Origin of the sequence: Chryseobacterium sp. Chry.R1 (assembly GCF_039645525.1) — a bacterium.
GTDB lineage: Bacteria > Bacteroidota > Bacteroidia > Flavobacteriales > Weeksellaceae > Chryseobacterium > Chryseobacterium proteolyticum.
Map to the genome: position 1 here is coordinate 749,731 of NZ_CP151793.1, position 461,373 is coordinate 1,211,103.

Annotated in this window: 430 protein-coding genes and 8 tRNA genes (1 of these 438 only partly in view); 238 read left to right on the forward strand and 200 right to left on the reverse strand. The window is 36.4% G+C overall.

What is annotated here, in order from left to right:
- From dnaB to AAEU33_RS03585, 12 genes are all read left to right on the forward strand, one after another.
- On the forward strand, nt 1–883 hold the 3' portion of the coding sequence (gene dnaB / locus AAEU33_RS03530; protein WP_273650453.1) for a replicative DNA helicase. Its footprint begins 704 nt before the window's first position; only the last 883 of its 1,587 coding nucleotides appear in the window; the start codon falls outside the window, past its left edge; its stop codon occupies nt 881–883.
- Between the two features lie 38 nt (nt 884–921).
- Complete coding sequence (gene rnhA, locus AAEU33_RS03535) at nt 922–1,398, forward strand: ribonuclease HI (protein ID WP_172282269.1); 477 nt, start codon at nt 922–924, stop codon at nt 1,396–1,398.
- Between the two features lie 187 nt (nt 1,399–1,585).
- Nucleotides 1,586–3,847 carry a T9SS type B sorting domain-containing protein gene (locus AAEU33_RS03540; RefSeq protein WP_345990948.1) on the forward strand — a complete coding sequence of 754 codons (2,262 nt, stop codon included), beginning with the start codon at nt 1,586–1,588 and terminating at the stop codon, nt 3,845–3,847.
- 120 nt (nt 3,848–3,967) lie between these two features.
- A complete protein-coding gene (locus AAEU33_RS03545) occupies nt 3,968–6,229 on the forward strand; it encodes a T9SS type B sorting domain-containing protein (protein ID WP_345990949.1) in 2,262 nt (753 codons plus the stop codon).
- 114 nt (nt 6,230–6,343) lie between these two features.
- Complete coding sequence (locus AAEU33_RS03550) at nt 6,344–8,338, forward strand: T9SS type B sorting domain-containing protein (RefSeq protein WP_345990950.1); 1,995 nt, start codon at nt 6,344–6,346, stop codon at nt 8,336–8,338.
- Nucleotides 8,339–8,461: 123 nt separating this feature from the next.
- The gene (locus tag AAEU33_RS03555; protein WP_345990951.1) at nt 8,462–9,088 is read left to right on the forward strand and encodes an NAD(P)H-dependent oxidoreductase; all 627 of its coding nucleotides are present in this window, start codon (nt 8,462–8,464) and stop codon (nt 9,086–9,088) included.
- Nucleotides 9,089–9,117: 29 nt separating this feature from the next.
- Nucleotides 9,118–10,689 carry an L-aspartate oxidase gene (gene nadB / locus AAEU33_RS03560; protein ID WP_345990952.1) on the forward strand — a complete coding sequence of 524 codons (1,572 nt, stop codon included), beginning with the start codon at nt 9,118–9,120 and terminating at the stop codon, nt 10,687–10,689.
- A gap of 15 nt (nt 10,690–10,704) precedes the next feature.
- Nucleotides 10,705–11,565 carry a carboxylating nicotinate-nucleotide diphosphorylase gene (gene nadC, locus AAEU33_RS03565; RefSeq protein ID WP_345990953.1) on the forward strand — a complete coding sequence of 287 codons (861 nt, stop codon included), beginning with the start codon at nt 10,705–10,707 and terminating at the stop codon, nt 11,563–11,565.
- 209 nt (nt 11,566–11,774) lie between these two features.
- Nucleotides 11,775–14,396 carry a TonB-dependent receptor plug domain-containing protein gene (locus AAEU33_RS03570; protein ID WP_345990954.1) on the forward strand — a complete coding sequence of 874 codons (2,622 nt, stop codon included), beginning with the start codon at nt 11,775–11,777 and terminating at the stop codon, nt 14,394–14,396.
- 93 nt (nt 14,397–14,489) lie between these two features.
- Nucleotides 14,490–14,921 carry a hypothetical protein gene (locus tag AAEU33_RS03575; RefSeq protein ID WP_345990955.1) on the forward strand — a complete coding sequence of 144 codons (432 nt, stop codon included), beginning with the start codon at nt 14,490–14,492 and terminating at the stop codon, nt 14,919–14,921.
- Nucleotides 14,922–14,951: 30 nt separating this feature from the next.
- Entirely contained in the window at nt 14,952–15,944 is a 993-nt protein-coding gene (locus AAEU33_RS03580; RefSeq protein WP_172282251.1) for an aspartate-semialdehyde dehydrogenase, read from the forward strand.
- A gap of 69 nt (nt 15,945–16,013) precedes the next feature.
- Nucleotides 16,014–16,994 carry a cation diffusion facilitator family transporter gene (locus tag AAEU33_RS03585; protein ID WP_172282242.1) on the forward strand — a complete coding sequence of 327 codons (981 nt, stop codon included), beginning with the start codon at nt 16,014–16,016 and terminating at the stop codon, nt 16,992–16,994.
- Nucleotides 16,995–17,004: 10 nt separating this feature from the next.
- On the opposite strand, the gene AAEU33_RS03590 is transcribed toward AAEU33_RS03585, so the two are convergent.
- Nucleotides 17,005–17,439, reverse strand: a complete 435-nt coding sequence (locus AAEU33_RS03590; protein WP_345990956.1) for an exosortase F system-associated protein — start codon at nt 17,437–17,439, stop codon at nt 17,005–17,007.
- Nucleotides 17,426–17,956: an exosortase family protein XrtF gene (xrtF, locus tag AAEU33_RS03595; protein WP_345990957.1), complete on the reverse strand. Its 531-nt coding sequence runs from the start codon at nt 17,954–17,956 to the stop codon at nt 17,426–17,428. The genes AAEU33_RS03590 and xrtF overlap by 14 nt, the downstream gene beginning before the upstream one ends.
- Nucleotides 17,957–18,006: 50 nt before the next feature.
- Between xrtF and AAEU33_RS03600 the strand changes: the two genes are divergently transcribed.
- The 5 genes from AAEU33_RS03600 (at nt 18,007) to AAEU33_RS03620 (ending at nt 21,565) form a co-directional block, all read left to right on the forward strand.
- Nucleotides 18,007–19,026 carry a phosphotransferase gene (locus AAEU33_RS03600; protein ID WP_345990958.1) on the forward strand — a complete coding sequence of 340 codons (1,020 nt, stop codon included), beginning with the start codon at nt 18,007–18,009 and terminating at the stop codon, nt 19,024–19,026.
- A gap of 53 nt (nt 19,027–19,079) precedes the next feature.
- Nucleotides 19,080–19,487: an RNase adapter RapZ gene (locus AAEU33_RS03605; RefSeq protein WP_172282234.1), complete on the forward strand. Its 408-nt coding sequence runs from the start codon at nt 19,080–19,082 to the stop codon at nt 19,485–19,487.
- A gap of 75 nt (nt 19,488–19,562) precedes the next feature.
- Nucleotides 19,563–20,276, forward strand: coding sequence for a nucleotidyltransferase family protein (locus AAEU33_RS03610; protein WP_345990959.1), 714 nt, complete (start codon nt 19,563–19,565; stop codon nt 20,274–20,276).
- A gap of 13 nt (nt 20,277–20,289) precedes the next feature.
- A complete protein-coding gene (locus tag AAEU33_RS03615) occupies nt 20,290–21,036 on the forward strand; it encodes a TIGR00730 family Rossman fold protein (protein WP_172282231.1) in 747 nt (248 codons plus the stop codon).
- 58 nt (nt 21,037–21,094) lie between these two features.
- Nucleotides 21,095–21,565, forward strand: a complete 471-nt coding sequence (locus AAEU33_RS03620) for a DUF6702 family protein (protein ID WP_228457017.1) — start codon at nt 21,095–21,097, stop codon at nt 21,563–21,565.
- A 65-nt stretch (nt 21,566–21,630) separates the two neighbouring features.
- Here the strand turns inward: AAEU33_RS03620 and AAEU33_RS03625 are convergent, their stop codons facing one another.
- Together AAEU33_RS03625 and AAEU33_RS03630 are read right to left on the reverse strand one after the other, a co-directional pair.
- A complete protein-coding gene (locus tag AAEU33_RS03625; RefSeq protein WP_273650440.1) occupies nt 21,631–22,938 on the reverse strand; it encodes a DUF5689 domain-containing protein in 1,308 nt (435 codons plus the stop codon).
- A gap of 31 nt (nt 22,939–22,969) precedes the next feature.
- Nucleotides 22,970–25,840 (reverse strand): carboxypeptidase-like regulatory domain-containing protein, encoded by a 2,871-nt coding sequence (locus tag AAEU33_RS03630; RefSeq protein WP_345990960.1) that lies wholly within the window; start codon nt 25,838–25,840, stop codon nt 22,970–22,972.
- Nucleotides 25,841–26,073: 233 nt separating this feature from the next.
- Between AAEU33_RS03630 and AAEU33_RS03635 the strand changes: the two genes are divergently transcribed.
- Together AAEU33_RS03635 and AAEU33_RS03640 are read left to right on the forward strand one after the other, a co-directional pair.
- Nucleotides 26,074–27,261 carry an endonuclease gene (locus AAEU33_RS03635; protein WP_345990961.1) on the forward strand — a complete coding sequence of 396 codons (1,188 nt, stop codon included), beginning with the start codon at nt 26,074–26,076 and terminating at the stop codon, nt 27,259–27,261.
- A gap of 30 nt (nt 27,262–27,291) precedes the next feature.
- Nucleotides 27,292–27,714, forward strand: coding sequence for a DUF6146 family protein (locus AAEU33_RS03640; protein ID WP_345990962.1), 423 nt, complete (start codon nt 27,292–27,294; stop codon nt 27,712–27,714).
- A 58-nt stretch (nt 27,715–27,772) separates the two neighbouring features.
- Here AAEU33_RS03640 and AAEU33_RS03645 read toward each other — a convergent pair whose 3' ends face one another.
- Together AAEU33_RS03645 and rho are read right to left on the reverse strand one after the other, a co-directional pair.
- Complete coding sequence (locus tag AAEU33_RS03645; RefSeq protein WP_194304258.1) at nt 27,773–28,369, reverse strand: superoxide dismutase; 597 nt, start codon at nt 28,367–28,369, stop codon at nt 27,773–27,775.
- A gap of 176 nt (nt 28,370–28,545) precedes the next feature.
- A complete protein-coding gene (gene rho / locus AAEU33_RS03650; RefSeq protein WP_345990963.1) occupies nt 28,546–30,357 on the reverse strand; it encodes a transcription termination factor Rho in 1,812 nt (603 codons plus the stop codon).
- Nucleotides 30,358–30,500: 143 nt separating this feature from the next.
- Here rho and AAEU33_RS03655 point away from each other — a divergent pair, with 143 nt between their 5' ends.
- From AAEU33_RS03655 to AAEU33_RS03670, 4 genes are all read left to right on the forward strand, one after another.
- Nucleotides 30,501–30,890: a DUF4293 family protein gene (locus AAEU33_RS03655; RefSeq protein WP_345990964.1), complete on the forward strand. Its 390-nt coding sequence runs from the start codon at nt 30,501–30,503 to the stop codon at nt 30,888–30,890.
- A 172-nt stretch (nt 30,891–31,062) separates the two neighbouring features.
- A complete protein-coding gene (locus AAEU33_RS03660; protein WP_172282217.1) occupies nt 31,063–31,986 on the forward strand; it encodes a M28 family peptidase in 924 nt (307 codons plus the stop codon).
- Nucleotides 31,987–32,038: 52 nt separating this feature from the next.
- Nucleotides 32,039–33,877, forward strand: coding sequence for an ABC transporter ATP-binding protein (locus AAEU33_RS03665; protein ID WP_172282215.1), 1,839 nt, complete (start codon nt 32,039–32,041; stop codon nt 33,875–33,877).
- A gap of 22 nt (nt 33,878–33,899) precedes the next feature.
- On the forward strand, nt 33,900–34,250 hold the full coding sequence (locus tag AAEU33_RS03670) for a DUF1801 domain-containing protein (RefSeq protein ID WP_172282213.1): 351 nt from the start codon (nt 33,900–33,902) through the stop codon (nt 34,248–34,250).
- A 57-nt stretch (nt 34,251–34,307) separates the two neighbouring features.
- On the opposite strand, the gene AAEU33_RS03675 is transcribed toward AAEU33_RS03670, so the two are convergent.
- The 5 genes from AAEU33_RS03675 to rsfS form a co-directional block, all read right to left on the reverse strand.
- On the reverse strand, nt 34,308–34,961 hold the full coding sequence (locus AAEU33_RS03675) for a phosphatidylserine decarboxylase family protein (protein ID WP_172282211.1): 654 nt from the start codon (nt 34,959–34,961) through the stop codon (nt 34,308–34,310).
- Between the two features lie 4 nt (nt 34,962–34,965).
- On the reverse strand, nt 34,966–35,838 hold the full coding sequence (locus AAEU33_RS03680; RefSeq protein ID WP_345990965.1) for a phosphatidate cytidylyltransferase: 873 nt from the start codon (nt 35,836–35,838) through the stop codon (nt 34,966–34,968).
- A 24-nt stretch (nt 35,839–35,862) separates the two neighbouring features.
- A complete protein-coding gene (locus tag AAEU33_RS03685) occupies nt 35,863–36,444 on the reverse strand; it encodes an LUD domain-containing protein (protein WP_306613407.1) in 582 nt (193 codons plus the stop codon).
- Between the two features lie 135 nt (nt 36,445–36,579).
- Nucleotides 36,580–38,568 carry an ATP-dependent zinc metalloprotease FtsH gene (gene ftsH / locus AAEU33_RS03690; protein WP_172282205.1) on the reverse strand — a complete coding sequence of 663 codons (1,989 nt, stop codon included), beginning with the start codon at nt 38,566–38,568 and terminating at the stop codon, nt 36,580–36,582.
- A gap of 15 nt (nt 38,569–38,583) precedes the next feature.
- Nucleotides 38,584–38,952 carry a ribosome silencing factor gene (gene rsfS / locus AAEU33_RS03695; protein WP_172282203.1) on the reverse strand — a complete coding sequence of 123 codons (369 nt, stop codon included), beginning with the start codon at nt 38,950–38,952 and terminating at the stop codon, nt 38,584–38,586.
- An 87-nt stretch (nt 38,953–39,039) separates the two neighbouring features.
- Here rsfS and AAEU33_RS03700 point away from each other — a divergent pair, with 87 nt between their 5' ends.
- A complete protein-coding gene (locus tag AAEU33_RS03700) occupies nt 39,040–39,753 on the forward strand; it encodes a biotin--[acetyl-CoA-carboxylase] ligase (protein WP_306613405.1) in 714 nt (237 codons plus the stop codon).
- Here the strand turns inward: AAEU33_RS03700 and AAEU33_RS03705 are convergent.
- From AAEU33_RS03705 to AAEU33_RS03720, 4 genes are read right to left on the reverse strand one after another with little or no spacing between them, the layout of a single operon-like run.
- The gene (locus tag AAEU33_RS03705) at nt 39,747–40,859 is read right to left on the reverse strand and encodes an LptF/LptG family permease (protein ID WP_172282189.1); all 1,113 of its coding nucleotides are present in this window, start codon (nt 40,857–40,859) and stop codon (nt 39,747–39,749) included. The two genes, AAEU33_RS03700 and AAEU33_RS03705, sit on opposite strands and share 7 nt — an antisense overlap.
- Nucleotides 40,860–40,868: 9 nt before the next feature.
- Nucleotides 40,869–41,999, reverse strand: a complete 1,131-nt coding sequence (gene tgt / locus AAEU33_RS03710; protein ID WP_273650430.1) for a tRNA guanosine(34) transglycosylase Tgt — start codon at nt 41,997–41,999, stop codon at nt 40,869–40,871.
- A 56-nt stretch (nt 42,000–42,055) separates the two neighbouring features.
- The gene (locus AAEU33_RS03715) at nt 42,056–42,424 is read right to left on the reverse strand and encodes a DUF4296 domain-containing protein (protein WP_172282185.1); all 369 of its coding nucleotides are present in this window, start codon (nt 42,422–42,424) and stop codon (nt 42,056–42,058) included.
- A complete protein-coding gene (locus AAEU33_RS03720; protein ID WP_345990966.1) occupies nt 42,421–43,137 on the reverse strand; it encodes a polyprenol monophosphomannose synthase in 717 nt (238 codons plus the stop codon). Before AAEU33_RS03720 ends, AAEU33_RS03715 begins: the two co-directional genes overlap by 4 nt.
- Between AAEU33_RS03720 and AAEU33_RS03725 the strand changes: the two genes are divergently transcribed.
- From AAEU33_RS03725 to AAEU33_RS03745, 5 genes are all read left to right on the forward strand, one after another.
- Nucleotides 43,121–43,882 (forward strand): DUF4271 domain-containing protein, encoded by a 762-nt coding sequence (locus AAEU33_RS03725; protein ID WP_345990967.1) that lies wholly within the window; start codon nt 43,121–43,123, stop codon nt 43,880–43,882. The genes AAEU33_RS03720 and AAEU33_RS03725 overlap by 17 nt on opposite strands.
- A gap of 12 nt (nt 43,883–43,894) precedes the next feature.
- Entirely contained in the window at nt 43,895–44,635 is a 741-nt protein-coding gene (locus AAEU33_RS03730) for a uroporphyrinogen-III synthase (protein WP_172282435.1), read from the forward strand.
- A gap of 175 nt (nt 44,636–44,810) precedes the next feature.
- The gene (locus AAEU33_RS03735) at nt 44,811–46,853 is read left to right on the forward strand and encodes a S9 family peptidase (RefSeq protein WP_345990968.1); all 2,043 of its coding nucleotides are present in this window, start codon (nt 44,811–44,813) and stop codon (nt 46,851–46,853) included.
- A 17-nt stretch (nt 46,854–46,870) separates the two neighbouring features.
- Entirely contained in the window at nt 46,871–47,230 is a 360-nt protein-coding gene (locus AAEU33_RS03740; protein ID WP_345990969.1) for a four helix bundle protein, read from the forward strand.
- 41 nt (nt 47,231–47,271) lie between these two features.
- Complete coding sequence (locus AAEU33_RS03745) at nt 47,272–47,613, forward strand: hypothetical protein (RefSeq protein ID WP_172282177.1); 342 nt, start codon at nt 47,272–47,274, stop codon at nt 47,611–47,613.
- An 88-nt stretch (nt 47,614–47,701) separates the two neighbouring features.
- Here AAEU33_RS03745 and AAEU33_RS03750 read toward each other — a convergent pair whose 3' ends face one another.
- Nucleotides 47,702–48,193 carry an SRPBCC domain-containing protein gene (locus AAEU33_RS03750; RefSeq protein WP_172282175.1) on the reverse strand — a complete coding sequence of 164 codons (492 nt, stop codon included), beginning with the start codon at nt 48,191–48,193 and terminating at the stop codon, nt 47,702–47,704.
- A 201-nt stretch (nt 48,194–48,394) separates the two neighbouring features.
- Here AAEU33_RS03750 and AAEU33_RS03755 point away from each other — a divergent pair, with 201 nt between their 5' ends.
- From AAEU33_RS03755 to AAEU33_RS03800, 10 genes are all read left to right on the forward strand, one after another.
- The gene (locus tag AAEU33_RS03755; RefSeq protein ID WP_345990970.1) at nt 48,395–49,942 is read left to right on the forward strand and encodes a HAMP domain-containing sensor histidine kinase; all 1,548 of its coding nucleotides are present in this window, start codon (nt 48,395–48,397) and stop codon (nt 49,940–49,942) included.
- Nucleotides 49,943–50,044: 102 nt separating this feature from the next.
- Entirely contained in the window at nt 50,045–50,731 is a 687-nt protein-coding gene (locus AAEU33_RS03760; RefSeq protein WP_007842513.1) for a response regulator transcription factor, read from the forward strand.
- 78 nt (nt 50,732–50,809) lie between these two features.
- The gene (locus AAEU33_RS03765; protein ID WP_345990971.1) at nt 50,810–51,454 is read left to right on the forward strand and encodes a hypothetical protein; all 645 of its coding nucleotides are present in this window, start codon (nt 50,810–50,812) and stop codon (nt 51,452–51,454) included.
- A gap of 91 nt (nt 51,455–51,545) precedes the next feature.
- Nucleotides 51,546–51,836, forward strand: coding sequence for a hypothetical protein (locus AAEU33_RS03770; protein ID WP_228457014.1), 291 nt, complete (start codon nt 51,546–51,548; stop codon nt 51,834–51,836).
- Nucleotides 51,837–51,904: 68 nt separating this feature from the next.
- Entirely contained in the window at nt 51,905–54,592 is a 2,688-nt protein-coding gene (locus AAEU33_RS03775; RefSeq protein ID WP_345990972.1) for a TonB-dependent receptor, read from the forward strand.
- Nucleotides 54,593–54,849: 257 nt separating this feature from the next.
- The gene (locus tag AAEU33_RS03780) at nt 54,850–55,605 is read left to right on the forward strand and encodes a GntR family transcriptional regulator (protein ID WP_172282165.1); all 756 of its coding nucleotides are present in this window, start codon (nt 54,850–54,852) and stop codon (nt 55,603–55,605) included.
- Between the two features lie 65 nt (nt 55,606–55,670).
- Nucleotides 55,671–58,997 carry a glycoside hydrolase gene (locus tag AAEU33_RS03785; protein ID WP_345990973.1) on the forward strand — a complete coding sequence of 1,109 codons (3,327 nt, stop codon included), beginning with the start codon at nt 55,671–55,673 and terminating at the stop codon, nt 58,995–58,997.
- Nucleotides 58,998–59,005: 8 nt separating this feature from the next.
- Nucleotides 59,006–59,929: an ROK family protein gene (locus AAEU33_RS03790; protein WP_345990974.1), complete on the forward strand. Its 924-nt coding sequence runs from the start codon at nt 59,006–59,008 to the stop codon at nt 59,927–59,929.
- Nucleotides 59,930–59,958: 29 nt separating this feature from the next.
- The gene (locus tag AAEU33_RS03795; RefSeq protein ID WP_345990975.1) at nt 59,959–61,713 is read left to right on the forward strand and encodes a class I mannose-6-phosphate isomerase; all 1,755 of its coding nucleotides are present in this window, start codon (nt 59,959–59,961) and stop codon (nt 61,711–61,713) included.
- 6 nt (nt 61,714–61,719) lie between these two features.
- Nucleotides 61,720–63,063 (forward strand): sugar porter family MFS transporter, encoded by a 1,344-nt coding sequence (locus tag AAEU33_RS03800; RefSeq protein WP_345990976.1) that lies wholly within the window; start codon nt 61,720–61,722, stop codon nt 63,061–63,063.
- A gap of 51 nt (nt 63,064–63,114) precedes the next feature.
- Here the strand turns inward: AAEU33_RS03800 and AAEU33_RS03805 are convergent, their stop codons facing one another.
- The 14 genes from AAEU33_RS03805 to AAEU33_RS03870 all read right to left on the reverse strand — a co-directional run bounded on the left by AAEU33_RS03805 (nt 63,115) and on the right by AAEU33_RS03870 (nt 87,410).
- Complete coding sequence (locus AAEU33_RS03805) at nt 63,115–65,199, reverse strand: glycoside hydrolase family 97 protein (protein WP_345990977.1); 2,085 nt, start codon at nt 65,197–65,199, stop codon at nt 63,115–63,117.
- Nucleotides 65,200–65,301: 102 nt separating this feature from the next.
- Entirely contained in the window at nt 65,302–65,799 is a 498-nt protein-coding gene (locus AAEU33_RS03810) for a phosphoheptose isomerase (RefSeq protein WP_273650420.1), read from the reverse strand.
- A gap of 34 nt (nt 65,800–65,833) precedes the next feature.
- Nucleotides 65,834–68,104, reverse strand: a complete 2,271-nt coding sequence (locus tag AAEU33_RS03815; RefSeq protein ID WP_345990978.1) for a GH92 family glycosyl hydrolase — start codon at nt 68,102–68,104, stop codon at nt 65,834–65,836.
- 12 nt (nt 68,105–68,116) lie between these two features.
- Nucleotides 68,117–68,983, reverse strand: coding sequence for an ROK family protein (locus AAEU33_RS03820; RefSeq protein ID WP_345990979.1), 867 nt, complete (start codon nt 68,981–68,983; stop codon nt 68,117–68,119).
- Nucleotides 68,984–69,169: 186 nt separating this feature from the next.
- Nucleotides 69,170–71,557, reverse strand: coding sequence for an endo-beta-N-acetylglucosaminidase H (locus AAEU33_RS03825; protein WP_345990980.1), 2,388 nt, complete (start codon nt 71,555–71,557; stop codon nt 69,170–69,172).
- A gap of 55 nt (nt 71,558–71,612) precedes the next feature.
- Nucleotides 71,613–73,937 (reverse strand): glucosamine-6-phosphate isomerase, encoded by a 2,325-nt coding sequence (locus tag AAEU33_RS03830; protein WP_345990981.1) that lies wholly within the window; start codon nt 73,935–73,937, stop codon nt 71,613–71,615.
- 48 nt (nt 73,938–73,985) lie between these two features.
- Complete coding sequence (locus AAEU33_RS03835) at nt 73,986–75,413, reverse strand: glycoside hydrolase family 125 protein (protein WP_345990982.1); 1,428 nt, start codon at nt 75,411–75,413, stop codon at nt 73,986–73,988.
- Between the two features lie 32 nt (nt 75,414–75,445).
- Complete coding sequence (locus AAEU33_RS03840; protein ID WP_345990983.1) at nt 75,446–77,677, reverse strand: GH92 family glycosyl hydrolase; 2,232 nt, start codon at nt 77,675–77,677, stop codon at nt 75,446–75,448.
- Nucleotides 77,678–77,781: 104 nt separating this feature from the next.
- Nucleotides 77,782–78,753 (reverse strand): glycoside hydrolase family 130 protein, encoded by a 972-nt coding sequence (locus AAEU33_RS03845; RefSeq protein ID WP_172282141.1) that lies wholly within the window; start codon nt 78,751–78,753, stop codon nt 77,782–77,784.
- A 42-nt stretch (nt 78,754–78,795) separates the two neighbouring features.
- A complete protein-coding gene (locus tag AAEU33_RS03850; RefSeq protein ID WP_273650411.1) occupies nt 78,796–80,088 on the reverse strand; it encodes an MFS transporter in 1,293 nt (430 codons plus the stop codon).
- Nucleotides 80,089–80,256: 168 nt separating this feature from the next.
- Entirely contained in the window at nt 80,257–81,891 is a 1,635-nt protein-coding gene (locus tag AAEU33_RS03855) for a SusD/RagB family nutrient-binding outer membrane lipoprotein (protein ID WP_345990984.1), read from the reverse strand.
- Between the two features lie 15 nt (nt 81,892–81,906).
- Entirely contained in the window at nt 81,907–84,867 is a 2,961-nt protein-coding gene (locus AAEU33_RS03860; protein ID WP_306613385.1) for a SusC/RagA family TonB-linked outer membrane protein, read from the reverse strand.
- Between the two features lie 425 nt (nt 84,868–85,292).
- Entirely contained in the window at nt 85,293–86,171 is an 879-nt protein-coding gene (locus AAEU33_RS03865) for an AraC family transcriptional regulator (protein ID WP_172282133.1), read from the reverse strand.
- Between the two features lie 243 nt (nt 86,172–86,414).
- Nucleotides 86,415–87,410 (reverse strand): hypothetical protein, encoded by a 996-nt coding sequence (locus AAEU33_RS03870; protein WP_345990985.1) that lies wholly within the window; start codon nt 87,408–87,410, stop codon nt 86,415–86,417.
- 346 nt (nt 87,411–87,756) lie between these two features.
- Between AAEU33_RS03870 and AAEU33_RS03875 the strand changes: the two genes are divergently transcribed.
- The 7 genes from AAEU33_RS03875 to fabF all read left to right on the forward strand — a co-directional run bounded on the left by AAEU33_RS03875 (nt 87,757) and on the right by fabF (nt 93,827).
- Nucleotides 87,757–88,629, forward strand: a complete 873-nt coding sequence (locus AAEU33_RS03875; RefSeq protein ID WP_345990986.1) for an AraC family transcriptional regulator — start codon at nt 87,757–87,759, stop codon at nt 88,627–88,629.
- A 90-nt stretch (nt 88,630–88,719) separates the two neighbouring features.
- Entirely contained in the window at nt 88,720–89,136 is a 417-nt protein-coding gene (locus tag AAEU33_RS03880) for an OsmC family protein (protein ID WP_345990987.1), read from the forward strand.
- A gap of 46 nt (nt 89,137–89,182) precedes the next feature.
- Complete coding sequence (locus tag AAEU33_RS03885) at nt 89,183–90,163, forward strand: alpha/beta hydrolase (protein WP_345990988.1); 981 nt, start codon at nt 89,183–89,185, stop codon at nt 90,161–90,163.
- A 99-nt stretch (nt 90,164–90,262) separates the two neighbouring features.
- Entirely contained in the window at nt 90,263–90,868 is a 606-nt protein-coding gene (locus AAEU33_RS03890) for a TetR/AcrR family transcriptional regulator (RefSeq protein ID WP_172282123.1), read from the forward strand.
- 11 nt (nt 90,869–90,879) lie between these two features.
- Complete coding sequence (locus tag AAEU33_RS03895; RefSeq protein WP_345990989.1) at nt 90,880–92,148, forward strand: acetyl-CoA C-acetyltransferase; 1,269 nt, start codon at nt 90,880–90,882, stop codon at nt 92,146–92,148.
- Between the two features lie 9 nt (nt 92,149–92,157).
- Nucleotides 92,158–92,583: a PaaI family thioesterase gene (locus tag AAEU33_RS03900; RefSeq protein ID WP_345990990.1), complete on the forward strand. Its 426-nt coding sequence runs from the start codon at nt 92,158–92,160 to the stop codon at nt 92,581–92,583.
- A gap of 2 nt (nt 92,584–92,585) precedes the next feature.
- Nucleotides 92,586–93,827, forward strand: a complete 1,242-nt coding sequence (gene fabF, locus AAEU33_RS03905; RefSeq protein WP_345990991.1) for a beta-ketoacyl-ACP synthase II — start codon at nt 92,586–92,588, stop codon at nt 93,825–93,827.
- A 52-nt stretch (nt 93,828–93,879) separates the two neighbouring features.
- Here fabF and AAEU33_RS03910 read toward each other — a convergent pair whose 3' ends face one another.
- The 3 genes from AAEU33_RS03910 to msrB form a co-directional block, all read right to left on the reverse strand.
- Nucleotides 93,880–94,260, reverse strand: a complete 381-nt coding sequence (locus tag AAEU33_RS03910) for a hypothetical protein (RefSeq protein WP_172282115.1) — start codon at nt 94,258–94,260, stop codon at nt 93,880–93,882.
- A gap of 55 nt (nt 94,261–94,315) precedes the next feature.
- Nucleotides 94,316–95,074, reverse strand: coding sequence for a murein L,D-transpeptidase catalytic domain family protein (locus AAEU33_RS03915; protein WP_273650401.1), 759 nt, complete (start codon nt 95,072–95,074; stop codon nt 94,316–94,318).
- 354 nt (nt 95,075–95,428) lie between these two features.
- Nucleotides 95,429–95,872: a peptide-methionine (R)-S-oxide reductase MsrB gene (msrB, locus tag AAEU33_RS03920; RefSeq protein ID WP_345990992.1), complete on the reverse strand. Its 444-nt coding sequence runs from the start codon at nt 95,870–95,872 to the stop codon at nt 95,429–95,431.
- A gap of 105 nt (nt 95,873–95,977) precedes the next feature.
- Between msrB and AAEU33_RS03925 the strand changes: the two genes are divergently transcribed.
- Nucleotides 95,978–97,222: a DUF445 domain-containing protein gene (locus AAEU33_RS03925; RefSeq protein WP_273650400.1), complete on the forward strand. Its 1,245-nt coding sequence runs from the start codon at nt 95,978–95,980 to the stop codon at nt 97,220–97,222.
- A 29-nt stretch (nt 97,223–97,251) separates the two neighbouring features.
- The gene (locus tag AAEU33_RS03930; protein WP_345990993.1) at nt 97,252–98,136 is read left to right on the forward strand and encodes a hypothetical protein; all 885 of its coding nucleotides are present in this window, start codon (nt 97,252–97,254) and stop codon (nt 98,134–98,136) included.
- 43 nt (nt 98,137–98,179) lie between these two features.
- Here AAEU33_RS03930 and AAEU33_RS03935 read toward each other — a convergent pair whose 3' ends face one another.
- From AAEU33_RS03935 to AAEU33_RS03945, 3 genes are all read right to left on the reverse strand, one after another.
- Entirely contained in the window at nt 98,180–99,202 is a 1,023-nt protein-coding gene (locus AAEU33_RS03935) for a quinone-dependent dihydroorotate dehydrogenase (RefSeq protein WP_345990994.1), read from the reverse strand.
- A 100-nt stretch (nt 99,203–99,302) separates the two neighbouring features.
- Nucleotides 99,303–99,998 (reverse strand): pseudouridine synthase, encoded by a 696-nt coding sequence (locus tag AAEU33_RS03940; protein ID WP_345990995.1) that lies wholly within the window; start codon nt 99,996–99,998, stop codon nt 99,303–99,305.
- A gap of 75 nt (nt 99,999–100,073) precedes the next feature.
- The gene (locus tag AAEU33_RS03945) at nt 100,074–101,129 is read right to left on the reverse strand and encodes an alpha/beta hydrolase-fold protein (protein WP_345990996.1); all 1,056 of its coding nucleotides are present in this window, start codon (nt 101,127–101,129) and stop codon (nt 100,074–100,076) included.
- A 213-nt stretch (nt 101,130–101,342) separates the two neighbouring features.
- Between AAEU33_RS03945 and AAEU33_RS03950 the strand changes: the two genes are divergently transcribed.
- The 13 genes from AAEU33_RS03950 (at nt 101,343) to AAEU33_RS04010 (ending at nt 112,106) form a co-directional block, all read left to right on the forward strand.
- The gene (locus AAEU33_RS03950; RefSeq protein ID WP_172282101.1) at nt 101,343–102,884 is read left to right on the forward strand and encodes a glycine--tRNA ligase; all 1,542 of its coding nucleotides are present in this window, start codon (nt 101,343–101,345) and stop codon (nt 102,882–102,884) included.
- An 83-nt stretch (nt 102,885–102,967) separates the two neighbouring features.
- Nucleotides 102,968–104,095: a serine hydrolase gene (locus AAEU33_RS03955; RefSeq protein WP_345990997.1), complete on the forward strand. Its 1,128-nt coding sequence runs from the start codon at nt 102,968–102,970 to the stop codon at nt 104,093–104,095.
- A 7-nt stretch (nt 104,096–104,102) separates the two neighbouring features.
- Nucleotides 104,103–104,717 carry a YdeI/OmpD-associated family protein gene (locus AAEU33_RS03960; RefSeq protein ID WP_172282097.1) on the forward strand — a complete coding sequence of 205 codons (615 nt, stop codon included), beginning with the start codon at nt 104,103–104,105 and terminating at the stop codon, nt 104,715–104,717.
- Between the two features lie 191 nt (nt 104,718–104,908).
- The gene (locus AAEU33_RS03965) at nt 104,909–105,409 is read left to right on the forward strand and encodes a M15 family metallopeptidase (protein WP_273650391.1); all 501 of its coding nucleotides are present in this window, start codon (nt 104,909–104,911) and stop codon (nt 105,407–105,409) included.
- 189 nt (nt 105,410–105,598) lie between these two features.
- Entirely contained in the window at nt 105,599–106,636 is a 1,038-nt protein-coding gene (locus tag AAEU33_RS03970; protein WP_273650390.1) for a patatin-like phospholipase family protein, read from the forward strand.
- A 307-nt stretch (nt 106,637–106,943) separates the two neighbouring features.
- Entirely contained in the window at nt 106,944–107,516 is a 573-nt protein-coding gene (locus tag AAEU33_RS03975) for a DUF2589 domain-containing protein (RefSeq protein ID WP_172282092.1), read from the forward strand.
- 67 nt (nt 107,517–107,583) lie between these two features.
- Nucleotides 107,584–108,267 carry a hypothetical protein gene (locus tag AAEU33_RS03980; RefSeq protein WP_345990998.1) on the forward strand — a complete coding sequence of 228 codons (684 nt, stop codon included), beginning with the start codon at nt 107,584–107,586 and terminating at the stop codon, nt 108,265–108,267.
- Nucleotide 108,268: 1 nt separating this feature from the next.
- Nucleotides 108,269–108,826 carry a hypothetical protein gene (locus AAEU33_RS03985; RefSeq protein ID WP_345990999.1) on the forward strand — a complete coding sequence of 186 codons (558 nt, stop codon included), beginning with the start codon at nt 108,269–108,271 and terminating at the stop codon, nt 108,824–108,826.
- 190 nt (nt 108,827–109,016) lie between these two features.
- Nucleotides 109,017–109,190 (forward strand): hypothetical protein, encoded by a 174-nt coding sequence (locus AAEU33_RS03990; protein ID WP_172282087.1) that lies wholly within the window; start codon nt 109,017–109,019, stop codon nt 109,188–109,190.
- A gap of 269 nt (nt 109,191–109,459) precedes the next feature.
- Entirely contained in the window at nt 109,460–110,380 is a 921-nt protein-coding gene (locus AAEU33_RS03995) for a WYL domain-containing protein (RefSeq protein ID WP_306613375.1), read from the forward strand.
- A gap of 56 nt (nt 110,381–110,436) precedes the next feature.
- Nucleotides 110,437–111,066, forward strand: a complete 630-nt coding sequence (locus AAEU33_RS04000; protein WP_345991000.1) for a hypothetical protein — start codon at nt 110,437–110,439, stop codon at nt 111,064–111,066.
- The gene (locus tag AAEU33_RS04005; protein WP_345991001.1) at nt 111,059–111,670 is read left to right on the forward strand and encodes a hypothetical protein; all 612 of its coding nucleotides are present in this window, start codon (nt 111,059–111,061) and stop codon (nt 111,668–111,670) included. The genes AAEU33_RS04000 and AAEU33_RS04005 overlap by 8 nt, the downstream gene beginning before the upstream one ends.
- 4 nt (nt 111,671–111,674) lie before the next feature.
- Nucleotides 111,675–112,106, forward strand: coding sequence for a nucleoside deaminase (locus AAEU33_RS04010; RefSeq protein ID WP_273650386.1), 432 nt, complete (start codon nt 111,675–111,677; stop codon nt 112,104–112,106).
- 2 nt (nt 112,107–112,108) lie between these two features.
- Here the strand turns inward: AAEU33_RS04010 and AAEU33_RS04015 are convergent, their stop codons facing one another.
- Genes AAEU33_RS04015 through AAEU33_RS04025 form a run of 3 tightly spaced genes read right to left on the reverse strand, consistent with a single transcriptional unit; the run spans nt 112,109 to nt 114,400 of the window.
- Complete coding sequence (locus tag AAEU33_RS04015; protein ID WP_345991002.1) at nt 112,109–113,065, reverse strand: hypothetical protein; 957 nt, start codon at nt 113,063–113,065, stop codon at nt 112,109–112,111.
- A 46-nt stretch (nt 113,066–113,111) separates the two neighbouring features.
- Nucleotides 113,112–113,642, reverse strand: a complete 531-nt coding sequence (locus AAEU33_RS04020) for a GNAT family N-acetyltransferase (RefSeq protein ID WP_345991003.1) — start codon at nt 113,640–113,642, stop codon at nt 113,112–113,114.
- Nucleotides 113,639–114,400, reverse strand: coding sequence for a type III pantothenate kinase (locus tag AAEU33_RS04025; RefSeq protein WP_172282076.1), 762 nt, complete (start codon nt 114,398–114,400; stop codon nt 113,639–113,641). The genes AAEU33_RS04020 and AAEU33_RS04025 overlap by 4 nt, the downstream gene beginning before the upstream one ends.
- A 224-nt stretch (nt 114,401–114,624) precedes the next feature.
- Between AAEU33_RS04025 and AAEU33_RS04030 the strand changes: the two genes are divergently transcribed.
- Nucleotides 114,625–114,798 carry a hypothetical protein gene (locus AAEU33_RS04030; RefSeq protein WP_345991004.1) on the forward strand — a complete coding sequence of 58 codons (174 nt, stop codon included), beginning with the start codon at nt 114,625–114,627 and terminating at the stop codon, nt 114,796–114,798.
- 38 nt (nt 114,799–114,836) lie between these two features.
- Here AAEU33_RS04030 and AAEU33_RS04035 read toward each other — a convergent pair whose 3' ends face one another.
- The 3 genes from AAEU33_RS04035 to AAEU33_RS04045 form a co-directional block, all read right to left on the reverse strand.
- Complete coding sequence (locus AAEU33_RS04035) at nt 114,837–116,681, reverse strand: M1 family metallopeptidase (protein ID WP_345991005.1); 1,845 nt, start codon at nt 116,679–116,681, stop codon at nt 114,837–114,839.
- A 116-nt stretch (nt 116,682–116,797) separates the two neighbouring features.
- The gene (locus AAEU33_RS04040) at nt 116,798–117,268 is read right to left on the reverse strand and encodes a DUF1572 domain-containing protein (RefSeq protein ID WP_172282072.1); all 471 of its coding nucleotides are present in this window, start codon (nt 117,266–117,268) and stop codon (nt 116,798–116,800) included.
- A gap of 188 nt (nt 117,269–117,456) precedes the next feature.
- Nucleotides 117,457–119,148 carry a hypothetical protein gene (locus AAEU33_RS04045; protein ID WP_172282071.1) on the reverse strand — a complete coding sequence of 564 codons (1,692 nt, stop codon included), beginning with the start codon at nt 119,146–119,148 and terminating at the stop codon, nt 117,457–117,459.
- 294 nt (nt 119,149–119,442) lie between these two features.
- Here AAEU33_RS04045 and AAEU33_RS04050 point away from each other — a divergent pair, with 294 nt between their 5' ends.
- The 7 genes from AAEU33_RS04050 to AAEU33_RS04080 all read left to right on the forward strand — a co-directional run bounded on the left by AAEU33_RS04050 (nt 119,443) and on the right by AAEU33_RS04080 (nt 130,787).
- The gene (locus AAEU33_RS04050) at nt 119,443–121,638 is read left to right on the forward strand and encodes a glutamine synthetase III (protein WP_345991006.1); all 2,196 of its coding nucleotides are present in this window, start codon (nt 119,443–119,445) and stop codon (nt 121,636–121,638) included.
- 163 nt (nt 121,639–121,801) lie between these two features.
- Nucleotides 121,802–122,494, forward strand: a complete 693-nt coding sequence (locus AAEU33_RS04055) for a response regulator transcription factor (protein ID WP_172282069.1) — start codon at nt 121,802–121,804, stop codon at nt 122,492–122,494.
- Nucleotides 122,491–123,843, forward strand: coding sequence for a HAMP domain-containing sensor histidine kinase (locus AAEU33_RS04060; protein ID WP_345991007.1), 1,353 nt, complete (start codon nt 122,491–122,493; stop codon nt 123,841–123,843). Before AAEU33_RS04055 ends, AAEU33_RS04060 begins: the two co-directional genes overlap by 4 nt.
- Before the next feature lie 99 nt (nt 123,844–123,942).
- Nucleotides 123,943–125,334, forward strand: coding sequence for a TolC family protein (locus tag AAEU33_RS04065; protein ID WP_345991008.1), 1,392 nt, complete (start codon nt 123,943–123,945; stop codon nt 125,332–125,334).
- A 32-nt stretch (nt 125,335–125,366) separates the two neighbouring features.
- Nucleotides 125,367–128,636 (forward strand): efflux RND transporter permease subunit, encoded by a 3,270-nt coding sequence (locus AAEU33_RS04070; RefSeq protein WP_345991009.1) that lies wholly within the window; start codon nt 125,367–125,369, stop codon nt 128,634–128,636.
- A 30-nt stretch (nt 128,637–128,666) separates the two neighbouring features.
- Entirely contained in the window at nt 128,667–129,773 is a 1,107-nt protein-coding gene (locus tag AAEU33_RS04075) for an efflux RND transporter periplasmic adaptor subunit (protein ID WP_172282064.1), read from the forward strand.
- Nucleotides 129,774–130,076: 303 nt separating this feature from the next.
- Nucleotides 130,077–130,787, forward strand: a complete 711-nt coding sequence (locus tag AAEU33_RS04080; protein WP_172282063.1) for a C40 family peptidase — start codon at nt 130,077–130,079, stop codon at nt 130,785–130,787.
- A 111-nt stretch (nt 130,788–130,898) separates the two neighbouring features.
- Here the strand turns inward: AAEU33_RS04080 and AAEU33_RS04085 are convergent, their stop codons facing one another.
- The 6 genes from AAEU33_RS04085 to AAEU33_RS04110 all read right to left on the reverse strand — a co-directional run bounded on the left by AAEU33_RS04085 (nt 130,899) and on the right by AAEU33_RS04110 (nt 137,226).
- Complete coding sequence (locus AAEU33_RS04085) at nt 130,899–131,474, reverse strand: pentapeptide repeat-containing protein (RefSeq protein ID WP_345991010.1); 576 nt, start codon at nt 131,472–131,474, stop codon at nt 130,899–130,901.
- Between the two features lie 93 nt (nt 131,475–131,567).
- Nucleotides 131,568–132,797: a rod shape-determining protein RodA gene (gene rodA / locus AAEU33_RS04090; RefSeq protein ID WP_172282061.1), complete on the reverse strand. Its 1,230-nt coding sequence runs from the start codon at nt 132,795–132,797 to the stop codon at nt 131,568–131,570.
- Nucleotides 132,794–134,824 (reverse strand): penicillin-binding transpeptidase domain-containing protein, encoded by a 2,031-nt coding sequence (locus tag AAEU33_RS04095; RefSeq protein WP_273650375.1) that lies wholly within the window; start codon nt 134,822–134,824, stop codon nt 132,794–132,796. The genes rodA and AAEU33_RS04095 overlap by 4 nt, the downstream gene beginning before the upstream one ends.
- Nucleotides 134,821–135,327: a rod shape-determining protein MreD gene (locus AAEU33_RS04100; protein ID WP_172282059.1), complete on the reverse strand. Its 507-nt coding sequence runs from the start codon at nt 135,325–135,327 to the stop codon at nt 134,821–134,823. The genes AAEU33_RS04095 and AAEU33_RS04100 overlap by 4 nt, the downstream gene beginning before the upstream one ends.
- Nucleotides 135,320–136,174, reverse strand: a complete 855-nt coding sequence (gene mreC / locus AAEU33_RS04105) for a rod shape-determining protein MreC (protein ID WP_345991011.1) — start codon at nt 136,172–136,174, stop codon at nt 135,320–135,322. The genes AAEU33_RS04100 and mreC overlap by 8 nt, the downstream gene beginning before the upstream one ends.
- Nucleotides 136,175–136,200: 26 nt before the next feature.
- Complete coding sequence (locus tag AAEU33_RS04110) at nt 136,201–137,226, reverse strand: rod shape-determining protein (protein ID WP_034680746.1); 1,026 nt, start codon at nt 137,224–137,226, stop codon at nt 136,201–136,203.
- A gap of 240 nt (nt 137,227–137,466) precedes the next feature.
- Here AAEU33_RS04110 and hemA point away from each other — a divergent pair, with 240 nt between their 5' ends.
- Genes hemA through hemE form a run of 4 tightly spaced genes read left to right on the forward strand, consistent with a single transcriptional unit; the run spans nt 137,467 to nt 141,422 of the window.
- Entirely contained in the window at nt 137,467–138,741 is a 1,275-nt protein-coding gene (hemA, locus tag AAEU33_RS04115; protein ID WP_273650373.1) for a glutamyl-tRNA reductase, read from the forward strand.
- Nucleotides 138,728–139,636 (forward strand): hydroxymethylbilane synthase, encoded by a 909-nt coding sequence (hemC, locus tag AAEU33_RS04120; protein WP_345991012.1) that lies wholly within the window; start codon nt 138,728–138,730, stop codon nt 139,634–139,636. Before hemA ends, hemC begins: the two co-directional genes overlap by 14 nt.
- Before the next feature lie 35 nt (nt 139,637–139,671).
- A complete protein-coding gene (locus tag AAEU33_RS04125) occupies nt 139,672–140,355 on the forward strand; it encodes a uroporphyrinogen-III synthase (RefSeq protein WP_172282054.1) in 684 nt (227 codons plus the stop codon).
- A gap of 41 nt (nt 140,356–140,396) precedes the next feature.
- Nucleotides 140,397–141,422 (forward strand): uroporphyrinogen decarboxylase, encoded by a 1,026-nt coding sequence (gene hemE / locus AAEU33_RS04130; protein WP_172282052.1) that lies wholly within the window; start codon nt 140,397–140,399, stop codon nt 141,420–141,422.
- A gap of 98 nt (nt 141,423–141,520) precedes the next feature.
- Here hemE and AAEU33_RS04135 read toward each other — a convergent pair whose 3' ends face one another.
- Nucleotides 141,521–142,339: a T9SS type A sorting domain-containing protein gene (locus tag AAEU33_RS04135; RefSeq protein WP_345991013.1), complete on the reverse strand. Its 819-nt coding sequence runs from the start codon at nt 142,337–142,339 to the stop codon at nt 141,521–141,523.
- Nucleotides 142,340–142,502: 163 nt separating this feature from the next.
- Here AAEU33_RS04135 and AAEU33_RS04140 point away from each other — a divergent pair, with 163 nt between their 5' ends.
- Entirely contained in the window at nt 142,503–142,628 is a 126-nt protein-coding gene (locus tag AAEU33_RS04140; RefSeq protein ID WP_345991014.1) for a GNAT family acetyltransferase, read from the forward strand.
- Nucleotides 142,629–142,681: 53 nt separating this feature from the next.
- Here AAEU33_RS04140 and AAEU33_RS04145 read toward each other — a convergent pair whose 3' ends face one another.
- From AAEU33_RS04145 to AAEU33_RS04165, 5 genes are all read right to left on the reverse strand, one after another.
- Nucleotides 142,682–143,902, reverse strand: coding sequence for a cysteine desulfurase (locus tag AAEU33_RS04145; RefSeq protein ID WP_345991015.1), 1,221 nt, complete (start codon nt 143,900–143,902; stop codon nt 142,682–142,684).
- A 163-nt stretch (nt 143,903–144,065) separates the two neighbouring features.
- Nucleotides 144,066–144,707 carry a 50S ribosomal protein L25/general stress protein Ctc gene (locus tag AAEU33_RS04150; protein ID WP_172282044.1) on the reverse strand — a complete coding sequence of 214 codons (642 nt, stop codon included), beginning with the start codon at nt 144,705–144,707 and terminating at the stop codon, nt 144,066–144,068.
- 56 nt (nt 144,708–144,763) lie between these two features.
- Nucleotides 144,764–145,702 (reverse strand): ribose-phosphate pyrophosphokinase, encoded by a 939-nt coding sequence (locus tag AAEU33_RS04155; RefSeq protein WP_172282042.1) that lies wholly within the window; start codon nt 145,700–145,702, stop codon nt 144,764–144,766.
- Between the two features lie 84 nt (nt 145,703–145,786).
- Nucleotides 145,787–147,337, reverse strand: a complete 1,551-nt coding sequence (locus tag AAEU33_RS04160) for a G-D-S-L family lipolytic protein (protein WP_273650367.1) — start codon at nt 147,335–147,337, stop codon at nt 145,787–145,789.
- A gap of 10 nt (nt 147,338–147,347) precedes the next feature.
- Nucleotides 147,348–148,583 carry an outer membrane protein transport protein gene (locus AAEU33_RS04165; protein ID WP_172282038.1) on the reverse strand — a complete coding sequence of 412 codons (1,236 nt, stop codon included), beginning with the start codon at nt 148,581–148,583 and terminating at the stop codon, nt 147,348–147,350.
- 276 nt (nt 148,584–148,859) lie between these two features.
- Between AAEU33_RS04165 and ricT the strand changes: the two genes are divergently transcribed.
- The 6 genes from ricT to AAEU33_RS04195 all read left to right on the forward strand — a co-directional run bounded on the left by ricT (nt 148,860) and on the right by AAEU33_RS04195 (nt 156,970).
- Entirely contained in the window at nt 148,860–150,224 is a 1,365-nt protein-coding gene (gene ricT / locus AAEU33_RS04170) for a regulatory iron-sulfur-containing complex subunit RicT (protein WP_273650366.1), read from the forward strand.
- Entirely contained in the window at nt 150,217–150,678 is a 462-nt protein-coding gene (locus tag AAEU33_RS04175; RefSeq protein WP_273650365.1) for a gliding motility lipoprotein GldH, read from the forward strand. Before ricT ends, AAEU33_RS04175 begins: the two co-directional genes overlap by 8 nt.
- A 6-nt stretch (nt 150,679–150,684) precedes the next feature.
- Nucleotides 150,685–153,066, forward strand: a complete 2,382-nt coding sequence (locus tag AAEU33_RS04180) for a transglycosylase domain-containing protein (protein WP_345991016.1) — start codon at nt 150,685–150,687, stop codon at nt 153,064–153,066.
- A 75-nt stretch (nt 153,067–153,141) separates the two neighbouring features.
- The gene (locus tag AAEU33_RS04185) at nt 153,142–154,683 is read left to right on the forward strand and encodes a protein adenylyltransferase SelO family protein (RefSeq protein ID WP_345991017.1); all 1,542 of its coding nucleotides are present in this window, start codon (nt 153,142–153,144) and stop codon (nt 154,681–154,683) included.
- A 77-nt stretch (nt 154,684–154,760) separates the two neighbouring features.
- Nucleotides 154,761–155,618 carry a T9SS type A sorting domain-containing protein gene (locus AAEU33_RS04190; protein ID WP_345991018.1) on the forward strand — a complete coding sequence of 286 codons (858 nt, stop codon included), beginning with the start codon at nt 154,761–154,763 and terminating at the stop codon, nt 155,616–155,618.
- A 77-nt stretch (nt 155,619–155,695) separates the two neighbouring features.
- Nucleotides 155,696–156,970, forward strand: a complete 1,275-nt coding sequence (locus tag AAEU33_RS04195; protein ID WP_345991019.1) for a DUF6080 domain-containing protein — start codon at nt 155,696–155,698, stop codon at nt 156,968–156,970.
- A 53-nt stretch (nt 156,971–157,023) separates the two neighbouring features.
- On the opposite strand, the gene AAEU33_RS04200 is transcribed toward AAEU33_RS04195, so the two are convergent.
- Nucleotides 157,024–157,560 carry an SPOR domain-containing protein gene (locus AAEU33_RS04200; RefSeq protein WP_172282024.1) on the reverse strand — a complete coding sequence of 179 codons (537 nt, stop codon included), beginning with the start codon at nt 157,558–157,560 and terminating at the stop codon, nt 157,024–157,026.
- A gap of 185 nt (nt 157,561–157,745) precedes the next feature.
- On the opposite strand from AAEU33_RS04200, the gene AAEU33_RS04205 reads away from it, so the two are divergent.
- The 15 genes from AAEU33_RS04205 to AAEU33_RS04275 all read left to right on the forward strand — a co-directional run bounded on the left by AAEU33_RS04205 (nt 157,746) and on the right by AAEU33_RS04275 (nt 175,482).
- Nucleotides 157,746–159,110 carry a c-type cytochrome gene (locus AAEU33_RS04205; protein WP_172282022.1) on the forward strand — a complete coding sequence of 455 codons (1,365 nt, stop codon included), beginning with the start codon at nt 157,746–157,748 and terminating at the stop codon, nt 159,108–159,110.
- Nucleotides 159,111–159,132: 22 nt separating this feature from the next.
- On the forward strand, nt 159,133–162,180 hold the full coding sequence (locus tag AAEU33_RS04210) for a TAT-variant-translocated molybdopterin oxidoreductase (protein WP_345991020.1): 3,048 nt from the start codon (nt 159,133–159,135) through the stop codon (nt 162,178–162,180).
- Nucleotides 162,181–162,205: 25 nt separating this feature from the next.
- A complete protein-coding gene (gene nrfD, locus AAEU33_RS04215) occupies nt 162,206–163,603 on the forward strand; it encodes an NrfD/PsrC family molybdoenzyme membrane anchor subunit (RefSeq protein WP_172282012.1) in 1,398 nt (465 codons plus the stop codon).
- Entirely contained in the window at nt 163,590–164,111 is a 522-nt protein-coding gene (locus tag AAEU33_RS04220; protein WP_122546000.1) for a DUF3341 domain-containing protein, read from the forward strand. The genes nrfD and AAEU33_RS04220 overlap by 14 nt, the downstream gene beginning before the upstream one ends.
- A 1-nt stretch (nt 164,112) precedes the next feature.
- Complete coding sequence (locus AAEU33_RS04225) at nt 164,113–164,799, forward strand: cytochrome c (RefSeq protein ID WP_345991021.1); 687 nt, start codon at nt 164,113–164,115, stop codon at nt 164,797–164,799.
- Between the two features lie 8 nt (nt 164,800–164,807).
- Nucleotides 164,808–166,139: a quinol:cytochrome C oxidoreductase gene (locus AAEU33_RS04230; RefSeq protein ID WP_172282008.1), complete on the forward strand. Its 1,332-nt coding sequence runs from the start codon at nt 164,808–164,810 to the stop codon at nt 166,137–166,139.
- Between the two features lie 142 nt (nt 166,140–166,281).
- Nucleotides 166,282–167,304, forward strand: coding sequence for a hypothetical protein (locus AAEU33_RS04235; RefSeq protein WP_345991022.1), 1,023 nt, complete (start codon nt 166,282–166,284; stop codon nt 167,302–167,304).
- A 104-nt stretch (nt 167,305–167,408) separates the two neighbouring features.
- Nucleotides 167,409–168,602 carry a hypothetical protein gene (locus tag AAEU33_RS04240; protein WP_345991023.1) on the forward strand — a complete coding sequence of 398 codons (1,194 nt, stop codon included), beginning with the start codon at nt 167,409–167,411 and terminating at the stop codon, nt 168,600–168,602.
- On the forward strand, nt 168,603–169,139 hold the full coding sequence (locus AAEU33_RS04245) for an adenine phosphoribosyltransferase (protein ID WP_345991024.1): 537 nt from the start codon (nt 168,603–168,605) through the stop codon (nt 169,137–169,139).
- Between the two features lie 31 nt (nt 169,140–169,170).
- Nucleotides 169,171–169,734 carry a Crp/Fnr family transcriptional regulator gene (locus tag AAEU33_RS04250; RefSeq protein ID WP_345991025.1) on the forward strand — a complete coding sequence of 188 codons (564 nt, stop codon included), beginning with the start codon at nt 169,171–169,173 and terminating at the stop codon, nt 169,732–169,734.
- 97 nt (nt 169,735–169,831) lie between these two features.
- Nucleotides 169,832–170,875: an L-dopachrome tautomerase-related protein gene (locus AAEU33_RS04255; protein ID WP_345991026.1), complete on the forward strand. Its 1,044-nt coding sequence runs from the start codon at nt 169,832–169,834 to the stop codon at nt 170,873–170,875.
- Nucleotides 170,876–170,988: 113 nt separating this feature from the next.
- Entirely contained in the window at nt 170,989–171,696 is a 708-nt protein-coding gene (locus AAEU33_RS04260; RefSeq protein ID WP_345991027.1) for a tetratricopeptide repeat protein, read from the forward strand.
- A gap of 2 nt (nt 171,697–171,698) precedes the next feature.
- Nucleotides 171,699–172,217 (forward strand): 6,7-dimethyl-8-ribityllumazine synthase, encoded by a 519-nt coding sequence (gene ribH, locus AAEU33_RS04265; RefSeq protein WP_172281994.1) that lies wholly within the window; start codon nt 171,699–171,701, stop codon nt 172,215–172,217.
- Nucleotides 172,218–172,438: 221 nt separating this feature from the next.
- The gene (locus AAEU33_RS04270) at nt 172,439–174,517 is read left to right on the forward strand and encodes a sulfatase-like hydrolase/transferase (RefSeq protein WP_345991028.1); all 2,079 of its coding nucleotides are present in this window, start codon (nt 172,439–172,441) and stop codon (nt 174,515–174,517) included.
- 104 nt (nt 174,518–174,621) lie between these two features.
- Nucleotides 174,622–175,482 carry a neutral zinc metallopeptidase gene (locus tag AAEU33_RS04275; RefSeq protein ID WP_345991029.1) on the forward strand — a complete coding sequence of 287 codons (861 nt, stop codon included), beginning with the start codon at nt 174,622–174,624 and terminating at the stop codon, nt 175,480–175,482.
- A gap of 49 nt (nt 175,483–175,531) precedes the next feature.
- Here the strand turns inward: AAEU33_RS04275 and AAEU33_RS04280 are convergent, their stop codons facing one another.
- On the reverse strand, nt 175,532–176,383 hold the full coding sequence (locus tag AAEU33_RS04280; protein WP_345991030.1) for a GLPGLI family protein: 852 nt from the start codon (nt 176,381–176,383) through the stop codon (nt 175,532–175,534).
- 13 nt (nt 176,384–176,396) lie between these two features.
- Nucleotides 176,397–177,335, reverse strand: coding sequence for a GLPGLI family protein (locus tag AAEU33_RS04285; protein ID WP_345991031.1), 939 nt, complete (start codon nt 177,333–177,335; stop codon nt 176,397–176,399).
- A gap of 211 nt (nt 177,336–177,546) precedes the next feature.
- On the opposite strand from AAEU33_RS04285, the gene AAEU33_RS04290 reads away from it, so the two are divergent.
- The 5 genes from AAEU33_RS04290 (at nt 177,547) to sufD (ending at nt 182,116) form a co-directional block, all read left to right on the forward strand.
- Nucleotides 177,547–177,876 carry an iron-sulfur cluster assembly accessory protein gene (locus AAEU33_RS04290; protein WP_172281985.1) on the forward strand — a complete coding sequence of 110 codons (330 nt, stop codon included), beginning with the start codon at nt 177,547–177,549 and terminating at the stop codon, nt 177,874–177,876.
- Nucleotides 177,877–177,959: 83 nt separating this feature from the next.
- Nucleotides 177,960–179,408 carry a Fe-S cluster assembly protein SufB gene (gene sufB / locus AAEU33_RS04295; protein WP_172281983.1) on the forward strand — a complete coding sequence of 483 codons (1,449 nt, stop codon included), beginning with the start codon at nt 177,960–177,962 and terminating at the stop codon, nt 179,406–179,408.
- Between the two features lie 2 nt (nt 179,409–179,410).
- The gene (locus AAEU33_RS04300) at nt 179,411–179,920 is read left to right on the forward strand and encodes a GNAT family N-acetyltransferase (protein WP_273650352.1); all 510 of its coding nucleotides are present in this window, start codon (nt 179,411–179,413) and stop codon (nt 179,918–179,920) included.
- An 18-nt stretch (nt 179,921–179,938) separates the two neighbouring features.
- Nucleotides 179,939–180,682, forward strand: coding sequence for a Fe-S cluster assembly ATPase SufC (sufC, locus tag AAEU33_RS04305; RefSeq protein WP_345991032.1), 744 nt, complete (start codon nt 179,939–179,941; stop codon nt 180,680–180,682).
- Nucleotides 180,683–180,808: 126 nt separating this feature from the next.
- Nucleotides 180,809–182,116 (forward strand): Fe-S cluster assembly protein SufD, encoded by a 1,308-nt coding sequence (gene sufD, locus AAEU33_RS04310; RefSeq protein ID WP_172282427.1) that lies wholly within the window; start codon nt 180,809–180,811, stop codon nt 182,114–182,116.
- Between the two features lie 67 nt (nt 182,117–182,183).
- Here the strand turns inward: sufD and AAEU33_RS04315 are convergent, their stop codons facing one another.
- Nucleotides 182,184–183,107 carry a DUF3078 domain-containing protein gene (locus AAEU33_RS04315; protein ID WP_345991033.1) on the reverse strand — a complete coding sequence of 308 codons (924 nt, stop codon included), beginning with the start codon at nt 183,105–183,107 and terminating at the stop codon, nt 182,184–182,186.
- A gap of 269 nt (nt 183,108–183,376) precedes the next feature.
- Here AAEU33_RS04315 and AAEU33_RS04320 point away from each other — a divergent pair, with 269 nt between their 5' ends.
- The 3 genes from AAEU33_RS04320 (at nt 183,377) to gdhA (ending at nt 186,837) form a co-directional block, all read left to right on the forward strand.
- A complete protein-coding gene (locus tag AAEU33_RS04320; protein WP_345991034.1) occupies nt 183,377–184,144 on the forward strand; it encodes a rhomboid family intramembrane serine protease in 768 nt (255 codons plus the stop codon).
- Nucleotides 184,145–184,178: 34 nt separating this feature from the next.
- Nucleotides 184,179–185,288 carry a DNA-processing protein DprA gene (gene dprA / locus AAEU33_RS04325; protein WP_345991035.1) on the forward strand — a complete coding sequence of 370 codons (1,110 nt, stop codon included), beginning with the start codon at nt 184,179–184,181 and terminating at the stop codon, nt 185,286–185,288.
- A 190-nt stretch (nt 185,289–185,478) separates the two neighbouring features.
- The gene (gdhA, locus tag AAEU33_RS04330) at nt 185,479–186,837 is read left to right on the forward strand and encodes an NADP-specific glutamate dehydrogenase (RefSeq protein ID WP_172281957.1); all 1,359 of its coding nucleotides are present in this window, start codon (nt 185,479–185,481) and stop codon (nt 186,835–186,837) included.
- Nucleotides 186,838–187,091: 254 nt separating this feature from the next.
- Here the strand turns inward: gdhA and AAEU33_RS04335 are convergent, their stop codons facing one another.
- The 4 genes from AAEU33_RS04335 to AAEU33_RS04350 all read right to left on the reverse strand — a co-directional run bounded on the left by AAEU33_RS04335 (nt 187,092) and on the right by AAEU33_RS04350 (nt 190,106).
- Entirely contained in the window at nt 187,092–187,412 is a 321-nt protein-coding gene (locus tag AAEU33_RS04335) for a hypothetical protein (protein ID WP_345991036.1), read from the reverse strand.
- Nucleotides 187,413–187,531: 119 nt separating this feature from the next.
- Nucleotides 187,532–188,020: a YkgJ family cysteine cluster protein gene (locus tag AAEU33_RS04340; protein WP_306613311.1), complete on the reverse strand. Its 489-nt coding sequence runs from the start codon at nt 188,018–188,020 to the stop codon at nt 187,532–187,534.
- Nucleotides 188,020–188,988, reverse strand: a complete 969-nt coding sequence (locus tag AAEU33_RS04345) for an ion channel (protein ID WP_345991037.1) — start codon at nt 188,986–188,988, stop codon at nt 188,020–188,022. Before AAEU33_RS04345 ends, AAEU33_RS04340 begins: the two co-directional genes overlap by 1 nt.
- 128 nt (nt 188,989–189,116) lie before the next feature.
- Nucleotides 189,117–190,106 carry a hypothetical protein gene (locus tag AAEU33_RS04350; protein ID WP_345991038.1) on the reverse strand — a complete coding sequence of 330 codons (990 nt, stop codon included), beginning with the start codon at nt 190,104–190,106 and terminating at the stop codon, nt 189,117–189,119.
- A 192-nt stretch (nt 190,107–190,298) separates the two neighbouring features.
- Between AAEU33_RS04350 and AAEU33_RS04355 the strand changes: the two genes are divergently transcribed.
- Nucleotides 190,299–190,682: a group III truncated hemoglobin gene (locus AAEU33_RS04355; RefSeq protein WP_306613306.1), complete on the forward strand. Its 384-nt coding sequence runs from the start codon at nt 190,299–190,301 to the stop codon at nt 190,680–190,682.
- On the opposite strand, the gene AAEU33_RS04360 is transcribed toward AAEU33_RS04355, so the two are convergent.
- The 6 genes from AAEU33_RS04360 to hflX all read right to left on the reverse strand — a co-directional run bounded on the left by AAEU33_RS04360 (nt 190,679) and on the right by hflX (nt 196,034).
- Nucleotides 190,679–191,749 (reverse strand): ionic transporter y4hA, encoded by a 1,071-nt coding sequence (locus AAEU33_RS04360; RefSeq protein WP_273650345.1) that lies wholly within the window; start codon nt 191,747–191,749, stop codon nt 190,679–190,681. The two genes, AAEU33_RS04355 and AAEU33_RS04360, sit on opposite strands and share 4 nt — an antisense overlap.
- 65 nt (nt 191,750–191,814) lie before the next feature.
- Nucleotides 191,815–192,144 carry a DUF6122 family protein gene (locus tag AAEU33_RS04365; RefSeq protein WP_345991039.1) on the reverse strand — a complete coding sequence of 110 codons (330 nt, stop codon included), beginning with the start codon at nt 192,142–192,144 and terminating at the stop codon, nt 191,815–191,817.
- Complete coding sequence (locus AAEU33_RS04370; RefSeq protein WP_345991040.1) at nt 192,144–192,863, reverse strand: DNA alkylation repair protein; 720 nt, start codon at nt 192,861–192,863, stop codon at nt 192,144–192,146. Before AAEU33_RS04370 ends, AAEU33_RS04365 begins: the two co-directional genes overlap by 1 nt.
- A gap of 13 nt (nt 192,864–192,876) precedes the next feature.
- Entirely contained in the window at nt 192,877–194,163 is a 1,287-nt protein-coding gene (locus tag AAEU33_RS04375) for a sodium:proton antiporter (RefSeq protein ID WP_172281941.1), read from the reverse strand.
- Between the two features lie 15 nt (nt 194,164–194,178).
- Nucleotides 194,179–194,808, reverse strand: coding sequence for a DUF4919 domain-containing protein (locus AAEU33_RS04380; RefSeq protein WP_345991041.1), 630 nt, complete (start codon nt 194,806–194,808; stop codon nt 194,179–194,181).
- On the reverse strand, nt 194,808–196,034 hold the full coding sequence (hflX, locus tag AAEU33_RS04385; RefSeq protein ID WP_172281937.1) for a GTPase HflX: 1,227 nt from the start codon (nt 196,032–196,034) through the stop codon (nt 194,808–194,810). Before hflX ends, AAEU33_RS04380 begins: the two co-directional genes overlap by 1 nt.
- Nucleotides 196,035–196,322: 288 nt before the next feature.
- Here hflX and AAEU33_RS04390 point away from each other — a divergent pair, with 288 nt between their 5' ends.
- From AAEU33_RS04390 to AAEU33_RS04410, 5 genes are all read left to right on the forward strand, one after another.
- Nucleotides 196,323–197,363 (forward strand): MsnO8 family LLM class oxidoreductase, encoded by a 1,041-nt coding sequence (locus AAEU33_RS04390; RefSeq protein WP_345991042.1) that lies wholly within the window; start codon nt 196,323–196,325, stop codon nt 197,361–197,363.
- 163 nt (nt 197,364–197,526) lie between these two features.
- Entirely contained in the window at nt 197,527–198,240 is a 714-nt protein-coding gene (locus AAEU33_RS04395; protein WP_345991043.1) for a LytTR family DNA-binding domain-containing protein, read from the forward strand.
- A gap of 151 nt (nt 198,241–198,391) precedes the next feature.
- Entirely contained in the window at nt 198,392–198,871 is a 480-nt protein-coding gene (locus AAEU33_RS04400) for a T9SS type A sorting domain-containing protein (protein ID WP_172281931.1), read from the forward strand.
- Between the two features lie 5 nt (nt 198,872–198,876).
- The gene (locus AAEU33_RS04405; RefSeq protein WP_345991044.1) at nt 198,877–201,423 is read left to right on the forward strand and encodes a collagen-like protein; all 2,547 of its coding nucleotides are present in this window, start codon (nt 198,877–198,879) and stop codon (nt 201,421–201,423) included.
- 6 nt (nt 201,424–201,429) lie between these two features.
- Nucleotides 201,430–201,840 (forward strand): hypothetical protein, encoded by a 411-nt coding sequence (locus AAEU33_RS04410; RefSeq protein WP_345991045.1) that lies wholly within the window; start codon nt 201,430–201,432, stop codon nt 201,838–201,840.
- A 65-nt stretch (nt 201,841–201,905) separates the two neighbouring features.
- Here AAEU33_RS04410 and AAEU33_RS04415 read toward each other — a convergent pair whose 3' ends face one another.
- The gene (locus AAEU33_RS04415) at nt 201,906–202,340 is read right to left on the reverse strand and encodes an META domain-containing protein (RefSeq protein ID WP_345991046.1); all 435 of its coding nucleotides are present in this window, start codon (nt 202,338–202,340) and stop codon (nt 201,906–201,908) included.
- 85 nt (nt 202,341–202,425) lie between these two features.
- Here AAEU33_RS04415 and AAEU33_RS04420 point away from each other — a divergent pair, with 85 nt between their 5' ends.
- From AAEU33_RS04420 to AAEU33_RS04435, 4 genes are all read left to right on the forward strand, one after another.
- Nucleotides 202,426–204,633, forward strand: coding sequence for a S46 family peptidase (locus AAEU33_RS04420; RefSeq protein WP_345991047.1), 2,208 nt, complete (start codon nt 202,426–202,428; stop codon nt 204,631–204,633).
- A 439-nt stretch (nt 204,634–205,072) separates the two neighbouring features.
- Nucleotides 205,073–205,330: a hypothetical protein gene (locus AAEU33_RS04425; RefSeq protein ID WP_345991048.1), complete on the forward strand. Its 258-nt coding sequence runs from the start codon at nt 205,073–205,075 to the stop codon at nt 205,328–205,330.
- Nucleotides 205,269–205,802, forward strand: a complete 534-nt coding sequence (locus AAEU33_RS04430) for a hypothetical protein (protein WP_273650332.1) — start codon at nt 205,269–205,271, stop codon at nt 205,800–205,802. Before AAEU33_RS04425 ends, AAEU33_RS04430 begins: the two co-directional genes overlap by 62 nt.
- The gene (locus tag AAEU33_RS04435) at nt 205,795–206,052 is read left to right on the forward strand and encodes a hypothetical protein (protein ID WP_172281918.1); all 258 of its coding nucleotides are present in this window, start codon (nt 205,795–205,797) and stop codon (nt 206,050–206,052) included. Before AAEU33_RS04430 ends, AAEU33_RS04435 begins: the two co-directional genes overlap by 8 nt.
- Nucleotide 206,053: 1 nt before the next feature.
- Here the strand turns inward: AAEU33_RS04435 and AAEU33_RS04440 are convergent, their stop codons facing one another.
- On the reverse strand, nt 206,054–206,545 hold the full coding sequence (locus AAEU33_RS04440) for a hypothetical protein (RefSeq protein ID WP_345991049.1): 492 nt from the start codon (nt 206,543–206,545) through the stop codon (nt 206,054–206,056).
- A 77-nt stretch (nt 206,546–206,622) separates the two neighbouring features.
- Between AAEU33_RS04440 and AAEU33_RS04445 the strand changes: the two genes are divergently transcribed.
- Nucleotides 206,623–207,096 (forward strand): DUF6876 family protein, encoded by a 474-nt coding sequence (locus AAEU33_RS04445; protein ID WP_345991050.1) that lies wholly within the window; start codon nt 206,623–206,625, stop codon nt 207,094–207,096.
- 80 nt (nt 207,097–207,176) lie between these two features.
- On the opposite strand, the gene AAEU33_RS04450 is transcribed toward AAEU33_RS04445, so the two are convergent.
- From AAEU33_RS04450 to AAEU33_RS04475, 6 genes are all read right to left on the reverse strand, one after another.
- A complete protein-coding gene (locus AAEU33_RS04450; RefSeq protein ID WP_345991051.1) occupies nt 207,177–208,712 on the reverse strand; it encodes a YifB family Mg chelatase-like AAA ATPase in 1,536 nt (511 codons plus the stop codon).
- 97 nt (nt 208,713–208,809) lie between these two features.
- The gene (locus AAEU33_RS04455; protein ID WP_345991052.1) at nt 208,810–209,280 is read right to left on the reverse strand and encodes a YbaK/EbsC family protein; all 471 of its coding nucleotides are present in this window, start codon (nt 209,278–209,280) and stop codon (nt 208,810–208,812) included.
- A gap of 181 nt (nt 209,281–209,461) precedes the next feature.
- Nucleotides 209,462–210,436, reverse strand: coding sequence for a T9SS type A sorting domain-containing protein (locus AAEU33_RS04460; protein WP_273650327.1), 975 nt, complete (start codon nt 210,434–210,436; stop codon nt 209,462–209,464).
- A 44-nt stretch (nt 210,437–210,480) separates the two neighbouring features.
- On the reverse strand, nt 210,481–211,878 hold the full coding sequence (locus AAEU33_RS04465; protein WP_345991053.1) for an outer membrane beta-barrel protein: 1,398 nt from the start codon (nt 211,876–211,878) through the stop codon (nt 210,481–210,483).
- On the reverse strand, nt 211,871–212,437 hold the full coding sequence (locus AAEU33_RS04470) for a sigma-70 family RNA polymerase sigma factor (RefSeq protein WP_345991054.1): 567 nt from the start codon (nt 212,435–212,437) through the stop codon (nt 211,871–211,873). The genes AAEU33_RS04465 and AAEU33_RS04470 overlap by 8 nt, the downstream gene beginning before the upstream one ends.
- A gap of 108 nt (nt 212,438–212,545) precedes the next feature.
- Nucleotides 212,546–213,121: a DUF4840 domain-containing protein gene (locus tag AAEU33_RS04475; protein WP_172281902.1), complete on the reverse strand. Its 576-nt coding sequence runs from the start codon at nt 213,119–213,121 to the stop codon at nt 212,546–212,548.
- A 280-nt stretch (nt 213,122–213,401) separates the two neighbouring features.
- Between AAEU33_RS04475 and AAEU33_RS04480 the strand changes: the two genes are divergently transcribed.
- Entirely contained in the window at nt 213,402–214,334 is a 933-nt protein-coding gene (locus tag AAEU33_RS04480; RefSeq protein ID WP_345991055.1) for an NADP-dependent oxidoreductase, read from the forward strand.
- 85 nt (nt 214,335–214,419) lie between these two features.
- Here AAEU33_RS04480 and AAEU33_RS04485 read toward each other — a convergent pair whose 3' ends face one another.
- Entirely contained in the window at nt 214,420–215,307 is an 888-nt protein-coding gene (locus AAEU33_RS04485; RefSeq protein WP_345991056.1) for a hypothetical protein, read from the reverse strand.
- A 174-nt stretch (nt 215,308–215,481) separates the two neighbouring features.
- Here AAEU33_RS04485 and AAEU33_RS04490 point away from each other — a divergent pair, with 174 nt between their 5' ends.
- From AAEU33_RS04490 to AAEU33_RS04505, 4 genes are read left to right on the forward strand one after another with little or no spacing between them, the layout of a single operon-like run.
- Complete coding sequence (locus AAEU33_RS04490) at nt 215,482–215,991, forward strand: hypothetical protein (RefSeq protein ID WP_345991057.1); 510 nt, start codon at nt 215,482–215,484, stop codon at nt 215,989–215,991.
- Nucleotides 215,988–216,335 (forward strand): tRNA-binding protein, encoded by a 348-nt coding sequence (locus tag AAEU33_RS04495; protein ID WP_345991058.1) that lies wholly within the window; start codon nt 215,988–215,990, stop codon nt 216,333–216,335. The genes AAEU33_RS04490 and AAEU33_RS04495 overlap by 4 nt, the downstream gene beginning before the upstream one ends.
- 13 nt (nt 216,336–216,348) lie before the next feature.
- The gene (locus AAEU33_RS04500) at nt 216,349–217,053 is read left to right on the forward strand and encodes a 3'-5' exonuclease (protein WP_273650320.1); all 705 of its coding nucleotides are present in this window, start codon (nt 216,349–216,351) and stop codon (nt 217,051–217,053) included.
- 3 nt (nt 217,054–217,056) lie between these two features.
- Nucleotides 217,057–217,383 (forward strand): SUF system Fe-S cluster assembly protein, encoded by a 327-nt coding sequence (locus AAEU33_RS04505; RefSeq protein WP_089028448.1) that lies wholly within the window; start codon nt 217,057–217,059, stop codon nt 217,381–217,383.
- Between the two features lie 44 nt (nt 217,384–217,427).
- Here AAEU33_RS04505 and AAEU33_RS04510 read toward each other — a convergent pair whose 3' ends face one another.
- Both AAEU33_RS04510 and AAEU33_RS04515 read right to left on the reverse strand, forming a co-directional pair.
- Nucleotides 217,428–218,270 carry a sulfurtransferase gene (locus tag AAEU33_RS04510; protein WP_345991059.1) on the reverse strand — a complete coding sequence of 281 codons (843 nt, stop codon included), beginning with the start codon at nt 218,268–218,270 and terminating at the stop codon, nt 217,428–217,430.
- Between the two features lie 92 nt (nt 218,271–218,362).
- A complete protein-coding gene (locus AAEU33_RS04515; protein ID WP_172281889.1) occupies nt 218,363–219,211 on the reverse strand; it encodes a hydroxymethylglutaryl-CoA lyase in 849 nt (282 codons plus the stop codon).
- 186 nt (nt 219,212–219,397) lie between these two features.
- Between AAEU33_RS04515 and pepT the strand changes: the two genes are divergently transcribed.
- From pepT to AAEU33_RS04545, 6 genes are all read left to right on the forward strand, one after another.
- Nucleotides 219,398–220,645 (forward strand): peptidase T, encoded by a 1,248-nt coding sequence (gene pepT, locus AAEU33_RS04520; RefSeq protein ID WP_273650318.1) that lies wholly within the window; start codon nt 219,398–219,400, stop codon nt 220,643–220,645.
- Between the two features lie 183 nt (nt 220,646–220,828).
- A complete protein-coding gene (locus AAEU33_RS04525) occupies nt 220,829–222,145 on the forward strand; it encodes a hypothetical protein (RefSeq protein WP_345991060.1) in 1,317 nt (438 codons plus the stop codon).
- 168 nt (nt 222,146–222,313) lie between these two features.
- A complete protein-coding gene (locus AAEU33_RS04530; protein WP_172281883.1) occupies nt 222,314–222,553 on the forward strand; it encodes a hypothetical protein in 240 nt (79 codons plus the stop codon).
- Nucleotides 222,554–222,740: 187 nt separating this feature from the next.
- Complete coding sequence (locus AAEU33_RS04535; RefSeq protein WP_345991061.1) at nt 222,741–223,337, forward strand: porin family protein; 597 nt, start codon at nt 222,741–222,743, stop codon at nt 223,335–223,337.
- A 64-nt stretch (nt 223,338–223,401) separates the two neighbouring features.
- Nucleotides 223,402–224,466 carry a histidine kinase gene (locus AAEU33_RS04540; RefSeq protein ID WP_345991063.1) on the forward strand — a complete coding sequence of 355 codons (1,065 nt, stop codon included), beginning with the start codon at nt 223,402–223,404 and terminating at the stop codon, nt 224,464–224,466.
- Nucleotides 224,453–225,190 (forward strand): LytTR family DNA-binding domain-containing protein, encoded by a 738-nt coding sequence (locus AAEU33_RS04545; RefSeq protein WP_273650312.1) that lies wholly within the window; start codon nt 224,453–224,455, stop codon nt 225,188–225,190. The genes AAEU33_RS04540 and AAEU33_RS04545 overlap by 14 nt, the downstream gene beginning before the upstream one ends.
- Nucleotide 225,191: 1 nt before the next feature.
- Here AAEU33_RS04545 and AAEU33_RS04550 read toward each other — a convergent pair whose 3' ends face one another.
- From AAEU33_RS04550 to AAEU33_RS04560, 3 genes are all read right to left on the reverse strand, one after another.
- Nucleotides 225,192–226,100, reverse strand: a complete 909-nt coding sequence (locus tag AAEU33_RS04550; RefSeq protein WP_345991068.1) for a DUF6268 family outer membrane beta-barrel protein — start codon at nt 226,098–226,100, stop codon at nt 225,192–225,194.
- 231 nt (nt 226,101–226,331) lie between these two features.
- The gene (gene thiL, locus AAEU33_RS04555) at nt 226,332–227,396 is read right to left on the reverse strand and encodes a thiamine-phosphate kinase (protein WP_345991070.1); all 1,065 of its coding nucleotides are present in this window, start codon (nt 227,394–227,396) and stop codon (nt 226,332–226,334) included.
- Between the two features lie 84 nt (nt 227,397–227,480).
- Entirely contained in the window at nt 227,481–227,975 is a 495-nt protein-coding gene (locus tag AAEU33_RS04560) for an acyl-CoA thioesterase (RefSeq protein WP_172281867.1), read from the reverse strand.
- 112 nt (nt 227,976–228,087) lie between these two features.
- Between AAEU33_RS04560 and AAEU33_RS04565 the strand changes: the two genes are divergently transcribed.
- The 4 genes from AAEU33_RS04565 to AAEU33_RS04580 all read left to right on the forward strand — a co-directional run bounded on the left by AAEU33_RS04565 (nt 228,088) and on the right by AAEU33_RS04580 (nt 231,301).
- Nucleotides 228,088–229,290: an NAD(P)/FAD-dependent oxidoreductase gene (locus tag AAEU33_RS04565; protein WP_345991072.1), complete on the forward strand. Its 1,203-nt coding sequence runs from the start codon at nt 228,088–228,090 to the stop codon at nt 229,288–229,290.
- Nucleotides 229,291–229,372: 82 nt separating this feature from the next.
- Nucleotides 229,373–229,963 carry a DUF2306 domain-containing protein gene (locus AAEU33_RS04570; protein WP_345991074.1) on the forward strand — a complete coding sequence of 197 codons (591 nt, stop codon included), beginning with the start codon at nt 229,373–229,375 and terminating at the stop codon, nt 229,961–229,963.
- A complete protein-coding gene (locus AAEU33_RS04575) occupies nt 229,960–230,868 on the forward strand; it encodes a YARHG domain-containing protein (RefSeq protein ID WP_345991076.1) in 909 nt (302 codons plus the stop codon). Before AAEU33_RS04570 ends, AAEU33_RS04575 begins: the two co-directional genes overlap by 4 nt.
- Nucleotides 230,869–230,878: 10 nt before the next feature.
- Nucleotides 230,879–231,301, forward strand: coding sequence for a hypothetical protein (locus tag AAEU33_RS04580; protein WP_306613261.1), 423 nt, complete (start codon nt 230,879–230,881; stop codon nt 231,299–231,301).
- On the opposite strand, the gene AAEU33_RS04585 is transcribed toward AAEU33_RS04580, so the two are convergent.
- From AAEU33_RS04585 to AAEU33_RS04595, 3 genes are all read right to left on the reverse strand, one after another.
- On the reverse strand, nt 231,281–231,676 hold the full coding sequence (locus tag AAEU33_RS04585; protein WP_345991078.1) for a DUF2809 domain-containing protein: 396 nt from the start codon (nt 231,674–231,676) through the stop codon (nt 231,281–231,283). The two genes, AAEU33_RS04580 and AAEU33_RS04585, sit on opposite strands and share 21 nt — an antisense overlap.
- A gap of 86 nt (nt 231,677–231,762) precedes the next feature.
- Nucleotides 231,763–232,422, reverse strand: a complete 660-nt coding sequence (locus AAEU33_RS04590) for a thioredoxin family protein (RefSeq protein WP_345991080.1) — start codon at nt 232,420–232,422, stop codon at nt 231,763–231,765.
- A gap of 14 nt (nt 232,423–232,436) precedes the next feature.
- Entirely contained in the window at nt 232,437–232,925 is a 489-nt protein-coding gene (locus AAEU33_RS04595) for a TlpA disulfide reductase family protein (protein ID WP_345991081.1), read from the reverse strand.
- Nucleotides 232,926–233,076: 151 nt separating this feature from the next.
- On the opposite strand from AAEU33_RS04595, the gene AAEU33_RS04600 reads away from it, so the two are divergent.
- From AAEU33_RS04600 to AAEU33_RS04610, 3 genes are all read left to right on the forward strand, one after another.
- Nucleotides 233,077–233,238: a bacteriocin gene (locus AAEU33_RS04600; protein WP_172281848.1), complete on the forward strand. Its 162-nt coding sequence runs from the start codon at nt 233,077–233,079 to the stop codon at nt 233,236–233,238.
- A gap of 111 nt (nt 233,239–233,349) precedes the next feature.
- Nucleotides 233,350–233,514, forward strand: coding sequence for a bacteriocin (locus AAEU33_RS04605; RefSeq protein ID WP_345991084.1), 165 nt, complete (start codon nt 233,350–233,352; stop codon nt 233,512–233,514).
- Between the two features lie 158 nt (nt 233,515–233,672).
- Nucleotides 233,673–233,831, forward strand: coding sequence for a hypothetical protein (locus AAEU33_RS04610; protein WP_172281844.1), 159 nt, complete (start codon nt 233,673–233,675; stop codon nt 233,829–233,831).
- A 43-nt stretch (nt 233,832–233,874) separates the two neighbouring features.
- On the opposite strand, the gene mutS is transcribed toward AAEU33_RS04610, so the two are convergent.
- The gene (gene mutS, locus AAEU33_RS04615; RefSeq protein WP_345991086.1) at nt 233,875–236,460 is read right to left on the reverse strand and encodes a DNA mismatch repair protein MutS; all 2,586 of its coding nucleotides are present in this window, start codon (nt 236,458–236,460) and stop codon (nt 233,875–233,877) included.
- 125 nt (nt 236,461–236,585) lie between these two features.
- On the opposite strand from mutS, the gene AAEU33_RS04620 reads away from it, so the two are divergent.
- Nucleotides 236,586–237,122: a GNAT family N-acetyltransferase gene (locus AAEU33_RS04620; RefSeq protein WP_345991088.1), complete on the forward strand. Its 537-nt coding sequence runs from the start codon at nt 236,586–236,588 to the stop codon at nt 237,120–237,122.
- Between the two features lie 9 nt (nt 237,123–237,131).
- On the opposite strand, the gene AAEU33_RS04625 is transcribed toward AAEU33_RS04620, so the two are convergent.
- The gene (locus tag AAEU33_RS04625) at nt 237,132–238,010 is read right to left on the reverse strand and encodes a cupin-like domain-containing protein (protein ID WP_345991090.1); all 879 of its coding nucleotides are present in this window, start codon (nt 238,008–238,010) and stop codon (nt 237,132–237,134) included.
- A 101-nt stretch (nt 238,011–238,111) separates the two neighbouring features.
- Complete coding sequence (locus AAEU33_RS04630) at nt 238,112–238,273, reverse strand: hypothetical protein (RefSeq protein ID WP_273650301.1); 162 nt, start codon at nt 238,271–238,273, stop codon at nt 238,112–238,114.
- Nucleotides 238,274–238,381: 108 nt separating this feature from the next.
- Here AAEU33_RS04630 and AAEU33_RS04635 point away from each other — a divergent pair, with 108 nt between their 5' ends.
- A complete protein-coding gene (locus AAEU33_RS04635) occupies nt 238,382–239,275 on the forward strand; it encodes a bestrophin family ion channel (protein WP_345991092.1) in 894 nt (297 codons plus the stop codon).
- On the opposite strand, the gene AAEU33_RS04640 is transcribed toward AAEU33_RS04635, so the two are convergent.
- Complete coding sequence (locus tag AAEU33_RS04640) at nt 239,272–239,871, reverse strand: hypothetical protein (RefSeq protein WP_172281832.1); 600 nt, start codon at nt 239,869–239,871, stop codon at nt 239,272–239,274. The two genes, AAEU33_RS04635 and AAEU33_RS04640, sit on opposite strands and share 4 nt — an antisense overlap.
- Nucleotides 239,872–239,926: 55 nt before the next feature.
- On the opposite strand from AAEU33_RS04640, the gene AAEU33_RS04645 reads away from it, so the two are divergent.
- The 9 genes from AAEU33_RS04645 to AAEU33_RS04685 all read left to right on the forward strand — a co-directional run bounded on the left by AAEU33_RS04645 (nt 239,927) and on the right by AAEU33_RS04685 (nt 247,365).
- Nucleotides 239,927–240,547 (forward strand): toxin-antitoxin system YwqK family antitoxin, encoded by a 621-nt coding sequence (locus AAEU33_RS04645; protein WP_345991094.1) that lies wholly within the window; start codon nt 239,927–239,929, stop codon nt 240,545–240,547.
- Between the two features lie 5 nt (nt 240,548–240,552).
- Nucleotides 240,553–241,083, forward strand: coding sequence for an RNA methyltransferase (locus AAEU33_RS04650; protein WP_172281828.1), 531 nt, complete (start codon nt 240,553–240,555; stop codon nt 241,081–241,083).
- A gap of 184 nt (nt 241,084–241,267) precedes the next feature.
- Nucleotides 241,268–241,918 (forward strand): CBS domain-containing protein, encoded by a 651-nt coding sequence (locus AAEU33_RS04655; RefSeq protein WP_172281826.1) that lies wholly within the window; start codon nt 241,268–241,270, stop codon nt 241,916–241,918.
- A 1-nt stretch (nt 241,919) separates the two neighbouring features.
- Entirely contained in the window at nt 241,920–242,786 is an 867-nt protein-coding gene (locus AAEU33_RS04660; RefSeq protein ID WP_273650299.1) for an NAD kinase, read from the forward strand.
- 70 nt (nt 242,787–242,856) lie between these two features.
- Nucleotides 242,857–243,927: a class II fructose-bisphosphate aldolase gene (gene fbaA / locus AAEU33_RS04665; RefSeq protein WP_172281822.1), complete on the forward strand. Its 1,071-nt coding sequence runs from the start codon at nt 242,857–242,859 to the stop codon at nt 243,925–243,927.
- An 83-nt stretch (nt 243,928–244,010) separates the two neighbouring features.
- Nucleotides 244,011–244,865 carry an acetyl-CoA carboxylase, carboxyltransferase subunit beta gene (gene accD / locus AAEU33_RS04670; protein ID WP_172281820.1) on the forward strand — a complete coding sequence of 285 codons (855 nt, stop codon included), beginning with the start codon at nt 244,011–244,013 and terminating at the stop codon, nt 244,863–244,865.
- A 55-nt stretch (nt 244,866–244,920) separates the two neighbouring features.
- On the forward strand, nt 244,921–245,430 hold the full coding sequence (locus AAEU33_RS04675; protein ID WP_345991097.1) for a hypothetical protein: 510 nt from the start codon (nt 244,921–244,923) through the stop codon (nt 245,428–245,430).
- Nucleotides 245,431–245,517: 87 nt separating this feature from the next.
- On the forward strand, nt 245,518–246,921 hold the full coding sequence (locus AAEU33_RS04680) for a nucleoside recognition domain-containing protein (protein WP_345991099.1): 1,404 nt from the start codon (nt 245,518–245,520) through the stop codon (nt 246,919–246,921).
- A 51-nt stretch (nt 246,922–246,972) separates the two neighbouring features.
- Complete coding sequence (locus AAEU33_RS04685) at nt 246,973–247,365, forward strand: hypothetical protein (protein ID WP_172281814.1); 393 nt, start codon at nt 246,973–246,975, stop codon at nt 247,363–247,365.
- Nucleotides 247,366–247,380: 15 nt separating this feature from the next.
- Here AAEU33_RS04685 and AAEU33_RS04690 read toward each other — a convergent pair whose 3' ends face one another.
- The 4 genes from AAEU33_RS04690 to AAEU33_RS04705 all read right to left on the reverse strand — a co-directional run bounded on the left by AAEU33_RS04690 (nt 247,381) and on the right by AAEU33_RS04705 (nt 250,129).
- Nucleotides 247,381–248,262, reverse strand: coding sequence for a ferric siderophore ABC transporter substrate-binding protein (locus AAEU33_RS04690; RefSeq protein ID WP_345991101.1), 882 nt, complete (start codon nt 248,260–248,262; stop codon nt 247,381–247,383).
- 32 nt (nt 248,263–248,294) lie between these two features.
- Nucleotides 248,295–248,693 (reverse strand): biopolymer transporter ExbD, encoded by a 399-nt coding sequence (locus AAEU33_RS04695; protein WP_345991103.1) that lies wholly within the window; start codon nt 248,691–248,693, stop codon nt 248,295–248,297.
- A gap of 90 nt (nt 248,694–248,783) precedes the next feature.
- Nucleotides 248,784–249,488 carry a MotA/TolQ/ExbB proton channel family protein gene (locus tag AAEU33_RS04700; RefSeq protein ID WP_172281808.1) on the reverse strand — a complete coding sequence of 235 codons (705 nt, stop codon included), beginning with the start codon at nt 249,486–249,488 and terminating at the stop codon, nt 248,784–248,786.
- Between the two features lie 179 nt (nt 249,489–249,667).
- On the reverse strand, nt 249,668–250,129 hold the full coding sequence (locus tag AAEU33_RS04705) for a hypothetical protein (RefSeq protein ID WP_172281806.1): 462 nt from the start codon (nt 250,127–250,129) through the stop codon (nt 249,668–249,670).
- Nucleotides 250,130–250,298: 169 nt separating this feature from the next.
- Here AAEU33_RS04705 and AAEU33_RS04710 point away from each other — a divergent pair, with 169 nt between their 5' ends.
- Nucleotides 250,299–252,095 carry a DUF885 domain-containing protein gene (locus AAEU33_RS04710; protein ID WP_345991105.1) on the forward strand — a complete coding sequence of 599 codons (1,797 nt, stop codon included), beginning with the start codon at nt 250,299–250,301 and terminating at the stop codon, nt 252,093–252,095.
- A 150-nt stretch (nt 252,096–252,245) separates the two neighbouring features.
- Entirely contained in the window at nt 252,246–252,692 is a 447-nt protein-coding gene (locus AAEU33_RS04715) for a DinB family protein (RefSeq protein WP_172281802.1), read from the forward strand.
- On the opposite strand, the gene nth is transcribed toward AAEU33_RS04715, so the two are convergent.
- Nucleotides 252,693–253,313 (reverse strand): endonuclease III, encoded by a 621-nt coding sequence (nth, locus tag AAEU33_RS04720; RefSeq protein WP_172281801.1) that lies wholly within the window; start codon nt 253,311–253,313, stop codon nt 252,693–252,695.
- 32 nt (nt 253,314–253,345) lie between these two features.
- On the opposite strand from nth, the gene bcp reads away from it, so the two are divergent.
- Complete coding sequence (gene bcp, locus AAEU33_RS04725) at nt 253,346–253,795, forward strand: thioredoxin-dependent thiol peroxidase (RefSeq protein WP_345991107.1); 450 nt, start codon at nt 253,346–253,348, stop codon at nt 253,793–253,795.
- Between the two features lie 84 nt (nt 253,796–253,879).
- Here bcp and AAEU33_RS04730 read toward each other — a convergent pair whose 3' ends face one another.
- Genes AAEU33_RS04730 through AAEU33_RS04750 form a run of 5 tightly spaced genes read right to left on the reverse strand, consistent with a single transcriptional unit; the run spans nt 253,880 to nt 258,089 of the window.
- Nucleotides 253,880–254,413 (reverse strand): GNAT family N-acetyltransferase, encoded by a 534-nt coding sequence (locus AAEU33_RS04730; protein ID WP_345991109.1) that lies wholly within the window; start codon nt 254,411–254,413, stop codon nt 253,880–253,882.
- Nucleotides 254,382–255,044 carry a hypothetical protein gene (locus tag AAEU33_RS04735; protein WP_273650290.1) on the reverse strand — a complete coding sequence of 221 codons (663 nt, stop codon included), beginning with the start codon at nt 255,042–255,044 and terminating at the stop codon, nt 254,382–254,384. The genes AAEU33_RS04730 and AAEU33_RS04735 overlap by 32 nt, the downstream gene beginning before the upstream one ends.
- A gap of 27 nt (nt 255,045–255,071) precedes the next feature.
- Nucleotides 255,072–256,154 (reverse strand): mannose-1-phosphate guanylyltransferase, encoded by a 1,083-nt coding sequence (locus AAEU33_RS04740; protein WP_345991111.1) that lies wholly within the window; start codon nt 256,152–256,154, stop codon nt 255,072–255,074.
- Nucleotides 256,155–256,156: 2 nt separating this feature from the next.
- The gene (locus tag AAEU33_RS04745) at nt 256,157–256,747 is read right to left on the reverse strand and encodes a SprT-like domain-containing protein (protein WP_345991113.1); all 591 of its coding nucleotides are present in this window, start codon (nt 256,745–256,747) and stop codon (nt 256,157–256,159) included.
- Between the two features lies 1 nt (nt 256,748).
- Nucleotides 256,749–258,089: a TolC family protein gene (locus AAEU33_RS04750; RefSeq protein WP_172281792.1), complete on the reverse strand. Its 1,341-nt coding sequence runs from the start codon at nt 258,087–258,089 to the stop codon at nt 256,749–256,751.
- A gap of 97 nt (nt 258,090–258,186) precedes the next feature.
- Between AAEU33_RS04750 and AAEU33_RS04755 the strand changes: the two genes are divergently transcribed.
- The 7 genes from AAEU33_RS04755 (at nt 258,187) to AAEU33_RS04785 (ending at nt 264,998) form a co-directional block, all read left to right on the forward strand.
- Nucleotides 258,187–259,431 carry a folylpolyglutamate synthase/dihydrofolate synthase family protein gene (locus AAEU33_RS04755; RefSeq protein WP_345991115.1) on the forward strand — a complete coding sequence of 415 codons (1,245 nt, stop codon included), beginning with the start codon at nt 258,187–258,189 and terminating at the stop codon, nt 259,429–259,431.
- A gap of 42 nt (nt 259,432–259,473) precedes the next feature.
- Nucleotides 259,474–259,548 (forward strand) — tRNA-Val (locus AAEU33_RS04760).
- Nucleotides 259,549–259,581: 33 nt separating this feature from the next.
- Nucleotides 259,582–259,656, forward strand: a tRNA-Val gene (locus AAEU33_RS04765).
- A 137-nt stretch (nt 259,657–259,793) separates the two neighbouring features.
- A complete protein-coding gene (locus AAEU33_RS04770) occupies nt 259,794–260,777 on the forward strand; it encodes a hypothetical protein (RefSeq protein ID WP_345991117.1) in 984 nt (327 codons plus the stop codon).
- A 54-nt stretch (nt 260,778–260,831) separates the two neighbouring features.
- Complete coding sequence (locus AAEU33_RS04775) at nt 260,832–261,302, forward strand: DUF4280 domain-containing protein (protein WP_273650284.1); 471 nt, start codon at nt 260,832–260,834, stop codon at nt 261,300–261,302.
- Nucleotides 261,303–261,304: 2 nt separating this feature from the next.
- Nucleotides 261,305–264,091 carry a hypothetical protein gene (locus tag AAEU33_RS04780; RefSeq protein ID WP_345991119.1) on the forward strand — a complete coding sequence of 929 codons (2,787 nt, stop codon included), beginning with the start codon at nt 261,305–261,307 and terminating at the stop codon, nt 264,089–264,091.
- A gap of 4 nt (nt 264,092–264,095) precedes the next feature.
- Entirely contained in the window at nt 264,096–264,998 is a 903-nt protein-coding gene (locus AAEU33_RS04785) for a hypothetical protein (RefSeq protein ID WP_345991121.1), read from the forward strand.
- A gap of 77 nt (nt 264,999–265,075) precedes the next feature.
- On the opposite strand, the gene AAEU33_RS04790 is transcribed toward AAEU33_RS04785, so the two are convergent.
- Genes AAEU33_RS04790 through AAEU33_RS04810 form a run of 5 tightly spaced genes read right to left on the reverse strand, consistent with a single transcriptional unit; the run spans nt 265,076 to nt 268,735 of the window.
- Nucleotides 265,076–265,978, reverse strand: coding sequence for a glycosyltransferase (locus AAEU33_RS04790; protein WP_345991122.1), 903 nt, complete (start codon nt 265,976–265,978; stop codon nt 265,076–265,078).
- 4 nt (nt 265,979–265,982) lie between these two features.
- Nucleotides 265,983–266,948, reverse strand: a complete 966-nt coding sequence (locus AAEU33_RS04795) for a glycosyltransferase family 9 protein (protein WP_345991124.1) — start codon at nt 266,946–266,948, stop codon at nt 265,983–265,985.
- 2 nt (nt 266,949–266,950) lie between these two features.
- Nucleotides 266,951–267,370, reverse strand: coding sequence for a SufE family protein (locus tag AAEU33_RS04800; protein WP_273650279.1), 420 nt, complete (start codon nt 267,368–267,370; stop codon nt 266,951–266,953).
- Between the two features lie 46 nt (nt 267,371–267,416).
- A complete protein-coding gene (locus tag AAEU33_RS04805; protein ID WP_345991126.1) occupies nt 267,417–268,511 on the reverse strand; it encodes a glycosyltransferase in 1,095 nt (364 codons plus the stop codon).
- Entirely contained in the window at nt 268,511–268,735 is a 225-nt protein-coding gene (locus tag AAEU33_RS04810) for a uroporphyrinogen decarboxylase (protein ID WP_273650277.1), read from the reverse strand. Before AAEU33_RS04810 ends, AAEU33_RS04805 begins: the two co-directional genes overlap by 1 nt.
- Nucleotides 268,736–268,889: 154 nt before the next feature.
- On the opposite strand from AAEU33_RS04810, the gene AAEU33_RS04815 reads away from it, so the two are divergent.
- Nucleotides 268,890–271,421: an ATP-dependent Clp protease ATP-binding subunit gene (locus AAEU33_RS04815; RefSeq protein WP_172281773.1), complete on the forward strand. Its 2,532-nt coding sequence runs from the start codon at nt 268,890–268,892 to the stop codon at nt 271,419–271,421.
- Nucleotides 271,422–271,496: 75 nt separating this feature from the next.
- Here the strand turns inward: AAEU33_RS04815 and AAEU33_RS04820 are convergent, their stop codons facing one another.
- The 3 genes from AAEU33_RS04820 to AAEU33_RS04830 form a co-directional block, all read right to left on the reverse strand.
- Nucleotides 271,497–272,102, reverse strand: a complete 606-nt coding sequence (locus tag AAEU33_RS04820) for a hypothetical protein (RefSeq protein ID WP_172281771.1) — start codon at nt 272,100–272,102, stop codon at nt 271,497–271,499.
- Nucleotides 272,103–272,173: 71 nt separating this feature from the next.
- Nucleotides 272,174–272,755, reverse strand: a complete 582-nt coding sequence (locus AAEU33_RS04825) for a Crp/Fnr family transcriptional regulator (RefSeq protein ID WP_345991128.1) — start codon at nt 272,753–272,755, stop codon at nt 272,174–272,176.
- Nucleotides 272,756–272,798: 43 nt separating this feature from the next.
- Nucleotides 272,799–273,329, reverse strand: a complete 531-nt coding sequence (locus tag AAEU33_RS04830; RefSeq protein WP_345991130.1) for a hypothetical protein — start codon at nt 273,327–273,329, stop codon at nt 272,799–272,801.
- Between the two features lie 200 nt (nt 273,330–273,529).
- On the opposite strand from AAEU33_RS04830, the gene mnmA reads away from it, so the two are divergent.
- Nucleotides 273,530–274,717, forward strand: a complete 1,188-nt coding sequence (gene mnmA, locus AAEU33_RS04835; RefSeq protein WP_172281765.1) for a tRNA 2-thiouridine(34) synthase MnmA — start codon at nt 273,530–273,532, stop codon at nt 274,715–274,717.
- 446 nt (nt 274,718–275,163) lie between these two features.
- Here mnmA and AAEU33_RS04840 read toward each other — a convergent pair whose 3' ends face one another.
- The 10 genes from AAEU33_RS04840 to AAEU33_RS04885 form a co-directional block, all read right to left on the reverse strand.
- Nucleotides 275,164–275,907, reverse strand: coding sequence for a LytTR family DNA-binding domain-containing protein (locus tag AAEU33_RS04840; protein ID WP_345991132.1), 744 nt, complete (start codon nt 275,905–275,907; stop codon nt 275,164–275,166).
- A 63-nt stretch (nt 275,908–275,970) separates the two neighbouring features.
- Complete coding sequence (locus tag AAEU33_RS04845; RefSeq protein WP_345991134.1) at nt 275,971–276,267, reverse strand: 2TM domain-containing protein; 297 nt, start codon at nt 276,265–276,267, stop codon at nt 275,971–275,973.
- Nucleotides 276,251–276,550, reverse strand: a complete 300-nt coding sequence (locus tag AAEU33_RS04850) for a 2TM domain-containing protein (RefSeq protein ID WP_172281759.1) — start codon at nt 276,548–276,550, stop codon at nt 276,251–276,253. Before AAEU33_RS04850 ends, AAEU33_RS04845 begins: the two co-directional genes overlap by 17 nt.
- Before the next feature lie 177 nt (nt 276,551–276,727).
- Nucleotides 276,728–277,393: a hypothetical protein gene (locus AAEU33_RS04855; protein WP_345991136.1), complete on the reverse strand. Its 666-nt coding sequence runs from the start codon at nt 277,391–277,393 to the stop codon at nt 276,728–276,730.
- 79 nt (nt 277,394–277,472) lie between these two features.
- On the reverse strand, nt 277,473–278,036 hold the full coding sequence (locus tag AAEU33_RS04860; protein ID WP_345991138.1) for an isoprenylcysteine carboxylmethyltransferase family protein: 564 nt from the start codon (nt 278,034–278,036) through the stop codon (nt 277,473–277,475).
- Nucleotides 278,037–278,091: 55 nt separating this feature from the next.
- Complete coding sequence (locus AAEU33_RS04865; protein ID WP_345991140.1) at nt 278,092–278,397, reverse strand: 2TM domain-containing protein; 306 nt, start codon at nt 278,395–278,397, stop codon at nt 278,092–278,094.
- Entirely contained in the window at nt 278,384–279,715 is a 1,332-nt protein-coding gene (locus tag AAEU33_RS04870; RefSeq protein WP_345991141.1) for a 2TM domain-containing protein, read from the reverse strand. Before AAEU33_RS04870 ends, AAEU33_RS04865 begins: the two co-directional genes overlap by 14 nt.
- Before the next feature lie 140 nt (nt 279,716–279,855).
- Complete coding sequence (locus AAEU33_RS04875; RefSeq protein WP_172281749.1) at nt 279,856–280,506, reverse strand: hypothetical protein; 651 nt, start codon at nt 280,504–280,506, stop codon at nt 279,856–279,858.
- Between the two features lie 80 nt (nt 280,507–280,586).
- The gene (locus AAEU33_RS04880; RefSeq protein ID WP_345991143.1) at nt 280,587–282,830 is read right to left on the reverse strand and encodes a TonB-dependent receptor; all 2,244 of its coding nucleotides are present in this window, start codon (nt 282,828–282,830) and stop codon (nt 280,587–280,589) included.
- Between the two features lie 93 nt (nt 282,831–282,923).
- Entirely contained in the window at nt 282,924–283,826 is a 903-nt protein-coding gene (locus AAEU33_RS04885; protein WP_345991145.1) for a helix-turn-helix domain-containing protein, read from the reverse strand.
- Nucleotides 283,827–283,976: 150 nt separating this feature from the next.
- On the opposite strand from AAEU33_RS04885, the gene AAEU33_RS04890 reads away from it, so the two are divergent.
- A complete protein-coding gene (locus AAEU33_RS04890) occupies nt 283,977–284,480 on the forward strand; it encodes a superoxide dismutase family protein (protein ID WP_172281741.1) in 504 nt (167 codons plus the stop codon).
- 158 nt (nt 284,481–284,638) lie between these two features.
- Here the strand turns inward: AAEU33_RS04890 and AAEU33_RS04895 are convergent, their stop codons facing one another.
- Nucleotides 284,639–286,768: a carboxy terminal-processing peptidase gene (locus AAEU33_RS04895; protein ID WP_345991147.1), complete on the reverse strand. Its 2,130-nt coding sequence runs from the start codon at nt 286,766–286,768 to the stop codon at nt 284,639–284,641.
- 146 nt (nt 286,769–286,914) lie between these two features.
- On the opposite strand from AAEU33_RS04895, the gene surE reads away from it, so the two are divergent.
- Nucleotides 286,915–287,685 (forward strand): 5'/3'-nucleotidase SurE, encoded by a 771-nt coding sequence (gene surE / locus AAEU33_RS04900; protein WP_345991149.1) that lies wholly within the window; start codon nt 286,915–286,917, stop codon nt 287,683–287,685.
- Nucleotides 287,685–288,347: a GNAT family N-acetyltransferase gene (locus AAEU33_RS04905; RefSeq protein WP_345991151.1), complete on the forward strand. Its 663-nt coding sequence runs from the start codon at nt 287,685–287,687 to the stop codon at nt 288,345–288,347. Before surE ends, AAEU33_RS04905 begins: the two co-directional genes overlap by 1 nt.
- 65 nt (nt 288,348–288,412) lie before the next feature.
- Here the strand turns inward: AAEU33_RS04905 and AAEU33_RS04910 are convergent, their stop codons facing one another.
- The 3 genes from AAEU33_RS04910 to AAEU33_RS04920 are packed head-to-tail and all read right to left on the reverse strand — an operon-like array spanning nt 288,413 to nt 290,820.
- On the reverse strand, nt 288,413–289,816 hold the full coding sequence (locus AAEU33_RS04910; RefSeq protein ID WP_345991153.1) for a radical SAM protein: 1,404 nt from the start codon (nt 289,814–289,816) through the stop codon (nt 288,413–288,415).
- 9 nt (nt 289,817–289,825) lie between these two features.
- Nucleotides 289,826–290,062 carry a hypothetical protein gene (locus AAEU33_RS04915; protein WP_273650264.1) on the reverse strand — a complete coding sequence of 79 codons (237 nt, stop codon included), beginning with the start codon at nt 290,060–290,062 and terminating at the stop codon, nt 289,826–289,828.
- Between the two features lie 2 nt (nt 290,063–290,064).
- Nucleotides 290,065–290,820 carry a prolipoprotein diacylglyceryl transferase family protein gene (locus tag AAEU33_RS04920; RefSeq protein WP_273650263.1) on the reverse strand — a complete coding sequence of 252 codons (756 nt, stop codon included), beginning with the start codon at nt 290,818–290,820 and terminating at the stop codon, nt 290,065–290,067.
- Between the two features lie 59 nt (nt 290,821–290,879).
- Here AAEU33_RS04920 and AAEU33_RS04925 point away from each other — a divergent pair, with 59 nt between their 5' ends.
- Nucleotides 290,880–291,920, forward strand: coding sequence for a GMP reductase (locus AAEU33_RS04925; RefSeq protein WP_273650262.1), 1,041 nt, complete (start codon nt 290,880–290,882; stop codon nt 291,918–291,920).
- Between the two features lie 52 nt (nt 291,921–291,972).
- Here AAEU33_RS04925 and fabG read toward each other — a convergent pair whose 3' ends face one another.
- The 4 genes from fabG to AAEU33_RS04945 all read right to left on the reverse strand — a co-directional run bounded on the left by fabG (nt 291,973) and on the right by AAEU33_RS04945 (nt 296,444).
- The gene (fabG, locus tag AAEU33_RS04930; protein ID WP_273650261.1) at nt 291,973–292,716 is read right to left on the reverse strand and encodes a 3-oxoacyl-[acyl-carrier-protein] reductase; all 744 of its coding nucleotides are present in this window, start codon (nt 292,714–292,716) and stop codon (nt 291,973–291,975) included.
- Between the two features lie 168 nt (nt 292,717–292,884).
- Entirely contained in the window at nt 292,885–294,357 is a 1,473-nt protein-coding gene (locus AAEU33_RS04935) for a WG repeat-containing protein (protein ID WP_345991156.1), read from the reverse strand.
- Nucleotides 294,358–295,032, reverse strand: a complete 675-nt coding sequence (gene rsmI / locus AAEU33_RS04940; RefSeq protein WP_345991157.1) for a 16S rRNA (cytidine(1402)-2'-O)-methyltransferase — start codon at nt 295,030–295,032, stop codon at nt 294,358–294,360.
- Nucleotides 295,033–295,040: 8 nt separating this feature from the next.
- Nucleotides 295,041–296,444, reverse strand: coding sequence for a hypothetical protein (locus AAEU33_RS04945; protein ID WP_345991159.1), 1,404 nt, complete (start codon nt 296,442–296,444; stop codon nt 295,041–295,043).
- Between the two features lie 61 nt (nt 296,445–296,505).
- On the opposite strand from AAEU33_RS04945, the gene AAEU33_RS04950 reads away from it, so the two are divergent.
- The 7 genes from AAEU33_RS04950 (at nt 296,506) to AAEU33_RS04980 (ending at nt 307,022) form a co-directional block, all read left to right on the forward strand.
- Complete coding sequence (locus AAEU33_RS04950; RefSeq protein ID WP_345991161.1) at nt 296,506–297,096, forward strand: thymidine kinase; 591 nt, start codon at nt 296,506–296,508, stop codon at nt 297,094–297,096.
- A gap of 185 nt (nt 297,097–297,281) precedes the next feature.
- Nucleotides 297,282–299,729, forward strand: coding sequence for a bifunctional UDP-N-acetylmuramoyl-tripeptide:D-alanyl-D-alanine ligase/alanine racemase (locus AAEU33_RS04955; RefSeq protein ID WP_345991163.1), 2,448 nt, complete (start codon nt 297,282–297,284; stop codon nt 299,727–299,729).
- Between the two features lie 4 nt (nt 299,730–299,733).
- Entirely contained in the window at nt 299,734–301,890 is a 2,157-nt protein-coding gene (locus AAEU33_RS04960) for a patatin-like phospholipase family protein (RefSeq protein ID WP_345991165.1), read from the forward strand.
- Nucleotides 301,891–301,894: 4 nt separating this feature from the next.
- Nucleotides 301,895–302,305, forward strand: coding sequence for an rRNA maturation RNase YbeY (ybeY, locus tag AAEU33_RS04965; RefSeq protein WP_345991167.1), 411 nt, complete (start codon nt 301,895–301,897; stop codon nt 302,303–302,305).
- A gap of 179 nt (nt 302,306–302,484) precedes the next feature.
- Entirely contained in the window at nt 302,485–304,347 is a 1,863-nt protein-coding gene (mnmG, locus tag AAEU33_RS04970) for a tRNA uridine-5-carboxymethylaminomethyl(34) synthesis enzyme MnmG (RefSeq protein WP_345991169.1), read from the forward strand.
- Between the two features lie 111 nt (nt 304,348–304,458).
- Nucleotides 304,459–305,280, forward strand: coding sequence for a class I SAM-dependent methyltransferase (locus AAEU33_RS04975; RefSeq protein ID WP_345991171.1), 822 nt, complete (start codon nt 304,459–304,461; stop codon nt 305,278–305,280).
- A gap of 860 nt (nt 305,281–306,140) precedes the next feature.
- Nucleotides 306,141–307,022 (forward strand): C1 family peptidase, encoded by an 882-nt coding sequence (locus AAEU33_RS04980; protein ID WP_345991173.1) that lies wholly within the window; start codon nt 306,141–306,143, stop codon nt 307,020–307,022.
- 69 nt (nt 307,023–307,091) lie between these two features.
- On the opposite strand, the gene AAEU33_RS04985 is transcribed toward AAEU33_RS04980, so the two are convergent.
- Complete coding sequence (locus AAEU33_RS04985; protein WP_345991175.1) at nt 307,092–308,282, reverse strand: phosphoglycerate kinase; 1,191 nt, start codon at nt 308,280–308,282, stop codon at nt 307,092–307,094.
- A gap of 551 nt (nt 308,283–308,833) precedes the next feature.
- On the opposite strand from AAEU33_RS04985, the gene rpiB reads away from it, so the two are divergent.
- The 7 genes from rpiB to tsaB all read left to right on the forward strand — a co-directional run bounded on the left by rpiB (nt 308,834) and on the right by tsaB (nt 315,327).
- Nucleotides 308,834–309,268, forward strand: a complete 435-nt coding sequence (rpiB, locus tag AAEU33_RS04990; protein ID WP_273650251.1) for a ribose 5-phosphate isomerase B — start codon at nt 308,834–308,836, stop codon at nt 309,266–309,268.
- Nucleotides 309,269–309,519: 251 nt separating this feature from the next.
- A complete protein-coding gene (gene rnr, locus AAEU33_RS04995; RefSeq protein WP_345991177.1) occupies nt 309,520–311,670 on the forward strand; it encodes a ribonuclease R in 2,151 nt (716 codons plus the stop codon).
- A gap of 65 nt (nt 311,671–311,735) precedes the next feature.
- Nucleotides 311,736–312,422, forward strand: coding sequence for a LysE family transporter (locus tag AAEU33_RS05000; RefSeq protein ID WP_172281688.1), 687 nt, complete (start codon nt 311,736–311,738; stop codon nt 312,420–312,422).
- Nucleotides 312,419–313,348, forward strand: coding sequence for an LD-carboxypeptidase (locus tag AAEU33_RS05005; RefSeq protein WP_345991179.1), 930 nt, complete (start codon nt 312,419–312,421; stop codon nt 313,346–313,348). The genes AAEU33_RS05000 and AAEU33_RS05005 overlap by 4 nt, the downstream gene beginning before the upstream one ends.
- A 47-nt stretch (nt 313,349–313,395) precedes the next feature.
- Nucleotides 313,396–313,767, forward strand: a complete 372-nt coding sequence (locus AAEU33_RS05010; RefSeq protein ID WP_273650248.1) for a YraN family protein — start codon at nt 313,396–313,398, stop codon at nt 313,765–313,767.
- A gap of 63 nt (nt 313,768–313,830) precedes the next feature.
- Nucleotides 313,831–314,580: an SDR family NAD(P)-dependent oxidoreductase gene (locus tag AAEU33_RS05015; protein ID WP_345991181.1), complete on the forward strand. Its 750-nt coding sequence runs from the start codon at nt 313,831–313,833 to the stop codon at nt 314,578–314,580.
- Between the two features lie 66 nt (nt 314,581–314,646).
- Complete coding sequence (tsaB, locus tag AAEU33_RS05020) at nt 314,647–315,327, forward strand: tRNA (adenosine(37)-N6)-threonylcarbamoyltransferase complex dimerization subunit type 1 TsaB (RefSeq protein WP_345991183.1); 681 nt, start codon at nt 314,647–314,649, stop codon at nt 315,325–315,327.
- 16 nt (nt 315,328–315,343) lie between these two features.
- On the opposite strand, the gene AAEU33_RS05025 is transcribed toward tsaB, so the two are convergent.
- The 4 genes from AAEU33_RS05025 to AAEU33_RS05040 form a co-directional block, all read right to left on the reverse strand.
- Nucleotides 315,344–317,965 (reverse strand): tetratricopeptide repeat protein, encoded by a 2,622-nt coding sequence (locus tag AAEU33_RS05025; protein ID WP_345991185.1) that lies wholly within the window; start codon nt 317,963–317,965, stop codon nt 315,344–315,346.
- Between the two features lie 86 nt (nt 317,966–318,051).
- The gene (locus AAEU33_RS05030) at nt 318,052–318,606 is read right to left on the reverse strand and encodes a Maf family nucleotide pyrophosphatase (RefSeq protein WP_345991187.1); all 555 of its coding nucleotides are present in this window, start codon (nt 318,604–318,606) and stop codon (nt 318,052–318,054) included.
- 9 nt (nt 318,607–318,615) lie between these two features.
- Entirely contained in the window at nt 318,616–319,134 is a 519-nt protein-coding gene (locus AAEU33_RS05035) for an HAD hydrolase family protein (RefSeq protein ID WP_345991189.1), read from the reverse strand.
- On the reverse strand, nt 319,124–319,873 hold the full coding sequence (locus AAEU33_RS05040) for a DUF2520 domain-containing protein (protein WP_172281672.1): 750 nt from the start codon (nt 319,871–319,873) through the stop codon (nt 319,124–319,126). Before AAEU33_RS05040 ends, AAEU33_RS05035 begins: the two co-directional genes overlap by 11 nt.
- 95 nt (nt 319,874–319,968) lie before the next feature.
- Here AAEU33_RS05040 and AAEU33_RS05045 point away from each other — a divergent pair, with 95 nt between their 5' ends.
- The 5 genes from AAEU33_RS05045 (at nt 319,969) to lepA (ending at nt 324,728) form a co-directional block, all read left to right on the forward strand.
- Nucleotides 319,969–320,526 carry a sigma-70 family RNA polymerase sigma factor gene (locus AAEU33_RS05045; protein WP_172281670.1) on the forward strand — a complete coding sequence of 186 codons (558 nt, stop codon included), beginning with the start codon at nt 319,969–319,971 and terminating at the stop codon, nt 320,524–320,526.
- Nucleotides 320,527–320,539: 13 nt separating this feature from the next.
- Nucleotides 320,540–321,076 (forward strand): hypothetical protein, encoded by a 537-nt coding sequence (locus AAEU33_RS05050; protein ID WP_345991192.1) that lies wholly within the window; start codon nt 320,540–320,542, stop codon nt 321,074–321,076.
- Nucleotides 321,077–321,084: 8 nt separating this feature from the next.
- Entirely contained in the window at nt 321,085–321,594 is a 510-nt protein-coding gene (locus AAEU33_RS05055; RefSeq protein ID WP_172281666.1) for a hypothetical protein, read from the forward strand.
- Between the two features lie 240 nt (nt 321,595–321,834).
- On the forward strand, nt 321,835–322,854 hold the full coding sequence (locus AAEU33_RS05060; protein ID WP_345991194.1) for a hypothetical protein: 1,020 nt from the start codon (nt 321,835–321,837) through the stop codon (nt 322,852–322,854).
- A gap of 77 nt (nt 322,855–322,931) precedes the next feature.
- Nucleotides 322,932–324,728, forward strand: coding sequence for a translation elongation factor 4 (gene lepA, locus AAEU33_RS05065; protein WP_345991195.1), 1,797 nt, complete (start codon nt 322,932–322,934; stop codon nt 324,726–324,728).
- A gap of 37 nt (nt 324,729–324,765) precedes the next feature.
- Here lepA and AAEU33_RS05070 read toward each other — a convergent pair whose 3' ends face one another.
- A complete protein-coding gene (locus AAEU33_RS05070; protein WP_345991197.1) occupies nt 324,766–324,981 on the reverse strand; it encodes a hypothetical protein in 216 nt (71 codons plus the stop codon).
- A 313-nt stretch (nt 324,982–325,294) separates the two neighbouring features.
- Nucleotides 325,295–325,927: a DUF1579 domain-containing protein gene (locus AAEU33_RS05075; protein ID WP_172281658.1), complete on the reverse strand. Its 633-nt coding sequence runs from the start codon at nt 325,925–325,927 to the stop codon at nt 325,295–325,297.
- A gap of 134 nt (nt 325,928–326,061) precedes the next feature.
- Between AAEU33_RS05075 and AAEU33_RS05080 the strand changes: the two genes are divergently transcribed.
- From AAEU33_RS05080 to AAEU33_RS05125, 10 genes are all read left to right on the forward strand, one after another.
- Nucleotides 326,062–326,739 carry an NUDIX domain-containing protein gene (locus AAEU33_RS05080; RefSeq protein WP_172281656.1) on the forward strand — a complete coding sequence of 226 codons (678 nt, stop codon included), beginning with the start codon at nt 326,062–326,064 and terminating at the stop codon, nt 326,737–326,739.
- Between the two features lie 243 nt (nt 326,740–326,982).
- On the forward strand, nt 326,983–327,525 hold the full coding sequence (locus AAEU33_RS05085; protein ID WP_273650240.1) for an NADAR family protein: 543 nt from the start codon (nt 326,983–326,985) through the stop codon (nt 327,523–327,525).
- 224 nt (nt 327,526–327,749) lie between these two features.
- Nucleotides 327,750–328,724, forward strand: coding sequence for an SPFH domain-containing protein (locus AAEU33_RS05090; protein WP_345991199.1), 975 nt, complete (start codon nt 327,750–327,752; stop codon nt 328,722–328,724).
- Between the two features lie 49 nt (nt 328,725–328,773).
- Nucleotides 328,774–329,682: a sugar kinase gene (locus tag AAEU33_RS05095; protein ID WP_345991201.1), complete on the forward strand. Its 909-nt coding sequence runs from the start codon at nt 328,774–328,776 to the stop codon at nt 329,680–329,682.
- Between the two features lie 26 nt (nt 329,683–329,708).
- Nucleotides 329,709–330,230, forward strand: a complete 522-nt coding sequence (locus AAEU33_RS05100; RefSeq protein ID WP_345991203.1) for an O-acetyl-ADP-ribose deacetylase — start codon at nt 329,709–329,711, stop codon at nt 330,228–330,230.
- A complete protein-coding gene (locus tag AAEU33_RS05105; RefSeq protein WP_345991205.1) occupies nt 330,227–330,913 on the forward strand; it encodes an NAD-dependent deacylase in 687 nt (228 codons plus the stop codon). Before AAEU33_RS05100 ends, AAEU33_RS05105 begins: the two co-directional genes overlap by 4 nt.
- Nucleotides 330,913–331,857, forward strand: coding sequence for an ADP-ribosylglycohydrolase family protein (locus AAEU33_RS05110; protein ID WP_345991207.1), 945 nt, complete (start codon nt 330,913–330,915; stop codon nt 331,855–331,857). The genes AAEU33_RS05105 and AAEU33_RS05110 overlap by 1 nt, the downstream gene beginning before the upstream one ends.
- Before the next feature lie 108 nt (nt 331,858–331,965).
- Nucleotides 331,966–332,508, forward strand: coding sequence for an RNA 2'-phosphotransferase (locus AAEU33_RS05115; RefSeq protein WP_345991209.1), 543 nt, complete (start codon nt 331,966–331,968; stop codon nt 332,506–332,508).
- Between the two features lie 2 nt (nt 332,509–332,510).
- A complete protein-coding gene (locus tag AAEU33_RS05120) occupies nt 332,511–333,242 on the forward strand; it encodes a metallophosphoesterase family protein (protein ID WP_345991211.1) in 732 nt (243 codons plus the stop codon).
- 128 nt (nt 333,243–333,370) lie between these two features.
- Nucleotides 333,371–335,095: a hypothetical protein gene (locus AAEU33_RS05125; RefSeq protein WP_345991213.1), complete on the forward strand. Its 1,725-nt coding sequence runs from the start codon at nt 333,371–333,373 to the stop codon at nt 335,093–335,095.
- Between the two features lie 32 nt (nt 335,096–335,127).
- Here AAEU33_RS05125 and AAEU33_RS05130 read toward each other — a convergent pair whose 3' ends face one another.
- The gene (locus AAEU33_RS05130; protein ID WP_172281632.1) at nt 335,128–336,009 is read right to left on the reverse strand and encodes a cupin-like domain-containing protein; all 882 of its coding nucleotides are present in this window, start codon (nt 336,007–336,009) and stop codon (nt 335,128–335,130) included.
- A gap of 279 nt (nt 336,010–336,288) precedes the next feature.
- Nucleotides 336,289–337,170, reverse strand: a complete 882-nt coding sequence (locus AAEU33_RS05135; RefSeq protein WP_172281630.1) for a cupin-like domain-containing protein — start codon at nt 337,168–337,170, stop codon at nt 336,289–336,291.
- A gap of 275 nt (nt 337,171–337,445) precedes the next feature.
- On the opposite strand from AAEU33_RS05135, the gene AAEU33_RS05140 reads away from it, so the two are divergent.
- On the forward strand, nt 337,446–340,148 hold the full coding sequence (locus tag AAEU33_RS05140) for a carboxypeptidase regulatory-like domain-containing protein (RefSeq protein WP_345991215.1): 2,703 nt from the start codon (nt 337,446–337,448) through the stop codon (nt 340,146–340,148).
- Nucleotides 340,149–340,209: 61 nt separating this feature from the next.
- On the opposite strand, the gene AAEU33_RS05145 is transcribed toward AAEU33_RS05140, so the two are convergent.
- Nucleotides 340,210–340,704, reverse strand: coding sequence for a DinB family protein (locus tag AAEU33_RS05145; RefSeq protein WP_172281626.1), 495 nt, complete (start codon nt 340,702–340,704; stop codon nt 340,210–340,212).
- 239 nt (nt 340,705–340,943) lie between these two features.
- Between AAEU33_RS05145 and AAEU33_RS05150 the strand changes: the two genes are divergently transcribed.
- The 8 genes from AAEU33_RS05150 to AAEU33_RS05185 all read left to right on the forward strand — a co-directional run bounded on the left by AAEU33_RS05150 (nt 340,944) and on the right by AAEU33_RS05185 (nt 349,157).
- Entirely contained in the window at nt 340,944–341,849 is a 906-nt protein-coding gene (locus AAEU33_RS05150) for a GLPGLI family protein (protein WP_273650231.1), read from the forward strand.
- 117 nt (nt 341,850–341,966) lie between these two features.
- Complete coding sequence (locus AAEU33_RS05155; RefSeq protein ID WP_172281623.1) at nt 341,967–342,239, forward strand: FeoA family protein; 273 nt, start codon at nt 341,967–341,969, stop codon at nt 342,237–342,239.
- The gene (feoB, locus tag AAEU33_RS05160) at nt 342,239–344,272 is read left to right on the forward strand and encodes a ferrous iron transport protein B (protein WP_172281621.1); all 2,034 of its coding nucleotides are present in this window, start codon (nt 342,239–342,241) and stop codon (nt 344,270–344,272) included. The genes AAEU33_RS05155 and feoB overlap by 1 nt, the downstream gene beginning before the upstream one ends.
- Nucleotides 344,272–344,424 carry a hypothetical protein gene (locus AAEU33_RS05165; protein ID WP_273650229.1) on the forward strand — a complete coding sequence of 51 codons (153 nt, stop codon included), beginning with the start codon at nt 344,272–344,274 and terminating at the stop codon, nt 344,422–344,424. Before feoB ends, AAEU33_RS05165 begins: the two co-directional genes overlap by 1 nt.
- An 89-nt stretch (nt 344,425–344,513) precedes the next feature.
- Nucleotides 344,514–345,896, forward strand: coding sequence for a phosphoglucosamine mutase (gene glmM, locus AAEU33_RS05170; RefSeq protein ID WP_345991218.1), 1,383 nt, complete (start codon nt 344,514–344,516; stop codon nt 345,894–345,896).
- Nucleotides 345,897–345,946: 50 nt separating this feature from the next.
- On the forward strand, nt 345,947–346,522 hold the full coding sequence (locus tag AAEU33_RS05175; protein ID WP_345991220.1) for a Crp/Fnr family transcriptional regulator: 576 nt from the start codon (nt 345,947–345,949) through the stop codon (nt 346,520–346,522).
- Nucleotides 346,523–346,596: 74 nt separating this feature from the next.
- Nucleotides 346,597–347,568 (forward strand): zinc-binding alcohol dehydrogenase family protein, encoded by a 972-nt coding sequence (locus AAEU33_RS05180; protein WP_345991222.1) that lies wholly within the window; start codon nt 346,597–346,599, stop codon nt 347,566–347,568.
- Between the two features lie 209 nt (nt 347,569–347,777).
- Complete coding sequence (locus tag AAEU33_RS05185) at nt 347,778–349,157, forward strand: tetratricopeptide repeat protein (RefSeq protein ID WP_172282417.1); 1,380 nt, start codon at nt 347,778–347,780, stop codon at nt 349,155–349,157.
- 48 nt (nt 349,158–349,205) lie between these two features.
- Here the strand turns inward: AAEU33_RS05185 and AAEU33_RS05190 are convergent, their stop codons facing one another.
- Genes AAEU33_RS05190 through AAEU33_RS05200 form a run of 3 tightly spaced genes read right to left on the reverse strand, consistent with a single transcriptional unit; the run spans nt 349,206 to nt 351,168 of the window.
- The gene (locus AAEU33_RS05190) at nt 349,206–350,090 is read right to left on the reverse strand and encodes a DMT family transporter (protein ID WP_273650226.1); all 885 of its coding nucleotides are present in this window, start codon (nt 350,088–350,090) and stop codon (nt 349,206–349,208) included.
- Entirely contained in the window at nt 350,074–350,730 is a 657-nt protein-coding gene (gene aat, locus AAEU33_RS05195) for a leucyl/phenylalanyl-tRNA--protein transferase (RefSeq protein ID WP_345991224.1), read from the reverse strand. The genes AAEU33_RS05190 and aat overlap by 17 nt, the downstream gene beginning before the upstream one ends.
- Before the next feature lie 60 nt (nt 350,731–350,790).
- Nucleotides 350,791–351,168 carry a DUF3127 domain-containing protein gene (locus tag AAEU33_RS05200; RefSeq protein ID WP_172281607.1) on the reverse strand — a complete coding sequence of 126 codons (378 nt, stop codon included), beginning with the start codon at nt 351,166–351,168 and terminating at the stop codon, nt 350,791–350,793.
- 179 nt (nt 351,169–351,347) lie between these two features.
- Here AAEU33_RS05200 and AAEU33_RS05205 point away from each other — a divergent pair.
- The 8 genes from AAEU33_RS05205 (at nt 351,348) to AAEU33_RS05240 (ending at nt 354,424) form a co-directional block, all read left to right on the forward strand.
- Nucleotides 351,348–351,429, forward strand: a tRNA-Leu gene (locus AAEU33_RS05205).
- Between the two features lie 8 nt (nt 351,430–351,437).
- A tRNA-Gly gene (locus AAEU33_RS05210) sits at nt 351,438–351,513 on the forward strand.
- A 6-nt stretch (nt 351,514–351,519) separates the two neighbouring features.
- Nucleotides 351,520–351,603 (forward strand) — tRNA-Leu (locus tag AAEU33_RS05215).
- Between the two features lie 113 nt (nt 351,604–351,716).
- Nucleotides 351,717–351,798: transfer RNA gene (locus AAEU33_RS05220), tRNA-Leu, on the forward strand.
- 8 nt (nt 351,799–351,806) lie between these two features.
- Nucleotides 351,807–351,882: transfer RNA gene (locus tag AAEU33_RS05225), tRNA-Gly, on the forward strand.
- 6 nt (nt 351,883–351,888) lie between these two features.
- Nucleotides 351,889–351,972 (forward strand) — tRNA-Leu (locus AAEU33_RS05230).
- A gap of 230 nt (nt 351,973–352,202) precedes the next feature.
- Nucleotides 352,203–353,327: a chromate efflux transporter gene (gene chrA, locus AAEU33_RS05235; RefSeq protein WP_345991226.1), complete on the forward strand. Its 1,125-nt coding sequence runs from the start codon at nt 352,203–352,205 to the stop codon at nt 353,325–353,327.
- 101 nt (nt 353,328–353,428) lie between these two features.
- A complete protein-coding gene (locus AAEU33_RS05240; protein ID WP_345991228.1) occupies nt 353,429–354,424 on the forward strand; it encodes a phosphotransferase in 996 nt (331 codons plus the stop codon).
- 178 nt (nt 354,425–354,602) lie between these two features.
- Here the strand turns inward: AAEU33_RS05240 and AAEU33_RS05245 are convergent, their stop codons facing one another.
- Together AAEU33_RS05245 and AAEU33_RS05250 are read right to left on the reverse strand one after the other, a co-directional pair.
- Nucleotides 354,603–355,445 (reverse strand): lipopolysaccharide kinase InaA family protein, encoded by an 843-nt coding sequence (locus AAEU33_RS05245; RefSeq protein ID WP_345991230.1) that lies wholly within the window; start codon nt 355,443–355,445, stop codon nt 354,603–354,605.
- Between the two features lie 53 nt (nt 355,446–355,498).
- Nucleotides 355,499–356,539 (reverse strand): glycosyltransferase family 9 protein, encoded by a 1,041-nt coding sequence (locus AAEU33_RS05250; RefSeq protein ID WP_172281600.1) that lies wholly within the window; start codon nt 356,537–356,539, stop codon nt 355,499–355,501.
- Nucleotides 356,540–357,036: 497 nt separating this feature from the next.
- Between AAEU33_RS05250 and AAEU33_RS05255 the strand changes: the two genes are divergently transcribed.
- Genes AAEU33_RS05255 through AAEU33_RS05265 form a run of 3 tightly spaced genes read left to right on the forward strand, consistent with a single transcriptional unit; the run spans nt 357,037 to nt 359,354 of the window.
- Nucleotides 357,037–357,402, forward strand: a complete 366-nt coding sequence (locus AAEU33_RS05255; RefSeq protein WP_273650219.1) for a hypothetical protein — start codon at nt 357,037–357,039, stop codon at nt 357,400–357,402.
- A gap of 43 nt (nt 357,403–357,445) precedes the next feature.
- Nucleotides 357,446–358,861 (forward strand): PLP-dependent aminotransferase family protein, encoded by a 1,416-nt coding sequence (locus AAEU33_RS05260; protein ID WP_345991232.1) that lies wholly within the window; start codon nt 357,446–357,448, stop codon nt 358,859–358,861.
- 13 nt (nt 358,862–358,874) lie between these two features.
- On the forward strand, nt 358,875–359,354 hold the full coding sequence (locus AAEU33_RS05265; RefSeq protein ID WP_273650218.1) for a GNAT family N-acetyltransferase: 480 nt from the start codon (nt 358,875–358,877) through the stop codon (nt 359,352–359,354).
- A gap of 81 nt (nt 359,355–359,435) precedes the next feature.
- On the opposite strand, the gene AAEU33_RS05270 is transcribed toward AAEU33_RS05265, so the two are convergent.
- The 6 genes from AAEU33_RS05270 to AAEU33_RS05295 all read right to left on the reverse strand — a co-directional run bounded on the left by AAEU33_RS05270 (nt 359,436) and on the right by AAEU33_RS05295 (nt 368,353).
- Nucleotides 359,436–361,289 carry an alkaline phosphatase family protein gene (locus AAEU33_RS05270; RefSeq protein WP_345991234.1) on the reverse strand — a complete coding sequence of 618 codons (1,854 nt, stop codon included), beginning with the start codon at nt 361,287–361,289 and terminating at the stop codon, nt 359,436–359,438.
- Between the two features lie 169 nt (nt 361,290–361,458).
- Nucleotides 361,459–362,127 (reverse strand): HAD hydrolase-like protein, encoded by a 669-nt coding sequence (locus AAEU33_RS05275; RefSeq protein ID WP_273650216.1) that lies wholly within the window; start codon nt 362,125–362,127, stop codon nt 361,459–361,461.
- Nucleotides 362,128–362,131: 4 nt separating this feature from the next.
- The gene (locus tag AAEU33_RS05280) at nt 362,132–363,286 is read right to left on the reverse strand and encodes a TIGR03364 family FAD-dependent oxidoreductase (RefSeq protein WP_345991236.1); all 1,155 of its coding nucleotides are present in this window, start codon (nt 363,284–363,286) and stop codon (nt 362,132–362,134) included.
- 12 nt (nt 363,287–363,298) lie between these two features.
- Nucleotides 363,299–364,570, reverse strand: coding sequence for a DUF5690 family protein (locus AAEU33_RS05285; RefSeq protein WP_345991238.1), 1,272 nt, complete (start codon nt 364,568–364,570; stop codon nt 363,299–363,301).
- Nucleotides 364,571–364,607: 37 nt separating this feature from the next.
- A complete protein-coding gene (locus AAEU33_RS05290; protein WP_345991240.1) occupies nt 364,608–367,433 on the reverse strand; it encodes a TonB-dependent receptor in 2,826 nt (941 codons plus the stop codon).
- Nucleotides 367,434–367,780: 347 nt separating this feature from the next.
- Nucleotides 367,781–368,353: a helix-turn-helix domain-containing protein gene (locus AAEU33_RS05295; RefSeq protein WP_172281576.1), complete on the reverse strand. Its 573-nt coding sequence runs from the start codon at nt 368,351–368,353 to the stop codon at nt 367,781–367,783.
- Nucleotides 368,354–368,521: 168 nt separating this feature from the next.
- Here AAEU33_RS05295 and AAEU33_RS05300 point away from each other — a divergent pair, with 168 nt between their 5' ends.
- The 10 genes from AAEU33_RS05300 (at nt 368,522) to AAEU33_RS05345 (ending at nt 377,874) form a co-directional block, all read left to right on the forward strand.
- Entirely contained in the window at nt 368,522–369,232 is a 711-nt protein-coding gene (locus AAEU33_RS05300) for a response regulator transcription factor (protein WP_172281575.1), read from the forward strand.
- A 3-nt stretch (nt 369,233–369,235) separates the two neighbouring features.
- The gene (locus AAEU33_RS05305; protein WP_172281573.1) at nt 369,236–370,657 is read left to right on the forward strand and encodes a HAMP domain-containing sensor histidine kinase; all 1,422 of its coding nucleotides are present in this window, start codon (nt 369,236–369,238) and stop codon (nt 370,655–370,657) included.
- Nucleotides 370,658–370,908: 251 nt separating this feature from the next.
- Nucleotides 370,909–371,403: a hypothetical protein gene (locus AAEU33_RS05310; RefSeq protein WP_345991243.1), complete on the forward strand. Its 495-nt coding sequence runs from the start codon at nt 370,909–370,911 to the stop codon at nt 371,401–371,403.
- A 36-nt stretch (nt 371,404–371,439) separates the two neighbouring features.
- Nucleotides 371,440–372,267, forward strand: a complete 828-nt coding sequence (locus AAEU33_RS05315; protein WP_172281570.1) for a YoaK family protein — start codon at nt 371,440–371,442, stop codon at nt 372,265–372,267.
- A 246-nt stretch (nt 372,268–372,513) separates the two neighbouring features.
- The gene (gene mutL / locus AAEU33_RS05320) at nt 372,514–374,295 is read left to right on the forward strand and encodes a DNA mismatch repair endonuclease MutL (protein ID WP_345991245.1); all 1,782 of its coding nucleotides are present in this window, start codon (nt 372,514–372,516) and stop codon (nt 374,293–374,295) included.
- Nucleotides 374,296–374,297: 2 nt separating this feature from the next.
- Nucleotides 374,298–375,032, forward strand: coding sequence for a rhomboid family intramembrane serine protease (locus AAEU33_RS05325; protein ID WP_273650211.1), 735 nt, complete (start codon nt 374,298–374,300; stop codon nt 375,030–375,032).
- A 9-nt stretch (nt 375,033–375,041) separates the two neighbouring features.
- On the forward strand, nt 375,042–376,031 hold the full coding sequence (locus AAEU33_RS05330) for an endonuclease/exonuclease/phosphatase family protein (RefSeq protein WP_172281564.1): 990 nt from the start codon (nt 375,042–375,044) through the stop codon (nt 376,029–376,031).
- A 73-nt stretch (nt 376,032–376,104) separates the two neighbouring features.
- The gene (locus AAEU33_RS05335) at nt 376,105–377,079 is read left to right on the forward strand and encodes an endonuclease/exonuclease/phosphatase family protein (protein ID WP_172281562.1); all 975 of its coding nucleotides are present in this window, start codon (nt 376,105–376,107) and stop codon (nt 377,077–377,079) included.
- Between the two features lie 4 nt (nt 377,080–377,083).
- On the forward strand, nt 377,084–377,431 hold the full coding sequence (locus AAEU33_RS05340) for a hypothetical protein (RefSeq protein ID WP_172281561.1): 348 nt from the start codon (nt 377,084–377,086) through the stop codon (nt 377,429–377,431).
- 59 nt (nt 377,432–377,490) lie between these two features.
- Nucleotides 377,491–377,874 (forward strand): hypothetical protein, encoded by a 384-nt coding sequence (locus AAEU33_RS05345; RefSeq protein WP_172281559.1) that lies wholly within the window; start codon nt 377,491–377,493, stop codon nt 377,872–377,874.
- A gap of 33 nt (nt 377,875–377,907) precedes the next feature.
- Here the strand turns inward: AAEU33_RS05345 and AAEU33_RS05350 are convergent, their stop codons facing one another.
- The 18 genes from AAEU33_RS05350 to mraZ all read right to left on the reverse strand — a co-directional run bounded on the left by AAEU33_RS05350 (nt 377,908) and on the right by mraZ (nt 398,108).
- Nucleotides 377,908–379,425 (reverse strand): GH3 auxin-responsive promoter family protein, encoded by a 1,518-nt coding sequence (locus tag AAEU33_RS05350; RefSeq protein ID WP_345991248.1) that lies wholly within the window; start codon nt 379,423–379,425, stop codon nt 377,908–377,910.
- A 105-nt stretch (nt 379,426–379,530) separates the two neighbouring features.
- On the reverse strand, nt 379,531–379,941 hold the full coding sequence (locus AAEU33_RS05355; RefSeq protein WP_172281556.1) for a BrxA/BrxB family bacilliredoxin: 411 nt from the start codon (nt 379,939–379,941) through the stop codon (nt 379,531–379,533).
- Between the two features lie 424 nt (nt 379,942–380,365).
- Nucleotides 380,366–380,812 (reverse strand): GatB/YqeY domain-containing protein, encoded by a 447-nt coding sequence (locus AAEU33_RS05360; RefSeq protein ID WP_172281554.1) that lies wholly within the window; start codon nt 380,810–380,812, stop codon nt 380,366–380,368.
- 118 nt (nt 380,813–380,930) lie between these two features.
- Nucleotides 380,931–382,847: a cell division protein FtsZ gene (ftsZ, locus tag AAEU33_RS05365; protein ID WP_273650209.1), complete on the reverse strand. Its 1,917-nt coding sequence runs from the start codon at nt 382,845–382,847 to the stop codon at nt 380,931–380,933.
- 78 nt (nt 382,848–382,925) lie between these two features.
- On the reverse strand, nt 382,926–384,308 hold the full coding sequence (ftsA, locus tag AAEU33_RS05370; RefSeq protein ID WP_345991251.1) for a cell division protein FtsA: 1,383 nt from the start codon (nt 384,306–384,308) through the stop codon (nt 382,926–382,928).
- A gap of 22 nt (nt 384,309–384,330) precedes the next feature.
- Nucleotides 384,331–385,287 carry a cell division protein FtsQ gene (locus tag AAEU33_RS05375; protein WP_345991252.1) on the reverse strand — a complete coding sequence of 319 codons (957 nt, stop codon included), beginning with the start codon at nt 385,285–385,287 and terminating at the stop codon, nt 384,331–384,333.
- 75 nt (nt 385,288–385,362) lie between these two features.
- A complete protein-coding gene (gene murC / locus AAEU33_RS05380; protein WP_345991254.1) occupies nt 385,363–386,727 on the reverse strand; it encodes a UDP-N-acetylmuramate--L-alanine ligase in 1,365 nt (454 codons plus the stop codon).
- A 12-nt stretch (nt 386,728–386,739) separates the two neighbouring features.
- Nucleotides 386,740–387,216 carry a hypothetical protein gene (locus tag AAEU33_RS05385; RefSeq protein ID WP_172281545.1) on the reverse strand — a complete coding sequence of 159 codons (477 nt, stop codon included), beginning with the start codon at nt 387,214–387,216 and terminating at the stop codon, nt 386,740–386,742.
- A 15-nt stretch (nt 387,217–387,231) separates the two neighbouring features.
- Nucleotides 387,232–388,332 carry an undecaprenyldiphospho-muramoylpentapeptide beta-N-acetylglucosaminyltransferase gene (gene murG, locus AAEU33_RS05390; protein WP_345991256.1) on the reverse strand — a complete coding sequence of 367 codons (1,101 nt, stop codon included), beginning with the start codon at nt 388,330–388,332 and terminating at the stop codon, nt 387,232–387,234.
- Between the two features lie 38 nt (nt 388,333–388,370).
- Nucleotides 388,371–389,609 (reverse strand): FtsW/RodA/SpoVE family cell cycle protein, encoded by a 1,239-nt coding sequence (locus tag AAEU33_RS05395; RefSeq protein WP_172281542.1) that lies wholly within the window; start codon nt 389,607–389,609, stop codon nt 388,371–388,373.
- A 103-nt stretch (nt 389,610–389,712) separates the two neighbouring features.
- On the reverse strand, nt 389,713–391,038 hold the full coding sequence (gene murD / locus AAEU33_RS05400; RefSeq protein ID WP_345991258.1) for a UDP-N-acetylmuramoyl-L-alanine--D-glutamate ligase: 1,326 nt from the start codon (nt 391,036–391,038) through the stop codon (nt 389,713–389,715).
- Between the two features lie 87 nt (nt 391,039–391,125).
- Nucleotides 391,126–392,367: a phospho-N-acetylmuramoyl-pentapeptide-transferase gene (mraY, locus tag AAEU33_RS05405; RefSeq protein ID WP_172281538.1), complete on the reverse strand. Its 1,242-nt coding sequence runs from the start codon at nt 392,365–392,367 to the stop codon at nt 391,126–391,128.
- Nucleotides 392,368–392,413: 46 nt separating this feature from the next.
- Complete coding sequence (locus AAEU33_RS05410) at nt 392,414–392,785, reverse strand: four helix bundle protein (protein ID WP_345991261.1); 372 nt, start codon at nt 392,783–392,785, stop codon at nt 392,414–392,416.
- 50 nt (nt 392,786–392,835) lie between these two features.
- Complete coding sequence (locus tag AAEU33_RS05415) at nt 392,836–394,296, reverse strand: UDP-N-acetylmuramoyl-L-alanyl-D-glutamate--2,6-diaminopimelate ligase (protein ID WP_345991263.1); 1,461 nt, start codon at nt 394,294–394,296, stop codon at nt 392,836–392,838.
- A 17-nt stretch (nt 394,297–394,313) separates the two neighbouring features.
- Nucleotides 394,314–396,305 carry a penicillin-binding transpeptidase domain-containing protein gene (locus AAEU33_RS05420; RefSeq protein WP_345991265.1) on the reverse strand — a complete coding sequence of 664 codons (1,992 nt, stop codon included), beginning with the start codon at nt 396,303–396,305 and terminating at the stop codon, nt 394,314–394,316.
- The gene (locus AAEU33_RS05425; RefSeq protein WP_002981890.1) at nt 396,289–396,654 is read right to left on the reverse strand and encodes an FtsL-like putative cell division protein; all 366 of its coding nucleotides are present in this window, start codon (nt 396,652–396,654) and stop codon (nt 396,289–396,291) included. Before AAEU33_RS05425 ends, AAEU33_RS05420 begins: the two co-directional genes overlap by 17 nt.
- Before the next feature lie 64 nt (nt 396,655–396,718).
- Complete coding sequence (gene rsmH, locus AAEU33_RS05430; RefSeq protein ID WP_273650203.1) at nt 396,719–397,612, reverse strand: 16S rRNA (cytosine(1402)-N(4))-methyltransferase RsmH; 894 nt, start codon at nt 397,610–397,612, stop codon at nt 396,719–396,721.
- A gap of 37 nt (nt 397,613–397,649) precedes the next feature.
- Complete coding sequence (mraZ, locus tag AAEU33_RS05435) at nt 397,650–398,108, reverse strand: division/cell wall cluster transcriptional repressor MraZ (protein ID WP_345991268.1); 459 nt, start codon at nt 398,106–398,108, stop codon at nt 397,650–397,652.
- A gap of 272 nt (nt 398,109–398,380) precedes the next feature.
- Between mraZ and AAEU33_RS05440 the strand changes: the two genes are divergently transcribed.
- The 3 genes from AAEU33_RS05440 to AAEU33_RS05450 are packed head-to-tail and all read left to right on the forward strand — an operon-like array spanning nt 398,381 to nt 400,266.
- Nucleotides 398,381–399,142 carry an alpha/beta hydrolase gene (locus AAEU33_RS05440; protein ID WP_172281529.1) on the forward strand — a complete coding sequence of 254 codons (762 nt, stop codon included), beginning with the start codon at nt 398,381–398,383 and terminating at the stop codon, nt 399,140–399,142.
- Between the two features lie 58 nt (nt 399,143–399,200).
- The gene (gene yihA, locus AAEU33_RS05445; RefSeq protein WP_172281527.1) at nt 399,201–399,824 is read left to right on the forward strand and encodes a ribosome biogenesis GTP-binding protein YihA/YsxC; all 624 of its coding nucleotides are present in this window, start codon (nt 399,201–399,203) and stop codon (nt 399,822–399,824) included.
- Complete coding sequence (locus AAEU33_RS05450; protein WP_172281525.1) at nt 399,817–400,266, forward strand: GNAT family N-acetyltransferase; 450 nt, start codon at nt 399,817–399,819, stop codon at nt 400,264–400,266. Before yihA ends, AAEU33_RS05450 begins: the two co-directional genes overlap by 8 nt.
- Before the next feature lie 69 nt (nt 400,267–400,335).
- On the opposite strand, the gene AAEU33_RS05455 is transcribed toward AAEU33_RS05450, so the two are convergent.
- The 10 genes from AAEU33_RS05455 to AAEU33_RS05500 all read right to left on the reverse strand — a co-directional run bounded on the left by AAEU33_RS05455 (nt 400,336) and on the right by AAEU33_RS05500 (nt 408,127).
- On the reverse strand, nt 400,336–400,635 hold the full coding sequence (locus tag AAEU33_RS05455; RefSeq protein ID WP_345991270.1) for a hypothetical protein: 300 nt from the start codon (nt 400,633–400,635) through the stop codon (nt 400,336–400,338).
- Between the two features lie 71 nt (nt 400,636–400,706).
- Nucleotides 400,707–400,877 carry a hypothetical protein gene (locus AAEU33_RS05460; protein ID WP_345991272.1) on the reverse strand — a complete coding sequence of 57 codons (171 nt, stop codon included), beginning with the start codon at nt 400,875–400,877 and terminating at the stop codon, nt 400,707–400,709.
- A 92-nt stretch (nt 400,878–400,969) separates the two neighbouring features.
- Nucleotides 400,970–402,520: an AAA family ATPase gene (locus tag AAEU33_RS05465; protein WP_345991274.1), complete on the reverse strand. Its 1,551-nt coding sequence runs from the start codon at nt 402,518–402,520 to the stop codon at nt 400,970–400,972.
- A gap of 2 nt (nt 402,521–402,522) precedes the next feature.
- Nucleotides 402,523–403,047, reverse strand: a complete 525-nt coding sequence (locus tag AAEU33_RS05470) for a hypothetical protein (RefSeq protein WP_345991276.1) — start codon at nt 403,045–403,047, stop codon at nt 402,523–402,525.
- The gene (locus AAEU33_RS05475) at nt 403,047–403,220 is read right to left on the reverse strand and encodes a hypothetical protein (protein WP_345991278.1); all 174 of its coding nucleotides are present in this window, start codon (nt 403,218–403,220) and stop codon (nt 403,047–403,049) included. Before AAEU33_RS05475 ends, AAEU33_RS05470 begins: the two co-directional genes overlap by 1 nt.
- A gap of 11 nt (nt 403,221–403,231) precedes the next feature.
- A complete protein-coding gene (locus AAEU33_RS05480) occupies nt 403,232–404,935 on the reverse strand; it encodes a hypothetical protein (RefSeq protein ID WP_345991280.1) in 1,704 nt (567 codons plus the stop codon).
- A 17-nt stretch (nt 404,936–404,952) separates the two neighbouring features.
- The gene (locus tag AAEU33_RS05485; protein ID WP_345991282.1) at nt 404,953–405,402 is read right to left on the reverse strand and encodes a hypothetical protein; all 450 of its coding nucleotides are present in this window, start codon (nt 405,400–405,402) and stop codon (nt 404,953–404,955) included.
- Between the two features lie 147 nt (nt 405,403–405,549).
- Complete coding sequence (locus tag AAEU33_RS05490) at nt 405,550–406,215, reverse strand: response regulator (protein WP_345991284.1); 666 nt, start codon at nt 406,213–406,215, stop codon at nt 405,550–405,552.
- Nucleotides 406,216–406,227: 12 nt separating this feature from the next.
- Nucleotides 406,228–407,868, reverse strand: coding sequence for a tetratricopeptide repeat protein (locus tag AAEU33_RS05495; RefSeq protein WP_345991285.1), 1,641 nt, complete (start codon nt 407,866–407,868; stop codon nt 406,228–406,230).
- A gap of 67 nt (nt 407,869–407,935) precedes the next feature.
- Nucleotides 407,936–408,127, reverse strand: a complete 192-nt coding sequence (locus tag AAEU33_RS05500; RefSeq protein WP_345991287.1) for a hypothetical protein — start codon at nt 408,125–408,127, stop codon at nt 407,936–407,938.
- 392 nt (nt 408,128–408,519) lie between these two features.
- Between AAEU33_RS05500 and AAEU33_RS05505 the strand changes: the two genes are divergently transcribed.
- Both AAEU33_RS05505 and AAEU33_RS05510 read left to right on the forward strand, forming a co-directional pair.
- A complete protein-coding gene (locus tag AAEU33_RS05505) occupies nt 408,520–409,353 on the forward strand; it encodes a hypothetical protein (RefSeq protein ID WP_345991289.1) in 834 nt (277 codons plus the stop codon).
- A gap of 82 nt (nt 409,354–409,435) precedes the next feature.
- The gene (locus tag AAEU33_RS05510; RefSeq protein WP_345991291.1) at nt 409,436–411,229 is read left to right on the forward strand and encodes a metallophosphoesterase; all 1,794 of its coding nucleotides are present in this window, start codon (nt 409,436–409,438) and stop codon (nt 411,227–411,229) included.
- A 128-nt stretch (nt 411,230–411,357) separates the two neighbouring features.
- On the opposite strand, the gene AAEU33_RS05515 is transcribed toward AAEU33_RS05510, so the two are convergent.
- Entirely contained in the window at nt 411,358–412,425 is a 1,068-nt protein-coding gene (locus AAEU33_RS05515; protein ID WP_345991293.1) for a phosphatidylinositol-specific phospholipase C1-like protein, read from the reverse strand.
- Nucleotides 412,426–412,751: 326 nt separating this feature from the next.
- Between AAEU33_RS05515 and AAEU33_RS05520 the strand changes: the two genes are divergently transcribed.
- Nucleotides 412,752–415,796 (forward strand): TonB-dependent receptor, encoded by a 3,045-nt coding sequence (locus tag AAEU33_RS05520; RefSeq protein WP_345991295.1) that lies wholly within the window; start codon nt 412,752–412,754, stop codon nt 415,794–415,796.
- A gap of 17 nt (nt 415,797–415,813) precedes the next feature.
- Nucleotides 415,814–417,580 (forward strand): RagB/SusD family nutrient uptake outer membrane protein, encoded by a 1,767-nt coding sequence (locus AAEU33_RS05525; protein ID WP_345991296.1) that lies wholly within the window; start codon nt 415,814–415,816, stop codon nt 417,578–417,580.
- Nucleotides 417,581–417,648: 68 nt separating this feature from the next.
- On the opposite strand, the gene msrA is transcribed toward AAEU33_RS05525, so the two are convergent.
- The 10 genes from msrA to AAEU33_RS05575 form a co-directional block, all read right to left on the reverse strand.
- A complete protein-coding gene (gene msrA, locus AAEU33_RS05530; RefSeq protein WP_172281489.1) occupies nt 417,649–418,203 on the reverse strand; it encodes a peptide-methionine (S)-S-oxide reductase MsrA in 555 nt (184 codons plus the stop codon).
- Nucleotides 418,204–418,438: 235 nt separating this feature from the next.
- Entirely contained in the window at nt 418,439–419,407 is a 969-nt protein-coding gene (locus AAEU33_RS05535) for an ROK family protein (protein WP_172281487.1), read from the reverse strand.
- Between the two features lie 87 nt (nt 419,408–419,494).
- Entirely contained in the window at nt 419,495–420,706 is a 1,212-nt protein-coding gene (locus AAEU33_RS05540) for a PepSY-associated TM helix domain-containing protein (RefSeq protein WP_345991299.1), read from the reverse strand.
- A gap of 51 nt (nt 420,707–420,757) precedes the next feature.
- Nucleotides 420,758–422,875 (reverse strand): TonB-dependent receptor, encoded by a 2,118-nt coding sequence (locus tag AAEU33_RS05545; protein WP_345991300.1) that lies wholly within the window; start codon nt 422,873–422,875, stop codon nt 420,758–420,760.
- Complete coding sequence (locus AAEU33_RS05550; protein ID WP_345991302.1) at nt 422,875–424,077, reverse strand: PepSY-associated TM helix domain-containing protein; 1,203 nt, start codon at nt 424,075–424,077, stop codon at nt 422,875–422,877. Before AAEU33_RS05550 ends, AAEU33_RS05545 begins: the two co-directional genes overlap by 1 nt.
- Nucleotides 424,078–424,120: 43 nt before the next feature.
- Complete coding sequence (locus tag AAEU33_RS05555) at nt 424,121–426,277, reverse strand: TonB-dependent siderophore receptor (protein WP_345991303.1); 2,157 nt, start codon at nt 426,275–426,277, stop codon at nt 424,121–424,123.
- Nucleotides 426,278–426,613: 336 nt separating this feature from the next.
- Nucleotides 426,614–428,809 carry a TonB-dependent receptor gene (locus AAEU33_RS05560; RefSeq protein ID WP_345991305.1) on the reverse strand — a complete coding sequence of 732 codons (2,196 nt, stop codon included), beginning with the start codon at nt 428,807–428,809 and terminating at the stop codon, nt 426,614–426,616.
- Nucleotides 428,810–429,049: 240 nt separating this feature from the next.
- Nucleotides 429,050–432,121, reverse strand: coding sequence for a preprotein translocase subunit SecA (gene secA / locus AAEU33_RS05565; protein WP_172281475.1), 3,072 nt, complete (start codon nt 432,119–432,121; stop codon nt 429,050–429,052).
- Between the two features lie 117 nt (nt 432,122–432,238).
- A complete protein-coding gene (locus AAEU33_RS05570) occupies nt 432,239–432,460 on the reverse strand; it encodes a DUF2795 domain-containing protein (protein WP_027382805.1) in 222 nt (73 codons plus the stop codon).
- A 143-nt stretch (nt 432,461–432,603) separates the two neighbouring features.
- Nucleotides 432,604–433,626: a GDP-mannose 4,6-dehydratase gene (locus AAEU33_RS05575; RefSeq protein WP_345991308.1), complete on the reverse strand. Its 1,023-nt coding sequence runs from the start codon at nt 433,624–433,626 to the stop codon at nt 432,604–432,606.
- Between the two features lie 89 nt (nt 433,627–433,715).
- On the opposite strand from AAEU33_RS05575, the gene AAEU33_RS05580 reads away from it, so the two are divergent.
- Together AAEU33_RS05580 and AAEU33_RS05585 are read left to right on the forward strand one after the other, a co-directional pair.
- Nucleotides 433,716–434,513 (forward strand): DUF2797 domain-containing protein, encoded by a 798-nt coding sequence (locus AAEU33_RS05580; protein ID WP_172281471.1) that lies wholly within the window; start codon nt 433,716–433,718, stop codon nt 434,511–434,513.
- Between the two features lie 36 nt (nt 434,514–434,549).
- On the forward strand, nt 434,550–437,210 hold the full coding sequence (locus AAEU33_RS05585) for a hypothetical protein (RefSeq protein ID WP_345991309.1): 2,661 nt from the start codon (nt 434,550–434,552) through the stop codon (nt 437,208–437,210).
- A gap of 22 nt (nt 437,211–437,232) precedes the next feature.
- Here AAEU33_RS05585 and AAEU33_RS05590 read toward each other — a convergent pair whose 3' ends face one another.
- Nucleotides 437,233–437,583, reverse strand: a complete 351-nt coding sequence (locus AAEU33_RS05590) for a hypothetical protein (protein ID WP_172281467.1) — start codon at nt 437,581–437,583, stop codon at nt 437,233–437,235.
- Nucleotides 437,584–437,756: 173 nt separating this feature from the next.
- Between AAEU33_RS05590 and AAEU33_RS05595 the strand changes: the two genes are divergently transcribed.
- Nucleotides 437,757–437,951 carry a hypothetical protein gene (locus tag AAEU33_RS05595; RefSeq protein WP_172281465.1) on the forward strand — a complete coding sequence of 65 codons (195 nt, stop codon included), beginning with the start codon at nt 437,757–437,759 and terminating at the stop codon, nt 437,949–437,951.
- 120 nt (nt 437,952–438,071) lie between these two features.
- Entirely contained in the window at nt 438,072–439,118 is a 1,047-nt protein-coding gene (locus AAEU33_RS05600) for a PA0069 family radical SAM protein (protein ID WP_345991311.1), read from the forward strand.
- Between the two features lie 53 nt (nt 439,119–439,171).
- Here AAEU33_RS05600 and AAEU33_RS05605 read toward each other — a convergent pair whose 3' ends face one another.
- Nucleotides 439,172–439,327, reverse strand: a complete 156-nt coding sequence (locus tag AAEU33_RS05605; RefSeq protein WP_172281461.1) for a hypothetical protein — start codon at nt 439,325–439,327, stop codon at nt 439,172–439,174.
- 75 nt (nt 439,328–439,402) lie between these two features.
- Nucleotides 439,403–440,353 carry an isopenicillin N synthase family oxygenase gene (locus AAEU33_RS05610; RefSeq protein WP_172281459.1) on the reverse strand — a complete coding sequence of 317 codons (951 nt, stop codon included), beginning with the start codon at nt 440,351–440,353 and terminating at the stop codon, nt 439,403–439,405.
- A gap of 86 nt (nt 440,354–440,439) precedes the next feature.
- On the opposite strand from AAEU33_RS05610, the gene menD reads away from it, so the two are divergent.
- On the forward strand, nt 440,440–442,116 hold the full coding sequence (gene menD / locus AAEU33_RS05615; protein ID WP_273651068.1) for a 2-succinyl-5-enolpyruvyl-6-hydroxy-3-cyclohexene-1-carboxylic-acid synthase: 1,677 nt from the start codon (nt 440,440–440,442) through the stop codon (nt 442,114–442,116).
- On the opposite strand, the gene AAEU33_RS05620 is transcribed toward menD, so the two are convergent.
- Together AAEU33_RS05620 and AAEU33_RS05625 are read right to left on the reverse strand one after the other, a co-directional pair.
- Complete coding sequence (locus AAEU33_RS05620; RefSeq protein WP_273650174.1) at nt 442,113–442,739, reverse strand: aminotransferase class IV; 627 nt, start codon at nt 442,737–442,739, stop codon at nt 442,113–442,115. The two genes, menD and AAEU33_RS05620, sit on opposite strands and share 4 nt — an antisense overlap.
- On the reverse strand, nt 442,723–443,700 hold the full coding sequence (locus tag AAEU33_RS05625; RefSeq protein WP_345991313.1) for an aminodeoxychorismate synthase component I: 978 nt from the start codon (nt 443,698–443,700) through the stop codon (nt 442,723–442,725). The genes AAEU33_RS05620 and AAEU33_RS05625 overlap by 17 nt, the downstream gene beginning before the upstream one ends.
- Nucleotides 443,701–443,748: 48 nt before the next feature.
- Here AAEU33_RS05625 and AAEU33_RS05630 point away from each other — a divergent pair, with 48 nt between their 5' ends.
- The 5 genes from AAEU33_RS05630 (at nt 443,749) to AAEU33_RS05650 (ending at nt 447,120) form a co-directional block, all read left to right on the forward strand.
- The gene (locus AAEU33_RS05630; protein ID WP_345991315.1) at nt 443,749–444,471 is read left to right on the forward strand and encodes a hypothetical protein; all 723 of its coding nucleotides are present in this window, start codon (nt 443,749–443,751) and stop codon (nt 444,469–444,471) included.
- Between the two features lie 71 nt (nt 444,472–444,542).
- Nucleotides 444,543–445,277: a beta-carotene 15,15'-monooxygenase gene (locus AAEU33_RS05635; RefSeq protein WP_172281452.1), complete on the forward strand. Its 735-nt coding sequence runs from the start codon at nt 444,543–444,545 to the stop codon at nt 445,275–445,277.
- A 3-nt stretch (nt 445,278–445,280) separates the two neighbouring features.
- Nucleotides 445,281–446,366 (forward strand): AI-2E family transporter, encoded by a 1,086-nt coding sequence (locus AAEU33_RS05640; RefSeq protein ID WP_172281451.1) that lies wholly within the window; start codon nt 445,281–445,283, stop codon nt 446,364–446,366.
- A gap of 19 nt (nt 446,367–446,385) precedes the next feature.
- Entirely contained in the window at nt 446,386–446,631 is a 246-nt protein-coding gene (locus AAEU33_RS05645; RefSeq protein ID WP_345992741.1) for a DUF3820 family protein, read from the forward strand.
- Nucleotides 446,632–446,640: 9 nt separating this feature from the next.
- On the forward strand, nt 446,641–447,120 hold the full coding sequence (locus AAEU33_RS05650) for a cupin domain-containing protein (protein WP_345991317.1): 480 nt from the start codon (nt 446,641–446,643) through the stop codon (nt 447,118–447,120).
- 30 nt (nt 447,121–447,150) lie between these two features.
- Here the strand turns inward: AAEU33_RS05650 and AAEU33_RS05655 are convergent, their stop codons facing one another.
- From AAEU33_RS05655 to AAEU33_RS05670, 4 genes are read right to left on the reverse strand one after another with little or no spacing between them, the layout of a single operon-like run.
- A complete protein-coding gene (locus tag AAEU33_RS05655) occupies nt 447,151–447,531 on the reverse strand; it encodes a hypothetical protein (RefSeq protein ID WP_345991319.1) in 381 nt (126 codons plus the stop codon).
- 12 nt (nt 447,532–447,543) lie between these two features.
- A complete protein-coding gene (uvrB, locus tag AAEU33_RS05660) occupies nt 447,544–449,535 on the reverse strand; it encodes an excinuclease ABC subunit UvrB (protein WP_345991321.1) in 1,992 nt (663 codons plus the stop codon).
- Between the two features lie 52 nt (nt 449,536–449,587).
- Nucleotides 449,588–451,030: a M56 family metallopeptidase gene (locus AAEU33_RS05665; RefSeq protein WP_345991323.1), complete on the reverse strand. Its 1,443-nt coding sequence runs from the start codon at nt 451,028–451,030 to the stop codon at nt 449,588–449,590.
- Between the two features lie 2 nt (nt 451,031–451,032).
- Nucleotides 451,033–451,404 (reverse strand): BlaI/MecI/CopY family transcriptional regulator, encoded by a 372-nt coding sequence (locus AAEU33_RS05670; protein ID WP_172281443.1) that lies wholly within the window; start codon nt 451,402–451,404, stop codon nt 451,033–451,035.
- Between the two features lie 108 nt (nt 451,405–451,512).
- Between AAEU33_RS05670 and AAEU33_RS05675 the strand changes: the two genes are divergently transcribed.
- Nucleotides 451,513–452,730, forward strand: a complete 1,218-nt coding sequence (locus AAEU33_RS05675) for a PQQ-dependent sugar dehydrogenase (RefSeq protein ID WP_345991325.1) — start codon at nt 451,513–451,515, stop codon at nt 452,728–452,730.
- Between the two features lie 34 nt (nt 452,731–452,764).
- On the opposite strand, the gene AAEU33_RS05680 is transcribed toward AAEU33_RS05675, so the two are convergent.
- From AAEU33_RS05680 to AAEU33_RS05705, 6 genes are all read right to left on the reverse strand, one after another.
- On the reverse strand, nt 452,765–455,206 hold the full coding sequence (locus AAEU33_RS05680) for a TonB-dependent receptor (protein ID WP_345991327.1): 2,442 nt from the start codon (nt 455,204–455,206) through the stop codon (nt 452,765–452,767).
- A gap of 275 nt (nt 455,207–455,481) precedes the next feature.
- Complete coding sequence (locus AAEU33_RS05685; protein WP_345991329.1) at nt 455,482–456,858, reverse strand: tryptophanase; 1,377 nt, start codon at nt 456,856–456,858, stop codon at nt 455,482–455,484.
- 87 nt (nt 456,859–456,945) lie between these two features.
- Nucleotides 456,946–457,563, reverse strand: coding sequence for a DUF502 domain-containing protein (locus AAEU33_RS05690; protein WP_172281435.1), 618 nt, complete (start codon nt 457,561–457,563; stop codon nt 456,946–456,948).
- Between the two features lie 22 nt (nt 457,564–457,585).
- Complete coding sequence (locus AAEU33_RS05695) at nt 457,586–458,164, reverse strand: tRNA-(ms[2]io[6]A)-hydroxylase (protein ID WP_345991330.1); 579 nt, start codon at nt 458,162–458,164, stop codon at nt 457,586–457,588.
- A 63-nt stretch (nt 458,165–458,227) separates the two neighbouring features.
- Nucleotides 458,228–459,316: an acyltransferase family protein gene (locus AAEU33_RS05700; protein ID WP_345991332.1), complete on the reverse strand. Its 1,089-nt coding sequence runs from the start codon at nt 459,314–459,316 to the stop codon at nt 458,228–458,230.
- A 111-nt stretch (nt 459,317–459,427) separates the two neighbouring features.
- Nucleotides 459,428–460,312, reverse strand: a complete 885-nt coding sequence (locus tag AAEU33_RS05705; RefSeq protein ID WP_172281430.1) for a metalloprotease — start codon at nt 460,310–460,312, stop codon at nt 459,428–459,430.
- Nucleotides 460,313–460,495: 183 nt separating this feature from the next.
- Between AAEU33_RS05705 and rplU the strand changes: the two genes are divergently transcribed.
- Both rplU and rpmA read left to right on the forward strand, forming a co-directional pair.
- A complete protein-coding gene (rplU, locus tag AAEU33_RS05710) occupies nt 460,496–461,071 on the forward strand; it encodes a 50S ribosomal protein L21 (RefSeq protein WP_172281428.1) in 576 nt (191 codons plus the stop codon).
- A gap of 18 nt (nt 461,072–461,089) precedes the next feature.
- Nucleotides 461,090–461,347, forward strand: coding sequence for a 50S ribosomal protein L27 (gene rpmA / locus AAEU33_RS05715; protein WP_007842221.1), 258 nt, complete (start codon nt 461,090–461,092; stop codon nt 461,345–461,347).
- The last annotated feature ends 26 nt before the right edge of the window (nt 461,348–461,373 follow it).

A 461,373-nucleotide genomic window follows, 5' to 3' on the forward strand; every position in this document is an offset into this window, starting at 1 on the left:
CCTTCTTTCCATGGCTCGAAATATTGCGGTAGGATATAAAATCCCAATGGTGCTGTTCTCTCTCGAGATGGCATCTGTTCAGCTTATTACAAGGATGATTGCTTCTGAAACCAGAATTTCTTCTGAAAAATTAAGAAAGGGAACCTTAGATGATGAAGAATGGCAAAGATTGTTTTCCAATGTATCCGAACTGGAAAACGCTCCGCTTTTCATTGACGAAACCCCATCACTTTCTATATTCGATTTCCGGGCAAAATGCCGGAGACTTGTAATGCAGCATGGTGTAAAGCTTATCATGGTCGACTACCTTCAGCTTATGACCGCAGGAGGAGGTGGAAAAGGGACAGGAAACCGTGAACAGGAAATCTCTATGATCTCGCGTTCATTAAAAGCAATTGCAAAAGAACTCAATGTCCCTGTTATTGCACTTTCCCAGCTTTCAAGAAGTGTGGAAACACGTCCGGGGAAAAGACCTCAGCTTTCAGATCTTAGAGAATCGGGAGCGATTGAGCAAGATGCTGATATCGTATCTTTCATCTTCAGACCTGAATATTATAAGATCACGGTTTGGGATAATGATGAAGAAGGCCAGGAAACTTCGACTGAAAATCAGGCTGAGCTTATTATTGCAAAACACAGGAATGGTGCTACTGCCGATGTACGACTATCTTTCCTTAAACATTTTGCAAAATTCGGAGATATCGAAGCAGCAACGGGCGGAAATCCAGGATATCCGTCAGGTTTTAATTCGAATGAACCTAGTGGTTTTGATAAGATAAAAACAACCATTCAGCCAGGGGCAGCATTTGATCTTCCGGACAACTCCCAATTGTCAGGATCTTCGATGAATGATTTTGATGATGATGACGACTTCCCTTTTTAATGATGTTGAACTGATAAGAAAAGACAATTTCTGAAATTTTGAGAATTGAGATTTATACAGACGGAGCATGCAGTGGAAATCCCGGAAAAGGAGGTTATGGAATTCTCATGCGTGTTCCGGAAAAGAACTATCAAAAAACATTTTCTAAAGGATTCCGTAAAACAACGAATAACAGGATGGAGCTTCTGGCAGTAATTACGGCTCTGGAAAAGCTAAAGTCAACAGAAAATGATATCCATGTTTTTACAGACAGTAAATATGTAGCAGACGCGATCAACCAAAACTGGATTTCCGGCTGGATAAAAAGAGGGTGGAAAAATGTGAAGAATCCCGATCTCTGGAAAAGGTTTGTTATTCTTTACAATCAATATACTCCTAAAATGCATTGGATCAAAGGGCATGCCGGTCATTTTGAAAATGAGCTGTGTGATAAGCTGGCGGTTGCAGCTGCAGCTTCTTCTGATTTAGAAATAGACACCTATTTTGAGAATATTGAAAACAATTCTCTATTTTAACGAATAAGAATCAAAAAGCACCCCATTATCAAATTCAATTATTCTGTTAAATAATTTAGTTATTTTACTATCCAAATTAACTTTTATTAAAAAATCATTAATATTTTCTGCAAAATTAACACTGAACACATATTTATTACTTAGGATTTAATATATTTACATGTCCAATTTTTAAACATCCTAATTAATGAATAAAAATCTACTATTTTATTTCACTATACTTTTATCCTGTTTATCCGGAAATCTTTTTTCCCAAACCTATCAGCTCACCGGAAATCCTGTGAATACGACAGGATGGACAGTTGTTCCTTCTGCCGTAGTTAACACAGATTTTGTTATGCTGACTGATGATCTCACCAACAAATCAGGAGCAATCAAACTTAATGATCCTATCAACCTGAAGTACTGTGATAAATGGAGAATCGAGTTTGATTTCAGACTTGACGGTAACGGAACGTCGTCGGGAAGAGGAGACGGTTTTGCATTTTGGTATCTACAAAATCCTCCCGTAACCAGCCAGTTGGGTTCAGGTCTGGGAATTCCGCAAAATGCAATCGGCCTTATGATCGGCTTTGACCTCTACAATAATACTACAGGGGGACAGATGAATAAAGTTCATCTTGCCTATGGTGTGGTTCAAAATACTACTGACACAAATAATATTGAGTATTTCAATACTGTCGGAAGCTCCTTTCACTCACCTGATCTTACGTCTACCATTCCTTTGGTGGGAGCTACTTACAAACATGTGGAAGTAACCGGGCAGGTGGATCCTGCTACTCCGGCCAATTGGATTATCAACCTGAAAATTGACGGAACATCAGTCATTAATCAATCATTTGCACCTGCAGGTGCTGCAGCTTCAATGGGAGTGGGATACTTTGGATTCTCAGCTTCTACGGGAGCCGCTTCAGTGAGAAGTTCCATAAAAAATGTAAAAATCTATACAGACAAAGTATCTATTTTACAGAACTCAGTTACCCAATCCTTATGCCCGAATCCTTCAACAGGAAATGGCACGGTCAATCTTACAACCTTTAATTCACAGTTTGTGAATACCCCTGCCAATTACACATTTACATACTATGTACTAGGGAGTTCAACACCTATTGCCAACCCCACCAACTATCAATTCAATACCAATACAACAATCTCTGTTGTTATTAAAGACAATGCAGGTGTCCTTTGTGATAATCCCGACGGAAAGATTCAGTTGGTTCTGGCGCCTTTTACAGCAAATAATGTAACTATTTCCGCTTGTAACAACAATAAAGCCGGGACAGCAACATTTAACCTAAGTACTGCAGCTGTAACGGGAGTACCGGGAGCCGTTAAGAAATATTACAAAACACTGGCTGACCTCAACGCAGGAACCAATGAAATCACTAACTTTTCAAACTACATATCTGCTCCGGGAGTCGTATATGTAAAAGTGACAACACCACAAGGTTGTACAGGAACAGCTCAGATAACGCTGGCATTTCTTCCTGAAGTAGTCGCTAATGATGATACTATTCGCTCCTGTTTCATTGACACCAATACAACATCCGCTTTATTTAACCTGACCACTGCCAATGTAACACCACTGGCCGGAGCAATAAAAAAATACTACACAACTTTAGCAGACGCAATGGGCGGAACGAATGAAATTGTAAATCCGCAAGCATATGTGTCAACAAATGCCGTAGTCTATGTAAAAGTAATTGATGGAAATAATTGTTACACCATTGTGAAAATTACCCTTGTTGTTTTACCTCCTGTTCCATCAACTGTTCTTAAAGACCAGACAATATGTATAGACGAAACTGCAACATTAGATGCAGGTCCAGGTTTTGACGGCTACCTATGGAGCACCGGTGCAACCACTCAATCCATACAAAATGTTCCGGTGGGAATCTATTCGGTTCTGCTTAAAACAGGAAGTTGCTTCACCAGTCAGATTGTAAAAGTACAAGCTGCACCTCAACCGGTGATTTCAAGCATTGATATTACCAATAACACGATTACAATTAATGTAAATGGAGGTACACCCCCATATCAGTTCTCATTAAACGGTACAACATGGCAAAGCTCTAATGTATTCTCCGGTTTATCCAGAGGAGAGCATAAAATATTTGTTAAAGATTCATATAACTGTGATCCTATTGATGTACAAATCACTGTTCCGAACCTGATTAATGCAATTACTCCAAATGGGGATAATGTAAACGATTATATTGACTATTCTGCTTTAGCCTATAAAAAGAATCTGGTATTCATCGTTTACGACAGATATGGAAATAAGCTTTACGAAGCTGACAAATTAAGAAACTACAAGTGGGATGGTACCGCAAGTGGTAAAAAAGTATCTACTGCAACATATTGGTACACCATCTCCTGGAACGAAAATGACAAAAACAATACTCAAACAAACTATAACGGCTGGGTATTGGTTAAAAATAGGGACTAACAAAAAAAAGACCACTCCAGCATTGGCAGTGGTCTTTTCAATACAAATCACTATTTTAAAGAAAAACATCCGAAATTAAATAAATGAATAAATAACAAATCTTTATTTCACCCACTCCAAATGAAAAAACTTTTACTCTTCTGCCTTTTTGTTCTTTTAACCAACCTACCCGGAAATCTTCTATCCCAGACTTATCAACTTTCAGGAAATCCCGTCAATACTACAGGATGGGATCTTGTTTCAAGTGCAAATGTAAATACTGATTTCATACAACTTACTGCTGATCAGGGAAACTTATATGGAGCTATAAAATTAGCCAGTCCTATTAATTTAAGATATTGTGATAAATGGAAGGTAGAATTTGACTTCAGAATTGATGGAAACGGAACCGCACAGTTTGGAAGAGGAGATGGATTTACCTTCTGGTATTTAGCTAATCCTCCTACAGGATTCGTTTCAGGAGGAGGCCTTGGAATTCCGGCTAATGCATCGGGCTTAATGGTAGGATTTGATATTTTCAACAATACTACAGAAGGACAAATGAGTAAAGTTCATATTTTATATGGAACCAACAACTCCCTTAACAATAACATTGAATATAACAACACTCCGGGAAGCACATTTCATTCCCCGGATCTTAATCCTACACAGCCATTTGTTGGCTCAACCTATAAACATGTAGAGGTAAATGGTGAAACAGACCTTGCCAATCCCACCAGCTGGATTATAAAGGTAAGAATTGACGGAGTCTTAATTGTGGATCAGTCATTTGCCCCCTCAGGAGGAGCAATTGGTATGACTCAAGGATATTTTGGATTTTCAGCAGCCACAGGGGGAGCCAGTGCAAGACATTCAATAAAAAATGCTAAAATATTTGTGGATAAGGTTCCTATTTTACAAAGCACCGTTACACCGTTTGTTTGTGTTAATCCTGCGACAGGAAACGGGACAGTGGATTTAACCTCATATAATTCGCAATTTGTAAATATTCCAGCTAATTATATTTTCACTTATTATGTTTTAGGAAGCTCTACTCCAATTGCCAATCCTACAAATTTCCAATATTCCGGACCCACAACAATTACGGTAGTAGTAAGAGACCCCTCCTCCACTTTATGTGATAATGGCGACGGGGTTATTCAGCTAAATCCTACTCCTTTTGCTGCGGATGACGTAACATTAACAGGCTGCAACAATAATAATGCAGGAACCGCAATATTTGACCTGACAACAGCTGCCGTTACTACTGTTCCAGGCGTTACTAAACAATATTACCCGTCTTTGACAGACCTAAATGCGGGAACTAACGAAATAGTAACCCCTGCAGCCTATGCATCACCTGCCGGTTCAGTATATGTAAGAGTTACTACTCCACAAGGCTGTGTAGATGTGGCAAAAATTACACTCACCATCAACCCGGTTGTGGTTGTCAATGATGCTACATTAAGATCCTGTTTTATAGAAACAAGTCCGGCAACAGCGTCATTTAACCTTACAGCTGCTTCAGTAACGACACAAGCTGGCGTCAGCAAAAAGTACTACCCATCATTAACCGATGCCTTAAACGGAACAAATGAAATTACCACACCTGCAGCTTATATCGCTCCTAACGGTGTCGCTTATATTAGAGTTACCAATAATGCAAACGGATGTTATTCCGTTGCTAAGGTTACATTAGTTGTACTAGCACCTGTACTGTCTACAGTTTTAAAAGATAAAACAATATGTATTGAGGACAAAACAACTCTTGATGCCGGCCCAGGATTCGCTTCTTACCTGTGGAGTACGGGAGCGACTACCCAGGTTATCACCAATGTAGGTGTTGGTGTCTATTGGGTACAGCTCAAAACCGGAGAATGCACCACTACTCAGAATGTGACCGTCCACCCTTCAGAACAACCTGTTATTACTAATGTAGACATATCTGGCACTACAATGACGGTCAATGTTATTGGCGGAACACCTGCATACCAATACTCATTAGACAATATCAACTGGCAGGATTCTAATGTATTCACCAATCTTCCAAGGGGAGAAAGCCACATATATGTAAAAGACGCTTATGACTGTGAACCTATAGATATTAGCGTAACTGTTCCGAACATAATCAATGTGATTACGCCAAACGGAGATGGAGTAAATGACGTTATAGATTATTCTGCATTAGCTCACAAACAAAACCTTGTCTTTAATATTTATGACCGGTATGGAGCTAAGATTCACCAGGGTGACAAATCCAATAAATATAAATGGGACGGAACAATAGCAGGTAGAAAAGTCTCCACGGGCAGCTACTGGTATTCAGTTTCATGGAATGAAAACGATAAAAAGAATACAGCGATTAAATATTCCGGCTGGATTCTGGTAAAAAACAGAGATTAATAAAAATAACCAACCATATAAAAAATAAAGAATCACTTCTATTTCCGGAGTGATTCTTTTTACCAAAAAATAGAAGATTTATAAAACCATAAAAAACTAATACCCTTTATAACAATGAAAAAAACTATACCCTTTTATACTCTCCTTTTTCTGCTTTTTTTCCCGGTAATGATTTTCTCACAAACCTATCAATTAACAGGAAACCCTGTGAATACTACAGGATGGACAATGGTTGCACCAACGGTTGTAAATACCGATTTTGTACAGTTGACTCCGGATATCAATGACAGATCAGGTTCCATAAGATTAAACGAACCCATCAATCTGAAATATTGTGACAAATGGAGAGTAGAGTTTGATTTCAGAATGGATTCCAATCAGACTTATACAGGTGACGGAATTGCATTTTGGTATCTCGCCAACCCTCCTGTTGCAAGTATTCTGGGCTCCGGACTGGGAGTATCCCAAAATGCGATCGGTTTTATTACCGGATTTGACACATATAACAATGCAACTGGAACTTCCGGAATGAGTAAAGTACATGTTGCATATGGTCAGGTTGCAAATACTACAGACACCAACAATGTTGAGTTTTTTAATGTTCCCGGAAGCTCTTTTCACTCTCCTGATCTGAATGCCACACAACCCTTCCAAGGTACAACCTACAAACATGTAGAGGTAAGCGGAGAAGTAGATCCTGCAGCTCCGGCCAACTGGATCGTAAAAATAACCATTGACGGAAACTTAATCGTTAATCAATCTTTCGCACCTTCAGGAGCTGCAGCAGCCATGACAGTAGGTTATTTTGGGTTTTCAGCCTCTACAGGTGGGGCAAGATCGAGACACTCTATAAAAAATGTAAAGGTCTATGTAGACAAAATCCCTCTGCTACAAACAGCTATAACAAAATTCATATGTCCTGACCTTGCCGGAATGGCAAATATAGACTTAACAACATTTAATCCTCAACTTACAGCAACTCCTAGCAATTATACATTTACTTACTATATTACAGGAAGCGGAACCCCGATTCCAAATCCTACAAATTTCCAGTATACCACAGATACCAATATTTCTGTAGTTATAAAAGACCCATCGTCGGTATTATGCGATAACAATGATGCTACAATAGCCTTAAAAGTAGCCCCCATTGTCACTGTAAATGATGCTACCCTAAGGTCCTGTTTTATTGAATCGAGTCCTGCAACAGCATCTTTCAACCTGACGGCCGCTTCGGTAACTACACAATTAGGGGTAACCAAAAAATATTATCCATCGCTAACGGATGCAATGAACGGAACCAATGAAATCACCACACCGGCAAATTATATTGCCCCTAATGGTGTTGTATATATCAGAGTTACGAACTCAAACGGATGCTATGCGATAGCCAAAGTCACCCTAGTGGTGATCGCTCCTGTTCTTTCTACAGTTTTAAAAGACAAAATAATCTGTATTGAAGACAAAACTACTCTGGACGCAGGTCCGGGTTTCGCATCCTATCTTTGGAGTACCGGAGCAACAACCCAGAGCATTACTGATGTGGGAGTAGGTGTTTACTGGGTAAAATTAAAAACCGGTGAGTGTACTGCTACTCAGAATGTAACCGTATACCCTTCTGAACAACCGGTCATCAACAATGTTGATATTTCCAGCAATACCATAACCGTAAATGTAATAGGAGGAACACCTCCTTATCAATACTCGTTGGACAATATCAACTGGCAAAATTCCAATGTCTTTTCTAATTTACCACGAGGTGAAGCCAATATATTTGTAAAAGACGCCTATGACTGTGAGCCAATAGATATTACCGTTACCGTTCCAAATCTGGTCAATGTGATCACTCCGAACGGCGACGGAGTGAATGATGTTATCGATTACTCCGCACTGTCCGGTAAACAAAATTTAGTTTTCAGTATTTTCGACCGGTATGGGGCGAAACTCCATCAGGGTGATAAATCCAATAAATACAAATGGGATGGAACGATAGCTGGCAGAAAAGTTTCTACTGGCAGCTACTGGTTTTCCGTAACATGGAATGAAAACGACAAAAAAAATACCGCTATCAAATATTCCGGATGGATATTGGTAAAGAATAGAGAATAATATCCGTATTCACATAAAAAAAGGATTGTTTCATTTTTTGAAGCAATCCTTTTTCATATTATTTATAAACAGATATTTCCTGATAACTCCATTTTATTCATATTCAATTCTTAAATTTGTCTTATGAATTATTTGGAAGCTTTAAGCAGAAGATATTCTGTAAAAAAATTCAACAAAGAGATTATTCCTCAGGAAACCCTTCATAACATTCTTGAGTCGGGGAAATTGTCTGCCAGCTCTTTGGGACTTCAGCCGTACAAGATCTTAGTTGTTGAAAGCGAAGAAATGAAACAAAAGCTTATTCCGGCTTTCTATAATCCATCTCAAATTTCTACATGTTCTCACCTTATTGTAATTGTTTCTAAAAAAACAATTGATGAAAGTTATATAAGAGGTTATTTTAACCACATTTCTGAAGTGAGAAATATTCCACTGGAAACACTTGATCCTTTCAAAAAGAGCATTAACCAGCATATTGTTCAAAAAAAGGATGACGAAATTTTCAATTGGGCTGAAAAACAATCCTATATAGTCTTAGCCAACCTAATGTATGCTGCCGCTATTGAAAATGTAGATACTTGCCCCATGGAGGGGTTTCGCGAAGATCTTATCGAAAACATCCTAAATCTGGATCCGAAAACAGAAAAAGTAACGGTTACACTGGCAATGGGCTACAGATCTGATGAAGATCATTTCCAGCACATGAAAAAAGTACGGAAACCAAACGAAAAATTGTTTAAATTTATTTAATGATTAGACCATTGTCTTAAAGCAAGCATATGATAAAAGCGGATGTATTAATAATTGGTTCCGGAATCTCGGGACTTTCTTATGCAATTAAAGTTTCTGAACAACTTCCTGATGCCAATATAATAATAGTAACAAAATCTGATGAAGATGAAAGCAATACAAAATATGCTCAGGGCGGCTTAGCTGTCGTTACGGATTTCAAGAAAGACAATTTCGAAAAACACATTGAAGACACCATGCGTGCCGGAGATGGAGAAAGTAAACGCGATGTGGTAGAAATGGTGGTAAAAGAAGCTCCCGCAAGGTTTAATGAAATTGTAGAATGGGGTGCTCAATTCGACATGAAAAATGGAGAATTTGCCTTAGGAAGAGAAGGAGGACATACAGAAAACAGAATTGTTCATCATAAAGACATCACTGGATTTGAGATAGAAAGAGCTCTTTTACAGACGGCCAAAAACAGTCAAAACATCGAAATTCTCGATCACCATTACGTTATTGACATTATCACTCAGCACCATGTTCCCGGAAAAGAATTAAATGAAGGAGACATCCATTGTTATGGTGCATATATTTTGGATGAAAAATCCAAAACCATAAAAAAAATAACTTCAAAAATAACACTCGTTGCAACCGGAGGTGCTGGCCATGTTTATAAAAACACAACCAATCCCACTATTGCGACAGGTGACGGAATTGCATTTGTAGCCCGCGCAAAAGGAAATGTTTCCAACATGCAATATTACCAGTTCCACCCTACAGCCCTGTATAGCAAAATTGACGGAATGTTATTTCTGATTTCAGAGGCAGTACGTGGTGATGGAGCAAAACTCAGAACAAAAAGAGGAGAAAAGTTCATGCATAAATATGATGAACGTGAGGAACTTGCCTCCAGAGATATTGTAGCAAGGGCTATAGACAACGAAATGAAAATTTCCGGAGATGAATATGTAGGTCTGGATTGCCGGGAAATGAATCAGGAAAAATTTTTAGACCATTTCCCTAATATTTATAAAAAATGCAAAGAAGAAGCCATTGATCCTTTCACTCAATTAATTCCTGTAGTTCCCGCCTGCCATTATCTGATGGGAGGAATTGAAGTGGACAGAGACGGACAATCTTCTATCAAAAATTTATTTGCCGTGGGTGAATGCACCAACTCCGGCTTACACGGAGCTAACAGACTTGCTTCCAACTCTTTACTAGAAGGACTTGTGTTTGGGCATAATGCAGCGATGAAAACCGTAGAGCTTTTAAAGGATAACAACTTTAATTTTGATGATTTAAAAGCTGTTCCGGAATGGAACGAGGAAGGAATGAAAATTATTGATGAAATGGTTATTGTAAGCTACCTCAGAAAACAACTTCAGGAAATGATGAGTGATCTGGTGGGCATCGTACGAAGCAACAGACGTTTAAAAATGGCTCTTCAAAAACACCATGAAATTGCCGCGGCTGTAGATGAAATCTATCGCTACTCTATTCTTTCCCCTCAATTATCCGAACTGAGAAACTTAACAACCGTTGCTCATCTCATCATTACCCAATCTATGGAAATGACTGAAAATAAGGGGGCATTTTATAATAAAGATTTAGCTTAACCAAGTATAAAGAACATGAAAAAGCCAAACTACGTAACAGATAAAGCACTTAAAACATTTATAAAATCTGCTCTGGAAGAAGATATCCAGGATGGTGATCATTCTACCTTATCAACAATTCCAAAAGATCTTAAACAAAGTGCTCAACTTCTGGTTAAGCAAAATTGTATCCTTGCTGGAGTTGAATTAGCTGAAATTATCTTTACAACTTTCGATAAAAACCTAAAAGTTGAAACCTTTATTAAAGACGGTGAGGCAGCCAAAGTAGGAGATGTTGCCTTCATAGTTACAGGACCTGCTCAATCAATTCTTTCAACAGAAAGGCTGATCCTGAACTGCATGCAAAGGATGAGCGGTATAGCAACCCTTACACATGAATGGGATTCAAGATTAGTGGGGACAAAAACCAAATTATTAGATACAAGAAAAACCACTCCTAATTTCAGGATATGTGAAAAATGGGCGGTTGCTATAGGAGGCGGAACCAACCACAGATACGGGCTTTATGACATGATCATGCTGAAAGATAATCATATTGATTATAATGGCAGTATTACCAATGCGGTAAAAATGGCAAAAGATTATATTAAAAAGAACAAGAAAAAACTGAAAATAGAGGTTGAAACAAGGAATCTTGAAGAAGTTGAAGAAGCTATTAAAGCAAAGGTAGACAGAATCATGCTCGACAATATGGATGTGAAAACAATGAGGCAGGCGGTTGAAATGATTAACGGCAAATGTGAATCCGAAGCTTCCGGCGGAATTACCCGTGATGAGCTAAAAGATATTGCCTCTACAGGTGTTACTTACATTTCTGCCGGAGCCCTTACACACTCGGCTAAAAACATAGATCTAAGCCTCAAAGCCGTGAAATAGCATTGTATTTTTAACAAAAATAATATTACTTTTTTATGTATTATGCAATGCATTTTTTTAACATAAAAACAGGCAAAAAAGCTAAAATGCTATAAATCAATAAATTAATAATTCTTAATATTCGTTAAAAATTAACATTGGGTTAATATTGGTTAAAATTTAAATACCGACTTTTGCATAAAATTTAAATCTAACTATTACTAACGATTATGAAATTAATCAACAAATCGATACTGACTGTAGTAATTACATTGTCTACAGCTAGTGTTTATTACGCTCAAGAAACACAGGACACGATTAAGAGGTCTAAAGACATTGAGGAGGTAATTTTACAAGGTGTAACAGATATCGCTAAAGATAGAAAGACACCGGTTGCTGCATCTACTATTAAAGCAGCACAAATTATCGAAAGATTAGGAAACCAAGAACTTACCGAGATTTTAAACACTACACCATCAGTGTACGCTACTAAATCAGGAGGTGGTTTTGGAGACGGTGGTATTACTATGAGAGGTTTCGAATCCCGAAACATCGCAGTAATGGTAAACGGTATGCCTGTAAATGATATGGAAGGAGGTACTGTATACTACTCTAACTGGACAGGTTTAGCTGACGTTACTAGTTTTGTTCAAGCACAGAGAGGTTTAGGTTCTTCTAAATTAGGGATAGCTTCTGTAGGGGGAACTATTAATTTTATCACGCGTGCAGCTGATATGAAGAAAGGAGGTGTAATAAGATTAGGCGTTGGTAATAATGACTACTTAAAAACATCATTTGCATACAATACAGGAAAATCAGATAATGGTTGGTCTACCTCATTCTTAATGAGCAGAACAGCTGGTAGTACATATATTGAAAACACAGATTTTGAATCTTATGCATATTATTTTGCTTTAGGATGGGAGCCAAACAAAAAACATAACTTCCAGTTTATGTTGACTTCATCCCCACAATGGCATGATCAAAGAACATTTGCTCCAACAATTCAAAATTACATCAATTATAACCCGGATAAAGACGGTAGCCCTTACAGACAATATAATTCTGATTACGGTTATTATACTGATGCTAACGGAAATAAGGTACCTTTAGCGAACAGATCAAACTATTATGCTAAACCCGTAATGATGTTGAACTGGGATTGGACGATGAGTGAAAAGTCTAAGCTAAGTACAGTTTTATATATGTCTAATGGTAGAGGTGGAGGAACCGGTGATTTAGGAAAAGTTGGAGGAAAATCGGCTACAGGTTACTATGATAATATGGGACACTTTGATTACGATGCTATCTTTGCCGCTAACCAAGCTGTTAATCCTTATAATCCGGCTACACCGGCTGGAAGTACTTTAATCCGTAGAGCAAGTGTTAACTCTCACAACTGGTATGGTATTTTAGCAAACTTCCAACATAAAATCAATGACAACTGGAACTTCTCCGTTGGTACAGATGACAGATACTATTATGGGTATCATTACCAGGTTGTTTCTGATCTTTATGGAGCTTCAGGATATAAAGAAGCAGGTAACAAAAATGTATCTCCTTACGTAGTTAATAAAGTATACGATTATAAAAACCTTTCTTGGAACCCATTTGGAGGAAAAACTGCTCCAATTGAGGACCAAGTAGGATATAGCAACGACGGTGAAGTACTTTGGTATAGTGGCTTTGCTCAAGTTGAATATGCAAAAGACAATTTTTCTGCATTTGTACAAGGATCAGTTTCAAACCAAGCTTATCAAAGAATAGATAACTTTGTTAAAGATGGTGTAACAAGACAGCCTAATCCAACAACAGGTCAGATTGTTAACACAAAAAGTGGATTCCAGAATCTATTTGGATACAATATTAAGGGGGGTGCTAATTACAATATTAATGACAACCACAATGTTTTTGCAAATATTGGATACTACAGTAAACAACCTTTCTTAAACTCTGTATTTCCAAGCAATTTCCAGGTAGTTAATCCTTCTTTAACCAATGAGAAAATATTTTCTGCAGAAGTTGGTTATGGTTTTAGATCTTCAAAACTTAATGCAAGTGTAAACCTTTACAGAACTGAATGGAGAGATAGATGGTTGAGAAGAGGTAACCAGGTATTCGATGTTGCAGATCCAACATCATCAACTGGAGTTAGCCAGGTAAATGGATATTCAGAGATCAGTGGTATTACTCAGGTACATATGGGAGTAGAAGTTGAGGCTACCTATAAACCAATTCAACTTATAGAATTCCAAGGGATGTTATCATATGGTGACTACCAATACAAAGGAAATGCAACAGGAACATCATTTGATGATAATAATAATCCTATTACTCCTGTAGGAGCGAGTGGTAACAACACTTTATATTTAGATGGAGTAAAAGTAGGAGGTAGCAGCAACAATAGTATTCCACAAGTTACAGCATCTTTAGGAACAACCATCAGACCTGTTAAAAACTTAAGCGTTTATGGAACATGGAGATATGTAGGGAAAGTATACTCTTCATTAGATGCTTCAACTTTCACAACTGTTGCTAATCAGGAAAGAGGAGCTTTAAAATTACCTGATTTTAATCTTCTTGACGTAGGAGCATCATTTAAAATTAAATTAAAAGATTCATCTCAATACTTTACTGTAGGATTTAATATTTACAACCTACTTGATACGACGTATATCCAAGATGGTTCTACAAATATTTTCGGAAGTGATAAAATTACCGCTAATAACGACCCAGACAAAGGAAAGACTTATGAAGAAGCTGGAAGAATGTACAAAGGTGTAGCTACAGCTAACCGTGTATTCTTTGGTTTCGGAAGAACTTGGTCTGCTAATTTATCTTTCAACTTCTAATAATATAAATTTAGATTTTATAAATATCAATCCCGGCTTTGGCCGGGATTTTTTGTTATCTTTGTCTACTAGAAAAATAGAAAAAAACAGGATATGGATTTTTACAAGATTTTACTTAGTGCCCACAAAGGATTTGGGTATCTTGAGCTTCTTTTGGTAGCACTATTTATTATTGCACTTTTAGGGACCATGTTTGGCTTCAGTGGAAAAGTGAACAAATTTTTAAAGAAGACCACTCTTTTCACCATGATCTTCTTCCACGTTCAATTTTTGATTGGAATCATTATGCTGATCACCAACTTTATAAAAGGATTGGATATGGGAGCAGTAATGAAAAATGCAGACCTAAGATTTCAATATGTGGAACATCCATTTTCTATGCTGATTGCAGCCGTATTGATGACGATCATCAATAAAAAAGTAAAATCCAATGATACTATTTCGTTAGGAATTGTAATCATGGGACTTATTGCGGTTGGCTTATTTGCATTCGCGTTCCCGTGGACAAGGGTCTTCGGGGCATAATATATTAACTTAAACATTGTAATCATTAAGATGAAAGTAGCTGTAGTAGGTTCAACAGGAATGGTTGGACAAGTTATGCTTAAAGTTTTGGAGGAGAGAAACTTCCCTGTCACAGAATTAATTCCGGTAGCTTCGGAAAAATCTATTGGTAAGAAGGTGAAGTATAAACAGGAAGAATATACAATTGTAAGCATTAATGACGCTATAGCTGCCAAACCTGATATTGCTATTTTTTCAGCAGGAGGTTCTACATCTTTGGAATTTGCTCCCAAATTTGCTGAAGCAGGAATTACTGTAATCGACAATTCTTCTGCGTGGAGAATGGATCCTACCAAAAAACTGGTGGTTCCTGAGATCAATTCGAATGTTTTAACAGCCGAAGATAAAATTATTGCTAACCCTAATTGCTCTACCATTCAGTTGGTTATGGTTCTGGGACCACTTAATAAGAAATATGACCTTAAAAGAGTGGTTGTTTCAACCTACCAGTCTGTGACCGGAACTGGGAAAGCAGCCGTAGATCAGTTAAATTCTGAAATTAAAGGTGATGATTCCGTAGCGAAGGTATATCCGTATCAGATCTTTAAAAATGCTTTACCACACTGTGACGTTTTCAGTGATGACGATTACACAAAGGAAGAGATTAAATTAATGAAAGAGCCTAAGAAAATTTTAGGGGATGATACTTTTAATTTAACGGCAACGGCAGTAAGGGTTCCGGTTCAGGGAGGACATTCGGAAAGTGTGAATATCGAATTTGAAAATGAGTTCGACCTCGATGAAGTAAGAAAGATCTTATCTGAAACCCCGGGAGTTATAGTAATAGATGATGTGAAAAACAACCGATATCCGATGCCACTAGACTCAGAAGGAAAAGATGAAGTCTTTGTAGGAAGGATAAGACGGGATCTGTCACAACCCAAAACGCTCAATTTGTGGATCGTGGCGGATAATCTGAGAAAAGGCGCTGCAACGAACGCAGTACAGATCGCAGAATACCTGGTATCAAAAAACTTAGTTTAAACTAACAAAATAAAAAAGAGTCTCAAAATTGAGATTCTTTTTTTTATCAAACTAGTAAGATTAAAGAATATGAATAAAAATAAAATAGGCTTTCAAAGATTAATTGCCGTTTTTGGAGTTATTTTGTTCATCGGTAAAATTATCGCCTGGAAACTCACTAATTCCGATGCTGTTTTTTCAGACGCTATGGAAAGTGTCGTGAACGTTATCAGCGCATTTATGGGACTCTATTCACTCCATCTGGCCGCAAAACCAAAAGATGAAGGACACCCTTACGGACATGGAAAAGTTGAATTCGTAACTTCCGGAATAGAGGGAGCGCTAATCGCCATTGCAGGTATTATGATCATCTACGAAGGTACCAATAGTTTAATCGTCGGTAAGACGCTTAATAAAATGGACTGGGGAATTGCAATCATTGCTGCCACTGCAGTGGTCAATTATCTGCTGGGTTATATTTCCATTAAAAAAGGGAAAGCGGATAACTCATTGGTTCTGATCTCTTCAGGAAAACACCTCCAGTCTGATACCATTACCACTCTGGGAGTTGTTCTTAGTTTAATTGTTGTTTATTTTACAAAGATCTATTGGCTAGATTCTGTCGTTGCCTTGGTGTTTGGAGCCTATATTATATTTGTAGGATATAAGATCATCCGCAAGTCTTTAAGCGGAATTATGGATGAGCAGGATCCCGAGATACTGATCCAGATTGTTCAAGTTCTTGAAAACAACAGAAAAGCAGAATGGATTGATGTACATAATATGAAAATCCAGCAATTCGGAGCTTCGCTCCATATCGATGCACATATTACGCTACCATGGTATTATAGCCTTCGTGACGCCCATAAAGAAATGGAAAATGTGATTATCCTCCTGGCAAAAAATATCAACCGTACCATTGAATTTAATTTTCATATGGATGACTGCAAAACGATTTCATGCCCGGTCTGCCAGATCATGGATTGCCCAGTCCGCGAAAGGGATTTCGTAAAAAGAGTGGAATGGACTACAGAGAATATAACACTGGAGGTTAAACATACGGCAACATAGCCTGATATATCTAAGCTCTTTTTAATAATTGTTGCCTGTAATAAAACATAGGAACAATAAGAAGTATAATCAAAGGCTGGATCACAAACCTTCTCATATAGAAAGAAAAAAGATATCCCACTTCAAACCTGTCGTAAATACAATAAAGATAGATGGGAAAAGTAATAAGAAAAATTATAGTAATCAATACTCCACCCTGCAGGGTCCAGGTCTTATTTTTAAACAAAAAATGAATAATAAGGCAGGAAAAAAATAAATTCAGAAGAAATCTTAGGACATGCCCAAGAATCAGCTTTCCCCAATCAAAAGCAGGAAAAGCAATTGTCTTATCGGCTTTATGAAAATACTCAAGAAAAGGATCATAAAAGATCTTATTTTCAAATACCCGTACACTCATAAGTCCCGCAACTCCAAGTATCACTAAAACCCAGTTAAGTATTTTCATTCTTTAAAGCAAAAAATTTAATCCAAACAAGCCACAAGATAACTACCGTTCCATAGATCACAGCAGGAAAAAGAAAATCATGGGCCATCTTTTCATACTGCTTGTAATCACTGACCAAAAGATTAATTCCTACGATCCTAACAACATTGATCACATAAAGTATCACAAGGCCGATCAAAACAAAAATAAATGTTTTAGCTCCTTTATAGAAAGCAAAAACAAAAGATACGAAAAGAATCATTACGGAAATTGCATTACATCCTTCAACCATTCGTGTAACGTAAACATTCTTTACATAAAACCAGACCTGTTCTTTTTCAACGTCATTATACAGCTGTGTAGGATATTTCAAAATATTCTGAATAGAGCTCACCTGTTCAGCAATCATCCTTGAAAAAGGATCCAGCCCCATTTCCTTGTAGCTGTTCAGATAAAACTGATAACCCAACAACAACACCACATAAATGATGATGAACCTCAACAGAATACTTAAAACCGGCTTAAAATCCTTTAGCATAATACAAAGATAAAAATTAGACTCTAATTTAGTATATTTGTTTCCATATTATGACTTCTGAAAACGCACAACGATTTTTTGAAAACCATATAGGTAAAAAATCTTCTGAGTTCGTCACATTGGCTCAAAGCGGATCCGCGAGAGTGAATTTTCTGGCGCAGGCAGATAACAAAAAGTATATTATTACCTATAATGAAAATATTCAGGAAAATGAAAGTTTTTTCTATTATTCAAATATTTTCTCTCACTTACACCTCAACACTCCTGCTATTCTTATTATTTCCGAAGACCGGAAAACATATGTTCAGGAATTTTTAGGAGAACACACCCTCTCCGAAATTATTGCAAAAGAGGGTCTTTCCGTGAAAGTAAAAGCCATGATCAGGCAGACTTTAGAAAAGCTTTTTCAGTTACAAATACGGACAAGTGGGGAAATAGATTTTACCAAAACATTTGAATATGAGAATTATGACGAACTTCCGGTCATCCACGATCTGTATTATTTTAAGAATTTCATTGCCGATGTCCTGGAGCTGGAATATCATAAGTCAACCCTACTAAAAGAATTTAAGGCCATAGCCTCTCTTATTGAAAGTCTTGAGCCAAAAGGAATAATGATACGGGATTTTCAGGCAAGAAATATCATGGTTAACGAAAATAACGATGTTTCCTTCATTGATTATCAATCTGCAATGAAAGGCCCTCTTATTTATGATGTTATTTCCTTTCTTTTTCAGGCTAAGGCAAACTTTCCCGAAGATTTCAAAAATGAAATGTTAGAATTTTATATTCAGCAATTTGAAAGTGAGCAGACACAACATCAACTAAAAAACTCGGTAAAACCTATTCAAATGATGAGATTTCTCCAGGTTCTGGGTGCATACGGTTTTAGAGGTCTTATTCAGAGAAAGCCACATTTTATATCAAGCATCAATCAGGGGATTGAAAACGTGATCCGTTTCGCGGAAACTTGGGAAGGTATAAATGAATATCCTGAGCTCAAAAAATTAATACAACAATTAGATCACGAGAAAGTACATTTAAAAATAAACACAATTTTAAACCCGTAAAGCCTTAAGAAAACACATCTAAATCTTAAAGGGTAAATAAAAAATATATACTTATGTTACACATAGACATCCACAGTTTTTCATACAAGAAAGGAGGAATTCCCAAAGACGAAACCGGTAATGGTGGAGGTTTTACTTTTGATTGCAGAGGAATTCTTAATCCCGGAAGAATTGAGGAATATAAAAGTCAGACAGGAAGCGATAAAGGAGTCCAGGAGTTCCTTGAAAATGAAACCGAGATGCCACGATTTCTGGAATTGGTAAAAGGAATTATATCCATCAATATTGATAATTATCTTTCCCGGGGATTTGAAAATCTGCAGATTAATTTTGGGTGTACCGGAGGACAGCACAGATCGGTATATTCAGCAATAAAAATAGCCGAATTTATCAAAGAAAAATATCCTCAGGGAACTGAAATAAGCTTACATCATGATGAGCAACATCATCTTAATTCATAAATGATAAACGATCAATTATATAAATAATTAATGTACTCAGTGTATATTTTAATAATCATCTACCCATTATAACAAATGAAAGCTCTAATCTTCGCTGCCGGTAAAGGAACACGCCTCAAGCCTTTTACAGACCATCATCCGAAAGCCCTGGCAAAAGTAAATGGAATTCCACTACTGGAACGGAATATCAAATACCTTAAAAGTTTTGGAATTAATGATTTTGTCATTAATATCCATCATTTTGGAAATCAGATCATTGATTTTTTAAAGGAAAATAACAACTTTAATTGCAATATTGAAATATCTGATGAGCGTGAAGAATTGCTTGAAACCGGAGGTGGTTTAATTTTTGCTAGAAGATTCCTTGATCATGGAGAAGATTTCTTAATCATGAATGCGGATATTCTTACTGATATTAATATTAATGATCTTGTAAGTTATCACAAAAAGATAAAAGATTTTGCTACTTTAGCCGTCTCGGACAGGGAAAGTTCGAGAAAATTACTTTTCAATGATGAAATGGTTTTAAGAGGCTGGCTTAATGTACAAACCGGAGAACAAAGGCTTGCAGAATTCAATAAAGGATTTAAAGCATTGGCTTTTAGCGGTGTACATTGCATTAACCCTTCTATCTTTGAAAAAATAAAAAGAACAGGCAAATTTTCTGTTATGGAAGAATATCTGGATTTAATGCAAACCGAACATATTCATGGATTTGTACACAATAATCTGCTGATAGATGTTGGAAGACCAGAATCTGTAAAAGAAGCCGAAAAACATTTTAAATAATTTTGCAATGGAAATGGATGGTACCAGAGACGAAAGTTTAATAAATCCGGAATTTGATGTTAATGAAACAAAACTACAAAACAGTTTAAGACAAAAAACCTGGGACGAAATCATTACTAAGGATAGCTGGATGGTTTTCAAAGTAATGGCTGAATTCGTAGACGGTTATGAAAAATTAGCTAAAATAGGCCCTTGTGTTTCCATTTTCGGGTCTGCAAGATTAAAGCCCGAAAGCAAATACTACGAAATGGCCGTAGAAATTGCAGAAAAAATAACGAAAATAGGTTTCGGTATCATTACAGGAGGGGGTCCCGGAATTATGGAAGCGGGAAATAAAGGAGCCTTTAATGCTAAGGGTAAATCTATCGGCTTAAATATAGATCTTCCTTTTGAACAGCATTTTAATCCTTATATCAACAAATCCTATTCGATGAATTTTGACTACTTCTTTGTAAGGAAGGTCATGTTTGTAAAATACTCCCAGGGATTTGTTGTAATGCCAGGAGGATTTGGTACCCTGGATGAACTTACTGAAGCTATCACGCTGATCCAGACGAACAAAATCGGAAAGTTCCCTATTGTTCTGGTTGGGTCTGAGTTTTGGAGCGGACTGTTAGATTGGTTTAAGGCAACTTTACTAAAAGAAGGGATGATTGCTGAAGACGATCTTGATCTTTACAGAGTGGTAGATACTGCGGATGAGGCTGTAGCACACATTAAAGCATTTTACGACAAGTATGCGGTAAACGTGAACTTCTAGTTGGCATATTATTTGTCACTTATAACGAACAATTATGATTGTAAATTTATTAATTAAGATGAAAAAACTTTTATATATATCAGGAATTTTAACATGTTTTATGTTAATGAGTTTTATGTATGTAGACTTTTTCTCTTCAATGACTAAGGTTGATTATATAGATGGAAGCAAAACATTGAAGTTCACCACGAAAATGAATACGAGTCATATTTCCGATGCTATTAAGATAAATCCGAACACAGCAGGTTTTGAGGCAGAAGTAAAAAAATATGTCAATAATAATTTTGATGTGTACGTCAACGGCTCTCCAAAAACAATAACATTTACAGGAAGTCAGGTAAGCGGAGAAACTGTATGGGTATATTTTGAAACCGGAGGTGTTTCAGATATCAATACCTTGAAAATAAAAAACACGATCCTTCTAAGCGCCTTTCCAAAACAGAGTAACATTGTTACTATCTCGTATAAAGGAAGTCAGAAAGTAATGAATTTCCAACGAGGGAAAGAAGTGAACGAAGTATCTTTTTAAAGAGTTAATTTAAATTATGAAAGCCACTACAGATGTAGTGGCTTTTTTATGGAAATTGTAGTTTTTTAATTACCCACTACTCTAACATTGTCTAACTCCCAGGTGGCAGCTGCCGATGTTGTGGAGGTATATTTAAATGCAATTGAAATACTCTTATTAACATAGGCATTAAGATTAATATCTCCGGAATAAGTCCAGGTATTAAACGCAGCCGCATTTGTATCCAGTATTGCAGATAAAGGCACCCAGTTTGTTGTCGATGGATTTCCGGTGTAGTTTTCAGTAACAAAAACTTCAAGTGGGTTACCATTATATCTTGCGTCAGTTTCAAAAGATAAAGCTGCCGAAGTAAAGCCCTGCAAAGAAATTGGTTTAGAAATCAGCCAGTCCTCATTAACATTATTACCTCCGGAAAAACCATTCATCACTACACATGGTTTTGGATTTCCAAACTGTTGAATATTCCATACCTGCGCTCCTGTGATACTAACAGCAAACCAATTATCATCCAGACTTCCATCAAAACCTTCAAAGAAAAACCTTTTCCCCGTAAATTGTACATCGTTCAAACTTCTGATCAGCATTTGCCATGAAGAATTGTAGCGGCTTACTACAAATGTCAGTTCCCCTTTTCCTTCAGGAATCAAAGCAGAGCCAGAAGTAAAAAACCCTGAATTTCTAATATTCGTTGCATTTCCAAAGACATCCACGATACTTCTATCAGTATCTACTCCTGCACCACCTACATAATCTATGTATTTCTTACCCATCTCAGAAGCAGAAAACTGAACATTCGGAACCTTCACCAGCATATTCAGATAATTAGCATCCTGGGCCAACTTCAGATTCGCCAATTCAAGAGGCTTTAACGTAGCAATATCAAGTCCGTTTCCATTACATACCCCAGACATATATCTGCTCAGTAAAGGTCCCGGGATTCTTCCTATAGCATAAGTATTATCCACAGAGCCTATCTTCACAACTCCTCTGTCAAGTCCAAGTCTTAATCCTTTTGCATTAATTCTGATATGGGCTCCCACAGGGAAATCAGCATAATTATTTGCTCTATCTACTTCAATTTGTAATCCCACGGTAGGATTTTCAGGTTTATCCTGAAAAGAAATCGTTTTATAGAAATTGCCGTTTTCATCTGAAGACACTACATAACCATCGAAAATCTGGTCCGTATTGATGAGAATATAACCACTCGACGGAGCCTGGGCTTTAAAATCAGCCATAGTCATCGTAACCGCTGGAAATTTATTCGTGCACTTAACGGGTGGAGTTTCCCAATCATCTTTTTGCACGCAAGATGTAACAGAAGCTGCCAAAACCACTCCCATTACTATACTAAAGTATTTTTTTATATTCATTGTTGTTGTTTTTAATAAAGGATGATAGAAATTAAAATCTAAGCTGAAGATTAATGAAATAAGATCTTCCCTGTGTATACCAGTATTTTGGGCCAAATAAAGTAAACTCCCTGTCTGTATCCTGAACAAAATCCGGGAATTTGGCATTTCTTGTTTGCTCAAAGCCTCCGGTGATATACCTCTTATTGTTCAAAATATTATTAACCGAAGCTGAAAGCAAAACGTAATATTTGCCAATGACCCAGGATTTTCCTGCATTAGCATTGATAAAAAATGAAGAAGGCAGCTTATTGGGTTGCAACACTCTTCTCAGTTCAGATTCGCTAAGATTAATATAAGGAGTTGAAGAAACATTATTCTGAACAAATGATTCTGTCCTTATCAGAGCGGATGGATCCAAATAATTATCATCAAAATAATTCCAGTTGGCACCGAACCACCAGTATTTGGGAGAATTATATCTGAACCCCAAAGAGTAAGCCTGCTGTGGAGTCCCTCCCTGACGATAATTTTTAATGTAAGCCTTTCCTAAATTCATATAAGAAAGTCCATTAGAAAAAATACCTGAAGCGTCGGAAGCAAAATAGGTAACAGGATCATTCTCATAGGTAAATTGTCCAAGGCTTACTAACCCCTGTAGTGATAATGTAGGAATAATCTTTACGTCTAACCCCAGCTCTGCCCCCAAATTTCTTCTTTTAACGTCGGTCATTACCTGCGTTACAAATGCACTTTGTACAATAGTTTCATTTCCCTGGTCATCAGAATTACTTAACTGAATACCATCAGCAAAAAACCTTTGCACGGTGGTTTCATTGCTTGTGTTCACCAAGTATCCCGTTAACCTCAACTTAAGAAACGGTGAAGAAATGACATAGCTGATATCATTGGCACTGATTACCATATTCTGAATATTAGGCGCTACAGATCCGTTTACTCTGGGATTGATAAAGAGATCTTCCAGATAAGGAGCCTGCGAATAATATGCTCCATTGTATACCAAAAAGTTCCTGCCATTCAGTTTGTAAACTACCTGACCTTTCAGTCCATAATTCCAGTAATTGTAGTCCTGACCTTTCCCTTTAGACTCTTTATACAAATAATGATTGAATAATCCTTCCCTGCTGGATGTTGAGTAGCCTGCAAGAGCAGAAACAAATACATCAAATTTTCCGGTTGCAAACCTTAGTCCCGGATTCACTTTAACTTCCTGTCTTCTGAAAATATAATCGTAAGTCATTCTGTATCCGACCTTTTTCGTTACATTCTCTTCCCCATCATTAAACAATCCTGATTTTCCCGGTTGATTGGTTGCCGCAAACGGATCCCGATTTAAAACAAAATCGGCACCTAAAAGATCCTTGACTTCCCTGTATTGTTCTGATTTATAATTTTGATATGATACATTCAATAGGAACTTAGTTGTATCATTAAAATTGTGGATAAAGTGTGTTGCAGCATTAAAAATCTTATCATTACTTACATCATCAACCAGATAATATAAAGCCCTTCGTCCCGTCTGCCCGTAATACGTTCCTGCCGCCTGTTGCCCATTCCTTTTGTAAAGAGCATCCCAATTAAGCTGAGTAATTCCCGGATCTCCGGAAGTCCAGGCTGCCAGAGATATCTGATATGCGTCCTGGGCAGTCGTCATCGTTCCACCAGGTCCTACAGCAACCGATGCATTAGGGTCTAAGGAATCATAATAACTTGGCAAATTCCTGTAGTATGTAGGTGACGGATTTTGTACATTCTGCCAGTCTAAGCGCGAGCCTCTATCCTTTCCAAACTGATACGAGACAGAAGTCCAGAGACTTGATTTCTTGTCAATTTTCCAAAAATCCTGGATTTGGAATATCGGCTGAAAACCCTTTCTAACTCTTTCACTTCTTTGTTTACCGTCCTGATATCCCCAATAGGAATTATAATGTACTCCTCTGTAATCATATACTTCCTGTGTACTTGGGCTTGCTGTCGATCTTCGATAAGGAGCTCCAATAAAATTGAAGGTCATACTATGCTTGTCATTGAATTTCTTTTCAATACCCAAATAAGCTCCATATGCATCGTAAAATGTTCCTTCCTGAATTCCTTCTTCCGCCCATCTTCTTGCTCCCATTACTGTAAATGCCCACCCGTTTTTATTCATCCCGGAGCTATAGCGTAGGGAGGTCCTGTTTCTGTAGTTTCTATTGGTAAGAGATTGTGTAAACTGAAACCCTTTCCTGTACTCACTAGCCTTGGTATTTTTGTAAATGACCGAACTATTTCCCCCAAACGCGTATTCTGATGGGGAATGGTTCGCAGAAATTTCAGGGTATCTCGTCACTTCATTAAGTCCTCCCCAATTTCCAAAATCTACATTTCCATTATCAGACTTGATCATAGAAACTCCGTTTAACATAGTTTCTCCCATTCGTCCGTCAATTCCTCTGGGCCGAAACCAGTAAAAACCTAAATCAAACGCTGCAATTCTGCTGAATACATCCTGGGATGATTGAAGAAGTCCAACCGTGGAGGTCTGGCTGCCGCTACCGTCGTCGTCATTATCACTGTCTATGATAGCCAAACCCTGATCAACATTAGTTAAATTAGAATAAAGGGTAATAATCCCCAAATCTTTCCTCTTTTCATCATGAGTCACATCGAACTCCATAACTTTGGTTTCGTAATTCGATTTTGTAATAACAATCTGGTAATGTCCGGGCTGCAAATCGACAAATTGAAAGTAGCCGATCTTGTCTGCCGTAACATCATTTTCATTCCCTTTTAAATCTACTTCTGCCCTTTCAATAGGTTTTCCATCTGCATCTTTTAAATAAGCAAACACAGTTGTCTGCGCGAAATAATAAGAAGCCGGAAGTAAAGTAAATAAAGAGACTAATGATAATTTTTTAATCATAAGCAAATGTATTTTTTATAGTTTTCCCTTAGTTTTCAACGCGTTAAAAAAGTAGGGAAATATAAATTTAACAAATTTTTATAATCTGAAATACTTTTAAAATTATGTTATCTTAATATTGCGGCTTTGTAATGCATCCGGCTAAACGCTCCGTTCAATTATTTTAAATTTACTTATATTTAAAGATGAAATGAGTTATAAATCAATTGTCTACTTATTAATCTTGACGCAAAATGAAAAAAAATTTAAGCCTTTTTATGTTCTTTTTTTCAATGTTTACCTTTGCCCAGCAAGGCCAGCTAAGAAAGGTAGCGGCAGTAGGTTTTTTGAATGTGGAAAATTTATTTGATACTATACCTTCGGCTGATTATATTGATGGCACTAAAGCAATAAGCAATCCTGCATTTCATCGGAGTATCCCATTAGATTCAATCAGATTCCTGGAGGCTGAAAAGTATGATGGTCCGTGGAGTGATGGCTTGTTAAAAGGAAAAAAAGCACTGAGATATCAAAGCGGATATGAAGAATTCACCCCCAAAAGCTCTAAAAACTATAATACTAAAGTTTATAAAACCAAACTTGCCAATGAAGCAAAGGTCATTTCTGAGCTTGGGTCTCAGTATACAAAAACAGCTCCCGCAGTTGTTGGTCTTATTGAAGTGGAAAACAGGCAGGTAATTCAGGACCTTATCAAAGAACCCGCTTTAGCTAAATATGATTATGGGATCATTCATTATAATTCTTATGATTACAGGGGAATTGATGTTGCCCTGATTTATCAGAAGAGAAGATTTACGGTTACGAACTCTTTAAAAAAGGAATTAAAAATTTTCAATGAGACCGGAAAAAGAGAATACACAAGAGATATCCTGGTGGTAACAGGTTTTTTAGACAATGAAAAAGTAGCTTTCTTTATGAATCACTGGCCTTCCCGAAGAGGAGGAGAAGCGGTCTCATTACCTAAGAGAAATGCCGCAGCAGTACTTCTGAAACAACAAATGGACAGTGTACGGGCAGCAGATCCTTCTACTAAGCTATTTGCAATGGGAGATTTTAATGACGACCCGGTAAGTTCCAGTTTAAAGAATCACTTAAAAGCTGTAGGCAATTCAAAAGATCTGAATGACAACACCCCCTATCTGAATCTGATGTATCCTCTGTACAAAAAAGGAGTTGCTTCTCTGGCGTATCAGGATGCACCTAACCTATTCGATCAGATCATTGTCTCCAAAAACCTTATTTCCGATCAGGTAACAAAAGAGTACTCTGTTTACAGGGCTGAAATTTATGCTCCCGCATATCTCGTCAATAAAGAAGGAAACTATAAAGGTTATCCTTTCAGGTCCTGGAATGGGGATCAGTTTACCGGAGGATATAGCGACCATTTTCCAGCATTTGTTATTCTTCAGAAGGAACCCTAACTAAAGTACTTTTTGCGTAACTTTATAAGTATGAAAAATCTGATTTTAATAGTATGCATGTTTTGTCTGCCTTTTAGCTGTTTGTCTCAGGACAAACCTAAACCGGATAAAGAGAAATCTGAGATAAAACCAGCCAAAAATGACGATGGAGAGTGGGATATCACTGTATTGGATACTCAATATGATTATTTTTTAAATGCTATTGCAAAACCGATGAACCAATACACAGAGTCTTACTTAAAATCAAGAAATATAATTCTGGTCAGTGAATGGAATTCCTATTATAATACAGGAAGATATAGGAATGTAATCGAATCGTCGATCAGCTATGATCCAAAAGAAAATTACGGATTAAAGTTTGAATACAAACTTTACCAGGTTTTCGCTTACGTCAATTGGAAATACGGTTTACGAATGAACGGTTTGAGCGGTAGTGATGTCACAAGATATTAATAAAAAAAAGGATCAGAAATTTCTGATCCTTTTTTTTATTTTTATTGGAAACGATCAACTATTTGTTGAATAATTCCTCTACTTTATCCCAGTTTACTACATCGAAAAACGCTGTAACGTAGTCAGGTCTTCTGTTTTGATAGTTTAGGTAATAAGCATGTTCCCAAACGTCTAATCCTAAAACCGGAGTTCCCTTAACATCTGCCACAGGCATTAATGGGTTGTCCTGATTAGGAGTAGAAGACACGGAAACTGAACCGTCTGCATTTTTAATCAGCCATGCCCATCCTGAACCAAATCTTGTTTTAGCAGCCTCAGAGAAATCTGTTTTAAATTTATCAAAACCACCATAGTTTTCAATAGCAGCCTTTACATTTCCTACAGGTTCTTTGCTTCCTCCCGGAGTTAAAATTTCCCAGAATAAAGAATGGTTAAAGTGTCCTCCTCCGTTATTTCTTACTGCAGGCTTATCTGTTCCTGTTTTGCAGATTTCTTCTATTGTTTTTCCAGCCAGGTCCGTACCCTCGATTGCTTTATTCAAATTATCTATATAAGCCTGGTGATGCTTTGTATAGTGAATTTCCATTGTTTTCGCATCAATAGTTGGTTCTAATGCATCGTACGCGTATCCTAGTTTTGGTAATTCAAATGACATAATTTTATTTTTTAATGTTATATTTCAAAGTTAGCCAATAATTGACCGATTATCAAAAATAGCGTATTATTTTAATAAATCTTTAACATTGATATATTATATTCCACATCCTGTTTAAAAGTAAAAAGCACAGATTATGAAAACCTGTGCTTTTTATTTAACAATATTAAATTAATCTATCTATTCATAGACATCAGGAATTCTTCGTTATTAAGAGTTCCTTTGATATTTTTATTAACAAATTCCATGGCTTCCACAGGATTCATTTCAGAAAGATATTTTCTAAAGATCCACATTCTCTGAGAAGTTACTTCATCCAGAAGAAGATCGTCCCGTCTTGTACTGGAAGAAACAAGGTCAATAGCAGGATAAATTCTTCTGTTGGCAATTTTTCTATCCAACTGAAGCTCCATATTACCTGTACCTTTGAATTCTTCAAAGATAACCTCGTCCATTTTAGAACCTGTGTCAATCAATGCTGTAGCGATAATTGTCAGGGAACCACCACCTTCAATTTTTCTGGCTGCTCCGAAGAATCTCTTCGGCTTATGCAAAGCATTGGCATCAACCCCTCCGGAAAGAACCTTTCCAGAAGCCGGCGTTACCGTATTGTATGCTCTTGCCAATCTGGTAATAGAATCTAATAAAATAACAACATCATGGCCGCACTCAACCATTCTCTGAGCCTTTGCCAATACAAGATTGGCAACCTTAACGTGCTTTTCTGCTGCTTCATCAAATGTAGAAGCAATTACCTCTGCATTTACACTTCTTTCCATATCTGTAACTTCCTCAGGACGTTCATCGATAAGAAGAACCATCATATATACTTCAGGATGGTTAGCTGCGATAGAATTCGCAATGTCCTTAAGCAACATGGTCTTACCTGTTTTAGGCTGCGCAACGATCATTGCTCTTTGCCCCTTTCCGATTGGAGCAAACAGATCTACGATTCTTGTAGAAATGGTTGAATTGTTTCCTGTAAGGTTAAATTTTTCTTCCGGGAAAAGAGGTGTAAGGTATTCAAATGCTACGCGATCTTTGATAAATGCCAGATCACGGCCATTCACCTCCGTAGGTTTTAATAAGGAAAAGTATTTCTCACCTTCTTTTGGAAGCCTTACGATACCTTTTACTGTATCTCCGGTTTTTAATCCGAAATTTCTGATCTGTGCAGTAGATACATATACATCATCCGGAGAAGAAATATAACTAAAATCTGAAGAACGTAAAAATCCATAATTATCAGGTAAAATTTCTAACACACCTTCTATACTTACCATTCCATCAAAATGGAATTCTTTTTTAGATTCGTGTTGCTCTTCCTGCTTATCAGAATGTCTGTTTTGATTCTGATTATGGTTATTTTGGTTCTGGTTCTGATTTTTGTGAGAGTTTCCACCGTTTTGTGGATGGTTCTGGCCTTTCTGAGGTCTGGCCTGAGCTTGGGGATTACCTTGCTTTTCTTCTGCCGGAGCAGATTCCTGAGTATCTGTGTTTTTTTGTACTTCCGTCCTTTCCTGAGCAGAAGCTTCAGTGGTATTGGTATTGGGAGTAACTCTTTTCCTTTTTTTCTTTGCTTGTGGCTGCTGTGAAGCAGTATTTTCTTCTGTAGTTGAAGTAACTTCTTCCTGCTTTGGAGTTTCAGTGACAGTTTCTTTTTCTTCTGTTTTTTCTTCAACCTTTGTTGCTGTCTCTGATGGCGTTGGAACCTTTGCCTCCGTTTTAGGTTTTGCCGTCCTCTTTGGGGCGGCTTTCTTGGCAGGAGCTTTAGTTTCTTTTTCCACCGTTTTGTCTTCAGTATTCATACTGTTCTCTGTGGTGTTGAAATAATCTTTTGTAACTTTAGGGTTAGAAGCTTGAAAATCAAGAACAGCAAAAATTTTATCGTTTTCAGAGCTGTTTCTTGCAACCTTAACGCCTAAATCCTTTAAGATTTTAGTCAATTCCGTTACGGATTTTGACCTTAACGTTTCAATGTTAAACATATGTATGTAAAAATGTAATTAATTGTGAGTAAGAAAAGTAAGTCCGGTGACTTTTGTTTTCAAGTACATTGTATAATGCAAATCTACACTTATTTTTGAATTGTGCAAAATTTATGTTATTTTTGCCAAGAATTTAATATTCAATGCTACAAAGAATACAAACTATATGGATTTTTCTGGCAGTTTTAGCTGCTGTTTTTCTTTTCATCACAGGACAAGATGTTGCTGTATTTGGTAACATTCCTGTAGTAGACAGTACATGTATTGTACTTGTTTTAGTTGGATTACTAAGTGTATTCAGCTTTAAAAACAGAAAAAGACAAATTTTGCTGAATACAATCAGCATCATTATAAACGCTTTGTTGATTGGTGTATTGGCTTATTGGCTACTAAATTTATCCGGAGGAATTCAATTTCCTGAGAAGGGTATTGAGCCTGTTTTTCCATTAATCGCGATTATCTGTTTGTTTATTGCAAACATATATATCCGTAAAGATGAGAGGCTCGTAAAATCTGTAGACAGACTTCGATAACCTTACAACGATTTTTTGAGTAAGAACAGCTTCTTTTGAAGCTGTTTTTTTCTTTTAGACCAAGATTAAGTTTTCAATTTCTGTATTTCCTTCTTACCTCTCCATATTTTTTTTAAAATCAATGCAACATTTTCTATGTTTCAACGACATATACTTATATAACAGGACTCCAATGAAAAAATTAACTTATCTCGCATTCTCGTTTTTCTCAGTAATTACCTTTGCCCAGGAAGTTCAGAAAAGTACAGTAACAACTGTTCTTTCCACACTGGCATCTGATGAAATGAAGGGCCGGGAAATCGGGACCCCGGAAAACGACAATGCCGCCCAATATATTGCCAAACTTTTTAAAGAAAACAACTTAGAATACTGCACCGGGAACTCTTACCTTGTCCCTTTTGATTATAAAGGGAAAACTGTTTATAACGTTTGTGGTATCAAAAAAGGAAAAAGCGACAAGTATTTAGGCTTTTCAGGACATTTCGATCATATCGGCACCAGTAAAAAAAGTGGTGATAATATCTACAATGGGGCAGACGATGATGCAAGCGGAATTACCACTCTTGTAGGAATAGCAGATTATTTCAAAAATAAAACTCCTGAATTTTCAATGGCATTTATTGCTTTTAACGGAGAAGAGAAAGGAATGTTAGGTTCAAGGGCGATTTCAACTAACAAGGATCTTGATCCTATTTATAATAACATGTCTGCCCTCTTTAATTTTGAAATGGTAGCTACGGAATCACAATTCGGGAAAAATGCCCTCTTTATGACAGGTGATGAATTTTCTGATCTTGATGAATTGTTTAATCAACATGCAGCAAACGGCTTGAAAATATATCCTGATCCATATGCCACACAACAGTTATTCTACAGATCCGATAACGTAAGTTTCGTTAAAAAGAAAATCATTGCACACTCGTTCTCTACAGTTGACATGACCAAAGCAACACATTATCACAATGAAAGCGACGATGTATCCGTTGTAGATTTCAATAACCTGACCCAAATCATCAATAACCTTGGGAAAACTTTTGAGAAATTAGGACCAAAGAATTTTACACCAAAATATAACGATAAAGTAAAATTCAATTAAGATCGTCTACTCTTTTAAAAATACCTAATTTTGCCTTTCCAATTTTTCATTAATGAACGAATATAAAAAAATATTAAAATTCGCACGGCCTCACCAGAAATACATATACGGAAGTTTGTTTTTCAATATCCTGTATTCTGTGTTTCAGATAGCTTCCTTAGGAACTATCCTTCCGGTCCTGGGAATGCTTTTCGGAACAATAAAACCGCAGAAATATGAATCTGCACCTGTATATTCAGGAGATGTTATTGATTTCTTTTCCTACATAAAAGACTATTCCAATTATTATGTACAAAGCCTTGTTACTGAATATGGTTCGCTGAAAGTACTTGCATGGCTTTGCGTTGTCACTGCTTTCATGTTCCTCTTAAGAAATGCGTTCCGTTATTTCGGATCTTTTCTTTTAATTAATTACCGTGTGGGAGTTACCAAGGATCTCCGTGGTGCGATGTACCGCAAAATACTTTCATTGCCTGTGTCATTCTTTACCGAAAGCAGAAAAGGGGATCTGATGTCCCGTATGTCCAATGATGTCGGCGAAGTGGAAGGTAATATCTTAGGTAGTTTAATTGACCTGATCAATGCACCGTTTATGCTGATCAGTACTTTGATCACCCTTTTCTTTTTAAGCCCTGAAATGACACTTTTTTCATTACTTATTTTACCGGTAATGGGAACGATGATCGCTTTAATCGGAAAAAGCCTTAAAAAAGACTCTCATGAGGCTCAACATGAATTAGGAAATATATTCTCTATCGTGGATGAGACCCTTAAATCATCAAAGGTTATTAAAATCTTTAATGCTGAAAAAATAATGGATAACCGATTTATGCAATCGATGCACAAATGGATTTCCAGCTCTATAAGTTTAGGACGAAAAAAAGAATTGGCTTCGCCAATGAGTGAATTCCTTGGCTCTATTACATTTTTGATCATTGCTTGGTATGGAGGAAAGCAAATCATTGTTGATCAAAGTATTTCCCCTGCAGATTTCCTTGTATTTTTAGGGATGTTTTTCCAGATTTTACCTCCGGCAAAAAGTTTATCTACTTCGATTTCCAATGTTCAGAAGGGAGAAGCTTCTCTGAAAAGGGTATTGGAAATTCTGGATGCAGATGTTAAAATCGAAGAAATTGCGGCACCGGTTTCTATTACAACACTTGAAAACAATATTGAATTCAGGAATATCGGATTCTATTATGATAAGGATAATGTAATTCTTAAAAACTTTAATTTAACGATTCCAAAGGGAAAAACAGTAGCTTTAGTTGGCCAGAGCGGAAGCGGGAAGACAACAATAGCCAACCTGCTTGCCCGTTTCTATGATGTTTCCGAAGGTGAAATTTTAATTGACAATGTTGATATCAAACACCTGAAGCTACAGGAGTACAGAAAGCTATTAGGAATGGTAACCCAGGAATCCGTTCTTTTCAATGATTCTGTTTATAACAACATCTTAATGGGTAAACCTGATGCTACCAAAGAAGAGGTTATCGCAGCTGCTAAAGTGGCCAATGCAGATACTTTTATTACACAGCTTCCAAAAGGTTATGACACCAATATCGGAGATGATGGTGGTAAATTATCCGGAGGGCAGAAACAAAGGGTTTCTATTGCAAGAGCAGTTCTTAAGAACCCACCGATTATGATCCTTGATGAAGCAACTTCAGCATTAGATACAGAATCTGAAAAGTTTGTACAGGATGCTCTCGAGAAAATGATGGAAAACAGGACCTCTTTGGTTATTGCCCACAGGCTTTCGACAATACAAAAAGCAGACTGGATCGTAGTGATGGAAAAAGGGGATATCGTAGAACAGGGAAGCCACCACGACCTGATCGCGAAAAGAGGTGTTTACCACAAATTGGTTGAACTCCAGAATTTTGATTAAACCTTTTTAAATTAAATTTAAAATGAACCCCATACAAGAGTATTTCTACAGAATTGAAGAACCTGATAGAAGTACTCTTTTGTTTTTGAGGAAAAAGATCCTAGAATCTGATCCGGATAACATAACAGAGACACTAAGCTTTGGATTGCCCTTTTTTAAATACAAAAAGAAGATGCTTTGCTATTTGTATTACAGCAAAAAATATAAGAAACATTATGTAAGCTTTTATCATGGAGACAGACTGAATGCTCCGGAATTGCTCCAGGAAGGCAGAAAGAAGTTTAAAATCCTTTTAATTGATATGGATAAGGATTTACCCATACAGCTTATTTTAGAACTTGTAAACGAGGTAAAAAAATTTATTAAGGTTTAACCTTAAACAAAAAAAGCAGCTTCTCCTGAAACTGCTTTTATATTTTTCTGATTGAATTTACTCTTTCATTTTAGCAATGATATCCAACCCTCCTTTTGTGATATCTCCGATTTTACAAATAATCTCCGTGTCCAATGGTAAGAAAACATCCATTCTTGAACCGAATTTTATAAATCCAAATTCGTGCCCTGCTTTTGCCTGATCTCCTTCATTACAATAGAAAACAATCCTTCTGGCTACATAACCCGCAATCTGCCTGAAAACAACTTTGTGATTCGTTAAACTTTCTATCGCCACAGTTGTTCTTTCATTTTCAGTAGAAGACTTTTCGTGCCATGCTACCAAATATTTTCCAGGATGGTATTTTTTATAGATCACCTCCCCGGAAACGGGATATCTGCAAATATGCACATTCAGGGGTGACATGAAGATAGAAACCTGTATTGCCTTCCCTTTCAGAAATTCCGTTTCTTCAACTTCTTTAATCATAACCACTTTCCCATCCACCGGTGCAATCACATTCTCTTTATGATCAAGAATTTCCCGGTTGGGAACTCTGAAAAACCAAAATATAAGGCTGTATACAACCAATAAAGGCATAATGATCAAAAGCGACCACATTTTAAGAAAATAAATTGCTGCAACACCAATAATGATGAAAAGAATGGTTGCTACAGTGATCGTTCCTTTCGATTCTCTATGTAATTTCATGAGTTTAAATAAATTTTTCTAAAATAAAGTACAAATATACAACAGGAACGCAGATTATAAAACTATCCAGTCTATCTAATACACCTCCGTGCCCCGGAATAATGTTTCCGCTGTCCTTAACGCCAAAACTTCTTTTAAGCTGGCTTTCTACCAGATCTCCAAGCGGAGCAAATGAAGCGACGAGAAAACCTACAACGATCCAGTTTCCACGCAGATCGTGTTGATATTTTTCAATAAAGTAAGACAATACTAATGTGAGAATAACACCTCCCGCATACCCTTCCCAGGTTTTTTTAGGAGATATCTTAGGTGCCATTTTATGTTTTCCAAAAAATTTTCCCGTAAGATAGGCAAATGTATCACTGCTCCAGATCAGAATAAACAGGAACAACACTTCTAAAGAAAACGAATTATCAAAATTAGAATATTTTGGAAGTCCCAGAGCAAAGCTAAAAGGCAGTGCAACGTAAATGACCGTAAAAATCAATTTCCCGCTATCGTAGTATAATTCTGTAGGATACTTAAATAAAGTAACTACAGCTATCCCTATTAATGATAATGCCAATATTTCGCTTAGCCTGAAATCAAAAAAGAAATCATGATAGAAGTATCTTTTGGAAAACATGTAAAAGATAACCGCAATAACGGGAAAAACAACCCACTTTTCATATCCTTTTCCAAACTTCATGATCTTCACACACTCCCATGAACCCACCAGCATTAAAAATGTTATTAAACCGTAGTACAGGAATTGCTGTTTAACGAGGTCCGGAGATATGGTATTGATCAGTTGGGCTCCGAGTGGAGTTGCACAAAGGATAATAACTGCAACGTACACAATCCCTGAAATGGTTCTTTGAATGAGATTTTTGTCCAAAATGTATAATTTAGAAATTGATGCTTAATCTTCAAGCAGCAATAAAAACAGTTTTGTATTGGAATTAGAGGATGTATCTAATTTTGACTGGCTTCCGCTGATTGAAGTCAGGTTTTTAATATTCCCATTACGCTTTATTTTTCCCATGGCATCATTCAGGTTATTAACGATCTGAGAAACGTTAGCCATGATAATAATCTTACTGGGTAGTCTCGACGAATGATAATGGAGAATGTTATTGTGCGACAGCATAATTCTTCCGTCGTAAGCAATAAGATATTCACAGGTTATAAATGCAGCATCATTGGAATGTTCCAGCTCTGAAGTAAAGGGAGTTTTTACAACATTCAAAAAATTCTGCAGTTCCTTATCCCAACAAAATATATTGTGAATGCCCTCTATTTTAATGATTTGATTCAAAGTTTGTAGAGCCTCCGCTTCATCTGCACAATAATTAAAAAATCCCCCCGAATGCGTAAATAATTGCGCAAACTTATAATCGAGATCTGCATTTTTCAGCGAATCCCCTAGCTTTTCCAAACTTTGGTTGTCATCTTCCTCGGGTTGGTTAGTTAGTTTGCTTACAATTTTTTTAAATAAACTCAACTTAATGTTTTTTAGTCAACTTTATACAAAAATAGAAAATAAATTATAATAGATTCCAAAAATGTACGTTTAAATATGAAAAAACCTGGCAATTTTGAAATTACCAGGTTTTATTTCTTTTATTTTTTAAGAATTTTAAAGTTGAGTCGGGCTTTCCGGAGCCTGAATTTCACTTTCCTCTTCTTTATCCTTGATTAGAGGAATTGTATTCGTTACGGGTCTTTCAGTCAACTCAGGATCCCAGGCTCTTTTACCGAATATTTCTTCTAAATCCTCACGGAAGATTACCTCTTTTTCCAGAAGTTTACCTGCCAGAGCATCCAGCTTATCTTTGTTTTCTGTAAGGATCTGTACTGCACGTGCATATTGATTTTCGATAATCGATTTGATCTCTACGTCAATCTTATTCGCAGTTTCCTCAGAGTAAGGTTTTCCAAAATTGTATTCCGACTGTCCTGAGCTATCATAGTACGAAATGTTACCGATATTTGGACTCAATCCGTAGATTGTAACCATAGCCTGAGCTCTTTTCGTTACTGTTTCAAGGTCAGATAATGCGCCGGTAGAAATATTATTGAATATTACTTGCTCTGCTGCTCTACCTCCCAGAGTTGCACACATTTCATCCAGCATCTGCTCAGTAGTAGTAAGCTGCCTTTCTTCCGGAAGATACCATGCTGCTCCCAAGGAACGTCCTCTTGGAACGATCGTTACCTTTAAAAGTGGAGAAGCGTGTTCTACCAACCATGAAATGGTTGCGTGACCGGCTTCATGATAAGCAACTCTTTTCTTTTCAGAAGGTTTTATTGCTTTATTTTTCTTTTCAAGACCTCCAATAATTCTGTCTACCGCATCAAGAAAATCTTGTTTTGTCACCGAAGTATGGTTATTTCTTGCTGCAATCAGTGCTGCCTCGTTACAAACATTGGCAATATCGGCTCCACTGAAACCAGGAGTTTGTTTTGCTAAAAACTCTCTGTCCACATTATCATCCAGTTTGATTTTCTTTAAGTGAACATCAAAAATCTGTCTTCTTTCGTGTAATTCCGGAAGGTCTACAAAGATTGAACGGTCAAAACGCCCTGCCCTCATTAAGGCTTTATCTAAAATATCAGCCCTGTTGGTAGCAGCCATTACAATAACATTGGTATCAGTCCCGAAGCCGTCCATTTCTGTAAGAAGTTGATTGAGGGTATTTTCTCTTTCGTCATTTCCTCCTGAGAAATTATTTTTTCCTCTCGCACGTCCAATGGCATCGATCTCATCAATAAAGATAATGGCAGGAGATTTAGCTTTCGCCTGAGCAAAAAGGTCTCTTACTCTTGACGCCCCAACTCCTACAAACATTTCAACAAAGTCTGAACCCGAAAGCGAAAAGAAAGGTACTTTTGCTTCTCCGGCTACTGCTTTCGCCAATAATGTTTTACCAGTTCCCGGAGGCCCTACCAAAAGAACTCCTTTTGGAATTTTACCTCCCAGTTTTGTATATTTTTCAGAGTTTTTAAGAAAATCTACAACTTCTTGTACCTCTTCTTTTGCTCCCTCTAATCCTGCTACATCTTTAAATGTTACCTGAATTCTTTCTTTTTCGTCAAAAAGTTTTGCCTTAGATTTACCGATAGAGAAGATTTGTCCTCCAGGACCTCCACCTCCACCCATCTTTCTGAAAAGAAGGAAGTAAAATAATCCTAAAATAGCAATCCATATCAATGCAGAGAATAAAATATCCATGAAAGGATTTTTACCCGCTCCATAATCTTTAGTTGTTTTAATAGCCGCATTTTCTGCTTTTATCTGATCAAATTTTTGAAGGAAAAGCTGAAGATCTCCGTATTTCACTGTGTAATCAGCTTTAGGAGCCATATCGAATGCTGACAAAGGATTGTTTTCTTTCGTGTTTTTATTCACCATTGCTGTTTTAGCAGCCTGAGTTAAAAATACATCAGCCTTTTCAGTGTCTTTATATATAATAATATTCTGAACTTTTCCCGATTGCATTTCTCTGAAGAAACCGTCTTCATCAATAGCTTTTGCGCTGTTGTCTCCTAAAAAGTTGGATCCAAAAAATAACAAAAGAGCTATGATCGCAATTGGAAAAAACCAGTTAAATCCTTTATTGTTCATTTATACTTTTTAAAATTAAATTTCATTTTCAATTTTGGTGATTTTCGCATCACCCCACAATTCCTCAATATCATAGTACTCACGCACCTGCTTTTGGAATATGTGAACGACCACTGTTACATAGTCTACCAAAACCCACATTGCATTATCCGTTCCTTCTACGTGCCAAGGTCTGTCATGAAGTTCGTTTCTAACTTTCTTCTCTACACTCCCCGCCAATGCAGAAACCTGTGTATTAGAGTTTCCACTGCATATTACAAACGTTTCTGCTACTGAGTTTTCGATGTTGGAAAGATCAAAGATCATAATGTCTTCTCCTTTTACATCCTGGATAGCTTCAACGATTTTATCTATTAATTCTTGCTTTTCTACTGTCTTATTCATTAAAAAAATACTATAATCTGCAAATTTATTGTTTTTTCTTTACTTTAACCTTACTTTTACCCTTTTAAAGTCTTAAAGTTTTCTTAAATGGCCCAACTGTTCTATCTAAAAGAGTGCCCTTCTACTAATGACGAAATTTCAAAGTTTTTACTTTACGAAAATTCAGATTTTATTGCTTTACATACATTTAATCAAACCAAAGGTCGCGGGCAATATGGAAATACATGGTCTTCCACTGCTGAAAAGAATGTAGCTTACACATTAGCTGTGAGCACTCATCATTTCACGCTTTCGGATTTTATGTTCAATTATTATACCGCAATTATTATCAGGGATTTCCTTGCCAATATGACTGAATGTGATGTAAAGATAAAATGGCCTAATGATATTATTCTTAAAAGTAAGAAAATAGTTGGAATATTGATTGAAAAGAAAAAAATTAATCAAAAAAATTATTTCATCATCGGCGCAGGATTCAATGTTCTACAGGAGAATTTTGATGAAATTTCGAACGCAAGCTCGCTTTCTGTTCTTACAGGTAAGAGATTCCGTCTTGAAGAATTTACTGTAAGTCTTCATGATTTCCTGATTGAAAAACTGAGCAACATTCCGACTGATGGAGAAATCCTGAAACGATTCAATGATCTTTTATTCCGTAAAGATGAGATCTCTGTTTTTGAAATCGATAAAAAGAGACAAAATGGCATTATAAAGTTTTGCGACGAAAAGGGAGAAATCTGGATTGAACTGGAAGAAGGCCTTCGTTCTTTTTACCATAAAGAGATCAAACTTCTTTACTGATTTGCTCTTTTCAGATAAAGATATAACGCAATCGGAAAGAAAATAAGGTTGGGAAACCACATGGCCAGAGCCGGAGACATGCTCTTATTTTCGGAAACTACTTTTAAAGCCTCAAATGAGAATACAAAGATAAACGCAAGAGAAATACCTATTGCCAGGTTAATTCCCAAACCTCCCCTCTTCTTTTGTGAGGAAAGTGAAAGAGCCAGAAATGTCAGGATAACAATAGAAACAGGCATGGAAGTCCTTTGGTATAACTCATTTAAATGGGTATTCAGGTTACTGTTTCCTTTTTCTTTCTCCCTTTGGATAAACTTTAAAAGCTCCGGAGTGGTTTTATTCTGCCCCAAAAGCTCATTAGGGAAAAGTTCTTCAGGTGCATGCCCATAGCTTTTCCTTAGTTCAGTTCCGTTTTTCAGCTTTTCAGAATCATCTTTATTAACATTTTTCTCAGTATAATTATTGAGAACAAATTGTTTTTTATCCTGGTCCCAATACACATCAGAAGCTTTCAGTTCATAAAGCATCTTTCTGTTGTTATCAAATTTCTGGAATATAAAACCGGAACCCCTTCGCTCCCTCTTGTTCCAGGAGTTGATAAAAATATATTCTGTTCTGCTGAGCTGTGCCGTTACCGGTGCTGTTCCCAAAACTTTTTCTTTATTGGCTGCATTGTAAGTATAAGCTTCCAGCTCATTTTTTTTGATATTTGCCCATGGGAGCACAAAATGATTGACAACCAAAGATATAGACGCAATAAACAAAGAAGTAATTAAATAGGGCTTTGCAAAGCGATGAAAACTCGCTCCACTACTGATCACAGCAACAATTTCTGTATTATTTGCCATTCTGGAGGTAAAATAAATTACCGATATAAATACCAGAATAGATAAGAATGTCATGACCAAATTAATGATCCAGAACGGGTAAAAATGAACGAGAAAGTAAGATAGATTTAATTTTGCATCAATTGCTGTCGCATTTTCTATCCTTGGAATTTTCTGCTGAACATCGATCACCAAAACAACTATAGACAATAATATAAGCATGAAACCAAAAGTTCCAAGATATTTTTTGATGATATACCGGTCTATAATTGTAAACATAATTTCCTTTTATAATCTTTGTCTGAGAACAGGAATAACAGATTGTTTCCATTCATAGAAATCACCTGCCAAAATATGCTCCCTTGCAACTTTTACCAAATCCAAATAAAAAGCCAGATTGTGGATGGATGCAATCTGCTTGCCTAAATATTCTTTAGAAACAAATAAATGACGAACGTATGCTTTTGAATACTCTTTGTCTACAAAACTTGTCCCAAACTCATCCAAAGGCGAAAAATCACGTTTCCATTTTTCATTCTTCAGGTTCATAACCCCTTGCCAGGTAAAGAGCATGGCATTTCTGGCGTTTCTGGTTGGCATTACGCAATCCATCATATCGATCCCTAATCCGATAGATTCCAAAATATTCCAGGGAGTTCCTACCCCCATAAGATACCTTGGCTTTTCTTTAGGAAGAATATCTGTTACCTCATCTGTAATTCTGTACATTTCTTCTTCAGGTTCTCCCACAGAAAGTCCACCAATTGCGTTTCCTTCAGCACCGGCCTCAGAAATCACCTCTGCAGATATCTTTCTCAAATCGGAATAAGTAGAACCCTGAACAATAGGAAACAATCTCTGTTTATATCCGTAGAGCTCCTGGTTTTCTTCAGTCCAGTCAATACATCTTTTCAACCAACGGTGCGTAAGTTCCATAGATAATTTTGCCTGATTATATTCGCATGGATAAGGAGTACATTCATCAAATGCCATAAAAATATCTGCTCCGATCTGTCTTTGGATTTCCATAGATTTCTCCGGAGTAAAAAGATGATAACTTCCATCGATATGCGACTTGAATTTCACACCTTCCTCAGACATCTTTCTGCTTCCTGAAAGCGAAAAAACCTGAAAACCTCCGGAATCTGTAAGAATAGGAAGATCCCAGTTCATGAATTTATGTAATCCTCCGGCCTCCTGCATAACATCCATTCCCGGACGTAGATAAAGATGGTAGGTATTCCCTAATATGATCTGCGCCTTAATGTCTTCTTTTAATTCTCTCTGGTGAACTGTTTTTACACTGGCAACAGTTCCTACGGGCATAAATATAGGCGTCTGAACCTTACCGTGATCGGTTATAAGTTCACCTGCCCTAGCTTTCCCTTCAGAGGTTTTTTCTATATTAAAAAATTTCATTTGTATATTTTATTAATTCATCATCATTGGTTGATCTCCAACGAATACATTCTACATTAGTTTGATAAAACAGGAGGACTTAAATTCTTCTTGATTTTATCTTTGACATATTGATCTGCTTTCGGATCTTTTTTTAATAATATTTTTTGAGCATCATCAGCAATCCCACTCATCTTTTGCTCTACCACATAATACTTAAAACTTGCAACAAAGTCATCCGGCTTTACATTATGAGTTTTAAGAACAAAGCGGGTTCCGCTTTCCAGATTGGTATTCTGAAACATAAAAGTAGCTTGATCATTGATTGCCAAATCAGCAAGAATCTCTGACATTGTACCCTCAGAAACAAGATTCTTAGGCTTATCAATGTACTTCTTACAGGAAAATACAAGCATCAAAACAAAAAGAAAAATTAATTTTTTCATAATCTGTTAATTAATGATTTCCATTTTAAATTTAAAACCCCAAAAACCGCTTCATGGATAATTCCGCCATTCATTTTACTTTCTCCTAAAATACGGTTGGTAAAAATAATAGGAACTTCTACAATTTTGAAGCCTTTCTTAAATGCCCTGAATTTCATTTCAATCTGAAAACCGTATCCTTTTAATCTTACATTATCCAGGTCTATATTTTCCAGAACCTTTCTTGAAAAACACACAAAGCCTGCCGTTGTATCATGAATAGGCAATCCCAGAATGAACCTCACATACTTTGAGGCAAAATAAGATAGCAAAACCCTGCCCATAGGCCAGTTAACCACATTTACTCCTTTGGAATAACGGGAACCAATAGCCATATCAGTCTGTAAGCAAGCCTCATACAATCTTGGAAGATCATCCGGATTATGGGAGAAATCGGCATCCATTTCAAAAATATAATCATAATTATTTTGAAGGGCCCATTTAAATCCATGGATGTAAGCTTTTCCTAAACCATCTTTCACGTGCCTTACGGATAAATGTAAAGAATGGGGAAACCTTCTTTGAAGCTCCTTTACAATGGTGGCTGTTCCATCCGGTGAAGAGTCGTCCACCACAAGAATATGAAAGTCATCTTCCAATGCAAAAACCGCGGAAATAATATTTTCAATATTTTCCTTTTCGTTATAAGTTGGAATAATGACAAGTTTTTTCATTTCAGTTTGCAAAGATAGTTTATTTAACCTTTTTATTTTATACAAAATATTCTATAATTTTGCAAAAAACAATCGATTGCTATTATCACAAAACTTCGTAAACCATGTAAGGATTCCTGAAAACAATGATTGGGTAATCTTTATATTGCTGGGCTGCATATTTTTGTACCTTTTTATGATGAATATTGTAGAAAGAGGAGCCAATCTAAAAGATTTCCTTCTTCAAAAATATTTTGATGCCAGTAATAATTTAGCAAGCTGGATAATAACTTCCTGTGTGGCCACCCTCACCCTGGCTGTACTTCTATCTCAATACATTCCAATTGTTCCTAAATATATTGCCGACCTACAGATTTTAGGATATCAGATGAACAAATTTGGATATTGTCTATTTGCAATCAGTATTTTTTATTTAATAAAATCAACTTTAGGATTTTTATTTTACCAAAGTATAGGTGACACAAAAAAATGGCTTATTTTTTATTTTACCTCCACTAAATTTTATTTCATTTTGTCTTTTTTACTAATAATTCTGTGTATAACCCACTATTATTTCCCAGTCGACAGAAATAAAATATTTTCTTCCTATTTGATATTCTTTTCTTTTGTGTTTATTTTTAAAGTTTTTTTCTATTTATTTCACAAGAACAAGGTCTTACCTGAAAAATGGTATTATAAATTTTTGTATATTTGCACCCTCCAAATCGCACCATTATTGTTGCTTTGGAAATTGTTATTTTTTTAATAAAAGTCAATGATGAGAATAAAGTCTATATTGGTTTCTCAACCAGCGCCTAGTGAGTCTTCTCCATATTTGGATATAGCGAAGAAGGAAAAAATAAAGATCGATTTCCGTCCGTTCATCCATGTAGAGGGGGTTGACAATAAAGAACTTAGGACACAAAAAATAGATCTTACGCAATATACTGGCATCATCTTTACCAGTAAAAATGCTATAGACCATTACTTCAGATTAGCAGAGGAACTGCGTTTTGCAGTCCCGGATACCATGAGATATATCTGCCAGTCCGAAGCAATTGCTAACTACCTTCAAAAGCACATTGTCTACAGAAAGAGAAAAATCAGCTTTGGGGAGAAAAACTTCTCAGACTTGCTGCCTCTTTTCAAAAAGTTTCCTACAGAAAAATATTTACTGCCTTCTTCAGATGTTTTAAGTCCTGATATCGTTAAAACATTAGATGCGGCAAATATTGACTGGACAAGAGCTATCATGTACAGAACGGTATGCAGTGATCTGAGTGATATCAACATTAAAGATTATGATATGCTGATATTCTTCAGTCCGCAAGGAATTAAGTCGCTTCAAATGAACTTTGAGGATTTTAAACAAGATGAAACCAAAATTGCCGTTTTTGGAAACACGACTTTAAATGCAGCCGAAGAAGCAGGATTGAGAGTAGATGTAATGGCTCCTACCAAGGAAACACCATCTATGACAATGGCACTTGAAAAATATATTAAAAGCCTTCATAAATAGGTTTTAATATTTTACATAAAACAGCCGTCTTTTCGATTAAAGGAAAGATGGCTTTTTTTTAATTACATTTGAACAAGAATTAATATTAAATGAAATGCCTTATTCATATTTCTATAGTGAAAAATTGACATGGCATTCCGCATGATTCACAGACCTATAAAAATCAAACTACCGGATGAAAGCTCCCCAGCCAAAAAAAATAGAAAAAATACTCGAAATACACGGAGACAAAAGAACTGATAATTATTTCTGGCTCAATGAAAGAGAAAATCCCGAAGTCATAGAATACATCGAACAGGAAAATGCTTACGCAGATTTCATGATGAAGGAAACGGAAGATTTTCAGGAAGAGCTTTATGAGGAAATGAAGTCCCGCTATAAAAAAGATGATGAATCACTTCCTTATTTTTTTAATGAATACTGGTACATGGTTCGTTATGAGGAGGGAAAAGAATATCCTATTTTTTGCAGAAAATATAAAACCCTTGACAACCCTGAGGAAATTGTACTCGATGTAAATATCCTTGCTGAAGGAGAAAGCTTTTTCGAAGTTGGAAGTGTTGCAGTAAGCCCGAGTAATAAGATCGCTTCTTTTTCATCTGACAATGTCGGAAGAAGAATATATTCCATCAATTTCAAAAATCTGGAAACAGGAGAAATCCTTTCGGATAAAATAGAAAATACAACCGGGAAGGCAGTCTGGGGAAATGATAACCAACATGTTTTCTACATCAGAAAAGATGAGAGTTTACGTGCGTTCCAGGTATACAGACATCAACTGGGAACTGAGTCATCGGAAGATGTTTTGATCTTCCATGAAAAGGACGATACCTTTGATGTAAATGTCTTTAAGACAAAATCTTTGCAATATATATTCATTGCAAGTTCAAGCACTATCTCTGATGAACACCGGTTCATTCCATCTGATGATGTCTTCGCTGAATGGAAAATTATACAGCCCAGAATAGATGATCTGGAGTACTCCGTTGAGCATTATGAAGATGAATTCTACATCATCACCAATGCTGATGATGCGTTCAATTTTAAGCTTGTAAAAACTAAAATTGACAACTGCGGGATGGAAAACTGGGTAGATGTAATTCCCCACCGTGCTGAAGTCCTGCTTGAAGGGTTCGAAATATTTAAAGACTACCTTGTCCTTGAAGAAAGGGAGCAAGGTTTGTTACAGATAAAGATCATAGACGAAAAAACTCAGGAAGCCTATTATCTTCCTTTCTCAGATCCTACTTACACAGCCTATATTGGAATCAATCTGGAGTTCGATACGGAAATTTTACGATACGGTTATACATCTTTAACCCAACCAAGTTCCACTTACGAATACAACATGAAAAACAAAACCACTGTACTTCTTAAGCAGCAGGAGGTTTTAGGAGGGAAATTTTTCCCTGAAAATTATATCTCGGAGAGAATATGGGCGGATTCAAGAGATGGAAAAACAAAAATTCCTATTTCACTGATTTACCATAAAGACACAGAAAAATCAGAAAATACTCCCCTACTGCTTTATGGATACGGAAGCTATGGGCATACCGTAGATGCCAGCTTTTCAAATGTCAGGTTATCTATTTTGGACAGAGGCTTTATCTATGCAATTGCCCATGTCCGCGGTGGTGAATACCTGGGAAGAGAATGGTATGAAGATGGTAAAATGTTATTTAAAAAGAATACCTTCTTTGATTTTATAGATGCCGCAAAATACCTGATCAAAGAAAACTACACTTCATCCAGGCATCTTTATGCAATGGGAGGAAGTGCCGGAGGATTATTGGTAGGGGCTGTAGTTAACTATGAACCTAACCTGTTTAACGGTATTGTTGCGCAAGTCCCTTTTGTAGATGTGGTAACCACAATGCTGGATGAAACCATCCCATTGACCACAGGAGAATATGACGAATGGGGAAATCCTAATGATGAAGAATATTATCATTATATGAAGGAATATTCCCCGTATGATAACGTAGAAGCGAAAGATTACCCGAATATGCTCATCACCACAGGACTGCATGATTCCCAGGTACAGTATTGGGAACCTGCAAAATGGACTGCCAAGCTGAGAGAACTGAAAACAGACCAGAATCTTTTACTTTTCAAAACCGACATGAGTGCAGGACATGGAGGAGCAAGTGGAAGATTTGAATCATTAAAAGAAGATGCATTAGAATATGCGTTCCTGTTGATGATTGATAAAAGATAATGTATAAACGATAAATAATGGATAATCCGGATTACAATCAAATTTTCGCATTGAAAACAAAACAATTAGCCATTAGTATTATCAATGAATTATCAAATCTACCTTATCAGGAAGCTTTTGCTGTGATCAGAAAGCAAATATATCGCTCTTCTACTTCAATGGCGGCTAATTATAGAGCAATGTGCAGGGCCAGATCACAAGCCGAAAGATATTCAAAAATATCAATCGTGATCGAAGAAACAGATGAAACTCTCTTCTGGCTTGAAATGCTTGAAGAGCTAAACTATGTCAAAAGTGAGACTTTAATAGATTTAAAAATTAGAGCTGAAGAAATTTTAAAAGCAACTTCTTCATATAGAAAGATGTTAAAGACATAGTCTTTCATCATTTATAAACTATCATTTATCATTTATAAATTATGATTAACGAATCCGAATACTGGAAAAAAATAGAACAATTTTTTGAAGATAACTTTCAGACTGAAAAAAATCCTCCCATTGAAACTTTATTGTTTCTTATTGGACTTCAGGAACTTGGAAGTGGTCATCAAAAATATTCAAAAGATGACAAACTCAATATTCTTCATATTGCAGTTTGCAGATTACTGGAGCCCTTTGGCTACTATAAGTTTACGCATTATGAAGATGGATGGCCCCAATTTGATAAATTAGAGGACCTTCCTGAACTCAGAGCTAATGAGCAAACCTTATTAATGAAAAAGGCCATCATCCAATATTTTCAGGATGAGGAGCTTCTTTAAAATTGAAATGTGGCAGTTAATCATTTTAAACTGCCACATTTTCGTTTTTAATATAATTTCTTAATTGTTGAATATATGTCATTCAATATTAATGAACGGCCAAAACTTCGTGAAGTTGACTCAAGCCCATTTTAAATCCTTCTTCAAAGCCCATTTCAAGATGTTTCTTTAAAGCCTCCTGGGATTCGAAATGAATGTTGATTGTTACTTTCGTTCCCTCTTCAATTCCAGTGAATCCGATCAGCCATTGGGCTTGCGGAAAATCATTATTAATATTTCCGTTTTCATCACAAAAAGCATCTATCCCATCGAAGCTTCTGTGTTCCATAATTTCCCCATATTTAAGCTGTCCATACATTTTTTCCCCTTCGGGACCTATCATTGCATAATGCCAGATTCCATTCTCTTTAAAATCCATTTTTACCGTTTCGCATTTCCAGGGTTTTGGAGCCCACCATTGGTCTAATAATTCGGATTTGGTAAAATAATCCCACACTTTTGAAACATCAGCTTTGTAAATAATCATTACATAAATGCTGTTTGCGTCAAAATCTTTGTTAAAAATGATATTTGATTCCATACATAATTATTTTTAACAAACTTACTTCTTTATTTGTAGGTGAGGCTTTTCATAAGACAAGTTATTTTTGATTTATAAAAAAATTGTTAAAAAACATGGTTTTAAGAAAAAAAATACAATTTTTTGGCTCGTTTTTTGTTTATCAAGTCTGAAAACAATTAATTTTAACATTCATCATTCCGAACAACCTAAAACAAGCTAATGAATAATAAATTCATCCCAATAATTTCAGTGTTTATGACAATATCATTGATTGTCTTTGTTACACTCCAATTTTATTGGTTGAAAGGATATTATAATGCTTTAGAACAAGATTTTTCGAATAAAGTCTATGCGGCTTTAGAAAATACAGCAAAAAATATCTCTGAAATTGAAGTGGAAAAGTACCTGAATGAAGATTTTAAAAATTTCAGAAAAAATGTCATTTCCAATAATAATCAACCTTCTTTAACTACGATCCAGCAGGTAGAGGATTCTGGCGCTCAGAGGCAGATTATTTATTCTAAAAATATCATTGAAAAAACACAGCTTCCCATTTCTCAGAAAGGAGACTCATTAAAGCTGACAACCTTATATACGGACGAAGCCGCTTACAAACTGAAAAGAGATACCACCAACCGGGAACTGCTTACGGCTGACATTAATCAGGATATAGAAAGTGGAGATTACTCTATGAAGGAGTTTGCCAAAGTATATGGAAATAACCTTCCGATTACTAAAAGAGTGGATGATGCTATTCTGGATTCTGTTCTTGCCAAAGAACTGAAAATGAAAGGCATTACCGCAAAGTTTGGTTTCGGGATTACTGATAAAAACAATAAACTCACAAGTGTTTTTAACAAAGTATATAAGGAGAAAAAGGATAATAATACATATAGCTATCCCCTTTTTACAGACAAAAAGGACCGTACTTTATACAGCCTGGCATTGGTTTTCCCTAAAAAAGAATATTCCTTAGCCATGAATAACTGGCCGATGCTTTTGGGAACCTTCCTTTCTTTGCTTACGATATTGGGAATCTACATTATCTCCATCAACTATATGATGAGACAAAAGAAACTGGCAGAAATAAAAACGGACTTCATCAATAATATGTCGCATGAGTTCAAAACTCCTTTAGCTACTATTTCCGTTGCTACGGATTCTCTGGCGAATGACAAAATTGCCACTAATCCGGAAAAGGTAAGATATTATTCCAACCTGATCAAGCAGGAAAATCTTCGGATGAAAAAACAGGTGGAGAATGTCCTTAATATGTCGAAGCTTGAAAGAAATGAAGTTAATCTGTTCCTCAAAGAAACCAATGTAAGAGAACTGATCAAAAAAACGACAGAATCATTTAATCTTATTGTAGCACAGAGAAACGGTTCACTTACAGAAGAGTTTACTGCTGACAGATATACTTTTAAGATCGATGAGTTCCATATTTCCAATATGCTGGTGAATTTACTGGATAACGCCAACAAATATTCTCCTGATACTCCGGATATCAAAATCAAAACAAAAAATGAAGGCAACTTCTATGTGATTGAAATTTCCGATAAAGGAATGGGTATGGAAACGCAGAATAAAACTAAAATCTTTGAAAAATTCTTTAGAGAAGAAACGGGAAATATCCATAATGTAAAAGGTCAGGGATTAGGGCTTTCGTACGTTAAAAAAATTGTAGAACTTCATAAGGGCCAGATTATCGTGGAATCACATAAGGGAGAAGGAAGTGTATTCACGATAAAACTTCCCATGACATAGAAAAATAGAGAGGAAGCAATAAAAGATAAACCAAATAACAAATATAAAAGAAGAGAGAGTGAGGAAGTTCATTCTTATTATTAATTTTTAATTTTTAAAATTATGAGCAACAGAATATTATTAGTAGAAGACGATCAGAGTTTCGGAGCTGTTTTGAAAGATTATTTAACCATCAATAATTTTGAAGTAACTCTTGCAACAGATGGAGAGCAGGGGCTCAAGGAATTCACAGAAAATGAATTTGACATTTGTATTTTCGACGTGATGATGCCTAAGAAAGACGGGTTTTCATTGGCAGAAGATGTAAAAAAAATAGATAAAAATACTCCTATCATTTTCCTTACAGCAAGAAATATGAGGGAAGACATCCTGAAAGGATATCAGTTGGGGGCAGATGATTATATTACAAAACCATTTGATACGGAATTACTTTTATACAAGATCAAGGCAATTCTTCAGAGAAGCTCAACCCTGGAAAATGAAGAACAGGAACAGTTTAAGATCAGCAATATTTTCTTTGATTCCATGCTGAGACAATTAAGAGTAGGTGATAAAGAATACAAACTTTCTCCGAAGGAAAATGAATTGCTTAAGCTTCTTTGTATCCACAGAAATGATTTTATGCCAAGAGACCTTGCATTGAGAAAGATCTGGAAAAAGGAAAACTATTTTACTGCAAGAAGTATGGATGTTTATATCGCAAAACTTCGTAAGTTGTTAAAAGATGACGAAGGACTGGAAATTATCAATGTTCACGGAGAAGGATTCAGACTTTTAGTTAAGAATTAATTCCAAAAGAAGATTATAAATATAAAATTAGCAAAACAATTGAAAATGTTTTGCTAATTTTGTTTTATACGATAGGATATGAAAAATATATTTTTAGGTCTTGCTGCTTTTTCTCTGCTTACTGTTTCCTGTAAAAAAGATGAAAGAGCAACTTACATTAAAGAAGAGGCATCCATTCAGCAGCCTTCATTAGCTGTTAATAATACTCCAAAAGCTTCTATTTTAGATCAGGCAGGCATAAAGAGCAATGTGCAACCTGTAAATTCAGCTCCACCTGTTACCGCTCCGGGAATGAATCCACCCCACGGACAACCGGGACACCGTTGTGATATCCCTGTAGGACAGCCATTAAACAGCAAACCGGCTCAGGCCCAGACCACTCAAAATGTTGTGGTAAATAATAATGGATCTCAAACGATACAAATCGATCCCAATTCACTAAAACCAGGAAAATTTACGGTGGATAATAAAACAGGAAAGGCGGTAAAAACTGCTCCGGGCATGAATCCACCTCACGGACAACCGGGACATCGCTGTGATATTCCTGTAGGACAACCTCTCAATAGTAAACCGCTTCCACAGCCTGTTCAAAATGCTGTACAAAACACTCCCGTTTCAGCTCCTGAACAAAGTCTGGCAACTGGTGAGAAACCGAAATTAAACCCCGCTCACGGAGAGCCTTTTCACAATTGTTCTGTAAAAGTAGGTGATCCATTACCATAATTTTTGTAATTTTGCCATCGTGAAGTTATTTCAGATCATAACTCTTATCTTCTGCTTAGGAATTTTCTTGATTCCTAAAGATAACTTCTATATGATGTCAACCCAGCAGACCTGCTGTAAGGCGGACGCTAAAAAAGACGACTGCTGTAAGAACCATCAATCAAAATCATCTAAAGAACACGAAAAATCCAAATCATCTTGCAACGATGATTGCTGTTCAACATGTGTGGCTTGTTTTTCATATATAGAAACTCCTTTTTCCAAAGGTTTTCTATTGGAATTATCATACTATAAAGCCAATAAAAAATTACTTTTCCAATATTGTGATCCTCATCTTTCGGATCGTTTAAAAGAGATTTGGGAACCGCCAAAGCTAGCTTAATTAAAAATACAGCAGGTTCATTAGAGCGCTAATGGACTATTTTTTAATTAATCTAAATTTTAAACAAAATGAAATTATTTATTTCCAGGATAATTCTTGGATTATGCTTATTATCTGCACCCTTTATATTTGCCCAAAATCTTAAAAGCCAGTTTCAGGTAAAAGGAAACTGTGAAATGTGTAAAGAAAGAATAGAAACCTCAGCAAAAAAAGCAGGGGCAAAAGCGGCAAGATATTCTATAGATTCTCAAACTTTAACATTAGAAACAGAAGGAAATGTTTCTCCGGATGACATTCTTAAAAAGGTAGCTGAAGCGGGACACGACAATGAGAAATTCAAAGCTACTGATGAAGTGTATCAAAGTCTTCCTGACTGCTGTCATTACGAGAGAACTCTTCAACCGTCCAATGCAAGTACAAGCACGGTAGTACAAAAATCCAAAGCCGACAATGAATTTTATGTCAAAGGAAATTGTGCATCATGTAAAGCAAGAATTGAAAAAGCAGCAAAAGATGCCGGTGCTACTTCTGCAAATTGGAGCGCTGAGAAACAAACTGTTGTTTTAAACTTTGATGCTTCAAAAACCTCAGCAGATAAAATCTTAAAAAAGATTGCTGATGTAGGCCACGATAACGAAAAGTACAATTCAACCGACAGTGTTTATAATAGTCTTCCCTCATGTTGTCTTTACGACAGAAGTGTAGCGTTGGGAGAAAAAGGACCTAACGTTCATTTTGAAGAAGATGAAAAAACAATGTCCGGTAACAATAATGTATCTGCGGAAAAAGAGAACCACGATCATCATGAAAAAAAGATTGAGGAAGTAAAATTATCCGCGTCGAAAGCTTCAACTTCATTAAGCAAAAACGAAGCAGGCTTAGTTTTTAATATCGACAAAAAGGAATTGTTGAAAGCAGCCTGTTGTAATCTCTCGGAAAGTTTTGAAACAAATGCTACTGTAGATGTTTCCTTCAGTAATGCTGTAACAGGCACGAAACAGCTTAAAATGCTGGGTCTTGATCAGAAATACACCAGCTTAACCAAGGAACTCTTACCGGAGATCAGAGGATTGGCTTCCGCTTATGGGCTGAATTTTATTCCCGGCAGATGGATCGAAAGCATCCAACTTACAAAAGGAGGAAGTACGGTAACCAATGGGTATGAAAGTATTACCGGGCAAATCAATACCGAACTTCTGAAAAATGCCAAAACTCCCGAAACATCACTCAATCTTTTTTCTGATTTCAACGGGAGAGCAGAGGCAAATATAACGAGTGTATCTCCTATTAATGAGAAATGGTCTCAGACTTTCTTATTACATGGAAACGGAACTTTCGGAAATACGGATATGAATAATGACGGATTTCTTGACCGTCCGAAAGGAACACAAATCAATGCAGCATATTTGCTTAATTATAATGACCTGGAAAAATCCGGTTTCGGATCTCACTTCGGAATTAATTTCGTGAAGGATAACAGAACAGCAGGACAGACCGATTTTGATAAAAGGCTGTCTCAGGATAAGCAAAGCCCGTACGGGGTTGGAATTGATATTTCGAGATTTCAGGTATGGAACAAGACCGGATATGTTTTTAAAGGTAAACCTTATCAAAGTATAGGCTGGATGAATCAGTATGTATACCATCAGCAGGATAGCTTTTTCGGGTTGAGAAATTATTCGGGTAAACAGAATACTTTTTATTCCAATTTAATTTTTGAGAGTATTATCGGGAACACGAATCACAAATATAAAGCCGGAGCCAGTTTTATGTATGACGGTTATGATGAAACCTATCTTACTACCCCATACAAAAGAAATGAAATCGTACCTGGAGCTTTTGCAGAATATACTTTAACAGGACTAAAATATACTTTGGTAGCCGGAGCAAGAGTAGACTTCCACAATCTTGCTGGTACACAGTTTACACCAAGGATGAACTTTAAATATGATTTCACTCCACAAACCATTTTAAGGTTGTCAGCAGGAAGAGGTTTCAGAACGGCTTCGGTTTTTGCGGAAAATCAACAGTACTTTGCATCGAACCGAACGATTCAAATTATACAAAATGGCGGAGATATTTACGGATTAAAACCTGAAATTGCATGGAATTACGGAGCAAGTTTACAGCAGGAGTTTAAAATTTTCGGAAGAAAATCTTCCATCGTTGCCGACTTTTTCAGAACAGATTTTCAGAATCAGGTGATGGTTGACCTTGACCGATCTCCACAGCAGCTTGTATTTTATAATTTGGAAGGAAAATCTTTTGCCAATAGTTTACAGATACAGTGGGATTTTATTCCTATTAAAAACTTTGAAGTAAAAGCTGCCTACAAATATTATGACGTTCAGGCAGATTATCTTGACGGAAGAAGGGAAATTCCTTTTATGGCTAAAAATCGCGGATTTGTAAATCTTGCTTATTCTACGAACAAAAGTGATAAGGGTGGCTTCTGGAGTTTTGATACGACTCTGAATTGGGTTGGAAAGCAAAGACTACCGGACACATCGGGCAATCCAACCGAGTTTCAATTACCAGGCTATTCCGAATCTTATGCTATTTTGAATGCACAGATTTCTAGAAATTTCAATAAAAAACTGAGAGCCTATGTTGGAGGCGAAAACTTAACCTCTTACTATCAGAAGAATGCGATCATCGATTTTAAAAATCCTTTCGGGAATTATTTTGATGGTGGAATGCTCTACGCTCCTATTATGAAAGCTAATTTTTATGTAGGTCTGGATGTAACATTCTAAAAATACCGATAAGTTTTTAAATATAATAGGCAGCGTTTTGATTAATGCTGCCTTTATTTTGGAATAAAATTTTATCGATGCTGACAGTTTTTTAAGATTCATACGTGGTTCCTTCTCCGTTGACAAAGGTGAGCTAAAGGCATTAAATGACAATTTTGCAAATCTCCGATTTTGCCATTTTACAAACAAAGAACAAAAAAATACTTAAAAAATCTATTTACATTAAAAATTTTATATATTTACACTTTCTAATATGTATGAACATACCAACCAAAGATTTCACGATAGATCATCATAGTAAACTCCCTCTGCATGTACAGGTAGAAGAACTTTTCCGTAAACTTATCAAGATGGAAGTTTATAAAAAAGGAGCTCTTTTACCTAAGGAAGTTGATCTGGCTAATCTTTGGGGAGTTTCCCGGAACACCATCCGACAGGCAACCAATAAACTGGAACATGAAGGTCTTATTGTACGGAAAAAAGGGGTCGGAACACGTGTGGCTGAAAATAAAAGCCTTACAACAGGATTGGATCATTGGTATAGTTTTACAAGAGAAATGCAGGAGAAAGGTATTCATGTAATTAACCAATTGTTAAAAACAGAAACAGTACAGCCTAATGAAGAAATCTGCCATTTTTTTAACAGTTCACCAGATAAAAAAATATTTAAGCTTTCTAAATTAAAAGGAGAAAATTCCGGTGATCCGATTGTCTATTTTGAAAGCTATTTTCATCCAAGAATAGGCCTGGATAAAAATGATGATTTTGATATGCCATTGTATAGCATGTTGCAGGAGAATCATGGAGTCATAGTACACCGGTCCCGTGAAAATATAAGCGCCTGCCAGGCTGGAGCCGTAATAGGAAAGAAACTAAAAGTACCGGCTGCTTTTCCGGTTCTGAAACGTGAGCGTTTCGTGTATGATATCAATGGAAAGCCGGTAGAATATAATGTGGGATACTACCGTTCTGATAAGTTTACCTATACGATAGATATTAATAAATCTTCTTAGCAGGTTTTATTTTTTTTGACATTAATATGTTCAAACATTCTAACATATAACCAAAAATGAAGTCCATGTACAAGTATTTTCTTTTGCTGATGTCCTTCCTGATGACAGGCAATTTTGTTTATAGTCAAAAAAAAGTTCCTTATTTTGGTAACATACAGTCTACCAACGGTTATGAAAAGGAAATAAGTGGTGAGAATATTGATTATTTCTCTGCATTTCCGGATCATGCAACGAGAGCTTTGCTTACGCGCACAACGGATGGCGCAAAAGCAATTGAGTGGGAAACTGCTCCTGTGCCACAAAAAGGCAATAAGCAATATGTATATTTTAACTGGCTGGTCTCCCATTCTTCGGGAAGCAGTGGAGGTATTCGCCATTTTGACTTGTACATCAACGATCAAAAAGCACTTACTCTCACTACTTATCCCGGAAATAAGTATCCGGACTGGATTTCCAAAGCAGCAGACAGTACTGCATTTGTATTCCACCAGACTAAAATGGACGGCTTAAAAGATTCTTATGGTATTGCGTATCTCAGAGTTCCTGCCAATAAAGTAACTCCGGGAAAACCTTTACGTCTGAAACTTGTAGGACAAGCTCAGGATAGCAGGGACTGGTTCATGACATACAAATTTACCTTCCAGGAGAAAATGGATGCTTCCTCCACTCCTTTCATTTTAAAAGATGGAAAACGTCTTATTACCCTTACTACATTACACTTTGGTCCTGAACAAAAAATTACGGCTAAAATAAACAATAAGAATTCCTTCTCCTTTACTATGCCGGATGGTATTAAAACATTTGACCTTCCTGTAGATCTTGCACCTGAAGGAGGCAGTGTTCAGTTATCAGTTACCTCCGGTAATAAGGAACTTCTCCGTAAAACCATTGAGGCTGGAGCTATCGTTCCCCGCACCTTATATTTCATACATCATTCTCATACAGATGTAGGATATTCCCATTTACAATCTGAAGTGGAAAGGATTCATACTCAAAATATATATGATGCCCTGAAAATGATTGAGAAAACACGGAACTTACCTGAAGAAGCTCGTTTTAAATATAATGTCGAAGCACTATGGGATGTAGAAAACTTTATGCGAAAAGCCACTCCTCAGGATAAACAATTATTTGTAAAAGCAGTAAAAGAAGGAGATATAGGTCTTTCAGCAATGTATGGTAATATTTTAACGGGACTTAGTCAGCCCGAAGAATTATACCATTATACGGAATATGCGAAAAAGCTGGAAAAAGAATATGGATTAAAGATCAACAGTGCCATGATGTCTGATGTTCCCGGCTTTGCCTGGTCATTGGTTCCTGCACTTACTGCATCGGGAGTAAAATATTTTTCCAGTGGCCCCAATTATCTTGGAAAAACCAACCCATATCTTGGAGACCGGGTTGGAAATTTTGTAAAAAACTGGGGAGATAAACCAGTATGGTGGCAATCGCCTTCGGGTAAAGAAAAAATATTATTCTGGACAGCCGGAAGAGGTTATTCTTCATGGCACGGCATCCATCCGGGTGGTGTATTTGAAAACGGGCAAAGAAAGATTGCCGAATATCTTGATGATCTTACCAAAACCAATTATCCTTATGATATGGTACAGTGGCGTTTTAATATTGTTTCTGATAATGGTCCTATAGATCCTTCAATATCAAAGTTTGTAGATGAGTGGAATAAAAAATATATCTCGCCTAAAATTGTTCTCAGTACGAATGAAAAGATGTTTGAAGTTTTTGAAAAGAAATATGGAGATCAGCTTCCAATAGTAAAAGGAGATATCAGTCCGCATTGGGAAGACGGAGCAATGTCTACGGCCAGGGAAGAAGGGATTAACCGAAACAGCAGCCTTAAGCTACAACAGCTGACCACCCTGTACTCAATGCTCAATCCTACTCAATACAACAGCCAAAATTTTTATGAAGCATGGAGAAATGTCATTTTATTTCATGAGCATACCTGGGGAGCCTTTAACAGTATTACTGCTCCTGACCTTCCGTTCGTTAAAGATCAATGGCAGGTAAAAAAGCAGTTTTCTACTGACGGAAGTTCTTTGGCCAACAAACTGGAAGCTGATTTACTAAAGCCTATAACCAATCCTGTATCCAAAACCATTGCAGTTTTCAACACCTCATCATGGTTACGAAGTGGTGCGGTAATTATTCCGGGAACATCATTGGGGAATGCCGTCCAGGATGCATCAGGTCATACTGCTCCTTTACAAAAGATGGAAGACGGAACTATGGTATTCATCGCAAAAGATGTTCCGCCACTAGGGTCAGTAAACTACACCATCATTAAAGCAAAAGTGCCCTCCTCAAAGCCTTTTTCTGCTACTAACAATAGTATTTCTAATGGAAAGGTTGTTTTGACCTGGGATCATAAGACTGGAAGCATTACCCAGTTTACCGATAACAACAATATTAATTATGCAGGAAGTTTTAACAACCAAGGGTTAAACAGTTATTGGTATGTTCCTGGTTCTGATCCAAAGGAAGCTCAATCCAATATGAATGTGCAGGTAAAAGTATTAGAGAATGGACCTGTTATGAGCAAAATCTCTCTAATATCAGAAGCACCGGGTGCTAATAAACTGGAAAGAATTCTTACTTTGTTTGCGGATAGTGATGAAGTAGGATTGGAAAATATTGTGGATAAAAAACCTATACGTACCAAAGAATCGGTTCATTTTGGTTTTCCTTTCAATGCTGAGTTCAAGAACATAACAGTAGATGCAGGTTATGGTATCATGAGGTATCTTACTGATCAGCTTCCCGGTTCCAACATGGATTATTGGTATAGCCGACGATGGATAGATGCTTCTTTTGGACAAAAGGGAATGCAATGGATGGTTTTAGAAGCACCCCTTATTGAAGCTACTGAGATGATCGACGAAAGAATGGTTATTGATAACAGCCACAAAAAATGGAAAGACAAAGGAGCTCCCGGCACTACCAATTGGTTCAGCTATGCGATGAACAACTATTGGCACACCAACTATAAAGCAGATCAGGAAGGTCCTGTGCATTACCGCTATGCTCTACGTCCACATGGATCATTTGATTCAGTAGACAATGAGAAGTATGCGTCTGCTTTTACGCAACCTCTTATTGCCGTTTCTGTCGATGAAAAATTCAAAGTTGGCGGAAGTCTTTTCAAAGTTGGCAATGACAAAATTGTTGTGACAAGTGTAACACCACAAGAAGATCACAGCTTTATTATAAGACTATACAATCCAGACGAGCGGGAACAGACAACAACATTTGCCTGGGAAAAGCTAAAACCATCTCAGCTTATTGATGTAAAAACAGGTAAAACAATAACACCTGACGAAAAACTTAGTTTATCAGGAATGGATGTTATTGAAATTAAACTTATTCCTTAATTAAAGTCATGTCGAAACCGGTTATTGCCATAGATATGGGAGGTACAAGGATTAAAATCGGCATTGTGCAAGATGGCATTTTACTGGATTCCACCTCTATTGATGCCTATTCCACAAATGGTCTCAGATCCAGGCTTCCTTATATCCGGGAAGCTGTAGAAAATTTATTAAAACCCCAACAACTTTCTTTATCGGATCTGGGTGGATTAGGTATTGCTTCTCCCGGGATCGTAGACAGCCACCGGAAAAAAGTACTTTCTATCGATAAGAAATTTGGAGATGCTCCTGAAATCGATTTAGAGGAATGGAGCCAGAAGATGTTTAATCTTCCTTTTTTCATAGAGAATGATGCCAGGAGTGCGTTGGTAGGAGAATGGATATATGGTAATGCACAAAATCATGACAATGCAGTTCTCATGACACTGGGAACTGGAATAGGCAGCGCGGCTATCATAGAAGGAAAATTATTGAAGGGGAAACATTTTACAGCGGGTATTCTTGGAGGACATTCGGTGATCAACTATAAAGGAAATGTATGTAATTGTGGCAATAAAGGTTGTGTAGAAACGGAAGCTTCAACATGGAATCTCGCAAACATGCGTAAATCAGAAGATCTGCCAGCTTCTTCGGTAGTTGATTATGAAATAATCTTTACTCTGGCTGAAGAAGGAAATACAAAAGCATTAGAGATCAGGAATCAGAGCCTTCAGGCATGGTCTGCATGTGCTGTTAATCTGATTCATGCTTATGACCCGGAAATACTGGTGCTTACCGGTGGAATTATGGCCAGCAGTTCTTCTATCATACCCTATTTACGGAATTATATTGAAACTTACTCATGGACACCCTGGGGAAAAGTTCATCTTACTGAAGGAAAATTCTCCGGCACAGCTGCGCTATTGGGCATAGCCCATCTCATCAACAACCAATAAAATAATATGACTGATAAACATTGCACAAGATGAAATCAAACTTTAATAAACATCCCGTCATTGAAATCAAAGGCCACTCTTGTTTTTCAGGTTGGCAGAATATTACTGAACAAATAAAAGAAAGTAATCCTAGAGTTATCGCGATTGAGTGCTATCCGGGGGTTTATCTGGAAGAGGTCATCAGCTCATTGAAAGAGATCCTAAATCCGGAATTGGTGATCAATACCATTCAGGCCATGAAACCGGAAAAAGAAATTGCAGCACTGGTACTGCCTTATGTAACGGATGATCCTGTATTTGGTTATATATCCTCCCTAAAACTGGAAGATTATTTTGATTTTAAAAAGATTAAAGATCTCAAAAGCCTTCTATCAGAAATCGGTGATTGTGCTGTGATCATAGGCCCTGGTGCCACTATAATTGCAGACGAGGCAGACCTTTTCATGTATGCAGATATGCCTCGATGGGAAATACAAATGCGTTTCCGAAAAGATACAGCCTGCAATCTGGGCAGAACCAACTATACTGATTCTTTTGCATATCAATACAAACATGCTTATTTTGTAGACTGGCGCGTTAGTGACCATTATAAGAAACAAATATTGAATAAGTGTCAGTTTCTTCTGGATACGACCATACCCCATCAACCTAAAATGATAAGTACTGTTGCTTTATTTGATGCATTTCAGCAAACGGTAAGCGCTCCTTTCAGGGTTGTCCCGTTTTTTGATCCCGGCCCATGGGGAGGCCAATGGCTAAAAGAGGTATGTGATCTGGACAGAAGTCTTCCGAATTACGCCTGGGGATTTGATTGTGTCCCTGAAGAGAATAGTCTCTTATTGGGTTTCGGAAACCAAGTTGTAGAAATACCTTCTTCCAATCTTGTTTTTTTCCAGCCAGAAGCTTTGCTGGGAAAAGAAGTATATGAGGGATTCGGGGACGAGTTTCCTATCCGTTTTGACTTTCTGGACACTATGGAAGGTGGTAATCTGAGTCTACAGGTACATCCACTTAAGGAATACATCAAAGAAAAGTTCGGGATGTCCTATACACAGGATGAAAGTTACTATATGCTGGATGCCAAAGAAGATGCTTTTGTCTATTTGGGGTTAAAAGAAAATATTGGCCCTCAGCTTATGATGAAGGAGCTGGAAGCTGCGCAACATGATCAGGTTCCTTTTGACGCAGAGAAGTATGTACAAAAATGGCCGGTCCGCAAACATGATCATGTATCTATTCCTTCGGGCACTGTACATTGTTCGGGAGCGAATTCTGTGGTATTGGAAATCAGTGCAACTCCTTATATTTTTACTTTTAAATTATGGGATTGGGGGCGTATGGGACTGGATGGCAAACCGCGTCCCATATCATTGGCACATGGTAAAAATGTTATACAATGGGATCGAACCACTTCATGGACCAAAGAAAATATACTAAACCTTACAGAACCTATTGCTGAAGGAGATGGCTGGCGGGAAGAACGTACAGGTTTAGATGCATTATCATTTATTGAAACAAGAAGACATTGGTTTACTAAAAAAGTAGTTCATCATACCGGAGGTGTGGTAAATGTACTCAACCTTGTTGATGGAAGGGAAATTATTGTGGAAAGCCCAGAACATCTTTTTAAGCCTTATATGATTCATTATGCTGAAACATTTATCGTACCGGCTCATGTAGGACTGTATACCATAAGTCCATATGGAGAGAGTGAAGGAAAAGAATGTGTGACTATTAAAGCGAGCATACGTACTCAGATGATTTCTCAAAAAGTTATAAAATAAACCTCTATGCAGCAAACGTTTCATTCTACAATCCTTAAGGCAACTCTTGTAGCATCAGTAGGCGGATTGTTATTCGGTTATGATACCGCTGTAATCTCCGGAGCCATTGGCTTTATGCGAACTTATTATCATTTATCCGATCTGATGACAGGCTGGGTAGCTTCATGTGCTCTGCTGGGCTGCATCATAGGTGCTGTGTATTCAGGAACATTAAGTGATCGTATCGGTCGTAAAAAAGTATTAATGCTTTCGGGTTTATTGTTTACTATTTCATCCATAGGAACATCACTGGCTCCTAATCTGTGGATATTTGTAGTATTCCGGATGATAGGAGGAATGGGTATCGGAATTGCTTCCATGCTCTCGCCGATGTATATTTCAGAAATGGCTCCTGCAGCCATAAGAGGACGTCTGATATCCATATTCCAACTGGGAATCGTGAGTGGTATTCTGGTTATCTATTTTGTGAATGCCTATATTGCCGGCATTCATAACGAAAGCTGGAATATTTCTACAGGATGGCGATGGATGTTCGGTTCGGGAATTATTCCTGCCATTATCTTTATTCTGTTGCTCTTCACTGTTCCTGAGAGCCCGCGTTGGCTGGCCGGACAAAAAAGAGAAACTGAGGCATTAGCAATCCTGAAAACCATCAATGATCCTACGACTGCACGGCAGGAGCTGGATTCCATCAAGGGGGCTTTAAAAGAGGAAAAATCTCTTTCTTTCAGCGCGCTTAAGGAGCCCAAATTAAAACGGGCATTGGCTATAGGTATCTTCCTTGCTATATTCTCACAAATTACCGGCATCAATGCAATTATGTATTATGCTCCTGAGATTTTCAAGGCAACGGGAGTCGGCTCAGACTCTGCATTCATGCAAACCGTTCTCGTGGGGATCATCAATGTTCTTTTTACTTTTGTAGCCATAAAATATGTAGACACATGGGGACGAAAAAAGTTACTGCTTCTTGGTATTTCCGGCATGGCTATTTGTTTATTTATTATTGGTTTTGCCTTTTTTAATGAACAAAAGGGGTATCTGATACTTATCGCTATCCTTGGATACATTGCTTGTTTTGCCATGTCCCTTGGTCCTCTTGCATTTGTGGTTATTGCAGAAATCTTTCCAACAAAGGCTCGAGCTACCGCTATGTCCGTGGCTACTTTCTTTCTGTGGTCAGCCGTTTTTTTAGTTTCCCAAACTTTTCCGGTTCTTGTCGGAATTATTGGTAATGCTTTTACATTTTGGTTATACATGGCCATCGCTATCACAGCACTCTTGTTTGTACGGAAAAAAGTACCTGAGACCAAAGGAAAAACCTTAGAGGAAATACATAATTCTCTATAAATGAAAAAGAGTGATTGAAATTCTTAATTTTGGGATTTCAATCACTCTTTATTATTTTACCGGCTTTATACTCATCGCAAATCCCCCACCGGGAGCCGCTTTGATTTTCAGCTTAGTATTGGTTCTCACTATTTGTCTGGAGATCTCATAACTTTTAGGATTGTTTTTCCAGTTGGCATTTTTACCGTCTTTATAAATTACCGCTTCAAATTTTTGGTTTTTAGGTAGAAATGACAAATCTACCGTTGCTTCTCTTGGATTTTCATCAGTAATACTTCCTACAAACCATTCATCTTTATTTTTAGCTTTCCTTGCAATGGTAATATAATCACCCGGCTCAGCTTCAAGAATATATGAAGAATCCCAATCTACTGCCACGTCTTTGATAAACTGAAAAGCATCAGGATATTTTTTGTAATTATCAATCAGATCTGCAGCCATCTGAAGCGGGCTGTACATTGTAACATAAAGTGCTAATTGCTTGGTAAGCGTTGTACTCAACTTTGCTTTATTAGTTCCATAAACCGAAAGATCTCCTTCGAATATCCCTGGTGTATAGTCCATCGGGCCTCCTATTAGCCTTGTGAATGGCAATATGGTGGTATGATCCGGACGGTTGCCATTGAAGGATTCAAATTCTGTTCCGCGTGCCGATTCCTGAGCAATCCAATTGGGGTAAGTCCTGTAAAGACCTGTTGGCCGCACTGCTTCATGTGAATCTACCATAATATGATATTTTGCAGCCATTTCAGCAACGTAGTTGTAATGGTTAACCATCCATTGGCTGTCATGATATTCACTCCGCGGGATAATTGGCCCTACATATCCGGTTTTTACGGCATCATATCCATTGGCTTTCATAAACTGAAATGCGTCCATCAATTGTCTTTCATAATCTACCGCAGATGATGTTGTTTCGTGATGCATAATAATCTTTACATTTTTGCTTTTGGCATAAGCCTGCAGTTCTTTTACATCAAAATCAGGATAAGCTTTGGTAAAGCTATAAATATGTTCTTTTCTGTAAGCCTGATTATCTTCCCATCCTTCATTCCATCCTTCCACTAAAACAGCATCAAAGCCGTTTTCTGAAGCAAAATCAATGTATTCTTTAACATGCTTGGTATTCGCGCCATGCCTGCCATTCGGCTTGAGGGTTTTATAATCCGTTTGCCCGATCCGGATATCCTGATCGTCTGAATAAGCCCAGATAGATCCACCTCCTGTAAAATATTCCCACCATACTCCAATGTATTTGGTCGGCTTGATCCATGAAGTATCCTCAATTTTGCTTGGCTCATTAAGATTAACAATCAGGTTGGAAGCCAAAATATCTCTTGCGTCACTGCTGATAATCAAAGTTCGCCATGGACTTACAGAACCTGTTTGAACAAAACCCCTGTCTCCGTTTTTATCAGGTGTCAGATTGGAAGAAAGAATAAAATTCTTCTCATCAAGATTGAGTGTCATTGCAGCAAAATTGGTAAGAGCTGCTTCATGAATATTAATATAAATTCCGTCTTTTGATTTCAGCATCAAAGGTGTTTGTACAGCAAGACTGGCACTGGGTGCTTTTGCTGCCAGAGGTTCTTTCCGTACCTCATCGATCAGCTTTGAAATTTCGGACAGATTTGATGTAGTTACCGGAAACTCGTTCGTATCATAATCGGCAGGGATCCAAAATGCCTTATAATCTTTTCCTAAATTAAAGCTTGTTTTCTCACTGCTTATGGTAAAATGTCTTAAATCCTTTTGGACAGGAAACTCATACCGGAAACCTAAACCATCGTCAAATAGCCTGAATCTGATATCCAGTTTCCAGCCGGTTTTATCTTGAACTAAATGGACAAGCATTTCATTGTAATGATCAGCTACTTCCTTATTGGGTCCCCAAACCGGCTTCCAGGTTTTATTGGACGATGAGTAATCAATCCCCTCTACTTTAAAATCGGAGAAATAGGTATAAGAGGGTTTTAAAACAAATCCTAACTGGCTTTCTTTTAAAACCGTTTTATCTTTATAATTTAATGAATAATATGGAGTTCCCTCCCCTTCTATTTTAAAATTCAGTTTAAACTGATTATTGGGTGAGGAGAGTATTTGTCCGTTCGTAACGATCGTGAACAACATACTCATACAAAAGTATATAGTCTTTATTTTCATTATAATAATCTTAAAAAACACTGTCCGCCATTCTCTGGGAAAATGGCGGACAGAGATCAATTATACTTACCGGAATTATCTTCCGAAATCATCCTGTACTCTTACAATATCATCTTCATCCGATGGATTTGATGCATCCGTATGCTGCCAGATCTCGGCTACAACACCCCAGCCATCCAGTCCGATCAATCGGTGTCTTTCTCCCTGTTGAAGTTTTACCTGATCCTTTGGCTTGTATTCCTGCAGTTCACCTTCTTCATCGGTATTACTTCTTTTTATACCTACTGTTCCTTCAACAACCTGCCAGATTTCTGCTCTCCTGTGGTGATACTGCCAGCTCAATCTTGCCTGTGGCGCCACCAGAAGAATTTTCGGACTTAATTTTCCTCCGATCTTCAGGCTTTCCACATCTATTCCGTCAAAATATTGATTCGCAAAATCCTGTGCCTGCGCTTCATCAATCACAAAAAATCCACCCCACGGTCTTGTATCATCTTTTGCAACAAGATTAAAGCCCTGAGCTCCTAGCATCTTTTCTACTTTATCAAATATTTCTTTCTTTTCCGCACTCATAATTATCGCTATTAAAGTTTATTGTTAAAATGATTTATTCTTTTGACATCGAATAAGGAAAGTCCTTTTCCTGTGATCCTCTATCTTTATTCGGCTGATTGCTCATCTTGAAATCCAGAACTGCACCTTGCAGAAGGTCTTTGTGACTCAACCAGTTTCTGGAGTAAGGCTGATTGTTTACATTCAGAGATTTTACGTAAAAATTCTGACTGCTATTCTCCGGAGCCTTTATTTCGATATTTTTACCGTTCTCCAGATGTACGGTCACTTCTTTAAACAACGGCGCCCCTAAAACATATTGATCCGTAGCGGGTGTTACCGGATAAAATCCTAATGCAGAAAAAACATACCATGCAGAAGTTTGCCCGTTATCCTCATCCCCACAATATCCGTCCGGTGTCGCCTGATAAAGTTTATCCATTACCTGCCTTGCCCAATATTGGGTTTTATATGGTGCTCCGGCATAATTATACAGGTAGATCATATGCTGTATAGGCTGGTTACCGTGGGCATACTGCCCCATATTCATGATCTGCATTTCCCTTATTTCATGGATCACACTTCCATAGTAGCTATCATCAAAAACAGGAGGAAGAGAAAATACCTCATCCAGTTTGGCTTCGAATTTCTTTTTACCACCCATCAGCTTTGCAAGGCCATCTATATCCTGGAAAACCGACCATGTGTAATGCCAGCTGTTTCCTTCGGTAAAGGCATCTCCCCATTTAAAAGGATTAAAAGGTGACTGAAATTTTCCGTCTTTATTTTTACCCCGCATAAGACCTGTTTCAGGATCGAACATATTCTTATAGTTGTAGGCTCTTTTTTTGTAGATATCAATTTCTGACGCTGGTTTCCCTAAAGCTTTTCCTAACTGATAAATCGAAAAGTCATCGTAAGCATATTCTAAAGTACGGGCTGCATTCTCATTAATTTTCACATCATATGGAACATATCCCAGGGTATTATAATATTCCACCCCTTTACGGCCGACAGCCTCAATAGGACCTTCATTATTCGCCCCGTGTTTTACGGCCTGCCATAAGGTTTCAATATCATATCCACGCAATCCTTTAATGTAAGCATCAGCAACAACGGAAGCAGAATTGTTCCCGATCATAATATCAGAATAGCCGGGACTGCTCCACTCTGGCAGAAAACCTCCTTCTTTGTAAGCATTGGCAAGGCCTTCCTGCATCTCTATGTTCATACTTGGATATACGAGATTCAGAAATGGGTATAATGCACGGAATGTATCCCAAAACCCGGTTCCGGCAAACATTTTCCCATCCAATATTTTACTGTTGTACGGACTCCAGTGCTTCACTTTATTCTGAGCATCGATCTCATATAATTTTTGTGGGAAAAATAAGGTTCTGTATAAAGAGGAATAAAAGGTTCTCATTTGCTGATCTGTTCCTCCCTTTACTTCAATCTTTCCAAGTGTCTTGTTCCATATCTCTTTCGCGTTATCTTTTACCTGCTCAAAACTGCGGCCGGCAATTTCCCTTTTAAGGTTAATTTCTGCCTGTTCGAAACTGATAAATGATGAAGCTACCTTTGCATAAACCGATTCTTTATTTTTTAACTTAAATCCAACTATAGCTCCTGTGTGATCGCTGGTAATTTCCAATTGATCATTTACCAACCGATCATCTTTCCATGTTGTCGTTACATCAAAGTCTTTATCAAACTGAACAATAAAATAGTTTTTAAAATTCTCATATTTTCCTCTGGCATACTTAGTCGTGTATCCTATGATTTTCCTTTGTTTCGGAAGAATTTTGATATAAGAACCTTTATTCAGCGCGTCAATTACAACATAAGCACTATCCGTTTTAGGGAAATCAAATTTGAAAAATGCGGCTCTTTCTGTGGGTGTAAACTCCGTAGTAACATTAATATCAGCAAGATAAACACTATAAAAATATGGTTTTGCAATTTCTGCTTTATGGCTGAACCAGCTGGCACGATCTTCTTCTTTAAACCTGAGTTTTCCGACACCCGGCATAATTGCAAATGCTCCATAATCATTCATCCATGGAGAGGGCTGATGTGTTTGTTTAAATCCTCTGATCTTATCCGCATCATATGTGTAAGCCCATCCATCACCCATTTTACCTGTTTGGGGAGTCCAGATATTCATTCCCCATGGAAGCCCTATCGCAGGATAAGTATTACCGTTAGACAATGATGGCTTAGATTGGGTTCCCATTAATGGATTAACATAATCTGCAGGAGATGGATTCTGACCAAAAATCAGCGCATTAAGCAGAAGAAAAAGAGTTGAAAATAAAAACTTCATTATATCATTTTATTAGTTGATTAAGGTCTTCTTCAAAGCATAGCTTGCAGCACCTAAGATAGCAGCGTCTTCAAAAATAGCCGAAATTTTAACAGGCAAGTTAATATTATTTTTTACTAAATTCTCATTAAATCTTTCTTCAAAATAAGGATATGCTTTCGCAATGTTTCCTCCTATTACAAGGACCTCCGGCTTGTAATCCCATACATATCTGACAATAAATTCCGAGAAAGAATCTGCATATTCCTGAAATATCCGGGATTGGATGTCTTTAGGCTTATCAAGTAATTCTTTGGTTCCTGAGATTTCGCCTCCTGTTAATTCTGCATATCGTTTAACAAACCACCGTGTGGCAAGATAATCTTCAGCTAAGGAATCTTTAAAAGGAGAATTCCACAAATCCTCATCTGTTGAAGTCTCACCATTGTAGAATGTTGTTCCTAATCCTGTTCCCAGCGTTATCCCAAATACACGGTTATATTCAGTGACGCAACCTCCGAAAACTTCGCCCTCCAGAAATGCGGCAGCGTCATTTACAAAGTGGATCTGTTCATTTAATATAGAAAGCCTGCTGGCCAGTTCTTCTTTGATATTTATTTGGTAGATATCGATAAATTTTCCCTGTTGCATCAGAGAAATCCCGTTTTTATAATCAAAAGGTCCCGGCATTGCAATGCCTATAAGGAGTTCTTCCCTGTTCAGATTTACTACAGCTTTTCCGATTGCAGAAACCCAGGCGGAAAAAATATCTTCCCGTCCGCCAAATGAGTCAACATGCTCCCTGATATAAGTGGACCCTATAATTTCATGCTTTTCAGGATCTACCTGAGCCATTGTAATATGCGATCCGCCAATGTCTATACCTAATGCATTTTGCATAATTTTCTTATTTTTTAATTCCAGTAGATATATCTGATCATCTAAAAACAGACAAACAAGAAAACAAAATCATTATTATTCAATAATTCCTAAATTCATTTTTTAAATGTTCCTGCCACTTGTCTGCCTATCTTAGATTCCAAATTTAAAATTCTAACTGTATAATTTTATTAATTTTTTAAAGACTTACTCCACTATTATTTTTCCTGAAAATATAATGCGATCATTTTTTGATTCCACTTTATAAATATATGTTCCGGACGATAAAGCTTGAGTATTAATCGTTATTTTATCTTTATCTACACTCTGTTTTTTGATCAGCTTCCCTGAAAGATCATATAGGAATATTTCACTAGCAGAACGATCATTAATTACAAAATGAATATCATTTCCCTTTTTAACAGGGTTTGGATAGACATCATTTCCTTTTTCAAGAACATTGTCTTTTGTTGATAATGAAATATTGCAAGGTACATCTGTTGTCCAGTTGGCATTTGACATATTAATAAGAGTCGCAAAATGTGTATTCGAAGTCGCGTCTAAAGCTCCGTTACCACTTCCCTCATCCATTTTCCAATTAGCCTCAAGCCCTGCACTATTAGAAGCTATATTACATTTGTCATTCATAATTTCCTGAGCCGTCAATGCTTTTTTCCACACCCGGAATTCATCAAGGAAACCGTTCAATGTTCTTGAATTATCATAATTTCTTGCCAGATAAAGAATTCCATTGGCTGTAAAGTTTCCGGTGGCTGCAGCACTTGCATCAAGAGTTCCGTTAATATAAATTTTCATCGCCGTTCCGTCATAAGTGGCAGCGATATGATACCACGTGTTGGTATTCAATCCAGTATTGCTGTTCAGCTTAATCTGAGATGAGCCGAAACTTAATATAAATTGTAATTTATTGTTTGCAAGACCGGCATCCCCAAATCTCAGAATAGCAGAATTATTATCTCCTACTTCAATCCCAATTACTGAAGAAATATTAGGGAAAGCAGTTTTAAACGCATTTACTTTCACCCATCCTTCAAAAGTGAGTGCATTCCCACTTAGATTAAACTGGCCGGCATTGAGATAATGACTACTGCCGTTAAAAGAAAGAGATCTTGGTCCAGGACTTTGAACCGGCGCAAAACCACTGTTAAATGAAGCTTCTGCAGAATATGCACTTACAGTAGATGCACTGCATACTCCCTGTACTTTCCAAACGTAATTTGTATTTTCAGTTAAATTTTGCAGATTATATGTATTGGTTGTAATATTCTGAATCGTTGTCCATGTTGTAGCGGCAGCTGTTTTATACTGTAAGGTATAAGAAGTTGCACTTCCGGCATTCCATGACAGCTTTGTTGTCGTTCCCAGGAAGTTTTCCGACTTAAGGCCTGCCGGAATTTCACATCCGCTTCCGGAATTAAATCTTGGAGCAAAAAGATATGTACTCTTCAGCGTAGAAGAACAATTGGACTGAATTCTCCAATCGTAATCTGTACTTAAAGCCAGGTTGTTTACATTGATATTATTTCCGGAGTAATTGGTTGCCAAATTAATCCACGTTGTTGAATTGGCTGCCTTATAATCTATATTGTAGGTTTGAGAACCGTTTGAAGTCCAGTTTAATTTAGCTGAAGTTCCTGCAACATTGGTCACCTCAAGCCCTAATGGTGGATCACATGATGCTCCCTGTGTCCAGGTATACAGCTGGCCACTAAGTTGTGTGTTCTCATTATAGAGAATGTTAGATCCCGTACTCAGATAGCTGGCAGCATTGGTTCCTTTAAGATCATACCACATAAAAACTCCATAGCCGTCATTCTTTGTGCTCGTTGCTAAAGTAGAAAGTGTAGAAGCAGAAGTATTCTGGATCCAGGTTGCTGCCGCAGAAATTTTAGAATTGGCAAGAGGAGGTATTGAAGGAGCATTATAAGTGCCATAATAAGCGTTCCATCCGTAATTGATATAGTTTCCGGCATTATCTCCATTATAAGCTTGCCTTGTTGTTGCCGGGCCAATGTAATACCACGTAATTAATTTATCCGGCATGGCAGCTTTCAACTCCTGTAATAACATAACAAAAGAACTGCTATTCGGCTGTCCGGTAGCGTTGTTTCCATAATCTGCATATTCGTCGTCAAGATCAACTCCATCCAGGCCATAGGTATATACGGTATGGGCTATCTGCAAAGCAAAATCACGAGCCGCTTCCCGGTTCGGAAAGTTACAGATACCCGCCCCCTGATGATTCCCCAGGATATCTAATAATACTTTGATTCCTTTTTGCTGTAGAGGCCTTACATAAGTGTCGACATCGTTTAATACTTTTGTCACATTATTATTGTTGGAAATATAAGCCCGGCTTTTGGAAACATCATAATTGATGTTGGCCGCGAAGATAATAGCAACGTCAAAAAGTTGTTTGTTACTGTTTTGCAAAGTATATGACCCTGCGTTCAGAATATTGCTGTTATTAACCTCCACATAGCATATCCCCAAAGGATTAAGCTGTGCCCGTAATAAAGATGTTGCCTGCCCTATTAATAAGACCAATGCAATAAGAATAGATTTTCCTTTCATAGTATAATTATTTCGTTTTTGACCTGGTTTATAAATCCGGAGGTATAACAATGGGTCAGAAGGCTCCTTCCGTTGACTTCTCCAGCTCCCTCGCAGATTGAAGGAATTCTTCTACATTCATTTCTTTAAAGAATAATAATCCGTGGGTTGCCCTCAGCCTCGGACTCTCGTTATCATAAAAATAGGGTTTCCCTAATACCAGCTGAACCGCTTTGAGCTGTTCTACCCAGGTTTGTATTGACAGATGGCTGAACTTCCCATTGTAACGGTAACTTGGAAAGGATGCATCTACCTGGCTCAGATAGCTGTTGGTAAAGCTCTCATCCATTGTGCTCATGGCATTAAGTGATACGGGGAATATATGGCTGACGTCTGCAGCATTAAACTGATACCATACATTTCTGTAACCCCAGATTTTAAGACCGGAAAGATCTTTTTCTTTGCCCCATTCTCTTACCGCTTCAGCGATAGCCTGCAAAACTTTGTAATGAGTATCAGGGCCACTTCCTTCAGGGTCAAAAGCTAAACTTATAACTGTAGGGTTAATTTCTTTTAACTGTTGTAAAATAGGAAGAACATCTCGTTCTCTTTTTGGTTTTTCCGTAAAAATGGCTCCCGTATAAAAGCCGAGCCTCAGATGGCTTACGTTTTTTGTTCTCACCCCAAAATGTGCCCATACAAGCTCTTCCTCGTATTCACGGATCATCCCTTTTAAAATCTGAATTTTCGGTTCAGGGTTTTGTCCGTCATAGCTGGAGTTAACCGTGTCTATGATCTCCCTGATCTTTTCGCGTAATCCAGACTTGCTTTTCAGATTCCAGAGTTCAACAATATTCCTCACCATTCTATGGGAAACAGCTCTCGCCCGCTCTTCTTCATTTCCGGAGGCAATATTGATCAGATAATGATATACATCTTTGTCTTTTTTATTTTTATATCCGTTTTCAAAAAAATCGGGATAATTGAGCATTTCAACTTCTTCTCTTCCGATAAAAGAAAGCGTATCGCGAAGGATTTTTATTAAAAACTTATTGGTAACAGCAGTAAATCCGGAGGTAAGAACTGAATAGTGAGAAGAATTGGTCTCATTACGGGACTGATAATGAATATATGGTAACAATCCTAAAGAAATATCATCATGATGGGGTCCGGTATGATAAAAGACTTCATTGCTGAGCGGTTTTGTTCCTGTTTTTATTTTATTTTCAATAGAGGTAATAACTTGCTGTACCGTAGTATTGCTTACATCCGGAATTAGTTTTGTATAATCATCCCCTTTCAGATCATCCAACGAAAGATGTTCTGCATATTTGTTCAGCTTTTGGGTCAGAGACATTACAGCTCTATCGGTCTTTTCCTGGGACCAGCTTCCAGAATGATAATAGTTATCAACGTAGTCTTTCAGCATACTTGCCGCACCTTGTGTAAGATAAAACCGTCCGTTAGAAAGTTGGGAAAGGACAGAAGCCGGATATAAATTGGAAGGAGGAAGTTCCATTGCATCTTTGATCATAGGAGCCTTCGCTTCACCTGCTGCAAAAATAATAGCAACAGCATCTTTGTTATAAATAATGGTTTCAAGACCTATTGTGATCACAAGACGCTCTTTTGAAATTTCAATTCCTCCCAGATCTCCCGCAGCAACTGCCTGCGTCTCAAAATTAGTCGAAGTCAGCCTTGTCGTAGAATAAGGATCCGAACCTTTGATATTAAAAGCAATGTGTCCGTCTGGACCAATACCCCCAAGGAAAAAGCCAATCCCTCCCAATTGACGGATTTTTTGTTCATATCCTGAACACCAGTTATCAATGAGGAAAATAGATTCTTTTTGTAATTTTTCAAGAGGGTTCAGGGCTTCACGATATCTTAGTTCAAGATTTACTTTGCTGTCCGGGAAAACTTCTTCAAAACTTTTACCTTCCGCCAAAGGGATTTCATCACAATTAATTAGTAAAGCATTTTCTTTTTTAAGCCCAAACCCTTCAATGTAATATTTGTTTACATAATGATAAAAACTATTTGCTTGTGAAGATTTTATGGGATAAAACTCATCAATTTGGACAAAATGAAGATCAGCCAGCGATGGTTTATCAGCAAATAACAACTGATGCTTTTCCCTTAGCCTTACTACATTTTCTTCCTCCCAATGATCGAGAATATACTTTGTCCAGTAAATAAAATATTCCGGAGTCTTTCCTGTTGGCAGACTGATAACTCCTTTTGGATTCTTGTGAACCCACTCCAGAAACCGGAATGCCGAAAGCATCCCAAGCTTCGGAAAGTTATCTACGACGATGTAGGGAACGTTTACCTTATTGCTTCTTGGAACATCATTCAAAAAGGTAAGCTCTACGGGGGTAAAAATTTTAGTATTTTCCATCTTTTAATTTTTTTTATTTGTGTTGAATTTGATTATTAAATTTTGAATTTATCCCAGCAGTTCCGGATTTTCATTATAGGTTTTCCATAACAATTCTCCGAATAATGTATTGGACCAGGCAAACCATTCTCTGGTAAATTTCTTATCATTATCTTTATGGAAGGACTCATGCATAAAACCTGTTCCTCCATGGGTTTTCTGTAAAGTGTCTATGCACCAGCGGATCTCGCTTTTATCTTTGGTTGTTAGTGCTTTCATAATGATACTCATCGGCCAGATCATATCCAAACCAATGTGAGGCCCCCCGATTCCTTCTGCCAGCTTACCCTTGAAAAAGAAAGGATTATCCTGTGACCATACATATTTCCGGGTATTAAGATAAACAGGATCATCAGCTTTTACAGCATCCAGATAAGGCAATCCCAACAAGCTTGGACAATTGGCATCATCCATTAGGTTATAGCTACCAAAACCATTCGTTTCAAAAGCATATATTTTTCCATACTGCGGGTGATCATAGATTCCATATTTCTTTATGGCAGCATCTACCTCATCAGCAAGACTCGTTAATTGTTTTGCCAGTTCCTTTTCATTTTTGATCTGCGAAACCATTTCTGCTGCCTGGCGTAAACTTACCACAGCAAATAAATTGGAAGGTATAAGGAATGCATAAATGGTAGCATCATCACTTGGTCGGAACATGGAGCTGATAAGACCAACAGGTTTTGTAGGATATCCATATCCTCCCATTGGGATTCCATCGGTAGCCCAGGCTGTTGTCCTTTCAAACTGATAAGGTCCTAAACCTGTTTTTCTCTGCTGTTCAATAAAAGTTTTCAGAGTCAGCTTAATTCCTTGCAGCCAGTTATTATCAAAAGGTTTTGTATCTCCGGTCGTTTTCCAGAAATGATACGCAAGGCGGATTGGATAGCAGAGTGAATCTATTTCCCATTTTCTTTCGTGGATACCGGGTTTCATATCCGTATGATCGTACTCTTTCCACTTACTTATCTTTTGATCATCATTATAAAATGCATTCGCATAAGGATCCTTCAGAATAAACTGGGTCTGTTTATGGATTACTCCTGATATCAATTTGTGCAGCTTTTCATCTTTTTTTGAAAACTGCAAGTAAGGAAAAACCTGTGCAGAACTGTCGCGAAGCCACATGGCATCTATATCTCCAGTGATAACATAAGTATCCGGTGTTCCGTTGTTTTCTGTATAGAAAACCGTTGTATCTAATGTATTGGGAAAGCAATTTTCAAAAAGCCAGGTCAATTCTTTATTTTTCACTTTCTTTTTAAAGGCTGAGATAGCATTTTCTACCGCTTCACTGGTAAAATGCCTTTTATCTTTAGGAACACGGACAACAGGGAATTCTTCTACGCTTAGCCCTTTTGCAAAAGCATTCTGCGCAAATAATAATCCGGCTCCTGCCAGTGCACTTGTTTTAATAAATTTTCTCCTTTCCATTGATACTTATATTTCGTTATTGTTTATTAATTCTATTTTACGGGCTTACTTCCCATCACAAATTTCAGTTCACCCCCATTCATAATATCACTGTGATTCAATTCCCAGCTTTTAAATTCTTTACCATTCAAAAACATTTTCTGAACGTAAATATTTTTATCCGATATTTTCTCTGCGATCACAGTAAATGTTTTTCCGTTCTCCAGCTTTAAGGAAGCTTTTGGGAATTGTGGTGCTCCGATCGCATACACAGGTTTTCCCGGAGTAACGGGATAAAAACCTAAAGAAGAGAAAATATACCATGCAGACATCTGTCCGCAATCTTCATTATTTACAATCCCGTCTGGCTTTGCTGCGTACATATTGTCACGGATAAATTTGATCATTTTCTGGGTTTTGTAGGGAGCTCCTGCATAATTGTAAAGATAAGGAACATGGTGTCCCGGTTCATCTCCAAATCCAAGAGATCCGATAAATCCTGAAATATCAACATGTTGTTCCCCTTCCATTTTAAGGGTTTCTGTAAATGTTCTATCTAATTTTTCTTCAAATCCCTTTTTTCCACCATAAAGATTCATCATTTCATCGATCTGGTGAGGAGCAAAGAAATCATATGCCCAGATGTTTCCTGATACCCAGTGCGGCTGAAGCTTTTTCCAGTCGTTTAAAGGGAAATCAGCCAGAAATTGTCCGTTTTTTTGCTTAGGCCAGAAGTGATTATTTTCTTTATTGAAAGTATTAAGAAAATTCATTGAGCGTTTTTTATATACTTCTGCATCTTCTTTTTTTCCTAATTTTTCAGCCAATTGCTGGATGCACCAATCATCATAGGCATATTCCAGGGTGGCGGATACAGAAGCTCCGTTTTCTGAAGGAGTATACCCTAATTTAATGTAATCGTTAAGACCTCCACCGCCATCGCTGCTGCTCATTTTATCCGTTAAGGAAGCATCTTTCATCGCAGCGAACGCCTTCTCATGATCAATTCCCGGTACACCTTTAGAAATAGCATCCCAAATAACCGAAACACTATGGTAGCCCAACATACAGAAATTGTCATATCCACAAAGTTCCCAGATTGGCATGTGATCCTTGCGATCTGTATACCTGCTGATCAATGAGTTTGCAAATTCTTTGGTGTGTTTCTGATCCATAATGGTAAGCAACGGATGTGTTGCTCTGAAGCCATCCCAATAAGAATATGTGCTATAATTGGTGAACCATTTGGTATTCATATTTTCCTGGGCAGCCACATAATCTCCATTGGTATCCATATAAAGATTCGGAGCAATGAAAGTATGGTAAACACCAGTATAAAATATTTTTCTCTGGTCATCGGTTCCGCCTGTGATCTGGAATCTGTTGATCAGGTCTCTCCATGTTTTTTGGGCAGTTTCTTTAGCTTGAGCAAAATCAACATTCTTTGCTTCTGCATCAAAATTCTCCTGTGCTCCTTCTGTACTTACCGGGGATAAAGAGACTTTTACTTCAATGCTTTCATTTTCCTGTGTAGAAAATCTTACAAAAGCTTTTGCATCTTTAGCCAGCGCAAACCTTTCATTTTCAGTTATTTTACCTTCAGAATAGGTTCCGTATGATTTAAACGGTTTTGAAAACTCCATTACAAAATAAGCAAATCTTTTACCACCCCAGCCATTACTATAGCAATAACCGGAAATCTTATTGTTTCCCTGGATTCTTACCAGTGTATGATAAATATTTCCGAAGATTTTGTTGGTAGGATCTATGATTACATTAGCCTCTTCGCTTTTTGGAAATGTATATTTATGAAACCCTACCCGTGGAGAAGCCGTCAGTTCAGCTTTTATTCCATAGCTGTCAAGCATTACAGAATAATACCCCGGAGCAGCAGTTTCTCTTTCATGACTGAATTTGGAACGGTAACCGCTATCAGGATTTTCTTCTGACCCTGGCAGCATCTTTATTTTTCCCGTTGTTGGCATCACTAAAATATCTCCGAGATCGGCCCAGCCTGTTCCACTAAGGTGATTATGACTGAACCCCATAATCGTTTTACTGCTGTAATGATACCCTGAACACCAGTCCCAGTCACCACTTTTGGTATTCTGATCCGGACTCAGCTGTATCATCCCGAAAGGTGTTGTAGCTCCCGGAAACGTATGCCCGTGCCCTCCGGTTCCGATAAACGGATCTACCCATGAAAGCACATCGTCTCTACGTTGGGCGTTAACAGATTGAACAAACAGGACAACAAAAAAATAAATAAACAGTTCCTTTTTCATAACGGAGAGATCTTGAACATTTTTAAGACTACACAAAAAAATGAAAATTTTATTTTAAAAGCGAGAAAATGACGCTTTTCCTTATGGTTTTAATCTTATCTAATTTAAAGAGAATTTTTTTTCATGAAATCAATGATTTCTGAAATATATCCGAATGCAATGGAAACCACCGTATCAGCAGCTCCATAATATACCGTAACTTTGTCTCCTTCTGATAATGCCGCACAAGGAAAAATCACATTCGGAACATCTCCCGTAAGCTCATATAGCTCTGCGGGAGCCAATAGATAAGGTTTTGTTCTGTACAATACTTTTGAAGGATTTTCAAGGTCAAGCAATGCAGCTCCCATGGAATAGCGGAAACCATTACATGTATTGATCACCCCATGATAAAACAGCAACCATCCTTCTTCCGTTCTTATCGGAACCGGGCCGCCTCCGATCTTGGTACATTGCCATGCACTTTCTTCAAATGGAGCTACTTTCATTACGCAACGATGCTCTCCCCAATATTTCATATCAGGACTATAGCTGATATAGATATCTCCGAAAGGCGTATGTCCGTTATCACTGGGACGGCTCAACATCGCATATTTTCCATCAATCTTTTCAGGGAAAAGAACTCCATTTCTGTTAAAAGGCAAAAAGGCATTTTCACACTGGAAAAATTCTTTAAAATCAAAGGTATACCCTATTCCGATCGTAGGTCCGTTATATCCGTTGCACCATGTGATCCAGTAACGATCTTCTATAAAAGTGACACGCGGATCATATTTATAATCAGATTCGATCATTTCTGTATTTCCTGCTTTCATTTCAATTGGATCGTGGTTGATATCCCAATTGATGCCATCCTTACTGAAACCAGCAAAAATATTCATTTGTACAGATTTGTTATCACATCTGAAAACACCGGCAAATCCATCTTCAAAAGGGACTACCGCGCTATTGAATATACTGTTCGATGTTGGTATTGCATATCTGTTGATAATTGGATTTTCAGAGAAACGCCACATTATATCGTGACGATCTGCCGGACGATCCTGCCAAGGGATCATTGCTGATTGAGATGTCATAAAGTATTTTTTACTTTTATTTAAAATTATTTAATAATAGAATTATTGTTCTTTTTGTTTTTCCGGATAAGGAAACGGTGCTACTAAAGTGACCAAAAATGCCGGAATCGTAGCGATCAAAACCCATACGAAAAACATTTTGTATCCTATCCAGTCACTGATCATTCCACTGAACATGCCGGGAATCATAACTCCAAGATTCATGATCCCTGTTGCAAATGCATAATGGGCTGTTTTATGTTTACCCGGTGCAATCTGCTGCATCATATACAACATAAGTCCCACGAAACCGAACCCGTAACCAAAGTATTCCACAACAACTGCGACACTTACAGGAAGCAATGTATCCGGCTGATAGTGAGCCAATAAAGCATACACAACAAATGGAATATTAAATGCGCAGCATAACCAGATCAGTGATCTTTTAAGGCCCCGGGCTGAAATAAAGTATCCAGCCAGCACCGACCCTAAAATAAATGCTGCAGAACCATAGGTCCCGTAAATAAGCCCTATATCAGAAGTAGATAACCCCAAGCCTCCGGAGGTTCTTGGTGCTTTGAAAAATAAGGGCGCAATTTTGATAGCAAATCCCTCTGCAAAACGATATAAAATAATAAATAATACCGACCAGAGTATATTTCGTTTTTTGAAAAAAGAAGTGATGACTTCCAGAAGTTCCTGTCGGACATTGCCGGCCGTTTTTCCGTTCTTTTGCTTTTCAAGCTTGTTTTCGTTGGGTAAAACAGAATAATGATAGACGGCAAGAATAAAAAATAGCAGGGCGTATACTCCCATAATGATCATCCAGGCATGCGTAACGCCTTTGGTTTTTTCCAAAACGCCTGCAAAATAAACGAGGACTCCACTGCTGATAATTTTGGCCAGATTATAAAATGCACCTTGCCATCCTATATATTTTGCCTGTTCTTTATTGGTAAGAAAATTAATATAAGTTCCGTCCGCTGCGATATCATGTGTTGCTCCGCAAAAGGCGACTACAGCAAAGAGGGCAATGCTGTACTTAAAAAAATCTGGCATAGGCAGACTTAACGCAATTAGCGCAAAAAGAATTCCTATGGCAAACTGGGTAAAAACTACAAAGAACTTTTTTGTCTTATAAATTTCAAGGAAAGGGCTCCACAATGGTTTTAATGTCCATGAAAATAAAATGAGAGCTGTCCAGAAAGCAATCTTTGAGTCCGAAACACCCATATCCTTATACATAATTCCGGAAACAGCATTAATGGTTACAAAAGGTACTCCCATTGCAAAATATAATGACGAGATCCAGAATATCGGTTGTATAGAACGGGTTCCGGAAGTGTTTTTTACCATATTAAATTATAGATGTAAAAAAGAGGACATCTCAAAAGTTTCACGCCGGCATAAACGAAACATTGTGAGAAATAAAAATACTGTACATTTTTACACCGGAATGAAAAGCATGAATCCATGCTTTTCATTTGAGACGGCCTCTGTGCTATTTTAATTATTGAGTTACAATTATGGCTTCTTATCCCACCAAAGTTTTGTTCCTCCAGTGTCTGCTCCTCCTAAATATTGTAATGCCTGAGGATAGTTGAATAAAGAATTCTTGGTATCTACCGTGAAAGGAATTCTGCGAATCATCGCATCTGTACTGATTAACCCTCCACTATCATTTTGTCTTACTTTGAAAAGGATCGGATAACCGGTTCTTCTTTGTTCTGCCCAGGCTTCAGGTCCGTTCGGATAAAGGGCAAGCCATTTTTGAGTAATGATTCTTTCCAATTTCCTTTCATTAGAATCTGCATTGTTCCATGCAATGGTAATGGTACTCAGCTCAGGATGTCCTACCCCAATATTATTCGCCGCATTTTTCGGATCAACATAGGGAGCTTCTGTAGCTGTTGTATTGGCGAGATAGGTAGCAACACTTGCACTTTTTCCCCACTCTCCAAATGATTGTTGAATACCTGTCTCGTAATCTGCCTGGATTGCTCCTGCTCCAGCATACCCTCTCAATGCAGCCTCCGCTTTAAGGAACCATGTTTCAGCTGCGGTAAACAGTTTCATTTTACCATCTGTTGCAGAAAAATAATCTCCGGCTGCTGATTTTGCCTGTGGCTGAGAAAAACCACCATACGTAGATTTTCCGTTCAATAAATCGATACCTTGTCGTATTCCTATGTATTTACCATTGATCTGTGGATTGCTGTCTGTTGCCGGAATAGCATAGGCAGGAAGCCTTGGATCGTTATATCCGTTCATATAAGCCATTAATGGCGCCCCTATAAGACAGTCTCCCCACGAATAAATGATAAAACTCAATTCCGATTGACCCACACTGATCAAAGCATTATCTTCATTGTCAGTGATCAATCCTGCTGGTGACGCAAGTGCTTCTTCAGCATATTGTTTTGATTTTGCAGGATCTGCATAACTCATACGCATTGCTAACCTCAACTTCAATGAGTTGGCCAGCTTAGCCCATTTACCCATATTTCCCTGGTATACTAAGTCTGCCTTTTTTAATGCTGATTTATCTTCTACATTTTTTGTTGCCGGGCTATTCTGTATGGCTTGAAGGTCATTTATTGCAGAAGTAAGATCAATAATAAATTGATTATACGCGCTTTGCTGAGAATCAAAATCTGTAGTTCCATTAGCATTTGGTGTGTCGTATTTACTATACACAACCGGGCCATGGTTATCGGAAACCCTTGCAGCTGTAACAACTCTTAGTATTTTTTTCACAGCAAGTGTTCCCGTAAAATCTATTCCTGCATATATATTTTTAGCAGCATTATCCATGTTGATAGCATAGTTAAAAATGTCCTGCTGTCTGGCAATAATCCTATTGTTCCATCCATCCATCATATAATAGGTCATATTATTCTTACCTCCATTAAACTGTGATGCTGTACTGAACATACCGCTAAACATATCTGCACTTAGATTGGGATAGAGCTGATAATCTGACTGCAATCCTCTCTGCATAGATACCAACGGGTCTACCACTAGTTTAAAATCGGCATAAAAATTTTCAGGGCCTCCTAACTTTTCCTGATTATATTGATCAAGTTCACTGGTACATCCGGAAGCAGAAGCTAATACTATTGCACCTAGTACCCATGTTTTTATATTAATGATTTTCATTTTAGTATTGTAAAATTAGAAGTTAGCTTTTAATGATAATCCTATAGATCTGGTGATTGGCAAACCAAATGAATCTACTCCTACTCCACCCGGTGTATTTCCTGATACCTGCTCAGGATCAAACGGCGCTTTTTTATAGAAGAAAAACAGGTTAGTCCCTACCAGACTTAATGTTGCACTTTTCATATATTTTGAATTCACGTCAAAGGTATATGAGATCGATGCCTGACGTAAACGCACCGTGGTAGCACTATACATATAGGCTTCGTCAATCCCTGTATTATTTTCAATTCCTCCCACAGCTTTATAATAAGCTTTTGCATCAGTTTTGCCATTATAAGCCTGTCCTGCATTAGGCGTTCCCGGTGCATACACAGAATTTGGGATAGATACCCCACCAGCATCACGAGCATCCGCAGAAGCTTTGCTTACACCATATACATCATTTGCTTTTTCAGTAAGTGATAGTACCTGTCCTCCGAATTTTCCATCAACAAGGAAGGAAATACCTAACTTACCAATATTAAAACTATTATTGAAACCTAAAATAAATTTAGGATTCGGATTCCCTAAGTATCCAAGGCTCCCTGTAGTCGCCAATGGAATACCATCTTTATCCACCAAAATACGTCCCTGCGCATCTCTTTGGTATTTAATTCCATAAATATCACCAAACGATCCACCTAATTTCATTTTTGTATAATTTCCACCACCTGTTAATGAAAACAGTTGATCTTGCGGAATATTCAGGCTTGAAGGAAACAATTCAACGATCTTGTTTCTGTTCACGGACCCATTCAATGTTGTGGTCCAGTCAAATTTTCCTGTATTGAAAACCTTATAAGACAATGAAGATTCAAAACCTGTATTTTGTATTTTTCCAGCATTAATATAATATGAACCGGTAGGAATACCCCCTAAATTGGAAGAAATCAGTGTTTCTAGTAATTGATTCGTCGCATTAGAGTCGTAATACGTGAAATCAAAATTAAGTCTGTTTCTTAGTAATCTTAATTCAGTACCCGCCTCAAATGTTTTATTCAATTCAGGTTTTGGAAACAGATCCTTATAACGTGGATCTGTAACAAAAGAACTCTTAGGATATACAATTGTTCCCGCATCTACCCCAAAAGAATAACCTTTGTTATATTCTAACATTGCATTCGATATATTTGGCGGTAACCCAAGCCCAACTGTCGCATAAGAAGCTCTTATTTTCCAGAAATTAATAACTTCAGGAAGTTTAAAGACTGAGGATAATATGGCATTGGCTCCTATGGACTCGTAATCAAATCCTTTTCTGCCCGTTAAGGCCAGAGTAGAATCCCAGTCATTTCTAAATGTCATATCAACATATAACATATTTTTGTACCCAACGGAAGCGCTGGCAAAAACAGATTGCACTTGTTTTTTGAGATTGTAATAAATATAATGATATCCATCACCCGGTGCTCTGTTTCCTGGCCACAAAAGGTTATTTAATGAAAATAAGTTGGGGGTTACCAAATAGGAATTATCGATTTGAGTAACTTTATTTCTCGAAGTATTAATACTTCCTCCGACTGTAAAGTCTAAAGAAAAATCCTCACTCAACTTAGGACTACCCACCAACAAAACATCTCCATAGGTAGAAGAATTTTCATATGTATTTCTAAGAAGCCTTCCATTAGTACCATTGGCTAACAAAGCAGGATCTGAATACGCTGAAATTCCTCTTTGGCTATCTGAAATACTCCAACTATAGTTCCCTCGAACTCTTGCTGTTAACCATGGGTTGATCTGGTAAGATAAAGCAACGGCACTGTAGGTATTTTTGTTATTTACTGTAACCTTATCCCTGTTCAAGATCCAATATGGATTCTGTGTAGCTGGATTTCCTTTAAAGGATCCGTCAGGTTTTACCTCCCACCAGTTTTGTGCCGGCAGTAATCTGTTTTTATCAATATAAGAATAGTTATCTGGGCCATATTGATCAAAATCTACTCCTCTTGGTAGCCAATACAAACTCGTTAAAGGAGAGAAAGATACCCCTGGAGATTGTCTGTTTATACTATTCTGTAAAGAGCCTATAAAGTTAGCATCTAATGTTAGTTTATCATCGAGAAATTTACTCGAGTTTCTGAAAGAAACATTGTATTGATCAAAATAGGAAAGGGGAACGACTCCTTTATTAGTTGTATTTCCTATCGAAAAATAATTGGTTGATTTCTCATTTCCAGATTGAAAAGAAAGGCTATTCACCCATGTTGTTCCATTTTGTAGAAAATCTTTTAAATAATCCTTTGAAGACCCTTTTGCTCCCCAACTCTGCACAGAAGCCCCCGGAGCATCACCTGATACAGACGGATCATAAGACAAATAACTGTGCTGTAACTTAGGAAGACTATACGCTCTTTCTACACTGAAACTAGAGCTATAACTGATCGAGCTTCTACCTACTTTCCCTTTTTTTGTCGTAATAAGTATTGCTCCATTACCTCCCGCAGAACCATAAAGAGCTGAAGCTGAAGCTCCTTTAAGGAAGTTGATGCTTTCAATATCATCCGGATTGATGGAGCTTAATACATCTCCTGCATCCGGCATGCTCGAGTACTGGCTGATTTCAGGAGCTTTCCCTGCATCATTGATAATAGGGATTCCATCAATTACATACAATGGCTGACTATTAGAAACAGATTTGTTTCCCCTCATTACTACTCTTACGGAACTCCCTACACCATTGGTTCTATTGATCTGCACATTGGAAACTTTCCCATTGATTGAGTTTAAAAGGTTGGGAGTCTTTACCGCCGTCAGTTCATCTCCTCCAATCTGTTGGCTGGAGTAAGTTAAAGAACGGGCTTGTTTTTTGATCCCCAAAGACGTCACAACAACCTCTTCGATGTCGGCTGTTTTAGTTGAATCGGCAGGCTTTTTTACTTGTGCATATCCAAACACAGAAAAAGCTAATAAAACCGGTACGGCAGTTTTTCTCATAGGTAGATTAAATAGTGTTTAATTTAGAATCAATACTTTACAGCTTGTTTTTATTTATAAAGCAAGCCCACTTTATTTTGCTTAACATTTATGTATCATAAATAGTAAACAATTAAAGTTTCGTTAAAATTTAATTCATATTGACAAATCTAATTTTTGTGCACAATCAGATATAATACTATTTTGTCATAAAACGATATTATTTTTTCTACACTTTTCTTATTAGCCTTTTTTTGACCTGAAATACAATATATTACAACATTTTAGAGAATTTATAAAATCATGTTTTTTTCCTATTTTTTATAGCCAAAATGTGATATATGCATAATTTTTTTCGTGATTTCTGTCATTTTATGACCATAAAAAGAAAATCCAAACCCCAAAATCCGGGCCCGGGAATATAAAATGCTCTGAAAATAAAAATATCATTCTATTTTCTTTACTCCCTTGAACTGTTCTCTGAATTCTGTAGGTGTTGTTTTTTTGAGCGATTTAAAGACCTTATTAAAATTGGCAATATTATTGAAACCTGCTTCAAATGCAATTTCAGAAATGGTAAGATTCTTTTCCATCAGCCACCGTGCGGCATAACTGATCCTGATCTCATTAAGGTAATTCACAAAAGTTTTGCCTGTCCTTTTTTTTATGAACCTGTTGAACGTAACATTGCTCATATTGACCAGAGAAGCAGCGCCTTCAAGAGTAAGTTTATTTTCAAAATTCTTATGCACAAAATCATGGATGATCTTCATTTTATCACTATCCACAAATGTTTCCAGCTCAATACTGTAAGAGGATAATAATGTTTTGTTTTCAGCTGTTGCCAGTTCATTCAGGATTTTCATGATCTCAATAAAAGATTCAAAACTATTCATCTTCGAAAGATTAAGAAAAGACTCTTTCAGCTTTTCAGCCGTCTCCTTCGAAAACAGAATGCCTCTTATAGACTCTTTGATAAGATTGCTGATCGGTTTGAGAATATTCTTCTGCATCAGGGATTGGTTGAAAAAATCCTGATTAAATTGTACTACAATTTCATATGTTTTTTTGTTCTTACATCGGTAATTTGCCCAACAGTGAGGAAGATTAGGGCCAACCAGCACCAATTCAATATCTCCGATCTCTCCGGTATGGTCCCCTACCATCCGACGGTATCCCTTCCCTTTGTAGATAAAGTTGATTTCAATTTCCGGGTGGTAATGATACGGGAAATCAAATGAGGTTTTTATCCGGTCAAATACAAGAAAACTGTCCTCGGGAGATAACGGAGTTATTTCTCTCAAAATATTTTCTAATCCGCTCATGTGTTTACAATAGTTAAATTACTGAATTATGGGCATTTATAATAGAAATGTAAGATAATGAACCTTACATCCGGTTGTTTTTATAATTTGATTGACTAAAGTACACTTATTTTAGTAAAAGATAATGACTGACACTTCTTAACTTGTTTTGATCCATCTCTAATAAGAAAAATAAAGCCGGATCCAATAATTAGAAGCGGCCATATCACTAGGTAAACTAATTATTACCTCATCTTTCCACGTTTACTGGTTTAGCTGATTGATGCTGGTAATCATTTCACTATAAATTTTATAGTCCTGTTTTTTATCAAAATTGAATCCATAAGCACCATATCCTCCCGCCTTAGCTTGGTATTTCGTAGAAGTGTAATACTTTTTTAGCCTCAAAGGTCCCTGGCTATCATTACTATAAGAATAAGAAGATTCAAAGTCAGCAGAAATCAACAGGATATTCTTCTTTGGAAAACCGGATTGTATGTAACCATCGATTTTATTATCACTGGATGCTTCACTTCCCCAATAATCCTGGATATAAATAAGATCGATCTTTGAAAGGGTTGCACTAGACACCCCTAATTCTGATAATCCTACATTCGTATCAATGATGAGTAGCTTTCCTGAGTTTGATCCCGGTCCAAAATATTTAGCAAAGGCCTTAATATAAAGTTCCCAATCTCCGGCATTAAAACCGGCATCCGTATAGCCTGGCTCCAGATCCAGATCAACCCCATCAATCCCCCATTTCGTCAAAGAATCTGAGACCTTTTTTGCGTAAGCATCATAATCTTCAAGCGTGTTTTTAAATTTTACGGTTTTCCGTTCATCCTTATAATTTTCGAAGATTTCATTTGCGAACTGGGTCTGAATAACAACAGTTCCTCTTTTCTTAAGGAATTGTACGTCACTGATGATCTCTGTTAATGTTTTTGCATCCTCTCCTGTAGCTCCGGGAATCCTATCTCCTCTCTTTAAATTACTTAAGCCCAAAAAACGATGAAAAAGGTTGACAATATCCACACCATCCGGAATATCCCTCAAGTTGTAGTAATCAGGTATCACTCCTCCTCTCGTCAATCCATTAAAATATCCTGTTACCTTAAATTTTTTACTGTTGATAATTTCAATCGGAGTTTTTTCCTTTGGAATTGTTCCTTCATTATCATCCTGGCAGGATATGAAACCGAAGCACATAAAAATTAAAATCATATGTACGTAAGCAAGCCCCTTTTGTTTTCTCATCTTAATATTTTTTGCGGTTTTTTCTATATAAACATGTCAGATCTCTTTTTCTTAAATATCATTCATTATAAATAACAGATAATTAAATTTTATTTAAGATTTAATTCATATTAACAAATCTAAATTTTGAAGAGTGACCGGGATAATACTATTTTATCATTAAGCAATACTATTTTACAACCATAAAAACCTCTATAAAACAACAGGTTACAAATCCCGATCATATCACAGTTTTTTTACTGACAAAGAGAGGCAAAAGTGATTTTTATTGTAATCAAAGATCTGTTTCAGGGATTTAATACATCTGCACCCAGCTTTTTTGTATCTTTATTCTTAAAGTATACCAATGCTGCGACAAAGTTTTATTTTTGAAGACTCTTATAAAAAATTTGGATTCGATGTTTTTTCTGAAGAAAATCTTGGCATTTTAAAGGAAAGTAAATTGACTTCCGAGATCAAAATCTTCTTTATTCCTCCGGGATATGAATTGAGTGTGGATTTTAACCATTACAAAACTACAGTTCCTACCCTGTTTTTTTTAACCAATCAATATTTGGATATAAAGAAGGGAAATGCTGATGAATCCATATTATTACATTACAACAGAGATTTCTACTGTATTCAGATTCATGATAAGGAAGTGGCCTGTGACGGGATCCTTTTCCATAATATATTTGAAATTCCAAAGGTAGAGCTGAATCCAGAGGAGGCTGTAATTATCAGAAATTTGCTAAAAAATATAAAGGATGAACTTGAATGGAAGCAATCCTCTAACGAAGAAATGATAAGGACCTATTTGAAACAGATCATCATTCATTCTACCAGAAAGTGGAAAAAACAAAACCTGGAAACGGAAAGGGTAAGCATCCCGAATAATGATCTCGATGTATTCAGGGATTTCAGCAGAAACCTTGAAATTCATTTCAGACAAAAACACAATGTGGCCGACTATGCCGAGTTATTGCATATTGCGCCGAAAACATTGACCCACAAGTTTAAAAACCTAAACCTGGAATCTCCCAATCAACTCATTATCAACAGAATTTTGCTGGAGGCAAAAAGACTATTGTTCTATACGGATAAACCGGTAAAAGAAATAGCTTATGATCTTGGCTATGAGGACCCCGCGTACTTTAACAGATTATTCACCAATAAGGTAGGCAGCACACCGGCTCATTTTAAGAAAAATTACTCTTCGGGAAAAAAGTACAATACTTAAGCCTTTTTATCTATTGAAACCAACCTTGATGTGACATACCTTTGTCATATCAAAAAACAAATTAAATATTAACTAAAAAAACAAAACATTATGAAACGTAACGCAACAGCCGTTTGGAATGGCAACATCAAAGAAGGAAACGGACACCTAACAACTCAAAGCACCACATTAAATGAAACTCAGTATTCTTTCAACAGCAGATTTGCCGATGGTGTAGGAACAAATCCTGAGGAATTATTGGCGGCTGCCCATGCAGGATGCTTTACCATGAAATTAAGCGCTGAATTATCACAGGCCGGATTTACCCCTGAGGAACTTAAAACAACCTCTATTATTACTCTTGATCCAAGTATTGGAAAAATTACTAAATCTGAATTGACTTTAACCGCAAAAGTTCCAGGACTTTCAGAAGAAGACTTTCAAAAATATGCTAAAATTGCTGAAGAAGGATGCCCGGTAAGTGCCGCTTTCAATTTTGAAATTACACTCAACGCAACTTTAGCATAATCAACCTACTATTATAACCAATTACCAACCTTAAAAACCCAAAATTATGTCACACAATGTTCAACCCGCAGAAAATGATCCCCATATTTTAAAAGATATCCGCGTTTTTCTTAAGGATCTTAACAGTGGAGGCGGAAAACCAATTGAAGAAATGTCTCCTGAAGATGCAAGACAGGTTCTTGTAGGAGCACAAGCCTCTGTAAACTTTGATTATTCAGATATTGAAGAATTTGAAAAAAGGATTACCCAGGACGGAATTTCATTAAATATTCATATTGTAAAACCCAAAGGAGCAAGCGATAACCTCCCTGTATTTATGTTTTTCCATGGAGGGGGATGGGTATTAGGAGATTTCCCTACTCATAAAAGATTAGTACGAGATTTGGTTGTAAAAAGTGGAGCCGTCGCTGTATTCCCTGATTACACTCCATCTCCGGAAGCTCAGTATCCAACTGCTATTAATCAGGCCTATGCAGCTACAAAATGGGTTTCCGAAAATGGCAAAGAAATCGGAGTGGATGGCTCTAAGCTGGCTGTTGCAGGAAACAGCGTAGGTGGAAATATGGCTGCTGTAGTTGCTCTGATGGCAAAGGATAAAAATGGTCCGGAACTTCAATACCAGGTTTTATTGTGGCCGGTTACTGACTCAGATTTTACAAGAGAATCTTATGAAAAGTATGCGCAGGAAAGATTCTTAACAACTCCGTTAATGAAATGGATGTGGGACAATTATACTACAGATCTTGAAAAAAGAAAAGAAAAATATGCTTCTCCAAATAAGGCATCTCTTGAAGAGTTAAAAGGATTACCTCCTGCATTGATCCAGATAGCTGAGAATGATATTCTTCATGACGAAGGGGTAGCGTATGGAAGAAAGCTTGATGAAGCCGGTGTTCCTACTACACTTGCAGTGTATAAAGGTTTTATCCATGATTATGGATTATTAAATCCTATAGCTCATATTCCGGCAATTCAGGAATCTCTTGCCCAGGCAGCTTCTACAATAAAAGAAGCTCTCTTTAAATAAAATATCTAAGTCTGGGCTAATATTCAAGTTCAGACTTAGCTTTTATTCTAAATATACCATTTGGTATATTTTCGTATATTTGCATATAATTTCATGATTATGTCAAAAGCAGAAAAGACCAAACAGTTCATTATTGAGACTACGGCTCCCTTATTTAATAAGAAAGGCTATCTCTCAACGACGCTTTCGGACATTACGGAAGCAACAGGACTAACAAAGGGCAGTATTTACGGAAATTTTGAAAACAAAGATGAAGTAGCTCTTGAAGCTTACAAGTATAACTCAACTTTTCTGAGTAGAAGCATGTCCAGATCACTAGGAGAAGACTTTCCTCTGGCTGTGGATAAATTAAAAGCTATTGTCAATTTTTACCGTAAAAGCTGGAAGGATGTTTTCCTTAATGGAGGATGCCCGTTGATGAATGCCGCTACAGAGTCTGATGACACTTTTCCTATCCTGAAAAATCAGGTTACTCTATCTTTTCAGGCATGGATCAAAAAAATTTCAGCAGCTATTCAGGAAGGCCAGCAAAGCGGAGAATTCAATGAAAAAGTAAATGCAGATGAAATGGCCTCATTATTCATTATGCTTATTGAAGGCGGTATACTTCTTTCCAAAACAACAGGTCATGAGACCTATCTGAACCTTGCTTTAGACAGGATCCTTTTAATCATAGACCAGGAACTCAATATTATTCCATCATAAATTTTTATTATATGGAAACAAAAAAAGTGGCCATCGTAGGATACAACAGAATTCCTTTTGCCAGAATGAACACTGCTTATGCAGATAAAGGGAATCAGGATTTGCTGCTTTCTGCTTTAAACGGACTGATTAACCGTTATCAGCTCACAGGAAAACTACTTGGTGAAGTTGCAGGCGGAGCAGTTATTAAGCACATATCGGAAAGTAACCTCATCAGAGAAACAGTAATGAATACATCTCTGGATCCGGCAACTCCGGCATGTGATCTTCAGCAAGCATGTGATACAGGAATCGAAGCAGCTATATATATTGGGAATAAAATCGCCCTTGGACAAATAGAAAGCGGTATCGCCTGCGGAGTAGAAGCTATGAGCAATATCCCCTTCGAATCGTCCCCCAAATTGAGAAAGGCTCTTTTAAAAGCAAATAAAGAAAAATCAGCTTTTGGAAAGCTGAAACATCTCTTAAGTCCGTCATTGAAAGACTGGATGCCTATTCCATACAAGGGACAGGAACCTAAAACAGGATTGGTAATGGGTGAACATACTGAAATTACAGCAAAATATTATCAGATATCACGTGAAGACCAGGATCAGCTGGCTTTCAAAAGTCACCAAAATATGGCTAAGGCTTACGAGGAAGGATTCTTCAGTGATATGATCACACCCGCATTTGGTTTAGAGAAGGATAATAATTTACGCCTTGATACCAGCCTTGAAAAACTGGCTCAGTTAAAACCCGCATTTGATAAACAAAACGGAACACTCACTGCAGGAAATTCTACTCCATTTACAGATGGGGCCTCTGCTGTCTTATTGGCCAGTGAGGAATGGGCTAAGGCCAACAATCTTCCCATCCTGGCCTATATTACCTTTTCCGAAATAGCAGGAATAGAATATGTGGAAAACAGACAAAATTTACTTCTTGCACCGGTTTTTGCCGCAGACAGAATGTTGAAAAAAGCAGGAATGAACCTTGAAGATTTTGATTATTACGAAATCCACGAAGCTTTTGCAGCACAAGTATTGGCAACAATTAAGATCTGGGAGAATGATGACCTCGCCAAAAAATTCGGATTAGAAAAAGCTTTGGGAAAAATAGACAGAAATAAGCTGAATGTAAAAGGCGGAAGCCTTGCAGCTGCTCACCCGTTTGCAGCAACCGGAGGCAGGATTATCGCTACACTGGCTAAGCTTTTAAACCAAAAAGGAAGCGGGAAAGGTTTTATTTCTATTTGTGCAGCAAGAGGGCAAGGTGTCACCATGATTATAGAAAAGTAAAAGTATTATATGGATCGATTAGAACAATTAAGACAATTTATTGGAAAAGAATTTGATCAGTCCCCTTCCCCATTTATGAAATGGCTGAATCCTATTGTAATTTCTGTAGAGGAAGGAAATCTGGAGTTTCAATATACCATTCGCCCGGAATGGCTGAATCCAATCGGTAATCTTCATGGCGGAGTAACCGCGGCTATTGTGGATGACATCATCGGTGCTACGATGTTTTCCTTAAATGAAAATTCTTTCATTACAACCATAAATAATGTCATCGATTATTTTTCAACTGCGAAAGAAAATGATAATATTGTAGCCGAAACTAAAATCATTAAAAGGGGGAAGCAATTTGTAAATGCCCAATGCGAGATATGGAACGCAGATAAAACAAGACTCATTGCTAGAGGAACCTCCAATTTATTTAAAATCAGTAACTAAGTATGAAAAGAGTTGTCATTACAGGACTGGGTGCAGTTACACCCTTGGGAAACAATGTCGCAGATTTCTGGCAAAACAGTATTAATGGAGTAAGCGGAACGGCTTTAATCAAGCATTTTAATGCTGAAAAATTTAAAGTTCATTTTGCTTGTGAGGTAAAAGATTTCGACCCTAAAAAATATTTGAACCATAATGAAATAAAAAGAAGTGACCTCTTCACTCAGTATGCAATGTATGCCTCTGCTGAAGCAATTGAAGATTCAGGATTGGATTTTGAGACGATGGATCCTTTTGATACAGGTGTTATCTGGGGAACAGGACAGGGAGGTATGCTAACCTTCGAAAATGAAGTCGCAGAATATTATGGTGGTGAGGGCATACCGCGTTTCAATCCGTTCTTCGTTCCAAAATTCATTGCCAACATGGCTTCAGGAATGATTTCTATGAAATACGGACTGCAGGGAATCAACTATACGACAGTTTCTGCGTGTGCCACCGGAAATACAGCTTTAATGGATGCTTTTAATTATATCCGTTTGGGTAAAGCAAAAGTAATCATCAGCGGAGGTTCAGAGGCTGGTATTACTCCAGCTTCCGTGGGCGGATTCTCCGGCATGAAAGCAATGTCTACGCGAAACGACGATTTTGCTACAGCAAGCCGTCCTTATGATGTAGACAGAGATGGTTTTGTAATCGGTGAAGGAGCAGGATCATTGGTCCTTGAAGAATATGAGCATGCCAAAAGCAGAGGAGCAAAAATCTATGCTGAACTGGTAGGTGCTGCCATGACAGCAGATGCTTATCACATGACCGCTCCCCATCCTGAAGGAGCAGGTGCTATAAAAGCTATGCAGCTATCTCTTAACGAAGCCGGAATTAATGCAGAAGATATCGATTATATCAATCCCCACGCGACCTCAACGCCTTTAGGAGATCTTATTGAATTAAAAGCGATTAACAGACTTTTCAAAGGAAGTAAAAAACTTGATATAAGTGGTACAAAATCAATGACAGGACACTTATTAGGGGCAGCGGGTGCTGCGGAAGCCATACTTTCAATTAAAGCAATTGAGAACGGAATCATTCCTCCAACCATTAATCTTCACGAGATAGATCCTGCCATCCCTAAAGATGTCAATATCGTATTTAATGAGGCTAAAGAAAAAGATATTACGTATGCTTTAAGCAATGCTTTCGGATTCGGTGGACACAATGCGACCTTGATTTTCAAGAAATTTAGCTAAGGAATTAGTTTAATAAAAATAAAAAAGCAGTCAAAATTGACTGCTTTCTATTTTATTCTGATTCAGGAATAAAAAAATCATCTCCCCCCTCTTCAATTGGAATATAAAGTCTTTCCCATTTTTCTCCTTCCACTATTTCCCAACTATGTCCAACTCCATCAGTATCCTCTGCTATAAGAATTATTCCCGGTTCAATTAGAAATGTAGAACCATCGCTAACTTTAAATAAAATATTTCCTTTTAATGTGATCACATACTGTCTCCGTGGAGCCGGATGCGTATGTTTTTCCCATTCTTCTGTTATCGTACTAATCCAAAAAGTCCTGGTATTCATGGGCTTCAAAGTGGGTATTTTACCTTTCTCAAACCTGCTTGTCTGATCCGGATTACTCGATAACCTGAAAGCAGGAATATACTCACCTGTAGATTTCATACGACCTTTTAGTTTATGTTCAAATCGTCTTTATACTTATTGATAACAATTCTTATTAGGACTTTAACCATTCTGAAGAAGAAAGATAATTTTGATCCGGATAATAAATAAACAGACAATTTCTTCCTTTTATGGTATTAATAATTGGAGCCGTAAGGTCTTTCGGAATGGCAGGACATCCCCAGCTTCTCCCGATTCTTTTATGCATTGCTGCAAATTCTTCACTTACATAATTTGCTCCGTGCATTACAATCGCTCTTCTGTAAGCCGCATCATTAAACCCTTTATCCATACCAAGCAACCTTAGAGAATATCCGTTATCTCCGTTATAGGTAGCATCAGTAATATAGAATCCCATACTGCTTTGAAGCGAGCTTTCATTATTTGAAAAATTGGTTGCAAACTCCTCTCCTGTATTTTTACCATGGGCAACCAAAGAATTAAACAATACTTTCTTTTCCTGTGTATCAATTACCCATAGCCTGTTGGTATTGGAGGACATCGAAAAATCGCAGACTGTCAGTAAATGTGAATCCTGACTCAGTAATCCTGCTTTTTTTAAATTTTCAAATCCTGTTAAGGCTTTAAAGAACACCTCTTCATTAAGTTCATGTCCTGGTGCGAATGCAATTGATTTATATAATTCTTCTGACGAAGATACCGCATTGGTTGTCTTCTCAGATTTCGTGTCAGCTACTCTTTCAATTTTTTCTGTGCCAATGGTTTCACTTCTTAAATTCGTTTTCTCCGGAGAAATATAAAATGAAGTTGTAACCATGTACGCAAAGCCCAAGAGGCTATATAATCCTTTCATTCAATAACTATGTAAAATATAAATTAGTGGGGCAAAATTATAAAAACATAATTATGCGACAGGAAAAACAAGCTGAAGTTTAACGCTATTTAAGAAACTTTAACTTCCTGATTCTGTGAATTAAAGCCGTTATTTCAATGCATTTCCGGTCAATTCCTGTCGCATTGATTTTATGCGATACTGCGATTTTACGGGTTTTGCTATAACATGAAAAAATACTTCGCAAGGAATTCCTGCATATAAATCTTCAATAATTTAATATTCTGCAATAGGCATCTTTATATTAAGAAAATTCTTACTTATTGTAAATTCATTGAAAATAGTAAAGATCAGATAGAACTATTCACCGAAAATCTAGTTTTGAGAATCCGGGACAAATTCCAGACTTACAGAATTCATACAATAACGTAGTCCTGTTGGTTTGGGACCATCATCAAAAACATGCCCCAAATGCGAATCACAACGTTTACAAAGCACCTCTACTCTTTCCATTCCATAAGTTGTATCTCTTTTATAATAAACTCCTTCTTTATCCGCTTCAAAAAAGCTGGGCCATCCGCAACTGCTTGCAAACTTTGAGGTAGAGCGAAATAAATGGTTTCCGCAAACGGCACAATAATATTCACCTGTTTCATCGAACTCATTATATTTTCCCGTGAAAGCTCTTTCAGTAGCAGCTTCTCTTGATACGGCGTACAAATCGGGAGCCAGGATTTTCTTCCATTCTTCATTGGGAACTTCCAGTTTTGTGGTATCTGTTCTTGAATAGTATGGATTGTTTTTTGCTTCGTTTTCCATAGATGTAATTTTGATGGGTTATGATTCTGCGAATATGATTGCAGAAAAACAATTAGTATTAATGAAATTAAAAATTTCATAACCAAATTTACTAAATTTGATCATATGAATGATGAAGCCAAAAGAAAACAACTAAGAAAATACAAAGCATTTGCGACAGGATTATTTGTACTGATGGCAATTATTTTTGTCATTACAACAGTCCTTCAAAAGACAAATCCTTCACATTGGATAGGATACGTCCGCGCATTCTCCGAGGCTGCAATGGTGGGAGCCCTGGCCGATTGGTTTGCCGTAACCGCCTTATTCCGACATCCACTGGGGCTTCCTATTCCACATACCAACCTGATTGAAAACAGCAAAGAAAGACTCGGAGATAATCTCGGAAGTTTTGTAGTGACCAATTTCCTTTCACCACAGAACATACGCCCTTACATTCAGAAACTTAAAATATCCAATTTCGTAGGCGAATGGCTTACCAAAGAAAAAAACCAGGAAATTTTAATTAAAAATCTATCCGATATTGTTCTGGATATCCTCAATAAGCTTGACGATTCAGTGGTCAGTGATTTTATTACCAAAAAAGTCTCCGAAATGTCCAATGGGATAAAGCTTAATGTGATTATTGGAAACGGAATTAATTATTTGCTGGATAAAAATGACCATCAGCGGATTATAACCAATCTATCAAAACAAATCAAAGAATACATCATTGAAAATGATGAGATGATCGAGGAGCGTGTAAAAAAAGGAAGCTATTCTTTTATCCCTTCATTTGTTGACAATAAAATTGCAGAAAAAATTGCCAATGGATTATCCGATTTCTTTAAAGAAGTGGAGGAAGATCCTCAACATGAAATCAGATCATTAATCTCAAAGAAGATCTATGAATTTTCATCGGATCTGAAAGAAGACCCTAAATGGGAAGGTGAGTTTAAGAACATTAAAAATGAGATCCTTAAAAACGATAAACTCAGCCAGTATTCGAATGACATCTGGTCTTCCATTAAAAACACTTTAACAAAAGAACTTCAGGAAGATCACTCCTCTTTAAAAAATTATATCTCCAAAAATTTAAATGAGTTTTCAGAGAACTTAAAAACTGACGAAAAACTTCAAAACAAAATAGATCACTGGGTACGCGTTACTGCCTATAAATATATTCTGAGAAACACTCACCAATTTGGAAACCTCATCAGCTCCACTGTCGGAAACTGGAAAGGCAAAGAATTAAGTGAGAAAATGGAGCTTGAGGTGGGTAAAGACTTACAGTTTATCCGTGTAAATGGTACATTAGTCGGTGGATTGGTTGGATTGATCATTTATACAATTGCTCATTTCTTTATTTAATACAACTAAAAACTAACCATAAAACCCGCATGAAAAAACTATTTTTATTACTCCTGTGTTCCATAGGCTTCTACTCCCTCGCTCAAAAAATAGAACTCAAAGTAGTTACTGATTCTTCCCAGATCTTTAAAGGGGAAGTTGCAGGAATTCCTGTTACCATGCAATTGCATTATAGGGGTATCGTGGATTGCAGCCAATATCAGCACTTTGTAGACGGCTGGTATTTCTACGATAAATATCAGAAAAAAATTCAGCTCACCGGCATCTACGATTATGGAAACCTCTACCTCTATAATTTTGGAAATAAACAAAAACAGAGTTCAAAAATATTGGGAGAAAAGATTACATCACCTCAATGGATTGAAAAAACTGACAGTATTGCTAAGACGCTGAATCCCAAAGAAAGCTTCATTTTTAAAAATGATGGGTCCAATAAAGAAGTCCAAGGTAAATTCATTTTAGGAAATAAAGCACAATCTGCAAGTTTGTTTACCAAAAACAACATGATCTACAGATTTAATAATTATCTGATCCTGCCCAATAATAAAAAAATAAACACCTATGATTTTATAGATTCTTACGGAGGTAATGAACTGGTATCATACGTTTCAGATCAATCGGGAAACAGGATTCTCTTATATTTTGAGCACACGTCCAATTTCAATGCCTGCGGAATGTGTGGTGCCAGTGAAGGAGAAAAGGGCTATAGGGTATTATACTTTACCAGCGACTGGAACTATAAAAAACACGAAGATTTTCTTACAGAAAGTTGTATCAATAATATTTACGATACTGTAGTAACCAAAACTAAAGATTCTAAAGTTTTAAAGTTCTCTATTAAAAAGACAACAACAAGCCCTGCTTATACCTTGGTTGTAGATCGTAACAATGCTTCAGTTACAAAATCAAAATAGATGCAAGGCCTGCCATTACTGATCAGATTTGGAATATGCTTCCTTATCTAGGTAATCTTGAAGCCCTTTTTAAAAGTTCTTTGTTGATCTCATTGATCAATTCCGGACCCTCATAAATAAATCCTGTATAAAGCTGGATAAGGCTTGCTCCTGCATCAAGCTTTTCAATTGCATCTTTTGCAGAATGGATTCCTCCCACTCCGATAATCGGAAATGCTCTACCGCTCTTTTCAGAAAGAAAACGGATCACTTCTGTAGATCTTTTAGTTAGTGGTTTTCCTGATAATCCTCCGGTTTCAGATTTATTCTCGGAACTAAGATTCTCGCGGGAAAGTGTAGTATTGGTTGCTATAACTCCCGCTATTTTAGTATCTTTTACAATATCGATAATGTCCAACAACTGATCATCGGATAGGTCAGGTGCTATTTTTAGAAGGATAGGTTTTGGATTGGCTTTTCCGTTATTCATTTGTTGCAAAGTTCCCAAAAGCTGAGTTAAAGGTTCTTTATCCTGAAGTTCGCGGAGGTTGGGTGTATTAGGCGAGCTTACATTAACAACAAAATAGTCTACATACGGAAAAAGTTTCTCAAAACAAATTTTGTAATCATTTACCGCTTCTTCATTAGGAGTTACTTTATTTTTGCCGATGTTTCCACCGATCAGTACATTTTTATTTTTCTTAAGCCTTTCAACAGCAGCATCTACTCCTTCATTGTTGAAGCCCATCCTATTGATAATGGCTGAATCTTCTTTTAAGCGAAAAAGTCTTTTCTTGTCATTTCCAGGTTGGCCTTTGGGTGTAAGTGTTCCGATTTCCACAAAACCAAAACCAAGATCAGCGAGTTCTTCAAAAAGCACTGCATTCTTATCAAAACCGGCTGCCAAGCCTACCGGATTTTTAAATTTCAAGCCAAAAACTTCTCTTTCAAGACGTTTATCTTCGATTGGTTTAGGAAAAAATAGTTTGGTGAGAAATCCAAAATTCTTAAGCATTGAAAATGTTAAATGATGAACTTCCTCGGGATCAAATTTGAACAGAATGGGTCTGATGATACTTTTGTACATTGAAAAAAAGTTTGACAAAAATACTCAAATTAAAATTAATGGTCGTATTAACTTTTGATATTTTATCAAAAATGAAATTGAAACGGCAAAATATGAGAGGTTAAGAATACGGGCTCAAATCGAAATTAAGAATGCCTCCTACTCTTTTAAACTCATCGTCTATTGTTGCATTTACCGTAATCCTTTCATTAGAAACTGGGTGATTAAAAACCAATTGATGGGCATGAAGCGTCATTTTGTTGATGCCAAATGTCTGAAGCCACAACTTGTTTTGTTTATTGCATCCATGCTTACGACAGCCTAAAATAGGATGCAGAATATGCTTAAAATGCTTTCTCAGCTGATGAAACCGCCCCGTTTCTGGAATGGCTTCAACTAAACAATATCGTGACGTCTGATGTTTTAAAAAAGGCAATTCTATTTCTGAAGTCTGTAAACGATGATAATACGTAACCGCTTTTTGCTTTACCTCGTCTTCATTAACTAAATCATAATCAATGGTTTCTTCTTCTTTTGCCCAACCACGAAGAATTGCGATGTATTTCTTTTCCACCTCCCGTGATGCAAACCGGTCACTCATTGTTCTCAAAGTTTCTTTATCTAGTGTAAACAGCAAAACTCCTGAAGTTTTTCTATCGAGACGATGCACCGGATAAACTTTTTGACTAATCTGCTTTCTCAGTTCCTGAATAGCATAAGTATCCGCTTCCCCGGAGTAAAAGGACTTATGCACCAGTAAACCGCTCGGTTTGTTGATGGCAATAAGATGTTCGTCGCGATAAAGAATTTCTAACATGGAGCAAAAATAGAGGATTCTTATCTATTTACTCTTAACTGCTACGGAAATACTATGAAAATTTTATAGTATACATTATTCCTCAAATTTCAAATGCGTATTGAAAAAAGGCAACATTTGATTTTCAATTCGTCCATTTTCTTTGCTAACCTCACTTCCATGTGTTCCGATATATTCTTCGGCTTCATGCTTTATTTTTAATATTTCAAGATTTTTGCTTAAACTCATACAGCTCGGTGGAATATGCTTCAGCTCATCATTTCTACCCCAATCAAATTTTATCGCCTTCAGTTTTTTAATGTTTTCATATTGTGTGAAAACCAGCTCTGAAGTAGAATTTTTCTTGAGTTCGTCCAGGACAGGAGCGCCTATTTTCAGATCATCTCCCTGAAAAGAAAATGGGAGATCAGCAAAGAAAGGAGGCTTATTCACATTTCCATTATAAGCTCTGGCAATGGCAAAAATAATATTGGTTCTTGAGTTTTCAGGTTTTGAAAGATCCTTGACTTCTTTAATATTCTGTACGTTTTTATAAGATTCAATTTCTGTCAAAGCAAAATACCTGGCATCCAGAATTCCCGGAGATAAAGCGTATACAGATGAAAAAACATCCGGATGAAGAAATGCATTTCGAAGCGCTCCGTTTCCACCCATAGAATGTCCTGAAATTCCGCGACTGTCTTTACTGGAAATCGTTCTATAATTTTTATCAATAAAATCCACCAGTTCAAGGGAAGTGAAATCGGACCAGTTTCCGGAAGATTTCGAATTGGCATAGAAGCTTCCCTTAAAAACTGTACTTTCATCAGGCATAACAATAATTACAGGTTTTATCTTTTTTGCTTCGATTGCGCGGTCGATAATATGATTGATTCTATCACTGCCTACCAAAAGACTGTCATTCCAAAAAAAACCGTGTAAATAATATATAACAGGATACCTTTTTAAAGATTTTTCATAATCCGGAGGAAGATAAACTGAAATTCTCCGCTTAGGGTTTTCACCGGCTTTGTTATGAAGTGTTTTTGCGGTAATGAAAATTGTTACCACTTTTCCTTCAGGTATTTTCTGGGCAGAAAACAGATGAACAGACAAAATAAAAGCCAAAAATATAAAACTGATTTTTCTCATTGTAAAATCTTTAATCAAAACAAATTTCGACAAATTGTCTCAAAATAAGACAATAAAAACAATCCTATTCGTGTTTTCTTTCCAAAAAGATAGATTCTTAGTTCGCTAAAAATCAAAAGAGAAAGAAAATTTCTTTTTTAGCCGCTTTTTTTGTTGAATTTCATGATTTTGGAATCCAAATTCATATTTTTGCAAATCAGACGTAAAAAAATTATGGCAAAGCAAGAAGATGTTTTCAAGAAAGTGATTTCTCACGCTAAAGAATATGGTTTTATTTTCCCTTCCAGTGAGATCTATGACGGTTTATCCGCTGTTTATGATTATGGGCAGAACGGAGCTGAACTGAAAAATAATATCAAACAATATTGGTGGAAAGCGATGGTACAGCTTAACGAGAATATTGTAGGTATTGATTCAGCCATCCTGATGCACCCTACTACTTGGAAAGCTTCGGGCCACGTGGATGCATTTAATGATCCGTTGATTGACAACAAGGATTCTAAGAAACGTTTCAGAGCAGACGTTTTGGTTGAAGATTATTGTGCTAAAATTGAAGATAAAGAGAACAAAGAAATAGAAAAGGCAGCGAAAAGATTCGGTGATGCTTTTGATAAAGATCAATTTGTTGCTACAAATCCAAAAATTCTGGAGTACAGGGCAAAAAGAGAGGCGATTCTTTCCAGGTTGGCAAAGTCCCTTGAAAATGAAGATCTTGCTGATGTAAAAGCTTTAATTGAAGAGCTTGAAATTGCAGATCCTGATACAGGTTCCAAAAACTGGACGGAAGTAAGACAATTCAATCTGATGTTCGGAACAAAACTGGGAGCTTCTGCAGATTCTGCAATGGATCTTTATCTTAGACCAGAAACAGCTCAGGGTATTTTCGTTAACTTCTTAAACGTACAAAAAACATCACGTCATAAACTTCCTTTTGGTATTGCCCAGATCGGAAAAGCCTTCAGAAATGAAATTGTGGCAAGACAGTTTATTTTCAGAATGCGTGAATTCGAACAAATGGAGATGCAATTTTTTGTGGCACCCGGAACTGAACTCGAATTCTATGAACAATGGAAGCAAAAACGTCTGAATTGGCACCGTGCCCTAGGTTTAGGTGATGAAAATTACAGATTCCATGATCATGAAAAATTAGCGCATTACGCGAACGCTGCAGCAGATATCGAATTTAATTTCCCTTTTGGTTTCAAAGAACTGGAAGGTATTCACTCAAGAACCGATTTCGACCTCAAAGCCCACGAAGAGTATTCAGGAAGAAAGCTTCAGTTCTTCGATCCTGAAAGAAATGAAAACTATGTTCCTTATGTTGTGGAAACTTCAGTTGGTTTAGACAGATTGTTCCTTTCAATCTTCTCTCACTGCCTGAGAGACGAAGTACTGGAAGACGGTTCGGAAAGAACGGTATTATCTTTACCTCCTGCGTTGGCGCCTATCAAAGCTGCTATCTTGCCATTAATGAAGAAAGATGGATTGGCTGAATATGCAGAAAATATATTCAATGATCTGAAATACGATTTCAATCTATTCTACGAAGAGAAAGATGCGATCGGAAAACGATACAGAAGACAGGACGCTATTGGTACTCCTTATTGTATAACAATAGATCACGATTCTCTTACGGATCATACGGTAACCATCAGAGACAGGGATACAATGAAACAGGAAAGAGTTCCTGTAGCAGACCTGAGAAGGATCATTGATGAAAAAACCAACTTCAGAAATTTACTTTCTAAAATATAAATACAGAGCCCTGATTTTTCAGGGCTTTTTTTATTGCTATCCCCTAATTTATTTTAAATTTGTTTAAGACAGATCTTAAACAAATGCTAAAATATATTATCGGCGGAGCTGCTGCAGGTGTAGCTTTTGCTTACCTTTTCGGATATGATTATTTATTCAGTGGAATTGCCAAAACTTATCTGAAAGGTAAATCAAGTGCCAACATTGACGACGGAAAACTGTTTCCCAGCAATATTATTTCGACAGAGTCTCCAAAGCTTTGGGAAGAAGATCCTGCTTATAACAAAAGTACTTTACCTAAAACAATCGTTGAAAACCTCATCCAATCCAATACAGCCTCTTTTTTAGTGATTAAAAATGGGAAATTGCTTCATGAGCAATACTGGAATGGCTATAACCAGCTTTCTAAAACGAATTCTTTTTCTATGGCAAAAGCAGTGACTGTAATGCTCCTGGGAAAGGCTCTTGAAGAAGGTAAAATAAAAAGTATTGATGAAAAATTCTCCAGCTTTTTCGAAGATTTTAAAAACAAGGAATTAGGTAATCAGCTAACTCTTAAAAACCTGGCCCAAATGGAATCTGGCCTGGATTGGGACGAAGATTATAAAAATCCTTTCCGCCCTAATGCAAAAGCCTATTACGGAAGGAGTCTCTTAAAAGCTACTTTTTCAAAAAGATTTAAAGCAGAACCCGGGACACGGTTTGAATATCAAAGTGGTTCTACTCAACTATTGGGATTTGCCATAAAGAAATCAATAAACCAAACACTCGCAAGCTACTTATCTGAAAAATTCTGGATTCCTTTAGGCATGGAACAAAATGCCGAATGGAGTGTGGATAATAGCCGAATGGAAAAGACATATTGCTGTATTCATTCCAATTCCAGGGATTTTGCAAAGCTCGGACAGCTATTCCTGGATGATGGCAAGGTAGATGGTATCCAGGTTCTTAATTCTGATTTTATTGAGTTGATGAGAACCCCTACAAAAAAATCCGAAGACATCTATGGGATGGGGCTCTGGATTAATCATGACAATCCTGTTAAACATTATTATTTTCTTGGACTTCAAGGTCAGTATATCATTATGGTACCAGATCACAACATGGTTATTGTAAGAACAGGAAGCTATGAGAATTCTCCTAAAAATGACAGAGGAAGACCAGACCAGGTAAGATTTCTTGTGAATGAAACAGTAAAATTATTTAATTAAAAGGATCATGAAAAAATATAGCGCACAGGTTGATGAATATATCGAAAAATCCCCCGATTTTGCAAAACCCATCTTACGCTACCTTCGGGAAACGGTTCATGAGTTTTGCCCTGATGCAGAAGAGGCGATCAAATGGAAATTTCCTACTTTTATGTACAAAGGCAAAATACTTTGTTCCATTACTTCATTCAAACAATATTGCAGCCTTGGATTTTGGCTTCACGGGGAAATGAAAACCATTGCAGAATTGGAAACGACAGCTGAGAAAACTTCGATGTTTAGCTTAGGTAAGATTACTAAAATAGAAGAACTCCCTTCAAAAGCTCTCTTGAAAAAAGCCATTCTTGAGGCTATGGAACTAACAGATATGGGAGTAACCATGAAAAAAACACCTCCAATAAAAACAGAAACTGAAATTCCCGATTATTTCAATAAAGCTTTACAGCAAAATAAAAATGCTTTAAAAGTATTTGAATCAAAATCTCCATCTTTTAGAAAAGAGTATATCAATTGGATTACCGAAGCAAAAACTGAAGCTACAAGAAATAAAAGGATAGAACAAGCTCTTGAATGGATAGAAGAAGGTAAAGGAAGAAATTGGAAATATGAGAAAAAATCCTAAATCATTATCTTTTATCTTATTTACGCATCTAAAAAATCATCTCTCAGTCACTGGCAGAGATGGAAACAGGCTATAAACTCCCTGTATTGCAAAACTTAATTCCACACCCGTTGAATTCATTCTAATATACGTCAAGTTTTGGCGCTATCCATATCTACTTTTGTTTTCTAAAAAGACTAAATTTTGTAATTATGGATAAAGTGACCTTAGAAAGAATAGAAAAACTTCACCCTCTGGTAAGAGCGGAAGTAAAGCAAATCATTAAAGAATGTGACGAAGCCCTCACCGGAAGAGCAAAAGTAAGAATTACGCAAGGTTTACGGTCCTTTGAAGAACAGGAAAAGCTCTATGCAATAGGAAGAATTACCTCCGGAAAAAAAGTGACCAATGCCAAAGCCGGACAAAGCATCCACAATTATGGTTTGGCGGTGGATATTTGTTTGATGATCGATGGGAAAACAGCAAGCTGGGACACTGCAAAAGACTGGGATAATGACGGAGTAGCCGATTGGTATGAGTGTGTCAAAATTTTCGCGAAACACGGCTGGGATTGGGGAGGAAACTGGAAAACGTTTAAAGATCTTCCTCACTTCGAAAAAAAGAATTTTCCAACCCAAAAAGGGCTTGTAAAAACCACCTGGAAAACCCTTTCTAAAATGGCAAGGGATAAAGCCGGATATATTATTTTTTAATACTTTTTATTTGAAAATAATTATAATACGACAAGTTCTGTCGCATTCTCCGCCTATCTTTACTTTACAAGAAAACAACAAAAGCAAACAAAGTCTGCATGATAAAAAAAATTGTTTTATCCCGAAGAATGACCCATGGTTTTGAATATTAAAGATTGTAAGTGTTCTATTAACAATTAATATCAACAAATGAAAAAGACAACCATTCTTTCTTTAGACGGCGGCGGAATAAGAGGCATTATCACCTGTATTATTTTACGCTATATAGAAGAGCAGCTCCAATATTATGATAAGCCCAATGCAAAACTTGGTGATTATTTTGATTTGGTAGCAGGAAGCAGCACGGGAGGACTAATCGCTTCAATTATTTTATGTCCCGATGAACATCGAAAAGCAAAATACTCTATTCAAAAAGGGTTAGAGCTGTATGCTGAAAAGGGGGGTAACATATTCCAGGTTTCTTTTTGGGAGAAACTTGTAAACCCTTTTGGATTGATTAATGAGAAGATTTCTCAGGAAGCACTTGAGAAAAATCTGAATGATTTTTTTGGACATCTTGAGTTAAAGGAATTGATAAAACCATGTTTAATTACGAGCTATGATATAGAAAACAGAAGAGCTAAACTTTTTAATTCTTGGGAAGCCAGCCTAAGTACTGATAATTTTTATGTAAAAGATGTTTGCAGGGCAACTTCGGCGGCACCCACCTATTTTAGTCCGGTCCAGATAAAATCGATGTACGGACAGCTTTTCAGCCTTATTGACGGAGGGATGTTCGCCAACAATCCTGCACTTTGTGCGTATGCCGAAGCAAGAAAAATTCCTTTTGCCGAAGTATTGAAAAATCACCAGAAAGCCAACCACCCCACTGTTAATGATATGATCATCGTATCAATAGGGACCGGGATTGAATCCCGAAGTTATTCTTTCAAAAAACTGGAAAAAGCAGGAAAAATCGGCTGGGTAACTCCTATAATTGACATTCTGATGTCTGCGAATGCAGAAACCGTAGATTATCAGTTATGTCAGATGTTTCAGACATTAGGGTTAAGAAATCAAAAAAATTATTATCGTATCAATCCTTCATTAAAGAATGCATCTCCGGCTATGGATAACGTAAGACGTTCGAATATTGAAAATCTGATCCAGGCAGGATTGAGCTATATTGATGATAACAGAGAAACATTAAATCAAATTGTACAGAAGCTCATTAAAAACAAAATATAAGCTTTTAAGCTTATATGGTATGATAATAAGCTTTAAAGCTTATAAAGATAAATATTTGTTCTCAACAGAAGTATTTTCTAACACGACGAGTTTTGACGCCACAACTAATTATCTTTGAAATAACAAAATAACCAGGGAAATCAAAGCAAACAACCTGCTTCAACCCTAAAATATCCCTATTAATTTTAATCCGTTTTTAGTTTCAGTTTATGAAAACTGAGCCAGGATATGTATTACCTATAGAATATTAGTCTGCTAGCACTACTATATATTATTAACCAATTAATAACCTTAATAATTTTAAATTATGGCAAATTTAGTACAAGAATTAAACAGTTTGGATTTCAGTGTTTATATCGGAGGACCGATGCAAGCAGCCATTAAAGCTCAACATGATGCCTCTATTTCACAAGTGGATTTCATCAAAGAAGTCGGGTTCTATCCGGAAGGACACCCTAAAGCAAAAGAGCTAAGATATGTAGATTTCAAATATAAGAAATCCGTACCTGGTGCAAATGATACGGTGACACAGTCTGAAGTTACCTTACAGGTGCCTTTTCTTTCAATGCTTACGATTCCGGCTTTGAGAATCGATGAAATGACCATTGATTTTAACGCAAAATTAAATTCAGTAGAAACACAGTCTGCTTCAAGTGAATTTTCCGGAAGTGCATCCATAAGTGCAAAAATCTGGAAAGTAAAATTCAACGCTTCCGCTGCTTATAAGAAGACCACTTCAAGTACTTCTACGACAGAAAAAACATATACTTTGGGAGTACATGTAAAAGCTGTAAATGATGAACTACCTGCCGGTCTTGCAAAGATTATGGACATGCTGGAAGATGCTATTGTAGCTAATGCTGCTGCACCAACTGCTTAATCTCATTTATTCAGATGGCTGCCCGGGCAGCCATCTCTTTTAAACTTTTAAATATAAAAAACTTATCATGCCAAAATTGAATGAATATTTGGGAGGAATTGTTTCTGAAATTGCTTCTGCCAGAAAAATGGCAGACCTCCAAACAGTACAGATTGCAAAAGAATACGCACAAGACGATCTACTGAAACATTTTTCCATTCCAAGAATGAAAGTCGGAACTGTAGATCTTACAATACCTTTTGCTACGGCAGGCAATTCACCCATCATGGCCTTTAGAGATTTTGCTTACCACGAGATTATTAAAATAGCTAAGACCAATTACAATCCTTCCGATATTAAAAGCGATCAAAGCCTGAGGGCTTTTCTGGTGGATCTTGAAGTTTATTATAATGATGCTATCAAAAAAATACAAGACGATAATACTTCTATCATTACCGATTCACAAATACAATATTTTGATCCAATTCCCAAATATACACTGGAATTCTGTCAGTCGTTACCCAATTTCAGCTGGAAGCAAACAGACCCTCAGTTTTTCCAGCAGAGTATCCTGAACAGAGTTGTTCGGGAAGCAAGGAAAATCATAGAAAAGATCGACGATTACGAAATTATTGTGGAAGCAAGTAGACTGATGGAACTGGATGCCAAATGCCTGATCTATGCTAAAATGAGCGTAAGTGAGGCTGGTATGGAATGGTCCAGGTATGAAGACATTAACGGAAATATTATAGAAACCTTAATTCCTGAATAATATGGTAAAGAAATCACAATTCATTCTGGTTTCCCAGTTAAAGGATAATCTTCAGGAGTTTCCTGTGATCGTTACTGCATTAGAAAAAAAGGAACCTTTCTTTATTGAAAAAACATTATCATGGCTAAAGTCTGTAGAAGAGATTTTTTCCCATAATAATATCAGTGAGGTTTCTGAAATTGCAGGATTCAGAAGTAAAATCCTGGCAGCTAAATACAGTGATGAAAGAGGTTTTAACACAAAGAAAAACCAGATAAAAATTGCAGCCAACCTTCTGTATGATGTACAAAACTGTGTAATTCAGGTTTTAGCACCTCACGAAGGGAAAATGAATGATTGCAGGGACATCACAAAACAGATACTTACCATAACAGCACAAAAAAAAGGACTGCAGTATACCAAGGAAATAGACTTCAATGATTTTGTTCAAAAAGTGTGGTGGTATATCCTTTCCGATGCGGACCTAAAACCCGGAGGAATCAAACTTAAATCAATGCTTTCAGAAATGGACATTAGTATGCTGATTGCCGATGAAATAGATCTTGAAGATTTCTCCTAATCTAAAAAATAGCTCAATTTTTTTGAGTTATTTTTTTTAATACGTCAAGTTTTGTCGTCCCCTCTTTCTACTTTTGAATCATAGACCAAGGCACAAAAAAACAATCTTTAAAAACTTTCAAAAGCCATTGAATTCAACATTAATTAATGCTGAACAGCCTAAAATATGTTCAATCTTTAAAACACACGACATGGAAACACCAAATCACAATCCAGATATAATTTTTGATACCGATCTCTACACTATAGAGTGGAGTGACATCGAAAATGTGGAGATAGATTATGAAAACTATCTCAATGATATTGAGCTCTTTTTCAAAGAAGATTTTGAGAATGAGATCCTCGAAGACGATATTTATTTATAAACCTTGTTAGTTATGAAGTTCCGTTGCTATCTGATAATCTCACAGCTCCATAATACCTTTTAAACACCAATCATTATTGGATAGCCGGAACTTTTTACCTTTTTAGCGTTCAGAAAGAAATGATTCCAGAAACTCATTTAAAAAAAACAAAAATACGACATTTTTTGTCGCATTAAGAGCATATATTTGTATTATAAAAACTTAACCGTGAAACGCTTGCGTTCCATTTGAAATAACTGACTGGAAAGCTTTAAATAAAATTAACCCGAATGAAAAAAGATTTTTACTTAACAAGATATGCTCTGATTATTAAAAAATTAGAAAGTGCTCCTGCTACCTATTCTCAGCTGGAAGACTATCTTTTAAATTCTTTTGAATTTCAGGACGCTGATATTAAGAGTTACTCCATCCGTACTCTTCAGAGGGATATCCGTGAGATATCTGATCTTTTTAACCTTTCTATCCATAATAAGAAGAAAGGTGATAACCGTTATTATATAGAAAGCCGTCCAACGATGGAAGTGGATGAGTATAACCAGAAACTCCTGGAATCCTTTCAGGTAAGTAATGCTTTAAATGTTCATCCGGATTTTTCAGGGTACATCTTTTTTGAATCCCGAAAACCAACGGGTGTAGAGCATTTCTATGATCTTTTCTTTGCCATTCGTAATAAACGTGTCGTTTCTTTTGAACATTACAATTATAAAAATAAAGTCATGACATCAAGAAAGGCACACCCTTTAGCATTAAAAGAATCTAAAGGCAGATGGTATCTCATTGCTATAGATACCAATGATAAAGCACTTAAATCGTTTGGACTGGACCGGATCAATTATTTGGATGTAAGTAAGACCAAATTCCGGGAAAAATATCGTTATAACTTCCGCGAATATTTTAAAAATGCATTCGGGGTTATGAATTTAACAGAACAAAAACCTCAGAAAATTACATTGAAATGCTCACGTCATCAGGGAGAATATATCAAAAGTTTTCCGCTTCACCAATCTCAAAATGAGATTAAAGAAACTCCTGAAGATATATACTTTGAGTTCTTTTTGCATCCTACTTATGATTTTATGCAGGAAATCCTTTCTTACGGAAAAGAGGTAAAAGTCCTTGAACCTAAATCTTTAGTTGATGAAATCCGCAATCATCTGAAAGAATCATTAAACAGCTATCTGGAAGACTAATAAGGACCCATTTTGAATTAAGTTTTTTTGACTATTTTTACATAAATATCCACAATTTGAAATCTTTATTACTGTTATTATGCTGTTTTTGTTCTGCAACATTCTTCTCTCAGCAACGGGAAGAGTTTAAGCAGGTAAAAAACTATTATAATCAGCATCGCAGTATGCTGAACACTGAGTTCAGAAAAAAGTTTGATGCTGAAACCGGTAATTTTCAAAAAGCAGCCATTAAGCAGGATTTTATTTTTTTCATGAAAAAAATGGATAGTATAGAAAATGTTGCGTTAATCGGAGCTCTATTAAGAGTAAAAAATACTGAAGACCTCAGCAGAATCCGGTTGGAAAACAGAATGGCAATCCCCGAAAAGGCCCCGGAAATCTTTCCCATTACAGACAAGTCAGCAGATTATCCTGGCGGTATTAATGCTCTGAGGCAAGAGGTCGCCCATTTGTTCTATATTGATGGAGTCTTCTCAGAAGAGAAAACAGTAAAAGCCAATGTTGCTTTTATCGTGGAGAAGGATGGCACTATCAGCAATGTAGAAGCACAGGGCGATAATTTCACTTTTAATCGCCAGGCCCAGATTGCATTATATTCTCTTTCAGAAAAATTTTCTCCAGCAATCATCAACGGTGACCCCGTTAGATATCGTTTTAAACTTCCACTAACTATGACTATTGAATAACGTGAAGAAGTACTGTACTTTTTATCTAATTTCATTATTCTCTTTTTATTATTCTCAGCAGACAGAAGGACTTCGAATAATTAAAAATAAATACGCTTATGAATTTGAAAAAATAGAAAATGCATCCGAAAGTTCTATTATCCAAAAACTATCTAAGAAGCAGTTGAATGAATTTATAGTAAAAAAGAATGCTGCTATTTCAGTCTTAGAACTTAAAAGAAATAATGAGTATTTAGAGGAGCTTACGAGGATGAAACTTTATGAATCTACTCATAAATCTGATATCCCTTCTGTTAAAAAGTTAGACGAAAAGGGAGAGATTGTGGCAGAATATTCTAAAGGAATCAATCAGTTTAAACAGGAAATTTTAGATAATTTTTATGCTGGCACTATTAATGCGGATGGAAAAATCAGTTGTGTAGTAAATTTTATTATTGACAAAGATGGGTCCATTGTTGAAGTAAAAGGAGTCGGTGATAACGAGGATTTTAATAAACAAGCTGAACTTGCGGTATATTTGTCTGATGGCACATCGGAACCAGCAAGGATTGATGGTTACACTGTAAGATACAGGATGCGTCTTCCCCTAACAATTCAATTTTAATTATATGTTTACTGACGAATACTTTATGAAGATGGCTTTCCAGGAAGCAGAGCTGGCTTTCGAAAAAGATGAGGTTCCGATCGGCTGTGTAGTCGTTTCCAATAACCGTGTTATTGCAAGGGCACATAATTTAACCGAAACCCTTAATGATGTAACGGCTCATGCAGAAATGCAGGCGATTACTTCTGCAGCAAATTTTTTAGGAGGAAAATACCTGATCAATTGCACATTGTATGTTACTTTAGAGCCTTGTGTCATGTGTTCAGGGGCACTGGCCTGGTCACAAATATCCAAGGTAGTTATTGGCGCAAGAGACGAGCAAAGAGGCTTTATCAATAAACACCTCAGCCTCCACCCCAAAACTGAAGTGGTTACAGGAATTATGGAACACGAATGTTCGGCAATCGTTAAAGAGTTTTTCAGATCAAAGAGATAAGATTAATCCTTACAGGTAATATTAAAAATACTCTTTTCAATTTTCTTATATGATTTTTGTTGTGGTTTAAGTTCCATTCTATGATACTTATACATTGTATCAAGATTATGGTATTCATCATCTTCTGACGCTCCCTGGGGGTGTTTTGCCGTATAGACCTCTTTGGAAGCATCGTAGTTATAGTTGTAATTAAGATAAGACTCCTCATCAAAGTCCTCCTGCATTGATCTTTCTCCAGGCCCATATGCCTCCATATTATAAGCCAGATTACTGATGATAGATTCTTTTGAAAAGCCGGATACCCCTCCATTAATAAACGTTTCCATTTCTTTCAGTTCTGCCGGCTGAAGATCTTTTCTGAGAGAAGAAGGGCGATCATCACTTCTGAAATATAATCTTCCTTCTTTAAATTTTGCCGTAAACGGTTTTTGCCTTACAGCAGATGAATAATACATAACAATAAAATTATTATACCTTTTATTTTTTGCTACATAGTGCAAGTCTTTAGCCTGATCAAACAAAGCCACAGAAAGGATAATATCTTTAAAATTACTACCAAACTCTTTTACCATTGGATAAGAGAAACAGTTAGCATCATCATTTAACACAGGCTGAATGCCCTGTTCTGAATTTCCCATATAAATTTTGGTATCCCTCTCAAAGTTATCAAACATAACTTTAGTTCCTTTTTGGCCGGCATCATATCTGCCGTACACATCAAAAGGATATTTAGGTGTAGAAGGGATAAAAGAAATGAGATTATCATTATCCATACTCCATGTTCCAAGAATAACCTGCCCAAATGTAGCCATCACAAAGCGGTGGTTTTCCAAAAGTATCCAATTATAGCCTCCGTCATCAGGATTTCCAGAATCCACGTGATAAGATCCGGAAACTTTGGTCTGTGCAGTAGAAAAGATAGTACTGTTGAGCAGAAATAAGATAATCAGCTTTTTCATGGTATAAGTTGGTGAAGTTAAAACCTACACCTAAGATACTGAAAAACTATTTGCTCTTAAAAATGGAATACATGGGAACGTCAAAGTACTGCCCGTCTTTTTTAAGGTGCTGTTTTAGTATGGCCTCCTGCTCCATTCCTATTTTTTGCATAATCCTTCCGGATGATGGATTGTGGAAAAAATGAGTGGCAAAAATCTTGTTAAATCCAAGCTCTTTAAATCCAAACTCAACCACTGCAGAAGCAGCTTCTGTTACGTATCCTTTATTCCAGAATGGGACAGCAAGCCAATAGCCCAATTCAGCTTTATCATCTCCTCTGTCGTGAAGTCCTATAGCTCCAATAATCCTATGCTCTTTATTTCGGATCGCAAAAGTGAACCCTGATTTATTTTCAAAAGCTTCGTTTGAAATTTTCAACCAGAATTCAGCATCCTTTTCAGTGTAAGGATAAGGAATATTAGAGGTGAGCTCTGAAAAAACTTTATCCTGAAGATATTCGACAATTAAAGGAATATCCCCTTCTTCCAGCTGTGAAAGAATCAGTCTTTTTGTTTCTATTACAGGAAATTTTTTCATGATTGATCTTTACCTAAAAAATAAAGTCCCTTTAAAGTATGAAGTCTGTCCGTAATATGTATTTTATTGGTTAAAGGCTTATACACATGAGAAACACCACCGGTCGCAATGACGAAACAATCATCATTCACCTCTTCATTAATACGATCTATAAATCCTTCCACCATTCCCAGGAAACCATAAACCATTCCGCTCTGCATACAGGTTACAGTATCAAGCCCTAAAACAGATTTTGGTTTTTTAAGTTCTATTTCCGGCAATTGGGCTGTCTGGCTGATGAGAGAGTTTAGCGAGGTAACAATTCCCGGCGCAATAATCACCCCCAGCGTTTCACCGGTCTCAGTAACACAACTTGCTGTAAGTGCGGTACCGAAATCTATAATAATCTTCTTACGGCCAGGGTACATATTATGTGCTGCTACCAAATTGGCATAGATATCTGTTCCCATTTGTTTGGATTTTGCCTGAACCCCGGAAGGAGTATTTCTATCAACAATGACAGGGGAAATTCCGTGTATTTTTTTAATGGCAGAGCTCATTACTTTAGTAAGCTGAGGAACTACTGAACCAATAATCACATTTTGTATTGCGCCCGGTTCAATCTTATAGGTCTGATACAACATCAGCATCTGGACATACAATTCATCAGCGGTTCTGTATGGCTTCGTATTAATCACCCATGAAATATCACAGTTGTCATCATCAAAAAGACCAAATCTTATATTGCTGTTTCCAATATTTATAACAATAGAGTTCATTTATTTTAACTAAATGGGTTTGAAAATGAGTGTAAAAATAAGGCTTTATGGTGAAAAGTTCTATGAAACTGCCTATTAATTTAAAATCAGTGTTTGCAAATCATTTCATTTATTAAGTCTGCCGCTACACTTATAAAAATAAATAAGACACTTATCAATTCATTCTATCGGGCATGCAGGTTTTAAGGTACATTTGAAATATCAACTCATTTAAAACCAATACTATGAAAAACTTCAAAAGAATTTCAAGGCATGCACTTAAAACAATCCACGGGGGAAATGTAAACTGTCCAGTTCCCGGAAGCAGTGTTCCGGCAATATGTCCGGGAACGAGATGTCCTGCTAATCCATGTGCTACTCCCAATTGCATTATACCCGTTGCATGCTCACCTCATTAGGACAAATAAAAAAGGAGTATTTTCATACTCCTTTTATTTTATTTTACTTCAACAAAGTTATCTGCCATATTTACGTCAGCTAATCTCTGACTGAAATCGATCCCCAAAACCTGCAACTGAGATTGAGAGTAAGGTATCGTTAATGTATATTCCTTTTGTGTCCATGGCCAGTAATTCATGGTCTTAAAATCTCCGTATGCATCTTTCTGTTTCCATGTACGAGTAAGATTTGTCGGAATCTGATAAGTAACAATTTTCTTATCTTTTGTCATTACACTAAAATCAACAGGCATTGGAACCTGTCCATTATTTACCAATGTGATCGTTGTGGATTTTGCATCATATTTTACATCTTTAATCCCATAATCAATGGTTTTGGTTGTATTGATCCAGTAATGATGGAACCACTTTAAATCCATCCCGGATACTTTCTGTGCAATATGAAGAAAGTCCCGGTCTGAAGGATGCTTTAAACTCCAGTTATCAAAATATTCCTTCAAAATTTTGGCAAGATTTTCCTCTCCAACAATATACCCTAACTCAACAAGATATAATTCTCCTTTTACATAGGAAGCATAAGTATAGGAAGTACCATTGTCATGGTGATCTCCTAACCATACTGCTGGTTCTTCAATTCCTTTTTTCACAAAATTCCGGTAAGCTGTCAACCTATCAACAAAAGGATTAGGCAGCTTATCTTTAGGTGGAAACAACTGATACATTACGTATCCCTCAGCATAACTGGTAAATCCTTCATCCATCCATGGTTTCATAGATTCGTTGGTAGCCAGCATTTGTTGATACCAAGAATGGGAACCTTCATGTGTCATAAGCCCCATCAGGTCTTCAATATCTTTTGATTCGCCTAAGATCATGGTACACATCCCATACTCCATTCCACCATCACCACCCTGGATAAAGGCATAGGTAGGATAAGCATACTTTCCAAAATGAGAATTCATGATCTCAAAATATTTGGTAACATAAGGTTGTGCCTGTTCCCAGACTTTGGTTTTATCATTTTTTTGATAAACCAGATACACTTTAGGTCCATTAGGAATATCAAAGCTATTAACTACATAATCTCTGTCCGCACTCCAGGCAAAGTCCAGGATGTTTTTAGCTGTCCACCTCCAGGTTGCCTTTTTATTTTTCTCTGTCTTGATCTTCGCATTCGCATCATAACCCTTCACTTCACCTGGGTTTTGAAGAATTCCTCCGGCTCCTACTACATAATCTTTATCAATTTTAATAGTAACGTCAAAATCAGAGAACGGGGCATGAAATTCTCTCCCTATATAGTCGAAAGTTGCCCATCCGTCATAGTCATATTCAGAAATTTTCGGGTACCATTGGGTCATGGTCATATCAATTCCCTCTTCATTGTTTCTTCCGCTTCTTCTGATCTGTTGAGGTATCACAGCGTCCCACTCCATCGTAAATGATGTTTTGGAATTGGGTTTAATAGGCTCATTCAGATAAACCTTCATAATGGTTTCCTGAATTTCAAACTTAAGATCTTTGCCACTTTGCTTGATCCAGTGTATATTTTGCGCCCCTTCCTGATCCTTAGGAATCGAGGCCAGTCTTGAAATTCCTCCTCTCTGCAATCTTGAATCACCATTTTTACCTTGACTAGCTACTCTTTGATCCATCATTGAATTGGGTTTAAAAGCATTCCAGTATAAGTGGAAATACACTACATTCAGCTCGTCCGGCGAGTTATTTGTGTATTCTAATGTTTGATTTCCCTGGTAAGTAAATTTTTCTGCATTAACATCAATATCCATCTTGTACTTCGCAGCCTGCTGATAATAAGGATTCTGCTGGGCATGAAATTGTGAAATGACAAACGCAAAAATGATTGCAATCGACTTTTTCATTTAAAAATTATTTTTTTTAAAGGTAGGTATTTTATCCAAAACCCTCAAAAAAGTGGAGTTATTTGGAATTCGAGATGTTATCTAAGGATCTCATAACAAAATAAGAGTTCTTTAGTTTATGAATGGATAATCATTTTTTTGATCAAAGTAATTTGCCCTAAATGATAATAACAATGCTCAATCATTCCATCTATATTTCTTTGATAAGTTCCGTATTTTTCGTCTACAAAAACTTCACTAAGCTTATTGTCCGACATTTGTTCAAGTAGCTCGGCAAACCTTTCCGAATCTGCCCAAAGTTTATTAAGGATTTTCTCCCATTGCTCCTGAGATTCTACCGGCGGTAAGTCAAAACTAAATTTATCTTTTATTTCAAGCACTCCTCCTTCAAAAACCTGTAAGACACCAGCAATATAATAATCGATATGGAATGCCAGCATTGCGATCGTATTCAAAGAACCGATTTTTGTTATCGCCTGTTCCCAGGTTACATCAGAAAGCTGATCTTTAAAATTGGTATTGGCGATCCAGAGACCGTCAAGCATAACTTCTCTGAATCTTTTTGATAATTGTATGGCTGAGCTCATGCTTTTCATTTTTATTTTTTTAAAGTTAATTAATTTCATTCTCAGTTCTTGCAGATTTGGAGATAATCCAATTTTTTGAACCATAAATAATGCATTTGCTGTTAGTGAAAAACATCAATGGCATTGGTATTTAAAAATAGAAAACCTCGAGTGTAAAACTCGAGGCTTATATATAATTTAAAGAAGTATTATTTTTTAGAAGTAACTTCTTTTTTTCCACTTAGTAAAATCTTTTCAAGGATTTTCAGGGTAATGAGATATGTTGGTTTTACACCTGTAAGTCCTAAACCTCCTGAAGAAAGGGTACTTCCCGTTTCTAAAGGATTATCAGAAGCATAGTATGCATAACAAACAAAAAGGTCCGGTGCAATATGATGTCTGATCTTAGAAGCCACCTGGATGGCTTTTTGATAATGAGCCCCTTCCATTTCAAGACCGATAGCTTTCCAGGAGGTATTCATGAAATAAGATAAAATATCCCTGTTCTGAAGCGAAGTCCCTAAAACCGTAATCATAGCTCCCTCAAATGCTTTCAATTCATCATCCTTAAAATCATCTAGTTTTAAAGCATTTTCAAAAGGATAATTATCAGCTGTTCCTTCAAAAATATGAGAAGTAGGAATCATAATATCTCCCTTACCTCCGTTTAGAATTCCGGCTTTACCCATAATGGATACGGATTTTACTTTCATCATATAGACTTCCCCTTTGTGTTCGAAAGGCCTTAAAAGCTCATCCATTACCTCAAAAGCCTGTTCTCCGAAGGCATAATCAAAAACCATGATTACATCATCTCCTGAATATTTTATATGTCCGAATGGAGTATTTTTAAGATCAGTTTTACTTAAATCAATGATCTGAACATCTATATTACTACCACTCTTGTCATCGATATATATAAGTCCCTGGTCTGCCGCATATTTTGAAACTTTATCTCGAAGATCCTTCTTATCGGAAATTTCACCATACAGTTTATAATCAACTTCCTTATGGTCTTTTTTCTTAAGTGCATCATTAGCATACAGCATATTTTTCACAGAATGCATGTTTGCTGAAATTATATGTAAGGGACGCATGTGAAGCCCGTTATCATACAAAACTTCTTTTACTTTATTTGCCCATTTTTCTCCAAAATAATGATGCCCCACTCTTTCTTTCAATATAGCACTGAAGTGGATTTCTCTTTCTCTGCTCTGCTTAGCATCCTCTAAACTTACCTTTCCTAAATTATAGATGATTTTGAATAAACGGTCAGGATTTTCATCATCTCCAAAAGTATTATACGCTTTTAATGTTTCCTCAAAAGTTCTTCCGATCAGAGAGGAAAGATGAATAAGTGCAACTTCTTTTTCTTTTCTACTGAATTTCTTTTCTCCTTTTACTACCTCTTCAATAATTTTAAAGGCACGTGTCGGCTTCCAGTTTTCATCCTGAATAAATGCCAGATTACGGATTTTATCCGCTTCTATAAATAAGAATGTTAAGTGAGTAAGAATATCATAGATCTCTGAACGTCCCAAAAGAACTTCAATATTCATTTGGTGTTCATCAATTCTATAACAGTTTCTTCTTCTCTTTTTGGGAACAATAGGCTCGAAACTACCTTTATCAAAACCCTCATCCGATGTAAGATGAATAAAAGCACACTCCTCAATTCCTTCAGGAAGCCTGTCTAAAACATACATCAAACCATCAAGCTCCAGTTTATTTGGAACGTTCATGGTACCATAAATTTCAGGATTGATTGTTTTTAACAAACTTCTTATACTTTCTCCCGAAACACCTCCTGGCTTGAAAAATCCTCTATAGAATAAATGTCTCATAGAGATGTATAGTCTTTCAATAGCCTCTGTTGTTTCTCTTGCTCTAGAATTTGTCATAAAATAAATTTCACACAAATATACAAAATTACACTGCAAATCATTTTAAGTATCTTTTAACAAGGAGGTTAAATTGTATACATTTTTGTATCCTATATAATAGTAAAGTATTCTTATCTTTGAGTTATAAAATATTTGATTTCATTTTCCCTCTCTATTTGAAATCCTTCCACTCAAGACACCTATTTTTCTATTAATTATCATAAATCTCACAAACACCCCTAAAAAAATAAGGGTTAAAACATTTTCAATTCATTTTTTTTGTAAATTTGCCCTGTAAAAATTAACCCTATTATGTCAACTTTAAGATTCAAAGCGTTAGAAACATTACCATTTAAGGACTTCAGAAAGGATAACTCCATTGAAGTTCCTGCAAAATTGTCTGAATTATTCTGTCAAAATGTTTTCTCAGAAGAAACCATGAGAGAGTATTTGACGAAAGAAGCATTCACATCTATTATGGATGCTATTAAAAAAGGAACTAAAATTCAACGACACATTGCAGATCAGGTAGCGGTAGCTATGAAAGACTGGGCAATGAGCAAAGGGGCAACACACTACACACACTGGTTTCAACCTTTAACAGGATCAACTGCTGAAAAGCACGATTCATTCTTCACTCCAATCGAAGGGGGAAGAGCCATTGAAAGATTCAGCGGAAACCTGCTTATCCAACAAGAGCCGGATGCTTCTTCTTTCCCGAACGGAGGAATCAGAAATACTTTCGAGGCAAGAGGTTACACGGCCTGGGATCCTACATCTCCGGCTTTCATCATGGGAACTACACTTTGTATTCCTTCGATCTTTATTTCTTATACGGGAGAAACGCTGGATTATAAGGCGCCTCTTCTAAGAGCTCTGAATGCTGTAGACGAAGCTGCAACTAACGTAATGCAGTATTTTGACAAAAATGTAACAAAAGTAACTCCTACTTTAGGATGGGAACAGGAATATTTCTTAGTGGATTCGGCATTGTATCAATCGCGTCCCGATCTTGTATTGACAGGTAAAACTTTACTTGGACACTCACCGGCAAAAGGACAACAGCTGGATGACCACTACTTCGGGTCTATTCCGACAAGAGTAATGAACTTCATGAAAGAGTTGGAAATAGAGTGTATGAAATTGGGAATTCCTGTAACAACTAGACACAACGAAGTAGCTCCTAATCAATTCGAGCTGGCTCCGATGTTTGAAGAAGTAAATGTTGCTGTAGACCACAATTCTTTATTGATGGATATTATGGCAAGAGTGGCTCATAAACACCATTTTCATATTTTATTCCACGAGAAACCATTTGCCGGAGTAAACGGAAGTGGAAAACATAATAACTGGTCATTGGCCACAGATACAGGTGAAAACCTACTAAGCCCAGGGAAAAATCCTAAGAAAAACCTGCAATTCTTAACATTCTTTGTTAATACGATTAAAGCTGTTCATGAATATGCAGATCTTTTAAGAGCAAGTATAGCTTCTGCAAGTAATGACCACAGATTAGGGGCTAACGAAGCTCCACCTGCAATTATTTCTGTATTTATCGGAAGTCAGTTATTCAGAGTATTGGAGGAATTGGAAAAAGTAACCAGCGGTAAATTATCCCCTGAAGAAAAAACAGAATTAAAATTAAATGTTGTTGGAAAAATTCCTGAAATCCTATTGGACAATACCGATAGAAACAGAACTTCACCATTTGCATTTACAGGAAATAAATTTGAGATCAGAGCTGTAGGTTCTTCTGCAAACTGTGCAGAATCTATGACCGTAATGAATACGATCGCTGCAAAGCAGTTAAATGATTTCAAAAAAGAAGTTGACGCTTTAATTGATGGAGGATTAAAGAAAGACGAAGCGATATTCAACGTATTAAGAGAATACATCAAACAATGTAAAAATATCATGTTTGAAGGTGACGGATATTCTGATGACTGGGCAAAAGAAGCTAAGAAAAGAGGGTTAAACAACTTAAAAACCACTCCGGAAGCTTTAAAGCAGGAAATGGATAAGAAGTTCTTAGCTCTTTATGAAGAAATAGGAGTGTTTACTCATAGAGAAGTAGAAGCAAGAAATGAGATCAAACTTGAAAAATACTCTACCGTTATTGATATTGAAGCAAGAGTTCTAAGTGATATCGCAAGAAACCACATTATTCCTTCTGCTTTAAATTACCAAAACAGATTAATTGAAAACGTAAAAGGTCTTAAAGAAATTTTCGGAGATAAAGAATTCAAAACGTTGGCAAAAGAACAAATGAGCCTGATCACTAATATTTCTGAAAATGTTTCTGTAATCAAATTAGGAGTTGAAGATCTTATCAAAGCCAGAGAAGCAGCAAAAGCAGTATCAGACAGCCAAAAGCAGGCAGAAGATTACTGCAACAAAGTGAAACCTCTTTTCGATGTAATCAGAGATGCATCTGATAATCTTGAAATGATGGTGGACGACGAGCTTTGGCCGATGACAAAATACAGAGAAATGTTATTTACAAAATAACATTTTGTAAAGTCCATATTAGTTAAACTCCCCTTCTTGGGGAGTTTTTTTATTGTATTTCCTTTATTTTATTCCTGAAAATAAAACAAACTAAACACTTAGCAAACAATATTTTACACAACTTCAAAATTGATATAAAATTTAGATTTAACTTTGCTGTTCTATGAAAATCCTGATCATTGAAGATAATAAAGAACTAGCCCACAGCATGACGTATTATCTGGAAGAAGAGCACTACATCTGCGAATGTGCCTATAATTATAATGAAGCTTTGGAACGCCTGAGCTTCAATACTTATGATTGTTTGTTACTCGATATTATGCTCCCGGATGGAAATGGGCTAAACCTCCTCAATCATATTAAAAGTGAAAAAATCAACAGCGGCATATTAATTATTTCAGCTAAAGATGCATTGGACGATAAAATCAAAGGCCTTGAAAAGGGCGCCGACGATTATATTACAAAACCGTTTCATTTACCTGAATTACACGCAAGACTTAGAGCAGTATATCGCAGAAAGAAAATGGATGGTTACAATGATGTCCGTTTTAATGAAATATTATTGAATACCGATACCTTTGAGGTTTTCATCCATGAAAATAGATTAGATGTCACGCAGAAAGAATTTGAGCTATTGCTTTATTTTTTGGTTAATAAAAACAGGGTCCTGTCCAAACAATCCATCGCTAACCATCTTTGGGGAGATCATACCGATAATTTAGCTAACTTTGACTTCGTTTATCAGCACGTTAAAAACCTCAGAAAGAAAATAGCAATTGCACAGGGTAACGATTATGTAGAAACGATCTATGGTCTGGGCTATAAGTTTAATGCATCAAAATATAACGGCTCATGAATTTACTAAATAAAATATCGATCTGGTTCATTGCCATTGTACTATTGGTTACTCCTCTTAGCATGTACATCTCTTATTCCAATATTAAAAAACGATTGGACAATGTTGAAATAGAGCGACTGAGATCAGTAAATAATTATGTAGCCGCCCAACTAAAAAGAGGAGAAACACCTGAAAAAACATCTCAGGGATTACCCATTTCTATCAAACCCTATACAGGAAGCGGTATTATTCCTACCAACCCTGAAATTATCCACACCTGCCTGGATAATAATGGTCCCTCTCGTAACGAATGTAAAATACAAATCAATACGTTTGTCACGGCCGCAAATAAAACATACAAGATCTCTTCTTATAGCTATATCACTTCTACAGAACAGATCATGAAAGGTATGCTCACTGCATTATTGTTAAAAGTATTACTCATCACAGCTATAGTATTCATTACCGCAAGAATATTATCCCGGTATATACTTAAGCCTTTCCATCACGCTATAGATAATATTCATCATTTTAATATTCAGAAGCGGGAACCTCTTCAGTTACTCTCAACAAGCACAAATGAATTTAAAAAACTTAATGAGTTTCTCAGGCTCATGACCGATAAAGCCATTGAAGATTACACCTCCGTTAAAGAATTCAGTGAAAATGCGTCTCATGAAGTACAAACTCCTCTGGCAATCATACAGAGCAAAGTTGAGCTTTTAGCTGAAACAGAAATCAATGCAAAACAGGCGGCATTATTGACCGACATCCAAAACTCCATAGATAAACTTACCAGAATCAACCGCTCGTTGATCCTGCTTACAAAACTTAACAATCAGGAATTCCTCACGCATGAGAAATTAAAATTCTGCCGGGTGGAAAAAGAAACCATCCACGCTTATTCAGATCATATTGCATTAAAAAACATCACCCTGAACAGGCACTGTGAAAAAGATGTATACATAAAAATCCATCCCGCACTAGCAGAAATTCTTTTGAACAATCTTTTATCCAATGCAATCCGGCACAATGTGAAAAATGGAAATATAGAAATTTCACTGACCCATAAATTCTTCAGGATCAGCAATACAGGATTGCCTCCTGATATTCCTACCCAGGAACTTTTTAAAAGATTCAAGAAAAGTAATCAATCCACAGAGAGTATTGGTTTGGGCCTATCAATCGTAAAACAAATTTGCGAGGTCAATACATTCCCTGTACATTACGACTTTAGTGATGGCTGGCATTGTATTACGGTGTATTTTGATTCAACAGAAAACCACTCTTTATTTACTCCAACTTCCTATTCCACCCCTGCCCAAGAGATTGAAAACATAAAGCCATCACTTAATTTTGCTGAATAAAATCAATCCACAAAAACGGTTGTTTGATTAATTTATACAGAACTTCAAATTTGCTTCAAAATGTGTTTTTTACTTTGAATAAAGAAAAAAATATACTCGATGCTTTTAAGAGCTTTTATTCTATCCGTCTCTACGATTTTTTTAATCAACAAAGTAAGCGCACAGGAAGTCATCACACTTCAATCCGCACTTGAAACAGCTGTCCACAATTACGGAACCATTAAAGCCAAAGAATCCTACCGTTTATCATCGCAGGAATCCGTAGAATTAGCCAAAAGGCAGTATTTGCCCAACCTCAACTTAAGTGTACAGCAGGATTTTGGAACTGTAAATGGACAGAACGGCCCTTTATATGGATTTGGTGGTTACGGAGTAGCCTCTTCCGGACTTCCTCTTCCTGAACAAAACTGGAATGCTTCATTCGGAGCCCTGTATCTTGCTAATGTCAATTGGGAGTTCTTTTCATTTGGAAAAGCAAAACAAAGAATAAAGGTGGCTCAATTTAAAAACCAAAGAGATACCAGAGACCTTTCCGACGAAATATTTCAGCATAAAATAAAAGTCGCGGCAGCTTATCTGAATGTTCTGGCAGCGAAAAAGCTGAAATTATCCTATGAAAAGAATTTAGGAAGAACCGACACCATAAGGAGAATTGTTGAGGTTAAAGAAAAAAACGGGCTCGTTCCCGGTGTTGACCTTTCTCTTGCCAAAGCAGACTATGCCAACGCCATGATCACTTACACAAAGGCAAAAGACAATGAGCAGGAGCAGGAAAATAAACTGGCGCAGTTAATGGGTATTCCGTCCCAGGAATTCAGACTTGACAGTACCATTCTCAAAAGAATTCCTACAGATCTGCCATCAGAAAAAAACTTGGTCCTAAAAGACCACCCTCTTCTTGCATTTTATAAGAGCCGGATCGATGTAAGTGAAGAAGAAAAACAATTGCTCAGAACACAATACTATCCATCATTTTCCATGGTTGGAATTATACAAACACGCGCCTCAGGATTCGGTAACGGATATGCTCAAAACCAAAATGACTATTCTATGTCTTATTGGGACGGAATCCACCCAACCAGAAGCAATTACCTGATCGGACTGGGAGTATCCTGGAATTTCACACAGACCTTCAGATTATCAAAAGAAATCAGCGCGCAGGACTATGTAAGCCAGGGGCTAAAGCATGAATATGATCTTGCAGAACAGCAGCTCAAGGCACAGCTTGATTTGTCTGAAAATAAATGGAACAATGCTCTTACCGTATACGATCAGGTTCCGGCTCAATTAAAATCTGCAAATGATGCTTATATCCAGCGATCTGCATTATACAGAAACGGCCTCACAGATATTGTTGACCTATCCCAGGCCATATATGCACTGATAAGAGCAGAGACAGATAGGGACATCGCTATTAGCAACGTTTGGAACGCATTACTATTAAAAGCAGCCGCAACAGGTGATTTTACAGTTTTCGAAAGTGAACTGTAAGGTTAAATATAAATTACATCAATAATAGATCAATGAACTTAATAAGATTTGCATTAAGAAAACCCATTACGATTCTGGTGATTGTAGCCGGACTGTTTTTCTTTGGAATACGGTCCGCCAATTCGATCAAAGTCGACATCTTTCCTAAACTGGATTTACCGGTTATTTACGTTTCCCACCCTTTCAGCGGATATACTCCACAACAAATGGAAGCTTTTTTCGCTAAACAGTACATCAATATTTTCCTTTTCGTAAACGGGATCAAAAGTATTGAAACTAAAAACATTCAGGGATTGACACTGATGAAAATCAATTTTTATCCGGGAACCAATATGGCCCAGGCCGCTGCTGAGCTCAACTCTTTTTCCACAAGGATCCAGGCAGCATTTCCTCCGGGATCCAACCCTCCGTTCATTATCCGTTTTGATGCGTCTACCCTTCCCGTGGGGCAGCTTGTTTTGAGCAGTGATAAAAGAAATAACAATGAGCTTCTTGATTTAGCCAACGTATATGTTCGCTCCACATTTACTTCCATTCCCGGAATTGTTTCTTCTCCCCCTTTTGGAGGAAATATACGGACTGTGGTAATCAATGCCAACCCGGATTTACTCCGCCAGCATAATTTAACTCCTGATCAACTTGTAGAAGCATTACGTCTTAATAACCAGACTGCACCTTCAGGGAATGTACGCATCGGGGATAAATATTATATTACTCCAACCAATACGATGATCAAAAACGTAAAAGATTTTGGAAACATTCCTTTATATAAAGGAGGAGTACAAAACCTTTATTTAAAAGATGTAGCAACGGTAACCGACGGAGCAGACATGACCTCCGGGTACGCATTGGTTAATGGACGCCGTTCAGTTTACCTGAGTATTGCCAAAAGTGCTGATGCCTCAACCTGGGATGTTGTCCAAAATCTTAAGAAACAACTTCCCCAGATCCAGTCTAATCTTCCCGACGATGTTAAGGTAAGCTTTGAATTTGACCAATCGACATATGTTATCAATTCCGTTAAAAGCTTGATGAGTGAAGGAACAATAGGTGCCCTGCTGACAGGACTCATGGTTATTTTATTCCTTGGAGATATACGGGGTGCTATTATTGTAATTCTTACTATTCCTATTTCCATTATTTCAGCGGTACTGTTTCTTAATCTCTTCGGGCAGACCATCAATATTATGACTCTAAGTGGGCTTGCGCTGGCTATCGGAATCCTCGTTGATGAAAGTACCGTTACCATAGAGAATATACATCAGCATCTCGATATGGGAAAACCAAAAGCCTTAGCTATTTGGGATGCCTGTAAAGAAATTGCTTTTCCAAAACTCTTGATCTTGTTCTGTATTCTTGCTGTTTTTGCCCCGGCTTTTACAATGGAAGGAATTCCAGGCTCCCTGTTTCTGCCTTTGGCTTTGGCAATAGGATTCAGTATGATCATTTCTTATTTCCTTGCACAAACTTTTGTTCCTGTAATGGCCAACTGGATTATGAAAGTAAAGCACCACAAAGCGAAAGACGGCCATACCATGACCGAAGCAGAAGAACTTGATGCTGCGGGACTAAGTGATGAAGCAGACACCTGGAGCCAGAAAGAAATACTCCTGCAAAACATCGACAGCAACAGGGATGGTAAAGTAAGCCTATTTGAAAAGGTAAGATTTCGGTACCTTAAATTTCTTGACCGGATTATGCCCTTTAGGAAAATTATTGTCTCGGCTTATATTCTGGTAACGATGGGACTGGTCGCTCTCTTTCTCAACATTATAGGAAGAGACGTACTACCTCAGGTAAATGGCTCCCAGTTTCAGGTAAGGATGCGCATCCCGGATGGAACAAGGATTGAAACTACAGAACTTCAAACACTGAAGCTGCTCGACGGTATTAAGGATATTGTCGGAAAAGATAACATTTCTATTACCTCAGCTTATGTTGGAACCCATCCGAATCTTTTTTCTGTAAGCCCGATATATCTTTGGATGGCAGGATCACATGAAACAGTATTACAAGTGGGATTAGATGAAGGCTTCCATGCAAACCTGGATGATCTTAAAGATAAAATAAGAGAAAAGGCTAAAAGCATCAATCCGGACATGAAGCTTTCCTTTGAGCCCATAGAATTAACAGAAAAAATATTAAGCCAGGGATCTCCAACTCCGATTGAAGTGAGATTATCCGGTAGAAGCAAAGAACTTAACGAAACTTATGCTAAAAAAATAGCAGAGGAGCTTAAAAAAATACCCTATTTAAGAGATGTTCAAATCGGGCAATCGATTAAATACCCTTCGATTGACATCAACGTAGACAGGATCAGGGCAGCCCAACTGGGAGTAGACATGACCGACATTTCACGTTCATTGGTTGCTTCTACCTCTTCATCCCGATACACCGAAAAAAACATCTGGACTGACGAAAAAGCAGGATATAGCTATAACGTACAGGTACAGATCCCTGAAAATAAAATGAATAGCAAAGCACAGATTGCAGGAATTCCTTTGCTGAAAAACTCTAACAGACCTAATTTAGGGGATGTGGCAACTATAAAAGACAGTTACACGTACGGGGAAACAGATAACCTCGGTGCAATGCCAATGCTTACAGTAACGGCCAATTTAAATCACACCGATTTAGGAAAAGCCTCAAAAGATGTCCAGAAGGTGATTAACAACCTTGGAGAATTACCGAGAGGGCTGAATGTCGGATTAATTGGTCTAAGCCAGACTCTCAACGATACCCTGAGCAGTTTACAAAGCAGTCTGATCATCGCCATTCTCGTAATCTTTCTGATGCTGGCTGCCAATTTCCAGTCGTTTAAAGTATCCGGAGTCGTATTGGTAACTGTACCTGCGGTATTATTAGGCTCTCTTGCATTGCTTATTATTGCGGGTTCAACACTTAATCTTCAATCCTATATGGGAATTATCATGTCCGTAGGGGTATCTATTTCCAATGCCGTGCTATTGATAACGAATGCAGAGCAACTGAGAAAACATAATGGAGATGCTTTACTATCAGCAAGAGAAGCTGCGGCACTAAGGATCAGACCTATTGTAATGACCGCCTTAGCAATGGTGGTAGGTATGGTTCCTATGGCACTTGGATTAGGAGAAGCCGGAGATCAGGTCTCTCCGTTAGGACGTGCAGTAATCGGAGGATTAATCGCTTCTACATTTGCAGCATTGTTTATTCTTCCGTTGGCTTTTGCATGGGGACAGGGAAAAACTTCTACCCAAAGCGTATCACTTGATCCTGAAGATGAAGAAAGTATCCACTTTATACCAGAACTTTTAAAATAAAATAACCAAATGGCTATTAAAAATTTAAATATGAACCGTTTATATCAATATTTCATTCCGGCAGTTGTTCTATTATTCAGCCTGCAAAGCTGTGAACAAAACAAAGCGGAAGTAAAAAAGACCGCAACACCATCAGCACCTGAAATAGAAGCTATCAATCCTAAGCAGGGAGATTTCGCTTCATCCACCACTATTCCCGGGGAACTTCAGCCTTTCCAGAAAGTAGACGTATATGCTAAAATAAGCAGTTTTGTTAAAAAACTGTATGTAGATGTAGGAAATGAGGTTGTAGCAGGACAGTTGCTGGCCACACTGGAAGCTCCGGAATTGAATGCGCAGCAAAATGCTGCAGCATCAGCATTAAAATCTAAAGAAGCAATATATATAGCCAGTAAAGCGAAATATGATCGTTTGAAAGAAACCAGTAAAACACCGGGAACCATATCTGCACTTGATCTGGAACAGGCACTTGCTGCACAAAGATCTGACATAGCACAGCTTGAGGCCGCAAAATCCTCTTATCGAGAAGTGATGGATGTTAAAAACTACCTGCAGATCAGGGCTCCATTCAGTGGGAATATAGCAACCAGAAACGTAAGTGCCGGAGCCTATGTGGGACCTTCCGGGAAAGGATCCGAGCTTCCCCTTTTCAGTCTTGTTCAGCAAAACAAACTTCGTTTGGTAGTAAATGTTCCGGAATCTTACACAGGAAGCTTAAATAAGAATGGAGAGATAAAATTCTCTGTACAATCTATCCCGGGAGAAACCTTTACCGCCAAAGTATCCAGATTTGCAGGAGCATTGGATAACAGGCTTCGCTCTCAATCCGTGGAAATGGATGTTTACAATAATGATAAAAAATTATTGCCGGGAATGGTTGCCAATGTAATTCTTCCGTTAAGTGATAACAATAAAGCCCTATCTGTTCCTACTTCAGCAGTATTAAACTCCACATTAGGTGTTTTCGTTATCAGAGTTGAAAAAGACATTGCCCATTGGGTTCCTGTTACTGCCGGAATTTCAAATAGTGATACGACAACCATTATTGGTGAAGTAAGCCCTAACGATGTGATTATCAAATCAGCAACGGAAGAAATCCGCGACGGACAGAATATAAAAGTAAAGCTCACAAAATAATTAATCTTAACTAGATGTTAAAAGATATTTTTTATTCGTTTTTCTACAAAAAGTAAAAATTAACCCATTATTAAAGGAATGAGATTTTACTTTGTTAAAGAATCTTAATAAAAAAAACCGCAGTATCACCAAAAATGGGATGTTGCGGTTTGTTTTTCTTTAACATACGTAAATAATATGTTAAAATGTGTTAAAGTAAGAACCTGACATTAATCATATCGAAGCTCTTTTGGTTGGAATCTCTACTTTTGTAATGCTTTTAGAAATAAATATTCCTTATTTAACACGGATAATCAAATATATATGAAGAAAAGAGTTTTGTTTTATTTAGCTGCTTTCGTTTCTACGATGTCATTACAATCTTGTGTTACAAACTACGTAGTTTCAAAACCAGCAACTTACACTAAAGAATACAAAACAGATGCCAAACTAGCTTCTATAGATACCAGAAAAATGGAACAGGATAAGAAGCAATTAATCAATTCTTTTATCTCTGAGAAGGCAGCCGTTTTATCTAATGCAAAAAATACTTTAAGAAATTCTGAGATTGCCAAAGCAATCAAACACAATAAAACGATCGACAATATCCTAACCGAAGCTGAAACGTACCTAGGAACTCCTTACAGATATGGAGGAACAACAAGAAATGGTATAGATTGTTCAGCTTTTGTTCTTTCTGTATTCGGAGCAGCAGCAGGTCTTAGTTTACCTAGAGTTGCAGCTTCTCAATCTCAGGAAGGAGAGAGAGTTGAAAAAGAAAACCTACAGAAAGGAGATTTGATTTTCTTTTCTCACGGTAGAAGAATCTCTCACGTTGGTATTGTAGAAAGTGTTTCTGAGGATGGGGAGATTAAATTTATTCATGCAGCTACTTCTAAAGGAGTTATGATTTCGTCACTTAATGATTCATATTGGGGACCGAAATTCAGATTTGCAAAGAGAGTGATTAATGAAGAGGGAGATGCTTATAATAACTTAGCTGCAACTACAGCATCAACAGCAACAAGTTTTTAATTTTAAATAATTGATTTAAATAATGAAAGCCATCAAATATTTGATGGCTTTCTGTTTTATCTGTCTTCAATTGGTTTCTATTTGATAACATCTTTCTTTCAACGCCAAAAGCTAACTATTTCGATCAATATCTATGTCCAGGCGATAAAGTAGCCCATGCACTTCCGAAAGTGAAAATTTAGCCTTTTTCAGCCTGTTGGAAGCAGGATCTATAGTATAATTGAAAGATGTTCTGAAATCAGCCTTTTCAAGGTTGGAATTTTCGAAGATTGCCCCGGAAAGATCACAATTATTAAATACGGAATTCGCTAAGTCTGCCTCTGCAAAATCAACATCCGTCAATTTTGAGTTTTTAAACAAAGTTTTCTTGATCGATGTTTTATAAAAAACAGAATTGTTTAAAGAACACCCTTCAAATCTGAACGACATTCCAAACTCATTGCATTCATCAAAGTGAAGCCCGAACATCTTACATTCTTTAAACACCACCTCCCGAAATGCTGTTGAAACAAGCTTTGCCATACTCAGATTACATCCGATAAATTCACAATCATTAAAACTGAAAAAAGAAAGGTCCATATACTCAAGATGGCAGTTCCGGAATATACAATTTTCATATTCGCCTTTTTGAAATTGGGAAAAGTCCCCATTTTCAAAAACCTGATTAATAACGTATGCTTCTTTCATACTAGGATGTTTAAAAGAAATTTTTGTAATAAGTTTTAATAATAACGATGAGTTTTTAGAAAGCCTTTTGTAACTAACCTATAACGACCGCTTCTATACCAGACTGTTTTTATCCGAATAGTTGAGCTTAAAAAAGATGAAGGTCATAGTAGAGAAGGCCAGCAAAGAACTTCCTCCATAACTAAAGTAAGGTAACGGGATCCCAACGGTTGGAAAAAGTCCCATAACCATCCCTAAATTGATCGAAAAGTGCATTAACAGGATGGAAGCAAAACAGTAACCAAAAACCCTGTTAAAAATAGACTTTTGCTTCTCTGCAAGGTAATAGATCCTTCCAATATATAATAAGTAGCACAAAACAAGTCCCGCACTTCCTACAAATCCCCATTCTTCACCAACGGTACAGAAAATATAATCCGTACTCTGTTCAGGTACAAATTTGCCCTGGGTTACTGATCCCTCACGATATCCTTTTCCTAAAAGTCCGCCAGAGCCAATTGCTGTTTTTGAATAAAGAAGGTTATATCCTGAAGTATCCCTGAATGCCTTTTCTCCTTTATAAAGAACCTCTATCCTCTCCCTTTGGTGTTTAGGTAATTTCTCTAAAATATAAGGTGTTGCAAATGCCAATCCGCACAACAGAATAATAGAGCCTGCAATACTTGAAATGGATATAACATTCCAGGACATTTTATAATAGTTCATTGCAATTAAAATTCCTGCAATGACCAGGATAGCAATCACTACATAAATAGGATTCACCGCAAGAGAAACAAGAAAAACAGCAGCAAAAAGAAATCCTATCCCGAATAATAATCCACTTAATCCTTCTCTATACAATGCAATGAAAAATGCTACAAAAACAAGCAGTGAGCCAACATCCGGAATTGCCAGTACAACAACTGCAGGAATTCCCACGATCGCCAGAGAGGTCAATAAAGATTTTCTATTACTTAAATTAAAATCGGGACCCGAGACATAATTAGCCAGCATCAATGCTGTTCCCAGTTTTGCAAACTCTACCGGCTGCAAACTTAAAGGTCCGAATTTGTACCAGTTCTTTTGCCCAAGAACCTCTTTTCCAAAGGGAAACAATCCGATCAGTAATAAGACTCCAATAATATAGATAATCCCTGCCATATTCTCAAAGAACTTGGTACGGGTGAAAAAGATAATGAGCCCTACAAAAACAGATATTCCAAACCAAACTGCTTGTCTGGTCCCACTTGCCGGTTCCACACTGTAGATGTTTGCTATCGCAAAAATGCAAAGCAGGAAATATAGACCAAGGCCTAATTTATCTAATCCTTCTGTCCATTTCATTGCTTTTTATCTTTTTTAGTTTGAGTTTCTGCGTCTATCTGTTTCTGTAATTTTTCTTTCTGTTTCTTTATAAAATCCAGGCTGTCCTGTATTTTTTTTAGTTTTACAGAATCCTGTTTCGGATCTTTGTATAAACCTTTACGTTTTAAATCGACGATCCACTGTCTTTTATATTCAGGCATAAAGCTGGCAGATGTCATTTTTTTGTAAAGATTTTCTCTTTTCAGATCTCCTGTAATATATTTCTCAGCGATCACCGTACTTGCTGGTCCTGCCCATGTAGCACCGAATCCTGCATGCTCCATTACAGCAACCACTACAATTTTTGGCTTATCCGCCGGTGCAATCAAAACAAATATGGAATTATCTTTACCCTGAGGAACCTGAGCAGTCCCTGTCTTGGCCAGCTGAGTAAAATCATTTGATTTCAATCCTCTTGCCGTACCTCTTAATACCACTGCTTCCATTCCTTTAAGAACAGGTTCAAAGTGTTTAGGGTCCACTAGAGTTTTATGCTTTTTCTTAAATCTCGGATCCGGATTAGGCTTTCCGTCAATTGATTTTACAATATGCGGAGTATAATACCATCCCCTATTGGCAATAGCTGCCACGTAATTGGCAAGCTGCAAAGGAGTAACCATTACGTCCCCCTGTCCCATTCCGTTGAAAACAGCACCTGTAGCCAAAGGATCCCAGTTTTTACTGTCTTTTTTAGAACCACTTGCTTTAAGGATGGATGCCATTCTTTTTTCATAAAATGCTCCGGAAGGAATTCTTCCTCTTGCACCAACGGCAAAATCATTGTTTAAAAATTCTCCAACCCCAAAGCTGCTCATAATAGCTTTCCACTCGTCAACACCTTTAGATGGATTTCCCGGATATTTATTAACAATCGCTAAAAATGCATAAGAAAAATAACAGTTACTTGAAACCTGTATGGAAGGAATTAAAGGTTCCGCTCCACCGTGCCCCTTGATTCGTAATCCTCTGTAATTGAATCCGCCCCCACAAGGGAAAATCGTGTTTTCATCCATTACTCCCATTTGCATAGCAGATAATGCCGTGAGCAGTTTAAAAGTGGAACCAGGAGGATACCCTGCCTGCAGAGACCTGTCAAATGTTGGCTTATTTTCGTAAATCGTATCTTTAGATAAAGCGTATAAATTTTTGGATTTCATAGGCCCTGTGAAAAGATTAGGATCAATATCCGGACCTGTCGCCGACACTAAAACCTCCCCGTTATTAGGATCTAAGGCAACGATGGCACCATGTTTATTCACCATCATTTCCTCCGCCATTCTCTGAAGATCATAATCAATGGTCAGAGTAATATCTTTTCCTGTAATTACATCCTTATCTAATGCTCCGTTTTTGTATGAACCAATGTTTCGAAGTCTGATATCCTTCTGGATGTATTTCATCCCTTTTACCCCACGAAGTTCTTTTTCGTATGATTTTTCAACTCCTGTTTTTCCAATGAAATCTCCCGGCAGGTAATAAAGAGAATCCTTTTTTATATCCCTTTCATTAACCTCACTTGTATACCCTAATAGATTTCCGGAAGTGGAGACCTCATATTGACGCTGAGGTCTGGAAACGATACTGAATGCAGGATATTTAAAGATGATTTCCTGAACTCTCGCAATATCTTCTCTGCTCAGATCTTTGATAAAAGTCATCGGAGTGAGCTTAGAATAATATTTTTCTTTCTTGATTGTATTGATTTTATTAATGAAGTCGGATTTGCTTATCTTCATTAAATTACAAAATCCCAAAGTATCAAAATCAGGTTTCATTAAAGCCTGAGTGAAAGATATCTCATAAGCCGGCTGGTTACCTACCATGATTTTTCCATTCCGGTCAAAAATAACACCCCTTTGCGGGATCACATATTCTATTTTGATAGATGTATTAGCCGCGTTTAGCGCATACCTGTCCGTAAACAACTGCAAATATGCAAGCCTTGCCACAAAAATAAGGGCAATAACAGCAACAACGGCAAAGATTTTTAAATAACGTGTGTTCAAACTTTTTGTTTGATTTTAAAGATTAATGCGTAAACAACTATAAATATAAAGGAAATTACACTTGTTACCAACACATTAAACAATATTTCAAAAAATCTGCTGAACTTAAAGAACTCAATATACTGTACTAAAAGCTGGTGCAGGAAAATACTTGAAAATAGAAAAAGTAAGAACTGCCCCCATTGCAGAGATTGAAAAGAAAAGAAGTCGGTGGACGTATCAGTGGACGTCCTGAAGATCAATGTTCTGAAATACGCAATAAGTGTCGTAGCCAGTGCATTAATTCCCCATGAATATAAGAAGGCATCAATAGAAAGTCCTATTAAAAAACTCAATGCCAAAAATTGAAATTTATTTCTGAAAAAAGGATAAAACATGACAAATACAGGATATAGCACGGGAGTATACTTCCCGAACAAAGTGATCCTGTTCAATACAAAAATCTGTAATGCAACAAGAAAGATCATGATTAATATATCCGTAAAAAGTGTTCTGCTAATCATTTTCCTTTTTTATTACTGCCTGTAATGTATCCTGGATTTTTTGAACCTCAGCTTTCTTCAGGCTTTTTACCACATACACTTTATTCAGGGAACCCATTTTCTCACTGAGTTCTACTGAAATATCCCAGAAACCGGTTTTGTTATCTACTGAGTATCCTGCCACAGTACCAATCATTACCCCTTTGGGAAAAATCGCTGATTTTCCATCGGTAACAATCGTATCTCCAATCTTCAGGGCTACATATTTCGGAATATCTGCCAAATGCATTACCCTAGAATTATCTCCGTTCCATGTTAAGGTTCCAAAATACCCAGATTTCTTTAACGAAGCATTGATCCTGATACGGTTGACACTTAAAACCGACTGAACCAAAGCATAACTATCTGTTGAATTTATAACGATACCTGCAATTCCCTTCGGAGCCATAACTCCCATCTGCGGAAATACCCCATCTCTGCGGCCACGGTTAATTGTAAAATAATTATTTCTCCTGTTAATACTGTTGAAAACAATTTCGCCATCCACAAAGGTGTAGATCTGGCCACCTCCTAGAGTATCGTGAACTTTTCTGAAGATCGGCTTTTTAGCACCATCCTTTCCATACAGCTCAATCATTAAAGCTTTATTCTGAGCAACAAGATCTTCATTGATTTGCTTAAGCTTCAAATAAGAAACCCCTTCATCAATATAACCGGAAACCCAGGAATTTAACGCTGCGGACTGACCTGCAATCCAGGATTTTTGCATGGCATTTTTAGAAAATATAAGGACCAGAGCAATAATTTGCAAGAAAATAAAGAAGACAAAAAGAGCGTTCTTCGAAAATAATCTCAGCAAAAATCCCATTCAGATAGTGTTCGTAAAAGTTAAAATTATTTAATTAAGAAATTGAATTTATCCATATTCTTAAGTGCAATCCCGGTTCCGCGAACAACCGCTCTTAACGGATCTTCAGCTACAAAAACAGGAAGACCTGTTTTCTTATGTAATCTGTCTGCAAGACCTCTCAACAATGCACCTCCTCCTGCAAGATAAATACCTGTTTTATAAATATCAGCTGCCAGTTCAGGCGGAGTTAAAGAAAGAGTTTCCATTACGGCATCTTCAATTCTGATAATCGATTTATCCAATGCACGGGCAATCTCTTTATAGCCAACCATTATTTCTTTTGGTTTACCTGTGATAAGGTCTCTACCTTGTACCGGAATATCTTCAATATCCACATCCAGATCTTCAACAGCAGATCCTACTTCAATTTTCACTCTCTCGGCTGTTCTTTCACCAATATAAAGGTTGTGATGTGTTCTCAGAAAATAAGCGATATCATTCGTGAATACATCCCCTGCAATTTTCACAGACTTGTCACAAACAATACCTCCTAAAGCAACTACTGCAATTTCAGTTGTTCCTCCACCTATATCAATGATCATATTACCTTCCGGTTTTTGAACATCAATTCCTACTCCTATTGCAGCTGCCATTGGTTCATAAATCAGTCTTACCTCCTTAGCATTTACTTTCTGTGCAGAGTCTCTTACCGCTCTTTTTTCCACCTCCGTAATTCCGGAAGGGATACAGATTACAATTCTTAGAGCAGGCTGAATGAATTTACCTTTGATACCAGGAATTTTTTTAATAAACTCCTTGATCATATGTTCAGAAGCATGAAAATCCGCAATAACCCCATCTTTCAAAGGACGAATTGTTTTGATGTCTTCATGGGTTTTCCCCTGCATATGTTTAGCCTGTTCACCAACAGCTATCGGCCTTCCAGTAGATCGCTCAATTGCAACAATTGAGGGCTGGTCTATAACAATTTTATTATTATGGATGATAAGTGTGTTAGCGGTTCCCAAGTCTATCGCAATTTCTTGCGTAAACATATCGAATAAACTCATATTTTTCTTCTGATTTAAGTTTACAAAGATATAAATTAAACACTACCAATAAAATTTGGCAAGCATATAATTTGGTTAAAATTTTATTAAAATTTGAAATAATTCTTTAACGGTCAATTTAATTTCTTATAATATCAATCCAAACTCAGAACAGTAACGGATTTATAGTTTTTCACGATAATTATCATACACAATTTCAGAAAGTGTTTAATTAAAAAAAACGTAAATTTGCCCCCGGATATGTTACAAAACACTCATACAAATCAAACTTCAAATTTCGCCGTTCTTTCCATAAGCTACGAAAAGGCAGATGGAGAAACACGAGGGAAATTTGCGTTTTTTGATGAAAACATAAAAAATTTCGTTACCCGTATTCACGATGAAAATTTAGGGGATGCCTTTGTGGTTTCTACCTGCAACAGGACCGAAATATATACCACTACTTCCAACTATCTTTTGGTTGCTGAAGAGTACTGTAAAACAATCGGGGTTAACATTACTGATTTCTTGCAGTTTGCCAATATCCTTACCAAGGAGGAGGCTTTAACTCATTTGTTCAGGGTTGCCGCGGGTCTTGAAAGCCAGATCATCGGGGATTTTGAGATTATCGGGCAGATCAAAAAAGCATACAGCCGTTTTAAAAAAGAAAGAAAGAACTCTAATCCATATTTGGAAAGAGCGATCAACTCGGCGATCCAGATTTCAAAAAGAATTAAAAATGAAACCGGGATATCCAATGGGGCCGCTTCAGTTTCTTATGCCGCTGTTCATTACATTCTGAATAATCAAAAAAGAATTACCGAGAAAAATATTCTGCTTTTAGGAGTGGGTGAAATCGGACAAAATACGGTTGAGAATCTTGTAAAGCACGTTTATCAGCCTAAAATAAAAATCACCAACAGAACCCAGGAGAAAGCTGAAAAGATTTCTCAGAAATATACCATTCCCCACGTTGATTATTCAGACTTCGATAAAGAACTGAAAAATACAGACATTCTGATTGTGGCAACAGGGGCAAAACATCCTATTGTAAACGCTTCACATTTTCCAAACGGAAAAGAAACTTTGGTCATTGATCTTTCCATTCCCCACAATGTTGAAAAAAATGTTACGGATAATAAAAATGTAACCTTGATCGATGTGGATGAATTATCAAAACAAATTCAGGAAACAATCCAGCAAAGAGAAAAAGAAATTCCAAAAGCAGAACAGATCATCAAGGAAATGTCTAAAGACTTCATAGAGTGGGAGAAAAAAAGAAAACTCGCTCCCAACATTCATCATTTCAAAGCGGTCCTGAAAAACATGGAGCGTAATGAAATGCATCAGTTCTACAGAAAAAATAAATACATCAATGTAGACGATATGGCACTTTCTGAAAAGATGATTCAGAAAATTACCAGCCGTTTTGCAAAATACATCATAGATAACCCTTTAAAAGCCGAAGAAATTAGTAAATTAATGCACGAAATATTAGTTGAACAACCAAACAACGAATTCAATGAAAAGCATTAGAATAGGAACAAGAAATTCAGCACTTGCTCTTTGGCAGGCGAGAGAGGTCGCAAGGTATCTGCAAAATAATAATTACACGACTGAGATCATGCCCATCCTTTCTTCGGGTGATAAAAATCTTAATCAACCTCTTTACGCTTTAGGGATTACAGGCGTTTTTACCAGAGATTTGGATACCGCATTATTAAATGATGAAATAGATATTGCTGTACACTCTCTGAAAGATGTCCCTACAAAACTTCCCCAACATACAGAACTTATCGCATATCTGGAAAGAGATTATCCGCAGGATGTTTTAATAAGAAAAGAATCAGCAAAAAATAAAGAGTTTCATGAACTTAAGTTAGCAACAAGCAGCTTGAGAAGAAGAGCGTTTTGGCTGAAATATTATCCGGAAGCAACTTTCTCCGATATTCGTGGAAATATACAGACACGCCTTCAAAAATTGGAAGAACAGGATTTTGATGCCACTATATTATCTTTAGCAGGCATCAAAAGAATGAAAATGGACATTGATTACGAGATGCTTCCTTTAATGATCCCAGCGCCTTCTCAGGGAGTTATCGCAGTTGCCGGACATTCGGATAAAAAAGAAATCAATGAAATAGTACGTCAGATTAATCATAAACCCACACAAATCTGCGTTGAGATTGAAAGAAATTTCCTTAGTACCCTTGAAGGAGGATGTACTGCACCCATCGGAGCTTTTGCTGAAATATTTGATGACCAGATCCGCTTTAAAGCAGCACTTTGCTCACTAGACGGAAAAAACTGCATCGCGACGGACGAAAATTTCACATATACTGACAGTGAAAATTTCGGAGAAAAATATGCAAAAATAGTACTCGAAAATGGAGGCAAGGAATTAATGGCCGAAATAAAGAGCCAGATATAATTTTAGCCTTTTGCCGGCAATCAATTTTATCTCAAATGAAAATCTTATTTACCAAAAATATAGACCCCTCTGTTTTATCCAAAGAATTAGGAGATGACATTGGGGTTGATTGTATTGAGGTAATTAAAACAACTCCGATTCGTGTTAAACCATTCGATTTAAAAAATTACTCACTTATTTTCACAAGTGCCAACGGAGTGACTTCTTTTTTCGAAAATCAGTTCAGACCCAATGAGGATTTTACGACAAAAAATTACAACAAGATTTATTGCGTCGGGGAAAAAACAAAAAGAATCCTCCGAAAATATGGGTTTGGCACCTTTAAAGTTCTGAAAAACGCAGAAGCACTTTCGGAATTTATCATTGGACATTGTCCACATGAACAATTCCTGCATTTTTGTGGAAACCTGGCTATTGATGTTCTGGACAATGAACTGCCATTACAAAATATCAAGTACAGAAAGATAACAGTTTATAATACCGAAGAGATCAATCCGTTAATATCTGAAAAATATTATGGCATAGTCTTTTTCAGTCCAAGTGGAGTTCGTAGTTTTGCAAAGCGAAATTCATTAGATCATACGAAGCTGTTTTCTATTGGAGAAACAACCTCCAATGAAATAAAAAAGTATACCCGGGAAAAAATTTTCACTTCAGAAGGTAATACTCTGGTTTCCATTTTAGAAATGATCAGAAGAGAAAGTAAGAACAACCTGTAGCAAATTTGCGCTATCAATTTTACTGCAGATTTAAATAAATTATGATTAAGAACGACCTATATTTAAAAGCCCTTCGCGGAGAGACCGTAGAAAGACCTCCTGTGTGGATGATGAGACAGGCCGGAAGATACCTGCCGGAATTCATTGCATTAAGAGATAAATATGATTTCTTTACAAGATGTCAAACTCCTGAACTCGCTTCTGAAATTACCGTACAGCCGATCCGTAGATATCCGCTGGATGCTGCTATTTTGTTTTCTGACATTTTAGTAGTGCCACAAGCAATGGGAATCGACTTTAAAATGAAGGAATCAGTAGGCCCATGGCTAGACACTCCCATCAGAACAATGGAGCAGGTTCAGAATGTTGTGGTTCCTGATGTGAATGATACTTTAGGATACGTTTTTGATGCCATAGAATTAACCTTATTAAAATTAGATAACGAAATCCCGTTGATCGGTTTTGCAGGATCTCCATGGACTATCCTTTGCTATTGTGTGGAAGGAAAAGGAAGTAAAGCTTTTGATATTGCCAAATCATTCTGTTTTCAACAACCGGAAGCAGCCCATTTGCTTCTTCAAAAAATTACAGATACTACCATTGCCTATTTAAAGAGAAAAGTAGAAAAAGGAGTATCTGCAGTGCAGATTTTCGATTCCTGGGGAGGAATGCTCTCTCCAGATGATTATCAGGAATTTTCATGGCAATACATCAATCAGATCGTGGAAGCCTTAAGCCCGTTGACCCATGTGGTTGTATTTGGAAAAGGATGCTGGTTTGCCCTGGAAGAAATGACAATGTCCAAGGCCTCAGCTCTTGGAGTAGATTGGACAATAAAACCTGAGTTTGCAAGAACTTTAACCAATCATACAATGACCCTTCAAGGTAACTTTGATCCGGCCCGATTGCATTCAACCCCTGAAACCATAAAAAAGATGGTAAACGAGATGATTCATCGATTTGGAAAGGATCGCTATATTGCTAATTTAGGTCACGGAATTCTGCCAAACATTCCACTGGAGAACGCAGAAGCCTTTATCAGAGCTGTTGTAGACTGGAAACCTTAATAGTTTCCCGACTCAGATATAAAACAAATCCCTTTCAATAATTATTGAAAGGGATTTGTTATTACAAAAAGCCCCTGTTTAAGAGGCTATTTCAGAGATTATTCTTTTATAATTTTCTTACTGATAATTTCCTTTTTATTATCTATCAGAATAAGATAGCTGCCTTTCGGCAAGTCAGAAAGATTATATCCGTCCGCCAATCCTGTAAAGCTCTTAATTTGACGGCCTGCTAAATCCAGCACGGTGATTTTAGAGTCAAATCTTAAGTTTCCAGACTGAATATGTACAAAATCTTTCACAGGATTAGGGTATACCTGCATCTTATCTGCAAATGAAACCTCAGAAGTACCTAATGCTCCGGAAGTAATGGCAACATCATCTACGACAACACCGTAAGAATAATCCCCTGCATCGTCATATACAAATCTCATTTGAAAATTAGCATTGGCATAAGGCGTAAGATCAATATCCGTAGCTTGCTCATAGGTTGTAACAACATATAAAAATGTATTAAAATCAAGATCCCACTGACCAGCATCCCCCGAAAAAGTAAACACCTGTACCCATGATGTTCCGTTAAAAACCTCGACTTTTAACGTTGAATCATCATCATAAATCATGTTAGCATACTTAAATGAGAGTTTAGGGTTCTGAACCGCCGATAGGTTAATAACAGGAGATACAAGCCTGGCATTGGAGTTTATGCTTGAGGGCCCTGCATTATCATCATCAAAAAAAGCTGCACCTGAGGGAAATGTAGCAAAGCCATTTTCAGATCCTACGTCCCAATTAAAAGAAGTATCGGGATTATTTGTCGTCCATCCTGATGGTAAAACATTTCCATCAAAATTTTCAGAGAACGCTTGGGCATTGTATATTCCACACGCCAAAATAAAAGAAAGTAAATATTTTTTCATAACTCATCTTATTTATTATATTAAATTTAATAATTAATATCATTATAATTGTAAAATTTAACACAATAATTATTTTTTATGAAAATTAAACACAAAAAAATATAAGAGTTTTACTTGAATTTATGATTATATTTAACTTCTAACACTTTAAAAATCAAATAACATGAAAAAATTAAACAAAGAAACAATGAAGGTTATATATGCCGGCGGCGAAATATGCCTGGAATGCGCCTACGGATATTACCAGGTCATTATACAAGGAAGATGTTATTGCGTTTCTTGGGAATAATAACCTATAAAAAAAGCAGTTTTACAACTGCTTTTTTATTTTTTTTATTTCGATTAACTTAACATTCTTTTGGCCTTTTTTACTCCCTCTACAAGGAGATCAATTTCCTGAAAAGTATTATACACGGCAAAACTTGCTCTTACAGTTCCTGCAATATTAAAGAAATCCATTATTGGTTGCGTGCAGTGATGCCCTGTCCTTACAGCTACACCCATCTTATCCAGAATCATTCCTACATCGGAAGATATTCCTACTCCTTCTAAATTAAAGGAAACAACGCCCGTTCTTCTGGCCTTTTCCCCATAGACTTTAAGACCTTCAATCTCTAAAAGCTGTCTTTGAGCATATTCCAACAAAGCATTCTCATGTCTCTGAAGATTTTCGTGTCCTACTTTTTCAATAAAATCTACTGCCGCTCCTAATGCTATATTACCTCCGACATTTGGCGTTCCCGCTTCATACTTAAATGGCAATCCGGCATAGGTCGTTCCATCGAATGAGCATGTGGCAATCATTTCCCCACCTCCATGAAACGGTGGCAAAGAATCTAAAATATGTTCTTTACCATACAGGATTCCGGTTCCCATTGGAGCGTACATTTTATGCCCTGAAAATACAAAGAAATCACAATCCATTGCCTGCACATCAATTCTGAAATGAGGAGCAGACTGCGCACCATCAATAACGATATAAGCATCGGAATTCCTTCTGGTCCTTGAGATAATCTCTTCAATAGGATTTACAATCCCCAATGCATTTGAAACCTGGTTTACGGCAACAACTTTAGTTTTTTCGCTTAGATACTGATCCAAATAATCAAGCTGTAAAATACCATTGTCATCAATCGGAATCACACGAAGCTTTGCACCTGTTCTTTCACATAGCAACTGCCATGGAACAATATTAGAATGATGTTCTAAATATGAAATAATGATCTCATCATCTTTTTTCAGCTTTCCGGTAAGAATATAAGCGATGAGGTTTAACCCTTCCGTTGTTCCCTTTGTAAAGATCACCTCAAAATCATGCTTTGCATTAATAAATTTCTGGATCTTTCTTCGCGAAAGCTCCATTTCTTCAGTAGCAAGCTGACTTAAAGTATGAATCCCTCTGTGAACATTTGCATTAATTTCTGTATAGTATTGGTTCCAAACCTCTAAAACGGAGTTTGGTTTTTGTGATGTCGCTGCATTATCCAGATAAACAAGAGGCTTACCGTTGACCTCCTGATCTAATATAGGAAACTGACTTCTTATTTCTTGAATGTCAAACATTTATTATAAATTTTACAATTATTTATGTTCTTATTTAGAACACTTCAAATTTACATCTTTTTTTTTGAAAGGCTAAAGAAAGAATAGCATTATAGATGCAATCTAAAATAAAAAACCTGCCAAAAAATTGACAGGTTTTTATATCATTGTTATTAAGCAATTCTTATTCAGCTGCAGTTTCTTCAGCTGCTGGAGCAGCTCCTTCAGCTACAACCTCTTCTTCATCCTCATCATCTTGTGCTGCTGCACCTCCCTTCATTGCATTTCTAGACATCTTAACAGCTACAACAACTGCATTGTCAGGGTGCATGAAAGAATATCCTTCAGTTTTGATAGCACCAACATATAGTTTGTTACCAATCTTAAGTGAAGTAATATCAATAACGATCTCATCCGGCAAGTTTGCAGGGATCGCTTTTACTTTTAGCTTTCTGAATGACTGACGTAGAACACCCCCAGCAACAACACCTTTAGAACGACCAGTAACTCTTACCGGAACTTCCATAATAACCGGCTTATCAGCAGATAATTGATAGAAGTCAGCATGAAGAATTTTGTCTGTAATTGGGTGGAACTGAATATCCTGAAGAACTGCTGGAATTGTTTGTCCGTCAACTTCAATAGATACCGTGTGTGCTTCAGGAGTATATACTAAACCTTTGAAAGATTTCTCTTCTGCAGAGAAGTTCAATGGTTCTGTCCCTCCATAAACAACACAAGGAACTAATTCAGCATCACGTAAAGCTTTTGTAGACTTTTTGCCCACGCTTTCTCTTTTTGTACCTTGAATTGTAATAGATTTCATTTATAAAAATTTAAAATTTTGTTTTAAAATACAATTTGCAAACTTCAGTAAATCAATTAGATAACAAATTTACTACTGATTGACTGGTGCTCATGAACCATCTTCATAACATCTGCAAATAATGGGGCGCAAGATAGCACTTTTATTTTAGATGACAAATTATTTTTAACAGGAATTGAGTCAGTTACAATAACTTCCAACAATTTAGAGTTCTCAATATTCTCGTAAGCCTTTCCTGAAAGCACTCCGTGAGTAGCCATTGCTCTAACTGTTTTTGCTCCTTTCTCTATTAAAATATCAGCAGCCTTGCAAAGCGTCCCTGCTGTATCAATCATGTCATCAATAAGAATAACGTTTTTACCATCTACATCCCCGATAAGGAACATTTCCTCTACAACATTAGCTTTCTTTCTCTCTTTGTAAGCAATTACTACTTCAGCACCCAGGTGTCCGGCATAGTTTTTAGCTCTTTTTGCCCCACCCATATCCGGTGAAGCGATGGTAAGATTATCCAGATTCAGGTCTCTGATATAATCTACAAAAATAGTTGACGCATACAAGTGATCCACAGGAATTTCAAAGAATCCTTGAATCTGATCCGCATGCAGATCCATGGTCATAATTCTGGTCGCTCCCGCAGCAGTTAAAAGATTAGCAGCCAACTTAGCACCTATAGGAGCTCTTGGCTTATCTTTTCTATCCTGTCTTGCAAGTCCGAAATAAGGAAGTACAACAGTAATACTTTTCGCAGAAGCCCTTTTTGCAGCGTCAATCATTAGAAGAAGCTCTAATAGATTATCCGCGGGAGGGAATGTAGATCCAATCAGGAAAACCCTACCTCCTCTTACTGATTCGTCTAAAACAGGTTCGAATTCCCCGTCACTAAACTCCTGGAAGTTTATTTTTCCTAATCCCTGCCCATAATGCTGAGCAATTTTTTCTGCCAAGTCCTTACTTGTCCTTGTACTAAATAGATAACTTAACTGATCGGCCATTTTTACTTTTTAAGATTTTGCAAATTTAAAAAAAAACCACAAGAATTAGTCTTGTGGTTTCTAAGTTTTTGTTTCCTTTATATTTTAAGGGAATCTTACTCCTGAATAATTATTCGCATTTACCTGTGGTAAGGAAGAATTATACTTTGCATTAATTGATTTAATAAATTCATTCGCAACAATAGCATAACCTCTTCCTGTCAGGTGAACTCCATCAAGAGAAAAAGCTCCACCCGTTACAAACTTCGCAGTATATCTTACCCCGTCAAATGAAATTCCGGATTGGCTATTAAGTTCAACCATCTTTTTGTTGGCATCTACAAAAGCGTATCCTTTAGCATCTGCTGCTGCTTTAATCGTTACGTTATAAGCATCAATGGTTGTGTTTACATCAGTAACTTCTGTTGCCGTCAATACATATTTATCAGCAAACGGATAAGCAATTCCTTTTGCACCAAGGCTAGCAGGAACTCCTGGAGGCAATGTTTGAAGTGTTCCTATCTCAGCTTTAGAAGTTAAAGGAACCAAATCTCCTGCTTTCGCCTGTCTTGCTTGTCCATAAGTAGCTCCTAAATATGTTGCTAAAGCAATCAGGGTTGGATTTCCGGATGCTAAAGCAGCACCTGTAATCTGAGCACCTAGATTTGGAAGGCTTTCGTCTACTATAAGTAATGGATTAGCTTCAGTTTTAGACAAAGGCTTTATTCTTCCAGCACCTCCTACTGCAGCCAAAATCTGACTCAATGGTCCGTATAAGTTTGTATTTAAATTATCTATTGTTGCATTTCCTACAGTAACATTACCACCACCTAGAACAGAAGCTGTTAAAGGGTTATAAGGAACAGTTGTTAAGGAAGGAATAGAAGTAACGCTAGGAATATTTGCGATAACCCCTTTAGCATTTGTAGAGGCAATCTCATTAATTAATGCATTATAATATTGTGTAAATTGTGCCGGTGGTGTAAGGGTTTCAACCGTAGCATCTCCACCTGCAAGAGCATATAACAACGCATCATTATTTCCTATCCATAATGAAAAGAAAGTAGGCTTCTGTGCTTTAAAATCAGCAATTACAGATGTTGTAGGACTTGATGCAAATCTTACAAAATACGGATTAGCTGTTTTAGTAGCAATTCCTTGGATGTTACCATATCCAGGAGCCAGCAAATGAGCCACTTTTGCTCCCGGAACTCCCATGTTATTGAAAGGACCTGTCAAAATGGTATTCACAAGTGCTGTTGCTGTATTATTATTCGCATTTTTAATATCAGGAGAACCATTTACAAAACCACTAATGAATAATTTTGTATTGGCAATCTGAACAGGGCCTGCTAAGGTATTTAACAGCAATCCACCATTATTATCCGGCATTAACGGTTGCTTGAAATCTCCTCCTCCGACAAGTTTCATTTGCTGAGCTATCATAGAAGGATAAGATTCATTTTGTCCATCTGAATAAAGAGCTCCATCTCTATAGCCTGATGTTAGTGAATTACCCAATGCTACATATTTAGAAAAGTCTGCATTCCCTTTCGATACCTGGATATCTTTAACATCCGTATCAAAATCATTTTCGCAGCTCGTTGTAAATAAAAGCGCAGAGACAGCGATTGTAGAAATTATAATTTTTTTCATAGTCTTTCAATTAAAAAGGATTATAAGATAAACCTAGACCAAAATAAAACGCTCTGGCTTTTGCCTGTCCGTAGAATCCAAGATTCGCATTATTAACGTCTCTTGCCTGAGGCATTGCATATCCTCCAGCAATATCAACTCCAAATTGTTTCAACTTAAAGCCTACCCCTCCAGTTACTACATAAGTATTAAACGAAGGTGTTTCAGCTATAAAATTGTTGTCAGAATAAGGAGATTCATCATAATAAGCTCCCAAACGTCCAAAAATCATATCGCTAAATGCATATTGCGTTCCTAACCTGAAGGTTTTTGAGTTTCTGAAGTTTTTTGGGGCAACAAGCACTGTAGGATCTGCTTGGTTTCCAATAGGAGCATTAGCAAAATCTAATGTCAGTTTACTGTATCTTTCCCATCCATGATAGTTAAAATCAGCAGAAACCAACCATTTTGGTGTAATCTTATAGGTTAAACCTATTGTATATTCTTCCACTAAAGGAAGCGTTGCAGAGAAACCATCTTGTCCGTTGGCTCCTAATCCTAATAATGAGTAGATAGACTGTGATGGAAATTTAAATGTTGCTGTTCCATTCTTCGCTTTCATGTCCACCGGAGAACGGTATGCAATACTAACATCCAGTTTTTCTTCAGGTCTGAAATAGAAACCAAACCCGTATCCATGTCCACTTGCTTTCTCATCATTAATATTTACCTCACCTCCAAATTGAGTAATTGCTTTATCCCAGTCTACTTTTCCTCTTGCATATATATAACTCGCCCCAAAAGCTAACCACGGGGCCAGTTTTACTGAAACCATTGGCTGGAAGTAGAAACTTTTTAATTCTAATTTCTGAACCATTTCTCTTCCTTCCCAATCATTTGGCCATTGGATCGTACTACCAAAAGGTGTTGAAAAGCTGAAACCTACTGATAAATTCTCCAGCGGTTTATAAGCAATAGCCGCATAAATAGGTGTTCCAAGAGGATTATCAGTTTCTGTACTTTGTAAAGTATTTAAATTCTGAAAAGTAACTTTATTACTTGCTCCAAATCCTCCGGCAACTATACTCAGTTTAGAAGGAATGAATGACATACCCGCAGGGTTAAAGAATGCCACACTTGCATCTTCAGCATGAGCACTAGTATGTGCCATTGCCAATTGCTTTACCCCTTGCAAAGAAACCCTGAAGCCTCCAGCGTAAGATAAAACACCCGCCAATAAAGCAGTTGATACTAATATTTTTTTCATAGACTATTATTATATAACCCAAATATAAAATTATTTTGCATAGGTCTGTTAATATTTCTTAATATTTTAAACATTATACGAAAAGAAAATTATGTTTAAAATAACACTTTAGGAAAAATTCACCATAAAAGCATATATACTAGTACATTGGTAAAATCCAATGACAAAAAAGTGTTTTTTGTTTAATATCAAACAATGATGTTGACGAATATTTGAATTTTTTAGAATTACATAAAGATAAAAATATATAAATTTGCAAGATTAAATAATAGTTATATGAGTTGTGGATGTAAAACATCCGGCGATTCTGCGCATTCTTGCGGACCCAAGAAATCCGCGAATGGTTGTGAAAATGTAAATACCTGTGGTAATAGTTATAAATTAAGTGTTTTCGACTGGCTATCTAACATCAATAATCCCGCATCTAACAGGTGTGATTTTGTAGAAGTTAGATTTAAAAATGACAGAAAATCGTTTTATAAAAATGTAAATAATGTTCCATTACATATAGGTAGTGTAGTCACCGTAGAATCTAGTCCCGGACACGATGTTGGTGTGGTAAGTCTCACCGGCGAATTAGTGAAAATTCAGATGAAAAAGAAAAAATTTTCTGAAGAAAACTCACTAAAAATATACAGATTAGCCAATCAAAAAGATATTGAAGTTTGGCAGGAAGCTAGAAAAAAAGAAGACAGCGTAAAGATACAGGCAAGAAAGATTGCCCATAATCTGGGGCTTGAAATGAAAGTTACTGATGTAGAGTATCAGGGAGATGCTTCTAAGGTAACATTCTATTACACTGCAGATAATCGTATCGATTTCAGACAGTTAATAAAAGAATACGCCTCTACATTCCGGACAAAAATCGACATGAAACAGATCGGTTTCAGACAGGAAGCCGCAAAAATCGGAGGAATCGGGTCTTGTGGAAGAGAACTTTGCTGTTCGACATGGCTTACCGACTTCAGATCTGTAAATACCAATGTTGCGAGATATCAGCAATTAAGTATCAACCCGCAAAAACTTGCCGGGCAATGTGGTAAACTAAAGTGTTGTCTAAATTATGAATTAGACAGTTATCTTGATGCATTGAGTAATTTCCCTTCTTCGTCAACAACATTGGATACAGAAAAAGGAAGAGCTTTCTGTATTAAAATTGACGTTTTCAAGAAGAAAATGTGGTTTGCCTATGTGGATAGCTCTGTAGCATGGTATGATTTTGATATTGACCTTGTAAAACAGTTCATTTCTAAAAATAAAAGAGGAGAAAAAATACTCCCTCTTGAGGAACTTAAACAACCGGATATCCCGTTGCATAGCATTGATCTGATTCAGGAGAATAATGTGGATCGATTCGAAAAGAAAAATAAAGGATTCAACAAAAACAGAAACCAGAATCACAATAACCAAAACAGGCAAAACAACAATCAGGGACAAAGGAAAAACAAACCGGAGAGATCTGAGAAACCAGACCATACCAATTCTAATCATAACCCCAAACAGCCAAGGCCTCAGCAGCCAAAAGCTCAATTGGAGAAAGTAGAAGCGAGTAATTCCGGTCAGGAGAAAAAGCCTCAACAAAATCCAAACAAGAAAAAATTTAAAAAGAAATTTCCTCCAAAAAAAGATAACAATGCATAAAGTTTTAGGATTTTTATCCCTTATTCTTTTCTTGAGCTGTAATTCTCCGGGAGAACATGTCACGATGAATTCCATTGATAGTAAATGGAATAAGAAAAGTGAGCAGAAATTTAATCTTGAGATTTCGGATCCACAGAATCCTAAAAATATTATATTTGTTGTAAGAAACAATAACGATTACCCTTATAGCAATATAAGGTTTATCGTTAATTTCACCAATCTTCAAAACAAGAAAAAGGAGACGGATACGTTGAATTATATTCTTACAAAGCCAAATGGAGAATGGCTTGGAACAGGTTTTGGAGACACGAAGGAAACGCTTTTCCAGTATAAATTAAATTACAGGTTTCCACAAAAAGGAAAATATGAAATTGGATTAATACAAGCGATGAGAAATGATTTCCTTCCGGGGATTGAAGATATTGGAGTAAAAATAGAAACGGCTAAACCGTAATCATAAATGGAAGAAAACAAAAAAAACACAGGAAGTAAGGGAAAGACATTTCCGCTTCCTCCCAAAAAAAATAATAAAAATACCTCCTGGAAAAAGTGGGTTAGATTTATTTGGCTTGGACTTATTGTAGTTGTTTTGGGAATTTCAGGAACTTTCTTTGCTGTTTCACAAGGTTTTCTTGGTGAAATGCCGGATGTTGAAGAACTTGAAAACCCTGACATTTATGTTGCTTCTCAGATTTTTTCTGCAGATGGTGTTCTTTTAGGCAAATTTGAAAAAGAAAAAACCCAACCTATTACATATAAGGATCTTCCTCCTTTTCTTGTGTATGCATTACAAGCTAAAGAGGATGAGCGTTTTAAAGAACACTCCGGAATTGATCTACAATCAATTGCCAGAGCAGTTGTTTATGGAGGAGGCAGAGGAGGTGGCTCCACCATTACCCAGCAGCTTGCAAAGTTACTCTTCACAGGGGGGGCTTCACAAAACAAGTTTGCAAGAGCTTTCCAAAAGCTAAAAGAATGGGTTGTGGCAGTAAGCCTTGAAAGAAGATATACCAAAGAAGAAATTGTAACGCTTTATTTCAACAAGTTTGACTTTTTATACAATGCAAACGGAATTGAAATGGCTTCAAAAATCTATTTTAACAAAAGCACCAATCAGCTTACATTACCTGAAGCAGCTATGTTTGTTGCCATGCTGGAAAATCCGGTAAAAAACAATCCTATGCGTAATGAGACAAGAGCGAAGGCAAGAAGAGATGTTGTTTTGGAGCAGATGCAGAAAACAGGTTATATTGATGAGGATACTTACAACAAAGCGGTAGCAACGCCTATTACTTTAGACTATCATCCGATCAAAAACATCAATGATGACTACTCTGCTTACTATAAGTTTTATCTGAAAAAAGAGATCGATAGTTATCTTAAAGATCACGAAAAAGAAACCGGTAAAAAATTAAACCTTTATAAAGACGGACTTAAAATATACGTTACGCTTGACTCTAAAATGCAAAAATATGCGGAAGAGGCAATTAAAGAACATTTGACAGACCTTCAAAAAAGATTTGATGCAGAACAAAGAGGCAGAAAAAACAGACCTTTTTATTACTTAACGGATAAGCAGATCAACAGTGTAATGGTTCAGGCTATGAAAAGAACGGGACGTTACAAATTGCTTAAGGCAGCCGGAGTATCTGAAGATTCAATCCTTATGGAATTCCATAAACCAATAAAAACATCACGCTTTACATGGAATGGAGAGGAAGAAGTTGAAATGTCTCCTTGGGACTCTATCAGATATCATAAGCAGATTGCCCAGGCAGGTTTGATGTCTATGGTTCCTGGAACCGGTGAGATTAAAGCATGGGTTGGAGGAATCGACTGGCAGCATTTCCAGTACGACCATATCAAACAAGGTAAAAGACAGGTAGGATCCACATTCAAACCTTTCGTATATGCAACTGCTATCATGAAGCTTGGAATGACACCTTGTTCAGCTGTTTCAAACGGAACCTACGACCATAATGGATGGCATGTTCCTGGCAGAGGCGGAATGCTGACGTTAAAAGATGCTTTAGCGCACTCTCAAAACCCAGTTGCAGCACGTCTCATAGAAATGACCGGAGTAGATGCTGTAATACAGACTGCAAGAGATCTAGGAGTAACTGAGGAAATTCCAAGAAACAATACAATTGCATTAGGTTCATCTGACATCACGATTTATGAAATGCTTGGTGCTTACAGTACTTTCGCCAACTATGGTAACTATAATAAACCTGAAATGATCTGGAGGATAGAAGATGCCAACAGCAGGGTTATCAAAGAAGTAAATGTAGATCCAAAAGAGGTAATGAATCCTCGTTATGCCTACACCATGATTGAATTGATGAAAGGGGTAGCCCAATTTGGTACCGCTTCCGGAGAACTTTCGAGAAGGGGTATCTCAAAAGCGGTGGAAATTGCTGCCAAAACCGGTACTACACAGAACAACTCCGATGGTTGGTTTATGGGAATAACTCCTAAGCTAGCAACAGGTGCCTGGGTAGGATGGGAAGACAGAGCAACTCACTTCTTTGGAACAGGTGAAGGACAAGGAGCAAGAATGGCATTGCCGATCTGGGCGATATTTATGAAAAAAGTCTGGGCAGATAAAAGTTTAGGCATTACTCCAGATGATAAGTTTGTGAAACCATCAGATTGGAAAGACGGATGTTCGGATCTCAAAGGATTGAGTGGAGGTTATGGTGATGAGGGAGGACTTCAGACAATCGATCAAATTAAAAATCCTAGGCCTGTAGATCCTACACCAAAAAGCAATACAACGAAGAAAGAAGAGAACGTCAATGAAAACCTCAATAAGAGTGAAGAAATTGATTTTAATAAATAAATTCTCTTTTACAAATACACGAGACCTTTCAATCTGTTTGAAAGGTCTTTTTTTTTATTGTTGTATCTTTGATTCATGAATATTAAAGAGATCAAACAGCCTTTTATAAAGAAGTTTCCCGGAGACTTTTCAGGAAATCCAATGCAGAGAGCAACGCCTAAAGTTTTGTTCTCAACGGTTAGTCCTGCCGGGTTTGATAATCCGGAATTAATTATTTTCAATGAAAAACTTTCTGAAGAAATCGGTCTAGGAAAATTTGAAGAGAACGATCTGGATTTTCTTGTTGGAAACAATTTACCTCCTAATATTCAACCTTACGCTACGGCATATGCCGGGCATCAATTTGGAAACTGGGCCGGACAACTTGGAGACGGGAGAGCTATACTCGCTGGGGAAATAATCAATGACTCCGGGAAAAAAAATGAAATTCAATGGAAGGGTCCTGGAGCCACTCCATATTCAAGACATGCAGACGGAAGAGCTGTATTAAGGTCCTCAGTCAGGGAATATCTGATGAGTGAGGCTATGTATCACCTTGGTGTTCCGACTACAAGGGCATTAAGCCTATGTTTTACAGGAGAAGATGTCATAAGAGATATGATGTACAACGGGAATCCTCAAAAAGAAAAAGGAGCGATAATTATCAGGACTGCGGAAAGCTTTCTACGGTTTGGACATTACGAGCTCATTTCTGCTCAGGCAGAATACAAAACCTTACAGGATCTCGTTGACTTTACTATTCTCAATTATTTTCCTGAAATCACTTCATCGGATTCTGAAAAATATAAAGATTTCTTTAAAAGCATCTGCACAAGAACGGCTGACCTGATGACAGAATGGTTCAGAGTGGGTTTTGTACATGGAGTTATGAATACAGATAATATGTCTGTGCTTGGGCTTACCATTGACTATGGTCCCTACTCTATGATGGATGAGTATGATCTGAATTTCACTCCCAATACCACCGATTTGCCAGGTAGAAGATATGCATTCGGAAAGCAGGGGCAAATCTCACAATGGAATTTATGGCAGTTGGCAAATGCGCTTCATCCATTAATTAAGGATGAAAAATTTTTAGAAAATACCCTCAACAATTATGGTAATTATTTCTGGGAAGCTCACGACAAAATGCTTTGCCGAAAATTCGGATTCGATCAGCTATTAGATGGTGACGAAGAGTTTTTCAGCAACTGGCAGGGATTGATGCAGGAATTAGAATTTGATCACACCTTGTTTTTTAATCAGTTGGAAAAACTCAAAGAGGGAGATGACCTGAAAGAGTTGTTTGAAAATGTATCTTATACCTTCCTAAATGATGATCTTTTGAATAAGCTTAAACACTTTATTCAAAAATACAAAGAAAGAATTTCAAAAAATAAAATTACAAAGGAAGCCTCTCTCAACCTGATGCAAAAAGCTAATCCAAAATTCATCCTTAGAAATTATCTCTTGTACCAATGCATTGAAGAAATTAATGAAGGGAAGAAAGATTTATTAAAAAAATTAACACATGCCCTCGAAAATCCTTATCAGGAAATTTATCCTGAATTTTCCGTAAAAAGGCCTGTTGATTATGATGATATTTCCGGATGTTCCACGCTGTCTTGCAGTTCGTAAGTTCATAATAATAAGAAAGATAAGTGATATCTATTAAAAAAAATGTTTAATTTTGAGTATAACTATAAAATTACATTATGAAAAAGACTTTACTATCTTTAATATTATTAACAAGTATGATGGGTACTGCTCAAACTTTGTTATCAGAGAATTTTGAGGGAACAACTTTTCCTCCAACCGGATGGACCAGATCAAGTACTGTTTCGACACGACCATGGGATCTTTCAACAACAAACTTTCCTGGAACATCAGCACAAGCAATTCAACTAAGAGACACCTTTACTATTACAGGAAATAACTCTGCAACAATAGATTGGATTGCTCAGGCAAATACCGCAAACTTAGTTAGTCCCGTTTTTAGTTTAGCTGGGACTACAAATCCTGTTTTAAAATTCAATGTTGTGGTAGGCTGGTCTTATATGATTAATCAAAATTTAGGTAATCTAATTGCTCAGGTTACAACCGACGGAGGAGCTACTTGGACTACTGTGTGGACTGAAGACACAGAACCAGGGTTTCAAGATGACGGAGATGGCGACGAAGATACTGACTTATACAATACCGTTGCTGTACAAAAAAGCTTAACTCCGTATGCAGGACAAACAAATGTACAAGTACGATTTCAATACACCGGAAATAATGCTGATGCTGTTGCAATAGATGACGTTCAGATTTTAGCAAGCGGGACATTATCTGTTAATGAGATTTCTTCTAGAGCTAAAACAGGCATCTATCCCAACCCTACAAAAGGAGAAGTTGAAATCAGAACAGACAAAAAAATAAAGTCAATATCTGTTTTTGATGTTTCAGGAAAATCAGTTTTAAAAACGGCTTCGGTAAAAGCAGATCTTTCTTCACTCCCTAAAGGAAATTATTTGATGCAGATCGAATTTAACGATGGGACATCATCCTCAGAAAAAGTCATCAAAGAATAAATGATTTTTACACATAGAAACAAAACTCACCGGAATTGGTGAGTTTTTTATTTTACTTTTGCAAAAACTTTAAACAGGTGAATTTCAAAACGAAACTAATCCATTTTTTTAAACTCATATTTCCTTCTTCACTCACTGAGCTATGGGTATTTCTTTTCTTTCTTTCTCTGTATGGAATACTGGGATCTTACATTGCTATTAATTACACCATCATTTTTGATAACAGAATACCTTGGGATGCTTATTTCAGTTTTGACAATCGTTCAATTGTGATGACCGGTGGTAGTTTCGAAAGACATCCTTTATCCTACTACTTTTTTAACTGGATAAGAGAGTTCGCTTTTCTAATCTCGAACGGAAAAATGGATGTTACCTTTAGGTTAGTTCTGGCATGGTTTAGCATAACCACGATAAGTTTAGCTATATTACAAGTATTTAAATATTTAAAAAACATCATCAGAATACCATTGATGATCAACCTTATTATTATTCTTTTTTTCGGGCTTTTCTCAACAAGCATCCTCCTTTCTTTCACTCCGGAAAACTTTACTTATACATTTTTTCTTCTTTGTCTTTATAACCATTATGCGGCCATTAAACTTAAAAAAGAAGAGAAAATATCTGGTCTCGCTCTGGTTTTCGCTGGAGTTTCCGTGGGAGGACTTACTATTACCAACATTTTTAAGGTTTTCATTCCTGTCTTATTCGAAAAAGACCTGTTTACAAAATGGAAGAAATTTGGAAATGCTGCACTAAGAGTTGCAATTACTTGTATTTGCTTTATACTGCTATACCTAAACCGGATAGACTTTAAATATAAAAATATCTTCAATAAGACGAACGAACAATATGAAAAGTTCTCTAATGTAAAGTCTACCCCAACCTGGGACATGATCCTTTCGTATTTTTTTGGAGGCAATATTCTTTTTTCCAATTTTATCATTCGTGATAAACATAATATGAAAGGCTTTCATTTCAAAGGCCTTATTATGGATGTTTATTCTTCGTGGGTTCCTTACGTATTTATTGCCCTTTTATTGAGTCTTATATTTTGGAGTTATTTCAGAAATTTCAAAAATAAACTGGTACAAGTTGTAATGATCTCTTTTGTTGTAGATATTATTATCCACTGCATTATGAGATTCGGATTACATACGTCTTACATCTATGGCGGTCACTTTGTTTTTGTCTATCCGATACTTCTAGGCTGGCTGTTCTACTCTTATCGGTCTTCTCCGAAAGCACTCTCATTCCTGACACTTACATTGGGAATATTATTGGTTTATCTGGGAGTTAATAACTACCTCAGGATGACAGAGTTTTTCTGGTTCTTAGATTCTTATTATCAATAAAAAAGCTGAGAAGATTTTCTTCTCAGCTTTTATTTTTTATCATATAGCTTATATTATTTAGCCTCTGCACAAAATATTCTGTACTGTACTGCAACAGCAGATTTAAAGTATTCTCTGATCTTTGAAAGGTCCGAAGAAGCACTTTGTTTCGTGAAATAACTTCCTGCCAAAATCTTATAATTAGGTCTCAAAGACGCATCGGTTTCCACCTTTAGATTAGGAAATCTTTTTCTGAAATACGACTTGATCTCATTCGCTTCATCGTTACTTTTCACAGTTGTAATCTGAATTTTATACCCTAAAATTCTTGGGTTTTTTCTACAGATTTCCGCATTGGTCAATTCCCTATTCGGAACATATATTTTTGTAGGTCTTGTGTAAGTTTCGTCACTACTATCCCGGGGTGTTGTAGTGGTTACAACTCTTGAACATTTGTCTTCGAGACTCTCTAAAGCATCTTTTACCTTAGGATCCATTGACATTACTAGTTCGGTTCCGGACAATGTATCCTTCTTTACAACCTGCTGGGCTTCAATCTCATAAAATCCAAAAAAGGATAGTACCGACAATATTTTGATTAAATTTTTCATTTAAACTTGTTTGCGCAAATTTATACAAATTAAAAAATTATACCAAACTGAGTTATTTAGAATCAATACAAATTAAACGTAAATGATATTTTCCCCTTTCTATATGCCGTTAAATTCCTGTTAAAAATATTATTTTTGCGGGATTGATTGAATGTTCAATATTTTACTAACATAAGATAATTTAAATGATTAGTTGGAGAAAGCATTATAAACAAACGTTGATCGCAATAGGCTTATTGCTATCAACCAGTGCTTCATTTTACGGGCAAGACGGCGATCCTAAAAACGGTGAGAAACTTTTCAAAGCGAATTGTACTGCATGTCACGCTCTGGATAAACAAGTGATAGGACCTCCTTTGAAAGGAGTTGTAGAACGAGTAAAGACAGAGGGTGGTGTAGACAGAGATTGGCTTCACAAGTGGATCAAGGACAACAAAGCTCTGAGAGCTTCTGGAGACAAATACGCCAATGAGATTTTTGAAAAATATAATAAAACTGAGATGCTTCAGTTTCCTAATCTTACAGAGAAGGATATCGATGACATCTTAGCTTTTACAACTAATCCTCCGGCTCCGGAAGAGAAAAAACCGGAAGCAGGAGCTGCCACTGCAACAGATGCTACCGCAACTGCAGCAACCGACAAAACAACAACAAACGTTGTTATCATTTCACTTTTAGCAATTGCAGCCTTACTGGTATGGATCTTACTTAAACTAAGACAATTAGTTAAATTAGGACAGTCAGAAGACTTAGCAGGGCTTAATGAAACGAGAGTTCGTTCATTCAGTGAAATCTATAAAAAATACCACTATATAGGTAAAGGAGCTTTGGTTATTTTAGCGATCCTTGCAACCTATGGAATCTGGAACTGGTTAATGTGGATCGGTGTTTACAAAGGATACAAGCCTGAACAACCTATCTACTTCTCTCACAAAATTCACGCTGGAGAACAAAAAATTGACTGTCAGCTATGTCACTCAAGTGCTAAATATGGTAAAGTTTCTGAAATTCCTTCTATGAACGTTTGTATGAACTGTCACAGAACAATTTCCGAATACAATGCAGATCACTATATGGAGCCAGGAAAAGACAAAGCTTTCTATGACGGTGAAATCCAAAAGATTTATCAGCATACAGGTTGGGATCCTGCAAAACAACAGTATACAGGAAAAACTGAACCAGTAGAATGGACAAGAATCCACAACATGCCGGATTTCGTGTACTTCAATCACTCTCAGCACGTTGTAGCGGGTGAGCAGGCAATCATCAATTCTTTCAACAAAAAGAATCCGAATAACAAAATCGATGTTGTTTGTAAAGCTTGTCACGGAAAAATAGACACAATGAATGTTGTTCAGATGGCTAATGACTTCACTATGGGATGGTGTATCGAGTGTCACAGAACTACTGAGGTTGATATGAACAACGGTTATAATAAAGAATACTTCAAGAATCTACATGACAAGTTGAAAAAACAATACCCTAAAGATGGTGGTAAGATTACTGTAGATGCAATTGGAGGTCTTGAGTGTGGTAAATGTCATTATTAATAACTAAAAATTAGAAGTATAAATGGCTTCAAACAAAATACAATTTAGAAGTATTCATGAACTTAAAGACCCGGCTTTAAATAATAAGCTGGCTCAAAAAGAGTTTCAGGAAGAAATTCCGGTAGAAGATTTCCTTGGAGATGCTGAACAGAACGGATCAAGTACTTCAAGAAGAGATTTCTTAAAATTATTAGGATTTTCTACTGCAGCAGTAACACTTGCTGCTTGTGAAGCTCCGGTAATTAAAACGATTCCTTACGTGGTAAAACCTCATGATATCATTCCTGGGGTTCCTAACTACTACGCTTCAACATATTTTGATGGTTTCGATTTCGCTAGTGTTTTAGTAAAGACACGTGAAGGACGACCTATTAAAATTGATCCAAACCCGGCTGCAGGAGAATTAGGTAAAACGAATGCAAGAGCTCAGGCAAGTGTACTTTCTCTTTATGATAATGATAAACTAAAACAACCTAAGCTTGACGGTAAAGACGAAACTTTCGATAAAGTAGATGATTTTGTTCTTAAAGGTTTGGCGGAAGCACAGTCAGCAGGCAAAAAGATTGTTCTTTTATCTCAGTCTTTTGCTTCACCAACTTTCAAAAAGTTGTTCGCTGAATTCAAAGCTAAATATCCTACAGCAGAACTTGTAACTTATGATGCTTTCCCTTACTCCGCAGCATTAGATGCAGCACAGGAAGTATTCGGACAAAGAGCATTACCGGTTTACGATCTTAAAGGTTCTGAATTAGTAGTTTCTTTCCAGGCTGATTTCTTAGGAGATTACAATGCCTCAAGTTTAGAAACTTCTTATGCAGAAGCAAGAAAACCGGGAGCAAACATGTTGAGACACATTCAGGTGGAATCCAATATGTCTCTTACAGGTGCAAATGCTGACTCAAGATACAGACTAAAGCCTAGTGCAGTAAATAAAACATTAGTTGAAGTTTACAATGCAATCGTAGGTGGAGGTGCTGCTTCTGATAAAATTGCTGCTGAGATCGTAAAAGAACTTCAGGCAAAAGGAAGCAAAGCTATCGTATTTGCAGACGGATCTAAAGGTGCACAGGTTTTAGCACACTTAATTAACCAAAAATTAGGTTCGGTTGCCTTCACCGGTAAAGCGAACTTCTTAAAAGAATTTGATAAAGCAAGATACCAGGAATTCTTAGGATGGGTAAATGCAGGACAGGTTGGAGTATTGATTACAAACAATGTAGATCCTATCTATTCTCATCCAAAAGGAGAAGATTTCAAAAAATCTTTAACAAAAGTTCCTTACGTAATTGCTGTTGCAGATAAGAAAAATGAAATGTATAAAGCAGCGAAAGCTGTTATTCCGGTAGCCAACTGGTTAGAGTCTTGGGGAGATATGGAGCCTCAGACAGGAGTTTATACATTAATGCAGCCTACTATCCAGAAAATTTACAAATCAAGACAGATTGAAGAATCATTATTGGTCTGGAAAAATGGTAAGAACAATGCTGCCAATAACTACTATGATTACTTAAAAGCTAGTGCTTCTTCTATATTAGGAGGTACCTCTTTCAACAAAGCTTTGTATAACGGTATCGTTCCTTCCAGTAATGCAACGACATTATCTTATGCAGGAGGAAATGCTGCTCAGGCACTTGCTGAATTAGGAAACTTTAAGGCTTCCGATCTGGAATTAGTACTTTACACTAAGACTTCTATAGGAGACGGTACTCAGGCTAACAACCCTTGGTTGCAAGAATTACCGGATCCGTTAACAAGAATGTCTTGGGATAACTACTTAACTATTTCTCCTAAAGACGCAGACAGATTAGGTATAAAAAATGATCTGAATGCGAGAATGCAGTTGGATGGTTCTATTGTAAACCTTACGGTAAACGGAGTTGTAATAAAAGATGTTCCTGTATTCATTCAACCAGGTCAGGCAGACGGATCAGTAGGTTTAGCACTTGGATATGGTAAAAAGAATTCCGGAGCAACGGCTGATACAGGAGTAAATGCTTATCCTTTATTTGATGGTTCTAATTTAGTTGTTTCTAATGCTAAAATAGAAAAAACAGGTGAAGAGCATGAGTTTGCGGGTATCCAGCTTCAAAACACCCTAATGGGTCGTTATGAAATCGCTAAAGAAGTTCCTTTAACAGAATATCTGAATGTCGCTTTTGATGACGAGCACAAAGGATGGAACAAGCCTTTGGAATACCACACGATCAGTGGAGCTCTTCCAGCAAGAAAAATAGACCTTTGGGACGCTTTCGATGACACTGATGGTCCTCACTTCAACTTATCTATTGACTTAAACTCTTGTACTGGTTGTGGAGCATGTATCATTGCTTGCCAGGCAGAAAATAACGTTCCTGTTGTAGGTAAAGAAGAGATCAGAATGTCCAGAGATATGTACTGGTTAAGAATCGATCGTTACTATTCTGCTAAAGAAAAGATCGAAACTAAAGAAGGTATTGAAAGAGGATTAAATGTTCCTAATCTATATGACATCTTAATCGAACCGAATGAAAGTCCGGATGTGATTTTCCAACCGGTAATGTGTCAGCACTGTAACCACGCTCCATGTGAAACAGTATGTCCGGTAGCGGCTACTTCTCATGGTAAGCAAGGTCAAAACCACATGGCTTACAACAGATGTATTGGTACAAGATATTGTGCAAACAACTGTCCATATAAAGTAAGACGTTTCAACTGGTTTACATATAACCTGAACGATCGTTTCGATTTCAATATGAATAACGATCTTGGAAGAATGGTACTAAACCCGGACGTTGTTGTAAGAACAAGAGGGGTTATGGAGAAATGTTCAATGTGTATCCAACAAACTCAGGCTACAATCTTAACTGCGAAAAGAGAGAACAGAAAAGTAACAGACAACGAGTTTAAAAATTCTTGTGCTTGTGCTGCTGCTTGTTCTACCGGAGCAATGACGTTTGGAGACATGAACGATAAAGAATCTGAAGTAAGAGAATTATACTCAAGCAACAGAAGATATTATTTACTGGAAGAGATCGGAACCAAGCCAAATGTGTTCTATCACACTAAAGTAAGAAACAGAGTAGAAAAATAAAGTTTAAATAATAAATAGGTAAAAAATGTCAGGACATTACGAAGCTCCGATAAGGGAACCTCTAATTATTGGTCACAAAACTTATCACGATATCACAGAAGATATTGCACGACCTATCGAAGAAAGAGCAGGTAAATTATGGTGGATATCACTATATGCAGCCCTAGTTCTATTCATCTATGGATTCGGGTGTATCGCTTATACTATCGGAACAGGTATTGGAGCATGGGGGCTTAACAGAACTATTAACTGGGGTTGGGATATCACCAACTTCGTATGGTGGGTAGGTATTGGTCACGCCGGAACCCTAATCTCAGCGGTATTATTATTATTTAGACAGCGTTGGAGAATGTCTGTAAACCGTTCAGCTGAAGCGATGACGATCTTCGCTGTTGTACAGGCAGCTATCTTCCCTGTAATTCACATGGGTAGAGTTTGGGTAGGATATTGGGTATTCCCTCTTCCAAACCAATTTGGTTCTCTTTGGGGGAACTTTAACTCTCCTCTACTTTGGGACGTATTTGCGATCTCTACGTATTTCTCAGTATCTACAGTTTTCTGGTTCATGGGACTGATCCCTGACTTTGCAATGATCAGAGATAGAGCTAAAACTCCTTGGACTAGAAAAATCTATACATTCCTAGCATTCGGTTGGGGTGGTAAAGCAAAACACTGGCAAAGATTTGAAGAATTATCTTTGGTTTTAGCAGGTTTGGCAACTCCACTTGTATTCTCAGTACACACTACCGTATCCTTTGACTTCGCAACTTCAGTTATTAAAGGATGGCACTCTACGATCTATCCTCCGTACTTCGTTGCCGGTGCGATTTTCTCAGGATTTGCAATGGTACAAACACTATTGTTAATTGCCAGAAAAGTTTGTCACCTTGAAGATTACATCACTATGTATCACATTGAAATTATGAACATCGTAATTGTGGTAACAGGTGGTATGGTAACTGTAGCTTACGCAACTGAATATTTCATAGGATGGTACTCAGGATCAAGATTTGAAGATTTTACGTATCTTTCTCCAGGTGCAGCAACAGGTCCTTATTGGTGGGCTTTCTGGTCACTAATTATCTGTAACCTTGTTATTCCGGCTTCTTTCTGGTTCAAAAGAGCAAGAACGAACATTATCTGGACTTTCATTGTAGCACTAATTATCAACATCGGTATGTGGTTTGAGCGTTTCGATATCATCGTAATCAACCTTTCAAGAGATTACTTGCCAGGTTCATGGACGATGTTTAAACCAACCATTATTGACGTAGGTGTATATTTAGGAACAATCGGATTCTTCTCTGTACTATTCTTATTATACGCAAGAACATTCCCTGTAATTGCACAGGCTGAATTAAAATCGATTTTGAAAATCTCAGGTGAAACTTATAAAGCAAAAGAAGGAGATGAGCACCACTAAAATTGTATACGGACTTTATGCTGATGACGACGATTTAATGAACGGCGTTAAAGCATTCAACGATAAAGGAATAAAAATCAACGAGGTTTATACTCCATTTCCGGTTCACGGACTAGATAAAGCTTTAGGTCTGAAGAAGACAAGAATTTCTGATGCTGCTTTTATCTATGCTTGTTATGGTGTTACGATCGGTGCAACTGTAACCTGGTATGTAATGAATCATGACTGGCCTCAGAATATCGGTGGTAAACCAGCTTTTGACTGGGGACACAACATGCCGGCATTCGTAGTTCCGATGTTTGAATTAATGGTATTCTGTGCTGCTCACATGATGTCACTTACTTTCTTGGTAAGAAACAAGATGTATCCTGGAGCTCCGGCACAAAATCCGGATCCGAGAACTACAGATGACAAATTCATGATGGAATTTGTAACTGAGGATGTAGAATCTGTAAAACAGCTACTTATTGAGACTGGAGTTGAAGAAATAACTGTTAAAGACGCTTAAAATGAAAAAGAATGTATTAAGAATTACTGCAATCTTAGGTTTAACAACAGTTTTACTTAATTCTTGCGGACCGAAAGAAAATGCACCTCTGGTATATTTCCCGGATATGTATTTCCCGGTAGCATATGATCCATTGATGAAGGCTAAAGATGCTTATTCAGATCATGACAATGAAATTCCAGCGTTTGTTAAAAATAGCTATGCAACAGGACTTGCTCCAGTAGAAGGAAGTGTTGCTCAAAATAAAGACGGAATTTTTGAAGAAGGATTACTTCCAAAAAATGCAGACGAATATAATGCAGGATATGATGCATCAAAAAAGTTGACGACTTCTCCTCTAAATCCAGCTAATGCAGCTAAAGATATAGAAAGAGGAAAAATGTTATTCGACCATACTTGTGCGGCATGTCATGGAACAGGAGGTGATGGACAAGGACCAATCGTACAAAGCGGTGCTTTCTCAGGTGTACCTAACTATGCTGATAGAGAAATTACTGTGGGATCTGTTCATTATGTATTAACAAACGGTAGAAATGCGATGGGGTCTTATGCAGGACAATTGAATGCAGGAGACAGATGGAGAGTAGCAATGTATGTGATGAGTGCTTTCAAAAAAGGAGCAGCAGCACCTGCAGCAACTACAGCAGCGGCACCAGCAACTGAAACGACTACCGAAACTAAAAAATAAGAAAAGAAATGTATACTTTTTCACCAAAATTAAAATCAATTTCTATAATACTGCTTGTTGTAGGTTTAGTTCTATTTGGTATTGGTTTTTTCTTGAATAAAGGAATCAGCACAGAGAAAATTGAACAGATGATGGAAGCTGTTCATGCTTCAGGTCACAATGCTCCTACACATTCAAGTGAAATGGTAGGACCTCAGGACCACGCTGCCCATTTGGAACACGCAGAATTGCAGGTTCACAACCAGCCGTTGGCATCACTACACTTTGTAGCTGTATTTTTCTTCGGAGTAAGTTGTGCAGTATTATTTTTCTACTGTATTCAGCATGCAGCTCACGCAGGTTGGCCAATTATCATTACAAGAGTAATGGAAGCTATTGCTTCTTATATTCCATACGGGGGAGCTATTTTGATCATCCTTATGCTATTAAACATTTCTCACAATGGTCACCTTTTCCATTGGATGGATCCGGAGTTAACAAACCCTGATTCTCCGCACTTTGATGTGATCTTATTCGAGAAAAAAAGATTCTTAAATATCCCTTTCTATGCGTTCAGAACGTTCTTGTATGTAATCGGAGCATCATTCTTCGCATGGAAATTAAAAGCTGTTTCAAAGAAAGTAGATGAAACTAAATCAAGAATCGACTACCAAATGCTTTACAGATGGGCAGTAGGATATATTGTATTCTTTGGATTCTGTTCAGCTGCATGGGCTTGGGATTGGTTGATGTCTATTGACCCTCACTGGTATTCTACAATGTATATCTGGTATTCTATGGTTAGCTGCCTGTCTAGTGGTATTGCAGTAATCATCCTAATCAGTGTATACCTTAAGAAGAACGGTTTCTTACCACAGTTCAATGATAACCACTTACACGATCTTGGAGTATTCCTTTTCGCGACAAGTATGCTTTGGACATATACATGGTTTGCACAGTTCATGCTTTACTGGTATGCCAACGTACCGGAAGAGGTTAATTACTTCTTTGGAAGATTCCAACACTACTCACCTACTTTCCTGCCAATGTTGATCATTAACTTCTTATTACCTTTATTGGTATTAGTAAGCAGCAGCATCAAGAGAAACTATAAAGTAGTTACTACAATGGCAGTAGTTGTAATCCTTGGACACATTCTAGATTACTTCAATATGGTAATGCCAGGAACAGTAGGACCATACTGGAATACACCTGAAGTATTCATCCTGATCCTAGGATCTATCCTATTCATTGTTGGGTTATTTATGTTTACTGTAATGACTGCATTATCTAAACTTAAATTGATTCCTACAGGAAACCCATTCTTACATGAATCTGAAATTTATGAGTATCCTTTCTAAGGACTTGTAACAAAATAAAAACTATAAAAGACTGATTATTAAATAATCAGTCTTTTTTATGATTATAATTGATGTATCAGGCAACTATTTTCAAAATCCGGTGTCTTTATATATGAATACAAACCATTAAACAGCTTTTATTATGAAGAAAAATTATGTATTACAGATCATATTCCTGCTCATCTTTAGTTTCATGCATTCACAGACGATAACTTTTGTTTCTGAAAAGGACAATAGACCCTTGCCAAAAGTATCTGTCTTTGGAAAAGATGGAAGCATCCTAGCTTATTCAGATATTGATGGTAAAATAGACAAAAAAGCATTGGATCCCTCTCAGGAAAAATTTCAATTGGTTTACGACAATTTTTCCGTAGCAACACTATCCTACACAGAAATTGACCACGACATTATAAAACTCAATGATCGGATAAAGGAAATTGAGACAGTCGTGATCAAAAATAATAAACCGGCTAAATACATTTTCATCAAAGGAAATTTCAACTCTTATGTTACGGTTAATAATAAGCTTAATGCATATGCGGATGGAATAATTACCTATATTTTTGACAATAAAAGTAAAAAGCTGAAAAGTACAAATGTTCAGCAGTACAGAATCTATCGTCTGGAAGATCCTAAAAATGAAAAAAAACAAACTTCATCATGGGATTATGGGAACTCGCTGAATCTTCCTAAGCTTAAGCACTTGGGAAATCCAGAAGATTATAAAACAAAAATTACTGAAATAAAAGAATTAAAAGGAGACAGGAAAGACCAGATCGAAATTTCCGGCGGTGTTTTACAGGAGAAAGAATTCGCATTTCTTGGATTCCGGTTTTATGATATCAGGACAATCCTTAATCTCACATTTGAAAAGGGATCATCAAAAGGTTTAAGAGATTTTCTAGAATACAATGAGCGCACCTTTGTTAAATTAAAACATAAAAGTGAGCCAGATTACAATCAAATCATAGTGTATTCTAATTTCTATCCAACCGAATTCAGCTTCGAAAATGATAACGATACCAATAAAGTAAGATTTGATAAAGATAACAGCAATTATAAAATATCTTTTTGGCAGGACGCCTCATTTCCAAATATGCAAAGCATTTTCAGCTCATTCTTTAAAGGAGATCTAAAAGAACAGCCTAACAAATACAACCCATAGAACAGGATGATTTGATACTACAATCAGCTAAAATGAAGAAGAAATAAAAAATAAAAATTTCTATTCATAAAGGTTTTACTAAATTTGTATCAAACTCAATTAAAATGAAAAAGTTTTCTCTTCTACTCATTTTTAGTTTATTGCTTTTTACAGCATGCAAGAAAGATCATGTAGATGCTACGAGTACAAAAACTTTACAGTCAAGTATCAATGACATGGCTTCAAGTCTGTCTACCATTAAACAAATCAAGTTTAATGAGGCGCTTTATATTCTTAAAACCTTTGGTGTAGATGCTGATGGTGACATCAATGAGGTAAAAGCTCTTGGTAAGTTGATCGACGGAAAAAAAGTTCCTGAAATTATGGCAATGGCAGATGAAGTTGCTCAAAAAAATAATATCGAATGGGCAAGTACCGCTCCTCCGTCATTAGGAGAAATGAATATCTTCGGTGACGAAAAAGCAAAAGAGACAGATCCCAATGATGTAAAGGCAAATTCATTAAGTATTATAACGAGACCATCAGCTGACGATGGAAACGGAGCTACTGCTATACAAATTATCCCAAAGCTTGTGGATAACGCCGGTAATCCTGTTACTTTTACAGGAGCTGGTTTAGAAACAACCCTGGAAGTTTTCAGTAATGGAGTAAAGCTCTCTACCGCCAAAAACCTAATGACTGATAACAACTTTAAAGGTTTCAATTTAAAGTTTTCATCCCTTCTCGCTTCAAAAGTTGTGGACAATAAAATAGATATCACGGTGTCTGTTAAGACAACCGCAAAAACATTCAAAATGTCTAAAATAGGACTTGAAGTTAACCCTTCAGCTTTGAAAGTTCCGGCTCCTCCTAAAACAGATTCTACAGTAGTAAATCAGGATCCTAATGCTGTAATTGATCCAAATAATCCTACAGGAACAGCACCTGTTTCTACAGATCCGTCTGCATCAACATCTCCGGCAACTCCTAAACAACCTGCTGCAGATCCAAAAAATACAGTAAGTAAATTCCTAAATAATGTAAGTTCGCAAAATCTTAAAGCTGCTTTTGATGCTTCAAACAATCCAAGTTGGGGAAGCTATGAATCATTTTCAAATCCTACTTCCGGATTTGGATCTGTAAAAAATGTAAGTATAAAAAACATTACAACCAATGCTACAAACGCAAACAGCTCTAGCGTGAATGCAACTTATGATGTTACCGATAAGAATGGAAAAACCACTTCTCTAAAAGTAACTTTCGGACTTAAAAATGTAAATGGTGACTGGAAAATTTCCAGCTACAAAATAAACCCATAAATGGCCTCAAAGGAATTAATTAAGCAACTGGAAAATACCATTGAAAATGTTCCTGACTTTCCTATTCCGGGAATACAGTTTAAAGACATTTCGCCAATTTTTCTAAATCCAAAGTTATATGAAGACGTTATTGAAGATCTTGTGAAATTCAGTAAAGGAAAAATAGATGCTGTTTGTGGAATTGAAAGCCGCGGTTATCTTTTCGGGATTGCTATTGCTGTAGCCCTTGAAGTTCCATTTATCCTGATCAGGAAAAAAGGAAAGCTACCCCCTCCTATTGTTTCTGAAAAATATGATCTGGAATATGGAAGTGCAGAAATTGAAACCCGTGAAGGTCAGATCAAAAAAGGGCAGCGAATCCTCATTCATGATGATTTGCTTGCAACAGGTGGTACAACAGAAGCAGCAGCAAAATTGGTAGAGAAACAAGGTGCAACAGTAGCCCAGTTCAGCTTTTTATCTGTTTTGAAAGATTTAAAAGGCGATGAAAAACTACGTAAATTCAATGCGGAAATCTATCATATATTAGAATACTAAAATATCATACTGTCAGAATCAAAAACCTGTAATGGAAAACCTGAGAGCACATTTCGAAGAAATAATTGATTTGACTGATGATGAATTTGCTTACATTCTTTCTCACTTTACAATAAAAAAATTAAAAAAACATCAGTTCCTCATTCAAAAAGACGATTCTGTTAGTCACACATATTGGGTGAAAAAAGGATTATTGAAAGCTTCCTATACTGATGAAAAAGAAAAGGAACACATTATACAGTTTGCGATGGAAAATTGGTGGATCACAGATTATCAAGCTTATTTCACCCATACAAAAGCCATATTTAACGTAGACTGCCTCGAAAATACAGAGCTCCTTTGTTTATCTTATGAAAACCGGGAAAAACTGTGTAAAGAAATGCAAAAAGTAGAGCATTTTTTCAGAAAAAAAGCCAACAGTGGATTTGTTGCTCTTCAAAAACGAATGATTTCGCTTTTATCCGATAATATAAAGGAGCGTTATGAAGTTCTCCTTGCACAATACCCTGATCTTTTTCAAAGGGTTTCGAAAACAATAATTGCCTCTTACATTGGAGTTTCAAGAGAATCCCTAAGTCGTCTGGGTTCTAAATAGTGAGATTCGTCACAAAATATTTGTGAGAATCATCCTTTTACATTCCGCCATATACATCCATTTTTGTATTAAAGTTTACTAAAAAATAGATGTTATTATGTACAAATTAAAAAAAATAGTTTTCTTATGTTTGTTTATAACAAACGTGGTGGCTTATAGTCAGGAAACAACCAGCAAAGTTCAGATGAGTATCTTTGCTGAAAATCCGCAACAATGGACCGGAATTGCCATTTCCAAAACTAATCGTGTTTTTGTCAATTTCCCAAGATGGTCTCCGGAAACACCGGTTTCTGTTGCAGAAATTATTGACGGAAAGACCATCCCTTTTCCTAATCCGCATTGGAACAATTGGACAGAAAATACATCAAACAATAATCAGTTTATTTGTGTTCAAAGTATGTATGTAGATAGTAAAGACTTACTTTGGGTTTTGGATACAGGCTACGAGCTTTTGACCGATACAACAAAAGGCGCCCGCCTATTTTGCTTTGATCTTAAAAATAATACCCTCATCCACAATTACTTTTTACCTGCCGAGAAAGTAACAAGCAAAGCTTACTTAAATGATTTTAGAATAGACCATAAAAATCACATTGCTTATTTTACAGATTCACAGGTCGGTGGTATTGTCATGTTCGATTTAAACACCACCGAAGTACGAAGAGTTCTTGTCAATCATTACTCTACCTTAACCGAAGTAGATAAGATTATAATAGAAGGTTACGAAAGGAAACATCCGGTGCATTCGGACGGAATAGAACTTGATGCACCAAGCGGATATTTATATTATTGCTCATTGATGGGTAAAAATGTCTACAGGATACCGGTTGCATATTTATTAGATAAAAATATTTCTGATACCGAATTGGGAACAAAGGTGGAAAAGTATGCGCAAACCGGAGCCAATGATGGGATTATATTCAACAAGAAAGGAGAACTTTTTCTAAGTAGTTTAGAGAAAAATGCAATCAGTAAAATAAATAAACAAGGTGTTTTTACCGAAATAATAAAAGATGAAGCTATAAAATGGCCTGATTCATTTGCTTTTGACACCCAAGGGAATCTCTACTTTACAACTTCTCAAATACACTTACCTAAAGAAAAAAGAAGCACTTACAAAATATTTAAATTGAAGTTTTAAAAACAAAGCCCAGAATCTTTTGACATTTAAGGCCACAAAAACTAATATTCATAATTTATATTTTGTAAATCATTCAGAAACAATTAAATTTGCAATTCAATTTTTAAGAATTTATGGCAAAACTTGCAAAGAATGCTCAGAAAGAGCAAGAAGGTAAAGAAACAGTGGAATTTTTTAAAGATCTTGACAGAGAGGCTTTGAATACAGAAAGATTCCTTGAAAAGTACTCAAAACCATTAGGTATTGTTTTTGGGGCTTTGATTTTAGGAGTTTTAGGATTTTTCGCCTATAAGCAATTTGTTGTTGCTCCTCAAAATGCCGAAGCAGTAAAGACATTCCTTGCCTCTCAGAAAAACCTTACCGAAGGTAAAGATAAAGAAGCTTTAGGAGGTAAATCTGCTGCTAATCCAGGTTTTATTGGAACTTATAATGATTTTTCTTCTACAGATATCGGTAAGCTTGCAGGATATAATGCCGGTTTGTTAAAATTCAAAGAAGGAAAATTTCAGGAAGCATATGATCTTTTGGATCAGTTTTCTTCAGATAATAAAACATTGATGGCTATGAAGTATGGTGCCATGGCTGATGCTAAATCCGGTCTCAATAAAAATGATGAAGCTTTAGCATTATTAGACAAGGCAGCAACAGCATCTTCAGATCCTTATACTTCTTACTACTTTACACGAAAAGCAGGTATTGTTGCATTAGGATTAAAGAAAAATGCAGATGCAAAAAAATACTTCTCAACTATTGACGAGAAATATCAGGACTACGATAACGGAATGTCTGATTCTTATATTGAAATGACTAAATATTATTAAAAATGGCAACAGTTAATCTTTCCGATTACAAGCCACTTCATATAACCAATGCCGAAGATTTTTCTATCGGCATTGTTTTTTCTGAGTGGAATGACTTTGTAACTTACAATCTTCGTGATGCAGCTTTAGAAATCCTTGAAAAAGAAGGAGTAAAAACAGAAAATATAAAGTTGTTTTCGGTGCCGGGAGCCTTCGAGTTAAATTATGCAAGTATGCAGCTTTGCAAAGAAAGAAAATTCGATGCTGTGATTGCAATAGGATGTATTATCCGTGGAGAAACTCCACACTTCGACTTTGTATCTTCTGCGGTAGCTCAGGGAATTAAAGATTGTAATATTTTAACAGATACCCCAACCATCTTTTGTGTTCTTACCGATGACACCAAAGAGCAATCGATTGCGCGAAGCGGTGGAGATTTGGGAAATAAGGGCGTAGAAGCAGCCGTTACAGCCTTAAGAATGATAGATTTCAAAAAGAATTTATCAGATAAAAAAGGGAACATTGGCTTTGGCCATTCTTAGCATATCTCTTTTCTTAGAGAATATAAAGGGACATCAAATGATAGTCCCTTTTTCTGTACCTAGGTTTAGGGACCAATTTGAGGCTACAGCTTATAGAGAATTCAACTTAAGAATAATTTAATTTATTATAAAAAATGCAACAAACTACCTGTTTTTATTTTTTCTCTTGAAAAACTGTGCATAAAAACTATCTTTGTAAAGTCAACATATATCTAATCTGAATGTATTCGCAAAAAATAAAACCATTTTTATACTTAGGATTCTTTTATCTTATCGTATCACTGATCATTAGGATAGTGTTTTTTTTCCATCCAATAACTACAGCAAGCTTTGGCTTTTTTGAAGTCCTTAAAGTTTTAGTAGTTGGTGTGGCTAATGATGTTTTTGTGTTTATACTGGCTAGTACATTTCTGGCGCTTTACTTTTTATTTCTTTCAGATTCAAAATACAAAAAACCTTACGGACAGATCATATTGGGAGCTTTAGTGCTCCTTTTTTTCTACATACTTCTTATTCCTAATAATATTTTCAAACAATATGGCGGTTCTATAGCAGAAATTGCACTTGCTTTTATTGGAGTAAAGATCCTTTGCTTTGCATTAATGCTTTTTTTTCCTTCCAAAAGGATTAAAATCAGAAATATCCTCTATTTTATCACATTATTTATATATGTACTGCTCATCATATTTAATGCAGTAAGTGAATATTTCTTTTATAATGAATTTGGATTGCGATACAATTTTATTGCGGTAGATTACCTTATATATACCAACGAAGTAATCGGAAATATAATGGAAAGCTACCCAGTCCTTCCTCTCTTTCTGATTATTTTTGCACTTACATCAGCAGTTACATGGTTTATCTTTAAAAAGACCAAAGATGAACTTAAGGAGCTTCCTGACTTCAAGCAAAAACTGGTTTTACTAGCGTCTTTCATAATACTTGCCGGAGTCAGCTTATTCTCTCTTACATTCACAACCCAAATCAAATCCTCAAATGTATTTGCAGAAGAAATCGAAGCCAATGGTTTTCCGAAATTTTACTGGGCATTTACCCATAATGAATTGGATTACTTTCAGTTTTATCCGCAGATAGATCAAAAAACAGCAGAACATAATTTTTTAAGCCAATACCCTGAACCTACCCTTACAAGAAATATTACATCCGACCAACCGGAACTTAAAAAGAACGTGGTTCTTATATCCATCGAAAGCTTATCTGCAGATTTTATGCAGCATTATGGAAATGATCAGAAAATAACTCCTTTCCTGGATAGTCTGGCTGACCGATCCATGATGTTTACCAATTTGTATGCAACAGGAAACAGAACAGTTCGGGGCCTCGAAGCCTTAACCCTTTGTATCCCGCCAACAGCCGGAGAAAGTATCATAAAAAGAGAAAATAATAAAAACAAATTTACAACAGGAAATATCTTTAAATCAAAAGGATATGATGTAAAATTCCTGTATGGAGGCTTCAGCTATTTTGATAATATGCAGGATTTCTTTGCCGGAAATGGATACGGAATTGTTGACAGAAATAATTTCAAGCCGGAAGAAATAACCTTTGCCAACGTTTGGGGAGTCGCTGATGAAGATATGGCGAAAAAAGCCATTCAGGTAATGAATGCAGAGTCAAAATCCGGAAAACCATTTTTTAACCATTGGATGACTGTTTCCAATCACAGACCTTTCACTTATCCGGGCGGAAGAATAGATATCCCCGGAGATGCAAAATCAAGAGAAGGAGGTGTAAAATATACAGATTACTCCCTTCGCAAGTTTTTCGAGATGGCAAAAAAACAAGATTGGTACAAAAACACCGTTTTCGTTATTGTAGCTGACCACTGTGCTTCAAGTGCAGGAAGTACAGAATTACCTATGGATAAATACAGAATTCCCGCAATGGTTTTTTCAGAAGATTTTATCCAGCCTGTAAAATTTGATAAGCTTATGTCACAAATAGATCTTATGCCAACTGTTTTGGGATTACTCAACTTCAGCTATCAATCGAAGTTCCTGGGTCAGGATGTTCTCAAAAAAGAATTTCAGCCTAAAGCATATATTGCCACTTATCAGGATCTGGGGTTTGTAAAAGACGGATATTTAACGGTAATTTCTCCTGTTAAAAAGATAAAGCAATATTTCCTTTCCCAAAAGAAGGATAAACTTACTCCTGAATTTAGCATTTATTATGATGAAAATCCTTTAAAAAAGCCGGATCAAAAAATTGTTGACGATGCAATTTCCGCCTATCAGTCGACTTCATATTGGCTAAAAACAAACCAGCTTAATCGCTAATGTATTGTAGATATCAATATAGTAAATACATAAGAGGATTTTATAGTCCTCTTATTTTATTTTCAGCATTAAATCTTTAAATTTACATACACAAAAAAATTACTATGAAATGGACAGACGATAGAGGAGGGAACGTTGAAGACCGCCGAGGCTCCGGAGGGAGCGGTGGTATGATCGTTGGAGGAGGATTAGGAACATTAATTATTGCAGCCATTGTTTTCTTCTTAGGCGGGGATCCTTCCAGCATATTAAGTTCAGGGAGCAACATGTCATCACCTACCCAAACAGAGCAAAGAGAGCTAAATGCCAATGAAAAGAAAATTGGAGAAATGGTAGATATGATGAGTGGCTGGAATAACCTTACATGGAATCAGATCTTCAAAGAAGATGGAATGACCTATACACCTCCGAAAATTGTTCTTTTCGAAGAAACAACACAATCAGGTTGTGGTACGGCTCAAGCAGCAATGGGACCATTCTATTGTCCCGCAGATCAAAAAGTATATATGGATATGAGCTTCTTTAACGAGTTGCAACAAAGGTTCGGTGCGAAAGTAACAGAATTTACTATAGCCTATGTACTTGCCCATGAAGTCGGGCACCACGTACAGACTTTGTTAGGAACCACACAAAAAGTAGATGCACTGAGAAGAAGTGGAAGATATTCGGAAGCGGATATGAACAGAGTATCAGTCGCTACTGAATTGCAGGCCGATTTTTACGCAGGAGTCTGGGCGAAAAACATAGATCAGGAAAGGCATATTCTGGAACCGGGAGATATCGATTCTGCGATAGAAGCTGCTCAGGCTGTTGGTGACGACAATATTCAAAAAAGGTCCCAGGGATATGTTAATCAGGAAAGTTTTACTCATGGATCATCTGCCCAACGTAAGGAATGGTTTATGAAAGGTTATAATACCGGGGATATCAGACAAGGAGATACATTTAATCAACTTTTAAAGTAACAACTATACTCTAAAAAACAGCCTGAAGAAAATTCTTCAGGCTGTTTTTTTATTGCAGTTCGATTGGATTACTATTTTTCTTTGCATCGTCCTTAACTCTCTCCTCCATTCTTTTTCGGAAATCGGCAGGATTTCCACCTCCATTCCATCTAGGTCCGGATATTCCTCCTCCCCCAATTCTGGTTTGGGCAAAACCTCCACCGCCCTGTGTCATGAACGATGCCGGATCTGCATAGAACTTTTTCTGCTGTTTGATATAATCTGCCCTTTTAACCTTAATGGTATTTCCAAACTGATTCATCGTAGGGAAAGCAGCGATTTTATAATTCTTCATCAAATCAAAAGAGTAATCACCAAGATCATCCTCTACTTTTATAATAAGGCCTGGAAGTCCGCTGAATTTATAAGGTCCATCCTGATATGGAAGATCTGTAGTAAACCAGGCTGTCCATTTTCTTCCCCCAAAATCGGTCTCTGCCTTTTGAACCTTATAGTCTCCTATTTTTGTGGTCTCAGATAATATTTTCCAGTTTAACGGCCTGTCCTCTTCATATGAATACATATCACGGCCTAACCGGTCTTTAAAATAGATCTTCTGATCCTTTTTATCTTTCTCAACTGTATAGTTGATATTACTCCGTAAGCTTTCCATTTGATCTCTGTTAAAGCCCCTCGCTCCACCACTTTGGAAAGTATTTTGTATAATCGAATCTCTTTTTATCCTGTTTTCTGAATAAAAAACAGATTTATCCTGTGAGATATCCAAATAAGCATTCTCTGTTTTTACATCATTTTTATTTGTAGCATCAGATTTCATAGTTACCTGATATACAAAACGGTTCACCTGTGCAAAGGTTATTTGCATACATAGTATTAAAACTATGATTCCTATTTTTTTCATTTATTTTATATTTTTATTGTAATTCGATCGGATTTTGGCTTCCTGTATTAAAGGATGTATTTCCAGAGCCGAAACTTTGTGCAGGAAGGTCACTGTTCCCCCCATTCATTCCCGTTCCTCCACGACGCATTCCTCCTCCTCTCATTCCGTCTCTTCCACCACCATTAATTCCTCCCTGATGTCTGCCTGCCTCAAAACCTTGCATACCACCGGTATTTCCTCCGTTTATACTTCTTTTGTTTTTGCTAAGCTCCAATTCCAATGCTGCTTTATCTCCATGGAAATTGACCCTTGAACTTTTTCTCGCATCAGAATCCATAGGCTCTTCAAAAGAGTTCTTTACAACAACTTTTTTTATGAGATCAAATTTATAATCTCCTTTATCATCTTCAAGCTTTACAATCAATCCTGGTAACCCCGAAAATTTGTAAGGCCCATCAGAAACATTGATGTCTTTCGCAAACCACGCTGTCCAGGTTCTTCCAGCAAAGCTGGCAGTTGCCTTTTGTGACGAATAGCCATTCTGTTTTTCGACATCATTTGTTACATTCCATTGTATAGGTCTGTCCTCCTGATAATAAATCTGCTTCCCTCCTACTCTGTCATAATAATATACTTTTTGATCCGGAATATCTTTAAGAATATAATAATCAAAAAAAGACTGTTCCCCGGATTTTCCTATTCCTAATTTTGAAAAATCTTTACCCTCTTTTTTATTACTTATCCTTTCATCCCGTTTAAAGTTTGACACAAGAGAATCCCTTACTAATTTATGTTCACTTATGAATAACGATTGACTGCCTTTGATATCGAGGAAAGTCCTTTCAGTCTTCAGCCCTACCAGGTTAATTGAATCCGGATTTACAGCTGTTTCATAAATATAACGTGTCGTCTGTCCATAGGACATAGACAATAGAAACAACACAAAAAAGACCGGTAATTTATTTTTCATAATAGTTCTTTATAGATAAAAAATACTGTCTAAAGTTAAATCGAACCAGAATCACTAATTTTGCCGCAGAAAATTTATCCATTTTTAATAGCAGTGATCATATGTATAATGATCCTCTTGTGATTAGAATTATTAAAATAGATATCTTCAATTTGAGATTGCGGAAATTAGTTCGTATTTTTGCAAGATTAAATCATTCTAAATAAATACAATGATAACAGTATCAGATCAAGCGAAGTTAAAAGCCATCCAACTAATGACGGAAGAAGGCTTTGACCCTGCTGAAGATTATATAAGAGTGGGGGTGAAAAGTGGAGGATGTTCTGGTTTGGAATATGTTTTAAAGTTTGATAACGAAAAAACAGAAACAGATCAGATTATTGAAAATAACGATGTTAAGATTGTTGTGGACAAAAAATCTATCCTCTATTTAGCGGGTACAATTCTTGAATATTCAGGAGGTTTGAATGGAAAAGGATTTGTTTTTAACAATCCGAATGCATCCAGAACATGTGGTTGTGGAGAAAGTTTTTCTCTATAGAGAAAAGACATTAGATGCTGGATATCAGATAAAAGACCTGTTCTTCAATCTGAAATCTAACATCTGAAATCTAAAAAAAAATAATGAGTAAATATACAGAAGACGATTTACGCGTCGATTTAGAAAATAAAAAGTATGAATTCGGTTGGGAAACCAAGATCGATTATGAAGATTTCCCAATTGGTTTAGATGAGAATATCATCCGTGCCATTTCTGCTAAAAAAGAAGAACCGGAATGGATGACAGAATGGCGTTTGGAATCTTTCAGAATATGGCTTAAAATGGTAGAACCTACCTGGGCAAATATTAAGTATGAGAAACCAGATTTCCAAGCTATCCGTTATTATGCTGCTCCAAAGAAAAATCCTGAGTTAGCAAGCCTAGATGAGGTGGATCCTGAGCTTCTCAAAACATTTGAAAAGCTAGGTATCAATATCGAAGAGCAAAAAAGACTTTCGGGAGTTGCGGTAGATATCGTCATCGATTCTATTTCTGTAAAAACAACTTTTCAGGAAACCCTGGCAGAAAAAGGAATTATTTTCTGCTCTATTTCCGAAGCGATAAAAAATCACCCAGACCTGGTGAAAAAATATCTTGGAAAAGTAGTTCCAAGAGGAGATAATTTTTATTCTGCATTAAACTCCGCGGTTTTTTCTGACGGAAGTTTCTGCTATATTCCAAAAGGTGTAAGATGCCCGATGGAGCTTTCTACTTACTTCCGTATCAATCAGGCTGGAACAGGACAGTTCGAAAGAACCCTTGTTATTGCGGATGAAGGAAGTTATGTTTCTTATCTTGAAGGATGTACAGCTCCTTCCAGAGATGAAAATCAGCTCCATGCAGCTGTTGTGGAATTAATAGCAATGGACAATGCAGAAATTAAATATTCAACTGTTCAGAACTGGTATCCGGGTAACGAAGAAGGCAAAGGAGGTGTATTCAATTTTGTGACTAAAAGAGGACTTTGCGAAAAAAATGCAAAAATCTCATGGACACAGGTTGAAACCGGGTCTGCAGTAACATGGAAGTATCCTTCTTGTATTTTAAAAGGAGATGGCTCAATAGGTGAGTTTTACTCCATTGCGGTGACCAATAATCACCAGTATGCTGATACAGGAACTAAAATGATCCACATCGGAAAAAATACGAAATCAACGATTATTTCCAAAGGTATTTCAGCAGGAAAATCTCAGAACTCATATAGAGGGCAGGTAAAAGTAATGCCTTCTGCAAAAGGAGCAAGAAACTTTTCACAGTGTGATTCATTACTGATGGGTAATGAGTGCGGTGCGCATACTTTCCCATATATTGAGATCAAAGACCCGACTGCACAGCTGGAACATGAAGCTACTACTTCAAAAATTGGGGAAGATCAGATCTTCTATTGCAATCAGAGAGGTATTGATACAGAAAGGGCTATTGCTTTGATTGTAAATGGGTTCAGTAAAGAAGTTTTAAATAAACTTCCAATGGAGTTTGCTATTGAAGCCCAGAAATTATTAGAGATATCATTAGAAGGTTCGGTAGGGTAATTATGAAGGAAACTACGGAAAGATTGATTTTAAGAAAACCTGAAAAAGACGATTTTGAAAGATTTTTTGAAATTAATAATGATCCGCAGACTAATTTATATAATCCAAATGGACCAATGAGCCTTGAAAAGGCTACAAGTACATTTAATAGGATGCTGGAACACTGGGAACAAAATAATTTTGGAGCCTGGGCTGTTTCAGAAAAAGAAAATCCGGAAAAAATCATTGGTTTTGGAGGGTTAAGCTATAAAATGTATGGTGAGACAGAAAAATTAAATCTGGGATATCGCTTTGCTCCCGAAGCTTGGGGAAAAGGATATGCAACAGAATTTTCAAAAAAGACAATAGACTTCGGTTTTAGTGATTTAAATGAAAAGGAAATTTTTGGTGTTGTGCGTCCTAACAATATAGCTTCCATCAAAGTATTGGAGAAAGCAGGAATGGAGCAGACAGGAAAACTTAATGATGTCCCGGATCAGCCGGAAAGTTTAGTATATAGAATTCAAAAATAATTTGTTTAAGCAAATAAAATGTTAGAAATAAAAAACTTACACGCCAGAATTGAAGATGGCGCACAAATTTTAAAAGGTATCAATCTTGAAATAAAACCAGGTGAAGTCCATGCTATTATGGGGCCTAACGGAGCAGGAAAATCTACCCTTTCTTCTATTATCGCAGGAAAAGAAGATTATGAGGTTACAGAAGGTGAAATTATTTTTGAGGGCGAAAACATCAATGAGGATGCTCCTGAAGAAAGAGCGCACAAAGGAATATTCCTTTCTTTTCAGTATCCGGTAGAAATTCCTGGGGTTTCTGTTACTAACTTTATTAAAGCTGCTTTAAACGAAAACAGAAAAGCAAACGGACTCGATGAAATGCCGGCAAAAGAAATGCTTGCTATGATTCGTGAAAAATCTGAAAAACTTGGAATTAAAAAAGACTTCCTTTCAAGATCATTAAACGAAGGATTTTCGGGAGGTGAAAAGAAGAGAAATGAGATCTTTCAGATGATGATGCTTAATCCAAAATTAGCTATTCTTGATGAGACAGATTCAGGATTGGATATTGATGCTTTAAGAATCGTTGCAGATGGAGTAAATTACTTTAAAAACGAAGGAAATGCAGTTCTTTTGATTACCCACTATCAAAGATTGCTTAATTATATCCAACCGGACTTTGTTCATGTACTGGCTAACGGTAAAATTATAAAGACTGGTGACAAATCTCTTGCTTTAGAATTGGAAGCAAAAGGTTACGATTGGCTTCTTAACTAATTAGATAAGAAGAAATATTTTTAGTACCGATTTTATCAATCATTACTAAAAGTCAAGCGGAAAAACCGCAAATGGTAATACAATTTTTAAATACATAAAAAAGGTGTGATGGCCGAAATTTCAGTAATGGCTTTATACGATCAAATTATTGACAACCACGATGAGTTTTTGGAAAGTCTTCGTCACAGATTTCTGGATGAAGATAGAAAGTCAGCTCTTCGGGCGTTCGAAAGTATTGGTTTTCCAACCAAAAAAGACGAAGAATATAAATATACCAACCTAAAAGAGATCACGGAAAAAAACTATAATTTTTTCCCTAAAGAAGGTCACAATATTACTAAAGAACAATTGGAGCAATTGCATCTTGGTGAAGAAAATTTTGACTGGATTGTTTTTGTGAATGGTAAACTTCATAAAGAATTATCAAAAGTTTCTATTGAGAATGTAGAGTTTTTGTCCTTCAACTATGCTTTGAATGATGAAAAACATAAAGAAGTATTTGATAAATACTTTAATACAATTGCTGCAGAAAAATCAGCTTTCACGGACCTGAATCTTGCTTATTGCAAATACGGGTTCTTCCTGAAAGTTCCTAAAAATGTAGTTATTGAAAAACCTATCCACGTTTTCTATCTTTCACAAAATCAAGAGGAAAACACCTTCTACAACACAAGAAACCTGCTTATCGTAGAAGACGGAGCAAAAGTGGAAATTATTGAAAGTCACCATAATTTTGATGATACTTTTGTATTAACAAATTCAGTAACTGAAATTTTCACTTATCCCAATGCAAAAGCAGACTGGCATAAGCTTCAGAATGATAATGACACTTCTTATCTGATTGACAACACTTTTGCAAAACAGGAAAAAGATAGTTTAACAACTGTAAACACGTTTTCCTTTGGAGGAAAACTGGTAAGAAACAATCTCGATTTCATTCATAACGGACAGAATATCAATTCATTTATGAACGGGATTACGATTATCGGAAAAGATCAGTTGGTGGATCACCATACTGCAGTTCACCATAATCAGCCGAATTGTGAAAGTTATCAAAACTATAAAGGGATATTTAAAGATAAGGCACATGGTGTATTCAACGGAAAAGTTTTCGTTGATAAAATAGCTCAAAAAACCAATGCTTATCAGCAAAATAATAATGTTTTGCTAAGCGAGGGAGCAAGTATTGATACAAAGCCTCAATTGGAAATCTTTGCAGATGATGTAAAGTGTTCACATGGTTGTACTGTAGGTCAGCTGAATGACGACGCATTATTCTATCTGAGAGCAAGAGGAATCTCTAAAAAAGAAGCTCAGGCATTATTATTATATGCATTTGCCAATGATGCCATGCAAAACATTGATATTGAACCTTTAAAAGAAAAAATTTCCAGATTATTGGCTGAGAAATTAGAAGTAGACATTGAATTCTAAGAAAATAAATTGATACCAAAAAAGCACTTCGTATGAAGTGCTTTTTTTATTATGATATATAGTTTCTCTATTTCTTGATCCACCATTGATTATCTTTCCTGTCCGATCTCTTCACTCCATTATTCACAGTATAGGCAATACCAATTCCTAAAGTCTGTTTAAGCTGTGTCTTTTGGATTTGATTATGGTCATAGAGTACATCCACCGTAATATTGGAAGAAATATATTTGTTGATTTTTAAATTGACAACTGCTCCATAAGCGAGAACAAGTCTATCCGGATGATCTAGGTAATTTGAAAATACCGATGCAGTATTAGTCAGATTAATATTCTCCATAAGTTTAATTTTGTAGACAGCATTCCCTAAAAAACCAAATTGCAGAAGAGAACTGTCGCCATCTGCTTTTAAGCCATAATTCCCCGCTTTCTGAAGGTCAGGATCCAGAACAAACGTCCATCTTGCATTGACCGGGCGCAATGTTACCGTCAGATTATCATCTGGCCTGTAAGTAACCCCCAAACCCATGTTAAAGTATCCCGGAGCCATGAAATTAGAGATTTTCTTTGCTTCCGGGTTATTCCCGTCTTCATACCCTGCTGAAAATTGAGACTGTAAGCTTGCCCCGGAAGAAATATACCAGCTTTTAGAAAACTGTCTTCCATAGTTGGTAGAAATATTGAGAACATCCTGTGTCTTTCTTGTTCCTACTCCTTTTGTATTATTCTGTCCATAACCCATGATAATAATGTTTTCCCATAGGTCCTTATCTTTTTCATAAGTAAGATTATAATCGATACCTGCAAGCCAGCCAACATTGTTGGCTCCTCCACCAACCCAATTTGAAAAAGCGGCCTGATTGAACATTAATGTATTTTTACCTAAAACCGACCAATGTTTAACAGTGTCTACAACGATTGAATCTTTTTTTATGTCCTGAGCATTTACAAAAAACTGCATTGAAATAGCGACAAGCAATAAAAACTTCTTCATATAATAAAAAATTTTTCAATTACAAAAGTATAAAATATAATTTGTGTGAACCCATAATTTATAAAGCAGGTAGCCTGTTTTGTTCACAAATTATCCTTTAACATACGAAAACCGAGCCACTTTCAGGCAATCAAATCTTTTATATTTCTTTAAAATTTAAATCTTGATAAAAATCATTACCTTTTGTCGTAAAAAAAACTTCGTATCTGGAAATCATCGCCAAAATTTCCGAAATTTATTATTGGCTTTTGATTTGACATTATCTCTTCATGTTTAAAAACGCAATTTCCAGAAAAGCTATCGTAAATCCACTGCTGATGCTTTCAGCAATGTGGCTGGGTTACTTTTTACAGACACAGGGCTTTTTTCAAAGCTGTTTTGGAGCTATTATACCTCTGCTACCTGAAGGCTTGCTTGGAATAATTACGTCTCCCCTTCTGCATGGAAATATGGATCATATCATTAGCAATTCAATTCCGATCGCCGTATTGATGTTTCTTCTATATCAGTTTTACCCGTTAGTGGCTAATAAAGTATTTGTCATAGGCTGGCTTGCAACAGGTTTGCTGTTATGGTTACTTCCGCCCATAGATATTCTTACAGGAGAATATATGTACACATGTACAATTGGGGCGAGCGGTATTGTATACGTTCTAGCTTTTTTCCTCTTTTTCAGCGGGGTCTTCAAATGGAATATGAAGCTTCTCACCATTTCTTTACTGGTCGTACTTTATTATGGCAGTTTAGTTTGGGGAATGTTTCCGGAGGAACTATTTTACAATCTTCAGGAACCGAGTAAAATATCATGGCAAGCCCATCTATCGGGAGCAGTTGTAGGAAGTATTATTGCATTTGCATTTAAAAACATAGGAGAAAAAAAGAAAAGATATATCTGGGAATTCCCCAATTATTATAGCGAAAAAGATGACAAACTTTGGCAGGAATATAAAGAAAATCACCCTGAAGACTTTTTAGAACTGCCGTACAAAAAAAGAGATGATATCTGGGATCATTTGGATGAATTAAGAAAAAAATAAAACTTAATTCGTTACATTTGGATAAAAAGCACACATGATATCCGAAGAACATCTTTATTCAATCGCATTACGCGAATGTAACCTCATTGGTGACATTAACCTTTCTAAACTCACAAAAGCATTCGGGAGCGCTAAAAATGCCTGGGAACAAGCCAAAAAAGAATATAAAAAGCTGGATGGATTCGGTCACAAAATCGTATCAGATATTGGCAATTTGTCTCATTTACATTTCGCAGAAAAAGAATTAAAATTTTGCGAGCGTAACGGTATTCAGATCAGGTTAAAACATCTGAAAGAACTTCCTTATTTACTCCATGAATGTGAAGACGCTCCTGCTATTTTATACCAAAAAGGAACCTACAATGAAAACTTACAACCATTAAGTATTGTGGGTACACGTACTATCACATCATATGGAAAACAATTTATAAGTGACTTTTTTCATGAAGCTCAATCCTGCAATTTTGTTTCCGTCAGTGGCCTGGCTTTGGGAGCAGATAAGGAAGTTCATGAACAGTCTCTGCATCATAAAATCCCTACGATTGGTGTTCTAGCCCATGGCTTCCATACTTTATATCCGTCCAAAAATAAGAAACTGGCTGACAGAATAATTAATGAAGGAGGGGCTCTTTTTACAGAATTTAATTCTTCCAGGAAACCCGACAGAGAAAATTTCATCCAGAGAAACAGGATTATTGCGGGTTTGTCTCCTGCTACAATTGTGGTAGAAACCGCTTTTGGTGGAGGATCTGTAAGTACAGCAACTTTTGCAAACGGCTACAACAGGGATGTTTTTGCTCTCCCGGGAAAAGTCACGGATCAACATAGCCAAGGTTGCAATCAGCTCATTTCTCAAAATAAAGCAGCAATAATTTCTACAATAAAAGACCTTATTTATACCCTTGGTTTTAACAGGCCCAAGGAAAAAATGGAAGAACTTTTTCCTTATTCTTCCACAAGCATACAACTAACTGATAATCAAAATATAATCTATAAATTTATTCTAAAGAATCCACAAATAAATTTAGATGATCTAGCCCAGCAAATTACGCTTCCGACACATAAAATTTTGCCCATAATTTTGGAATTAGAGCTTTTAGGGAAAGTGAAATCACTTTCCGGGAGACAATTTGTGGCAATTTGAAATTTAACTATTTCTTAATATTGCATTATTTCACAAATAACATTTAATTTTTAATAAAATTTAACTGCTAATTATTAATTTAATAATATTTTCCCTCATAATTATTAAATTTTCAATAATCATCAATTAAGGTGTTGTGAATCTTGAAAAAAAAATTAAATTTGTTGGCAATAATATTCAACCTTAATATATGGAACAATATAATATTGACCAGAAAATCCAGGAGTTTATTGCAAAAATTGAGGCAAAAAACCCTAACGAGCCAGAATTTTTACAAGCCGTAAAAGAAGTTGCAGTTACTGTTATCCCATTTATCGCTACAAAGAAGGAATATACAGGAATGAAGCTTCTAGAAAGAATGGCTGAAGCTGAAAGAATTATTATTTTCAGAGTTCCATGGGTTGATGACAAAGGAGAGATCCAGGTAAACAGAGGTTTCAGAATTCAGATGAACTCTGCAATCGGACCATACAAAGGAGGAATTCGTTTCCATCCGACAGTAAATTTATCTGTTCTTAAGTTTTTAGCTTTTGAACAAGTTTTCAAAAACTCATTAACTACTCTTCCAATGGGAGGTGGTAAAGGAGGTTCTGACTTTGATCCACAAGGAAAATCAGATATGGAAGTAATGCGTTTCTGCCAGGCTTTCATGACTGAATTATGCAAGCATATTGGTCCTGAAACTGACGTTCCAGCCGGAGATATTGGGGTAGGATCAAGAGAAATCGGATACCTTTTCGGACAATATAAGAAGATCAGAAATGAATTTACCGGTGTTCTTACTGGTAAAGGACTTGCTTATGGAGGTTCATTGATTCGTCCTGAAGCTACGGGATATGGTGTTGTGTATTTTGCTGAGCAAATGCTGAAAACCATTGGCCAAACTTTTAAAGACAAAATAGTTTCTGTTTCAGGTTTTGGTAATGTAGCGTGGGGAGTAATTAAAAAAGTATCTGAATTAGGAGGAAAAGTGGTTACCATTTCAGGTCCTGACGGATACATTTATGATAAAGACGGTATTGAAGGAGATAAAATCGATTACTTATTGGAATTGAGAGCTTCCGGTAATAACAGAGCTGAGGATTATGCTAAAAAATATCCATCTGCTGTATTCCATGCAGGGAAACGTCCTTGGGAAGTGAAGTGTGATGTGGCAATTCCTTCTGCAACCCAAAACGAATTGGATTTCGAAGATGCTAAAATATTGGTTGAAAACGGAGTTTTATGTGTAACTGAAGCTGCTAATATGCCTTCAACATTAGAAGCCATCAACTATTTCTTAGATAGCAAAGTATTATTCTCTCCTGGAAAAGCATCTAACGCCGGTGGTGTAGCTACTTCAGGATTAGAAATGACTCAAAACTCAATTCGTTTGAACTGGACTTCTGAAGAAGTAGATGCAAGATTAAAGGAAATCATGATTGGAATCCATAAAGCTTGTAGAGACTACGGAAAAGAGGAAGACGGCTATGTAAACTATGTAAAAGGGGCAAATATTGCCGGCTTTGTGAAGGTTGCAGAAGCAATGTTAGCTCAAGGAGTTGTGTAAGATAAAAATATAAAGGTTGGGAATCTTCCCGGCCTTTTTTCTTATAGCCTGTTCCCGGGGATAATGGGAAAAAAGTAAAAAGTGAAAGGAGAAAGCATTGATATATTCAATGCTTTTTTTATGTAAAAAACATACAAGATAAGTGCATCTCCCATCATCATTTGGTAGGGAATAATATGCTCCCAGACATTTTATGCTCAAAAAAAATCCTGAAATACATAATTTCAGGATCTTCATTTCAACTTTTTAACAATTTATTTCGACTTTTTCTTCTTAGCCTTCTTCTCTTCTTTAGTCGCTTCAGAAGGTTTTGTTGCCTCAACAGCAGTTTCAGTACTAACACTTGTTGTTCCATCAATCATTTTAGTTGGGTTGGCCGAAGTATCAACAGTAGTGGTTGTACCTGTACTTAATGTTTGATTCGGTGTAGTCGTATTGGAATTAGACTGCATCGTTTGTGGAGTTGTCTGGGTTGTAGTCTGATTAGGATCAACCTTCTTCTGTGTCTCAGTCTGGGCTGATACAGCAATCATTCCTACTAAAGAAAATGCTGCTGTGAAAATTAACTTTTTCATATTCTAATATTTTAAATGGGTGTTTAGTATTTCTAGAACGCCATTTATTTTATTAAATTATATGTAAAGGTCTTATTTAACGTACTTTATATTATTTTAAGATGAATTTTGATTATAAGTTATTTTCCTAATTTTTTCATAATCCTCTCTACAAATTCAAACGCAGCCGGACAAATAACAGTATTTTTTACCATTAACGAATTAATCTGATAAATCTTCTTTCTATCCGTATGAGGATATTCCCTACAGGCTTTAGGTCTCACTTCATATATCGAGCACGTATTATCATCATTTAGAAAAAAGCAGGGTAAGTTTTGAAGCACCTTATCATTATCCTCATCTATCCTCAGGAATTTTGATTCAAAATCTGCAGGCTTCATTCGAAGATGCTTAGCAATGCGCTCAATATCCTTCTCTGTATATAAAGGCCCGGTAGTTTTACAGCAATTTGCACATTGAAGACAATCCACTTTCTCAAATACTTCTTCATGGGTTTCCTGAACAACATAATCAAGATTTTTGGGCGGCTTTTTCTTTAATCCGTCCAAAAATTTCTTATGCTCCTTTTGCTTTTGTAAAGCTTGTTTTCTGTATAATTCTATATCCATTACCCCTTTTCGCTAAAAACAGGAAGATCTGCTTTTTGGTGTTCATTAATCTTATCCAGATCCAGAATTGTCGACTGATTATCTTTATTCGGATAATACATTGGGACAAACTTGGCTCCATAAATAATTTCCCCAGTCACATAAGACGACCTTTGAACCACAGTATTGGAAAATACCTCATCAAAAGCGCGAACCTGAACAATAATCTCTATATCAATATTCTTAAAATCTTCCTCAGAAAAGCCATAAAACGGTGAGTTTTCATCAATCTTATGAACAACAGTCCAGTTAAGTGCCAATGTATTAATTTTACCCAGCTGGGTATCCAACCGGTAAAAATTACTTTTAGGAACTCCATCTTCAATAACTTCAATAGCTCCCGAAACAATAACCTCTGCATCTGTAAGCGCATTATTTTTATAAGGCGCTAGCCTGAACATTAAAGCAGATGTATCTCTAAAAGGAGCAATCACTGCAATATCAGAAAACCTTAAGTAAGCTCTGGGCCGTGAAAATCTTCCATAAAAAAGTCCTGTTGCAATAGCAAAGGTAAGCAATCCTAAAAAAGCTTCAAAAGTAGCCACCAGACTCGCCAGAAAACCAACCGGTGCAATTCTTCCATATCCTACTGTCGTAAATGTTTGCGAACTGAAAAAAAACACATCAATAAATTCATTGAGGGGATTACTTTTATCAATTCCTGTAAGATGCTGTACTCCGATCAGATAATAAACCAATGCAAAAATAAGATTGACCACCACATAAGAAATTACCAGATACGAAAGAAAACGAAATGTGGATAAATTAAGCATCGTATGATACCAACTTAGCCGATTAAAAACATTGACTCCTGCTCGCTGAACATTCGGAAAACCATCCTTATTGATAAATCTCCCTGAGGCATTGTTACCAAAACCACTGTTCTCCGTATTTGTCTGACGGATTTTTTTTCTGAATCCCCGGGTCATTCTTACACTTTTTTTAATTATTTTAAAGAGCAAAGTTAAGCATAGAATAACTCATTTTTTTAACATTTTTAATAAAAAACAGGAACTCTACAGCTCCTGTCTATTATTATATATTATTTTAGATCGATCTATATTTTTTGGGCCGGTGATTCAAGAACAGTTACACTTACATTACTCACCGACTTTACAATACCCGATTCTCCATGTATGCTTGAAATAAAGTTAGGAAAATCTTCCACGGGAAAAGCCCAGTAGTAATGTCCGTTTGTAGGGTTGGGAAAATTGGCTAGCAAAGTTCCGGTTAACTTCATTGGCACAGAATACTCCACCGAAGATCCTTTCAACTTTGTCAGAACAGAAATTATTTTTTTGGAATGAGCTGGTACAATAGCTTTATATGTACTTGTTTCTGTAATTTCTTCCGAGCTCTCAGTTCCATCTGTAGTATCGCCTCCCACAACAACTTTTGTACTGGCAGATGCTTTGGCAACTAACGGAACATCTATGGATACCGAAGCTCCTACTTCAAATGATCCTGAAACCGTACGTTTCCATGAGGTTGAATACCCTTTTTTATAAGAATAGGTAACTGTAATCTCACTTTCCCGGTCACCATTATTAATAGCTTCCGTCGTATAAGAATCATCAGGTAGATCTACTCCGTCTGTCTTTATTTTTACATCAGGGGTTCCTAAAACAATAGATACATCCGGACTTGCTGCTGTATTTCGCATATCGCCATCAACGGATAGATCCGGATTAAAAATAATTCCGTCAGGAACTTGTCCTGAATAAGCGAAAATATTTTTGAGCCTTGTTTTTTCACCTGAAAAATTGATATCATATCCCATATCCTTCAAGTGATTTGCTTTAAAGGGTATCTTGCTTTTTTCATCAGATATACCACGTATCACATTCGTGTTGCCCGGCAACTTAAATTCATCTACAATCTTCCAGTCCTTCTGAAGCATTTCTGCCTCATTCATTGAAGTTCTTTTTAAATCAGTATAACTTGTGTTTTCTGTATCATCACCAATAGAACTGACTTCATCCCTTGAACAAGAAACAGAAATCCCCAATAACATAATTACTAAAACAGAATTGATTTTTTTACTCATCTTTATTATTTTTTAGTGTTTAATTATTAAATTTACAAAAACTGCTCTGTTTAGTAGCTTATTTTTGCGAATTAAACAATTTTAACACTTATAAATATTTTATTAATTGCAGTTGTGACTGATAACTAGCAGGTAATGAGATTGATCAATTTTCAAGTCCCTTTTTTACCTGATTTACACTAAATTTGAATTATGAAAAAGTTGGAATCAAGAGAAGATATAGAACACCTTGTTAATTCATTTTATGGAAAAGTAGTTAAAGACGAAACCATTGGGTTCTTTTTTAATGACATTGCAAAGGTAAACTGGGATAACCACCTTCCTAAAATGTATTCTTTCTGGGAAACGATTCTTTTTGGCCAGATGAGCTACAAAGGAAATCCAATGGCCGTTCACTTTCCCATCAACGAACTTCATGCAATGGAAAAAAAACACTTCGATCAGTGGCTCTTTCTTTGGAAAAGCACAATAGAAGAGCTTTTCATCGGTGAAAGTGCGGACATGGCCATCTACAAATCTGAAAACATCGCAAAACTTATGTCCTATAAAATGGAGATGGCGAGAAAATTAAATTAAGGAACGATTACAGTAAAAATATAAGCCGCCAGGTTTACCAATAAAACAGTTCCGTATAAAATATTGGTTTTCCCTCTGCTTAATGAGAGCATAACGATAAATACCGATAAAGAAAGCAAAATAATGTCCTTTCTATCCAGTCCTAATACAAAAGGTATGTCATACATGATACAAACTATAGACACAGCAGGAATGGTTAATCCAATACTTGCCAGCGCAGAACCTAATGCGAGATTAACGCTTGATTGTATCTGATTATTCCTGGCTGCCCTGATCGCCGCAACTCCTTCCGGAAGCAAAACCACAGCTGCAATAATCACTCCAACCAAAGATTTTGGCGCTCCAACACTCTGAACCATATTTTCGATGGTCGCAGAAAGCCCTTTCGCCATTAAGACAACAATAATCAGACAGATAACAAGAAATATAAAACTGATAAGAGTCGCTATTTTTGAAGGGATGTAATGTGAATCCGGGTCATCTGATGTAATAATGAAATAGTTCCTGTGCCTCACTGTCTGAACCATAAGAAATACACCATAAATAACAAGACAGGCAATTGAAACAAAGATCAGTTGGGCCGTATTGTAAAAAGGTCCGTTTACACTTGAAGTAAAGTTGGGAAGAATAAGAGTAAGCGCCAATATAGACACAATACTTACCAGATAGGTTGTAGCAGAAGTTCTCGCAAAAAATTGCTCATAATACTTTACTCCACCTACTAAAATACATATCCCCAATATTCCGTTCAGAATAATCATTACAGCCGCAAAAACAGTATCCCTTGCCAGCGTTACCGCCTGATCTCCTCCTGCTATCATTAAAGAAATAATTAACGCCACTTCAATAATGGTAATACAAAGAGCAAGAATAATTGTCCCGAATGGCTCTCCTACTTTATGGGCCACCACTTCCGCATGATGAACAGCCGAAAGCACACTTCCGGTAAGTAAAATTCCTGCTATTATTTCAAAGATGACACCGTTTGCCATCAGACCAGAAAAGTAATATCCCACGGCTAAAACCGGGAAAATAAAGGTATAATGTAAAAGTTCTTTTAATTTCATAAGTGTTTACAAAATACAAAAAATCAATGAAGATTAAAATATTAAGAGAAAAGATTAATGATATTTTAATGACACCAAAGATTGAAATCCTGATAATCAGTTAGCATATGCAATAAAAGTCCGATGCCAACAATTCTTATATTTCCTTTAAAAAAAAGCAGCAAAAAGTACACCGCAATTGCATAGTAAGAATGTAAAAAATGGAATCCTATACTGTTTCTGTCAGGATCAAATATGGGATTAGCAAACAGATGATCTAAATCGACCAACATAGTAGCTAAGAGGATCAGGTAAGTTCTTTTCCATTGATCCCTATAAAATATATACGCTATAAAAACCGGAAATACAAGATGTAAAAAATAATGTGTCCCCGTTTTCCAAAATAAACAATCCATCAGATCCTTCCTTTTAAATAATCCTGTCGTAGCTCCTCATCCAGTTTTTCAATAGCATACCTCAGGCAGGTCCTGGGCATTTCCTTATAGTATTTATTGAGATAGGCAATTAATTCTCCTTCATTTTTATTTCCCATCTCCCTTAATAACCAGCCATTTGCTTTATGCATAAGATCATGCGTATGACTCAGATTCGTCGTTACAAATTCCTTTGTCAGATGAAAAAATCCTTTTTTAATGTAATGCATTGTTCCAACTACGGCAATTCTTTTATGCCACATTTCATCAGAATAAGAAAGATCCCTTAAAAGGTGTTCTTGTTGATTTTCAAAAGCATACCTCCCTAATATTTTATAGCAACTTGAATCCACCAAGTCCCAATTATTAATATATGGCAGATTTTTAAGATAAAAATCTACAATTTCTTTTTTCTCCTCTGCCACCTTTGTTTTTTCAAATTTACTGATCAGCATAAATAATGCAGTCAACCGATATTCGTGAAAACCGGATGCAAGCAAAACACTGAGCTCCTTCAAAGAGATTCTGGAATAGTATTCTTTCGCTACAATTCTCTGATCAGGAACTTTTACACCTAAAAAAATATCTCCTTCACCATATTCCCCCTTTCCTGTCTTAAAAAATTTCGGGAAGAATTCCGCTTTTTCGGGAATTGATAAAACAGCAAGAGCTTCCTGTATTTCTTTGATTACGTTACTCATAACAATCAATCAATTAAACATCTTTATCTAAAGCAATGCTTCCCTGTTCCAATTCTTCTTTTGCAATCTTTTTAGGATTCGCAACTTTAGCAATGGTAAGCCCCTGTACTACAATAGAAAATACTACCACACAATAAGTAATACTTAAAATAATATTGCTATACTCACTTTTAGGAATAGACATTGCCAGGGCAATAGAAACCCCGCCACGAATTCCACCCCAAAACAGCACTTTTATCGTTTGGGGACTAAACCTTGTCCGGAAAGACATAAATTTTGTAGGTCCCCATATTGAAATAAATCTTGCTACCAACACAACAATAATTGCAATAATACCTGGAATAATAAAGTGATTCAGATCTTTGATCATGAGCAGTTCAAAACCTATAAATAAGAAAAGTACAGCGTTCAATATTTCATCAATTAATTCCCAGAATTTGATAAGATAATCCTGAGTAATTGATTTCATTTTGAATCTTACGTTAAAATTCCCCATAAATAATCCGGCAGCAACCATGGTAAGAGGCCCTGAAATATGCATCTGTCTTGCGATGAGGTATCCGCCCATGACCACAGAAAGGGTAACCAAAACTGAAATAATATAATCATCAACCTCACGCATTAACCTTGAAGTAATCCAACCTAACAAAACACCCAATAACAATCCCCCTCCAGCTTCTTTAAGCAGTAACAGTCCAATACTTTCCACTCCTAAATCTACTTCTTTCCCGACAGCTAGCTGCAGTACTACGGTAAAAACAACAACCGCCATACCATCATTGAAAAGAGATTCTCCCGCAACCTTAGTCTCTAAAGATTTAGAAACTTTTGCCTGCTTTAAGACACTCAGAACAGCCACGGGATCAGTAGGAGATATCAGAGCACCAAAAACAAGACAATAGATAAAAGGAAGTTTGATCCCCACTAAAGGCAACAGGTAAAACATTCCGAATCCTACTATAAAAGTAGAAATGACAACCCCTGCCGTGGAGAAAATGAGAACGGGCCTGAATTGTTCTTTAAGGTCATTAATATTAATATGAATTCCTCCTGCAAATAATAGAAAATTAAGCATTGCTCCCATTAACACTTCTGTGAAGTCTATGCTGTTCATCAATTTATGAAGATGTCCAAAAGTTCTTGGCAATACGGTTTCACCAAATAAAACCAGGAAAATTGAAACCACAATGGCAATTACCATGATCCCGATAGTACTGGGAAGTTTGAGAAATCTGTAATTAAGATATGCGAATATGGATGCTAAAACTATTAACGCTGAAAATGAATAATATAATTCCACTAAGTTATTTTTTAATTAAAAGTCCAAATAAAGGACTTTGATATATATTTTGTTATTTTCTTTTTCCCATAAGTCAACAATGCCTTCTTTTACTGTTTTTGAACTTTTTGTATAGCCTTCTCCGATATTGAGAATATTCAGGAAAATATATTCGTCCCCCACAGAATTGACCTGATAGGCCGTCTTTTCGGTCTTTCCATCTCCCGAATTTTTGATTGCGTCGGCAAGTAATCGAAGCTGTGCGAGATGATGAGTAAAATTACTTACATCTTTTTTAGAATCATAAGCACGCAGCAAAATCAGCAGTACGTCCATATTCGTTGGATCCTTACCATACAAAATCTTACCCAATCTTATGCAATCATCGAAATTATTATTCTTAAATGCTTCAGCCAGACTTTTAAAATCATTATCTGAAGTATTTAATTTATTTGATTCGAAATTTCTACCGTAGTACAAATACTGAGCTTCTATACTATCCAGTGACTTTGGAATCCCTTTGTACTTGAAAATCAGCTTATCATAATTATAAAGTGATTCGGGATTTTTAAGGTTTTTCTCTATACTTTTAAAATCGATTTTCGATTTTTGACCGAAGCCCAAAACCGAAATATTCAGCAGCAAAAGGAAAATGTAATATTTCATTAATTGTTGTTTTCATCTTCCTCGTCGTTATCGAAATACTCAAACAGGAAGTCATTATATGGAAATCTTGAAATATGGATTTTCATGACTTCATCATAGATCAATTTCTTCATCTCCGGAAAATTCTCTTTTGTCAAAGCCGAAATAAATACCGTTGGATATTTAGATTTTGCCATCCAGGTCTTTTTCCATTCTTCAAGGGAAACATTCTTTCTTGTTGAAGGCGTCAGATCATCTTCATCCTTCTTCTCATAGCTAAAATCATCAATCTTATTGAAAACCATAATCATAGGCTTCTGATGAGCATTAATTTCCATCAAAACATGATTAACGGATTCTATATGATCTTCAAAACTTTCATGAGAAATATCTACGACATGGATCAGCAAATCAGCTTCCCGCACCTCATCCAAAGTCGATTTAAAGGATTCAACCAACTGGGTCGGTAATTTTCTGATAAATCCTACAGTATCGGTAAGTAAAAACGGAAGGTTCCCGATAACCACTTTTCTGACAGTGGTATCTAATGTTGCAAATAGTTTATTTTCTGCAAAAACTTCAGATTTTGAAAGTGAATTCATCAAAGTAGATTTACCTACATTCGTATACCCCACCAACGCAGCCCGAACAACTTTCCCACGATTATTACGCTGAGTAGCCATCTGCTTGTCTATCGTCTTTAGCTTATCTTTCAGTAAAGTGATTCTGTCACGGATAATACGACGGTCAGTTTCAATTTCAGTTTCACCCGGACCTCTCATTCCAATCCCTCCTTTCTGACGTTCCAAGTGGGTCCACATCCTCGTTAATCGAGGTAAGAGATATTGGTACTGTGCCAGTTCCACCTGGGTTCTAGCGTAAGAAGTTTGTGCTCGTTGTGCAAAAATATCGAGAATAAGATTGGTTCGGTCCAGAATCTTCACCTCCATTTCTCTTTCCAGGTTTTTAAGCTGGGATGGTGAGAGTTCATCATCGAAAATTACTGTTCCTATCTCGTTTTCTTTTACATATTCTTTTATTTCAAGTGCCTTTCCACTTCCAATGAAGGTTTTGGAGTCCGGCTGAGTTAATTTTTGAGTGAAGCGCTTTTGTACCGTTGCTCCTGCTGTGAAAGCTAAAAATTCTAATTCATCCATATACTCAATCAGCTTTTCTTCATCCTGATTTTGAGTAATAACACCTACTAAAACAGCTTTCTCGTAATTATGTTCTTTCTTTTCTAGCATTAAGTTCTATCTATGTTTGTGAGTTTTACAAGATACCCTTTTTAGGGATAAAAAGCAAAACGATTTTTAAGACAATCTAAAATTTTAATGTTAATTTAAGCTTTAAATACTATTAATTTGCGGAAAAATAATAATCAACAAATGCTTTTTTATTACTTTCAAACATTAAACCTTACAAATCCATTAAAACAAAAATAGTACCTGAATGACCGTTTAGAGTATCATTCTGATCATAAAACGATTTTTCATTATATTGAGTCTTCAATTTCAGCTTTAAAACAATATTGTATGGCCAGCCAATCAGAAAAAGATTTTACAAAAAAAACAATGAAATTGAGCATCCTGGACCAATCTCCTGTTGTAATGGGAGAGCATACACAGGATACCCTTCATAACAGCATTGAACTGGCCCAATGGGCAGAGCATCTTGGTTATGAAAGCATTTTATTCTCCGAACATCATGGAGTTCCTGGTTACGCAAGCTCAAGCCCCGAAATATTAGCCGCCGTTATTTTAGGCAAAACACAAAAAATAAAAGTTGGAACAGCCGGCATCATGCTCAGAAATTATTCTGCATATAAAATTTCTGAGATCACAAAATTACTAGCTTCAATTTTTCCCGGACGTTTTGTACTGGGATTAGGAAAAGCACCGGGTGGTCTTAAAATATCTTCACTGGCCCTGAACGGCGATAAACTTCCAACAATAAGTAATATCAGCGAAAAACTCCGAGATATCGCAGCCTATATTTCAGATGATACAAGTATTACGCAAGAGCGTTATGGTGATCTGATTGCTCAGCCTCAAAACCTTCAACATATGCCAGAAGTATGGTGGCTGGGCTCCGGGAATAATTCGGCAAAGGAAGCTGCAAAAAACGGATTAGGATATTCCATCTCTCATTTTTTGATGGACAACAAGCAAAATGAAAGCACGGAAATCTATAGAAATGAATTTAAGCGTGGTAATCTGAGCGAAATACCTCATTTACAAATTGCCGTTTCAGTTTCAGTCGCTGAAAATTACGACACCGCAAAAAGAAATGCCTTATCCATGGCTTACCAGTTTCTTGAAGCACGCAGAGGCCTAGCTCCCTCCCCATTATTACATCCGGATGATATAGAAGAAAAAATGTTAAGTCCTACAGAAAATGATGATTTGAAAAAAATTCTGAAGAATATAATTATTGCCACTCCTGACACAATTCATAAACATCTCTTTGAAATTACAACATTTTACCAAACCAATAATCTGATTATCCTAAGCAATATTTACGATAAAGAATCCCGTTTCAAAAATTTTGAATGGATTAGCAATTGTGATGTATAAAGCCACCACCGTTCACCATTTTGTGATTATTATTTCAAATCACCCATTTTAATATTAAAATAAACATAAAACATTAAAAACCAAAATAATTTTAATAACTTTATAATGAGATTTTTGTTTTATTTACATTGATCTACAAAAACTAATTAACATCCGGAGAATCATGATTGCCAATATTAAATGTATGATTATTGATGATGATGGACTGGACAGGCTGGTTCTTCAACACCATATCAATCAGTATGATAATATAGAAATTGTTGCATCTTTTGATTCAGCCGAAAAAGCAATTCCATACCTTGATCTACCAGTAGACGTCCTGTTTATTGAAACCAAACTCCCCGGAATGAACGGAATTGAATTCTGTAAATTAGCCTATAAAATCCCTATTTGTATTTTCATGAGTTCCCACTGTGAGTTTGCTGCCGAGGCTTTCGAACTGGATATACTCGACTTTATTAAAAAACCTTTAAAAACCGATCGTATTCATCATTCGTTACAAAAACTTTTGGATTTTCTTGAAATGAAGGAAAAGAGTGAATGTCTTGATATTTTACTTGGTGAAAATACGATTAAAATCAAAGAAGGGAGTACAATTCTACAAATCAAAATAACAGACATTCTTTATCTGGAGGCATTAAAAGATTATACCAGAATTGTAACTTCTGAAAAAAAACACTGTATTCTTGATTCCCTTGGAAATCTTCTTCATCAAAACCACTTCGATTCTTTTGTAAGAATACACCGCAGCTATGCCGTTCCAAAATATCTTATCCGAAGTAAAACTTCTCACGAAGTGGAACTTACCCATAAGATTAAGCTTCCCATAGGAAGAAGTTATAAAGACAATCTGGCATTTTTCAACATGCCCAATTAAAGAATTCCTCTAATTTCTTTTCCGGATTGTCATTTGTCGATTTTTCGTGTCGTTTATCTATTTTCCCAATATCTGCATCCGGGATGTGGTAATTTAGTCTTCTGAAATTCATTAACCCGAATTTATAAACTACTAACCAAAAAAAACTCACATGAAAAGAACATTTATTTCCGGCTTCCTTTTCATATTGTTTATTGTAACCGGACAGCTTAAAGCTCAATCAGCTGTTTTAACTACAGGAACAACTGTCTCAGGAGGTAATGGCTCTATTTCTTATAGTGTCGGCCAGGTCACTTATCTCTCTAAGGGAAGCGGATTCCAGGTTATGGAAGGAGTACAGCAAGCTTTTGAAATTACGACCCTTGGCACCCATGAAACGTCATCTGCAGAGGATGGTATTTTACTCTATCCTAATCCCTTTAGAGATTATCTCTATCTGGATTTTACAGTAAACAGCTATAAGAACTCAGATTATCAATTATTCGATGCACAAGGTAAGTTGATCAGGAGTGAAAAAATTATGCAGACAAAATCTGAATTTAATTTTTCTTCTCTTCCATCTGCCATGTACATTATAAGAATTAATCAGGATGGTAAAAACATTAAAACATTCAAAATCATAAAAAAATAACTACCATGAAAAAAAATCTACTCATACTAGGGCTTATACTGGGCTGTTTTTTAGCCTTTGGACAAGTACCTGAAAAAATGAGCTATCAGGCCGTTATCCGAAATCTTTCGGGACAACTGATCATCAACCAGAGTATTGCAGTAAAAGTAAGTGTTCTTCAAGGCTCAGCCGCAGGCCCAGTGGTATACTCAGAAAGGTTGACCGGAAATACCAATGCCAATGGTTTAATCAGCCTTGAAATAGGTACAGGAACTGTTCTTACTGGGACATTTGCCGCGATTAACTGGACCACTGGAAATTATTATTTGAAAACAGAAACAGATCCGTCAGGTGGAACCAGCTATACGATATCAGGCACCAGCCAACTTCTCAGCGTTCCTTATGCAATGTACGCAAAATCTGCTGGAGGCGGTGGCGGAAGCTTTACCCTTCCATATTCAGCTAACGTAAATAACACAGCCAGTCTTTTTGCTTTAACCAATGATGGTGATGGAGCAGCCATTGAAGGCACCAACAATACAACAACTTCAAGTATCGCTTCAATAAGGGGTGTTGTAACCAGTACTTCTGCCGGTGGATTTTCTTCGGGAGTCCGGGGAATCAATAATGGCACAGGAGGATTAGGAGTGGGGGTCTGGGGCAGTCAGAACGGAAGCGGATGGGGAGTATATGGAGTTACCCCTAATGGACTGGGTGTTTATGGAAATGCATCGGGAAATGGATACGGTGTATATGCAAACAGCAACGCAGGAACAGGACTTGCCGCAATAAGTACAAACGGAGTTGCTGCTAATATTTCAATAACTAATAATTCCAATGCCAACAGCGCAATTATTGCCTCAACCGCGGGTAACGGAACGGTGGTCAATATTTCTACGACAGGAACCGGTGCGGGATTGAGAAGTACTTCAGGAGCTGGTTTTGCCCTACATGGGATTACAAGCCAAGTATCCTCTGCAGGTGTTGTAGGTGATAACAACGGCAACGGAGAAGCCGTGGTCGGAAGAACAACAAGTGATATAGCTGGTGCTGTAGTCGGAAGAAATGATGGTGGAGGATATGGCGTGAGGGGGTTTATTGCAACAAATAGTACCGGAACAGCGATAGGTGTTTTAGGCCAGGTTGGACTCAACAACAGTAAAGGTAGAGCTGGCCGATTCGAAAATTTCAATCAAACCAATGAAAATAATACGCTTGAAATCGAAACCAACGGAAATGGAAATATTCCTGATAACACACAAGGAAATGCTTCTTCATTCCTCGTTAACAATACCAATAGTGTCGCCGCTGCCGTAAGAGGTGAAGTAAAAACCATATTCGGCAATTTTGGAGCTGCCGGTGTTTTTGGAATATCCTCAGGGACCGGAGGTTTCGCAGGCTTATTCCATGCTTCTAATACGGCCGGGAACGGTCCGGCCCTGGTGGCACTCACCGATGGAAATGGAAATGCAATCACTGCCAATGCAGGCAAAAACGGTAATGGTGTGGAAACAAATATTGATGGAAGTGGAAATGCCTTATACGCATGGGTCCCATCTTTTGCAACCGGGCGTGCCGGTAGATTTGAAATTTTCAATGAAGATAATGATACCGAAGTAATCTCTGTGAAAACTGTTGGTAATGGTACTGCAGGAAACTTCAAGGTGGATCGCACAACCGGTACCTCACCGGCAGTAAAAGGTGAAGTGAATTCCATTTTTGCTAATTTCGGTACTGCGGGCATTTTTGGTCTTTCATCAGGAACCGGTGGCTATGGAGGCTTATTCTATTCATCAAATGCCAGTGGAAATGGGCCGGCTGTATTAGCCCTTACGGAAGGGAATGGAAACGGGATTACCGCCAATGCCGGTGGTAGCGGTGATGGTATAGAAGCATCATGCGACGGAACAGGTAATGCGATCTCAGGTTTTATTCCCAATTTTGGAACAGGTAAGGCCGGTAGATTTGCTAATTTTAATAATGCCAACGGACAACCTGTTGTACACATAACCACTACTGGTACCGGCTCCACACTTCTTGTCAATCATCAGGGCCCATCTGGTAATATTTCTGTCTATCAAAGTGCATCAGTTAATGTAGCCCGGATCAATAAAGCAGGAAGAGGTTTTTTTAATGGCGGAACACAAAACAGCGGTGCAGACGTTGCAGAAGCATTTGATGTGGAAGGAAATGTTTCTGAATATGAGCCCGGCGACATTTTAGTTATTTCAACAGACTCTGACAGAACGATAGAAAAGTCCTCAAAGCCCTACTCTACACTTGTAGCAGGAGTTTATGCAACCAAACCCGGGGTTTTATTGACTGAAGAAAATATCGATGCAGATCTGTCCGGAAAAGTTCCCATGGGAGTTATCGGAGTGATCCCAACAAAAGTTTGTCTTGAAGGAGGAAAAATTAAAAGAGGAGACCTTTTAGTAACCTCTTCAAAACCAGGAGTTGCCATGAAAGCAAATCTCAAAAAAGTCAGAATTGGACAGGTAATCGGAAAAGCTCTCCAGGATTACAATCAGAATGAAACGGCAAAAATTAAAGTACTAGTAAACATTAAATAAAAAATTATGAAATCATTATATATCATCGCATTATTATTATCAGGACTAAGTATATATGCCCAGGAAAATAAAACTTCTGAGCCGCAGGATCAGGCCCTTATTTTAAAAAATGCAAAGGAACAGGAAGCTAAGCTCATTAAAGATTATGAGCAGTATAATAAAAACAATCCTCCACACAGCGGGCTGGTATCAGATTATGGACTTGAAGTTAAAAAACAAAATCTAAAACCTAAAAACACATCGGACAATTCAGGAAAATTACTTCCCAATACAGCTAGTTTTGATGAGGTCTTAGCAACAATTCCCAATCGGCGTTCACGTAAAGCAAGTCAACCTATTAATAAGAAAATAACCGTTACGGGACTTTCTAATACGGCAACACTTGAAGAAATAAAAAAAACTATTCCTAGAAACTAATAACCGAAAGAAGTCCGCTACTTAGCGGACTTCTTTTATCTGTACATTTTTCAAAAAAATTACTGTTAATCCCAATCTGAAGCAACAAACTTCATCACTATCCCTTTATCATCATACAAAGAAAGAAAATGACCCTCCACTGAATACCGCGTAATCCTTTCAAAGCTATTAACAAACGCTCGCTCAAGTTTCATATTCTGACAAGCCATCATTGTACTTCCAACTCCGGAAATCTTCATTTTCCCATTTTTTCTGAACTCTCCGGTAAAAAACATTTTATTACACCCCATGAATGCCCCTCCACGAATCTTTTCTCCTTCCATTGCTCCTGTAAGATTAATTCCCGCACGGCTTTTAACCATTTCTTCTTTATCAAATTTCCCAAAAGATATAAGCATCCATTCTCTTTGAATTGATGGGTTTTTAACCGGAACTGATGAACAATTAATCATCATTCCTAAAAACAAAACTCCTAATAGACTTATAAATATTTTTTTCATGCAGCCTATCCTTCCATTTTCATACCAATCACGGCCGGAATATCGTAAAAATTAGTAAATTAGCGACACAAAATTATTTTATAAAATGAAAAGACTATTTCTACTATTCACTTTTTTATTGGGCTTTGCCCAGATGAGAGCGGATGAAGGTATGTGGCTGCTAATGCTCATTAAAAGATTAAATGGTGTTGATATGCAAAAAGAAGGTTTGCATTTAACTCCAGAAGAAATTTATTCCGTAAACAATTCTAGTTTAAAAGATGCTATTGTAAGTTTTGGAGGCTTCTGTACCGGTGAAATTGTTTCTGATAAAGGACTGATTTTCACAAACCACCACTGTGGTTATGGTGCTGTTGCAGCAGCTTCTACTCCGGAAAAAGACTATCTGAAGAATGGATTCTGGGCCATGAAGCAAAAAGACGAATTCAATGCTAAGAATCTATACGTTAGATTTTTAGTAAGAATGGATGATGCTTCGCAAAGAATCAATTCTAAACTAAATAACAAAATGACCGGTGAGGAAAGAAAAGCCATAATTGATGCTGAAACTAAAGCAATTCAGGCTGAGAATTCTGAAAACGGGAAGTATACAGTAGTAGTAAAAGATTTCTTCAATGGAAACGAGTTTTATTATTTCGTTTATCAGGATTATAAAGATATAAGATTGGTAGGTGCACCTCCTTCATCATTAGGTAAATTTGGAGGTGATACTGATAACTGGGAATGGCCTAGACACACAGCAGACTTTACGGTTTTCAGAGTGTATGCTGATGCAGCAGGAAACCCTGCTGAGTACTCTCCAAGCAATACCCCTTTAAAGCCTAAACATTTCCTACCGGTTTCTCTTAAAGGAATTAAGCCTGGAGATTTCTCTATGATCCTTGGTTACCCAGGCAGAACAAACCGTTATTTAACTTCTTATGGAATTCAGCAAATGGTAGATAAGGACTATCCGGCTTGGGTAGAAGCTTCTAAAGTAGCAATGGATGTAATGAAAAAGTACATGGATAAAGATAAAGCTACTCAGTTGAATTACGCTTCCCAGTATGCTTCGGTTGCTAATTACTGGAAAAACAGACAAGGAACTATCGATGCTGTTATCAAAAATGGGACAATCTCAGATAAACAAAAGATCGAAGCAACCTACAGACAGTGGTCTGCACAACCTGGAAATACAGAATATGATGGAGTTTTAGAAGATATTGAGGCCTACTACAAACAGGTTTCCGAGAGAAATGTTGAAAGAAATTATATGTCACAACTTTCCAGAAACTCAAAATATATCAGCGTTGCCTATCAATTAGGTTCTTTACTTAAGACCTATGCAGGACAAGATATGCAGGGAAGACTTGCCATGAAACCAAAAGTAGAAGCTGCGGTAAAATCAATTTATGATAATTTCAGTCCATCATTGGAAGGAGAAATGCTTGCTGCTATGATAAGCCTTTATCAGGCAAGAGTTAAAAATCCGGATGTGGCATCTGCAACTATATTAGGATTAAATGCTAAAACATTATCCAATACAGCCTATTCATCTATTTTTGCCAATAAAACCTCGGTAACTAACTTTATTTTAAATCCGGATGCATTAAAACTTGATTCAGATCCGCTTTGGAAAATAGCAAATAGCCTTGCTGAAGATCAAAAGATCGCAGTTGAAAAGTTTGTAAAAGTTGATGATTTCTTTGCTAAAAACAATCGCCTTTTCTTAGCAGGTTTAATGAAATCCATGCCTGAGAAAAAGTTCTATCCGGACGCTAACTCTACTATGAGGTTAACATATGGAACTGTTGACAAATTACCTATCAGAACAGACAGAAACTACTTTGGTGTTACAGATAACTATTATACTGACATGACCGGTTTGGTAGGAAAATACAAAAAAGGAGATGAAGAATTTGATCTTCCTCAAAGAGTAATCGATCTTTACAACATGAAGGACTTCGGTCAATATGCTGATGCTGCCGGTTATATGCCAGTTAATTTCCTTTCTAATAATGATATTACAGGTGGAAACTCCGGGTCTCCGGTAATCGATGGTGACGGTAACCTTATAGGGATCGCATTTGATGGAAACAGTGAAGCTTTAAGTGGTGATATTGTTTTTGAACAAGAATGGCAAAAAACAATCAACGTTGATGTACGTTTTGTTCTTTGGACTATCGATAAATATGCTGGTGCAAGAAGATTAATTGACGAGTTGAAGCTGGTTAGAAGTGAAAACACACCAGCTGATACTAAAACCCGTCCTGCAAAAGCTGAACATGTAAAATCTACCAAAAAGAATAAATAATCTTTTTTTTAAATTTTAAAAGCCGTGAGATTCTCTCACGGCTTTTTTTATACCGTTTAATGAAATAAATACGTGATTGAGTTACCTCTCTGCACCATAAAATTTTGTGATTTTTACGCCGTTTTATAGAATAAAGACAATACGAGATCGTTACAAATAAGATGACGGCGTTAAATTTTCAGCAACAATATGCATTGCTAAAAAAAGATTATTTAAGAAAAATAAAAACAGTTAATTTATTTTAAAATGAAAATTTTATTAAAAAATAGCAAAATGTAAATATTTATTTACTATTTTTGATTTCATTACGCAGTGATATAAGGTTTTTATAACAGAAAATTTTATTATTATTACACAATGAAAAGAATTAGTCTATTTTTTTTAAGCTAAATTTAAGTTTTAAGACTTATCTTTAAGTTGTTAAAAAAAATATATTGTTATGAACTTAAAATTAATTTTATCCGGGATCGCATTGCTGACCCTTTTGGTAGCATGTGATGACAGAAGTAATGAAGACGCTCCCGCTTTACAATCCGAAAGCACAAAAGCAGATTTAAAAGCGGCAAAAAATGTAAAAATCGTTAGCGATACCGTAACAAAACCAGTAGAAACACCAAATGAGCCAGATTCAAAAGATGGAACAAGCAACAGTACCGCCGACACAATCGACCCGACAAAGCCGGATAGGCCTAAGTAAGCTGATTATTCAGATTACGATGTCTGCATTCGTGTTGATTTCGGCGATCTTACCTTTTCTGAATAATATTGTGGGTTATTTTATTGATGTTAATGTCCAGCTGGCAAATAATGCCGGCGAAAGGCGTTTGGATTTAGATTCAGCAATCTATTTTCTATCAATCCCATCGTGCATAATCCTCCTTGCATTAGGAGGATTATTCAAAGCTCATAGATATACATTCTATGTGGTTTTTGTTTCCGGATATTTTCACTTAGCGACCTATATTAAGTTTATATTTTTCAATAAGAATATAATTTCCGGATATGCTGATATAGCGATTATCGCCATTATTGCTATAATTGTTTATCTTATCTATCGATTAGACAACTACTATAGAGAAATAAATGTTATTGATAAATTTAACAATAGTACCTTAGAAAGGTTTTCTTCCATATTATACAAACGTAACGATATCACAAAAAATGAGTAATCACAGAGAAAGTTTAAAAATTCTTGTTGCTCTTAGTGATAAACTTTGGGAGGACTACATTGCGGAAATTTTGTCCGAAGAGCAATATCTTGAGAAAATGCGATTGGTAAAAAAAGAGATCAATAATGGATTTATTGGTACAATGCAGGATTTGGAAGTCTTTACTAACGAACTCGGCTACCTCATTCTTAATACCCGAACTAAAACATTATTATCAGGATCTGAAAAAATCATCGTAAACAAGAACTAGATTACTTTGATCTTGATTCTTTTTCCTCGACCTGAGCTAAAATTCTTTCCAAATATTTGCTTTGCTTAGCGATAGAGGCTTCCAGTTTCTTTTCCATTTTCGATATCTGGTTCTGGATGAACAGCAAGCTTTTATCCTGTGTATTGTATTGGGCATAAATATTAGCTAATAGGTCACCTATATCTTCATTAAAATCTTTCCTCTTCAACATATGATCAGGTTGTAACTCTTGTTCTTCAACCTCATATACTTTCTCTGAACTACTTAAATCCAATATCCCTTCTCCCTTTATGAGCCAATGTAAGTGAGCATTCAGCTCCGGATACACCTCTAAAACTTTAACAACCTTATCAATACCAAGGTCACTTTTTAGTCCTGCTCCTTTGAAATTAGAAGCAGACATCCCTGTTTCCCTGTAAAAAGACTCCTTTTTAATGCTCTTTTCCTCCAAATAAAATAGGATTCTTTCTTTTATGGTTGTTATTTTGTCCATTTTATTTTATTTTGGTCTAAATTTTGACTATATTTGTGCAAAGATATAAAACAAAATTAAAATAAAATTCTAAAAACATGAAAAATTTCGTTGAACCATCACATGCTTACTACAAACATTTCGAAGCATCTGAATCTTTCCGTCAATTTAAACCTTCTTCCATAACAAAAACTAAAACCATGAACAACAAACACAATATTCGTCGAAACTCAGCGAATGAGTTATATAATGTTTATTCAGTTGCTCAGGATTTACACGACTATAAGGAGGAATACCAATTTACAGAAGGGATTAATGATATGATTAATTTTGAAGACTGTTTGTGGCTATTTGATCTTATACTGGATGAGCAGCCTCATTCCGATTCCGAAACTCAAATATGGACCTTAAAAAGAGTTCTTCCCCACTCCTTTACACTTACATGCAAAAATAAAGAAGGTCAAAAATTAGCCGAGATTAAGAATATTGAGGCAAGTTTTTATTTTGATGATCTTATTGTAATAAAAAAAGATAAATTATTCTGTTTACCGGTTGAAGAGAACATTTACTAAACATACAAATTTTGCCTATCAGTATGATGCATTTACAATATAAAAAAATGATGAAGGCTTTTACCCCATATAAGTCCACATCAAACATTCCAAAACTCCCGATCCAAACTTCTGTATTGTATGGCTTCAGAAATATGATGTGAGAAAATATTTTCAGATTCATCAAGATCTGCAATTGTGCGTGCAACCTTCAGAATTCTGTCATACGCTCTTGCAGACAGACCCAGCTTGTCCATCGCTTGTTTTATCAGAGCAAATGAAACCTCATCTAAAGCACAAAATTGCTCAATTTGTCGCGAGCCCATTTGCGCATTGTAACTAATTTCTAAATCTTGATATCTGGCCTGTTGGATTTCTCTGGCTTTCAGTACCCTTGCTCTGATCGTTTCACTTTTTTCACCCTTTCTCTTTTCAGTTAATTGCTCAAATTCAACTTTTTGGATTTCTATGTGGATATCAATACGATCTAAAAGAGGGCCTGATAATTTATTCATATAACGCTGCATTTCCGCAAGGGATGAAGTATTATTAGGATCATCCGGGAAGTATCCGCTAGGACTTGGATTCATCGATGCAATAAGCATAAAGCTCGAGGGATAGTTTACTGTAAACTTTGCCCTTGAAATGGTAACCTCACGATCTTCTAAGGGCTGTCGCATCACTTCAAGCACTGTTCTTTTGAACTCAGGCATTTCATCAAGGAATAAAACACCATTATGTGCGAGGGATATCTCTCCTGGCTGTGGATAGCTTCCCCCACCCACCAAAGCTACATCTGATATTGTATGATGAGGTGATCTGAATGGACGAATCGTCATTAAAGAGGTTTCAGCACCTATTTTCCCGGCAACAGAATGTATTTTTGTCGTTTCCAAAGCCTCCTTTAAGGTTAGTGGAGGTAAAATACTGGGAACTCTTTTTGCCAGCATTGTCTTTCCGCTTCCGGGTGGACCTATCAAAATTATATTATGCCCTCCTGCTGCGGCAACCTCCATTGCCCTCTTTGCCGTTTCCTGCCCTTTTACTTCTGAAAAATCAAAAGGAAACTGATTTACTTTTTCCTGGAATTCTTTTTTTATATCCAAAACAACCTTTTCAATGGGTATTCCTTCATTAAAAAAATCAATCACCTCTTTGATATTACTGACTCCATAAACATCAATTCCTTCCACCACAGCAGCTTCTCTGGTATTTTGCATGGGTAAAATAATCCCCTTAAAACCCTCCTCCTTCGCCTGGATTGCAATGGGTAAAATTCCTTTAATCGGCTGTAAGCTCCCATCCAATGAAAGTTCTCCCATAATGATATAGTTGTGGATATTTTCAGCAAGAATTTGGTCTGATGCAGCTAAAATCCCTATCGCAATACTTAAGTCATATGCGGAACCTTCTTTCCGAAGATCTGCGGGAGCCATATTAATTGTAATTTTTTTACCGGGAATTTTGAAACCGACATTTCTTAATGCTGCAGAAATCCTATAGCTGCTTTCTTTGATTGCATTGTCGGGGAGACCAACTAAATGATAGCCAACGCCACCTGTATCAATATTAACTTCAATAGTAATCGTTTGTGCTGCAACTCCATGAATTGCGCTTCCATAAATTTTGATCAGCATAAGTGTGTTTTAATGTAAATATATCATTTTTTATAAATGAATGAAATATTCATCATTAAAAACGCTGACAAGAATTTATGTATTTCCTTTGTCGTTTTCAACCGCCTTTCGTAACATCAACCCATTTTTTGAAACCCGATAAAACCTCTAATTCAGAAATAGAAAGTTTTATAGCTGAGTTAGCACTTCCACAAGCCGGATACACAAACTCAAACTCTTTAAGCGAAATGTCTAAAAAAACCGACACTTGCGAATTGACACCAAATGGACAAACACCACCAACAGGATGTCCTACCAAAGGTTCCACATCTTCAAAAGCAAGCATCTTTGCCTTTAATCCAAATTCATCTTTAAACTTTCTATTATCGATCTTCCGGTACCCTGCGGCTACAATTAAAATAACATCGTTATTCTCATCGTACAATGAAATAGATTTTGCTATTTTATTTCCACTAATGTTCAATGCTGCTGCAGCCAGCTCCACCGTGGCACTGGAGGTATCAAATATCATCACTTCGGAATCCTTATTCCATTTTTTCAAGTGAAGTTTTGCTTTTTCTATTCCCATTGTATGATCAAACAAATGCTAATTACATCTGTTAAATATAATTCATTTCTTACAAAAAAGAAGGACTCATTACGCTATATTGGTTCTGTTTCCGGATAAAAAAACCGGTGCAGAATAAATTCTGCACCGACTCCACAATTATTGAAAAAACTAACATGAGTTATAAAGGGGCACTCATATTTTACTTTTTAATGAACTTATTTTTGTACATTTTATCTTTAGAATCTTTGGAAACAATAATATAATTGCCTGTAGCAAGACCGCTTACATCGATAGGCTGATTATAGGTATGGTTCTTTTTTTGTAAAACAAGTCTTCCTGATGCATCAATTATAGAAACTTCTTTATAAACTTTATCCGAATCTTTTCCAATAAAGATAAGCTGAGTCGCAGGATTTGGATAAATACTCATTTCATTCCCTTTTTTAGGATCAACTTCTCCGGTTCCAAGATTACAAAAGTTCCAGTTTCCAAAGTTTAGCTTTACAAAAGATTGTAATCCCAGGAATTCACATTGGTCAGGACAATAAGCCGTACATGCATAGAAGCCATACTCACCTGATTCTGTTGCTACATAAGTATCTCCGGTAGCTCCAGAAATGATGCACCCATCTCCTGAAACCGGTGGTATATTGCTCGGTGCACATTTGTACCATGTATGAACACCATACACAACCGGAAAAATATCATCAAATTGTACCGATGCGCCATTACATACATTATATTCTCCCGGACCTATATTTTCGTAAGTTCCCGGTGTGAGTGTCGTCATCATAGCCGGAAGTGCATAGGCATATCCATCAGCCATAATTTCTGCGCTTTGTGCTGTACAATCATTAAGGGTAGCTTCTACTTTAAAATAATAAAGCATATCACTTGAACCATTAATCGTCAGAGTCTGGGAGGTAGCCCCAGAAATAGGAACCCAAGGATTAGTATTGGGGGACTGCCATGTCCACGCCTGTTTGTACCATTGATAACTACCATAAGTTTGTGTTGAAAGTACTTCTGATTCCGTGTTGCAAAACACGACCTTATTGGGAAATTGAGCTCCTAATCTAGGACTGGTAATGGTAGGTGTAAATGAACACTGCGCACTTACTTTTAAGAGATTTAAAAGTAAAAACAGTGATAAAAAAATTAGTTTTGTTTTCATAGATATTAATTTAATTTTGGTTGTTATTTTTCGGTCCTCACAAATCAATCAAGTAATACTCTTATTCCGAATTTGACATTAAAATTCAAAGGCTTCTCTTTATAGATTGTATTCAAAGCACCATCGTTTTTGAAATGATAGCCTATACCGGGCTCTGCATATATGCCTATTTTGTCAACAAGTTTTAGCTGCAGCCCTAAAGCTGTATTTAATGAAACCTGTACCGGCTGGTTTCCAAGCTTTTCTTTTGTTTCTCCATTCACTTCATTATCAACAATATATTGTGTCTTAAAGCTTCCTCCAACGGATTTCTCAGCAAGCGCTCCTGCGGTAACATAACCCGTAAAATTCCCTTTTTGGATAACATTATAGTTAACCTGAACAGGAATGCCCACATAATGTATTGTCTGCTCACTTTTTACAAAGTTCGACTGGCTTCCGGAATGAAGTTCAGAAGATAGTTTAGTATAGTTTAAACCAGTCCCTATGCCCCACTTTTCACCCAGATTATAATAAAGAGAAACGCCAAGATTCAGAGGAACTTTATGTCTTACTGTTGCTTCTACATTTTGACTCTGGTTAGCCACAAGAACTTTTACAAATGGATCTTCAGAAAAAGCAGATGCACTCCATACCTGATCAAGAGTTAACGGACCTCCGCTGATTGTAGCATATCCAGGAAATTGTTGTGAGTTAGATGAAGCTTTACCTGTCAGTAAACTAAGCATCCATGACTTTTTGGTCTTCTGTTTTTTTTCTTTTAATGTATTTGCCAATGATTTGCCCTGAACACCTAAGTCTGTTTCAGAAATAAGTTTGTTAATCTCCTCTTCTCTATTAATAGGTAAAAGATTCTTCATTTCACGAATCCCAGGAATCTGATTTTGAATTAAAGGAGCATATTGTCTGTGCAGGCCAGCCAACAAATCCGTTTCTTCGTTTACCGATCTATACTGGACATTTCTTACACCACTCCTATTCCCATATGCATATACATTCGTTGAAAAAATATCCTGATCTAGGGGACTATCTTTCTTCTGCCCGAACTCCTTTAGGACATCGGACTCTTCTTTTTCGTTAAATAAGGAAATATGATTATCTGGGGTCTGAAAATTACTTTCAGCCGAACCCTTATCTTCTGACTTAGCAATTTTGGGTTTAACATTATTGTTTACCTCCCATAGTTGTTTGCCCACAATAAAAAATAATGCAATCGCAGCGGCTATACCGGCAATACGATAAATGAATGCCCCTCTTTTTTTATTTGAATCTGAGTCTTCACTATCGATCGCTTTATTTGCTTCAGTAAAAAGCCCAACAATATTTTTATCCTCATCTTTATCGAATAATTCATCTTTGATGTTATCCCATAATCCATCCGGAACATCACCTTCGTGATCTTCCATCTTCCTGCGCAGATCGTTTAACCATTGATTACTCATATTGCGCTTTTATTAACATTTTATATTCTTTAACTTTCTGAACAAGCATAGCTTTAGCTCTGTGAAATTGCGACGCCGAAGAATTCTCTGCTATCCCCAACAATTCCGCAATCTGTTTATGGCTTTTATTTTCAAATACATAGAGATTAAAAACAGTCCTATAGCCTTCCGGAAGTGAACGGATCATTTCCATCATAGCCTCCTGCGGCATCTCTTCTATTTCCGGTTCCTCATCGTCCGTTATATCAGGAATATCAGAATCGTTCATCGTTACTTTAAAATCTGAATGTTGTCTGATATGTTTTAGTGATTCATTGACCACAATACGGGTAATCCAGGCTTTAAGCGATCCGCTTCCCCGATACTCAAATGAATCTAGTGAGCGGAACATTTTGATAAAACTATTCTGTAGTACGTCACGGACGTCATCCTTATCAATGATATAGCGAGAGCACACATAAGAAAGATTCCCGGAATATGCTCCGAAAAGCTCCTTCCATGCAGCTTCTTCTTTTAAGAGAAGACGATTAACTAAAATCTGCTCCTTATTTGCCTCCATTGATTATGTTTCCCTGACGCCTCGTTTAATGATTGATAAATCTTAATGCAAAAATAGGTTGCAACATTGCAAAGCGCAACCTATTTTAATTTTGCATCTCACTATTACTTAATTTTTTATACAATATGGAAAATCATATTTAATCATTTCATACGGTGTCAGCACTGTTCCGTCTACCGTAATTTTTTCTGCGACCAAACCAAATTTCATTGCATAGTTCTGGCCAACATAAAATCCTTTTTCTTTCGCTGTAAATGTCACAATTGTTTTTTTCACCGCTCCATCCATTGGAATATTGAGCTCTAAAGTCTTAGGAGTAAAAGTTAATTCCACTGCATTATAATTTGCATTTACCACAGCCGTATAATTAAGGTTATATTTTACTTTTCCTATTGCCGTAAGAGCAGCTTCAGTTTTTGCAGGGTCTTTTACTACGGCTTTCACAATTTCTTTTACGGGAAGGTCTGTGAACTTTATGGTGTCTTTCTTCACAGCAAAACTTACTACCGCCTCAGCTTTATTGTTTCCCTGACTTGTTATTAGCCTTCCTTTATAATTTCCAATAACATCTTGTAATTTTACTGGTGGAATATCTGGTCCGTCATTGTTACATGAAATTAAGCTAAGTCCCATAAAACCAATCAACACAGCCATAAAAGCTTTAAGTACTATAAATTTCTTCATTTTTTAAATTTGTTGCATTAAACACTATTTTATTTATTTTGAGTACTCACTTATATAAACCCTCTTTTCTTAAAATCTTGCACAACTTTTAAAATAAAAATGAAAACGCAAAAGTAAGCAACTGATTATCAGTTAAAAAAAATCACAATATCAATACTTTAATAGTAAACCAGTAAATTCAGGCTTCGAAATAATTACCCCTTTGCATATCTAAAATATCCTGGAATGCTTTTTTAAAAACCAATAAAATCCATACATTAGATTATCATAAAAAAATAATATGAAAGCCATTATAATCAATGAATTTGGAACAGCCGACCAACTTAAAATCGCAGAGATAGAAAAGCCGGTAATTACTTCTGATCAGGTTTTAATAAAAGTAAAAGCCGTAGGAATTAACCCTGTAGAAACAAAAATCAGAGCCGGCTCACATGTTTCATCTAAAACGCTTCAGTTTCCTGCCATTTTAGGCAAAGATTTCAGTGGGATTGTTGAGGAAGTGGGAATGAATGTTCAGAACGTTGAGGTCGGAGATGCTGTTTTTGGATTAGCTACTCAAACTTACGCCGAATATATTGCCGTCAGTCCGGATGTTTTCGTAAAAAAGCCTGAAAATATCACTTTTGAAGAAGCAGCAGCTGCTCCTTTAGCTGGTCTCACCGCTTATCAGGCTATTCATGATCATTTAAAAGTTCAGTCCGGTGAACACATTCTTATTCAGTCTGCAGCGGGAGGAGTTGGTCATTTTGCCGTTCAATTGGCTAAAATAGCCGGTGCTTCAGTGAGTGGTACAGCCTCCGGTAAAAATATTGAGTTCATTAAAGAGCTTGGTGTGGATCAGCCTATTGACTATAAAAATCAAAGATTTGAGGAAATCTTATCCGATCTTGATGCCGTCCTTGATACTATGGGTGGAGACGTATTGTATAGATCAATCAATTGTGTAAAGCCCGGAGGAAAAGTCGTTTGTTTACCTTCCTATACTAAAGATGATCCTAAAGCAATTGAACTGGCACAAAAACGCAATATCAATCTGATGTGGACCATGCTTACTTTTAAAAGGGAAAGCCTGATGAAACTATCAGAACTGATCGAAAGAGGATTACTGAAGATTTTTGTTGGAGAAATTTTGCCCATGAACGAAATAGCAGAGGCGCACAGAGAAATTGAGACTCATGGTACAAAAGGAAAGATAGTTGTCCGGATCTCATAACTATTTATTATTCTTGTAAAACTTCTAAATAAAGATAAAAAAGAGGACAAATGCCCTCTTTTTTATTTAAACCAACATTTTGTACTTATTGCTTTATAATCAAAACGGATTTCGAATATGATTGTCCGGTTGGCAAATTAATGTGTCCATTAGACCCGGGTGGTGTACCTAATGTCAAATTCCCATTTATCTGAGGTCTTTGAATCATAAGACGTATCTGTGAGTTAGCGTTTAAGTAGAGTGCTATTGGTGAGATACTTATGGTTGTCCCTACACCTGCAGATGCTCCTATAAATGTATTTCTTACACCCGTTAATTGATTCCAGCTTCCGCCTCCGTTTGTGGAGACTTCAAAGAATAAATTCATAGCGATGTACTGACTAACCGTTGTAAAGTCATTTCTAAAACCATTAAAGCCAACAAACCCAGACACTAAATAATATCCATCTTCCAGAATGGTAAATGTAGATGTAGAAGCGTTAAATGAAGTTGCCGATTCTATTAAACTATCATTAGAAGAAAATTCAACCAATTGAGAAGAGTTAGTGGTCTGATCCAAAACCTGTTGACCGCTGGATCTGTAATTTGTTAATATAGTACTTGATCCTCCTGCTTTAGCTTTGACGATTTTTCCGGTTGAGTTATTAACTAACACATGTGTAAATTGCCGGGACGCATTTTCTTCTTGTAAATTCTCTAAATAAAGCACATCATTTGTACTGGTATCACCAACGATGTGCAGTTTTCCGCTCGGGTTTACTTTATTTATTCCAACATTTCCGTTATCCAGTACCGTTACCAGTTCATTCGAAGAAGAATTATTGATTTTCAAAGCTTTACCAGATGCAATATTTCCTTTACTTATAACATCTAAGGTAGCCGACGGCGTGCTTGTATTAATACCAACCTGTGCATTTAAATTCATAAAAGAAACAGATAATAGTACAGTAAGGGTAATTTTTTTTCTCATCATAAATATTTTTTTTCTATATTTCATCAAAAAACATACCGTTTTACAAATATTAATATCATAATTTATTATCTTTTTTTTTACTCCTCCAAATATATATTAACAATTATTATATAAAACAACCTAATTTGAGGCCTATTTTTAATTATTTAATACATTTGTTGAAACATCGATAGAATGAACTTTAAACAGATCAATTTACACCTTGAGGCATATAAGGAACACGATCAGATATTAGAAGCGGCCAATTATCTGATTCGCACTTTTAACCTGGAACATGAGAACTTTGCCGGTTTTGGATTCAGGGAGGAACTCTCCCCTAATTCCATGCTACTGACTGCCGAAGGACAATTGGGCCACCCTCAAAAGGTAATGATCCCCAGAAATTTATTCGATTTTGATTTGAATCTTGTTCTGAATATGCTGGCGCATGAAATGCTTCATGTAAGGCAGAAAGCTCCTGGTCATTTTATTGAAGATAAAAATGAAAGGGAATTTCAGGCATATTCGGAAATGCTTTTTCATCGGATTTTTCCGCAAATTCCTGAAGTTTCGGATTTTCATAAAAAGTTTTTTGGGAATAAAGCTTTGGAATACTACAGGAGGATGGGTACAGATTCACAATTACAAAAAAATTATGCAGACCAGAAATCAGAAGTTGAACAATTAATAAACCAATTATCATGATAATAAAACCGGATATCTCCTGGACAGATTTTGAAAAAATAGATATACGATGCGGAACCATTATTTCCGTCAATGATTTTGAAAAGGCAAGAAATCCCTCTTACCAGTTGGAAATTGATTTTGGCCCCCTCGGTATTAAAAAATCTTCAGCTCAGATCACAGCATTATATCAAAAAGATGATCTGATCGGAAAACAGATTTTAGCCGTTGTGAATTTTCCAAGAAAACAGATCGCCAATTTTTTTAGCGAATGCCTGGTATTAGGCGTTTACGGAGAGGACAAAAGCGAAGTTACAATTTTAACACCTTCACTTCCCGTAACAAACGGAATGCATGTGGGATAAAACAAAAATATTTATGATACAGCACATTCCTTTAGAAAAGATCTTATTCCTTGATATTGAAACAGTTCCGAATGCAGGATCATGGGACGACTTATCCGAAACAGACCAGAAGCTCTGGGATAAAAAGACCAGATTTCAACGCAAAGATGATATTTCTGCCGAAGAGTTTTATTCTGAACGAGCAGGAATAATGGCTGAATTTGGGAAAATCATCTGTATTACCATAGGAATGGTAGAAAAGAATGACACCTTAAAGATAAAAAGCTTTGCTCATCATGATGAAAAAAAGCTCCTTACCGAGTTTGGAGAAATATTCAACAGTCCAAGGCTACGGGATGTAATTTTATGTGCACACAATGGAAAAGAATTTGATTTTCCATGGATTGCACGTCGCTTTCTGATCAACGGAATGCAACCTCCGGTTCCTTTTCAGATGTTTGGGAAAAAACCTTGGGAAATCCCTCACATCGACACGATGGACCTTTGGAAGTTCGGAGATTATAAAACCTTTATTTCCCTTGAATTACTAGCGCATGTTTTTGGAATTCCAACGCCTAAGGACGATATTGACGGCTCAATGGTTTCATCAATCTACTACATAGAGAAAGACTTGCAAAGAATAGTTGACTATTGTGAAAAAGATGTCTTAACTTTGGCAAATGTTTTTCGCCGCATGCGGCAGGAAGATTTGTTGAAAAGAAATATCAATCAAGATTAAAAAATGAAATTTACAGACGATCAAATTGCTGATATAGGAGAAGAAATTATAAGAGTACTTAAGTCCGTATACGATCCTGAAATCCCTGTGGATATTTATGAATTGGGACTTGTGTATGATGTACAGATTTCTGAGGATGGCGATGTTAAGATCATCATGACTCTTACAACTCCAAACTGCCCGGTTGCAGAAACATTACCGCAAGAGGTAAAGGATAAGGTTCAAAGTGTAGAAGGAGTAAACAGTGTTGATTTAGAACTTACTTTTGAGCCAAGCTGGAATAAAGATATGATGAGCGAGGAAGCCAAATTCGAACTAGGAATGCTTTAAAAATCAGAATAGAAGATAAAAAAACCGCAGGAATTCCTGCGGTTTTATTTTTCAGTCTCTGTTGCTATATTTTTTCCTTCTCTTCTGCTCCATTCGCTCCATGAACCTACATACAGATCAGGGATTGGTAAGCCCGCATACTCCAAAGCTAATATAGTATGACATGCCGTGACCCCGGAACCACAGTGAACGATCAGGTTTTGAGATTTGTCCTTTAATAACTTTAAATATTTTTCTTTTAAAACTTCTGGTTTAAGGAAATTACCTTTTTCATCAAGATTTTCAGAAAAAGGAATATTAATTGCTCCGGGAATATGTCCTGCTACCAGATCAATCGGTTCAGATTCTCCTTTATACCGGTAAGAATCCCGTACATCAATTACTGTTGAAGAGCTGTTTATTAACTCATTTTCAATATCTTCCAGGCTTGATATTGGCAGAAGCCATTTTTGATTTTTCATAGGTGCAGTTTTTTCATAAACCTCCTCTCCTGAAGCAAATTCCACACCTTCTCTTTCTGCCGCCTGGAATCCACCATCTAAAACCTGAACCTCTTTAAGTCCAAAAGAACGTAACATCCACCATGCTCTTGCAGCCGCATTGGAACCATTTTTATCATCGTAGATAACCACATGGCTATCTTCAGAAATCCCCAGGGCAGCCAATGTTTTACCAAATTCTTCAATCCCGGGTAAAGGATGCCTTCCTCCAAAAGCTGCATCTTCTCCGATTTCAGCAAGATCTGTATCTAGATTGATGAATCGCGCTCCCTTAATATGCTTTTCCAAATAACTCTGGTATATATCTTTACCTACTCGTGCATCAAGGATGATTAGATTTTGAATTTCTAAATTTCTTAATTGTGAAGCTGAAATAATCGGGGACATACAATTCTTTTGTTAATTAGGTTCTGGCTAAAGCCGAATGATATATTAATTCAAAAACGGGCTAAAGCCCGCCTACTGATTGATTTTATATTTTAAAAATGAAAAATATCTTTTGCTTTATTATATGAGCTCTCGAAGTTTAAAAGATTAAGATTATGGTCTATTTTTTCTACACTCATAAAGTTGATTACCTGTTCGGTAGGCATATTACCAACCAGATCATCTTCCGCCATAGGACATCCTCCAATTCCTTTAATAGCGCTATCAAATCTTCTGCATCCCTGATCATAAGCCGCCTTTAATTTTGAATAAGAATCTTCATACCGGTTATGAAAATGTCCTCCAAAATTAATTTCAGGATGTTTTACGGGTATTTTTTCGAATAAAAGTGCAATTTTTTCGGGAGTTGCAACACCTGTTGTATCGGACAACAAAATATTTTCAATTCCGATCTCCGAAAATCTTTGAGCCCAAAACTCTACATCTTCCAATTTCCACATTTCTCCGTATGGATTTCCGAAAGCCATGGAAAAGTAAATATTCAGCTCTTTATTCTCTGATTTTACAAGCTCCTGCATTTTAATGATCTCATTAAAAGCTTCTTCCTGGTTTTTGTTGGTATTCCTGTGTTGAAAAGTTTCAGATATTGAAAAAGGAAACCCAAGAATATCTACAGACGGATGTTTTAGTGCTTTTTCAGCTCCTCTGTAATTTCCTATAATGGCAGAAATCTTCGTATTTGATAAAGATTTGTCTATATTTTCAGCAACCTCATCAGAGTCAGCCATTTGCGGGATAGCTTTTGGAGAGACAAAACTGAGGCTATCCAACACATCAAATCCCACTTCCATCAGAGAGTTGATGTAATCAATTTTTTTATTTGTGGGAATAAATTCCCCCCAGCCTTGCATGGCATCCCTAGGACATTCGGTAAGAAACATTTTCACTTTAGATTTTCTCAAATATAATAAAACTTAACAAGTTTATCTACGATCAATACAAAGCTAACATAATTTTGATTTTCAATTATTTATATATGATTCAAAATTTCAATAACTGATATTCAGCCGCAAATAATGTATTCTGAGCAGCAAATTTGCTAACTTTGTTGAAATTTATACCGTCTAATGAGTACTATAGAATTCAACCAATTATGGAGAGAGAAGTTATTGAACCGTTTTCTTAACTATGTAAAAATATATTCAACAAGTGATGCAGAGAGTGAAGCAACTCCTTCTACTCCGCAGCAATGGGACATCGCTAATTATATTGTTGAGGAATTAAAAACAATCGGTCTGGAGAATGTTTCTATTGATGACAATGGTTATATTATGGGTTATGTTCCATCTAATCTTGAGAATAATGACCAACCCACCATTGGATTCATTTCACATTATGATACTTCACCTGACTTCAGTGGTGAAAATGTAAATCCTCAGGTTTGGGATAACTATGACGGAGGGGACCTGCTTCTTAATAAGGCAACCGGATTCACGCTTTCCTCTTCAAAATTTGAAAGTTTAAAAAAATATATTGGACAAACGTTGATCACAACAGACGGGAATACCCTTCTTGGAGCTGATGATAAGGCTGGATGTGCAGAAATTGTTACGGCTGCTGAATACCTTATCGCTCACCCTGAAATCAAACACGGAAGAATTGCGATTGGTTTTACACCTGATGAAGAGATCGGAAGAGGTGCTCACAAGTTTGATGTAGCAAAATTCGGGGCAGAATGGGCTTATACAATGGACGGAGGTGAAGTTGGGGAGTTAGAATATGAAAATTTTAACGCTGCCGGAGCTGTTGTAAAAATCCATGGATTAAGCGTACACCCTGGTTATGCATATGGAAAAATGATCAATGCGAGTCTTTTAGCTGCTGAGTTTGCACAATCTCTTCCAGCGAACGAAACACCATCTACAACTAAAGGATTTGACGGGTTTTATCACCTGATGGACATTACTGCTGATATTTCTGAGGCCAAGCTTCAATATATAATCCGTGATCATGATGATGAAAAATTTGAAGCACGAAAAAAATTCATTGAGCAAAAAGTTGCAGCATTTAATGAAAAACACGGTGAAGGGACTGCAGAAATTGAGATTAAGGAACAGTATCGTAACATGAAACAGCAGTTCGAAGGTAAAATGCACATCATTGATCTTGCAGCCAAAGCAATGAGGGAAGCTGATATTGAGCCTAAGATAAAAGCGATCAGAGGAGGTACAGATGGGGCACAATTATCTTATATGGGACTTCCTTGTCCAAATATCTTCGCTGGTGGAATCAATTTTCATGGCCCTTATGAATATGTTGCATTAGAAAGCATGGAAAAAGCTACAGAAGTTATAATCAATATTGTAAAGAAGTAATAAAGCATTTGATTTAAATATTAAATATAAGCCTCTGTTGGAATAGAGGCTTTTTTATTTCCAAACACAATCATCTCATTAACAAATTATTATATGCATAACGGTTTTCCTATTTTCTACTTCTCTTGGCAGTGATTAAATAAAATTAATCTGTAACTTAGAAGAACTAAAAATCTTTCGCTTATGAAAAACAACTTTAACAATTTCAGAAATTATAGAAGATTTTTTAACCTTATAATTCTTTCTATATTCACAGCAGCAATTCTAATTTCTTGTTCACAGGACAATTTGAACGAGGACCCGGCAGTACCTCAAACAGAATCCGGTAGCTTCAAAACTCTGGGAAATCTTACTTTACAGAAAAATGTCATTATTCTTGATGATGAATCCGTATCAGCAATTTCCAAACTGGATAATCAGAATATTACCTTTAGTAAAGCAACCGATCAAACTGATGACATTAAGGCAGGAAGCGTTTTGGTTGGAACAAAAATAGAAGGAGATCAGGTAAAGACAATCCTTTCTAAAGTACAATCTGTAACTAAAACAAACAACCAGTATTTTGTACAGACATCAAGCGCTAAACTTGAGGAATTTATATACAGTGGAACGTTAAGCGGTGTTTATGATCCCTCAGGTAAAGCTCCCATCAGCGTTAATGGAAAGATGGTGAACTATGTTCCGGTAGAAGGCCTTATCTCTCAGGAAGTAAATAATAAAATCATCAATATTGAAGCTAAAAACCTAAGTGATCAGAAGCTGGTTACTTTCAATCGTTTTAACTTTAATAGGACTTTTCCTATCAATCAACAGGTTGGTCCGGTAGGGTTAGCTTCAAGCGTAAACGTAAAAGGCGGTGTAACTCCTAAAATTGATTACAATATTACATTTTCATGGGGACATCTGACCAACTTTTCTGTAAACTTTATCATGGATGATATTGTTTTACAGTCCACTGCGGATATCCAGGCATCAGTAGGATACACGGTAAGTACTACAGATTTTATAAGTATTCCTATTGCACCTATTGTATTAGGTCCAACAGGGCTTGTATTGAGTCCGACAATATCTGCGGGCCCTTTTCTTGGAATCGGGGCAACCGGCAAAGCGAAAGTCAACCTTCTTGACGTAGGAGGAACAGCTAATTTCCTTGTTTCAAAAAATCCCGCGCTAAACATCAGCATGGAAAAAAGATCTGATTTCAGTATCACTTCTCTCGAAGGCACCTTATCTGCGGAAGTAGGTCTGGAAGCAAAAGGCGCTGTAGGTCTACAGTTTCTAACGGTTCCTATTGCCAATTCAGGACTAAGAGGCAGAGCCTCAACTATTGCTTCTTTAGGTGTACAGCTAATTCCACAAAGGAAAGGGATTATTGATCTAAAGGCAAAAATCCAGGCAGATATGTTCTATGGATTTGGAGTCTTCCCGTTAAGATATGAAGGAACCATTCCTCTTTTCCAAAGAGAATATCCTCTATATCACAAAGAAATCGAATTTTAATATATTATCACTTAAATAAAAGAGAAGCCACGACAATTGTTGTGGCTTCTTGCCTTTAGATTATAAATACTGTCATTTAGCCTGTAAGTATTTTATACACAAATAATTCTATTTCAAATTAAATTTATTTTTTAATATATTTATTATTACAAAAAATCAAATTACATTATGAAAAAACTAGTAAGAAAAGATCTGCTAACAATTCTGGGTAGTGGAGGAAATGGCTGCCACAACAGTGGAGATTCTGCGTATTGCTGGACAGACTGTGAATGTACTTATGGTAAGGCTTGCGAAATGCAGGACGACGGTAACCCTGGAACCTGTGTAAGCGTTGGCAGTCCTGGTGGAGGAAACCCCGGAAGCGGAGGCTGCCCCCCGGGAATGATTTGTGAAGAAGAACCATTTTAGTAATAATCAATCGGAAAAGCATTTTTCCGATTTTTTATTTGCGCCATTCATCGGATAAAATCAATCGGAGAACTGAGCTACATTAAAAGCTCCCTCTTATCAAAACACCCATGCTCTTCATCAAATAAAATTTCATTTTCACGCTCACTGCTGTTGTTTTGCACCAGATTTAATACTATTTATTATTATGAAACACCGTTTTTTAGCAGTAAGCTTTTTATTGCTTTGCATTACCTGCTCAGTAGAAGCCAACGCACAACAAACACCAATCGTTCATATCGGAGTTAAAGCCGGTACAAATTTCACTAAAACATCCTCTGCCTCTTCTGACCTGAGCGGAAAATATGGAATAGGATATCAGGCGGGCCTTATGGCAAGAGTAGACTTTAACAGGATATATCTTCAGGGAGAAGCTATATTCAACAAAAGAAAAATATCATATGACTTAAAGGATGGAAATTCTTCGCAATTGAAATGGAATTCAATCGATATCCCTGTTGTAGCAGGTTATAAGATCGTAAGTTCCAAAGATTTTAATGTCCGGGCGTTTGCCGGAGGAGTTTACAGTTATGGATTTAATGATAATATTTCTACCTCAAAAGCACTGCGCGAAGGTTTAAAAAAATTCGATAAATCCAATATTGGTATTACCGGTGGAATTGGTATGGATTATAAAAACTTCACCGTTGATTTGAGGTACGAAACAGGACTCACCAGCATCAGCAAAGAATTTAAATCCAAACCTCACAGCTTCTCGCTTGGAATCGGATACTTCCTGTTCTAAAAAATTATCTTTACCATTAGAAACTGTATTTCCTGCAGTTTCTAATTTTTTACCCTATCAAAATATGCTTAAATCTTTTATCGTAAGAAAACATCTATTTGTTATTGGTTTCTGGCTGATTTTCGGGATAACCATGTGGATTAATTTCCAGGCAGATTCCGGCAGATACAATTCACTTATCCAGACTTTAGCCATTGTAATAAGCTCCTTTATTTTCACTCAGTTTTTAACAAAAAAATTGCTCCCGCAAGCCTTAAAAGAGAGGAAAATGAAAAAATTCCTACTCCAGGCAACGATTATGATTCTTTTACTGAGCTTTATTTACTCTTTTGTTTTTGCTTATATAGAAGTAGATTCCAGAACACCCCTAGCTCCTGGTTTTAAAAGTCACCTCCCTATTTTATGGAAAGGATTTTATTTAGCTCTTCCTGCATCCTTTCTTATTAATGGAACAGCGTGCGGAATAACATTTTATCAGGAACACGGAAAAATTGAAAGGGATCACATTCTCTTGCAACAAGTCCATCTGGAAAATCAGCTTAAGCTATTACAGGACCAGATAAATCCCCATTTGGTTTTCAATATTCTCAATCATATTCATATCCTGATGAAAACCAATACTGAGCTTGCTTCATTTTTGTTGCTAAAATTTTCAGATATCCTGAGATATCAGCTTTATCACTGTAATCAGAATCAGGTCCTACTTAAAAAAGATGTTGAATACCTACAAAATCTTGTAGAAGTTGAAAAATTACGTTGGGGAAATGAACTGGATGTAAAAGCAACCTGGGAGCTTTCCACCGATAAAGCGACTATTGCTCCCCTTCTTCTCGTTCCTTTTATTGAGAATGCCTTTAAATATGTTTGCCGCTTGCCGGGGCATAAAGGTTATATTTTAATTTCATGTAAGGAAGAAGATAACCAACTTTCTTTTTATGTGGAAAATTCCTACTCCAATATAACTGTTCATAAAAGTAAAGATGGTGCTCATGGAATAGGGCTTAATAATGTACAGAAAAGGCTTGACCTTCAGTACCCGGATTCATACTCTCTCAACGTAGAGTCTGATAATCATGTTTACAAAATTTCTTTAATCCTAAATCTCTCTCAGGAAAATGACAAACAATAATATTCCCAAAATGAAATGTCTGATTATAGATGACGAACCCCTGGCAAGATTCTATCTAAAAGACATGGCGGATCAAATTGATTTTTTGGAAGTTGTGGATACCTGTGCTACCGCATTAGAGGCTAATAACAAAATACAAGAGAATCAAATTGACCTCATCTTTCTGGATATTAATATGCCTTATCTTACAGGCCTTGATTTTTTGGAACAACTGGAGAATCCGCCCTTATGTATTTTCACAACTGCTTACTCAGAATATGCCTTAGAGGGCTACAGACTACAGATTGTAGATTACCTTTTAAAACCTATAGCGTTTAATCGTTTTTACCAGGCAGTAAATAAGGCACAGCAGCAATTCATCTTATTTGAAAGATCCAAAAGAAATATTTCTCTGGATGATCCTTACTTATATGTACGTCAATCCGACACCTTTATTAAGGTTTCCTGGGTAGATATTTTATATATTGAAAGCATGCAGAACTACACCAAACTGCATTTTAAAGATAAAACACTTGTCATTCATCAGACAATGAAAGCTATTGAGGAGTCCTTATCACCTGAGCATTTTTTTAGAATCCATAAATCATTTCTCATCAATATCACTCATATTGAAATGATTGCAGGAGGCAGGCTTTATATTAATAAAACAGAGCTTCCTATTTCGAGAACCCGTAAAGAAGAATTGCTTAACCAGGTAGTCTATAAGAAGCTCATAAGTAAATAAATTAAGGGAGATTCCAGCGAAGAGAAACAGCCATATAAAAGGTGGAAGCAAAACGAGGATCTTCCATCTTTTTTGATTTAAATATGCTTTTGATCTTACGGTCATTTTCACTAAAGCTCCTCAGGAGAGCGGTTCCTCCGGTAAGACGTAGACTTACATTTTTGCTGATCTGTAATTCAGGCCGTATCCCTGCTGTGATTTGCTGATAGCCAAGCAGCGTGGATTTTCCTCCTTTATTCCTTTCTACCGTCATCCCGTTTAATCCAACAACTGCCTTGATAGCAAATTTATCTGAAAACTGATAGCCCGCCTCCATTCCTTCAGGAAAGTTGATGTTGAATTTGATTTTATTTCCCGTTTTCCAATCGAAATAGATCCAGGGCATAATCATGGGTACTCCAAATGCAGTAGTAAGCACAGGGCCTACTCCAAGCGCAAGATTAGGAGTAAAGTTTTTTATAAACAATAAACCTCCCTGGCCTAAAACATCATCAAAGTTTACATTTTCGAGGTCGGTATAAACGCCGGCTGAAGCGGTAACCATCATGCTCCATTTTCCACCCAAAGGTCTTATATGCTGTAATCCAACCTGCGCATTCAGCATCTGGTCAGGAAATAAATGAGTTTCATAGTTCTTATGGGACAGTTGAGCATAAGATCCATTAACAAGTAATGACCATGATTTTATTTTTCCTTCACTTATTTTTTTCATAGAAAGAGGAATACTGAAGCTTATATCCATTCTCTTAAAATCACTTTTGGAATCCGTTTTCATACTATCCTCAGGGCGGATGTAACTTGAATAAGGAATATATTCCGTTTTTAATTCTCCGGATAACCCGGATTGTGCGTTCAGCAGACAACTTAAATGAGTAAAACCATAAAAGGCAATCAAAAGACCCTTCTTCATAATGTAAAATTTTCACAAAGAGACGGTATTCAAAAAGCGAAACAAAAAATACTTGATTAAGTGTGTACATTTTGTGATGACCTGAAATAACTGCATGACCAATAGATGCCATACGCTTGTTCCTGTCCTTATTTATGATCTCATGCGGCTTAGTCTCAGCGCAGCAATACAATACAAAAGCCACAGTACTAGTACTGTGGCTTCTAACAATATTGAAAATTAAGTATTACTTTATTCTCCCTGCTGGTTTCCCAAAAAAGCATCCCAGCCTTGCGCCGTAAGCGGTATCAGCTGGTTGGAACCTCTGGCCACCATAAAATTCCCGTCCTCTTTATCTACAGCATGTCCTATAATCGTAAAATCAGGGTGGTTTTTTATTTTATCAAAATCTGCCGGTGCGATTGTAAATAATAATTCGTAATCTTCACCTCCACTTAATGCTGTTACAACAGGATTCAAATTCATTTCATCAGCAGTTGAGATCGTAAGGCTATCCATAGGGATCTTCTCTTCATATAGCCTGAATCCCACTTTTGACTGGTCAGAAAGGTGCAGTATTTCAGAAGCAAGCCCATCAGAAATATCGATCATAGAAGTTGGTTTTATATCCAGCTCTTTAAGGATTGTTTTAACATCTGTTCTTGCCTCTGGCTTTAATTGTCTTTCCAGAATGTAGTCGTATCCTTCCATTTCCGGCTGCATATTCGGATTTGCCAGGAAAACGGCATGCTCTCTTTCTAAAATCTGTAACCCCATATAGGCTCCTCCAAGATCTCCGCTTACGACCAATAAATCGTTCGGCTTCGCACCACTTCTTTTAACCAGATTCTCTTCATCTTCAATTCCTATCGCGGTAATACTCATTACCAACCCTGTATTAGAACTGGTGGTGTCTCCTCCTATTAAATCTACTTTATATCTCGCGCAAGCAGCCTGGATACCGGAATAGATTTCCTCTAAAGCTTCTACCGGAAACCGGTTGGAAACGGCAAGAGAAACTAAAATCTGTGTAGGAGTAGCATTCATTGCCGCTACATCACTTAAATTGACAACAACAGCTTTGTATCCTAAATGCTTTAATGGAACATACCCCAGATTAAAGTGAACACCTTCTGCCAATACATCAGTAGTAAGGACCATTTTCTTTCCGCCCGGATTGATAACTGCTGCATCATCTCCAACTCCAAGCTCCGAAGATTCATTGGACAATGGGAAATGTTCCGTTAAGTGTTTGATCAATCCAAATTCTCCTAATTTGGAAATGGGTGTTAGTTCCTGAGATTTATCTTCAAACATATCTTTTTTATTTATAAATGAGGACAGATAATTGATAAATGATGTTCGATATTCTTTTATCTATGATCATTTATCAATTATCATTTATTTGTTAAACTCTGAAGGATCAATGTTATGAGGATGGAATGGGAACTTTTTAAAATCCTCTCTGGTTAAAACTTCAGTATCCGGTGTTTTATATTTATTCATTGCTTCAATAACATCATCCGGAGGAGTGGTCATTTTTCTCAGCATCATATCAATCCATACCCCTGTAGCTTCAGACGTTGCACAATGCACACCATCCGGAGTATAGAATTTGTGTATAAAACGGTAGATGGAAGAATCTTCCGAGCAACCGCCTATTTCCACACTCACGATCACCGTCTGATCAGCATAGATTTCTTTAAAAAAAGAATATCTTTCATGAAGCATAACAGGTCCTATCCCCCATCGACTCAACTGGGTAACTCCCATTTTTTCTTTTGTCATAAAAGCCATCCTGGCTTGTGCACAATACTGCACATAAGATGAATTTGCTAAGTGTTTGTTGGCGTCAAGATCGCTCCAACGCACTTCGAAGGTATGGTAGAATGTCATTTGAAATTGTATTTAGAATAATAAAATTATAATCTTCAAAAATACTCAAATAAGATGGTTTATAAAAATTGTACTTTTGGAAAAATAATCTTCACCATAAGATTACAGGTACATGAAACAAATTATTATTATCGGAGGAGGTGCAGCGGGGTTTTTCTGTGCATCCAACCTTGACGAAACCAAATATAAAATTATTATTCTTGAACAAAACTCGGATGTCCTCCAGAAAGTAAAAATCTCAGGAGGAGGTCGTTGTAATGTAAGTCACGCTTGTTTTGACCCCAAAGAATTGATTCAGTTTTACCCTCGTGGGAACAAAGAACTTTTAAGTGTTTTTACCAAATTTCAGCCCGGAGACACCATGGAATGGTTTGAACAACGAAACATTTCGTTGAAAATAGAAAATGACAACAGAATCTTCCCTGAAAGCAATTCTTCACAAACAATTATCAATACTTTTCTCAACGAAGTCCAAAAGAAAAATATAGATGTAAAAACAAAATCTGTTGTAAAAGAAATTGTAAAGGATGGTGAAAGATACATTGTAAAGACCAGCTCGGAAGACCTTGTAGCGGATTACATCATTTATGCTACAGGAAGCTCTCCAAAATCTCTGAAAATTGTAGAAAGTTTAGGACACAGAATCATTAGCCTTGTTCCCTCACTTTTTACTTTCAACATTAAAAATGATCTTCTGAAAGACCTTGCAGGAACCAGCTTTGAAAATGCAGAAGTTTCAATACCAAAGTTGAAAACAGCGGAAAGTGGGCCGCTCCTGATAACACATTGGGGATTATCCGGACCTGCCATACTGAAAATTTCGGCCTGGGAGGCGATCAATCTGGCAAACGTGAAATATAACTTTGAAATTGAAGTAAATTTCATTTCAAAAACACTAGATGAAGCAGAGGAGATATTTCAAAACTTCAGACACAGCAATCCTAAAAAGACCATAGGTCAGTCGAAAATATTTGAAGTTACCAACAGATTCTGGCAGAAAATTCTTGACACTTTAAAAATAGATCTCAACAAACAGGTAGCTCATATTTCCGGAAAGGAAATGCAGGCGATCCTAATCAGTCTCTGCTCTAAAAAACTTCAGGTTACAGGCAAATCAACCTTTAAAGATGAATTTGTAACTGCCGGAGGAGTGGATTTAAAAGAAATCAACTTTAAAAATATGTCTTCAAAGATCCTTCCTCGGTTTTATATTGCCGGTGAAGTATTAAATATTGATGCAGTAACGGGTGGGTTCAATTTTCAGGCATGCTGGAGTGAAGCATGGTTGATTGCACAGGATCTGAACATGAAATGATTATCTAGTCAATTATAACAAGGATGTAATTGCAGTGTTTTTAATTCAAAAGAAATATCAGAATATTCTTAAAATCCTTTTAATGATAGGATTCGGTTATTTCTTTTGGCTTATGTTTCAAATTACCCTGGAATATATTCCTATAAGCCCTGAAGTAAGCTTTTTACAGATCAAACAGACGGAGGTAAGTCATAGACCTGAATATCTTTACCTCTTCTACACTCATGTTTATACCAGTATATTTGTACTGTTACTGGGCTTTTTAGCGATTCTAAGAAAAGATTTCGGTTTGAAAAGCCTACACAAAAATATAGGAAAGAGCTATATTTTTGTGGTATTATGCCTCTCTGCTCCCTCGGGAGTTTATATGGGTATATTTGCCAATGGAGGATTCCTTTCAAAATTTTCTTTTATTATTCTGGGAATCCTGTGGTGGATTACGACCTTCAAAGCCTTTAAGCTGGCAAAACAAAAAAAATTCCTCCTCCATAAGCAATGGATGTGGAGAAGTTTTGCATTGACACTATCTGCTATTACTTTAAGAATGTGGAAAGTTATTATTGTATATTTATTTCATCCAAATCCGATGGATGTATATCAAATAATTGCCTGGCTTGGTTGGATTCCTAATATCCTTTTAATTGAGTTTTTAATCACAAAAAAAATACTATGAAAATTTTAAATTACACTCTCGTATCTCTGTTAGCAGTCGCGTTATCAAGTTGTAAAAAAGAAGCTAAAAGTGCAGGCCCTGCAATGGCAAAAAAAGACTCTGTTGTAATTCCGGAAATCCATAAAGAATACTATGGAATCTACACGGGTGATTTCGGCGGAAAGGAAAAAGTGATTGACGAATATGACGGCAATGAATATGAAGATAGTATATTTAAAAAAATCTCTGTAAAAATTAACAAGATTACCAAAGACAGCGTATATGGACAAAGCATTGTAAATGGCAATCAGCGACCATTCCGTGGCATTTTTAATGAAGAAACAAAGTCTTTTGTACTGGATGAACCCGGAAATGATAAAACCGACGGAAGATTTGAAATAAAGCTCAATAATGACAGCTTAACAGGTAAATGGACAGCCTTCAATAAAACAGCAGTAAAGTCCCCTTCAAAGACGTTAAAGCTTATAAAAAAAGATTTTGTGTATAACCCTAACTTTATGCTGGACGAAAACTCTGACCTGGTAGATTGGTCGAATCCTAAAGATTTTATTGAAAAGTATACTGATGAAGAGACGGGAAAAACAGAAAGCTATACAACCTCTAAAAACAGGGTTGCTTCTGAGGCTATTTTTAAAATTAATGCTTCCAAACAGAAGTTAACAGAAAAAGATCTTAAAAACCTGAGAAAACTTGATATGGAAATCATCAAAAACTCTGTCTTTGCAAGACACGGATACTCATTTAAAAAAGAAACCTACAGAAATTTCTTTGAACATACAGACTGGTATATTCCCGTTTCGAATAATGTAGATCATGATCTTTCCCCAGTAGAAAAGGAAAATGTTGCTTTATTAAACCGTTTCATCAAATATGCCGAGGATAAATACGACAGATTTGGCCGTTAAAAAATAAAAGATGATAAAAAAATATCTTAGCCTTTTTGCTTTAATTTTCTGCATGGTCTTTCTTTCTGCACAAAAAGACTCTGCTTCCACTCAGAAAAACCATTCGGTTATTTCTCCCGACGAACTTGCCGGATACAAAAACCCTGAATTTCCTGGTGGTCATCAGGCATTTGTAAGAAAGATTCAAAGCAATTTCCAAACGTCATTATTAACCAGGCTCAATATCAGTACAGCAAAAGCGGTAGCTACATTTATAGTAGAAAAAGATGGCAGCATGAGCCAGATACAAATAGAATCCTACGAAAATGAAATCATAAAAAAAGAATTCCTGAAGGCTCTTCACAGTGTACATACAAAATGGATTCCCGGAGAAAAAAATGGAGAAAAGGTCAAAATGAAAATGAAACAGCCTCTAATTTTCTGGCTGGAATGATTTATTTTCAGCTACTTTTATGATAAGATAGAGAAATAAACATCCTATCGCATAACATGCGATATCTACCCATGAAAATGAATTTCCTATAACAATATACATCAGGCTTCCTTTTTGGAAGCCTGCTTTTTCTGCAGCATTAAAATACTGAGCAAATTCAATGATACATGAGAATATAAAAATTCCTGTAATAAGTTTTGTATTATCAATTGTAATGAAGCTTTTGACAAAAGTATAAAGAAGGATTACAACAATAACATCTCCCAAATAGGCCCTGACAAAGAAAACATTTTTTAATGCAGTAGCAATTATAACTTCTGTCAGAAATAGTAGAATCGTCAGAATAAGGTATTTGATATTAAATTGTAGTTTCATTTTCCTGGTTTAACAAAAGTCATTATACTGGATATAATAAAGCGGGCATGTGCTCGCTTTATTCATTTTTTATTACAAATAGGAGATTATTTTTTTACTTTTACGGTACATCCTATTGCAACCGTTTTTGTCATTTTAACAGGCTCTCCCTTTAGTAAAGCATTGACTGCATCTTGTGCGTAATACTCTGAAACATCATTGGGATTGTCGTAATTGTTATCGATCGCTCCTATATATTTAACTATATTCTTTCCATTTTCTTTTTGTAAAATAAAAACATGCGGCGTTTTAGTTGCCCCATACTGAGGATAAATTTTTTGTCCCTCATCCACTAAATAAGGAAATGTAAAGCCTTTTTGTTTAGCCCTTTCAATCATTTGCTGATATCCGTCTTCCGGTTGTACATTCGGATCATTCGGGTTAATGGCAATTACGGGATAACCCTGTTCTTTGTATTTTTTATCCAGCGCAATAATCCTGTCTTCGTATTTCTTAGCATACGGGCAATGGTTACAGGTGAAAATAATAATAAATCCTTTAGCACTTTTATAATCACCAAGGGAAACCATTTTGCCATCAATATTTTTCAGTTTAAAATCTGTTGCCTCATCTCCTATTTCGTATCCTTTTTCAGATCTTATAAAACTATATTTCTCTTTTACTGTGTTCTCATTATTCTTTGCGGTAAAACTCAATAAGCCGAAACCAATAATAAAAGATGTTATGATAATTTTTATGTTCTTCATAGTATTATAAATATTTAAAGTAAATTTTTATTAATAACAGACTCAAGTTCAGTTTTGCTCATTTCTCCATCATTAAAAAAGATCTTTTCGCCTCCTTTATAAAACAAAGTTACGGGAATATTTCCATCCCAGTTTTTTTCGAACCGGGGAATCCATGTATTCATTCTTTTGATATCATCCAATAAAATAACTTCAGCAGTAAGCTTTTTATTTTTGATAAACTTTAGCACTCTTTCTTTATCCACTAATCTGTCGAGTGAAACTAAAATCATTTTAAATTTCGGATTGTCTTTATTCTTGTTATTTACTTCCATAAAATCAGGAAGTTCTTTTACACATGGAGCACAAGTCGTTGACCAAAAGTTCAGGACAAGGAACTTATCGGTTTCCTGCTGAATACGTTTTTCAAGCTCTTCATATTTCACAGAAGAAATTTCAGTCTGCTGCGCCTTTGAAATGGTAACGCCTAATGATAGGAATAAAATTTTTAAGAAATGCTTCATATTCAAAATTAATAAAAAGTTTCATTGATTAATGATTTTCAACTAATTAATATACCTGAATTCAGGTATTTTTCATGAATTTCATTCACCAATTATGGATATATCAGAATTAAAAATGTAATTTAGTTTAGTCAAATTAAAAGTTTTTATTATGAAAAAATCAAACACTAAATCAAAAAAACTAACTAAAAAAGAGTTGAAAGAAATTAACGGTGGAAGAGTTGTCTGCCCAAGGGTAATCAGCTGCATTGACCGTCATACAGGTCAGGAACGCTATGGTGTGCCAGGAGTTCAGGATGATTATTGCTGCTAATTGGTTGTACTATTAGCTAACCCAATAATAACAAATCTACGATGACACCATTATCTGGTGTCATTTTTCACACAAAGCAATGTGCTTTTAAACAAATTAAATATTATAATTATGAAAAAATCAAACATCAGAATCAAAAAATTAACTAAAAAAGAGTTGAAAAAAGTTAACGGAGGTGTGGGACATGATTGCCCTGTTGTATTTAGCTGTTTTGACAGAAATACAGGGGAAGAATTAATAGGAGTTCCGGGAATACAAGATGGATATTGTTGCTAATTACACCATCCGACAGGCAATAAAAAGTGCAGCTACAAATAGAATGATATGACGTCCTATTTCAAATTCACTCAATAAACAACTGAAAACCAACCACTTTATCTTGTCCTGTTAAAATAAAAATGTACTTTAGTTCTACCAAATTAAAATTTTTTATCATGAAAAAATCAGACAATCAGAAAAGGAAACTAACAAAGAAACAACTAAAGGAAATCAATGGCGGAGCAGGTAATGACTGTCTCATAGAATGTTTTTGCTTTACTCCCGACGGCGAACCTCGTGTGGGAATTTGCAGAATGGATGGAAGCTGTTGCTAACATTATCCATATCAAAAAAAGAGAGCTTACTAGCTCTCTTTTTTTATCCTCCAATCATTTTCTTAATTGCATTAAGCTTCATTAAAGCTTCTATTGGGGTTAGCGTATTGATATCTATTTTAGTAAGTTCTTCTCTGATATTTTCCAAAACAGGGTCGTCTAGCTGAAAAAATGATAACTGCATATTTTCATCTGTCACTCTTTTAATACTTTCCGATGAAGTTCCCTGAGTCCGGCTTGCTTCCAGGGTTTTTAGAATCTCATTAGCCCTGTTAACCACTTTCGCCGGCATTCCGGCCAGTTTTGCCACATGAATACCAAAGCTATGCTCACTTCCACCCGGAACCAGCTTTCTCAGAAAGATGATATTCCCTTTATTTTCCTGTATGGAAACATGGAAATTTTTCACCCTTTCAAAATTAACTGTCATCTCATTCAGCTCATGGTAATGGGTTGCAAATAATGTCTTAGCCTGACTTGGATGCTGGTGCAGATATTCTGCAATAGCCCAAGCAATTGAAACTCCATCATAGGTTGATGTTCCACGACCGATTTCATCCAGCAGGATCAAACTCCGTTCTGAAATATTATTAAGAATGTTAGCCGCTTCATTCATCTCAACCATAAAAGTAGATTCCCCGGCAGAAATATTGTCTGTCGCTCCTACTCTGGTAAATATCTTATCTAAAACCCCTATTTCAGCATGTTTTGCCGGCACAAAACTTCCTATTTGCGCCAGAAGACAGACGATCGCCGTCTGACGAAGAATTGCAGATTTACCCGCCATGTTTGGGCCGGTAACCATAATGATCTGTTGGGAATCCTTGTCTAAAAAGATATCATTAGGAATATATTTTTCTCCCAAAGGAAGAGCATTTTCAATAATTGGGTGTCTCGCTTCCTTCAGATCAACAATGTAGCCATCATTCAAAATAGGCTTTGTATAGCTTTCTGAAACAGCAAGCTCCGATAATCCTACCGCTACATCGAGCTGCGCAATGATATTCGAATTTTCCTGAATCTGGTCCATATAAACCATTGTTTCAGAGCACACATTCCTGTATAACTCATTCTCTAAAACACTAATCTTTTCTTCAGCTCCAAGAATCTGACTTTCATATTCTTTTAATTCTTCAGTAATGTAACGTTCTGCATTAACGAGTGTTTGCTTTCTCAACCAATCCCCTGGAACTTTATCTTTATGAGTGTTCCGGACCTCTATAAAATATCCGAAAACATTATTAAAATCTATTTTAAGGCTTGAAATCCCGGTTCTTTCTATTTCCCGTTGACACATTTCATCGAGAAAGCCCCGCCCTTTGCTTTGAAGGTTTCTAAGCCTGTCGAGTTCTTCCGAAATCCCCTCTCTAATTACTTTCCCTTTTGAAATATTTACAGGAAGTTCTTCATTGAGCCTATCCTGTAAAGACTGAATCAGTTCTCCAAGATCATAAAGCGGTTCAATCCATGCCAGCACATCAGCAAACGGATGAAGCAAGTCCTTAATTGTATGGATATTAACTAAACTCTGACGAAGATAACCGATTTCTTTCGGGGAAATCTTTTCTGCTGCTAACTTTCCCATCAAACGATCGAGGTCGGAAATAGATTTCAGCAATTGAGAGATCTCATATTTTAGTCCATCGTTCTCATTTAAGAAGTCAATAAGGGATAACCTCCTTTGAATTTCATTAACAGATTTGAGCGGAAGAATAATCCTTCTTCTTAGGAGCCGACCTCCCATTGGGGTTGAAGTCCTATCAATAATATCTAATAAAGACTTTCCTTGTGGGTTGCTTGGATATACAATCTCTAGATTTCTTAATGTGAAATTATCCATCATCAGGAAATCATCTTGGGGGATCACCTTGATTTTAGTGATGTGGGCAAGTAAGTTATGATGAGTATCTTCTACAAGGTACGCAAATATAGCTCCTGCCGCTGTAATTGCCAGGGAGAGATTTTCTATACCAAATCCCTTTAATGAATTGGTTTTGAACTGCCCCGTTAATTTCTCATATGCAAAATTGTATTGAAAAGCCCAATCTTCCAGTTTGAAAGCACTTTTATTTTTCAACTGTTCAGGGATCTGAACACTTCTCTGATAGATAATTTCGCTGGGATCGAAAGTGCTTACGATATGCAAAAGCTTTTCGAGAGTTCCCTCACTTACCAAAAATTCTCCGGTAGAGATATCAACCAGTGCGATTCCAAACTTTTCCTTTTCTTTATGGATCGAAAGCAAGAAATTGTTCTTCTTAGAGCTAAGTACCTGATCATTAAAAGTAACTCCCGGGGTTACCAGTTCTGTCACCCCTCTTTTTACAATACCTTTTACCATTTTAGGATCTTCCAGCTGATCGCAGATAGCCACTCTAAGTCCTGCACGAACTAGCTTAGGCAGATAAGAATCTACTGAGTGGTGTGGAAATCCTGCCAGTTCAATATGACCTTCTCCGTTCGCTCTTTTGGTAAGCACAATTCCAAGCACCTGAGAAGCACGGATTGCATCCTGTCCAAAAGTCTCATAAAAATCTCCCACTCTGAATAATAAAAGAGCATCCGGGTATTTTCCCTTGATGGTATTATACTGAGCCATTAATGGAGTCTCCTTCTTCGTTTTTGCCATAATAAAAAATGAAGGTCAAATTTAAAAAATAAATTCAGGGTTAAAAAATTGTTTCTCTATTAATCTTACGAGCTCCTCTTTTGTTTTGATTAATTTTTTATCGTACTTTTCGATAAAATTAAGTAATGGATTTTCCAATATTAGAAACAGACAGATTAATTTTACGACAACTTACCCGGAATGATGCTAAAGATTTATTTGAATATTTTTCTTTGGATATTGTGATGGAATATTATGATCTGGCAACTTTTACAGAATTGGAAGAGGCCGAAAAACTAATTGACACATTTAATAACGATTTCGAAAATAATAAGGGATTTAGATGGGCTATTGAGCTGAAAGGCGAAAATAAGGTTATAGGAACCTGTGGCTATCACAATTGGTTTCACGAACATTTTAAGGCGGAAATAGGATATGAACTGCATCCTGAATATTGGCAAAAAGCCTATATGAAAGAAGCGGTACAACCTATTTTATCTTTCGGATTCGAAAAAATGAATCTTCACCGAATAGAAGCTTTTATAGATCCTGCTAATATCTCTTCTGAAAAACTTTTGTTTTCAGCTGGTTTTCAAAAAGAAGGGACCATGCGCGATTTCTTTTTTGAAAAGGGCAAGTTTGTAGATGCTACTATTTTTGGCCTTTTAAAAGACAGAAAATAAAAGAGTATTCTACCGGCCTTTTCTCAGATGTCTTTCTAATGCTTCAGTACTTTTTTCGTATGCCCATTTTTGTTTATAGTTTACCCATTTTGCTTTAAAAACTTTTCTCAAAAGCTTATCGGTATACCTCATGATAAATACATGATAAAGCATACTGGCAAAAACTTTAGGCTTGTTGGGGAGTGCGCGTAGCGATAACGAAAACCCCGGCTCAAGATACCTGTTGAAATGCCAGAATGCTCCCGGAATAAAGAGTGCATCTCCGTGCTCCATGAAGATTTCATATCCTTTTGCATATTTCAAGGCTGGAAACTTTTCATAATCAGGATTTTCATAATCTACATCATAAACAGTATGAACCGATAATGGTACTTTATACAGAAAGGCAGATTGTTCCTGATCAAAAAGCAGTATCCTTTTTTTTCCTTCAAAATGAATGTGCATAAAATCTCCTAAATCCACATCATAATGCATTAAAACATGAGCCTCACTTCCTCCAAAAAATAAGGTTGGAAGTCTTTTAAAAAACTTCATTCCAAGATCAGGATAAATAAAGTTCTTTAATAACTCCGGAAGCCTGTCGGTAATGATATAGAAAAAAATACGAAGGTCTGAAGGTTTACTTTTAATCGTATCGATATAATCCTTCATTTTCATATGGGTAACAGGAGCATCTGAGCTTTTAGAAGCATTAGCAGGTTTGTTATCATATAACGGAACTTCCTGCTCCCCTGCTTTTTCACGAATGTAAGCAAGGTTCCACAAATCAAATGCATCCCAACGTCTTGCAAAATTTTTGATCAGAACGGGCTTCTTTTTTTTGAAATAATTTTTCTGAAAATCTTCTTTACTGATATCGTTGACAACATCTACTTTTTCTAGAATCATCCATAATTGATTTAATGCGAAATAAAAGTAATGTTTTTTTGAAATTTATAAAAACTTTACCTTTCACATTTTCTTATTCTTTGAATATTATCAATTAAAAATCAGGAAAAAAGATATACCAACACGGAAATAATTCCTCCAAAAAAGATAAGAGCACATCCGCCCGGCCCGTTCTGAAATTTCTTTCTGCTGTATTTATTTACATAATGTCCGCTTACCCAGGTACCATCTCTTTTATAGTGCCCTTTTCTGTAATATCCCATTTTTTAGTTTTTTTACAAAGAAAATAAGCTCGAAGAAGACCTCATTACGGGTTTCCGTAAAGAAAGTATAAAATGAAAAAATTTATCTTTGTAAGATCAACCTAATTTATGAGAGTTTATAATACAAAACATTTCCTGAAAATACTTTTCAGCCTACATAAAAGCGATACCCTAAAGATCCTATTTCCAACAATGCTATTGGTGGGAGTATATTCTTACGGAATCGAATATCTTGAGGTGGAGTATCTTCATCTCACGTCAAAATCTGCGGTAAGCAATGTAGGTATGATCCATTCATTATTAGGGTTTGTGCTTTCTTTACTATTGGTATTCCGGACGAATACGGCTTATGACAGATGGTGGGAAGGAAGAAAGTTATGGGGAAAACTGGTGAATGATACCCGGAATATTGCCATAAAGCTCAATTTAATCCTTGACAATGACAGACATAGCGCAGAACATGTGGCAAGATACTTGAAGTTCTTTCCTCATTTTCTCGCCAAGCACCTTTCTAAGGAATCTACAAGACTTGCATTGGATGAAGATTATTCTGAGATCGAAAAATCCCTTAAGCATCATGGCCCCAGTGAAATTGTAATATTACTCAGCCATAAATTAAATCAGCTAAAAAAGGAAGGTAAAATTACAGATGTAGAAATGGTATATCTGGACACTCAGCTTTCAGGGTTTCTGGATATTTGCGGAGGTTGCGAAAGAATCAAAAATACACCTATTCCTTATTCTTATTCGTCTTTTGTAAAGAAATTCATTATTTTATATGTATTGGCTTTGCCTGTAGCATATGTTATCAGCATTGGTTTATTTATGATTCCTTTGACTGTATTCGTGTATTATGTCTTAATGAGTCTGGAACTTATTGCCGAAGAAATTGAGGACCCTTTCAATAATGATGAAAATGATATTCCGATGGAAACCATTGCTCAGAATATTGAAAAAAATGTCCATCAGATCATGGGATTAAAAAATAAAATCAACCTTTAGAGGTTGATTTCTTTTAGTTCGCCATCTTGCTTGATTTCTACAAATTTACTTTCGCGATTTGCCGACGAATAGTTATAGAAAAAAGTCTGGTATATAGGTGTTGAATAAAGGTATCCTCCGTAAGCATTATAAGCATCCGACTGTCCTGTTTGCTGCTGATAACTTGCCGTTGCAGTAAAATTCACAATCGTCTCGAGATAATAATTACCCGGTTTTAATTTTTCAAATTTAAATCTGCCATGATCATCAGTCAGAGCCTCTATTCTGTATTTAAAAGCTTCATCAGACATGTAGACGGTTGTTTTCTTATTCTCATACTTTTTCCTCATCTTATAAAATTCTTCAAAATAAGGGGTTACAGGAAAAAGCATAACAACGGTTCCTTTTGGTGCATAATGTTTTTCCCCCAGTAAAGGTTTGATTCCCCAGTTGTTTTTTTGTTTGGTAGATGCCACTCCTTCAATGGTAGAATTTCCAAAACCGATCATGTTTTGAGCCAGTTTTTTATCAAAGAAGGCCTGTGGATAATATGTATTCTGAGCTTTTGATAGTATAAAAGCAGAGGTTAGCATCCCGAATACAAGTAAATTTTTCATGTCATATTTTTTAATCAAATATAACTATTTTACTATTTTTGAAATAAAAAAATCTATGAAATACATTTTTCTTTTATTATTTTCTGCATCTTCTTTGGCAATAGCACAAAAACCATGTGGATTTAAAGACGGACTACAGGAAGGAACCTGTAAACAGTTTTTTGAAAACGGACAGGTCAAAGAAATTGCTGAATGGAAAAAGGGAAAACTGGATGGTGATGCAATCTTTTACTATGAAAATGGAAAAGTTCAGGCAAAAGGAGAATACAAAAAGGATTACAAAATAAAAGAATGGGCATACTACGATAAAAATGGTATCCTGACTTCTAAAGAGGTTTTCAGAAACGGAGAAAAAAATGTCTATGACAATGCTTCTACCGGTACGTTTTATTCACCCTCCGGCAACATTACCGAAATTTCAAATTATAAGTTCGGAAAGCTGAATGGTGAAAGCAAGGTTTTTTACGAGAACGGAAAATCGGTAAAACAAATTGGCTACTACGAAAACGGGATAGCCACAGGAAAATGGAAAATGCTTTATCCATCAGGAAAAGTTCAGCGTGAAACAGAGTTCGCCAACGATAAATGGAATGGAACACGCGTTCATTACCGTGAAGACGGAAGCATCGAAAAAACAGAAATATATAAAGACGGAAAATTAATCTCTACAAAATAATATAATTGGTACATAAATTAAAACTGGAAGAACTCAACAGAATAGATGTTGAAACATTTAAAAAGGTTGAGAAAATTCCTTTGATCGTCATTTTGGATAATGTAAGAAGTATGCACAATGTGGGAGCCACGTTCCGAACAGCCGATGCTTTTCTGATTGAAAAAATAATTCTTTGTGGTATTACTCCGCAACCACCCCACCGTGAAATTCACAAAGCAGCTTTAGGAGCTACAGAAAGTGTAGACTGGGCATATGAAAATGATATCAACACAGCAATCCGGGATTTAAAAAGTCAGGGGTTTGAAATTATTGGCATAGAGCAAACCAGTAATAGTACTATGATCACAGATTTTACTATTGATAAGACTAAAAAATATGCCTTGATACTGGGTAATGAGGTAGAAGGAATAAGTGATGAAGCTTTGGAAAACATTGATGTATTCCTGGAAATTCCTCAACTAGGAACAAAACATTCATTGAATGTAAGTGTATGCGGAGGACTCGTTATGTGGGAGTTTACAAAGGCTTTAAAATAAAAAACTGCATATGTCCAATAGACAGTGCAGTTTGAAATAAATCTAATAAAAAGTAAAAATGAAAGGCGACAAAGATACTTTATTTTTATTTACAAACAAATTTTTGGCCCGGATTTTTCATTTTCACGAAAAAAAAAACGAATATTACAAAACAGTTTCGTTTAATTTTTTATAAATTAGCACAATGTTTATCAAGGATTATATCTCAAAGGATTTCCCATGTTTTAGCCTGACTGACTCAATAGAATCAGCAAGAAGTACATTAGAAGACTTTGGATATACTCATGTTTTCATTAAAAAATCCCATCACTTTTACGGAGCTATTGCCAGAGAGTTTCTTTATGACGCTGAAGGAACATTAAAAGATCTGGAGCACCAGGTTGAACGATTTGCTATTCTTGAGGATAACAATATCATGGACAGCATTCGTTTATTTTATACCTTCAATTCGAATGTAATTCCGGTCATCAATAAAACAGAAAAATATTTAGGATATATCATGTGTGAAGATGTCTTTCAGGATTTATCACGCTATCCTTTGTTTTCTGAATCAGGAGCTATACTTACTGTAGAAGCTCCCGCAAGAAAATATTCCATGACAGAAATTGCCAATATTGTGGAAAGCAACAATTCTAAATTCTACGGTGGATTTATCAGCTTTATGTCGGAAGAAGTGGTTCGGGTAACCATAAAGATCAGCAATGAAAATCTTGCATCTATTGATGCCACGTTCGACCGGTATGATTATAGAATTGTTGAAAAATTCTACTCTGATGAAAAAACAGACCTGTTTAAAGACAGATTTGGCTTTTTCCAAAAATTTATAGAAATATAACATGAAGGCAGCTATATATTCTCAAAAAAAAGATCTTGATACTTTTTTATATTTAAGCAAATTCGTTTCAGAGCTTGAGAGCAGGGGCGTAAAATCTGTTTTATACGATGAAATGGCTGAAGCCCTTCAGTTTTCAAAAATTTTCGAAACCTTTAATAATAAACAGGATCTTGTAGAGAAAGAAGTTGATCTTTTTTTCACATTCGGAGGAGACGGAACGATAGTCAACTCTTTAACCTTTATTGAAGATCTTGAAATTCCTATTGTCGGAGTAAATACAGGAAGGTTGGGTTTTTTAGCCAGCTTTACCAAGGAAGAAGCATTCAAAGAACTTGACGCAATTCTGAAAGGAGATGTAAAAACCAGCCGACGCTCTGTGATCGAAGTGGTTTCCCCAAGATCTGAAGAATTTTTTCCATACGCTTTGAATGACGTCACCGTTTCAAGAAAAGAAACAACGTCCATGATCACCGTAGATTCATTTATCAATGATGAATTTCTGAATGTATTCTGGGGAGATGGTGTTATTGTCTCCACTCCTACAGGTTCTACAGCCTACTCATTGAGTTGTGGGGGGCCTATTATTTCTCCTAATAACGAAAACTTTGTCATAACTCCTATTGCGCCACATAATCTGAATGTAAGGCCATTGGTAGTGAATGACCGTGTTGAGATAAAATTCAAGGTAGAAAGCAGGGTATCCCAATATTCTCTTTCACTTGATTCAAGACTAATACATATAGAGACTGATCAGGAAGTCGTTATAAAAAAGGCTGATTTCCAGATTCTTTTGGTTCAGCCTAATAATTTAAGTTTCTATGAAACAATCCGCCAGAAACTACTTTGGGGGCGGGACAAAAGAAATTAGCATTTAAGCAAATTTTATTACCTTTACAACAACTTTACAAACACCTAATAATTTATTTAAAAAGTAAAACATGAGCAGAATTTTTCCGGCAGGAGTTGCCACAGGTCAATTGGTTACTGATATTTTTCAGTATGCTAAAGAAAATAAATTTGCGTTACCAGCTGTAAACGTTATCGGTTCCAGCAACGTAAATGCTGTTATGGAAACTGCAGCAAAACTAAACTCTCCTGTTATTATTCAGTTTTCAAATGGTGGAGCTGCGTTCAACGCAGGAAAAGGATTAAGCAACGACGGACAAAAGTCTGCTATTTTAGGAGCAATTGCCGGTGCTAGACATATTCACACTTTGGCAGAAGCTTATGGAGCTACTGTAATCTTACATACAGACCACTGCGCAAAAAAACTATTGCCTTGGATTGACGGTTTAATGGATGCTAATGAAGAGTATTTCAGACTAACAGGAAAATCTCTTTATTCTTCCCATATGCTGGACCTTTCTGAGGAGCCTTTAGAAGAAAACATTGAAATTTCTGCTAAATATTTCGAAAGAATGGCAAAAATGCAGATGACTCTGGAGGTTGAAATCGGTGTTACAGGAGGAGAAGAAGATGGTGTTGATAACTCTGATGTAGATAATGCAAAATTATATACGCAACCGGAAGATGTAGCTTACACATACGAAAAACTAAAGGCTGTTTCTGATAACTTTACTATTGCTGCGGCATTCGGTAACGTACATGGAGTTTACAAGCCTGGAAACGTTGTTCTTACACCAAAAATTCTGGATAATTCTCAAAAATTTGTTCAGGAAAAATTCGGAACCGCTGCAAAACCGGTCAACTTTGTATTCCACGGAGGTTCTGGTTCTACTTTAGAAGAAATCAGAGAAGCAATTGATTACGGTGTGATCAAAATGAATATTGACACGGATCTTCAGTTCGCTTATACAGAAGGTGTTAGAGATTATATGGTTAACAATATCGATTATTTAAGATCTCAAATCGGAAACCCTGAGGGAGAAGAAAAACCTAACAAAAAATTCTATGACCCAAGAGTTTGGGTAAGAAAAGGTGAAGAAACGTTCTCTACAAGATTGGTTAAAGCTTTTGAAGATTTAAATAACGTAAATACTTTAAAATAAGAACTGTACATTTGTATTAGTGTAAAACGTATTCATAGATTTGCACTAATACATTTTACATTTATACATTAATACAAACAAAAATGGCATTCGACTGGTTTAAAAGAAAAGCAAAAAACATTACCACTTCTACTGATGAAAAAAAGGATGTTCCTAAGGGCCTTTGGCACCAAACTCCATCAGGAAAAATAGTGGAACACGAAGAGCTAAGGAAAAACAATTATGTTTCTCCTGAAGATGGATTTCATGTAAGAATAGGAAGTGCAGAATTTTTTGATATCCTTTTTGATGAAGGTAAATTCACTGAACTAGATGCTAATGTTGAAAGTATAGACATCCTAAACTTCAAAGATACAAAGCCGTATGTTGATCGTCTGAAAGAAGTAAAAGCAAAAACAAAACTTACAGACTCTATCAGAAATGCTGTAGGAACAGTGAAAGGTACTGAAATGGTGGTTTCTTGTATGGACTTTGCTTTCATCGGAGGATCTCTGGGATCTGTAATGGGAGAAAAGATAAGAAGAGCTGTAGATTATTGTATCGCACATAAACTTCCCTATATGATCATTTGTCAGTCCGGAGGAGCAAGAATGCAGGAAGCAACTTATTCTTTGATGCAGTTGGCAAAAGTACAGGCTAAATTAGCACAGCTTTCAGAAGCGGGCTTACTGTATATTGCTTATTTATGTGATCCTACTTTTGGAGGAATTACTGCATCTTTTGCAATGACAGCAGATATCATTATGGCTGAACCTGGAGCACTGATCGGTTTTGCCGGACCAAGGGTAATTCGCGAAACAATCGGTAGAGATTTACCAGAAGGCTTCCAGACATCTGAATTCCTTCAGGAAAAAGGATTTGTAGACTTTATTGTGAAGAGAACAGAAATTAAAGATGTGGTCTCTAAAACAGTAAATTTATTAGCAACACATGCTTAAAAATTTGTAACAAATACGATATAATCTCTCTCTGATTAGGGAGAGATTTTTATTTATGAGAACCTTCAGAATATTTTTCAATACCATTCGGGCCATGAGTTTTAAAAAGATTCTCCGTCTTTTATCTCTTGTTCTGCCACATCCTTTATTTTCCATATTGAGTTTTTATGCGACTGTTAAAGCCTTCACCATTGCACAGGCTCGTTTTCCTGAAACAGCTTCAAATAATGGAATTGGCAATGCCTTCAGACATGCATTATGGTGTTGTTTTATCTTGATGTATTGTTCCAAGATCTCCTCACCTCAAAAAGCTCTTGATTTCTGCAAAAAAATAACAGATTTACACGAAGAATTATTTCCAAATAAACCTTTGGAAACCAAGATGGACCTTCATAATAATAAGATCGGAATGGATTATTTTATGGAAATTCTTCCTGGTATTCACCGGCAGTTTTTTGAAAAAAGTTTTTTTATAGATGCTTTGGTTAAAAAGATGGACGACGCAAAAGTCCTTAAAAACCTCGATGACCATTTTGAGGGCCATCTTGTATATCTTGAAGAATAAGCCGGTTTAACTAAAAAAACATTGCCCCCTTTGTGTCCTTTGTAGTTTAAAGTATTTTTGATAAGTTTAAACAATTAATTCAATCAAATGGTTTTAAGCAGAATTTGGTCCGCTTTTATTATCGTTGCTATCGCCATTGCAAGCATAAAATATATCTCTTCAAGTCATTATAATACCATTTTCAATGATATGGTAGTAGGAAAAGCAGGAGATACAGTACAGATCGCATCGAAAAAAATGAATACGCTTTCTCCCATTATCAGGGACAGCCTTACGAAGAAACCTGATTTTGCAGAAGACAGAATTCATTATAAAACAGACTCATTACAACAAAACGTAAAGGTATATCGTGTTCAGGAAGCTGACGGGGTCATTGGGACGGCAGAAACTGCAGTTAAAATATGCATTGGGCTAATAGGCATCATGACTCTTTTTATGGGTTTTATGAGTATTGCGGAAAAAGCAGGTGGAATCAATTTGCTCAGCCGGCTTATTCAGCCTTTCTTTTCAAAACTTTTCCCGGAAATTCCTAAAAATCATCCTGCTTTCGGCCATATGCTAATGAATTTTAGTGCGAACCTGCTGGGACTTGACAACGCAGCCACTCCTTTCGGACTTAAGGCCATGGAAAGCTTACAGACCTTAAACCCCAATAAAGACACCGCCAGTAATTCCCAGATCATGTTTCTGTGTCTTCATGCTGGTGGAATGACGCTGATCCCGGTTTCTATCATTGCTATAAGAGCCTCCATGGGCTCAAAGACGCCAACGGATATCTTTCTTCCATGTATGATTGCTACTTTTACCGCAACACTGGCAGCAATGATCATCGTTTCTCTTTACCAGAAGATCAATCTGCTTCGTCCAATCGTAATTGCATATGTCGGTGGAATTTCAGCAATTATAGGTTTTTTGGTTTTATACCTTGTCCGGTTGAGTAAAGATGAGCTGGATACATTCAGCAAGGTTCTAAGTAACGGCCTTATTTTGTTTATTTTCTTAGCGATCGTGCTTGGAGCAGTTTATAAAAAGATCAATGTATTTGACGCCTTTATTGATGGCGCAAAAGAAGGATTTACAACTTGTGTTAAGATTATCCCCTATTTAGTTGGAATGTTGATCGCTATTTCTCTTCTCAGGACCTCGGGGGTTTTTGATGTGATCATAGATGGAATGAAATGGGTTGCCAATGCAGCCAGTTTAGATGCAAGATTTGTGGACGGATTACCCACAGCTTTAATAAAACCTCTTTCAGGGTCGGGAGCACGCGGAATGATGGTGGACACCATGTCCACATTCGGAGCAGATAGTTTTCAGGGCAAATTAGCAGCAGTTCTGCAAGGAAGCTCAGATACGACGTTTTATGTAATTGCGGTCTATTTCGGGGCCGTAGCGGTTAAAAACACAAGATATGCGGTAATTGCAATGCTTCTGGCCGATTTAGTAGGTGTTATCACTTCAATTGCGCTGGCTTATTTATTTTTTGCGTAGCATATATCATTTTATAACCATTCAATAACCAAACAAACAAGCAACCAGAATATGATTACAGATAAAGAATTTACATTACGCCTGATCCGTCAACTGACACAAGCCCTGGAAAAACTTATTTTAGACAAGCCTGAAGAAAGTTTGATGCAGAAAGAATTGGATTTTGATTCTTTGATGAAGGATATTTTTAAAATAGATTTTACGGCAATCTCTTCTAAGACAAAGGAAGAAATCATAGAAATCGTGAATGAAAGACAGGAAAGGGATCATAAAGACTATTATGAAATGCTTGGAAACCTTTTTTATTTTAAAGGAAAGGAAACAGAAAACCGCGATTTTCAAGATAAAGCAAAAACCTTTTATGAACTGTATCTTCAGACAAGTGGAATCTTTGCCCTTCCTATAATCAACAGAATCAATGAAATAAAAAAAGCACTTGAATAAAGTGCTTTTGTATTTTTAGAATGTGATCTTATAGGTCCCGGTGGATGATGTACTGGCCTTTTCAGCTTTTACATATTTTTTAACCCACGCTACCGAGGTTGAAGATACACACGGATCCGATATTCCCCCTACTCTTCTTGCAGAGACTACATTTCCGGCCTTATCAACGGTGTAAGCAACTGTAACGGATCCACTGGCTGTACAGTTGTGTTGTGGTTGTGCTCCTCCTCTGCCCATTGTTCCGGGGATGTAGCCAATCAATTTTCTGTCGATTCCTACTTTACTGTCTCCATTTCCATCTCCGCCTAAAGGATCTCCTGCATTTCCTATACCTGTTCCCGTTCCTTGACTGCCCGCTTTTGTTCCTCTTCCTTTTATCAGGTTACCGATTGCCGCATTCCCTTTTCCATCTCCATTTCCGGTTTTAGAATTTGCTGTGGCTCCGGAAGTCTTTTTAGTGTTTTTCGAAGCGGATGAACTTGTCGTTTCTTTTTTATTCGATTTTGATTCTTCTTTTTTCGGAACGCTCGCTTTTTTACTATTTCCGGTGATTACTTTATCTTTAGGTTCAGATTTCTTAGTTTCCGTCTTGGGTTCAGGTTTTACTACGGTTTTAGTTTCAGGAACAACGGCTTCTACAGGTTCGGGAGTAACTTCTTCCGATTTTGCAGCTAAACTTCCTTCCTGTTCTGCCGGTTCTTCGATACCATTTCCATTCCGGTTATCTCCAAAGTTTACCAACATAGTGGTTACAACCTCAGGCTCCTTATTCTGTTCTGGCTTTAATTTATATAGAAAAACAAAAAGCAGGATTGCAGACCATACCAGGATAGAAAGTATTCCACTTTTTATCCGGTCCCGGGTTTCCTCATTTTTGTTTACAGTATAACTTTTCATTTTTCACTAATTACCAGGATCTTAAGTTCCGGTTATTTATCTTTAACAGTTGCAAGAGCAATATTGAATTTATGCTTCTCTGCAATTTCCATGGCAAAAACAACATCTTTATGCAACGTGTTTTCGTCTGCCCGAATCGTAAAAGATTTATTCGTTTGATTGGTTAAATTATTGACAATAGTTTGTTCAAGCTGTTCCCTTGCTACAGGCTTATCGTCAATATAATAAGTTCCCTCAGGCTTAATGGTTACTGTAAGGGGATTCGGTATATTATCATCAGCAGTGCTTGTCTTTGGCAAGTTTACGTCAATAGCGCTTTGATTAGCCGCTGAAGATGTTATCATAAAGAAGATCAGCATGAGCAAGATGACATCAGTCATCGCCGCCAAACTAAACTCCGGATTTGCTTTATTTCTTCTTTGAATTTTCATCTGTTTATTCTAAATTTTTACGGGTCAGATGGAATCGCTCTTAATATGTCTATACAATGAATTTTTTTACAGCGATTTCATTAGAAAGATTTATAAAGGTTTGTTGATAAGATCCAAAAATTCACCAGACATGTTCTGAGCTCTCAAAACAAATTTATCAATCCTTGTTAAAAGGATATTGTAAAAAAAGTTAGCAGGAATCGCTACCGCCAAACCAACAGCCGTTTGTCCCAAAGCAGTATAAATACCTTCTGACAGCGTTTTTGGAGAGAAAGACCCTGTTGCATGTGACAAATGGAAGAATGCCAATATCATCCCGATAACCGTCCCCAAAAGTCCCAGCATCGGAGCAATACTTGGCACCACTGCTAATAGATTAAGGTTCTTTTCCATGTTGGCTACTTCAACCTGAGCCTGGGATTCCATAGCACTTACAATATCTGAAACAGGTCTTCCCAATCTGGAAATCCCCTTTTCCAATATTCTGCCTTCCGGTGAGTTTTGTCTTTTGCAATAATCTACCGCTGATTCAATTTTACCTTCTTTAATAAAGTCTTCAATATTATTCATAAAATTGGAATCTGTTTTTGAGGACAATCTTTTAATAAAGAAAAACCGTTCAAAAAACAGATACACTGAAAACACACCAAGCAGTAATACGGTCACCATCACTATTTTAGCGAAGGCTCCTCCATGGAACATGATATTCCAAAATGAAAATTCTAAATTGTCTGTGGCAACTGCGGGTGTTGCAATTTGTGCAAATAAGATCTGAGTAAGTTCCGTTAACAGCATTAATGTGAATATTTTATAATGAATTTAAACGACAAAAGTAATGGAATATTATTAATTCATGTCTTAAAAAATGCTTAAAAACAACTTAAATTTTCCATTGCCACATAAACAGCAAATTTCTTTCCAAAAAGAATTTTGAAAAGAAATTGAATATAAAATTATTGAGGAAGATAAATTTTTTAATCTTCGTCTACCTCAATATTATCCTGTTTTAGTTCACATTTAAGTCTAAAAGCAATCGGAGTATCTGATCCTGTGTAAAAATCATCAATCGTTCCCTTCCAGATCAGATCCAATTCGCCTTCTTCATTTTTTTCAAATACCAGCTCATTATCGTAGATAAAAGCATCTTCATCGTCGAACAAATCCACCTCTGTAAAGGTTTCATCTTCAGAATCATTGATGTTTATCGTTTTTCCTTCAAGGTCCGCAGAATCAATAGGAAAGTCGAAAACTTCTAGTGAGAGTTGTGGAAAATTGTATTGTAAAGAATCATCTTCTACATGATCCAAGCCATCATCCGTTATGATTTCAACTTCAAGGAAATGTTGTTGATTACTATAAATAGCCTTGCAATAAGTACTTCTTATATTGTATTTTAACGTTTCGTCCGGATGGTAAATTTTTAAAATCCCTTTCATTATTTCTTAAAAAAGAGCTGTAATAATATGATTGTTAAATGTTTTAAGCAAAGATAAAAAATAGATTGAATTTGAAAAATATTTTGAAAATTATTTTTTCCAAAATCATGATCCTATCTTTTTTATGATCCTCCAATAATACTTACTTTTGTTACATAAAGATTCTGAAATGAAAAATTTTTTATCAAAAAGTATTTTAAGCTTAGGATTGGTGATAAGCCTGACAGCGTGTAAAAAGTCTGACTCCCCTTTAACGAAAGTAACTCCAACGAATTTAGACTCCATTGCTTCTAATTATTATGAACAATATTTGAAGCTGTATCCTCTTGATGCTACTTCTCAAGGAGACACAAGGTATAATGATCAATTACCTATTAATATTGATAAAGATTTTATTTCAGGAGAAATTGCCTTTTATAATTCTATTCAGAACCAATTAGATAAAGTGGATTATAAAAATCTCTCTGATGATGATAAAGTAGTTTATGATGTACTGGATTATACCTTAAAAGACAAAATAGAAGCCTATGCGTATCATCCGGAATACATTCCATTCAGCCAGTTTACAGGACTTCCCCTCAACTTTCCCCTGTTTGGCAGTGGAGAAGGAAGTCAGCCTTTTAAAACAGAAAAAGACTATGCGGACTGGTTGCAGAGAATGAATAAATTTCCGGTGTGGATGGACACTGCAATAGAAAATTTTAAAGAAGGAATTAGCAATAAAATAGTTTTGCCTAAAAAGCTCATTGTAAAGATGATTCCCCAGATGAAAGCGGAAGAAATCATTACTCCGGACTTTGAAAAAAATATATTTTACGGTCCTATCAAAAAATTCCCTAAGAATTTCACCCAGGCACAAAAAGAAAAGTTCACCACACTTTACAAGGATGCTATTCTCAAAAAAATCATTCCTGCCTACACAAAAATGGGTAACTTTTTAGAAAAGGAATACTTGCCTAAAGGCAGAGATACAGATGGTTACAACAGCTTACCAAAAGGAAACGAAATTTACCAGTATTATGTAAAAAGCTGGACAACAACCAACAAGTCTCCTGAAGAAATTAATAAAATCGGTATTCAGCAGGTGGCCATGCTTCGTTCAGAAATGGAGAAGGTAAAACAGCAGGTTGGATTCACAGGAAGTCTGGAAGAGTTTATAACATTTGTAAAGACAGACCCTAAGGCGATGCCTTACAAAACGTCAAAAGAAGTTCTGGCTGGTTTTAACGGAATCTTAGCCAAAATAACTCCGAAACTGAAAACCATGTTTAATGTAACTCCGAAAACAAAATTTGAGATCAGACAGACGGAAAAGTTTAGAGAGGCCACCGCAAGCGCTGAGTATACTCCCGGAACTCCTGACGGTAAGAGACCGGGTATCTTTTATGTTCCCCTTCCGGATCCGGCAAAATTCAATGTAACTTCCGGAATGGAATCCCTTTTCTTGCATGAAGCGATACCAGGACATCATTATCAGGTTTCTCTTCAGCAGGAAAACACAAAGCTTCCTAAGTTTATGAGATTCGGGTGGTTCGGAGCTTATGGAGAAGGCTGGGCGCATTATTGTGAAACATTAGGTCCTGAGTTTGGATTGTATACAGATCCTTATCAGAAAATGGGATATTTAAGCGACCAGATGCTGAGAGCTGTAAGATTGGTTGTGGATACAGGGCTTCACACAGGAAAAATGACCAGAGAGGAAGCAATTAAATACTTTCTAAGCAATATCTCTTATGATGAAGCAGCAGCAACTGCAGAAGTGGAAAGATATATGGCAATGCCGGGACAGGCGCTGGGATATAAAATCGGTTCTTTAAGAATACGTGAGTTGAGAGATCAGTATCAGAAACAGCTAGGAAAGAAATTTAATCTGGCCAATTTCCATGATGAAGTTCTAAGCCAGGGTTGTCTTCCACTTGATGTTTTGAACAGAAAAATGGAACTTTGGGCGAAGAAGCAAAAGTAATCTTTTAAAAAAATAAAAAATTAATATTTTTGATGGAGCAGTTTATTAAAATTGCTCCTTTTTTAAGTTTAATGGTAATTAATTTTTTGCAAAGAAGCTTGATGATTCCTTCTTTCAAAGACACAATCAATAACAGACAAAACTATAAACATGACAATTGAATCTTTACAATCTCTCTTTGCCAGAGATTTAAATAAACTAAAAGCAGAAATTGAAGCTTACCATAATGAAGCATCTATTTGGAAAACAGATAAAAACATTGCTAATTCTGCAGGAACCCTATCTCTTCATCTGGTCGGAAACCTGAGCCATTTCGTAGGCGCTATCCTTGGAAATACCGGATATATAAGAAACCGTGAACTTGAATTTTCTTTAAAAGATATTCCAAGAGCAGAGTTACTTCGACAAATTGAAAATACTCTTGAAGTTGTAAACTCCTCTTTAAATAACCTTACAGATGCTGACCTAGAAAACGAATATCCTTTTGAACCATTGGGATACAAAATGACAACCGGATATTTTCTGATTCATCTTATGGGACATTTAAGCTATCATTTGGGACAGATCAATTATCACAGAAGATTACTGGATAGCTGATTATTTTTCAAACATCATCTTGGTAATGAAATCTTTATCTCCTTTTCCCCGTGCCGGAGAATATTCTCTTCCATAGAAAATGATCTGGAGATGAAGTTTATTCCATACATCCTCCTTCCAGATATTTTTGGCATCCTTTTCTGTTTCCACAACATTTTTCCCTGAAGTAAGCTTCCATTGGGTCATTAATCTGTGGATATGAGTGTCGACAGGAAATGCAGGAAATCCGAATCCCTGGCTCATGACCACTGAAGCTGTTTTGTGTCCTACGCCTGGTAAAGCCTCAAGCTCCTCATAAGTTTGCGGCACTATACCATTATGCCTTTCAAGCAATAATTCCGCCATCCTTTTCAGGTTTTTGGCTTTAGTATTTGACAGCCCGATCTCTTTGATAAGTTCTTTGATCTCTGAAACTTCGAGCTTCGCCATTTTTTCCGGTGTTCCCGCTACTTTAAAAAGTTGTGGTGTTACTTCATTCACCTTTTTATCCGTCGTTTGTGCTGAGAGTGCGACGGCGACCATCAATGTATAAGCATCGGTGTGCGCAAGCGGAACAGGAACTTCAGGATATAATTTTTCTAATTCAAGCTGAACAAGCTCAGCTCTTTGCTTTTTTGTCATGTAACCACTAAATTTGAACAAAAATAAACAATATGTTGAAAGTAGGCGACAAATTACCCGAATTTGAAGGGACCAATCAAGATGGAGAAATAATAAATTCATCTAAACTCATTGGAAAAAAACTAATTATCTTCTTTTATCCGCAAGCCAACACTCCAACCTGTACTGTGGAAGCATGTAATCTGAGTGATAATTATTCGCAGCTAAAAAAAGCAGGATTTCAACTTTTAGGTATCAGTGGAGATTCTGTAAAAAAACAGAAAAACTTTCATAGTAAATTTGCTTTTCCTTATGATCTGATTGCGGATGAAAATCGTGATGTTATCGAAAAATTTGGTGTTTGGCAGGAGAAAAAGACTTTTGGCAAAACGTATATGGGAATCGTGAGAACTACTTTTATCTTTGATGAAAAAGGCATCTGCACAAGAGTTATCGATAAAGTAACCTCGAAGACTGCAGCAGAACAAATTTTAGAAGGATAAAATTATATAATAAAACAAACCTTTAAACAAAGTCCATACTAGGAAGGCTGTTTAAAGGTTTGTACTATTTATTTTAAAGAAATTTTATTCGGTTTCGTAGTATCTCAATTCTTCATTATCCCCTGGAAGACTTACGTATTTTTGAAATTTCAATCCCAGTTTTTCAATTAGCTTTTGAGAAGAAAAATTATCTTTAGAAGTAATGGCAGATATTTTCTTTAACCCGAAGTCATCCATACCGATAGATTTAACTTTTAAGGCAGCTTCATAAGCATATCCTTTGCCTTCGAATTCATCCAACAAAGAAAATCCTATATCTAATATTTCCAGTCCTTCCCGCTCGAAAATTCCTACTGCACCCACCTTATTATTTCCTTCTTTAGTTATAACAAGATAGTTTCCAAATCCTAACCGTTCCAATTGAGAGAGAAACCTGTTTTTGATATAGGCTTCGGCATCGGAGACATTCTTAAGATGACGGTCACCAATAAACTGTATAAACTTTGGTCTGTTGTAAAGATCAAATATAAACTCACGGTCATCCACGGTTATCGGACGAAGGATAAGTCTTTCTGTTTCGTAGAAATTACCTTCTTTTGGGTGATTTTTTAGACTCATCTTTAGATTCTTCTTTTTTTTCGATTTTTAAAAGCCTTGGATTATTAGCACATTTCTTATTATAAAGCTCTATATAAGTCCCATTATCTTTTACCTGAGTAACTGCTCCTGAAGCTTTATTTACAGTTAATGTAAAATGGGTTTTCTGATAAGGACATTCCTTTGATGTTAATTTTCCTAAATCCAGGTAATAGTTAGATTGATCTTCATAATAATTTCCTGCTACATCCTTAAATTCTTCATCGATCATATAACCATCCACAGTAGCTAAAATGGCTGCTTCCTGAACATTATCTATCTTTCCGACAAACTTTTTTAAGGCATCAAGATCCGTAACGTAATTAATTTTTCCACCGGAGGAATAAACGATGTAATAAAAGCTATCTTCATCCGGAAATAAATCAAATCCTGATGTCTGCGGAATAAAGTCTTTTTTAGTCCCTGAAACTTTTAATTCCTGATCTTTTCCATAAGTATTGTAATTCAACACCCAAAAGTCAATTTTATCGTTAGGCTCTATTCCCTGCAAAACATTAGGAATGCTCGAAAATTTTATTTTTGCCTGAGAATAAGCTGATATTCCTAAAAGAATAAAAGCAATTACCATACATCTTGAAATTAATTTTCTCATAGTTCCGAGGTTAATAATGGAGAATTACTACATAAATTTTTCCCCTTTTTTAAAGTTTTTCAGATCCAGAACATAATCTTTTATAAGCTGATCGTTATCTCTGGGACAAATAAGCAAAGCCTTATCCGTATCTACAATGATGTAGTTTTCTAATCCATCTATAACTACCGCTTTATTGTTGCTTTTTACACGAACGATATTTCCTTTGGAATTGTATGCCAAAAGATATTTTAGTTTTACTGTATTTTCGTTCTCATCTTTTTCAGCATTTTCATAAACCGAGGTCCATGTTCCTAAGTCACTCCAACCCAGATCGGAAGGTATTACATAAACATTTTTTGCCTTTTCAAGAATTCCATTATCAATAGATATTTTCTGTACTTTAGGGTAAATAAGTTCTATACAATTATCCTCTGCCTCTCCATTATATTCACATGCCATAAAATGCTGAGTCATTTCAGGAAGGTAAGTTTCAAAGGCACGATGAATACTTTTCACATTCCAGATGAAAATTCCGGCATTCCAAAGGAAATCACCACTCTCTAAGAAACTCTGTGCTATTTCAAGTATTGGCTTTTCAGTAAATGTTTTAACCTTAAAATAATCTGCGTCCTTTTTGTCTACAAACTGAATGTAACCATATCCAGTATCTGGTCTCGTTGGTGTAATTCCCAATGTAACAAGATAATCATTTTTAGAAGCCAGATCAAAGGCCAACTCAACTTTCTCAAGGAAAATATTTTCCTTCAATATCAAGTGATCTGCAGGTAAAACTATTATTGTAGCATCAGGGGCAATTTCAGCTATTTTATTGGCCATATACAAATTACAGGCAGCGGTATTCTTCATCAGAGGTTCTCCAACAATATTTTTTTCCGGAATTTCAGGGAGCTGCTGATGGGAAAGATTCACATATTCCTTATTGGTAATAACAAATATATTCTCATCAGGAATAACCTTACTGATCCTGTCATACGTCTGTTGAATCATGGTACGTCCAACACCTAAAATATCCTGAAATTGTTTTGGAAACTTCTGCGTACTCATAGGCCAGAATCTACTACCAATTCCACCTGCCATGATAACACAGTATTTATCTGATTTTGACATGCTTAACTACATTTTTCTACCCTTGCCAGAGGTTTGAAAGAATACTTCCTTCCAGTAGCCAGGTTCTTACAAAGATAGTTTTTTTTAATCAGACCTTCTAAAAAATACTTTTCGTTTCTATAGATGAAATAATCTCCTTTCTGCAACTCTTCTATAAACTGAAGCTTATCATCTTGTTTTTCAATATGGAAATATTTGACCAGATCCGGACTAGCCATAAAGTTGGCCTTTGGAGATCTTGAAAACTTTACAATAATTGGCTTAAGAGCATCTTCATATACCTCAACACTTTCAAGAAGCATTCGTCTGAAAGTATCTTTCCACTCATTGCCATGTGGAGAAATTCTTCTGCCATAATTTTCAAAAGCAATGAGATGGGCCAGCTCATGAGTCAGAACAAAGAAAAACAGTTGAGGCGCTAATGTAGAATTGATTGTAATTTCATGGGAATTATCCGGGAGCTTTCTGTAATCTCCCAGTTTTGAATTCCTGTTTCTTGTAATCTTTATATGGATATAGTAATCTGAAAACCAGATTTTTAAATACTGAAGCGTGTTCTGTGGTAAATATTTTTCTAGTGACTGGATAGACATTTTATAAACTTAGTGGAATTCCTGCATAGAAATTCAACAATTTAAGACTGAAAAGATAATTATACTTAGCCTGCGCCACTGAACCCGCTGCATTAGCGTAATTATTTCTTGCCACGTTCAGGTCAAAAATAGTAGTCCGCCCTGCAGCATAACTTTTATCTGCAAAATCCAATGACAATTTTGTGCTTTTTGCAGCTTCTACAGCAGCAATATAAGCTTCATAATTAGCTTCTACGTCGAACTGGGCTTTCTGTACATTTTGTCTTACCGTCTGTTTTTGTTGTTCTAACGTATTCTTTGCCGCACTTTCATTAATTCTTGACTGCTCTACCTGAAGTTTTGTAATTCCCTTGTTGAAAATAGGAACGCTGATAGATAAGCCTGCCTGTTGCCCGAAATTATCTTTATATTGCTGAAATAAGTTTCGTTCCGCGATATAAATCAATTCATTTCCGGTATTATTGGTATTAAGCAGGTTATTGTAAAAACTACCGATCCCTGCACTTGCTGTTACCGTAGGCCAGTATGCTGTTTTAGATACTTCAGTTTGAGCTTCCGCAGATCTTATTCTGCTTTCCGCTGCTTTTATTTGCGGTTGATTTTCGTATGCTGTGTTCAAAACCTCATCCACAGATTTTAATTGTGGGGCCAGATCATCTGAGACAACTACATCTTCAACATCAAAATCTTTGTAATCCTGCAATTGTAAAAGTTGAGCAAGTGCAAATAGACTTCTTCCGGTGTCAATTTCAGCTGTTTTGAGATTTTGTTTTTCTCTTGCCAATGCAGATTGAGCTTCTGCAAGCACTGTTTCAGCAGTCGTTCCTACCTGGGTAGTGATTTTTGCCCTGTCATATTGTTTTTGAGCATTGTCAACAGCACTTTGCGAAATTTTAATAATTTCTTTTTTAAGTAAGGTTGTTAAATATTGCTGTGCGATCTGCAATGAAATATCATTCTTTATGGTTTCAATATCATATTGACTTGCTTCTACATCAAACTGCGTTTTTCTGACAGTTTTTTCCAGTCTTCCATTATTATAAACCAGGATATCAGCTCCCAGACTGGCATTATTACTGAATCTGTCATTTCTAAGACTTCCTGTTCCGAATGACGTCTGTCCAAAACTGACTGTATTTCCTATACTTGCTGATAAAGAAGGTAAATACCCTTTTTTAGCAATTTTAAGATTAGAATCCTGGACTTGTTTAGAGTATTCATTTTGGATAACCTGAAGGTTATGCTTCACAGCATAATCCACACATTCTCTTAAGGACCATTTTTTCTGAGCATTCATACCCAGGAAAGTTAATCCGAAAACGATAGTCCAAACTTTTTTCATATTAAGATTTTACCATATTAGACGTACCAAATATAAAAAAGTTACACATTTAAAAATTATTGTTTCATTTTAATAAAACTTTTGAGAATTTTGCATCATGACAACCAAAGAATATCAGGAAGCCGTTGACTGGCTTTTCGTGCAGGCACCCAACTATCAGATTGACGGAGAGAAGGCTTATAAGCCTGGACTTGACAATATAACCAAGCTATGTGCATTTTTTGACAATCCACAGGAAAAAATAAAATGTATTCACATCGGAGGCACCAATGGTAAAGGTTCAACCAGCAATATGCTTGCTTCTATTCTTCAGGAAGCCGGCTACAAAGTTGGAATATACAATTCTCCACACCTTATTGATTTCACAGAGCGTATCAAAGTAAACGGGAAAAACTGTAACAAAGAATTCGTTTTTGATTTCATCACAAAATTAAAAACATTACCCAACGATATTTTGCCTTCGTTTTTTGAATTTACCACCATAATGGCTTTCGAATATTTTTATCAACAGCAGGTAGATTTTGCAATTATCGAGGTAGGTTTGGGAGGAAGACTGGACTCAACCAATATTATAAGGCCTTTAGTATCTGCTATTACTAATGTACAGCTGGATCATCAGAATATCCTGGGAAATACTATAGAAGAAATAGCCAGGGAAAAAGCAGGTATTATCAAAAACGGAATCCCTATTATATCCGGGGATGAAAATGAAGTTGTAAAAAATATCATCCGTACTAAAGCGGATCAAAATAATGCAACATTTATCGATGCAACCACATTGTCATCGGGTTTCGCTTCGGATCTGAAGGGAAACTATCAACAGAAAAACATCAGGGTGGTTTTAGCGTTAACTGATGAGTTGTTAAAACTGAATGTTGAAATTTCTGAGAAAAACATTACAGACGGATTATTGCATGTTCATGAGAATACCGGATTTATCGGCAGGTGGTTTGAATTTTCAAAAACCCCGCTTACTATTTGTGATACAGCGCACAACCAAGCTGGTCTGGAACAGGTCTTCTCGCAGCTTAATTCCATTGACTGTAAAAAACATGTCATTTTAGGTTTTGTCAATGATAAAAAAATAGATGAAGTGATGAGTTTATTACCTGAAAATTCTACATTCTATTTTGCAAAACCATCGATTCACAGAGGACGTCATCCGAAAGATTATGAAGATTTGCTTATCAATGCAAAAATAATTTATAAAATTTTTGATTCTGTACAGGAAGCGTATTTATCTGCAAAACAAGAATGTACAAATGGCGAAATGATTTTTATTGGCGGAAGCAACTTTGTAGTAGGAGAATTTTTAGAAAAAAATTTGGAGATTTCCAGATAAGTCGTATATTTGCACCACTCTAAACGAGAAAACAAGTATAGAGGGTTCTTAGCTCAGTTGGTTCAGAGCATCTGGTTTACACCCAGAGGGTCGGGGGTTCGAATCCCTCAGGACCCACAGAAAAGGAAACGAAACCTTTCAAAAAAATTCGGGTTCTTAGCTCAGTTGGTTCAGAGCATCTGGTTTACACCCAGAGGGTCGGGGGTTCGAATCCCTCAGGACCCACAGAAGATCTCTCAAGAAATTGGGAGATCTTTCTTTTTTGATCTTACCTTAATTCCTTAAATTTTCAAGTCTTTTCAATTCAATTCATTAAATTTGATCAACACAACACATGTCTGATAGGTTAAAATGTTTTTGCTATGGATGTTATATTATCAAAAAAAGAAATATTAAGACGATTAAATACTTTGAGAATAAACCCTTTAGGGCTCCCCTCAAGAAAGTATGGAGTTTCAATAAAGTATTTTTCAAATGATGAAGAAATGCTGGATAAAAGGGTTGATTATGAAATTACTACTGAATTAAACCTCGAATACGGGAAAGGTTTTCTGACAATTGATAAAAAAAACATCTACTTTAATCAGCATCAAGCCGATAACATTAGCGAGCTATTGGCTGAATCCATTTCGAAATCCCTATATCCTGTCCAGACCCAAATCAATGAAAAAGGAACGGGCACTAATGAAATTACAAATTTTGATGAAATTAAAACCCGATGGTCCCACGAGAAGTTAAAATTATCTGAAAAGTATTCGGGGCACCCATTGGAGAAATTCTTATCCGCTGTTGACCATAAAATGGAAAATAAGAAAGAATTAGAGAACGGCCTGCATTATGACTGGTTCTGGAATCTCTTTTTTCACCCTAAATTCATTGATTATGGAGACACCAGAAAAACATCAACCGCATTATTTCTGGCTGTAATTCCCTATCAGAATCCTCTAAGATTCCCCGGAATTCAGACCATTCAAAAGATCCCGACAGATTATCATTCTTTTATTATTGAATTCAAAAGTGAAGAAATACCTGCGGACTTATATTTTATTCCGGCAAATGCTTTTAATCAAGATGCATATTGGATGTCTCTTAAAGTCACCTTTGATTTGGATGTATATCATCATTTTCCAATGCATACCAGGGCGTATTTTGAAGTTTTAACCAGGGATTATTCAGGGGAAAAAAAATTAATTAAAAGAATCAGCTACAATCAGTTTCAGCTCTATAACGGAGAGTATTCTGATAAGAAACTAAGTAAGGATAGCCCTTTTATTACGGGCGGACTTGTAGTTTCAGAACCTAACAAATGGGGATTTTATAAAAACATATATGAAAATGACTGGTAAAAATCCATTTGTATAAAAAACACTAATTTTACAAACCACACAAATTACATTAATATGTCTTTAAAAGAGAAAGTAGTACAGGGAGCCTTGTGCCAATGTCAGTTTGGTACTACTCCCGATACATTAAAGGTACTTACACAGCAAAAATTCTTCATCAATGACCTTAATGGCAGCTCTAAACTGGCTGCAACACATAAAGATATAGGATCTACTTTTGAAAAAAACAGCTTTGGTTCATGCAAAAAAAAGCTCAATACACCCTGTGTAGCTGTTGTTACTGAATGGAGTGGTTATTATGAAAAAGAAAAATACTCTCCACCTGATGGCTATGTTTTACTGGAAGACAGCAAAGCAACATGTCCTATCGGTGGTAAAGATTGCATCAGCATCATTAAAACCGGACAAATTGGAGAACCTTCCAAAAGCAATATAAAAAAGGCAGATGAAGAGCTTCAGTCACATGTAAATCCTGTTATCAATATATCACAGCATGATACGCAGGAGTTTTATAAATTTGGATTTTAAGTATGGGTACAGCTGGGATTAAAAAAGCTCTGATCAAGGAGCCCAAAGAAAACGTCAGGAAGTATGGTTCCGGATCCATTGTGGAACTAAGCCCTGCCAGAAACTCATTTACCGCTTATCTGGATAAAACCTGCCTGGGAAAAGGAACCCGAAATCCGGAATCTACAATGAAGGAAGTAAAGTGGTTCCTTATAAGAGAGCATATCTGGACATCATTTAAACAACTTTACCCAAACCTTGGGCCGAATGACTTTTTTACAACAATAAAAGCCCAAAACGAAGAAAACAAGGATTACAAAATATTTGAAGGAAACAACAAAGTATTCACTACCGGTGACATTCAGTCAAGTGCAAAAAGTATTGGAGTCATTTATCTGTTAATCCCTTATAGTAATTTCCCTGAAACAGATGGTACAGAAGCCATGAGAGTGGTTGTTATTGATAAACCACAGGTCTTATACTGTCATTTTAAATTTCCTAAAGGAGGGTATATTCCTTTGACAAATAACGAAAAAAAAGCGTTGTATGGGCAAACAGTAGATGTAGAAGTTTATACGCATATGCTTCCCGACTGGAACAATAGCCTTTCAAAGTTCATTTTTGATGTTGAGCTTATTAACAAAGGTAAGGTCGTTTCCAAACAGCAAAGAATTGAAATTACCAATCCGGGACCATTCGTTTACAACACGGTAAAATCTTTAAAGTTTCAGTTGAATACCGAATGGCAAAAAAATCACAATAAAGAAAAGAAGGATGAAAAGTTCTTTCTAAGGTTAAAAGGTTATGTAGGATTCACAGGACCTGTTCTTCTACCGAAAGGTTTTCTTACCCAGGAAGGTGAATATGATTCTGAAAAAGACACTTCAAACTGGGGAAGAATGGAAAAAGGAAAATGGATCTTTAACACTTCTCCTGACTTAGTGGTCCCTTATAATGATATGAGTGCCCTTTTCGGTGAATTTGAAAAACAAAAAAATAATCAGATTCAATATATAGGAGACATTGAATATCTTAAAAAAGAATATGATCCCTGCGGATACAGCAAAATAACGATAGCCGATGAGGATGATAAAAAACGATCTCCCTATGTTATATTTGATGAAGATGCCAAAGACAGGATAGACAATACACGAAATACTTTTGACCTTGTAACAGGAGACAAAACAAAGAAAAAAATAAGCATAACCCTGGATAACCTTCAGAATAAAAATGTTTTGTGTACGGGAGTTTTACTTCCTAAAGACCAAAAACATAATATCCCGCAACATGTTTTTTTATTAGATACTGTTCTGGTTCCCCATTATACAAATAAAGTACTATCCGTAAAAAATGATCCCACACAAGCAAATGATACTGATGCTTACGCTGATGAAACGAAAGCCCCGTCAGGAAATGTAGCAGATGTACAGGGATGGAAAGAGAATGAGGATTACAGCTTTATTGGAGAAAATAAACTCCAACTGAACCTTTCCTACATTTACAACAAAACTACAGCTATCGGAGATAAAGAATTCAATGATATTCCTGTGGCAGAATCCTGGCTGGTCAATTACTTCTGGCTATCAAAAGAAAAAATACAAACGTATTTTGTCCCTGTTTCTACTTGTCGGTATCCTAATCAACTTGTTAAAATCAGGATATTCCCGGATGTAGAATGGTCACTAAACTTCCTTTACAATACCTCCGACCCTGTTTGGTACGGAAATTCTGAGCCAACCTATAATATCTATGGTACGGAAAGTAAAGCAACAAGAGACACCATCTCAGTAGGAGACCTTAAAACAAAAGGGGATGTTGTTGCCCTGGCCGACTTAAGAAGAGAAGAGAGAAACGAAAACAAAAATATCAAAGACGGACAAAAAAAAATTGCCACTTCTGCTAACCGTTACATGGGAGACATGAAAGGGAATTTTGGACTTTCTGCCAAGGTCTCATATAATGGTGGTGTCTCCCATGAACTCAGTTGGAAATTTGCCGAAAAGTACCGTAAAATGCTGGGCATTTTAAAATCGGTTTATGATACGGTAGATGATATTGCAGGAGCAAAAGAGGCCAGAAAGGGAGCAGAATCCCTTCCTCCTTCACTGGCAGGAAGAAGGAGCATGATGAGCCTTTCACTCCTCCCTCCTGCCCCATCAGCAGGGATTAGCTGGAAATTTGCAAAAACAGGGGATTTTGTTGGCCTTGAACTTGCCGGAAAGGTAAAATGTTCTCCCCTCATTGGTGGAGAGCTTAAAATTGATTTATTGGCCTTAGCTGATAAAATTCCTGTTTATGGAAAGTTTATTACTTTCCTGGACCTAACGACCTGGCTCATTGAAAAAATATCCATGAATGCCTTAAGCATTACCTATCGTATTGATTTGATATTTTATGCAAATCTGGCAATCGAGGAAGCCTATGTAAAATGGAATGATGCAAAAGAAGGCAATAAATTCGATACCGATTTAACCCTTTCCGGAACACTGGGAGGGAAACTTGAACTTGAACTGGGCCTTACCATGAGCGCTAAGCAGATCAATAAGTTTCCTGAGGTAGAGCTTCAGGCCGGGGTAAGAGCAGACTGTTCATTCAAAATTACAGCAAGCCCTAATTTCGATTGGGATAATAAATTTGACTTTACAACCAAGTTCTCAGGACTTATGGTTACTGTTTATTACAAATTTTCCATGAAGAGGAACTCCAAAAATAAAGCTCCGGAAACACTTGATCCTTTTAAACTGATCCCAAGCTACTCCGGAAATCCAGTCAGCATGACATTTGGAGCCGGAGAAGAACATAAATATTAATACAATGAACAAAAAGATATTATTTGGCTTATTGCTATTCAACATGATAAGCTGTCAAAAAAAAGACACAACGTCTCATACATCTCCATCAAACAAAAGTAATTACGAAAAAAAAACAACACAAAATATGGCTTCTCAACCTTTATATGCATTAAGCCTTGATGCAGCTGGCGATTTTCAGGTTTACATTAATGATATCCTGGTTGCCTATTATTACAAAAACGGCGGAACATCGTTGACCTTGCCTATTAATCGTGAAATTTTAGGTCCGGGAAAACAAACCGTTAAAGTTATTTTGAAGTCGGATAAAGAACTGGATGAAAACGAGCTTAAATATTATAAATTCAGAATTTTAAAGTATGCTTCATTTGATTCCCCTGACTATGAGGTAATAGTAGATTGTAAGTTTAATGCAGAAACCAGTAAGCCCACAAAAGAGATTACTCAATCCTGGGATTTTACTTCTGATGTTCCCTATCAGGTATCAGGATGGTCCCACTCCGCTGTTCTGTTGAATGAAGATAAAGATGCTCTTCTGAAAGAGGTCTTAGAGACTTATAATCATTTCAGGGAAATTCTGCAGAAAAAAGATATTGGTAGTTTTCTCACAAAAACAAAAGTCCGAGATGCCGAAATTGACAAGGCCTTATATCTTTCTTCTGCTGAGAGCAAAAAGGACCAGGCAGAAACATCGGAAACGATTCAGAATATCGTTGAAGTTTTACCGATAGACAATTATAAAATGGTTTTTTATGGCAATGGAAGAATGGTTGCTTTAATCAGGACTGATGAAAAAAATAAAGATGAATCAGCTTTGCAGGCAAAACTTAAAGACAAAAGTACAGAAATCTATGAATTGGTACTTCATCGTCCAAAAAAAGGCGCTCCTCTTGAAGTAATAAGATAATTAATTTTTAATCGTAGCATTGGCATTTTTGTCAATGTTTTATTTTTACCTGAAATGATTCTGATAAGGAAAATCTTTCAGATATCCGCTACATTCAGTAGTAATCCCAGCTTATAAAAATCAAGGTATTTAAGGTTGGTATTTCCCTTTAAAAGCTTACGCTCTATCCTTGGCCTGCTAACCCTAAAGAAAATGGTAAATAAGCTTTTTAAACCAAGCCTTTTTATAGCCTTGTACGCTTTTACCAGTTTAATTTCGGAAAGTTTTGCAATGAGTTGTTTGTTTTGAAGCATTTGAGATAAACTACCTACCGATTCTTTTACTTTTTCTAGGTAGAGTTGATTATCTTCTACATCATTGTTGAATACAGGATTCTGTAGATGGTTAATTTTTATATGACTGGATTTTAAGTCCATTGCAAATAACAGATCTTCGTACCCATAGCTTTGAAATTCGGGATTAAACGGAACTTTCTTGAGGATATTCCGATCAATGATAAAATTATTTGTTTGGAAGCTCAAGTAAGGATTTTCCACACGAAGCGAAACCGGTAAATTCTCACGCTCTACGGCAAATTTCCATCTTAAATAATGGTTTTGATCAACCGGTGATTCTGAGACAACTCGCCCTCCGTAGATCACCTTTGTATCCGGATTCTCTTTTATAAATTCTATGTAATTTTCTAGAAAACGGTCACTTGTTATTTTACCGTCACAATCAAGAAAAAGTAAATAATCTCCCTTTGAATAGGAAAGAAACAGATTGCGGATTTTTGATCTCCCAATGTTTTTATCCAGATAGATCAATTTTTCTACCTCATCTTCTAGGACTTTATTAATCTGTTTAAATTGTTCTTCAGACCGATCATCGATTAATATGATTTCTGCATTAAAAGCCTTTGCTGTAATTTCTTTTCCTAAATCAGAAACTAATTCCCGGACATCAAAATTATAGACAGGAATGCAGATTGTAATTTTCATTTCATCAGATTTTTTCAATGATTTTCTGAATATTAAGCTCTTCCAGACATGCCCAATCTCCTCTGAAACATTCCTTATCTCCAAATACTGAACAAGGCCGGCATGTTAAATCTTTAATTTGCACCACATCATCTTCACTCTGTCCAAACCCTAAAAAGCCGGCATATGGATGTGTAGATCCCCAGATAGAAACGCATCTTGTTCCCACAAGGCTGGCAAGGTGCATATTGGCAGAATCCATTGAGATCATCAGTTTAAGTTCTGCAATTGTATCCAGCTCCTGTTTAAGGTTTAATTTCCCGGAAAGACTTTGGGTATTCGGAATTTCACGTTCCCATCTTTCCAGGGTTTCTGTTTCATTTTTCCCGCCTCCGAAGAAATATATTTTATCTTTTTGGGCTAAAATTTTAACGAGTTCATAGGATTTATCCAAAGGAAGCATCTTTCCTTTATGCTGTGCAAAAGGAGCAAACCCGATCCCGGACTTTTGCTGTATTGATGGCCTTAATTTATTGGATAGGTTCACTTTAAACCCCATTTCCCGGAATACGTCTGCATATCGCTCGACGGTTTTTTTCAGTTGTACTTTATCCAGATTCCAGACATCGGTAAGAATTTCCTTTTCTTCTTTTCCTTTATTGATCTTGAATACTTTGTATCCCTTTCTCCTGTAAATTTTATCCAGAACCTTCGTCCTGATTACATCATGCAAATTAGCTATGAAATCCGGATGAAATTCTCTGATTAACTCATTGGCCAATCTGTTTAATCCAAAAAAACCCTTATAATCATCCAGGTTAATTCCTTTAAAAATAATGTTGGGAATATCTGAAAACAAGCTTTCAAAATTTTTTCTGGAAACCATTACGATTTCTACATCAGGGTTTTGTTCAAGGAATTCACGAAAAACGGGCGCTGTCATCGCAACGTCGCCAAAAGCGGAAAAACGATATGCTAAAATTCTTGTCACAACTACGACTTCAGTTGATAGGCAACTGCATAAAATTTAATCTGTTTAGTCATTGCCATTAGTCCATTGGCTCTGGAAGGAGAAAGAAACTCCTGAAGTCCGATCTCTGAAATAAACTGGAAATCCGAATCCAGAATTTCCTGTGTAGAATGCCCGCTGTAAATACTAACCAGAAGAGAAACAATTCCTTTTGGTAAAATACCATCAGAATCAGCATCAAAATAAAGTTTGCCGTCTTTAAATTCAGCATCAATCCATACTTTACTCTGGCATCCTTTAATAAGATTAGCATCTGTTTTCTTGTCTTCTGAAAGCCCTTTCAATTCTTTACCAAGGTCAATAATATATTCATACTTCTGCTCCCAATCGTCAAGAAATGCAAATTCGTCTATTATTTCCTGCTGTTTTTCTTTAATGGTCATCTTTTAACAATTCTTTATGCAAAGATACCATTTTTGTAAAGATAATTTATTGAGATGCCTTTCTAAAAACTTCCAGAAGTTTTAGTTCTTCATTTTCCCAACAAAGCAATTCCGAGGCTTTTTTCAATTCATCCTGATAACCCTTTCTTCCCTTATTTAAAATTCTGAAAACAGCATCTGCAATATTTTCCGGCTGATGGTCCTTAATGATCTCACCAACATCAAACTGCATTCTTATATTACGCATTTCAGGGAGATCAGCCATAATTAATGGAACCCTTGCCTGAATACAGTCCAAGACTTTATTCGGAAGGGAGTATAAGTAGCTGTCCCCGCCGTTTTCCTCGATACTCATCCCCACATCTGCGGTAAGAGTAATTTTTCTTAGATCTTCAGGCACAAGCTTGCCCAAAAACTCAACTTTATGCTGTAGATTCTCACGAGCTACCAGCTCTTCATATTCCTTCTTTTTGGGACCATCTCCTGCAATCTTGAAAACAACATCATCAATATGATGCATAGCCAGAATTGCTTTATCAATTCCCCTAAAAGGATTTATTGCACCCTGGTATAAAAATACTTTAGGCTTATTATCGGGAATATCTATTGGAAAGTTTATTTTTTTGGGTGCATTTTGTACCACTGTAGCCTCTACATGATATTTTTCTTTAAACCATTTTGCATAACTTCCGCTGGCTGTTATCATGAATTTTAAGTTAGGAAGTACTTTTTTTTCCAGGTAACGCCATATTTTTTGTGACATTTTGCCCTGAATGGCTGGCATTTCGGAAAAAATTTCATGACTGTCAAAAATTAAAGGAATTTTTAATTTTTTTGCGATAAGATAATTGGGAAGAAGAGCGTCAATATCATTAGCATGAAGAATGGTATTCTTATCTGCTTTCTTTTTCAGTTCTTTGTACAATTTCCAGTTGAATTCAAAATAAGCCGTCTTTAAACTTTTAGAAACCAGCATAATCCTTGAGAAAGGATAAGGTCTTGTGATTTTCTCAGCCCCTCCCCAGTCGTTTCCGATCAGTTCCAGGGAGTATCCGTTTTCATACAAGGTGTGACAGACCTTTTCTATTCGCTGATCTGTATACAGATTACTAAAAGCAGATGTAATTATCTTTTTTTCCATTAACTTTTCTTTCCGGCCATTAAATGGTAAATCTGTATGATACAGATCAATCCGTTGGGTATAATAACCGGCCAGAGCATTCCGTTAAAGATACCATAAATGACAAAACAAATACAGCCGATCATATTTACGATTCTAATTTTTCTTACATCTTTCAATATAAAGCTCAACACAAGAAAAAGTGAAGCAGAATATCCAATATAAGCAGCAATTTCGGGGTTCATAAGAAAAATTTAAGGGACACAAACTTAGTCATTTTCAATAAGATAATAAAACTTTTTTCTGCCATAAAGTCATTAATTGATTTTTGGTAAAATATTTGTAATTTAGAATAATGAATAAAAGATAATTCTATCTTTATTCTAATTGAGATATATTATGGATTATAAGTTTTCACAAGGTTTGAGCCAAGTGTTCAAACAGAGCAAAAATGAAGCTAAAAGGCTGAAAAGTGAATTTCTTAATACAGAACATCTACTTTTAGGTATTATAAAAACAGAAAACTCTGCAAAAGAAATCCTTCAAAACCTTAATGCCGATTTAACACAAATCAGAAGAAAAATTGAAACTCTAAATACAGCAAGTCTTAATCCTATTTCTGAGGAGGTAACCAATATTTCTTTCACGAAAATGGCAGATCATGCCGTTAAACGTGCAGAGTTAGAATGCCGACAATACAAAAGTAATGAAATTAATACCGTTCATTTACTTTTAGGTATTCTTTATAAATATGAAGATCCCACCTCAAATATATTAGGCGCTTACGATATCGACTATGAAGGCGTTTCAAGAGAATACCAGACAATGCTTAAAAATTCCGGACAATCACCTCAGATGAGTGCTTATGATGATGATGATGAAAGAGAAGAATTTGAGCAGATGAGAAAACCGGCAGGAAATTTAGGCGCTGCAAAGAGCAAAACTCCTACGCTGGATAATTTTGGTAGAGACCTTACATCTTTAGCAAGAGATGGGAAATTGGATCCTGTAATCGGACGTGAGAAAGAAATCGAGAGGGTTTCTCAGATTCTTTCCCGCAGAAAGAAAAACAATCCCCTTCTTATCGGAGAGCCCGGAGTGGGTAAATCTGCTATTGCAGAAGGATTAGCTTTAAGAATCCAGCAAAAAAAGGTTTCCAGAGTTCTTTTTGGTAAAAGAGTGATCACACTGGATCTTGCAAGTTTAGTAGCAGGAACGAAATACCGTGGTCAGTTCGAGGAAAGAATGAAGGCGATCATGACGGAATTGGAAAAGAACAGGGATGTTATCCTATTCATTGACGAACTTCACACTATTGTAGGTGCAGGAAGCTCTACAGGAAGTCTCGATGCCTCCAATATGTTTAAGCCGGCTCTTGCAAGAGGAGAAATTCAATGCATCGGAGCCACTACTTTGGATGAATACCGTCAATATATTGAAAAAGACGGAGCATTAGAGAGAAGATTCCAGAAAGTAATGGTAGAGCCTACCTCTATTGACGAAACCATTCAGATTTTAAATCAGATCAAAGATAAGTATGAAGAGCATCATAATGTGATTTATACACCAGAAGCCATATTGGCTTGTGTGAATCTTACATCAAGATATATTACAGATCGTTTCCTACCGGATAAAGCGATTGATGCAATGGACGAAGCAGGTTCCCGTGTTTATATCAAAAACATGAAAGTCCCTACCGAAATCATTGAATTCGAAAAGAAAATTGAAGACATCAAAGAAATGAAGCAGAAAGCTGTAAAAGCTCAAGATTATCTTGAAGCCAGAAAGCTTAAAGATGAGGAGGAAAGACTTCAAATGGAGCTTAATGCCGCACAAGATCAGTGGGATAAGGATGTAAAAGAGAAAAAAGAAACGGTTACAGAAGAAAACGTTGCAGAGGTAGTTTCCATGATGAGTGGTGTTCCTGTAACCAAAGTTGGTAAAAATGAGCTTGATAAATTAGCTCAGATGGACAACAACCTGAACGGAAAAGTTATCGGACAGGAAGATGCTGTAAGAAAAGTAGTTAAAGCTATTCAACGAAACAGAGCAGGTCTTAAAGATCCAAATCGTCCGATCGGAACATTTATCTTCTTAGGAACAACCGGTGTTGGTAAGACTGAGCTTGCCAAGGTAATGGCAAGAGAACTTTTCGATTCAGATGAAGCATTGATCAGAATTGATATGAGTGAATATATGGAAAAATTCGCCGTATCAAGATTGGTAGGTGCGCCTCCGGGATATGTTGGATATGAGGAAGGAGGTCAGCTTACTGAAGCCGTGAGAAGAAAACCTTATGCAGTAGTTCTACTTGATGAGATTGAAAAAGCTCACCCTGATGTATTCAATATCTTATTACAGATTCTGGATGAAGGGCACGTTACAGATAGTTTAGGTAGAAAAATTGATTTCAGAAACACGATCATTATTCTTACTTCAAACATCGGAACAAGAGACCTTAAAGACTTTGGAGATGGTGTAGGATTCGGAACTTCTGCTAAGAAGTCAAATACAGACAACAGAGCAAGAAGCACAATTGAAAATGCCCTTAAGAAAGCATTTGCTCCTGAATTCCTGAACAGAATTGATGACATTGTGATCTTTAACTCTCTTGAACAGACTGATATCAAGAAAATCATTGATCTTGAATTAAATAAGCTTTACACCAGACTTGATAAATTAGGATATAAAGTCGATTTAACTGAAGCAGCTAAAGATTTTATTTCTGAAAAAGGATGGGATAAAGATTTTGGTGCAAGACCATTGAAAAGAGCAATCCAGAAATACATTGAGGATTTATTGGCAGAAATGCTGGTAAACAAGCAATTAAATGAAGGAGAAACAATTGTTCTTGATGTAAATGAAGCTAAAGACGGATTAACCGGCAAGGCTCAAAAGACCAAAAAGACGACTGAAAAGTCTTCTCAATAAATAAATAATTTTGTTAAAATAAAAAGCACGGAAGTATTTTCCGTGCTTTTTTATTATTTAAAATTTTATTAGCTGTCATTCAATAATATCTGAAAGCTTTTTATTCTTCATTTTTAAAAGACGCTTTAAAGAAATAAAATGGGTAAAGCCGGAAAGAGGAACTCCAAATAGCGGAATCATGATTAACGGTAACTGAATAATCGGAGCCATTTCATTATTTTCTGTAATGGTAAGAAAAACCCCCGTTCCTACAGCAATAATAAAATCTAGCGAGCCAATAATATTGAAAATATAATAGCTTAGCTTGGTACGTCCGAAAACAAAAACGGTGGCAGCAAGGATTCCTGAAATAATATCTCCATAAGCCGCATTATTAATAAATGTTTCTGACAGTTTTCCAGTATATGAAATAAAAATCCAGCCCGCAAAAATTCTCCAAACATGAAAAAGAGCAATCCCCTTTAAAGGAATAGAGTCGGAGAAAGTTCTAAAAGAAGGTTTGGACTGATAAATAATAATCAAGACCAAAAGTATTGAAGCAATTAAGACGCCAAAAAGCAGGCGCGGAATAAGGCTGAAAATATTAAAAAAACCTAATAAAAAACTTCCTGCTCCCCAAAAGATCAGAATAAGCGCGATACGCTTTTCCAAGCCCGTCTGTTGAATGTTTTCTGTTTGCATAATGTATCATTTATTATGCAAATTTCAGCTTCATACTTTATAAAAAAATTACCAATTGGCAATTTTTTATATTATCTTCTCAACCGGCTTAAAGAAGTATTTGTAATTCCAAGATAAGATGCAATAAATTTTAAAGGAACATTCCGGAAAATATCTGGCGATTCTAATAATAAATTTTCATATCTCCTTTCGGATTTTTCTTTAATCATGGAAACGGTACGTTGTTTAAGCTCCGTAAATCCTTTCACCAAAATAGCTCTTCCAAATTCTCTAAACTCTGGTAAGGTATGAAAAAGTCGTTGGCATTTTTCGTATTTTCCAATCCAGACAATACATCTTGTAATTGTTTCAATATTTTCATTTGACGGTTTTCTTTGAAAATAAGATTCTACTTCAAAAACCATTTCATTAGGCTTGAATATATTCGTTGTTACCTCATTTCCATCAATATCCAACACATATGAACGCATGTAGCCTGTCTCGAGAAAAATATAATCAGAATTAATGCTTCCTTCTCTTAAGGTAAGCTGATGTTTCGGTAAAATTACAGGTTCAAAATTGTCGGCAATAAGATTGGCAGTAAAATCTGATACAGGATAAGTATTTTTAATGAAACTTATCAAACCATTAGTTGAAAAATTTTCGACCTTCATTCCTGTAATATTTAATGATATTGATTAAAGCACCTCAATAAAACTACAATCCCACAACGAATCCAATGTTCGGAACCAATCCACTTGAAAAAACACTTGAATTCTCTTTCCATAAAACATTGTACATCAATCCCAGCTGCATAAAGGAATTCCCTCCTATCCTTTGCATATATCCTCCTCCCAGATATAGTGCCGTTTCTTCCCGGTTATCTTTATAATCATAAAATTTATCATGATAATTTATAAAATAATGTTGAAGATTCGCCCCTACATAAAAGGATCTTGCGAAATAGTAATTCACAAAAGGACCAACCCCGAACATCGTTGATCTATAATAGTCTGATGTCTGCCAGGAAACACTTCCCAATACTCCCGCTTCAAGATCATCTGTTAACCGGTATCCTATCCTCGGAGCTGCCTGAAGAGAAAATGCGCTGTTGCTTCCAAAACCTAAACCGATCCCGCCTCCGAAAGTCCATCTGTTGTTTTCAGTCATTGAGGGAGCTCCCACTGTGACCTGGGAAAATATTGATATTGAGCACATCAGCATCAATGGAATAATTATGTTTTTCATACTCTGATATTTAATTATTAATAAAGATAATATGCAATTGCTTTCCTGCGAACTCATAACCCTTTAAAATTCCGGGATTTTATATTACCATCGTTTTTATCAATGCTTAAAATTATGGTTTTTTTGCGAATCTTTTTAGTTGTATTTTTGCCGGATCAAACTAAGAACTCCCGTTAAGAGTTTCGTAAAATTGAAATATAATGAAAATAGTAGTAGGCCTCTCCGGAGGTGTAGATTCTAGCGTTACAGCCTATTTGCTGCAACAGCAAGGGCATGAAGTAGTGGCTTTGTTTATGAGGAACTGGAATGATGCTTCCGTAACATTAGAAGATGAATGTCCCTGGATAGAGGACAGTAATGACGCGTTAATGGTAGCTCAGAAGCTTGGAATACCATTCCAGGTTATTGATATGAGTGATCTTTATAAGGAACGTATCGTCGATTACATGTTTGCAGAATATGAAAAAGGGAGAACCCCGAATCCTGACGTACTATGCAACAGAGAGGTTAAATTTGATGTTTTTATGAAAACAGCAATGTCTTTGGGCGCGGATAAAGTTGCGACAGGACATTATGCCAGGGTAACCTCAACTTTTGATGAAAACGGAAAGGAAATTTTTCATTTACTGGCAGGTAAAGATAACAACAAGGACCAATCCTATTTCCTTTGTCAGCTGAGTCAGGATCAATTGTCAAAGGCTTTGTTTCCTATTGGTGAACTTACAAAACCCGAAGTTAGGGAAATCGCAAAAGAAATCGGGCTGGTAACAGCGGATAAAAAGGACTCTCAGGGACTATGTTTTATAGGTAAAGTAAGTCTTCCTCAGTTTTTACAGCAGCAACTCAAGCCAAAAGAAGGTGAAATTGTAGAAATTTTCAGCGATTCTCCTTTATTTTCGAAAGAAAAGCCTTCATTTTCCTCGAAGGAAGAAGAACTCCAGTATTTATCACAAAAGATCAGTTATAAAAAATCTGACGGAAAGGTAATCGGAAAGCATCAGGGAGCTCAATTTTTCACGATCGGCCAAAGTAAGGGGCTTGGTATAGGCGGACATAAAGAAAGCTGTTTTATCGTGTCCAGAGACATCGAAAACAATATTATTTTCGTAGGAGAAGGTCATAGCTTCCCAGGACTGCATAAAAAAGCTTTAAAAATAAATAATCCTGAACTTCATTGGGTGAGAGAGGACCTAAGACTTTCCAATGGTGAATCCATGGAAGTAATGGCCAGGTTCCGATACAGACAGCCTCTTCAAAAGGCTACGCTATACCAGTTTGAAGATGCTTTTTATATAGAATTTGAAAATCCGCAGTCTGCAATTGCTGAAGGACAGTTTGCATCATGGTATATGGAGGATGAATTGATAGGAAGCGGAGTTATTGCATAATATAAAATTTTCAGTATACTCACCAAAAATTAAGACTAAATAATATATAATAAACCCGGAGCACTTTGTTTCGGGTTTATCTTTTGTTTGAGGAAATGAGTATTCAGAAAATTGTTTAATTGATTTAATATAATCCATTATAAATCATTGCCTTTATTTAAAATCAACGTTGTATTTTAAGGATAAAAAATATCAACGAAGAACTTAAGAATCCAGAATAAAAATTCCATGAATTGCATTTTATAAATACATGTATTAGTTTTTAATATAAGAGCTTATTGTCCTATTCAAAATTCTTCAAAGAAGAAATTTCAACCTGGCTCAAATAGCTTTCCAATTGGTAGTGGCGTGTTGTCTCTTCATATCAAACAACTTGAAGACACTAATTCTAACCTAATAGATTACAAATAGTTAATATTGATAACTGAATATCAAAATCTTTTATTTTAGCCTACCAGCCACTCTTTAAAATCTTTCACACGATCCCGGCTTATCGTAATTTCCTCTCCCGGCTGGAATTCCAGATCAACCTTATAATTTGGAGAAGTATGAATATTTCTGATATAATCAGAGTTAACGATAAATTGCCTGTTCACACGGAAGAATTTTTTCTCATCCAATGTCTCTTCCAGTTCATCAAGTGTAAAATCTGAAGGGTATGTTCTTTCCCGTGTCTGAAGGTAAACAATCTTATTTTCACTGAAAAAACAACTTACCTCACTGGTCTGAATAATTTTCAGGTTATATCCTATTTTCACCAAAATTCTGGAAAGGGTGGATTTGTCCTTTTTTATCAGCTGTTTAATTTCTTCAGAACTAACCGGGTTCCCGGAAGGAAGAAAAGATTTAAATTTATCTATAGCTCCTGCCAGATCATCTTCCAGAATTGGTTTTAATAAGTAATCAATACTGTTCAGTTTAAAGGCTTTAAGAGTATATTGATCAAAAGCCGTCGTATAGATGATGAATCCTTTTGATGAAACTTTTTCAAAAATATCAAAAGACAATCCATCTCCTAAAACAATGTCTGAAAAGATCAGTTGCGGATGTTCATTTTCAGAAAACCAAGAAACACCTTCTTCTACCGATTCTATTTTTGCAATTACCTGTATATCAGGAAATATACTCAACATCCGCTCCAATTTTCTTGAAGCTGGTTTTTCATCTTCAATGATGACAGTTTTGATCATAAATAACGGTTTTAGTTTTTCAAATTACAGCATTAAAAGTAGATAAAAGAATCCGGTTTTGAACTATATTTTCGGCTTACCCTTATGAAGTTGCTTGTCTAATATTCTTTGTTCCCATTCGGAGTCAAAAATAAATAGCCTGACTGCTTTCATAGCTAATATTATTCCCCATATAAGCAAAAGGATCGATCCATGAAAAGGAGAAAAATCAATTGTTCCGTGCTCAAAATAATCATTGAAAAACAAAATCCCTGCGATAACGCAAAACCATGCAAGGTTTTTATAAAAACTCTTCAATCTTTTGACGCGTTCGTAGGCCTGGCTATATTCCATTGTATTTTTATTAAAGTACTTTTCCATGATTTCTTTTGTCTGTTTCCATTAACTCTTTTATTTTTCTTTCCTCCCATTCTTTCCCTATTCCAAAGACGTTTATGGCGTGAACAATAATACCTATCCCCCATCCAAGCATAGGCCAGTAGAACCATAAGTGGTCAGGTGATGTTAAAAGGTTTAAAACAAATAAAAATGGGATTACTAAACAATAGGAAGTCAGATTCCCATAGAATGCCTTTAATTCTTTTACACGTCTTACTGCTTTTTTATAAGTCAGATTTTCCTTGTCGAATGATAATGTTTCCATACTATTGAATTTTGATTATTTATTTTCTTGAATCAAATGTATCACGAAAACCGCCTTCAAATCAACTATATCTTACTGAGTCGTCGAATATCCCTTCTGAATAGCAAAAATCCCGACTCAACTGAAATCGGGATTTTTTTATATAGATAAAATATTTAAAATCATTTAAAGCCTACATTAATTCCGACGTATATTTTCCCATTCACTAAGCTCCTTTGGATGATCCTTATCATTTGGATAATTGGCTCTTACAAAGTCAAACTGCTCTTTTGTAAGTAAGACCATCATTCCATCGTTCCCCGATCTTATCGGATAAAATTTTTCCCCTGCATTTTGCATACTTAATTGATCATTTAGCATTCTAATAAAATTGACAAACGAAATATCCCAGTCATACATACCAAAATCATTATCATAGGCTATATACTCTTTTCCATTTAGCTTTATCTTATGCAACCAATGTTTTTTATTTTGTTTACTGAATTCATCACTTACTTTAAGCTCTAATCCGAGCTTATCAAATGCTTTTCTTACAATCTCTAAATACTCAATTAATCCTTCGCTTTCAAATAGCACCTCACAGTCAATAGAATAGAATCTATTGTCAGTAAATGTCGTACTATCATCTCTTTCTTTACCTTCAAAAAAATGAAGCCGCTCATACGAATCCTTAAAATTAGCTTTACTTTCTTCCAGATCTTCTTTTTCAGTCAGTCCAAAAAAATGAAGATTTTCTAACTCTGTAATAACTTGATCTCCTGTCAGTCTAACCTTATTTTCTTGTCCTTTTGAATTACATCCTAAAAGCAAAATAGCAAATAGTGAAATTATCGTTTTTTTCATTTTTTATTTATTTAAAATATCAAATAAATATAATATAAAGTACTGGTTAAAAGTTAATTATTGTTTTTTCTCCTAAAATTCAATAAATAAATGGAATAAGCTTTTTTGTTGCTTTCCTGTATTGTATATAATCATCACCAAACTGTCCAATGAGCACCTGTTCCTCTATTTTAATCCTGTAACTAAATGCTATACATGGAGGAATAAACGCCAGGGCAAAGGAAATCCAGTTATTTAGATATAAGCCTAGTCCCAGGAAAGTTAACAATGCAAAAGTATAGGAGGGATGTCTCACATAATGATAAAGCCCGTCTTTTTTAATTTTATGATCTTCCCGTATTGTCACATCTACAGTAAAATATTTACCTAAAGACCTGATGATAAGATACCGGCATACAATTCCAATGATAATGAGGGCCTGGCCGGTATATACAATCCAGACTGAATCTGTAATCACAAAATCAGATATGTGAGACACCATCACAGCACTTCCGATTGAAAAGAGGATAACTATCCAAAGAATACTGAGAGTGGATTGATCTTTTTTCTGATCCTTATCTGCTGATTTCAATTTTTGTTTATAGATGATTTCACTAAGAAACCAGGCCGCCATAGAAGCGTAAAATAAGATTTGTAGATTCATTTGTTATTGTTTTTATTCTTAAAAGTAGCAAAATAACGATTCGCTTTTAACGATTTTACAGTTTTTTATCCTTGTTCATCAGCTCCCTGATCTTCCTCTCTTCCCATTTCTTAGCAAAGTCCATTCTTGGCAGAAAAACAGAAAGTGCATGAGCAATAAGTCCTACTCCCCAGAATATCGCTGTAAAGAAGTTTTTAAACTGGAAATAGCTTTCTCCCGGGTCCAGGTTGGAATAATTGAAATAAGCAATTATAATATTTACACCAATGTAAGAGAATAAATGAGCATAAAATCCTCTTAGTCTCTCTACCTGTTTTTTAGCCTGCTGATACCGAATATCATTTTCATCAAACGTTTCCATTGTTTTTGTTTTTTTGTTTATCCATAATTTCCTGAATTTTCTTTTCCTGCCAGGACTCTCCAATGCCGAATACCTGGAAGGCATGAGAGGCAACACCAAATCCCCAACCCAGAAGAGGCCACCAAAACCAATGATAACGGCTCTGAGTATAAAGATTGATAAAGATTAAAAAGGAAATAACAAGGCAGTATGAAATAAGATTGGCATAGAATCCTTTGATCTCTTTTACTCTTTTCTGAGCTTTTTTATAGGCCTTATCTTCATCTTCAGGTTTAATACTGACAACGTTAGGCTTATCTGATAGAACCGGAAGTTTCACTTTAAAATAATCATCCGATTTCTCAATAAAAACATTTCTTTTGGTCAGCAGTGAATACCTTTGTACAATATTGGCAAGTCCAATTCCGGCACTTTCTTTAATCTGTTCCCGAACCTGCAGATTATTTTCAATACAAAGTGTATCATTCTCCGAAAAAACTTTTATAATCAATGGTTTTGAAGAGGTTGCAAAATTATGCTTGATACAGTTTTCAAGAAGCAATTGAAGAGAAAGCGGAACGACATACCTCCTGTAATCTTCTTTCCGGACATCAAAAATAAAATCTACACTGTCCTCAAACCTTGTTTTCAGCAGTTCGCAGTATGTTTTTGCAAATTCTATTTCATCTTCCACAGTAACAAGTTCTTTATCTTTTTGCTCCAGTACATAGCGATAAATCTTTGACATAGAAGCTGTAAACTTCTGTGCCTGTTTTGGATTTTCATCAATCAGGGCACTTAATACATTTAATGAATTAAAAAGAAAATGAGGATCGAGCTGATTTTTAAGGGTTTCAAACTGTGCATTGGCAGATTTTGCAATCAACTTTTGTTCCACTACTTCTTTTTTAGAAGTTTTTTTGAGCTCTTCCATGAAACCCCTGGCATGAAGAAAAGCTGAGATAAGAAGAGCAATATTCACCATGAACCAGTTGATGAAATTATATTTCCCAGAAAAGAACTCTTCTGACGTTGCATCTTTCTGGAAAAGAACAAAATTGATGTAATTGCAAATATAGACGAGAATAATATTGGCTATAAGGATCGAAATAACGCTTATAACGGCTCTTTTGGTGGTAGCTTCAGACCATGGAACCTTTTTATTTAAATAATCATTAAGCATGCCGTTTCCCATCCCCAGCACAAAAGAATAAAGACCAGAAATAAGAAAGGAAAGCATTAGATTGTCAATGGTCTTCTCCTTTGTAAAAAACAGGAAGAAGAATAATGCTGTTCCTATGGTTACCCAAAGCAGAACAATAAGGTTTTTGCGTTTCATGAGTTTATTTCTTGGTTCAAAATTAGCGGATAATAAATGTACCAAAAATTATTTTTCACTGAACCGTCAATTTCCTTTACTGAAAGGCAAAAATAAAGTCTTCCTGAATCGGGAAGACTTTATTTTCTTTTTATAGGCTGTTATTTTACGGGCTGGCTTATAAAATATTCTGCCTCTCCTCTTCCCCAGTTAGGATCCATGGAAGATTTTGGCTTATAGGCATTGTACTGCTCCAATGATTTCTTGAACATTTCGAGGCCTTTTGTTTTACTTCCTCCGTATTGTTCCGGAGTGAAATAAGTATCTTCCGCTTTTATCAGAGCTATTCTGGGATTGCCTGGATCTAGCTTTTCAGCGATTTGAAGTTCTTCAGCTGCCTTCATTCCGTCTGTCATATACCTTTGCTGGGGATTGACCATCATTCTTAAAGAATAAGCCATTTTTCTTAATAAATGAATCTCAGCATTATCGGCGCCCGCAAGATTCTGTGCGTTCGCAAGATGCTTTTCTGCCTGGTTGGCCACCTCATCCAGATCCTGGGTTTTTCCTTCTCTCATCATTACCCTACCCTTCTGGATATAAGAAAAAGCAGCATAATAGCTTGGTAGCCATTTCCCGCTTTCCTTACTTTCTATCCTTTGGAAATCATTCGCTAATGCCTGGAAATCTTCTGGTGTTTTGCAGGTTTCGATCTTTGCGATCTTTTCAGACATTATTTTTTCGTAATCAGACTGAGCAAAAGCAGTTAGGCTCATGCAAACTAAAGCAAAACTTAATAAATACTTTTTCATTGTTTCTTAATTTTTTAGGGTTCGTTTTATGTACCGAAAGGTATGTATTTCATCAGTAGGATGATCCCTTTCGTTATTTATTATAAGTTATTATTGATGGCATCCTGTGTTTTGTCTACTCCAAAGCTTATAAATGCCCCTACAAAAACAAAGGTATTAATTGGTGGGACAATAGCTGAACTTCTGGATCCGTCCTGTGAAAAATTGTATCCATACATATTCTTGGTTCCGAGCACATTGGAAATACTTAATACAAAAACAGTAAATGCTTTAGCATCTTTTTTACCCAGATTCGGAAGATAATTAAAACTTAAATTTAAAGCATTATAATCTTTCAACCTTCCTTCATTTCTGGTAAAATTAACCACATTTCCATTGATATCTTTTGTGGCAATATCATAATATGGGCGTCCTTTGGCATAGGTGTAAGAAAGATTGACCCCTAATTTCCACTCCGGAATGAATCTTTTACCCACTACTGAAAGAGTATGTTCTGATGCAAAGTTGGGCTTTAAGCTTACCGGATAATTCATAAAATCCCTTTTCGAGTCCAGAAAAGAATAGCTGATCCAATAGTCAATATTTTCAAATGTTTTTTTATCCCTCCAGAAGAGCTCCAACCCTTTTGCATATCCGAATCCGTCATTATTAATCGCAGTCTGGACCGGTTGATTCTGATTCTCAATATTGGCAATGTTTCTCACTTTTATAAGCTGGTCATATTTTTTATAAAAAGCTTCAAATCTTAAACTTCTGCCTTCTGATGCTCTTTGAACCTGTAGAATATAATGTTGTGATTTTTGAAAATCAAGATGTGCAGGTCCGTTAATGTATTTACTTTCAGGATTCTGGTAAAAAAGGCCATAAGCAAATGAGGTGGTCCAGTTCTTTGCCAGGCGATAAGCTAAGGCAAAACGCGGAGCAATGTTACTTTTATTTAGAAAAGAAGAATTTTCTGCCCTTATTCCTATTTTAGCTGAAAACTCATTACTGAATCCCAGATCTGTTTCTGCAAATACAGAAGAAATAAGATCCTGATAATGTTTATTGACTTCTTCAAATTTCAGCTTTTCGTCAGTACTATTCAATTCAAATCCACCCCGAACAGCGCTTATTTTATTAATTTTTCTTTCCAGAACAGCTTTAAAATTAATATAATTACCATCTGTCAATAGCTGCGTTTTATCAGTTTCTATAGTATTGGTCTCTCCAGAAAAATTGAGGTCGGACCTGTTATAAGAATAAGAAGCGCCGGTATTCAGAAGGTATTTTCCAAACTTTTGTTTAAAAGACAGGTTATGGTAGGTATTTTTTCCATTTATTCTTACCAATGCATAATCAGATCCCGGTTCAAGACTTTCTGTTCTTACCCCCATTTTATTCGTGTCATACATTCCGTAATACTTTAAAAATCCTCCTGATTTTGTTTTTATCCTGAAATTTGCATCTCCGTTAAATCCCTGGGGAGCATCTATAAAATCTGTATTGAAATTCAGAACTTTTTGCATCAGGCTCAAAAGAGAATATCCCAGAGTAGCACCATAAGAATGGTTCTTATCTCCACTCAGTTTTTGGAACCCTGCATTCAGGAAGATGGGTGAAATCCCGAAATCATAAGAGCTCTGATCTGGAAGATCTACACTTTCCAACATTAAAGCTCCGGAAAGAGCCTGTCCGTACAAAGCTGAATATCCCCCACTTGAAAACACATTCCCTTTAAAAAGAGACGTATTGAAACGATCTCTTCCTGCAATACCTGGCACCGAACTGGAGAAATAGTTATTGATAAGGCTTCCATCCATAAAGATCCTGGATTCCGTTCCGGTACCTCCCCTGATAAATAAACCCTCGGATTCCCCTACTTTTTGCACTCCCGGAAGGTAAGTTAATGCAGAGGAGATCTGGCCATCCGCTCCTGCCGTTGTGTAGATATCGATTGGTGTTAATAATGCTGTTGCTCTTTTCCTATCACTTGCTTCTATTGCTCCTGCTGAGATTACTACTGCATCGATTTCATTGATCTGCTCTTTCAGTTCTGCATCCAAAGAGATATCCTGATTCTCAATAACAATCTGTTTTTCAATATCATTATATTTCGGATGGGTAAAAGAAAGTGTATGATTTCCTTTTTCTGATGTTTCAAAAGAAAATTTTCCGTTAGAATCTGTAGTTGCCCCATCATAAGTCCCTTTTAGGGTCACATTTATTTCACCAATCCCTTTATTTCTAAACGTTACCCTTCCTGTAATTTTTACCTGGGCATAGCTCACACAAAATGATAAAAGGGTGATGAGAAATAATAATCTTTGCTGTCGGGTTTTCATTGTTGTTAATTTTCGGATCAAAAATAGGACAGAAAATACCTTTCAGTGAAAAAAATATGACTGAAAGGTATAGATTGTATACTGAGTGGGAAATTAGTGTATCGGAATGCAAAAATCAACATGCATCTTTCCTTCCGGATGTTCCCTGAAATTCGAATGATATACTTCAAATGGGTAAGATTTCCTAAAAGTATAATGGTTTTCATTCATCCACATAAAAAGGGATACCCAACATTGTTCAAAATCATCTAATGTAAACTCTCCGCTGCCTACAATGAACCTTCCCGCTTCAATGGTTTCCGGGAAAACTTCTCCGTCCTGTTCTTTTAGCTTATCATCCAATAGCATTCCTGCGTGGATCCTTACTTTATCCGGAGGTGTCACTTTAAAACTATCATGATATACCGATATCATTTTTACATCAGCTCTAGGAAACAGATGTTTTCGCCTGGCCCATTCTATAAGAATGTCATAAGAAGGTTCAACGTTTTTGATCCCAATGCTCATGACTGAAGCCAGGTGCATTTCTTTAAGGGTGGTTACTTTAATTTCTATATTCATTTTTCTCCAGTTTAGCAGGTTTTCTACATTGCAAATGTACTGGTGAAAAATTGTATCAATTTGTCCGTTCTTGCTCTCTATAGGTAAAATCTTGTGAAAATTTTCCGGGACTGACCTTCGAAATTCGGATGGTGATTTTCCGTAATATTTCCTGAATGTTTTATTGAAAGCCGAATGGTTAGAAAAGCCAAGACCCATATAAATATCCTTAATGCCCAATTCCTTTCTTACCGCAAGATACAATGCGCTTTTTTCTGCTTTTTTTCTGATGACATAGCTTTGAAGCGTCTCCCCTGTAATAAGCTTAAAAACCCTGTGAAAATGAAAAGGAGAATACGCTCCCAGTTCTGCTACTTTTTCAAGACTGAGTTCAGAATCAAGGTTGTCTTCTATATACCGGATGATCTTTACGATCCTTTTTTTATACGCTTCCAATCGTTGTTTTCTACAAAAATACCGAGATTATACACATGAGACTTGTCTTTTATTGCGGGATTTCCGAAAACAGACCGGAATCATAAAGTGTTTTAAAAAATTATGTCTAAATTTAGGTAATTATAAAAAATCACTTAAAATCATTTCAAAATGAAGCTACAAAAATTTGTATTATTAACAGGACTGGCTTTATTTGCTGTTTCTTGTGGAACAACAAATACCTATATGGTTAACGCAAAAAGCGGAACACAGACAGGAGGTACAGCCAAGTTTACGCAGAAAGGTGATGAAGTTATCATGAAACTTGATGTAACGAATTTAACACCGGGAATCCACGCTGTACACATCCATGAAAAAGGAGATTGTTCAGCTGCTGACGGAACTTCTACAGGCGGACACTGGAATCCTGCGAAAGATGATCATGGAAAGTGGGGAGCTGAACACTTCCATATGGGAGACATTGGTAACCTTGTAGCGGATCAGAGCGGAACAGCAACACTTACGTTTAAAACCAACAAATGGTGTTTAGGATGTACCGATGAATCCAAGAATATTATTGGAAAAGGTCTGATCATCCATGCAGACAAGGATGATTTCCATACCCAACCAACCGGAAATGCCGGTGGACGTGTAGGATGTGTGGAGATCAAGTAAAATGTAAAGCTTGATTATTACAACACAAATAAGCCGTACGGCTTATTAAATACAAACGGAAACCATTAGGTTTCCGTTTGTATTTTTACCAATTTATTTATGGAAATTCATTGAAAGGTTTATAAAAAATAACCAGGCTCTGAGAGCCTGGTTATTTTTTATGATTTTACATTCATATCTGCAATAATGTTCATTGCTTCCTGAAGGTAGGTATCTTTTTTAAGATTTTTGATCCACATTTCAGATTTCTTCTTAAATGCTTCATCTTTTTTCTCTCTTTCGATCTCGTTTGGATACATGGTGAATTGTAACCCGTTTACAAATTTAGTGAGTGCCTTGAATTTTTCAATCTGAGCTTTTCTCTGCTTCATGACTTCATTAAACTTCGTAATATTAAGGGTAATGGTTTCCTCTTTATCCAGCTTCTCTCTCCATTGAGCAGATTCCAATAACAACTGATAGTTTGAGTTTTTAGCCATTCTATCGTTACTAGCCTTCTCTAATGCTTTGATATCAAAATAATTTAACTTTTGGAATTGCGTTCCAGGAATTTTATCCCAAGCCAGTGCAAAATCATCATATCTTTCTCCAATTTCAGCATAAGTAAAGAAGTCCTTCATCTGGATATCGGACACAATTCCTTTTCTTTGGGTAGATTCTCCCGTAATTCTGTAAAATTTCTGAATCGTTAATTTCAGTGATCCGAAATCATCTTCAGTATTTAAGAATCTGTTTAGGTCTACGAATGTCTGAACTGTTCCTTTACCAAAAGATTGAGGAGAACCAATAATCATTGCTCTTCCGTAATCCTGCATTACTCCGGCCAAAATTTCTGAAGCCGAGGCAGAAAGTTCATTCTGCATAATCACCAAAGGTCCTGTCCAGATCGGAGTTTCATTCTTGTTTTTTAACGTCTGAATTTTACCGTTCCCATCTTTTACCTGAACGTAAGGCCCTGCATTCATAAATAATCCCATGATATCACCAACTTCCGTTAATGAACCTCCTCCATTATTTCTCAGGTCTAAAACAATTCCTTCAATGTTCTGAGCCTTTAGTTTAACGATTTCATTTTTAATATCATCTGAAGCGTTTCTTCCCTTCGCATCTTCGAAATCAGCATTGAAGCTCGGCAGATTGATAAAACCATATTTTTTTCCATTTGGAGCATTAACCACAATACTTCTTGCGAATGTATCTTCAATCGCTACTTCCTCACGGATCATCGTAACTTCTTTAATCGTTCCGTCTTTTTTCTGTACCGTAAGAGTTACCGGAGTTCCTTTTTCCCCTCTGATCAGTCTTACCGCTTCGTCAGAAAGCATTCCCACTACATTTACGGCATCTTCTTTTGGCTTGGATTTTACTTTCAGGATCTTATCTCCTTCTGAAAGCTGCTTGGATTTCCAGGCCGGAGCTCCTATGGTTAAAGCCCCCAGATAAAGATTCCCTTTTTTCTCCTGGATAATCGCCCCAATACCAATCACTTTTCCTGCAAACTGAGTATCGAAGTCTTCTTTGTCTTTTGGAGAATAATAGTTGGTATGCGGATCAAAAACTTCAGTATAAGCATTCATGTATACTGTAAACCAATCCATTTTCTTTCTTTTCTTAAACCTTGTAAAAGTTTCTTTTACAAGATCTTTAACTTCATCTGTTGCTTTTATCCTTTTCTGGTCAGGAGTAAGGATCTGAAGCTTGATGGTATCTTTCAGATTATATTTTTGTACAGAATCTTTTTTCTCTTTCTGAGCCTGTTCCTTACTGTTCATCGACTCAATTTCCTGAAGGATATTGTATTTGATGAACTTTCTCCATTCGTTATACTGCTCTTGCTTATTCGCGGGTACCTTTTTAAGTTTTGGTTCCAGTGTAAGGGTTTCATCTTCTTCCAGATTAATAGGCTTGCTGAAAATGTCCTGGGTAATCTGGTCAATTTCATCCACTCTTTGGTATAATCTGTCGATAGTTAATTTATAGAAAGTAAGGTCTCCAAGGTTCAGATAATCATCCAGCTTTGTTTCGTGTTTACTGAATTCATCCATATCCGACTGAAGAAAATATCTTTTTGCAGGATCTACCAATTCAAAATAATGCTTATAAACATCTTTTGAGTAGGCATCATTAATAGGTTTTGGGCTGTAGTGCAAATAAGAAAGTGTATTTTTCACGCTCACCATTATCGTCTGCATCTTTTCATCGTCATTCTTAGGCGAGTTGAAACAAAACATTAGACTTGTCAATGGAATTAGGAGTAAAAATTTATTAAGTTTAAAATTTTTCCACATAAATCTTTAATGTATTTTATTAATTTTTTTCTAAAATATATAAATTAGTAGTAACATTTAAATTACTGTTACAAACTATCAAATTTAATACCTTATTTACAAATATCGGATAGTTTTAAGTATTTTTGTTAAAATAAAATTTTTTTATGGAAAGACCTCTTATTCTGGTTACTAATGATGATGGAATTACAGCACCTGGTATCAGAAATCTAGTCAATTTTATGAATGAAATAGGCGAAGTAATCGTAGTAGCTCCCAATTCTCCACAAAGTGGTAAAGGACATGCAATTACGATCAATTCTACCTTAAGTTATGAAGAAGTAAACCTTGATGGCCCGCAGCAGGATTTTTCCTGTAGTGGCACCCCTGTTGACTGTGTAAAAATGGCCCTTGACAAAATATTGAAAAGAAGACCTGATATCGTGGTTTCCGGCATTAATCATGGAGCTAATTCATCGATTAATGTTATTTATTCAGGGACCATGTCTGCGGCCGTAGAAGCAGGTGTAGAAGGAATTCCTGCTATCGGATTTTCGCTGCTCGACTTTAGCTGGGAAGCAGACTTTACGCAGGCTAAAGAGTTCATTCAGAATATTGTAAAAAGAACCTTGGAAAACCCAATGCCACGAGGGATCGTTCTGAACGTAAACATTCCAAAACTTCCGGCTCAAGAAATAAAAGGGATTAAAGTATGTAAACAGGCACATGCGAAATGGGAAGAAAGCTTTGACGAAAGGGTCAATCCGCACGGAAAAAAATACTATTGGCTGACAGGATATTTCAACAATATGGACGAGTCTGAGGATGCTGACGAAACAGCTTTGGCTAACGGATATATTTCCATTGTTCCTGTAAAGTTTGATTTAACAGCCTACGAATATATGAAAACCCTGGAAGAGGTAATGAATTTTGACTAATGTACGGTAAGCTAGACAATCCTGTTTATCATTCACTTAATGAATACCATAAAAAGTTTTGCTTAAACTTTGGAAATTCTAAATTTTACAATCCTGAGGTTGCTGCTTTTGGGGGCGCATCCGACATAGGAAAAGAAGAAGATATTGCAGAATATGCAAAAATCTGTGATGATTTTCTTGTTTTTGGCGCTAAACCCACAGTTAACTTTGCAACTGCATTATCTCAGCTTGTCTGTGATCAGTATGTTTTGGAAAATAAAATCGAAATCGACTTTACAGAAGATATTGTCCTTATTACAGAGGAAAATCATAAGGAACTTAACGATTTTATCCTGAAATTTTATCCTTATTATTTTAAAAAGAGAACACCGGAACTTGGCCGCTATTTTGGAATTTTTAAAGATGAAAAACTGGTTGCCGTAACAGGTGAAAGAATGCAGATGGACGATATGACTGAAGTAAGTGCCGTGATTACCGATACGGATTACCTGGGAAAAGGCTATGCAAAACAACTTGTTGCTTTTGTTTCAGGAAAAATATTTGATGATAACAAAACCCCGTTTCTCCATGTAGCGGAAAGCAATATGGGAGCCAAAAAACTTTACGATAAGTTAGGATTCGGTCACAGGGGAAAGATCAATTTATGGGGTGTTAAACGATAGTTTTTCACCCCTTTTTATTTCTTGCTGATTTTGTTTAATCAAAGTGTATATAACAAGTCAGATTCTCAAAAAAGTACTTTATCCTCTTTTCTCAGTTCTTCAAGGTATTCTTTTTTTCCATCACGGTAGAAAAGATTCATGGTTTCAAAAGGGATTAATTTCAGGTCTTTGTTAACGATATGCACGCAGGATTTTTTAACCGCACGAACATCAAAATCATGGGCATCCATAAAGTTCATAATAATGATCCTAAAGAGATTATCATAATCAAGATCAGGAGCTGAAACTTCAGGAAGACAGCAGAGTAACTGGTTCACTTTAGGTTTTACTTTATCTACGGAAATTCCTGTACTGAAAATATCCAAAAGCTGCATATGAAGCCCGGCATCCTGTTCATAGACAATCGTGTTTCTGGATTCATTATTCAATAAATCAGCCGGATTGATATATCGGGTTAAAGGAATAATTTCACCCTCCAGCTTTAAGATATATCCCATTGCCAAGGCATCCGGATTACAGGGAACCGGAATAATATCATCTGAATTAAGCAACGGAAACTGATTCAGGATCTCTTGTCTTACTTCTGTTAACGTAATTTTTTCATAAGCAGAGTCTTCTCTGTTCCTCCCTGCTATCTCAACGGGCTGAAATGTAATTCCCCGCACACATTTCTGTTTTAAGGCAAAATCAATGATCTTTCCTATTTCATCAATATTTTTGTCCTTTTGGAGTACGATAACTAATGTCGTGGAAAGATTTAATTCATTCAACTTTTCAAGAGCCTTCATTCTGACATCAGTAAGATCTTTCCCTCTGAAATCCATTAAAACCTCCGGTTTAAAGGAATCAAACTGAAGATAAACCTCAAACTCGGGAGCATATATGGCTAATTTTTCAGCAAAACCAGGATCATTCGCTATCCTTACTCCATTGGTATTTAACATTAAATGCTTGATCGGCTTTGTCTTTGCAATATCCATGATCTTAAAAAACTCAGGATGAATGGTTGGCTCTCCTCCACTGATCTGTACAACATCCGGCTCTCCTTCATTTTTTACAATGATATCAAACATCGCTTCGATTTCTTCCAGGCTCCGGTGGCTTCCGTAATGGGGTGATGACATTGCGTAGCATGTGGGGCAAGTAAGATTACAACGGTCTGTAACTTCTACGATAGAAAGACAGCTGTGCTGTTCATGATCCACACAGAGTCCACAGTCATAAGGACAACCATATTCTACATCCGTACCAAAATGCAAAGGCATCTCCGAAGCTTTATTATAGTTTCGGATGTTTTTATAGTACTGAACATCCGAGGCAATTTTTGTTTTGAAAAACCCGTGATCAGGACACCGTTTAGTCATGAAAACGGCTTCATCCTCTATAATAACCTTAGCTCCCACTCTTTTAAGGCATTCGGGGCAAAGGCTTATCGTATAATCGTAATAGGTATAATTTCTTACCGGCATAATGTAATTTTAAAGTCCTCCACCACAAATATATCCGCTGATCAGTCCACAGATCAACAAACAGATAACCATGGTCTGTATGAATTGTTTTTTCGAAAATTTCCTTCCATCTTTTAATTCATAAATGATTTTTACAAATAAAGTGGCAATAAAAGAAACAAATAAGGCTCCAAAAATAATGATCGCAATGACCATTATAAAGACACCGGCATAATTGCCCCCTTCCAAAAAAGTTAATGGTATCATTTTCAAATATTTTGATGTGAATTTACACTTTTTGTCTGCTTGATTTTAAAAATGTAATAAATAATTACAAGTATGCACACAATCTGAATTGTTCCCAGGTTTCCAAACAGTTCAACTCTCGGCTTAATAAAATCCAGAAAAAATCTGAATGTGAAATAATTCAGCATAAAAAGCTGGAAAATATATCCGGAAGGATATTCCGCCGTACTTTGCTTAATCTTTAAAACAACCCAGAGGCTGATTAAGAAAGCGATCTCGTAAAGCGCTACGGGATGTCGTAAATACCCATCCCCCAGATGCATTCCAAAAACAGAACCTGTAGGAAGACCATATGTTTCTTCATAGATTCCGGTAAGAAAACATCCTATCCTACCAATGATGATGGCAAGTAATAGAGGATACACAATCAAATCTCCCGTACTTTCCTTATGCCCCACAATTTTCTTAGCGAGCTCCACTCCTATCAATCCAAAGGCAAGTCCTCCGACAATCGTATTATTCGACCATATATTTTTAAAGCTGAAGTCATTAAAAAGCTTGTAAGGATTTTCAAGATTCCCGATCAATTTTGACCCGATCAAAGCTCCTGCAGTAGCACCGATGAGAATCGCCGCTGAAACATTAAAGGATAACTTTTCCGGGGATTTTCTTTTTAGGTAAAAGTAATAACGCATTCCCATGAACATTCCCAACGCTTCAAAAAGAGGATGCGCCAGCATTGTTTTACCAAAGATTTGAAAAGTAACAGGAAAATCCATGCTTTCAAAAATACTATATTTAATATTATTTGCTAATTTTAATATTCTAAATAATCACAATGCGTATAGAATATGACATAAAGTTAGGGTTCAAGGATGTAATGTTCCGCCCGAAAAGATCTACTTTAAAATCAAGGTCCGAGGTTGATTTGGAAAGGGAATTCACATTTCGCCATACAAAAAAGAAGTGGAAAGGAACACCTATCATTGCAGCAAATATGGACACTGTAGGTACTTTTGAAATGGCTGTTGAATTGGCAAAAGATAAAATTATTACGGCTGTGCATAAACATTATTCCATACAGGAATGGGATGAATTCCTGCATAACCAGCCGGAAAGTATTCATCAATATATAGCTCTGAGTACCGGAACAGGTAAGAATGACGAGGAGAAACTAAAACAAATCCTCGAAAGGCACCCAAAAATCGAGTTTCTATGCATCGATGTAGCCAATGGTTACTCTGAACATTTCGTAAGCTTTGTAAAGCAGGCAAGGGCCAATTTCCCGGATAAAATTATTATGGCCGGTAATGTGGTTACGGGTGAAATGGTTGAAGAGCTTCTTTTAGTAGGTGCAGATATCATTAAAGTAGGTATCGGACCTGGTTCGGTATGTACTACCCGTGTAAAAACAGGAGTAGGATATCCTCAGCTTTCAGCGATTATTGAGTGTTCTGATGCAGCTCATGGATTAGGCGGCCATATTATTGCCGATGGAGGATGTAAAGTACCGGGAGATGTTGCCAAAGCATTTGGTGGCGGTGCGGATTTCGTTATGTTGGGAGGTATGTTTGCCGGTCACGATGAAAGTGGTGGTGAGATGATTGAAGAAAATGGAAAGAAATACCGGCTTTTTTACGGGATGAGCTCAAAAACAGCAATGGATAAGCATTCCGGTGGTGTTGCTGAATACCGGGCTTCAGAAGGTAAGACGGTAAAAGTAGCTTATAAGGGACCCGTTTCAGATACGGTAAAAGATATTTTAGGGGGTGTTCGCTCCACATGTACTTATGTGGGTGCTTCCAAACTTAAAGAACTTTCCAAAAGAACCACTTTCATCAGGGTTCAGGAACAGGAAAATCAGATATTTAAAGATTAAAACAAAAAAGCCGGATCGTTGATCCGGCTTTATATTTCTAATTAAGTTTTTTCTATGTCAGCATTCCTCCGTCAACATGTAAGGTTTGTCCTGTGATATAAGTTGACATTTCACTTCCTAAAAATACACATGCATTAGCAACATCCTGAGGCTGTCCTCCTCTTTTCATTGGAATTCCGTCTCTCCATGCTTTCAGGGTTTTCTCATCTAACGAAGCCGTCATTTCAGTTTCGATAAATCCGGGAGCAATAGCATTGCAACGGATGTTTCTTGAACCTAATTCCAAAGCAATAGACTTTGTAAAGCCAATCACTCCTGCTTTTGAAGCAGCATAATTGGATTGTCCTCCGTTTCCTTTCACTCCTACTACCGAAGTCATATTGATAATAGATCCTGCTTTTGCTTTCATCATAGGCTTAATAACCGCCTTTGTAAGGTTGAATACAGAATCAAGGTTTACTTTGATAATGGTATCCCAGTCGTCTTTAGACATTCTCAGCAATAAATTATCTCTGGTGATCCCAGCATTGTTGACCAAAATATCGATGTTACCAAAATCAGCCATTACATCGTCCACTAATTTTTGGGCAGCATCATAATCCGATGCGTCTGATTGATACCCTTTGATCTGAGTTACAGAACTTAAAGTTGCTTCCAATTCTTTTGCTTTGTCTACAGAACCGGCATAAGTAAATGCTACTTTTGCTCCGTGTTGAGCAAAAACTTCGGCAATTCCTTTTCCGATCCCTCTTGTAGCTCCCGTAATTAGCGCTACCTTTCCTTCTAATAGTTTCATATCTATGACAATTATTTTCTTTCTGTTTTCTAACCTGTTGATTGACGGCTAATTTAAGATATTTATTTTTGTAAATAAACAGCCGCAAAGATATTATAATTTGTTATTCAACGCATTATTAATTGCAAATTACTTCAATATTTCCCGTTCTTTTTGGTTAGTATGCAATTAATCCCAAGCAGTTTTATCCTCTGAATGAGTAAAATACAAATATTCGGAATTCTTTCCTTTGATAAGTTTTAATCCTTTTCTATCAGAAGAATAGCTATCATATACAACCTCTTTAAGAGGTTCATTCTTATGATTGGTAACACCGAATTTACCATTCTTTTTTACAACCATCTCTTTGGCAGAAAGAAAAGTGACCATATCGTCGTAGATGGCAGGAATTACCTCTTTTCCGGTTTCATCAAGCATTCCGTATTTACCTTCTTTATTTTTGTAGATCAATCCGGGTAAAATTTCAAAAGGTTTTATGGAAACAACATCTGCTAATTCTTTATACTGCTTGTCTTTGGGTGAAAATCTATAAAATTTATTATCTTTCTTAACAATCAGATAATTGGCAAATATTTTTTCTATATCATACCCCTCCTCCAAAACATTTTTTAAATTTTTATCCAAAAGTGTTTCGGTATTGTTTTTCCGGAGATACATAAAATGATCTCCCGCAATTTTCAAGGCATCCACATCATCATACTCTTGTGGCAGTACGATTTCACCATTAGTCATAATTACCGCAACTTTAGGATTTTTATGTTCAGGAACAGTCCTGAATAAACCTCCGAATAAATGATTCACATACTCAAAATCCGTTGAGTATACTTTTTTCTCTTTTTTAGAAAAGATACTTACTTTATCATCCTTTTTAAGGTAAATGTATTCAGTTCCTACAAAAGCCTGGTCATAAATTTCTTCCGCAAGAACATTTTCCTGGGCATCTATAATTCCATATTTATCTTTGGGAATATTTTTGGTCACCATAAAAGGGTAAGAAACAATTCCATCAATATAATGATCCGAAATAGAGCTGATTGTCTTACCATTCTCATCAATCACCTCTCCTTTTCTGAATCCTGTAATGACATACACCCTTCCTTTGTAAAAATGCAGATTTTCATCAAATTCCCTGTCAGAAACCAGGCGACCATCGAAATCATAAATCTTCCATACCTTTCCTGTTTTTACAAAAAGTCTCTTTTCGTTGGCAAACTCAATTTTATCAGAAAAAGGGATGATCTGTTTTCCGTTGTAATCATAAAGACAGTCCTTTCCGCCTTTAGAATAAATAAGCCTTTCTTTGTTCTCCCAAGTTCTGAATTTAAAATTATCCAGGGGGATCACCTGGTTTCCTTTGGTATCAATTAAAGCCATTTTTCCATTGGAAGAACCTTCTTTAACCTTTAATATAAACCTTTCCCTGGCTAACCTGGAGATCTCATTTTTATATGGGAAAGCGGCTGTAACAGTTCCAAGGGAATCTATAATGCCTGATTTTCCTGCCTCAGAAATTATTCCATAGCCTTTTGAGTAAAGGCGTACTTCTTTACCCAATTGTTTTGATAATAAGATCTGTTTATATTGATCGGTTTGCTGCGCGATACAAGCCGATGAAAGTAGTATAAAAAATAGCTTTTTCAATTAAATAGAATTATTCACGATAAGAACAATTTCTCCTTTTAAAGTTTTACTTTTGGAAAATTCAATTAATTCATTGATAGTTCCTCTTTTAGTCTCTTCAAATTTCTTGGAGATCTCCCGGCTCAGGCTTACTTTTGTATGCTCACCAAAGAACTCTTTGATCTGTTCCAGTGTTGTGTTTATTTTGTGAGGACTCTCATATAAAACGATTGTCTTTTTCTCTTCAGCAAGTTGCTTCAGCTTCGTTTGTCTGCCCTTTTTCTGGGGAAGAAAACCGGCAAATAAAAATTCATTATTCGGGAGCCCGGATACCACAAGAGCAGGAACAAACGCTGTAGCACCAGGTAGACAGATCATTTCAATATGATGATCAGCTCCCGCTTTTCCCAGTAAATATCCGGGATCAGAAATTCCGGGTGTACCGGCATCAGTAATTATGGCTACATTCTGGCCACTTTTAAGGTCTGCAATTACCTTTTCTGTTGCCTGATGTTCATTATGCAGGTGATAAGATTTTAAAGGTTTAGAAATCTCATAATGTTTTAAAAGAACACCGGATGTTCTTGTATCTTCACATAAAATGTAATCCACTTCTTTCAGTACATTTACTGCTCTGAAGGTCATATCTTCCAAATTTCCTACAGGCGTAGGAACAAAATATAGGGTTCCGCTCAAAATTAGAATTATAAAAATTTATTTTCCACCAGTACCCATAACCTTTGGGCATATTCATCTACTTTTCTCCAGTTTTTGGAGTAATACAAATCACTTAAATACTCTTTTGCTTCTTCCAGTGTTCTGAAGCTGTTCAATTCGGAAATTACCTCATTAAGCTCGGACTGGCTTCCGTCAAAAAGCATTTTTGAAAATGCAATTCTGTCATTAAGATCCAATTTGAATTCAGGCTTTGACTTCTCAGCCTCCATAAAATTCGTTGGAATATTCGTTTTAAGCAAACTTCCACTCTCTTCTTTGATGTTTGTTTCAGTCTTTTCCTTCGAAATTTCCCTCTCTAACGGGTCATCATCAAACAGTGATTGAATGGATTTAAGTCCCTTGATATTAGCAAGCTTGATTTTCTTCTCCTGATTATAGGCATCCAGATTTTCAAAACTTTCGTCAGAAGGATGTCTTTCCTTTTCAAGTTCATGCTGCCCATGATCTATATCAACGATTTTTCTCTTGTTATTTTCCTCTGAAGCTGTTTGTTCATCCCTCTTTTCTTCGGTCTGAGCCTCGCTTTTAATCTCTGTAACAATATTTTCAACATTAGACGTTTCCATTGCCATTTCTCCCTGCTCTATTGAAATATTAGAAGCAATAAACTGTGACTCAACCTCTTCTATTAGCATTTCATCATCTTCCAAAACCTCTGTATCAAAAATACTAGGGATTTTTTCATTCACCTCAGAAAAATTGCTGGTATCATTTATAAAAGCTTTTGCCCTGTCTGTCGCTTCATCGTTTTCTATGCTATTCTGAATATTTTCTTCTTCGTCAAAGGAGTTATTACTTGATTCCTGATAATCAGAAGGCTCATTTTCAAATTCATTAATCTCATTCAGCTGGTTGGTAAAAATTACTTCTTCCTCTATCGGATCATCAAACGATTCTTCCGGTTTAAGATCAGCAGCTTTTTCTTCAGCAAAATGCACCATATTTTCATGGTATTCATTTTCAACTATTTCTGTCAATTGATTATTGAATATTTCCTCCTGTTCAGTCCCGTTTTCATCCGCCTGTTCATCATCATCATATTCCATCCCTTCATTTTCATCAATTTCATTCAGCTCGTTATTGAAAATCGCTTCCTCTTCCGTCACTTCGTGATTTGAATCCTGATTTTCAAATTCTTTTTGTACAGAAGAAGTATGGTTTGGACTTTCCGAACTCTGTGATGAAGTATGGGGGATAAAATATTCAATATTTTTCTCTACCATTCTTAAAAAAGAAATCCTATTAGCAAGTTCATCCACAAGATCCTGCTTGGAAAGTAATTCATCCACGTTATTTATTTTTTCCAGTATATCGATGATATTCTTGGATTCGAAAAAAATTTTTTCCTTTAAATCTTGGATATTCTGCATATAAGATTCTTGTTAAAAATTGCGTACTTTTGATGTTAAAATATTACGGCTAATTTAACAAATGTTTTTAGAAAATACAATTAATCACTCCAAACAAAGCGGTTGGATGGAAGTTATTTGTGGCTCAATGTTTTCCGGAAAAACCGAAGAGTTGATCAGAAGGCTGAGAAGAGCAGAAATGGCAGGGCAAAATGTGGAAATTTTTAAACCGAAAACGGATACGAGATATTCTGAAGAAGATGTGGTCTCACATAATAAGAATAAAATTCGGAGTACAGCAGTAGAAAACCCAAACGAAATTCTCTTATTGGGTTCTAATTGTGATGTGGTAGGAATTGATGAAGCACAATTTTTTGATGAAAGCATTGTTGAAATTGCTAATGAATTGGCAAATAGCGGTATAAGAGTTGTTATTGCAGGATTGGATATGGACTTTTTAGGACGTCCGTTTGGGCCGATGCCTAATCTTATGGCAACTGCGGAATATGTAACCAAAGTTCATGCTATTTGCAAAAGAACAGGGAATCTTGCCAATTACTCGATGAGAACATCTCAGGGAGATAATCTGGTAGAGCTCGGAGAAACGGAAAGTTACGAAGCGGTAAGCAGAAAAGTCTTTATTGATGAAGTCCTGTTAAAAAAGAAGAAATAATTAAAATATATATTGGCGGAAACGCTGAAAAGACAAAGTTGTAAAGTCATTAAACTGTTGAATTGTAAAATTGGCTTTTCTTGTAGTTTTATAAACCTACCGGAACCTTTTTACAATTTTCAGATTCTTTGATTTTGTAATTTTACACTTTTGCAGTTTCCTCACAAAGAGAAGAAAGAGCACCAATGAACTATACAGCAGACCAAATTGCACATATCACCAATTCAAAAGTAATCGGAGATGGTAATGCCATCATCAAAAATATTGCTTTTGACAGCAGAATCATCTATTCCATTAAAAACACTGCATTTATAGCTATTAATACCAAAAAAAATTCTGGTGAAAAATTCATTGAATCGGCGATTGACAGAGGTATAAAAATTATTATTTCCGAACATCAGTATCCTCAGTTTGAAAATATAACGTGGATCATCGTCAGCAATTCTGTTGACTTTCTTCAAAAGCTGGCCAAATATCATTTTGAACATTCTCATCTGAAACCCATCGGAATTACCGGAAGTAACGGGAAAACTATTTTAAAAGAATGGTTATATCAATGTCTTTGGAATGAGTTCTCCACTGTAAAAAGCCCTAAAAGCTTCAATTCACAGATCGGTCTTCCCCTTTCTTTACTTCAGATCAACAATTCCTATGAGCTTGGGATCTTTGAGGTTGGAATTTCCAAACCTCATGAAATGGAAAAACTGGAGGATATTTTCAGCCCCGAAATTGGACTTCTTACTCATATTGGAACCGCTCACGCTGCAAATTTCGATTCCGAAGAGGCCTTAATTAATGAAAAGATCAAACTTTTTAAAGATTCCGGGGTTATCATTTACAATGGTGACAATTCCCTTGTTGATCAGAAAATAAAAACATTATACGCTTCTAAAAAATTGATTTCCTATGGCTTTAGAGATAATAATCAGGTATTTATTAAAAGTAATATTTCAAGAGAAGAAAATATAATTGTACAGTACTTTAATGAAGAAATAAGTTTTCCTGTACACCAAAGGGATGAAGCCACTTTAACCAATGCCATGGCTCTTATTGCCGTTTTAAAGGAGTTGAATATCGACAATAATAAAATTGTCGAAAAGATCAATGCCTTGAAGACTATTGAAATGAGGCTTGAAGCTATTGAGGGAAATAAAAATAACATCATTATTAACGATTCCTTTAATCTTGATCTTGATTCCCTGAAAACTGCACTGCAGTTCCTGAACGAATATAATAAGCCGAAAAAATCTTTGGTTTTAACGGATATTGTAGGAGTAAATTCGAATTCACAAGAATTGTATGAGGAAGTTTCTGAACTTGTCAATGAACAGAATTTTGACTCTCTGTTCCTTGTCGGAAATGAAATTACTGCATTCAGCCATTTTTTTAAATCTAAAACTTTTACTTTCATTAATACTCAGGAATTAATTGAAAGCAAACATCTTACAGATATTGAAAATCAGATTATCCTGTTAAAAGGTGCGAGAAAATTCGAGATAGAAAGGCTTAAAGATATCCTTGAGCTCAGAAAACATGATACTGTTCTTGAGATCAATTTAAATGCGATTCTTCACAATATTAATTATCACAAATCCCTGCTAAAACCTGAAACCAAAGTAATGGCAATGGTAAAAGCAAATGCATACGGATTAGGAAGCTATGAAATATCGGAATTTCTGCAGCACCATCATATCGATTATCTTGGTGTAGCGTACACTGATGAAGGAGTAGAGCTCCGAAAAAAGGGAATTACAACTCCTATTGTAGTAATGAATGCAGCTCAGCATAGCTATGATGCTATCATACAATACAACCTGGAACCTGAAATTTACAGCTTCAGGGTGCTGGAACTATTTAATGATGCGGTTCAGAAATCAGGATACGATCAAAAATTCCCTATTCACATTAAACTGGAAACAGGTATGCATCGTCTTGGTTTTAAAGGTTTTGAACTGGATCAATTAAGTGAAAACTTAAAAAATATGAATGTCCGGGTTCAGAGTATCATGACGCACCTTTCTTCTTCTGATATGCCGGATGAAAGAGAATTTACTTTAAACCAGTTCGATACTTTTGAAAAAAATTCCGGGTACCTGATCGAAAAGTTGGGATATCAGCCGATAAGACACATCCTGAATTCATCAGGAATAACAAACTATTCTGAATACCAGTATGATATGGTAAGAATTGGGATCGGAATGTTAGGTGAATCACCAAATAGTGAAATACAAAAACAGCTGCAATCAACGGTTAGTTTTAAAACAGTTATTTCTCAAATATCAAATGTAGAAAACGGAGAATCCATTGGCTACAGCAGAAGATATAAAACAGATCACCGTACAAAAATAGCTACTATACCTGTAGGGTATGCGGATGGAATTCCAAGACTGATCGGAAATCAGATAGGTAATGTAGGAATACACAAAACATTAGCTCCTATCGTCGGAAGTATCTGTATGGATATGATGATGATCAATGTAGATCACATTCCTAATGTAGAAGAAGGTGATACAGTGACTATTTTTAATGCAAAGCCAAGTTTAAAAGAATTCGCAGATTACTGCAAAACCATCACTTACGAAGTATTAACCTCCATTTCGCCTCGGGTGAAACGGATTTATATAAAAGACTAATCCTATGAGAAAACTCCTGGTCCTCCTGTTCATATTCCAATTAATTTTGCTGCAATCGCAGGTAAGAAAAGGACTCGTGATTCCAAAAAATCCAAGGATAGGACTTTCACTTGCCGGCGGAGGAGCTAAAGGATTTTCTCATGTTGGGGTATTAAAGGTACTCGACTCCCTGGGAGTAAAAGTTGACTATGTTGCAGGAACCAGTATGGGAGCTATTGTTGGAGGACTATATGCTTCAGGATATTCCGGAAAAGAAATAGAAAAAATCGTTATGGATACCGATTTCTATTCTCTGATCATGGATCCTAAATCCAGAAAGGAAAGCACATTCTTTAATAAATCTGTTGACAAATATCTTCTTTCCATTCCCATTAAGCATGGTAAGATCAATCTCCCCTCTTCTATCAGTACCGGACAGAAAAATGTTTACCTGTTAAAGGAACTGTTTAAAAATGTTTCGAACATTGATGATTTCTCCAAATTACCAATTCCTTTTATGTGTGTTGCTACCAATCTGGAAAGTGGGAATATGCAGATTTTTGAAAAAGGTGATCTCGTAGAATCTATTATGGCAAGTTCCGCATTTCCGTCTTTAATGGATCCGGTAAAAGTTGGCGACAGTATTTACATAGATGGAGCTATGACTGTTAACTATCCATCAAAGCCATTAAAGGACAAAGGAATCGATATCGTTATTGGTGTGGACCTTAACCAGGACTTATCAAAAAGAGAAGATTTAAACAATATTATAGCCATTCTTAACCAGGTTATTGATATGAATATCCACAAGGATACAAAACGTCAGTACAAGTACACTGATATTAACATCAAACCGGACCTTAAAGGAATGTCCGCGACCAGCTATGATGAAAAGAAAAAAATCCTGGATAGCGGATATGTTGAAGGACTCAAATATGTTGATATACTGAATCAGTTACCCAAGCGTTCTTTTGACCGCCTCAGACAGCGCGTAAATCCAATTTATTCCAATGTATATAAGATTGACAGCATTTCTTTAATTGGAAGCAAAATTTACGGTAAAAACTATGCTCTGGGGAAAATGGGATTACACCTTCCCTCTATGGAAACTTACGGTAGCATTAACAAAAAAATAGACCGACTGGTAGCAACTAATAATTACAAGTTCATCAATTATGATATTGTATCGGAAAATAATGCCAATTATCTTAAATTGTATGTAACCGAAGACGATGCCAGACATTTTTTTAAATTCGGATTACACTATGATGATGTCTTCAAAACAGGATTGCTTCTAAACTATTCTGCAAAAAGACTCTTATTCAGAAATTCAAATCTGTCGCTTGACGTTATTGTGGGTGACCAGCCGAGGTATTATCTCAATTATTTCATTGATAACGGATACATTCCGGGATTCGGAATCTACTCTTCGGGAATGAGCATTGATCTTAAAGACATCAATAATAATGTTGTTGACAGCTGGAAATGGTTAAGAAATGAAGCCTATATCCAATCCGTATGGAAAGATAAGTTTGCAATCGGCGGCGGGATCAGCCACGATTATTTCAGTGCTGACATGAATGGATCAAATGAAAGAGTAAGCCGTTTCCTTAATCCCTATGTATTTATAAAAAGCGATACTCAAAACGATAAGGATTTTCCTACAAAAGGAATTTATATAGCTGCTGAAGGAAAAGTGGTCGATCTGATGAAATCTGAACTTGAAAAAAGAATTGTTCAGGTAAAAGCTGATATCAGAATAAATATTCCTTTGGCAAAACAATTTACTTATCGGCTGAATTTATATGGAGGAATAACAATCGGTGAAAATCTTCCGGAATTCTATAAATATAAACTGGGAGGAATTTTTGAACAGAATGTAGTTAATTTCAGAAGTTTTGCAGGATTTTATTTTGCACAGCTAAGTACTAACAACGTTGTTTTAGTATCTAATGATCTTCAGTTTAAATTCAACAAAAATTATTTCATAAGTGGAAACTTCTCTTTTGCGAACCTTTCAAACGATATAACTTTTGAAAATGCAGCTAAACTTAATTACAGTTCCCTGGGAATAACAGCAGGATATAAATCTCCGTTCGGACAAATTAAAATTAATTTCAGTCACTCTCTAAAAAATAATCAAAAAGGCATATTCAGTGTAATACTAGGACACTGGTTTTAAAAAAATGATACAATTCTTTTACGAAAACTTACAGGAATCTGTGAACACAGATTATACAAAATGGCTGGAAGATATCATTCTTTCAGAAGGAAAAAAATTGGGTGAAATCAATTACATCTTTTGTGATGATGAATATTTACTTAAAATTAATCAGGATTATTTACAACATGATTACTATACAGACATCATCACTTTTGATTATGTTAAAGGCAAAACAATAAGCGCAGAGATTTTCGTATCTTTGCAGCGCATTTCAGATAATGCTTCTACCCTATCAAAAAATTATGAAGAAGAATTAAGAAGGGTTTTAGGACATGGCATCCTTCATCTTTGCGGATATAAGGACAAGACCGAAGAAGAAGAAAAAGAAATGCGAAGTAAAGAAGATTTCTATTTAGCTAAATACATTGGATAATAGTTTGGCATTTGTAATCTTTACACCATGTTTTTTTAATTTATTTTTTTGAATGAAACGAAATAAACATGGCGAAAAACAATGAATACAGGCTTATTAAAGCAGTATTTTAAAATAATGTTTCACGTGAAACATTTAGTAAAAAGATTAAAATTTAAGCCTTAAAACAGGTATAAAAAATGATTTCAGAAATATATGACGTAATAGTAGTAGGTGCAGGCCATGCAGGTTGCGAAGCTGCAGCCGCAGCTGCAAACCTTGGATCAAAAACCCTACTCGTTACAATGAACATGCAGACCATTGGTCAAATGAGCTGTAACCCTGCTATGGGAGGAATAGCTAAAGGGCAGATCGTACGTGAGATTGATGCTATGGGAGGATATTCAGGAATTGTAGCTGACAAATCAGCCATACAATTTAAAATGCTGAACCTTTCAAAAGGTCCTGCGATGTGGTCACCCAGAACCCAGAACGATAGAATGCTTTTCGCTGAAGAATGGCGTTTAGCATTAGAAAATACACCCAATCTTGATTTCTTTCAGGATATGGTAAAGCAGCTTATTATCGAAAATAATCAGGTAGTTGGCGTAGTAACTTCTTTAGGAATTTCAATTAAAGCTAAATCTGTAGTCCTCACGAACGGTACTTTCCTTAATGGTTTGATCCACGTTGGCGATAAACAATTGGGAGGTGGAAGAATGGGAGAACCCAGAGCTTTTGGCATTACAGAACAATTGGTATCTTTAGGTTTCGAAGCCGGAAGAATGAAAACCGGTACTCCACCGAGAGTAGATGGAAGAAGCCTTGATTATTCCAAAATGGAAGAGCAAAAAGGAGACGAAAAACCACAAAAGTTCAGTTATTTAGACACTCCGAAGTTAACCAAACAATTAAGTTGTCATATCGTATACACCAACGAAACCGTACACGATATTCTACGCGAAGGTTTTGACAGAAGCCCTATGTTTAATGGCACCATTCAGAGTTTAGGTCCAAGATACTGCCCTAGTATTGAAGATAAAATCAACCGATTTGCTGAACGTACAAGACACCAGTTATTTGTAGAGCCAGAAGGCTGGAGAACAGTAGAAATATATGTAAACGGCTTTAGTTCTTCCTTACCGGAAGATGTACAAATCAAAGCTATGAAACATATTCCAGGATTCGAAAACGTAAAGGTTTTCCGTCCGGGCTATGCCATTGAATACGACTACTTCCCCCCTACCCAGTTAAAGCATACCTTAGAAACAAAACTAATTGATAATTTATATTTTGCCGGACAAATTAATGGTACTACAGGATATGAAGAAGCGGCCGGTCAAGGTTTAATGGCAGGTATTAATGCCCATAATAAAGTACACGGTAAAGAAGAATTTATTCTTAACAGGGATGAAGCATATATAGGAGTTTTAATTGATGATCTTATTACCAAAGGTACAGAGGAACCTTACAGAATGTTTACCTCACGTGCCGAATACAGACTCCTTTTAAGACAGGATAATGCGGATATCAGATTAACTGAAAAAGCGTATCAACTAGGACTTGCACAAGAAGAAAGATTAAGAAAAGTTGAGCAAAAAATAGCTAAAAGTGAGGAACTTGAAACATTCTTGCGAGAAACTTCTTTAAAACCCGGAATCATCAATCCTATTCTAGAAAGTGAAGAAAGTAATCCTGTAGATCAAGCCTACAGAGCTTCTCAGTTTCTTACCAGACCTAATATTACATTAGAAAAGCTTGAAAATATTGATATCATTAAAGAAGTAGCCTCTCAATTTGACGATGAAGTAAGGGAACAGGCTGAAATTAATATCAAATACAAAGGATATATTGAAAAGGAAAAAGAAAATGTTGCAAAACTGAACCGTTTGGAAAACATTAAAATTCCTGAAGATTTTGATTATCTAAAACTCTCAAGCTTATCATCTGAGGCTAAACAAAAAATGAATAATGTAAGACCAAAAACAATTGCCCAAGCAGGAAGAATCAGTGGTGTATCCCCTGCTGATATCAACGTTTTACTGGTCTATTTAGGACGATAATTACATTATGTTTCACGTGAAACATAATTAAATTTAAAACAAAAATTAAGGTATTTATGAGCTTTATATAAACTCTGAATATCTTAATTTTTACTATAAAAGAATATTTTAATGAAAATTAAAGATCACTTTCTGACTCAGGAAATATTTGAAATTAAAGAAACAGAAACTAAAGGAGTTTTCAAAACCTCCCCTATTCCATCCAACATTTCAAAATACTACGAAAGCGAGGATTACATTTCACATCATCAGGATTCAGGAAGCCTAAAAGAAAAAGTATATAAATTCCTTCAGTCTTTCAATCTTCAATATAAGAAAACAATTCTCATAGATCGTATTAATAAGAATTCAAAAGTTCTGGATTATGGCTGTGGCGCCGGAGAGTTTGTAAAATTTATAGAAAATGATTTTCAGACGTTTGGATATGAACCTAATCCAGATGCAAGAAAAGCTGCCAAGAGCAAAGTAACAAAAGCTAAGATAATAGATAACGTTACTTCCTTAGAAGATAATAGTCTTGATGCAATTACATTATGGCATGTTTTTGAACATATTGAAAATCAGTCAGAGATCCTGGAAATATTTCATAATAAATTAAAAGAAAAAGGACTTCTGATCATTGCCGTACCCAACCCTACTTCGTATGATGCAAAACACTACAAAGAATATTGGGCTGCTTATGACGTTCCAAGACATATCTTTCATTTTTCAAAAAAAGGGATGGAAAATTTAATATCAAAAAATCCAGATTGGAAATTAAGAAAAATCAAACCGCTTGTCCTGGATTCATATTACATCTCAATGCTCAGCGAAAAATATAAAAAATCACCACTTTTTTGGCTAAAAGCTATCATCTACGGAACGATTTCTAACGTAAACGCCATTTTTTCGAACGAATTTTCAAGTTTGATATACATTATCGAAAAAAGATAGAAAATCGATTTTTGATATATTTCTGAAGGTCAATTTTTGACAAATTTGCCTCCAAAATAAAAAAGTGAAGAAATTAATAATTAAAAATTCAAGATAATTTGTAAAATTATCTTGAATAAAAGGTCTGATATTTTATCAGACCTTTTTTATTTATCTACGTTTACTATTCAAAATATAAAATGTAATAAGAATCAACAAAACTTAAATCAATAAATAATTTTTATCTCCAATTCTCATTTAACATTATTTCAAACTCTGCAATAGATCATTAATCAAAATGAAAAATACATTTCCAAATTTCTCTCCTACCCTATCGATTTAAAAATACCCTTGGATTATTAAAAATCACCAACTTAATAAATCTATAGACAAATATCATCTCTAAATTTTAAACTTAGTATTTTAATTAATAAAATCAACCATATTAGAAATAATAAAAAACATATTAATAACACCACTAATTCACTAGAGATATTTAAAAAATCACCAAAAACAAACATTTAACACTATTTTTTTCATTTCAAGAAGGAAAAATTATGAATAAAATCAAAATTTCTGGTTAAAACTTGAAAAAAAATATAAATATTTTAAATTATATAAAATAAATTATTTAGTTAAATAATCTATTTAAAGAAAAAAAATAAACAAAATAACTTAATAAGTAATAAAAACACACTAAATATTAAAATATTTAAAACAAATGATAAAATATAAAAATAAAATAAACAGAAATAAAAATAATTAAGTAAAAAATATTAATAATTACATTTTGTTTATCAATTCTTATGTTTTACATAAAATAAATCATTGATATGTGAAAATAATTTATACATTCACAGAACCATTTTAAATATTAATCAATGAAAAATTTTAAACTCGTAATGATAGCAATAGGAATGCTATCCATTACAGCATGCGAAAAAAGAGACGAAGATCTAAACACGCAATCTTCAGAAAAACAGCAACTTCACTCATTGGGAGCAAAGCTGATTGATCAAACTACTTACAACAATTTCGCTAAAGTAAACATCAATGAGCTAACCTTAAGACTAAAGGGTAAGACCGAAAAAGCAGCAAAAAATGCACTTGCTTCAAGTTATTTAATTCCCGGTCTTCCCGCAATTGGAGACCAGGGAGCAGAAGGTTCTTGTGTTGCCTGGGCAACAGCTTACACCACAGCTAGTGGTCTGGAATCTAATTTCAAAGGAGTTACTGCCAAAAGAAGCCCCGAGTACGTTTATAATCAAATCAAGCTCGGATCTTGTGATGCAGGTGCTTATGTAAGTGATGGATTAAATCTGATTAAAAATCAGGGTGTTTGCAGTTGGGCGGAAATGCCTTATACAGATACAGGATGTTCTACACAGCCAAATTCCTCACAGAAAAATGCCGCAAGCACTCACAAATTTACCACCTGGGCAACGGTTGATAAAACAGATATCAGTAATGTAAAAACACTTCTAAGCATGAATTTACCCATAGTTATCGCAGTAACAGTAGATTACAGCTTTGATCATTTAAGTTCATCTAACGGATGGATCTGGAAGTCACATTCAGGTAGCAGCAGAGGTGGCCACGCCATTGCGGTAATAGGATATGATGATGCCAAACAGGCATTTAAAGTACAAAACCAATGGGGAACAAATTGGGGGAACAATGGATATTTCTGGATCGATTATTCATTCTTTGCCAAAACAAGTAATGGTGCGATTAACGAATGTTACGTAGCATATGTTCAATAAATAATGATTTCAAAAAAAATAACCTTCTCATATTGAGAGGGTTATTTTCTTTATATATAATAACAGTTTTTATTTATTGATCGCAGCAATACCAGGAAGTTCCAGTCCTTCAAGACTTTCAAGCATCGCTCCCCCACCGGTAGATACATAGCTCACTTTATTTCCGTAACCAAATTTCTTAACAAAAGCAACACTGTCACCTCCTCCTACTAAGGAAAAAGCTCCAAGCTTTGTTGCCTCAGCTATACTGTCTCCAAGTGCAATAGTTCCGGCAGCGAAATTTGACATTTCAAATACTCCGATAGGACCATTCCATAAAATAGTTCTTGAATTCAATAGAACGTCATTAAACTGATCTCTTGATTTTGAACCTGCATCCAATCCCATCCATCCTTCAGGAATAGCATATATATCTACTTCCTTCCTATCAGCATCATTATTAAAACTTTCTGCAATGATCGTATCAGATGGCAGATAAACTTTCACATGATGCTCTTTTGCTTTAGCCAAAATTTCCAGTGCTAAAGGTAACTTGTCTTCTTCCACCAAGGAATTACCTATTTTACCTCCAAGAGCTTTAATAAATGTAAATGCCATTCCACCACCAATAATTAAATTATCAATGGCAGGTAGAATATTTTCTATAATGGTAATTTTAGTTGAAACCTTAGATCCTCCAAGTATCGCAGTTACAGGCCTTTCACCATTCTTTAAAACTTTATCAATAGCTGTAAGCTCATTAGCCATCAGTAAACCGAAAAATTTAGTTGACTCAAAAAACTTAGCGATTACAGCTGTAGAAGCATGTGCACGGTGTGCAGTACCAAATGCATCATTCACATAGGCATCTCCTAATTTAGAAAGCTGCTCAGCAAAGCCTTCATCTCCTTTCTCTTCTTCATTATGAAATCTAAGATTTTCCAATAATAAAATTTCACCAGGTTTAAGCTCGGAAGCAGCCTGCTCAGCTTTTGGTCCTACAGATTCTTCTACGAATTTTACCTCTTTTCCTAAAACATTGGATACTTCCTCAAGAATATGCTTCAATGAAAACTCGTCTTTCACCTCTCCTTTAGGTCTTCCCAGGTGAGTCATTAAAATCACAGATCCTCCATCATTAAGAATTTTATCAATAGTTGGTTTAACCGCAGCAATTCTTGTATTATCCGTAACTTTAAGCTGATCATCTTGCGGAACATTAAAATCCACCCTTACTAAAGCCTTTTTGTCTTTAAAATTGAAATCATTCACTGTTTTCATAAATATCTTAGAATTTTCGTTTCACAAATGTAAGATTTTAAACTTTTGAAAAAGATCGAATAAAAAAAAGTTTTCAAAAAACTTCCCACAAGCCCAACACTCACTAACCAACAATTTTTTTTTTTTGATAAAAGAAGAATGAGTATTGTTGTTGAGTGTTGTGAGTTTCGGGGATAACTTTACCCTAAAAAGTTGATAACACTAAATTTTTATGTAATTCATATTTAATTCACAATATAATTTCTTGTAAATCTGATTATTTAGAGGGTTACTAACAAAAATCGTTTAGTTGTTAACAATTTTAATTATTAATTACTCATTTATGGAAAAGCTAATGAATTCTTCCAAAAAAGATTTTTGAAATTTTCCGTTGGCTTTCCAAAGATTTTTCTCATTAGTAAATTTTAGTATTGGAAAAATATTTAGTTTATAAAAGTTTTCCACAGTTATTCACAATGCTTTTCACAATTAACCAATGATCAACTAACAATTGATATTTAATACTTAAATTTGTAAGGAAATAAATCTATATAAAGTTTAATATAACTACTATGAAAAGAAAAATTGCGATCGCAGCCGATCATGCAGGCTTTGAATATAAGGAGATTGTTAAAAACTATTTTTCAGAACGATTTGATATTCAGGATTTTGGGACGTTTTCCACAGACAGTGTGGATTATCCTGACTTTGTGCATCCTGCAGCAACTTCTGTAGAGAATGGAGAAAATGAATTGGGAATATTAATCTGTGGCAGTGGAAACGGAGTGCAGATAACAGCAAACAAGCACCAGAAAATCCGTTGCGCTCTCTGCTGGATGCCGGAGATTGCAACGTTGGCAAGACAACATAATGATGCCAATATGATTTCGATGCCAGCGAGATTCATATCAAAAGAATTAGCAATAGAAATCGTTGAAAAATTTCTCTCTACTAATTTTGAAGGTGGTAGACACCAAACAAGAGTAGATAAGATAGCAGTTTGCTAAAAAGATATAAAGGCTTGTAAATCAAATTACAAGCCTTATTTATTTTAAAATACTTATCTTTGCACCGAACAAATAGAAACACATTCTTTATTCTCCCCCAAAACCTTTACAGATAAATTAAATTTATTTATACCAGGTTTTTCACTTCTCTTCTCCATTTTTGTATTAAATTTATACGAACTAAAACTTCCGTTGTTAAAAATTTGGAGGGAAAATAATGCTGTTGATGTTATTTAAACAATAATTAAAAAATGAAAAAAAGAAAATATATAAGTCAAAAAAATGACCATAAATTAATGGAGATCGGTAGATTGATCCTGAGATTTATGAATGAAAATTCGTCCAAGATCTATAATTATAAGCAGATCGCAGACGGAATAGATTACAAGAATCCGAGACAAAGGGAACTTGTGATCCAGGCTTTGCACAAGCTGCAGGCTTCTGAAAAAATAAAAGAGACTGATAAAGGAAAATACATTATCAATTTAAAAATTGCCGGAACACTTACTGGTGTGATTGATTTTAACCAATCCGGCAACGCCTACGTAAATGTGGAAGGAATGACAGATGATATCTTTATCCATTCAAAAAATGTGAAGGATGCTTTACAGGGGGATAAAGTACTGATTGTTACTTACACTTACAAAGGGAAAAAATTAGAAGGTTCTGTTCTTGAAGTCCTGGAAAGGACACGTACAGAATTTGTGGGGACCTTACAGGTGGTAAGCCATAAGGATTTCGGATTTGTAGTTTGTGATAAAAAGACGATCAATACAGATATATTTATACCGAAAGGAAAATTTGGAGGTGCTGAAGATGGTGACAAGGTTGTTGTGAAAATGACCGAATGGAAACCAGGAGATAAAAATCCGGAAGGGGAAATTATTAAGGTTTTAGGTTCTCCGGGAGAACATGAAACTGAGATCCACTCTATTCTTGCAGAATACGGCTTACCTTATGAATTTCCTGAAGAAGTAGAACAGGATGCGGATAAGATTAACAGAGAGATTACAGATGATGAAGTTGCAAAACGTCGTGATATGCGTGGGATCTGTACTTTTACCATAGATCCTAAAGATGCAAAGGATTTTGATGATGCGTTATCCATCCAGAAGCTAAAGAATGGGAACTGGGAAATCGGTGTCCATATTGCGGATGTTTCCCATTATGTAGTTCCCGGAACTATTTTAGATGACGAAGCTTATCAGAGAGCAACCTCTGTTTATCTGGTGGATCGTGTGGTTCCGATGCTTCCTGAAGTTTTAAGTAATGATGTATGTTCACTTCGTCCGAATGAGGATAAATATACATTCTCTGCGGTTTTCGAATTGAATGATAATGCTGAGATTCAGAAACAATGGTTTGGAAGAACAGTTATTCATTCCGACAGAAGATTTACCTATGAAGAAGCTCAGGAACGTATTGAAACACAGCAGGGAGATCTGGCTGAAGAGATTCTTGTCCTGGATAAGCTGGCAAAAATCATGCGTGAAGGACGCATTAAAAACGGCGCAATTACTTTTGACAGAAGTGAAGTACGATTTAATCTTAATGAAAACAATGAACCCATCGGCGTTTATTTTAAGATAAGCAAGGATTCAAATCACCTGATTGAAGAATTCATGCTTTTGGCCAATAAAAAAGTTTCTGAATTTGTTTCTTTAACGAATAAAGGAGGAATGAGCAATAATACCTTTATATATAGGGTTCACGATGATCCGGATCCGGCAAAACTGGAAGCATTAAGAGATTTTGTTTCCACATTCGGATACCAGATGAATCTTGCCAATACGAAGAAAGTAGCTGAATCCCTGAATAAGCTATTGTACGATGTAAAAGGGAAAGGAGAAGAAAATATGATCGAAACACTAGCTATGCGAAGTATGAGTAAGGCAGTCTACTCTACTGAACCTATTGGACATTACGGTTTAGGATTTGAGTACTATTCTCACTTTACCTCTCCGATCCGTCGTTATCCCGATTTACTTGCACATCGTTTACTCCAGCATTATCTGGATGGTGGAAAATCTCCGGACAGAGCTGAATTGGAAGAAAAAGCAAAACACTGCAGTGCCATGGAAAGACTGGCAGCAGATGCTGAAAGAGATTCTATTAAGTTTATGCAGGTGAAATTCATGGAGAAACATCTTGGAGAAAACTTCAAGGGAGTGATTTCCGGAGTTGCAGAATTCGGATTCTGGGTAGAAATTCCTGAAAATGGAGCTGAAGGACTTATTAAACTAAGGGATCTTGTAGATGATTCATATGTGTATGATAAGACAACCCATGCTGTTTATGGTTCACGAACAGGTAAAAAATATCAGTTGGGAGATGAAGTTCACATCAAAGTAGTGAAAGCTAATCTGATTCAGAAACAACTGGATTTCAAGATTGTTGATTAATTAAATCATAAAGTCTAAATTTGTACAAAATGAGATGGATTTTTTCCGTTTTAAAGCCATATTAAATGTTTGAACTTGTACTTTCTGCTGTCATATTAGGATTCATGTTAAGCCTGGTTTTCATAGGACCTATTTTTTTCCTTTTAATTGAAACCAGCTTCTCAAGAGGTCCCAGACATGCTTTAGCGCTTGATCTTGGTGTAATTACGGCAGATTTGCTTTGCATTGTGGCCGCCTATTATGCGAGTGCGGATCTTGTGAACCTGATTGATAAGCACCCTGGATTTTACAGGATTACATCCATTCTTATTTTTGTGTATGGGGTTGTTATGCTGGTTACCAAAACCAAGATGCATATGCCCGGTGAAGAAAGAATCATTGGTCAAAATTATTTTAAGACTTTTATTAATGGTTTTTTCTTCAATCTTTTAAATGTAGGTGTTATTCTTTTCTGGTTGGTTACTGTTATTTCGGTAAGAAACCAGTACCCTGACATCAGTAATTTTATTCTTTATATAGGGATTGTAATAGGCACCTATTTATGCATTGATCTTGCTAAAATTTTCCTTGCCAAACAATTCCATGACAGGCTTACACAAAAGCTGGCCAATAAGATCAGAAGGATTGTTGGTGGAATTCTTATTATTTTCAGTTTTTTCATCTTTTTACAGAGCTTTAAAAAATTTAATCAGTTTGATAAACGTCTGGAAGAAGCAGAGAAAAAAGAAGTCAAATACCAAAAATCAAAATGAAAAAAAATATCTTTCCAAAGTCCCTTAAAAAAGGAGATAAGATAGCTATTATTTCTCCTGCAGGAGCAGTTGATGAATCCCAGCTCGAAAAAGGAATTTCCATGATTAAAGCGAAAGGTTTTGAACCTGTTTTAGGAAAACATTTGTATACCAGATTTTCTAACGGATATAACTATGCCGGAACAGAAAAGGAAAGATTGAAAGATATAAACTGGGCCTTCAATGACTCCGAAATTTCTGCGATCTGGGCCTCCAGGGGCGGATACGGGTGTCAGCATCTTATCCAGCACATAAAACTTACACAGTTTTTAAAAGATCCAAAATGGTATATCGGATATTCAGACAATACAGTAATCCAAAGTTATTTACTGAAAAAAGGATTTGTATCTATTCATGGCCAGACAATTAAAACTTCCAGTTTCGGAGTTACAGAGGAAAGTTATGATTTAGTTTTTGATATTCTGAAAGGAAAAGCTCCAAAATATGGTTTACAGACCAATCAATTGAATAGAGAAGGCAATATTGAAGGCGAATTGATTGGGGGAAATTTAGCTCTGATCTATGCACTTTTAGGAACTCCCTACTCTTTTGATTTTAAAGGTAAAATATTATTTATTGAAGATATCGGAGAAAATTACTATGCCCTGGATCGAATGATCATGAGTTTGGAATTAGCCGGAGTCTTTAAAAAAATCAAAGGACTTATTGTTGGTGGAATGACCAATATGGGTGATGAAAAAGAGAATAAAAATTATGAGGAAAGTTTCGATGAATTTGCCTATAAACTAATCTCAGAAAGAGTTTCAAAATATAAATTTCCCGTTATTTTTGGTTTTCCAAACGGACATATCAAAGACAACAGACCATTGATTATCGGTGGAAATGTGAAAATGAAAGTTGGAAGTAAAGTTAAGATAGAATTTTAATCAGGCATTAATTTTCACTTTTTTAATCTTTAAATGTAAAAAGACAGATGGCATCTCACAATGATTTTGGAAAAATAGCAGAAGATTTTGCCGTAGAACATTTGCAGAGAAACGGATATAAAATTCTTGCCAGAAACTACCGGTTTCAAAGAGCCGAGATTGATATTATTTCGGAAATAAAAAATCTGATTGTAGTTATTGAAGTAAAAGCACGTTCTACAGATGCTTTTATGCTGCCTCAGGAAGCTGTTACGAAAACAAAGATCAGATCTATTGTTAATGCTGCTGATCATTATCTCGAAGAGTTTAATCATGTGAAGGAAGTACGCTTCGATATTATTTCAGTTTTGCCGGATGAAAAAGGAAAATTGGTTCTTGAACATATTGAAGATGCATTCCAGGCATTTGACGCCAACTAAAATTTAATTCAAAATGTACCGTGATTCACTGATCGGGTTACTAAGAAATTGCTACAATAAGATATGAAAACAATATTAATAACCGGAGCAACTTCCGGGATTGGAAAGTCAACAGCAGAGCTTTTTGCAAAACAAGGAAACAGGGTTATTATCTGTGGAAGAAGAAGTGAAGTACTGGAGTCTGTACAAAGCGAATTATCAGCTTTTACAGAAGTACTCAGCTTAAAATTTGACGTTAGGAACCTTGAAGAAGTAGAAAATGCAATCAATTCTCTTCCTGAGGAATGGAAAAATATTGATGTTTTGGTTAATAATGCCGGAAATGCGCATGGTTTAGATCCTCTTTCGGCTGGAAAAACGGACGACTGGGATTCTATGATCGATGGAAATGTAAAAGGACTTTTATATGTTTCTAAAACGATTATTCCAGGAATGAAAGAAAGAAATTCCGGACATATCGTTAATATCAGCTCAGTAGCTGCCAGACAGACCTACGTCAATGGTGTTGTATACTGTGCGACCAAAAAGGCAGTTGATGTCGTTTCCGAAGGAATGCGTTTGGAGCTCACTGAATTCGGAATAAGAGTAACTAATATTCAGCCGGGAGCTGTAGAAACAGATTTCTCTTTGATACGATTCAAAGGGGATCATGAAAGAGCTTCTACCGTATATGCTGGTTATGAGCCTTTAAAGGCTGAAGATATAGCAGATGCTATTGCCTATTGTGTAAATGCTCCAAAACATGTGAATGTGTCAGATATGACAATCTATCCGAGTGCACAAAGTGAACCGAGAACAATCTACAGAAAATAGATTTAAAAGGATTAAATTTGCAGATATTATTTAAGTGTATTTAAACCTGTCGATAAGCTTACAAAAATGAAAATATTATATCTAGAAACCTCTTCTAAAAACTGCTCAGTTGCTATTTCAGATAATGATAAACTCCTGTGTGTATGTGAAGAAGTTTCTGAAAACTATAAACAATCCGAAAGCTTGCATACCTTTGTAGAATGGGCATTGGAAGGGGCAGGAATTTCCATTAAAGAGATTGAAGCTATATCCTTGGGAAAAGGCCCCGGTTCTTATACTGGATTAAGGATTGGTGCAGCTTCTGCAAAAGGATTTTGTTATGGTTTAAAAATTCCTCTGATTGCGGTGAATTCTCTCGAAAGCATGAAAGAGCCCTTTTTAGAACAAAACTATGATGTAATCATACCCTTAGTTGACGCAAGGAGAATGGAGGTTTATACAGCAGCTTATGACGGTATTACGGGAGATGAGATTTCTTCTACGGAAGCTAAAATTCTTGATGAACAATCTTTTAGTGAATGGTCGGATAAAAAAATACTTTTTGTAGGAGACGGCGCTAAAAAGGCAAAAGAAATACTGCAGTTACCCAACGCAGAATATAATGAAGAGATATATCCTTCCGCACAACACCTGATAAAGAAGACGCTTGAAAAAACAGAAAGTAAAGACTACGAAGATATTGCTTACTTTGAACCTTTTTATGTAAAAGATTTTCATGGAGTAAAGAAAAAGAAAAGCGAAGATTAAATCTTCGCTTTTTTATTTATTTTGGCCTTGGAGGCTGTGAATTCGGATTCTGCATTTGAAGATCCTGCTTATTCTGATCAGGATTCCCAAACCTTTTTGATTTTTTCTTTACAGGTGGCTGGCCGTTAAAGTCCTGTATTTTTTGAGCATCGTTATTATCCGGGCTGGTAGGAACATTATTCTGTGAAGCAGGTTGTACCGGTACATTATTCTGGTTCTGAGGTATCGTATTTCCTTTGTTGTCCGTTGCCTGGAACGCAAGATCACTCTTCAGATAGTTAAGCATTTCCTTAGCTTTAATACCTTCCGGTGTTTTGGCATAATTTAATGCAATCTGTTCCAATTGTAGAATCATTACTTCTTTACCACTGGACTTTCCGGTATTGAAAGCATTCAGTAAATACAATTTTGGGACTAATGCATCTTTCGGATACTTCTCAATAGTCTGGTCAATGACATTCTTACTATCACTGAATTTTTCTGCTTCATATAATGCATATGCTCTTTTGTATTCATTTTCAACATCTTCAGAGGATTTTACAAATGAATTATTTTTAGGATTTCTTGCAAATTCCGCATACGAAGTATAAGGATAATCTGTCAACAGGATCTGTTTTGCCTTCTCTGATGCCAGGGGGTTTTTCTCATAATTCATTGCAAAAATTTCATACAACGCCTGCAATAGTACTTTTTCTTCCGGCTTTACATCAACCAGATCATACAGTGTTTTAGTAGCTAAAGGGGTGTTGGTAAAATAGTTCTGGTACATGATCCCTAATCCTAAAGAAGCCGTATCTCTATCCTTTTTCAGTTGTCCTAGTTTACCCGCATCCGTTGGAATCTGTTCAATATAGAAAGCAGGTTCAAAACGTCTCGGATCAGGAGCTGATGTTACTCCCAGCGCTTCATTCTTCATATCATCAATAGAAGACATTTTTTTAGAATAACGCCAGTTATCACTTAATGCCCTGTCGCCCCAAACCTGTTTAAATGAGGAAGTACCCTTGCTTACAGTTCCCGTATTGCTAAAATAAAATCCTTTAGGAGCTGTTCCGAAATCTTCAAAAGAAGTTGAACTATTGGCAAAAATAGAGTTGGAATTATAATCTCCCGTGTCAAAACCTTTACTTCTTTCAGCACGTCTCCTTTCCAATTCTTCTTTTTCTTCCTTGGCTTTTAATTTGGCAATATGCTTGGCGAAAAATTCAGTTTTTTGAGCATCGGTCATTTTTGCTAATGAAAGAATACTGTCATTTTTTTTGATCAGGTAATAGTTTCTTGAGATCTTTTTAATATTCTCGGACTGATCTTTTAAAAGGACTTTAGATGGTTCATAGGTCATAACGGCAAGCGCAGAGTCATAATATGCTCCGGCACCGATGTAATCATTTTTGTCCAGGTAGTTTTTTCCTATCTCGTAATAAGCAAGACCGCGAACCTGCGGATCAGATACCTTTTCCGTCAAAGATTTTCTGAAAAACTGTTGCCCCTCTTCTTTTTTACCCGCCTTGTTGGCCATAAGCCCTAAGGCATAATAAAATTCATTCTTTCTGGACATGTAAGTTCCCTTGTTACTGATCTTCTCCAGATAATTCTTAGCACCATTATAATCCCCTTTTCCATTGAAGGTTTTTGCGATTTCAATCTGCGATTTAACTTCAAATTCAAAATCATTCGCATATTTATAAGCTGCTAAAAAACTTTCTCTGGCCTTTTCATTCTGGCCCAGTCCTTCCAGGATCTGTCCTCTTAAGTATGAAATTCGGCTTTTTAATTTACTGTTATTGTTAAGTTCAAATGCTCGGTCAAGCTCTTTTACTGCCTCTTCTTTTTTACCTGCATCCAAAAGAGTTTCCGAATTATAAATGCTCAACAATTTATCATCATTTTTACTGATCCCCTCTCCTTTCAGCTTAGTGAAAATCTCCTGAGCTTTATGATAATCTTTCATCTGGGCATAAGCCTGTCCCTGATAAACCTTAGCTAATGGTAATCTTTTGTCTTCTTTCATATGAGTGAAAACATAATTTAAGGCATCAAGGGCTTCTAAAGGTTTGTCCTGATAGATCCGGGATTGAACAAGGATCATGTAGGCATCAAAAATCTGTTTATTCTTTTCTTCCCCGTTTCTCACTACCGAATACTTATTGATAGCTTTTAAAGCCTTTGATTCTGCAATTTGAAGCGCGGTAGCTCCTTTTACCTCAGGCTGATTGGAATCATTTCCCGTTAGACCTGCAACAGCGGAATTAACTTTGTCTTTTACCATACCAGGAATATCCTGGAGACCAGGCTTACCCGGAGGCCCGCTTGCTCCCCTTCCGGAAGAATTAGAAGGCTTATTGACTTCGGCCATTTTCATAGAATTTTCTGCAAAGGCCGTTGATTGTCCAAGATCACTTCCCAAGGGCTGATTTTCGTACGTAAGTATAGGAATATAAGGAGCATAAAAGTTATCTTTATGCCCCTTATCTCTGGTCGTAAATTCACTGTTCAATGCATCTTTTGCATTAAATAAAGTGTTATAATATGTGGAAAAACCTTTTAAGAACTTTGATCGTTGCTCCGGTTTTTTTACCTTGGTGGCACAGGATACAACAAAACATGCTGCTAAAAGGAATAAAATATTCTTTTTCATTATTTCAATATAACTAGCTAATCTACTTTTTATTATCAAAAGTTTGATGATTTTGTAAAAATAATAAAATTTTATATTGGAAAAATTTATATTTCTTTCAATATTTTGTAAACCAGATGGGTTGGAAGCCCCATTATTGTATAAAAACTACCGGATAATTTTTTGATCTTTGCCATTCCCAGCCATTCCTGGATACCATAACTTCCTGCTTTATCAAAAGGTTTGTAATGGGTAATATAATAATCAATTTCCTCATTGGAAATTTCATCGAGTTCCACATCTGCAACATCCGTTTCTGCAAAAACCTGATCAACCGTCTGTATGGTAATTCCTGTATATACCTGATGCGTTTTTCCGGAAAGCAATCGCAGCATATGCTGAGCCTCGGCTTCATCTTTCGGTTTTCCAAGAATTTGATTATTTAAGGCAACTACGGTATCTGCAGTGAGTAAAACTTCACCCGCCTCAAGTGGACGGAATGAGTTTGCCTTTAATTGAGAAAGATAGGCAGCCGCATTTTCAATAGTCATATCATCAGGAATGATTTCTTCACAATCTATTGTTACTACTTCAAAATCAAATCCAAGGCTGGAAAGCAATTCCTTTCTTCTGGGTGATTGTGATGCTAAAAGTAATTTCATATCAAGTATTTATACAGATTGTGTGTTGTCATCATGCCAGTTTCCCTGCACCTTCATTACCTGCTCGATTACGTCACGTACAGCTCCACTTCCACCCTGCTTTGTGGAAATATAATCAGCGATGCCTTTGATTTCGGGAACAGCATTTTCTGGACAGGCTGCGATGGCTGAACTTTCCATAATATGCAGGTCAGGAAGATCATCACCCATTGTCAGGATCTCTTCATTTTTAAGATTGTATTTCTTTTTAAAATCTTCAAAATCAGCCATTTTATTATGTGATTTGGCATAATAATCTTCTATACCCAGATAATTGATGCGATGTTTTACCATTTCATCATTTCCTCCGGTAATCACCCCTATTAAATAATTATTTTTTAAAGCTTTTACCACTGCGTAGCCGTCCAGAACATTCATCACTCTGCTCATATTTCCACCCGGCATCAGATACACGCTTCCATCGGTGAAAACTCCGTCCACATCAAATACGAATGCTTTAATATCTTTTAATTTCTCTTTATAACCCATACATTTTTTTAATAGAATGATTCATTACTTTATATATTTCAAGGCTTTCATCCTTTAGCAATTGCTCATGAAGTTCCAATACCCTTACATCATTTCTTACAGCCGGACCCGTTTGCGCAAGCCTGGGTTCAATTTCATGAATTTTTTGAACGGTTTCATCAATTAACGGAAGAAAATAGTCGAACGGAATCTCCTGGGAATCCGATATTTCTTTGGCTTTAGAAAAAAGGTGATTCACAAAATTACAGGCGAAAACCGCTGTAAGATGGATATATTTTCTTTTGTCATGACTACTTTCCATTACATGATCAGATATTTTGGATGCCAGTTCAAAAAGAATCTCTTTATCTTTTTCGGTTTCTGTCTCTATGAAAAAAGGGATTTTCTTGTAGGTGAGATCTTTGGATTTGGAAAATGTCTGTAAAGGATAAAAACTTGCTTTCCTGTACTCCCCTGCTAAAAGCTCCTTAGGAAGCGAGCCTGAAGTATGAGCAACAAGTGAATCTTTTTTAGTGATCATTGCTGAAACATTCTGTACAGAGTTATCACTTACACAGATAATATATAAATCGGCATCTTCCAGCTTTTCCGTAGAATAAGGAATATGTAACTCCGCAGCTATTTTTTCCAAATCCTTTTCATTTCGTCCAAAAATCTGAGCTAACGGAATGTTATTCAGAACAAAGGCTTTTGCCAGATGGTATGCGACATTTCCGGAACCTATAATTACAATTTGCATATAACAAAGATAATATTTTATGAGTTTTGGACTGAAAATTGAACAAAGTATTTAACTTTTAGATATTTTTGTAATCCAAAACAGTGAAAGCATCTATGAAGATTAAGGACGCGGAAATTATTACGCTGATGCAAAATCCCCGAACTCAGGATAAAGGAGTTCGTGCCTTGATGGATGCTTATCAAAGTAGATTATATTGGCATATACGAAGAATTATTGTAGACGGAGATCTTGCTCAGGATACGTTGCAGGATACTTTTATAAAAGCCTATCAGAATTTTCACCAGTTCAAAAATGATAGCCAGCTGTATACTTGGTTGTACAGAATAGCTACCAACGAAGCATTACAACAAGTTAATAAAATGAAAAAAATGCAGAAAACTGATGAAGATGCTGAGTATCATATGCAAAATCTTGTAGCGGATAATGCTGAAAAAGATGCCGATGAAATACAGGTTTTATTACAGAATGCTATACAGAGTCTGCCTGAAAAACAGAAACTCGTATTTATGATGCGCTATTATGATGATTTGCCTTACGAAGAGATATCAAAGATTGTTGATATGTCCGTAGGAACCTTAAAAACAAATTATCATTATGCCAAACAAAAGATAGAAGAATATATTAAAGAAAATTACGAGAATAATTTTTGATTAACATAATAAGATGAAAGAGTTCGATATAGAGAAATTAGAACGTAAAAACATTTACAAAGCTCCTGATGATATGTTTAATATGATCCAGGAAAGAGTGATGAATGACGTGAAGGCAAATAAAAAAGCACCCATATTTAAATTAAATTGGATGTATGCGGTTGCCGCGTCATTAGCTTTGATCTTTGGAAGTATTTTTGTTTTCAATTCCGATCAAAATACAATAAAAGATTCTGGTATTTCTGAAGTAAGTTATGCAAAGAATGGCCAGGCTCCAAAGAGTGAAAGCGAGCTTGCCTACGAAACTTTGAAATCTGATTTAATTTCTGTGGAAAGCACGGATCAAATAGTTCAAAACAAGAAAAGTGCAGAGATAGACGATTCTCAGGATACTGAAGCAGAAACAGTTTCAAAACCCCAGAACGGAGTCGCTGTTTCAAAGCAGACTGAAACTAAAATGAACGAATATCTGGATTCATTTTCTAATTCTGAGATTGCAGAACTAGCCAAGAATTCAACAGAAGACGTTTATTTAGATTTATATAATTAAAAGAAGAGATGAAAAAGATATTATTTACCCTTTTTATTATTTACGGCTTTTGTTTACATGCTCAAAGGACGGATTATGACTGGAAAAAGATGGACCCTAAACAAAGAAAGGAGATCATCAATAACCTTTCTCCGGAAGAGAGAAAAGATCTTTTGAAAAAATTCAGAGATAATATGATGCTGGACAATCTGAATGTAGATGAGAAAGATAAAGCAGAATTTACGGCTATTTATAATGAATACATAGATAATCAGAAACAGATAAAAAGCCAGTTTAATCCTGATTTTGATCCTGATAAAATGTCTGATGAAGAAGCCAAAGTCAAGCTACAGCAAAGCTTTGAGCTGGGACAAAAATTACTGGATAATAGAAAAAAATATGCTGAGAAAATGCAGCGGGTAGTTCCCTGTCAGAAAGTACTGAAATTGTTTCAATCGGAGTGGAGGATGAGAGATAAGATGAATGACAGAAAGCCTCACGATCATAACAATTCGGGAACTCCGAAACAAAACCCATAATAGTTTATTTTTTTAATGTTGGACGACTCTTACGAATCTTTTTGTAAGAGTCGTTTGATTTTATGTTTGAAATGATATTTTGTGGCAAGCATTGTTAGAACAATTATCGTTACGGGAGACTGCATTTTTTCAAAATAAGATTTAAAATAATATAGAGATTAATAACTTTTATGAATGTTTTTTGTTTGGTGTAGTTGGTTTAAAACTAATCTTTACTTTTGCAAAAAATATAAAAAAAAGATGAAGAAATTACTTCAGACTGCAAGCCTTTTTATTGCAATCACCGTATTATCTCAGGGAAAAGAATACATCAAATTCAAAGGGAGTATTCCAAATTACGGAAAAGAAACTTATAAGTCTTTAACGGTCATTGATCAAAGAGAAGACAAAAAAATAGGAATTCTTCCTTTTGGAAATCAAAAAGAAGAGAAGGAAGTTGTTTTCCTTACAAGCCCGGGAAATGATTTAGGAAACTGGTATAAAAAAGGAAATGATGAGGGAGGAAGTGCAGACCTGGTTCTGATTTTAAAAAAGCTTAAATTAAGTGTTGGAGAAACAATTGGAAAAAATACAAGCGGGAGCATTGATTTTTCAGCCCAGACTTTTTCAAAGGAAGGGGACCAATATCGTTTCCTATATAAAAAAGATACTGTAGTTACATTCAATAATAAGGAAATTGCAGAACTTTTAGTTAAGAATGTTCCTAATGTTTTTTTTGATTTATTCATGAGAACATACAGAAAGAGACCTGTTGGAAATGCTGTATCTATCAACGAGCTTTCTGATTATGAATCATTTGTCAGGGACAATTATGCAGTATATAAGAGCGATCAGTTAAAGGATGGGATTTATTTGGATCACGTTTCATTCTTTAACCAGACTCCCGAGCCCGGAAATTATCTACTTGAAAGGAATGAAAAAGGGGAGGTGACAAAAGCACTAAAAGAGGAAAATGGTAAAAAGAATAAGATTCCTGCCTACAAAATGTTTGCTTATGTGGAAAACGGAAAGGCTTATAAAAAGGGATTATCAGGCTTTCTGGATTTAAATAGAAATGAAAAAGGATTTTATGTGGTAAGCAACAGAGGATATCTTTTTCCTGCAGCTTCTAATAATACATTAGGAATGTTTGGTTTAATTGGAGGTGTTGCTGATGCAATTCAACAGGGAGCAGAACAAAAGAAAATGAAAAAAGGGGATAAGTTTGAAATCTATATTGATCCTTTAACGGGAGAATACGATTTTCCTTCGGAATTATAAATTAATTTCACTGATTAAAATTAACAGCAATGAATTGTCTTGCTTTTTTTTATCTTTGCAAATTACAAGGTTCTTAAATGAAAAACATACGAAATTTTTGCATAATCGCTCATATTGACCACGGTAAAAGTACTTTGGCGGATCGTTTATTGGAATATACCAATACAGTTACCCAGAGGGAATTACAGTCTCAGACGCTGGATGATATGGATTTGGAGAAAGAACGTGGGATTACGATTAAATCTCACGCGATCCAGATGGATTATGAATATAAAGGGGAAAAATATATTTTAAATCTGATCGATACCCCGGGACACGTGGATTTCTCTTATGAGGTTTCCAGATCAATTGCTGCCTGCGAAGGAGCGCTTCTTATTGTAGATGCTGCTCAAAGTATTCAGGCACAGACTATTAGTAATCTTTATCTTGCATTGGAGAATGATCTGACGATCATTCCTATTCTTAATAAAATCGATTTACCTTCAGCCAATCCTGAAGAAGTGACTGATGAAATCATGAATTTAATTGGTTGCGAATATGAAGATGTATTAAGGGTTTCCGGGAAAACCGGTGAAGGGGTTCATCATCTGCTTGAGCAGATTGTGGAAAGAATTCCTGCTCCTGTAGGAGATCCTGATGCACCACTTCAGGCTTTGATCTTCGATTCCGTATACAATCCTTTCCGTGGTATAGAAGCCTATTTTAAAGTAGTAAATGGAAGTATTTCCAAAAACGAAAAAATAAAATTTTTTGCCACTGGAAAAGAATATGGAGCTGACGAAGTAGGGACTTTAAAGCTGAAGCAGGTTCCTAAAAAGACAATTGGATGTGGAGATGTAGGATATTTGGTTTCTGGAATTAAAGATGCTAGAGAAGTTAAAGTAGGAGACACCATCACTTCTTTCGATAAACCCGCAAGTGGACCGATTGAAGGATTTGAGGAAGTTAAACCGATGGTATTTGCAGGGATTTATCCTATTGATTCTGAGGATTTTGAGGAGCTTAGATTTTCATTAGAGAAATTAAGGCTTAACGACGCTTCTTTAGTTTTTGAACCGGAAAGTTCTGCTGCTCTGGGCTTTGGGTTCCGATGTGGTTTCTTAGGAATGCTGCATATGGAAATTGTTCAGGAGCGATTGGACAGGGAATTCAATATGAACGTTATCACTACGGTACCGAACGTTTCTTATTTCGGATATACTAAAAAAGAACCGAATGTTCCTATTTTGATTAATAACCCATCTGAAATGATGGATCCATCTACAATGGATAGAGTGGAAGAACCGTTTATTAAAGCTTCTATTATTACCAAATCTGATTTTGTAGGATCGGTAATGACTTTATGTATTGAGAAAAGAGGAGAGATCGTTAACCAAAGTTATTTAACTTCTGAAAGAGTAGAGCTGATATTCAATATGCCTCTGGCAGAAGTTGTATTCGATTTCTACGATAGACTGAAATCCATTTCTAAAGGATATGCATCATTTGATTATCATCCGATCGGATTCAGAGCTTCCAAGCTTGTAAAAATGGATATCCTGATCAATGGCGATATGGTAGATGCCCTTTCTTCATTGATTCATGATAGTAATGCCTATCATATCGGTAAAAAGATGTGTGAAAAGCTTCGTGAACTGATCCCTAGACAGCAGTTTGATATTGCGGTTCAGGCTGCATTGGGAACGAAGGTTATCGCGAGGGAAACCATTAAAGCTCTAAGAAAAGATGTTACAGCGAAGTGTTACGGGGGAGATATTTCCAGAAAACGTAAGCTTTTGGAAAAACAGAAGGAAGGTAAGAAAAAGATGAAACAGATTGGTAGGGTAGAAGTACCGCAATCTGCATTTATGGCCGTATTAAAGCTAAACGATTAATATAAAAAAGACCGATATCATATCGGTCTTTTTATTTTTATAGATTTCTCTGCTTATCAATCAGGTTTCTCTGCACTACCAGCGCTCCTAATCCCAGAATAATTTCAACGATACCAAGCATGGTTATAAGTTTAGTACCACATACAATACATTCAGGCTCAGGAAATGGTTTTTTGCCTATTACAATAATAATAACTCCGCCAATAATGACGATAATTACAATAAGTACTCTTAATAAATTTTTTACATTCATGATAATGTTAGTTTGTTTTATGCCTACTTTTTAAGGTTTTCGGCCTGGACCTTTTTACTATATCAAATTTCTATAATAAAATAAGGTGTAGAATCAGGTAAATCACTGAAAATGAGGTGTGTTTTTTACTATTGTTAACGTTTGCTGATAAGTATGATCATAAATATATGTTTTCAACTCCACAACAGGGACTTGGAGCGGGCAGGTCTACAACGTTAATTATTTAAACAATAATTTCAGCGTTCCGGTAACAAGTGCATCAGAAACCAATTAGCATAAAAAACCGCTTCCCCTGAAGCGGTTTTTTTATTTTCTATTTTTTACGGGTGAATTTTATTTCCATTGTTTTCATTTCCTTACCGGTTTTGGAGCCGGGACCATACATTTCCATGATTTGAGTGTTATCATCCACGAATGTAAAAACTTCCCTTACATCGCATTCTTTTCCAGGTCTTGCAATGTCAGGCATTTTACCTTTAAATTCAATTGATTTCTTTGATGCGTTCCAATCTCCTGTAGTATACATTATTCCTGTTCCCATATTATCCATCCATGTACTTACAAATTTTTTAGTCGCATTATCGTATCCAACAATGCTCCTTCCTTCAAAAGGCATTCCCCACATATTACCGGTGTGTACGCTCTCCTGATAACGTCCGCCAAAGATCATTTTATTGGTACACTCAGATGTACTTTTGATAGGTTTTCCTCCTTCTTCCATCCACATAGTCGTTTCTCCGGTCCACTTCCCATCTGATTTAGCAAGCATTTTGTGCATCTCTCCGGGAGTAGCATATTCAGTCCATGCCTTTACAGCGGTAGCAGAATCTACAGGTTTCCATGCTGCAGAATCAGATCCTGTGGATTCCTTACCCATATTGGGTTTTCCTTTTTCGCAAGCTGTCAATAGAAAAGCTGCGATTACAATGAACATTAGATTTTTCATAAATGTTTAGTTTTAAGTTGGTTATAATTTTAAATTAAAGGTAAGAAATTTTATTTTGTTGGTTTTTGCCTTTTTAACGATGGAGTTTTTAATTCAAAACATTAACTTTGTGTATTCACAACGCAAACTATATTATGCAGAATATTAAAGTAGCAGTAGATGCAGTTATATTTGGATACTTTGATAAGAAGGATCTTCAGGTTCTTTTGATAAAAAGAAAAATTGATCCTTTCAAAGGAGGATGGGCATTACCGGGCGGATTGGTTCTTGATGATGAAAATCTTGATGATGCTGTAAAAAGGGAACTGTATGAAGAGGCTGGCATAAAGCCCGATTTTCTGGAACAACTTTATACTTTTGGTAATGTGGGTAGGGATCCCAGGAACAGAGTCGTTTCTATAGCTTATTTAGGCTTGGTAAACCCTTCTTACTATGAACTATTTGCAGATTCCGATGCGGAAGACGCACAATGGTTCAGTGTTAATCAGCTTCCAAAGCTTGCTTTTGATCATAAAGGAATACTGGATATTGCGTTAAAAAGACTTCGTACGAAAATTCAATACCAGCCGATTGGTTTCAATCTTCTTAATGAGGAATTTCCGTTTTCTGATCTGGAAAACCTCTATAAAACAATCATTGGCCAGGAGATAGACCGCAGAAATTTCCGTAAAAAGATCATGAGCTATGGTCTTCTCAATGAAACCAACAACCTTAAAAAAGAAGGGAGCGGAAGACCGGGAAAACTATTTACTTTTAATCAGGAGAAATATAAGGAACTTGAGGAGCAAGGATTTTATTTTGAAATCAAATAGGAGTATAAACCATATATTTCTAAGTAAATACATAATAACAAATGATCATCATATCAAATGAAAAACGGGCTTTAGCCCGTTTTTTTATAAAACTATTCGATGGATTATTTAAAATAAAAATGTACAATAATAAATTAATGTAATTGAAAATCAATGTTTTAAAGATATTAGTGTAAAATTAACGCAAATAAATTTGGAGGGAAATAAAGTATTCTCTTACATTTGTGTAATAATAACGCAAACATGAAATATAATCTGCAAAATATCATCCAAAAGTTTCAAAATAAAGAGGAGTTGGAATTCTTATTTTTCTGGGGTCATACAGCCAAAGATCAGATCACGAAGGCGTGCTTCAGTCAGTGGTATCTGGCTGAATTTGAAGAAGGAGGAGTTATTTATAAAACGGCAGAGCATTATATGATGGCAGAAAAAGCAAGACTATTTAATGATGAGAATATCGAAGCTCTTATCATTGAAGCACAGGACCCAAAGGAGGCAAAGGGATTAGGAAGAAAGATTAAAAACTTTGATCATCATATTTGGGATGAGCATAAATATGAAATTGTAAAGAGAGGAAACTTTTTTAAATTTTTGCAAAACGGAGAGCTTAAAAAATTTCTATTATCAACGGGTGATAAGCTTATTATTGAAGCAAGTCCTTATGATAAGATCTGGGGAATAGGAATGCTGGAATCAGATCCTGAAGCAAAAAATCCGCTTCATTGGAGAGGAGAGAATCTTTTAGGGTTCGCTTTAATGGAGGTCCGGGATGATCTAAAAGAATGATATGGCCCGGGACAGGGATTTATTATCCGTTAAGGCAATAATGTAAAATATTAATCAACAGTGAAAATATGCATTCGGGAAGGATTTTATGTTCATCAATGAAGAATACATTCTTTTAAACAAGATAAACTTATGTCCTGTTTAATTAGCGTAAAAACAACACAAATATTAACTCTTAAAAAAGTAAAGCAATGTTTGGTTTCAGACACATCAAATTCGATTCAATGACTTACGTTCTTCATTTTAAAAATGGGAAAACCGTAAGAGAAGGAAGAGGGCTATCATTCTTTTATTTTGCCCCAAACAGTTCTATTGTAGCAATTCCGATGGGAAGTAATGATCTGCCGTTTATTTTTAATGAAAATACGCTTGATTATCAGACGGTAAAAATCCAGGGACAGATCAGCTATAAAATTATTGATCCAAAAGCTTTATCCAATACATTGGATTTTACGGTTAACGAATCAGGAGTATATAAGAAAAATGATATTGAGAAGCTTAACCAGAGAATCATTAACCTGGCACAGACTTCTACTTCATCATTTATCCATGACATGAGTTTAAAAGATGCCATTCGCTCTGCCAAGAAGATTGAGGAACATATTTTAGAAGGGCTTAAGGCTTCAGAAACCATCCAAACCATGGGCATTGAAATATTGGGAGCCAGTATTCTGGCGGTTCAAACCACTCCGGAAATGGCCAGGGCATTAGAAACGGAAACCAGGGAGAAACTCCAGCAGCAGGCAGATGAAGCTATTTATGAGAGAAGAAACTTTGCTGTGGAGCAGGAAAGAAAGATCAAAGAATCTGAGCTGAATACAGAGATAGCAGTTGAGGAAAAACAAAAACAGATCGAAGAAAAAAGAATGGAAACAGAGATCCAGCAGGAGGAAAATAATAAGATCCTTAGAGAAATGAAGATTGCTGCTGATATTTCCGTTGAAAATCAAAGAAAACAGCTGATAGAGCAAAAGACAGAAAATGACAGAAAAGAAGCTGAAACCCAGGGCTATGTATTGGAAACCTCATTGAAACCATATAAAGAAATGGATTGGAGAATTCTAAGTGCTTTGAGTGGAAACCAGGATGCAAGATCCAATATTGCACTGGCTTTTAGAGAGCTTGCTGAAAATGCAGGGAAAATAGGAAACTTAAATATAAGCCCGGACTTATTGGAAAATCTCTTAAAACAGCATTAAGCGATGAAAGGAATGAAAAGCATTTAAAATAAGCAATTGAAGTAAAGCCATGAAACCAGAATACGCAATTATTATTAAGAACAAAACGAGATTGGAAGCTTTGATTGAGCGGTTCAATACAAAGGCACAGGCCCGGTTTTATATTGAAAGTTCAGGTGGTGATTTTCAAGAATATGTTACTGAACATGAAAAGTTCTATCAGTCATTTCTTGAAGTCCAGACAAAACTGTCCAAAATAATTAAAAATAAAGTGGTAGAAAGAGAATTTGTACCCTCCTTTATTTTCTCTCAAAAGAATTTAATTGTGGTGGTTGGGCAGGATGGATTGGTAGCGAATGTAGCAAAATACTCAAAAAATATACCTATCGTAGCAATTAATCCTGACCAGGAAAGGTATGATGGAGTACTGCTTCCTTTTAATACAAAAAACTTTCTGGATGGCATTTATTCTGTCATAAACGAAAATTTTAGTTCAAAGAGAATGAAGTTTGCTGAAGCAGTATTGAATGACGGGCAAAAGCTCCTGGCTGTAAATGATCTTTTCATTGGTGTTTCTTCCCATAGCTCAGCAAGGTATAAGGTGGTTATGAACGGAAAAGAAGAGATGCATTCCTCCAGTGGAATTATTGTTTCTACAAAGACAGGAAGTACCGGATGGCTAAGCTCGATCTTTAATATGGCCTATGGAATTTTAGGATCTAAAGAACTGGAATATCCGGAACTCAATGAAGATGATCTATACTTTGCGGTGAGAGAACCTTTCAAAAGTAAAGCAACACAAACGGAAATTTGCAGTGGGCGCATAAAAAGAGGAAATAGGCTCGTGATAGAATCATTAATGCCAAATAATGGCTTTATATTTAGTGATGGAATTGAACAGGATTTTTTGCAGTTCAATAGTGGTGCAACCGTAGAAATTAAGCTGTCTGATGAAGAGGCAGTTTTGGTAATAAATTAAAAAATGGAAACAAAAATTAAAATTAGATGAGCCCACTTATTGAATTAATAAAAGGCGATATCACTAAAGTAAAGGCTGATGTTATTGTAAATGCGGCAAATTCGTCTTTACTTGGAGGAGGTGGTGTTGATGGGGCTATTCATCGTGCAGGTGGAAAGCAGATATTAGAAGAATGTATTCATATAAGAAATAAACAAGGAAAATGTAAAACGGGCGAGGCGGTTGTAACTTCTGCAGGAAATCTTCCTGCAACTTATGTTATTCATACCGTGGGACCGGTCTGGAATGGTGATGAAGCAAAAGAATCGGTGCTTTTAGCTAATTGTTACAGGAATTCTTTACTATTAGCAGAGAGTCTTGATGCTAAAACAATAGCTTTTCCGAACATTAGTACCGGAATTTATCATTTCCCGAAAGAATTAGCAGCAAAAATTGCTATTAATGAAGTTCAAAATTTTTGGACAGAAAGGATTGAAAAAATTATTTTCGTTTGTTTCGATAATGAAAACGAAGCAATTTATGACAAACTATTAAAAGAAAAACAATGAAAAAACTAACCATATTAAGCGGTGCAGGAATTAGTGCCGAAAGCGGAATAAAGACATTCAGAGACGGAGATGGTCTCTGGGAAAATCATAATGTAACAGATGTGGCAAGTCCTGAGGGCTGGAAGAGGGACAGAGCATTGGTTTTGGAGTTTTACAATCAGAGACGCCGCCAGCTTCACGAAGTAGAACCTAATGATGCCCACCGGCTGTTAGCAGAGCTTGAGAAGTATTTCGATGTACAAATCATTACTCAGAATATAGATGATCTTCATGAAAGGGCAGGATCAACCAACATCCTCCACATCCATGGAGAATTGTTTAAGTCATGTTCGAGTCATAACAAAGACCTGATCTATGAGCAAAAAGATGATATTAACGAGGGTGATAAAGCTGAAGACGGATCTCAGTTAAGACCATTTATCGTTTGGTTTGGAGAAGATGTGCCTTTATACAATGTAGCAAGAGAAAAGGTAAAAGAAGCAGATATTTTAATTGTTATCGGAACTTCTTTGCAGGTATATCCGGCAGCAGGTCTGATCCATGAAATTAAAGATGATTGTCTTTTGATCGTTATCAATCCCAATGAAACGGAGTTCGGATATGGTAAAAGAGCTGTAGTGATGAAAGAAAGTGCAACAAAGGGAATGAAATTATTGTTTGATAAGCTTGTAAATATGGCATAATGGAGAATGTGGTAAAATCTGGAATTTTCGGCGTTTGTGTTGGAGATGCGTTAGGGGTTCCTGTTGAATTTAAGAAAAGAGAAGATTTAAAGAAATCACCGGTTAAAGGATATTTGGAATATATGTCTTGGAATCAGCCTAAAGGGACCTGGAGTGATGATAGCTCTTTAACACTTTGTCTGGCAGAGGAGCTTACTAAAGGATATGATTTAGAGAAAATAGGACATAGTTTTGTTAAGTGGAATAAATATGGACATTGGACGGCTCATGGAAAACTTTTTGATATTGGCGGAACAACAAGATATTCTATTGCAAGGCTGATAAAAGGCGAAAGCGCAAAATTTTCAGGAAATATCTTTGAGGAAGATAATGGAAATGGTTCATTGATGAGAATTCTTCCATTAGCTTTTTATCTTGAAAAACAAGAGGATATCGACATGCTTTATAAAACAATTAAAGAAGTTTCTGCTATTACCCATGGCCATTTTCGCTCAGTATTTGCCTGTTTTATCTATATTGTTTTTGCTATCCAATTAATAAAAGGGAAAAGAAAAGAAGAAGCATATGAGTTTATGCAAAAAAGAAGTTTAAAATATGCAGAAATCAAAGGCTTTAATCCAAATGAAATTAAGCTTTTCGATAGGCTTTTAAAAAATGATATTTGGAAATATACTGAAGATGAAATTAAAAGCGGAGGATATGTTCTACACAGTTTAGAAGCTTCTTTATGGTGTTTTATGAATTCAGAAAGTTATTCTGAAGCGGTATTGAAAGCGGTTAACTTAGGTGAAGATACCGATACTACAGGGGCTATAACAGGAGGAATTGCTGGAATTTATTATGGTTTTGAAAATATTCCTGAAGACTGGATTTCAGAATTGGTAAGGAAGGAAGATATTGAAAAAATATGTGAAAAGCTGGAGACAAAATATTTTAGTAAGTAATAGAGCAATGAATACTATAAGTGATTATTTTAAAGTATAATTGAAACAACAGGAATTCAAGTAAGATCTGATCCTGAAGAATATCATTGCTAAATAAAAAACATAATCATGAACGAAATAGAAAATAAAAGAATAAGTAAATTTTTAAGCCTGATTCTCCGTCATCAGCCAGAAACAATTCATCTGCATTTAGATGAAAATGGTTGGGCGGATGTGGAAGAATTGATTACAAAATCGGCTCGCAAAAGAGTGCATTTTACGATGGAGGAATTAGATAAGGTCGTAGAAACAAATAACAAAAAAAGGTTTGCTTTTAACGAAGATAAAACGAAAATACGAGCTAACCAGGGACACTCTATTGATATAGATCTGGCATTGATTCCTCAGCAGCCTCCGGAATATCTCTACCATGGAACTGCAGAAAGTAATATCAGTTCCATTATGGAAAAAGGGATTGAAAAAAGAAGCAGGCAGCATGTTCATCTGAGTGCAGATAAAGATACTGCTACAAAAGTGGGAATGCGTCACGGAAAACCTGTAATTTTGACCATCCGGACAGGCAAAATGTCTGAAGAAGGAATTCAGTTCTATCTTTCAGACAATGGAGTCTGGCTGACGGATTTTGTTGACGCGAAATATATTTCAAAGTAAAAATGAAGAGAAAGTTAGTAATAGGTGATATTCATGGAGGTTTTAAAGCGCTGATCCAGGTTCTTGACCGGGCTCAGGTAAGGAGTGATGATCAATTAATCTTTCTTGGAGATTATGTAGACGGCTGGAGTGAATCTTCCCATATTATTGCCTTTCTGATTGAACTTTCAAAAAAGCAGGATTGTATTTTTATTAAAGGAAACCATGATGCCTGGTGTGAAGACTGGCTTTCTTTCGGGGAAACTCCTGAAGTGTGGCTCAATAATGGAGGGAGAAAGACTATCGAAAGTTATGATGCTTATTCCGAAATAGAATTACAGCAACATTTGGAGTTTTTTCAGCATATGAAAAACTATGATGTAGACGATCAGAACCGTTTATTTATTCATGCCGGATATTCTTCAATGCACGGCCCGGAAAGAGAGGTCTATTCCAGCAATTACCGATGGGATCGGACGCTTTGGGAAACGGCTGTTTGTATGGATAAAAAGCTAAGCAAGAACTCTGAATTATATCCTAAAAGGCTGCTTTTGTATAACGAGATATTTATTGGACATACCCCTACTATTGATCTGGGAAGCAAAGAACCTCTACACAAAGCCAATGTCTGGAATCTGGATACCGGGGCTGCTTATACAGGATCATTGTCCATTATGGATGCAGACACCAAAGAGTTCTGGCAGAGTGATCCTCTTCCTGCTTTATATCCTGATGAGACAGGAAGGAATGGGTAGCTGCTAATCGATAAATCAATGATAATCAGATACTTTATTACTTCTTAAAAAGAAACCCCGGGTCTTTGTGATTAACCAAAAGATTCATCAATAATTTCAGTAATTTTATAATCTGAAATTTTATCTTCATGAAACTTAAATTTGTTCTATTATTACTCAGTTCTTCATTGTTTTTTTCACAGCAATCTTTCCAGACGCCTTTTGAAAAAGGAAATGGCAACCAGACCGTTACCTATGATGATATGAATAACTATTACCAGGAGCTGGCTAAAAAATTTAATACAATTCAATACCTTAAAAAAGGGGAAGATGATAACGGAAAGCCAATCTATCTGGTTATTTATAATCCGTTTCCGGAAAAAGATCTTGAAAAGCTGAGAAAAGAAAAAGCGATCCTTTTTGTTAATAATGGAATCCATCCGGGAGAACCGGACGGAATTGATGCAACCATGATGCTCATTCGGGATCTTGCCACAAAAAAAATAAAGACTCCACAGAATTTTATCATAGCGGCTATTTCAGCATATAACGTAAGCGGAATGCTGAACAGAGGGTCTTACTCCAGAGCGAATCAAAACGGTCCGGAACAATACGGATTCAGAGGAAATGCCAGGAACTATGATTTGAATAGGGATTTTATTAAAGCCGATTCTAAAAATGCCAGAAGTTTCCAGGAAATATACCAGTGGCTGAAGCCGGATGTCTTTATCGATAACCATGTAAGCAACGGGGCAGATTACCAATATACGTTTACCTATATTTCAACTTTTAAAGAACGTCTGGGAAATGTACTGGGAAATTATTTTTACAATGATTATCAGGCAAAGAACCTGCAGGATTTAAAAAAACTGGGATATGAGAGCACTCCTTATGTGAATATTCACGGGGATGTCCCTGAAATCGGATTTGCTGCCTTTGAGGATTCACCACGATACTCAACGGGATATACTTCTTTATTCAACTCATTGGGCACGGTTCCGGAAACGCATATGCTCAAACCTTACGACAAAAGGGTTGATGCAACGTATAAGTATATGCTTGTTAACCTTCAGAATCTGGATAAAGAGTATAAAAAGATCAAAGACTATCGTATTGAAAACCTAAAGCAATATCAGCCAGGAAAACAATATGGTATCCGCTGGAAGATCGATTCTACAAAATTTTCCACGATGGATTTTAAAGGATATGAAGGAAAATATAAACCCAGTGAAGTATCCGGAAAACCAAGATTGTATTACGACAGGACAAGTCCTTTTACAAAAAATATAAAATTGTTTACGACGGCTGTTCCTACGGGTTACATTACAATTCCAAAATATTATGTCATTCCGCAGTCTCAGTACAGGGTTATTGAAGAATTCAAAAGGAATAAAATAGAAATGAAACCGATTCAAAAGGACAGTGCAATAGTGGTGGAATCCTATAAGATCAATGATTTTAAAACGGTTAAAAATCCATACGAAGGACATTATCTTCATTATGAAACAACGGTTGATAAATCCGATAAAAAAGTGAATTTCCTGAAAGGTGATTATATAGTTTCTACACAGCAGCCGGGAGTTAAATACATTATTGAAACCCTTGAGCCGGAAGCATTGGATTCCTTCTTTAACTGGAATTTCTTTGATGGTATTCTGGCACAAAAGGAATATTTTTCAGCATATATCTTTGAAGATACCGCGGCTGAACTATTAAAAAAAGACCCTAAACTGAAAAAGGAGTTTGACGATAAAAAATCATCAGATAAAAAATTTGCAGATGATGGTGCTGCTCAGCTAGACTGGGTTTATAAACATTCTCCTTATTTTGAAGAAAAGACATTCAGGCAATATCCTGTGTATAGGATTTTGTAAAAGTAAAGGCGTTTCATCTGAAACGCCTTTTTTTATTTTGGTAAGCCTCTTTTTAAAGCATAATTGGCTCGTTCAACAGCTTTTTTCTCTTTCCAGTCCATATACCTTTTTTTGAAATTGGACTTCATGATATCATCAAATTTACGCTGTACCGTAAGATTCCATAAAGAGTGTGCCTTTACTGCCCAGGATTTATCCCAAGCCCTTAAGGAAATTGAGAAACTTCCGTCCAGATACTTCATCCAGTGCCACCATCCTGTAGGCATAAACAAGGTGTCTCCATGTTCAAGGAAGCATTCAATACCCTCCACTCCGTCAAGCGCCGGGAATTTAGTGAAATCAGGATTCTCAATATCGTAATCTTCCAGAGCATACGTAGCATAAGGAATCTGATAAAGCCTTTCTTTCCATTTGTAATCAAAGAGCATGATATGTTTTCTGCCGTTGAAGTGCGTATGGAAGATATGCGCCATATCGATATCAAAATGAAGGAAAGTAACGGACCCTTTTCCTCCAAAGAACATATTCGGATATTTATCAAGGAAACCTCCCATTAATTCTTTGGGAGAAATATAATCTTCAAGAAGTTTTGGAGCAAATTTGATCGGATCAAAAAGAAAGATTCTAAGATCTGTAGGCTCTTTCTGAATCAAATCGATATAATCTCCAAATTTCATTTTGGCTGCAGATGCATTGATGGGAGCAGACGGGTCAGCCTTTGAGCTGTCATATAAGGGGACTTCTACATCACCTACCGTTTCCTTCATATAATCCATTGTCCATTTTTGATATGCAGGCCATTTTTTTGCCATGTTTTTGATGACAACGGGCCTTCTCGGCTTTAGATATTTTTCGTAGAAATCTTCTTTACTGATATCGTCTACAACATCTATAGGCTTTAAAATAATTCCCATTCTGTAAATTTTATGTTACAAAATTATTAAATTAAATAAATATAATATTGTGTTTAAGTTTTTTTTAATCTATGATTCAAATCACTATCATAAATATTTAGACCAGATAAAAATAATAAAAAGAAGTGTAATGCAATAGTATTTTATTTATCATGCGTAATAACTAAAGGACTCCACAAAATTTAGAATTCAATACAAATAGTCTTAGTATCCAACAAAAAATTATGGGTTCCGATTGGATCAAAACCTATGATTAAGAATTTTTTAAAATAAGAATAATTACTTAGGCAGGCCTCTGCGTAAGGCTATTTCCGCTCTTTTTATGGCTATTTTTTCCTTCCAGTCCATGTATTTCTTCTTGAAATTGACCTTCATAATATCATCGAATTTACGTTGTACCGTAAGATTCCAGATAGAGTGGGCCTTTACAGCCCAGGATTTATCCCATGCTCTTAAGGAAAGAGAGAAACTTCCGTCCAGATATTTCATCCAGTGCCACCATCCTGTAGGCATAAACAAGGTATCCCCATGTTCCAGAAAGCATTCTATACCTTCGATCCCATTCAGTGCGGGAAATTTGGTAAAATCAGGATTTGAAATGTCATAATCCTCCAATGCATAGGTGGTATAAGGGATCTTATATAATCTTTCTTTCCATTTATTTTCAAAAAGAATAACGTGCTTTCTTCCGTTGAAGTGGGTATGAAAAATATGGGGAAGGTCTATATCGTAATGCAGAAAAGTAACGGACCCTGTTCCTCCGAAAAACATGGAAGGATATTTATCCAGGAAGCCTCCCATTAAATCTTTTGGAGAAATATAATCGTCCAGCAGCTTATTGGCGTATTTAATAGGATCAAAGAAAAAAATACGAAGATCGGTAGGTTCTCTTTGGATCAGGTCTATATAATCGCCAAACTTCATTTTTGTAGTAGGGGTATTGATCGGTGCTGAGGGATCAGCTTTGGAACTGTCATATAATGGAACTTCTACGTCTCCTACTGTCTCTTTGATGTGGTCCATTGTCCATTTTTGATATGCAGGCCATTTTTTTGCCATATTTTTGATGACAACAGGCCTTCTCGGCCTTAGATATTTTTCGTAGAATTCTTCCTTAGTAATGTCATCTACAATGTCAATAGGCTTTAAGACAATTCCCATTTTATAAATTTTATGTTACAAAACTATTAAATAAATATTGATATTAAGTAAATTAAGATTTATTTAACCTATGGCTTTAATCATTTATTTTATTTAGTCAAAATAAAATGAAGCAAAACTTATATCCCTAAAATACACAAACAAAAAAACAAAAAAAAATTATCACTAAAAACATAGTGAAAAACAGTGTTTTAACTTATTTGCCTGAAATGCATCTCTATAGATGTGTAACAAAAAACACCGAATAATAACTAATTAAGCAAATAACTAGAATTATGAAAAAGAATATTACTTTATTTCTGATGATTTTTCTTTCTGTGCTTACTTATGCACAAAAGACGGTTACAGGAAAAATCACAGATGAAGATGGTGTTCCTATTCCAAGCGCAAGTGTAACGGTGGAAGAACCGGGTAAAGATGCGATCTTAGCTTATGGAATTACCAATTCAAAAGGGGAATATAAAGTAACTTTTACTACAGCAGAGTCTAATGTTGATTTGAAAGTAAAGGCATTTAACCAAAAACCATTAACTAAACAGATAAGCAACAGTGATCAGACGCTAAGTTTTAAAATGCAGTCGGAGGCTACCGAGATCAAGGAAGTTCAACTGAAAACCAAGATGATTACGGCGAGAGGGGATACCATTGCGTATGATCTTAAAGCTTTTGACAGTAAGAGTGACAGGACGCTGGCTGATGTGATGAAAAAGATTCCTGGTATTGAGGTTAATACGGACGGAACGATACTTTATCAGGGGAATGCGATCAATAAATTCTACGTTAATGGGAAAGACCTTATGGAAGGAGGATACGGAACGATTAATAATTCTTTACCAAAGGATGCTGTACAGAAAGTTGAAGTACTTGAAAACCATCAGCCTGTAAAAATCCTTCAGGATAAAGTACCTTCCGACCAGGCGGCAATCAATATCAAATTAAAGAATTCCGTTACCATGACTGGTAGAGGAGAAGTAGGAACAGGATTTGGAGAACCTTGGCTCTGGAATGTGAAACTGACCCCTATGTTCTTTGGACAGAAAAGCCAATGGGTAGTTAATTATAAAACCAATAATATGGGAGAGCAGGTTGAAAATGAAGGAAATATATTGGCTTTTGGAAACAGGTTCGAAGGAAAAAGGATTAATGCCTCACAAAATGACTGGCTCAATGTAGAAAATGCAGACACTCCCAGCCTTCCGGTAAAAAGATACTTATTAAATAATGTCCACTATTTATCCGCTAATTATTTAACCAATATCGATAAAAAGAAAGAATGGGAACTTAAGGCCAATGCCAACTATACAAATAATGCAGTAGAAAGAGAGGCTTACAACAGGAAAGATTATTTCGATGGAAGCTCCAATACAACTAATATTCTTAATAATTTTTATACGGATAAAGCTAAAGGAGAATTGATTTTTACAAAAAATGCAAAAAAGGGATTCTTCAAGAATACAACAAGCTTTTCTCAATACTGGAATGCAGACAGAGGACTGGTAGACAGAACCGACGTTACTTCCGGAAAACAAAGAAATGCGGGGGAAAGCCTTGAATCTCCTACGACATCATTTCAAAACTCCTTAAGTACTATTATACCATGGAAGGAAAAAATGGTGAACCTTTTATCCTATGTAAGCTATCAGACAGACAGGCAAACATTGGAAGTTTCTCCAACATCATATCTGGATATCCCTGGATTTAAAGTGTTACCGAATTCTGATTTTGTTACCCAAAACCTAAGGCTTAAAACTTTTGAGGCAAATCATTCTGCAAATATTGGATTTTCTACAAAGGGATGGACCTTTACTCCTGAAGTAGGATTTAATTTCAAAACAACGGATCTGGTTTCAGACCTGTATAACATTGAAACAATTCCATCCACGAATCCGAATGATCTACCGACACTTCCTACCGCATACAGCAATGACCTGAGATATTCTACAGCAACTCCTTATGGAAGCTTAGGTGTTAATTATAAAAATGATTCCTGGATGCTTTATGCCAACTTCCCGGTCAATTCTAATAATATTAAAGCGGAGGACCCGTTCAGAAATGTTTCTAAAACGGTTAATAAAGTTACATTTGAGCCAAGTGTTTTTGCTCAATATACATTTGCTTCATTCTGGAAAGCGTCGGTAAACGCGAATATCAATAATAATTTTGGAGAAATTAATACAGCATATTCAGGATTCTTGATGACTTCTCCAAGTGGAATTAATGCAATGGATCCAAAAAACCCGATTCCTCAGAACAACAATAAATCAGCAGGAACAAGAATTGAATACAGAAACCCGCTGAATAATTTATTCTTTAATATAAACTACAGGTATTCCGATGCGAAAAGAAACCTGATTTCCAATCCTACAATCAATGGTGCGGGATATACAATAATGAATTACAAAGAACAGGATAATCATGTATTGAATAATGGATACAGTGCAGAAGTTGGAAAGTATTTTCCAAAGTTTAAAACCAATGCCTCCTTTAGCTATAGTAACAACACTGTGAAATCAGACCTGTTTTTAAATAATGATTCCTATACCAACAAGAATAACAGCCAGTCGTACGGAATTAAATTCAATAATACTTATTTCAGCTGGATGAGTATAGATTATAACGCAAGTATTTCCCGAACAAAACAGACGAGTGTTGGAAAGGTTAGTTCTAACGCTACCAGAACAGGCTTTACCCATAATCTTGGACTTTTCTTCTATCCTATAGAAAACCATACAATCGGGTTCAATTGGGATCAGGTGAATACAAATGCAGCTGAACAGAAGTACCATAACGGATTCTACGATGTGTCCTATCAGTTTACCTGGGCTAAGAAGAAAATAGATTTCGAACTGAAGTGGATGAATATTGCGAATAAAAAGGTATTCGAAACCTATGATATTAATACGACCAATATTACCTATACGAGATATCAGCTTCGTCCAAGTCAGGTAATGTTTACCGTGAAATTTAACTTCAAATAATAAACTACATAAACAGAAAAAGCCAATCCCAAGGGATTGGCTTTTTCATTTAAACTATATTTTAAAAGCTTTGTACGTCTGCAGACGGACCGTAACTTCCCGGCAAAGGAATATCATTGAGCCTGTAGTATACTCCCAGCTGAGCTCTGTGGTGGGTAATTTGATTTAAACTGTGGCGGATTGATGCATACTTGGTCCATTTTGCCAATTCATGCCCATTATGTTTTAAAGCCCAGGTAGAATTCAGGTCATCTTCTTTTGCATTTTCCAATGCGTCGATACCCGATTTATAGTTCTCATCCAGTTTTTTTAATAAATCTTCTTTCGTAGCAGACGTGGTTGGATGTTGTGCGGTTCCAAAATCCAGTTCAGATGTTTTCAGCATGGTGTTGGGCCACTCAAAAACATCAGCAAGATGGTTGGCAAGCGATTTCATTTTCATGCTTTTTTCGTGAGGAGCATACTCATTTTTGTCATCGGGATAGAGGTCAAAGAATTTTCTGGTGGTTTGATACTCACTATCAAGTTCGGATTTTAATTGAGCTAATGTGTCCATATTAATTTTGTTTTTAGGTATTTAAAGTTAAAACTTTTATAGCTATAAAGGTTTTGACGACATAATAATCTTTAAAAATGAATATGAAAAAAGAAGATGCCACTGAAAATAATTTTTTATATAGCTATTAACCTGGTGGAGCCATATTTCCGGGGCTTACCATAAAGAACTTATAAATAAAGAGAAAAAAGTTGTAACATTTTTGATACAATAGCAACTAATAAGTAAACATTATTACAATGAAAAAGTTGCTTTCAGTATTCTTAATTGCTCTCTTTGCTTTTGCCAATGCTCAGGAGTCTAAAGAAACTGCAAACCGTTTCTTTTACGAACTTACTTTTAAACCTAAAAAAGATTCTACTAAAATAGATAAGGTTATTACGATATTGGATATTACAGATAAAAACAGATCGATTTATCAGGATTATACCATTATCGCACAGGATTCGATCCTGAAGGTGGAAATAGAAGCAATGCAGAAGGCAGGTGTGATGAAAGACCTTTCAAAAACAATCAGACAGCCTAAAATTTCTGCCAGGGTTTATAAATTTTATCCAAGCATGAAAGTGCAGTATGTTGATAAAATTGCCAGTGGATTTACTCCAAGTAATATCGGATATAACGAGGAGCCGAAATTCAACTGGAATATTCTTACTGATAAACAAAAAATAGGAGCTTATAATACACAAAAAGCAACCACAGAATTTGGAGGAAGAAAATGGACAGCATGGTTCAGTACGGATTTGCCTTTCCCTGACGGTCCTTACAAGTTTTCTGGTCTTCCGGGTCTGATTGTCAAGATAGAGGACGATGCAAAAGATTATTCGTGGGTGCTTCAGGGAAATAAGAAGGTGAAAGATTACACAGAATATTCATACGTAGAAAACCTGATGCAGGCGAAAGGAGGAAAGGTAAATGAACTGACCAGAGAAAAATTCGAAAAAACGTATAACGATTTCAAAAAAGATCCTTTTGCTACTCTGAGACCGATGATGACACAGGACATGCTTTCCAAGACCATACCGGGAATGGATGGAACTGTAGGTGATATGTTGAAGAAACAGGAAAAACAATACAAAGATTTCTTTAATGCCAATGATAACCCGATTGAGAAGGTTGAAATAACTGACAAAAAGAAAAAATAGACATTCAATTAACTAAATTATATTTTATCAAATGAACCCAAATGTTTTTACAGCATTTGGGTTTATTTTTTTTAAGACTAAGGTTATTTAGATTAAATTTAAATAGCGTACATTTGCATGTACAAAAAGCAGGCTTTGAAAGAGAAGGATTTACATAAATTAAGCGGATTCCCTAAGAACAAAATGGGGAAGATATTGGGTTATGATAATGATCATCTAAAGATGCCAAACAAAATTATAGAAATGGGTCTTTTACCGGAAACCGTTTTCAGGATTTTGTATCAGGCTCCATTTAGTGGTCCCATGTATGTGGAATTTGGAGATGAAAAAAGCCGTATAGCTCTCAGAGAAGAAGAAGGGGATTATATAATTGTACAAGAATGGGATTAATGCAGGAAAATAAGAAAAAAAAGGTACTTTTAGTTGGAAATCCGAATGTAGGAAAATCTACGGTTTTCAATACACTCTGTAATAAAAAACAGAAGACCGGGAATTATGCCGGTGTTACTGTAGCAAGCTATTCCGGACATTACAGCTACAAGGATGAGGAAGTGGAAGTGGTGGATTTACCGGGTTCTTACAGTATATATCCGAGCTCTGAAGATGAAGCTATCTTTTCAAAATTTCTGATCGATGAGCAGCAAAACTATGCCGGAGTTGTTTATATCCTTGAGGCCTTAAGTTTAAAAAGGGGGCTTCTTTTGTTTCAACAGATCCAGGATCTGGGTATTCCTCTTATTTTGGTAGTTAACCAGATCGACCAGGCCCAAAGACGCGGGATTGATATCGATATCCAGCAGTTCTCAAATGCTTTAAATATTAAAATTATCCAAACCAATGCTAAAGAGCAAATTGGAATAGATCAGATAAGGGAAGCTGTTTTTAATAATGATTTTAAAAAAACGGAAAAAACTTCTTTTGAAATTCCGAATGAACATAAGGATTTTATAGCAAAAATTGTAGCTCATAAGGGCTTGGATAGTGATTATGAAGCCTGGATGAGTATATCATCGGGAGTAGAACTCAGCAAAATAGAATCTGTTCATGATATTCTCAATAGTCCAGATGCGAAAAGTCTGGTTCCGAAGAGACTACAGGTTCAGGAGACAGTAAGAAGATACCAGAATGTTGATAAGATATTAGCGAATGTAATCACTAAAAAACCACAGTTCAAAGAACTGCTTACCGAAAAGCTGGATAAAGTTTTGGTGCATAAGTTCTGGGGATATGTGATTTTCATGCTGATCTTACTTATTATATTCCAAAGCGTATTCTTCCTTGCGGAGTATCCGATGAACTGGATCGAAAGTTTCTTCTCATGGCTGTCCGCATTCACCGGCGAGCATCTTCCTGAAGGACCGGTAAATTCACTTGTTTCTAATGGAATTATCCCGGGATTAGGAGGGATTATGGTATTTGCTCCTCAAATCGGAATTTTGTTATACTTCTTATATCTGTTAGAAGATTCAGGATATATGGCAAGAGTAATCTTCCTGATGGATAGGTTTTTAAGGCCATTTGGACTCAACGGGAAAAGTATTGTCCCATTGGTTTCCGGAACAGCTTGTGCGATCCCTGCAGTGATTTCCACACGTAATATCGAAAACGTTAAGGAAAGACTACTGACCATTTTAGTAACTCCTTTCATGACCTGTTCTGCAAGACTTCCTGTATACAGCATCATTATCGGCTTGGTTATTTCAGACAAAAGCTTTTTAGGAATAAAGTATAAAGCTCTGGTATTAATGGGGATGTATCTGCTAGGATTTCTTGTCGCTTTATTTTCAGCAGCCATCTTAAAAAGGTTTATTAAAGATAAAGGTAAAACATACCTTGTAATGGATTTGCCTACTTATAAAAAACCATTGTTCGGATATGATTTCAAAATGGTTTTAGGAAAGGTTTGGGACTTTATAACGGGAGCAGGAAAGATAATCTTTATTGTAAGTATTATCATCTGGTTCTTAAGTTATTTCGGACCGGCACAGAAGACCAATCAAATGGTTGCTACAGATGTTAAGCTGGATCACTCCTACCTTGCAAAAATGGGTAAGGCTATAGAGCCGGCCATTGCTCCTTTGGGTTATGATTGGAAAATGGGAGTAGGAATCATTACCAGTTTTGTAGCTAGAGAAGTTTTTGTAGGTACAATGTCTACCTTATACAGCCTGAGTGATGATGCTCCTGAAGTAAAAGTAATTGACAAAATGAGACACGATGTGAAACCAAACGGTGAAAAAGTGTTTAATTTTGCAACAGGAATCTCTATCCTTTTATTTTATGCATTTGCAATGCAGTGTGTTTCCACACTTGCAGTAGTCTACAGAGAAACAAAAAGCCTTAAATGGACAGGCTTTCAGGTTGTTATGATGACCGGTTTGGCATATTTTGTGTCTATGTTTATTTATCAAATTCTAAAATAATGAACTCTTCATTAATTTTTCAATACATTATCGTACTACTCATTGTAGGATTCGCCTGTTACTCTCTTTTCAGAGTGATCAGAAAGAATTTTGCACCTAAAAAATTCAGCTCTAAAGGAGGAGGTTGTGATAAAGATTGCGGTTGTTCATAAATTTGTCACACAAATAATGTAAATAATTTCTAATTTTGCTCAGCCTTACGCAGAATATAAATAGAATTTAAACTTACAAAAGACCTACAATGTCATTAATTAAAAGTATTTCAGGAATCCGGGGAACGATCGGGGGAAAAGTAAATGATAACTTAACTCCACTTGATGTGGTAAAGTTTGCTTCCGCTTTCGGGACCTGGCTTCAGAACAATAAAAACAAAAAAAACTTAACGCTTGTTATAGGAAGGGATGCAAGGATTTCCGGTGGAATGGTTTCTTCTCTGGTAACAGCTACATTACAGGGACTGGGGATCAATGTTATTGATCTCGGACTTTCCACAACACCTACCGTGGAAATTATGGTTCCGGAACTGAAGGCGGACGGAGGAATTATCCTTACCGCTTCCCATAATCCAAAACAATGGAACGCCCTTAAATTGTTGAATGAAAAAGGAGAATTCATCAGTGGTGAGAACGGAGCAGAGATGCTGGCAATCGCTGAAAGTGAAGATTTCAACTTTGCGGAAGTAGACGATTTAGGGAATTATGAAACAAGAAACGATGCCTTTGATATTCATATCCAGCAGATCCTTGATCTTCCCATGGTAGATGTTGAAGCCATTAAAGCCAAAAAATTCAAAGTTGTTTTAGACGCTGTGAATTCTACAGGTGGAATAGCGATTCCGATGTTGCTGGATAAACTTGGATGTGAAACCATAAAACTGTATTGTGAGCCTAACGGACATTTTCCGCACAACCCGGAGCCTCTGAAAGAACACTTGGGAGACATCTGCGAACTGGTAAAAAAAGAAAAAGCAGATTTCGGAGTGGTAGTGGATCCTGATGTTGATAGGCTGGCCCTGATCGATGAAAAGGGAGAGATGTTTGGGGAAGAGTATACATTGGTTGCAGTGGCAGATTATTTATTAAAACATAAAAACGGAGTTGCCATATCCAATCTTTCTTCGAGCCGTGCATTGAGGAATATCGCCCGGAATCATAATTCTGAATATTTCGCAAGTGCGGTAGGAGAGGTAAATGTTGTTACCCTGATGAAAGAGAAAAATGCGGTTATCGGAGGAGAAGGAAACGGAGGAATTATTTATCCTGATCTTCACTACGGAAGAGACTCTTTGGTAGGCGTTGCCCTTTTCCTTACTTATCTGGCAAAAGAAAACAAAACCGTTTCAGAGCTGAGAGCAGGATATCCAAGCTATTTTATGGGGAAAAAGAAAATTGAACTTACCCCTGAAATCAACGTAGATGATATTTTAGCCAAAATGGAAAAAGAATATCAGAACGAAGAAGTTTCTACCATAGATGGAGTGAAAATAGATTTTGAAAACAACTGGGTTCACCTTCGTAAATCGAATACGGAACCTATTATCAGAGTCTATACTGAGGCCAAATCCCAGGAAGAGGCAGATCAGCTGGCAGACCAGATTATAGCGAAAATAAATAGCCTGATTTAAAAAGATGAAAGAACGGAACTTTATGTTCCGTTCTTTTTTTATATTTAAATATGTTTGAGCATCTAAAAGCAAAGTTTCCGTTTCCGAAAACAAAATGTGTCCGATTTATCAGGGAATTCAAACGCATTGAAGTACCGGCAAAGACCATTCTTTTAAAAGAGAATGAGGTGTCCTTGCATGCCTATTATATTGAAAAGGGATTGGCAAGAGCCTGGTATAACAATGACGGAAAGGATGTTACTTTTCAGTTTTTTACGGAGAATACCATGTTTTCTTCTTTGGAAAGCTTCAGAAAAGGTCTGCCGAGCATGGTTTCTTTTGAGACCATAGAACCTTGCATTTTATGGAAAATAGATAAGCCCACCGTTGACCGGATTTTAGCAGAAATATATAATGATCCTGAGCTGAGGGATCGCTTTATGGATTCAGTCTTTGAGAGAACATTTGATTATATGAAGCATTTCTTTTCATTTATAAAAGACAGTCCTCAGCAACGTTACCTTGATCTTGCAAAGGAGAAACCTGAAATTATTAAAAGAGTTCCCCAGCATTATATCGCTTCTTACCTCGGAATTACGACCGTCCACCTGAGCAGAATAAAGGCCAAAATCCTCAAAGGAGGCTAGCGAAGTAAACTGATAACAAATGTTATTGCAGCAGGGGTTTCCTTCATCATAATTTTGTATAAAAATTAAAAAGAATGAAAGCAGCAGTAGTATTTGAAAAAGGAGCAACTCCTCAATATGCAGATTTTCAGGATCCTCAAGTTACGAAGGACAATGAGCAACTCGTCTATGTAAAAGCAGCATCCATAAAACATTTGGACAGGGCCAGAGCAAGCGGAAAACACTATTCTACGGAAAATGAGGAACATCAGCCTAAAATTATAGGAAGTGACGGGGCCGGAATATTGGAAAACGGAAAAAGAGTATATTTTTTCAGTAAAAGAGGAACGGTTGCAGAAAAAGCAATAGCTGATAAACATATGATTGTTCCCATTCCTGATGGATTGGATTTCGCTACAGCATCAGCATTACCTAATGCGATTATGGGCTCAGCAATGGGATTAAGGTTTAAAACACAATTAAAAACAGGAGAAACGGTCCTGATCAATGGAGCAACAGGGGTAACCGGAATGATTGCTGTACAGATCGCAAAATTATACGGAGCTAAAAAAGTAATTGCCACGGGTAGAAATGAAGAAGCATTGCGGGCGCTTCGGGAGTTGGGTGCCGATGAGGTTATTTCCTTGAAAATGAATGATGGGGAGTTTACGCAGAAAATAAAGGAAATTCATAGCCAGACTCCTATTGATGTAGTACTGGATTACATCTGGGGTCATTCTATTGAGCTTCTTCTGTCCTCCATAAAAGGAGATGGAAATTTTTCCCACAAAACAAGATTGGTGTCCGTTGGAGGAATGAGCGGAGACACTATTCAGCTGTCGTCACAGATACTCAGAGGAACTGATCTTCAGATTTCCGGTTCCGGATTGGGAAGTTGGACTCCTGAAGAGTTTAAGTTGTTGCTTACGGAAATTATCCCTCAAATGTTCCAGGCTGCAGCAGAAGAAAAAATAAAAATGCAAACTGAAGTTATTGATTTAGAAGATATTGAATCGGTATGGCAAAATGAAATTCCTAACAGAAAAAGGTTAGTCGTGTTAATTTAATGTGAATCCCTCTTTTTATCCACATTTCTTTCATTATATTCTTCTTTTTACTATCTTTAGGATAGAAAATTACGAAAACATAATTCAAAAAAAAGTCGCAAATTTGCAGTAATTTTGAATTAACAATCTCAGAAGTAGTATATTAATTAAATAAGTTTGCCGAGGTTCGCAAGTAAATTCGGGCGTTGGCTGACGGAGGAAACAGTATATTGGAAGAATATTTTGGAAATGAACTGGTAAAAAAGTTCGAAGAAATGATTGAAAATAATGATGAATTCTACTTCGATACAGAAGAACTGGAAGACATTATTGTTTATTATCTGGAGCTGGGTGATTTTAACTATGCGGATAATGCTGTTAACTATGGCCTAAAGCTTCATCCTAATTCATTGGACATCAAGATCAAAAAGCTTGAAGTTCTTTTGGAGTGGGAAGATTATAATACGGCAAAAGAGCTAATAGACGAGTTAAAGGCTTCATCTATGGAGCACACGGACTTTTTAGTTTGCTACGCCAAGTATTATTCGAATTTGGGAAATCCTAGAAAATCCATTGAAATTTGTAAAAAAGCATTAGAACTGAAGGAAGAAGAAAACTTTCTTCACAACTTTATTGCGGATGAATATGTGAACTTAGGAGATCCTTTCAACGCTCTTAAACATTACAGAAAAGCATTGAAAGAAGACCCAACGGATGAATATGCGTTGGAAAACTGTATGATCTGCTTTAATGATTTAAAAAAGAGCGAGGAGGCTATTGCCTTTTTGAATGAATATTTAGATGAATTTTCTTATTCTGAAACCGCATGGTATGAATACGGACAGTTCTATTTCAACAGAAAGAATTATGAAGAAGCGATTAAAGGGTTTGATTATCTTTTAGCGATCAATTCATCTTCTGTAGGAGTATATGCAAATAAAGCAGCTTGTTACGAAGCATTAGGGCAATATAAAAAAGCCATTGAAGTATATGAGGAAATGCTGGAGTTGGAATATACCAAAGCATTTACTTACTATAAAATCGGATTATGCTATAAAGCAATGAAGCAGCCGATCATCGCATTGAACTCTTTTCAGAAATCATTGAGGGAAGATCCTCAGTTCTATCTGTCTATGATGGAGCAGTCTTATTTGTATGAGGAAATGGGGGGAATGGCTGAAGCGCTTCATTTTGCAAAAGAGGCAACGCATCTGAATGACAGCAACCTTGATTATCAAAAAAGGCTTGCATTTTTATTTATTGATGCTGGAAAATTTGAAGAAAGCCTTTCCTGTTTGAAAAAGCTTGTAGCTTCAGAACCCTCAAGGTTTTACAACTGGTATGCCTACTCAGAAGTGTTAATGCTTTTGGGTGAATACGAAGAAGCCGTTACGATTTTATACAAAGCTATAGAAAATCATAACAGGGCAGAATTGTATTATCAGCTGAGCAACTGCTATTTCAACCTTAGAGATCAGGAAAAAGGAATTGAAACCCTTCAGAAGGCATTAGATCTGGACCCGACTCTTGTTCAGGATATGCAGAAGAAATATCCTTTCATTAAAGATGGGGTAAAAAAGGCTAAAGCCAAAGTGAAGAAAAAGAATTAACGAATCAATAATGGTTCTTAAATAATAAATCCTGCAGTAATGCAGGATTTATTTTTTTACGGCAGGTTTTGTCCTTAAAAAGATCAAACCTCCTATAATGATCGCTGCGCCTACAAACTGGAGGAAAGTTAATTTTTCGCCATCCAGAATGCCCCAGATAATGGCAACAATAGGCATTAGTAAAGTAACGGTTGATGCAAAGAGCGGAGAAGATACTTTCAGGAGCCTGTAATTCATGGTCATGGCCAGTCCTGTTCCGAAAATCGACAATAAGCTTACAAAGAGCAATCCCGTCATATTGTCTTTTGAAAAACTAAACTCCGAGAAAAACCCGGTTAATGCTAAAGCAATGATCGAAGGAAAAAAGAGTACAAAAGAAAATATAAATGAGGATAAAATAACAGAAGACAATTCCATAAGCTTCGATTTTACAGTGGTCGTACTTATCGCATAGCATAATGTAGCCAGCAATAACAAAGCAATCGGAATCATTTTAAATTTCGCTCCGTCTCCTCCTCCGAAAGCGAGGATACATACTCCCGCAAAACTAATACAAACTCCTATAATCTGATGTTTTGTGGTTTCAAATTTCCATACCAGTGCGCCTACGATAATCACGCAAATGGGCATCATAGAATTGATAATCCCTGCAATACTGCTGCTTACTTCTGTTTCTGCAATAGGAAAGAGGAACATCGGGATAAAATTCCCCGTGATCGCTGCCAAAATAAGCCACTTGATGTGTTTTTTAGGAAATAGTTTATACTTCGAAATTGCGATAGGTAATAATATGATCCCTGCTATAAGGACCCTTAATGCACCTACCTGAAAAGGATTAAAATGTTCTAAAGATTTTTTAATTAAGATAAAAGAAGATCCCCAAATGAGACTGAGCAGCAGTAAGAGGATCCATTTTTCATTGTGTGCTTTCATTATTTTTGTGTAAGTAGTGTAAGAATTGTTTTTTGGGGATCATCCTTGCGCCGAGGCTTTCCAGATGTTCTGTATGGGACTGACAGTCAATAAGATCAAGCTGATCTTTATAAGTTTCCACAAAATGGATAAAACCTGCTTTGGAAGCATTGCTTACTTTGGCAAACATACTTTCACCACAAAAGACGTTACCGATCTGGAGGCCGTAAAAGCCACCTACTAGTTCACCATCTTTCCAAACTTCTATGCTTCTTGCCAACCCATAGTCATGAAGTGTGATAAACGATTCCATAAGTTCATCGGAAAGCCAGGTTCCGGCCTGGTCGACTCGGTTTATCTGCTGGCAGTTTCTGATGACTCCCCGGAAGTCTTTATTCTCAGTAAAGGTGAAAACTTCGCGATTGAGTATCTTACGCATCGATTTCGAAACCTTTAGTTCATCAGGGAACAAAACAAAACGGGGATCAGGGCTCCACCAAAGAATTTCCTCCCCCGGATTGAACCAGGGAAAAATGCCCAGCTGATAGGCAAACCAAATTCTTTCTACCGATAAATCCCCTCCGAAAGCTATAACCCCTTCGTGCCCGTCATAAAGTTCCGGATCAGGAAATGAAATCTCGTTTTCGTCTAATCGAACCATGTTGAGGAAAAAAAATCCCACTTAAAAAGCAGGATCTATATTTTTAATCGTTGTATCTAATTAAAAAGGTAAATCATCATCTTCGTCTCCCGCAAATGGATTTTCATTTGAAACCGGAGATCCGGATTGTGAAGGAGCTGCCTGAGTAGGTTCTGATCCGTTATCAAAAACTTTTTCTACTCTCCATCCTGTGATAGAGTTGAAGTATTTGGTTTCACCCTGAGGAGATGTCCATTCTCTTCCTCTGATGTTGATTCCTACCTTTACATTTTCTCCTTCTTTAAGGTTGTCTAATAAACTGATCTTGTCAGACAAAAATTCTATGTTTATCGGCTGTGGATACTGCTCCTGAGTTAAAATAACCATTTCTCTCTTTTGAAATCCGCTTGCAAATGTCTGAGCATCAAAAAGTTTCTTTACCGTTCCTTGTAATTCCATATCGTATATATTAACGATGTAAAAGTAAGAAAATGAAATGTAATAAAAGGGGTCAGGAAAAAAAAATGCAGAAATTTTAATTTTTTTTGAAAAAAGCCTTGTGATTGTAGAAAATTGCCCTATATTTGCACTCACAAAAACGAAAGAAGTTCTTTTAAAATACAACTTAACCAAACAATGCGGATGTGGTGTAATTGGTAGCCACGCCAGACTTAGGATCTGGTGCCGTGAGGCGTGGGGGTTCGAGTCCCTTCATCCGCACAACGTTTGCGAAAATAGCTCAGCTGGTAGAGCACAACCTTGCCAAGGTTGGGGTCGCGGGTTCGAATCCCGTTTTTCGCTCCATTCCACGCCCTGGTGGTGGAACTGGTAGACACGCAGGACTTAAAATCCTGTGCCTCTTTTGGCGTGCGGGTTCAAGTCCCGCCTGGGGTACTAATCCTCTGTAACTTTGTTGCGGAGGATTTTTTTTGGTTTTTTTAAGTTGTATTTATTATATTTGTAAGAATAATGCTGAGGATATCTGTAGTTACAGATCAGCAGAACCAGCGGATGTGGTGTAATTGGTAGCCACGCCAGACTTAGGATCTGGTGCCGTGAGGCGTGGGGGTTCGAGTCCCTTCATCCGCACAACGTTTGCGAAAATAGCTCAGCTGGTAGAGCACAACCTTGCCAAGGTTGGGGTCGCGGGTTCGAATCCCGTTTTTCGCTCCATTCCACGCCCTGGTGGTGGAACTGGTAGACACGCAGGACTTAAAATCCTGTGTCCGCAAGGACGTACGGGTTCAAGTCCCGTCTGGGGTACAACCCTCCGTAACTTTGTTGCGGAGGGGTTTTTATTTTTAGAACATACCTCATTGCTACTTCTTATTTATTATACCTGAGGTTATACATACTTTATAATTAAAATTTAGAAAGAGAAAAGAAATAAGTAATTTCATATCTCAGTGTGAAGCTTAAATTGGATCATTCCAAACAAGAGTGAATCTATTATGGGAGTATAGTTTTTTTGATAGACAAATACATAAAAAATTGTGGGGAAAGACAATAATCTGAAAGAAGTTGCCGGTGTTTTCCTGAAACTGGGAGTTACAGCATTTGGAGGTCCTGCCGCTCATATTGCCATGATGCAGCAGGAAGTAGTAACAAAACGGAAATGGATGTCTGAGGAGCATTTTCTTGATCTGATCGGAGCAACTAACCTTATCCCAGGTCCCAATAGTACAGAAATGGCAATTCATATCGGGCAGGAAAGGGCCGGTTGGAAAGGACTGATTGTAGCTGGATTATGTTTTATATGTCCTGCTGTTATCATTACTTTATGTTTTGCATGGTTATATAAAGAATATGGGCAGCTTCCACAAGTTCAGCCCTTTATATATGGAATAAAACCTGCTATCATATCTGTAATATTATCGGCTGTTTTTCCCCTCGCAAAAAAATCTTTAAAAACCATCCCACTATGGATTATTGGTATTAGCGTGCTGATGCTTTCTTTCTTAGGAATTAATGAATTCTTTTTATTATTCGGAGCAGGTATAATCGCAATGCTATTTGCAATCATAAGACAGAAAAATACGACCAACTCACTTATTCCACTAACTTTACTACAGATTCGAGATTTTAGCTCTCTGTCACAAAGTAATATTAAATTATTTCTAATTTTCCTTAAAGTAGGAGCTATTCTTTACGGAAGCGGATATGTCCTGTTTGCTTTTCTTGATACAGAATTGGTGGGAAGAGGTTTATTAACAAGACAAGAACTATTAGATGCTATAGCTGTTGGACAATTTACACCAGGACCCGTCTTTTCATCGGTTACTTTTATTGGTTATCAAATAAATAACTGGTCAGGAGCTTTGGTTGCTACGTTGGGTATCTTTTTTCCTTCATTTATTTTTGTAGCATTACTTAATCCAATAGTAAAGATGATGAGGGGATCAAAAATATTCTCATCTTTCTTAGATGCAGTCAATATTGCGTCAATAGCTATTATTATAAATATATGTTATGAAATGGCAAAAGATAGTATCGCAGATTGGAAAACAATAATTATTGCTGTATTATGCATTATTTTGATGTTTACTTTCAAAAAAATAAACAGTGCATGGATTGTTATGCTGGGAGCTTTTTTAGGATATATTTTACAAAAGATGTAAGATATTCCCCCAATTTAGTAAAAATAATTTAGTAAATATAAGGCTGAAAATTACGAGCAAAACTGCATACACATTATAACTCAACTACGAACGAAAAACTAATGACAGAGAAATTTCCTACCATAAATAGCACGCTTTCACCAAATGAACTTGGTAAGTTTATTCAAAGAAATTATAAATTAACCGAGAAAACTGAATGCAAAGTATTCCGGCTTGCCATGAATCATTTATACATTGTTCATGATGACGAAAATAAATATGTTTTTAGAGTTTATACACATAACTGGCGATCTCAATTAGAAATTGAAGAAGAGCTAAAACTTTTAATTCATCTAAAAGAAGCAGGGCGACAAGTTGCTTTTCCCATAGCTGATCAATCGAACAATTTCATTCAGGAAATTGAAGCATCAGAAGGAACACGATTTGGTGTTTTATTTTCATATGCTAAAGGCATAAAAACAGCAAAATTCTCTCACCAAACAAGTTTTCTGATTGGACAGGCATTAGCAAAAGTTCACCAATCCACAGAAAATATTGAACTGAAGAGAATAACCTACAATGCTCAAAATTTGCTTAAGAATCCTATTATAAGAACTAAAGAATTTTATAGTAAAAATGTTAGCGAAAATGAATTTTTAGAAACTCTTTCTGCTTTTTTAACGCAAAAAATGGATAGTACGGACAAACGTAAAATGAGATATGGAGCTGTTCATCTCGACGTTTGGTTTGATAATTTACATATTGATAATGAAAAAGAAATAACATTTTTTGACTTTGATTTTTGTGGCAACGGTTATTTATGCTTTGATATTTCCTATTTTCTATTTCAGTTGTTTACAACTCATTTGAACGAAGAAGAATATCAGGTAAAAGCCGATAGTTTCATTAAAGGGTATGAAACTGTAACTAAAATTAGTAACGAAGAAAAAAAGTTTTTGCCCTACGCATGTTTAGCAATTATGACCTACTACATAAGTGTTCAGTGCGATAGATTTGAATATTGGACAAATATTTTCTTGAATGAAGATCATTTAAAAAGGATGGTTGGGAATTTAAAACGATGGATCGCTTATCAAAAAATTAATATTAATAATTAAAAAAGGATCAATAATAACAGAGCTCAAAGATTAAAACCAGTATTAATACATGTGCCAACAAAAAATCCTACTTAAAAAGCAGGACTTTATATTTCAATTATCTTAGATAATTACTTTGGGGCTGAAAATTTCTTCCGACTATAAATCAACACCTTCCTTCTACTGTAATTTTTGACCTTCAGGCAAAAACAAGAAAAGGTAAATCAGATTCTAAAAAACTGATTAATGAGATAAGAATTAAGTTTTTAGGAACGGGAAGTACTTTAAGGAAATATTTATAAAACTTCAGAACCTTTTTTATTCTTCGCTTGGTTTGTAAAGTATTGGCAGCTTTAACAATCTGTGTAAGGAAGTATTCCGAAGAAATTCCTGCCAGCCTAGAATATTCTGAACTGATCAGTTTAAGAATCTTCGGATCATTGGTTATCCGTGAGAAGTTTTTGATCCTTTTGGGCATTTCAAATTCAGTGTGGAAATTCATTCTGTTAAGGTCCACCATAAAAAAATGATAAGCGCCGTTGATTTTTTTTATAAGAAAATTCCCCGGAGAATTATCGATAAACTCAATTCCCTGTTCGTGTAAATAATAGATGAGCTGGGTGTACTCTTTAATGACTTCTTTCAGGTTTTCAAAAGGGCTTCGTGCGTACATCACATCTTCCAGAGTATATATGTTTTCCAGTTGTTCACTGATATAATAACTGTTGGTAAGACCCAGCCAGTCGTGAAACTCTACATAAGCAATCGGCTGGGGGGTGTGAAGGTTTTTATCGATCAGCATATGGGCATATTCGAAAGACCGCCGTGCCTTGGATTTCCGGTAGTATTTGTAGACATGCCGGTTGATAAAATTATGCTGCTTAAATGATTTAAAATTGAATTTTTTTCCATTGATGGAAAATGACTTTACAATATTTCTGCTTCCGGGACCGATTAAAGTCCCCTCACTATGGAAATTTTTGATAATACGGATTATTTCATCTTGGTAATGAGCATAATCTGGTGCAAGAACAAGATTCATATGAGTGGTATAATTGTGGTGTGTGTTTGTGTGTTTTCAATATTAGTCAACGGTTATTGAAGGACCGTTTTTATTAAATCCGGTATTTCGGATTCCTTAACATTATTTGTATTAATGGAGAAGCTTTTATCGTTATAGGGTTTATATGCATTTTCATCCGTTACCATAAACAATCCTATTGTCGGTGTTCCTACGGCACTGGCTAAGTGCATTACACCGTTATCTGCGGCAATAAAAACACTGGTATTGGCTATAAAGGCACCCATTTCCCGGATGTCGGTACTGTAAAAACTGGGAATTTTGAAATCTAATCTGGAAATATTTTCTACCGGTAGAAGTTCAACAATATTATAATCTGGAAATGTCATTTTCAGGCTTTCATAGAATGATGCCCACCAGGTATTGGAATAGCATTTATCGCCTGTGGCATTGGTAAAGAGACAAATGGTTTTTTTATCGTTTTTAGTAATTCCTTCTAATTTCCTTTTACCCGTTTCTATTTCTTCCGGGCTCAGCTTTATATTTAAAAAAGGAACCTTTCCTGTATTTCTTTCAAATCCCAGGTGGGTAAGAAATTTTCGCAAATTATAAATAGGATTTTTTGCCGCATGCGGATAATCCGGATATTCTGAATGAAGTTCATCACTCCATTCATTAAAGAACTTATAATCGCCATTGGCCAGTTGTGTGGATATTTTTCCCGATGACGAGCTATGGCTGGTATTGATCACTAAATCATACTTTTTCCAGCGAAGCAAACTCCAGCTCCGGATGTATTTCAGAAGATTGCTGAAAGGTTTCTTCGGAAGCTGAATGATCTGGTCAATATTTTTATAATTTTTAAAAATAATAGGTGATATGCTTCCCTTTACAAATAAATCAATCCTGGCATCCGGAAAAGTATCGTTAACCTCCTGAACGATAGGGGACAGCAATAATAAATTCCCTAATCTATGGTTGGGGCGTGAAATCAATATTTTTTTTATGATGACTTCTTTGCCGGGTTTAACGGTAGAATTCGACTGGCCCATATTTTTGGTAAGACCACGCATTACCTTCCTCCTGATCACATTGAGTTGTTTGGGTATTTTCATAGCTCAGCTGGGATCATGATAATCCCGATTTCGTATTAAACATTCCTTAAAAAAAACGTATGTATAAAATTAGCACAAAACAATCATTTGATTGATTATTTACTGAAAAGTTAATTGTGTTTATAAAATTTAATATGTATACAATCGAAAATTTCTTTGTAATGTTTGTAAAGTCCTTTATTCATAAGGATTTCAGGTTATGGACAATTGATGTTTTTTTAGATAAAAAATTAATAAAAGGATAAAAAGTCTTTAAAATAAAGAAAGCATAGAATCTACCTTTTCGATTTGAAAATTTATTTGAACCTTTCAAATCTCTGCAAAACTATTTTCCGGATTTTAGCTGAAGGGTTTTCGATACCATATCGGTAGAATAACGCTCCGATAATACAAACCAATTCTTTTTAATAAATTTGCTGTACCCACAATAATAGTAAGTTCTGTATCTGTATCCTTTTAGCATTGTGTTTTAACTTTACATATCTAATGTAAACACTATGGAAACATGCTTTCTGCCTACAGGCAAACTTCAGTTTGATGAGGTTTATATTTCTGATCTGGTGCACCTGAAACAGATTTTTGTGAAAGAAAGAAATCTGAAGCAAGTGAATGAAGACTTTGGACTTCCGTTTGTAATGGCCAAAAAAACAGATGAAATTATAGCTTTTGCAAGTCTTATCATCAATGATCAGGATACAGTAGATTTTGTGATTTTTGAAGCCGGGAATATGGATGCAAAAGAAAAAGAGGCCTTCAAAAAGTATGCTGAAGATTGTTTTAAAAAAGCTCCTTCAGATAATTATAATGACCCCGGGCAATTGAAAAGCACCATCAGCAGGATCATAAACTGGATCAATATTTAAGGATGAATAGCTTTTTGCTTGCTTTATGTAAAACAATGATATTATGGGCAAAGAAGTCTTATATCTTAAAATAGCAAAAATAATGATGGAGCAGATCCAGACTGAAACCTTACAGTTTGGAGATAAACTGCCTTCCCTAAGAAGTGCCCAGAAGTTATACAATGTAAGCCTGAATACGATCAAACTGGCTTATATGGAATTGGAAAGCCGGTCTTTGATTGAGTCCCGACCCAAGTTTGGATATTATGTAAGCCACACTTCCCAGAGGAAACTGGATCTTCCATCTGTAACCAAAATGAAGGATTCCAAAATAGAGGGAACCAAAGAAGATCTTATAGATAAAGTATTCGGAACGATTTCAGATTCAGGAATCACCCAATTTGCTTTAGCTATACCCGGCAAGAATTTTCTGCCTTTGGCTAAGATGAAGAAATCCATCATTAATGTAATCAAAAGTAAAAATGATTTTGGAACGAATTATGAGCCGGTACAAGGGAATCATAATCTTCGCCGGGAGATTGCCAAATGGTCTTTAGTGATGGAAGGAAAAATTACAGAAGACGACCTGGTTATTACGTCCGGAGCAATGAATGCCATCTATAACAGTTTGATGGCAGTGACGCAGCCCGGTGATTCTGTCGCGATTGAAAGTCCGGCCTATTTTGGGATCTTACAGGCTATTCAGTTATTAGGGTTGAAAGCCGTAGAAATTCCTACTCATCCGGTATATGGAGTAGATCTTGATGCCCTGAAAAAGGTATTGCCGAAATTATCGGCATGTTGTTTTGTGACTAATTTTAATAATCCGATGGGCTTTCAGATGCCCGATGAGCATAAAAAGGAATTGGTAAGATTAATTACTCATTACAATGTCCCGCTGATTGAAGATGACATTTATGGGAATTTATACTTTGGAGCAGAACGCCCCAAGCCCTGTAAATTTTATGATGAAGCAGGGCTGGTGATGTGGGTAGGCTCTGTATCCAAGACTATGGCTCCCGGATACCGGGTAGGTTGGGTCGCCCCGGGACAATTTAAAGACAGGATCATCCGCCAGAAGCTGGTTCAGACGGTATGCAGTCCGTCATTATACTCCGATGTGATTGCTGATTTTCTTGAATATGGAAGATATGATCATCATTTAAGAATGTTCAGAAATAAAGTCTATTCCAATTATTTGCAGATTCAGAGAGCGATTACCTCCTATTTTCCGGATAATACCAAAATCTCGGAACCTAAAGGTGGGTTTATGCTTTGGCTGGAGCTCGATAAAAGGATATGTACTGAGGATCTTTTTGACGAAGCTTTTAGTCATAAAATCAATTTTGCTCCGGGAAGGATGTTTTCACAATATGATCAGTACCGGAACTGTATGCGACTGAATTATGCCCTGGAATGGACCGATAGGGTGGAAAGTGATATTGAAAAACTCGGAAATATGATAAAGAATAATATTTAATACTATAAAGAATATGAATGACCAGAATAATGAAGTAAAGATTGAGGCGTATCACCCTCAATACAAAGAAGCTTTTAAAGCATTGAATGAAGAGTGGATCAAAACATTCTTCGTGATGGAAAGCGGGGACTACAAATTGCTTGATAATCCTGAGGAATATATTATCAGTAAAGGAGGTCACATTGTATTTGCCCTATTGGATAATGAAGTGGTAGGAACCTGTGCTTTAGTGAAGGCAGGACCTGAAACCTATGAACTTTCGAAAATGGCAGTAAGCCCCAAGGCCCAGGGTAAAAAGATAGGATATCTTTTAGGAAAGGCTTTGGTGGAGAAAGCAAAATCATTACACGCGGAGAAAATATTTCTGGAGACCAATTCTATTTTGGTGCCAGCGATTAAATTATATGAAAAGCTTGGATTTGAGCATATTCCGGTTACTCATTCGGCGTATAACCGTTGCGATACACAGATGGAGCTAAAGCTTAGGGATTAAATAAAAAAAAGATATTAGAACCTGGAGTAATCCTCGTTCTAATATCCAATTTAAATCTACTAATGATATTGAAATTCTTTCTTATTTCTTAATAAAGCTTTTCGTTAGGGACTTCTGGACTCCTGTAACTTTTATAAAATAAACACCTGTTGGGGCTTTATGAATATCAAATGTCTCGTCATATTGTCCATCCGATGATTTCGATGTTTTAGACAAAACCACGGACCCTCGGGTATCGATGATTGTAAATGTCATTTCTTTCTCATCAGATTTGAATTTTATATTGATATTCTGATTTGCCGGGTTGGGATATATCTTAAAATCTTCTGCTGGTCTTTCCGTGTTTTTTGCAGACAAAGTATTGCTCTGGCAGCTGGATAATCTGTTGGTACCATCAATTCCCCAGGAGCTTTCTACAGGAACACATAGCCAGTTCAGTACAGTTGGAAGATGATCTGTTTCTCTTGTGGTAGATAAATAATTATAGATTTTAAAGTTAGTTGTTGTATTGAGGCTACGGGTAGGACTTCCTGTAATCGTACTGTTATTACTGTTTGAACTTGAATCTGTTAGTGTATTGCCGGAAGTTTCATTGCATTTCCAATTAGCCAGTAATTGAGCATAATAAGGATGGGCAGAAGTGATATTTTGGGTAGCCCAATTAACTAAAACATCATTAGGAAGGGCTGATTTCCAGATCCTGATGTCTTTGTACGAAGCGGCCAGGTTCTGTCCATAAGTATTGGTTCCGTCCTGATTGATCGTTAACGGAAGCCCTGAATCAATATTTCCGATTGTATTCATTTTGGCAAAAGTAACAGGCACACCGTCCTCATAGAGAGTTACAAGGCCATCCCTATCAAAACTTACTGCAATATGTTTCCACTTATTGGTTTCCATTTTTCCTCCTACCAGGTCAATTCTGTTCGTACCATCACCAATATTTACTTTATAGGTTTGTCCCGAATATCCTGAGATAACAAATCCTTTGTTTTTTCCGCTGTTCCAGTTTTTATTACTGATCATTACAGGATCACTCGAGAAGCTGGCATTAGGCTTTACCCAAAATTCAATCGTAAAGTCCTGATTAGCCCCAAAGTTAAAAGGAACCTGGTTGGTAGGCTTGGCATAAGTACCGGCAGGGAAGTTAAGTTGGTTGAAAGTGATATTCGAATCGATGTCCGTTTTACTGATCTGTTGGGGAGTAAGGTTCGGATTAGAGTAGATCGTAAAGATATTCCTTTCAGAAAGATTTCCTCCTCCATGACCATTATTTACTGCCCCGTGATCTGTTGTCAGGACTACCAGCCAATCTTCATTGTTGTAAGTCGACCTGTTTTTCATCGCATTTACAATTTCTCCGATATAAGTGTCTGTTGTTTGCATTGAGGAAACATATTGTGGTACGGTCGAAGAAAAACCATAAGAGTGGCCTGCGTGATCCACGTCATCAAAATCCACAAACAGAATATCTGGGTTATCATTCTGCAATGCATCTACGGCAGCATTTTTTACCGCCAGATCTGTGCTGAAATTGGTCTTTACATCTGCATTTTTAATAATAATATCGTTAATAGGCGACCAATGTACGAGGGAGATTGTTCTTAAATTTGAATTATAGGCCTCTGCACGGGTAAGGAAATCGCGATAATTTACATAATTCGGGTTTGTAAAATTATTATCCTGAACATTGTGTTTTGTATGCCATACCCCAGTTAGCATGGTGCTCCATCCATTTCCACTCCAGGTTGTCGCAGCACAAAGGCCGTCAAGGGAATACACCGATTTTGTAATTAACGACTTAATATTAGGTGTATCGGAAGACATCATAACATCTGCCCGGCAACCATCGATTCCGATAAAAAGAACCTTTTTTGTCTGAGCACTTAAAAAGCAGCTCACCATAACAGCCATTGAAAATAGTTTTGTTTTCATAGAAATTTTGTTTTTTGAAATGAAGATGTTTACAAATAGTAATTAATATTTTATTATTTGTAAAATTAATTTACTATTTGTAAACATGTGTGAACTTAAAGTTAATTAAAGGATAAAAAAACGATAAGAAACTGAGGCTGAATGATCAGTAGTAAGATGAAAGAATATGCTAGATAACTTCTTCAGCCTCAGATAGGGTATTGAATATATAATCAGGATTGGATTTTTCAAGTTCGGATCTTTTTTGAGCCCCAGAAAGAACGGCAATCGTTAATCCACACCCTGCATTTTTTCCTTCTTCAATATCAACCACCGAATCTCCTGCTTTCAGCACTTTTTGAGGATCAAGGATGTTGAATTTTTGCATGGCCAGATGAATCATTTCAGGACTTGGGCGACTTTCGGATACATCATTAGCCGTAATAAGGGCATCATAATATACATTCTCTTTCCATCCCAGCTTATCCAGAAGCTGCTGCGCAATATCATAGGTATATCCCGTATTAAGAATAATTTTTTTGTCCTTGGACCTCATTTTTAGCAGAAAATTTTCAATACCCTCGATCGGCTTTACATCAAGGTTCTGATACGCTACTTTTAGCTGATCAGAGAAATTTTCAAAAATGGGAAGGGAATCATTTGCGTCGCCACCTATTTCAATAAGTAAACCACTGATGGCTTCTAATTTTTCCTTTCCTGCACAGCTCGATAATACCTTTTCCAGAGTAACATTATAACCGTAATCATTTACTGCGTGCATTAAAGTTTTATAAACTACATTGTCTTCATTAATTGTTGTTCCGGCCATATCCAGAACCAATAATTCTATGTTCTTCATTATTTTATGCGTATATTTTATCTATGTTAAATTTTGAGAATCCACCGCTTGCGGTCATACCCTTGCCACCGATACCTGTGATGATATGAATATTGGGAGATGGATTATGTTCGAAAATATCTTTTGTTTTACATTGAGAATAGATCCCAAGCCATCTTCTCTGAATTTCATAGGTTGGAAGATCAATGATCTTTTTGGCCTCGCTGATCATAAACTCATCGATTTCCATATTCAGGTCATATCCCAGGGCATCCGAATCCTTTGCGCTTGCATATTCATGAGAATCGCCTAAAATGATAGATCCATCAAGAGTCTGCTTAAATAGAATATGGACCCCATATCTCTTTTCGAAAGAATCAGGGGCTTCTAAAGCCTTGATTTCCTGGAAGGAAGGGCATTCCTGAAAGGACTCGTATCTTCTGATGGATAACCCCGTAAGGATATTTCCCTGTAAGGAATAAATACCCTGAGCTTTGGTTTGTAGCATCTGCAGTTTCGTGACCACTAAATCGCTTTCATTGAATACGTTAGGGTATAAGGTTTTAAACTCATGACCTCCGCAAATGATTATTTTTGCAGCCTGTAACTGCTGTCCGTCTGATGTCTGGGCAACACATTGATTATTATCTTCATACGTTTCAATTACGGTCGTATTATTATAGATCTTTAAATCCAGTTTTTCCTGTAAAAGTTTATGAAGTTTGATGATCATTTCCCCCGAATCTATAGAAAGTTCCTCTGGGAAGAATAATCCGCCTTTACAATAATCTGAACGAAGTCCATCAAATTTCTTCATACAATCGTTTTTTGAGAGAAGAACAGACTCGTAACCATTTTTCCGGTTGATGTCATAAAGTTCATTGATAAGCTTAAGTTCTTCTTCATTGGAAGCGAGGTAAACAGAACCGTTTTTTCGTATTGTTAGATCTGTTTGGGATTGCAGCTCATTGTATATGGCCAGACTCTCTCTTCCGAAATTTTGCCATTTAAGATCCATTCCCGATGGAACCACCTGCCCAAAATTTCTTACCGTAGCTCCCTGAGGCTGTGCATTTTTCTCTACCAAAGCTACTTTAAGGTTTCTTTTTAGTGCATGATAAGCGTGGAATGTTCCCAGAATTCCGCCACCCACAACAATAAGATCAAATTTTGTTGTCATTTTACTTTTGTTTTAAACCATTTTCGAAGCATCGAAATGGATGTATTGATTTTTATTTAGTTTAGGTTTGGATTTTTTTTTGAAAGCTAGGAAAGCAATCACTGAAGAAATCAAAACCGTAATTACGATGAAATAGTTAAGGTGAATATAAAAATTCAGCCATGTTGTTTTGGAAGATCCGAAATTCTTATAAAGTAAGATCAGAACGCTGCCCAGATAACCAAATGAATCTACAAAATAAATCAGAAACCCTACATTTCCTTTGATTTCAAAGGCCGCAATCATCCTGTCAAAATAAATTCCGTTGAATGGAATATAGCAAAGATACATTCCCATTCCGGAGACCATCATCCATAGAAACGGAGACATCATATGATGCTGAAAGAAATACGTTGAAAATCCTACCGTTAGTATTCCCGCAAAAAGAATGTAATGATAATATGCAAAAGCTTTTTTATTGTTTTTTACCCTTACCATAAGGCTTAAAATTAAAAGCACTACAATGGCGATCGGAATTTCCGTCAGGGTAAAAACAGAGCTGTCTGTTGCAAAGCTAAGGGCATCCCATATCTCACGGTTGAAATTGTCTCTGAAATCCCGGAGAATGGTTAAACTGATATACACAATAGTAATGCACATCATAGGAATGAAGAAACGGCGGATTAATGCCCTTCTTGCAGGCTTGTCTAATGGTTGTCTTTTATTCTTTAATAAAATGTCCTCTGCTGATGGCTTGGGAATTTTATTTAGCATGATGCCGAAAATGACCAAAGGAATAATAAAAACCAATCCCGCTGTAAAAGGCATCCAGAATTCTGAAACACCAAACGTATCCATTATAAATTTTCCGACAGATTTGGTAAACCCGGATGAAACGACAAAGCTTGAGCATAAAAACAAGCCTATGATCTCCGTCGTTTTTCTTCCTTCAATATAGGAGAAAACAATTCCCCAGATCAATCCTAACGGAAAACCGTTAATGAACATAAAAATAATGTTGTAAGGTGCCGGGCAGATTGCAAAACCCAGTAATGCAAGCTCTGCAATAGCAATAAAGCTCAACAGATAGAAGATTCTTTTCGCGGGTTTTAGTTCAGAAATAAATCGGATTCCAACGAATTTTGAAATAAAATATCCCATAACCTGGGCAATGATTATCAGGACCTTATAATCCACTCCGAAGTATGCAAGGCCTTCGAATGAAGCTACCGTAAAAGGCTTTCGGAATCCGTACATGCAGAAGTAAACACCGAAAGCAGAAAATGCTGCCTTCAGTGTTACCATTCTATTTTTATTGGTGTTGCCTTCCATTTTGACCCTGCTAGAAGTTAAGTTTAATTCCCATATTGAATCTTACACCATAATATTCCACCTGTTCAGGGCGATTTTCATTCTTTCCGAAATGATAGATCAAAGGCTTATTCAGGATGTTATTTACATCTGCATACAGCGTCAGAAATTTTGTAAACTGATAAGATCCTCCAAAATCTAAGCTGCTGTACTTTCCATAGTACGTGTCATTGATATCATCTTCAGCGTATTCCACGGCGTATTTTCCTTTATAGTTATAAGCCAGTCTTGCATTGAATCCCTTTTTTTCGAAGAATAACTGTATGTTGTATAGTTCTTTTGCCTGATAAGGAAGGGCAACCTTTCTACCACTGGGTTTCTCCATTTTTGAAGTCATGAAAGTAGCGTTTAGCTGTGTTCCGAAATATTGCAGGAATCCCGGAAGGAAGTCGAATCTTCTGTTCAGGCCAAGCTCAAGACCTCCCAATGACGCTGTTTTTCCATTATTGGGTGCTGTAAACTGAACTCCCGGATTTCCATTATATGAACCTACAAAAGAATCCTGGAAAATGGGGTCTGTGATGGATTTGTAAAAGATCCCTCCGCTTAAAATACCTACATTGGAGAAATAGTATTCTCCCATCAGATCAATGTTTAACGAATACGTCGGATTAAGATTAGGATTTCCTCCCTTAAACTCGTTGTCGGCCTCAATATAAGTTCCTCCAGGTGTCAGATCCCCGAAATTGGGTCTTGAAAAAGTTCTTGTTGCTGCAAAACGAAGATTTGTTTTGTCGTTTAATGCATACTTGATGTGTAGCATGGGTAAAACGGCCAGGTATTTTTTAGTATTTTCTACCGGAACCAGTTTATCATCAATTACGTTATAACCTTTTACCTTCGTATTGGTATTAGACAACCTGATCCCTCCCAATATTGTAATTTTATCATTCAGTTTATATTTTCCCATTCCATATGCGTCGGCATGTTTTTCAAATACATCGAAGTTTCTACCCAATGCTTTATTGTATACCAAAGATTCCGAATCTGCGGGATTTATTTTTAAATTTCCCTGATTCTGGAACCAGAACTGGTCCATTCCGGTAGTCGATAAAACAGGACCGAAACTGTTGCCAATATGGGCATTCATTTCAGTTAAATATTTTGGACCGTTAGGCTGCGTAGTAATGTACTGCCCGTAATCAGAAAGGAGGGGAGCGGTTCCGTTGTTCCAGTTATAGAAAATATCTGAAAATTTTGCATTACGCTCTTTATCCCTGTATTTAAAACCATACTTGAAGATCAGTTTATCCGAAGCGTAGACCTCATGGTTGAAGGCCGCTACAATTTTGTCTTTTTCTTCAACAAAAACTTTGTAGAATTCAAGATCCGTAAATCTCATTTGAGAAGCGTCCATTTTGAAATTAGGGTCACTGTAGAACCCAAATAATGCATCAGGATCTTTATAATCCAATTTTCCGCCATCGGCTTTCCAATACGCTCTCGGCCCATTTCCGCGATCTGCAATATAATTAGGATCAATGCCAACTCCAGGCTGAGTGTATTTGATCACATAATAAGAATTGTTTTGTTTATCCGGAATGTTTCCATATTTGAACCGGTTATCATAGTAGGACAAGTCCCAATCTATTTTTCCTTTATTCAATTGATGGATCCCTCCCAGAGACACAGAGGTTAGCTGCGTAATCAGAAGATTATGGATATTCTGTAATTCCACTCTTGCCGTATTGTTGGCAGAACTGAATTTATCGAATCTTATTCTGTGCTTGTAGTGGGTTTCATCATCTGCTAACGTTCCGTACATTCCTTTTAAATAAAGAGTGCTCTTTGGAGACAACACGTATTCAAAAGCTGTATTGATCCCCGTGGTCTTTCTTACCCCATTGTAATCCCGCAACTCCAATCTGAAGACTCCCTGGTCACCACTTCTTCTCGCCTCAAAATTATCTGTAGACCAGTTTCTCGTAAAGTGGGCAATATTGAAAAGGTATCCCAGCTTTTTATCCTTTGTTCTTCCTCCGTACAATAAGCCCAGATTATAAACTCCTTTGTCGGATTTTGCATTGTAACCACTTCCAACCGTGATCTTTAGCTCTTGTTTCATAGGAGGGGTTTTGGTAATAAAATTCACACCGCCTCCTATTCCATCAGCTTCCATATCCGGAGTAAAAGATTTATTGACATGCACGTAAGAAATGAGTTCTGTTGGGAAGAAGTCAAAAGCCGTTGCTCTTGAAGTGGTTTCTTCCTCTGCCGTTGGAAGCCTGTTTCCATTAATCGTTGTTGAAGCCCAGAACGGAGGAAGTCCCCGTATAGACACAAATCGTCCTTCTCCCTGGTCTCTTTCAATAGAAACACCTTGGACCCGTTGAACGGTTTCTGCGGCATTTCTGTCCGGAAGTTTTCCGATACCATCCGAAGCAATTACATTGGTCATGTTGATTGCATTCTTTTGAAGATTTAAAGCTCTTGCTTCGCTGTTTTTTAATGTGGCGGTAACAATTACTTCGTCAATATTTTTATGTTTTTGTTGTAATCGGATTATGCCCAGATCAGTATTTTCTTCGGATTGAATGCTTACAGGAAGAGTAGTGCTTTCATATCCTATATAGCTTATCTGCAAATTATATTCACCTGCCTTAAGATCATTAATGGTGAATTTACCATCAATATCGGTAACCATATTTTTAGATAATCCTTTTATCTTGATCGTAGCTCCGGGAAGAGGTTGATTCTCGTCAGATACAACTCCCGTAATCGTTTGTTTTTGGGCGGATGCCCATCCAATGAAACAAAGAAACATAAGGGGGAGTAATTTCTTCAATCTTGTTTTCATTTTTACAAATATTAAATTTTTATGCAAAACAAGCTAATAATTTTAATATATGTAAATATTTGGTATTAAGTAATGATTAACAAATAACACCATATTGTTAAGGGTGTATTACGTAAAATAGTCGTTAAAAAATAAGATTAATTGATAATTAGTGCTGTAAAACAGAGAGTTTGGTTGTTTTTTTTAAAGAGAGTATCTCAAAATGTGAATACACATGAAAGGAAAATAAGTTCATTTTGTATTCATTTTATTGGAGCCGTAAAAAGTAAAAGTTGAATATTTGTAAACTTTTTAATGGAAAAACGGATTATAATTAACTCCGGATATGGGCCGGAAAAATAAGTGGATTACTTATCTGAGTAAAAATAAAGGACCAGCATAATACAGCTTTCATTGCTGATACTTACAGGAACGTGAGGTAACTTCCCGTTAAAATATAGAGAATCACCTTCATGTAGAATGACTTCTTCATTATCTATGAGGTATTTTACTTCTCCTTTCAGGATATACTTGAATTCCCAGGCATCCGTAATTACTTTTTCTCTTTTGGAATTAGGTTCAAGGGTTAATAAAACCGCTTCAAAGCCCAGAGAATGAAGACTTTTACTGAAAATATGCACATATTTAAAGCCTTCCGCTTCTACTTCTTTTTCTATAAGTTGCTGACTGTCTTTAGGAAGATAGATGAATTTGGCATTTGATTTTTTTTCAACGCCTTCGAAGAAAAAACTGGCATCGATTTCCAAAGACTGGATGAGGTCCAACAAAACCGGAAGAGAAGGAATTGTTCTCCCATTTTCAATCCTGGACACAAGTCCATTGCTTACATTGGCTTTAAAGGCCAGCTCGTTGATGGTTAAATTATTTTTCTTTCTAATATCTTTTAATCTTTTGCCTATTCCTATTAAAAAATCATTCATACTTTAAAAATTTAACCTAAACTTTTTTCATTAGTTGCTTATCACAGCAAATGTAATATTATTCTCTATAGTTTTCACCAACTTTACCATTATTTCATTGAAAAACTCATGATTCATGCATTCCTTCCGTTTCCTATCTTTTTGCTATTTTTGTGAAATTCGTTACTTATGAAAAAAATTATTCTGATCGAAGACGAAACCAGTGTAGTATCTTTTATAAAAAAGGGACTTCAGGAAAAAGGCTATGAGATTTCTGTAGCTTTTGACGGACGTACAGGAGTACAGCTGGTAGAAGCCAATGATTTTGATCTGGTAATTTTGGATATTATGCTGCCCGAAATGAATGGGCTTGATGTCTGTAAGGAAATAAGAAAGACCAATCAGCATGTTCCTATTCTTTTTCTGACTGCATTGGGAACCTCCGAGAATATTGTCCTTGGCCTGGAGAGTGGCGGAGATGATTATCTGGTAAAACCTTTTAAATTTATAGAACTCGTTGCCCGTGTAAAATCCCTGCTGAGAAGAAGCGTTAATAATACCGCGACCCAAGAAGCGGTAGAGCCGGATGCGGATAGTGAATATATTTATCAGGTTTCCGATCTGATCGTGAATGATTATACTAAAAAGGTAACCCGTGCAGGAGAAGAAGTTTCCCTTACTTCCACAGAATATAAGTTGTTGATGTATTTTCTGAATAATACGGAAAAAGTAATTTCCCGGGCAGAAATTCTGGACGCCGTGTGGGGCGTGAATTATGAGCTGGGGACTAATGTGGTAGATGTATACGTTAATTATCTTAGGAAAAAGCTCGACAACCAGGATGATCAAAAGCTGATTCACACGGTAATCGGGATGGGATATGTTTTAAAAAAACCTTAGTGGATGTTTAATAAAGTTGTTACTACCCAAACCAAAACAATGATACTTTTAATGGTGGTTTTTACTACCATTATATTACTGTTTGGAGGGCTGGTGTACTTCTCTATTGTCAATTTTTCACATCAGAGGTTTTATGAATTGCTTAAAATCCGGACAACAACGATAGTACAAATCGAAAAAGGAAAAGAACATCTGGACCTTCCGGAAAACTACATCCTGAACAGCCTGAATGACGAAGAGCTTCCCATGGAAAAGGACTATGTATTTATGGTTCCTGCAGATTCCAATTTCAGGAAAATATCCCAGGAAGTTCATATTCCGGATACCTTTTTCAAGAACATCATGAAAAAAGGGGAAGACAATTATAATGATAAAGAGTTTTATTATATAGGACAGTCATTCAGATTTCATGATAAAGATTATATAGCAATAGCTTCTGCGAAAAACCATTACCTGATTTATTATCTGGGATTCCTTAAGAGGACATTGGTTACCTGTATTATCCTTTCTTTGTTTTTCAGCATGATCTTTTCTTTTTATTTATCTAAAAATTTATTCAAACCTATTTTAAAAATTACAGGGAAAGTAAAAGAGATCAGTTCGGAGAATCTTCACTTAAGATTGGAGTCCCATCCCGATAATAAAGAATTGAATGAACTGGCAGATACTTTCAATGATATGCTCAACAGGATTGAAACTTCATTTGAAACCCAGAATCATCTTATCGGAAATGTTTCACATGAATTGAGAACTCCGCTTACTTCTATTATGGGAGAAGCAGATGTTGCTCTCTCAATCAACAGAACCGCCGAAGAGTATAAAGAAACACTGGAAATCATTCTCGATGAAGCCGAAAAACTGGATAAGAAAATCAAAGCCTTGCTTATGATTGCTCAAACCGGATTTGATGGTAAGATCCAAAAGATAGATAAAGTAAGGATCGATCAGCTCCTTTGGGATGTTATTGAAACCCTTAGAAGGATTGATACGAGGAACAATATTTATTTGGATATCAGTATGTTGCCGGAAAATCCAAAGAAGCTGAAAGTTCAGGGTAATGAGCAATTGTTGCATCTTGCTGTAGCCAATATCATCAATAACGGGTGTAAATATTCCAATTTCCAGCAGGTAAAGGTTTCTTTAGGCGCCACGGATACCGATGTTTATATTATTATAAAGGATAATGGTATCGGAATTCCTCAGGAAGAAATGAATAAAATCTACGACCCGTTCTTCAGAGCCTCTAACACGAAAAACTATGAGGGCTATGGAATCGGCTTACCACTGGCAAGAAATATTGTAAGAATGCATCACGGAGAACTGATTGTAAGCTCCCATGAAAATCAGGGGACTACTGTCCAGCTTCGTTTTCCTAATTTCTATGTGATGCAGGCAGAAAACCAGGGATTGGGGGCGAAATCTTAAACTTGAAAGATCGTAAGATTCTTTTGGAGTCGAGGGGGATGGCTTAATATATTTTGTTCTGTAAATGAATAGGTTGAAATTCTATTATTCAATCTTTTTTACCCATTCACCTCTCCATATTAAATTCTCTTAACAATTTTCTAATCTCATTTTAATCTCTTTAATGACATTTTAATTCCATTCCAAAGATCCTCTAATTTGGTCACTATAGTTTTGTATTATCAAAATCAGATAACACTAAAATCGAAGATATGACCAAAACAATTTTAATTGCCACCGATTACTCCCTTGAGTCATTAAATATATTAAAAAAAGTACTGAAGGAAAAAGACGGGAAACATGACGAAACAAAATATAACATCATATTCGTATCAGGATATGACATGGGAGATTCTATCAGAGATCTTTTATTCACGACGAAGACTACCATATTCGGTAAAATAAGATCCCATGAATTTTGTGACGCATTTAGCATCATAAAAAACAAATATCCTCACCTGATTAATAAAATGACCTGCGATATTTTCACAGGAAGTTTTCAAAGAACATTTAATAATTACATAATAACAGAAAAAATTGACGAGGCTTATTATTCGCCATCGATTAAAAGTAAAGGGAAGGGGAAGTTCGACATCATTCCGTACATCAAAAAATGCAAAGATCTTGAATCACATGAGATTACTCTTGAGATTTCTGAGAGCCTTCCGGAAAGAGGAAGACTTGCTGAGATTTTTGTCGAGGTCTAAAAAAAACACACAATTCAATTATTTAAATTAATAAAAATGTTAAGAAATTATAGTAACAGCAGGACATTGGGAGACAACATCAGGTTGGGGACGCTGACGGCCTTTACGGCGGGAACTATAAATATAGCATCTCTCTTAATTTTTCTCTCTTTTACCTCAAACGTAACAGGACACTATGCCATTTTTGCTGCAGAGATCAGTAAAGGAAACTGGACTCAGGTGGCAGTGGTTGGTGCATGGATATTCCTTTTCTTTTTCGGAAGTTTTGTAGCGAACTTCTTCGTTATTAATTTTAATAAAAAAAGTAAATACTTTGCCCATGCGATGCCTATTGTGCTGGAAATTATGTGTTTGCTTTTTGTAGGGATCTACGGACAGGTTTTCTACAGGAAAACAGTAGAAGAAACAGAGTATCTGGTTGCCCTTATGCTTTTTGCAACCGGTTTACAGAATGGGTTAACGGCAAGTATTTCCAATTTCTCGGTAAAAACAACACACCTTACCGGTACCACTACCGACCTTGGAATCCTGGCGTCTATGTTTACCCAAAAAAAGTACAGGAGAAATCCGGAACTGATTGCAAGGGCAAAACTGCTTTCGAGTATCATGCTGGCTTATGTATTAGGAGCTGTGTTCTCCGGATTAACCTATTATTATCTGGAATTCAGAGTGTTTTATGTAATCAGTATATGTTTATTAGTAGTTATTGGGTATGATTTCTATACGATCCATGTCCGCCACTTTAACACGCGGTACAGATACAGTAAGATCTATAAAAAGCCCAGCCTTCTGGCCAACCTGTATGATAAGATCCATGGAAAATCTAAAACCAAAGAAAAAAGAAGACTTGTATTTGATGATTAAAATACAAGAATAAATAAAGAAACTATCAGTATTAATTTTGTGTAAACAAGCTGTGAATCAATCCTCTATTTGTGTCGTACATTTAGGGGATTGTATTTTTTAAAAAGGATGAAAAATAAAGGGATTATTATATAAATCATAAAAGGCAGAATTTTTGCATATTGATAATAAAATTTTAATTCGCGTTTTTATTGTTTTTATTCCCATTTTCATTGACTATTTTTGTAAGTTGATTTAACGTTTTTTATGTCAGATATTATTCAGCTTTTACCGGATCATGTAGCCAACCAAATTGCGGCGGGAGAAGTGGTGCAGAGACCTGCGTCCATTGTGAAAGAATTATTGGAGAATGCTATCGATGCAGAGGCTTCTAAAATTGAACTGATCGTAAGGGACGCCGGAAAAAATCTGATACAGGTTGTTGATGATGGAAAAGGAATGTCCGAAACGGATGCCAGAATGGCGTTTGAAAGACATGCTACTTCAAAAATCAGAGGGACGGAAGATATTTTCAGAATTGCTACAAAGGGATTTCGTGGAGAAGCATTAGCTTCTATTGCGGCTGTCTCCCAGGTAGAACTCAGAACCAAACAAAAAGATGCCAAAATAGGAACCAATATTTACATTGAAGGTGGAGTTTTCCAGTTTCAGGATCCTGTGCAAACTTCAGAAGGCTCTAATTTTTTGGTGAAAAATCTTTTCTTTAATGTTCCTGCAAGAAGAAAATTCCTTAAAAATAATAATATTGAATTCAGACATGTTATTGATGAATTCCAAAGGGTTGCTTTGGCCCATGAAAATTTGGAATTTTCATTATTCCATGATGATGAACCGGTTTTTCGCTTAAGAAAAGGAAGCCAGATGCAGAGGATCGTAGATATCTTCGGACGAAAGTTGCAACCACAGCTTATTCCGATCAAGGAAGATATTATATGGTGTAAACTGCATGGTTTTGTTGCCAAGCCTGAAGGGGCAAAAAAGACAAGAGGGGAACAATTTATTTTTGTCAACGGAAGATTCTTTAAGAGCCCTTATTTTAATAAAGCGGTTCAGGAAGCATTCGAAGGACTGCTTTTGCCTGGCTATATTCCTACTTTCTTTCTCTTTTTGGAGCTGGATCCCGAAAAAATAGACGTTAATATTCATCCGCAAAAGACAGAAGTGAAATTTGAGGATGAGCATCTTATTTTTGCACTGATCCGTTCTACAATAAAAAGATCTCTCGGAATTTACAATGTGGCTCCAAGTCTTGATTTTGAGAAAGACCCACAGCTGGATGAGCTGATGCAAAAAACCTTCCCGGGAAAGACAAATAGCGGAGGGGTTATAAAGATGCCGGAAATTGTGGTTGATAAGGATTATAATCCGTTTTTGGAAGAAAGAGGTGTAAGGCAGGCTGAAATTCAGAACCTTGCAGAAATGTACCATCAGAATATATCTGCGGAACCTTCCAAAATAAACCTTTTTGAGGATGAAGATTTTGATGAAGATCTGATGAGGCTTCCCAACGGGTATTGGCTGTTCAATAAAGGGGACAGAACCCTGATGCTTGATCTGGGAAGAATGCACAGGCTTTTTGTTTCAGAAAATAATAAGCCGACAAAAAAAGGAACCATAAACAGTCATGCGCTTCTTTTCTCTCTGGAGTATCATATGAACGAGATTGAGAAAACAAAATATAAATCAATCAAAAAATATCTTCCTGAGCTGGGATTCGATATGAAAGTGGCCCACGAAAGTGTATTGAGGATAGATGCGGTGCCTGAGGGATTAAAAGAGACCCAGGTTATGAAGTTTCTTGAAGACCTGTTTGAGATCCTGGATTATAAAACAGATGAGGAATTCAACCAGTATTATCAGAATCAATGGACGAAGATGCAGTCTAAATCCAGATTTGACTTTATTTATAAAAAGGATGCTGAACAATTGATCAAGGACTTTACGGCATTAGGTTTTCCTGAGTTTTTACCTAATGGGAAACGATGCTTTTATGAAATTCCTTTCAATGATTTTAAAAACAAATTTTAAAAATGTTTAACAATATACCACCGATTACAAGAAATATAATTATAATAAATATTGTTGTATTTATTATATCCTATATTTTTCCACAACTGTATAATACACTTTCTGCGTATTATCCTTTTTCTCCCAACTTTAGGTCCTGGCAGATCATAACCCATATGTTTATGCACGGAGGATTGATGCATATTTTATTTAATATGCTGACTTTGTGGAGTTTTGGGCCTATATTGGAACAGTCTTTAGGTGAAAGAAAGTATCTGATCCTCTATTTTGTAAGTGGTTTGGGTGCATTTTTCTTATTCAATCTTTGGAATTTTATAGAAATTCAGCAGATTACCTCCAGCCTGGAAAGCTTAGGCTTAAATGCGGCTGAAATTTATAAGAAAGCGGCAATAGGATATACTGGAGACATGAATATAAGTGCTACGACAGAAGAAGGAAAGGAGCTTTCCCAAAGTCTCTATAATGCATTAAGAACTCCTATGGTCGGTGCTTCGGGAGCCATATTTGGAGTTATTGCTGCTTTTGCTACCCTTTATCCGGATTCAAAGATCGGGATTATGTTTATTCCGGTTCCTGTTAAAGTTAAATACCTTTTACCCATACTACTTGTTATTTCAATTTACTTAGGGGTTTCAGGAAATGTAGGAGGTATTGCCCATTTTGCGCACGTGGGAGGGGCTATTGTAGGCTTTCTCCTGGCTTTACTATGGAAAAAGCATTTGTATAGATTCCGTTAATACTATCCTGTGAAAGTTGTTCGCCTAATATTTTTAATTGTACATCTGGGAATCTTGTTTCTTTTGTTGGGAACATTAATGAATGCTTATGTACCTCCTAGAATATATCCATGGTTTAATCTTTTATCATTAGGCTTTCCTGTTTTAATCACTGCTTATGTATTGCTAACTGTTTTCTGGGTTTTCGCCTGGAAAAAAAGGGCTATAGTATTTGCTGCATTCGGACTGCTTTTTTTGAACCCTGTTAAGAGATGGGTCAACTATTCTGCTGAAAAAAAGGAGACATCCGATCTGAAAATCATCTCATTAAATGCAAAAGGAGGAACGATGGGAATTAAAAATATTGAAGATTATGTAGATTCTCAAAATGCGGATGTGGTTCTGTTACAAGAACATGTTCGGGATTACAATTTTAAAGGAATGGGAAAAGGAAGAGGAGATGTTATTGTCTCAATTTCTTCAAAATATAAGATCATTGATCAGAAAGAACTTATTGAGAGTAATTCAGAGACCAATAATGCCTACGCCAACCAGACGGATATTGAGATCAAAGGAAATACGTATCGTTTTATCAATGTCTACCTTCAGCCTTTTAAATTTGAAAAAAGCATGGTAAAGCTTAAGGGAAATAGTGATGAAGATGAACAAAAGCTGAAAGATATCGTTAAAAGGCTGATCCCGACTTTCAAAATGCACCAGGATCAGGTTGCTGCGGTAAGAAAAGGGATTGATGAGTCTCCTTATCCGGTAATATTAGTAGGTGACTTCAATTCTGTTCCTAACTCTTACGAGTATTACCATCTTGGAAAAGGGTTAAAAGATGCCTTTGTAGAAGCAGGTAGAGGAAGTGCTACCAGCTTTCATGACTACAAATTCCCGATACGAATCGACTACGTTTTTACATCGGAATCCATACAACCTCTAAGTTATAAAGTTGACCGTTCTGTCAGAATTTCAGATCATTATCCGGTGGTTGCAACTTTCAAATTAAAAAAATAATATTCATAAAATACGTTAAAGCTTTTCATATTGGTAGGATTTTTGATTAAAAAAAGACTAGACCGTTTTTTTCATGAAGCCGAACCAGATATTGTTGTTTTTGCATATTGCAATTATCGTATTATTACTGTGCACCTTAGGGAATGCATGGATACCGCCCAACATTATTGGGGGCTTGAATCTTCTTTCATTAGGGTTTCCCTATTTAATTTTATTACATATTTTATTAACGCTGGTCTGGATCGTTAAAAGAAATAAAATCGCCATTGTTTTTCTGTTAAGCACTTTTGTTTTTTATAATCCCATAAGACGGTGGGTGAACTTTTCTCCTAAAACTGAAAACTATAAATCAATACGGGATGTTAAAATATTGACATTCAATGTGAAGTATGGTGAGTTTGGCTGGGATAAAGTATCAAAATATATCAAGGATCAGAATGCTGATATTATTCTTGTTCAGGAAAAAGATACAAACCGGGCAATACGAAAAGATATGATTAAGTATCCGGTAGTGAGCCTGAAGACAAAACATAAAATTGTAAGACAGGAAGAGTTAATTGAAGATAAATCAAGAGGAAATTCTTTTTATGCGGATATTGATATTAATGGAAAAATCATACGAATAGTAAATGTATATCTTGAACCATTCCGTCTGAACAAATCGATGTTTGATTTTAATAGTCTTGGAAAAGGATCTAATAAACTCCATCTTCTTCTTTCTCACATGACACCCACATTCAGGGCTCATGAAGATCAGATAAAAAAGATCAGAAAAGCAATCGACTTTTCTCCTTATCCGGTTATACTGGCGGGTGACTTTAATTCCGTGCCTAATTCTTATGAATATTATAATCTTGGGAAAAATCTGGATGATGCTTTTTTAACAGTCGGGAATGGTATTTCTACCAGTTTTCATGATTATAAAGTTCCTTTGAGAATCGACTATATTTTCACCTCTAAAGACATAAGACCCATAAGCTACAAAATAGATCAGTCCGTAAAATTATCAGATCACTATCCTGTAATTGCGGAATTTCTGTTAAATTAGTTCCATGAAAAATGTATTTTTTTTAGCAGCGGTTTTTTCTATTCTGATTACTTCCTGTTCTAAAAGAGAACCTGTTCGTGTAGAGACGGATCAGGTGACGAAAGTGGATTATGATACAACTGCCATAGATTCCTTTTCTAATGGTGCCATATCCGTAGATATTGCAAGAAAAATCAGAATGTCTTCCCAGAAGTATCAGGATTCTTTAAAAGAGGCTCTGAGAATCCAAAAGGAAGAGCAACGTATTAAACAGGAGCTGGAAAAAGAAAACAAAAAGAAACAGGAAGAGGAGAAAAAGAATAAGGAAAAAGAAGGAAAGGCGAAAGAGGAAGCAGGAAAAACTTCTCCCTGAACAATGAAAACTATACGGAAGTTTTCATAAATTTGAATACATTCTTAAAAAATATCAATATGAAAAAACAAATTGTAACAGCACTTATGGTAGCCGGATTGGTCGTTTCCTGCACCAAATCGACAACAAAAACTGAGCAGGTTGAAAATCCGGACGGATCTATTACAACAACCAGCACTACAGTGACGCAAAGCCCGGCAGATATTGTAGATACTACTAAAATTAACAAGGCAAAAGAAGACGTTAAAGCTAAAGTGGATGCTACCGGAGATAAAATAGATAATGCAGCGCATAAGGCAAAAGCAGACCTTAATGAAGCTGGAAAAGATATTAAGGCAGGGGCGAAGGAGCTTGGACAGGATGTAAAGGATGCTGCAGCTAAAGGCGCCGGAAAAGTAGAAGAGGGAGCTAAAAAATTAAAAGAAGATCTGAAAAGCAAATAAAAAAGAACCGCAGTTTTTACTGCGGTTTTTTTATTAATTCTTATTGAGTTCTAATAAAGGGTCTATATATTCCCGGTCATTGCTGAGTCTTGGTACCTTGTTTTGTCCCCCGAGCTTTCCTTTGGACTCCAGCCACGAATAGAACAAATTGGGTTTGGCTATATGAACAATGGGTTTTTTTAATGTAATATTATTGTACCTCTTCGCTTCATAATCCGAATTAACTGCCTTCAGGCACTCATCGAAAGCATTGATAAAACAGTCGAGATCGTCCGGCTTTTTACTGAATTCAAAAATCCATTCATGAGCACCGCTTTCATTTTCTTTCATGAAAACAGGAGCTCCTGTAAAATCTGTAATGGCTGCATTTGTCTGTTCACAGGCTTTTGTAAGTGCAAGCTCCACATTGGTGATCATTAATTCTTCCCCAAAAGCATTTATATAATGTTTGGTTCTTCCTGAAATTTTTACCCTGAACGGATTAACGGATGTAAAGACAACCGTATCACCGATCAGATACCTCCATAATCCTCCATTGGTGGTAATGACCATGGCGTAATTTTTTCCGACTTCAACATCTTCAAGACTTACAACCGGTGGATTCGAGAAATGGAATTTATCCATAGGAATGAATTCGTAGAAAATACCATAATCCAGCATCAAAAGCATTTCGTCACTATTTGATCTGTCCTGAATACCAAAGAAGCCTTCTGAGGCATTGTAAATTTCGTAGTAATTGATGTTTTTTCCGATGATCTGGCTGTATTGCTCCCTGTAGGGTTTAAAACTTATTCCGCCGTGAAAAAAGACTTCCAGATTAGGCCAGAGCTCAGAGATATTCTGAACATCCGTTTCTTTCAGAACCCTCTGGAGTAAAACAAGCATCCAGCTTGGAACACCCAGTAAACTTCCGACATCTTCATTTTTAACTTCAGATATAATGGCTCTCAGTTTACTTTCCCACTCGGACATGAGTGATACCTTTTTGCTGGGGGTTGTTGTAATCTCCACCCAAAAAGGAAGATTGTCAATAAGGATAGCAGAAAGGTCCCCGAATTTTGTGTTAAAATCGGCATAGAGTTCGGAGCTGCCTCCGAGACGTAAATTTTTATTCGTAAAAAGCTGATTTTCCGGATGGTTATTGGCATAAATTGATACCATGTCTTTTCCGGCTTTCATATGGCAATATTCCAGGCTCTCGGCAGAGATGGGAATGAATTTGCTTTTAGCGTTCGTGGTTCCTGAGGACTTTGCAAAATGTTTGATATAGCCAGGCCAGCTTACATCTTTATAACCTTGTCGTGCTCTCTCGATATAAGGTTCGAAATCTTCATAGGTAACAATAGGAACTTTATTTTTAAAATCCTGGTAACTCGAAATAGAATTAAAACCATACTTCTTCCCATATTCTGTATCCTCGGCATGAAACAACTGGGAAAATAGTATCCCTTTCTGTGTTTCAATCGGATGATTCATGAAATTCTGAATCTGGTCTATCCTTTGACGGATAAACCAATTCACCACAGTATTGAAAAGTGCTTTCGTTGCCATTTCAACAAATATAATGATATTTGATTTTTCAGAGAATTTTTTATGGCTTAAAATAAAAAACCGTTACAAATATTGTAACGGTTGATTATCTGGATATATTGTTTTCTAGCAATATTCGTCGTAAGCTGCCTGAAGGTTTGCAGCAATTGCTCCTGCAGGATTTCCTTCAATGTGGTGTCTTTCCAGCATGTGAACCAATTCTCCATCTTTGAAAAGAGCTACGCAAGGTGAGCTTGGAGGAAACGGAGCTAAATGTTTTCTCGCTTCTGAAACAGCTTCAGTATCATATCCTGCAAATACGGTTGTCAAGTGATCGGGTTTTTTATCTCCGGTCAAAGAGTAAACAACTCCCGGTCTTGCAGCTCCTGCAGCACACCCACATACTGAATTGATCACTAATAGGGTAGTTCCTGATTGCTTTAATGCTTCTTGTACCTGAGAAGTTGTTGTCAAGTCTTCAAAGCCTTTATCTGTAAGTTCAGCCTTCATAGGCATTACTAAATCTGTTGGATACATTTTTTGTTTTTTTAAATCTGTACAAAGGTAAAAAATTATTTATGTTTCATCAACTTATAAAAACTATTGACGCATTAGGAAAAGTGCATGATATGTAACATGGTGATATGTAAATATTTCAACAATATTTGAAGAAATGTAAATAAAAGCAATGAATAATGAAAAATAATTATTAAATTTGAAATGATTCTAAAAACAACCAACCATGAAAAGGCATTTTTTACGTCATTCCCTCGACTTAAAAGATGCAATTAGTTAAGTCTGTAATTCACAGACACCTCAAGCATCTTAATGCATAAAATGAAGCCCGAAATTAATTTCGGGCTTCATTAATCAAATCGATATGCAAAGGTTGAATATCCTTAGTAAACGGGTTCAATGATCTTACTCTGGATCTGTGTCCGGATTGAAGACCAAATACCCTTTAAGAAAGCAGCTTTTTAGCCATCTCGGAAATGCTTTTTCCGTCAGATTTACCGGCTAACGCTTTTGATGCCATTCCCATTACCTTTCCTAAATCCTTTATAGATTCAGCGCCGGTCTGTGAAATGATATTTTTAATTTCTGTTTCCAGCTCTTCAGCAGTAAGCTGTTGAGGTAAGAATTTTTCGATGACCTTCATCTGGGCTTCTTCGACGTCTGCGAGATCCGTTCTTCCCTGAGCGGCAAACTGGTCGTAAGAATCCTTACGTTGTTTGATCATTCTTTGTAAAATAGCGATCTCCTGTTCTGCTGAAACTTCTGCTCCTCTGGCTTCTGTTTTCAAAAGCAGGATCTGGGACTTTACTGCACGGAGAGAGTCCAGAGCCACTTTGTCTTTCTCCCTCATAGCGGTTTTTATCGCTTCGCTGATTGTATTTTCTAAACTCATATATTATGATTTGAAAATTTGAGAATGAAACAATTTGAAAATAGTAAAAGGCAATGGATGTATAATTTCCAGTGGATCAATTTTCAAATTCACAAATTATTTCATTTTCAAATTAAATTTAGTCTACGTCTTTATTTAAAAATCTGTTTTCTCTGATTTGCATAGAACCATTATTATCAGATAAATATGTATTTATATTCTGATCTGATGCGTTGGTCCCGTCAATAGAAATATTCTTTCTTTTGAATGCAGGCACAGATTCGAACTCATTGACATTATCAAAACTCTGATAACGTGAATTGAATTCTTTTAATTTATTTCTTCTTTCAACCACTCTCTCCTGGTCAATAGTTTTGTTCACAAAAGTGAACTCACTGTCTGATGGCTTTGGAGCTTCGGTTTCCGTTTTATTTTCAACAACCGGTTTGCTTTCATTGGCCGGAACTTCTTTCACCGGCTGGAAGAAACTTTCCATTTTCTGAAGAGGTTCTTCTGTAATCTGGCTTACCGTATTGGCTGAAGTGGTAAACTCTGCTTTTGGCTGTCCATAATCCGTTTTTGGCTCATTAACAGGCTCATTGACAAAGAAGCTGAATTCAATCGGTTTTTCCTCGGAAAAAGAAGGAACGGAAGAGTTTTTAGTCGGTTCTTCTTTCCTGTCTTCTGTTTCAAAAGAAAAAGACTGTATTTCCAGATCATTCGGGTCGTTATCTTCATCGAAAGAAAATAAGTTATAAGCATCCTGATCCTCTTCTTCGTTTCTCCAGTCCTGAATTGGGCTGTCTACCGTATCTTGCTCTCTATCAGAGAACTTTATTTCTGTTTTTACCTCTTCATCCTCAATAATCATTTTTTTTTCAGTAGATGTCTTAAACTGAGGATTATCCTGGTCTTCATCATCAAGTCTGAAAAGGTTCTTTCCTCCGAAAGTATAGCCCTCTTCAGGGCTCATTTCTCTTTCTTCTCTTGTTTTAAAAGGAGAAGTTTTGTGAGAATCCAGTTTGTCATTTAAACCAATTCTGATTTTTTCAGTTGGCCCTGCAAATTTTTTGTCCTCATTGGAGAAACCTGTAGCAATTACAAGAACGCTTACTGCATCTCCTAGTTCTTCATCCGCTCCAACCCCGAAAATAATATCTGCAGTGTTTCCTGCTTCTTTTTGAATGTGATCCATGATGATACCTATTTCATCCATGGTAACTTCTTCTACACCACTTCTGATCAATAGTAATACATTTTTAGCACCTGTAATCTTATTGTCATTCAATAATGGGGAATCCAGAGCCTTTCTTACGGCCTCTTCTGCTTTATTTTCTCCGGAAGCAGTGCCTGTAGACATCAATGCAGTACCCGAGTTCTGAAGCACAGATTTAGCATCTCTAAAGTCAATGTTTACATCGAAGTAACCGGTAATAACCTCTGCCATACCTTTTGCAGCATTGGTTAACACTTCATCGGCCTTTGAGAATCCTTGCTTGAATCCAAGGTTACCAAATTGCTGTCTTAATTTATCGTTGTTGATGACAATCAGTGAGTCAACATTATTTCTCAATTTATCAAGTCCGTTTTCTGCCTGCTCAAGCCTTCTCTTCCCCTCGAAGCTGAATGGAACAGTAACGATACCTACCGTTAAAATTCCCATATCTTTAGCTACTTTGGCAATAACAGGAGCGGCACCCGTTCCGGTTCCACCTCCCATCCCGGCAGTAATAAATACCATCTTGGTATTTTGTCCCATTGCAGCCTTGATCTCTTCAATACTTTCAATAGCTGATTTTTCTCCAACCTCAGGATCAGCACCTGCTCCAAGTCCTTCGGTGATGGAAGTACCCAACTGAACTTTATTGGAGACGGGGTTATTATCTAAAGTCTGAGCATCCGTATTACAGATCACGAAATCAACACCGTGAATCCCTTTCTCGTACATGTGTTTAAGGGCGTTGTTTCCACCGCCACCAACACCAATTACTTTGATGATTGATGAATTTCCTTTTGGTAAATCAAATGAAAACCCTTGTGTACCTATATTTTCCATAACTTATATTTTTTAAAATTGACTCATGATAAGTGATAAGGAATAGCCGTGTATCGCTTATCATTCATCATTTTATAATTATTCTACTTCTTCAAAGAATTTTTTTACTTTTTCCATTAGCGACTGTCCGAATGTGAGCCTTGCCGCTTTTTTATTTTCCTGTTGCTCTCTTACCACTTCCTGCTCCTGAACAGGAGTCGCCTGCTGTGTGGCAGTTGGGGTTTCAGCTGTATTGGATACTACTTCCGGTTGTTGCTTCTCCTGAACGGTTTCTTCTTCTATGATCGTCTGCTTTTTGTCGCGGATTTTCAAACTTTCCATCAGTAAACCGATAGATGTTGCAAATTCAGGACCTTTCAGGTATTGGTTTTTGTCATTGGCGATATATTCGTTAGCAAAACCAATTCTGCTGTCGAAACCTGTAGTATAATTAGCAAGCTGGCGTAAGTGCTTCAAATTGGAACCACCTCCTGTAAGAACGATTCCCGCAATCAACTTTTTCTTCTGTTCGAATGCTCCATAGGCTTTAAGCTCTGTGTTCACCATTTCAAGGATTTCTTCAACTCTCGCGTTGATGATCTGTGCCAGAGTTTTAAGAGAAATTTCTTTGTCCGGTCTTCCATGTAAGCCAGGAATGGTTACAAAAGTGCTGTCTTTTTCAAGCTCAGGAACTGCAGATCCGAATTTTACCTTCAGTTGTTCTGCATGTTTTTCTATAATCGAGCAGCCTTCTTTAATATCTTCTGTAATGATTCCGCCACCGTAAGGAATTACACAAGTATGGCGAATGATATTGTCTTTGAAAATAGCAATATCCGTAGTACCGCCACCTATATCTACGATTGCAACTCCTGCTTCTTTTTCTTCTTTTGTAAGAACAGCTTCAGAAGATGCCAGTGGTTCTAAAGTAAGGGCTTCCATTTCCAGTCCGGCTTCTCTTACACATCTTGCAATGTTTCTGATACTGCCCATTTGTCCTACGACAACATGGAAATTAGCCTCTAAACGTTTTCCGTGCATACCGACAGGTTCCTGTATCTCACCTTCAGAATCCACTTTATATTCTTGAGGAAGTACATGAATAATTTCTTCACCGGGTAGCATGACCAGTTTTTTTACCTGATCTTTCAATGCTTCGATGTCGTCGTCTGTAATAAACTTGTCTGGATGCTCTCGCATAATATAATCGGAATGTTGCAGAGAACGGATATGTTTTCCTGCAATACCAACCGTGACTTTGCGGATAGGAACTCCTGCACTGGATTGTGCTTCAGACACAGCCGCCTTGATTGAATTAATGGTTTGTGAGATGTTATTCACAATACCTTTATGAACCCCAAGACTTTTGGCCTTTCCTACACCGAGAACTTCTATTTTCCCGTGTGCATTCCTCCTTCCGACAATCGCGACTATCTTTGTTGTCCCGATGTCCAGACCTACTGAATACTCTTGATTTTCCATTTGTTTATATCGATTTGATTTTTTATTCTATTTTAACTTTTGCTTTTGGCTTTGTAGCCTTTTTCTCAGTTGTTTTCTTTGTCTCCTTTGGTTTGGTTGTCGTTTTTGGCTTTTTGTTTTCCTTTGGCTGAGATACAGAATTTTGCTTTTTTATCTCTACTGGTTTTTTAGTTTCCGGTTTCTTTATGGTTGCCGGTGCAGGAGCTTTTGCCAGCTCTTTACGTCCTGCAGTCAAAATACTGTCATTTTCTTTAAAAGCAGGATTTAAAGTGGTTACAATCTGGTTCTGATATTTTACAGAGATCATATTGTACTTCTGAGGATCCTGATACACAAGATATTTCTCAACAAACGCTTTAAAACCTTTTACTTTGAATTCAATATTATCCAAGTCTCCGATTTCTACTTTATAGTTTCCTTCACTTGTCAAAAGATTATAATCATCCTTTACTTTTGAGATTCCTATAAAGTATCTTTTGCTGAAGTCATCCTTATCAATCTTTTCAACCAGTTCAGCAAGCTTTTCATATTCGTCAGGTTTTACATTTCCTGTTACCAGCATACAAGGATGCGAATAGGTTTTTGAGATGGGAAATTCAACTCCTTTTTCATCCACGTAAAAATCCCTGCCGTCTTTATTCAGCCTGAATACTGGAACCCTTTGTTTAATATCCAGATTGAGCTTTCCGTTTAGATTTAAATAAACATTGGCACTATCCACAGCCGGAAGAGCATTGATCTTTTTTTCGAGGGATGGAATATTCAGATCACCTACTTTTCCTGAAGGGTTTTCTTTTTTTACAATATCCCTGATGTCTTTTTCATCAACGAAATATACCGGAGTCTTTTCGCTTAATTTTACAGAAATCTTATTATCGGTAATCTTCTGGCCACTGAATTTCTTCAAAGAGAAACTCAGCAGGAAACCAAGCAGGATTACTGTGATAGCAATTTTTAATATTCTGTATTTATTTTTCATATTCTATTGTATTCATGTATTAAAGTAAAATGTATTCATGATTATCGTGGATTACATTACTTACATACACTACTACTATTTATCTTTTAAACTTAACCATTCACAAATCGGGTCATATAGGGTGTCTATATTTCCTGCACCTACGGTGAGCAGAATGTCAAAATCTTTTTCTTTTATCTTTTCAAAGGCTTCCATTAAAGTGGAGCCTTCTTTTTTATCCAGGGTTACTTTTTCCAGTAACCATGTTGAGGTAATCCCCTCAAAGTTTTCCTGAAGCTCTCTTGCCGGATAAATATCCAGTAAAATGAGTTCATCTGCATTGCTTAAACTTTCTGCAAAGCCATCAGCAAAATCTCTTGTTCTGCTGAATAAATGCGGCTGAAATGCAACCAGTAATTTTTTATCAGGGTAAAAGGTCTTGATGGAACCTACAACAGCATTGATCTCTGTCGGGTGGTGGGCATAATCATCAATATATATTTTACCGTTCTTATAAATATGTTTTGTATATCTTCTTTTAATTCCTTTGAAGCTGGCAATAGCCTTTTTCAGGGTGTCAAAATCCACTCCTAAATTATGCAGGATGGCTAATGCAACGGTGGCGTTTTCCACATTATGGATCCCCGGAATTTCCCAGACAAAATCTTTTACAGACTCAGCGGGAGTATGAAAATCAAAATAGATCTTATCGTGATCCATACGCAGATTATCGGAGTAATAATCCGCTTTTTCGTTTACAGCATAAGTCTGATGGTCTCTTCCGATCTCAATACCTTTTCTTACAAAAAGTTTTTTATCTTCCGGAACCAGAGCGGCAAATTGACGGAACCCTTCTTCAATATGACTTTTGTCTCCGTAAATGTCCAGGTGATCTGCGTCGGTAGAGGTAATCACTGCCCAGTCCGGAGAAAGATTGAGAAAGCTTCTGTCGTATTCATCAGCTTCTACCACTGAGTATTCTGAACCGTTATATAAAAAATTGGATTTGAAATTTTCCGAAATACCTCCTAAAAAGCATGAAAATGGCAGGTCCGCTTCTTTACATAAATGGGAAACCAAGGTAGACGTTGTTGTTTTACCATGTGTTCCGGCTACGGCAATACAATCTGTGTTTTCCGTAATTAATCCTAACACTTTTGCACGCTTTAAAATCTCAAAACCATGTTCATTGAAGTAATCAAGAATTCCAAGCTTCTTAATAGCCGGAGTATAAATTACTAAGGTGTTATCCTTTTGAAGTGTGGTTATTTGTTCATCGATGAGATCTTCAAAAACAATATCAATTCCTTCACTCATCAATTGTTGAGTAAGTTTGGTGTTGGTTTTATCATAACCTAAAACTTTTTTACCTGAAGCTTTAAAATAACGGGCAAGGGCACTCATGCCAATCCCGCCGATCCCCACAAAGTAAAAAGTATGATATGTTTCTAATAATTTCATCTTCTATTTTAGTTATTGATAATTGAATATCTTTTCTTTATCCAGTCCATACGAATCTCCCTGATACAAAAAGAATTCCATTACTGCATCTTCAAGGGTCTCATATGTAAATCCGTTGGTAATCCAGAAATAATATTTAAAACCGATTGAATTCTGACTTGGCAGATATTCTGCTTTTATCATTGCAAGCTTATTGATCTCGTTCAGCAGGGTATCAATTTTGTCTTTGCTTACCCCTTTATTCAGTAGGATATTTACATTAAGGTTAATGTATTTTTTCCCTGCATCCACATCCATAAAGAGTGTGGCTTTGTCTTTATTTCCTATTTTAATAAAAGTTTCCTCCTGCTCCAGGATATCATATCCTTTTCCTTTCAAATAGTTGCCCACTGCTGCAATTTTAAAGTCAGCGGGTTTTATCAGGGTTTGTGCCGTTACCCAGTGGGTAAAGAAGCAAATGAGCAATACTGTTAGTAATTTAGTTTTCATACTTTATAGTGTTGGTTATTGTAGCTTTATAAAAATTTCATCAACAATTTCCTTTGCAGCATTGGGTTTGGCAAAATATTCCAGGTTTTCAGACATTTCTTTTCTCATCGCTGTGCTGTCGCAAACCTCCATAAGCGTGTTCCAGAATTTTTCTTCCATTTCGGAATCTTTGACCATTTTTGCCGCATTCTTTTCAACCAGATTCAGTGCATTTTTGGTCTGATGATCCTCTGCCGCAAACGGGAAAGGAATCAATAAAACCGGTTTTTGTGCAACAGCCAGTTCTGAAATGGCAATAGCTCCTGCTCTTGAAACAATGATATCTGCTGCCGAGTATGCTTTCTCCATATCTTTTATAAACTCAAGAATCTGAATATTCTGGCTTTTCTTATCTTTTGTTTCTTCTATAATATCTTTATAATCGAGCTTTCCTGTCTGCCAGATCAGCTGATAATCTTTGTTGATGAGTTCATCAAAATGTGATCTCCATGCATTATTTAAAGTTCTGGAACCCAGTGATCCACCAACAGAAAGGATTGTCAGCTTTTCCTTATTTAATCCCATTTTTTCTTTTGCCTGGGAAGATTCTTCCATTCCCAGAATGATATTCTCGCGAATAGGATTACCTAAAAATTTGATCTTATCATCGGGAAACCCTTCTACTTTGGGGTAAGCAGTAAAAACAGCTTTTGCTTTCTTACTTAAAATTTTATTGGTTACCCCTGCATGTGCATTTTGTTCCTGAATAAAAATAGGGATCCCCAGCTTGCTTGCTTCATACAGAGCCGGTCCGCTGGCAAAGCCTCCTGTACCGATCGCAAAATCAGGAGCAAAACGCTTAATGATCTTTTTTGATCTGGATAAGCTTTTCAAGATCTTGAATGGTAATCCCAGATTAGATAACATGTTACCACGGTCAATTCCGGCAATGTCGATTCCTTCAATAGGGTAACCTGCCTGAGGAACTTTTTCCATTTCCATTTTTCCGTTGGCTCCGATAAACAAGAATTCTGTATCCGGAAATCTTTTCCTGATCTCGTCTGCAATAGCGATTGCCGGGAAGATATGTCCTCCTGTTCCACCACCGGATAATAATACTTTTAGCTTCTTGTTCATTTTTTCTAATTTTGAAATAGCCTGACCATTAATATGATTTAAGCAATATCATTTATTTCTGCAATACTCTGTTTTTTACCCATTCCTTCCTCATCATAAATCTGTATCCTTGAGCTTATATTTAAAATAATTCCCAACTGTAAATAGGTCACCAACATGGATGTTCCCCCATAACTTATTAAGGGCAGGGGTTGTCCGGTCACCGGAATCAGATTGATGGCTACGGCTATATTTACCGATAGCTGTATAAAGATCATGACGCCGAGGCTGAGAACGAGCAAGGACCCGAAAAACGCAGGCATTTTACTGGCTATCATTACGATCCGTATCACCATGATCAGATACATACAGATAAGGAAAGCTGCTCCTATCAGTCCGTATTCCTCCACAATTACTGCAAATATAAAGTCGGAAGCGGATTGCGGAAGCATTTGCTTTAATGCACTTTTTCCAGGCCCCATTCCTGTAATTCCTCCATGTACTATTGCTGCTTTAGCCTGCATTACCTGGTAATTCTTGGCTTTTACGCTTTCATCATCCACATCGGCTGATTTTGCTTTACTGGAAGTGAAGGTTTCTACACGGCTCATCCATGTATGAACACGGTTTCCACCAATCAGATTGGTATTTAAAGCAATCAGTAAGAACAATACGATCGCAATAAATGAAGCCGAAATAAAACCTGCAATATATTTCCAGTGAAGCTGCCCGATAACCAATACAATAACAGATACCATCAGGATCATTAGAGCCGTAGATCCGTTATCTTTTGCTACTAAAACAAAAACAAGGAGAATAGGACCGAAGATGTACATAATGTTTTCTATAGGAAGTCTTTCCCGGGTTATCTTCTTGGTTAAATACCTGCACAGGTAAATAACCAGCATAAGAAAGGCAAATGATGAAGGCTGAAAGGAAATAGGTGTTCCCGGAATCTTTAGCCATCTGGAGGCACTTGCCCCATCGATCGTTTGGCCGGTAAACATGGTGACAACCAGTAATATAATCATTAACCCCAGAAGTATACTGCTGAGTTTTCCAATGTATTCATATTTTACGGTTCCTACCAGTCTCATGATTCCCAAACCAAGGACTACAAAAAACATATGCTTAATAACGTGGCCTGTTGTGGTCCCGTTATTTACAATATATTCCAGATTCGAACTTGCAGAATATACAGGGAAAATAGAGAAAATGGAGATCACGAGAATGACCATCCAAAGTACTTTATCTCCCTTTAGAAATTCAAATCTGCTTTCTGTGTCCTGTTCGTTCATACTCTATTGTATCTTTAACTGTATTATGTAAAATGGATTAAAGTATTAATGATTATTATTTGTCAAATACATGAATACCATTTACATCAATACATCAGTACATTTATTTTAATACTTGTTCTTTAAACTGTTTTCCTCTGTCTTCATAGCTTTTGAAGAGGTCAAAACTTGCACAGCAAGGAGAAAGTAAAACCGTTTCTCCGTTTTTAGCAATCGATTTTGATATTTTTACGGCCTCTTCCATGCTTGAAGTATCGTATATAAACTCCTTTTTGTCTTTAAAAAAATTAATAATTTTCTGATTATCAATTCCCAAGCAGACAATTGCTTTTACTTTTCTTTTGACAAGGTCCTCAATCTCCGTATAATCATTTCCTTTATCCTGTCCTCCCACAATCCAAATCGTAGGTGTTTTCATGCTTTCCAAAGCATAATAGGTCGCATTTACATTCGTTGCTTTACTGTCGTTGATGTATTTTACGCCATCAATTTCAGAAACAAACTCCAGCCTGTGTTCCACTGCCTGAAAAGTCATTAATGAATTTCTGATGCTTTCATTGTTGACATTCAGTATTTTACTTGCGATAGATGCTGCCAGACTGTTCGCTACATTATGATTTCCCAATAAAGAAAGCTCATCAATTTTCATTGAAAATGTATCTTTTAGTTTTACCACAATACTGTCGTTATCTATAAAACCTCCCTCGGTCAATTTTTCTTTTGTTGAAAAAGGGATCATTTTTGCCTTTATTTCCAGCTTTTCAAGAATGGTTTTGCTCATTTCATCATCTTTGTTATAGATAAAGAAATTATCGTTTTCCTGATTTTCAGCTATTCTGAATTTTGCCATCGCATATTCTTCATAGTTGTAATTATACTGGTCCAGATGGTCCTGTGATAAATTAAGCAATAATGAAATATATGGCCTGAAGTTCTGAATGTCATCCAGCTGGAATGAACTTACCTCCAGTACATAATATTCATGGTTTTCATCTGCTACCTGCTTTGCAAAACTGTAGCCGATGTTTCCTCCTAGACCTACTTTCAGTCCGTCATTTTTCAGGATATAGTAGATCAATGAAGTGGTGGTGGTTTTTCCGTTGCTTCCTGTGATCGCAATGATTTTAGCATTGGTGAATTCTGAAGCGAATTCTATCTCGGAAGAAAGGCGGATCCCTTTCAGATGGATTTTATAAATAATATCCGCTTTTTTAGGAATTCCTGGGCTTTTTACAATCCAGTCTGCATTTAAAATCCTTTCCTCGTCATGATTTCCTTCTTCAAACTCAATATTGTTTTCAGTAAGAAACGCTTTATAGTTATCTTTAATAGTTCCTTTGTCTGAAAGAAATACCTCCAGACCCTTCTTTTTAGCTAAATAAGCAGCACCGCAGCCACTCTCTCCACCTCCTAAAACAACTATTTTCATATTACCTTTTTTGTATTTATGTATTGGCGTACTTTATTTATGTTTTTAAAATCATGAATACGTTAATACATTTACTTTTATAGAGTTTTATCTCATTTTTAATGTAATCAGACATACTATAGCCAACATTACTCCTATGATAATCATCCTGTTAACGATTTTACTTTCATGGAAACCGTCTTTCTGATAATGATGGTGTAATGGAGACATTTTAAATAATCTGTTATTCTGGGCGTATTCCAGTCCGTATTTTTTCTTTCTGTATTTAAAAACAACCACCTGCAGCATTACAGATATGTTTTCTACCAGGAATATTCCGCATAAAACAGGAATCATTAATTCCTTTCTTAAAATAATAGCCAATACAGCAATTACTCCTCCCAGCATCAAACTCCCGGTATCTCCCATAAAAACCTGTGCCGGATAGGTATTATACCAGAAGAATCCGATCACAGCACCTACCATGGCAACTACAAAAATGGTGGTTTCACCCATATTGGGCAGGAACATGATATTGAGGTAATCCGCAAAAATGATGTTCCCTGAAATGTAGGCAAAGAATGCAAGGGTAAGGAGTATTACCGTACTCGTCCCTGCAGCCAGACCGTCTATTCCATCTGTGATATTGGCTCCGTTGGAAACCGCTGTTACAATAAAGATGACAATTGGAATGAAAACAATCCATGCCCACTCATGAGCATCTTTATCACTCATCCAGAATAATATTCCACTGTAGTCAAATTCATTATTTTTCGCAAATGGCACGGTAGAAACCGTAATTTTTTCTGTAGGCATAAAATTCTGCTCCACATTATTTCTGTTAACTACTTTTGCATCTGCATATTTTCTCTTTACCGTAATATCAGGATGGAAATACATTGTTACTCCGACAATTAGCCCCAGTCCCACCTGACCTACGATCTTGAATTTACCGCTAAGCCCGTCTTTATTTTTCTTTACTTTCTTTAAATAGTCATCTACAAATCCGATAGCACCCATCCATAAAACTGATATTATCAGAAGGACGATGTATACATTGGTAATTCTTGTCAGGAGAAGAACCGGAATCATGGTGGCAAGGATAATAATGAGCCCTCCCATTGTTGGGGTTCCTTCTTTCTGCTTTTGCCCGTCAAGGCCAAGGTCGCGGACCAATTCGCCCATTTGCTTTGCTCTCAGGTAATTGATGATTCTTTTACCATACACAAGAGCAATAATCAGGGATAATAAGACCGCCATCCCTGCACGGAATGAGATGTACTTTAACATTCCAAGTCCGGGGATATGGATTCCATGATGGGTTAGATATTCGTATAAGTAGTATAACATGTTTCCTTTTTAATTTAAAGATTTAATTTATTTAAGAATTTAAAGATTAAGATCTTTCAATATTCTCTTTTAAATACTTAACAAAATTTGAGATATTAGAAGAAATTTCCCTTGACAGATTAATTACTTCTTGCGCAATATTTTCATCTCCTAACTTTAATCTTTTACTTACAATCATCATACTTCTCACTTCAGCACAACTGCCTTTTGCAATTTTTAAATATTTAATAAATTGTCTGTTATTATTATATTCTGAGCCTTCTGCAATATTATTTGATATTGAAAATCCGGCTCTTTTTATTTGGTTACTAAATTCAAATTCTTTTTCTAAATCTTGACTTCGAAGAAAAATATAGACTTTTTCTATGAGATCTAAACTTTTGACATAAACTGGAAAATCTTCGAAATTTTTAGTCATTGTCTGATTTTAATTTTTGAATCTTTAAATGATTTAATCTTTAAATCTTTTTACTTGCTCATTAACTTCCACAGTTCTGTAATTACTTCTTTGTCATCAAAATGGTGTTTTACGCCATTAATCTCCTGATAGTTTTCGTGTCCTTTTCCGGCTACTAAAACAATATCTTTGGGCTCTGCAAATTTAATCGCCATTTTTATGGCTTCTTTTCTATCGGGTATTGAAGTGTATTTGCTGAAGTTCTGAGGTTCAACACCTGCTTCAATTTCTTTTATAATTGCTGCCGGATCTTCTGTTCTCGGGTTATCTGAAGTGATAATTGCCAACGTGGATTTTTTCGTTGCAATGTTTCCCATTTCAGGTCTTTTGGAGTGGTCTCTGTCTCCCCCGCAACCGAAGACGGTAATCAGTCTTTCATTTTTTGTTCTGATATCATTAATGCTGTCCAGAATATTTTCCAATGCATCCGGAGTGTGGGCATAATCGACGATGAAAAAAATGCCACCATCGGATTTGAAGGTTTCAAATCTTCCTGAGACTCTTTTCAGGGTGCTGATGGCCTGAAGGATTTCATTGGATTCAAAGCCGAGTTCGGATGCAATTCCAAATACCAATAGAAGATTATAGACATTGAATCTTCCCGTTAAGGTGGTCCAGAATTCTTTCCCGTTGAAGTTCAGGAGCATTCCGTTAAAATCAATTTCCAAAGCTTTTCCATGGTAATCTGCCATTGTTTTCAATGCATATGATCTTTTGGCAGCTTTGGTGTTCTGGAGCATTACATTCCCGTTTTTGTCATCGATATTGGTAATGGCAATAGCGGTATCAGGAAGCTCATCAAAGAACCTTTTTTTCGTTTTCAGATATTCCTCAAATGTTTTGTGATAATCCAGATGATCATGAGTAAGGTTTGTAAATCCTGCAACTTTGAAATGGAGTCCTTCAATTCTGTTTTGAGAAATTCCATGAGAACTTACTTCCATGAAAGCAAATTCGCAGCCTGCTTCTACGGCCTTAGCTAAAACCTGATTGATCGTAATAATATCCGGGGTAGTATGTGTGGCCGGAATTATTTCGCTGCCTATTCTGATTTCAACAGTTGAAAGTAATGCAGATTCATAGCCCAGATTTTTGAAAACGTCAAAAAGCAAAGTGGAAACAGATGTTTTTCCGTTGGTTCCGGTAACGCCGATGAGTTTCAGGTTTTGAGAAGGATTTCCATAAAAGTTTGAGGCCAGATGTCCCAGGGTTTTCGAAGAATCTTTTACTTTTACATAGGTAATACCCTCATTCAGCTGATCGGGCAATACTTCACAAACGATCGTCTTTGCTCCTTTTTCAATAGAAGATGCAATATATGAATGCCCATCTGCAACCGTTCCCTTTACTGCAATGTAAAGAGAATTTTCTGTAACCTTTCTGCTGTCGAATACCAGCTCCGAAACTTCACGGGTATTGTCGCCGTGAATTTCTAAGGTTGGGATTCTGTTTAATAATTCAATTAATTGCATTTCTCTGATGCTTATTTTTAATTCTGAAGAGATAAATAAATTCTCTGGTTCTTACTGATCGTAGTTCCCTCCAAAGGAAACTGTTCTTTTATTCTTCCTACTCCTTTGTAGTCTACACGGTATCCAAGGTTTTCCAGTTGTGGAATCACATTCTTACCTATTAATCCTACCACGTTAGGCATTTGTTTATCATTTACTGCTACTTTCACATTAGGCTCCACCATTTTATTAAGGTTTACCTTTTTGTCAACAAGCATTTCTTTTTCAATATTCTGAGGCGTCTTCAGGAATGTTTTTCCTGCAATTTCTTTAAAAACCGGGGCTGAAACAGTCGCTCCGTAAAATCCTTTTGCCGTATTCGGCTCACTGATCATTACATAACAGGTATACTTTGGATTATCAGCTGGATAGAATCCTGCAAAAGAGGCACGGTATTTCATCGGGCCCGGAAGCCAGTACTCAAATCTGGCGGTCCCTGTTTTTCCTGCCATTTTCAGATTCGGGGTGAAAATACTTCGTCCGGTTCCTTTTTCCACGGCTTTTGTCAAAGCATTGGTCATCATTTTAATTGCTTTCTCAGAAGCCATTTTGCTGACCATTACCTCCGGCTTAGCCTGATACATTACTTTACCATCCTTCATGATCTTATCGATGAATAAAGGCTTAAGCATTTTACCATTATTAGCAACCCCGTTGTAGAAAGTTGCTAATTGTAATAAGTTGATGTTCGAAGAATATCCAAAAGATATCGAAGCAAGAGTTGCTGCGTTCCATCTTTTATTTTGTGGAGTTACGATCTTAGGTTTTGTAATGCCCGGAAGTTCGATATCCATTTTATCAAATAATTTCCAGCGCTTAAGGTGATCAAGGAATATCTGTGGCTTATCGGCATAGTATTTCGTAATCAGTTTGGCGGTTCCTACGTTGCTGGATTTCGCAAGAACGTCACTGATGTCGTATGTTCCTCCTCCGTGGCCATCTGAAATTCTTTGCTTCGCATAGGTCCATACTCCGTTTCCTACATTTACCGTTGTGTTATCATCGATGAATCCGTCATCCATTGCTGCCAAAAGTGAAATGGTTTTGAAAGTTGATCCGGGTTCGATATTATCTTTTAAAGCATAATTATAAGCATCTTCGTACTCTCCTGAATCTGTTCTTCGAAGGTTTACCATGGCACGAACCTTTCCGGTTCCTACTTCCATGACAATTACAGTACCGTGTTTTGCTTCAAAATTTACGAGCTGCTTCTCAAGAGCTGAGTGTGCAATGTCTTGAATTCTAAGGTCTAAGGTCGTATATACATCTTCTCCATCTACGGGTTCCTGAACCTTCCAGAAATCAATAGGCTTCCACTGCGAAGAATTGATTCTTTGTTCCAATCTTTTCCCGTCGGTGCCTGTCAGGTATTTTGAAAAAGCTCCTTCCAGACCGGATTTGTACTCACTGTTATCCATTCCGATGGTACCTGCACCAATTTCAGAAGTTGCGAGTTCTCTTTTATAATTTCTGTCTACGATAAACCCACCTTTATTCTTTCCTTTCTTAAAGATCGGGAAGTTTCTGATCCTGTCGTATTCATCAAAATCCAAGCCTCTGGCAAGTGTATAGTATTGATTTTTCTTTCTTTTCTGTTCGTCAAATTTCTGTCTGAATTCACTTCTTGGTTTTCCAAACATCTTGCTTAGTGAATCCGTTAATGCACCGATATTGTTACTGTAAACCGTATCCTTTATTGTTTTGAAATCAAGATAGATATCATAACGCATAACGGTAGTTGCGAGAATAGAGCCATCTGATGCAAATAAATTCCCTCTGGCAGCCTTTAAAGTGGCTTCACGATAGTTTTTATTGATGTAGTCGTCTTTAATTTCCTGAACATTAGTGTTTTGGAGAATAACGATTCTTGTTAAAAAAAGTACAAACACGCACAAAGCTACCACTGCGAAGAGGTAGCCCCACCTTAACGTTTTTTTACGTTTGTTATCGTATTCATTTTGCTTTTGCATCTGTACTATCCAATTTTATTAGCAGTTTATGAGGATGGTTTTCCAGTGTCATTAAAGAATCCCGTGCTACTTCTTTTCCGAGCTCTGATTCCATTTTTACCTTAATCAGCTTACTTTGGGCATAAGCGTTTCGGGATTTATATTCTTCTGTTTCTTCTTTTAAAGCATTTACAATTTTGATCTTTTTGTTCACCAGGTGATTGGTATAGATCATGGCCATCATCAGTACAAAAAGCAATAAGAAATACTTGTAATGTATTTTTATCTCATCACGGTTGAGAAAATTCCCTTTTATAATGTCTATAAAAGTTAATCTCTTTTGTGGGCGATTTGTCGTTCTTTTAGCCAATTTATTATTGATAAATGATGATTAATAATTGATAATAAGGGTGTTACTCCTTATTTCTAACCATTTATACTTTTATTCCTGTTCTCATTTTTGCACTTCTTGCTCTTGAGTTTTCCTCAATCTCCTTATCATCAGGAATGATTGCCTTACTCTTCAGCAGTTCGAATGCCTTTTTATAATTTCCATAAATATCCCTCGTCGGTTCCCCTTCAAACATTCCGTTTTTAAGGAATCTTTTTACAAGACGGTCTTCCAGGGAGTGGTATGAAATAACCACCAGTCTTCCTTCCGTTTTTAAGATCTGATAAGCCTGAACGAGCATTTCTTTTAAAACCTCAAGCTCCTGGTTTACTTCGATTCTTATTGCCTGGAAAAGCTGTGCATAAAATTTATTAACCTTATGCGGGGGAAGATAGCTGAATAGTTTTTTCAGATCTTCCGTTGTATTGATGATTTTACTTTTTCTATGATGAACAATATCCCTCGCCAGTTTACGTGCTTCTCTCAATTCACCGTAGTAGTAAAATATGTCTGCCAGCTGCTCTTCTTCATATTCATTGATCACCCTTTTGGCATCCAGGCTCTGCATTACATTCATCCTCATATCCAGTGGGGCATCACTTCTGGTAGAAAACCCTCTTTCCGCTTCATCAAACTGATGCGATGATACTCCCAGATCCGCCAATATTCCATCTACCTGAGAAACTCCGTACATCAGTAAGGAATTTTCCAGGAACCTGAAATTCTGATTAATCAAGGTAAACCTCGGATCATCAATATTATTTTTAAGAGCGTCTAAGTCCTGATCAAAACTGAATAGCCTTCCTTTTTCCGAGAGCCTGCTCAGTATTTCTCTTGAATGACCTCCGCCACCAAAAGTACAGTCCACGTATGTTCCGTCTGGATTCGTAACCAAATCATCAACACTTTGCTTCAACAAAACGGGATTATGATACATGTTTTAATTTGTGTTTTGCGCCTTTTTAGCAGCGTAGTTATTCTTCATCGAAAGAGCCCATCACATCTTCAGCAAGGCTTGCAAAATCGGTTTCGTTGGTAGAGATCACTTTCTCGTAAGCATCTTTATCCCAGATTTCAAATAATTCCCCGGCACTTGTGATCACAATATCTTTATGAAGATTTGCGAAGTGGGTAAGGTCTTTGGAAATCTGTAATCTTCCGGCGTTATCCAACTCTACAGTCTTTACTCCTGCTGTAAACATTCTTATGAAATCAGCATTCTTTTTAATGAATCTGTTTAGTTTATTAATTTTGCCCATCAGCTGATCCCATGCATTCATAGGATAAACTTCCAGGCAGGGTTGAAACACGGAGCGTTTGACTACAAAGGCTTTATCGTCAAAGTTCTCCATCTGCTTGATCAGCGATGCAGGAACTTTTAAGCGACCTTTGTCGTCTATTTTACACTCATATGTTCCAATGAAATTCTTCATTTGGGACAAATTTATATAATTATTTCCAAAACTTCCCACTTTTTCCCACTTTTTGACTCAATGTTAATAAGTTTTATCAAAGATTGAAGACCGCAGGGGTAAGTGGTTGATATTTTGGATATTGTAATTGGTGTTATTTTGCCCATAACAAAAAGGATGTTAAAAAAGATCGGCAAAAAGCCTTTATTATATTATTTTTATCTTAAATTAGGAATATCAAAATATTTTTGAGGTTTAATTTGTATTTTTGCAGGGCTTTATTAAGGCGTTTTATGATATTTAGTACAAAAAAAGAAAAGAAATATACTTTTGTAGAAGCGGGAGAAGGACATCCATTGGTGCTGTTGCACGGGTTAATGGGTGGTTTGAGTAATTTCGATAAGATGGTGAATTTTTTTTCGGAGAAAGGATTTAAGGTATATGTGCCTCAATTGCCAATCTATGATTTGCCGGTACTCAATACCAATCTTACTACTATCGCAAAATATATTATCAAGTTTATAGAGAGCCATATTTCGGAACCGGTAACTATTGTCGGGAATTCGATGGGCGGTCATGTCGGACTTATCTTAGCTTTGGCAAGGCCTGATCTTGTAAAAAATCTTGTTTTAACAGGAAGTTCCGGATTATACGAAAGAACATTCGGGGACAGCTTTCCGAGAAAAAGTGACAGACAATATATAAGGAAGAAAACGGAGGAAGTTTTCTATGACCCTGCAGTCGCTACAGAGGATCTCGTGGACGAGGTTTTCGGTGTTGTTAATGACAGAATGAAAGGAATAAAGACGGTAATGCTTGCCAGAAGTGCTATCAAACACAACATGCTGAATGATCTGCCTAAAATTCTGACACCTACGTGTCTGATCTGGGGAAAGCAGGATAATGTAACACCTCCTGAGGTGGCAGAAGATATGCATAAATTTATTCCTAATTCCGATCTGTACTGGATAGATAAATGCGGCCACGCAGCAATGATGGAAAAACCAGATGAATTCAATGAAATTCTTTACAGCTGGTTAAAAGATAAAGTATAAATAACTTAAACCATTAAGATAGCTCTTAATGGTTTGTTTTTCTTAAAATAATTCAAAAATGGTAATTAAAACAGCAGAATTTGTCAAAAGTAGCGGGAAATGGCAGGAATGCCCGGAGCCCAATATTCCCGAATATGCTTTTATAGGAAGATCAAATGTGGGTAAATCATCATTGATCAATGCGATGATGAATCATAAAGATCTGGCAAAAACTTCACAAACTCCGGGAAAAACACAGCTGATCAACCATTTTTTAGTCAATGAAAGCTGGTATCTTACCGATTTGCCGGGATACGGATATGCTAAAGTTTCAAAGGTTCAGAGAAAAGATTTTGAAAAACTGATCACCAATTATATCCTGAACAGAAGGAATCTGGTTAACCTTTTTGTTTTGGTGGATTCAAGACACACTCCTCAGAAAATAGATTTAGAGTTTATCCAATGGTGTGGAGAGAGTGGAGTTCCTTTTTCAATTGTTTTTACCAAAGCAGATAAACTGAAGCCTAATGTTGTTATAAAAAATGTGGAGGATTATAAAGCTGAACTTCACAAAACCTGGGAAGACCTGCCGGAACTGTACATTACTTCAGCAGAAAAGAAGGAAGGAGGCGACAAAATTCTGGATTTCATCCAGACCACCAATGAATTTTTAAAAAATAATAGCGTAAACTTTGATGAGTAATATAATCTGGAAAATAAAAACTTTTGATGAGTTCACCGTTCCTGAGCTTTATAAAGTTTTAAAGGCGCGTATTGATGTTTTTGTGATCGAACAAAACTGCCCTTATCCTGATCTGGATAATTATGACCAGAAGGGTATTCATATCTGGGCGGAGGAAGACGGTGAGATCCTTGCCTACTGCAGGGTTTTTGATAAAGGCATTAAATATGATGAAACTTCATTCGGAAGGGTACTGACTACTGAGAAAGCAAGAGGAAAAAGTTTAGGAAAACAATTGATAAGATATGCGGTTGAAACCATTGAAAACAGGTTTCATACATCGGAGATCAAAATCTCTGCACAGGATTACCTGTTGCGTTTCTATTCTGAGTTTGGTTTTATTGATACAGGGAAAAAATATCTGGAGGACGATATTCCGCATACGGAAATGATCAGAAAATAAAAGCGAAGACTTATCTTCGCTTTTTTTGTGGTTATATGTTGAGTGTTTTTTAGTTTTTATCCTTTAGTATTAATTACAACTTAAACAATATGACCTTTCTACATATTGTTTGCTGCTTCCAGTCATGTAATAACATCCTCCTCTTTTTCCTATATATAATTTATGTCCATTATAAGTGCAGAAGCTTTTTTGAGCATAAGATTTCGATTCTCTGTTTTTATTACTACTGGCTCTTTTATTCTTTTTATAATTCTTCTTTGGTTTATTATTTGAAAGTTCAGTCTTTGTATTATTTGTTGTTTCAGCTAATAAATTTGTTGGTAATAATAAACTTAAACCTACAAGAACTGTAAAGATTAATTTTTTCATTGCTATTGTTTTTTTAGTTATTCTAACATTTTAGATTAATCCCAGGAGCATAAAAATACTCCCGGGATATTTTAAGCATACTCAATTAATTCCCAAGTAACTGCTTGTTGATTGTAAGGAGGCATCGTATTGCCCACGGCAATTGGTGCTGTAGTTGATGGACTTCCCACAACTTTCCATTTTCCTGATTCTGGACATTTTTCGCCTGTTTTTGCTTTTGTCCCCAGTGGTTTTCTAGACATGTCAAATTATTTTATTGGTTTAACATTTCAAAAGTATAGTGATTAAAGTACTAATCCTTATGGGTTTCCGTAAAATAGACTTTGAAAAATACTTATATAATGATACTACGTCTAGTTGAAGTTGAATCATTAAATGAATTATTCCACGCCAATCCGGAGGCAGGAAGTGCTCTTTCTTTGCCCCAGTTTCTAATTGCTTCAATTCTTTCTGGACTTGTTTTGCTTAAAGGAACAATATTCTGGAAACAAGATTCATATAATTTATCAGTGATAAATTCATCACCATTAATTACTGCCTGGATTGCGATGTCTCTTACCGCTCCTTCTAAATCAGAACCAGCAAAACCTGATGAAAGTGAAACTAATTTTTCAAAAGTATCAACAGAAGGTTTGGGTAAAAGATTTTTTTTAATGTAGAGGTTAATAATGTCTTCTCTTTCCTTTTCTTCAGGAAGATCAACAAAAAACAATTCATCAAATCTTCCTTTACGAAGTAATTCTGGAGGCAGTTTAGTGACGTCATTCGCAGTTGCTACAACAAATACTTTTTCTGTACTTTCCTGCAACCAAAATAGAAACTGGCCAATCATTCTCGAGGTAACTCCAGATGAATCATTGGCATTTGAGGCTAAGCCTTTTTCAATTTCGTCGATCCATAAAATACAAGGAGATGCATTGTCGGCGGATTCGAAAGCTTCTTTTAACCTGTTTTCAGATTGGCCTACATACATTCCCTGAATGGCAGCAAAATCAAGTCTGTACAAAGGAAGATTCCAATTTGCAGCAATGAATTTGGCAGATAAAGATTTTCCACAACCAGGAACTCCAACTAGTAAAACTCCTCTGGGAGGTCGAAGTTTTCTTGTCTTTAAATCAGCAGTTAAAAGTGTTTTCTGATTTTCTAACCATCGTTGTAGTCCACTCAGGCCACCTATGGAAAGCATATTGGAATCAATCTTTACTTTTTCAAGACCTGAAATATCACTAAACAATTTGTCTTTCTCCTGTGCTAGAAGCTTGATGTCTTCTTTTGTTAAAGAGCCTTTTGCCATTTGGGTAGCTAAGACATTTTCAGCTTCAATTTTTGACATGTTTGCTAAAATAGTTGCAACCATTTTAAAATCTTTTTCATCCCATTCAATTGGGAAGGCATTTTTGTAAGGCAGGACGCAGTCTTTAACAATTTCTAGCATTTCGTCTTCATTTGGAGGATATAGAGTCAAAGTCATTCCCAATCTTTGAAGTTGTGACCAAACACTTTTTGTAGAAATAATACAAATACTTCCACCTCTTTCTATAGCTTGAACTACACAATCATAAATATGTCTTGAAACAATGTTATCATCTTCGATGTCACTTACTTCGTTGAAAACGAAAGTAATGTTTTGTCTCTGTGTAATATTTTGGACAGCAAAATCAATTCCCCCAACGACAGAACGATCATCATTAACAGTTTTTCTTGTTTTAATATCTGTCATACCATGAGAAAGGCTATGAACATACATTGGAATATTGATTTCTTCCGCTAATTCTTGGATGATTTCTAGGACCCTTGCGCGCTCAATACTCCTTATTGATATGAAAGGAATTCTTGCCCGAAACATCAGCAACAGAGAATTTTTGAATTCAGTTTTATTTGACATAGCTAAAAGATTATTTTTCTTTTTATTAATGGATTAATTTCGTTACAGATAGGGCTGCTTTGGAGTATGTTTTTCTCTATGTTTTCAGGAAGCGTAAAGGAATTAATGATAAGGGTCATCTTTTCTTTTTCGTTACCTATATTAGGTAAATTATCCTTTAGAGATTTTTTAATTTCTACAACAAATTCTTCCAAATCTTGTTTAAAAACAGTTTTTAAATTCTCCGGAAGTCCTTTTAATTCTGAAAATTTTGAAAGAGGGATGAGATTTTTCCTGCCTGTTAAAATAATAATTTCAAAATCATCAATTGATTTAATATCTTGTATTTCAAAAGATCTTTGGAATTTTTCCAACCACATTTCTTTTCGGGCTTTATAAGCTTTTTCTGCTTGAAAATAAAAACGTTGAGCCGTTCCTGCATCTAGATCAAAACTTCCGGAATTCATTTCATCAAAAACAGTGTCGTCACCACTTGTGAAACGATCAAACAAATTGCACCAATCAGCATATGTTACAGGTGCTTTCATTAGTTTGATTTTATTCTTGGATTAATAAGCTGATGGGGAGGTAAAATATCCCAATTGGAAAATTTTGCTTTTTCTTTTTCAGCTTCTGTTTTACCTTGAAACAAATTCCGTTTTGGAGGTTGTTGTCGTATTACGCTTTTATTTTCTTCACTGTTATTTTTAATATCTTTCATTTGATGTATTTTTAAGAAGGTTGTAAAATAGGTCTTACGTCTCTTGAATTACTAGAGAAATCTTGGGAATTTATAGATGCTAATACTTGTCTTAAAATTTCTGCTTTTGAGTCTTCTAATGCGAATTCTTTACGATAGTCAACAACTTCAACGATGCATCCACGTAGAACTTCTTTGGATTTTGTTTTTCTTTCAGTAATTGTTTCTATCGTTTTTTTCTTGAGCTTCTGATGATTTCTAATTGATTGCCATATAATTATTCCTCCAATTAACAATCCGAAGATTCCAATAAAACTTGACTTAAATATTATTAGGCCTAGCAAACAAATTAATGTTCCAACAATAATACCTGTAAAAGGAAAAGAAAGCTTTTTCAATTCATTTTCCAAGAATTGAATCCAATACTTATCATGTTTTTGAAGTTGTTCTGTCTCGTCAATCCCATTAACTGTCGAGGTTTTGAAACCATCGATGTCTAATTCAACTTTTTCTTCCACTTTAATTCTGTAATCAGCTGTAAATGTATCGTGGGCTTCTATAATCCAAGGCTGGCTGATCGAAACAGCCAGAGCTTGTGTGACTTTTGTAGCACCAGATAGTTCTGGATCAAAGGCTGCGTTTGTCAACATCTGTAGGAAATCAACTTTCTCATCAAAAATATGTATTTCATTATCCATTAAAGATTGTGCAGCTTTTTTATCTCCATCTTTCTGAATAATTAATTGATTTAATCTGACTTCATTTTGAAGAGGAAGTTCGTCATCATCAAAATTAGTCACCAATAGTGAAAGAATCTCATCAAGTTGAATTTTTTTAGCTTTAGAGTAATCAGTAGTTGTTTCAAAAATATCTTTAAAATGAGCCTCTAGTGCTTGATGAGATCTTGCTTTTGTTAAAGATGACTCAAGGTTTTTCCAATTTGGCGCAAACTCTTCGAGTAAAGGATACTTTTTTTCGGATAATGAGCCCTTTGTTTTAAAAAAATTTGTCCACTGAATTTTTTGTTTATCAATATAATTATCAGTTTGTGTGAGTTGTTCAATCCATATTTTTAGATTGGAAATCATCAATTGATGTGAGGAAGGGGGGAAAACTCCTGTGGCAATTGCTTCCAGAATAACAATAAATTCTCTATCTAGATCATGAGGATTTTGATGTAAAAAATATCTGTGCATCCATTGAGTACAAGCTTCGTTTCTTTCCAGCCGTCTCATGATTAACATGAAAAAAAGGGTTGTCTTATAGTCATCTCTTTTTAAGCTTTCAGTAAGAGCTTTTGTTGTGGTTTCCTTATCATTACGCATCCACGAAGCTAATACAATAAGTGCTGGAGCAAGCCAATAATTTGGAGCTTTTATCATAACTTCTTCAGTGGTATTCCGTAATGTTTCTTCACTGATAATACCTGTATCAACTCCTTGGAGAATTCCTGACGCCATTCTTCGGATTTCTGCATAATATCCAAATTTTATCTGGAGATCCTGCTTCAGATTTCCTTGTCGGGTCTCAGCAAGTTGTAGAGCTTTATTCTTAATATCTGATTCTACAAAATTGGCAAATGAATTGGCTAATTTTATTAAATCATTTTTTAGATGATCATGTTTTATATTGAGACCTCCTAATTCTATATTAGCTTCCCTGACATCTGCTTTAATTATCCTCAAAGTATTATTAATGAAGGAGAGATCTGCATATGAAATTGCTTGTTGTGCCATTTTATTTAGTTTCAAGGTTATAATTTTGTTGCTGTTCCATCTTCGCGGATAAGGATCAATTTGTCTTTAAATACTTCTACGAAAGCATAAGCATTGTGTTTGGCGAGTACTCTTGCTTTTTCAAAGTTGTTGGGAAGAGGCTCTCCTATTTTATAGTGTCGAATGATTTGACCACCACCTAAATCCAAAGTATGTACTTCATGGGGATGCCCCAAGTAACATTTTGCTAAAATTCCTAATGGAAGGTCTGCTAATTCAGCTGTTCCGAATTCTTCACAAATTATTGTCATTAATTCTTCTTTACCTCGTGTTTCTGTCAAAAGTTCTTTATCGAATCCCTTAATTAATTTTAAATATTTTTCAGAACGTTTTCTCAGAATATCACGATCATTGATAATTTTGGATGACGTTTGTTTGCTTTCTGATTGATTATTCAAAGATTCATTTTGAAGAATTATTCTAGTCATTATTTGAGTTTTTCAAGTTATTTAACATTCCAAAAGTATAACCCTTTCAAAACCAATCCTTACGGGAATCCGTAAAACGGGCAAAAAACAAAAAAACCTTTCAAAAAAATGAAAGGCTATATAAATCGGAATGGAAAATTTTATTTTTTAAATAATACCGATGTCTTTGCAAAATGCAACCAGTTGTTCGTTGCTGGTTACCTCAAGATCTTCTTTTAAGCTGTTCAATTTTTTTTCAACACTGCTTAAACTGTTAGGCTTTATGTTTTTTTCCTGTAGGAGATCAGGAATGTTTTTTTGCAGAACTCCTTTTGAAAGAAGGGAAACGAGTGTAATTTCATACGCAGAAAACTCATAACTATTTAGTTTTTTTATTTCCTGCTTTAAATCAAGAGACAGATAATTTTCATTAATGTAAACAGATGCAATTGATTTTTTAAGCTCTTTGGAATCGTTTCTTGCCTTACGAACATATCCATTGATATGATATTCTTTGAAAAGAGAATCGATGATTCCGGATTTGTGTTCGGCGGAAAAGACAATGACTTTTAGGGAAGGCTGAAGTGCCTTTATTTGTTGGATAAGATCTCTTCCGTCTTTGATGTTTTGCTGCCGGTGATCTTCTTCATAATACAAATCAGTGATCAACAGGTCGTATGGTTCATTTTCCCGAATGGATTTATGAACCTTTGCCAATGCATCATCACAGTAATATACATAATCAACATTCGGAATGTTGAGGTCTTCCAGTGTTTTTTGTACCGAAAGATTAATACTTTCATGGTCTTCAGCGATTAAAATTTTTTTGAACATTCTTTTTAGTTTTTAGGAAACAGGAAATGAAATGTTGATCTTCAATCCTCTTTCGGTTTTGGTGTCAAAAATAATTTCTCCTTTGATTGTTTCTATACGGGAAACCGTAGACGACAGCCCATTTTTATATATAATTTCTCCGGGAATGCCAATTCCATTATCGGTATAGTAAATTTTGATCAGTTCATTTTCCCTTTCAAATCTGAAAACCACCCGGTCTGCCCGGCTATGTTTTTTCATATTTACGAGTAATTCACGTACAATCTGGTACACTTCTGTCAGGGTTGATTCTTGTAATCCCTTCCATATGCTTGCATCGTTTCCGGCAAGATAGGTTTTTACAGTATCATTATTAAAGGAGCCTATAAGTTCCGATATTTTTTCATTGAAATTCTTCTCGTTATTAGTAAGATCGGTCTTTTCATAGGAGATATCCCTTGATTTTTCATAAACAAATTCCAATTCATCAAGCGCCTCATCTTTGCTAAAGCTTTCCTGGTTTTCAATCTTGGTCATCACCTGATAGATACCGTTTGCTACTACATCGTGTACTTTTTTGGAGAGTTTAAGTTGAGTGTTTTTTATTTCCAGTTCTTTTTCTTGCTTTAGCCTTTTTTGCCTTTTACTGAATAGGATAATAATAATTATAACTATTGCTACGAGTGCTCCTGAAACTAGATACTGAATTAATAGACTGTTTTCACTTTCTGCTTTTTCTCTTTCTATATTTTCAACCCGAAATTTTAAAAGTCCGAATTTATTTATATCGTTATTTCTCTCAGTCTGCAAGGATGAATTAAGTTCTGTATATTTTTTAAAATTTTCCGAATAATTTTTTGGATTAAGAATTATTAATTTACTTAATGCTTCTACTCTGTCATCCGGACTATTACTCTTGGTTGCTACCTTGTACATTTCTTGAGCAAAATATAAAGACTTGGAAATGTCCTTGTCAGAATAGTAATCGGATAAAGTTGCAAGGCTGGAATTGATAGATAAGTTATCATTGAATCGGATTCTTATTTGCCATGCTTTTAATAAATCTGGAAATGCGTCAAAATTTTTATTATCTAAGAACTGCGCTTTTGCATAATTATTCAGTGCTCTGGCGTAATCCAGGCTATCAGTTGTTTTTAATGCTTTTTTAAAGTAAGATTTGGCAAGGCTATAATTTTTTTGCTCTAAATAGGTGTCGCCAATATTATTATAAAAAGCTAATGAATCAATTTTATTTATAGAAGTTGAAACCGCCAAGTCATAGTATTTGATAGCCTCACTAAAATTTTTGAGATTTTTAGAGGCAATAGCGATTGAATTATAGTTAGCTGATGCTATTCTTTTAGATACAGAATCATTTCTCTCTCCCAATAATTTTTGTGCTTGAATAGAACTTCCAATACTACTGTAGTAATCTCCTTTATCAGATTCTATTATTGCAATATTGGTAATAGCACGGGCTGCCTCTATGCTATCACGAATATTTAGTAATTCTTCTTTGGCTTTGGTATAATATATATAGGCTGAGTCAGTATTTTTACTTTCTCTGCAAATATCAGCCTTAATTAAATTGGTGTTTTGAAATGTTGTTCTCTTTTGAACTTCTCTTTTACAACCAATAATACAGAAGAGGGATAAAAGGATAAATTTTTTCAATATTTTTTCTTTCCAAGATACAAAAAAGGGAATAATATTAATTATTACTCCCTTTGTTATTAGCGGATTATGGGGTTGGTGGTTTTTGTCCTGTGTTGCCTCCTGTATCACCATCTCCTCCTACACCTCCAATAGGATCCATAGGTCCTCCTTGTGTTACGGGTTGTACAATTGGATAATTGTTATCATTACTTGTTGCTGTATTTGCGTTATTATTTGGAAATGCTAAACCTATTAGCATTAATATAAACTGGATCATTTCCTTAAAATTTTGAATTTTTTTGACTGTTTTTCTTCCTCCTATGGATTTTTCCACAGGCTGTACACGGTAAAAAATTTCGAAGCGCTTCTTATTTTTTAAGGGAAGTAGAACCTTCAAAAACGGAAGAGAAACATCTGCTTCCCAACCCGGAGTTTTCTTCCGTTTTATCTGGTGATTTAGAAATCAGTTTTGTAAATTTGTTATTGTCTGTTGTTTTAATTGTTTGTTTATCACTGATTTCTGAAGCAAAGATGCGACAAAGGGCGACGCATGTGTTAGACAAAACATCGACATCGATAGACAAGAAATGGACAGGAATATACTTACGGTAATCCGTAATGCGACATGAGTGAAAAGCAGCTATTTTGTAATTACTTTAAAAACTAAATATGTCCAAAAGAAAACTACTTATTCGTGAAGTGTTCGAGAAAATTAAAAAAGAATCTCCGAAGGATTCTAAAAGCGGATGGGCAGATGATCTTTCAGATGATCTTGAAAGGAAAATAAAATTTACAATATCGGCAAGAACACTTTCTAGATATTATGACTCCTTCGTTGCCGAAATAAAGGAAGAGGTAGGTGTAGAAACCTTGGTACTTAATAAGTTAAGCCAATATCTTGGATATGTTGATTTCTCAGATTTTTCAAAAACATTTGCCAAAGATGACGAACAGGCTAATAAAACAACAATAAACATAAGAGTAGACGAGGACGAGGAGTCCATATCTGAAAAGTTTTCAAAACTGATCATTAATATCAGTAACGAGCAACATTTTAAAGTCCCGGAATTCGTAAAACAGAACGGGTTGGGTATTATGGAAATGATTCTGCTTGTTTGCCTGGTTACGGGAAATGTGGTTTTCTCAAATAAGAAACAAAGCATTCAAGGAATTACATCAGGCATTAATAAGGTACCATTAATGGAATGTATGTATTGGGATGGAAATGAATATAGATTGACTGATTGCAAAAACAAAAATCCTCATATCAATGTAAAACCTATTGATACTGTTGATATGAAGTACTTCAAAAGAATTACCCGTAAAGATACTTTGACAGAAGAAAATGCTTTAGGAACAACATGGTACTCAAAGTATAATGGGAATGTGGAATTTTTTACTAGTGATGGGATAGATCCGAATAATGGAAGGGAACTTAGGAAGTCAACTCCTATTATTATTTTCAAATATGCTGGAAAATCTAAAAGACACTATACAAATTGAAGAATAACTACTTTCACAATTATTTAAAATTCCCTTAAATCAATTCCAAAAATAATCCTCTAATTTTCGGGTTATTTTTACCATGTTAAAAAAAGGAGTTTTCTTCATTTTACTTTTAGCTTTTACTTGCTTATCTGCCCAACAAAAGCCTATCCAAATTGCTTTTCTTTCAGATGTTCATTTTCAGGATTTGTATGGGAGTTTTTCGGATCATGATTTTAAAGGAATTGTTAATCCCAAAACAGGAAAAGCAACCATTTTGAGGACAATGGATGCTCAATTGCATTCCACACGAGTTTTTAATGAAAATTATTTTGCTTTCCTGAAAGCGCTGGATGATATTGCTACGAAAGGAATTAAGATTGTTGCCATACCCGGTGATTTTTCGGATGACGGGCAAGCGTACAATATACGCGGGTTGCAACGGATTCTGAGGACGTATCATGAAAAGTATGGGATTAATTTTTACATAACAACGGGAAATCATGATCCTGTCGGCCCATTTTATCAGGATGGAGGGAAAGATGATTTTTTAGGAAGCGATGGAAATGCATTGGGGGTTTACAGTAATAAAACCCTGTCAAAAAATAAACGGAATATTATTACGAAGGACATTGCGGAATCGGGGTATCTCGAGATTTTGAATGAACTTAAAGATTTCGGTTTTTACCCGCAAAAAGGGAATCTGTATTGGAGTACTCCTTTTGCCAGCTATTCTTATTCCGGCTACTCTTATGATCATGCAATGAAATGTGCCAATTACCCGAACAGGATGTATGAAGTCTCCAAAGGATTTTCAGTCCCTGACTTAAGCTATGTGGTAGAACCGGTAAATGGGGTTTGGATGATGGCTATTGATGGTAACACTTATATTCCCAAAAACCTCAATAAGGGCTCGGATGATCCCGGAAATTATAACGGAGCGAGTATAGGATATAATAATGTTCTGACGCATAAAAAGCATTTGATCCAATGGGTAAAGAAGATTGCAGAAGAAGCTGAAAGAAATGGTAAAACTCTGATTGCCTTTACCCATTACCCGATGATCGATTTTAATGACGGGGCCACAGATGAGATCAAAAATCTTTTAGGAGAGAAGAAATGGCAGCTGGAAAGGGTTCCAGAAGAAGAAGTAGCCAAAGACTTTGCAGATGCCGGGTTGCAGATTCATTTTGCAGGACATATGCATATCAATGATACGGGGATACAGAAAATAGGGGATAAGATGCTGGTGAATATACAGGTTCCTTCTCTTGCAGCCTATTTACCAGGTTATAAAGTGCTTACCATTCATTCACAGGATGTAATGGAAGTAAGGACAGAAGTTTTACATGAAGTTCCCCGTTTTGATGAGTTGTTTCCTTTATACGAAAAGGAATACAAAGCATTGCAAAAAATTCCGGGGAAGCTCCTGTGGAATAAAGAAATCCTGAAAACAAAATCCTACCATGATTTCATGTTATTTCATCTTAAGGAATTGGTTCGCCTTCGGATGATCCCGGATGACTGGCCAAAGGATTTTATTGAAAAAGGGAAATCCTTATCAGGGAAAGAGTTGCTTTTGCTTTCTGAGGGTTCAAAATATACATTGCCTAAAAATATCAATATAAATTCGTTCAAAAAATGGAATCTTGAAGATCTGTTGTTCGACCTGTATAAATTCCAGTCTGCTGATGAACTTGCACGAAAGGATATTTCGAAGGAAAGGTGGATGCAATATCAGTTTCTGATAAAATGTTTTGAGAAAAATCAATCGAAGGATCCTTTTATATTAAAGCTAAAATCTGTCTTCAGGATCTTATCCCTGCTTTCAAACGGAGATCCGGCTGATCATTTTGAAATTGATTTGAAAAAGCAATCAGTAAAAAAACTGTAGAGGTATCTTATGTTGAATGGCTGAATCCTGCTTCTCAAACCTTCGTTATTAAAAGCTCTTTTAAAATAAAAAGAAAGCAACCTTATGCTAAGACTGCTTTTCTTTGATATGAATGTGAACGTGTGTAATTATTGTCCGTTTACCGGATTTTTTCTTTCATAAGTATTGTTTTCAAAACTTACCTTATAATCTGATTTAAAAAGCCTGCTGGGTAAGTAATAATCTGTTGAAATTATTTGTGCCCCGCTTGCTTTGGCTTTTTCAAACCTTGAATAATCCCCGGCTCTCGCTTCCATAGTATCTGCATCTGCCCTGGTGCGGATAATGTATCCTTTTAGTACGAGTTCCCGGATTTCAGGACCGGGATCATTCCTGAACAATACTGCAGCTTCCGGGGTTCCGGGTAATGAATTAGTGAATATCATTCTTCCCGATAAAGAAGCGTGTCCCTTGATATAGAGATCCCTGGTTTCTCCGTTGTTATCCAGCACAAAAAGAAACTTTCCTTTGGCATTTTTTACGGTCGGCCAGTTCTTGTGAAGGACTGCTTCGTTCAATGTGGTATAGGATCCGCGAATATCATCCGGGGTGATGATCTTGTTTTTACCGAGGTACTTTTTAAGCTCGTTATCAAGGTCATCGAATAATTGGCTTGTATAGTGCTCCGGTTCGGTTCCGAATGTGTTGGCTCCGCCATCTTTAGGTTCCAGGGTAATGAATATAGGGTCGTGATCAGGGTGTGCGTCGGACCATTTTTTAAGATCCTTTAAACACTCTTCAAGTGTGTAATACCAGGTCTGATAATCAATATCCGTAATATGGATCATTTTGTATCCCGGCTTTTTCATTTTCCCTTCCGGATCAAAAGGTTGTTTTGTTTTGACAAGATCTAAAATTTTCGGGTGGGCATATTTTCCGCCTTTGCTGTCTGCATACACATCAAGTTCGAGGTTCCTTAATCCTAAATCCAGCTGTTCCGGGATCGCCATATGCTCGTATTGAATTTTAGGCAGGGAATGTAATGAATCTTTTTTTGCCAGAAAATCATAAACCTCAGGAAGGATTGCTTTCTTATAGCTGTTATGGGAGCCGATCACCTGGATTTCATTCATCTTTACATCATCCAGATTCTGTCTCTGTGCCCATAGCAAAAAATAGGGCGATAAGTATAACAGAAAAACGGCAGCCTTTTTCATAATAACTCAAATTTTGTCATGGCGAAATTAGCGACTCTTGTCCTTAGATAATTTATACATTATGTTAATAAATTTTTAAGATTATGTAAATAAGGTAAAATATACTGTTTGTAAGACTCTGAAAGTTAAAACGATATTATTTTCTCATTTTGGGATATTTATATTTTGTTGATCTTAAGATAATATTATGTTAAAATAGTTTTTGGGGAAATGAATTTACTTTGTATGCCGAAAATAAGCTGTGAAAAGAGTTGAAAAAAACCACTGTTGCGGGAACAACAGCGGCTTTTTACTAAGCAAATGTTTATTACAATTTACTTAATGATATGTACCACAAAATTAATTTTTTTAAATTTAAAAAGCTAATTCCAATAGCGTTAATCTTTCTGTTGGCCAATCAGGCCAATGCAGAGGGTTTTACGACCATTAGCCCTGTTTACTCGCAGGTAAATGAGACGATTTCCGGAGTTGTTTTGGATCAGGAGGGATCACCGGTTGAGGGGGCAAAAATTATGGTTGCAGAAACGGGAGCTACAGCCATCTCAGATGCTTCAGGAAATTTTAGCATTTCTGCTTCTATCGGACAAACATTATCAGTCTCTTATGATGGATATGAAGTTCAGAAGATAAAGATCGACGGAACTTCTGTTTCTGTACGGCTAAAATCCAAAAAAGCAGCAACTTCTATCGAAGAGGTAACTTTAGTAGGTTATGGATCCCAGAAAAAATCTGATTTAACAGGAGCTGTCAGCCAGTTGAAGGCTGAAAACTTCAAAGAAGGAATGAACATTTCTGTGGATAACCTGATGCAGGGAAAGATTGCCGGTGTTCGTATAGTTCAGTCAAGCGGTGAACCGGGGGCCGGAGTGAACGTATCTATTCGTGGGATCGGTTCAATAAGGAGTGGTAGTAATCCTTTATTTGTTGTAGATGGTGTTCCTTTAAGTAATGATGCGGTGAGTGCAACAAGCCCGAATGTAGGTTTAGGAAATGCACAGGCAAAAAATCCGTTAAACTTTCTGAATACCAGTGATATCGAATCAATCACCGTCTTAAAAGATGCTTCGGCTGCTGCCATTTATGGAGCCCGGGGATCGAACGGAGTTGTTTTGGTCACCACGAAAAGAGGAAAGAGAGGGGAACCTATGTTTACCTATGATACCTATCTTGGTTTTTCTTCTGTTATTAAGAAGCTGGATCTGCTAACGGCAGATCAGTACAGAGCTGCCGGAGTTGATAAGCTTTATGATCACGGAGGAAATACGGATTGGCAGGATGAGATCTATAGAAACGCGGTGTCTCAGAATCACTCGGTATCATTTTCAAAAGCTACGGAAACAGGAAATTATTTTGCTTCCATTTCTCACATGGATCAGAACGGTATTGTTCTCAACAGTGGTTTTAAAAGAACAACTGCCCGTCTGAATGCAGAAGAGTCTTTTTTTGACAATAAAAGGCTAAAGGTTAAAGTAAACCTTACGGCAAGTGACATCAGGGAAACAGGAATCCCGAATGGAGGTAATGCAGGATCGGATGGTCAAGTCATTATTCATGCACTGATGGCGAACCCAACCCGTTCTGTTTATGATCAAAACGGGAACTTCACTAATTTTAATATGAATGCTCATTATAATCCATTATATCTGTTAAGTGTTTATAATGACAAGACCAATACCTTCAGGGTTTTAGGAAGTACAGAGGCAACTTTAAGGATCTTGCCGGGATTGAATTATAAATTCAATTTAGGGATCGATAAAACAATGTCGGAGAGAAACACCACTATGTATCCGAATATTACCGACAGAACTCCCAAAGGAATGTATGTTCAGGCCAATCTTGATTCTTATAATATTCTGTTGGAACATTACTTAACCTATGATCTTAGTTTAAATAAGCATAATTTCAGTTTGCTGGGAGGTTTTTCATATCAGAAATTCAAATCTACAGGAACTTATTTCGGAGTAAAGGATATTGCTGCTCAGGGAGCGGGAATTGCACCGGAAATTAATCCGGGATATTCAGGAACGGCATTTATTCCCGGAGCGGGATATGCGCAGGAAAATGAATTGCAGTCCTATTTCGGAAGGGTAAATTATAATTTTGATAAAAAGTATTTACTAACAGCTTCATTACGAGCAGACGGTTCCACTCGTTTTGGTAAAAATAATAAATACGGATATTTCCCTTCATTTGCGGTGGGGTGGACGGTTTCCAATGAAAATTTCTTAAAGGACTCTCAGATCATCAATGAATTAAAATTAAGAGGAAGCTGGGGGCAAACCGGTAACCAGGAAGTTCCAAACAAAATTACACAAGCGAGTTCTTCACTGACGCAAGCTGCGGGATATTATCTGTATGATAACTTAAATCTGATCAACGGAGTGGCCATCAATAGAACGGTAAATCCTGACCTGAAATGGGAAGTTGTAGAGCAGACCAATATTGGGACAGATTTCAGTCTATGGAAAAATAAATTGTACGGATCATTGGAATATTATCATAAGACGACGAAAGATCCTATTTTAAATATTCCTTCAAGACCTTTGAGCCCAACAAGCACTGTTTGGAAGAATGTTGATGCGCAGATTGTCAATAAAGGTTTTGAATTCAGCTTAGGTTCAGAGATCATCAAAAATGAAAATTTTACATGGAACCTTGATGTGAACGGAGCGACAGTGAACAATGTTGTAAAAAATCTTCCGGTATCAGCGATTTACTCCGGTGAAGTTTCGGGACCGGGGCTTTCCGGGGTAACGGCGAATATTTACAAAAACGGATATGAGGCGGGTTCTTTCTATATGTTGAATTATCTTGGTGTTGATGCCAACGGAAAATATATCTATGAAGATATTAACGGGGACGGAAGAATCGATCAGAATGACAGAAAAATTTTCGAAGGAGCTATACCCAATTTTACCTTCGGGATCAATTCTTATATGAAATACAAGCGATTTGATTTTGCATTCTCTTTCATCGGACAAACCGGAGGCTATCTCGTTAATAATACGGCGCTTGACCTGAATATCAATAACCTAGCCTCAGACAGGAACGTTTTGAAAAATTTCTACGATTCGGGAGCAAGTTTCACCAATCAGCCCCAATTGTCCTCTTTGTATCTTGAAAAATCCGATTTCCTTCGTTTGAACAACGTAAGGCTAGGATATACTTTCGACATGGGACAACTGAAATTTTTAAAGAGCATTAATCTCTACGTAAGCGCACAAAATTTATTTACCATCACCAGTTATTCGGGATATGATCCTCTTGTTGATACGAACAAACAAGTAGGAGGGAACCAGTCTCTGGGAATCGACTATACAACATATCCGTCTGCCAAAACATTCATTTTGGGGGCAACTGTTAAATTTTAATTTGAGTTAAAGAAATCATGAGATCTAATTTTTTAAATATTAATAAAATTATTTTATCCATTGCTGCATTGGCCTTAATAGGATGTACAAATCTGGATGAAAAAGTAATCGATGAGGTTCTGGGTTCTGAAGTTGCAGATCCAGAGGCTGCTTTGGCTGCTGCTTACAGCCAGCTTGGCGAAGGAACTTTTGTAGACCATGGAAGTGTTTTTGCTTTGCAGGAATATTCTACGGATGAGGCCATTCTTCCTACGAGAGGAAGTGACTGGGGAGACGGAGGAAAGTGGAGAGCTATGCACGAATTTACTTGGGATGCCAACAGTGACGTGGTTAAAACGACATGGAACCAGCTGAACTTCGGGATTACCAAATCTTTAACGGCGATATCGAGCGCTAACAAAAGTACAGGAGCCAATAAAGCATTATTTTTAGCAGAAGCAAAAGGATTATTGGCATATTATACTTACACAACCATCGATTTATTTGGCCAAGCTCCTTACAGGGATCCGGATAATATCAATGCCCCGATTGTGATCAGAAAGGCAGATACTACAATTGATGCTTTAATCACTGAAGTAACAGGGCTTATTCCCAATTTAGCAGATATTAAAACTCAGAATACCCATGCAGGAAGGTTTACAAAGCAAGCCGCCTATGCACTTTTGGCAGATATGTACCTGAACAGGGCAGTTTTAAAAAACAAAACGGCAGGTACTTTCAATTTTACGGAACAGGCTGTAAGTGGGGGAGGAAATGATATGGATAAAGTGATTGAATATTGTAACTTGTTGATTAATAATCCCAACTTTAGCTTAGAGTCTAATTATTTTCACAATTTTGATATCAATAATGATACGAGCAAGGAGATGATCTTTACTATTGTTCAGAAAAAAATAGCCAGTTCAGACAAGGGTTCGGATAACGATTTAGCGTATATGTCAATGGAAAGGAGCCAGAAGCCTTCACCGGATAACAGAGGAACAAATGCATCATGTGTCACTCCTGAATTCTATTACTCATGGAACGGGAATCATGATGACCCCCGTTTTCAAAGAACCTATCAATATGGAGACGGAACATGGTTCAGAAATGACGGAACTGATGTGAGCGTGCCTTCAACAAGTAAAGTGGAAGGAACAGGAAAACCCTGGTTTCATTTTAACAGAGGACTGCAGGTGGGTCAGCAATATGGGCCTAAAATTCTTCAAAATGGAAATTTCGATATGACCGCAGATGGAAGAATTAAAGTATTTAAGTTGTTTACAGAAAAAAACACAACGCTTGCTGCAGATTTCACTCCTGAACTGAATTTTGATAACCCTTCTGAGGCTGTATTTACGCAGGCGCAGATCAACAGAGGAGTAAGAAATTTCAAATTTGAATTTGATCCGGGCTATGGAAACAACGGAACAAGCGGAATGGACGTCCCATTATACAGATTGGGAACAATCTATATGATGCGTGCAGAAGCCTATTTCAGAAATGGAAATATAGCAGCAGCGTTAGCCGATGTTAATAAATTAAGAACCAGCAGGACCCGTGAATCTTTATATAATAATGCTCCGGGAGTTGCGATTGCTTCTCTTGATGCAAATACTTTATTTAAAGAGTCCGGCTATGAACTGTATTGGGAGATGTACAGAAGAAAAGCGATGATAAGATTTGGGAAATTCGATCTTCCGGGAACGGCTAAGTCAGCGTCCCAACCTTACAGAAGAATTTTCCCGATTCCTCAGGCAACACTTGATGCATCAAATGATTTTACACAGAATCCGGGCTACTAGTTTTTCTCATATAAATGATTATTTTCTGCAAAGAAAAGCGAAGAGATTATTCTCTTCGCTTTATTTTTTTATTCAGCATTCAACATGTTCAGTTCTCCGAAATGTTTTTTGAATTTTTGAATTTTAGGGCCTACCACAGCACTGCAATAAGGCTGTGTAGGATTTTCATTGTAATACCCCTGGTGGTATTGCTCAGCAGGCCAGAACTTATCGAATTTCGTTAATTCGGTAACATATTCTCCGGACCATCTCCCTGATGCTTCAGATACCCTGATGGCTTCTTCTGCTTTTTGCTTTTCCGCATCATCTTTATAGTAAATAACAGAACGGTATTGTGTTCCGATGTCATTTCCCTGCCTGTTAAGCTGTGTAGGATCATGAAGGAAAAAGAATACATCCATCAATTGTTCGTATGAAATGATCTTAGGATCATAAGTGATCTGTACTACTTCTGCATGACCTGTATTTCCTGTACATACTTCTTCGTAGGTCGGATTCTCTTTATGTCCTCCTGAATAGCCTGAAATTGCAGATTTTACACCCTTTAGCATGTTGAAACAGCTTTCTACACACCAGAAGCATCCACCGCCGAAAGTAATCTGTTCTAAATTATTGTTATCCATTGTAGGTTGATTGTTTGAATTACCGGTTTCTTTATCTATCCTATACTATAAAGGATATCAAAAAGCTAATCAAAAATATGAAAAACTTTTTCATTTTTTACGGGAACTGTCATGAGAATTTGTACATATTGCTCGTGATTTGCAGCGAGCCGAAAATCAAATATTCCGGATAATATAGGACAAAATAAAAAGCACCCTTAAAGGATGCTTGATTATATCTTTAAATAGCGTCAGATTATTTTTCCCAAACCAAAGCACTTGCCCCCAAAATAGCAGCATCCGCTTCATCAAGTTCGCTGAAAACCAATTTAACTTTATTTCTGAAAATCGAAAGAAGGTTTCTTTCCATATGAAGTTTTGCAGGTTTCAGGATAAAATCTCCGGCTTTAATAACTCCACCAAATAAAAGAATCGCCTCAGGAGATGAGAACATAACAAAATTAGCCAATGCCTCCCCTAATTTCTGTCCCGTGTATCTGAATACTTCGATAGCAATAGGATCTCCTTTTAATGCACATTCATGAACCGTTTTAGAATTGATCGCCTCTTCAGGATACTGGTTCAACAGGGATTCAGGAAATTCAGCCCTCATTTTTTTAGCCGTGATTGCAATTCCTGTAGCGGAGGCATACGCCTCAAGACTTCCTTCAGAACCGGTACTCCAATGCTTTCTTCCTCCCGGTTTCACAATGGTATGTCCGAGTTCACCGGCAAAACCATCATGTCCGTAGATCAGCTTTCCACTGGCCACGATACCGCTTCCTACGCCTGTTCCTAAAGTGATCATGATAAAATCTTTCATTCCTCTTGCTGCTCCGAAAAGCATTTCACCATAAGCTGCGGCATTGGCATCATTGGTAATGGTACAAGGCAGATTGAATTTGGCTGTCATTAATTCAGCAAAAGGAACAACTCCCTTCCAGGGAAGATTGGGAGCCTGCTCTATGGTTCCGGTGTAATAGTTCCCGTTAGGAGCACCTACACCAATGCCATCGAAATTTTTTTCATTGCCGTACTTTTCAATCAGAGGGTGAACCTTTTCATGCAGGGCTTCGATAAAATCTTCAACCTTTTCATATTCATCCGTTCTCAGGTGCCCTTTTTCAAGGACCTCTCCTCTGTGGTTTACCACTCCAAACTTTGTATTGGTACCACCAATATCAATTCCTATGGCAACATGTTTTGATAAATCTATTAATGACATTTTCTATTCTAATAATTCTAAAGGGTTAAAATTATAAAAAAGATTGTATTAATGGATTATTAACGAAGAATTTATTAAAAAAAGTTTTCAGGCCGTTTTGGGTGTTTTCTTTTTTCTTCTTCCCCACCATACGAGGAAGCCAGTCACTGGTAATGAGGTACATATGAGACTTACAACAAAGGCAATGATTTTTGTAGGAAGCCCCAATATGGATCCGACGTGGATATCATAATTTGCTCCCACTACTTTTTCTCCGAAATTTTTGTCTTTAGGATCGTGAGTGTGAAGAAGTTCACCTGAGTTTTCATCAAAAATTAAGCTGCTGCTTTTATGATAAGAATAGGATAGGTGCTTTACGTATACTTCAAAATTAGGATGCTCGTGATCATCCATATGTTCGTGCCCGAGATCTATAGAAAAACCAAAGGAATCCGGATATTTCTCTTTAACAGTATTGCTTATTTTATCGAGCGTGGTTTCTGTTCTCTGCTCTATCGGGGCCTTTGTCTTGATATGGGAAAAATCAGGATAAACGGTACTTCCTCCTGAAAAGATCACATAGATTGCTGCCTGAACAAAAAAGAAGGCATAAAATAAACCGGTAATAGAGAATATTAAAGCGAAAACGGAGGCGTAAAAACCTAGTACATTGTGAAGATCATAGTTCTTTCTCTTCCAGCTTTTGATATTTTTCCATTTGAAAGAAAAACGTTGTTTCCTCGCCGCTTTATTTTTAGGCCACCACAATACGATCCCCGTAATCAGCATGATGACGAATATAATAACGGGAATCCCAACAAGGTATTTTCCCCAGTCCTGTTTCAATAAAAAGCTCCAGTGGATCATTTTTACGATCTGGAAGAATCCGTTTTTTTCGTCATACGTTCTTAAAACTTTTCCGGTGTAAGGATTTACGTAAGCCGCTTTATAGACAGGATATTCGTCAAAGTAATTCCAGGCATCGGTGTTGTGTTCGTACCAATAGAAAATGTATGACATCTTCTTATCAACAGGAATGTTAACCCAGTGAACAGGATATTTCTCTTTTACCTGTTCGGTAACTGATTTTTCCAGCACCCTGATCGGCATGATCTGTTTTTGATCTATATTTTGCTCGTTATGATAGATAACATCTTTTCGGGTAACGTTTTCAATCTCATCCTTAAAAACATATAATGCTCCGGTGATGGAAATAATGAAAATTAAAAAGCCGATTCCCAGTCCAAACCACAAATGCAGTTTAGCAGACCACTTTTTAAAAAATCCGGGCTTTTTTTTATGGTGATGTTTCTTCTTCATATCGTAACAGAAAGTCGTGCAAAGATAACACTTAACTTTTATTTAGATTAATTAAAATTTATATTCGATCATGAAAGTTCCTCTCATCCCTAAAGAATTGATGAAGTCACTATCTCTTGCAGACCACCATGCGATAGAAGGTTGGTAGAGTTTATTGAAAAGGTTTTCTATTCCTAAAGAAACTTTCCAGTTATTATTGACTTCATAGCTGGACTTAAAATTGAAAACAGTGTAATCCGGAACCCGACCTTCACCGTAAGCATATAATCCTGTTTTTGTATTAGGCTCGAACCTGTCCTGTTTAAAGGCATGAAGCATATCAAGCCCTAAAGATAATGCCTTCACAGGCCTTACCTGAACATAAGCCAGGACCTTCGGAGCAGAAATTCTGCTGTTGTTGATTTTTGCAGAATAATCACCGTCATTTTTTATAGAAGTAATGCCTTCCATCCAGCTGTAGCTTCCACCGAAATTAATCCATCGGGTAGGCGTGAAATGTAAAAATCCTTCTACTCCATATACTACTTCGGGAGACCTTTGAATGGTTAAAGCACGGTCCGGGCTCTGAACAAATGAAGCTCCTAATTTTGAAGTACTTACATAAGATGTAATTTCGTAATTGATCCATTTGGAAATCTGACCTGTGGCTCCCAATTCATAATTGTTAACAATAATAGGTTTGGTTTCGAGGTTTTGTATAGTTCCTTCCGTAGATGTCCTGAGGATCCTGCCTAGTTCATTAATCGAATAGGCTTGTGAAAAGCTTCCGAATAAATTGATATAATCTTCAATATTATAACGCACCCCAATGTTTCCTACAAAGGCGTTGTACTTTAAGTCTCCGCCGGTAACAAAAATACTTTTTGTGAATGTGCCGTCGTTTTTAATGGATGAGAGAGTATTGAAATCACCTACCTTAACTTTTATATTCTCATAACGGACACCTCCTTTAATGGTAAGCTTTTTTAAAAGATCAATTTTAATAAGTGCAAAAGGAGCAATGTTGGTCATGTCCATGTCCGGAGTCCAGTAACGGCCATCTTCAAGCTTCTGTACGGTTTGATCATTAAGTATATCGACTCCGTAAATAACTTCTGCCTGGGAGTTTTTCGTATTCCACAATTGAGTATCAAGATTAATACGGGCACCTTTTTTCTTGGAAATAACGTTGGACTGCCCTCCGTTCAGGAATGTATCACTGTATCCATACACTGTTCTGAAGTCCTGATAATAAAGGTTTACATTCAATGATGTCCTTTCAAACAGGTTTTTATTATCGTAGCTTAATTTATAGTTATGGTTTCTTGGTGTTCCCTGTGGAGTAGTTTCAAGATTTTTCCCCCTTCCTTCACCGATTGTTGGAGTAACTCCGTATTTTCCGGTTTTTAATCCTAAATCCAGATCTGATTTCGAAGCATATCCTAAATATGAAGCCTCAATTCTTTGATTAGGAGTAAGGTTATATCCCAGTTTCAGCATTCCGTTGTAATTGTCCATTTTTGCCGTACTGTAGGTAGGGCTGAGGTTTACACCGTCAGCATCCTTCAGGTATCCCGTTCTTTCGTAAGCCAATGAGGCTACATAATCAAATTTGTCTGTGATCTTTCCGGATAAAAGCTGGCTTGCCCTGAATCCTAATGTCCCGCCATAAGGCTGACCTGTAATTCCGATCTGTGAAAGACCTGAAATCTTTTGATCCGCTCTGCTTCTTTTGGTAATATAATTAATGATACCTCCGTCCGCTCCGTTTCCATATATGGACGAAGCACCTTTAATAACCTCGATCCTTTCAATAACCGACGGATCAATAGATCTTATATCCCTTGCTCCGTTTCTAAGTGGAGTGGACTGTGGAACCCCGTCAATAAGTACCAATACCTGGCGGCCTCGGAGGGTTTGTCCTGAATTGGAAGTTTGTCCCGAACTTGGTCCCAAACTCGGAACAGTATATTGAAGGATGCTGGTAATATCCGAATTAACCGTCAATTGAGATTGTACCTGCTTTTCCCCGACAATAGTAATAGAGCTAGGAACTTCCTTGATATTTTCTTTTTTTCTTGAAGCTGTAAGTACAACTTCTTCAACATTCCTGGTTTGTAGTGTATCTTTAACTTGTGCAAAAGCAGTCACTGTTCCCAGACATGCTACTGATAAAAAAGCTTTTTTCATTATATTTTTTTCCCTTGTTTCTTTCTTTTTCCCCACCATACCAGAAATCCGGTAACAGGTAAAGATGTGCAGATAAGCCCTGCAATAAACCAAATGATCTTGCCCGCCAGGCCGAAATAAGAACCTGTATGGATGTCATAATTGGCATTGGAATATTTCTCTGCAGCAGATAAATTCTGATGAGGGCGGTTTGCCAATAGTTTTCCGGAGTACTTATCGAATATCAGAACATTTCTTTCGCTGTACCTTCCGTCTTGCTGATAAATGGTTACCGGAATGTTCTTCAGTTCTTTTCCTTTTTTATTCTTTCCGTTCAGAGGAATTCTGAAACTTGAAGAAGACGCATATATTTTTCTCGTTTCATTGGCTGCCAGATCAAAAACTCTATTGTTTTTTGGCAGTAGCGAATCCGGAGACTTGGGTTGCTTTTCTTTTGGAAGTTCAAATGATCCGGATAAAGTGAAATTGAAGGCATTTTTAACGTAGGGGTAGGTAAAGTAAATACCCGTAATCGCCATAAGTAAAGCAATAAACGAGGAGTAGAACCCCAGAACATTGTGGAGGTCATAGTTTTTCCGTTTCCAGGTTTTTACATTTTTCCAGTTAAACCAGAAGCGCCCTTTTCTTGCTTTTTTATTTTGAGGCCACCACAATACAATTCCTGTGATCAGCATTACAATAAAAAGAACCACCGGAATTCCCACCACATATTTTCCCCAGTCCGATTTCAAAAGAAGACTCCAGTGAATATATTTTAAAATGGTAAAGACATCATATTTTTCATCATAAACAGCCAGGATTTCACCGGTATACTGGTTAACAAAAACCTGCTTATTGATCAATACTTCCTGAAAATAATTCCATCCCTTTTTCCCTTTTTTATAGTATAAAAATCCATAAGATTTTCCTTTATCCATTGGGATCTCAACAGAACTCAAAGGATATTTTTCATTAAGTTCCAATGTTACTTTTTCACGGAGAAGACCAATTGGTAAAGGTTGTTCCCGGATGGTTTCTCTTTTGAGTTCTATAGCATCTTTTCGGATTATATTCTGGATTTCATCCTTAAAAACATATAAAGTTCCGGAAAGGGAAACAATGAATACGATCAAACCCACAGATAAGCCGAACCACAAATGCAGCTGGGCAGACCACTTTTTTGTAGCGGATGGTTTCTTCTTATGATGATGTTTTTTACGCATAGAAAAAAGTTAACCGGAAAAAAACCGATTAACCTTTATTTATTTAAAATTTATACCCTATTGAAAGTCTGAAATTTCTCGGAGCTTCAGCTTGATAATAATAACCTCCTCGTTGAGTATTATCTACCATCGTAAAGTTAATGCTGCTTCCGCTATACAGATATCTGTTGAAAACATTAAATACATTCAAACCAACTCTGAATTTTGTATTTTCCCAAGACAACCCTGCATCAAATTTAAGATAGTCATTCATTTGTAATGGAGCGTTAGTACTTCCCCAATTCCATGTACTTCTTCCTCCCAGAAATGTTCCTCCGAAGCTTAGCCCAAAACCTTCTAAATCACCTTGTGTGAAAGTATAATTTAGCCAGCCATTTACAGTATGTTTTGCAAACCCAGGAACTTTATCACCCTTATTACTTAATGGTGTTGTTTCTGTAAATTTATTTTCTGTGAATGCATAATTAAATATTGCATTGAATCCTCTTACAATTTCCCCTTTAAGATCAAACTCTACTCCCTGTACTCTCGTTTTACCAAGAAAGATTGAGAAAATTCCTGTTGGATCAGTAGGATCACCTCCTATTGCATTATTTTTATTAATATTATATAAAGATAGAGTTGTATTCCATTTTCCGGCAAACCAGTCCCGTTTGAATCCAATCTCTGTACTGTTTCCAGTGATTGGTTTTGCTGTAGTTCCGTCTCTGAATAATCCTGACTGAGGTGAAAAAGCTTGGTCATATAGAGCATATGCTGAAGTATTTGCATCTATAGAATAACTCAAACCAATGCGAGGAGTAATCCTATTTGCTTCAGTTTTTGTTCCATAACTATTTTCTTTAACATTAGTATAGCGTGCTGCTAAAGTTAATCTCAAAGCATCATCTAAGAACCCTAATTCATCTTGTAAATAAACACCTGTATACTCCTGTTCAATTGTTCCATATGGTGTGGCTCTTTCTAATAGAGATTTTCCTTGGTTATCGAAATGAGGATACGAGGTAGGTGGTGTGTATGTAGAAGAATTAAGATCAAATGGTTTTTGTTCTGTATCTAGTGCTCCACTTCTTGACCAATCAGCAAGATATTTTTTAGATCCCAAATCTAGTCCTGCTAAAATTTTATGAGATACAGGACCGGTTTTTACATAACCATTTAGAAACGCCTGTCCAAATTTCATTACATTACTTGCCTCCCAAAAATTGAGTGTTCTGATAAATTGAGTGTCAGATATAAATTTACCTGGCCAGATATCACTACCCATAGTATACTCATTTACATAAGTTAACTGTGTAGTTAATTTCCAGTTTTCGTTAAATTTATGTTGTAAATTTAAGTTTACAGTATTGTTAGTAATTTTAGTAGGATCTATTCCAGGGTCGGTTACTGTAAATTCCACTGGTTTTGTACCATATCCTTCAAAACTATATACATAAGCGGAACCAACTTCAGACATTTTAGCTCGTTGATAAATGTATTCTGCCGTTAAAGTTGTTTTATCAGTGAGGTTTACTTTTAATGAGGGATTGATAATGTACCTGTCATTAAATTCATAGTCTCTGAAGCTCTTTTTATTCTGAGCCATTAAATTCAATCGGAATGCTACTTTATCTGTAATTTTTGTATCAATATCAGTCTCTCCTCTGTACATATTAAAGCTTCCAAGCGTTACTCTGGCACTTCCGTTCAATAATTGTCCGGTAGGCTTTTTGGTAACGATATTATAAATACCGCTTGGTTCACCATTTGACATCAGGAAACCGGAAGGGCCTTTGATGAACTCAATATGATCTACAAAGCTCATGTCCTCACTCAGAGGTCCCCAGTTTGAAGTGACATTTACCCCATTCATAAAGGCAGCTGCTCTTGAACCTCTCATGTTAACTCTGGTATACATATCTCCCCAGTGTTCTAACCTTTGTGCTCCGGCAACATTTCGTAATACACCATCGCTTAATGTGGTTACCTGCTGATCTTCTAAAGCCCTGTTCGTAATAATAGAAATGTTTTGAGGAATTTTGATCAGTGCTTCATCTAAACGCATTGAAGAAGAACCTTCCTTTTCTACATATTTTTTATAGTACTTACCGCTTACTACAACCTCTTCAATATCGTTTGATTTAATCGTATCTTTTTTTTCCTGAGCAAATACCATCACAGTTGATAATAAAGCAGCTCCTATTATTACTCTTTTCATTGTTTATAAGATCCTTATGTGTATTGAATTATTTTGTTAAAATTTATAAGTCAGACGATTGATAGTAACACCGTTGTTCTTTTTAAACATGCCGGTTTGAATATTTCAGCGCCTCGATTGATTATGATCTAACTGTAGATTATAATTTGTTAACTAAAAATTTTTGCAAATATATTGTTTTTAATTATTCTAAATAAATTAGAGTATTGATATTTATCATAAAAATGTTATTTAAAGAATAATAAAAGCCATTTCATACTAAATGAAATGGCTTTTATTGTAATGCTAATTATAATTTAAATAGAAGAATTTGTTTCTTTTGAGGTAAAAGTGATATTAAAATTTATAAGTAATACTTCCCAGGATATTTGCTAAAGGCTGGGCGTTTGCAGTCGTATATCCATTCCAGTAATGCTCATTTGTAAAATTGTCTACCTTAACTCCTATTCTGAATTTCTTGGTATCGTAAAATGCATTGGCATTTAATACCAGATATTTCGGAAGTATAAATGTTCCCATAGTAGTAGAGTTTACGATTTTATTATCACTCGCGTAATTACCTCCTACACCAAAGCCAAGTCCTTTTAAACCTCCATCTAAGAACTGATAGCTTGCATTAAAATTAACCAACCATGGAGATGATGCCGTTGACGGCCTTCTTCCTATAACCGTATTGTCTGCTTCAGTGTATTTCATATCATTGTAGCTTACTCCGGCGATTACAGAGAAACCTTTGATCAGGTAAGCATTGGCTTCTAATTCGACACCCTGACTTGTTAATGATCCGGCCTGGTTTTGTACAGCCTGCCCGGTTCCCGTCATTTCACCTGTATTAAGAAGGGTGTTCTTTACTTTGATATTATAATAACTTAAAGTAGTAGTAACTCTTCCTTTTATAAGATTCGTTTTGATTCCTCCTTCAAATTGATTGGCTCTTTCAGGAGTAGCTAGGTTGATGTTTCCTGCTTTATCTGAGGTATAATAACCATTACTTGAAAAACTATTTTGATAGTTTCCAAAAACGGAGAACTTGTCCGGAAGTATCTGATAGACAATTCCGAATTTTGGAGACCATGCTCCCTGATTGTAGGAAGAAGCAATATTTGGTCCTATAATACCACCTTTATAAGCAACACTTTCATATCTTAATGAAGTTAAGATGTTTAACCCGGGCAATGGAGTAATTACATTAGAAATATAGCCGCTATAGATATCTTTTTTACCGGCACTTTTATAGGTATTGTTTTTTTCAAAATCTTGCGTACTTTGAAGGTTTGAATATATTTCGCTCAGTGTTTGACCATTCATGTTGGAATAATTTCCTCCAAATGGGACCCAATCAAAATTTGTGAACATAAAGAATTGGTTATCATTTATCCTCATATAATCAAAACCGGCTACGGTTCTGTTTCTTACGCTTCCGATTTTAAAATCAGCATTGAAATTCTGCTGAAGTTGGAAATATGTTCTTTTGCTGTCTTTGGTAGACTGATCGGCTCTAGTAATTCCTATTTCTGAACCATTATTGGGGTTGGGAGCAAAGTAGAAATAAGGATTGAACCCGTCAGAATAAGAATAGGAAGTACTTACATTGGTAGAGGATTTGATAAAATCATTGATCTTATAATTTACCTGCCCGAAAAAGTTTCTGGCTTTTGCTGTTGTTTTAAGATCATTCCCTGTGTATGTTTGCTTGTAATCATATCCTAGCTTTTCCATTTTATCCATGCTGTCAGCTCCCAGTTGTGAACTTGGAAAATAAAAAAAGAAAGCGGTTTCAGGATACGCATTAGTCTCAAACATTTCCAATTCTGCATTGATCTCTAGTTTGTCTGTCGGGCGATAGGTAAGGGAAGGAGTAAATGCATAAAAGGAGTTTTTTGCATTTGGTCTTTGAAAAGTTCCCTGATTGGTATAAGCTGTATTTAATCTGAATAGCAGTTTTTTATCGTTGGTAAGTGGTGTATTTACATCGGCTTGTACCCGGTAGTAGTTATAACTTCCGCCAGCCAGAGAAACTGCTCCTGCAAATTCTTCAAAAGGCTTTTTTGTAATTCTGTTTACTACTCCCCCATATGAAGTTACATTACTCCCGAAGAGGGTAGCAGAAGGTCCTTTTAATACCTCTATTCTTTCTACATTAATAGCATCCATAGATGTGGTGATCGGAGCGACCATTCCATTTCTGATAGAGTTTCCGGCTACAAAACCCCTTAAGTTAAGATAGATTCCGCCATCACCGGCTCTGTTGGTAGCACTCCACATTTTTTGGGCACCTGCGACATTTCTGAATGCGTCATCCACGGTAAATAATAATTGATTTTCCAGAACACCTTTATCAATTGAAGAATATACCTGTGGATCTTCTATAGCTTTTAACGGCATTTTATTAGAATAGTCACTGTCTTTTTTGATATAAGTACTAATGATGACTTCATCAATACTTTTGGTTTTGGTATCTGCCGTGTCTTTTTTTTGTGCAAAAGTTAACATTGAGCCCAGCATTGAAACACCAATCAGTACATTTTTCATGAAAGCAATTTTTTTTGCAAATATATTGTTTTTAATTATTCTAAATAAATCATAATATTGATATTTATCACGTAAATCTTATTGAGAAGATAATAAAAAAGCCTTTTTATAACTTTTTAGTTCGGATGGGACGATGTTTTTCCCAGATAGTAGCTTTTAATTGTATGAATTATTTATTTTGAGCAAAAAAAACCGCAACAAGTTTACTTGTTGCGGTTTTTCGTATGTATTAATTATTTCTTATGCTGGGATTTCTCCTTTGTACAAGAAAGAAATAATTTCTTTATTCATTTTGTCTACCATTTCACTGAACAGGTGGAAAGATTCTTGTTTATAAATTACAAGCGGATCTTTTTGTTCATAAACAGCTCCTTGTGAAGATCTTCTTAAGTCATCCATTTCACGTAAGTGAAGTTTCCAGTTTTCATCGATGATTGATAACGTAATATTTTTCTCGAAATCGTTGATCAGCGTATCGCACTGGCTTTCAAAAGCATCTTTAAGATCCGTAACAATTGTAAGCGTTTTATGTCCATCCGAGAAAGGAACCTGAATCATTTTGAACATTGAACCCTGATTTTGGTATACATTTTCAATGATAGGGAATGATTTCTCCTTCAACAGATTCAACTTCATCTGATAATCTTCCTGTGCTGCTTTGAAAAGGATATTCGTAAGATCCTGAACAGATTTGTTACCGAAATCACTTTCAGAAACAGGAGAACCCATTGTGAAATGTTTGATGACTTCAAATTCAAAATCTTTGAAACTGCCATTAGCTTTACCTTTGGCTGCAATAGAATTGGCAACGTCAAAGATCATATTGGTAATGTCATACTTCAGGTGATCTCCGAATAATGCGTTCTTTCTTCTTTTATAGATTACGTCACGCTGCTTATTCATTACATCATCATACTCAAGAAGTCTCTTTCTGATTCCGAAGTTATTTTCCTCTACTTTTTTCTGAGCTCTTTCAATAGACTTGCTGATCATAGAATGCTGAATCACTTCTCCTTCTTTATGACCCATTCTGTCCATCATCTTGGCAATTCTTTCAGATCCGAACAAACGCATCAGATTATCTTCAAGAGATACATAGAACTGGGAGCTACCAGGGTCACCCTGACGTCCTGCTCTACCTCTTAGCTGTCTGTCAACACGTCTTGAATCGTGTCTTTCTGTACCGATAATTGCTAAACCTCCCGCTTCTTTTACTTCTTTGGAAAGTTTAATATCCGTACCACGACCTGCCATGTTGGTTGCAATGGTTACCACTCCCGGCTGTCCTGCTCCAGCTACAATTTCCGCTTCCTTCTTGTGAAGTTTTGCGTTCAATACCTGGTGTGGGATTTTTCTCAGCTGAAGTGCTTTGGAAAGTAATTGAGATATTTCAACAGAAGTTGTACCAACCAGAACAGGTCTTCCTGCTGCTGTTAGGCTTTCAACTTCTTCAATAACTGCGTTGTATTTTTCTCTGTTGGTTTTATATACCAGATCCTGTCTGTCATGTCTTAAGATAGGACGGTTGGTAGGGATAACCACAACATCTAATTTGTAGATTTCCCAAAGCTCACCCGCTTCCGTTTCTGCTGTACCCGTCATCCCCGCAAGCTTATTGTACATACGGAAATAGTTCTGAAGCGTTATCGTCGCAAAAGTTTGGGTTGCTGCCTCAATTTTTACATTTTCTTTCGCTTCGATTGCCTGGTGAAGACCATCTGAATAACGACGTCCTTCCATGATACGGCCTGTTTGCTCATCAACGATTTTAACTTCACCATCAATTACTACATATTCATCATCTTTTTCGAACAATGTATATGCTTTTAATAATTGGCTCATCGTGTGAACACGCTCAGATTTTTCAGCGAAATCAGAGAATAATTTTTCTTTAGCCTCAAATTCTTCTTCTTTAGATAAATTTTTAGCCTCCAGTTCTGCAATTTCAGTTCCGATATCAGGAAGAACAAAGAAGTTAGGATCTGAGTTTCCTTGTGACATATACTCTACCCCTTTATCTGTAAGATCTACCTGATTGTTTTTTTCTTCAATTACAAAATACAGATCTTTATCTACGATCGGCATATCACGGTTGTTATCCTGCATGTATTGCCCCTCAACTTTTTGAAGCAACGCACGGTTACCGCTTTCCGATAAAAATTTAATCAATTGTCTGTTTTTCGGAAGACCTCTGTAGGCCTGAAGCAATTTGAAACCTCCTTCTTTCGTATTTCCTGCAGCAATTAATTTTTTTGCTTCATTGAAAATTGTTGAAACAGTTTTTTTCTGTACCTCTACAATTCTGTCGATAGAAGGTTTTAATACATCAAATTCCTGTCTGTCTCCCTGAGGTACAGGACCTGAAATAATCAAAGGTGTTCTTGCGTCATCTACCAATACGGAATCTACCTCATCCACGATGGCAAAGTTCAATTCTCTTTGTACCAGTTCTGAAGGTGAAGTCACCATGTTATCTCTCAGGTAATCAAAACCGAATTCGTTATTGGTTCCGTAAGTGATATCCGAGTTATAGGCTTTTCTTCTTCCGTCTGAATTCGGCTGGTGGTTATCGATACAGTCGATGGACATTCCATGGAACTGATAAAGAGGTCCCATCCATGCGGAGTCCCTTTTAGCAAGGTAGTCGTTTACGGTAACTACGTGAACTCCTCTTTCCGGAAGAGCATTTAAATAAATAGGTAATGTTCCTACCAGGGTTTTACCTTCACCGGTTGCCATTTCGGCAATTTTACCGCTGTGAAGAATAACCCCTCCGATAAACTGAACATCATAATGGACCATATCCCAAACTACAGGAGTTCCGGCTGCATCCCAAGAGTTTTTCCAAACGGCTGTATCTCCCTGAATTTCTACGAAATCTTTAGTTGCTGCAAGTTCTCTGTCTGTCGCAGTTGCTGTTACGCGGATCTCTCCGTTCTCTGCCCATCTTCTTGCTGTCTCTTTTATCAATGCAAAAGCTTCAGGAAGAATCTGGCTAAGAACTTTTTCTTCAATTTCGTATGATTCTTTTTTAAGAGATTCAATTTTTGAGAAAAGAGCTTCTTTTTCATCAACATTCGTTGAGTTTTTTATCTGCTCTTTTATTTGTTCTATTTGCGCTGTAATGGTACTTGTTGCTGATTTGATCTTATCTTTAAACTCAGCAGTTTTTTCTCTTAAACCATCATCACTCAATTGCTGAATGGTAGGTTCAACAGCTTTGATTTTTGTTACAACTTTTTTTACTTCTTTTAGGTCCTGCGCTTTCTTGTCTCCCAAAAACCCCTTAAGAACTTTATTTAAAAAACTCATAAAATTTTGATTTAGGCTCAAAACTTAAGCCTTGAGCATTTTAATTATTACACCTTAGCGGGTGCTTATGATATATCTAAAAAAGCTTTAAACACAGAGCTTAAAGCCTTTTACAGTTTAATATTCGTCTTCATTCCAAAGGTAATCCTCATCAGTAGGATAATCACTCCAGATCTCATCAATGGCGTCATAAATTTCTCCTTCATCTTCAATAGCCTGAAGGTTTTCCACCACTTCCATTGGGGCACCAGTTCTGATTGCATAATCAATAAGCTCTGCTTTTGTCATTGGCCAAGGTGCGTCACTTAAATACGAAGCTAATTCTAATGTCCAGTACATAATTTTTCTATTTTTTTTGCAAAAGTATAAAAATAGGTTATATAATAAACTTTTTTATACCTGATTTTCAATTCTTTTTATTAACTTTTGTTCACTACAGGCGTTATTCCCTTTATATAAGGATGCCTGCAACTTACTTGTTGTCATTTTCTCAAAAACCATTCCATAAATTTTTTTATGCCATTTTGGAAGTCTGTGGCTGGTTTGTAGCCAATTAATGTCCGGGCTTTTGTTATATCTGCATTGGTTTTTATGACATCTCCGGGTTGCATCGGCAGCATTTTCTTTGACGCCGTTTTACCAAGTGCTTTTTCTATGGCAGAAAGCATATCCGATAAACAGATGACTTCACTTTCTCCCAGGTTGATGATCTCGTATACTTTGGTGTTTTGTTCCAGATAATCGATCGATTTAATAATGCCATCGATAATATCATCGATATAGGTATAGTCTCTCGCTGTATTTCCATCACCATAATAGGGAATTTCCTGGTTTTCAGAAATTAATCGGGTAAACTTATGTATCGCCAAATCGGGTCTTTGTCTGGGACCATACACCGTAAAAAACCGAAGTTGTATCATATTGATATCATAAAGATGATGGTAAACATGTCCGAGGATCTCACAGCACTTTTTGGTAGCAGCATAAGGGGAAATAGGATTGTCTACGTTATCTGTTTCGGAAAAAGGAATCTTGGTGTTGTTTCCGTAAACGCTTGAAGAAGAGGCGCAAATGAACTTTTTAATGTTGAACTCATTACACAGCTCCCAAAGATTCATTGTTCCTTTTACATTCACTTCTTCATATTCAAGAGGTCTTTCGATAGAAGGACGCACACCGGCAAGTGCAGCCAGGTGAATAACCATGTCAATCTCATGATTGCGGAATATTTCTTCAAGTTTATTTTTATGCCTGATATCCTGGAAATACAGCGTGTAATTATCTGACTGAGTGGTGATAATTAAATTTTTAATATCATTTTCCTTATCTGAAAAATCAAAATCCAAAGTTTTACCTACAGATTCTAATGTATTTTTAATTTTTATCTGATAATTATAAAAATTATCAAAGTTGTCTACGTTTATGACAGAATGTCCATTTTTCAACAGGGATTCTATCAAATGAGAACCGATAAATCCACTTCCTCCAGTTATAAGATACCTCATTCGTGTTTTTTTATTAGCACAAAAATATAAAATTTACTACTTGAAAATATAATCATTAAATTTACTTAAAAAAGTAATATAAAGTTAATATGCAGTTTCAAGGGCAAATTTTAAAAATGACGAGCTATGATGATCAGCCGATTCAGTACTATCTTAATCTTTCCGGTGACCTTATTCACATGAATGAATTGTTCGGAAAAGAGCTGACCATAAGACATACAGGGTTTCAGTGTGTAAACTGTGGAGAAAATAAACCCATATACAGAATGGGTTTCTGCAAAAGCTGCTTTTTTGAAAGCCCATATGCAAGTGACACTATTATCCGTCCCGAACTTTCAACCGCTCATTTGGGAGTAGCAGAGCGTGACCTGGAAATAGAAAAAGAAATCCAGCTGCAACCGCATACCGTATATTTAGCCTATACAGGAGATGTGAAAGTAGGAGTGACACGAAATACCCAGATCCCAACAAGATGGATCGATCAGGGCGCAACTTTTGCTTTACCTATTGCCAGGACGGAAAACCGCTATGAAGCGGGAATGATAGAAGTTGCATTAAAAGATCATTTACCGGATAAAACCAACTGGAAGAAAATGCTTCAGGATGATTTTGAAGGAGAGCTGGATCTGGCGGATTTTCAGCAGAAAATAAAACAGTATTTTCCTGATGACTTTCAGAAATTTTATAGTGAAGGAGAAGAACTTTGGAAATTTGATTACCCTTTTGACAAGCCGGAAAAAGTCAGCTCATTTACGCTGGATAAAAAACCTGAATTTACGGGAAAGTTAACCGGGATAAAAGGACAGTACTTAGGATTTCAGGGAGGAGATTTTATAAATGTAAGAGGACATGAAGGGTATGTAATAGAGTTGAGTGTAAAAAATTAATGTTATATTTAGATATAATTACCTGAAATCGCAAATATGAAAAAATGGGTTAAAAAGCTATTGATTAGCCTGGGAGTATTAGCTGTCATTTTTTTGCTGGCTAACCTCGGATTAAATATCTGGCTTAAAACCCAGCTTCCTAAATATATCAAGAACAATACAGATTATAAAGTTTCCTACAAGAAGCTCGATGTGGATTTGGGAAGTGGAAATATCCTGGCCCAAGGAATAACAGTTAATAGTAAAAACCCGCAAAATACGGATGTGATAGGTCTGCAAGGGACAATAGATACCTTGAAGATCAGTAGATTCGGGATTTATGATGCCTTATTTAATAAGAAGATCAGTTCAAAGGATCTTTCGTTGGTGAAACCCAATCTGAATATTACGCTTGCTAAGCCCATAGATAAAAAGACAGGAAAGAAGCGTAACCCGGTGTTGTTTGAGAATATACGGATCAACAACGGGAACATTAACGTATTCAGACACACAAAACAAAAGTTTGTAGGAGTTAAGGATTTTAATTTATTTGTCGAAAACCTTCAGATGACGGAGGAGTCTGTAGAAGACAAATTACCCGTGGTGTTTGATCGGTATGATATCAAAGGAAAAGATTTTTTCTTTCGTCCTGATAATATTTATGCCATAAAAATCAATAAAATAACAACCACAAACGGGCAAATGCGAGTAGAAGATTTTAAGCTGTTGCCGTTATTGACCATCAATCAGTTCAAAAGATTTTATCCCCAGAAAAATAAATTATTCCAGTTCAACATTCAGAGAATGGAATTTAAGGATGTTGTTTTAAAGAAAAATAATATTTCTCTTGCTAATGCAAGCCTCCTTGATCCGATATTGCTAGTATATGATACCGGAGCTCCGGCCCAAAAAAAAGGTAAACCTTTCAATTTTGAAGTGAACCTCGAAGATGTTGTATTGAGAAACGGTGAAGTACGGATTATTAAACCCGATGGTAATAAACTTTTGTCTGCTCAAAGTTTGAACCTTAATATCAATAAGTTTGTATTTAATAAAGAATCTGCTGAGAATATTATTCCTGTAGGATATAAAAACTTTAATTTTTCCGGCAGAAATATTTATTATGCGGGCAAGCAGAATATTAAGGTTAGCAGCATTGCACTAAATCCAAAGAGTGGAGAGATAAGAGATATTACTGCATTACCAACAGATTCAAAAACATCAATGGATCTTAAAGCGAACCATATTGCTTTTAATATCAACAAATGGGAATTTATCGATAAAAAACTAAATCTCGATGTTAAAGATGTCCTGGTGAATGGGGTGCACGGTACAATAAAAACCCGTGAAGTCGCTCAAAAGCAGAAATCTGAAATAAAGGGAATTCAGTTTCCTGTCATCATAAGAAAGGTAATTGTAAAAAACTCACATATCATTTATGAGAAAGGAAATCAGCCGTTAAGTTTTAATGATCTGAATGCTACAATAAATGGAATAGAACTTAAGCCTAAGGCAAATAATGACGGCATTGGATTAACGGTAAAAGATTATGGGCTTACAACAAAAAACTTTGCTTACAGGACGAAGTTTTATAACATGAGTGTTGCTTCTTTGAATGTCAGTAAAAACAAAGTTCAGATCAGTAACTTTGTCATGAAGCCTCTTGTATCAAGAGCGCAATTTATTAAAATGATTCCTTTTGAAAGAGATTTGTATGATCTGAAAGCGGGTCAGATTACCGCGGAAGGGAATTGGGATTTATTTTCCGGCAATAAATTTATTAATGCTTCCCATGTTGTCATTCAATCTGCTGATGCCAATATTTTCAGGAGCAAGATTCCGGCAGACGATCCAAAAGAAAAACCTTTGTATTCAAGGATGCTTCGGTCTATAAAAATACCGATGTATATTAATAATCTGGACTTAAAGAATTCTGTTTTGGTGTATGAAGAAGATACGCCTGAAAGTTCAGGACCGGGGAAACTGACATTCAGTAACTTTAATATGAATGTCAAAAACCTTAATTCAGCAAAGTTGAAAGGAAAACCTACCCAGGTACATATTAAAATAGACTGCTCATTCATGAACCTGGCTCCTTTGGGAGTCAACTGGAATTTTGATGTCGCCAATCAGCATGATGATTTTACAATTTCAGGAAAGGCTGTTAATCTTCCTGCGCAGGGAATCAATCCTTTTATCCGGCCATATCTTCATATAACAGCTACAGGAACCATACAGGAGATGCTTTTCAATTTTAAAGGAAATCCTGCAGGACTTGGCGGAACTTTTAACCTGAAGCATAAAGATCTGAAAATTGCAATCTTAAATAAAGAGAATAAGGAGAAGAAAGGGTTTTTAACTGCGGTAGCGAATTTGTTTATCAAATCAAACTCTGGGCAATTTCCGGAATCTGTAACAGTGGAAAAAGTAGAAAGGGATCCTACCAAATCCTTTTTTAATTTATTCTGGAAAGGGATTCAGGAAGGACTGAAGAAAACGCTGATAGGAGTTAATACGGATAAAGCTAAAAAAGCAGTTAAAAAGACAGTTGCGGCAGTGGATGATGTTAAAACAAGTATTAAGGATATAAAACAAACCGTATCAAGTGATCATAAGGAAGAACTAAAAAAAGAAGATCCGCCTCAGGCTGAAGAAGAAAAGAAAAAAGGATTTCTGAAAAATGTTTTTAAGAAAAAGGAAAAGCCCGAAAAAGAATAATTCCGGGCTTGATCAATTTATTTTAGAAGTTAAATTCGTCACTTTCCTGAACCGGAATGTCTCTTAAGAATTCATCAAATTTTTCTCCGGGATAATTGCTGTCGGCACCATAAGAATCTATAATCATTCCGATATTTCCTGCTGTATCTTTAACTACATATAAAACTGCATTGTCATCAGGATCACTATCTCCTTCAAAACGGTAAGTTTTTAAGATGGTGAGATCAGACGGCTGGTATTTTTTTTCTGAATTTTCAAACTTCATCTCGCTCGATTCGTTCATTCTGAATTCCCTTTGTATACCTCTTTCTGACAAGGTCTTCATTACCTGGCTTAATGTGGTCATTCTGTCGATGTTTTCTGAATTATCCATAATTATACTTTTAAACATTAGTACAATAATTAAACCATTAATTCAATCATTTTGTAGCCTGGATAAAATATTCTTCGTCTGAAATGATTTTTTAATGTTAACAAAATTTATAATTGAATAAAATGGAAAAGGTACATTTTTTGTTGTAGTGAAAGTATTAAATCGAACAGAATATGAAAAAGGAAATTGGAGTTTTATTGGCAGGAGGTGTAGGACTTTTGGCAGTATTAAGTTTCTTAGGAATAAAAAAGATTTTAAATAAAAAAGATAAAAAATACAGTGATTATTATTCAGATTATCACAGACACTTTGATGGAAAGGATCATGAAGATGAATATCATGGTGTCGAATTTTATGCAATGAAGTAGTAAAACAATATATCTAATTATGTTAAAACCGGCGCCTGTAAAGGGGTCGGTTTTTTTGTGGAAAACTTTAGTGTTAAAACTCATTACTTTTTGATCAAAGCCATCTAATTTTACATCAGGATGCAGAACGAAAATATCATAAAAGGTCAGGGAGCTCAGCGAAATGTAATCAATCGTTTCGACAGGTACACCTTTGAGCCTGAGGATGAAGATTTCGAAACAATAAAAACATCTTTCACTGAAGTTTTTCCCAAGACAATTGTTAATCAGGTGAAAAGTGAAGATCTTCCAATGGAATATTCAATGAATCCTTATCAGGGATGTGAGCATGGATGTGCGTATTGCTTTGCGCGGCCTACTCATGAATATTGGGGATATAGTGCAGGAATTGATTTTGAACGGAAGATCATGATAAAGAAAAATGCTCCACAATTGCTGGAAAAATTTTTCCAAAAAAGAGGATATCAGGCAGCTCCGATTTTACTTTCGGGCAATACTGACTGTTATCAACCTGCTGAAAGACAATTTGAGATTACAAGACAGCTTCTGAAAGTTTGTCTCGATTACAGACATCCTGTCAATGTTTTAACAAAAAATGCATTGGTGTTACGTGATCTCGATCTCTTGCAACCTATGGCAGAACAAAACCTGGTTTCTGTCTCTCTGAGTATTCCAACCATCAATGAAGAATTGCGGCGAAAGATGGAACCGAGGACCAGTTCCGCGAATAATAAATTAAAGGCAATAGAAGTTCTGTCGCAGCATAAGATCCCTGTTAATGTGATGGTGGCTCCAATTATTCCGGGACTCAATAGTGATGAACCATTACATATTTTAAAAACAATTTCTGAAGCAGGGGCGCAAAGCTTTGGTTATACCCTGGTAAGGCTGAATGATACGGTAGAGCCTGTTTTTGTGAGATGGATAGAAGCCAGTTTTCCTGACAGGGCACAAAAGGTCCTTAATCTTATACGTTCCATGAGGGGCGGAAAATTGGGAGATAAAAGGTATTTTGAAAGGCAAAAAGGAGAGGGAAATATCGCTGAGATGATCCATAATACTTTTAAAATTGGCAGGAAAAAGTATTTTGATGGAAAAGAATTTCCTAAACTATCTACAAAAAACTTCACCGGAACAAAAGAGCAGCAACTGAGGCTATTTGAATAGAAAAACAAAACCACTCCGTAAATGGAGCGGTTTTTTATGACTTTTAATTTCAATTACATTGAATCAACAGGACACTTGAAATCATCACTGCAGGTTGCACAGATAACAACTCCGTTACAGTAATACATGCAGAATTCTTCTACAGGTTTGATCCCGGCTCCTGAAATTGCTTTTAATTGGCTGTTGTTTAGTTTTTTTAAGTTTTTCATATTGTTTTAATTAAAAATTTGACACTAAAGTAAATATATAATTAAAATTTGAAATGAAAAAATTAAAAATATAGATTATTTTTTAATTAATCCGAGCTCAATCAGTCTTTCATGTAAGAATTCTCCGGCAGTAGTATCTTCGTACAATTTCGGATTGTTTTCATCTATACAATTTTCAAGACAATTCAAAGACATCCCACTTACCGGATGCATAAAGAAAGGAATCGAGTATCTTGAAGTTCCCCACAATTCCCTTGGTGGATTTACCACTCTGTGAATCGTAGATTTTAATTTGTTGTTTGTATGCCTTGAAAGCATATCTCCTACATTGATCATCAGTTCATCCGGTTCCGCAATAGCGTCAATCCATTCGCCGTCGTGGTTTTGGACCTGAAGTCCCTTCCCCTGAGAACCCATCAGAAGGGTGATCAGGTTGATGTCACCATGAGCCGCAGCTCTTACAGCATCATCCGGTTCCTGGGTGATTGGTGGATAATGGATAGGTCGTAAAATAGAGTTTCCTTCTGCTATTTTATCATCAAAATAAAATTCATCCAGACCAAGATATAATGCCAAAGCTCTCAGAACATATTTTCCTGTTTTTTCAAGCATCTGGTATGTTTCTTTACCTACTTTGTTGAATTCCGGAAGTTCTTCAACGATAACATTGTCCGGATACTCCGTTTTGTATTTGGAATCATCAGACACATATTGCCCGAAATGCCAAAATTCTTTTAAGTCTCCTTTTTTGAAACCTTTCGCGGTTTCTTTACCAAATCCTACATAACCTCTTTGTCCTCCGATACCAGGAATTTCATACTTCTGTTTTGTTTCCGTAGGAAGATCAAAAAAGTTTTTTACCTCTCCATAAAGATTGCCTACCAACTGGTCATCAAGGAAGTGCCCTTTTAGAGCAACAAAACCAATTTCTTCGTAAGCTTTTCCGATTTCATTTACAAATTTCTGTTTGCGTTCCGGGTTGTCCGAAAGGAAATCACGCAGGTCTACACTAGGTATTTTATCCATTTTTAGAAATTTAACGTGGCGCTAAATTACGTCTTTTTTAAATTAAATGATTTTACAATTAAGTATTTATGAACTACATTTGTGATATGAAAAAATATTCTTCTAAGAGAAGCATTCAGATATTGGCAAATCTTCTCCAGCAGTACGGGATTTCAGATGTTGTTATTTCTCCCGGATCGAGAAATGCACCCCTTGCAATTCATTTTTCAGAGATTGATCATTTTAACTGTTTTAGCATTGTAGATGAAAGAAGTGCTGCTTTTGTTGCACTTGGGATGGCTAAAAGCGAAAAAAAGCCGGTGGCCATTACCTGTACCAGTGGTTCTGCAACAGTTAATTATTATCCTGCTGTAACGGAAGCGTTTTATCAGAATGTCCCCCTGTTGGTGTTAACTGCCGACAGACCAGTGGATTTCGTGGATATTTTTGATGGACAGACGATCCGTCAGAATAATATTTTTCATCAGCATTCCTATGGAGACTTCCAGCTTTTAGAGGATAAAGAAGAAAATGCAGAGGATATCAATTTTGAAATGATTAAAAAGGCGATTGAGCTTTGTTTTGAAAAACAAGGTCCTGTGCACATCAATATTCCTCTTGAAGAACCTTTATATGAATTGGTTTCTGAACTTCCTACTTTTCCAACCGTGGAAAAAACGATTAAAAAGAAAGAATATGAAATTCCTTCGAATCTTGTAGCGGATTGGAATACTTCACAACGTATCATGATCCTGGTAGGGACAAAGGATTATATCCCTGAGCTTGAAAATCAGCTGTCACAATTGGTTAAAAACCACACAGCGGTTGTTTTGAGTGAGGCGAATTCAAATGTATACCATGAAAAATTCTTTAGATTTATAGACCGTTATATCTTTAATTTTACTGAAGAAGATTATAAAAAATATGCACCGGATTTATTGATCACGGTAGGGCAGAATGTAGTTTCCAAAAAAGTGAAACAATTTTTAAGAAAAGCCCGCCCAAAGCAGCATTGGCATCTTGATGAAGTCTGGCAGCCTGATACTTATTTTTCTTTAACAGAGAAAATAGAGGTAAAACCGGAAGTATTCTTTTCTAAGTTATTGAAGTTTATTAATCTTGAGCCAAGGCCATATTATAACCTTTGGGATGTTCTTAGAGATAAGAAGGATGCTAAACACGAGAAGTTCTTAAACCTTGTTGAGTTTTCGGATTTTTATTTCTTTAACAAAGCTTCACAAACCGTACCGGAGAACTATAATATCCACTTCAGCAACAGCTCGGGTATCAGATATGCTCAATTATTTGATTTTGGCAGAAGAAAGATGTATTGTAACAGAGGAACAAGCGGAATTGACGGTTCTACTTCGACTGCAATGGGGTTTGCCATTAAAAACTCCAATCCTACTTTATTAATTACAGGAGATTTGAGTTTCTTCTACGATATTAATGGCTTGTGGAATCAATACATCCCGCCTTTTGTAAGGATTATCATCTTTAATAACGGAGAAGGAAATATTTTTAAAATTATTCCGGGACCTGGTAATGCCAATCCTAATACGCTCGATGAGTTTATAGCAACAAAACACCATAAAAATGCTGAACATCTTGCGAAGCATTTTGGGTTTTCTTACACCAAAGTGGAAGATGACAGAACGTTAGACCGGGTTTTAGATAATTTTTTCAAACCCGATACTTTGCCTAAGATTCTGGAAATCAATACCCACGGAACCAATAGTGCAGATGTCCTTAAGGGGTATTTTGAATTTATGAAAGAAAGCTAAAGATCCAGATACTCTTCGTTGCCGGGTAAATTGTTAATCCTGGCAATGGGATAGATAAACATATCATCGAAGTCATTCAAAGCATTGATCAATTGGAAATGGGAAAACTCTTTAATGTTTTGTAAGGTGATTTCCGTTTCCTTTATTTTCTTTTTCTTTAATAGGTTCTGTCTTTGAACACCGTTCAAAAGGTAAGTGGAAGGAGTAAACCACTCTTTACCCTTCATAAATAAAATATTGGAGAACGAAGTATCGGTGATATGGTTGTTTTTGACGATGATAATTTCCTCGGCTTTAGATTTCATCTTCATTTTTTCAAGTTCCTTGCGGTCTTCAAATTTAAATGAATAGTCAAAAGTATTATTTTCTACCAATTGAAAGTCTAATATTTCCGGAATAGCATAAGGAATCATTTGTGTTCTGACTTTCTTGTCCAGATCATAAGCAATTCTTAATTTGAAAAGGCCGTCTTCATCATGGTTGAGGCTTTTGAACAATTTGGAAAGATCTATCGATCCTTCTTTCCCAAAGTGTGCAAAGGTTTCATTCACCCTTTTTTGGTGAAGATCTAACAAAAAAACTTCCTGATCTTCAACTTTAATACTTTCAATAAATTGGAACATAAATTTTGTTTTTCATTTCCTGATATTCATCTTCTAATTTGCTCATATGCGTTATTCCGCCACCACTTTTAAAATATAAAGTGTCGTTTTCCTTTTCAATAAAACGGATCATTACACAACTGTCTACATTTTTACCATCAAACCAGCCGCATACGCCCGTATAATATCCTCTTCCATAGCCTTCGGCATCTAGAATGATTTCCAGTGTCTTTGGTTTTGGAGCACCTAAGATAGAACCTGCAGGAAGCAGAGTTTTCATGATACTTCCAATTTTGCCTTCAAATTCAGGTTTTATATTTCCTACAATTTCAGAACTCATGGCATATAGGTTCTTTTGTTGCGTTTTAATCAGGTCAATATTCTGAAAATGAGTTACCTCTACTTCGTCTGACACCATGCTTAGATCATTTCTTAGCAAATCTACAACCGTATAATGTTCAGCTTTTTCTTTTTTATCATTCTTAAGGATTTCTTTTGCATTTTCAAGAGAGGCATCGATGGTTCCTTTCATTGGATATGTGAAAATTTTACCGTCAATGATCTTTACAAAAGTTTCCGGAGAAAAAAATACGAAAAAATCTTTATAAAAAACTTTATATTTCGCATCGGAGTGAAGAAATATCTCTTCTAGGGATAAATTTGTTTCAATTTGAGTTTTTCTTGTATAATTAACTAGGTAGGAGTTTCCTAGACTAATATTTTTCTGAACTTTATCAAATCCTGCTTTAAAGCTCTCTAATGTTTCCGGATAGGACTTCCATTCAATTTTTTTGTCAAGGGTTTTGCTCTTTTTTAGCGTTGAAAATGATTGAAAATCAATCTGTAAACCCGATTTATCAAGTTCGTTTTCTAAGTAGATTTCCACATTTTCACACAAGAAGTCGATGATGAAGAAATAAGGAGTCTTCCGGATAGAAAGCTCATCCATTTCTATAAATTTTTGATGATTCATTGAAAACATTCGACAAAAGTACTTATTGATGTTTACTTTTGCACAAAATATTTTTACATGCAGAACAAATATCCGCAGAAACCGGGAATTGATTTTATACTGAAGCAGGCATTTTTCTATTGGAATAAAACTCTGATTTTTCAACTGATGTTTTCCATTATTTACTTTGCTATATTTTTTACGGGAATGTTTTTCTTCGCTTCCCGGTTTGGAATATGGGAGCAGAGCCAGGAGTTGTCTGAAGCACTTCGTTTGGGTACCAAAGTCTATATGGAAAAAGCGGCCGCGATGAGTGCAACCGAAAACTATCAGAAATTCAGTTATGGAATATTAGGGATCATTGTTTTTCTTTATCCTCTGAACCTTGGATTTTTCCAGATTTTCAGAAAAATGGACCTTAATGAAAAAATAATGTTGGGGGATCTGTTTGCGGGATATAACGGACTAAATTTCTTTAAATATATCAGTTACTTTTTATTCTGGTTTTTCATTTATCTTTTAACTGCACAAACTATTATCCTGGGTGTTGCGTGGGTATTTGTAACCATTTTTGTTGCTCCGCTTATGTTTTTTGCTGATAAAAGAATTTTTGAAGCAATCACATTGAACTTTAAAGCTTTGAAAATGTACTTTGTAGAAATTGCAGTATGTATTATCGTAGCATTTATTTTTAAATATGCCGGATTTGCTCTGTTTCTGGTGGGAGGACTTTTTACATTTCCTTTTTGGAATGCAATTATATATTCACTATACAAGACTGTTTTTTCAGAAAAAAATTAAATTTTAGCATTGCTTAATGCTTTTTTTATCAAAAAAAATTAAATTTGGTAAAACATTAAAAAAATTAAGCCATGTCTGGATTCGACGAATTTGATCAGCAAGGTTCTGTTCCCAACAGGGATACCGGATCAATTATTTCTCATGCCTTTGAAATGTATAAAGGGGTATTTCTTTATGCTATAGTTGCCATGATAGTATATCTTATCGGGGGATTTATTATTCAGTCTGTAACAGGCTTCAATTCTGCTTCCATGGTGGAAGAGATGAAAAATGCAGGGGATGATATTTCCGCTTTTAGTTATTGGAATGCACCCGGATTTCCCTTATATCTTACTTTATCAGGATTGCTGGGAATTCTTCTGGCTCCGTTATATGTGGGATTGATCTATATTGTAAATAAATACAACACAAAAAATGCAATAGAATTCTCGGATCTATTTATCGGATATCGCCAGAATTTCGTGAATATATTGATATACAGTCTTATATCGGGCGTTATATCCAGTATAGCGATTTCTATATGCTTTTTCCCATTCTTCTTTGTTTATCCTTTACTGTTGCTAGGGTATCCTATTTTATTATTTGAAAATGCTTCAGCTACAGAAGCTCTGGGGAAATCATTCAATATCGCAAAAGAAAACTACGGAACTTTCCTTGGCACTACTATTGTAGGGTTTTTAATATCATTTGCAGGTATTGTACTTTGCTTTATAGGAGTTATTATTACCGCTCCGTTCATCATGGTGGTAATGTACTCAGCCTATTGTGCTTTCCTGGGGAAACCAAGGCAAATAATGTTCAAATAATATATGAATAAAGAAAAACAAATAAGCGGGGTTGCAATAAAACAGGTTTTCCTGTTGGCTATAATTTTGGTATTGACAGGGCTGATTTGTTTTAATCTTGCGCTATTTATTCCATCCGTATTAGGAGCTATTACAATTTATGTTGTTTGCAGAAAATATAATTTTTATCTCCAGGAAGTAAAAAAATGGAAACCCTGGCTGGCTTCATTTGTACTGATGCTGGCAAGCCTCATTATTCTGATTTTACCCATTTATTTTATTGCAGATCTTTTAATAGATAAGCTTGGGAATGCACAGGCATATATGGCGAAATTCAATGTGTTTCTTGAGAAAATACATACTTATATTGATAAGAAATTTGGATTTGATATCCTGAGCAAGGAGAATATGGATAAAGTAAAAGGCTCTGTTGGAAAGGTTTCTACCATTGCCTTAAGCGGAACATTTAATACGCTTACGGTAATTATGTCCATGTATTTTATTCTTTATTTCCTTCTGGAAAAGCCCAGATTATTTGAAAAGATACTTACTTCATCGGCTCCTTTAAAAAGAGCTAATGTCTCTTTGATAGGAGAGAAAATGAGAAAACTCATCATAGCTAATGCAATAGGAATTCCTGTTGTGGCTATAGGCCAGGGGGTGGTTGCATTGATTGGTTATTTCGTATTCGGAGCACCAAGCCCTGTTCTTCTTTTTGCATTAACTGCTGCGGGATCTATGATTCCTGTTGTAGGGGCTGCAATTGTTTATATTCCTGTTTGTATTTATATGATAGCCGTGGGAGATACAGGACCGGGCCTTGGATTGGCTGCGTACTGTCTTGTTGTGGTAGGCCTAACAGATAATTTACTTCGTTTTACTTTATTGAAAAAACTGGAAGATATCCATCCGCTGAACACCGTATTCGGAATTATTATGGGGATGAATCTTTTTGGCTTTATGGGTCTTATTTTTGGGCCTATCCTGATTTCTCTTACCCTTCTGCTTATTCAGGTGTACAGGAATGAATTTTCAGATAACGAAACACATCCCGACCTGCAATTACCGGATAAAGATGATGATGTGGACAATGTGGACTTAATACTATAATATTATAATTGTGGAAGGAATAAATTCGGAAATACTAAAGGAAATTTGTATTGTAAAAATGCCTTTTGGAAAATATGAAGGGACAATACTTGCAGATTTACCGGTAAGTTACCTGGAGTGGTTTAACAGGCAGGGGATGCCCAAAGGAAAATTGGGAATGCAGCTCTCAACCATTTATGAAATAAAACTGAATGGGCTGATGGATTTGCTCGCTCCGATCAGGCAATTATACGGATCGCCTAAAAATAAGACCTATAAATTTTAAACTATACGTATGGATTCTAAAAAAATGGTGGAAACATTAAAGTTGGAACCACATCCGGAAGGAGGATATTATAAAGAAACATATAGGAGTGAACAAACATTAACCTTAAAAGAGGGGAGTGTAAGAAACGTAAGTACAGCTATTTATTACATGTTGGAAAATAAAAATAAGTCCTCATTTCACCGGATCAAGTCTGATGAGTTGTGGTTTTTCCACCAGGGTGAACCTTTGGAAATTGTTTTTATTAAAGATGGGGAATTGCATACCATATTATTGGGGAATTCTTTAGAAAATGGGGAAGTCCCACAAGTAAGAATAGAAGCAGGTTTGTGGTTTGCAGCAAAAATATCAAATGGTACCGGCTATTCATTAGTAAGCTGTACAGTTGCTCCGGGATTTGATTTTTTAGATTTTGAACTAGCAGAAAGAAGTGTATTACTTCAACAATATCCTGATTTAAAAGAAGTCATTGAAGAGTTTACACATTAATGATCGTGTAGGCGAATTCTCATTAACTATTTAGTTGGTTTGATAAATTACAGGGATTAGAAAGAGAACACAACCAATAAAAAAAGCAAAAGTTAATAAATGAACCCTGTAATCATTTATTCTTAAGAAAAGAAACTGATTGACTATTCTTAGAGCCCAAAATCCTGAATTCACGAATAGAAAATATTTACCAAAGTTTGTTTCTAAGATATCTTTATTAAAATAAAGACATATTAACCCTGTGGCAAAGAAAACAAAAATCATCTGGATATTTAAGATTTGCATTATTCCTTTGTTAATCTGAGAAAGTTTTGACAAATCCTTTTTCCAATTAAAAAACGTCCAGAAAAATAAATGAAACCCACCAAGTAATAAAGAATAAATTCCACAAATAATGATGATTGTTTCCATTGTTGTTCTCGATTAGTTCTTCAAACCTGCAATCTCATCTCTTAGTTTAGCCGCTTTTATGAAATCAAGATTTTTTGCTGCAGCTTCCATTTCCTTCTGCTTTTGCTCAATTATTTTCTCAATATCTCCGCTTGCATAATTTGCTTTGGTTTCAGCAACTTTCTGTAAAATTTCCTTGTGAGTATATTTTTCATCCGGGAAGTCCTTGCTTCGTCCTACTAGATTTTCAGAGATTTTTTTATTTAAAGCAGTCGGAACCAGGCCATTTTCTTCGTTGTGCTTCATCTGCTTTGATCGGCGATATTCCGTTTCATCTAAAGTAGCCTGCATAGATTTCGTGATTTTATCGGCATACATGATTGCTTTACCATGGACATTCCTTGCGGCTCTTCCGACCGTCTGGATCATTGATCTTCTGCTTCTTAGCATTCCTTCTTTGTCTGCATCCAATATGGCTACGAGTGAAACTTCAGGTAAATCCAATCCTTCCCTTAAAAGGTTAACACCAATTAAAACATCGAAAACTCCCAATCGAAGGTCCTGCATAATCTGGATTCGCTCCAATGTTTCAACGTCTGAGTGGATATATCGCGTTCTGATTCCAAATTTTGTAAAATACTTGGTCAGCTCTTCAGCCATTTTTTTGGTTAATGTAGTCACCAGTACTCTTTCGTCTGCTGCAGCGCGCTTGTGAATTTCTTCCATCAGATCATCGATCTGGTTAAGTGAAGGTCTCACTTCTATAACAGGATCTAAAAGCCCGGTAGGACGGATAATTTGTTCAATATAAGCTCCTCCCGTTTTTTCAAGTTCGTAATCTGCAGGCGTAGCAGACACATAGATCACCTGGTTCTGCATGCTTTCAAATTCTTCGAATTTCAAGGGCCTGTTATCCATTGCTGCCGGCAGTCTGAAGCCATATTCTACCAGGGCTTCTTTTCTGCTTCTGTCTCCGCCATACATTGCGTGAACCTGAGGAACAGTAACGTGACTTTCATCAATGACCATCAGAAAATCCTTTGGAAAATAATCAATCAGGCAGAAAGGCCGGGAGCCGGGTAATCTACCATCCAGGTATCTTGAATAGTTTTCTATTCCTGAGCAGTAGCCAAGTTCCTTAATCATTTCAAGATCAAGTTCTGTTCTTTCCTGTAGCCTTTTTGCCTCCAAAGGTTTTTCAATTGAGTTGAAGAAGTCTACCTGTTTGACCATATCATCCTGAATGTTTCTTATCGCTCCGTTTAAGGTCTCCTTTGAAGTTACAAATAGGTTGGCCGGATAAATCTGGATTTGTTCAAAATTGGAAGTTACATTTCCGGTAACAGGATCAAAACTTTGGATTTTTTCAATCTCGTCTCCAAAAAACTGGATTCTTATCGCATCATCAGCATAAGCAGGAAAAACATCTATTACATCTCCTTTTACCCTAAAGGTCCCTCTTTGGAATTCGTTCAGGGTTCTTGCGTAAAGAGCACTTACCAAAGAATGAAGAAGAGCTGTTCGGGTCACTTTCTCACCGATTCCGATAGAGATCAGTGATTTATGAAATTCAGTTGGATTCCCGATACCGTAAATGCACGAAACTGAAGCTACAATGAGAACGTCTCTTCTTCCGGATAATAAGCTTGCCGTTGCGGAAAGACGTAGTTTTTCTACTTCCTCATTAATGCTGAGGTCCTTTTCTATATAAGTTCCGGTAGTGGCAATATAAGCTTCGGGCTGATAATAGTCGTAATAACTCACAAAATATTCTACCGCATTTTCAGGAAAAAACTCTTTAAATTCCATGAATAGCTGAGCTGCTAAAGTTTTATTATGAGCTAAAACTAAAGTTGGCCGCTGAACGTTATTCACGACATTAGCAATGGTAAATGTTTTTCCGGATCCTGTAACCCCTAATAAGGTTTGATATTTCTCGCCGATTTCAATGCCTTCGGTAAGCTTTTCAATGGCTTGAGGCTGATCGCCGGTAGGTTTATATTCTGAATGAAGATTAAAATTCATACATCAAATTTATAAAAAAAAAGAGTCCTTTTCAGGACTCTCATAATTATTATCATTTTTTCTTATTTTCAAATATCATAGCTAATGGCAGCTTAAAAACCGTTGGTGCGGGTTTGCCATCTGCCAGTGCGGGTTTCCAGTTGATATTTTCTGTAGAGGCTTTAATGGCTCTTACGCTCTCGTCATTAAAAAGTTTGTTTTTTCCATCTGCCACTACTTTTTCTACTGTCCCTTCAGCATTTATTGAAATGAATACATTAGATTGGAGCCGGCCTTCATCTCCTTTAAATACACTACCGTTAAAATTTTTTGCCACCTTGTTTCGGAATTCATTAATTCCCTGAGGGAATTCTGCCTGGATAAAAGAAGTGCTCGCCGGAGGCGGAGGTGGTGGGATGTTCTGATCTCCACTCATGTTTGCTTTCTTAGATCCATTTTTTTCTACACGAGGAGGAGATGGAGGAGGAGGTGCGCTATTTTTATTGATTTTTGCCTTTTTTACATTCGCTTTTTTTGTGGGGCGAATGGTGTCAGTAATACTTTGGTGATCTTTCCTACTCTGCTTAGAAGATATTTCTTGTAAAGTACTGAAGGATTCTACTGCATATTCTTCCATGGGTGTACCGTTACCTGAAACGTAATTGCTGGCATAGGTCTTTTGGACAAATAAGGCAAAAGCTGTTATGAGTAAAGGGATGGTAATGGCTTTTTTTAAGCCTGCGAATTTGGTTTTTTTAGTGTTCATCATAATAAATCGTTTTTTGGTGTTGTTGAAATTAAATGAGTGTGTGAAATCAAATTTTTGAGAATCAATTATTTCATCGAGTATCAGATTTTGATAATCTTTGATATTGAAATTGTTTTTCAATACGCGGTCATCAGCTAAGAATTCATGATTGGTGATCATTGCTCTTCTGTAGAAAAAGAGGGCAGGATTAAACCATGTTATTACCTTTAAAAATTCGATCAGGAATAGATCCCAGCTATGCTTTTGATCCAGATGGCTTTTTTCATGTAAGAATATCCTTGGATCAATTTGGTCGTTAATAAGATAATTTTTCCCCAGGTAAATAGTTTTTCCAAAGGTGAATGGGGAGAGGTTATTCTCAGAGATGATTATTTTATACCCTTCCTGATATCTTACTTTTCCTTTTATATTCCGGATTTTTAAAATTGAGAGGAATGCCTTTACTAAAAGCATTAAAGTAATAGCTCCATATATAATCCAAAGAATATTGGTCCATTCAAAAGCTTCTTCCTTAGCCGGAAGGCTTAATATCTGTTGAGTGGTTTCTTCAAAAATTAGTTGTGGACTTTCTGTTGTAACGGGACCTTTTGCTGTGATTGAGATAAAAGGAACCGTATAGGCAAATGCGAGGGAAAAAAGCAGAAAGAACCTGTTAAAGTGGTGCATTTTTTCTTTTTCCAATAACAAATGGTACACTCCAATAAAAAGTGAAGAACACAAAACAATTTTAAAAAAAATATAAAGCATCTTTATTCTTTTATTTTCTGATCAATTATTTCGCGAAGTTCAATCAATTGCTTCTGGGTTAGTTTTGTGTTGGATGTAAAAAATGAAGCAAACTGGGTCACGGAGCTGTTGAAAAAGCGGTCAATCATGGAAGTCATTTCTTCCCTGAAATATTCTCCTTTAGCTACTTTTGGGTAGTATTCACGGGAATTTCCATATAATGTGTATCCTATCAGATCTTTATTCTGCATTCTTTTAAGCAATGTAGCTACTGTAGTGGATGCAGGTTTGGGTTCCGGGTAAAGATCCAGAATATCTTTCATGAATACTTTCTGTTTATCCCAGATGATCTCCATGAGAACTTTTTCCGAATCTGTTAATTTTATTTCTTTCATATTCTACAATTTGAAATGTTGTTCTACAAATGTAGAATAAAATTTTAAATCAACAAATTTTATGGCACTATTTTTCCATTGTTTTTTTTAACCAATAATCACAATGCTATGAAATTCAATAAGTTTTATGTACCAATCATTAGTCTTTTTTTAGTTTTATCTTCATGCAAGAAAAATAACGTCAATGCTCAAAAGGTCAGCAGTGATGGAAGTGTGGAAACAGAAAAGCCTAATTCAGACTATAAACCTGCCTTTGCAGGACAAACCAGAATTAAGGCTGTAAAGACATCTACACCCTACAATGTTGAGGTTTTAAATAAAGATCTGGGCAGACCTTGGGGAATTATTAATTTACCAGACGGGAGATTTTTGATCACCGAAAAATCCGGGTTTATGAATGTTGTTTCTAAAGATGGGAAGCAGATTTCTAAGATATCAGGATTTCCTAAAGTTGATGCAAAAGGACAGGGAGGAATGCTGGATGTTGCACTGGATCCAGATTTTAAAAATAACAGTATTATTTACTTTAGTTTTTCTGAACCCTTTGGGAAGGGTAATCTGACCTCTGTAGCAAAAGGTAAACTTTCGGGAGATTTAAAAATGATATCAGATGTAAAAGTCATTTTCCGTGCTGAACCATCATATGACGGAGATAAACATTACGGAAGCCGATTGGCCTTTGATAAAGATGGGAATTTGTTTGTAAGTACCGGAGAAAGATCAGATAAAGAAACCAGGGTGTATGCCCAGAAAACGGATAACTATTTAGGTAAAATCCTTAAAATAACAAAAGAAGGAAAACCAGCTCCGGGAAATCCATTCATCGGAAAGGCCGGATTTAAACCTGAGATTTATGCCTATGGTATAAGAAATCCGCAAGGCTTGGCAATAGATCCCAACGGGTCCTTATGGGATGTGGAAATGGGTCCAAGAGGAGGTGATGAAATCAACTTAATTCAAGCGGGTAAAAATTATGGATGGGGTGACGTAACCTATGGTATTGAATACTCCGGAGCGAAAGTGGGAGAGGGAATTACCCAGAGAGAGGGTACGGAGCAACCTGTTTATTACTGGGATCCGGTAATCTCTCCAAGTGGTGTTACTTTTTATACAGGAAATATAGATGAGTGGAAAGGTAATTTGTTTATTGGCTGCTTAAGTGGTGAACACATCAACCGGATTGTGATGAAAGATAATAAAGTGGTTGGAGAAGAACGTTTGCTTGCTGATCAGAAAGAAAGATTCAGGGATGTGTTGGATGGAATAGACGGAAACATCTATGCCGTTACCGACAGTGGGAAATTATATAAAATTTCTAAGAAATAAAAAAAGGCTCCGGATTTATCGGAGCCTTTTTTATTTAAAATCTGAAATTAAATCTTGCAAAAGCCTGTCTTCCGGAAAAGCCCATCTGAACAGGATCGAAAATACCACCGGATTCTGTATTTCCTGCAGAAACAGCCTCTCTTTGTAAAGTTGGATATCTGTTGAATAAATTCTTACTTCCAATAGTTAAACTAATATTTTTTGAAAAATCATACCCGAAAGATAGATCAGTGGTTACTTTAGCGTTGTAGGTCTGATAATCATCAGGGCCATTGTAGCCAATTAACGTGAGTTGATGAAATCTTACTAATTGAACATTGGCATTAAACTTTGAGATTTTATAATTTAAGTTTAGGTTGACCTTTGTTTTTGGAGCTGATGATAAAATAAAGGCACGTTCGCGAGCGCTCAGGTATGTGTCTTCTTTACCCTTAAGTTTATCAGAGGTGTTTACAGAGGTAATCTCCATTTCATTGTAATTTCCTGCTAAAGTTGCAGTAAGCCTTCCGCTTCCAATCGTTTCGTTATAGCTTAATATGATATCCACACCTTTTGTTCTGGTATCTATAGCATTGGAAAAAAATTGTGCCTGATCAATAAATGGATATTTTTCTTGAACCTCTATTGGTAAATCAATTCGAGGGAAATTACCTGTCAGTACAATTCTGTTTTTCACTTTAATATAATATCCGTCAACAGTTGCTGTGAATTTCCCTGTATTGAAAGTAAAACCAACGCTTCCGTTTAATGATGTTTCTTGTTTCAACGGAGGAATTCCTGTTAAAGTAGCTATGTCACTGTTGTTTGGCGCCAATTGTATGGTGACTAATTGGTTGCCCTGAAAATTCGTGAATTGTAAATCATAATATTTTTGAGCCAATGAAGGTGCTCTGAATCCTGTTGAAACTGAACCTCGAAGTGCAAATTGAGGAGTTACGGCATATCTGGTAGCGAACTTTCCGTTAATTGTACTTCCAAAATCACTGTAATTTTCAAATCTTCCTGCAACACTAACCATCCATTTTTTTGTGATATCAAGTTCGGTATCAATATAGGCTGCAAAATTATTCCTGTTTTTATTCAAATCAAGTGCATAGCCAGGAAAACCTTGCGACCCACCTGGTCTATATCGGACCGGGTCTGATCCCGGTACAGTTACCAATAGGTTTTTCGGAGTATCATTTGTTACGATATTCCCATTAATGTCATAGGCGGCATATGAGGCTTCTTCTCCTTTTATGATTTGAAATTGCTCATATCTAAACTCTGATCCAAAGGCTACATTTAATCCTTCTAATACCCCAAACTGTTTTGTAGCATTAAATCCCGTAGTGTTTTGTAGTAGAGAGTGCCCTCCTGCATTAAAGCTTGTGGGAGACTTTATCCCTAGTGTTGCATTTAAGGTATTATCGATTTCATAAGTAAACCGATTACTCCCAAAAGCATTATAGAAGTCTACATCCCAATCCAGAACTTTAAATTTTAATCCATTATCAAAAGTGAAGTCCGTTATTTTGGTATTTTCGATCGGATTAAATCCATTCGGATAAATTTCAGGGATATTCTTATCATCATTGGCTCCTCTTGTCCATGCGTAAGCATGGGTATTTCTATTTGAAAAACCTTGGCGTGAATAGAAAATGAGATTGTCTGATAAAGGAAGTTGAACATTACCAAAGAAATATACATTTTGTGATTTCGCATCTCCAAAACGTTGTCTTGGAGCTTCGTATATTGCTGGATTGGCATTTCGGATAGCATACTCTTTATTAATAAACTCAGCTGTGAAATTTCCAAAACCTCCTTTTGTTCCTATTTTTGTTCCGAGATTCCCGTTAAAATCAAAAGTAAGCCCGTCAATTTTATGATCTGATACAACATCTTTATCTCCGGGACTTTTAAAAAGGTTCATCCCGTAAAATGCATTTCCTTCAAAGCCTTTATCTCGGTCATTTAAGATGACGTTGATAACGCCTGCAATAGCATCGGAACCGTATTGAGCGGAAGCTCCATCGCGAAGGACTTCAATCCTTTTAATAGCTCCGATCGGAATGGTGTTCATGTCATATCCGGTGTTTCCTCTTCCCTTGGTTCCGAAAAGGTTGATCAGTGAAGACTGATGGTATCTTTTGCCGTTTAATAAAAGTAAAGTCTGGTCTGGTCCCAATCCTCTGAGAGTGGCTGGATCGACAGCATCTGCACCATCTGACCCCGATTGTTTATTGGAATTAAATGAAGGTGCCGAAAACTGCAGGAGCTGGTTCACTTCAACTTGCCCTGTAGATTGACTTACCTGTTTGATGTCAATAACATCGATGGGAACAGGAGTGTCTATTACTGTTCTTTTTTTGTTTCGGCTCCCCGTAATAGCTACTTCTTCAATTTTTGCTTCTTTAGAAATGGTGTCATTGATTTGCTGCGAATATAAAGCCGCAGTGCTGCCCAGAAATAAAGCGATTAGATATTTAATTTTCATATATATTGAGTTTCTGAGATTGGTAATTCAATCAAAAGTATTGATTTTTGTTTTTAAATCATCAGAAAAAATCACTATTATTTGAAAAGTGTTACGAAAAATGGATGCGATGCATAATTATATGAAAATTTTCAATCAAATAGTAAAAATTAGTTAAAATAGTAAAATACATAAATGATATGTTGTGTATTTTTCCTTATTGCGATTTTTTTTAACAATTTATTCTCGTATGTGTATATAAAATGAAAAAACCGGAATTACTCCGGTTTTAATTTTTATGCTTTTTCTAATTGAACAGTAAAATGTCTCAAAAGATCTGGCTCCCATGTTATCTTATACCCTTTTGCGATTTCATCACGGCGTTCATAAACGTTTTTAATCGCTGCAGCAATATAATCCATATGATTATTCGTATAGGTTCTCCTAGGAATTGCTAATCGAACCAGCTCCAATTTCGGATAACGGTTTTGTCTTGTCTCCGGATCTCTGTCTGCTAGCAAGGTGCCGATTTCAACCGTTCGGATGCCAGCTTCTTTGTAGATTTCAAGACCTAAAGTCTGTGCCGGATATTCTTCCCTTGATACTTTTGGAAGGAAATTTAAAGAATCAATAAAAACGGCATGTCCTCCGATAGGCTTTTGCACAGGAATTCCGTATTCAATCAGCTTATTTCCAAGATATTCAACCTGGGAGATCCTGCTTTCCAGATAAGCAAATTCCGTAGCTTCATCCAGTCCAACGGCTAATGCTGCCATATCTCTTCCGGCCATACCTCCGTAGGTTATGAAGCCTTCATAGATAATTGTAAAATTGGAAGCCTTTCTGAAAACCTCCTCGTTATTCAATGCGATGAAACCACCGATGTTTACCAATCCATCTTTTTTGGAGCTCATGGTCATTCCATCACCATATGAGAAGGTCTCTTTGCAGATTTCTTTAATGCTTCTGTTTTCCTGGCCTTTTTCTCTTTTTTTAATGAAATAAGCGTTTTCAGCAAATCTTGCAGAGTCGAAAAAAACAGGAATTCCGTAGTGATTGGAAAGTTCTCTTACTGCTTTCATATTTTCCAGAGAAACCGGCTGACCTCCTGAAGAATTACAGGTGATGGTAATTAAACAAAAAGGGATTTTTTCTTTTGGATAGCTTTTGTAAATCTCTTCCAGCTTTTCAAGATTAATATTTCCCTTAAACGGATGTAGATCATTAATATCAAATGCTTCATCAATTGTGCAGTCTACTGCATGTGCTTTGCGAAACTCAATATGTCCTTTTGTAGTATCGAAATGGGAATTTCCGGGAACTACATCTCCTTCTTTTACCAGAACAGAAAACAGCACGTTTTCAGCTGCTCTTCCCTGGTGAGTGGGCAAAAGATATTGGAATCCGGTTATATTTTTTACAGTATTGTGAAGTTGGTCGAAAGAACGGGAACCGGCATAGCTTTCGTCACCGGTCATTAATGCTCCCCACTGTCTGTCCGACATGGCTCCGGTTCCGGAATCGGTTAGTAAATCGATAAAAACCTGTGATGATTTTAAGTTGAATAAGTTGTAATTGGCTTCTTTAAGCCACTGCTCTCTTTCTTCTCTTGTTGATTGACGGATCTCTTCAATCATTTTAATGCGGAAAGGTTCCGCGTACGGTAAATTCATGAGTTAAGTATTTTATTGTTTTGTAAAGAAAATTTGTTTGAAAATAATTTCAATTCATCAGTATATATTTAAAGGAGCAGGAGAATGCTACTCCGGAGCTTTAAATATATTTTCATCGGAGTGGAAACCGGCTACACCACCACTCACTGCAAATTTCATTGCAGAAGCAGCAGACATTCCCACTACAGGTTTGATGTTTTTTTCTTCCGTAACAATTACCCATCCGGAAATAGCATAGGAGTGAGGAAGATAAACAGCAACATAATTATGTTTATCTACATCTGCCATTTCTTTCTGGGTTAAAAAACCAATTCTCCAGATCTCAGGATGCTCATTGGTTTTTACCCATACAGGATCATTAAATTTTTTCTTGTCACCAACAAATGATGACATTACATCTTTAGTTGGCGTATAAATATGTTTTACCCCGGGTGTTCTTTCCAACAGGCTGTCCATTGTGTCGAAAAAAAATCTTCCCACAACGAATTTATTACCCAGGTAGCCCAAAAGTGCGGTGATTAAAATAGTTGATACAAAAACCAAACCCGGTATTTCTTTTGCCACAGATGGAATTATATTATCAATAGACGTGACAACATACCATATGACAAATATCGTTAGCCCGATAGGTCCGATAATAACAAGTCCCTGAAAGAAATTTTTCAGGAAAAAATTGGCGATATTTTCGAAAGTCAGTTTTTTCAACGTATTCAGTTACTAATTTTGTTTAGCCATGTATGCTTTCCTTATTGCCGTATGACTTAATAATTTTAGCTTCATATTCCAGCCACTCCTCCCATCGTTTGTTTACTTTTTCGGGATCTCCAAGCTGTCTTGCAAAACTAATGAAAGTTGTATAATGGTTAGCCTCCGAAATCATTAAGTCCCGGTAAAAATTTTTAAGCCCTTCATCTTTGATATTTTCTGTAAGGACTTTAAATCTCTCGCAGCTTCTTGCTTCTATCATGGCGGCAAATAACATTTTATCAACGATAAGGTCTTCTCTGCTGCCCTGGATAATGAACTTCATCAATTCATTTACATAATCATCTTTCCTTGCTCTTCCGAACTTGTAACCCCTGCTCTTGATGATCTCATGAACCTGATTGAAATGATCCAATTCTTCCTGTGCAATAGCAAGAAGTTCGGTTACAATTTCAGGGTGTTCCGGAAGCATCGTAATCAATCCGATAGCGTTTGTAGCTGCTTTTTGTTCGCACCAGGCATGATCGGTTAAAATTTCTTCAATGTTTCCTTCTGCAATATTTGCCCACCTTGGATCCGTGGGAAGTTTCAACTTAAACATGTTTTAAAATTTCTGTAAATTTAAAGTAAATTACAATAACAAATCTTGTTTTATTCCAGTTATTTAAGAAGCGGTCTTTCTTCGTAAAAATTCTAAAATATTCCACCCTAAACGATCTACTTTCATTAAAAATCCTGCAATCGTTGTTGCGAGGATAATATTCGTGATATAGATTAAAATCATTAATATCCACCACGGTACATCTTGCTTGAAATGAACGACTAAAAAATAAACAAGGGAAGAACTTATTCCCTGTGCAAAATAAAAGAATATTGCATTCTTTCCGATATAAGTAATAAAATTTTCTTTTGTGATCTTTAATCTGTTATAAAAAACAAATAACGTAACCAGTGAAAACAGGGTCCATATGATATAGGGAGTTTTAGGAGGGAACTTATTTTTATTGATCTTGTAAAATATTTCGCTTCCATAATACCAGAACATCCAGATTAGCAGAATTCCAACCGCTGCATAAAGTGCGGGGATGATACGGGAAGGGATTTTCTTTCCCTTCATTCTATTGGCAATTAAGAAAACCGCAAGATAAAAAGCAACATATCCCACCTGGCCTGTTGGATAAAACCACGGAAATAAATTAAATATTAGTGTCAAAGCAATACACAGTCCTATAAACCAATTAATATGTTTAGAGAAGAATCTTAAAATCAATACACCGAAAACAGCTAATATAAAGTATACTTTTAAATACCAGAAGCTTCCCATTACTACGGGGAATGTATCGGCATTGGTGTATTGATGGAGGTACCAGTTCCCTAAATTTTGCCATTGAGGTTCCGTAGATATATTTGTTGTCGCGTATTTTGAGCCGAATGTAGAGTAAAAGTTTTGCAACCATTCTACAGAAAAAAAGCTTAACCCGAAAACTTTAAAAAAGTAATCCAGGAAAAACAGGAATGTTACAAAAATCATATAGGTGATTTGTAGTTTGAGCAGGCGGTAGAACGTTTTCTCAATATTGGCTCCGGATGTAATTCCACTTAATGCATAAAATAAAGCTACATCAAATACTAAAGAAAAGACCCTGACTTCCGCCGGGATATAAAACTGTCCCGACCAGAATGCTGTGTGGATGAATATAATGGAAAGCGTTGCTAATCCTTTTGCAAAATCAATGTAGAGATCCCTGTTCATTATGGTAATTGATAAAGTTCAAAAATAGATAAAGTTTGGAAATAATTTTAAAAATAAAAAAGAGGTAAAGCGAACTTTACCTCCTTTCCTAAATATGTTAATAATGAATGTTTAAAGTTTTCTAAACTCTTCAGCAGAAATTTCTCCGGTTTGGATTTTTCTTAACTCGTCCATATATTGGCTCATATAAGCGTCAATTTCAGGATTTCTTGAATTTTTCCCCATTTTATAGGTTCCGTTAAGGACTCCTTGATAGTAATAAAAGAAGTTATAGTCGAAATCAGCCGCAGATAAACTGTACTGTCCAAGCAGGAAGCCTAAACGAACAGCAGATCTTCTTTGAGGAGGAGTTCCGTGATGGTTATAACTTGAGGTCTGATAATCTCCGATGCTTTGTGCAAATTCATAGGCTGCTGCAATTTCAGAGAATTGAGTTTTGTTATACCCGTTCGGTCTTCTTAAATAATACCCTGCAAAACCATCGGCTTCAAGCTCATTAGGTCTTGCTGTAGATTCATTTACAGAAGGCAGGTTAAACGCATATTGTAGTTGGTGGCCATATTCATGTGCCAGGATCATAGCATTCACGATATCTCCGCCTTTATTTTTTGCATCAGCGTAGATCGCATAACCATAATAGATTTTTCCTGTAGAGTAGGAAATAGCATTATAGGTGGAGTTGAAATTGGAAGGATCGTTTACAAATCGCAATGTTGGGTTACTTCTTCCCCACATACTGGCAATTTTTGTCATTTGCCCGTTCATGAAGTTGGTGTCGGCGCTCGTTTGTAAGCCGGTTAAAAGGACTGCTGTAGAACTCCAGTTTTGATCAACATAAGAGCAGCTTCTCTGAAGGTCTCCGGGTTGTTCAATTTTAGCATTTTCGGTGGATGAATTTGGTAAGACGTTGTCTTCCATTTTGTCGTCGTTACATGCTGATAAAGATAATACAGCAATAGCTCCTGCTAAAAAGCAGAATTTAAAGTTTCTTTTCATAAAATATTTTTTTGGTGAAAACGAAGGTATAAATTATTTTTTAGATAATTAATATATAAATAGTTAAAATTATTCCTTCGTTGGTGAAAAAGCATTTGTTTTGAAAAATATTGTTTTGATTGTAAGCTGTTTATAAAATAATTTGTATATTTGCACCTCGAAATAACTAAAAATTTATAAACAATGTTTGCAATTGTAGAAATAGCAGGGCTTCAATACAAAGTTGAGCAAGACCAGAAGTTGTTTGTACACCGTTTAAAAGGAGATAAAGGAGGAAAAGTTTCTTTCGATAAAGTTCTTCTTACTGTAAACGGTACAATCACTGTAGGCGCCCCAGCTGTAAGCGGGATCACTGTAGAAGCAGAGATCTTAGACCATGTTAAAGCTGATAAAGTAATCGTTTTCAAAAAGAAAAGAAGAAAAGGTTATGAAGTGAAAAACGGTCACAGACAATCTTTAACTCAAATTCAAATTACAGGAATCACTGGATTTGAAGGTGGTTCAAAGAAAGCAGCTAAAAAAGAAACAGTAAAGGCTGAAGTTCTTTCAGACAACGCAACTGTTAACTTTGGTGAAGATCATGAGTTGAACTATCACTTAAAGAAACACAACTTGTCTCAGTCTAAAGAAAACAGAGAAACTTTAATTACTTTAGGAAAAGCTGTTAAAGTTGAATTAGAGAAAAAAGTTCTTACTCACGAAGAAGTAGATGCTGCTATCGTTAAGAACATTGATCAATTTAAAGCTCTTAATAAATAATAATAATCTACAAATAAAATGGCACACAAGAAAGGAGTCGGTAGTTCCAAAAACGGTAGAGAATCTCACTCTAAAAGATTAGGTGTAAAGATTTTCGGTGGACAAGAAGCTATTGCCGGTAATATTATTATCAGACAGAGAGGTACTCAACACCACCCAGGTGAAAACGTGGGAATGGGTAAAGACCATACTTTGTTTGCATTAGTAGACGGTAAAGTAGTTTTCAGAAAGAAAGCAAATAACAGATCTTTTGTATCTGTAGAACCAAACGCTTAATCTAAGCGTTCTATAAAATAAAAGCC

What these genes read in the sequence shown, in the direction of transcription:
- AAEU33_RS03540 (WP_345990948.1), top strand. Translation starts at nt 1,586, where the DNA reads ATGAATAAAAATCTACTATTTTATTTCACTATACTTTTATCCTGTTTA.
- AAEU33_RS03545 (WP_345990949.1), top strand. Translation starts at nt 3,968, where the DNA reads ATGAAAAAACTTTTACTCTTCTGCCTTTTTGTTCTTTTAACCAACCTA.
- AAEU33_RS03550 (WP_345990950.1), top strand. Translation starts at nt 6,344, where the DNA reads ATGAAAAAAACTATACCCTTTTATACTCTCCTTTTTCTGCTTTTTTTC.
- AAEU33_RS03555 (WP_345990951.1), top strand. Translation starts at nt 8,462, where the DNA reads ATGAATTATTTGGAAGCTTTAAGCAGAAGATATTCTGTAAAAAAATTC.
- nadB (WP_345990952.1), top strand. Translation starts at nt 9,118, where the DNA reads ATGATAAAAGCGGATGTATTAATAATTGGTTCCGGAATCTCGGGACTT.
- nadC (WP_345990953.1), top strand. Translation starts at nt 10,705, where the DNA reads ATGAAAAAGCCAAACTACGTAACAGATAAAGCACTTAAAACATTTATA.
- AAEU33_RS03570 (WP_345990954.1), top strand. Translation starts at nt 11,775, where the DNA reads ATGAAATTAATCAACAAATCGATACTGACTGTAGTAATTACATTGTCT.
- AAEU33_RS03575 (WP_345990955.1), top strand. Translation starts at nt 14,490, where the DNA reads ATGGATTTTTACAAGATTTTACTTAGTGCCCACAAAGGATTTGGGTAT.
- AAEU33_RS03580 (WP_172282251.1), top strand. Translation starts at nt 14,952, where the DNA reads ATGAAAGTAGCTGTAGTAGGTTCAACAGGAATGGTTGGACAAGTTATG.
- AAEU33_RS03585 (WP_172282242.1), top strand. Translation starts at nt 16,014, where the DNA reads ATGAATAAAAATAAAATAGGCTTTCAAAGATTAATTGCCGTTTTTGGA.
- AAEU33_RS03590 (WP_345990956.1), bottom strand. Translation starts at nt 17,439, where the DNA reads ATGAAAATACTTAACTGGGTTTTAGTGATACTTGGAGTTGCGGGACTT.
- xrtF (WP_345990957.1), bottom strand. Translation starts at nt 17,956, where the DNA reads ATGCTAAAGGATTTTAAGCCGGTTTTAAGTATTCTGTTGAGGTTCATC.
- AAEU33_RS03600 (WP_345990958.1), top strand. Translation starts at nt 18,007, where the DNA reads ATGACTTCTGAAAACGCACAACGATTTTTTGAAAACCATATAGGTAAA.
- AAEU33_RS03605 (WP_172282234.1), top strand. Translation starts at nt 19,080, where the DNA reads ATGTTACACATAGACATCCACAGTTTTTCATACAAGAAAGGAGGAATT.
- AAEU33_RS03610 (WP_345990959.1), top strand. Translation starts at nt 19,563, where the DNA reads ATGAAAGCTCTAATCTTCGCTGCCGGTAAAGGAACACGCCTCAAGCCT.
- AAEU33_RS03615 (WP_172282231.1), top strand. Translation starts at nt 20,290, where the DNA reads ATGGATGGTACCAGAGACGAAAGTTTAATAAATCCGGAATTTGATGTT.
- AAEU33_RS03620 (WP_228457017.1), top strand. Translation starts at nt 21,095, where the DNA reads ATGAAAAAACTTTTATATATATCAGGAATTTTAACATGTTTTATGTTA.
- AAEU33_RS03625 (WP_273650440.1), bottom strand. Translation starts at nt 22,938, where the DNA reads ATGAATATAAAAAAATACTTTAGTATAGTAATGGGAGTGGTTTTGGCA.
- AAEU33_RS03630 (WP_345990960.1), bottom strand. Translation starts at nt 25,840, where the DNA reads ATGATTAAAAAATTATCATTAGTCTCTTTATTTACTTTACTTCCGGCT.
- AAEU33_RS03635 (WP_345990961.1), top strand. Translation starts at nt 26,074, where the DNA reads ATGAAAAAAAATTTAAGCCTTTTTATGTTCTTTTTTTCAATGTTTACC.
- AAEU33_RS03640 (WP_345990962.1), top strand. Translation starts at nt 27,292, where the DNA reads ATGAAAAATCTGATTTTAATAGTATGCATGTTTTGTCTGCCTTTTAGC.
- AAEU33_RS03645 (WP_194304258.1), bottom strand. Translation starts at nt 28,369, where the DNA reads ATGTCATTTGAATTACCAAAACTAGGATACGCGTACGATGCATTAGAA.
- rho (WP_345990963.1), bottom strand. Translation starts at nt 30,357, where the DNA reads ATGTTTAACATTGAAACGTTAAGGTCAAAATCCGTAACGGAATTGACT.
- AAEU33_RS03655 (WP_345990964.1), top strand. Translation starts at nt 30,501, where the DNA reads ATGCTACAAAGAATACAAACTATATGGATTTTTCTGGCAGTTTTAGCT.
- AAEU33_RS03660 (WP_172282217.1), top strand. Translation starts at nt 31,063, where the DNA reads ATGAAAAAATTAACTTATCTCGCATTCTCGTTTTTCTCAGTAATTACC.
- AAEU33_RS03665 (WP_172282215.1), top strand. Translation starts at nt 32,039, where the DNA reads ATGAACGAATATAAAAAAATATTAAAATTCGCACGGCCTCACCAGAAA.
- AAEU33_RS03670 (WP_172282213.1), top strand. Translation starts at nt 33,900, where the DNA reads ATGAACCCCATACAAGAGTATTTCTACAGAATTGAAGAACCTGATAGA.
- AAEU33_RS03675 (WP_172282211.1), bottom strand. Translation starts at nt 34,961, where the DNA reads ATGAAATTACATAGAGAATCGAAAGGAACGATCACTGTAGCAACCATT.
- ftsH (WP_172282205.1), bottom strand. Translation starts at nt 38,568, where the DNA reads ATGAACAATAAAGGATTTAACTGGTTTTTTCCAATTGCGATCATAGCT.
- rsfS (WP_172282203.1), bottom strand. Translation starts at nt 38,952, where the DNA reads ATGAATAAGACAGTAGAAAAGCAAGAATTAATAGATAAAATCGTTGAA.
- AAEU33_RS03700 (WP_306613405.1), top strand. Translation starts at nt 39,040, where the DNA reads ATGGCCCAACTGTTCTATCTAAAAGAGTGCCCTTCTACTAATGACGAA.
- AAEU33_RS03705 (WP_172282189.1), bottom strand. Translation starts at nt 40,859, where the DNA reads ATGTTTACAATTATAGACCGGTATATCATCAAAAAATATCTTGGAACT.
- tgt (WP_273650430.1), bottom strand. Translation starts at nt 41,999, where the DNA reads ATGAAATTTTTTAATATAGAAAAAACCTCTGAAGGGAAAGCTAGGGCA.
- AAEU33_RS03715 (WP_172282185.1), bottom strand. Translation starts at nt 42,424, where the DNA reads ATGAAAAAATTAATTTTTCTTTTTGTTTTGATGCTTGTATTTTCCTGT.
- AAEU33_RS03725 (WP_345990967.1), top strand. Translation starts at nt 43,121, where the DNA reads ATGACAAGTTTTTTCATTTCAGTTTGCAAAGATAGTTTATTTAACCTT.
- AAEU33_RS03720 (WP_345990966.1), bottom strand. Translation starts at nt 43,137, where the DNA reads ATGAAAAAACTTGTCATTATTCCAACTTATAACGAAAAGGAAAATATT.
- AAEU33_RS03730 (WP_172282435.1), top strand. Translation starts at nt 43,895, where the DNA reads ATGAGAATAAAGTCTATATTGGTTTCTCAACCAGCGCCTAGTGAGTCT.
- AAEU33_RS03735 (WP_345990968.1), top strand. Translation starts at nt 44,811, where the DNA reads ATGAAAGCTCCCCAGCCAAAAAAAATAGAAAAAATACTCGAAATACAC.
- AAEU33_RS03740 (WP_345990969.1), top strand. Translation starts at nt 46,871, where the DNA reads ATGGATAATCCGGATTACAATCAAATTTTCGCATTGAAAACAAAACAA.
- AAEU33_RS03745 (WP_172282177.1), top strand. Translation starts at nt 47,272, where the DNA reads ATGATTAACGAATCCGAATACTGGAAAAAAATAGAACAATTTTTTGAA.
- AAEU33_RS03750 (WP_172282175.1), bottom strand. Translation starts at nt 48,193, where the DNA reads ATGGAATCAAATATCATTTTTAACAAAGATTTTGACGCAAACAGCATT.
- AAEU33_RS03755 (WP_345990970.1), top strand. Translation starts at nt 48,395, where the DNA reads ATGAATAATAAATTCATCCCAATAATTTCAGTGTTTATGACAATATCA.
- AAEU33_RS03760 (WP_007842513.1), top strand. Translation starts at nt 50,045, where the DNA reads ATGAGCAACAGAATATTATTAGTAGAAGACGATCAGAGTTTCGGAGCT.
- AAEU33_RS03765 (WP_345990971.1), top strand. Translation starts at nt 50,810, where the DNA reads ATGAAAAATATATTTTTAGGTCTTGCTGCTTTTTCTCTGCTTACTGTT.
- AAEU33_RS03770 (WP_228457014.1), top strand. Translation starts at nt 51,546, where the DNA reads ATGATGTCAACCCAGCAGACCTGCTGTAAGGCGGACGCTAAAAAAGAC.
- AAEU33_RS03775 (WP_345990972.1), top strand. Translation starts at nt 51,905, where the DNA reads ATGAAATTATTTATTTCCAGGATAATTCTTGGATTATGCTTATTATCT.
- AAEU33_RS03780 (WP_172282165.1), top strand. Translation starts at nt 54,850, where the DNA reads ATGAACATACCAACCAAAGATTTCACGATAGATCATCATAGTAAACTC.
- AAEU33_RS03785 (WP_345990973.1), top strand. Translation starts at nt 55,671, where the DNA reads ATGTACAAGTATTTTCTTTTGCTGATGTCCTTCCTGATGACAGGCAAT.
- AAEU33_RS03790 (WP_345990974.1), top strand. Translation starts at nt 59,006, where the DNA reads ATGTCGAAACCGGTTATTGCCATAGATATGGGAGGTACAAGGATTAAA.
- AAEU33_RS03795 (WP_345990975.1), top strand. Translation starts at nt 59,959, where the DNA reads ATGAAATCAAACTTTAATAAACATCCCGTCATTGAAATCAAAGGCCAC.
- AAEU33_RS03800 (WP_345990976.1), top strand. Translation starts at nt 61,720, where the DNA reads ATGCAGCAAACGTTTCATTCTACAATCCTTAAGGCAACTCTTGTAGCA.
- AAEU33_RS03805 (WP_345990977.1), bottom strand. Translation starts at nt 65,199, where the DNA reads ATGAGTATGTTGTTCACGATCGTTACGAACGGACAAATACTCTCCTCA.
- AAEU33_RS03810 (WP_273650420.1), bottom strand. Translation starts at nt 65,799, where the DNA reads ATGAGTGCGGAAAAGAAAGAAATATTTGATAAAGTAGAAAAGATGCTA.
- AAEU33_RS03815 (WP_345990978.1), bottom strand. Translation starts at nt 68,104, where the DNA reads ATGAAGTTTTTATTTTCAACTCTTTTTCTTCTGCTTAATGCGCTGATT.
- AAEU33_RS03820 (WP_345990979.1), bottom strand. Translation starts at nt 68,983, where the DNA reads ATGCAAAATGCATTAGGTATAGACATTGGCGGATCGCATATTACAATG.
- AAEU33_RS03825 (WP_345990980.1), bottom strand. Translation starts at nt 71,557, where the DNA reads ATGAAAGGAAAATCTATTCTTATTGCATTGGTCTTATTAATAGGGCAG.
- AAEU33_RS03830 (WP_345990981.1), bottom strand. Translation starts at nt 73,937, where the DNA reads ATGGAAAATACTAAAATTTTTACCCCCGTAGAGCTTACCTTTTTGAAT.
- AAEU33_RS03835 (WP_345990982.1), bottom strand. Translation starts at nt 75,413, where the DNA reads ATGGAAAGGAGAAAATTTATTAAAACAAGTGCACTGGCAGGAGCCGGA.
- AAEU33_RS03840 (WP_345990983.1), bottom strand. Translation starts at nt 77,677, where the DNA reads ATGAAAAAGGAACTGTTTATTTATTTTTTTGTTGTCCTGTTTGTTCAA.
- AAEU33_RS03845 (WP_172282141.1), bottom strand. Translation starts at nt 78,753, where the DNA reads ATGACATCTCAATCAGCAATGATCCCTTGGCAGGATCGTCCGGCAGAT.
- AAEU33_RS03850 (WP_273650411.1), bottom strand. Translation starts at nt 80,088, where the DNA reads ATGGTAAAAAACACTTCCGGAACCCGTTCTATACAACCGATATTCTGG.
- AAEU33_RS03855 (WP_345990984.1), bottom strand. Translation starts at nt 81,891, where the DNA reads ATGAAAATCATTAATATAAAAACATGGGTACTAGGTGCAATAGTATTA.
- AAEU33_RS03860 (WP_306613385.1), bottom strand. Translation starts at nt 84,867, where the DNA reads ATGAGAAAAACTGCCGTACCGGTTTTATTAGCTTTTTCTGTGTTTGGA.
- AAEU33_RS03865 (WP_172282133.1), bottom strand. Translation starts at nt 86,171, where the DNA reads ATGAGCGGATTAGAAAATATTTTGAGAGAAATAACTCCGTTATCTCCC.
- AAEU33_RS03870 (WP_345990985.1), bottom strand. Translation starts at nt 87,410, where the DNA reads ATGAGAAAACAAAAGGGGCTTGCTTACGTACATATGATTTTAATTTTT.
- AAEU33_RS03875 (WP_345990986.1), top strand. Translation starts at nt 87,757, where the DNA reads ATGCTGCGACAAAGTTTTATTTTTGAAGACTCTTATAAAAAATTTGGA.
- AAEU33_RS03880 (WP_345990987.1), top strand. Translation starts at nt 88,720, where the DNA reads ATGAAACGTAACGCAACAGCCGTTTGGAATGGCAACATCAAAGAAGGA.
- AAEU33_RS03885 (WP_345990988.1), top strand. Translation starts at nt 89,183, where the DNA reads ATGTCACACAATGTTCAACCCGCAGAAAATGATCCCCATATTTTAAAA.
- AAEU33_RS03890 (WP_172282123.1), top strand. Translation starts at nt 90,263, where the DNA reads ATGTCAAAAGCAGAAAAGACCAAACAGTTCATTATTGAGACTACGGCT.
- AAEU33_RS03895 (WP_345990989.1), top strand. Translation starts at nt 90,880, where the DNA reads ATGGAAACAAAAAAAGTGGCCATCGTAGGATACAACAGAATTCCTTTT.
- AAEU33_RS03900 (WP_345990990.1), top strand. Translation starts at nt 92,158, where the DNA reads ATGGATCGATTAGAACAATTAAGACAATTTATTGGAAAAGAATTTGAT.
- fabF (WP_345990991.1), top strand. Translation starts at nt 92,586, where the DNA reads ATGAAAAGAGTTGTCATTACAGGACTGGGTGCAGTTACACCCTTGGGA.
- AAEU33_RS03910 (WP_172282115.1), bottom strand. Translation starts at nt 94,260, where the DNA reads ATGAAATCTACAGGTGAGTATATTCCTGCTTTCAGGTTATCGAGTAAT.
- AAEU33_RS03915 (WP_273650401.1), bottom strand. Translation starts at nt 95,074, where the DNA reads ATGAAAGGATTATATAGCCTCTTGGGCTTTGCGTACATGGTTACAACT.
- msrB (WP_345990992.1), bottom strand. Translation starts at nt 95,872, where the DNA reads ATGGAAAACGAAGCAAAAAACAATCCATACTATTCAAGAACAGATACC.
- AAEU33_RS03925 (WP_273650400.1), top strand. Translation starts at nt 95,978, where the DNA reads ATGAATGATGAAGCCAAAAGAAAACAACTAAGAAAATACAAAGCATTT.
- AAEU33_RS03930 (WP_345990993.1), top strand. Translation starts at nt 97,252, where the DNA reads ATGAAAAAACTATTTTTATTACTCCTGTGTTCCATAGGCTTCTACTCC.
- AAEU33_RS03935 (WP_345990994.1), bottom strand. Translation starts at nt 99,202, where the DNA reads ATGTACAAAAGTATCATCAGACCCATTCTGTTCAAATTTGATCCCGAG.
- AAEU33_RS03940 (WP_345990995.1), bottom strand. Translation starts at nt 99,998, where the DNA reads ATGTTAGAAATTCTTTATCGCGACGAACATCTTATTGCCATCAACAAA.
- AAEU33_RS03945 (WP_345990996.1), bottom strand. Translation starts at nt 101,129, where the DNA reads ATGAGAAAAATCAGTTTTATATTTTTGGCTTTTATTTTGTCTGTTCAT.
- AAEU33_RS03950 (WP_172282101.1), top strand. Translation starts at nt 101,343, where the DNA reads ATGGCAAAGCAAGAAGATGTTTTCAAGAAAGTGATTTCTCACGCTAAA.
- AAEU33_RS03955 (WP_345990997.1), top strand. Translation starts at nt 102,968, where the DNA reads ATGCTAAAATATATTATCGGCGGAGCTGCTGCAGGTGTAGCTTTTGCT.
- AAEU33_RS03960 (WP_172282097.1), top strand. Translation starts at nt 104,103, where the DNA reads ATGAAAAAATATAGCGCACAGGTTGATGAATATATCGAAAAATCCCCC.
- AAEU33_RS03965 (WP_273650391.1), top strand. Translation starts at nt 104,909, where the DNA reads ATGGATAAAGTGACCTTAGAAAGAATAGAAAAACTTCACCCTCTGGTA.
- AAEU33_RS03970 (WP_273650390.1), top strand. Translation starts at nt 105,599, where the DNA reads ATGAAAAAGACAACCATTCTTTCTTTAGACGGCGGCGGAATAAGAGGC.
- AAEU33_RS03975 (WP_172282092.1), top strand. Translation starts at nt 106,944, where the DNA reads ATGGCAAATTTAGTACAAGAATTAAACAGTTTGGATTTCAGTGTTTAT.
- AAEU33_RS03980 (WP_345990998.1), top strand. Translation starts at nt 107,584, where the DNA reads ATGCCAAAATTGAATGAATATTTGGGAGGAATTGTTTCTGAAATTGCT.
- AAEU33_RS03985 (WP_345990999.1), top strand. Translation starts at nt 108,269, where the DNA reads ATGGTAAAGAAATCACAATTCATTCTGGTTTCCCAGTTAAAGGATAAT.
- AAEU33_RS03990 (WP_172282087.1), top strand. Translation starts at nt 109,017, where the DNA reads ATGGAAACACCAAATCACAATCCAGATATAATTTTTGATACCGATCTC.
- AAEU33_RS03995 (WP_306613375.1), top strand. Translation starts at nt 109,460, where the DNA reads ATGAAAAAAGATTTTTACTTAACAAGATATGCTCTGATTATTAAAAAA.
- AAEU33_RS04010 (WP_273650386.1), top strand. Translation starts at nt 111,675, where the DNA reads ATGTTTACTGACGAATACTTTATGAAGATGGCTTTCCAGGAAGCAGAG.
- AAEU33_RS04015 (WP_345991002.1), bottom strand. Translation starts at nt 113,065, where the DNA reads ATGAAAAAGCTGATTATCTTATTTCTGCTCAACAGTACTATCTTTTCT.
- AAEU33_RS04020 (WP_345991003.1), bottom strand. Translation starts at nt 113,642, where the DNA reads ATGAAAAAATTTCCTGTAATAGAAACAAAAAGACTGATTCTTTCACAG.
- AAEU33_RS04025 (WP_172282076.1), bottom strand. Translation starts at nt 114,400, where the DNA reads ATGAACTCTATTGTTATAAATATTGGAAACAGCAATATAAGATTTGGT.
- AAEU33_RS04030 (WP_345991004.1), top strand. Translation starts at nt 114,625, where the DNA reads ATGAAAAACTTCAAAAGAATTTCAAGGCATGCACTTAAAACAATCCAC.
- AAEU33_RS04035 (WP_345991005.1), bottom strand. Translation starts at nt 116,681, where the DNA reads ATGAAAAAGTCGATTGCAATCATTTTTGCGTTTGTCATTTCACAATTT.
- AAEU33_RS04040 (WP_172282072.1), bottom strand. Translation starts at nt 117,268, where the DNA reads ATGAGCTCAGCCATACAATTATCAAAAAGATTCAGAGAAGTTATGCTT.
- AAEU33_RS04045 (WP_172282071.1), bottom strand. Translation starts at nt 119,148, where the DNA reads ATGACAAATTCTAGAGCAAGAGAAACAACAGAGGCTATTGAAAGACTA.
- AAEU33_RS04050 (WP_345991006.1), top strand. Translation starts at nt 119,443, where the DNA reads ATGTCAACTTTAAGATTCAAAGCGTTAGAAACATTACCATTTAAGGAC.
- AAEU33_RS04055 (WP_172282069.1), top strand. Translation starts at nt 121,802, where the DNA reads ATGAAAATCCTGATCATTGAAGATAATAAAGAACTAGCCCACAGCATG.
- AAEU33_RS04060 (WP_345991007.1), top strand. Translation starts at nt 122,491, where the DNA reads ATGAATTTACTAAATAAAATATCGATCTGGTTCATTGCCATTGTACTA.
- AAEU33_RS04065 (WP_345991008.1), top strand. Translation starts at nt 123,943, where the DNA reads ATGCTTTTAAGAGCTTTTATTCTATCCGTCTCTACGATTTTTTTAATC.
- AAEU33_RS04070 (WP_345991009.1), top strand. Translation starts at nt 125,367, where the DNA reads ATGAACTTAATAAGATTTGCATTAAGAAAACCCATTACGATTCTGGTG.
- AAEU33_RS04075 (WP_172282064.1), top strand. Translation starts at nt 128,667, where the DNA reads ATGAACCGTTTATATCAATATTTCATTCCGGCAGTTGTTCTATTATTC.
- AAEU33_RS04080 (WP_172282063.1), top strand. Translation starts at nt 130,077, where the DNA reads ATGAAGAAAAGAGTTTTGTTTTATTTAGCTGCTTTCGTTTCTACGATG.
- AAEU33_RS04085 (WP_345991010.1), bottom strand. Translation starts at nt 131,474, where the DNA reads ATGAAAGAAGCATACGTTATTAATCAGGTTTTTGAAAATGGGGACTTT.
- rodA (WP_172282061.1), bottom strand. Translation starts at nt 132,797, where the DNA reads ATGAAATGGACAGAAGGATTAGATAAATTAGGCCTTGGTCTATATTTC.
- AAEU33_RS04100 (WP_172282059.1), bottom strand. Translation starts at nt 135,327, where the DNA reads ATGATTAGCAGAACACTTTTTACGGATATATTAATCATGATCTTTCTT.
- mreC (WP_345991011.1), bottom strand. Translation starts at nt 136,174, where the DNA reads ATGGGATTTTTGCTGAGATTATTTTCGAAGAACGCTCTTTTTGTCTTC.
- AAEU33_RS04110 (WP_034680746.1), bottom strand. Translation starts at nt 137,226, where the DNA reads ATGAGTTTATTCGATATGTTTACGCAAGAAATTGCGATAGACTTGGGA.
- hemA (WP_273650373.1), top strand. Translation starts at nt 137,467, where the DNA reads ATGTTACAAAACACTCATACAAATCAAACTTCAAATTTCGCCGTTCTT.
- hemC (WP_345991012.1), top strand. Translation starts at nt 138,728, where the DNA reads ATGAAAAGCATTAGAATAGGAACAAGAAATTCAGCACTTGCTCTTTGG.
- AAEU33_RS04125 (WP_172282054.1), top strand. Translation starts at nt 139,672, where the DNA reads ATGAAAATCTTATTTACCAAAAATATAGACCCCTCTGTTTTATCCAAA.
- hemE (WP_172282052.1), top strand. Translation starts at nt 140,397, where the DNA reads ATGATTAAGAACGACCTATATTTAAAAGCCCTTCGCGGAGAGACCGTA.
- AAEU33_RS04135 (WP_345991013.1), bottom strand. Translation starts at nt 142,339, where the DNA reads ATGAAAAAATATTTACTTTCTTTTATTTTGGCGTGTGGAATATACAAT.
- AAEU33_RS04140 (WP_345991014.1), top strand. Translation starts at nt 142,503, where the DNA reads ATGAAAAAATTAAACAAAGAAACAATGAAGGTTATATATGCCGGCGGC.
- AAEU33_RS04145 (WP_345991015.1), bottom strand. Translation starts at nt 143,902, where the DNA reads ATGTTTGACATTCAAGAAATAAGAAGTCAGTTTCCTATATTAGATCAG.
- AAEU33_RS04150 (WP_172282044.1), bottom strand. Translation starts at nt 144,707, where the DNA reads ATGAAATCTATTACAATTCAAGGTACAAAAAGAGAAAGCGTGGGCAAA.
- AAEU33_RS04155 (WP_172282042.1), bottom strand. Translation starts at nt 145,702, where the DNA reads ATGGCCGATCAGTTAAGTTATCTATTTAGTACAAGGACAAGTAAGGAC.
- AAEU33_RS04160 (WP_273650367.1), bottom strand. Translation starts at nt 147,337, where the DNA reads ATGAAAAAAATTATAATTTCTACAATCGCTGTCTCTGCGCTTTTATTT.
- AAEU33_RS04165 (WP_172282038.1), bottom strand. Translation starts at nt 148,583, where the DNA reads ATGAAAAAAATATTAGTATCAACTGCTTTATTGGCGGGTGTTTTATCT.
- ricT (WP_273650366.1), top strand. Translation starts at nt 148,860, where the DNA reads ATGAGTTGTGGATGTAAAACATCCGGCGATTCTGCGCATTCTTGCGGA.
- AAEU33_RS04175 (WP_273650365.1), top strand. Translation starts at nt 150,217, where the DNA reads ATGCATAAAGTTTTAGGATTTTTATCCCTTATTCTTTTCTTGAGCTGT.
- AAEU33_RS04180 (WP_345991016.1), top strand. Translation starts at nt 150,685, where the DNA reads ATGGAAGAAAACAAAAAAAACACAGGAAGTAAGGGAAAGACATTTCCG.
- AAEU33_RS04185 (WP_345991017.1), top strand. Translation starts at nt 153,142, where the DNA reads ATGAATATTAAAGAGATCAAACAGCCTTTTATAAAGAAGTTTCCCGGA.
- AAEU33_RS04190 (WP_345991018.1), top strand. Translation starts at nt 154,761, where the DNA reads ATGAAAAAGACTTTACTATCTTTAATATTATTAACAAGTATGATGGGT.
- AAEU33_RS04200 (WP_172282024.1), bottom strand. Translation starts at nt 157,560, where the DNA reads ATGAAAAATTTAATCAAAATATTGTCGGTACTATCCTTTTTTGGATTT.
- AAEU33_RS04205 (WP_172282022.1), top strand. Translation starts at nt 157,746, where the DNA reads ATGATTAGTTGGAGAAAGCATTATAAACAAACGTTGATCGCAATAGGC.
- AAEU33_RS04210 (WP_345991020.1), top strand. Translation starts at nt 159,133, where the DNA reads ATGGCTTCAAACAAAATACAATTTAGAAGTATTCATGAACTTAAAGAC.
- nrfD (WP_172282012.1), top strand. Translation starts at nt 162,206, where the DNA reads ATGTCAGGACATTACGAAGCTCCGATAAGGGAACCTCTAATTATTGGT.
- AAEU33_RS04220 (WP_122546000.1), top strand. Translation starts at nt 163,590, where the DNA reads ATGAGCACCACTAAAATTGTATACGGACTTTATGCTGATGACGACGAT.
- AAEU33_RS04225 (WP_345991021.1), top strand. Translation starts at nt 164,113, where the DNA reads ATGAAAAAGAATGTATTAAGAATTACTGCAATCTTAGGTTTAACAACA.
- AAEU33_RS04230 (WP_172282008.1), top strand. Translation starts at nt 164,808, where the DNA reads ATGTATACTTTTTCACCAAAATTAAAATCAATTTCTATAATACTGCTT.
- AAEU33_RS04235 (WP_345991022.1), top strand. Translation starts at nt 166,282, where the DNA reads ATGAAGAAAAATTATGTATTACAGATCATATTCCTGCTCATCTTTAGT.
- AAEU33_RS04240 (WP_345991023.1), top strand. Translation starts at nt 167,409, where the DNA reads ATGAAAAAGTTTTCTCTTCTACTCATTTTTAGTTTATTGCTTTTTACA.
- AAEU33_RS04245 (WP_345991024.1), top strand. Translation starts at nt 168,603, where the DNA reads ATGGCCTCAAAGGAATTAATTAAGCAACTGGAAAATACCATTGAAAAT.
- AAEU33_RS04250 (WP_345991025.1), top strand. Translation starts at nt 169,171, where the DNA reads ATGGAAAACCTGAGAGCACATTTCGAAGAAATAATTGATTTGACTGAT.
- AAEU33_RS04255 (WP_345991026.1), top strand. Translation starts at nt 169,832, where the DNA reads ATGTACAAATTAAAAAAAATAGTTTTCTTATGTTTGTTTATAACAAAC.
- AAEU33_RS04260 (WP_345991027.1), top strand. Translation starts at nt 170,989, where the DNA reads ATGGCAAAACTTGCAAAGAATGCTCAGAAAGAGCAAGAAGGTAAAGAA.
- ribH (WP_172281994.1), top strand. Translation starts at nt 171,699, where the DNA reads ATGGCAACAGTTAATCTTTCCGATTACAAGCCACTTCATATAACCAAT.
- AAEU33_RS04270 (WP_345991028.1), top strand. Translation starts at nt 172,439, where the DNA reads ATGTATTCGCAAAAAATAAAACCATTTTTATACTTAGGATTCTTTTAT.
- AAEU33_RS04275 (WP_345991029.1), top strand. Translation starts at nt 174,622, where the DNA reads ATGAAATGGACAGACGATAGAGGAGGGAACGTTGAAGACCGCCGAGGC.
- AAEU33_RS04280 (WP_345991030.1), bottom strand. Translation starts at nt 176,383, where the DNA reads ATGAAAAAAATAGGAATCATAGTTTTAATACTATGTATGCAAATAACC.
- AAEU33_RS04285 (WP_345991031.1), bottom strand. Translation starts at nt 177,335, where the DNA reads ATGAAAAATAAATTACCGGTCTTTTTTGTGTTGTTTCTATTGTCTATG.
- AAEU33_RS04290 (WP_172281985.1), top strand. Translation starts at nt 177,547, where the DNA reads ATGATAACAGTATCAGATCAAGCGAAGTTAAAAGCCATCCAACTAATG.
- sufB (WP_172281983.1), top strand. Translation starts at nt 177,960, where the DNA reads ATGAGTAAATATACAGAAGACGATTTACGCGTCGATTTAGAAAATAAA.
- AAEU33_RS04300 (WP_273650352.1), top strand. Translation starts at nt 179,411, where the DNA reads ATGAAGGAAACTACGGAAAGATTGATTTTAAGAAAACCTGAAAAAGAC.
- sufC (WP_345991032.1), top strand. Translation starts at nt 179,939, where the DNA reads ATGTTAGAAATAAAAAACTTACACGCCAGAATTGAAGATGGCGCACAA.
- sufD (WP_172282427.1), top strand. Translation starts at nt 180,809, where the DNA reads ATGGCTTTATACGATCAAATTATTGACAACCACGATGAGTTTTTGGAA.
- AAEU33_RS04315 (WP_345991033.1), bottom strand. Translation starts at nt 183,107, where the DNA reads ATGAAGAAGTTTTTATTGCTTGTCGCTATTTCAATGCAGTTTTTTGTA.
- AAEU33_RS04320 (WP_345991034.1), top strand. Translation starts at nt 183,377, where the DNA reads ATGTTTAAAAACGCAATTTCCAGAAAAGCTATCGTAAATCCACTGCTG.
- dprA (WP_345991035.1), top strand. Translation starts at nt 184,179, where the DNA reads ATGATATCCGAAGAACATCTTTATTCAATCGCATTACGCGAATGTAAC.
- gdhA (WP_172281957.1), top strand. Translation starts at nt 185,479, where the DNA reads ATGGAACAATATAATATTGACCAGAAAATCCAGGAGTTTATTGCAAAA.
- AAEU33_RS04335 (WP_345991036.1), bottom strand. Translation starts at nt 187,412, where the DNA reads ATGAAAAAGTTAATTTTCACAGCAGCATTTTCTTTAGTAGGAATGATT.
- AAEU33_RS04340 (WP_306613311.1), bottom strand. Translation starts at nt 188,020, where the DNA reads ATGGATATAGAATTATACAGAAAACAAGCTTTACAAAAGCAAAAGGAG.
- AAEU33_RS04345 (WP_345991037.1), bottom strand. Translation starts at nt 188,988, where the DNA reads ATGACCCGGGGATTCAGAAAAAAAATCCGTCAGACAAATACGGAGAAC.
- AAEU33_RS04350 (WP_345991038.1), bottom strand. Translation starts at nt 190,106, where the DNA reads ATGAGTAAAAAAATCAATTCTGTTTTAGTAATTATGTTATTGGGGATT.
- AAEU33_RS04355 (WP_306613306.1), top strand. Translation starts at nt 190,299, where the DNA reads ATGAAAAAGTTGGAATCAAGAGAAGATATAGAACACCTTGTTAATTCA.
- AAEU33_RS04360 (WP_273650345.1), bottom strand. Translation starts at nt 191,749, where the DNA reads ATGAAATTAAAAGAACTTTTACATTATACCTTTATTTTCCCGGTTTTA.
- AAEU33_RS04365 (WP_345991039.1), bottom strand. Translation starts at nt 192,144, where the DNA reads ATGGATTGTTTATTTTGGAAAACGGGGACACATTATTTTTTACATCTT.
- AAEU33_RS04370 (WP_345991040.1), bottom strand. Translation starts at nt 192,863, where the DNA reads ATGAGTAACGTAATCAAAGAAATACAGGAAGCTCTTGCTGTTTTATCA.
- AAEU33_RS04380 (WP_345991041.1), bottom strand. Translation starts at nt 194,808, where the DNA reads ATGAAATATTACATTTTCCTTTTGCTGCTGAATATTTCGGTTTTGGGC.
- hflX (WP_172281937.1), bottom strand. Translation starts at nt 196,034, where the DNA reads ATGCTAGAAAAGAAAGAACATAATTACGAGAAAGCTGTTTTAGTAGGT.
- AAEU33_RS04390 (WP_345991042.1), top strand. Translation starts at nt 196,323, where the DNA reads ATGGCCAGCCAATCAGAAAAAGATTTTACAAAAAAAACAATGAAATTG.
- AAEU33_RS04395 (WP_345991043.1), top strand. Translation starts at nt 197,527, where the DNA reads ATGATTGCCAATATTAAATGTATGATTATTGATGATGATGGACTGGAC.
- AAEU33_RS04400 (WP_172281931.1), top strand. Translation starts at nt 198,392, where the DNA reads ATGAAAAGAACATTTATTTCCGGCTTCCTTTTCATATTGTTTATTGTA.
- AAEU33_RS04405 (WP_345991044.1), top strand. Translation starts at nt 198,877, where the DNA reads ATGAAAAAAAATCTACTCATACTAGGGCTTATACTGGGCTGTTTTTTA.
- AAEU33_RS04410 (WP_345991045.1), top strand. Translation starts at nt 201,430, where the DNA reads ATGAAATCATTATATATCATCGCATTATTATTATCAGGACTAAGTATA.
- AAEU33_RS04415 (WP_345991046.1), bottom strand. Translation starts at nt 202,340, where the DNA reads ATGAAAAAAATATTTATAAGTCTATTAGGAGTTTTGTTTTTAGGAATG.
- AAEU33_RS04420 (WP_345991047.1), top strand. Translation starts at nt 202,426, where the DNA reads ATGAAAAGACTATTTCTACTATTCACTTTTTTATTGGGCTTTGCCCAG.
- AAEU33_RS04425 (WP_345991048.1), top strand. Translation starts at nt 205,073, where the DNA reads ATGAACTTAAAATTAATTTTATCCGGGATCGCATTGCTGACCCTTTTG.
- AAEU33_RS04430 (WP_273650332.1), top strand. Translation starts at nt 205,269, where the DNA reads ATGGAACAAGCAACAGTACCGCCGACACAATCGACCCGACAAAGCCGG.
- AAEU33_RS04435 (WP_172281918.1), top strand. Translation starts at nt 205,795, where the DNA reads ATGAGTAATCACAGAGAAAGTTTAAAAATTCTTGTTGCTCTTAGTGAT.
- AAEU33_RS04440 (WP_345991049.1), bottom strand. Translation starts at nt 206,545, where the DNA reads ATGGACAAAATAACAACCATAAAAGAAAGAATCCTATTTTATTTGGAG.
- AAEU33_RS04445 (WP_345991050.1), top strand. Translation starts at nt 206,623, where the DNA reads ATGAAAAATTTCGTTGAACCATCACATGCTTACTACAAACATTTCGAA.
- AAEU33_RS04450 (WP_345991051.1), bottom strand. Translation starts at nt 208,712, where the DNA reads ATGCTGATCAAAATTTATGGAAGCGCAATTCATGGAGTTGCAGCACAA.
- AAEU33_RS04455 (WP_345991052.1), bottom strand. Translation starts at nt 209,280, where the DNA reads ATGGGAATAGAAAAAGCAAAACTTCACTTGAAAAAATGGAATAAGGAT.
- AAEU33_RS04460 (WP_273650327.1), bottom strand. Translation starts at nt 210,436, where the DNA reads ATGAAAACAAAACTAATTTTTTTATCACTGTTTTTACTTTTAAATCTC.
- AAEU33_RS04465 (WP_345991053.1), bottom strand. Translation starts at nt 211,878, where the DNA reads ATGAGTAATCAATGGTTAAACGATCTGCGCAGGAAGATGGAAGATCAC.
- AAEU33_RS04470 (WP_345991054.1), bottom strand. Translation starts at nt 212,437, where the DNA reads ATGGAGGCAAATAAGGAGCAGATTTTAGTTAATCGTCTTCTCTTAAAA.
- AAEU33_RS04475 (WP_172281902.1), bottom strand. Translation starts at nt 213,121, where the DNA reads ATGAAGAAATTTATAGTACTTAAAGCTTTTATGGCTGTGTTGATTGGT.
- AAEU33_RS04480 (WP_345991055.1), top strand. Translation starts at nt 213,402, where the DNA reads ATGAAAGCCATTATAATCAATGAATTTGGAACAGCCGACCAACTTAAA.
- AAEU33_RS04485 (WP_345991056.1), bottom strand. Translation starts at nt 215,307, where the DNA reads ATGATGAGAAAAAAAATTACCCTTACTGTACTATTATCTGTTTCTTTT.
- AAEU33_RS04490 (WP_345991057.1), top strand. Translation starts at nt 215,482, where the DNA reads ATGAACTTTAAACAGATCAATTTACACCTTGAGGCATATAAGGAACAC.
- AAEU33_RS04495 (WP_345991058.1), top strand. Translation starts at nt 215,988, where the DNA reads ATGATAATAAAACCGGATATCTCCTGGACAGATTTTGAAAAAATAGAT.
- AAEU33_RS04500 (WP_273650320.1), top strand. Translation starts at nt 216,349, where the DNA reads ATGATACAGCACATTCCTTTAGAAAAGATCTTATTCCTTGATATTGAA.
- AAEU33_RS04505 (WP_089028448.1), top strand. Translation starts at nt 217,057, where the DNA reads ATGAAATTTACAGACGATCAAATTGCTGATATAGGAGAAGAAATTATA.
- AAEU33_RS04510 (WP_345991059.1), bottom strand. Translation starts at nt 218,270, where the DNA reads ATGTCCCCGATTATTTCAGCTTCACAATTAAGAAATTTAGAAATTCAA.
- AAEU33_RS04515 (WP_172281889.1), bottom strand. Translation starts at nt 219,211, where the DNA reads ATGTTTCTTACCGAATGTCCTAGGGATGCCATGCAAGGCTGGGGGGAA.
- pepT (WP_273650318.1), top strand. Translation starts at nt 219,398, where the DNA reads ATGAGTACTATAGAATTCAACCAATTATGGAGAGAGAAGTTATTGAAC.
- AAEU33_RS04525 (WP_345991060.1), top strand. Translation starts at nt 220,829, where the DNA reads ATGAAAAACAACTTTAACAATTTCAGAAATTATAGAAGATTTTTTAAC.
- AAEU33_RS04530 (WP_172281883.1), top strand. Translation starts at nt 222,314, where the DNA reads ATGAAAAAACTAGTAAGAAAAGATCTGCTAACAATTCTGGGTAGTGGA.
- AAEU33_RS04535 (WP_345991061.1), top strand. Translation starts at nt 222,741, where the DNA reads ATGAAACACCGTTTTTTAGCAGTAAGCTTTTTATTGCTTTGCATTACC.
- AAEU33_RS04540 (WP_345991063.1), top strand. Translation starts at nt 223,402, where the DNA reads ATGCTTAAATCTTTTATCGTAAGAAAACATCTATTTGTTATTGGTTTC.
- AAEU33_RS04545 (WP_273650312.1), top strand. Translation starts at nt 224,453, where the DNA reads ATGACAAACAATAATATTCCCAAAATGAAATGTCTGATTATAGATGAC.
- AAEU33_RS04550 (WP_345991068.1), bottom strand. Translation starts at nt 226,100, where the DNA reads ATGAAGAAGGGTCTTTTGATTGCCTTTTATGGTTTTACTCATTTAAGT.
- thiL (WP_345991070.1), bottom strand. Translation starts at nt 227,396, where the DNA reads ATGTTTGAAGATAAATCTCAGGAACTAACACCCATTTCCAAATTAGGA.
- AAEU33_RS04560 (WP_172281867.1), bottom strand. Translation starts at nt 227,975, where the DNA reads ATGACATTCTACCATACCTTCGAAGTGCGTTGGAGCGATCTTGACGCC.
- AAEU33_RS04565 (WP_345991072.1), top strand. Translation starts at nt 228,088, where the DNA reads ATGAAACAAATTATTATTATCGGAGGAGGTGCAGCGGGGTTTTTCTGT.
- AAEU33_RS04570 (WP_345991074.1), top strand. Translation starts at nt 229,373, where the DNA reads ATGATAGGATTCGGTTATTTCTTTTGGCTTATGTTTCAAATTACCCTG.
- AAEU33_RS04575 (WP_345991076.1), top strand. Translation starts at nt 229,960, where the DNA reads ATGAAAATTTTAAATTACACTCTCGTATCTCTGTTAGCAGTCGCGTTA.
- AAEU33_RS04580 (WP_306613261.1), top strand. Translation starts at nt 230,879, where the DNA reads ATGATAAAAAAATATCTTAGCCTTTTTGCTTTAATTTTCTGCATGGTC.
- AAEU33_RS04585 (WP_345991078.1), bottom strand. Translation starts at nt 231,676, where the DNA reads ATGAAACTACAATTTAATATCAAATACCTTATTCTGACGATTCTACTA.
- AAEU33_RS04590 (WP_345991080.1), bottom strand. Translation starts at nt 232,422, where the DNA reads ATGAAGAACATAAAAATTATCATAACATCTTTTATTATTGGTTTCGGC.
- AAEU33_RS04595 (WP_345991081.1), bottom strand. Translation starts at nt 232,925, where the DNA reads ATGAAGCATTTCTTAAAAATTTTATTCCTATCATTAGGCGTTACCATT.
- AAEU33_RS04600 (WP_172281848.1), top strand. Translation starts at nt 233,077, where the DNA reads ATGAAAAAATCAAACACTAAATCAAAAAAACTAACTAAAAAAGAGTTG.
- AAEU33_RS04605 (WP_345991084.1), top strand. Translation starts at nt 233,350, where the DNA reads ATGAAAAAATCAAACATCAGAATCAAAAAATTAACTAAAAAAGAGTTG.
- AAEU33_RS04610 (WP_172281844.1), top strand. Translation starts at nt 233,673, where the DNA reads ATGAAAAAATCAGACAATCAGAAAAGGAAACTAACAAAGAAACAACTA.
- mutS (WP_345991086.1), bottom strand. Translation starts at nt 236,460, where the DNA reads ATGGCAAAAACGAAGAAGGAGACTCCATTAATGGCTCAGTATAATACC.
- AAEU33_RS04620 (WP_345991088.1), top strand. Translation starts at nt 236,586, where the DNA reads ATGGATTTTCCAATATTAGAAACAGACAGATTAATTTTACGACAACTT.
- AAEU33_RS04625 (WP_345991090.1), bottom strand. Translation starts at nt 238,010, where the DNA reads ATGATTCTAGAAAAAGTAGATGTTGTCAACGATATCAGTAAAGAAGAT.
- AAEU33_RS04630 (WP_273650301.1), bottom strand. Translation starts at nt 238,273, where the DNA reads ATGGGATATTACAGAAAAGGGCACTATAAAAGAGATGGTACCTGGGTA.
- AAEU33_RS04635 (WP_345991092.1), top strand. Translation starts at nt 238,382, where the DNA reads ATGAGAGTTTATAATACAAAACATTTCCTGAAAATACTTTTCAGCCTA.
- AAEU33_RS04640 (WP_172281832.1), bottom strand. Translation starts at nt 239,871, where the DNA reads ATGAAAAATTTACTTGTATTCGGGATGCTAACCTCTGCTTTTATACTA.
- AAEU33_RS04645 (WP_345991094.1), top strand. Translation starts at nt 239,927, where the DNA reads ATGAAATACATTTTTCTTTTATTATTTTCTGCATCTTCTTTGGCAATA.
- AAEU33_RS04655 (WP_172281826.1), top strand. Translation starts at nt 241,268, where the DNA reads ATGTTTATCAAGGATTATATCTCAAAGGATTTCCCATGTTTTAGCCTG.
- AAEU33_RS04660 (WP_273650299.1), top strand. Translation starts at nt 241,920, where the DNA reads ATGAAGGCAGCTATATATTCTCAAAAAAAAGATCTTGATACTTTTTTA.
- fbaA (WP_172281822.1), top strand. Translation starts at nt 242,857, where the DNA reads ATGAGCAGAATTTTTCCGGCAGGAGTTGCCACAGGTCAATTGGTTACT.
- accD (WP_172281820.1), top strand. Translation starts at nt 244,011, where the DNA reads ATGGCATTCGACTGGTTTAAAAGAAAAGCAAAAAACATTACCACTTCT.
- AAEU33_RS04675 (WP_345991097.1), top strand. Translation starts at nt 244,921, where the DNA reads ATGAGAACCTTCAGAATATTTTTCAATACCATTCGGGCCATGAGTTTT.
- AAEU33_RS04680 (WP_345991099.1), top strand. Translation starts at nt 245,518, where the DNA reads ATGGTTTTAAGCAGAATTTGGTCCGCTTTTATTATCGTTGCTATCGCC.
- AAEU33_RS04685 (WP_172281814.1), top strand. Translation starts at nt 246,973, where the DNA reads ATGATTACAGATAAAGAATTTACATTACGCCTGATCCGTCAACTGACA.
- AAEU33_RS04690 (WP_345991101.1), bottom strand. Translation starts at nt 248,262, where the DNA reads ATGAAAAGTTATACTGTAAACAAAAATGAGGAAACCCGGGACCGGATA.
- AAEU33_RS04695 (WP_345991103.1), bottom strand. Translation starts at nt 248,693, where the DNA reads ATGAAAATTCAAAGAAGAAATAAAGCAAATCCGGAGTTTAGTTTGGCG.
- AAEU33_RS04700 (WP_172281808.1), bottom strand. Translation starts at nt 249,488, where the DNA reads ATGCTGTTAACGGAACTTACTCAGATCTTATTTGCACAAATTGCAACA.
- AAEU33_RS04705 (WP_172281806.1), bottom strand. Translation starts at nt 250,129, where the DNA reads ATGAAAGGGATTTTAAAAATTTACCATCCGGACGAAACGTTAAAATAC.
- AAEU33_RS04710 (WP_345991105.1), top strand. Translation starts at nt 250,299, where the DNA reads ATGAAAAATTTTTTATCAAAAAGTATTTTAAGCTTAGGATTGGTGATA.
- AAEU33_RS04715 (WP_172281802.1), top strand. Translation starts at nt 252,246, where the DNA reads ATGACAATTGAATCTTTACAATCTCTCTTTGCCAGAGATTTAAATAAA.
- nth (WP_172281801.1), bottom strand. Translation starts at nt 253,313, where the DNA reads ATGACAAAAAAGCAAAGAGCTGAGCTTGTTCAGCTTGAATTAGAAAAA.
- bcp (WP_345991107.1), top strand. Translation starts at nt 253,346, where the DNA reads ATGTTGAAAGTAGGCGACAAATTACCCGAATTTGAAGGGACCAATCAA.
- AAEU33_RS04730 (WP_345991109.1), bottom strand. Translation starts at nt 254,413, where the DNA reads ATGAGTCTAAAAAATCACCCAAAAGAAGGTAATTTCTACGAAACAGAA.
- AAEU33_RS04735 (WP_273650290.1), bottom strand. Translation starts at nt 255,044, where the DNA reads ATGAGAAAATTAATTTCAAGATGTATGGTAATTGCTTTTATTCTTTTA.
- AAEU33_RS04740 (WP_345991111.1), bottom strand. Translation starts at nt 256,154, where the DNA reads ATGTCAAAATCAGATAAATACTGTGTTATCATGGCAGGTGGAATTGGT.
- AAEU33_RS04745 (WP_345991113.1), bottom strand. Translation starts at nt 256,747, where the DNA reads ATGTCTATCCAGTCACTAGAAAAATATTTACCACAGAACACGCTTCAG.
- AAEU33_RS04750 (WP_172281792.1), bottom strand. Translation starts at nt 258,089, where the DNA reads ATGAAAAAAGTTTGGACTATCGTTTTCGGATTAACTTTCCTGGGTATG.
- AAEU33_RS04755 (WP_345991115.1), top strand. Translation starts at nt 258,187, where the DNA reads ATGACAACCAAAGAATATCAGGAAGCCGTTGACTGGCTTTTCGTGCAG.
- AAEU33_RS04770 (WP_345991117.1), top strand. Translation starts at nt 259,794, where the DNA reads ATGGATGTTATATTATCAAAAAAAGAAATATTAAGACGATTAAATACT.
- AAEU33_RS04775 (WP_273650284.1), top strand. Translation starts at nt 260,832, where the DNA reads ATGTCTTTAAAAGAGAAAGTAGTACAGGGAGCCTTGTGCCAATGTCAG.
- AAEU33_RS04780 (WP_345991119.1), top strand. Translation starts at nt 261,305, where the DNA reads ATGGGTACAGCTGGGATTAAAAAAGCTCTGATCAAGGAGCCCAAAGAA.
- AAEU33_RS04785 (WP_345991121.1), top strand. Translation starts at nt 264,096, where the DNA reads ATGAACAAAAAGATATTATTTGGCTTATTGCTATTCAACATGATAAGC.
- AAEU33_RS04790 (WP_345991122.1), bottom strand. Translation starts at nt 265,978, where the DNA reads ATGAAAATTACAATCTGCATTCCTGTCTATAATTTTGATGTCCGGGAA.
- AAEU33_RS04800 (WP_273650279.1), bottom strand. Translation starts at nt 267,370, where the DNA reads ATGACCATTAAAGAAAAACAGCAGGAAATAATAGACGAATTTGCATTT.
- AAEU33_RS04805 (WP_345991126.1), bottom strand. Translation starts at nt 268,511, where the DNA reads ATGGAAAAAAAGATAATTACATCTGCTTTTAGTAATCTGTATACAGAT.
- AAEU33_RS04810 (WP_273650277.1), bottom strand. Translation starts at nt 268,735, where the DNA reads ATGAACCCCGAAATTGCTGCTTATATTGGATATTCTGCTTCACTTTTT.
- AAEU33_RS04815 (WP_172281773.1), top strand. Translation starts at nt 268,890, where the DNA reads ATGGATTATAAGTTTTCACAAGGTTTGAGCCAAGTGTTCAAACAGAGC.
- AAEU33_RS04820 (WP_172281771.1), bottom strand. Translation starts at nt 272,102, where the DNA reads ATGCAAACAGAAAACATTCAACAGACGGGCTTGGAAAAGCGTATCGCG.
- AAEU33_RS04825 (WP_345991128.1), bottom strand. Translation starts at nt 272,755, where the DNA reads ATGAAGGTCGAAAATTTTTCAACTAATGGTTTGATAAGTTTCATTAAA.
- AAEU33_RS04830 (WP_345991130.1), bottom strand. Translation starts at nt 273,329, where the DNA reads ATGAAAAACATAATTATTCCATTGATGCTGATGTGCTCAATATCAATA.
- mnmA (WP_172281765.1), top strand. Translation starts at nt 273,530, where the DNA reads ATGAAAATAGTAGTAGGCCTCTCCGGAGGTGTAGATTCTAGCGTTACA.
- AAEU33_RS04840 (WP_345991132.1), bottom strand. Translation starts at nt 275,907, where the DNA reads ATGATCAAAACTGTCATCATTGAAGATGAAAAACCAGCTTCAAGAAAA.
- AAEU33_RS04845 (WP_345991134.1), bottom strand. Translation starts at nt 276,267, where the DNA reads ATGGAAAAGTACTTTAATAAAAATACAATGGAATATAGCCAGGCCTAC.
- AAEU33_RS04850 (WP_172281759.1), bottom strand. Translation starts at nt 276,550, where the DNA reads ATGGAAACATTATCATTCGACAAGGAAAATCTGACTTATAAAAAAGCA.
- AAEU33_RS04855 (WP_345991136.1), bottom strand. Translation starts at nt 277,393, where the DNA reads ATGAAAAAAACGATAATTTCACTATTTGCTATTTTGCTTTTAGGATGT.
- AAEU33_RS04860 (WP_345991138.1), bottom strand. Translation starts at nt 278,036, where the DNA reads ATGAATCTACAAATCTTATTTTACGCTTCTATGGCGGCCTGGTTTCTT.
- AAEU33_RS04865 (WP_345991140.1), bottom strand. Translation starts at nt 278,397, where the DNA reads ATGGAAACGTTTGATGAAAATGATATTCGGTATCAGCAGGCTAAAAAA.
- AAEU33_RS04870 (WP_345991141.1), bottom strand. Translation starts at nt 279,715, where the DNA reads ATGAAACGCAAAAACCTTATTGTTCTGCTTTGGGTAACCATAGGAACA.
- AAEU33_RS04875 (WP_172281749.1), bottom strand. Translation starts at nt 280,506, where the DNA reads ATGAAAAAGTATTTATTAAGTTTTGCTTTAGTTTGCATGAGCCTAACT.
- AAEU33_RS04880 (WP_345991143.1), bottom strand. Translation starts at nt 282,830, where the DNA reads ATGAAAACCCGACAGCAAAGATTATTATTTCTCATCACCCTTTTATCA.
- AAEU33_RS04890 (WP_172281741.1), top strand. Translation starts at nt 283,977, where the DNA reads ATGAAGCTACAAAAATTTGTATTATTAACAGGACTGGCTTTATTTGCT.
- AAEU33_RS04895 (WP_345991147.1), bottom strand. Translation starts at nt 286,768, where the DNA reads ATGTGGAAAAATTTTAAACTTAATAAATTTTTACTCCTAATTCCATTG.
- surE (WP_345991149.1), top strand. Translation starts at nt 286,915, where the DNA reads ATGGAAAGACCTCTTATTCTGGTTACTAATGATGATGGAATTACAGCA.
- AAEU33_RS04905 (WP_345991151.1), top strand. Translation starts at nt 287,685, where the DNA reads ATGTACGGTAAGCTAGACAATCCTGTTTATCATTCACTTAATGAATAC.
- AAEU33_RS04910 (WP_345991153.1), bottom strand. Translation starts at nt 289,816, where the DNA reads ATGCCGGTAAGAAATTATACCTATTACGATTATACGATAAGCCTTTGC.
- AAEU33_RS04915 (WP_273650264.1), bottom strand. Translation starts at nt 290,062, where the DNA reads ATGATACCATTAACTTTTTTGGAAGGGGGCAATTATGCCGGTGTCTTT.
- AAEU33_RS04920 (WP_273650263.1), bottom strand. Translation starts at nt 290,820, where the DNA reads ATGGATTTTCCTGTTACTTTTCAAATCTTTGGTAAAACAATGCTGGCG.
- AAEU33_RS04925 (WP_273650262.1), top strand. Translation starts at nt 290,880, where the DNA reads ATGCGTATAGAATATGACATAAAGTTAGGGTTCAAGGATGTAATGTTC.
- fabG (WP_273650261.1), bottom strand. Translation starts at nt 292,716, where the DNA reads ATGAAACTATTAGAAGGAAAGGTAGCGCTAATTACGGGAGCTACAAGA.
- AAEU33_RS04945 (WP_345991159.1), bottom strand. Translation starts at nt 296,444, where the DNA reads ATGCAGAATATCCAAGATTTAAAGGAAAAAATTTTTTTCGAATCCAAG.
- AAEU33_RS04950 (WP_345991161.1), top strand. Translation starts at nt 296,506, where the DNA reads ATGTTTTTAGAAAATACAATTAATCACTCCAAACAAAGCGGTTGGATG.
- AAEU33_RS04955 (WP_345991163.1), top strand. Translation starts at nt 297,282, where the DNA reads ATGAACTATACAGCAGACCAAATTGCACATATCACCAATTCAAAAGTA.
- AAEU33_RS04960 (WP_345991165.1), top strand. Translation starts at nt 299,734, where the DNA reads ATGAGAAAACTCCTGGTCCTCCTGTTCATATTCCAATTAATTTTGCTG.
- ybeY (WP_345991167.1), top strand. Translation starts at nt 301,895, where the DNA reads ATGATACAATTCTTTTACGAAAACTTACAGGAATCTGTGAACACAGAT.
- mnmG (WP_345991169.1), top strand. Translation starts at nt 302,485, where the DNA reads ATGATTTCAGAAATATATGACGTAATAGTAGTAGGTGCAGGCCATGCA.
- AAEU33_RS04975 (WP_345991171.1), top strand. Translation starts at nt 304,459, where the DNA reads ATGAAAATTAAAGATCACTTTCTGACTCAGGAAATATTTGAAATTAAA.
- AAEU33_RS04980 (WP_345991173.1), top strand. Translation starts at nt 306,141, where the DNA reads ATGAAAAATTTTAAACTCGTAATGATAGCAATAGGAATGCTATCCATT.
- AAEU33_RS04985 (WP_345991175.1), bottom strand. Translation starts at nt 308,282, where the DNA reads ATGAAAACAGTGAATGATTTCAATTTTAAAGACAAAAAGGCTTTAGTA.
- rpiB (WP_273650251.1), top strand. Translation starts at nt 308,834, where the DNA reads ATGAAAAGAAAAATTGCGATCGCAGCCGATCATGCAGGCTTTGAATAT.
- rnr (WP_345991177.1), top strand. Translation starts at nt 309,520, where the DNA reads ATGAAAAAAAGAAAATATATAAGTCAAAAAAATGACCATAAATTAATG.
- AAEU33_RS05000 (WP_172281688.1), top strand. Translation starts at nt 311,736, where the DNA reads ATGTTTGAACTTGTACTTTCTGCTGTCATATTAGGATTCATGTTAAGC.
- AAEU33_RS05005 (WP_345991179.1), top strand. Translation starts at nt 312,419, where the DNA reads ATGAAAAAAAATATCTTTCCAAAGTCCCTTAAAAAAGGAGATAAGATA.
- AAEU33_RS05010 (WP_273650248.1), top strand. Translation starts at nt 313,396, where the DNA reads ATGGCATCTCACAATGATTTTGGAAAAATAGCAGAAGATTTTGCCGTA.
- AAEU33_RS05015 (WP_345991181.1), top strand. Translation starts at nt 313,831, where the DNA reads ATGAAAACAATATTAATAACCGGAGCAACTTCCGGGATTGGAAAGTCA.
- tsaB (WP_345991183.1), top strand. Translation starts at nt 314,647, where the DNA reads ATGAAAATATTATATCTAGAAACCTCTTCTAAAAACTGCTCAGTTGCT.
- AAEU33_RS05025 (WP_345991185.1), bottom strand. Translation starts at nt 317,965, where the DNA reads ATGAAAAAGAATATTTTATTCCTTTTAGCAGCATGTTTTGTTGTATCC.
- AAEU33_RS05030 (WP_345991187.1), bottom strand. Translation starts at nt 318,606, where the DNA reads ATGAAATTACTTTTAGCATCACAATCACCCAGAAGAAAGGAATTGCTT.
- AAEU33_RS05035 (WP_345991189.1), bottom strand. Translation starts at nt 319,134, where the DNA reads ATGGGTTATAAAGAGAAATTAAAAGATATTAAAGCATTCGTATTTGAT.
- AAEU33_RS05040 (WP_172281672.1), bottom strand. Translation starts at nt 319,873, where the DNA reads ATGCAAATTGTAATTATAGGTTCCGGAAATGTCGCATACCATCTGGCA.
- AAEU33_RS05045 (WP_172281670.1), top strand. Translation starts at nt 319,969, where the DNA reads ATGAAGATTAAGGACGCGGAAATTATTACGCTGATGCAAAATCCCCGA.
- AAEU33_RS05050 (WP_345991192.1), top strand. Translation starts at nt 320,540, where the DNA reads ATGAAAGAGTTCGATATAGAGAAATTAGAACGTAAAAACATTTACAAA.
- AAEU33_RS05055 (WP_172281666.1), top strand. Translation starts at nt 321,085, where the DNA reads ATGAAAAAGATATTATTTACCCTTTTTATTATTTACGGCTTTTGTTTA.
- AAEU33_RS05060 (WP_345991194.1), top strand. Translation starts at nt 321,835, where the DNA reads ATGAAGAAATTACTTCAGACTGCAAGCCTTTTTATTGCAATCACCGTA.
- lepA (WP_345991195.1), top strand. Translation starts at nt 322,932, where the DNA reads ATGAAAAACATACGAAATTTTTGCATAATCGCTCATATTGACCACGGT.
- AAEU33_RS05070 (WP_345991197.1), bottom strand. Translation starts at nt 324,981, where the DNA reads ATGAATGTAAAAAATTTATTAAGAGTACTTATTGTAATTATCGTCATT.
- AAEU33_RS05075 (WP_172281658.1), bottom strand. Translation starts at nt 325,927, where the DNA reads ATGAAAAATCTAATGTTCATTGTAATCGCAGCTTTTCTATTGACAGCT.
- AAEU33_RS05080 (WP_172281656.1), top strand. Translation starts at nt 326,062, where the DNA reads ATGCAGAATATTAAAGTAGCAGTAGATGCAGTTATATTTGGATACTTT.
- AAEU33_RS05085 (WP_273650240.1), top strand. Translation starts at nt 326,983, where the DNA reads ATGAAATATAATCTGCAAAATATCATCCAAAAGTTTCAAAATAAAGAG.
- AAEU33_RS05090 (WP_345991199.1), top strand. Translation starts at nt 327,750, where the DNA reads ATGACTTACGTTCTTCATTTTAAAAATGGGAAAACCGTAAGAGAAGGA.
- AAEU33_RS05095 (WP_345991201.1), top strand. Translation starts at nt 328,774, where the DNA reads ATGAAACCAGAATACGCAATTATTATTAAGAACAAAACGAGATTGGAA.
- AAEU33_RS05100 (WP_345991203.1), top strand. Translation starts at nt 329,709, where the DNA reads ATGAGCCCACTTATTGAATTAATAAAAGGCGATATCACTAAAGTAAAG.
- AAEU33_RS05105 (WP_345991205.1), top strand. Translation starts at nt 330,227, where the DNA reads ATGAAAAAACTAACCATATTAAGCGGTGCAGGAATTAGTGCCGAAAGC.
- AAEU33_RS05110 (WP_345991207.1), top strand. Translation starts at nt 330,913, where the DNA reads ATGGAGAATGTGGTAAAATCTGGAATTTTCGGCGTTTGTGTTGGAGAT.
- AAEU33_RS05115 (WP_345991209.1), top strand. Translation starts at nt 331,966, where the DNA reads ATGAACGAAATAGAAAATAAAAGAATAAGTAAATTTTTAAGCCTGATT.
- AAEU33_RS05120 (WP_345991211.1), top strand. Translation starts at nt 332,511, where the DNA reads ATGAAGAGAAAGTTAGTAATAGGTGATATTCATGGAGGTTTTAAAGCG.
- AAEU33_RS05125 (WP_345991213.1), top strand. Translation starts at nt 333,371, where the DNA reads ATGAAACTTAAATTTGTTCTATTATTACTCAGTTCTTCATTGTTTTTT.
- AAEU33_RS05130 (WP_172281632.1), bottom strand. Translation starts at nt 336,009, where the DNA reads ATGGGAATTATTTTAAAGCCTATAGATGTTGTAGACGATATCAGTAAA.
- AAEU33_RS05135 (WP_172281630.1), bottom strand. Translation starts at nt 337,170, where the DNA reads ATGGGAATTGTCTTAAAGCCTATTGACATTGTAGATGACATTACTAAG.
- AAEU33_RS05140 (WP_345991215.1), top strand. Translation starts at nt 337,446, where the DNA reads ATGAAAAAGAATATTACTTTATTTCTGATGATTTTTCTTTCTGTGCTT.
- AAEU33_RS05145 (WP_172281626.1), bottom strand. Translation starts at nt 340,704, where the DNA reads ATGGACACATTAGCTCAATTAAAATCCGAACTTGATAGTGAGTATCAA.
- AAEU33_RS05150 (WP_273650231.1), top strand. Translation starts at nt 340,944, where the DNA reads ATGAAAAAGTTGCTTTCAGTATTCTTAATTGCTCTCTTTGCTTTTGCC.
- AAEU33_RS05155 (WP_172281623.1), top strand. Translation starts at nt 341,967, where the DNA reads ATGTACAAAAAGCAGGCTTTGAAAGAGAAGGATTTACATAAATTAAGC.
- feoB (WP_172281621.1), top strand. Translation starts at nt 342,239, where the DNA reads ATGCAGGAAAATAAGAAAAAAAAGGTACTTTTAGTTGGAAATCCGAAT.
- AAEU33_RS05165 (WP_273650229.1), top strand. Translation starts at nt 344,272, where the DNA reads ATGAACTCTTCATTAATTTTTCAATACATTATCGTACTACTCATTGTA.
- glmM (WP_345991218.1), top strand. Translation starts at nt 344,514, where the DNA reads ATGTCATTAATTAAAAGTATTTCAGGAATCCGGGGAACGATCGGGGGA.
- AAEU33_RS05175 (WP_345991220.1), top strand. Translation starts at nt 345,947, where the DNA reads ATGTTTGAGCATCTAAAAGCAAAGTTTCCGTTTCCGAAAACAAAATGT.
- AAEU33_RS05180 (WP_345991222.1), top strand. Translation starts at nt 346,597, where the DNA reads ATGAAAGCAGCAGTAGTATTTGAAAAAGGAGCAACTCCTCAATATGCA.
- AAEU33_RS05190 (WP_273650226.1), bottom strand. Translation starts at nt 350,090, where the DNA reads ATGAAAGCACACAATGAAAAATGGATCCTCTTACTGCTGCTCAGTCTC.
- aat (WP_345991224.1), bottom strand. Translation starts at nt 350,730, where the DNA reads ATGGTTCGATTAGACGAAAACGAGATTTCATTTCCTGATCCGGAACTT.
- AAEU33_RS05200 (WP_172281607.1), bottom strand. Translation starts at nt 351,168, where the DNA reads ATGGAATTACAAGGAACGGTAAAGAAACTTTTTGATGCTCAGACATTT.
- AAEU33_RS05240 (WP_345991228.1), top strand. Translation starts at nt 353,429, where the DNA reads ATGACAGAGAAATTTCCTACCATAAATAGCACGCTTTCACCAAATGAA.
- AAEU33_RS05245 (WP_345991230.1), bottom strand. Translation starts at nt 355,445, where the DNA reads ATGAATCTTGTTCTTGCACCAGATTATGCTCATTACCAAGATGAAATA.
- AAEU33_RS05250 (WP_172281600.1), bottom strand. Translation starts at nt 356,539, where the DNA reads ATGAAAATACCCAAACAACTCAATGTGATCAGGAGGAAGGTAATGCGT.
- AAEU33_RS05255 (WP_273650219.1), top strand. Translation starts at nt 357,037, where the DNA reads ATGGAAACATGCTTTCTGCCTACAGGCAAACTTCAGTTTGATGAGGTT.
- AAEU33_RS05260 (WP_345991232.1), top strand. Translation starts at nt 357,446, where the DNA reads ATGGGCAAAGAAGTCTTATATCTTAAAATAGCAAAAATAATGATGGAG.
- AAEU33_RS05265 (WP_273650218.1), top strand. Translation starts at nt 358,875, where the DNA reads ATGAATGACCAGAATAATGAAGTAAAGATTGAGGCGTATCACCCTCAA.
- AAEU33_RS05270 (WP_345991234.1), bottom strand. Translation starts at nt 361,289, where the DNA reads ATGAAAACAAAACTATTTTCAATGGCTGTTATGGTGAGCTGCTTTTTA.
- AAEU33_RS05275 (WP_273650216.1), bottom strand. Translation starts at nt 362,127, where the DNA reads ATGAAGAACATAGAATTATTGGTTCTGGATATGGCCGGAACAACAATT.
- AAEU33_RS05280 (WP_345991236.1), bottom strand. Translation starts at nt 363,286, where the DNA reads ATGACAACAAAATTTGATCTTATTGTTGTGGGTGGCGGAATTCTGGGA.
- AAEU33_RS05285 (WP_345991238.1), bottom strand. Translation starts at nt 364,570, where the DNA reads ATGGTAACACTGAAGGCAGCATTTTCTGCTTTCGGTGTTTACTTCTGC.
- AAEU33_RS05290 (WP_345991240.1), bottom strand. Translation starts at nt 367,433, where the DNA reads ATGAAAACAAGATTGAAGAAATTACTCCCCCTTATGTTTCTTTGTTTC.
- AAEU33_RS05295 (WP_172281576.1), bottom strand. Translation starts at nt 368,353, where the DNA reads ATGAATGATTTTTTAATAGGAATAGGCAAAAGATTAAAAGATATTAGA.
- AAEU33_RS05300 (WP_172281575.1), top strand. Translation starts at nt 368,522, where the DNA reads ATGAAAAAAATTATTCTGATCGAAGACGAAACCAGTGTAGTATCTTTT.
- AAEU33_RS05305 (WP_172281573.1), top strand. Translation starts at nt 369,236, where the DNA reads ATGTTTAATAAAGTTGTTACTACCCAAACCAAAACAATGATACTTTTA.
- AAEU33_RS05310 (WP_345991243.1), top strand. Translation starts at nt 370,909, where the DNA reads ATGACCAAAACAATTTTAATTGCCACCGATTACTCCCTTGAGTCATTA.
- AAEU33_RS05315 (WP_172281570.1), top strand. Translation starts at nt 371,440, where the DNA reads ATGTTAAGAAATTATAGTAACAGCAGGACATTGGGAGACAACATCAGG.
- mutL (WP_345991245.1), top strand. Translation starts at nt 372,514, where the DNA reads ATGTCAGATATTATTCAGCTTTTACCGGATCATGTAGCCAACCAAATT.
- AAEU33_RS05325 (WP_273650211.1), top strand. Translation starts at nt 374,298, where the DNA reads ATGTTTAACAATATACCACCGATTACAAGAAATATAATTATAATAAAT.
- AAEU33_RS05335 (WP_172281562.1), top strand. Translation starts at nt 376,105, where the DNA reads ATGAAGCCGAACCAGATATTGTTGTTTTTGCATATTGCAATTATCGTA.
- AAEU33_RS05340 (WP_172281561.1), top strand. Translation starts at nt 377,084, where the DNA reads ATGAAAAATGTATTTTTTTTAGCAGCGGTTTTTTCTATTCTGATTACT.
- AAEU33_RS05345 (WP_172281559.1), top strand. Translation starts at nt 377,491, where the DNA reads ATGAAAAAACAAATTGTAACAGCACTTATGGTAGCCGGATTGGTCGTT.
- AAEU33_RS05350 (WP_345991248.1), bottom strand. Translation starts at nt 379,425, where the DNA reads ATGGCAACGAAAGCACTTTTCAATACTGTGGTGAATTGGTTTATCCGT.
- AAEU33_RS05355 (WP_172281556.1), bottom strand. Translation starts at nt 379,941, where the DNA reads ATGTATCCAACAGATTTAGTAATGCCTATGAAGGCTGAACTTACAGAT.
- AAEU33_RS05360 (WP_172281554.1), bottom strand. Translation starts at nt 380,812, where the DNA reads ATGAGTTTAGAAAATACAATCAGCGAAGCGATAAAAACCGCTATGAGG.
- ftsZ (WP_273650209.1), bottom strand. Translation starts at nt 382,847, where the DNA reads ATGGAAAATATAGGTACACAAGGGTTTTCATTTGATTTACCAAAAGGA.
- ftsA (WP_345991251.1), bottom strand. Translation starts at nt 384,308, where the DNA reads ATGGAAAATCAAGAGTATTCAGTAGGTCTGGACATCGGGACAACAAAG.
- AAEU33_RS05375 (WP_345991252.1), bottom strand. Translation starts at nt 385,287, where the DNA reads ATGAAAAATAAATACAGAATATTAAAAATTGCTATCACAGTAATCCTG.
- murC (WP_345991254.1), bottom strand. Translation starts at nt 386,727, where the DNA reads ATGAAATTATTAGAAACATATCATACTTTTTACTTTGTGGGGATCGGC.
- AAEU33_RS05385 (WP_172281545.1), bottom strand. Translation starts at nt 387,216, where the DNA reads ATGAAAACTAAATTACTAACAGTATTGCTCATTTGCTTCTTTACCCAC.
- murG (WP_345991256.1), bottom strand. Translation starts at nt 388,332, where the DNA reads ATGAACAAGAAGCTAAAAGTATTATTATCCGGTGGTGGAACAGGAGGA.
- AAEU33_RS05395 (WP_172281542.1), bottom strand. Translation starts at nt 389,609, where the DNA reads ATGAACGAACAGGACACAGAAAGCAGATTTGAATTTCTAAAGGGAGAT.
- murD (WP_345991258.1), bottom strand. Translation starts at nt 391,038, where the DNA reads ATGAAAATAGTTGTTTTAGGAGGTGGAGAGAGTGGCTGCGGTGCTGCT.
- mraY (WP_172281538.1), bottom strand. Translation starts at nt 392,367, where the DNA reads ATGTTATACTACTTATACGAATATCTAACCCATCATGGAATCCATATC.
- AAEU33_RS05410 (WP_345991261.1), bottom strand. Translation starts at nt 392,785, where the DNA reads ATGACTAAAAATTTCGAAGATTTTCCAGTTTATGTCAAAAGTTTAGAT.
- AAEU33_RS05415 (WP_345991263.1), bottom strand. Translation starts at nt 394,296, where the DNA reads ATGCAATTAATTGAATTATTAAACAGAATCCCAACCTTAGAAATTCAC.
- AAEU33_RS05420 (WP_345991265.1), bottom strand. Translation starts at nt 396,305, where the DNA reads ATGCAAAAGCAAAATGAATACGATAACAAACGTAAAAAAACGTTAAGG.
- rsmH (WP_273650203.1), bottom strand. Translation starts at nt 397,612, where the DNA reads ATGTATCATAATCCCGTTTTGTTGAAGCAAAGTGTTGATGATTTGGTT.
- mraZ (WP_345991268.1), bottom strand. Translation starts at nt 398,108, where the DNA reads ATGAAGAATTTCATTGGAACATATGAGTGTAAAATAGACGACAAAGGT.
- AAEU33_RS05440 (WP_172281529.1), top strand. Translation starts at nt 398,381, where the DNA reads ATGATATTTAGTACAAAAAAAGAAAAGAAATATACTTTTGTAGAAGCG.
- yihA (WP_172281527.1), top strand. Translation starts at nt 399,201, where the DNA reads ATGGTAATTAAAACAGCAGAATTTGTCAAAAGTAGCGGGAAATGGCAG.
- AAEU33_RS05450 (WP_172281525.1), top strand. Translation starts at nt 399,817, where the DNA reads ATGAGTAATATAATCTGGAAAATAAAAACTTTTGATGAGTTCACCGTT.
- AAEU33_RS05455 (WP_345991270.1), bottom strand. Translation starts at nt 400,635, where the DNA reads ATGAAAAAATTAATCTTTACAGTTCTTGTAGGTTTAAGTTTATTATTA.
- AAEU33_RS05460 (WP_345991272.1), bottom strand. Translation starts at nt 400,877, where the DNA reads ATGTCTAGAAAACCACTGGGGACAAAAGCAAAAACAGGCGAAAAATGT.
- AAEU33_RS05465 (WP_345991274.1), bottom strand. Translation starts at nt 402,520, where the DNA reads ATGTCAAATAAAACTGAATTCAAAAATTCTCTGTTGCTGATGTTTCGG.
- AAEU33_RS05470 (WP_345991276.1), bottom strand. Translation starts at nt 403,047, where the DNA reads ATGAAAGCACCTGTAACATATGCTGATTGGTGCAATTTGTTTGATCGT.
- AAEU33_RS05475 (WP_345991278.1), bottom strand. Translation starts at nt 403,220, where the DNA reads ATGAAAGATATTAAAAATAACAGTGAAGAAAATAAAAGCGTAATACGA.
- AAEU33_RS05480 (WP_345991280.1), bottom strand. Translation starts at nt 404,935, where the DNA reads ATGGCACAACAAGCAATTTCATATGCAGATCTCTCCTTCATTAATAAT.
- AAEU33_RS05485 (WP_345991282.1), bottom strand. Translation starts at nt 405,402, where the DNA reads ATGACTAGAATAATTCTTCAAAATGAATCTTTGAATAATCAATCAGAA.
- AAEU33_RS05490 (WP_345991284.1), bottom strand. Translation starts at nt 406,215, where the DNA reads ATGTTCAAAAAAATTTTAATCGCTGAAGACCATGAAAGTATTAATCTT.
- AAEU33_RS05500 (WP_345991287.1), bottom strand. Translation starts at nt 408,127, where the DNA reads ATGATCCAGTTTATATTAATGCTAATAGGTTTAGCATTTCCAAATAAT.
- AAEU33_RS05505 (WP_345991289.1), top strand. Translation starts at nt 408,520, where the DNA reads ATGTCCAAAAGAAAACTACTTATTCGTGAAGTGTTCGAGAAAATTAAA.
- AAEU33_RS05510 (WP_345991291.1), top strand. Translation starts at nt 409,436, where the DNA reads ATGTTAAAAAAAGGAGTTTTCTTCATTTTACTTTTAGCTTTTACTTGC.
- AAEU33_RS05515 (WP_345991293.1), bottom strand. Translation starts at nt 412,425, where the DNA reads ATGAAAAAGGCTGCCGTTTTTCTGTTATACTTATCGCCCTATTTTTTG.
- AAEU33_RS05520 (WP_345991295.1), top strand. Translation starts at nt 412,752, where the DNA reads ATGTACCACAAAATTAATTTTTTTAAATTTAAAAAGCTAATTCCAATA.
- AAEU33_RS05525 (WP_345991296.1), top strand. Translation starts at nt 415,814, where the DNA reads ATGAGATCTAATTTTTTAAATATTAATAAAATTATTTTATCCATTGCT.
- msrA (WP_172281489.1), bottom strand. Translation starts at nt 418,203, where the DNA reads ATGGATAACAATAATTTAGAACAGATTACTTTCGGCGGTGGATGCTTC.
- AAEU33_RS05535 (WP_172281487.1), bottom strand. Translation starts at nt 419,407, where the DNA reads ATGTCATTAATAGATTTATCAAAACATGTTGCCATAGGAATTGATATT.
- AAEU33_RS05540 (WP_345991299.1), bottom strand. Translation starts at nt 420,706, where the DNA reads ATGAAGAAGAAACATCACCATAAAAAAAAGCCCGGATTTTTTAAAAAG.
- AAEU33_RS05545 (WP_345991300.1), bottom strand. Translation starts at nt 422,875, where the DNA reads ATGAAAAAAGCTTTTTTATCAGTAGCATGTCTGGGAACAGTGACTGCT.
- AAEU33_RS05550 (WP_345991302.1), bottom strand. Translation starts at nt 424,077, where the DNA reads ATGCGTAAAAAACATCATCATAAGAAGAAACCATCCGCTACAAAAAAG.
- AAEU33_RS05555 (WP_345991303.1), bottom strand. Translation starts at nt 426,277, where the DNA reads ATGAAAAGAGTAATAATAGGAGCTGCTTTATTATCAACTGTGATGGTA.
- AAEU33_RS05560 (WP_345991305.1), bottom strand. Translation starts at nt 428,809, where the DNA reads ATGAAAAATGTACTGATTGGTGTTTCAATGCTGGGCTCAATGTTAACT.
- secA (WP_172281475.1), bottom strand. Translation starts at nt 432,121, where the DNA reads ATGAGTTTTTTAAATAAAGTTCTTAAGGGGTTTTTGGGAGACAAGAAA.
- AAEU33_RS05570 (WP_027382805.1), bottom strand. Translation starts at nt 432,460, where the DNA reads ATGTACTGGACATTAGAATTAGCTTCGTATTTAAGTGACGCACCTTGG.
- AAEU33_RS05575 (WP_345991308.1), bottom strand. Translation starts at nt 433,626, where the DNA reads ATGAGGTATCTTATAACTGGAGGAAGTGGATTTATCGGTTCTCATTTG.
- AAEU33_RS05580 (WP_172281471.1), top strand. Translation starts at nt 433,716, where the DNA reads ATGCAGTTTCAAGGGCAAATTTTAAAAATGACGAGCTATGATGATCAG.
- AAEU33_RS05585 (WP_345991309.1), top strand. Translation starts at nt 434,550, where the DNA reads ATGAAAAAATGGGTTAAAAAGCTATTGATTAGCCTGGGAGTATTAGCT.
- AAEU33_RS05590 (WP_172281467.1), bottom strand. Translation starts at nt 437,583, where the DNA reads ATGGATAATTCAGAAAACATCGACAGAATGACCACATTAAGCCAGGTA.
- AAEU33_RS05595 (WP_172281465.1), top strand. Translation starts at nt 437,757, where the DNA reads ATGAAAAAGGAAATTGGAGTTTTATTGGCAGGAGGTGTAGGACTTTTG.
- AAEU33_RS05600 (WP_345991311.1), top strand. Translation starts at nt 438,072, where the DNA reads ATGCAGAACGAAAATATCATAAAAGGTCAGGGAGCTCAGCGAAATGTA.
- AAEU33_RS05605 (WP_172281461.1), bottom strand. Translation starts at nt 439,327, where the DNA reads ATGAAAAACTTAAAAAAACTAAACAACAGCCAATTAAAAGCAATTTCA.
- AAEU33_RS05610 (WP_172281459.1), bottom strand. Translation starts at nt 440,353, where the DNA reads ATGGATAAAATACCTAGTGTAGACCTGCGTGATTTCCTTTCGGACAAC.
- menD (WP_273651068.1), top strand. Translation starts at nt 440,440, where the DNA reads ATGAAAAAATATTCTTCTAAGAGAAGCATTCAGATATTGGCAAATCTT.
- AAEU33_RS05620 (WP_273650174.1), bottom strand. Translation starts at nt 442,739, where the DNA reads ATGTTCCAATTTATTGAAAGTATTAAAGTTGAAGATCAGGAAGTTTTT.
- AAEU33_RS05625 (WP_345991313.1), bottom strand. Translation starts at nt 443,700, where the DNA reads ATGTTTTCAATGAATCATCAAAAATTTATAGAAATGGATGAGCTTTCT.
- AAEU33_RS05630 (WP_345991315.1), top strand. Translation starts at nt 443,749, where the DNA reads ATGCAGAACAAATATCCGCAGAAACCGGGAATTGATTTTATACTGAAG.
- AAEU33_RS05635 (WP_172281452.1), top strand. Translation starts at nt 444,543, where the DNA reads ATGTCTGGATTCGACGAATTTGATCAGCAAGGTTCTGTTCCCAACAGG.
- AAEU33_RS05640 (WP_172281451.1), top strand. Translation starts at nt 445,281, where the DNA reads ATGAATAAAGAAAAACAAATAAGCGGGGTTGCAATAAAACAGGTTTTC.
- AAEU33_RS05650 (WP_345991317.1), top strand. Translation starts at nt 446,641, where the DNA reads ATGGATTCTAAAAAAATGGTGGAAACATTAAAGTTGGAACCACATCCG.
- AAEU33_RS05655 (WP_345991319.1), bottom strand. Translation starts at nt 447,531, where the DNA reads ATGGAAACAATCATCATTATTTGTGGAATTTATTCTTTATTACTTGGT.
- uvrB (WP_345991321.1), bottom strand. Translation starts at nt 449,535, where the DNA reads ATGAATTTTAATCTTCATTCAGAATATAAACCTACCGGCGATCAGCCT.
- AAEU33_RS05665 (WP_345991323.1), bottom strand. Translation starts at nt 451,030, where the DNA reads ATGCTTTATATTTTTTTTAAAATTGTTTTGTGTTCTTCACTTTTTATT.
- AAEU33_RS05670 (WP_172281443.1), bottom strand. Translation starts at nt 451,404, where the DNA reads ATGAAAGAAATAAAATTAACAGATTCGGAAAAAGTTCTCATGGAGATC.
- AAEU33_RS05675 (WP_345991325.1), top strand. Translation starts at nt 451,513, where the DNA reads ATGAAATTCAATAAGTTTTATGTACCAATCATTAGTCTTTTTTTAGTT.
- AAEU33_RS05680 (WP_345991327.1), bottom strand. Translation starts at nt 455,206, where the DNA reads ATGAAAATTAAATATCTAATCGCTTTATTTCTGGGCAGCACTGCGGCT.
- AAEU33_RS05685 (WP_345991329.1), bottom strand. Translation starts at nt 456,858, where the DNA reads ATGAATTTACCGTACGCGGAACCTTTCCGCATTAAAATGATTGAAGAG.
- AAEU33_RS05695 (WP_345991330.1), bottom strand. Translation starts at nt 458,164, where the DNA reads ATGTTTAAGTTGAAACTTCCCACGGATCCAAGGTGGGCAAATATTGCA.
- AAEU33_RS05700 (WP_345991332.1), bottom strand. Translation starts at nt 459,316, where the DNA reads ATGAACAGGGATCTCTACATTGATTTTGCAAAAGGATTAGCAACGCTT.
- AAEU33_RS05705 (WP_172281430.1), bottom strand. Translation starts at nt 460,312, where the DNA reads ATGAAAAGAAACTTTAAATTCTGCTTTTTAGCAGGAGCTATTGCTGTA.
- rplU (WP_172281428.1), top strand. Translation starts at nt 460,496, where the DNA reads ATGTTTGCAATTGTAGAAATAGCAGGGCTTCAATACAAAGTTGAGCAA.
- rpmA (WP_007842221.1), top strand. Translation starts at nt 461,090, where the DNA reads ATGGCACACAAGAAAGGAGTCGGTAGTTCCAAAAACGGTAGAGAATCT.